This is a genomic window from Labedaea rhizosphaerae, assembly GCF_004362825.1.
Classification (GTDB): domain Bacteria; phylum Actinomycetota; class Actinomycetes; order Mycobacteriales; family Pseudonocardiaceae; genus Labedaea; species Labedaea rhizosphaerae.
On the sequence record NZ_SNXZ01000008.1, the window covers coordinates 1 to 457,216 of the forward strand.

At 70.2% G+C, this 457,216-nt stretch carries 439 protein-coding genes, 1 tRNA gene, 4 pseudogenes and 2 riboswitches (1 of these 446 cut by a window edge); of the genes and pseudogenes, 246 read left to right on the top strand and 198 right to left on the bottom strand.

Annotated elements, in window-relative coordinates:
• Positions 1-91 precede the first annotated feature (91 nt).
• Together EV186_RS32685 and EV186_RS32690 are read right to left on the bottom strand one after the other, a co-directional pair.
• Entirely contained in the window at positions 92-442 is a 351-nt protein-coding gene (locus EV186_RS32685) for a hypothetical protein (RefSeq protein ID WP_133853383.1), read from the bottom strand.
• Positions 439-714 (bottom strand): YbaB/EbfC family nucleoid-associated protein, encoded by a 276-nt coding sequence (locus tag EV186_RS32690; protein WP_133853384.1) that lies wholly within the window; start codon positions 712-714, stop codon positions 439-441. The genes EV186_RS32685 and EV186_RS32690 overlap by 4 nt, the downstream gene beginning before the upstream one ends.
• A 90-nt stretch (positions 715-804) precedes the next feature.
• Here EV186_RS32690 and EV186_RS32695 point away from each other — a divergent pair, with 90 nt between their 5' ends.
• Positions 805-3,891 carry an AfsR/SARP family transcriptional regulator gene (locus tag EV186_RS32695; RefSeq protein ID WP_166659441.1) on the top strand — a complete coding sequence of 1,029 codons (3,087 nt, stop codon included), beginning with the start codon at positions 805-807 and terminating at the stop codon, positions 3,889-3,891.
• Positions 3,892-3,927: 36 nt separating this feature from the next.
• Here EV186_RS32695 and EV186_RS32700 read toward each other — a convergent pair whose 3' ends face one another.
• Complete coding sequence (locus EV186_RS32700) at positions 3,928-5,442, bottom strand: amidase (protein WP_243754414.1); 1,515 nt, start codon at positions 5,440-5,442, stop codon at positions 3,928-3,930.
• Between the two features lie 119 nt (positions 5,443-5,561).
• On the opposite strand from EV186_RS32700, the gene EV186_RS32705 reads away from it, so the two are divergent.
• From EV186_RS32705 to treZ, 6 genes are read left to right on the top strand one after another with little or no spacing between them, the layout of a single operon-like run.
• On the top strand, positions 5,562-6,485 hold the full coding sequence (locus EV186_RS32705) for an MBL fold metallo-hydrolase (RefSeq protein WP_243754415.1): 924 nt from the start codon (positions 5,562-5,564) through the stop codon (positions 6,483-6,485).
• A 55-nt stretch (positions 6,486-6,540) separates the two neighbouring features.
• The gene (locus EV186_RS32710; protein ID WP_133853388.1) at positions 6,541-7,302 is read left to right on the top strand and encodes a maleylpyruvate isomerase family mycothiol-dependent enzyme; all 762 of its coding nucleotides are present in this window, start codon (positions 6,541-6,543) and stop codon (positions 7,300-7,302) included.
• 32 nt (positions 7,303-7,334) lie between these two features.
• Positions 7,335-8,072 (top strand): class I SAM-dependent DNA methyltransferase, encoded by a 738-nt coding sequence (locus EV186_RS32715; RefSeq protein WP_166659442.1) that lies wholly within the window; start codon positions 7,335-7,337, stop codon positions 8,070-8,072.
• A 60-nt stretch (positions 8,073-8,132) separates the two neighbouring features.
• Positions 8,133-10,274, top strand: a complete 2,142-nt coding sequence (gene glgX / locus EV186_RS32720) for a glycogen debranching protein GlgX (RefSeq protein WP_133853389.1) — start codon at positions 8,133-8,135, stop codon at positions 10,272-10,274.
• Positions 10,271-12,538, top strand: coding sequence for a malto-oligosyltrehalose synthase (treY, locus tag EV186_RS32725; protein ID WP_133853390.1), 2,268 nt, complete (start codon positions 10,271-10,273; stop codon positions 12,536-12,538). The genes glgX and treY overlap by 4 nt, the downstream gene beginning before the upstream one ends.
• Complete coding sequence (treZ, locus tag EV186_RS32730) at positions 12,535-14,238, top strand: malto-oligosyltrehalose trehalohydrolase (protein WP_133853391.1); 1,704 nt, start codon at positions 12,535-12,537, stop codon at positions 14,236-14,238. Before treY ends, treZ begins: the two co-directional genes overlap by 4 nt.
• Before the next feature lie 51 nt (positions 14,239-14,289).
• Here the strand turns inward: treZ and EV186_RS32735 are convergent, their stop codons facing one another.
• The gene (locus EV186_RS32735; protein WP_166659443.1) at positions 14,290-14,796 is read right to left on the bottom strand and encodes an Imm1 family immunity protein; all 507 of its coding nucleotides are present in this window, start codon (positions 14,794-14,796) and stop codon (positions 14,290-14,292) included.
• A gap of 223 nt (positions 14,797-15,019) precedes the next feature.
• Here EV186_RS32735 and EV186_RS32740 point away from each other — a divergent pair, with 223 nt between their 5' ends.
• The 11 genes from EV186_RS32740 (at position 15,020) to glgB (ending at position 27,052) form a co-directional block, all read left to right on the top strand.
• The gene (locus tag EV186_RS32740; RefSeq protein ID WP_133853393.1) at positions 15,020-15,259 is read left to right on the top strand and encodes a hypothetical protein; all 240 of its coding nucleotides are present in this window, start codon (positions 15,020-15,022) and stop codon (positions 15,257-15,259) included.
• Positions 15,260-15,264: 5 nt separating this feature from the next.
• The gene (locus EV186_RS32745; RefSeq protein ID WP_341815994.1) at positions 15,265-15,792 is read left to right on the top strand and encodes a DUF6879 family protein; all 528 of its coding nucleotides are present in this window, start codon (positions 15,265-15,267) and stop codon (positions 15,790-15,792) included.
• Positions 15,767-16,636 carry a helix-turn-helix domain-containing protein gene (locus EV186_RS32750; protein ID WP_133853394.1) on the top strand — a complete coding sequence of 290 codons (870 nt, stop codon included), beginning with the start codon at positions 15,767-15,769 and terminating at the stop codon, positions 16,634-16,636. Before EV186_RS32745 ends, EV186_RS32750 begins: the two co-directional genes overlap by 26 nt.
• 70 nt (positions 16,637-16,706) lie before the next feature.
• Positions 16,707-17,909 (top strand): radical SAM family protein, encoded by a 1,203-nt coding sequence (locus EV186_RS32755; RefSeq protein ID WP_243754417.1) that lies wholly within the window; start codon positions 16,707-16,709, stop codon positions 17,907-17,909.
• On the top strand, positions 17,906-18,484 hold the full coding sequence (locus tag EV186_RS32760; protein ID WP_133853395.1) for a 3'-5' exonuclease: 579 nt from the start codon (positions 17,906-17,908) through the stop codon (positions 18,482-18,484). Before EV186_RS32755 ends, EV186_RS32760 begins: the two co-directional genes overlap by 4 nt.
• Positions 18,462-19,109: a dTMP kinase gene (gene tmk / locus EV186_RS32765; protein ID WP_133853396.1), complete on the top strand. Its 648-nt coding sequence runs from the start codon at positions 18,462-18,464 to the stop codon at positions 19,107-19,109. Before EV186_RS32760 ends, tmk begins: the two co-directional genes overlap by 23 nt.
• Complete coding sequence (locus EV186_RS32770) at positions 19,106-19,384, top strand: hypothetical protein (RefSeq protein WP_133853397.1); 279 nt, start codon at positions 19,106-19,108, stop codon at positions 19,382-19,384. The genes tmk and EV186_RS32770 overlap by 4 nt, the downstream gene beginning before the upstream one ends.
• 210 nt (positions 19,385-19,594) lie before the next feature.
• Positions 19,595-21,556 carry an alpha-1,4-glucan--maltose-1-phosphate maltosyltransferase gene (locus EV186_RS32775; RefSeq protein WP_133853398.1) on the top strand — a complete coding sequence of 654 codons (1,962 nt, stop codon included), beginning with the start codon at positions 19,595-19,597 and terminating at the stop codon, positions 21,554-21,556.
• Between the two features lie 49 nt (positions 21,557-21,605).
• Entirely contained in the window at positions 21,606-23,414 is a 1,809-nt protein-coding gene (gene treS, locus EV186_RS32780) for a maltose alpha-D-glucosyltransferase (RefSeq protein WP_133853399.1), read from the top strand.
• A gap of 6 nt (positions 23,415-23,420) precedes the next feature.
• On the top strand, positions 23,421-24,848 hold the full coding sequence (locus EV186_RS32785) for a maltokinase N-terminal cap-like domain-containing protein (protein ID WP_133853400.1): 1,428 nt from the start codon (positions 23,421-23,423) through the stop codon (positions 24,846-24,848).
• Positions 24,845-27,052, top strand: a complete 2,208-nt coding sequence (glgB, locus tag EV186_RS32790; RefSeq protein WP_133853401.1) for a 1,4-alpha-glucan branching protein GlgB — start codon at positions 24,845-24,847, stop codon at positions 27,050-27,052. Before EV186_RS32785 ends, glgB begins: the two co-directional genes overlap by 4 nt.
• Here glgB and EV186_RS32795 read toward each other — a convergent pair.
• The 3 genes from EV186_RS32795 to EV186_RS32805 form a co-directional block, all read right to left on the bottom strand.
• Positions 27,036-28,535: a hypothetical protein gene (locus EV186_RS32795; RefSeq protein WP_133853402.1), complete on the bottom strand. Its 1,500-nt coding sequence runs from the start codon at positions 28,533-28,535 to the stop codon at positions 27,036-27,038. The genes glgB and EV186_RS32795 overlap by 17 nt on opposite strands.
• 22 nt (positions 28,536-28,557) lie before the next feature.
• Positions 28,558-29,808 carry a hypothetical protein gene (locus EV186_RS32800; protein ID WP_133853403.1) on the bottom strand — a complete coding sequence of 417 codons (1,251 nt, stop codon included), beginning with the start codon at positions 29,806-29,808 and terminating at the stop codon, positions 28,558-28,560.
• Positions 29,809-29,947: 139 nt separating this feature from the next.
• Positions 29,948-30,841 (bottom strand): SDR family oxidoreductase, encoded by an 894-nt coding sequence (locus tag EV186_RS32805; RefSeq protein ID WP_133853404.1) that lies wholly within the window; start codon positions 30,839-30,841, stop codon positions 29,948-29,950.
• 85 nt (positions 30,842-30,926) lie between these two features.
• Between EV186_RS32805 and EV186_RS32810 the strand changes: the two genes are divergently transcribed.
• Together EV186_RS32810 and EV186_RS32815 are read left to right on the top strand one after the other, a co-directional pair.
• Positions 30,927-31,484, top strand: a complete 558-nt coding sequence (locus EV186_RS32810) for a TetR family transcriptional regulator (protein ID WP_133853405.1) — start codon at positions 30,927-30,929, stop codon at positions 31,482-31,484.
• An 11-nt stretch (positions 31,485-31,495) separates the two neighbouring features.
• Complete coding sequence (locus EV186_RS32815) at positions 31,496-32,239, top strand: N-acetyltransferase (protein WP_133853406.1); 744 nt, start codon at positions 31,496-31,498, stop codon at positions 32,237-32,239.
• A 165-nt stretch (positions 32,240-32,404) separates the two neighbouring features.
• Here EV186_RS32815 and EV186_RS32820 read toward each other — a convergent pair whose 3' ends face one another.
• From EV186_RS32820 to EV186_RS32830, 3 genes are all read right to left on the bottom strand, one after another.
• Positions 32,405-33,763 (bottom strand): MFS transporter, encoded by a 1,359-nt coding sequence (locus EV186_RS32820; protein ID WP_133853407.1) that lies wholly within the window; start codon positions 33,761-33,763, stop codon positions 32,405-32,407.
• A gap of 103 nt (positions 33,764-33,866) precedes the next feature.
• Complete coding sequence (locus EV186_RS32825; RefSeq protein ID WP_133853408.1) at positions 33,867-34,997, bottom strand: cytochrome P450 family protein; 1,131 nt, start codon at positions 34,995-34,997, stop codon at positions 33,867-33,869.
• 11 nt (positions 34,998-35,008) lie between these two features.
• Positions 35,009-35,638, bottom strand: a complete 630-nt coding sequence (locus tag EV186_RS32830; protein ID WP_208115904.1) for a GNAT family N-acetyltransferase — start codon at positions 35,636-35,638, stop codon at positions 35,009-35,011.
• A 141-nt stretch (positions 35,639-35,779) separates the two neighbouring features.
• Here EV186_RS32830 and EV186_RS32835 point away from each other — a divergent pair, with 141 nt between their 5' ends.
• Together EV186_RS32835 and EV186_RS32840 are read left to right on the top strand one after the other, a co-directional pair.
• Entirely contained in the window at positions 35,780-35,932 is a 153-nt protein-coding gene (locus EV186_RS32835; RefSeq protein WP_243754418.1) for a hypothetical protein, read from the top strand.
• A gap of 32 nt (positions 35,933-35,964) precedes the next feature.
• Positions 35,965-37,335, top strand: a complete 1,371-nt coding sequence (locus tag EV186_RS32840; protein ID WP_133853410.1) for a recombinase family protein — start codon at positions 35,965-35,967, stop codon at positions 37,333-37,335.
• A 60-nt stretch (positions 37,336-37,395) separates the two neighbouring features.
• Here the strand turns inward: EV186_RS32840 and EV186_RS32845 are convergent, their stop codons facing one another.
• The 8 genes from EV186_RS32845 to EV186_RS32885 form a co-directional block, all read right to left on the bottom strand.
• Positions 37,396-38,139, bottom strand: coding sequence for a hypothetical protein (locus EV186_RS32845; protein WP_133853411.1), 744 nt, complete (start codon positions 38,137-38,139; stop codon positions 37,396-37,398).
• A gap of 279 nt (positions 38,140-38,418) precedes the next feature.
• Complete coding sequence (locus EV186_RS32850) at positions 38,419-40,920, bottom strand: FtsK/SpoIIIE domain-containing protein (RefSeq protein WP_133853412.1); 2,502 nt, start codon at positions 40,918-40,920, stop codon at positions 38,419-38,421.
• Entirely contained in the window at positions 40,917-41,831 is a 915-nt protein-coding gene (locus EV186_RS39670) for a hypothetical protein (RefSeq protein WP_243754419.1), read from the bottom strand. The genes EV186_RS32850 and EV186_RS39670 overlap by 4 nt, the downstream gene beginning before the upstream one ends.
• A 68-nt stretch (positions 41,832-41,899) precedes the next feature.
• Positions 41,900-42,292: a hypothetical protein gene (locus tag EV186_RS32865; RefSeq protein ID WP_133853413.1), complete on the bottom strand. Its 393-nt coding sequence runs from the start codon at positions 42,290-42,292 to the stop codon at positions 41,900-41,902.
• Positions 42,292-42,639 (bottom strand): WhiB family transcriptional regulator, encoded by a 348-nt coding sequence (locus EV186_RS32870; protein WP_133853414.1) that lies wholly within the window; start codon positions 42,637-42,639, stop codon positions 42,292-42,294. Before EV186_RS32870 ends, EV186_RS32865 begins: the two co-directional genes overlap by 1 nt.
• On the bottom strand, positions 42,639-42,842 hold the full coding sequence (locus tag EV186_RS32875) for a DNA-binding protein (RefSeq protein ID WP_133853415.1): 204 nt from the start codon (positions 42,840-42,842) through the stop codon (positions 42,639-42,641). The genes EV186_RS32870 and EV186_RS32875 overlap by 1 nt, the downstream gene beginning before the upstream one ends.
• A gap of 284 nt (positions 42,843-43,126) precedes the next feature.
• Entirely contained in the window at positions 43,127-43,663 is a 537-nt protein-coding gene (locus EV186_RS32880) for an NUDIX hydrolase (protein ID WP_133853416.1), read from the bottom strand.
• Positions 43,664-43,688: 25 nt separating this feature from the next.
• Entirely contained in the window at positions 43,689-45,143 is a 1,455-nt protein-coding gene (locus EV186_RS32885) for a helix-turn-helix transcriptional regulator (RefSeq protein ID WP_133853417.1), read from the bottom strand.
• Between the two features lie 216 nt (positions 45,144-45,359).
• Between EV186_RS32885 and EV186_RS40870 the strand changes: the two genes are divergently transcribed.
• The 8 genes and pseudogenes from EV186_RS40870 to EV186_RS32915 all read left to right on the top strand — a co-directional run bounded on the left by EV186_RS40870 (position 45,360) and on the right by EV186_RS32915 (position 51,173).
• Positions 45,360-45,836, top strand: coding sequence for an Imm1 family immunity protein (locus EV186_RS40870; RefSeq protein ID WP_133853418.1), 477 nt, complete (start codon positions 45,360-45,362; stop codon positions 45,834-45,836).
• 496 nt (positions 45,837-46,332) lie between these two features.
• Positions 46,333-46,488 carry a hypothetical protein gene (locus EV186_RS39195; protein WP_166659445.1) on the top strand — a complete coding sequence of 52 codons (156 nt, stop codon included), beginning with the start codon at positions 46,333-46,335 and terminating at the stop codon, positions 46,486-46,488.
• Positions 46,488-46,967: a hypothetical protein gene (locus EV186_RS32895; RefSeq protein ID WP_133853419.1), complete on the top strand. Its 480-nt coding sequence runs from the start codon at positions 46,488-46,490 to the stop codon at positions 46,965-46,967. The genes EV186_RS39195 and EV186_RS32895 overlap by 1 nt, the downstream gene beginning before the upstream one ends.
• Before the next feature lie 194 nt (positions 46,968-47,161).
• Entirely contained in the window at positions 47,162-47,413 is a 252-nt protein-coding gene (locus EV186_RS32900; protein WP_133853420.1) for a hypothetical protein, read from the top strand.
• Between the two features lie 875 nt (positions 47,414-48,288).
• Positions 48,289-48,714: pseudogene (locus EV186_RS40610) on the top strand (MFS transporter); the annotation flags it as partial.
• A gap of 100 nt (positions 48,715-48,814) precedes the next feature.
• Positions 48,815-49,408: an MFS transporter gene (locus EV186_RS40615; protein WP_279538349.1), complete on the top strand. Its 594-nt coding sequence runs from the start codon at positions 48,815-48,817 to the stop codon at positions 49,406-49,408.
• Positions 49,409-49,695: 287 nt separating this feature from the next.
• Positions 49,696-50,559 carry a choice-of-anchor P family protein gene (locus EV186_RS32910; RefSeq protein ID WP_133853421.1) on the top strand — a complete coding sequence of 288 codons (864 nt, stop codon included), beginning with the start codon at positions 49,696-49,698 and terminating at the stop codon, positions 50,557-50,559.
• Positions 50,559-51,173 carry a class F sortase gene (locus EV186_RS32915; RefSeq protein WP_133853422.1) on the top strand — a complete coding sequence of 205 codons (615 nt, stop codon included), beginning with the start codon at positions 50,559-50,561 and terminating at the stop codon, positions 51,171-51,173. The genes EV186_RS32910 and EV186_RS32915 overlap by 1 nt, the downstream gene beginning before the upstream one ends.
• On the opposite strand, the gene EV186_RS32920 is transcribed toward EV186_RS32915, so the two are convergent.
• Positions 51,155-52,099, bottom strand: coding sequence for a hypothetical protein (locus tag EV186_RS32920; protein ID WP_133853423.1), 945 nt, complete (start codon positions 52,097-52,099; stop codon positions 51,155-51,157). The genes EV186_RS32915 and EV186_RS32920 overlap by 19 nt on opposite strands.
• 227 nt (positions 52,100-52,326) lie before the next feature.
• Between EV186_RS32920 and EV186_RS32925 the strand changes: the two genes are divergently transcribed.
• A complete protein-coding gene (locus EV186_RS32925) occupies positions 52,327-52,698 on the top strand; it encodes a YciI family protein (RefSeq protein WP_133853424.1) in 372 nt (123 codons plus the stop codon).
• Between the two features lie 6 nt (positions 52,699-52,704).
• On the opposite strand, the gene EV186_RS32930 is transcribed toward EV186_RS32925, so the two are convergent.
• The 3 genes from EV186_RS32930 to EV186_RS32940 are packed head-to-tail and all read right to left on the bottom strand — an operon-like array spanning position 52,705 to position 55,849.
• Positions 52,705-53,085, bottom strand: a complete 381-nt coding sequence (locus EV186_RS32930; protein ID WP_133853425.1) for a hypothetical protein — start codon at positions 53,083-53,085, stop codon at positions 52,705-52,707.
• Positions 53,082-55,544 (bottom strand): WXG100 family type VII secretion target, encoded by a 2,463-nt coding sequence (locus EV186_RS32935; protein WP_133853426.1) that lies wholly within the window; start codon positions 55,542-55,544, stop codon positions 53,082-53,084. Before EV186_RS32935 ends, EV186_RS32930 begins: the two co-directional genes overlap by 4 nt.
• Positions 55,541-55,849: a hypothetical protein gene (locus EV186_RS32940; RefSeq protein ID WP_133853427.1), complete on the bottom strand. Its 309-nt coding sequence runs from the start codon at positions 55,847-55,849 to the stop codon at positions 55,541-55,543. The genes EV186_RS32935 and EV186_RS32940 overlap by 4 nt, the downstream gene beginning before the upstream one ends.
• 167 nt (positions 55,850-56,016) lie before the next feature.
• On the opposite strand from EV186_RS32940, the gene EV186_RS32945 reads away from it, so the two are divergent.
• Complete coding sequence (locus EV186_RS32945) at positions 56,017-58,704, top strand: AfsR/SARP family transcriptional regulator (protein WP_133853428.1); 2,688 nt, start codon at positions 56,017-56,019, stop codon at positions 58,702-58,704.
• 63 nt (positions 58,705-58,767) lie between these two features.
• On the opposite strand, the gene EV186_RS32950 is transcribed toward EV186_RS32945, so the two are convergent.
• A complete protein-coding gene (locus tag EV186_RS32950) occupies positions 58,768-59,262 on the bottom strand; it encodes a nuclear transport factor 2 family protein (protein WP_133853429.1) in 495 nt (164 codons plus the stop codon).
• 158 nt (positions 59,263-59,420) lie between these two features.
• Here EV186_RS32950 and EV186_RS40295 point away from each other — a divergent pair, with 158 nt between their 5' ends.
• From EV186_RS40295 to EV186_RS32960, 3 genes are read left to right on the top strand one after another with little or no spacing between them, the layout of a single operon-like run.
• Positions 59,421-60,575 carry an NAD(P)/FAD-dependent oxidoreductase gene (locus EV186_RS40295; RefSeq protein WP_243754420.1) on the top strand — a complete coding sequence of 385 codons (1,155 nt, stop codon included), beginning with the start codon at positions 59,421-59,423 and terminating at the stop codon, positions 60,573-60,575.
• On the top strand, positions 60,572-61,465 hold the full coding sequence (locus EV186_RS40300) for an RNA polymerase sigma-70 factor (protein ID WP_243754421.1): 894 nt from the start codon (positions 60,572-60,574) through the stop codon (positions 61,463-61,465). Before EV186_RS40295 ends, EV186_RS40300 begins: the two co-directional genes overlap by 4 nt.
• A 52-nt stretch (positions 61,466-61,517) precedes the next feature.
• Positions 61,518-62,492, top strand: coding sequence for an esterase-like activity of phytase family protein (locus tag EV186_RS32960; protein WP_243754422.1), 975 nt, complete (start codon positions 61,518-61,520; stop codon positions 62,490-62,492).
• Positions 62,493-62,549: 57 nt separating this feature from the next.
• Here the strand turns inward: EV186_RS32960 and EV186_RS32965 are convergent, their stop codons facing one another.
• Together EV186_RS32965 and EV186_RS32970 are read right to left on the bottom strand one after the other, a co-directional pair.
• The gene (locus EV186_RS32965) at positions 62,550-63,557 is read right to left on the bottom strand and encodes a ribonucleotide-diphosphate reductase subunit beta (protein WP_208115905.1); all 1,008 of its coding nucleotides are present in this window, start codon (positions 63,555-63,557) and stop codon (positions 62,550-62,552) included.
• Entirely contained in the window at positions 63,554-65,887 is a 2,334-nt protein-coding gene (locus EV186_RS32970) for a ribonucleoside-diphosphate reductase subunit alpha (RefSeq protein ID WP_243754423.1), read from the bottom strand. Before EV186_RS32970 ends, EV186_RS32965 begins: the two co-directional genes overlap by 4 nt.
• Before the next feature lie 108 nt (positions 65,888-65,995).
• Positions 65,996-66,207, bottom strand: a riboswitch (cobalamin riboswitch).
• A 159-nt stretch (positions 66,208-66,366) separates the two neighbouring features.
• Between EV186_RS32970 and EV186_RS32975 the strand changes: the two genes are divergently transcribed.
• Positions 66,367-67,380, top strand: coding sequence for a GNAT family N-acetyltransferase (locus tag EV186_RS32975; protein WP_133853432.1), 1,014 nt, complete (start codon positions 66,367-66,369; stop codon positions 67,378-67,380).
• Here the strand turns inward: EV186_RS32975 and EV186_RS32980 are convergent.
• Positions 67,368-68,306, bottom strand: coding sequence for a hypothetical protein (locus EV186_RS32980; protein ID WP_133853433.1), 939 nt, complete (start codon positions 68,304-68,306; stop codon positions 67,368-67,370). The genes EV186_RS32975 and EV186_RS32980 overlap by 13 nt on opposite strands.
• Positions 68,307-68,364: 58 nt before the next feature.
• On the opposite strand from EV186_RS32980, the gene EV186_RS32985 reads away from it, so the two are divergent.
• The gene (locus EV186_RS32985; protein ID WP_133853434.1) at positions 68,365-69,363 is read left to right on the top strand and encodes a hypothetical protein; all 999 of its coding nucleotides are present in this window, start codon (positions 68,365-68,367) and stop codon (positions 69,361-69,363) included.
• On the opposite strand, the gene EV186_RS32990 is transcribed toward EV186_RS32985, so the two are convergent.
• Positions 69,354-70,103 carry an SDR family oxidoreductase gene (locus tag EV186_RS32990; protein WP_133853435.1) on the bottom strand — a complete coding sequence of 250 codons (750 nt, stop codon included), beginning with the start codon at positions 70,101-70,103 and terminating at the stop codon, positions 69,354-69,356. The genes EV186_RS32985 and EV186_RS32990 overlap by 10 nt on opposite strands.
• 128 nt (positions 70,104-70,231) lie before the next feature.
• On the opposite strand from EV186_RS32990, the gene EV186_RS32995 reads away from it, so the two are divergent.
• The 5 genes from EV186_RS32995 to EV186_RS33015 are packed head-to-tail and all read left to right on the top strand — an operon-like array spanning position 70,232 to position 72,815.
• Positions 70,232-71,071 (top strand): helix-turn-helix transcriptional regulator, encoded by an 840-nt coding sequence (locus EV186_RS32995; RefSeq protein WP_133853436.1) that lies wholly within the window; start codon positions 70,232-70,234, stop codon positions 71,069-71,071.
• 17 nt (positions 71,072-71,088) lie between these two features.
• Complete coding sequence (locus EV186_RS33000) at positions 71,089-71,436, top strand: ArsR/SmtB family transcription factor (RefSeq protein ID WP_133853437.1); 348 nt, start codon at positions 71,089-71,091, stop codon at positions 71,434-71,436.
• Positions 71,433-71,921 carry an SRPBCC family protein gene (locus tag EV186_RS33005; RefSeq protein WP_133853438.1) on the top strand — a complete coding sequence of 163 codons (489 nt, stop codon included), beginning with the start codon at positions 71,433-71,435 and terminating at the stop codon, positions 71,919-71,921. The genes EV186_RS33000 and EV186_RS33005 overlap by 4 nt, the downstream gene beginning before the upstream one ends.
• Positions 71,918-72,247 (top strand): hypothetical protein, encoded by a 330-nt coding sequence (locus EV186_RS33010; RefSeq protein WP_133853439.1) that lies wholly within the window; start codon positions 71,918-71,920, stop codon positions 72,245-72,247. The genes EV186_RS33005 and EV186_RS33010 overlap by 4 nt, the downstream gene beginning before the upstream one ends.
• A complete protein-coding gene (locus EV186_RS33015; RefSeq protein WP_133853440.1) occupies positions 72,234-72,815 on the top strand; it encodes a carboxymuconolactone decarboxylase family protein in 582 nt (193 codons plus the stop codon). Before EV186_RS33010 ends, EV186_RS33015 begins: the two co-directional genes overlap by 14 nt.
• A 24-nt stretch (positions 72,816-72,839) precedes the next feature.
• On the opposite strand, the gene EV186_RS40305 is transcribed toward EV186_RS33015, so the two are convergent.
• On the bottom strand, positions 72,840-73,064 hold the full coding sequence (locus tag EV186_RS40305; protein WP_243754424.1) for a cupin domain-containing protein: 225 nt from the start codon (positions 73,062-73,064) through the stop codon (positions 72,840-72,842).
• A 396-nt stretch (positions 73,065-73,460) separates the two neighbouring features.
• Here EV186_RS40305 and EV186_RS33025 point away from each other — a divergent pair, with 396 nt between their 5' ends.
• Positions 73,461-74,018 carry a TetR/AcrR family transcriptional regulator gene (locus EV186_RS33025; RefSeq protein ID WP_133853441.1) on the top strand — a complete coding sequence of 186 codons (558 nt, stop codon included), beginning with the start codon at positions 73,461-73,463 and terminating at the stop codon, positions 74,016-74,018.
• Here the strand turns inward: EV186_RS33025 and EV186_RS33030 are convergent.
• A complete protein-coding gene (locus EV186_RS33030; RefSeq protein ID WP_133853442.1) occupies positions 74,010-74,459 on the bottom strand; it encodes a GNAT family N-acetyltransferase in 450 nt (149 codons plus the stop codon). The genes EV186_RS33025 and EV186_RS33030 overlap by 9 nt on opposite strands.
• A 31-nt stretch (positions 74,460-74,490) precedes the next feature.
• Entirely contained in the window at positions 74,491-75,186 is a 696-nt protein-coding gene (locus EV186_RS33035; RefSeq protein WP_133853443.1) for a GbsR/MarR family transcriptional regulator, read from the bottom strand.
• Positions 75,187-75,332: 146 nt separating this feature from the next.
• Here EV186_RS33035 and EV186_RS33040 point away from each other — a divergent pair, with 146 nt between their 5' ends.
• Positions 75,333-76,517 carry a cytochrome P450 gene (locus EV186_RS33040; RefSeq protein ID WP_133853444.1) on the top strand — a complete coding sequence of 395 codons (1,185 nt, stop codon included), beginning with the start codon at positions 75,333-75,335 and terminating at the stop codon, positions 76,515-76,517.
• 1 nt (position 76,518) lies between these two features.
• Here EV186_RS33040 and EV186_RS33045 read toward each other — a convergent pair whose 3' ends face one another.
• Together EV186_RS33045 and EV186_RS33050 are read right to left on the bottom strand one after the other, a co-directional pair.
• Positions 76,519-77,331 carry an SAM-dependent methyltransferase gene (locus EV186_RS33045; RefSeq protein WP_133853445.1) on the bottom strand — a complete coding sequence of 271 codons (813 nt, stop codon included), beginning with the start codon at positions 77,329-77,331 and terminating at the stop codon, positions 76,519-76,521.
• A gap of 160 nt (positions 77,332-77,491) precedes the next feature.
• Entirely contained in the window at positions 77,492-79,081 is a 1,590-nt protein-coding gene (locus EV186_RS33050) for a molybdopterin-dependent oxidoreductase (RefSeq protein WP_133853446.1), read from the bottom strand.
• A gap of 162 nt (positions 79,082-79,243) precedes the next feature.
• On the opposite strand from EV186_RS33050, the gene EV186_RS33055 reads away from it, so the two are divergent.
• From EV186_RS33055 to EV186_RS33080, 6 genes are all read left to right on the top strand, one after another.
• A complete protein-coding gene (locus tag EV186_RS33055; RefSeq protein ID WP_166659448.1) occupies positions 79,244-79,573 on the top strand; it encodes a hypothetical protein in 330 nt (109 codons plus the stop codon).
• Between the two features lie 27 nt (positions 79,574-79,600).
• Positions 79,601-79,933, top strand: a complete 333-nt coding sequence (locus EV186_RS33060) for a hypothetical protein (protein WP_133853448.1) — start codon at positions 79,601-79,603, stop codon at positions 79,931-79,933.
• Positions 79,934-79,957: 24 nt separating this feature from the next.
• Positions 79,958-80,857 (top strand): hypothetical protein, encoded by a 900-nt coding sequence (locus EV186_RS33065; protein WP_133853449.1) that lies wholly within the window; start codon positions 79,958-79,960, stop codon positions 80,855-80,857.
• 752 nt (positions 80,858-81,609) lie between these two features.
• The gene (locus tag EV186_RS33070; RefSeq protein WP_133853450.1) at positions 81,610-86,181 is read left to right on the top strand and encodes a laminin G domain-containing protein; all 4,572 of its coding nucleotides are present in this window, start codon (positions 81,610-81,612) and stop codon (positions 86,179-86,181) included.
• A gap of 56 nt (positions 86,182-86,237) precedes the next feature.
• Positions 86,238-93,098 (top strand): RHS repeat-associated core domain-containing protein, encoded by a 6,861-nt coding sequence (locus tag EV186_RS33075; RefSeq protein ID WP_133853451.1) that lies wholly within the window; start codon positions 86,238-86,240, stop codon positions 93,096-93,098.
• Entirely contained in the window at positions 93,070-93,603 is a 534-nt protein-coding gene (locus EV186_RS33080; RefSeq protein WP_133853452.1) for a DUF4265 domain-containing protein, read from the top strand. The genes EV186_RS33075 and EV186_RS33080 overlap by 29 nt, the downstream gene beginning before the upstream one ends.
• Before the next feature lie 747 nt (positions 93,604-94,350).
• Here the strand turns inward: EV186_RS33080 and EV186_RS33090 are convergent.
• From EV186_RS33090 to EV186_RS33100, 3 genes are all read right to left on the bottom strand, one after another.
• Positions 94,351-95,409, bottom strand: a complete 1,059-nt coding sequence (locus EV186_RS33090) for an MBL fold metallo-hydrolase (protein ID WP_133853453.1) — start codon at positions 95,407-95,409, stop codon at positions 94,351-94,353.
• Positions 95,410-95,443: 34 nt separating this feature from the next.
• The gene (locus tag EV186_RS33095; protein ID WP_133853454.1) at positions 95,444-96,631 is read right to left on the bottom strand and encodes a cytochrome P450; all 1,188 of its coding nucleotides are present in this window, start codon (positions 96,629-96,631) and stop codon (positions 95,444-95,446) included.
• Between the two features lie 98 nt (positions 96,632-96,729).
• Entirely contained in the window at positions 96,730-96,990 is a 261-nt protein-coding gene (locus EV186_RS33100) for a hypothetical protein (protein ID WP_133853765.1), read from the bottom strand.
• Between the two features lie 82 nt (positions 96,991-97,072).
• On the opposite strand from EV186_RS33100, the gene EV186_RS39200 reads away from it, so the two are divergent.
• The 4 genes from EV186_RS39200 to EV186_RS33120 all read left to right on the top strand — a co-directional run bounded on the left by EV186_RS39200 (position 97,073) and on the right by EV186_RS33120 (position 100,758).
• On the top strand, positions 97,073-97,465 hold the full coding sequence (locus EV186_RS39200) for a hypothetical protein (protein ID WP_166659449.1): 393 nt from the start codon (positions 97,073-97,075) through the stop codon (positions 97,463-97,465).
• A 225-nt stretch (positions 97,466-97,690) separates the two neighbouring features.
• Complete coding sequence (locus EV186_RS33110; protein WP_208115907.1) at positions 97,691-98,533, top strand: hypothetical protein; 843 nt, start codon at positions 97,691-97,693, stop codon at positions 98,531-98,533.
• Positions 98,530-100,245 carry a serine/threonine-protein kinase gene (locus EV186_RS33115; RefSeq protein ID WP_133853455.1) on the top strand — a complete coding sequence of 572 codons (1,716 nt, stop codon included), beginning with the start codon at positions 98,530-98,532 and terminating at the stop codon, positions 100,243-100,245. Before EV186_RS33110 ends, EV186_RS33115 begins: the two co-directional genes overlap by 4 nt.
• Before the next feature lie 48 nt (positions 100,246-100,293).
• Positions 100,294-100,758: a nitroreductase family deazaflavin-dependent oxidoreductase gene (locus EV186_RS33120; protein WP_133853456.1), complete on the top strand. Its 465-nt coding sequence runs from the start codon at positions 100,294-100,296 to the stop codon at positions 100,756-100,758.
• 34 nt (positions 100,759-100,792) lie between these two features.
• On the opposite strand, the gene EV186_RS40620 is transcribed toward EV186_RS33120, so the two are convergent.
• The gene (locus EV186_RS40620) at positions 100,793-101,098 is read right to left on the bottom strand and encodes a helix-turn-helix domain-containing protein (protein WP_133853457.1); all 306 of its coding nucleotides are present in this window, start codon (positions 101,096-101,098) and stop codon (positions 100,793-100,795) included.
• A gap of 1,199 nt (positions 101,099-102,297) precedes the next feature.
• On the opposite strand from EV186_RS40620, the gene EV186_RS40315 reads away from it, so the two are divergent.
• Positions 102,298-103,980, top strand: a complete 1,683-nt coding sequence (locus tag EV186_RS40315) for a right-handed parallel beta-helix repeat-containing protein (protein ID WP_243754426.1) — start codon at positions 102,298-102,300, stop codon at positions 103,978-103,980.
• A gap of 142 nt (positions 103,981-104,122) precedes the next feature.
• Here EV186_RS40315 and EV186_RS33135 read toward each other — a convergent pair whose 3' ends face one another.
• Together EV186_RS33135 and EV186_RS33140 are read right to left on the bottom strand one after the other, a co-directional pair.
• Positions 104,123-105,274 (bottom strand): acyl-CoA dehydrogenase family protein, encoded by a 1,152-nt coding sequence (locus EV186_RS33135; RefSeq protein ID WP_133853458.1) that lies wholly within the window; start codon positions 105,272-105,274, stop codon positions 104,123-104,125.
• A gap of 3 nt (positions 105,275-105,277) precedes the next feature.
• Positions 105,278-106,933 (bottom strand): AMP-binding protein, encoded by a 1,656-nt coding sequence (locus EV186_RS33140; protein WP_133853459.1) that lies wholly within the window; start codon positions 106,931-106,933, stop codon positions 105,278-105,280.
• A 109-nt stretch (positions 106,934-107,042) separates the two neighbouring features.
• On the opposite strand from EV186_RS33140, the gene EV186_RS33145 reads away from it, so the two are divergent.
• Both EV186_RS33145 and EV186_RS33150 read left to right on the top strand, forming a co-directional pair.
• Positions 107,043-107,822 carry an enoyl-CoA hydratase/isomerase family protein gene (locus EV186_RS33145; RefSeq protein WP_133853460.1) on the top strand — a complete coding sequence of 260 codons (780 nt, stop codon included), beginning with the start codon at positions 107,043-107,045 and terminating at the stop codon, positions 107,820-107,822.
• The gene (locus tag EV186_RS33150; RefSeq protein ID WP_208115908.1) at positions 107,819-108,520 is read left to right on the top strand and encodes an enoyl-CoA hydratase/isomerase family protein; all 702 of its coding nucleotides are present in this window, start codon (positions 107,819-107,821) and stop codon (positions 108,518-108,520) included. The genes EV186_RS33145 and EV186_RS33150 overlap by 4 nt, the downstream gene beginning before the upstream one ends.
• An 8-nt stretch (positions 108,521-108,528) precedes the next feature.
• Here the strand turns inward: EV186_RS33150 and EV186_RS33155 are convergent, their stop codons facing one another.
• Together EV186_RS33155 and EV186_RS33160 are read right to left on the bottom strand one after the other, a co-directional pair.
• A complete protein-coding gene (locus tag EV186_RS33155) occupies positions 108,529-108,936 on the bottom strand; it encodes a MaoC family dehydratase (RefSeq protein WP_133853461.1) in 408 nt (135 codons plus the stop codon).
• Positions 108,933-109,382 (bottom strand): FAS1-like dehydratase domain-containing protein, encoded by a 450-nt coding sequence (locus tag EV186_RS33160; protein ID WP_133853462.1) that lies wholly within the window; start codon positions 109,380-109,382, stop codon positions 108,933-108,935. The genes EV186_RS33155 and EV186_RS33160 overlap by 4 nt, the downstream gene beginning before the upstream one ends.
• Positions 109,383-109,453: 71 nt before the next feature.
• On the opposite strand from EV186_RS33160, the gene EV186_RS33165 reads away from it, so the two are divergent.
• Together EV186_RS33165 and EV186_RS33170 are read left to right on the top strand one after the other, a co-directional pair.
• The gene (locus tag EV186_RS33165; RefSeq protein WP_133853463.1) at positions 109,454-110,629 is read left to right on the top strand and encodes an acyl-CoA dehydrogenase family protein; all 1,176 of its coding nucleotides are present in this window, start codon (positions 109,454-109,456) and stop codon (positions 110,627-110,629) included.
• A 4-nt stretch (positions 110,630-110,633) separates the two neighbouring features.
• A complete protein-coding gene (locus tag EV186_RS33170; protein WP_133853464.1) occupies positions 110,634-112,580 on the top strand; it encodes an AMP-binding protein in 1,947 nt (648 codons plus the stop codon).
• A 5-nt stretch (positions 112,581-112,585) separates the two neighbouring features.
• Here EV186_RS33170 and EV186_RS33175 read toward each other — a convergent pair whose 3' ends face one another.
• Positions 112,586-113,341 (bottom strand): FadR/GntR family transcriptional regulator, encoded by a 756-nt coding sequence (locus EV186_RS33175; protein WP_208115909.1) that lies wholly within the window; start codon positions 113,339-113,341, stop codon positions 112,586-112,588.
• A gap of 67 nt (positions 113,342-113,408) precedes the next feature.
• On the opposite strand from EV186_RS33175, the gene EV186_RS33180 reads away from it, so the two are divergent.
• From EV186_RS33180 to EV186_RS33230, 11 genes are all read left to right on the top strand, one after another.
• Positions 113,409-114,464 (top strand): acyl-CoA dehydrogenase family protein, encoded by a 1,056-nt coding sequence (locus EV186_RS33180; protein ID WP_133853465.1) that lies wholly within the window; start codon positions 113,409-113,411, stop codon positions 114,462-114,464.
• Positions 114,465-114,531: 67 nt separating this feature from the next.
• The gene (locus EV186_RS33185; RefSeq protein WP_133853466.1) at positions 114,532-115,698 is read left to right on the top strand and encodes an acyl-CoA dehydrogenase family protein; all 1,167 of its coding nucleotides are present in this window, start codon (positions 114,532-114,534) and stop codon (positions 115,696-115,698) included.
• Positions 115,698-116,462, top strand: coding sequence for an SDR family NAD(P)-dependent oxidoreductase (locus EV186_RS33190; protein WP_208115910.1), 765 nt, complete (start codon positions 115,698-115,700; stop codon positions 116,460-116,462). Before EV186_RS33185 ends, EV186_RS33190 begins: the two co-directional genes overlap by 1 nt.
• Positions 116,462-117,649: a thiolase family protein gene (locus tag EV186_RS33195; RefSeq protein ID WP_133853467.1), complete on the top strand. Its 1,188-nt coding sequence runs from the start codon at positions 116,462-116,464 to the stop codon at positions 117,647-117,649. Before EV186_RS33190 ends, EV186_RS33195 begins: the two co-directional genes overlap by 1 nt.
• Entirely contained in the window at positions 117,649-118,869 is a 1,221-nt protein-coding gene (locus tag EV186_RS33200) for an acetyl-CoA hydrolase/transferase family protein (protein WP_133853468.1), read from the top strand. The genes EV186_RS33195 and EV186_RS33200 overlap by 1 nt, the downstream gene beginning before the upstream one ends.
• Positions 118,866-119,783 (top strand): hydroxymethylglutaryl-CoA lyase, encoded by a 918-nt coding sequence (locus tag EV186_RS33205; RefSeq protein ID WP_133853469.1) that lies wholly within the window; start codon positions 118,866-118,868, stop codon positions 119,781-119,783. The genes EV186_RS33200 and EV186_RS33205 overlap by 4 nt, the downstream gene beginning before the upstream one ends.
• A gap of 11 nt (positions 119,784-119,794) precedes the next feature.
• Positions 119,795-120,553: an SDR family NAD(P)-dependent oxidoreductase gene (locus EV186_RS33210; RefSeq protein WP_133853470.1), complete on the top strand. Its 759-nt coding sequence runs from the start codon at positions 119,795-119,797 to the stop codon at positions 120,551-120,553.
• 4 nt (positions 120,554-120,557) lie between these two features.
• Complete coding sequence (gene menB / locus EV186_RS33215; RefSeq protein ID WP_133853471.1) at positions 120,558-121,412, top strand: 1,4-dihydroxy-2-naphthoyl-CoA synthase; 855 nt, start codon at positions 120,558-120,560, stop codon at positions 121,410-121,412.
• Between the two features lie 23 nt (positions 121,413-121,435).
• Positions 121,436-122,212, top strand: coding sequence for an enoyl-CoA hydratase/isomerase family protein (locus tag EV186_RS33220; RefSeq protein ID WP_133853472.1), 777 nt, complete (start codon positions 121,436-121,438; stop codon positions 122,210-122,212).
• 12 nt (positions 122,213-122,224) lie between these two features.
• On the top strand, positions 122,225-123,265 hold the full coding sequence (locus EV186_RS33225; protein ID WP_133853473.1) for an LLM class flavin-dependent oxidoreductase: 1,041 nt from the start codon (positions 122,225-122,227) through the stop codon (positions 123,263-123,265).
• Positions 123,262-124,056, top strand: coding sequence for an enoyl-CoA hydratase/isomerase family protein (locus tag EV186_RS33230; RefSeq protein ID WP_133853474.1), 795 nt, complete (start codon positions 123,262-123,264; stop codon positions 124,054-124,056). The genes EV186_RS33225 and EV186_RS33230 overlap by 4 nt, the downstream gene beginning before the upstream one ends.
• Here the strand turns inward: EV186_RS33230 and EV186_RS33235 are convergent.
• The 6 genes from EV186_RS33235 to EV186_RS33260 form a co-directional block, all read right to left on the bottom strand.
• Entirely contained in the window at positions 124,053-124,952 is a 900-nt protein-coding gene (locus tag EV186_RS33235; RefSeq protein WP_133853475.1) for an SDR family oxidoreductase, read from the bottom strand. The two genes, EV186_RS33230 and EV186_RS33235, sit on opposite strands and share 4 nt — an antisense overlap.
• A gap of 1 nt (position 124,953) precedes the next feature.
• Complete coding sequence (locus EV186_RS33240; RefSeq protein ID WP_133853476.1) at positions 124,954-125,754, bottom strand: enoyl-CoA hydratase-related protein; 801 nt, start codon at positions 125,752-125,754, stop codon at positions 124,954-124,956.
• 76 nt (positions 125,755-125,830) lie between these two features.
• Positions 125,831-126,811 (bottom strand): zinc-binding dehydrogenase, encoded by a 981-nt coding sequence (locus tag EV186_RS33245; protein WP_133853477.1) that lies wholly within the window; start codon positions 126,809-126,811, stop codon positions 125,831-125,833.
• Complete coding sequence (locus EV186_RS33250) at positions 126,811-126,990, bottom strand: hypothetical protein (protein WP_133853478.1); 180 nt, start codon at positions 126,988-126,990, stop codon at positions 126,811-126,813. The genes EV186_RS33245 and EV186_RS33250 overlap by 1 nt, the downstream gene beginning before the upstream one ends.
• Positions 126,991-127,014: 24 nt before the next feature.
• Positions 127,015-127,884, bottom strand: coding sequence for an alpha/beta fold hydrolase (locus tag EV186_RS33255; protein WP_133853479.1), 870 nt, complete (start codon positions 127,882-127,884; stop codon positions 127,015-127,017).
• A gap of 12 nt (positions 127,885-127,896) precedes the next feature.
• The gene (locus EV186_RS33260; RefSeq protein ID WP_133853480.1) at positions 127,897-128,856 is read right to left on the bottom strand and encodes an esterase/lipase family protein; all 960 of its coding nucleotides are present in this window, start codon (positions 128,854-128,856) and stop codon (positions 127,897-127,899) included.
• Between the two features lie 380 nt (positions 128,857-129,236).
• On the opposite strand from EV186_RS33260, the gene EV186_RS33265 reads away from it, so the two are divergent.
• From EV186_RS33265 to EV186_RS40875, 8 genes and pseudogenes are all read left to right on the top strand, one after another.
• Positions 129,237-130,835 carry an acyl-CoA carboxylase subunit beta gene (locus EV186_RS33265; protein WP_133853770.1) on the top strand — a complete coding sequence of 533 codons (1,599 nt, stop codon included), beginning with the start codon at positions 129,237-129,239 and terminating at the stop codon, positions 130,833-130,835.
• Positions 130,836-130,840: 5 nt separating this feature from the next.
• Positions 130,841-132,823, top strand: a complete 1,983-nt coding sequence (locus EV186_RS33270) for an ATP-binding protein (RefSeq protein WP_133853481.1) — start codon at positions 130,841-130,843, stop codon at positions 132,821-132,823.
• The gene (locus EV186_RS33275; protein ID WP_133853482.1) at positions 132,820-133,611 is read left to right on the top strand and encodes a TIGR03084 family metal-binding protein; all 792 of its coding nucleotides are present in this window, start codon (positions 132,820-132,822) and stop codon (positions 133,609-133,611) included. The genes EV186_RS33270 and EV186_RS33275 overlap by 4 nt, the downstream gene beginning before the upstream one ends.
• Positions 133,608-135,365: an acyclic terpene utilization AtuA family protein gene (locus EV186_RS33280; protein WP_133853483.1), complete on the top strand. Its 1,758-nt coding sequence runs from the start codon at positions 133,608-133,610 to the stop codon at positions 135,363-135,365. The genes EV186_RS33275 and EV186_RS33280 overlap by 4 nt, the downstream gene beginning before the upstream one ends.
• 16 nt (positions 135,366-135,381) lie before the next feature.
• Positions 135,382-136,536, top strand: a complete 1,155-nt coding sequence (locus tag EV186_RS33285; protein WP_133853484.1) for an acyl-CoA dehydrogenase family protein — start codon at positions 135,382-135,384, stop codon at positions 136,534-136,536.
• Between the two features lie 18 nt (positions 136,537-136,554).
• Positions 136,555-138,135 carry an AMP-binding protein gene (locus tag EV186_RS33290; RefSeq protein WP_133853485.1) on the top strand — a complete coding sequence of 527 codons (1,581 nt, stop codon included), beginning with the start codon at positions 136,555-136,557 and terminating at the stop codon, positions 138,133-138,135.
• Positions 138,132-138,731: a TetR/AcrR family transcriptional regulator gene (locus tag EV186_RS33295; RefSeq protein WP_133853486.1), complete on the top strand. Its 600-nt coding sequence runs from the start codon at positions 138,132-138,134 to the stop codon at positions 138,729-138,731. Before EV186_RS33290 ends, EV186_RS33295 begins: the two co-directional genes overlap by 4 nt.
• A 201-nt stretch (positions 138,732-138,932) precedes the next feature.
• A pseudogene (locus EV186_RS40875) lies at positions 138,933-139,358 on the top strand (recombinase family protein); the annotation flags it as partial.
• 642 nt (positions 139,359-140,000) lie between these two features.
• On the opposite strand, the gene EV186_RS33310 reads toward EV186_RS40875, so the two are convergent.
• A tRNA-Leu gene (locus EV186_RS33310) sits at positions 140,001-140,074 on the bottom strand.
• 151 nt (positions 140,075-140,225) lie between these two features.
• Here EV186_RS33310 and EV186_RS33315 point away from each other — a divergent pair.
• The 6 genes from EV186_RS33315 (at position 140,226) to EV186_RS33340 (ending at position 146,149) form a co-directional block, all read left to right on the top strand.
• On the top strand, positions 140,226-140,822 hold the full coding sequence (locus EV186_RS33315) for an ANTAR domain-containing response regulator (protein ID WP_243754427.1): 597 nt from the start codon (positions 140,226-140,228) through the stop codon (positions 140,820-140,822).
• 216 nt (positions 140,823-141,038) lie between these two features.
• Positions 141,039-142,235 (top strand): branched-chain amino acid ABC transporter substrate-binding protein, encoded by a 1,197-nt coding sequence (locus EV186_RS33320; RefSeq protein ID WP_341815890.1) that lies wholly within the window; start codon positions 141,039-141,041, stop codon positions 142,233-142,235.
• 105 nt (positions 142,236-142,340) lie between these two features.
• Entirely contained in the window at positions 142,341-143,336 is a 996-nt protein-coding gene (locus tag EV186_RS33325; RefSeq protein ID WP_208115931.1) for a branched-chain amino acid ABC transporter permease, read from the top strand.
• Positions 143,333-144,526: a branched-chain amino acid ABC transporter permease gene (locus EV186_RS33330; protein ID WP_243754428.1), complete on the top strand. Its 1,194-nt coding sequence runs from the start codon at positions 143,333-143,335 to the stop codon at positions 144,524-144,526. The genes EV186_RS33325 and EV186_RS33330 overlap by 4 nt, the downstream gene beginning before the upstream one ends.
• The gene (locus EV186_RS33335; RefSeq protein ID WP_133853490.1) at positions 144,523-145,449 is read left to right on the top strand and encodes an ABC transporter ATP-binding protein; all 927 of its coding nucleotides are present in this window, start codon (positions 144,523-144,525) and stop codon (positions 145,447-145,449) included. The genes EV186_RS33330 and EV186_RS33335 overlap by 4 nt, the downstream gene beginning before the upstream one ends.
• Positions 145,436-146,149, top strand: coding sequence for an ABC transporter ATP-binding protein (locus EV186_RS33340; protein ID WP_133853491.1), 714 nt, complete (start codon positions 145,436-145,438; stop codon positions 146,147-146,149). Before EV186_RS33335 ends, EV186_RS33340 begins: the two co-directional genes overlap by 14 nt.
• A gap of 20 nt (positions 146,150-146,169) precedes the next feature.
• Here the strand turns inward: EV186_RS33340 and EV186_RS33345 are convergent, their stop codons facing one another.
• Entirely contained in the window at positions 146,170-146,601 is a 432-nt protein-coding gene (locus tag EV186_RS33345) for a hotdog fold thioesterase (RefSeq protein WP_243754429.1), read from the bottom strand.
• Positions 146,602-146,643: 42 nt separating this feature from the next.
• Between EV186_RS33345 and polA the strand changes: the two genes are divergently transcribed.
• The gene (gene polA / locus EV186_RS33350) at positions 146,644-149,385 is read left to right on the top strand and encodes a DNA polymerase I (protein WP_279538350.1); all 2,742 of its coding nucleotides are present in this window, start codon (positions 146,644-146,646) and stop codon (positions 149,383-149,385) included.
• Positions 149,386-149,389: 4 nt separating this feature from the next.
• Here polA and EV186_RS33355 read toward each other — a convergent pair whose 3' ends face one another.
• Entirely contained in the window at positions 149,390-149,572 is a 183-nt protein-coding gene (locus EV186_RS33355; RefSeq protein ID WP_133853492.1) for a hypothetical protein, read from the bottom strand.
• Between the two features lie 79 nt (positions 149,573-149,651).
• Positions 149,652-150,365, bottom strand: coding sequence for a helix-turn-helix domain-containing protein (locus EV186_RS33360; protein WP_133853493.1), 714 nt, complete (start codon positions 150,363-150,365; stop codon positions 149,652-149,654).
• Positions 150,366-150,416: 51 nt separating this feature from the next.
• On the opposite strand from EV186_RS33360, the gene EV186_RS33365 reads away from it, so the two are divergent.
• Positions 150,417-151,226: an NAD(P)H-binding protein gene (locus EV186_RS33365; protein ID WP_133853494.1), complete on the top strand. Its 810-nt coding sequence runs from the start codon at positions 150,417-150,419 to the stop codon at positions 151,224-151,226.
• 8 nt (positions 151,227-151,234) lie between these two features.
• On the top strand, positions 151,235-151,855 hold the full coding sequence (locus tag EV186_RS33370) for a Rossmann-fold NAD(P)-binding domain-containing protein (protein ID WP_243754430.1): 621 nt from the start codon (positions 151,235-151,237) through the stop codon (positions 151,853-151,855).
• Positions 151,856-151,868: 13 nt separating this feature from the next.
• Here EV186_RS33370 and EV186_RS33375 read toward each other — a convergent pair whose 3' ends face one another.
• The 5 genes from EV186_RS33375 to EV186_RS33395 all read right to left on the bottom strand — a co-directional run bounded on the left by EV186_RS33375 (position 151,869) and on the right by EV186_RS33395 (position 156,948).
• The gene (locus EV186_RS33375; RefSeq protein ID WP_133853495.1) at positions 151,869-152,450 is read right to left on the bottom strand and encodes a TetR/AcrR family transcriptional regulator; all 582 of its coding nucleotides are present in this window, start codon (positions 152,448-152,450) and stop codon (positions 151,869-151,871) included.
• Complete coding sequence (locus EV186_RS33380) at positions 152,447-154,426, bottom strand: YhgE/Pip domain-containing protein (protein ID WP_133853496.1); 1,980 nt, start codon at positions 154,424-154,426, stop codon at positions 152,447-152,449. The genes EV186_RS33375 and EV186_RS33380 overlap by 4 nt, the downstream gene beginning before the upstream one ends.
• Positions 154,423-155,088: an ABC transporter ATP-binding protein gene (locus EV186_RS33385; RefSeq protein ID WP_133853497.1), complete on the bottom strand. Its 666-nt coding sequence runs from the start codon at positions 155,086-155,088 to the stop codon at positions 154,423-154,425. The genes EV186_RS33380 and EV186_RS33385 overlap by 4 nt, the downstream gene beginning before the upstream one ends.
• A 97-nt stretch (positions 155,089-155,185) precedes the next feature.
• On the bottom strand, positions 155,186-156,109 hold the full coding sequence (locus tag EV186_RS33390; RefSeq protein ID WP_133853498.1) for a GNAT family N-acetyltransferase: 924 nt from the start codon (positions 156,107-156,109) through the stop codon (positions 155,186-155,188).
• On the bottom strand, positions 156,106-156,948 hold the full coding sequence (locus tag EV186_RS33395) for a class I SAM-dependent methyltransferase (RefSeq protein ID WP_424983871.1): 843 nt from the start codon (positions 156,946-156,948) through the stop codon (positions 156,106-156,108). The genes EV186_RS33390 and EV186_RS33395 overlap by 4 nt, the downstream gene beginning before the upstream one ends.
• Positions 156,949-157,175: 227 nt before the next feature.
• Between EV186_RS33395 and rpsA the strand changes: the two genes are divergently transcribed.
• The 3 genes from rpsA (at position 157,176) to coaE (ending at position 160,594) form a co-directional block, all read left to right on the top strand.
• Positions 157,176-158,666: a 30S ribosomal protein S1 gene (gene rpsA / locus EV186_RS33400; RefSeq protein WP_133853499.1), complete on the top strand. Its 1,491-nt coding sequence runs from the start codon at positions 157,176-157,178 to the stop codon at positions 158,664-158,666.
• 120 nt (positions 158,667-158,786) lie between these two features.
• The gene (locus tag EV186_RS33405) at positions 158,787-159,380 is read left to right on the top strand and encodes a hypothetical protein (protein WP_133853500.1); all 594 of its coding nucleotides are present in this window, start codon (positions 158,787-158,789) and stop codon (positions 159,378-159,380) included.
• Between the two features lie 23 nt (positions 159,381-159,403).
• Positions 159,404-160,594 carry a dephospho-CoA kinase gene (gene coaE, locus EV186_RS33410; RefSeq protein ID WP_133853501.1) on the top strand — a complete coding sequence of 397 codons (1,191 nt, stop codon included), beginning with the start codon at positions 159,404-159,406 and terminating at the stop codon, positions 160,592-160,594.
• A gap of 22 nt (positions 160,595-160,616) precedes the next feature.
• On the opposite strand, the gene EV186_RS33415 is transcribed toward coaE, so the two are convergent.
• The 7 genes from EV186_RS33415 to EV186_RS33445 all read right to left on the bottom strand — a co-directional run bounded on the left by EV186_RS33415 (position 160,617) and on the right by EV186_RS33445 (position 166,201).
• A complete protein-coding gene (locus tag EV186_RS33415) occupies positions 160,617-161,228 on the bottom strand; it encodes a Uma2 family endonuclease (protein WP_166659452.1) in 612 nt (203 codons plus the stop codon).
• A gap of 95 nt (positions 161,229-161,323) precedes the next feature.
• Positions 161,324-161,968, bottom strand: a complete 645-nt coding sequence (locus EV186_RS33420; RefSeq protein ID WP_133853502.1) for a response regulator — start codon at positions 161,966-161,968, stop codon at positions 161,324-161,326.
• Positions 161,965-163,227 carry a sensor histidine kinase gene (locus EV186_RS33425; protein ID WP_133853503.1) on the bottom strand — a complete coding sequence of 421 codons (1,263 nt, stop codon included), beginning with the start codon at positions 163,225-163,227 and terminating at the stop codon, positions 161,965-161,967. The genes EV186_RS33420 and EV186_RS33425 overlap by 4 nt, the downstream gene beginning before the upstream one ends.
• A gap of 16 nt (positions 163,228-163,243) precedes the next feature.
• The gene (locus EV186_RS33430; RefSeq protein ID WP_166659453.1) at positions 163,244-163,987 is read right to left on the bottom strand and encodes an ABC transporter permease; all 744 of its coding nucleotides are present in this window, start codon (positions 163,985-163,987) and stop codon (positions 163,244-163,246) included.
• 14 nt (positions 163,988-164,001) lie between these two features.
• Complete coding sequence (locus EV186_RS33435) at positions 164,002-164,904, bottom strand: ABC transporter ATP-binding protein (protein ID WP_133853505.1); 903 nt, start codon at positions 164,902-164,904, stop codon at positions 164,002-164,004.
• Positions 164,905-165,039: 135 nt separating this feature from the next.
• Positions 165,040-165,558 (bottom strand): ribonuclease FAU-1 family protein, encoded by a 519-nt coding sequence (locus EV186_RS33440; protein ID WP_133853506.1) that lies wholly within the window; start codon positions 165,556-165,558, stop codon positions 165,040-165,042.
• Positions 165,559-165,649: 91 nt separating this feature from the next.
• A complete protein-coding gene (locus tag EV186_RS33445) occupies positions 165,650-166,201 on the bottom strand; it encodes a ribonuclease FAU-1 family protein (protein WP_133853777.1) in 552 nt (183 codons plus the stop codon).
• A 151-nt stretch (positions 166,202-166,352) separates the two neighbouring features.
• On the opposite strand from EV186_RS33445, the gene EV186_RS33450 reads away from it, so the two are divergent.
• The 4 genes from EV186_RS33450 to EV186_RS33465 all read left to right on the top strand — a co-directional run bounded on the left by EV186_RS33450 (position 166,353) and on the right by EV186_RS33465 (position 172,257).
• Positions 166,353-167,645 (top strand): DUF5685 family protein, encoded by a 1,293-nt coding sequence (locus EV186_RS33450; RefSeq protein WP_133853507.1) that lies wholly within the window; start codon positions 166,353-166,355, stop codon positions 167,643-167,645.
• 45 nt (positions 167,646-167,690) lie between these two features.
• A complete protein-coding gene (gene uvrB / locus EV186_RS33455; protein WP_133853508.1) occupies positions 167,691-169,853 on the top strand; it encodes an excinuclease ABC subunit UvrB in 2,163 nt (720 codons plus the stop codon).
• Between the two features lie 140 nt (positions 169,854-169,993).
• Positions 169,994-171,229 (top strand): HNH endonuclease signature motif containing protein, encoded by a 1,236-nt coding sequence (locus EV186_RS33460; protein ID WP_133853509.1) that lies wholly within the window; start codon positions 169,994-169,996, stop codon positions 171,227-171,229.
• Between the two features lie 224 nt (positions 171,230-171,453).
• The gene (locus EV186_RS33465) at positions 171,454-172,257 is read left to right on the top strand and encodes a hypothetical protein (RefSeq protein ID WP_133853510.1); all 804 of its coding nucleotides are present in this window, start codon (positions 171,454-171,456) and stop codon (positions 172,255-172,257) included.
• A gap of 2 nt (positions 172,258-172,259) precedes the next feature.
• Here EV186_RS33465 and EV186_RS33470 read toward each other — a convergent pair whose 3' ends face one another.
• Positions 172,260-172,745, bottom strand: a complete 486-nt coding sequence (locus EV186_RS33470; protein WP_208115911.1) for a VOC family protein — start codon at positions 172,743-172,745, stop codon at positions 172,260-172,262.
• A gap of 90 nt (positions 172,746-172,835) precedes the next feature.
• Here EV186_RS33470 and EV186_RS33475 point away from each other — a divergent pair, with 90 nt between their 5' ends.
• From EV186_RS33475 to EV186_RS33485, 3 genes are all read left to right on the top strand, one after another.
• Complete coding sequence (locus EV186_RS33475) at positions 172,836-173,240, top strand: DUF2000 domain-containing protein (RefSeq protein WP_133853511.1); 405 nt, start codon at positions 172,836-172,838, stop codon at positions 173,238-173,240.
• 76 nt (positions 173,241-173,316) lie between these two features.
• Positions 173,317-174,129: a C1 family peptidase gene (locus EV186_RS33480; protein ID WP_133853512.1), complete on the top strand. Its 813-nt coding sequence runs from the start codon at positions 173,317-173,319 to the stop codon at positions 174,127-174,129.
• Positions 174,130-174,148: 19 nt separating this feature from the next.
• Complete coding sequence (locus EV186_RS33485) at positions 174,149-174,490, top strand: MmcQ/YjbR family DNA-binding protein (RefSeq protein ID WP_133853513.1); 342 nt, start codon at positions 174,149-174,151, stop codon at positions 174,488-174,490.
• Here EV186_RS33485 and EV186_RS33490 read toward each other — a convergent pair.
• Positions 174,487-174,873: a nuclear transport factor 2 family protein gene (locus tag EV186_RS33490; RefSeq protein WP_133853514.1), complete on the bottom strand. Its 387-nt coding sequence runs from the start codon at positions 174,871-174,873 to the stop codon at positions 174,487-174,489. The genes EV186_RS33485 and EV186_RS33490 overlap by 4 nt on opposite strands.
• 74 nt (positions 174,874-174,947) lie before the next feature.
• Here EV186_RS33490 and EV186_RS33495 point away from each other — a divergent pair, with 74 nt between their 5' ends.
• Positions 174,948-175,460 carry a TetR/AcrR family transcriptional regulator gene (locus tag EV186_RS33495; protein WP_133853515.1) on the top strand — a complete coding sequence of 171 codons (513 nt, stop codon included), beginning with the start codon at positions 174,948-174,950 and terminating at the stop codon, positions 175,458-175,460.
• Here EV186_RS33495 and EV186_RS33500 read toward each other — a convergent pair.
• Genes EV186_RS33500 through EV186_RS33510 form a run of 3 tightly spaced genes read right to left on the bottom strand, consistent with a single transcriptional unit; the run spans position 175,368 to position 177,418 of the window.
• Positions 175,368-176,642 (bottom strand): MFS transporter, encoded by a 1,275-nt coding sequence (locus EV186_RS33500; protein ID WP_133853779.1) that lies wholly within the window; start codon positions 176,640-176,642, stop codon positions 175,368-175,370. The two genes, EV186_RS33495 and EV186_RS33500, sit on opposite strands and share 93 nt — an antisense overlap.
• Positions 176,642-177,148 carry an ArsR/SmtB family transcription factor gene (locus EV186_RS33505; RefSeq protein WP_133853516.1) on the bottom strand — a complete coding sequence of 169 codons (507 nt, stop codon included), beginning with the start codon at positions 177,146-177,148 and terminating at the stop codon, positions 176,642-176,644. Before EV186_RS33505 ends, EV186_RS33500 begins: the two co-directional genes overlap by 1 nt.
• 51 nt (positions 177,149-177,199) lie before the next feature.
• On the bottom strand, positions 177,200-177,418 hold the full coding sequence (locus EV186_RS33510) for a hypothetical protein (protein ID WP_133853517.1): 219 nt from the start codon (positions 177,416-177,418) through the stop codon (positions 177,200-177,202).
• A 161-nt stretch (positions 177,419-177,579) separates the two neighbouring features.
• On the opposite strand from EV186_RS33510, the gene EV186_RS33515 reads away from it, so the two are divergent.
• The 12 genes from EV186_RS33515 to EV186_RS33575 all read left to right on the top strand — a co-directional run bounded on the left by EV186_RS33515 (position 177,580) and on the right by EV186_RS33575 (position 191,492).
• The gene (locus EV186_RS33515) at positions 177,580-178,413 is read left to right on the top strand and encodes a crotonase/enoyl-CoA hydratase family protein (protein WP_133853518.1); all 834 of its coding nucleotides are present in this window, start codon (positions 177,580-177,582) and stop codon (positions 178,411-178,413) included.
• Positions 178,414-178,532: 119 nt separating this feature from the next.
• Positions 178,533-180,245 (top strand): AMP-binding protein, encoded by a 1,713-nt coding sequence (locus tag EV186_RS33520; RefSeq protein WP_133853519.1) that lies wholly within the window; start codon positions 178,533-178,535, stop codon positions 180,243-180,245.
• Between the two features lie 227 nt (positions 180,246-180,472).
• The gene (locus tag EV186_RS33525) at positions 180,473-182,191 is read left to right on the top strand and encodes an MFS transporter (protein ID WP_133853780.1); all 1,719 of its coding nucleotides are present in this window, start codon (positions 180,473-180,475) and stop codon (positions 182,189-182,191) included.
• A 339-nt stretch (positions 182,192-182,530) separates the two neighbouring features.
• Positions 182,531-183,196 (top strand): cardiolipin synthase ClsA, encoded by a 666-nt coding sequence (gene clsA, locus EV186_RS33535; protein WP_424983970.1) that lies wholly within the window; start codon positions 182,531-182,533, stop codon positions 183,194-183,196.
• Between the two features lie 16 nt (positions 183,197-183,212).
• Positions 183,213-183,581 carry a glycine cleavage system protein GcvH gene (gene gcvH, locus EV186_RS33540; protein WP_208115934.1) on the top strand — a complete coding sequence of 123 codons (369 nt, stop codon included), beginning with the start codon at positions 183,213-183,215 and terminating at the stop codon, positions 183,579-183,581.
• Between the two features lie 129 nt (positions 183,582-183,710).
• Positions 183,711-184,160 (top strand): glycogen accumulation regulator GarA, encoded by a 450-nt coding sequence (garA, locus tag EV186_RS33545; protein WP_133853522.1) that lies wholly within the window; start codon positions 183,711-183,713, stop codon positions 184,158-184,160.
• A 19-nt stretch (positions 184,161-184,179) separates the two neighbouring features.
• Positions 184,180-184,887, top strand: a complete 708-nt coding sequence (gene ftsR / locus EV186_RS33550) for a transcriptional regulator FtsR (RefSeq protein ID WP_133853523.1) — start codon at positions 184,180-184,182, stop codon at positions 184,885-184,887.
• 145 nt (positions 184,888-185,032) lie between these two features.
• Positions 185,033-185,509, top strand: a complete 477-nt coding sequence (locus EV186_RS33555; RefSeq protein WP_133853524.1) for a bifunctional nuclease family protein — start codon at positions 185,033-185,035, stop codon at positions 185,507-185,509.
• Positions 185,510-185,744: 235 nt separating this feature from the next.
• Entirely contained in the window at positions 185,745-186,311 is a 567-nt protein-coding gene (locus tag EV186_RS33560) for a MerR family transcriptional regulator (protein WP_133853525.1), read from the top strand.
• A gap of 92 nt (positions 186,312-186,403) precedes the next feature.
• A complete protein-coding gene (locus tag EV186_RS33565) occupies positions 186,404-187,096 on the top strand; it encodes a hypothetical protein (RefSeq protein ID WP_133853526.1) in 693 nt (230 codons plus the stop codon).
• A 189-nt stretch (positions 187,097-187,285) separates the two neighbouring features.
• A riboswitch (glycine riboswitch) is annotated at positions 187,286-187,383 on the top strand.
• A 154-nt stretch (positions 187,384-187,537) separates the two neighbouring features.
• Positions 187,538-190,414, top strand: a complete 2,877-nt coding sequence (gene gcvP, locus EV186_RS33570; protein WP_133853527.1) for an aminomethyl-transferring glycine dehydrogenase — start codon at positions 187,538-187,540, stop codon at positions 190,412-190,414.
• A gap of 250 nt (positions 190,415-190,664) precedes the next feature.
• Positions 190,665-191,492: an aldo/keto reductase gene (locus EV186_RS33575; protein WP_133853528.1), complete on the top strand. Its 828-nt coding sequence runs from the start codon at positions 190,665-190,667 to the stop codon at positions 191,490-191,492.
• Positions 191,493-191,498: 6 nt separating this feature from the next.
• Here EV186_RS33575 and EV186_RS33580 read toward each other — a convergent pair whose 3' ends face one another.
• The 6 genes from EV186_RS33580 to EV186_RS33605 all read right to left on the bottom strand — a co-directional run bounded on the left by EV186_RS33580 (position 191,499) and on the right by EV186_RS33605 (position 197,954).
• Positions 191,499-192,104, bottom strand: coding sequence for a SecDF P1 head subdomain-containing protein (locus EV186_RS33580; RefSeq protein ID WP_133853529.1), 606 nt, complete (start codon positions 192,102-192,104; stop codon positions 191,499-191,501).
• A gap of 40 nt (positions 192,105-192,144) precedes the next feature.
• Entirely contained in the window at positions 192,145-192,654 is a 510-nt protein-coding gene (locus tag EV186_RS33585) for a SecDF P1 head subdomain-containing protein (RefSeq protein WP_133853530.1), read from the bottom strand.
• 59 nt (positions 192,655-192,713) lie between these two features.
• Entirely contained in the window at positions 192,714-194,504 is a 1,791-nt protein-coding gene (locus EV186_RS33590) for a substrate-binding domain-containing protein (RefSeq protein ID WP_133853531.1), read from the bottom strand.
• 209 nt (positions 194,505-194,713) lie between these two features.
• On the bottom strand, positions 194,714-195,583 hold the full coding sequence (locus tag EV186_RS33595) for a 3-methyladenine DNA glycosylase (RefSeq protein WP_133853532.1): 870 nt from the start codon (positions 195,581-195,583) through the stop codon (positions 194,714-194,716).
• Positions 195,580-196,626, bottom strand: coding sequence for a hemolysin family protein (locus tag EV186_RS33600; RefSeq protein WP_133853533.1), 1,047 nt, complete (start codon positions 196,624-196,626; stop codon positions 195,580-195,582). Before EV186_RS33600 ends, EV186_RS33595 begins: the two co-directional genes overlap by 4 nt.
• Positions 196,623-197,954, bottom strand: coding sequence for a hemolysin family protein (locus EV186_RS33605; protein ID WP_133853534.1), 1,332 nt, complete (start codon positions 197,952-197,954; stop codon positions 196,623-196,625). The genes EV186_RS33600 and EV186_RS33605 overlap by 4 nt, the downstream gene beginning before the upstream one ends.
• A 220-nt stretch (positions 197,955-198,174) precedes the next feature.
• Between EV186_RS33605 and EV186_RS33610 the strand changes: the two genes are divergently transcribed.
• Complete coding sequence (locus tag EV186_RS33610) at positions 198,175-198,720, top strand: DUF1707 SHOCT-like domain-containing protein (RefSeq protein WP_166659454.1); 546 nt, start codon at positions 198,175-198,177, stop codon at positions 198,718-198,720.
• Here the strand turns inward: EV186_RS33610 and EV186_RS33615 are convergent.
• The 3 genes from EV186_RS33615 to EV186_RS33625 are packed head-to-tail and all read right to left on the bottom strand — an operon-like array spanning position 198,717 to position 201,800.
• Positions 198,717-199,901, bottom strand: coding sequence for an MFS transporter (locus EV186_RS33615; RefSeq protein ID WP_133853536.1), 1,185 nt, complete (start codon positions 199,899-199,901; stop codon positions 198,717-198,719). The genes EV186_RS33610 and EV186_RS33615 overlap by 4 nt on opposite strands.
• Before the next feature lie 3 nt (positions 199,902-199,904).
• Entirely contained in the window at positions 199,905-200,489 is a 585-nt protein-coding gene (locus EV186_RS33620; protein ID WP_133853537.1) for a TetR/AcrR family transcriptional regulator, read from the bottom strand.
• A gap of 51 nt (positions 200,490-200,540) precedes the next feature.
• Entirely contained in the window at positions 200,541-201,800 is a 1,260-nt protein-coding gene (locus EV186_RS33625) for an MFS transporter (RefSeq protein WP_133853538.1), read from the bottom strand.
• A gap of 649 nt (positions 201,801-202,449) precedes the next feature.
• On the opposite strand from EV186_RS33625, the gene egtA reads away from it, so the two are divergent.
• From egtA to EV186_RS33645, 5 genes and pseudogenes are all read left to right on the top strand, one after another.
• Positions 202,450-203,685 (top strand): ergothioneine biosynthesis glutamate--cysteine ligase EgtA, encoded by a 1,236-nt coding sequence (gene egtA, locus EV186_RS33630; protein WP_243754433.1) that lies wholly within the window; start codon positions 202,450-202,452, stop codon positions 203,683-203,685.
• Entirely contained in the window at positions 203,682-205,154 is a 1,473-nt protein-coding gene (gene egtB, locus EV186_RS33635; protein ID WP_133853539.1) for an ergothioneine biosynthesis protein EgtB, read from the top strand. The genes egtA and egtB overlap by 4 nt, the downstream gene beginning before the upstream one ends.
• Positions 205,154-205,855 (top strand): annotated as a pseudogene (gene egtC / locus EV186_RS40325) (ergothioneine biosynthesis protein EgtC); the annotation flags it as partial. The gene egtB and the pseudogene egtC, both read left to right, overlap by 1 nt.
• Positions 205,856-205,912: 57 nt before the next feature.
• Positions 205,913-206,872, top strand: coding sequence for an L-histidine N(alpha)-methyltransferase (gene egtD, locus EV186_RS40330; RefSeq protein WP_243754460.1), 960 nt, complete (start codon positions 205,913-205,915; stop codon positions 206,870-206,872).
• Positions 206,873-206,986: 114 nt separating this feature from the next.
• Positions 206,987-207,676: a Calx-beta domain-containing protein gene (locus EV186_RS33645; RefSeq protein WP_133853541.1), complete on the top strand. Its 690-nt coding sequence runs from the start codon at positions 206,987-206,989 to the stop codon at positions 207,674-207,676.
• On the opposite strand, the gene EV186_RS33650 is transcribed toward EV186_RS33645, so the two are convergent.
• Together EV186_RS33650 and EV186_RS33655 are read right to left on the bottom strand one after the other, a co-directional pair.
• Complete coding sequence (locus EV186_RS33650) at positions 207,677-208,393, bottom strand: sulfite exporter TauE/SafE family protein (protein ID WP_341815913.1); 717 nt, start codon at positions 208,391-208,393, stop codon at positions 207,677-207,679.
• Between the two features lie 67 nt (positions 208,394-208,460).
• A complete protein-coding gene (locus tag EV186_RS33655) occupies positions 208,461-211,280 on the bottom strand; it encodes an aconitate hydratase (protein ID WP_133853542.1) in 2,820 nt (939 codons plus the stop codon).
• 187 nt (positions 211,281-211,467) lie between these two features.
• On the opposite strand from EV186_RS33655, the gene EV186_RS33660 reads away from it, so the two are divergent.
• The 3 genes from EV186_RS33660 to EV186_RS33670 are packed head-to-tail and all read left to right on the top strand — an operon-like array spanning position 211,468 to position 213,322.
• Positions 211,468-212,286, top strand: a complete 819-nt coding sequence (locus EV186_RS33660; RefSeq protein ID WP_133853543.1) for an ATP-binding cassette domain-containing protein — start codon at positions 211,468-211,470, stop codon at positions 212,284-212,286.
• Complete coding sequence (locus EV186_RS33665) at positions 212,283-212,954, top strand: hypothetical protein (protein ID WP_133853544.1); 672 nt, start codon at positions 212,283-212,285, stop codon at positions 212,952-212,954. The genes EV186_RS33660 and EV186_RS33665 overlap by 4 nt, the downstream gene beginning before the upstream one ends.
• Positions 212,955-212,956: 2 nt before the next feature.
• Complete coding sequence (locus tag EV186_RS33670) at positions 212,957-213,322, top strand: VOC family protein (protein ID WP_133853545.1); 366 nt, start codon at positions 212,957-212,959, stop codon at positions 213,320-213,322.
• Here EV186_RS33670 and EV186_RS33675 read toward each other — a convergent pair.
• Together EV186_RS33675 and EV186_RS33680 are read right to left on the bottom strand one after the other, a co-directional pair.
• A complete protein-coding gene (locus EV186_RS33675; protein WP_133853546.1) occupies positions 213,319-214,842 on the bottom strand; it encodes a flagellar basal body protein FliL in 1,524 nt (507 codons plus the stop codon). The genes EV186_RS33670 and EV186_RS33675 overlap by 4 nt on opposite strands.
• Positions 214,839-215,324 carry a hypothetical protein gene (locus EV186_RS33680; RefSeq protein ID WP_133853547.1) on the bottom strand — a complete coding sequence of 162 codons (486 nt, stop codon included), beginning with the start codon at positions 215,322-215,324 and terminating at the stop codon, positions 214,839-214,841. Before EV186_RS33680 ends, EV186_RS33675 begins: the two co-directional genes overlap by 4 nt.
• Before the next feature lie 236 nt (positions 215,325-215,560).
• Between EV186_RS33680 and EV186_RS33685 the strand changes: the two genes are divergently transcribed.
• The 5 genes from EV186_RS33685 to EV186_RS33705 all read left to right on the top strand — a co-directional run bounded on the left by EV186_RS33685 (position 215,561) and on the right by EV186_RS33705 (position 220,490).
• Positions 215,561-216,826 (top strand): NlpC/P60 family protein, encoded by a 1,266-nt coding sequence (locus EV186_RS33685; RefSeq protein ID WP_133853784.1) that lies wholly within the window; start codon positions 215,561-215,563, stop codon positions 216,824-216,826.
• Positions 216,827-216,916: 90 nt separating this feature from the next.
• Positions 216,917-217,405: a molybdenum cofactor guanylyltransferase gene (gene mobA, locus EV186_RS33690; protein WP_243754462.1), complete on the top strand. Its 489-nt coding sequence runs from the start codon at positions 216,917-216,919 to the stop codon at positions 217,403-217,405.
• Positions 217,406-217,492: 87 nt separating this feature from the next.
• Entirely contained in the window at positions 217,493-218,551 is a 1,059-nt protein-coding gene (locus tag EV186_RS33695; RefSeq protein WP_133853548.1) for an AAA family ATPase, read from the top strand.
• The gene (locus tag EV186_RS33700; RefSeq protein ID WP_133853549.1) at positions 218,548-219,498 is read left to right on the top strand and encodes a DUF58 domain-containing protein; all 951 of its coding nucleotides are present in this window, start codon (positions 218,548-218,550) and stop codon (positions 219,496-219,498) included. The genes EV186_RS33695 and EV186_RS33700 overlap by 4 nt, the downstream gene beginning before the upstream one ends.
• An 8-nt stretch (positions 219,499-219,506) precedes the next feature.
• Positions 219,507-220,490, top strand: coding sequence for a VWA domain-containing protein (locus tag EV186_RS33705; protein ID WP_133853786.1), 984 nt, complete (start codon positions 219,507-219,509; stop codon positions 220,488-220,490).
• A gap of 22 nt (positions 220,491-220,512) precedes the next feature.
• Here the strand turns inward: EV186_RS33705 and EV186_RS33710 are convergent, their stop codons facing one another.
• The 4 genes from EV186_RS33710 to EV186_RS33725 form a co-directional block, all read right to left on the bottom strand.
• A complete protein-coding gene (locus EV186_RS33710; protein ID WP_133853550.1) occupies positions 220,513-221,169 on the bottom strand; it encodes a response regulator in 657 nt (218 codons plus the stop codon).
• On the bottom strand, positions 221,166-222,248 hold the full coding sequence (locus EV186_RS39205; RefSeq protein WP_166659455.1) for a sensor histidine kinase: 1,083 nt from the start codon (positions 222,246-222,248) through the stop codon (positions 221,166-221,168). Before EV186_RS39205 ends, EV186_RS33710 begins: the two co-directional genes overlap by 4 nt.
• A gap of 11 nt (positions 222,249-222,259) precedes the next feature.
• Positions 222,260-223,741, bottom strand: a complete 1,482-nt coding sequence (locus EV186_RS33720; protein WP_243754434.1) for a serine hydrolase domain-containing protein — start codon at positions 223,739-223,741, stop codon at positions 222,260-222,262.
• A 95-nt stretch (positions 223,742-223,836) separates the two neighbouring features.
• Positions 223,837-224,676, bottom strand: coding sequence for a class I SAM-dependent methyltransferase (locus EV186_RS33725; protein WP_243754435.1), 840 nt, complete (start codon positions 224,674-224,676; stop codon positions 223,837-223,839).
• A 67-nt stretch (positions 224,677-224,743) separates the two neighbouring features.
• Here EV186_RS33725 and EV186_RS33730 point away from each other — a divergent pair, with 67 nt between their 5' ends.
• The 5 genes from EV186_RS33730 (at position 224,744) to EV186_RS39210 (ending at position 229,380) form a co-directional block, all read left to right on the top strand.
• Entirely contained in the window at positions 224,744-225,313 is a 570-nt protein-coding gene (locus EV186_RS33730; protein ID WP_243754436.1) for a helix-turn-helix domain-containing protein, read from the top strand.
• Positions 225,314-225,393: 80 nt separating this feature from the next.
• Entirely contained in the window at positions 225,394-226,101 is a 708-nt protein-coding gene (gene fabG / locus EV186_RS33735; RefSeq protein ID WP_133853554.1) for a beta-ketoacyl-ACP reductase, read from the top strand.
• 29 nt (positions 226,102-226,130) lie between these two features.
• The gene (gene fabI / locus EV186_RS33740) at positions 226,131-226,901 is read left to right on the top strand and encodes an enoyl-ACP reductase FabI (RefSeq protein WP_133853555.1); all 771 of its coding nucleotides are present in this window, start codon (positions 226,131-226,133) and stop codon (positions 226,899-226,901) included.
• 2 nt (positions 226,902-226,903) lie between these two features.
• Positions 226,904-227,950: a ferrochelatase gene (locus tag EV186_RS33745; RefSeq protein ID WP_133853556.1), complete on the top strand. Its 1,047-nt coding sequence runs from the start codon at positions 226,904-226,906 to the stop codon at positions 227,948-227,950.
• A 56-nt stretch (positions 227,951-228,006) separates the two neighbouring features.
• Positions 228,007-229,380: a hypothetical protein gene (locus tag EV186_RS39210; protein WP_166659456.1), complete on the top strand. Its 1,374-nt coding sequence runs from the start codon at positions 228,007-228,009 to the stop codon at positions 229,378-229,380.
• Positions 229,381-229,460: 80 nt separating this feature from the next.
• Here the strand turns inward: EV186_RS39210 and EV186_RS33755 are convergent, their stop codons facing one another.
• A complete protein-coding gene (locus EV186_RS33755) occupies positions 229,461-230,255 on the bottom strand; it encodes a hypothetical protein (protein ID WP_424983891.1) in 795 nt (264 codons plus the stop codon).
• 36 nt (positions 230,256-230,291) lie between these two features.
• The gene (locus EV186_RS33760) at positions 230,292-230,786 is read right to left on the bottom strand and encodes a YcxB family protein (protein WP_133853558.1); all 495 of its coding nucleotides are present in this window, start codon (positions 230,784-230,786) and stop codon (positions 230,292-230,294) included.
• Positions 230,787-230,855: 69 nt separating this feature from the next.
• Here EV186_RS33760 and EV186_RS33765 point away from each other — a divergent pair, with 69 nt between their 5' ends.
• The 3 genes from EV186_RS33765 to EV186_RS33775 are packed head-to-tail and all read left to right on the top strand — an operon-like array spanning position 230,856 to position 234,586.
• Positions 230,856-232,271 carry an ATP-binding protein gene (locus EV186_RS33765; protein ID WP_133853559.1) on the top strand — a complete coding sequence of 472 codons (1,416 nt, stop codon included), beginning with the start codon at positions 230,856-230,858 and terminating at the stop codon, positions 232,269-232,271.
• Positions 232,268-234,223, top strand: a complete 1,956-nt coding sequence (locus tag EV186_RS39215; protein ID WP_166659457.1) for a vWA domain-containing protein — start codon at positions 232,268-232,270, stop codon at positions 234,221-234,223. The genes EV186_RS33765 and EV186_RS39215 overlap by 4 nt, the downstream gene beginning before the upstream one ends.
• Positions 234,224-234,229: 6 nt before the next feature.
• A complete protein-coding gene (locus tag EV186_RS33775; RefSeq protein ID WP_208115913.1) occupies positions 234,230-234,586 on the top strand; it encodes a TraR/DksA family transcriptional regulator in 357 nt (118 codons plus the stop codon).
• On the opposite strand, the gene EV186_RS33780 is transcribed toward EV186_RS33775, so the two are convergent.
• Together EV186_RS33780 and lanL are read right to left on the bottom strand one after the other, a co-directional pair.
• Positions 234,587-234,967 (bottom strand): VOC family protein, encoded by a 381-nt coding sequence (locus tag EV186_RS33780; protein WP_133853560.1) that lies wholly within the window; start codon positions 234,965-234,967, stop codon positions 234,587-234,589.
• Between the two features lie 98 nt (positions 234,968-235,065).
• Positions 235,066-237,561: a class IV lanthionine synthetase LanL gene (lanL, locus tag EV186_RS33785; protein ID WP_133853561.1), complete on the bottom strand. Its 2,496-nt coding sequence runs from the start codon at positions 237,559-237,561 to the stop codon at positions 235,066-235,068.
• A 155-nt stretch (positions 237,562-237,716) separates the two neighbouring features.
• Here lanL and EV186_RS33790 point away from each other — a divergent pair, with 155 nt between their 5' ends.
• Together EV186_RS33790 and EV186_RS33795 are read left to right on the top strand one after the other, a co-directional pair.
• Entirely contained in the window at positions 237,717-238,148 is a 432-nt protein-coding gene (locus EV186_RS33790; RefSeq protein ID WP_133853562.1) for a VOC family protein, read from the top strand.
• Between the two features lie 8 nt (positions 238,149-238,156).
• Positions 238,157-238,561, top strand: a complete 405-nt coding sequence (locus tag EV186_RS33795) for a VOC family protein (protein ID WP_243754437.1) — start codon at positions 238,157-238,159, stop codon at positions 238,559-238,561.
• A gap of 1 nt (position 238,562) precedes the next feature.
• Here EV186_RS33795 and EV186_RS33800 read toward each other — a convergent pair whose 3' ends face one another.
• Both EV186_RS33800 and EV186_RS33805 read right to left on the bottom strand, forming a co-directional pair.
• Entirely contained in the window at positions 238,563-239,495 is a 933-nt protein-coding gene (locus EV186_RS33800) for an ABC transporter permease (RefSeq protein ID WP_133853564.1), read from the bottom strand.
• Entirely contained in the window at positions 239,492-242,392 is a 2,901-nt protein-coding gene (locus EV186_RS33805; protein WP_208115914.1) for an alpha/beta fold hydrolase, read from the bottom strand. The genes EV186_RS33800 and EV186_RS33805 overlap by 4 nt, the downstream gene beginning before the upstream one ends.
• A 295-nt stretch (positions 242,393-242,687) precedes the next feature.
• Between EV186_RS33805 and EV186_RS33810 the strand changes: the two genes are divergently transcribed.
• Together EV186_RS33810 and EV186_RS33815 are read left to right on the top strand one after the other, a co-directional pair.
• The gene (locus tag EV186_RS33810; RefSeq protein WP_133853566.1) at positions 242,688-243,743 is read left to right on the top strand and encodes a TerC family protein; all 1,056 of its coding nucleotides are present in this window, start codon (positions 242,688-242,690) and stop codon (positions 243,741-243,743) included.
• Positions 243,744-243,804: 61 nt separating this feature from the next.
• Positions 243,805-245,760: a S9 family peptidase gene (locus EV186_RS33815; RefSeq protein WP_133853567.1), complete on the top strand. Its 1,956-nt coding sequence runs from the start codon at positions 243,805-243,807 to the stop codon at positions 245,758-245,760.
• Here the strand turns inward: EV186_RS33815 and EV186_RS33820 are convergent.
• From EV186_RS33820 to EV186_RS33830, 3 genes are read right to left on the bottom strand one after another with little or no spacing between them, the layout of a single operon-like run.
• Positions 245,757-246,620 carry a patatin-like phospholipase family protein gene (locus tag EV186_RS33820; RefSeq protein ID WP_481808316.1) on the bottom strand — a complete coding sequence of 288 codons (864 nt, stop codon included), beginning with the start codon at positions 246,618-246,620 and terminating at the stop codon, positions 245,757-245,759. The two genes, EV186_RS33815 and EV186_RS33820, sit on opposite strands and share 4 nt — an antisense overlap.
• A gap of 8 nt (positions 246,621-246,628) precedes the next feature.
• Positions 246,629-247,039, bottom strand: a complete 411-nt coding sequence (locus EV186_RS33825) for an organic hydroperoxide resistance protein (RefSeq protein ID WP_133853568.1) — start codon at positions 247,037-247,039, stop codon at positions 246,629-246,631.
• A 10-nt stretch (positions 247,040-247,049) separates the two neighbouring features.
• Positions 247,050-248,060, bottom strand: coding sequence for an NADP-dependent oxidoreductase (locus EV186_RS33830; protein ID WP_133853569.1), 1,011 nt, complete (start codon positions 248,058-248,060; stop codon positions 247,050-247,052).
• 72 nt (positions 248,061-248,132) lie between these two features.
• On the opposite strand from EV186_RS33830, the gene EV186_RS33835 reads away from it, so the two are divergent.
• On the top strand, positions 248,133-248,555 hold the full coding sequence (locus EV186_RS33835; RefSeq protein ID WP_133853570.1) for a MarR family winged helix-turn-helix transcriptional regulator: 423 nt from the start codon (positions 248,133-248,135) through the stop codon (positions 248,553-248,555).
• A 32-nt stretch (positions 248,556-248,587) separates the two neighbouring features.
• On the opposite strand, the gene EV186_RS33840 is transcribed toward EV186_RS33835, so the two are convergent.
• The 3 genes from EV186_RS33840 to EV186_RS33850 all read right to left on the bottom strand — a co-directional run bounded on the left by EV186_RS33840 (position 248,588) and on the right by EV186_RS33850 (position 250,560).
• On the bottom strand, positions 248,588-249,238 hold the full coding sequence (locus EV186_RS33840; protein WP_133853571.1) for an RES family NAD+ phosphorylase: 651 nt from the start codon (positions 249,236-249,238) through the stop codon (positions 248,588-248,590).
• A 74-nt stretch (positions 249,239-249,312) separates the two neighbouring features.
• Positions 249,313-249,900 (bottom strand): MerR family transcriptional regulator, encoded by a 588-nt coding sequence (locus EV186_RS33845; protein ID WP_133853572.1) that lies wholly within the window; start codon positions 249,898-249,900, stop codon positions 249,313-249,315.
• Positions 249,901-249,996: 96 nt separating this feature from the next.
• Positions 249,997-250,560, bottom strand: coding sequence for an HdeD family acid-resistance protein (locus EV186_RS33850; RefSeq protein ID WP_208115915.1), 564 nt, complete (start codon positions 250,558-250,560; stop codon positions 249,997-249,999).
• A gap of 95 nt (positions 250,561-250,655) precedes the next feature.
• Here EV186_RS33850 and EV186_RS33855 point away from each other — a divergent pair, with 95 nt between their 5' ends.
• The gene (locus EV186_RS33855; RefSeq protein WP_133853573.1) at positions 250,656-252,263 is read left to right on the top strand and encodes an acyl--CoA ligase family protein; all 1,608 of its coding nucleotides are present in this window, start codon (positions 250,656-250,658) and stop codon (positions 252,261-252,263) included.
• Here EV186_RS33855 and EV186_RS33860 read toward each other — a convergent pair.
• The gene (locus EV186_RS33860) at positions 252,256-253,059 is read right to left on the bottom strand and encodes an SDR family oxidoreductase (protein WP_133853574.1); all 804 of its coding nucleotides are present in this window, start codon (positions 253,057-253,059) and stop codon (positions 252,256-252,258) included. The two genes, EV186_RS33855 and EV186_RS33860, sit on opposite strands and share 8 nt — an antisense overlap.
• Positions 253,060-253,164: 105 nt before the next feature.
• Between EV186_RS33860 and EV186_RS33865 the strand changes: the two genes are divergently transcribed.
• Positions 253,165-255,102: a beta-propeller domain-containing protein gene (locus tag EV186_RS33865; protein WP_133853575.1), complete on the top strand. Its 1,938-nt coding sequence runs from the start codon at positions 253,165-253,167 to the stop codon at positions 255,100-255,102.
• A 52-nt stretch (positions 255,103-255,154) separates the two neighbouring features.
• Here EV186_RS33865 and EV186_RS33870 read toward each other — a convergent pair whose 3' ends face one another.
• Entirely contained in the window at positions 255,155-255,604 is a 450-nt protein-coding gene (locus EV186_RS33870) for a L,D-transpeptidase (protein ID WP_133853576.1), read from the bottom strand.
• Between the two features lie 76 nt (positions 255,605-255,680).
• Positions 255,681-256,451, bottom strand: a complete 771-nt coding sequence (gene map, locus EV186_RS33875; RefSeq protein WP_133853577.1) for a type I methionyl aminopeptidase — start codon at positions 256,449-256,451, stop codon at positions 255,681-255,683.
• 33 nt (positions 256,452-256,484) lie between these two features.
• On the opposite strand from map, the gene EV186_RS33880 reads away from it, so the two are divergent.
• Both EV186_RS33880 and EV186_RS33885 read left to right on the top strand, forming a co-directional pair.
• On the top strand, positions 256,485-256,736 hold the full coding sequence (locus EV186_RS33880) for a helix-turn-helix domain-containing protein (RefSeq protein ID WP_133853578.1): 252 nt from the start codon (positions 256,485-256,487) through the stop codon (positions 256,734-256,736).
• Positions 256,737-256,861: 125 nt separating this feature from the next.
• Positions 256,862-257,164 carry a DUF1905 domain-containing protein gene (locus EV186_RS33885; RefSeq protein ID WP_208115916.1) on the top strand — a complete coding sequence of 101 codons (303 nt, stop codon included), beginning with the start codon at positions 256,862-256,864 and terminating at the stop codon, positions 257,162-257,164.
• Here EV186_RS33885 and EV186_RS33890 read toward each other — a convergent pair.
• Positions 257,151-259,166 (bottom strand): prolyl oligopeptidase family serine peptidase, encoded by a 2,016-nt coding sequence (locus EV186_RS33890; RefSeq protein WP_133853579.1) that lies wholly within the window; start codon positions 259,164-259,166, stop codon positions 257,151-257,153. The genes EV186_RS33885 and EV186_RS33890 overlap by 14 nt on opposite strands.
• 55 nt (positions 259,167-259,221) lie before the next feature.
• Between EV186_RS33890 and EV186_RS33895 the strand changes: the two genes are divergently transcribed.
• From EV186_RS33895 to EV186_RS33905, 3 genes are all read left to right on the top strand, one after another.
• Positions 259,222-260,004 (top strand): ArsR/SmtB family transcription factor, encoded by a 783-nt coding sequence (locus EV186_RS33895; protein WP_341815928.1) that lies wholly within the window; start codon positions 259,222-259,224, stop codon positions 260,002-260,004.
• Positions 260,005-260,085: 81 nt separating this feature from the next.
• Complete coding sequence (locus tag EV186_RS33900) at positions 260,086-261,375, top strand: sensor histidine kinase (protein WP_133853580.1); 1,290 nt, start codon at positions 260,086-260,088, stop codon at positions 261,373-261,375.
• Positions 261,363-262,007 carry a response regulator gene (locus EV186_RS33905; protein WP_133853581.1) on the top strand — a complete coding sequence of 215 codons (645 nt, stop codon included), beginning with the start codon at positions 261,363-261,365 and terminating at the stop codon, positions 262,005-262,007. Before EV186_RS33900 ends, EV186_RS33905 begins: the two co-directional genes overlap by 13 nt.
• A gap of 4 nt (positions 262,008-262,011) precedes the next feature.
• Here EV186_RS33905 and EV186_RS33910 read toward each other — a convergent pair whose 3' ends face one another.
• Positions 262,012-263,580: a mucoidy inhibitor MuiA family protein gene (locus EV186_RS33910; protein WP_133853582.1), complete on the bottom strand. Its 1,569-nt coding sequence runs from the start codon at positions 263,578-263,580 to the stop codon at positions 262,012-262,014.
• A 97-nt stretch (positions 263,581-263,677) separates the two neighbouring features.
• On the opposite strand from EV186_RS33910, the gene EV186_RS33915 reads away from it, so the two are divergent.
• The gene (locus tag EV186_RS33915; protein WP_133853583.1) at positions 263,678-264,733 is read left to right on the top strand and encodes a DUF4192 domain-containing protein; all 1,056 of its coding nucleotides are present in this window, start codon (positions 263,678-263,680) and stop codon (positions 264,731-264,733) included.
• Positions 264,734-265,182: 449 nt separating this feature from the next.
• On the opposite strand, the gene galE is transcribed toward EV186_RS33915, so the two are convergent.
• Genes galE through EV186_RS33930 form a run of 3 tightly spaced genes read right to left on the bottom strand, consistent with a single transcriptional unit; the run spans position 265,183 to position 268,075 of the window.
• A complete protein-coding gene (gene galE, locus EV186_RS33920; protein ID WP_133853584.1) occupies positions 265,183-266,145 on the bottom strand; it encodes a UDP-glucose 4-epimerase GalE in 963 nt (320 codons plus the stop codon).
• 20 nt (positions 266,146-266,165) lie between these two features.
• Complete coding sequence (gene galK, locus EV186_RS33925; RefSeq protein ID WP_133853585.1) at positions 266,166-267,383, bottom strand: galactokinase; 1,218 nt, start codon at positions 267,381-267,383, stop codon at positions 266,166-266,168.
• Complete coding sequence (locus EV186_RS33930; protein ID WP_133853586.1) at positions 267,380-268,075, bottom strand: iron-dependent transcriptional repressor DtxR; 696 nt, start codon at positions 268,073-268,075, stop codon at positions 267,380-267,382. The genes galK and EV186_RS33930 overlap by 4 nt, the downstream gene beginning before the upstream one ends.
• Positions 268,076-268,143: 68 nt before the next feature.
• On the opposite strand from EV186_RS33930, the gene EV186_RS33935 reads away from it, so the two are divergent.
• The 5 genes from EV186_RS33935 (at position 268,144) to EV186_RS33955 (ending at position 274,080) form a co-directional block, all read left to right on the top strand.
• Complete coding sequence (locus tag EV186_RS33935; RefSeq protein WP_133853587.1) at positions 268,144-269,007, top strand: sulfurtransferase; 864 nt, start codon at positions 268,144-268,146, stop codon at positions 269,005-269,007.
• 9 nt (positions 269,008-269,016) lie between these two features.
• The gene (locus EV186_RS33940) at positions 269,017-270,198 is read left to right on the top strand and encodes an acetoin utilization protein AcuC (RefSeq protein ID WP_133853588.1); all 1,182 of its coding nucleotides are present in this window, start codon (positions 269,017-269,019) and stop codon (positions 270,196-270,198) included.
• Positions 270,199-270,203: 5 nt separating this feature from the next.
• Positions 270,204-272,888, top strand: coding sequence for a bifunctional acetate--CoA ligase family protein/GNAT family N-acetyltransferase (locus EV186_RS33945; protein WP_243754440.1), 2,685 nt, complete (start codon positions 270,204-270,206; stop codon positions 272,886-272,888).
• A gap of 85 nt (positions 272,889-272,973) precedes the next feature.
• On the top strand, positions 272,974-273,432 hold the full coding sequence (locus EV186_RS33950; protein ID WP_208115917.1) for a hypothetical protein: 459 nt from the start codon (positions 272,974-272,976) through the stop codon (positions 273,430-273,432).
• A 105-nt stretch (positions 273,433-273,537) separates the two neighbouring features.
• Positions 273,538-274,080, top strand: coding sequence for a hypothetical protein (locus tag EV186_RS33955; protein WP_133853590.1), 543 nt, complete (start codon positions 273,538-273,540; stop codon positions 274,078-274,080).
• Positions 274,081-274,082: 2 nt separating this feature from the next.
• On the opposite strand, the gene EV186_RS33960 is transcribed toward EV186_RS33955, so the two are convergent.
• From EV186_RS33960 to EV186_RS33980, 5 genes are all read right to left on the bottom strand, one after another.
• The gene (locus EV186_RS33960; RefSeq protein WP_133853591.1) at positions 274,083-274,955 is read right to left on the bottom strand and encodes a phosphotransferase family protein; all 873 of its coding nucleotides are present in this window, start codon (positions 274,953-274,955) and stop codon (positions 274,083-274,085) included.
• 10 nt (positions 274,956-274,965) lie between these two features.
• Positions 274,966-276,621 (bottom strand): fumarate hydratase, encoded by a 1,656-nt coding sequence (locus EV186_RS33965; protein WP_243754441.1) that lies wholly within the window; start codon positions 276,619-276,621, stop codon positions 274,966-274,968.
• An 899-nt stretch (positions 276,622-277,520) separates the two neighbouring features.
• Positions 277,521-278,495: a sigma-70 family RNA polymerase sigma factor gene (locus tag EV186_RS33970; protein ID WP_133853593.1), complete on the bottom strand. Its 975-nt coding sequence runs from the start codon at positions 278,493-278,495 to the stop codon at positions 277,521-277,523.
• A 342-nt stretch (positions 278,496-278,837) separates the two neighbouring features.
• Positions 278,838-279,263: a D-aminoacyl-tRNA deacylase gene (gene dtd / locus EV186_RS33975; protein ID WP_133853594.1), complete on the bottom strand. Its 426-nt coding sequence runs from the start codon at positions 279,261-279,263 to the stop codon at positions 278,838-278,840.
• Positions 279,264-279,266: 3 nt separating this feature from the next.
• On the bottom strand, positions 279,267-280,784 hold the full coding sequence (locus tag EV186_RS33980; RefSeq protein WP_133853595.1) for a DUF7782 domain-containing protein: 1,518 nt from the start codon (positions 280,782-280,784) through the stop codon (positions 279,267-279,269).
• A gap of 85 nt (positions 280,785-280,869) precedes the next feature.
• Between EV186_RS33980 and EV186_RS33985 the strand changes: the two genes are divergently transcribed.
• Positions 280,870-281,193, top strand: coding sequence for a DUF3099 domain-containing protein (locus EV186_RS33985; protein WP_133853596.1), 324 nt, complete (start codon positions 280,870-280,872; stop codon positions 281,191-281,193).
• A gap of 38 nt (positions 281,194-281,231) precedes the next feature.
• Here the strand turns inward: EV186_RS33985 and EV186_RS33990 are convergent, their stop codons facing one another.
• Genes EV186_RS33990 through EV186_RS34005 form a run of 4 tightly spaced genes read right to left on the bottom strand, consistent with a single transcriptional unit; the run spans position 281,232 to position 284,391 of the window.
• Positions 281,232-282,104: a carbohydrate kinase family protein gene (locus tag EV186_RS33990; RefSeq protein ID WP_133853597.1), complete on the bottom strand. Its 873-nt coding sequence runs from the start codon at positions 282,102-282,104 to the stop codon at positions 281,232-281,234.
• A complete protein-coding gene (locus tag EV186_RS33995) occupies positions 282,101-283,033 on the bottom strand; it encodes a pseudouridine-5'-phosphate glycosidase (protein WP_133853598.1) in 933 nt (310 codons plus the stop codon). Before EV186_RS33995 ends, EV186_RS33990 begins: the two co-directional genes overlap by 4 nt.
• Positions 283,026-283,541 carry a TIGR03618 family F420-dependent PPOX class oxidoreductase gene (locus tag EV186_RS34000; protein WP_133853599.1) on the bottom strand — a complete coding sequence of 172 codons (516 nt, stop codon included), beginning with the start codon at positions 283,539-283,541 and terminating at the stop codon, positions 283,026-283,028. The genes EV186_RS33995 and EV186_RS34000 overlap by 8 nt, the downstream gene beginning before the upstream one ends.
• A 40-nt stretch (positions 283,542-283,581) precedes the next feature.
• A complete protein-coding gene (locus tag EV186_RS34005; protein ID WP_133853600.1) occupies positions 283,582-284,391 on the bottom strand; it encodes a sporulation protein in 810 nt (269 codons plus the stop codon).
• Between the two features lie 89 nt (positions 284,392-284,480).
• On the opposite strand from EV186_RS34005, the gene EV186_RS34010 reads away from it, so the two are divergent.
• Complete coding sequence (locus EV186_RS34010) at positions 284,481-284,738, top strand: DUF3039 domain-containing protein (protein ID WP_208115918.1); 258 nt, start codon at positions 284,481-284,483, stop codon at positions 284,736-284,738.
• Here the strand turns inward: EV186_RS34010 and EV186_RS34015 are convergent.
• Complete coding sequence (locus tag EV186_RS34015) at positions 284,705-285,784, bottom strand: YihY/virulence factor BrkB family protein (RefSeq protein ID WP_208115919.1); 1,080 nt, start codon at positions 285,782-285,784, stop codon at positions 284,705-284,707. The two genes, EV186_RS34010 and EV186_RS34015, sit on opposite strands and share 34 nt — an antisense overlap.
• A gap of 322 nt (positions 285,785-286,106) precedes the next feature.
• Between EV186_RS34015 and EV186_RS34020 the strand changes: the two genes are divergently transcribed.
• Entirely contained in the window at positions 286,107-287,849 is a 1,743-nt protein-coding gene (locus EV186_RS34020; RefSeq protein ID WP_208115920.1) for a DEAD/DEAH box helicase, read from the top strand.
• 46 nt (positions 287,850-287,895) lie between these two features.
• Here EV186_RS34020 and EV186_RS34025 read toward each other — a convergent pair whose 3' ends face one another.
• From EV186_RS34025 to ppgK, 4 genes are all read right to left on the bottom strand, one after another.
• On the bottom strand, positions 287,896-288,114 hold the full coding sequence (locus tag EV186_RS34025; RefSeq protein WP_133853603.1) for a DUF5988 family protein: 219 nt from the start codon (positions 288,112-288,114) through the stop codon (positions 287,896-287,898).
• A gap of 147 nt (positions 288,115-288,261) precedes the next feature.
• The gene (locus tag EV186_RS34030) at positions 288,262-288,441 is read right to left on the bottom strand and encodes a DUF7455 domain-containing protein (protein ID WP_133853604.1); all 180 of its coding nucleotides are present in this window, start codon (positions 288,439-288,441) and stop codon (positions 288,262-288,264) included.
• Positions 288,442-288,953: 512 nt separating this feature from the next.
• The gene (locus EV186_RS34035) at positions 288,954-290,276 is read right to left on the bottom strand and encodes an RNA polymerase sigma factor (protein WP_133853605.1); all 1,323 of its coding nucleotides are present in this window, start codon (positions 290,274-290,276) and stop codon (positions 288,954-288,956) included.
• A 229-nt stretch (positions 290,277-290,505) separates the two neighbouring features.
• Positions 290,506-291,267: a polyphosphate--glucose phosphotransferase gene (gene ppgK, locus EV186_RS34040; protein ID WP_133853606.1), complete on the bottom strand. Its 762-nt coding sequence runs from the start codon at positions 291,265-291,267 to the stop codon at positions 290,506-290,508.
• A 77-nt stretch (positions 291,268-291,344) separates the two neighbouring features.
• Here ppgK and EV186_RS34045 point away from each other — a divergent pair, with 77 nt between their 5' ends.
• A complete protein-coding gene (locus EV186_RS34045; protein WP_133853607.1) occupies positions 291,345-292,166 on the top strand; it encodes an inositol monophosphatase family protein in 822 nt (273 codons plus the stop codon).
• A gap of 22 nt (positions 292,167-292,188) precedes the next feature.
• On the opposite strand, the gene cei is transcribed toward EV186_RS34045, so the two are convergent.
• On the bottom strand, positions 292,189-292,887 hold the full coding sequence (cei, locus tag EV186_RS34050; RefSeq protein ID WP_166659458.1) for an envelope integrity protein Cei: 699 nt from the start codon (positions 292,885-292,887) through the stop codon (positions 292,189-292,191).
• Positions 292,888-293,402: 515 nt separating this feature from the next.
• Here cei and EV186_RS34055 point away from each other — a divergent pair.
• A complete protein-coding gene (locus tag EV186_RS34055) occupies positions 293,403-293,711 on the top strand; it encodes a DUF4193 domain-containing protein (RefSeq protein WP_133853609.1) in 309 nt (102 codons plus the stop codon).
• Positions 293,712-293,820: 109 nt separating this feature from the next.
• On the opposite strand, the gene EV186_RS34060 is transcribed toward EV186_RS34055, so the two are convergent.
• The gene (locus EV186_RS34060) at positions 293,821-294,372 is read right to left on the bottom strand and encodes a DUF3093 domain-containing protein (protein WP_243754442.1); all 552 of its coding nucleotides are present in this window, start codon (positions 294,370-294,372) and stop codon (positions 293,821-293,823) included.
• 24 nt (positions 294,373-294,396) lie between these two features.
• On the opposite strand from EV186_RS34060, the gene dut reads away from it, so the two are divergent.
• From dut to EV186_RS34080, 4 genes are read left to right on the top strand one after another with little or no spacing between them, the layout of a single operon-like run.
• The gene (dut, locus tag EV186_RS34065) at positions 294,397-294,882 is read left to right on the top strand and encodes a dUTP diphosphatase (protein ID WP_133853611.1); all 486 of its coding nucleotides are present in this window, start codon (positions 294,397-294,399) and stop codon (positions 294,880-294,882) included.
• Complete coding sequence (locus EV186_RS34070; protein WP_133853612.1) at positions 294,882-295,571, top strand: DUF3710 domain-containing protein; 690 nt, start codon at positions 294,882-294,884, stop codon at positions 295,569-295,571. Before dut ends, EV186_RS34070 begins: the two co-directional genes overlap by 1 nt.
• A gap of 5 nt (positions 295,572-295,576) precedes the next feature.
• The gene (locus EV186_RS34075; RefSeq protein WP_133853613.1) at positions 295,577-295,864 is read left to right on the top strand and encodes an antibiotic biosynthesis monooxygenase; all 288 of its coding nucleotides are present in this window, start codon (positions 295,577-295,579) and stop codon (positions 295,862-295,864) included.
• A gap of 9 nt (positions 295,865-295,873) precedes the next feature.
• The gene (locus EV186_RS34080; RefSeq protein ID WP_133853614.1) at positions 295,874-296,515 is read left to right on the top strand and encodes a LysE family translocator; all 642 of its coding nucleotides are present in this window, start codon (positions 295,874-295,876) and stop codon (positions 296,513-296,515) included.
• Here the strand turns inward: EV186_RS34080 and EV186_RS34085 are convergent.
• Entirely contained in the window at positions 296,466-297,191 is a 726-nt protein-coding gene (locus tag EV186_RS34085; RefSeq protein ID WP_133853796.1) for an alpha/beta fold hydrolase, read from the bottom strand. The two genes, EV186_RS34080 and EV186_RS34085, sit on opposite strands and share 50 nt — an antisense overlap.
• A gap of 132 nt (positions 297,192-297,323) precedes the next feature.
• Between EV186_RS34085 and EV186_RS34090 the strand changes: the two genes are divergently transcribed.
• Both EV186_RS34090 and EV186_RS34095 read left to right on the top strand, forming a co-directional pair.
• On the top strand, positions 297,324-297,701 hold the full coding sequence (locus tag EV186_RS34090; RefSeq protein WP_133853615.1) for an OB-fold nucleic acid binding domain-containing protein: 378 nt from the start codon (positions 297,324-297,326) through the stop codon (positions 297,699-297,701).
• Complete coding sequence (locus EV186_RS34095) at positions 297,698-298,507, top strand: DUF3159 domain-containing protein (RefSeq protein WP_133853616.1); 810 nt, start codon at positions 297,698-297,700, stop codon at positions 298,505-298,507. Before EV186_RS34090 ends, EV186_RS34095 begins: the two co-directional genes overlap by 4 nt.
• Here EV186_RS34095 and EV186_RS34100 read toward each other — a convergent pair.
• The 4 genes and pseudogenes from EV186_RS34100 to EV186_RS34115 form a co-directional block, all read right to left on the bottom strand.
• Positions 298,504-298,698 (bottom strand): GNAT family N-acetyltransferase, encoded by a 195-nt coding sequence (locus EV186_RS34100; protein WP_133853617.1) that lies wholly within the window; start codon positions 298,696-298,698, stop codon positions 298,504-298,506. The two genes, EV186_RS34095 and EV186_RS34100, sit on opposite strands and share 4 nt — an antisense overlap.
• A complete protein-coding gene (locus EV186_RS34105) occupies positions 298,695-298,877 on the bottom strand; it encodes a hypothetical protein (protein ID WP_166659459.1) in 183 nt (60 codons plus the stop codon). The genes EV186_RS34100 and EV186_RS34105 overlap by 4 nt, the downstream gene beginning before the upstream one ends.
• A gap of 23 nt (positions 298,878-298,900) precedes the next feature.
• The gene (locus tag EV186_RS34110; RefSeq protein WP_133853619.1) at positions 298,901-299,557 is read right to left on the bottom strand and encodes a potassium channel family protein; all 657 of its coding nucleotides are present in this window, start codon (positions 299,555-299,557) and stop codon (positions 298,901-298,903) included.
• Positions 299,557-300,228: pseudogene (locus tag EV186_RS34115) on the bottom strand (potassium channel family protein); the annotation flags it as partial. The pseudogene EV186_RS34115 and the gene EV186_RS34110, both read right to left, overlap by 1 nt.
• Positions 300,229-300,316: 88 nt before the next feature.
• On the opposite strand from EV186_RS34115, the gene EV186_RS34120 reads away from it, so the two are divergent.
• Genes EV186_RS34120 through EV186_RS34135 form a run of 4 tightly spaced genes read left to right on the top strand, consistent with a single transcriptional unit; the run spans position 300,317 to position 304,796 of the window.
• Positions 300,317-302,326, top strand: a complete 2,010-nt coding sequence (locus tag EV186_RS34120) for an APC family permease (protein WP_133853621.1) — start codon at positions 300,317-300,319, stop codon at positions 302,324-302,326.
• The gene (locus EV186_RS34125) at positions 302,323-303,531 is read left to right on the top strand and encodes a class I SAM-dependent RNA methyltransferase (RefSeq protein WP_133853622.1); all 1,209 of its coding nucleotides are present in this window, start codon (positions 302,323-302,325) and stop codon (positions 303,529-303,531) included. The genes EV186_RS34120 and EV186_RS34125 overlap by 4 nt, the downstream gene beginning before the upstream one ends.
• The gene (locus EV186_RS34130) at positions 303,528-304,196 is read left to right on the top strand and encodes an SDR family NAD(P)-dependent oxidoreductase (protein WP_133853623.1); all 669 of its coding nucleotides are present in this window, start codon (positions 303,528-303,530) and stop codon (positions 304,194-304,196) included. The genes EV186_RS34125 and EV186_RS34130 overlap by 4 nt, the downstream gene beginning before the upstream one ends.
• Positions 304,197-304,235: 39 nt before the next feature.
• Complete coding sequence (locus EV186_RS34135; RefSeq protein WP_133853624.1) at positions 304,236-304,796, top strand: TIGR03086 family metal-binding protein; 561 nt, start codon at positions 304,236-304,238, stop codon at positions 304,794-304,796.
• Between the two features lie 36 nt (positions 304,797-304,832).
• Here EV186_RS34135 and EV186_RS40625 read toward each other — a convergent pair whose 3' ends face one another.
• Together EV186_RS40625 and EV186_RS39675 are read right to left on the bottom strand one after the other, a co-directional pair.
• Positions 304,833-305,684 (bottom strand): hypothetical protein, encoded by an 852-nt coding sequence (locus EV186_RS40625; RefSeq protein WP_166659440.1) that lies wholly within the window; start codon positions 305,682-305,684, stop codon positions 304,833-304,835.
• A gap of 27 nt (positions 305,685-305,711) precedes the next feature.
• Positions 305,712-307,001 (bottom strand): hypothetical protein, encoded by a 1,290-nt coding sequence (locus EV186_RS39675; RefSeq protein WP_208115921.1) that lies wholly within the window; start codon positions 306,999-307,001, stop codon positions 305,712-305,714.
• Between the two features lie 156 nt (positions 307,002-307,157).
• Between EV186_RS39675 and dxs the strand changes: the two genes are divergently transcribed.
• From dxs to EV186_RS34165, 4 genes are read left to right on the top strand one after another with little or no spacing between them, the layout of a single operon-like run.
• A complete protein-coding gene (gene dxs, locus EV186_RS34150; protein WP_133853626.1) occupies positions 307,158-309,083 on the top strand; it encodes a 1-deoxy-D-xylulose-5-phosphate synthase in 1,926 nt (641 codons plus the stop codon).
• A gap of 27 nt (positions 309,084-309,110) precedes the next feature.
• Positions 309,111-309,788, top strand: a complete 678-nt coding sequence (locus EV186_RS34155; RefSeq protein WP_133853627.1) for a response regulator transcription factor — start codon at positions 309,111-309,113, stop codon at positions 309,786-309,788.
• Positions 309,789-309,795: 7 nt separating this feature from the next.
• Complete coding sequence (locus EV186_RS34160) at positions 309,796-310,908, top strand: sensor histidine kinase (protein WP_133853628.1); 1,113 nt, start codon at positions 309,796-309,798, stop codon at positions 310,906-310,908.
• A 9-nt stretch (positions 310,909-310,917) separates the two neighbouring features.
• Positions 310,918-311,553 (top strand): maleylpyruvate isomerase family mycothiol-dependent enzyme, encoded by a 636-nt coding sequence (locus EV186_RS34165; protein ID WP_133853629.1) that lies wholly within the window; start codon positions 310,918-310,920, stop codon positions 311,551-311,553.
• Between the two features lie 388 nt (positions 311,554-311,941).
• On the opposite strand, the gene EV186_RS34170 is transcribed toward EV186_RS34165, so the two are convergent.
• Positions 311,942-312,490 carry an RNA 2'-phosphotransferase gene (locus EV186_RS34170; protein ID WP_133853630.1) on the bottom strand — a complete coding sequence of 183 codons (549 nt, stop codon included), beginning with the start codon at positions 312,488-312,490 and terminating at the stop codon, positions 311,942-311,944.
• A gap of 37 nt (positions 312,491-312,527) precedes the next feature.
• Positions 312,528-312,899, bottom strand: coding sequence for a VOC family protein (locus EV186_RS34175; RefSeq protein WP_133853631.1), 372 nt, complete (start codon positions 312,897-312,899; stop codon positions 312,528-312,530).
• A 64-nt stretch (positions 312,900-312,963) separates the two neighbouring features.
• Here EV186_RS34175 and EV186_RS34180 point away from each other — a divergent pair, with 64 nt between their 5' ends.
• Entirely contained in the window at positions 312,964-313,686 is a 723-nt protein-coding gene (locus tag EV186_RS34180) for an AraC family transcriptional regulator (RefSeq protein ID WP_166659460.1), read from the top strand.
• Here EV186_RS34180 and EV186_RS34185 read toward each other — a convergent pair.
• The 6 genes from EV186_RS34185 to EV186_RS34210 all read right to left on the bottom strand — a co-directional run bounded on the left by EV186_RS34185 (position 313,683) and on the right by EV186_RS34210 (position 320,213).
• The gene (locus EV186_RS34185; RefSeq protein WP_133853633.1) at positions 313,683-314,546 is read right to left on the bottom strand and encodes a hypothetical protein; all 864 of its coding nucleotides are present in this window, start codon (positions 314,544-314,546) and stop codon (positions 313,683-313,685) included. The two genes, EV186_RS34180 and EV186_RS34185, sit on opposite strands and share 4 nt — an antisense overlap.
• Before the next feature lie 33 nt (positions 314,547-314,579).
• Positions 314,580-315,533 carry a hypothetical protein gene (locus EV186_RS34190; RefSeq protein ID WP_133853634.1) on the bottom strand — a complete coding sequence of 318 codons (954 nt, stop codon included), beginning with the start codon at positions 315,531-315,533 and terminating at the stop codon, positions 314,580-314,582.
• 93 nt (positions 315,534-315,626) lie between these two features.
• The gene (locus EV186_RS34195) at positions 315,627-315,998 is read right to left on the bottom strand and encodes an HNH endonuclease (RefSeq protein ID WP_243754443.1); all 372 of its coding nucleotides are present in this window, start codon (positions 315,996-315,998) and stop codon (positions 315,627-315,629) included.
• On the bottom strand, positions 315,995-316,816 hold the full coding sequence (locus EV186_RS34200; protein ID WP_133853635.1) for a DUF72 domain-containing protein: 822 nt from the start codon (positions 316,814-316,816) through the stop codon (positions 315,995-315,997). The genes EV186_RS34195 and EV186_RS34200 overlap by 4 nt, the downstream gene beginning before the upstream one ends.
• Before the next feature lie 59 nt (positions 316,817-316,875).
• Entirely contained in the window at positions 316,876-318,999 is a 2,124-nt protein-coding gene (locus EV186_RS34205; RefSeq protein WP_133853636.1) for a 3-hydroxyacyl-CoA dehydrogenase NAD-binding domain-containing protein, read from the bottom strand.
• On the bottom strand, positions 318,996-320,213 hold the full coding sequence (locus EV186_RS34210; protein WP_133853637.1) for a thiolase family protein: 1,218 nt from the start codon (positions 320,211-320,213) through the stop codon (positions 318,996-318,998). Before EV186_RS34210 ends, EV186_RS34205 begins: the two co-directional genes overlap by 4 nt.
• A gap of 139 nt (positions 320,214-320,352) precedes the next feature.
• On the opposite strand from EV186_RS34210, the gene EV186_RS34215 reads away from it, so the two are divergent.
• Positions 320,353-320,892: an NUDIX hydrolase gene (locus tag EV186_RS34215; RefSeq protein WP_133853638.1), complete on the top strand. Its 540-nt coding sequence runs from the start codon at positions 320,353-320,355 to the stop codon at positions 320,890-320,892.
• Positions 320,893-320,911: 19 nt separating this feature from the next.
• Positions 320,912-321,637: an enoyl-CoA hydratase/isomerase family protein gene (locus EV186_RS34220; RefSeq protein ID WP_133853639.1), complete on the top strand. Its 726-nt coding sequence runs from the start codon at positions 320,912-320,914 to the stop codon at positions 321,635-321,637.
• A 17-nt stretch (positions 321,638-321,654) separates the two neighbouring features.
• Here EV186_RS34220 and EV186_RS34225 read toward each other — a convergent pair whose 3' ends face one another.
• Positions 321,655-322,908 (bottom strand): ribonuclease D, encoded by a 1,254-nt coding sequence (locus EV186_RS34225; protein ID WP_243754444.1) that lies wholly within the window; start codon positions 322,906-322,908, stop codon positions 321,655-321,657.
• Positions 322,909-323,022: 114 nt separating this feature from the next.
• Complete coding sequence (locus EV186_RS34230; RefSeq protein WP_133853640.1) at positions 323,023-323,739, bottom strand: response regulator; 717 nt, start codon at positions 323,737-323,739, stop codon at positions 323,023-323,025.
• Positions 323,740-323,997: 258 nt separating this feature from the next.
• On the opposite strand from EV186_RS34230, the gene EV186_RS34235 reads away from it, so the two are divergent.
• Positions 323,998-325,158, top strand: coding sequence for a dipeptidase (locus EV186_RS34235; RefSeq protein ID WP_133853641.1), 1,161 nt, complete (start codon positions 323,998-324,000; stop codon positions 325,156-325,158).
• Between the two features lie 239 nt (positions 325,159-325,397).
• On the opposite strand, the gene EV186_RS34240 is transcribed toward EV186_RS34235, so the two are convergent.
• The gene (locus EV186_RS34240) at positions 325,398-326,033 is read right to left on the bottom strand and encodes a type 1 glutamine amidotransferase family protein (RefSeq protein WP_133853642.1); all 636 of its coding nucleotides are present in this window, start codon (positions 326,031-326,033) and stop codon (positions 325,398-325,400) included.
• Positions 326,034-326,073: 40 nt separating this feature from the next.
• On the bottom strand, positions 326,074-326,640 hold the full coding sequence (locus EV186_RS34245) for a DUF3000 domain-containing protein (protein WP_133853643.1): 567 nt from the start codon (positions 326,638-326,640) through the stop codon (positions 326,074-326,076).
• Between the two features lie 112 nt (positions 326,641-326,752).
• Between EV186_RS34245 and hemE the strand changes: the two genes are divergently transcribed.
• On the top strand, positions 326,753-327,787 hold the full coding sequence (gene hemE, locus EV186_RS34250; RefSeq protein ID WP_133853644.1) for a uroporphyrinogen decarboxylase: 1,035 nt from the start codon (positions 326,753-326,755) through the stop codon (positions 327,785-327,787).
• A complete protein-coding gene (gene hemG / locus EV186_RS34255; protein ID WP_133853645.1) occupies positions 327,784-329,178 on the top strand; it encodes a protoporphyrinogen oxidase in 1,395 nt (464 codons plus the stop codon). Before hemE ends, hemG begins: the two co-directional genes overlap by 4 nt.
• Positions 329,179-329,192: 14 nt before the next feature.
• On the opposite strand, the gene EV186_RS34260 is transcribed toward hemG, so the two are convergent.
• Entirely contained in the window at positions 329,193-329,624 is a 432-nt protein-coding gene (locus EV186_RS34260) for a PPOX class F420-dependent oxidoreductase (RefSeq protein ID WP_133853646.1), read from the bottom strand.
• A 63-nt stretch (positions 329,625-329,687) separates the two neighbouring features.
• Between EV186_RS34260 and hemQ the strand changes: the two genes are divergently transcribed.
• From hemQ to EV186_RS34275, 4 genes are all read left to right on the top strand, one after another.
• Entirely contained in the window at positions 329,688-330,380 is a 693-nt protein-coding gene (gene hemQ, locus EV186_RS34265; protein ID WP_133853647.1) for a hydrogen peroxide-dependent heme synthase, read from the top strand.
• Positions 330,377-331,732, top strand: coding sequence for a CoA transferase (locus EV186_RS34270; protein WP_133853648.1), 1,356 nt, complete (start codon positions 330,377-330,379; stop codon positions 331,730-331,732). The genes hemQ and EV186_RS34270 overlap by 4 nt, the downstream gene beginning before the upstream one ends.
• Before the next feature lie 79 nt (positions 331,733-331,811).
• Positions 331,812-331,919, top strand: coding sequence for a VOC family protein (locus EV186_RS40880; RefSeq protein WP_424983926.1), 108 nt, complete (start codon positions 331,812-331,814; stop codon positions 331,917-331,919).
• A gap of 48 nt (positions 331,920-331,967) precedes the next feature.
• Complete coding sequence (locus tag EV186_RS34275; RefSeq protein WP_243754445.1) at positions 331,968-332,585, top strand: VOC family protein; 618 nt, start codon at positions 331,968-331,970, stop codon at positions 332,583-332,585.
• Between the two features lie 52 nt (positions 332,586-332,637).
• Here the strand turns inward: EV186_RS34275 and EV186_RS34280 are convergent, their stop codons facing one another.
• The 7 genes from EV186_RS34280 to EV186_RS34310 form a co-directional block, all read right to left on the bottom strand.
• On the bottom strand, positions 332,638-333,393 hold the full coding sequence (locus EV186_RS34280; protein ID WP_133853649.1) for a TIGR04222 domain-containing membrane protein: 756 nt from the start codon (positions 333,391-333,393) through the stop codon (positions 332,638-332,640).
• A 210-nt stretch (positions 333,394-333,603) separates the two neighbouring features.
• Positions 333,604-334,029, bottom strand: a complete 426-nt coding sequence (gene msrB, locus EV186_RS34285; protein WP_133853799.1) for a peptide-methionine (R)-S-oxide reductase MsrB — start codon at positions 334,027-334,029, stop codon at positions 333,604-333,606.
• Between the two features lie 202 nt (positions 334,030-334,231).
• Positions 334,232-334,888 (bottom strand): HD domain-containing protein, encoded by a 657-nt coding sequence (locus EV186_RS34290; protein WP_133853650.1) that lies wholly within the window; start codon positions 334,886-334,888, stop codon positions 334,232-334,234.
• Positions 334,889-334,944: 56 nt separating this feature from the next.
• A complete protein-coding gene (locus tag EV186_RS34295) occupies positions 334,945-335,571 on the bottom strand; it encodes a hypothetical protein (protein WP_133853651.1) in 627 nt (208 codons plus the stop codon).
• A gap of 2 nt (positions 335,572-335,573) precedes the next feature.
• Entirely contained in the window at positions 335,574-336,578 is a 1,005-nt protein-coding gene (locus tag EV186_RS34300) for a hypothetical protein (RefSeq protein ID WP_133853652.1), read from the bottom strand.
• 192 nt (positions 336,579-336,770) lie between these two features.
• Positions 336,771-337,736 (bottom strand): quinone oxidoreductase family protein, encoded by a 966-nt coding sequence (locus EV186_RS34305; RefSeq protein WP_133853653.1) that lies wholly within the window; start codon positions 337,734-337,736, stop codon positions 336,771-336,773.
• A gap of 13 nt (positions 337,737-337,749) precedes the next feature.
• The gene (locus EV186_RS34310; RefSeq protein ID WP_243754446.1) at positions 337,750-338,211 is read right to left on the bottom strand and encodes a MarR family winged helix-turn-helix transcriptional regulator; all 462 of its coding nucleotides are present in this window, start codon (positions 338,209-338,211) and stop codon (positions 337,750-337,752) included.
• Positions 338,212-338,230: 19 nt separating this feature from the next.
• Between EV186_RS34310 and EV186_RS34315 the strand changes: the two genes are divergently transcribed.
• Complete coding sequence (locus EV186_RS34315; protein ID WP_133853654.1) at positions 338,231-338,659, top strand: PPOX class F420-dependent oxidoreductase; 429 nt, start codon at positions 338,231-338,233, stop codon at positions 338,657-338,659.
• Positions 338,656-339,498 (top strand): ATP-grasp domain-containing protein, encoded by an 843-nt coding sequence (locus EV186_RS34320; protein ID WP_133853655.1) that lies wholly within the window; start codon positions 338,656-338,658, stop codon positions 339,496-339,498. The genes EV186_RS34315 and EV186_RS34320 overlap by 4 nt, the downstream gene beginning before the upstream one ends.
• 9 nt (positions 339,499-339,507) lie before the next feature.
• On the opposite strand, the gene EV186_RS34325 is transcribed toward EV186_RS34320, so the two are convergent.
• The 5 genes from EV186_RS34325 to mptB form a co-directional block, all read right to left on the bottom strand.
• Positions 339,508-340,449 carry an acyl-CoA desaturase gene (locus EV186_RS34325; protein WP_133853656.1) on the bottom strand — a complete coding sequence of 314 codons (942 nt, stop codon included), beginning with the start codon at positions 340,447-340,449 and terminating at the stop codon, positions 339,508-339,510.
• 107 nt (positions 340,450-340,556) lie between these two features.
• A complete protein-coding gene (locus EV186_RS34330; RefSeq protein ID WP_133853657.1) occupies positions 340,557-341,528 on the bottom strand; it encodes a COX15/CtaA family protein in 972 nt (323 codons plus the stop codon).
• A 154-nt stretch (positions 341,529-341,682) separates the two neighbouring features.
• Positions 341,683-342,459 (bottom strand): ABC transporter permease, encoded by a 777-nt coding sequence (locus tag EV186_RS34335; protein ID WP_424983931.1) that lies wholly within the window; start codon positions 342,457-342,459, stop codon positions 341,683-341,685.
• Positions 342,456-343,391: an ABC transporter ATP-binding protein gene (locus EV186_RS34340; RefSeq protein ID WP_133853658.1), complete on the bottom strand. Its 936-nt coding sequence runs from the start codon at positions 343,389-343,391 to the stop codon at positions 342,456-342,458. Before EV186_RS34340 ends, EV186_RS34335 begins: the two co-directional genes overlap by 4 nt.
• 11 nt (positions 343,392-343,402) lie before the next feature.
• A complete protein-coding gene (mptB, locus tag EV186_RS34345) occupies positions 343,403-345,037 on the bottom strand; it encodes a polyprenol phosphomannose-dependent alpha 1,6 mannosyltransferase MptB (RefSeq protein WP_133853659.1) in 1,635 nt (544 codons plus the stop codon).
• 97 nt (positions 345,038-345,134) lie between these two features.
• Here mptB and EV186_RS34350 point away from each other — a divergent pair, with 97 nt between their 5' ends.
• Genes EV186_RS34350 through mug form a run of 10 tightly spaced genes read left to right on the top strand, consistent with a single transcriptional unit; the run spans position 345,135 to position 352,922 of the window.
• Positions 345,135-345,911, top strand: a complete 777-nt coding sequence (locus EV186_RS34350) for a helix-turn-helix transcriptional regulator (RefSeq protein ID WP_133853660.1) — start codon at positions 345,135-345,137, stop codon at positions 345,909-345,911.
• On the top strand, positions 345,908-347,350 hold the full coding sequence (gene sufB, locus EV186_RS34355) for a Fe-S cluster assembly protein SufB (protein WP_133853661.1): 1,443 nt from the start codon (positions 345,908-345,910) through the stop codon (positions 347,348-347,350). Before EV186_RS34350 ends, sufB begins: the two co-directional genes overlap by 4 nt.
• Positions 347,351-348,511, top strand: a complete 1,161-nt coding sequence (gene sufD / locus EV186_RS34360) for a Fe-S cluster assembly protein SufD (RefSeq protein WP_133853662.1) — start codon at positions 347,351-347,353, stop codon at positions 348,509-348,511.
• Position 348,512: 1 nt separating this feature from the next.
• Positions 348,513-348,827 (top strand): non-heme iron oxygenase ferredoxin subunit, encoded by a 315-nt coding sequence (locus EV186_RS34365; RefSeq protein ID WP_133853663.1) that lies wholly within the window; start codon positions 348,513-348,515, stop codon positions 348,825-348,827.
• A gap of 34 nt (positions 348,828-348,861) precedes the next feature.
• Positions 348,862-349,635 carry a Fe-S cluster assembly ATPase SufC gene (gene sufC, locus EV186_RS34370; RefSeq protein WP_133853664.1) on the top strand — a complete coding sequence of 258 codons (774 nt, stop codon included), beginning with the start codon at positions 348,862-348,864 and terminating at the stop codon, positions 349,633-349,635.
• Positions 349,636-349,665: 30 nt separating this feature from the next.
• Positions 349,666-350,934 carry a cysteine desulfurase gene (locus tag EV186_RS34375; RefSeq protein ID WP_133853665.1) on the top strand — a complete coding sequence of 423 codons (1,269 nt, stop codon included), beginning with the start codon at positions 349,666-349,668 and terminating at the stop codon, positions 350,932-350,934.
• Complete coding sequence (sufU, locus tag EV186_RS34380; RefSeq protein WP_133853802.1) at positions 350,934-351,386, top strand: Fe-S cluster assembly sulfur transfer protein SufU; 453 nt, start codon at positions 350,934-350,936, stop codon at positions 351,384-351,386. Before EV186_RS34375 ends, sufU begins: the two co-directional genes overlap by 1 nt.
• Entirely contained in the window at positions 351,386-351,772 is a 387-nt protein-coding gene (locus EV186_RS34385; protein WP_133853666.1) for a metal-sulfur cluster assembly factor, read from the top strand. The genes sufU and EV186_RS34385 overlap by 1 nt, the downstream gene beginning before the upstream one ends.
• A 2-nt stretch (positions 351,773-351,774) precedes the next feature.
• Positions 351,775-352,374 (top strand): N-acetyltransferase, encoded by a 600-nt coding sequence (locus tag EV186_RS34390; protein ID WP_208115923.1) that lies wholly within the window; start codon positions 351,775-351,777, stop codon positions 352,372-352,374.
• The gene (mug, locus tag EV186_RS34395) at positions 352,374-352,922 is read left to right on the top strand and encodes a G/U mismatch-specific DNA glycosylase (protein ID WP_133853668.1); all 549 of its coding nucleotides are present in this window, start codon (positions 352,374-352,376) and stop codon (positions 352,920-352,922) included. The genes EV186_RS34390 and mug overlap by 1 nt, the downstream gene beginning before the upstream one ends.
• 4 nt (positions 352,923-352,926) lie before the next feature.
• On the opposite strand, the gene EV186_RS34400 is transcribed toward mug, so the two are convergent.
• Together EV186_RS34400 and EV186_RS34405 are read right to left on the bottom strand one after the other, a co-directional pair.
• Positions 352,927-353,988: a neutral zinc metallopeptidase gene (locus EV186_RS34400; protein ID WP_133853669.1), complete on the bottom strand. Its 1,062-nt coding sequence runs from the start codon at positions 353,986-353,988 to the stop codon at positions 352,927-352,929.
• A 165-nt stretch (positions 353,989-354,153) separates the two neighbouring features.
• Entirely contained in the window at positions 354,154-356,094 is a 1,941-nt protein-coding gene (locus EV186_RS34405; protein ID WP_133853670.1) for an ABC1 kinase family protein, read from the bottom strand.
• Positions 356,095-356,238: 144 nt separating this feature from the next.
• Between EV186_RS34405 and EV186_RS34410 the strand changes: the two genes are divergently transcribed.
• Together EV186_RS34410 and EV186_RS34415 are read left to right on the top strand one after the other, a co-directional pair.
• Positions 356,239-357,489 (top strand): sensor histidine kinase, encoded by a 1,251-nt coding sequence (locus EV186_RS34410; RefSeq protein ID WP_243754448.1) that lies wholly within the window; start codon positions 356,239-356,241, stop codon positions 357,487-357,489.
• On the top strand, positions 357,486-358,130 hold the full coding sequence (locus tag EV186_RS34415) for a response regulator (RefSeq protein WP_133853671.1): 645 nt from the start codon (positions 357,486-357,488) through the stop codon (positions 358,128-358,130). Before EV186_RS34410 ends, EV186_RS34415 begins: the two co-directional genes overlap by 4 nt.
• Before the next feature lie 17 nt (positions 358,131-358,147).
• Here the strand turns inward: EV186_RS34415 and EV186_RS34420 are convergent, their stop codons facing one another.
• From EV186_RS34420 to EV186_RS34430, 3 genes are read right to left on the bottom strand one after another with little or no spacing between them, the layout of a single operon-like run.
• Positions 358,148-359,644 (bottom strand): hypothetical protein, encoded by a 1,497-nt coding sequence (locus EV186_RS34420; protein WP_133853672.1) that lies wholly within the window; start codon positions 359,642-359,644, stop codon positions 358,148-358,150.
• Positions 359,637-361,670 (bottom strand): hypothetical protein, encoded by a 2,034-nt coding sequence (locus EV186_RS34425; RefSeq protein WP_133853673.1) that lies wholly within the window; start codon positions 361,668-361,670, stop codon positions 359,637-359,639. Before EV186_RS34425 ends, EV186_RS34420 begins: the two co-directional genes overlap by 8 nt.
• 41 nt (positions 361,671-361,711) lie before the next feature.
• Positions 361,712-362,803: a lycopene cyclase family protein gene (locus EV186_RS34430; protein WP_341815956.1), complete on the bottom strand. Its 1,092-nt coding sequence runs from the start codon at positions 362,801-362,803 to the stop codon at positions 361,712-361,714.
• 36 nt (positions 362,804-362,839) lie between these two features.
• Between EV186_RS34430 and EV186_RS34435 the strand changes: the two genes are divergently transcribed.
• Both EV186_RS34435 and EV186_RS34440 read left to right on the top strand, forming a co-directional pair.
• Positions 362,840-364,399, top strand: a complete 1,560-nt coding sequence (locus EV186_RS34435) for a deoxyguanosinetriphosphate triphosphohydrolase family protein (protein WP_133853674.1) — start codon at positions 362,840-362,842, stop codon at positions 364,397-364,399.
• 216 nt (positions 364,400-364,615) lie between these two features.
• Positions 364,616-367,426, top strand: a complete 2,811-nt coding sequence (locus tag EV186_RS34440; RefSeq protein WP_133853805.1) for a S8 family serine peptidase — start codon at positions 364,616-364,618, stop codon at positions 367,424-367,426.
• Positions 367,427-367,490: 64 nt separating this feature from the next.
• On the opposite strand, the gene EV186_RS34445 is transcribed toward EV186_RS34440, so the two are convergent.
• The gene (locus EV186_RS34445) at positions 367,491-367,826 is read right to left on the bottom strand and encodes a hypothetical protein (RefSeq protein WP_133853675.1); all 336 of its coding nucleotides are present in this window, start codon (positions 367,824-367,826) and stop codon (positions 367,491-367,493) included.
• A gap of 143 nt (positions 367,827-367,969) precedes the next feature.
• The gene (locus tag EV186_RS34450; protein ID WP_133853676.1) at positions 367,970-368,746 is read right to left on the bottom strand and encodes an SDR family oxidoreductase; all 777 of its coding nucleotides are present in this window, start codon (positions 368,744-368,746) and stop codon (positions 367,970-367,972) included.
• A gap of 171 nt (positions 368,747-368,917) precedes the next feature.
• On the opposite strand from EV186_RS34450, the gene EV186_RS34455 reads away from it, so the two are divergent.
• Positions 368,918-370,546: an ABC-F family ATP-binding cassette domain-containing protein gene (locus tag EV186_RS34455; protein WP_133853677.1), complete on the top strand. Its 1,629-nt coding sequence runs from the start codon at positions 368,918-368,920 to the stop codon at positions 370,544-370,546.
• A gap of 196 nt (positions 370,547-370,742) precedes the next feature.
• Positions 370,743-370,952, top strand: coding sequence for a helix-turn-helix domain-containing protein (locus EV186_RS34460; protein WP_133853678.1), 210 nt, complete (start codon positions 370,743-370,745; stop codon positions 370,950-370,952).
• A gap of 33 nt (positions 370,953-370,985) precedes the next feature.
• Here EV186_RS34460 and EV186_RS34465 read toward each other — a convergent pair whose 3' ends face one another.
• Complete coding sequence (locus EV186_RS34465; RefSeq protein ID WP_133853679.1) at positions 370,986-372,233, bottom strand: glycosyltransferase 87 family protein; 1,248 nt, start codon at positions 372,231-372,233, stop codon at positions 370,986-370,988.
• A 125-nt stretch (positions 372,234-372,358) separates the two neighbouring features.
• On the opposite strand from EV186_RS34465, the gene EV186_RS34470 reads away from it, so the two are divergent.
• Positions 372,359-374,206: an ABC transporter ATP-binding protein gene (locus EV186_RS34470; protein WP_133853806.1), complete on the top strand. Its 1,848-nt coding sequence runs from the start codon at positions 372,359-372,361 to the stop codon at positions 374,204-374,206.
• Here the strand turns inward: EV186_RS34470 and EV186_RS34475 are convergent.
• Entirely contained in the window at positions 374,193-374,741 is a 549-nt protein-coding gene (locus EV186_RS34475) for a TetR/AcrR family transcriptional regulator (RefSeq protein WP_133853680.1), read from the bottom strand. The two genes, EV186_RS34470 and EV186_RS34475, sit on opposite strands and share 14 nt — an antisense overlap.
• Positions 374,742-374,823: 82 nt before the next feature.
• On the opposite strand from EV186_RS34475, the gene EV186_RS34480 reads away from it, so the two are divergent.
• Positions 374,824-375,777 (top strand): quinone oxidoreductase family protein, encoded by a 954-nt coding sequence (locus EV186_RS34480; RefSeq protein ID WP_166659461.1) that lies wholly within the window; start codon positions 374,824-374,826, stop codon positions 375,775-375,777.
• Positions 375,778-375,800: 23 nt separating this feature from the next.
• On the opposite strand, the gene EV186_RS34485 is transcribed toward EV186_RS34480, so the two are convergent.
• Genes EV186_RS34485 through EV186_RS34495 form a run of 3 tightly spaced genes read right to left on the bottom strand, consistent with a single transcriptional unit; the run spans position 375,801 to position 377,919 of the window.
• Positions 375,801-376,526: a sugar isomerase domain-containing protein gene (locus EV186_RS34485; protein ID WP_133853682.1), complete on the bottom strand. Its 726-nt coding sequence runs from the start codon at positions 376,524-376,526 to the stop codon at positions 375,801-375,803.
• Positions 376,523-377,089: a nucleotidyltransferase family protein gene (locus EV186_RS34490; protein ID WP_133853683.1), complete on the bottom strand. Its 567-nt coding sequence runs from the start codon at positions 377,087-377,089 to the stop codon at positions 376,523-376,525. Before EV186_RS34490 ends, EV186_RS34485 begins: the two co-directional genes overlap by 4 nt.
• Entirely contained in the window at positions 377,086-377,919 is an 834-nt protein-coding gene (locus EV186_RS34495) for an alpha/beta fold hydrolase (protein WP_133853684.1), read from the bottom strand. The genes EV186_RS34490 and EV186_RS34495 overlap by 4 nt, the downstream gene beginning before the upstream one ends.
• A gap of 85 nt (positions 377,920-378,004) precedes the next feature.
• On the opposite strand from EV186_RS34495, the gene EV186_RS34500 reads away from it, so the two are divergent.
• The 3 genes from EV186_RS34500 (at position 378,005) to EV186_RS34510 (ending at position 381,438) form a co-directional block, all read left to right on the top strand.
• Complete coding sequence (locus tag EV186_RS34500; RefSeq protein ID WP_133853685.1) at positions 378,005-378,700, top strand: alpha/beta hydrolase; 696 nt, start codon at positions 378,005-378,007, stop codon at positions 378,698-378,700.
• Positions 378,701-378,760: 60 nt separating this feature from the next.
• Positions 378,761-380,017: an SAM-dependent methyltransferase gene (locus EV186_RS34505; RefSeq protein ID WP_133853686.1), complete on the top strand. Its 1,257-nt coding sequence runs from the start codon at positions 378,761-378,763 to the stop codon at positions 380,015-380,017.
• Between the two features lie 95 nt (positions 380,018-380,112).
• On the top strand, positions 380,113-381,438 hold the full coding sequence (locus EV186_RS34510) for an LCP family protein (protein WP_279538352.1): 1,326 nt from the start codon (positions 380,113-380,115) through the stop codon (positions 381,436-381,438).
• 169 nt (positions 381,439-381,607) lie between these two features.
• On the opposite strand, the gene EV186_RS34515 is transcribed toward EV186_RS34510, so the two are convergent.
• From EV186_RS34515 to EV186_RS34525, 3 genes are read right to left on the bottom strand one after another with little or no spacing between them, the layout of a single operon-like run.
• Positions 381,608-381,934 (bottom strand): RidA family protein, encoded by a 327-nt coding sequence (locus EV186_RS34515; RefSeq protein ID WP_133853687.1) that lies wholly within the window; start codon positions 381,932-381,934, stop codon positions 381,608-381,610.
• Between the two features lie 20 nt (positions 381,935-381,954).
• Entirely contained in the window at positions 381,955-382,413 is a 459-nt protein-coding gene (locus EV186_RS34520) for a peroxiredoxin (RefSeq protein ID WP_133853688.1), read from the bottom strand.
• A gap of 30 nt (positions 382,414-382,443) precedes the next feature.
• Positions 382,444-383,019: a dihydrofolate reductase family protein gene (locus EV186_RS34525; protein ID WP_133853689.1), complete on the bottom strand. Its 576-nt coding sequence runs from the start codon at positions 383,017-383,019 to the stop codon at positions 382,444-382,446.
• Positions 383,020-383,097: 78 nt separating this feature from the next.
• Here EV186_RS34525 and EV186_RS34530 point away from each other — a divergent pair, with 78 nt between their 5' ends.
• Positions 383,098-383,682 carry a phosphatase PAP2 family protein gene (locus tag EV186_RS34530; RefSeq protein ID WP_341815962.1) on the top strand — a complete coding sequence of 195 codons (585 nt, stop codon included), beginning with the start codon at positions 383,098-383,100 and terminating at the stop codon, positions 383,680-383,682.
• Here the strand turns inward: EV186_RS34530 and EV186_RS34535 are convergent.
• Positions 383,648-384,154, bottom strand: a complete 507-nt coding sequence (locus tag EV186_RS34535; protein ID WP_133853690.1) for a MarR family winged helix-turn-helix transcriptional regulator — start codon at positions 384,152-384,154, stop codon at positions 383,648-383,650. The two genes, EV186_RS34530 and EV186_RS34535, sit on opposite strands and share 35 nt — an antisense overlap.
• A 156-nt stretch (positions 384,155-384,310) precedes the next feature.
• On the opposite strand from EV186_RS34535, the gene icmF reads away from it, so the two are divergent.
• On the top strand, positions 384,311-387,547 hold the full coding sequence (gene icmF, locus EV186_RS34540; RefSeq protein ID WP_133853691.1) for a fused isobutyryl-CoA mutase/GTPase IcmF: 3,237 nt from the start codon (positions 384,311-384,313) through the stop codon (positions 387,545-387,547).
• A gap of 19 nt (positions 387,548-387,566) precedes the next feature.
• On the opposite strand, the gene EV186_RS34545 is transcribed toward icmF, so the two are convergent.
• The 3 genes from EV186_RS34545 to EV186_RS34555 form a co-directional block, all read right to left on the bottom strand.
• Positions 387,567-388,367, bottom strand: coding sequence for a hypothetical protein (locus EV186_RS34545; RefSeq protein ID WP_133853692.1), 801 nt, complete (start codon positions 388,365-388,367; stop codon positions 387,567-387,569).
• 102 nt (positions 388,368-388,469) lie between these two features.
• Entirely contained in the window at positions 388,470-389,123 is a 654-nt protein-coding gene (locus EV186_RS34550; protein ID WP_133853693.1) for a response regulator, read from the bottom strand.
• Positions 389,120-390,898 (bottom strand): sensor histidine kinase, encoded by a 1,779-nt coding sequence (locus EV186_RS34555; protein ID WP_243754449.1) that lies wholly within the window; start codon positions 390,896-390,898, stop codon positions 389,120-389,122. Before EV186_RS34555 ends, EV186_RS34550 begins: the two co-directional genes overlap by 4 nt.
• A gap of 220 nt (positions 390,899-391,118) precedes the next feature.
• Here EV186_RS34555 and ku point away from each other — a divergent pair, with 220 nt between their 5' ends.
• Entirely contained in the window at positions 391,119-392,000 is an 882-nt protein-coding gene (gene ku, locus EV186_RS34560; protein WP_133853695.1) for a non-homologous end joining protein Ku, read from the top strand.
• A gap of 3 nt (positions 392,001-392,003) precedes the next feature.
• The gene (ligD, locus tag EV186_RS34565) at positions 392,004-393,422 is read left to right on the top strand and encodes a non-homologous end-joining DNA ligase (protein ID WP_133853696.1); all 1,419 of its coding nucleotides are present in this window, start codon (positions 392,004-392,006) and stop codon (positions 393,420-393,422) included.
• Between the two features lie 235 nt (positions 393,423-393,657).
• Here ligD and EV186_RS34570 read toward each other — a convergent pair whose 3' ends face one another.
• Positions 393,658-394,443, bottom strand: coding sequence for a thioesterase family protein (locus tag EV186_RS34570; RefSeq protein ID WP_133853697.1), 786 nt, complete (start codon positions 394,441-394,443; stop codon positions 393,658-393,660).
• Positions 394,443-395,351 carry a RecB family exonuclease gene (locus EV186_RS34575; RefSeq protein ID WP_133853698.1) on the bottom strand — a complete coding sequence of 303 codons (909 nt, stop codon included), beginning with the start codon at positions 395,349-395,351 and terminating at the stop codon, positions 394,443-394,445. Before EV186_RS34575 ends, EV186_RS34570 begins: the two co-directional genes overlap by 1 nt.
• Positions 395,352-395,447: 96 nt before the next feature.
• On the opposite strand from EV186_RS34575, the gene EV186_RS34580 reads away from it, so the two are divergent.
• Positions 395,448-396,584, top strand: coding sequence for a site-2 protease family protein (locus EV186_RS34580; protein WP_133853699.1), 1,137 nt, complete (start codon positions 395,448-395,450; stop codon positions 396,582-396,584).
• 23 nt (positions 396,585-396,607) lie between these two features.
• A complete protein-coding gene (locus tag EV186_RS34585; RefSeq protein ID WP_133853700.1) occupies positions 396,608-397,435 on the top strand; it encodes a tRNA (adenine-N1)-methyltransferase in 828 nt (275 codons plus the stop codon).
• 57 nt (positions 397,436-397,492) lie between these two features.
• On the opposite strand, the gene EV186_RS34590 is transcribed toward EV186_RS34585, so the two are convergent.
• The 7 genes from EV186_RS34590 to EV186_RS39680 all read right to left on the bottom strand — a co-directional run bounded on the left by EV186_RS34590 (position 397,493) and on the right by EV186_RS39680 (position 402,635).
• Entirely contained in the window at positions 397,493-398,329 is an 837-nt protein-coding gene (locus tag EV186_RS34590) for an Rv0361 family membrane protein (RefSeq protein ID WP_133853701.1), read from the bottom strand.
• Positions 398,330-398,436: 107 nt separating this feature from the next.
• Positions 398,437-399,150: a hypothetical protein gene (locus EV186_RS34595; RefSeq protein WP_133853702.1), complete on the bottom strand. Its 714-nt coding sequence runs from the start codon at positions 399,148-399,150 to the stop codon at positions 398,437-398,439.
• A 45-nt stretch (positions 399,151-399,195) separates the two neighbouring features.
• Positions 399,196-399,972: a hypothetical protein gene (locus EV186_RS34600; RefSeq protein WP_133853703.1), complete on the bottom strand. Its 777-nt coding sequence runs from the start codon at positions 399,970-399,972 to the stop codon at positions 399,196-399,198.
• Between the two features lie 155 nt (positions 399,973-400,127).
• Positions 400,128-400,832 carry an Rv0361 family membrane protein gene (locus EV186_RS34605; RefSeq protein ID WP_133853704.1) on the bottom strand — a complete coding sequence of 235 codons (705 nt, stop codon included), beginning with the start codon at positions 400,830-400,832 and terminating at the stop codon, positions 400,128-400,130.
• Between the two features lie 28 nt (positions 400,833-400,860).
• The gene (locus tag EV186_RS34610; protein WP_133853705.1) at positions 400,861-401,307 is read right to left on the bottom strand and encodes a hypothetical protein; all 447 of its coding nucleotides are present in this window, start codon (positions 401,305-401,307) and stop codon (positions 400,861-400,863) included.
• 121 nt (positions 401,308-401,428) lie between these two features.
• The gene (locus EV186_RS34615; protein ID WP_133853706.1) at positions 401,429-401,866 is read right to left on the bottom strand and encodes a hypothetical protein; all 438 of its coding nucleotides are present in this window, start codon (positions 401,864-401,866) and stop codon (positions 401,429-401,431) included.
• An 88-nt stretch (positions 401,867-401,954) separates the two neighbouring features.
• Positions 401,955-402,635, bottom strand: coding sequence for an Rv0361 family membrane protein (locus EV186_RS39680; protein ID WP_208115924.1), 681 nt, complete (start codon positions 402,633-402,635; stop codon positions 401,955-401,957).
• A gap of 244 nt (positions 402,636-402,879) precedes the next feature.
• Here EV186_RS39680 and arc point away from each other — a divergent pair, with 244 nt between their 5' ends.
• Positions 402,880-404,685, top strand: a complete 1,806-nt coding sequence (gene arc / locus EV186_RS34625; protein ID WP_133853707.1) for a proteasome ATPase — start codon at positions 402,880-402,882, stop codon at positions 404,683-404,685.
• 231 nt (positions 404,686-404,916) lie between these two features.
• Positions 404,917-405,837 (top strand): aldo/keto reductase, encoded by a 921-nt coding sequence (locus EV186_RS34630; protein WP_133853708.1) that lies wholly within the window; start codon positions 404,917-404,919, stop codon positions 405,835-405,837.
• Here EV186_RS34630 and EV186_RS34635 read toward each other — a convergent pair.
• Complete coding sequence (locus EV186_RS34635) at positions 405,817-406,338, bottom strand: NUDIX domain-containing protein (RefSeq protein WP_243754450.1); 522 nt, start codon at positions 406,336-406,338, stop codon at positions 405,817-405,819. The two genes, EV186_RS34630 and EV186_RS34635, sit on opposite strands and share 21 nt — an antisense overlap.
• A gap of 35 nt (positions 406,339-406,373) precedes the next feature.
• Between EV186_RS34635 and dop the strand changes: the two genes are divergently transcribed.
• The 4 genes from dop (at position 406,374) to prcA (ending at position 410,134) form a co-directional block, all read left to right on the top strand.
• Positions 406,374-407,882 carry a depupylase/deamidase Dop gene (gene dop / locus EV186_RS34640; RefSeq protein WP_133853710.1) on the top strand — a complete coding sequence of 503 codons (1,509 nt, stop codon included), beginning with the start codon at positions 406,374-406,376 and terminating at the stop codon, positions 407,880-407,882.
• Between the two features lie 120 nt (positions 407,883-408,002).
• Complete coding sequence (locus tag EV186_RS34645) at positions 408,003-408,197, top strand: ubiquitin-like protein Pup (protein ID WP_133853711.1); 195 nt, start codon at positions 408,003-408,005, stop codon at positions 408,195-408,197.
• Positions 408,198-408,430: 233 nt separating this feature from the next.
• Positions 408,431-409,312, top strand: a complete 882-nt coding sequence (prcB, locus tag EV186_RS34650; protein WP_133853712.1) for a proteasome subunit beta — start codon at positions 408,431-408,433, stop codon at positions 409,310-409,312.
• Between the two features lie 39 nt (positions 409,313-409,351).
• Positions 409,352-410,134 carry a proteasome subunit alpha gene (gene prcA / locus EV186_RS34655; RefSeq protein WP_133853713.1) on the top strand — a complete coding sequence of 261 codons (783 nt, stop codon included), beginning with the start codon at positions 409,352-409,354 and terminating at the stop codon, positions 410,132-410,134.
• Positions 410,135-410,508: 374 nt separating this feature from the next.
• Here prcA and EV186_RS34660 read toward each other — a convergent pair whose 3' ends face one another.
• Positions 410,509-411,921 (bottom strand): bifunctional phosphatase PAP2/diacylglycerol kinase family protein, encoded by a 1,413-nt coding sequence (locus tag EV186_RS34660; RefSeq protein ID WP_133853714.1) that lies wholly within the window; start codon positions 411,919-411,921, stop codon positions 410,509-410,511.
• A 181-nt stretch (positions 411,922-412,102) separates the two neighbouring features.
• On the opposite strand from EV186_RS34660, the gene pafA reads away from it, so the two are divergent.
• Together pafA and EV186_RS34670 are read left to right on the top strand one after the other, a co-directional pair.
• Entirely contained in the window at positions 412,103-413,461 is a 1,359-nt protein-coding gene (gene pafA / locus EV186_RS34665) for a Pup--protein ligase (RefSeq protein WP_133853715.1), read from the top strand.
• An 8-nt stretch (positions 413,462-413,469) separates the two neighbouring features.
• Positions 413,470-414,078, top strand: coding sequence for a DUF4937 domain-containing protein (locus EV186_RS34670; protein ID WP_208115925.1), 609 nt, complete (start codon positions 413,470-413,472; stop codon positions 414,076-414,078).
• Here the strand turns inward: EV186_RS34670 and EV186_RS34675 are convergent.
• The 3 genes from EV186_RS34675 to EV186_RS34685 are packed head-to-tail and all read right to left on the bottom strand — an operon-like array spanning position 414,071 to position 415,835.
• A complete protein-coding gene (locus EV186_RS34675; RefSeq protein ID WP_133853717.1) occupies positions 414,071-414,667 on the bottom strand; it encodes a dihydrofolate reductase family protein in 597 nt (198 codons plus the stop codon). The genes EV186_RS34670 and EV186_RS34675 overlap by 8 nt on opposite strands.
• Entirely contained in the window at positions 414,664-415,359 is a 696-nt protein-coding gene (locus tag EV186_RS34680; RefSeq protein ID WP_208115926.1) for an alpha/beta hydrolase, read from the bottom strand. The genes EV186_RS34675 and EV186_RS34680 overlap by 4 nt, the downstream gene beginning before the upstream one ends.
• Complete coding sequence (locus tag EV186_RS34685; protein WP_133853719.1) at positions 415,359-415,835, bottom strand: pyridoxamine 5'-phosphate oxidase family protein; 477 nt, start codon at positions 415,833-415,835, stop codon at positions 415,359-415,361. The genes EV186_RS34680 and EV186_RS34685 overlap by 1 nt, the downstream gene beginning before the upstream one ends.
• Before the next feature lie 58 nt (positions 415,836-415,893).
• Between EV186_RS34685 and EV186_RS34690 the strand changes: the two genes are divergently transcribed.
• A complete protein-coding gene (locus EV186_RS34690) occupies positions 415,894-416,544 on the top strand; it encodes a winged helix-turn-helix transcriptional regulator (protein ID WP_208115927.1) in 651 nt (216 codons plus the stop codon).
• Here the strand turns inward: EV186_RS34690 and EV186_RS34695 are convergent.
• The gene (locus EV186_RS34695) at positions 416,504-417,295 is read right to left on the bottom strand and encodes a helix-turn-helix domain-containing protein (protein ID WP_133853720.1); all 792 of its coding nucleotides are present in this window, start codon (positions 417,293-417,295) and stop codon (positions 416,504-416,506) included. The genes EV186_RS34690 and EV186_RS34695 overlap by 41 nt on opposite strands.
• 102 nt (positions 417,296-417,397) lie before the next feature.
• Between EV186_RS34695 and EV186_RS34700 the strand changes: the two genes are divergently transcribed.
• From EV186_RS34700 to EV186_RS39225, 12 genes are all read left to right on the top strand, one after another.
• The gene (locus EV186_RS34700; protein ID WP_133853721.1) at positions 417,398-417,775 is read left to right on the top strand and encodes a nuclear transport factor 2 family protein; all 378 of its coding nucleotides are present in this window, start codon (positions 417,398-417,400) and stop codon (positions 417,773-417,775) included.
• A 97-nt stretch (positions 417,776-417,872) separates the two neighbouring features.
• Positions 417,873-418,850 (top strand): LCP family protein, encoded by a 978-nt coding sequence (locus tag EV186_RS34705; protein WP_133853722.1) that lies wholly within the window; start codon positions 417,873-417,875, stop codon positions 418,848-418,850.
• 84 nt (positions 418,851-418,934) lie between these two features.
• The gene (locus EV186_RS34710) at positions 418,935-419,915 is read left to right on the top strand and encodes a helix-turn-helix transcriptional regulator (RefSeq protein ID WP_133853723.1); all 981 of its coding nucleotides are present in this window, start codon (positions 418,935-418,937) and stop codon (positions 419,913-419,915) included.
• Entirely contained in the window at positions 419,912-420,883 is a 972-nt protein-coding gene (locus tag EV186_RS34715) for a helix-turn-helix transcriptional regulator (RefSeq protein ID WP_133853724.1), read from the top strand. Before EV186_RS34710 ends, EV186_RS34715 begins: the two co-directional genes overlap by 4 nt.
• A 17-nt stretch (positions 420,884-420,900) precedes the next feature.
• Positions 420,901-421,179, top strand: coding sequence for a hypothetical protein (locus EV186_RS34720; protein WP_133853725.1), 279 nt, complete (start codon positions 420,901-420,903; stop codon positions 421,177-421,179).
• A 1-nt stretch (position 421,180) separates the two neighbouring features.
• The gene (gene tatA, locus EV186_RS34725; protein WP_341815974.1) at positions 421,181-421,492 is read left to right on the top strand and encodes a twin-arginine translocase TatA/TatE family subunit; all 312 of its coding nucleotides are present in this window, start codon (positions 421,181-421,183) and stop codon (positions 421,490-421,492) included.
• A gap of 71 nt (positions 421,493-421,563) precedes the next feature.
• On the top strand, positions 421,564-422,457 hold the full coding sequence (gene tatC / locus EV186_RS34730) for a twin-arginine translocase subunit TatC (RefSeq protein ID WP_243754467.1): 894 nt from the start codon (positions 421,564-421,566) through the stop codon (positions 422,455-422,457).
• Between the two features lie 13 nt (positions 422,458-422,470).
• Positions 422,471-423,358 (top strand): diacylglycerol/lipid kinase family protein, encoded by an 888-nt coding sequence (locus tag EV186_RS34735; RefSeq protein WP_133853727.1) that lies wholly within the window; start codon positions 422,471-422,473, stop codon positions 423,356-423,358.
• A 227-nt stretch (positions 423,359-423,585) separates the two neighbouring features.
• Positions 423,586-424,476 (top strand): LLM class flavin-dependent oxidoreductase, encoded by an 891-nt coding sequence (locus EV186_RS34740; RefSeq protein ID WP_133853728.1) that lies wholly within the window; start codon positions 423,586-423,588, stop codon positions 424,474-424,476.
• Between the two features lie 40 nt (positions 424,477-424,516).
• Positions 424,517-427,264, top strand: coding sequence for a DEAD/DEAH box helicase (locus EV186_RS34745; protein WP_133853729.1), 2,748 nt, complete (start codon positions 424,517-424,519; stop codon positions 427,262-427,264).
• 100 nt (positions 427,265-427,364) lie between these two features.
• Positions 427,365-428,732: a DUF4333 domain-containing protein gene (locus EV186_RS34750; RefSeq protein WP_133853730.1), complete on the top strand. Its 1,368-nt coding sequence runs from the start codon at positions 427,365-427,367 to the stop codon at positions 428,730-428,732.
• Positions 428,733-428,830: 98 nt separating this feature from the next.
• A complete protein-coding gene (locus tag EV186_RS39225; protein WP_166659464.1) occupies positions 428,831-428,971 on the top strand; it encodes a hypothetical protein in 141 nt (46 codons plus the stop codon).
• A 28-nt stretch (positions 428,972-428,999) separates the two neighbouring features.
• Here the strand turns inward: EV186_RS39225 and EV186_RS34755 are convergent, their stop codons facing one another.
• Positions 429,000-429,932, bottom strand: coding sequence for a 5'-3' exonuclease (locus tag EV186_RS34755; RefSeq protein ID WP_133853731.1), 933 nt, complete (start codon positions 429,930-429,932; stop codon positions 429,000-429,002).
• Between the two features lie 2 nt (positions 429,933-429,934).
• Positions 429,935-431,113, bottom strand: coding sequence for an MFS transporter (locus tag EV186_RS34760; protein ID WP_133853732.1), 1,179 nt, complete (start codon positions 431,111-431,113; stop codon positions 429,935-429,937).
• A gap of 89 nt (positions 431,114-431,202) precedes the next feature.
• Between EV186_RS34760 and EV186_RS34765 the strand changes: the two genes are divergently transcribed.
• The 5 genes from EV186_RS34765 (at position 431,203) to EV186_RS34785 (ending at position 435,269) form a co-directional block, all read left to right on the top strand.
• Positions 431,203-431,517 carry an ArsR/SmtB family transcription factor gene (locus tag EV186_RS34765; protein ID WP_133853733.1) on the top strand — a complete coding sequence of 105 codons (315 nt, stop codon included), beginning with the start codon at positions 431,203-431,205 and terminating at the stop codon, positions 431,515-431,517.
• Positions 431,510-432,334 (top strand): arylamine N-acetyltransferase family protein, encoded by an 825-nt coding sequence (locus EV186_RS34770; protein WP_133853734.1) that lies wholly within the window; start codon positions 431,510-431,512, stop codon positions 432,332-432,334. Before EV186_RS34765 ends, EV186_RS34770 begins: the two co-directional genes overlap by 8 nt.
• A gap of 448 nt (positions 432,335-432,782) precedes the next feature.
• Positions 432,783-433,919, top strand: a complete 1,137-nt coding sequence (locus EV186_RS34775; protein WP_133853735.1) for a M24 family metallopeptidase — start codon at positions 432,783-432,785, stop codon at positions 433,917-433,919.
• A gap of 37 nt (positions 433,920-433,956) precedes the next feature.
• On the top strand, positions 433,957-434,418 hold the full coding sequence (locus EV186_RS34780; RefSeq protein ID WP_133853736.1) for an Lrp/AsnC family transcriptional regulator: 462 nt from the start codon (positions 433,957-433,959) through the stop codon (positions 434,416-434,418).
• A gap of 32 nt (positions 434,419-434,450) precedes the next feature.
• Positions 434,451-435,269: an SAM-dependent methyltransferase gene (locus EV186_RS34785; protein ID WP_243754451.1), complete on the top strand. Its 819-nt coding sequence runs from the start codon at positions 434,451-434,453 to the stop codon at positions 435,267-435,269.
• Positions 435,270-435,286: 17 nt separating this feature from the next.
• Here EV186_RS34785 and EV186_RS34790 read toward each other — a convergent pair whose 3' ends face one another.
• The 8 genes from EV186_RS34790 to EV186_RS34825 form a co-directional block, all read right to left on the bottom strand.
• A complete protein-coding gene (locus EV186_RS34790) occupies positions 435,287-436,003 on the bottom strand; it encodes an MgtC/SapB family protein (protein ID WP_133853737.1) in 717 nt (238 codons plus the stop codon).
• 8 nt (positions 436,004-436,011) lie between these two features.
• Complete coding sequence (locus EV186_RS34795) at positions 436,012-437,073, bottom strand: GDSL-type esterase/lipase family protein (RefSeq protein WP_133853738.1); 1,062 nt, start codon at positions 437,071-437,073, stop codon at positions 436,012-436,014.
• A 231-nt stretch (positions 437,074-437,304) separates the two neighbouring features.
• A complete protein-coding gene (locus EV186_RS34800) occupies positions 437,305-437,958 on the bottom strand; it encodes an ABC transporter ATP-binding protein (protein WP_133853739.1) in 654 nt (217 codons plus the stop codon).
• Positions 437,955-438,656, bottom strand: a complete 702-nt coding sequence (locus EV186_RS34805) for an ABC transporter ATP-binding protein (RefSeq protein WP_243754452.1) — start codon at positions 438,654-438,656, stop codon at positions 437,955-437,957. Before EV186_RS34805 ends, EV186_RS34800 begins: the two co-directional genes overlap by 4 nt.
• Positions 438,649-441,240, bottom strand: coding sequence for an ABC transporter permease family protein (locus EV186_RS34810; protein WP_133853740.1), 2,592 nt, complete (start codon positions 441,238-441,240; stop codon positions 438,649-438,651). The genes EV186_RS34805 and EV186_RS34810 overlap by 8 nt, the downstream gene beginning before the upstream one ends.
• 122 nt (positions 441,241-441,362) lie before the next feature.
• The gene (locus EV186_RS34815) at positions 441,363-443,891 is read right to left on the bottom strand and encodes an ABC transporter permease (protein WP_133853741.1); all 2,529 of its coding nucleotides are present in this window, start codon (positions 443,889-443,891) and stop codon (positions 441,363-441,365) included.
• 78 nt (positions 443,892-443,969) lie between these two features.
• Positions 443,970-445,376, bottom strand: a complete 1,407-nt coding sequence (locus EV186_RS34820; RefSeq protein WP_208115928.1) for a KamA family radical SAM protein — start codon at positions 445,374-445,376, stop codon at positions 443,970-443,972.
• A 174-nt stretch (positions 445,377-445,550) separates the two neighbouring features.
• The gene (locus tag EV186_RS34825) at positions 445,551-445,802 is read right to left on the bottom strand and encodes a hypothetical protein (RefSeq protein ID WP_133853742.1); all 252 of its coding nucleotides are present in this window, start codon (positions 445,800-445,802) and stop codon (positions 445,551-445,553) included.
• A 125-nt stretch (positions 445,803-445,927) separates the two neighbouring features.
• On the opposite strand from EV186_RS34825, the gene kdd reads away from it, so the two are divergent.
• From kdd to EV186_RS34880, 12 genes are all read left to right on the top strand, one after another.
• Positions 445,928-446,968 (top strand): L-erythro-3,5-diaminohexanoate dehydrogenase, encoded by a 1,041-nt coding sequence (kdd, locus tag EV186_RS34830; protein ID WP_133853743.1) that lies wholly within the window; start codon positions 445,928-445,930, stop codon positions 446,966-446,968.
• A gap of 52 nt (positions 446,969-447,020) precedes the next feature.
• Positions 447,021-448,481: an amidohydrolase gene (locus EV186_RS34835; RefSeq protein ID WP_133853814.1), complete on the top strand. Its 1,461-nt coding sequence runs from the start codon at positions 447,021-447,023 to the stop codon at positions 448,479-448,481.
• 265 nt (positions 448,482-448,746) lie between these two features.
• Complete coding sequence (gene kamD / locus EV186_RS34840; RefSeq protein ID WP_133853744.1) at positions 448,747-450,321, top strand: lysine 5,6-aminomutase subunit alpha; 1,575 nt, start codon at positions 448,747-448,749, stop codon at positions 450,319-450,321.
• On the top strand, positions 450,318-451,070 hold the full coding sequence (gene kamE / locus EV186_RS34845; protein ID WP_133853745.1) for a lysine 5,6-aminomutase subunit beta: 753 nt from the start codon (positions 450,318-450,320) through the stop codon (positions 451,068-451,070). The genes kamD and kamE overlap by 4 nt, the downstream gene beginning before the upstream one ends.
• A complete protein-coding gene (gene kal / locus EV186_RS34850) occupies positions 451,067-451,465 on the top strand; it encodes a 3-aminobutyryl-CoA ammonia lyase (protein ID WP_243754453.1) in 399 nt (132 codons plus the stop codon). Before kamE ends, kal begins: the two co-directional genes overlap by 4 nt.
• A gap of 103 nt (positions 451,466-451,568) precedes the next feature.
• Entirely contained in the window at positions 451,569-452,459 is an 891-nt protein-coding gene (locus EV186_RS34855) for a helix-turn-helix domain-containing protein (RefSeq protein WP_166659465.1), read from the top strand.
• A complete protein-coding gene (locus EV186_RS34860; RefSeq protein WP_133853747.1) occupies positions 452,431-452,604 on the top strand; it encodes a DUF397 domain-containing protein in 174 nt (57 codons plus the stop codon). Before EV186_RS34855 ends, EV186_RS34860 begins: the two co-directional genes overlap by 29 nt.
• Entirely contained in the window at positions 452,591-453,196 is a 606-nt protein-coding gene (locus EV186_RS34865) for a TIGR03086 family metal-binding protein (RefSeq protein ID WP_166659466.1), read from the top strand. The genes EV186_RS34860 and EV186_RS34865 overlap by 14 nt, the downstream gene beginning before the upstream one ends.
• A 100-nt stretch (positions 453,197-453,296) precedes the next feature.
• Positions 453,297-454,175: a C39 family peptidase gene (locus tag EV186_RS34870; protein ID WP_243754454.1), complete on the top strand. Its 879-nt coding sequence runs from the start codon at positions 453,297-453,299 to the stop codon at positions 454,173-454,175.
• A 149-nt stretch (positions 454,176-454,324) separates the two neighbouring features.
• The gene (locus EV186_RS39230; RefSeq protein WP_166659467.1) at positions 454,325-455,152 is read left to right on the top strand and encodes a hypothetical protein; all 828 of its coding nucleotides are present in this window, start codon (positions 454,325-454,327) and stop codon (positions 455,150-455,152) included.
• A gap of 10 nt (positions 455,153-455,162) precedes the next feature.
• Positions 455,163-456,335: a YqcI/YcgG family protein gene (locus tag EV186_RS34875; RefSeq protein WP_166659468.1), complete on the top strand. Its 1,173-nt coding sequence runs from the start codon at positions 455,163-455,165 to the stop codon at positions 456,333-456,335.
• 83 nt (positions 456,336-456,418) lie between these two features.
• Positions 456,419-456,610, top strand: coding sequence for a hypothetical protein (locus tag EV186_RS34880; RefSeq protein WP_133853750.1), 192 nt, complete (start codon positions 456,419-456,421; stop codon positions 456,608-456,610).
• Between the two features lie 605 nt (positions 456,611-457,215).
• Here the strand turns inward: EV186_RS34880 and EV186_RS34885 are convergent.
• On the bottom strand, position 457,216 holds a 1-nt sliver of the coding sequence (locus EV186_RS34885; RefSeq protein ID WP_133853751.1) for an HNH endonuclease signature motif containing protein. It continues 1,181 nt past the right edge of the window; only 1 of the gene's 1,182 nt is visible here; its start codon lies beyond the right edge, outside the window — the gene reads right to left on this strand; its stop codon straddles the right edge of the window (only 1 of its three bases is visible, at position 457,216).

A 457,216-nucleotide genomic window follows, 5' to 3' on the forward strand; every position in this document is an offset into this window, starting at 1 on the left:
TCACAACCGGCACCCTCTACGACGAGGCGACCGCCTGGTCGCATCACGCCGAGAACGTTGCGGCTTGACATTTCAGCTCCTGGGATGTCTCTCAGTACTCGCGGGTGCGGCGCCGCGAAGCGCTGAGCACCCGTAGTTCCGTGCGGGTCGCCGTGCTCGCCTCGCGTGCCTGCTCACGGCCGCGCAGCGCCTCCTGCTCGGCGGCGCTGATCGCGGCGAGCAGCTGCCGGCCCAACGCGTTCGCCGTGGTGTAGCGCAGGTTCACCTGGTCGAGGTCGATCGCCGCCAACTGGCCGGTGCCGCGCATCCGCACGGTGCCGAGACCGCCCTCGATGGGCTGGCGGATCTCCCGGGCGAGCGCGGCCTCCCCAGCCGCGACATGCCTGCGGTAGCTCTCCTCCAGCTCGCGGGCGAAGTTCTCCAACTCCGTCATCCGGCTCATGCGAACACCTCGGCAACCCGGGGCTCGGCGGCCGCGGTCGCGGCGGCGCGGGCGGCGGCGATCGCGGCGACGGTGTCCGGGCCGACGCGCTCAGGATGCGCACCCCTCAGCGCACCCTCGGCGACGGTGATCCGCAGCAGCACGCCGGTTCCGTCCACTTCGGCGCGCACGTGGCCACCGTCCGAAGTGGCGGTGAACCGCTGCCCGGCGAGCTCCGCCGTCAGCGCCGCGAAGGCCGCGACCTGGGTGTCCTCTGTCTCATCCGCTGGCACGGGCTGCCTCCTCTCGTGTGGTCGGTGGCTAGTCTCGGCGGCAGGGCTTCCGGCCCGCTTCCGTCCGGCTTCCGATCGATGCGAGGTGACATGGCGCCGCGCTTCCGGGTGCTCGGACCGGTGGCCATCGATGGGCTCGACGGACTCGACGGGGTTCCTGGGCTGGGCGGTCCGAAGCAACGCGCGGTGCTGGCCGCGTTGCTGCTGCGCGTGGGCCGGGTGGTGCCCGAGGAGCAGCTGTTCGAGCTGGTGTGGGGCGACGACCCGCCGCCGAGCATCCGCGGCCGGCTCCAGGTGCACGTCTCGGAACTGCGCAAGCTGCTCGGCCGGGACGTGATCGTCCGCTCCGGCACCGGCTACCGGATCGCCGTGCCACCCGACGACATCGACCTCGGGCAGTTCGAGCATGCGTGCGCGCAGGCCGCGGACGCCGAACCCGCCGAGGCCGCGCGGCACCTGCGCCACGCGTTGAGCCTGTGGTCCGGGCCCGCGCTGGGCGGTACCACGGAAGCGTTGCAGGAGCGCGAAGGGCGGGCGCTGGAGGAGCGGCGGCTGGTCGCGGTGGAGGACCGCTACGACGCCGAGCTGGCGGCCGGGAACCACGGCGCGGTGCTCGGCGACCTGCGGGCCCTGGTGGCCGAGCACCCGTTCCGCGAACGCCTGCACGCCCAGCTGATGCTCGCCCTGCACCGGGCCGGGCAGACCTCGGACGCCTTGCGCGTCTACCGCGACATCCGCGCGCGGCTGCGCACGGAGCTGGGCATCGACCCCGGCGCCCAGCTCGCCGAGCTGCACCTGCGGATCCTCGCGGGGGAGAGCATCGCGGTCGAGCCCGTGGCCGGCGCGCCGATCCGCCCGGCGGAGCTGCCCCCGGACGTCGCCGGGTTCGCCGGCCGGCGGGCCGCGCTGGCGGCGTTGTCGCAGGTGCCGGTGCCCGGCGTTGTCGTGGTGAGCGGCACGGGCGGGGTCGGGAAGTCGGCGCTGGCCGTGCACTGGGCGCACGCCGCGCGGCACCGGTTCCCCGACGGCCAGCTGCACCTGGACCTGCATGGCTTCGACGGCGACCACGAGCCGCTGACCCCGGACGCGGCGCTCGCGCACCTGCTGCGCACGCTCGGCCTCGCGCCGGACGCGGTGCCCGACACGCTCGCCGAGAAGGAGCGCCGCTACCGCTCGCTGCTCGCCGACCGGACGATGTTGCTGGTGCTGGACGACGCACGCGACGCCGAGCAGGTCATGCCGTTGCTGCCGCCGTCCGGGCTCGCCGTGATCACCAGCCGCACCCGGCTGGGCGAGCTGGTCGCCGCGGTCGGGGCGCAGTCGCTTCCCCTGGACGTGCTGCCCGATGCCGAGGCGCACGCGCTGCTGACCGGAATGCTCGGTGCCGAACGGGTGGCGGCCGAGCCGGAGGCCGTTGCCGAGCTGATCCGGTTGTGCGGCGCGCTGCCGCTCGCGTTGCGCATCGCCGCGGTGAACGCGGTGGCCGAGGGCGTCGCCGAGGTGGTTGCCGCGCTGGCCGGCGACGACCGGCTGGCCGAGTTCGCCGTCGACGGCGGCGAGTCGAGCGCGGTGCGTGCGGCGTTCGCCTTGTCCTACCGGGCCTTGCGCCCGGAGGTGGCGCGCCTGTTCCGGGTGCTGGGGTTGTTGCCCGGTGGTGCGGTCACCCCGCACGCGGCGGCCGCGCTCGGCGATCTCCCGGTGCCCGAGGCATCTCGCGCGTTGCGCGCGCTCGTCGCGTCGCACCTGCTGGACCGCTCGGCGCCCAACCGCTACCGGATGCACGAGCTGGTCCGGTTGTTCGCCGCGGAACGGGTCGGTGCCGAGGAACGGGAAGCCGCGCTGGCCCGGCTGGTCGACCACTACGTGTCCACAATGGACAGGGTGGCGGAGCTGACGGGCGCCGCGCTCACCCGCATCGAGCGGGACTTCCCGGTGGCCGACGAATACCGCGTCGACCTCGCCGACGAGCGCGCGGCGGCCGCGTGGGCCGACGCCGAGTTGCCCGCGATGATCGCGTTGTGCCGTCAGGCCGTGGACAACGAACCGACGCCGGCGCTCTGGCACCTGGTCGACGTGGTGCGCAAGGCCGCCTCCGACCGGCACCGCGCGCTGTGGCGGCGAGCGGCGCCGGTCATGCTGGCCGCCGCCCGGCGGCACGAGCGCACGGATGTGGTCGCCGTGCTCGAGCTGACCCTCGGCGTCTCGGAGTTCCGCGGCGGCAACACCGAGCGCGGCATCCGGTTGCTCACCGACGCGACGGCGTCCGCCCGGCGGGCCGGGATGACCAGGGGTGAAGCCAACGCCGAGATGAACCTGGGTTCGGCGCTGCAGTGGGTCGGCCGGCTCGCCGAGGCGGTCGAGCACGCCGAGCGTGCGGAGGAGTTGAACCGCAGGGGCGGCGCGCACGGCGGCACGTGCGCGGCGCTGACGTTGCTCGTCTCGGTGCACCGCGACCGGGGCGACCTGGCCGAGGCGCAGCTGTGCGGGGAGCGGGCCGTGGCCCTGGGCGCCGAGCACGATCTCGGGTTCTGGGAGGCGGCCGCATCGTCCGAACTCGGTGCCGTGGTGATGTTGCGCGGGCAGTTCGCGCGAGCGCGCGAGCTGTTCGGGTCGGCGCTGGCCACCATGCGGCGCATCGGGCACAACTACGGGCAGCTCGTGTCGTTGCGCGACCTCGTCGAGCTGGACCTGAACGAGGGCGGGCCGGCCGACCTGCACGCCGACGCGTTGCACTGCCTGGATCTCGCCGAGCGCGACGGTGACCGGACGACGCTGGTGCTCGTGCTGTCGGTGCTCGGCCGGGTCGAGACGTCACTCGGCTTGACCAAGCAGGCCTTGGAAACCCTTGCCCGCGCTCAGGAATTGGCGGACGAGCTCGGGTTGCGGGGCAGTCAGGTCGAAGTGCGGGCGGCGGTGGCCCGGGCCTTGGCGCGGGCCGGTCGCGTGGAGGACGCGCTTGCGCAGGCCGAGGAGGCCGTGCGGTTGGCGCGCGGCAGCGGGTACCGGCTCGCCGAAGCCGACGCGCTGACGACGCTGGCCGAGGTGCGGGCGGCGGCGGGCGCGGCCGATCCCGGGCCGGCTCGGGACGCGGCGCGGTTGTGGCGGGCGGCGGGGCACGTGCTGGGCGAACGCCGGGTCGAGCGGTTGCTGGATCAGCCGGTGCTGGATGGGGGCTGACGGACGTCGCGGTGCCGGCGGCGGTGCGTGGTGGAATCAGCCGGTGCTCGGCAGGTAGCGCGGGGCGTGGCGAACGGGGTTCGCCTTCTCGAAAGCCGCGGCCAGTGACAACATCCGCGCGTCCTGCCAGTGCCCGCCGAAGAAGGAGATGCCGATCGGCAGGTCACCGTCGTAGCCGGCGGGAACGCTGATGTCCGGGTAGCCGGCCACGGCCGCGTTCATCGAGGAACCCAGTTCGAACGCGTCGCCGTTGGCGTAGTCGGTCAGCCAGGCGGCACTGTTCGTCGGCGACATGATGGCGTCCAGGTGGTTGCGGGCCAGGGTGTCGTCGATCGCGTGGCGGGCCAGGCTGGTCGCGGTGGCGCGCTGGCGCTGGTACGCCGGGTCGTCCGTGCTGGGCGCGGTCAGGGCCTGCTCGAACAGTTCCTGACCGAACTTGCTCAGCTCGACCGGGTCCTGCTCGTTGAACGCCACCAGGGCCGCGATCGTCTGCGGCGCCGCGGGGCGGTGCTTCAGGTAGGCGGGCAGGTCACGGGCGAACTCGCTCAGCAGGGCCGCGCCCTCGTTGGTGCCGATCTCGTCCTGGTCGGGCAGGTCGACCTCGATCACCGTCGCGCCCTGGGCCCGCAGGACGTCGACCGCCTGCTGGCAGACGGCGTCGACTCCGCTGTCCACCCCGGCCTGGCGCCACACGCCGATCCGCGCGCCATGCAACGCGTTCGGGCGCAACAGCTTGGCGTAGTCGGTCGGCTGGTGCTTCGGGTACGCCAGGGTCGCCGGGTCGCTCTTGTCGCGGCCCTGCAAGGCGCCGAGCGTGATGGCGACGTCGATGACGTGGCGGGCCATCGGGCCCGCGGTGTCCTGCTCGGCGGAGATCGGCACGACGCCCGTGCGGCTGACCAGGCCGAGGCTCGGCTTGAGCCCCGCGATTCCGTTGGCGCCGGAGGGGCAGACGATCGAACCGTCGGTCTCGGTGCCGATGGCCACCTGGGCGAGCGACGCGGCGACGCCGGCGCCCGAACCGGACGACGAGCCGCACGGGTTGCGGTCCAGCACGTACGGGTTGTTGGTCTGGCCGCCCACCCCGGACCAACCGGAGGTCGAGTGGGTTGATCGATAGTTGGCCCATTCGGACAGGTTCGTCTTGCCGAGGATCACGGCACCGGCGTCGCGCAGGTTGCGCACGAGGGTGGCGTCCTCGGCCGGCGGCTCGTCGAGCAACGCGCGGGAACCGGCGGTGGTGATCAGGTGCTTGGTGTCGATGTTGTCCTTCAGCAGCACCGGGATGCCGTCGAGCGGACCGCGGGTGTGGCCGCTGCGGTGGCGCCGGTCGCTCGCGGCCGCCTGGGCCAGCGCCGTGGGGTCGACCGCGATCACCGCGTGGAGCTTCGGGTCGATCTTCTGGATGCGCTGCAGGTAGGCATCGGTGAGCTCGACCGCGGAGAGCCTGCCGTGCTTCATCAGGCCTTGGAGCTGCGGGATCGTCGCCGCGTCGAGGTCGAGGGCGGGCTGGTGGTGACCAGTCGCCACCGCGGGTACCGGTGCCGCCACTGCGACACCGAGCAGGGACAATGCCGCGACCAACCGGGAAATGCGCACAATGCAGCCAAGCGCGGCGGCGGCCTGCGGTCAACCGGTGCGCGCGGTGGGTACTTCGGAAGGCGGAACGCGTGACCGGACAGTTGGTGGAGCTCGCCGAGCGGGTGTGGGCCTGGGTGCAGCCGGACGGCACCTGGTGGGTGAACAACACCGGCGTCATCGGCGGTGGTGAACCCGCTGATGGCACGGTGCTGGTCGACACCTGCGCCACCGAGCAGCGCACCCGCAACCTCCTCGACGCGGTGGCGGCAGCGACCGGCGGCACCCCCGTGCGCTGCGCGGTGAACACGCACGCGCACGGCGACCACACCTACGGCAACAGCCTGCTGGCCCCCGAGACCGCGATCATCGGCCACGAGCGGACCCGCGACGCCCTGGCCAGCGACCCGATCATCGACGGCTGCCCGCCGTTCTGGGCGCCGCTGCCGGACTGGGGCGGGGTCACCCGGCGCCTGCCGTCGGTCACCGTCGCGTCGGAGCTGACCGTGTACACCGGCGACCGGCGGGTCGAGGTGCGCCACCCAGGCCACCCGGCCCACACGCCGGGCGACCTCATCGCGTGGCTGCCGGACGAGCGCGTGCTCTTCGCGGGTGACCTGGTCTTCCACGGCTTGACGCCGCTGGTGCTCATGGGCTCGATCGAGGGCGCCATGCGGGCGCTCGACTGGCTCGCCGCGTTCGAGCCCGCCGTGCTCGTGCCCGGCCACGGCCCGGTGCTGCCCGCGGCCGAGCTGCCCGAGGTGTTCGCCAAGATCGAGCGCTACCTGCGGCTGGTCGGCGACGCGGCCCGCGCGGGCAAGGCCGCGGGCATCGGCCCGCTGGAGGCGGCGCGCGCGACGGACCTCGGCGAGTTCGCCGAGTGGCCGGACGGCGAGCGCCTGGTCGCCAACCTGCACCGCGCGTACGCCGACCTCGACGGCGGCGAGCCCGACCTGGTCGCCGCCCTCACCGACGCGATGACCTACAACGAGGGCCCGATGCACACGGCGGTCTGAGGCGGGCCGTGAAATCCGTTGTCCGGTTGCCGCGGCGGCGTGCTAGACAGCCGCGGTGGAAGAGATCTTGGAGTTCGGCGAGCTGCTGCGGCTGATCGACGACCGGTCGACGGCCTTCCGGGCAGCGGTAGCCGCCGCGCCCAGCCTCGACGTGCAGGTCCCGACCTGCCCCGAATGGACGTTGTTCGAGCTGGCACAGCACATCGGGGAGGGGCGCCGCCAGTGGGCCGCCACCGTCGCCGCGGGGCCGGCCGCCGCTCCCGCGCCCAAGCCCGCCTCGGGCGCGCCGCGGGAGCGTGCGGCACTGCTGGCCTGGCTGGCCGAGTCGACGCAAGAGTTGCTGGACGCGCTGCGCGAAGCCGGCCCGGACCGCGGTTGCTGGACGTGGTGGGGCACGTCGCAGTCGCCGCAGACCTGCGGCGCCGTCGCCCGCCACCAGCTCCAGCAGTTCGTGGTGCACACCTACGACGCCCAGATCGCGCTGGGTGACCCGCGGCCGCTGCCGGACGAGGCGGCCCTCGACGGTGTCGACGAGTTCCTGTTCACGTGTTGCGCGACGACCGCCCCCTGGCCGCACGCGCCCGCCACTGTCGACTACCACGCCACCGAGGGCCGCTCCTGGCGACTGTGGCTCTCCGCGGACGGCGCGCGGGCCGCCCGCGTCCGCACGCCGGGCGCCGCTGCCGACGCCTCCCTCACCGCCACTGCCGGTGAGCTGGTGCTCTTTCTGTACGGTCGGATCCCGGCGGACTCGATGAAGGCCGAGGGTGACCGGAGGCTGTTCGACCTGCTCGCGGCCTGGGACCCGGACGAGTAAATCCGGTTGCCCCGCCTGGCACAGTCGTCGTCGTGCCTGAACAAGACGAGGTTGATGCTGTCGACGGCTACGACGACCCGGCGCTCGCCGGGCTCTACGACGAGATCAACGGCTGGGCCGCGGACAACGAGTTCTACGTCGAGCTGATGCTGGCCGCGGCGTCGGTGCTCGACGTCGGCTGCGGCACGGGCGTGATGCTGCACGCCGCCCGCGACCGTGGTCACCCGGGCCGCCTCTGCGGGATCGACCCGGCCGGGGCCATGCTCGACATCGCCCGCAAGCGCGCGGACATCGAGTGGGTGCACGGCGACATGGGCACCGCGCGCTGGCACGACGAGTTCGAGCTCGCCACCATGACCGGCCACGCCTTCCAGGAACTGGTCACCGACGAGCAGATCCGCACCACGCTGGCCAACGTGCGCGCGGCTGTGACCGGCCGGTTCGTCTTCGAGACGCGCAATCCGGCCGCCCGCGCGTGGGAGCAGTGGAACCCCTCGAACGCCATGACGGTCGGGACCGCGACGATCAGCCACCGCGTGCTCGACGTCAGCGACGGACTGGTCACCTTCACCGAGACCACCGAGGACCCGGCGTGGTCGCGGCCCAAGGTGGCCAAGGGCGTCCTGCGCTTCCTCGACCGCGACGAGCTGAACGACTTCCTCACCGAGGCGGGATTCACAATCGAGGCCCAATATGGCGACTGGGCACGGGGTCCGGTCACGCCCGCGGCCCGCGAGCTGATCACCGTCGCTCGTTCCACAATGGACTGAACAGCTGGCGGGCGGGGTGGCCAGTACGCTTGTCGAGCGTTCACACCCCCGAGGAGACCCGTGCGCCCCTGGCCTGGAAACCCCTACCCGCTCGGTGCCACCTATGACGGCATGGGCACCAACTTCGCGCTGTTCTCCGAGGCGGCGGAGCGGGTCGAACTGTGCCTGTTCGACGCCAGCGGCGCGGAGGAGCGCGTCCGGCTCGACGAAGTGGACGGGTTCGTCCACCACGGTTACCTGCTCGGCGTCGGCCCCGGTCAGCGCTACGGCTACCGCGTGCACGGGACGTACGACCCGGCGAGCGGGCGCCGCTGCAACCCGAACAAGCTGCTGATCGACCCGTACGCCAAGGCCGTGTCGCACACCACGGACTGGTCGGAGTCGATGTTCGGCTACCGGTTCGACGCGCCCGACCAGCGCAACGACGACGACTCGGCCGGTTACGTGCCGTACTCCCTGGTGGTGAGCCCCTACTTCGACTGGGGCAACGACCGCGCGCCCAAGACGCCGTACCACGAGACGGTCATCTACGAGGCGCACGTCAAGGGCATGACGCAGAACCACCCGTTCATCCCCGACGAGCTGCGCGGCACCTACGCGGGCCTCGCGCACCCGGTGATCATCGAGCACCTGACCAAGCTCGGCGTGACCGCGATCGAACTGCTGCCGGTGCACCAGTTCCTGTCCGACCACGGTCTCACCGAGCACGGCCTGACCAACTACTGGGGCTACAACACCATCGGCTTCTTCGCCCCGCACGACGCCTACGCGGCGACCTCGGAGCCTGGTGGCCAGGTGCAGGAGTTCCGCGGCATGGTCCGGGCGCTGCACGAGGCGGGCATCGAGGTCATCCTCGACGTCGTCTACAACCACACGGCGGAGGGCAACCACCTCGGCCCGACGATCTCCATGCGCGGCATCGACAACGAGGCGTACTACCGGCTCGTCGACGACCAGCCGCGGTACTACATGGACTACACGGGCACGGGGAACTCGCTCAACGTGCGCCACCCCCACACCCTGCAGCTGATCATGGACTCGCTGCGGTACTGGGTCACCGAGATGCACGTCGACGGGTTCCGCTTCGACCTCGCCTCCGCGCTGGCCCGCGAGTTCTACGACGTCGACCGGCTGTCCACGTTCTTCGACATGGTGCAGCAGGACCCGATCGTCAGCCAGGTCAAGCTGATCGCCGAGCCGTGGGACGTCGGGCCCGGTGGCTACCAGGTCGGCAACTTCCCGCCGTTGTGGACCGAGTGGAACGGCAAGTACCGCGACACCGTGCGCGACTTCTGGCGCGGCGAGCCGGCGACGCTCGGCGAGTTCGCCTCCCGGATCACCGGCTCGTCCGACCTCTACCAGGACGACGGGCGCCGGCCGTACGCGTCGATCAACTTCATCACCGCGCACGACGGGTTCACGCTCAACGACCTGGTGTCCTACAACGAGAAGCACAACGAGGCCAACGGCGAGGGCGGCCGCGACGGCGCCGACGACAACCGGTCGTGGAACTGCGGCGTCGAAGGGCCGACCGACGACCCGGCGACGCTGCGGTTGCGTGCCCGCCAGCGGCGCAACCTGCTGGCCACGATGCTGCTGTCCCAGGGCGTGCCGATGATCCTGCACGGTGACGAGCTCGGTCGCACCCAGCAGGGCAACAACAACGTCTACTGCCAGGACAACGAGCTCTCCTGGATGGACTGGAAGCTCGCCTCGGCCAACCACGACCTGGTGGAGTTCACCGCGGCGCTGACCGCGTTCCGCAAGGCGCATCCGGTGTTCCGGCGCAGGCGGTTCTTCCAGGGCAAGCCGATCCGCCGCGGCGACGGACTGCAGGACATCGGGTGGTTCACCCCGTCCGGCGAGGAGATGAAGGAGCAGAACTGGGACGACGCCTTCGGCCGTTCGATCCTGGTGTTCCTCAACGGCGAGGGCATCGCCGACCGCGACCAGCGCGGTGAGCGGGTGGTCGACGACTCGTTCCTGCTCGCGTTCAACGCCCACCACGAGGAAATGCCGATGACGCTGCCCGGCCCGGACTACGGGAAGCGGTGGCAGGTGGTGATCGACACGGCCAGCGGCGTGGTCACCGAGCCCGGCGCCGAGGACGCCACCACGGTGTCCGCGGGGTGGTCGCTGACCCTGGTGCCGCGTTCGTTCGTGGTGCTGCAGCGCCTGGTCGAGGAGGACGTCCAGCGGTGATCCCGGCTTCGACATACCGGGTGCAACTGCGCCCGGAGTTCACATTCGCCGACGCCGCGGCCATCGCGGACTACCTGCGTGAGCTGGGCGTCGGCGCGCTCTACGCTTCGCCGGTGCTGGACGCGCTGGCCGGTTCGGTCCACGGCTACGACGTGGTCGACCCGACCAAAGCGCGCCCGGAACTGGGCGGGGAGGCCGGACGGGCCGAGCTCGCCCAGCGGTTGCGGGAAGCCGGCCTCGGCCTCGTGGTCGACATCGTGCCCAACCACATGCTCGTGGCCGAGCCCAAGGCGAACGCCTGGTGGTGGGACGTGCTCAAGCACGGCCGCGAGTCGGCCTACGCCGGGTACTTCGACATCGACTGGAGCCGGGACCGGATCACCGTGCCGGTGCTCGCCGACGACAGCGCGCTCTCGGAGCTGACCGTCGAAGGCGACGAGCTCGTCTACTACGACCACCGCTACCCGATCGCCCCCGGCACCGGCGACGGCACGCCGCAGGAGGTGCACGCCCGCCAGCACTACGAGCTGATGGCGTGGCGGCGGGAGGCGGCGGAGCTGAACTACCGGCGGTTCTTCGACGTCACGGCCCTGGCCGGGGTGCGCGTGGAGGACCCGACCGTGTTCGCCGCGACCCACGGCGAGGTGCTGCGCTGGATCGGCGACGGCGACGTGACCGGGCTGCGCGTGGACCACCCCGACGGGCTCGCCGATCCGGGCGACTACGTGCGCCGGCTGCGCGAGAGCGCGCCGAACGCGTGGCTGGTGATCGAGAAGATCCTGCACCCGGGCGAGCGGCTGCCGCAGAGCTGGCCGGTCGACGGCACCACCGGCTACGACGCGTTGTGGGCGATCGCCGGGGTGTTCGTCGACCCGGACGGCGAGGCCGGCTTCACCCGTCTCGCCGACGAGTTGGGCGTGCCGACCGACTTCGACGACGTCGAGGAGACGGCCCGGCGGATGGTCACCGACAAGATCCTGGTGGCCGAGGTCCGCCGGATCGCCGCGCTGCTCGAAGGCGTCGACGTGGACCTGGCCCGCGCTGCCGTGGCCGAGACCATGATCGCGTTCCCGGTGTACCGGTCGTACCTGCCGGAGGGCGGCGACCACTGGGCGGCGGCGATCGAGAAGGCCATGGCTCGGCGGCCCGACCTGATGCTCGCGTTGATCGAGCTGGACCAGCAGGTCCGCGCGGGTGGCGAGCTCGCGACCCGCATCCAGCAGACCTCCGGCATGGTCGTGGCCAAGGGCACCGAGGACACGACGTTCTACCGCTACACGCGCTTCGCGGCGCTCAACGAGGTCGGCGGCACGCCCGATCGGTTCGGCCTGGACGTCGCCGAGTTCCACCGACTGGCCGCCGAGCGAGCGGCCGGGCAGCCCGCGTCGATGACCACGCTGACCACCCACGACACCAAGCGTTCCGAGGACACCCGCGCCCGGATGGCGGCGCTCTCGGAGCTGCCCGGCGAGTTCGCCGCGGCGGTGCGCCGCTGGTCGGCCAGGCACGGCATCGACGAGCCCACGCTGAACCTGCTCGCCTGGCAGACGCTCGTCGGCGCGTGGCCGATCGGGCCGCAGCGGCTGCGCGACTACCTGGACAAGGCGTCCAAGGAAGCCAAGCTGCGCACCACGTGGACCGACCACGACGAGCAGTTCGAGGCGGCGGTCGCCGCGTGGCCCGCGGAAGTGTTGGGGGACAACGCACTCGCCGCGGACGTCGAGGCGTTCGTCGCCCGCGTCCGCGACGCCGGGTGGTCGAACTCGCTCGGGCAGAAGCTCGTGCAGCTGACCGCACCCGGCGTGCCGGACGTCTACCAGGGCACCGAGCTGTGGGACTTCTCCCTCGTCGACCCGGACAACCGGCGCCTGGTCGACTACGCGGAGCGGCGCGCCACCCTCGACCGGATCCGCGCGGGCGAACTGCCGCCGGTCGACGAGACCGGCGCGGCGAAGCTGCTCGTCGTGCACCGCGCGCTGACGCTGCGCCGCGACCGGCCGGAGCTCTTCACCGGCTACCGCCCGCTGCACGCCGAGGGCCCGGCCGCCGAGCACGTGCTGGCCTTCGAGCGCGGCGGCGGGTTGATCACCGTGGCGACCCGGCTGCCGGTCAAGCTGGCCCGCAGCGGCTGGCGGGACACCGTTCTGCCGTTGCCGCCCGGCAAGTGGACCGACGTCCTCACCGGCCGCCCGGTCGGGTCGACCGCCCTGGCCGACCTGCTCGAGGTTTACCCGGTGGCGTTGCTGGTCAAGGGAGCTTCGTGACGTTCAAGGTGTGGGCACCCGCCGCGAGCCGGATGCGGGTGCGGGTGGACGGCGTCGACCACGAGATGACGCTGGGGGACGGCGGTTGGTGGCGCAGCGACGCGGTCGGTGTTGACTACGCGTTCCTGATCGACGACAGCGACGAGGCGCTGCCCGACCCGCGGTCGCGGTGGCAGCCCGACGGCGTGCACAAGGCCTCGCGGGTCTACGACCACGACGCGTTCGCGTGGACCGACCAGGGCTGGAGCGGGCGTCCGCTGCAGGGTGCGGTGTTCTACGAGCTGCATGTCGGCACGTTCACCGCCCAGGGCACGTTCGATGCGGCACTCGAGCGCCTCGACCACCTTGTCGACCTCGGTGTGACGCACGTGGAACTGTTGCCCGTCAACGCTTTCGACGGCGTCGAGGGCTGGGGCTACGACGGTGTCCTGTGGGGTGCTGTGCACGAGCCGTACGGCGGCCCGGACGGGTTGAAGCGGTTCGTCGACGCGTGCCACGGCCGCGGTCTCGCGGTCGCGCTCGACGTCGTCTACAACCACCTCGGTCCGTCGGGCGCCTACCTCGACAAGTTCGGCCCGTACTTCGCGGGCAGCAACGACTGGGGCCCGGGCCTGAACCTCGACGGCGAGGGTTCGGACGAGGTCCGCCGCTACGTCATCGACAACGCGCTGGACTGGTTCCGCCACTTCCATGTGGACGCGTTGCGCCTCGACGCCGTGCACGCGCTGCGTGACCACCGCGCCATCCACGTGCTGGAGCAGCTCGCGACCGAAGTGGACGCTTTGTCGCTGGGCCGTCCGCTCACGCTGGTCGCCGAATCCGATCTGAACGACCCCAAGCTGGTGACCTCACGCGAGCGCGGCGGCTACGGCCTGGCCGGTCAGTGGTCCGACGACCTGCACCACGCGTTGCACGTCGCGCTGACCGGCGAGACCACCGGCTACTACACCGACTTCGGCGCCCCTGGCGCCCTGGCGAAGACCCTGCGCGAGGTGTTCTTCCACGCGGGCACGTGGTCGTCGTTCCGTGAGCGCACCCACGGCCGCCCGGTCGACACGCGCACGCTGCCCGGTCACCGGTTCCTGGCCTACCTGCAGAACCACGACCAGATCGGCAACCGCGCCACCGGTGATCGGTTGTCGGCGACCGTGTCCACCCGCAGGCTCGGCGTCGGCGCCGCCATCGTGTTCTGCTCGCCGTACACGCCGATGATCTTCATGGGGGAGGAGTGGGCGGCCGGCACGCCGTGGCAGTTCTTCGCGTCCTTCCCCGACCCGCAGCTGGCCGAGGCCGTGCGCACCGGCCGGCGCCGCGAGTTCGCCCGGCACGGCTGGGGCGAGGCCGACGTGCCCGACCCGATGGACCACGCCACGGTCGAGCGCTCCCGCCTCGACTGGTCCGAAGTGGACACCCCGGGCCACGCCGAGATGCTGGAGCTCTACCGGACGTTGATCCGGCTGCGCCGCGAGCACCCCGAGCTAGCGGACCCGCGCCTGGACCTATTTGCGGTCGACGAGGTCGACGGCGCACTGGTGCTGTACCGCGGAAACCTGCGCCTGGCTGCCAACCTGGGTACTACCGAGGCAGTGCTCGACTTGCCCGGGGAGACTTTGCTGTCCTGGGGCGAGACGCATGCCGATGGCGGGCGTCTGCGGCTGGGACCGGACTCGTTCGCGTTGATCGCCATCCCGGCAACCTGAGGGGATCCCGCGCAGGTTCGTCAGCGGACAGTCCCCCGATGACCCTGGCGGTCAGAACCAGTCGATACCGTCCGCGCGGACCCATCGCACCGCGTCGGGTGGAACCTGCTCGCCGAATCCCCAGTCCACGACGGCCTGGCGCAGCTCGGCAATGGTGATGAACGATTCCGGTGGGAACAGTGTCTCGTGCTCATTCCACGAGTCGTGAGCGAGCACGACATCGGGACGAGCGGAGTCGCCGTCGGTTTGCCATCGCAGCACGTCACCATCGGCAACGACCAAGATCACAGCCGCTGCCACACCGTGTTCCACGTCGAACTGGAAGCGCAGGTTCGACAGTTGATCTTCTGGGCGACGCGGCACCACGTTCGGATGCAGGTACAAGCGCGATGTCGCGGGCTTGTGGGGCGAGACGAAGAGGAAGTCCAGGAACCTGTCCAGTTCGTCGACGTTGAAGAAGGTCGCGTTGTAGTTCGCGCCACCCGCTGCGAACGAGCCCGTCACCACCCAACCAGGCCGATCAACGCCCAGTTCGGTCCAGGTCAGCCGCTGCTCCACACTCTCACCCATTCACTACCTTAACGATCCTTGATCGTCTCCCACCGGCCTCGCGCCTAGTTCGCATCTTGCGCCGCCTCCTCGCGAACAGGGCGTCCCGGCGGTTCCAGGTGGCCTCGTAGTAGTCGCCATCAACACGCCCGCCACGACCTCTGTTGACGGCCTTGCCGTCTTCCGTCACGATGAACGAGCAATTTTCTCCTGCTTCGAGCAAAGGACGGCCATGCGAGCGGAGTTTCTTGGCAAGGACCCCGAATCCAGCGAGGGCGAGTCGCCTACGCTGTTCGCCACCGACCGGACCGACCGGGTGACCTACATCGCCCAGGGTTGGAAGGTGACCGACCCCCAGGCGCTGGCCGACGTGGGGCCGGTGCCGGATCACGAGACCTTGATCGAGATCCCCGAGGACGTGCTGAAGTTCTATGCTCGTCGCTACATGCAGGAGAAGGGGGCGGACAACTGAGCTTCATCGAGCCAGGCCCGGATTTCGCCCGGCTTTTCGAGACCTTCGAGCACACGGCGTACCGACTGGAGACACGCGACCGCTACAACGTCGCCCGCGAAGCCGAGCCATTGCGCATGTTCCTCGCTGGAGAGCGGGACGCCTCGTATCACGAAGGCTGGTTGAGCATGGTCCGGCAAGCCGCCGATGAGGGCCGCCGGTTCTCCCGTGTGCGGGTGGTGAGTCTGCCGCCCACCGATTACACCCGCTTTGGCATGTGGCTCTCGGGTTACACGTGCCAGGCGGGTGACGACATCCGCTACCTCGCCCGTGAGCAGGCGGCCGGCCTGCCGGACTACGACTACTGGCTATTCGATTCCCATAGGCTGCTCAAGATGAACTTCAACGACGATGACCAGTTCATCAGGGGAGAGTTCATCGAGGATCCAGCCGAGATTGTCCAGCACAACTACTGGCGTGATGTCGCACAGCACCGCGCCGTTGAACGAGATGAGTTCGTCGCCAAGCATGAGCAACGGGACGACCGGCATTGATGAAGCGCGCACTGCGCTAGGCAAACGACTCCGTGAGCTACGGGTAGCCGCCGAATTATCCGGTAAAGAGCTCGCGGAGTCGTTGTCATGGGTGGGCTCGAAAGTCTCCAAGATCGAGAACGGCAGGCAGACTCCGACCGACAACGACATCAAGGACTGGGCGAGAGCCACCAGGTCGGAAGACCAGACGGCCAGTCTCCTCACCGCGCTCCACAACCTTGAGCTTCAGCACGCTGAATGGCAACGGGTACTCAAGTCAGGGCTGAAGACGCACCAGCTCACGTTGTCGAAAACGGACGAACGGACGAAGTTTTACCGTGGCTTCGAGAGCACGATCATTCCCGGACTGACACAGACTCCCGAGTATGCACGTGCTCGCTTCGCTCAGGCCGTGATGGTGCACCGGATACCGAACGACATAAACGAGGCGGTGAAGGCGCGAATGCAGCGTCAGGAGATGCTGTATCGCCCGGACAAGCGCTTCCACTTCGTTATCACGGAAGCTGCGCTCCGCTATAGGTTGGCCGGGCGCGACATCATGATCGGCCAACTCGACCGCTTGATGGCCATGACCTCGATGCGCAACGTCAAGCTTGGAGTCATCGACTTCAAGACCCAGTATGTCACCGATCCTCGGCACGGCTTCTGGGTCTACGACGACCATCTCGTGCGGTTCGAGTCGTACTCGGCGGAGATCAACCTCCGTCAGCCCCAGGAGATCGAGTTGTACACCGGCATCTTCGAGCACCTGGCTGCCGTCGCCAGCTATGGCACCGAGGCTCGGGCGATCATCGGCCGCGTCATGCGCGAACTGGCTGACGAGGCTGACGATGCTGGCTCCTGATTTCTGCAGGTCAAGCTCCGCAAGATGTTTCGAGAAAAGCCGAGCAAATTTCTAGCGGCACGGTATTTGCTTGCTTACTCTCGGCAGCGTCCACCCCGCTGATCTCGGAGAAGAGCTGCCGATGATGCCTGTCCCGCTGCTGAGCAAGGAGCAAATCGCTCGGCTTCCCGAACGTGCCCGCGAGGTCGTCGAGTACCGCAAGAGCGGCCTGAGCTTGAACCACATCCAGGGCTGCCCGATCGACTGCGCGTACTGCATCCGCCACACCTACGGCCTGTGGGATCAACGGCGGCCGCGGGCGCTGATGACGGATGCCGACGCGGCGGCCGAGCTGGTCAACCACCGCTACTTCCAGCCGCACATCACGCCAGTGCAACTGTTCAACCGAGCCACTGAGCCGTTCCTGCCGAAGGTCCGGCCTCATACCTTCGCCGTGCTCGAAGACCTGGATGCTCGCGGGCTGACCAACCATGTCCTCGTCATCACACGCCACCAGCTCAAGCCATACGACATCGACCGGCTGAACCAGCTCCGACACCTCAAGGTGACCTTGCTGTTCACCTATTCAGGTATCGACGACGAGCAGATCGAGCCGTACCCGTCTCACGTCGCGGCCGAGTCGCTGAAGCTCATGAGTGCGCCGGCACGACGCAGGTACCGCACGATCTTGTACTGGCGTCCGCTTGTTCCTGGATTGAACGACACCGACGCGCACCTGGCCGTCGCCCGCTCACTGAGCAAGCATGCCGACGCCACGGTGTTCACTGGCTTGTTCTACCGGGACGAGATCGCTGAGTACTACCGAGCCAACGGGCTGCCGGAGCCATACGACGACACCGCCCGGCGCAAGATCGTCCCCGAGACGCTCGAAGAGCGCGTGCTTCAGACGTTCGCCGGCGCGACCAACCTGTTCCGCAAGACCTCCTGCGCTGTCTCCTACGTCCACGGGCTGCCGGATTACAACGGGCATTACGGCATCCGCGAGCTCTGCGACATCTGCCCGCTCTCTCAGCTGAAGCTCTGCGCCGACGCTCACCGCGTGCCCTCCGCCGAAGACGTGCGTCAGGCAGCCAGCGTGTTGCCTGAAGCCGATGCACTCAAGGTCGTCCGCATATCGCAGAGAGCCGCCGTCGTGTGTGGACTGGAGACCGAACAGCCGCGCTACTTCCTCCAGCACGCACTCGGGTTCCAGGTACACGACGTCGACCACCCGCACCATGCCAACCGGCATGGCCGGGCCGACATCGGATGGAAGGACACCACCGCGTCATGACTGACTGGAAGAGCCTGAGCTACGTCGTGGTGGACGTCGAGGGCAACGGGCAGCAGCCGCCCGACCTGGTTGAGCTGGCCGCGGTACCGATTGTCGAGGGCATCATCGGCGAGCCGAAGAGCTGGCTGGTACGGCCAGGCCAGCCGATCACTGACTTTGCCAAGAAGATCCACGGCATCTCCAACGAGCAGGTGGCTGACGCGCCCGTCGTCGGCGACGTCGAAGCTGACGTGCTGAAGGCGCTGGACGCCTCGGCGCTCGTCGCGCACAACGCGCACGTCGACGTCGGTGTGCTCCAGCGAACGCTCGGTGACTGGGAATGTCCCGAGGTGTTCGACACCCTCAAGCTCGCGAGGCGTCTCCTGCGTGGGCGCGAAACCTACCGGCTCGGAACTCTGGTCGAGGAGTTCGAGCTCGCCCACAACCTCGACGGACTTCCCCAACCGCATCGAGCGGCGTACGACGCCACGGTCACAGCCAGGCTCTTCGTTCATCTCGCAGGCCGGCGAAGCCTCGAAGAACTGAGGGATCAGCCACCCGGAGCTGGGCCTGATGACGCCCAAGTCCTCTTCTGAGTCGACACGGGGACTGTTCGTCAGCGTCGACGGCCCGGGCGGTGCGGGCAAGACCACCATCGTCCGACACCTGGCCCAGATGCTGGTGGCCGAGGGCCATCAGGTCCACGTCACCGCCGAACCTTCGAACAGCTTCATCGGGACGCTGGCCGTGGACTTGACGCCCACCGTCACGGGTCATGCGCTCGCCTGCTTGTACGCGGCCGACAGGTACCACCATGTCGAGACGGAAGTGAAGCCGCTTCTCCGGACTGGACACCTGGTCATCTCCGACCGATACGTGGCGTCAGGCTTGGTCGTGCAGCGCTTCGACAACGTTGATCCCGAGTTTCTGTGGCAGCTCAACAAGGAAGTCGAGCGGCCTGATCTCACCGTCATCCTCGACGCCGACCCGGACGTGATCGCCGAACGGCTGGAAGCGCGCGGCCCGCACAACCGCTTCCAGCGCACACCAGGCAGCAGCCACAAAGAAATCCAGTTCTACCGCCATGCCGCGGACAAGCTGCAACACACCGGTTTCCTCGTAGTCACTGTGGACTGCTCCAGCCGCCCACCAGAGCAGTCGGCCGAACTCATCCGCAGCGAACTCCCTGACAGATCGAACGAGTGTGGAGGAAACCCATGACCGAACAGGTGACCGGCCCGCGCTCCGGGCCATTGCCGGAGCTGTTGCGCATCCTGTGGTCGGCCCGGATCGACACCACGGCCAACCGGTGGCACCTGACCAGACGGGTCATCCCTGAGCTCAAGACGCTCGCCGACGCCGTCGCCGATGCGCGGCTGGGTGAGGCGGCCAAGCACGCGGAGGCGGCCATCGCGCACCTGGACATCATGGTCGAAGAACTCCGGACCGCGATCGACTTCATCCAGGCGCAGAACCCCGACCACCGAACGGGGTGACGCCGGACCGCGTTGCCACGGAAGTGTTGTTGTCGCGGGGTTCACCCGTGTCGAGTGGCGCTCGGCGTCGCCTGCCGCCAGAATCATGCGCGCTGGTTGCCGTTCAGGCGCGTTGACCCATGCCCGGAGTTTCACCCCTCTGTGTCCCGGGTACGTAGTGCTTGATCGAATCAGCGTCGCCGCCTGCCTCGATCGAAGGGACCTGCCCGCATGGCCGACCGGATCGCCATCGACGACGTGACCCCGGTGGTCAGTTGCGGCCGATATCCAGCCAAGGCGGTGCGGGGCGAACACGTTCCCGTGACCGCGACCGTGTGGCGTGAGGGGCACGACGCGGTGTCGGCCACGCTCGTCTGGCGCGGCCCGGGTGACCGCGTGGCCCGGCAGACCCGCATGACCGAGCTGGGCCCGGAGGAGCCGGACCGGTTCGGCGGCGTGCTGGTGCCCGACGGCGAAGGCCTGTGGACCTTCCGCGTGGACGCGTGGAGCGACCCGTGGCGCACCTGGCTGCACGCCATCGATGCCAAGGTCGCGGCCGGGCAGGACGCGATCGAACTGGCCAACGACCTGGAGGCCGGCGCACAGCTGATCGACCGCGTCTCCCGGCGCCCCGATCGCCGGGCCGACCGCGCCGTGCTGTCCATCGCGGCCGCCGCTCTGCGCGACGTCGAGCGGCCGCTGGACGAGCGGCTCGCCCCTGCGCTCGGTGACGACGTGCGCCGGATCATGCACGAGCACCCGGTCCGCGACCTGCTGACCAAGGGCCCGACCCGCAAGATCCGGGTCGACCGCGAGCGCGCGGCGTTCGGCTCCTGGTACGAGTTCTTCCCGCGCTCGACCGGCAACGCGGGGGAGCACGGCACGTTCGCCACGGCGACCGCGGAGCTCGATCGCGTTGCCGCCATGGGTTTCGACGTGGTGTACCTGCCGCCGATCCACCCGATCGGCCACGAGAACCGCAAGGGCCCCAACAACACCCTCGTCGCCGGGCCCGACGACGTCGGCTCGCCGTGGGCCATCGGAGCGAGCGAGGGCGGCCACGACGCGATCCACCCGTTGCTGGGCACCATCGAGGACTTCGACGCTTTCGTCGCCCGCGCGGGCGAGCTCGGCATGGAGGTCGCGCTCGACCTGGCCTTGCAGTGCGCGCCCGATCACCCGTGGGTGCTCAAGCACCCGGAGTGGTTCACCACCAGGCCCGACGGCACGATCGCGTACGCGGAGAACCCGCCCAAGCGCTACCAGGACATCTACCCGCTGAACTTCGACAACGACCCCGAAGGCCTCTACGAAGAGGTGCTGCGTGTGGTCCTGCACTGGGTCGGCCACGGGGTGCGGATCTTCCGGGTCGACAACCCGCACACCAAGCCGCCGAACTTCTGGACGTGGCTGATCGAGAAGGTGCGCACGGCCCACCCGGACGTGGTGTTCCTCGCCGAGGCGTTCACCAAGCCGGCCCGGCTGTGGGGGCTGGCGAAGCTCGGGTTCAGCCAGAGCTACACGTACTTCACCTGGCGCACCGGCAAGCAGGAGCTGACCGAGTTCGCCCAGGACCTGGTCGAGCACTGGCACATCGGCCGGCCCAACCTGTTCGTCAACACCCCGGACATCCTGCACGAGTCGCTGCAGCACGGTGGCCCGGCGATGTTCGCCCTGCGAGCCGCGCTCGCGGCGACGCTGTCGCCGACATGGGGCGTGTATTCCGGCTACGAGCTGTTCGAGCACCAGGCGGTCCGCCCGAGCAGCGAGGAGTACCTGGACTCGGAGAAGTACCAGCTGCGCCACCGCGACTTCGCGGGCGAGCTCGCCGCCGGCCGTTCGCTGCAGCCGTGGCTCACCCGGCTCAACGAGATCCGGCGCGCTCATCCGGCGCTGCATCAGTTGCGCACCTTGCGTTTCCACCACATCGGCAACGACAACCTGCTCGCGTTCAGCAAGCAGGACCCGGCCACCGGGGACACCATGGTCATGGTGATCACGTTGGACCCGCACCACGCCCAGGAAGGCACGCTCTGCCTGGACCTGCCGTCGCTCGGGCTGCAGTGGCACGATCGGCTCACCGCCCGCGACGAGGTCACCGGCGAGACCTGGGATTGGGGCGCGACGAACTTCGTACGACTGGAGCCGTGGCGCGCCGTGGCGCACATCGTGGCCGTGGCGGTGGGTCGTTGATGTTAGGGCCGTTGATGTTGGGGAACCGGACCGGGCGAGGTGGTTGCTGATGGAGGAGGGGACACGGCCCGACGCGGCACTCGGGCTGGACGGGGTGCCGCACACCGGGGAGTCGATCACCAACGAAGGCATGCTCGTCGAGCCGCAGTCCGAGGACTTCGAGCACGCCGAACAGGCGCCGAGCGATCCGCACTGGTTCAAGGGCGCGGTCTTCTACGAGGTGCTGGTCCGGGCCTTCACCGACTCCAACGGCGACGGGACCGGCGACCTGCGTGGCCTGGCCAGCCGCCTGGACTACCTGCAATGGCTCGGCGTGGACTGCCTGTGGCTGCCGCCGTTCTACGCCTCCCCGCTGCGTGACGGCGGGTACGACATCTCCGACTTCCGGGCCGTGCTGCCGGAGTTCGGCAGCGTCGACGACTTCGTCCACCTGCTCGACGAGGCGCACAAGCGCAACATCCGGGTGATCACCGACCTGGTGCTCAACCACACCTCGGACGCGCACCCGTGGTTCCAGCAGTCCCGCACCGACCCCGAGGGCCCGTACGGCGACTACTACGTGTGGAGCGACGACGACTCGCGCTACGCCGACGCGCGGATCATCTTCGTCGACACCGAGTCCTCGAACTGGACCTATGACCCGGTGCGCGGCCAGTTCTACTGGCACCGGTTCTTCTCCCACCAGCCCGACCTGAACTACGAGAACCCGGAAGTCCAGGAAGCGATGCTGGACGTGCTGCGGTTCTGGCTGGACCTCGGCATCGACGGCTTCCGCCTCGACGCCGTGCCCTACCTCTTCGAGGAGGAGGGCACGAACTGCGAGAACCTGCCGCGCACGCACGAGTTCCTCAAGCGGTGCCGCAAGGTCGTCGACGACGAGTACCCCGGCCGGATCCTGCTCGCCGAGGCCAACCAGTGGCCCTCGGACGTCGTCGAGTACTTCGGCGACCCGGCCGCCGGCGGCGACGAATGCCACATGGCGTTCCACTTCCCGTTGATGCCGCGCATCTTCATGGCCGTGCGCCGCGAGTCGCGCTTCCCGATCTCGGAGATCCTCGACCAGACGCCGAAGATCCCCGACAACGCGCAGTGGGGCATCTTCCTGCGCAACCACGACGAGCTGACGCTCGAGATGGTGACCGACGAAGAACGCGACTACATGTACTCGGAGTACGCCAAGGACCCGCGGATGAAGGCCAACATCGGCATTCGCAGACGCCTGGCGCCGCTGCTGGACAACGACCGCAACCAGCAGGAGTTGTTCACGGCGATGTTGCTTTCGCTGCCCGGCTCGCCCGTTCTCTACTACGGTGACGAGATCGGCATGGGCGACAACATCTGGCTCGGCGACCGCGACGCGGTGCGGACCCCGATGCAGTGGACACCGGACCGCAACGCGGGTTTCTCCTCGTGCGACCCCGGTCGGATCTACCTGCCGGTGATCATGGACCCGGTGTACGGCTACCAGGCGATCAACGTGGAGGCCCAGTCCAACAACGCGATGTCGTTGCTGAACTGGACCCGCCGGATGATCGAGGTGCGCAAGCAGCACCACGCGTTCGCCGAGGGTGAGTTCATCGACCTCGGCGGGTCCAACCCGAGCGTGCTGGCGTACAAGCGGCAGTGGCTGCGCCCGGACGGCCGCCAGGACGTGGTGCTCTGCGTGAACAACCTGTCCCGCTTCCCGCAGCCGGTGGAGCTGGACCTGGCCATGCACCGGGGCAGCACGCCCATCGAGCTGACCGGGGGTGTTCGGTTCCCCGAGATCGGGGAACTCTCGTACCTGCTGACCCTGCCCGGACACGGCTTCTACTGGTTCCAGCTGCTCGAGCCCGAGCAGCTGGGCGAATCGAGGTGAGCTGAGTTGACCGACCGGCCCGAACTGCTCGAGGAGCTGGCCGCCGCCTTACCGCGGTGGCTACCGTCGCAGCGGTGGTTCGCCGGCAAGGACAGGCCGGTCACCGCGGTGCGGCCGCTGGCGAGCACGGTCGTGCTCGACGGTGATCCGCTGCTGCTCCACGTCGTCGTGGAGGTGGTGCAGGACGACCGCGTCGAGCCCTACCAGCTGCTGGTCGGCCACTGCTCACAACCACCGGACGTCAGCGCGGCCAGCTGGATCACCACCGATCCGGTCGGGCTGTACGAGGCGTCCGGCGACGCCGACCTGACCGCGGTCCTGCTCACCAAGATGATCGAGGGCGAGCAGGTCGGCACGCTGCGGTTCGCCCACGAGCCGGGTGTCGAACTGGAGCCCGGCCTGCGCGCGCGCCCGATCACCTCCGAGCAGAGCAACACCTCGCTGGTGTACGGCAGCCGCTACATCCTCAAGCTCTTCCGCAAGCTCAGCACCGGCGAGAACAAGGACCTGGTGCTGCACCGGGCCCTGCGTGACGTCGGCAGCACGCACATTGCGCAGCCGCTCGGCTCGATCACCGGTGAGCTGGCCGGCGAACCGGTCACGGTCGGCATGCTGCAGCAGTTCCTGCCTGACGCCGTGGACGGCTGGGCCATGGCCACGACCAGCGTGCGCGACCTGATGGCCGCGCCGTCGACCCCGGAGGACCCCGGCGCGCAGCCCCACCCCGACGAGGTCGGCGGCGACTTCGCGGGCGAGGCCGAGCGGCTCGGCGCCTCGGTCGCCGAGGTGCACGCCGACCTGGCGCGGGCGCTGGGCAGCGAACCGGTGGACGCCGGGGAGCTCGACCGCACGGTGAAGGCGATGCTGGACCGGCTGGACGCGGTCGCCGCGCGGGTGCCCGACCTGATCCCGCACGTGCCGGCGCTGCGCTCGGCCTTCGAGCAGGTGCGCGGGCTGCGGGAGGAGACCGGGATCATCACGATGCAGTCCATCCACGGTGACCTGCACCTGGGCCAGGTGCTGCGCACCGTCGGCGGCTGGCTGCTGATCGACTTCGAGGGCGAGCCGGCGGCCAGTGTCGACGAACGGCGTGCGTTGCGCTCGCCGTTGCGCGACGTAGCGGGCATGTTGCGGTCCTTCGACTACGCGGCGCACTCGCTGCTGGTCGGCCAGGACGCCGACGAGGCCCACGTCGAGCGCGCGCTGGAGTGGGCGACGCGCAACCGTGAGGCCTTCTGCGAGGGTTATGCCGCCGCGGTCGCGGGTGGGACCGCCGGCCTCGGCGACCCGCGTGAGCAAAGCACGCTCCTGCGTGCGTTCGAACTCGACAAGGCGGTGTACGAGGTGTCCTACGAGCACGCCAACCGGCCGGACTGGCTGGGCGTGCCGTTGGCCTCGATCGCCCGGATCACCGACGGAGGCGACCGAACGTGACTGCGGTCCCAGGCACGCCCAGCCCGCTGCCCGACCCGGCGCCGCGCGCCGAGGAACTCGACCGCCTGCTCGGCGGTTCGCACCACGACCCGCACGGCCTGCTCGGCGTGCACACCATCGGCAGCGGTGCCGACGAGCAGATCGTCGTGCGTGCCCTGCGCCCGCACGCGAACTCGGTCACGGTGCTCAGCGAGGGCGACAAGACGCCGCTGACCCACGTGCGCGACGGCCTGTTCGTGGGTGTGCTGCCGAACAACCCCGGTGACTACCGGCTCGAGGTCGGCTACGGCGACCACGTCGAGACCGTCGACGACCCGTACCGCTGGCTGCCCACGGTCGGCGAGCTCGACCTGCACCTGATCGGCGAGGGCCGCCACGAGCGGCTGTGGGAGGCGCTCGGCGCGCACGTGCGCACCTACGACACCGCGAACGGCGTCGTGGAGGGCGTGTCGTTCGCGGTGTGGGCGCCCAACGCGCAGGGCGTGCGCGTGATCGGCGACTTCAACCACTGGGACGGCCAGGCGTACCCGATGCGCTCGCTCGGGTCGTCCGGGGTGTGGGAGCTGTTCGTGCCGGGCGTCGGCGCGGGCACCTGCTACAAGTTCAAGGTGCTGGGCAAGGACGGGCACTGGCACGAGAAGGCCGACCCGCTGGCGTTCGCCACCGAGGTGCCGCCGGCCACCGCGTCCAAGGTGGTCGAGCCGCTGCACTCGTGGAACGACGACGCGTGGCTGGCCCGCCGCCAGGCGACCAACTGGGCCGACGCACCGATGTCGATCTACGAGGTGCACCTCGGCTCGTGGCGGCCCGGTCTGTCCTACTTGGACCTCGCCGACCAGCTGGCGGCCTACGCCACCGACCTGGGCTTCACCCACGTCGAACTGCTGCCCGTCACCGAGCACCCGTTCGGCGGCTCGTGGGGCTACCAGGTCACGTCCTACTTCGCGCCGACCTCGCGGTTCGGCTCACCCGACGAGTTCCGCGAGTTCGTCGACCGGTTGCACCAGCACGGCGTCGGCGTCCTGATGGACTGGGTGCCCGCGCACTTCCCGCGCGACGAGTGGGCGCTGGCGCGCTTCGACGGCACGCCGCTCTACGAGCACGCCGATCCCCGCCGCGGCGAGCAGCCGGACTGGGGCACGTACGTGTTCGACTTCGGCCGCAACGAGGTGCGCAACTTCCTCGTGGCCAACGCCTTGTTCTGGCTGGAGGAGTACCACCTCGACGGGCTGCGGGTCGACGCCGTCGCGTCGATGCTCTACCTGGACTACTCGCGGGTCGAAGGGCAGTGGCTGCCCAACGAGTACGGCGGCCGGGAGAACCTGGATGCCGTGCGGTTCCTGCAGGAGCTGAACGCGACCGTCTACAAGCGACACCCCGGCGTGGTGATGATCGCCGAGGAGTCCACGGCGTGGCCCGGCGTCACCCGCCCGACCCACCTCGGCGGGCTCGGCTTCGGCTTCAAGTGGAACATGGGCTGGATGCACGACACGCTCAGCTACCTCGGCCACGAACCCGTGCACCGCTCCTACCACCACAACGAGATGACCTTCTCGCTGGTCTACGCGTGGAGCGAGAACTTCGTGCTGCCGCTCTCGCACGACGAAGTGGTGCACGGCAAGGGATCGCTGTGGCAGCGCATGCCGGGCGACGCATGGAACAAGGCGGCGGGTCTGCGCTCGCTGCTGGCGTTCATGTGGGCCCACCCGGGCAAGCAGCTGCTGTTCATGGGTGGCGAGTTCGGTCAGGAGGGGGAGTGGTCGGAGTCCCGCTCGATCGACTGGCACCTGCTCGACCAGCCGCTGCACCGCGGCGTGCAGGACCTGTTGCGGGACTTGAACTCCGTGTACAAGGCGGAGCCTGCGCTCTACAGCGCGGACACCCGTCCCGAGGGCTTCGAGTGGATCGACGCCAACGACGCCGGCGGCAACGTGCTGAGCTTCGTGCGCGTCGGCGCCGACGGTTCGCGGCTGGTGTGCGTGGCGAACTTCGCGGGCGTCCCGCACCTGAACTACAAGGTCGGCATGCCGGCCGCGGGCACCTGGCGCGAGGTCATCAACACCGACGCCGAGACCTACGGCGGTTCCGGCGTCGGCAACATGGGTGAGGTCGTCGCGGTCGACGAGCCGTGGCACGGCCGGCCGGCGTCAGCTGTGGTGCAGCTGCCACCGGCCGCCGTGCTCTGGCTCAGCTCGCCTGCGTAGCCCTGGCCTTCGCCGCGTCCTGCGCCTCGACCTTGCGCCGGGCGTTCTCCCGCGTGCCCGTCATCATCATCAGGTGGGAGACGAGGGTGTCCCCGCTGAACTCCTGCGCGGGCTTGAGTTCCAGGTTGCCGAGCATCTCCTTGACGAAGATCGCGACCAGCTCGCCGACCGCGATCTCGGCCAGCTTCTGCGGGCCGAGGCTGGCGAGTTCGTTCTTCACGGTCTCCTTGATCTCCTCGAGGCTGTTGGTGTACCACTCCTGCCAGAGGGCGTTGGCCTTGTCGAGGGTCTTGGTCATGCGCGACTGCTCGTCGCCCTTCGGGGGAACCTCGTTGAGCTTGTCCTCCAGCAGCTTCAGCCGTTGGTTCTGGTAACCCTGGGCCGCCTTGACCAGGCCGAGCTTGAGGGCGGGCCAGACGAGGGCGGTGAGCTTGGTCGCCGCGCCCGCGCCGACCGAGTCGAGGGCGAACCCGGCGAGCATGTTGCCGCCGTCCACCACCGGGTCGAGCATGTCCAGGTTCATCTCCAGGTCGTCGACGTAGCGTTTGGCGAGGTCCCGGGCCACGGCGGCCTTGTCGCGGTTGAGGAACGCGACGACGTCGTCGAGGCCGTCCTTCTGCGCCAGCCGCTTCTTGGCCTGCCGGTGCACACTGGCCGAGATCAAGGCCTTGCCGAGGAACGCGGTGCCGATGCTGATCACCGAATTGGTCACGTCGACGGCCTTGCCCGCGCCGCCGCTGCCGAAGCCGACGGTGTCGCCGACGACCCCGGTGGCGCGGTTGTACCCGGCTACGCCCTGGTTGATGGTCTTGATGCCGCTTTCCAGCATCTTGTGCGCGTCGTCCGGGTGGTTCTTCACGTACACCTTGATGGCCTCGAACGACAGGGCCTTCTTGCAGTCCGCCTCGACGGCGTCGAGGTCCGCGATCCGGTCCTCCATGGCCAGTTTCTGCTCGGCGATGAACCGCAGCAGGCCCTCCATGGACTTCGTCGAGATCTTGGTGGTGGCGGGCCTGCCGTTCTGTTCCTCGTTGACCAGCTTGCTCAACTTGTAGTACGCGGGCGCGACGATGTTCTTGTGCGTCTTGAGCACCTTGTAGGTCCGGTACTGCGCGTCGTAGAGCGTGTTCTTCCCGGTCTGGGTGTGCAGCATGATCTCGAGCTTCAGGAACTCGCCGATCGACTTGAACAGCATGTCGCAGGTCTCGACCTCGATGCGGAACAGCTTGCGGTAGGCCTCCATCTCGATGGCGATCTCGCCGAAGGTCCGGTAGTCGCTGTCCTTGACGTTCTTCACGGCCTTCTCGCCGGCCGCCTTGTAGGTCTTGTTCCGCGCTGTGGTCCGGATCTTCACCGAAGACATGTTGCTCAGGGTCTTGATGACCGTCTTCGGGTAGTTCATGTCGATGTCGCCGACCGACTGCAAGTACTCGATCAGGACGCTCTTCTTCTCTTCCTTGGTCGCGGTCTTCGTGGCAGTCACGATGTCGTCCCGTCTTCCCGGCTCACTCGGCGCGGCTGAGGAGCGCTTGTTCGATGATCTCGGCGAGTTCTTCCTCGGTGAACTCGGCGGCGAGCTCCGACATCTCCGGGTTGTTCTCGAAGGCGTCGTTCAGCGAGCCGATCAGTGCGTCCGCGTCGGTGGGCAGCACGAGCAGCGGGATCAGGTCGTCGAGCCACGCCGTCAGCTCGTCCGGGCTCAGGTCCACCCATTCGGGACGGCGTTCGGTCATCTCGTCGATGAGCCAGTCGTGCCAGTCGCCCCGGATCTCGGTCATCTCGTCGAGTTGGCTGCCTTGGCTCTCGGTCACCCACGCGAGGCTGAAGACGTTGTCCGGATCGGACAGTGCGGCGGGCTTGTCCTCGGCGGGGATCTCCTCCGGCGACACCTCGATCTCGTCGAGCGGGTTGACGCTTTCGGCCACGTCGACTGCAGTGGTCCCCGTGTCGGCCACTGTGTCAGCCGCCGTGTCGGCCACCGGTGCCGGGCCGAGCGCGACCATGGCCTCGTCGAGCCACGGCGTGAGCTGGTCGGGTGTGGACGCGGTCCACTCCGGCCACCACTGGTTCAGTTGCTCCGGCAGCCATTCGCGCCAGTCGCCGCGGGTCGGGCGGTGCGCTTCCAGTTGCGCTCGCTGGGCCTCGGTGACCCAGGCCAGGTCCCGCGGGTCGGCCCCGCCGTCGACGGGAACGGCGAGGCCGGGCAGCGCTTCGTCCAGCCACGGAACGAGCCGGTCGGTGGTGGCCTCGGTCCACTGTGGCCACCATGCGGTCAGCTGAGCGGGCAGCCACTCGCGCCAGTCGCCGTGGGTCGCCTGGAGCGCTTCCAGTTGTGCCTGCTGGGATTCGGTGACCCACCCGAGCGCGCTCGGGTCCTCAGTGGCCGGTGGGAGCAGGCTCGGCAGGTAGCTGTTCAACCAGCCGGCCAGCTCCGCCGGCGTGGACTGGTCCCATTCCGGCCACCACTCGTCCAGCTGCACCGGCAGCCAGTCCCGCCAATCGCCGCGGTCCCCGGTCAGCTGTCCCAGCCACGCCCGCTGCTCGGCGGTGACCCAGCCGAGCGCAAGCGCCTCGATCCGTGGCCGCAACCATTCGGTGCGTTCCTCGTCGGACGCCTGCGCCCAGCCGGGCCACCGGTGGTCCAGGTAGCGACCGAAGAACTCCGGCCACTGGTCTTCCCACGCGCTGGTCTGGCTGTTGCCCAGCACCTCCCGGTGCTCGTCCGCGACCCATCCGAAGTCTTCGATGTCGGCCATCACGACCCTCCTTGCCCCCCGACGGGGATTCACCGCCGACCGTACGAATGCGACAGTCGGTGGCACAGAAGATCGAAGGCACGGTCGGTTGCTCGGTGGCTTGCCCTTCGGGGCAGGAAGCGGGCCGGCGCGCGGGGGATCAGAGGGCGTAAGCCCCGGCGGCGATGTCCTCGAACAGCGTCGGACCGGTCGGCGTCCAGCCGAGCAGCTCCCGGGTCCGCTCGCTGGACGCGGGCAGGTCCATGCCGAAGAAGCGCCCGATCCAGCCGAAGTGCGCGTCGGCGTCCGCGCGGGCCACCGACACCGTCGGCACGCCCAGGTAGTCGCCGATCGCTGCCGCGATGTCGCGGGACGGGATGCCGCCCTCGGCGACGGCGTGCACGCGCGTGCTTGCCTGCGGATTCTCCAGCGCGAGCCGCACCAGGCGTGCGGCGTCGGTGCGGTGCACGGCCGCCCAGCGGGTCGCGCCGTCGTCGACGTAGCCGGCCGCGCCGCGCTCCTTGGCGACCTTGGTCAACGCCGAGGTGAAGCCGTGGTCGCCCATGCCGTGCACGGTCGGCGAGAAGCGCAGCGCCACCGGCTGTACCCCGCGCTCGGCGTAGGACAGGGCGAGGTTCTCGCTGCCGCCGCGCATCGAGTCGGCGCCGTGGAACGGGGACGGGTCGTCCTCGGTCAGCGGCTTGCCAGGGACACCGGAGGCGAGACCGGACGCGATCAAGAACGGCCGGTCGCTGCCCGCCAGCGTGTCGAGCATGCGCTTGACGGCGGCGTGCTCGAGCCGTCCGGCCTCGGTGTAGTTCGCGAAGTCGTGGTTGAAGGCGAGGTGGATGACGGCGTCGGCGGCCTCGGCCGCGGTGGCCAGGCTGTCGAGGTCGTCGAGGCGGCCGCGGTGGGCGGTGGCGCCCTTCGCGTCGAGCGCGGCGGCCGACGCGTCGGACCGGGCGAGCCCGACGACCTTGTGGCCGTGTGCGAGCAACTCGTCGGTGACCGCCGAGCCGATCCAGCCGGACGCACCGGTGACGAAGACCTGCATGTTCTGCTTCTTCCGCTAGTGATGACAGTGACTGACATCGACACTAGCACGTGATGTCAGCCGCTGCCATCACTAGACTGGGCCCATGGCTCGCTGGGAACCGGACGCGCAGGGGCGGATGATCCGCGCCGCCCTCGAGCTCTTCGACGAGCGTGGCTTCGACCAGACCACCGCGGGCGACATCGCCGAGAAGGCCGGCGTCACCGAGCGCACGTTCTTCCGCCACTTCGCCGACAAGCGCGAGGTCCTCTTCGACGGCGCCCACACGATGGAGCACACCGTCCACGACGTGACGGTGGCGGCCCCGGCGGAGCTCTCGCCGTTGGACGCGGCCCTCGCCGGCATCACCGCCGCCGGGGAGTTGCTGGCCGACCGTCACGAGTTCTCGATGCGCCGCTCCCGCATCGTCGCGGCGAACCCCAGCCTGCAGGAACGGGAACTGCTGAAGCTGGCGGCCATGACGGAGTCGACGACCAAGGCCCTGCACGAACGCGGCGTCACCGAACCGGTGGCGAGCCTGGCCGCGCACAGCGCCGTGACGGTCTTCCACGTCGCCTTCGCGCGCTGGGTCGCCGAAGAGGAGCCGCCCGCGTTCGCCGACTGCGTCGCGGAGGCGGCCGCCGCACTGCGCGCCTTGCAGTAGTTTCTTGGTGCATGTCCGATGTGGAGATCACCACGCTCGCCGCGCGACCGGCGCTTGCTGAACAATTTAGTCGCCTCGACGGCATCTGGCCGGAATTCGTGACCCATGACCGGGTGGGCGACACGTTGTTCGGCATGGTGTCCGCGGAGTTCCCCGAACAGACAGTGGTCGCCACCGCGGGCGAGGACCTCGTGGCGGTCGGGCGCAGCGTGCCGTTCGTGTTCCCCGACGAGCACCGCACGGAACTACCCGACGGCGGCTGGGATGCAGTGCTCATGTGGGCGTTCGCCGACCGCAGGCGCGGACGGACGCCGACGGTGAGCAGTGCGCTGGAGATCCTCATCCACCCGTCGCACGCGGGCACCGGCTTGTCCCACCTGATGTTGCGCGCGATGCGGGACGCGGTCGCCGCGCTCGGCCATGCCACGCTGTACGCGCCGGTGCGGCCCAACGGCAAGACCGACCTCGCCGAGCCGATGAGCGAGTACGCCTACCGCACCCGCGAAGACGGCCTGCCGGTTGATCCGTGGCTGCGCGTGCACGTGCGCGCAGGCGGCACGATCGAGCGGATCGCGCCGGCGTCGATGGTGGTCGCGGGCTCGCTGCGCCAGTGGCGCGAGTGGACCGGGCTGCCCTTCGACACCGACGGCGAAGTCGCGGTGCCGAAGGCTTTGGTGCCCGTACTGGTTTCCCAGGCGCACGACCGCGCGGTCTACGTGGAGCCCAACGTGTGGGTCCGCCACGACCTCGCCTGACTTCGGCAAAGCACGGCAAAGCCGCCGCACCAACGGGTACGGCGGCTTTGCCGGAGAACAGGATCAGTTGGTGGGGTGGTAGCTGACGGTGTTGCATGGTCGCGCTCCGCGCTCCGGCATGATCGCCTTCAAGGCGATGCCGAACCCGGCCGCGGGGTGGTCGGCTCAGTCGCGGGTCGGGGCGTCCGGGTTCGGCACCGCCGCGATCATGGCGCGCTCGAACACGCCGGGTTCGCCGGTGGCGTCGGCCTCGACCTCGGCCACCTCGAGCGCGTCCAGGTCGGGCTCCCCATCATGGGCTTCCTCGTCGGCGGCCAGTTGCTCGTCAGCCTTGGCGAGCAGCTTGTGGCCCGTGGCCAGCACGGCGATCGCCAGCAGTTCCGCGCCCGCGCCGAGGTAGAACGGCACGTGCACGTTGAGGTGCTCGGCGAGCAGGCCCGCCGCGTACGGGGCGAGGCCGCCGCCGATGAACCGGACGAAGCCGTACGCCGCCGAGGCCACCGGCCGGTCGACCGGTGCCACCAGCATGACCGCCTGCGTGGTCAGCGTGTTGTTGATGCCGATCAGCGCGCCCGCCAGGATCACCGCCACCACCAGGACCGCGACCGTGCTGGTGAACGTGGCGATCACGGCGAGGATCACCGCGAACAGGAACAGGTTGGCGTACAACGTCGGCGCCGTGCCGAACCGGGCCTGCAGGCGCGGCGCGAAGAACACCGAGAAGAGCGCGACCAGCACGCCCCAGCCGAAGAACACCGCGCCCAGCTGGTAGATCGACAGGTGCATCGGGAAGGGCACGTACCCGAGCATCGTGAAGAAACCCCAGTTGTAGAGCAGCGCCGTGATGCCCATAGTCAGCAAACCGCGGTGGCGCAACGCCTTCAGCGGCGCTGACAGCGGTGCGGGCTTCGGTGGCTTCGGGGTCTTGGACACGAACAGCACGGTCGCGACGAGCGCGATCGCCATCAGCACCGAGACGCCGACGAACGGGCCGCGCCAGCTGATGTTGCCCAGCACCGCACCCAGGATCGGGCCGCACGCGATGCCCACGCCCAGCGCGGTCTCGTAGAGGACGATCGCCCCGGCGAACCCGCCGGACGCCGAGCCGACGATGACGGCGAGCGAGGTCGCGATGAACAAGGCGTTGCCCAGGCCCCAGCCCGCGCGGAAACCGACGATGCCGGCCACCGAGTCCGAGGCGCCCGCGAGCCCGGCGAACACGACGATCAGCACCAGCCCGGCGATCAGGGTGTTCTTCGCGCCGATGCGGCTGGACACCCAGCCCGTCACCAGCATGGCCACGGCCGTCACCACCAGGTAGCTGGTGAACAGCAGCGTGACCTGGCTGGGCGAGGCGTTCAGCTGGGTGGACAGCGCGGGCAGGATCGGGTCGACGAGACCGATGCCCATGAAGGAGATGACGCACGCGAACGCGACAGCCCACACCGCCTTGGGTTGCCGGAACGGGCTCGCGGCCGGCGGGTGGTGGTGAGCGTGATGATCTGCGGGTGCGGTCTCGGCCATGCGTGCTCCTGGTGCTCACCTAACAGGTGATCGGTAAGTTACCTAACGAATGTTAGGCAACTTGGCCGCGCGGCACCAGCGTGCACGTCGCAGATGTGACGAGTCAGACGCCGTCCGGTCGCAGCCGCACCGGCAGCGCGGTGAGGTGGCTTCCTTGGGTGCCACCGAAATCCCGCTGGCGCAGCTGCTCGAACGGGACGGCGAGCCGGGCGGCCGGGAAGTCGTGGGTGAGCACGTCGGCGACCGCGCGCAGCAGCAGCTGGGCCAGCTGGGCGCCCACGCAGAAGTGCGGTCCCGCGCCGAACACCAGGTCCGGGCCCTCGGGTCGGTCCGGGTCGAGCGTGATGCCCGCCAGGTCGACCAGCACCGGTGAGTGGGCGGCGAGGGTCTGCCCGGCCAGCTCGACCTCCTCGGTGGTGAACCGCCACAACGTGTACGGCGCGGGCGGGTGCAGGCGCAGGTTCTGCTGCACGTAGGCGTCCAGCGCGCGGCGGTCGGGCAGGTCGGGGCGCTCGTGCAGCAGGTGGGCGACGAGGAACCCGAGCGAGGAGTCCATCGTGATCTGACCGGCGAAGACGATCAGGAACACGCAGTAGCGCAGATCGTTCTCGCTGGTGCCGTCCGGCAGCCGGTCGCGCAACGCGGTCGCCAGGTTGTCGCCGCGCTCGGTCAGCGCGACGGTCGCCAACTCCATGAACGTGCCGAACGCGGGACCGGCGTCCGCGGTGAACATGGCGCGGCAGGCGGCGCTCGCGCGCTCGCCGTAGTCGCGGACGCCGAGCAGGTCGCAGATCGCGGTGACCGGGAAACGGGTGGCGAAATCGACGGCGAGATCGACTTCTCCGTCGGCCACCTCGGTGAGCAGTTCCCGGGCGATCGCGGTCATCCGGTCGTAGTGCTCGCCCATGCCACGCGCGGAGAACAGCGGCGCGTGCGCGCGGCGCAGCCCGGCGTGGACCGGGCCGTCGGCCGTGGTCATCGACGTCTGCTCGGCGGCGGTGGGTTCGAGCCCGATCCGCGACCACGCCTCGGGTGCCAGCGCCGGATCCTTGGCCAACCGGGGGTCGGTGAGCACCTGGCGAGCCAGCGCGTCCTCGGTGACGAGCCAGGCGGACCCGCCCGCCGGGGCGTCGATCCGGACCAGCGGCCCGGCCGCCCGCAGCGCCGCGTGCGCCGGCCTGGCCTCGGTGACACCGCGCTCTGTGACCGCGAACGGATCCGGTAACGGGCTCATGGCGGGTGAGCTTAGTGATCTTCGAGCGGCCCGGTCGACCGCGCGAGGTGGGTGACCACGGGGTCGGCCGGGGGCAGTTCGCGGAACCCGAGCCGGTCGTAGAACGCCCGCGCCGCGGTGTTCGCGGTGACCATGGTCAGGTGCACGCCCGCGACCCCGCGAGCGGCGAGCGTGCCGAGGAACCCGGCCATCAGCGCCCGGCCCAGCCCGCGCCGCTGGTGGCCCGGCAGCAGGTCGATGTGCAGGTGTGCGGGGTGCGCGGCGAAGGCCGGGTGCAGCATGTGCTCGGGCCGGTGCAGCAACGCCAGCAGGCCGTCGGTCTCGGTCACCGGCGGGTCGGGCGGGGCGGGGAAGCGGTCGGCCACGGTCGGCAGGTACTCGGCGCGCAAGCGCCGGACGAACGCCTCGGTGTCGGCCGTGCCGACGACGTAACCGACGGCCTGCGCACCGTCGTCCGCCACGAAGGCCAGTTCCGGCTCGAGGTCGAGGTAGGGCGCCAGGAAGATCGTCGGCAGCAGGTCGTCGTCCGGGTGGCGGCCGCGGGCGTCGCCGCCGAGGTACCCCGTGCGCACGCACACGTCGAACAGCGCGGCGCGATCGGTCTTGCGGTCGGGCCGGATCACGGGCTGGGACTCGCTCACGACCATGTGTACAACACCACACCCCGGACCTCGGCCACGGGGTTCAGGATGGGGGCGTTGCCGGAAAATGGGGGAAGCCAAGCCATGTGTGCCGCCTGCGGAGTGCCGGGTCACGTCCCCGCTGCCGTCCCCGATGTCGTCGTGGAGTCGCCCGCCGCGCCGGCGGCCACCGCCGATCCGCCGCGCAAGTTCGCCGCCCTGCGCAACAAGGACTGCCGCCCGTACCTGTTCGGCGCGGCCCTGGCCATGATGGCCGACAACATCGAGCACGTCATCACCTACTGGATCCGGTAAGCTCCACTAGCGCATACCGGGAGGCTTGGCCCATGCCGGAACTGAACCCCGCCGTCGTCTACTACCGGAAGTCCATCGGCGATGATCACGACGTCGAGAAGTACGTCGTCACAACGTACGCCGAGCGACATGGCTTCGACATCAAGCTTGAGTATGTGGACGATGATATCTCGGGACAGAAGAAGGATCGCCCCGATTTCACCAAGCTTATGAATGCGATCATGAGCGACGAACTACGTGGGTTCACCGTGTTGGTCCGAGACCAGGAACGTCTATCGCGTGGCTCGTTGGCCGATCTGGAAGAGTGGCACCTCCAAACCGATGCAGGTGGCGTCAAAACGATCTCGTGCGAAGATGGCCGCGAAATCAAAGACGATGAGATCACCGGTATCCGAGCCGTCATCGCACGCGGTGCCGCCAAGCGGACAGGCGCGCTGCTCAAGAATCGCAAGAGGGCAGATGCCGCAGCCGGAAAGCCGCCCACCTCTGGCCGATACCGGCCGTACGGATACACCAAGAACTGGGAATCGATCATTGAAGAGGAGGCAGACATCCTGCGAGAAGCGGCCCGCCGCCTACTTGCAGGCGAGACGCTGCACGCCATCGCAAAGGACTTCACAGGGCGCCGCGTCATGATGCACACCGGTAACTCACTGACGTTGGCCGCATTGTCGAGGATGCTACGGAAGCCGGAAAGGGCAGGCCTGCGCGTCCTCGGCGACATCACCGCCAAGGGAACCTGGCCCGCCATATTCCCAGAAGACACGTTCAACAAGATTCAGAGGCTTCTAGACAAGAACGACGCTTGGTACCCAACGAACGACGGTCGCCGAGCGGCGCGCAAGCACCTGCTGACCACCATTCTCTACTGCCAGTGCGGTCAGAAGATGGTAGTGGGTTCACAACTTAAGAAGCTCCGCAAACGGACCTACCGCTACTACACCTACAGGTGCGCCGGGCGCGCTCACGGCGGATGCGGCAAGGTAGTAACAAGCATGGACGCGGTAAACGACTACGTTCTCGGCAAGGCATACCTCGCACTAAAAGAGTACGTTCCGCAGGTCACAGAAGCGCCAGCCTCAGACAAGACGGAAGAACTAATTGCGCAATGCGAGGCAAAGATTCTTGAGACGCGCCAGGCGTACAACGACAACCTGGTTCCTCTTGCGGACTGGATAGCAGTAAGCAACGCGCAGCGTGAGAAGATCAAGGAACTCCGCAAGGTACAAGCGTCGAAGGACGCTCCTCTGCCGCTCAGCGACGCGGACGCTCTACTGGCCGATGAGACACCGATCGCCAAAAAGACTGCCACCATCAGGCGACTATGGCCAGTAATCGAGGTCCTTCCAGCAAAACGCAAAGGCGCCGTCTTCCATCCCGATCGCTTGAAGTTTCCCGAGTAGGTACCCTTCCTAAAAAGATGCAGCAACCCACGCGCTGCCATTTCGCATGGGTTGCTGCATCTAGTTCTGCCTGCGCAGTTCACCAGGAATATTCCTGGCCCAGCTAACGTTGTTGGCGTCGGTGAACGAAACAACGATCCTCGCATGGTCAACAATATGCCAGTAGTCAAGGTCGGGGGTTAGATCAGCAATCTGATTAGCCACTGATCCGTGCGTCGTGGTCGCTCTACCCTCCCGTACCTTCTCAACTGCGCGCATGAGACGCAGATGGAAAGCGAACTTCTCCAGCTCGAAGCTTACTGCGTTGTCGGTCGGACCAAAGATTGGCTTGCGATAACTGTACCAGCCAATATTGCGCTCTCCATCGACCGGCGACGAGAAAAACTGGACGTTGATTTGGACGTCATACACGGGTAGCGATCCACGATTGGATACCTTTATCGAGTACCACCCGGCGTCGATTCCATCGGTGGTTCTCGGGAAGAATTGGCGCATCTCGTTAAACTCCATTCGATCAGAGTCCGTCGTAAGATTCTTATCGACCCACACACCAACTTTCGACGCCAACTCTTGTTCTTCTCTTTTCCGAATTCTTGCGGTTTCGCCGTCCGACCTTCTCCAGCCTTCTACGGCGATCCAGATGGCAGTAATAGCCGCTGCAATTGACCCGAGGCCGCCGACCCATTGCCCCCACGCGGACCACCAATCGGCGTCTTTTCCCAACGCTATGCCGAGGGCAACTAGGAGAAGTGCGCCCGTCGCGAGCAAGAACGATACAAACATACTGTGGTGACCGCTACGCATGTCTCGATTATCGCAATACATTCCAGTTTCGGCTAGGTCTAGGAGGCCCGCCGTCCCGGTGGATCAGGTCCATGCCGCTGAGGGTCTCCGGTAATGGCTCCCCGGAGACCCCTCAACAATCAACGCAGGATGGTTCTGATGTCGCGGGCTTGCTGTTCGGTGAACCGCTCCTTAGCGAGCGCCCTACGCATGTGGTCCTCCCACTGCCAGCCCGGCCAGGTCTTCCGGCGCTCTTGGCTCTCGCTTGGTGGCTGCGGCATGTCATCGGAGCAATGTGGATCAGCCGTCATCGGCGGCCCCCGGCATCTCCGTGCCGTCGTCGGGGAGGGACCCGCCGCCACCCCGGGACGAGCCACTGTTTCCGGGGTTGCGGCGGTTGTCGGGGTGGTGCGTCCCCGTGGTCCCCGTCGCGTGTTCCTGCTGGTCAGTCCAGGGACTTTGGTCCGGGGAGGGTGCGGGGAGAACTCCCCGCGTCCCCGGCTGGTCCCCGTCCGCGTCCCCGGCAGCATCGCTGCCGTCTGCCTCGTCTCGGTGGGCGTGTTGGGCGCGGCGAGCGAGTGCAGCCGCGACGTCTTCGGCGTAGATCGCCTTGACTCCGCCGTGAGCCTTGCGAGCGGTGATGCCGTGGTCTGCGAGTGCGGCTGTGAGGTCACGGAAGGTCCATCCTTCGTAGTGGTCTGGGTTGTGTGTGGACAGTCGCGTCAGAACCACCTGAGTCCGTACGCGGCGTTCGCCTTGCATCACCTCGGCGATGTCGGCGAGGTGATCCGGCGCGACCGGTTGCGCCGGCTCGATCGCGGCCCGCGCGCTGGACGCCACCGAGTGGCCCGCGTCCTCGATCAGCGCCATGGCGCGGGCGATGACCGGTGACACGTCGTCAGTACCGTCCTCAAAGGGCACGTAGAACGTGCGCACCAACTCGAACGTCTCATCGGTGATGCCAACGGCTACGCAGGTTCCCCTGTCGGTGTTGATGCGTAGTTCGGTGGCGCGGATACCGGCCGCGTACTTGCCACTGCCCAGGAGGCCGTCATTGGCTACCTGGTCGGCGACGCTGAACGCGACCCCGCAGGACACGTTGCGGGTGATCTCCCTGGGGATGCTGTCCTTTGTGGGCGATTGGGTGGCCAGCAGCAAGACGATGCCGTACTTGCGGCCGCGCCGGATCAGCCGCACGGCCAGCTCGGCGGCTTTTTTGCCGAACCGGTGGTGTTGGAACAACTCGTGACACTCATCGATTGCACACACCAACGGATGCAGGCCCAACCCTGGCTTGTCGGCGAGCTTGCGGGACACCTTGGGCGGGCGGCCCGGCTGCTCACCCAGTACCCGGCCCCGCCGCTCCATCTCCTCCAAGAGATCGGCCAGCGCTTGGGTTGCCGCTTCGGCTACGGCGTCGTCTGCGCCCATCCGGTAGCGGGCCAGCCGGGGTTGGAAAGGGTCGAAGTCGGGTGACTCGCCCATCACGAACGCCCACAACTCGACGGTCAGGTCGAGCGCCGCACCCAACATCAGCGTCCGCAGCGCGGAGGACTTCCCTTGCCCCGGGCGACCACCAACCAACCAGTTCACACCGATGAGTGGGGCGTTGATAACCAGGCCGCGTTGGGTGAGTCCGAACGGCACTCCCTCGAACACATCGGACTGTCCATCATGGAGTAGAGGCCAGTCGCCGGCCGAACCGCGGAGCACCCCCTTATCGGCCACCCACAGGTCTAGGACTCCGTCCTCTTCTCCCTTGGTGGGCCAGGTTTCCAGACTTGCGCGGCCCAAGTTCGCGGCCAGTTGCGATCGTCGCCCGGCCACCATGTCAGCGGTCACCCCGAGGGGTAGCCGGATCTGCGCCGCCGTGCCGTCCCCGTCCTTGCGTGCCGGAACGGTGTAGACCAGTTCGCCGCCATCTTTGAAGAACTTGTTCAGTGGCGTGATGCCCAGGTGCGCGAGCGCGCGGGAGATCATCCGTTCGTCCACCCACGACCCCGCGTCGTCACGATCCGGTCGCACCAGCCAGCCCACACCGGGGGTGCGGTCGCGGCCCTCGAACGCCGCCGCCACCAACCAGCCCGTGAGCATCGCCAGCAGCAGCCACGGACCCGCCACCGACACGAACGCCACCAGCGCGTCCAGCGTGTCGTACACGCCTGCCAGCCACGGCCACATCTGCGAGCGGTCCAGCACCGCAGCGGTCAGCCACAACACCACCGCCAGCACCAGGACGACCACCGCCGTGATGCCGCTGCGATGCAGCACGATCCCCAACCGCGCCCACCGGGCCCGAGCGTCGGCCCGGATCGCCTCTTGCGCTTCCCGCCGCGCCTCCCGGTCTCCTGCGATGCGCGCGGCCCGCGCGTCGGCCCGGAGATCGCCGTAGGTGAACCACGTCCACGCCTTGCCCAACCATCGGCCGTGCCCGCGTAGCGTGAACCACGCCAGCCGCGCTAGATCGGCTGGCGCCTTGCGCACCCGATACGCCACTACGGTGCGCGCCTGCTGACCGGCCGGAGACCGCCACACCCGCCGCACCGCCGACACCACACGTCGGGTGGCCCGGCCGGTCAGCCCCACCGCACCGTTCACGGCCCACCGCCCCAGCACCCGCAACGCCACCACGACCGCACGGACCGCAGCACGCGGCGACTCCACCCCATCCCCGTGAACGCCACCGTTCACGGCCAGCCCCGGCCGGCCGCCGGACTGGTCGCCGGACTGGTCAGCCTCGACGAACTCCCCGTCATACACCTTGGGTTCCAGCGGCCCGCCATGCTCCTTTCGCGCTGTCATTGCAGGTCACCGCCCCTCAAGCCGCGGTTCCCCTCGTCCACAGTGGAACCAGCGCCAGCAGTGCCCGCCGTGGTGCCCGTTGTGGTGGCATCCGGCGTGGTCGCCCACGCGGTCACCGCCCGCGCCAGCCGCGACGACAACCCCCGCGAACACCCCGTGGCCTGCCGCACCCACGCGGGCGTGACCTCCACCCCCGGCGACCACGCGGCCCGCGCGTCGGCCAGGTACTCAGCGAACGAGGTCCGCACCCGCTCCGGCGCATCCGGGTTCGCCTCGGCCGGTGCCGCCTCGGCCCGGTCGGCAGGCTGCGCGTCGGCCGGCTGCGCGTCGGCGTGCGGGTCCGTGTGAACGGCGGTGGCGTGGTCGTGAACGGTGCCGTTCACGACCGTCCGATCCCGCTGCGCCTCCTGGTGTGCGCGGGTCGCCGCGCGGGTGAGCTGGTCGCGGACTTCGGTGATCGCCTCCGCTGCCACGAACACCACCAGCGGCGGGATCGAGTGCAACACGATCGCGGCCAGATCACCGCGTTCGTAGGAACCCCACGTGTTCATCAGATACGTAGCGGCCAACGTGAACCACTTCGCGCGCCGCACCCACCGCCCGGTCGGCACCTGGTAGCGAGCGGTGATCTGCTCAGCCCGCAACAGGGCCACCAAGACGACCGACACCGTGGGGTCGAGCACCCACGCCGCCAGCCACGACAGCGACCCCACCGCAGCGCTACCGGCCGCGAACTGCTGGACGTTGGTCATCGTGAACGCCAGCGCCAGCACGACCCCGGCCCAACACATCCGGTCCACCTGCGAACGGACCTGTTCCACCCGCAACGCGATCACGTCCGGGTCGGTCTGCCACCCGCGTAGCTCCGCCGCGTCGGCCGCCATCGCCGCCGGCCGTGCACCCCGGCTCACCCGCCCGCCGCGACGTTCACGGCGGCTATCGGTGCGGCGTTCCCGGCTCTGAGATGCCCGTAGAGCGTTCATCGGGCACCACCCCGCCGCCTACCACCCGACCGGCCCCGCCCGTGCACGTCGCGCACGTCCAGCGTCGTGACCGTCAATGCGCGGGTGAGCACGAACGCGGCGAACAGGTCCGGCAGCGCCAGCACCGCCAGCAACACCCGCGTGTCACCGGGGTGGCTGATCACCACCCACTGCACGCCCACCAGCAGACCGGCCGTGAACACCACCCGACCCGCCAGCGACACCAACCGCGCCCCGGCCCGTGCCCTGTCGGCAGCAGCTCGGGCCCTACGCGCCGACCAGCGCCACACCATCAACGCCAGCAACAGCACACCGATACCGGCCAGCAACGCCGTAGGCGTCACCGCCACCACCGGGGTCTGTTCGGACGCCGTAATCGTCGGCACCATCACCGACCGCCCCCGTTCCCAGGGATGGCGCGGCGCGCCGCCCACACCGGGTACAGGGCGCGCCGGTCGGTTTCGTTCAGCGCACCCCACACACCCACCGTCACCGGGCCAGCGGTACGCAACTCCAATTCCAAACACTGCGTACGTACCGGACACCCTGCACAGACCCGCGCCGCCAACTCACGATCGGTGGTCGGGTCATTCAGCCATTGCGGCGGTACGTTCTCGACGTAAAGGCGCATACACGACCCGTCCCGCACAACTACCGAACTCAGAACATCATTCGGTACATCGCGGAACCGGTCCAACTCCGCCGCGACATCCTCTAGCGACTCGTAATCAGTCATCAGGCGTCACCACCCTTGACCGACTTCACAAGGCGCCGGTTAATCACCGCAGCCGGAATCATCGACCGCGACCGGCGCCGCACAACAGGGATCAAACCCACGCGAACATCGCGGGCAACCGCATCCACGGAAACGCCGAGAAGCCACGCGGCCTGCTTGATTGTGTAAAAAGCCGGACCATTGGCCGGCGTCTGGTTAATCATGACTTGTTTAGTCCCAACTACTTGGTTCCGATCCGCCGGTCGGCGAACCGTCGCCATCTAGTAAGGACGCAAAGCTGCGGGACACTAAATCAACATGGGAATGCCTTTGATTCTCGGCGCGAATATCCCCAGCTCAAGCCCACAAAAGAACGGCGGCGATATTCTCAGAAAGAATATCGCCGCCTGGTTATTCAGATGGAGAATACTGGAACCGACTAGGACCTGTTGCCCGTCAAGTCGCTACACAACTTCCGCAGGTCAGAGCCATGATCGGGCCTCCTGGGCTAGCCATCGCACAGCCGCATGTGATGCAGGAGCAGCAGGGCGGCAACCGCGTTGGCGCTCCTGATCTCGCCCTTGTTCACGAGGTCAGGCACTCTCCGTAGACTGACCCATTCACGGCGGCCCGACTCGAAGTCATCTTCTGGGTGGCCGACGTACGTGGCGCCGTCAGCCCAATACACATGGTGAAGCGCGTCCGAGAGCCCGTTAGACGGCTCAATCGTCATCAGAGGATGCAGGACGCCGGCCCGCCAACCTGTCTCCTCTAGGAACTCGCGCGCCGCCGCCTGTTCGACAGTCTCTGTGTTCTCCACGACGCCCGCTGGTAGCTCCCAGCCTGACGTGTTGGTAATGAACCTGTGCCGCCAGAGCAGAAGAACCTCATTCGCATCATTAACGGCGGCTGTCAGAGCAACTGCTCTCTGCCGAATGACGTAATGATCAAGGTGCCGACCGTTCGGCAACTCGACATCCGCCAGGTTCACCTTGAACCACTGGTTCTCGTAAACTGGCTTCTCTTCCAGATTCTTCCATTCCACGAATAAACCTTCCGTAACGGCCTGTCTACAAGATCAGCCTGACAGCGCTGTCTATCCTATCGAGCGCATCTCGGCTCACACTCGTAGGGCTGTTTGCAAGCTCGTTCCTCAACCGCACGAACCGGCTGTTGAGCCGACGAGACTCCATGCCTTGCGCGCTATCCACCATCTCGCAAGCCAGCAGAGAAGCGCGCTCGATTTCACCCCGAGCGACCTCCAACGTCGCCAAGGATGCAAGCTTGTTCACCTTGCCCCGGGGATGCCCCTCGCTCGACAAAGAAAGCTCGGCATATCGCTGTGCTTCGTCCAAATCGCCCAGGTAACTCAACGCCTCGGAGAGTTGAGCCAATATATGCCCTTCCTGAACGTAGCTCGCCTCCGCAAGGCTCTGATCTTTGGACAGTTTATTAAATTCCGACTCTAGACCGACGACGATAAGCTTAGCGTCAGCCTTGTTACCGAGAGATGCAAGCGCTTTAGCCCTCATGACTTGAAGGTCAACGAGGAGTGCTGTAGGGGGCGCCTTAGAGCAAGCGTCCAAAGCAGCCTCAGCGAGCGTTTGGGCGGCCTTATAGTTTTCAAGGGCCAACGCCTGATTGACCATCAACGCTAGAACATATGCTTTGAATCCGTAGTCATGAGACCTTTGCGCAACCATTAGGGCGCGCTTGAAGTGGCCCTCTGCGGCAGTCCAGTCTTCAGAGTCATAAGCGCATATGCCAGCTAGGGCAATCAGACCCCCAACGGCACGTTGGGACCTGGCTTGGTCAGCCTCGGAACCTCCAAAGCTAGCCAGCAGCGGCAAAGCCTGCCTGGCCAAGAACTGCTCCACACGAGCACCCGCAACTAGGCCACCGGAGGATCGGTACATCCGCTCGAAATGAGAACGAGCATTGATTAGTTGCTGCGGGCTGGAGCTTGATTCGCCAAGCAATGAATCCAGGCTTGGAGCTGCAAGCAAACCATTCCGGTTCGATCGCGAAGATATCCCCGCGGACAGAACAAGGTCAACCGCGGTTGGGACACTAATTCGTGCCCGTACTCTGCTTTCGCCCGGAAAGTCGAACCAAAGCATTTCGCGCGGGATATGCAGGATATCGGCATACCGCCGGCATGCCTCTATATTCTCTTCTGGATTACCGTTCTCAAGCTTTGATATCTGGCCTTGATTCAGGCCCAGCCACCGGGCCAGCACATCTTGGCTCAGGGCTCTACCGCGAAGCTGTAGATGACGAGGATGATTCCGGTAAACCTTGATTACCCGTCCAATGTGCTGGCTCTCGAACGCAGCGATGAACGCGTCGGTTCGCCAGAAGTCATCGCCCAGGTTCACCGGCGGGGTTGCCAACTGGTCTTGCTGGTCGTGATGGCAATGCCAACAGAGACGGCCTGTGTTATCGGCGGCAAGCAGTGAGGAGCACCCGGCGCAGCGACGCCCGTCCACCGCGCGCTCCTTGGCGCGGCCAGCTCGTCCGGCCATCCCGTCCCCCTTGGCGTGCCCCTGCAAGCCTCTGACCAGCGTACACAGCGTGGCTGACACCCGCCATCCGGTTGATCAGCGGGCGGAAGCTCCCAGCGGGCGGGTAGAGATATTCACCGGATGAATGACGGCATTCTCAGATTGATTGGCCTCCTTTGTATCGGCGCCCGTGAACTAGTCCGGTGATGTTTCCGAGAGCCCAAACCGGATGGCCAGATGAACCCGCCTAACGCAAGCCGTGACGATCGCCTCATAGTCACGGCTGCCTTGACAACACGCGTGGTCCGCGTGGCTCGCGGACGTGACGCAGCTATCGAACTAGTCGATGAAATCCTCAGCATGGACCACCGGGACCGGGAAACGTCGCTCTCAATAGGTGACGTCGAGTTTTACCAATCAAAGACAGGTGGCCCTTTTCCGAACCACCAGTTTCGCCTAAGTGTCAGACCATCGTCTGCGGTCGGTGCATGCAACTACATCGACAACCTAGACCTGATAATGCCGGTGGCCTATTCATGGAATCCCGACAAATCGTGGCCCGACGTCGATCTCATCCTGAACGGCTCGACGGGGGCGGTGTTTCCTCCATGGTCAGTCATTTCGATTGACGATGTCTGTCGATCCCTATTGGAGTGGCTCGATACCCAAAAGCGCCCGACATGCATCCAATGGCGCCCCTCGGAACTTTGGTGACGAGAGAGAGGACCGTCCCGATGTCTTATGGTGATCCCCTGCCGTCTGACGAGTGGGCTTGCAACCGTATTCACTGGCATGCGTTCAAGGGTCGACGGATCGGTCCCAGTGTGCTGGAATCCCACAAGGATTCACGAAGTGAGCGCGGTTGCCTGACCGAACTCAGCCCAGATTCAGTGATTAGGGATCCATGGGCCGTGGCGGAATGGCTGGACGCACAGGTTCATGCGCAACCCAACCGTCAGGCAATTTGGCTGAGCGGCGGCGATGGCTGGATTCATGTTTCCGAATCGGATCTGGCTGAGATACGCAGGCACAACGCGCGAGTTGCCGCTACCGGCATGTCTATTGAACTCACCTTGTGCTGCGCGGATAGATACATCGATCTACGCGCCGAGGCGGTTGACGCCATCGTGTGTTCGTTGCACGGACGACACGCAGCGGGATAGCCGGAGAGGGCGCCATGCTAACCCTTGCGGACAAACACTGCGTACAAGTGACGATCGTATTCGTTGCATTTGGCGCAATAGTGGTGCTCTGCGTTCTGGCCGCCACCTTCCCCAAGCTACTCAAGCGCAGAAAGACGTTTCGGGAGACCATGACTAACGACCCGCTGTACCGGGAATTCAAGGAGAGCGGGGCAAAGGTTTGATGACCCGATTCCCGAACGAACGGATTACCGGTACCGAAACTTTAGGTCTAGCAATGACCTCTGAAGATAACCCGTTTGCCGACCTCGACTCTTGGCGCGAACTCGGTGTGCACTGGCACGCATACATGACAACTCGACCGCGCGGAAAATCGCCACAACCAGGGCAAGGCGTAGGCGACCGCGACAAGCGTCTCGCACAAACGCCATTGGCTGTACTGCGCAGCCCGCGAGAAGTCGAGCAATGGATCGATAAGCAGACACGCGAGTACGTCGAGCCAGTAGAGGTCCGCGCGGGCAGCGAGTGGGTGCGTGTGGGCGATGAGGCTGACCTCGCGCATCTGCGACGGGCAAATTACCGCATCGCGTGCCGAGGCGACTCGATTTATACCGACATTTATTCCAGCTCGACACACCATGACCTCTACGTTGAATCGGTGACCGATGACCAGTGCACCAACACTGCTTGCAAGAACGTCTGAAATCACATTCGGGCCAGACAGGGCAGCTCCATTCGACATCTCAGAAAGCGGAACTGCACCGCCGACATGCGGCAACTGTCCCTCAGGTGGAAACCATGCACCAATTCCGGTGCAAGGCAAGAATTACAACGAGTGCGCCAAATGCGGTCAGCGCTGCTGATGCCGAAACCCACTGAGCGAAGGTCCTAGCAGAGATGCCGGAACAAGACCCCACTGAATTTCGACGGATTGATTCGGAGCTGATGGAGGACGTATCGCTTGTCAACGGCTCGTTGGGAAGCTACGTCATTCGTCTGATCTCCGCGATCAGAGGAGAGCACCGCGCCGAAATGAAGCCAACAGACGAGCACGACTTGGGGTCACTACTCATAGAGCTTGGCGAGCGAATCAAAGAGCGAGCCAGTCGCCGATGGGAATCTCCGGCGACGGATAAGACCGTTGATTGACGTCCCAAACGAACCAGGACTGTCCGGTTTCATTAATAAGCTGACTATGTGACACCGTTCTTCATGCGAGTGTGGCGCTCGCGTCACATAGCCGATCCCTGGCGGCGGCGGGCGGCTTTTGTTGCCTTTCGGACCCGCCGCTGCCAGCGGGTCTCGACTGAGGATAACTAAATGGCTTGGGGCAAGTCGAACAAGGCTAGGTCAGATGCCGAGCGCGACATGCGTAGAGAAGGGTTCATCAAGAAGAAGTGCCCTCCGCACGACACGGAGGAGATCTACTCCAACGTGTTGCCTGGATTTGTGAATGTGACTTGTAAAGATTGCGGCAAAGTGGTTGACCTAAGGCGCGCCTGACCAAGTGCTTGAACTTCTAGAGTGTCCTTTACAGGACATGGCGCTACCGTTGCTTGGTGACAGACGATCGCTCTACAAGCCACACCTGGGCAAGCGGTAACGCACGCGCTGATGGCGCCTCACACGGCGGTTGGTGGTACGGGCCATACATACCCGACATCCCGCACGACGCAAGCGCACCGGAAATCAAATGGGGAGAGCACCCCGCAGGGCACTCACGGCCGGACGGATGGGCATCCGGCCGTTCGGCGTCCGGTGCCCCCGCATGGACCGTCACGATGCTTGAGGCAGGGCGTTTCTGCATCCTGGTACCGGACGCGTCAGTCGTCCTCTGTCGCCCTGGTGACTACCTGGTCATCCCTCCCGGCATGACGCACACGTGGCGGGCCCAGGACGACTCCACGGTTCTCACCGTCCGCTGGCCTGCCGACGACGAGAGTCAGCCCATGTATCCAGCACTGTAGCCGCGCGGAGCGGGCGTTTGCGCAGGTCGATTGGTATGCGTTAGTCGTGCTAACATGATGTTGTGGCAGACGTTCCACTCGCCCGCGCTGACCGGCTTCCAGGTGATCAGCCACTGGGTGCCGTTCCTGTTGCTCTCGGTCTACTTCGGCGGGCTCGCCGACCGGCACGACTGCCGCCGGGTCATCCAGGCCGCGCAAGGGCTGTTCATGCTCGTCTCGGTGTTGTGGGGCGTGCTGTTCCTGACCGATTCGCTGCAGGTCTGGTCGGCGTGCGTGCTGCTGGTGCTGCACGGCTGCGCGGGCGCGATCTGGAGCCCCGCGGAACAGTTGATGCTGCACGACTTCGTCGGGACCAAGGACCTGCCCAGCGCGGTCCGGCTGAACGCGACGTTCCGCAGCCTCGGCATCCTCTTCGGCCCGGTGGTCGGCTCGGCGTTGCTGCTCGGCCTCGGCCCGACCGGCGGGATCTTCGCCAACGTCGCGATCTACCTGCCGCTCACGCTCTTCTTGTTCCGCACCAAGTTCACCGGGCACACCCGCGACCACGGCCCGGCCGCGGGTCGGCCTGTCCGAGGCGATCCGGGTGCTGCGGGAGGTCGCCGCCAACCACACGCTGATGTGCATGATCATCCTGGCCGGGCTCGGCTCGTTCTTCGTCGGCGCGTCGATGCAGGCGGTGATGCCGACCTTCGCCCAGGATCTCGGCGGGGACGACGCCGGCACCGCCTACGGCGTGCTGCTGTTCGCGGCGGGCGCGGGCGGTGTGCTGGGCGGTCTGCTGCTCGAGGCGACCGGCCGGATCAAGCCGAACGTGCCGGCCGCGGTGGTCAGCACGGCGATCTACGGCGCGAGCACGCTGGTCTTCGCCGTCGTCGGCAACTTCCCGCTCGCCGTGGTGATGCTGCTGATCGGCGGCGTCGCGAACCTGGCGTCGATGTCGATCAGCCAGACCGTCGTGCAGCTGCTCGCCCCGCCCGCCGAGCGCGGCCGGGTGATCGGCGTGTACGGCATGTCCGCCAACGGGTTGCGCGCGGGCAGCGGGTTCACCGTCGGCCTGCTCGGCGCGGCGGTCGGGCTGCACTGGTCGCTCGCCCTCAGTGCCGTGGCGCTCTGCGTCGGCACCGCGGCGGCCGCCGTCTACGCCTGGCGCGGCCGCGACCGGGCGCTCACGACATGATCATTCCGCCACGCAGGCGAATGACACCCGGACGAGTGATTATTGCGTCCATTTGACGCTGATGTCCGCCTGAACAACACGCACAGCTAGTAGCGGAGGGCGAGTTCGCCGGTCGGTTGTCCTTCGAAGAGGTAACCGTTGGCCTGTAACGCTTACCGTCGCCACGCGGGTCCAAAGGCGACGGTTTGGTTACGAACAGGTCACTTGATAGCTTCGCCGCCGCTCGCGATTCGCTTTGCCGACGCGAGCCGTTCGGTTCATTTCTCGGCATCGCGAAGGGAATGTTCATGCGGTTCAACGCGCGTCTAGCCGGCCTCGCGGCCATGGCGACCGTCGTGGGTGGTGGCATCGCGGGGGTCATGGGGATCACCGCCCCGCCCGCCTCGGCGCAAGCGGCACCTGGCACCGGCCACGCGTACGGCGCGTACGCCGCCGTCACCCTGCTGCCCGGCGTGCTCACCCGCGACGGGCTCAACCTCGACACCGGCGTCCTGGCCCCGTCGAGCACGAGCGGCCCGGCCAGCGCTTCGGTCGTCGACGTGCCGCTGCGTGGCGTCGTCACGGCCCAGGCGATCACCAGCTCGACCAGCCGCACGGCGACCACGGTCACCGCGCGGGCCGCGATCGTGGACCTGCGGCTGCCGGTGCTGGCCGCCGCGCTCGGCGGCACCCCGAGCGTGCAGGTGCTGCGGGCCAAGTGCACCGGCACCGGCATGGGCACGGCCGGCTCGTCGGAGATCGCCGGGGTGAACCTCGGCCGGCTCGGCACCGTGCCGGTCACCGGCGCGCCCAACCAGACCATCGACGTGCCGCAGGTCGCCCGGATCGTCCTCAACGAGCAGGTCAAGGACATCGACGGCAGCATCACGGTCACCGCGCTGCACGTCACCCTGCTCGGCGGCAGCGTCACCGGCAAGCTCGGCAGTGGCGACATCCGGCTCGCGTCGGCCACCTGCGGCATGGGACCCGGCACCACGACCCCGCCGACGACCCCGCCCACTGTGCCGTCCACGCCGACCGTCCCCACGCCCCCGCCGCACCAGCCGACCGTGACCCCGAACGCGCCGGCGGACCAGGGCGGCCACCAGGTGCGCGTGGTCCCGGCCGGCGCGCCGCAGACCGGTGACGGCAGCTTGGCGGGCCGGCGGTGATGCCACGCCGCGCGCTCACCGCCGTGGTGGCCGTGCTGGCCATCGTCATGGTGGTGGCGGCGGTGCTGGGGTTGGCCGGGTGCGGTGCGGCTCCGTCCGGTGACCAGTCCCCACCGCAAGCGCACCCGGCCGCCGTCACCCGGGGCCTTGCCCCCTCGGTGCCGGTCTCGGTGGACGTGCCGAGCATCGACGCGCACTCCAGCCTCGTGCCGCTCGGCGTGAACCCCGACCACACCATCGAGGTGCCGCCGGTCGCGCAGCCCCTGCAGGCCGGGTGGTACACCGAAGGCCCCACCCCGGGCGAGGTGGGACCCGCGGTGATCCTCGGGCACATCGACGGCCACCACCAGAAGGGGATCTTCTGGCGCCTGCACGAACTGCGGACCGGGGACAAGGTCTCCGTGCGCAGGCAGGACGGTGGCACGCTGACGTTCACCGTGTACAAAGTGGACCAGGTGGCGAAGAGCGCGTTCCCGACCGAGGCCGTCTACGGCAACACCACGCGCCCGGAACTACGGCTCATCACATGCGGCGGCGCGTACGACGCGCGGGCGCACAGCTACCTGGACAACATCCTGGTGTTCGCCGCGCTCGATCAGGCGGTCCACAAGTAGGTGACGGTGACGTAGCCGTTGTCGGCCATGCCCAGGTCGTGGAACACCCCGTCGGCCAGGTCGATGCCGGCGGGGTTGGCCACGGACCGGCCGAACTCGTCGAGCCCGCCGTTGTAGCCCTGGTTGTAGGCGGCGTCGGCCTCGGGCAGCCCAACCGGCAGGTCACCGAACTCCGCGCGGGCGGCGTCCCAGTAGTTGTCCTTGGTGTTCCACGGGCCGATGTCCCACACCGGCTCGGTCAGGCAGGTCGCGCCGTTGCACACCTGCACCTGGTACTCGGTGCCGCCGTTGGACGCGAGCGCCGTGCCCGACGGCAACGCGACGAAGTGGTCCTCGACGGTGATCACGTGACCGTTGGCGGTGGTGCCGCCGACCAGGCCCTCGCGGGTGGCGAACACGGAGAACGTCTCCGAACGCGGCTGGACCGCCTTCGGCGCCGGCGTGTTCGCCACCGGCGTCACTGTGACCCTGCGGACCGACGGGCTCGCGGAGGTGTTGGTGCGCAAGGTGATCCGCGCCTGGACGGTCCGGGTCGCGGTGCCGAGGACGGTGTTCGCCGACGCGGCACGCCACTCGGTCCACCCGCCGTTCGCGCGCTGCCCGCGGACCTCGACGGTGGCCGAGGTCCCGGCCGGGGTGACAGTGTCCGCGTCCACCCGGACGGCGCTGACCGGGGCCGGAAGCGTCCGTGGCACAAGGGTTTCCGTGCCGTAGCCGGCGGCGTTCGGGTTCAGCGCCGGACGCATCGCGGGGTTCGCGAGGGTGGCGACACCGGCCGTGGTGGCGACGTTGTTGGTGGACGCGACGTCGGCCGCGGTCCAGTGCGCGCTGATCGGCGCCGTCGCGGCCGTGCCGGGCAGGAACAAGCCGGCGGCCAGCGCGGTGCCCGCGCTGATCACGGCGAGGGTGGTCGTGCCGGTACGCATCGGAGCAGACCCTTCGTTCGGGGATCGGGAATGGTCTGGTAATCGATTGCCCGACTACGGACGCTAATGGAGAACAATTCACGCCGACACCCGTCGATCGACGGGTCTGCGCACCGGTCGCGGAAGCGGGCGAAAGAATCCTCAGGACCTTTGTCGAAGGTGCTCGGCACCGCTCGACGCTGGGGGTGAGGGCGGCCGAAGTGGCCACCCCGAAACGAGGAGTGACCATGCGATTCCTGATGATGCACCGGGTCAGCGAGAGCGACCCCTCGGCCTGGAACCCGACCCCGGAGTTCATGGAGACGATGGGCGCGATGATCGAGGACTGGACCAAGCGCGGCATCCTGATCACCGCGGAGGGCGTGCACCAGTCGGACAAGGGCGCGCTGGTGCGCAAGACGCGGGGCGTGGGCATCAAGACCACCGACGGCCCGTTCACCGAGGCCAAGGAGGTCATCGGCGGGTTCGCGCTGATCAACGCCGAGAACCGCGAGCAGGCCGTGCAGTACGCGACCGAGTACGCGGAGCTCTTCGACCAGATCGAGGTCGAGGTCCGGCAGGTCGTCGAGTTCGACGACCTGCCGGAGCTCAGCGGCTGAAGCGGCTCACCAGCTGTCTTCGTTGAAGATGCGCGGCCCTTGCTCGTCCTCGGCGCGGTCCTCGGCCGCGGACGGGCGCCGGCCGCCTGGTGGAACTGATGCGGCGGACGGCGCGGGTGCCTGCTGGGGCGCCCGCGCCGTCGCCTCGTCGGCGTCCGGGTCCGGCCCGAAGGAGAACGTCTCCGCCGGGTAGGCCTCGCCATTCTTCTTGAGTTCCTTGGTGAAGGTGGCCGCGGTGCGCGCGGTCGCCTTGGCCACCTCTTCCGAGTTGCGCTTGGCCTCGGCGCGCGCCCGGTCGAGGCGCGCCTGCGCCTCCGCGAGCCCAGTGGTGCACTCCTGAGCGATGGCCGAGAACTGGGCCCGTGCCTGCGTGAGGATCTCGTTCATCCGATGGTCCCGACCGGCTCGTCCAGGTCGTCGTAGAGGTTGCCGGTGGTCTGCCACCGGCTCGCGCCACGCTCGGTGGCCTCGCCGCCGCGCGCACCCGCGCCGCCCATCGGCATCATCGGCATGCCGCCGGAACCACCGGCCGGAGCGGATCCTTGCGCGGCCGCCACGGTGTGCGCGCCCGACTGGCCGCCGGTGTGGCTGCCGGAGCTCGCCATCCCGTCGCCGGACGTGTTGTGGTGGTGGACCTGGTGGCCGCCGCCATGCCCACCAGCGCTGTGGTGGCCGGTGCTCGCCGCGCCGTCGTGACCACCCCCGTGATTACCACCGTGATCGCCGCTGTGGTGGTGACCGCCGCCGTGGTGACCCTGGTGGCCGTTGTGCCCATTGTGTCCACCGTGTCCATTGTGGCTGGCGGTGCCCTGGTCGCCGGTGTGGCCGGACTGGCCGGTTTGGTCGTTCTGGTCGGACGCGTCGAAGTCGAGCTGGTAGTTCTGCGGGTGGCCGCTGCCGTCGTCGATGGTCAGGCCGACCGAGCCGTCACCCGGGTCGCCGTGCACGGTGACGGTGACCGAACCGTCGTGCACGGTGGCGTTGCCGCTGCTGTCGGCGGTGACGTGCTGGACGCCGGACTGGTCCGCTCCTGTGGCCGGGTCCGCGGTGGCCGAGCCGGTCGGCAGCCCCGTGGTCGGGTCCACGGTGGAGGAACCGGTCGGCAGGCCGGTGGCCGGGTCGGTCCCGGTGGCGCCGCTGAAGTCCAGGTCGTAGGTCTTCGGGTGCCCGGTGCCGTCGTCGACGGTGAGCGTGGCGTGCCCGGTGGCGTCCGGTTCGGACACGGTGTAGGTGGCGTCGCCGTTCTTGATGGTCACCGTGCGCCCGGTCTGGCTGCCCGGAGTCCCTGGCGTGCCAGGAGTTCCCGGCGTGGTCGGGTCGGTCGGCGTGGTGGGCGTGGTCGGCACCGTGGGGTTGGTGCTCGGGTTGGTGTTGGACGGCGTCGTCGTGTCCGTCGGGTTGCTCGGCACGCCGGGCGTCGACGGTGTGGACGGTGTGGACGGTGTCGAGGGAATGGACGGCGTCGAGCTGGACGGAGTGGTCGGCACGGACGGGGTGGTCGGCACGGACGGGGTGGACGGCACCGAGGGCGTGCTCGGCGTCGTAGTGCCGCTCGGGGACGTGGTGCCGCTCGGAGACGTGGAACCGCTCGGGGTGGTGACCGTGCCGGTACCGGTCGGGGTCTGCGGGTTCGGCTTCGGCTTGGCCTTCTCCGTCGGCGCGATGCCGCTGTCGAGGTTGGTGAAGACCTTCGGGTCCAGCTTGTCCATGCCGCCGGTGAGGGTCTCCCAGCTCTTCTGCACCGCGGTCTTCGTCGTGGTGTTGACGCTGTCGAAGCTCTGCTTCTTACCGTCGAACTCGGTGACGAACGTGCCGTTGAGCCAGTTCGTGGCCGACTGCGCCATCAGGTCCTTGACCTGATCGCCGAAGAAGTGCCACGGGCCGCCGAAGAGGCCGCCGTCGTCGAAGACGTCCTTGTCGATGCCGCTGAACATCGACCAGCCGCCCTCGACCATGCCCTTGAGGTTCTCCCGGTCGGCTTGCTTGCGGGCGGCCTGGATGACCCGGTCGATGTCCTGCGGGGTGAAGCCGTCGATCGTGTCGGCCCAGAGGTTCAGCACCCCGCGGGCCCGCTGCGCGACCGCGCTCTCGGCGCTGTCGACCGCGGCCGTGATCAGGTGTTGCGTGGTCTGCGGGTAGTCGACGACCTTGCGCGCGTCCTCGTTGAACTTGCGGCAGTAGGCGTCGGCGGCATCGGCCGCGTCGCCCTTCCAGAACGAGCGCAGGCTGTCGGTGTCGCCGTTGAGGTCGAGCTCGATCTCGCCGAGGTCGGTGTGCACCGCGCCCAGGTCGGCGGCGTCGTGGCGCAGCTTCGCGAACGCGATGTCCTTCAGCTCGTCGTACGGGTTGCGGATGTCGGTGACCAGGTTGGGCGCGCAACCCTTCCAGTTCTGGTATTGGGGGATGAACCACTCGAAGAAGCGCATCCCGCGCGAACCCGGTTCGAGCAGGTCGTTGGAGGTGCTGACGCCCGAGCCGCCGTTGGCCACGGTCCGCGACTCCGCGTTGCCCAGGTCGGTCTGCGCGGTGCTCTGCTCGACGTCCTTGTCGGCGCGCCCGGTTTCCTGGTTGTAGGTCTCCTGCGCGGCCTTGCGGTCGTCGTCGGAGATGTAGCCGCGGTGCGTCTTGTCGCTGACGTAGTCCTTGACGCCGTACTTCTCCGCGTAGTCCGAGATCTCGTCGGCGTTCTTCCAGAAGTCGGAGTTGCGCTGACCGGCGAAGGGCGGCAGCGGCGAGGTGGCGTTGCCGTCGGCGTAGGCACGCAGGATGCGGGCCTTGTCGTCGTCGGAGACGTTGGGGTCGTCCAGGTACTTCTTGACGTCGCTCCACTTGGTCCAGTCGGTCATGACTGCCCCCGCATCCCGCTGGTGTTGCCCTCTTCGGTCTGTTCGTAGTCCTGGTAGGCGTCGTGCAGGCGGTCGCCGAGCGTGCTCGTGGCGGTCGAGTAGCTCCGGATGGGAGCGACGAGCTTGTCGTGGCGCGCGGTGGTGTAGGCCGAGCCCTTGTCCTGGAACACGCGCCCGAAGTCGGCCGCCGTGACCTGGCCGTGGTCGACCTTGTCGGCCTGGTCGTTGATCGGCGTGACCTGGCTCTTGATCTTGGTGGTCACGGCGGACATTTCCCCGGTCCGCGTGCCGTATCCGTCGGGCACGGCATCTCCCCTCGTTCTCTGCGTCGACCCCCAGCAATGCCGCTTCTGACGTGACCGTCTCCCGGGCCGTTCCTGAATCCTGTTCAGACGGACAAGGAATTCACGCAAGGAAATCTCCCAGGGCACGGGCGGGCAAGGACTGCGCTGGTGGGCGTAGGTTCGAGACCGTGGAGTTCCGCATTCTCGGACCCCTCGAGGTGTGGTCCGGCCGCGAGCGGGTGGCTTTGGGCGGCCCGCAGAACGAGCGGCTGCTGGCCGCGCTGCTGCTCGGCGGCGGCCGGGTGGTCCCGCTGGCCGCCCTGGTCGACGCGCTGTGGGACGAGGACCCGCCACCGACCGCGAAGCACCAGGTGCACAAGGTGATCGCCAAGCTGCGGCAGCTGCTGCCCGGGATCATCCATACCGACGGGCCCGGGTACCGGGTGCGTGCGGATGCGGTGGACCTCGAGCGCTTCGAACGCCTGGCCGCCACCGGCACCATCGCCGGGTTGACCGAGGCGCTCAGCCTCTGGCGTGGCCCCGCGCTCGCCGGTGTGGACGGCGCCGCCTTGCGCACGGCCGCGGCGGCGTTGGACGAGCGGCGGCTCGCGGTGACCGAGGAGCTGACCGACCTGCGCCTGGCCGCGGGGGAGTCGGCGGCGCTGGTCGTCGAGCTGCCCCGCCTGATCGAGGCGAACCCCTACCGCGAACGGCTGCGTGCGCAGCTGATGATCGCGTTGTACCGCGGCGCGCGCCAAGCCGACGCGCTCGCCGTCTACCAGCAGACGCGGGCCTTGTTCGACGAGGAACTCGGTGTCGAACCCGGGGCCGAGCTCGCCGAACTGCACCAGCGGGTGCTGCGTGCCGACCCGGCGCTGGACCTGCCCGCCCGCGACACCGGGCGCAGCACGCTGCCGTACGACCTGCCGGACTTCGCCGGCCGCCGGACCGAGCTCGCCGCGGTGCTCGCGGCCACCGAGGCGGCGCCGATCGTCGCCATCGACGGCATGGCCGGGGTGGGCAAGACGGCGCTGGCCGTGCACGTGGCCCACCGGGTCGCCGCCCGGTTCCCGCACGGCCGGCTGCTGCTCGACCTGCGTGGGCACACGCCGGGCGCGGTGCCGGTCGACCCGGAGGTGGCGCTCGCTCAGCTGCTGGGCATGCTCGGCGTGGCCGAGCAGTCCATCCCCGAGGGGCTCGAGCAGCGCGCGGCGCGGTGGCGCGCCGAACTGGCCGATCGCAAGGTGTTGCTCGTGCTGGACAACGCGGCGAGCGCGGCCCAGGTGCGCCCGCTGCTGCCGAGTGGCCCGGGTTGCCTCGTGGTGATCACCAGCAGGCGGCGTCTGGGCGTGCTGGACGGCGCCGAGGTCCACTCGCTCGAACCCATGCCGGACGACGACGCCGCCGTGCTGTTCGCCAACGTGGTCGGGGTGCGGCGCGCGGCGGCCGAACCGGACGCGGCCGCCGAGGTGGTCGGGTTGTGCGGGCGCCTGCCGCTGGCCCTGCGCATCGCCGCGACCCGGCTGGCCGCGCGTCCCGTGTGGACGGTCGCGGACCTGGCCCGGCGGCTGCGGGACGCGAGCGGCCGGCTGGCCCAGCTGACCGTCGCCGACCGGGGCGTCGGTGCCGCGTTCGCCCTGTCCCACCAGCAACTCGATCCCGACGAACAGCGCGTGCTCGCGTTGCTGGGCCGGCACCCGGGCTCGGAGTTCGAGAAGTTGTCGGTGGCCGCGCTCGCCGGCGTGTCGCCGTCGCGTGCCGAGGAGCTGCTGGAAAGCCTGCTGGACGCCCACCTGCTCAGCCAGCGCACGGCCGACCGCTACACGTGCCACGACCTGGTGCGGGAGTTCGCCTTGGAACTGCCCGCCGACGAAGCCGAACCGATGGCCCGGTTGCGGGACTTCTACCTCGCGGCGACCACCGCGGCCGCCGACCGGATCAGCCCCGAGGGCCGCCGCTTCGACCCGGTGATCGCGTTGCCGCCCGCCGAGTTGCCTCGTGTCGACGGGCTCGACCAGGCGCTGGCGTGGCTCGCCGCCGAGCACGACGCGCTGATGGCGATCGCGGGCGGCCCGCACGGCTGGCAGCTGACGTTGGTGCTGCGTGCCTACTTCGAGCACCGTGGCCACTTCGGACAGTGGCGCGCCACGCACGAACGAGCCCTGCGCGAGACGACGGACAACCTGCGGGCAACCGCGTTGCTGGAGTTCAACCTCGCCGCGGTCGCCATGTGGACCGAGCGCCCCGACGACGGGATGACCCACCTGCGCCGCGCGATGGCGGCCGTCGACGCCGGCGACCCGGTCGACCAGCAGCTGCGCGCGACCATCCTGACGAACCAGGGAATGCTTGCCCACCAACAGTTCCGGGACGTCGAGGCGACCGGCTACCTGCGCGCGGCCCTGGCCATCGAGCACGACGACGTGCGGGTCCGGGCGTTGACGGTGAACAACCTGGCGCTGACCGAAGGCCGGCTGGGCGCGGCCGACAAGGCGATGCGACACCACCGCGAGGCGTTGGCGCTGGCCCGTGCGGCGCGGCTGCCCACGGCTGAACGCGGTGTCCTGCTCAGCATGGGCGAGACCGCCCTGCGCCTGGGCCTGCCCGCCGAAGAAGCGTTCCGCGAAGCCCTCGACCTGGCTCGCGCCGGCCGCTTCCGCATCCAAGAGGCCCTGGCCCTCGACGGCCTGGCCCACGCGACGGGCGACCAAGGGCACTGGCGGGCGGCGCTCGCGATCCTCACCGACCTCGGCGTGCCGCGGGCCGGCGTGGTCGCCCGGCACCTGGCGAACCCGGGCCTGCCGTGCTGCGAACTGTGCGGAGAACCGGACCGTGCGGCACACCCCCAGCCGCACCGCACGGCCCACCTCCCCTGACCCCACCCGGAGAGAGGGTGGGCCGTGCGGCGGGTCCTCCCAGGCCGCCGCACGGCGAGCCCGTCAGTTGGGCAGGCGGTGGACGGTGTCCATGCCGACCGTCCACTTGCCGTGCTCGTTCACCATCGTCATGGCGACGGCGAAGTGGACGTCGGTGCCCGCGCTCGCGTTGACGCTGTGCGCGTCGACGACCGCGACCCCGCCCTCGCAGCCGGCGAACACGGTCTCGGACAGGATCGTGGTCTTCCAGACCCAGCCCGGCACCGTGAAGTCCTTGCGGGCGTTGGCCATGATCGCGTCCCGGCCGTAGGTGACGTTGCCGTCGTAGAAGAAGAGCATCTTCGGGTTCAGCACGGCCTCGTACCGCTGCGGGTCGCGGGCGTTGTAGGCGGCGTTGTCCTCCAGCACCGCCGCGTGCATCCCCGCCGCGCACCTGTCGTGGTGGCTCGACGCCGACGCCGACGCCGACGCGACGGTCGGCACGGCGACCGCGGCGATGCCCGCGGCGCTCATGGCCACGGCTGCCACGCCGGCGGCGACAGCATGCTTCTTGCGCATGATCCCTCCTCAGGGGGTTGTCCTGCGCAGCAGCGTCGGCCGTGCCGCTCCTCAGCCGCTCCCCAACGCGGGGAGCGGCTGTGACGTCCGTCACGTCAGATCACGTTCGCCGCCCGCTGTCTCGTCCGGTGGTTGTGATCGAACGAAAGGACGAGGCAATGCACAAGATCGTGATCCTCGGGGCCGGCTACGCGGGCTTGATGGCGCTGACCAGCGTGGTCGGCCGGACGAAGAAGCGCGACGACGTCCACGTGACCCTGGTCAACCCGAGCGAGCGGTTCACCGAGCGGCTGCGCCTGCACCAGGTCGCCGCGGGCCGCCCGGTCGCCGACTTCCGGCTCCCCGACATGCTGGAGGGCACCGGCGTCGAGCTGGTGCGGGGCTGGGTCACCGGCATCGACGCCACCGCCCGCACCGTGCGCGTCGACGACGAGCACGTGCTCACCTACGACACGCTGGTCTACGCACTCGGGTCGGTGGCCGACACGGCCGTCCCCGGGGCCGACGAGCACGCCTACACCCTGGACAACGCGCAGAACGCTGCCCTGCTCGCGCAGCGCCTGACCGACCCGGACACGAAGACCGTCGCGGTGTGCGGCAGCGGGCTGACCGGCGTCGAGGTGGCGGCGGAGATCGCCGAGGCGCACCCGGGACTGACCGTCGAGCTGCTCGGCCGGGGCGAACCTGGGGCCGACTTCGGGCCCAAGGCCAAGGCCCACCTGGATGCCACGCTCGACCGGCTCGGCGTCCGGGTGCGCGCCGGCGTCGAGATCACGAAGGTGCTGCCCGACTCCGTGGCGCTGGCGGGCGGCGGGTCCGTCCCGGCCGACGTTGTGGTCTGGACCAGCGGCGTCCACGTCTCACCGTTGCCCGCCGCGGCGGGGCTGGAAGTGGACGAGCGCGGCCGCGTGATCACCGACGCCGCGCTGCGGTCGGTGTCGCACCCGGAGATCTACGTGGTCGGCGACGCGGCCGCGGTCCGGCAGACCTGGGGCGAGCTGCACGGCACGTGCCAGAGCGGCATGCCGACCGGCGCGCACGCGGGCATGTCGATCGCGCGCCAGCTGGATGGCAAGGAGCCCAAGCCATTCCGGTTCGGCTACATCCACATCCCGGTGAGCCTCGGCCGTGGCGACGCGGTCGTCCAGTTCACCAAGCCGGACGGCACGCCGCGGCGCTGGTCGCTGCGCGGCAAGCGCGCGGTCTGGTACAAGGAGACGGTGAGTTCCGCGCCCTGGCCGACCTGCGGCCGCATGATGCGCCACCCGGCCACCGCGTCGGTGTGGCCGCACGGCGGGCGGCGCAACCGGTGACCGAGCTCGACCCGGTCTTCGCCGACCACCGCAACCTGTTGTTCTCGGTGGCCTACCGGATCCTCGGGTCCGCCGCCGACGCCGAGGACGCCGTGCAGGAGACGTGGGTGAAGTGGTCGGCGGCCGACCGGTCGGAGGTCGCCGACCCCAAGGCATACCTGGTGCGCATCGTGTCCAATGTGGCCATGGACCGGCTGCGGTCCGCGCAGGTCCGGCGCGAGACCTATGTCGGACCATGGCTGCCCGAGCCGATCCTGACCACGGCCGACACGGACAGTGCCCCCGCCGACGACGTCTCCCTGGCCCTGTTGGTGGTGCTGGAGACGTTGAGCCCGCTCGAACGCGCGGTGTTCGTGCTGAAGGAAGCGTTTGCCTTCACCTACGGCGAGATCGCCGACGCGGTCGGGCGCACGGAGGATGCCGTGCGCCAGGCCGCGCACCGCGCCCGCGAGCACGTCTCCGCGCGGCGGCCGCGGTTCCTGGCCGACCGGCGCAGGCAACGCGAGGTCACCGAGCGGTTCTTCGCGGCCACCTCCGGCGGCGACATCAACACGTTGATGCAGCTGCTCGCCCCGGACGTGACACTGTGGACGGACGGCGGCGGCAAGGTCCGCCAGGCCCACCGCCCGATCTTCGGCGCGGAGCGGGTCGCCAAGTGGTTCGCCGGCGTCGGGACCCGGGCCTACGAAGGTGTCCTGCCCTCGGAGATGACCGCCGAGGTGGTGGAGCTCAACGGGGTTCCCGGCGTCGTGTTCCGCGGCGCGGGCCGGACGATCGCGACCCTGTCGTTCGACCTCGACGAGGACGGCCGCATCATCGGCATCCACAACGTCGCCAACCCGGACAAACTGGCCGCGGTCGCCGCCGGGATCGTGCACCCCCTGCACTGACCCGACGACCGGCCGTGTCGGACGGGACCGCGGATGGGCCATGGTGGGAGTCATGGCGAAGACACGAGTCGTCCTGGTCGCTGCCGCCGCGCTCGCCCTGGGCTTCGGGGTGCCCGCCATGGCGGCCCCGCACGACAGCGCGGCCTGGCCCGGCGGTGCCGACGTGCACAACGCCGACAAGAAGGACGCCTTCGGCAAGAACCTCAGCGGCCTGACCTACGAGAACGACGGTGTCGTGTGGGCCGTGCAGAACAGCCCCGGCACGCTCTACCGCCTCACGCCCGACGGCGACGACTGGACGCCGGACGCCGGCCGGGCGTTGCACTACCCGGACGGCAGCGGCGACCCCGACGGGGAAGGCGTCGTCGCCACGCCGGACGGCCTCTTCGTGTCCACCGAGCGGGACAACGCCGACGGCGACCACAGCAAGCAGCAGATCCTGCGGTTCGACCCGTCGTCCCCTGCCGGTGACGTGTCCGCGACCGGCGCGTGGGACCTCACCGCCGACCTGCCCACCTCGGACCCGAACGAGGGCATCGAGGCCATTTCCTGGGTGCCGGACAGCTACCTCACCGCGCACGGCCTGCGCGACGAGCACACCGGTGCCGCATACGACCCGGCCGCGTATCCCGGCCACGGCACGGGTTTGTACGTCGTCGGCCTCGAATCCACCGGCGGCGTCTACGTCTACGCCCTCGACCTGGGCGGTGCCGGTGCCACACGGATCACGTCCGCAGACACCGGCCTCCCCGCCGTGATGGACCTCGAGTTCGAGCCGTCGACCGGTCACCTGTGGGCGGTCTGCGACGACACGTGCGACGGCCACAGCGTGACCCTCGACATCGACGGCAGCGGTGCGTTCGCCGTCGCCGCCGAGTACGACCGGCCCGACGACATGGACAACCTCAACAACGAGGGCTTCGCCATCGCGCCCGCGTGCGGCGCCGACGGCAAACAGGTCCTGTGGTCCGACGACGACAACGACGACGGACACGCACTGCGAGCCGGCACGCTGCCCTGCACGTAACCCTGAATGTCCCATTCGGGACGCCCACTGCCCCGAATGGGACATTCAGGGCAGTGGTCAGAAGTCCTCGTCGAACGCCACCGTCCCGGTCACCGCGACCTGGTACGCCGAGACTCGCCGTTCGAAGAAGTTCGACAGCTCCTGCACGTCCTGCAGTTCCATGAACGCGAACGGGTTGGCGGTGCCGTACTCGGGGGACAGCCCGAGCACGGCGAGCCGTCGGTCGGCGACGTGCTCCAGGTACGCCCGCATGTCGGCGACGGTCATCCCGGCCACCCCGCCACCCAGCAGGTCCTCGGCGAAGCGGGCCTCGGCGTCGACGGCCTCGCGCAGCATCCGGCGGACCTGGTCGTGCAGCTCGTCGTCGAACAGGTCCGGCTCCTCGGCCCGCACGGTGTCGACGACGTCGAACGCGAACGCCATGTGCATGGACTCGTCGCGGAACACCCAGTTCGTGCCGGAGGCCAGGCCGTTGAGCAAGCCGCGCGAGCGCAGGAAGTACACGTAGGCGAAGGCGCCGTAGAAGAACAGGCCCTCGATGCACGCGGCGAAGCAGATCAGGTTGAGCAGGAACGCTTTCCGGTCCGCCTTGGTGTCCAAACGCGACAGACTCTCGATGGAGTCGATCCACCGGTAGCAGAACTCGGCCTTGTCCCGGATGGACGGGATGTTCTCCACCGCCGCGAACGCGGCCACGCGCTCGTTCTCGTCGGGCAGGTAGGTGTCGAGCAGCGTCAGGTAGAACTGGACGTGCACGGCCTCCTCGAACAGTTGCCGCGACAGGTAGAGCCGGGCCTCGGGTGCGTTCACGTGCTCGTAGAGGTTGAGCACCAGGTTGTTCGCGACGATCGTGTCGCCGGTGGCGAAGAACGCGACCAGCCGGTTGACCAGGTGCCGTTCGGCGGGCGTCAGCTTGGCCAGGTCGGCGAGGTCGGTGTGCAGGTCGACCTCCTCGACGGTCCAGGTGTTCTTGATGGCGTCGCGGAAGCGGTCGTAGAAGTGCGGGTAGCGCATCGGCCGCAGGGTGAGGCTCATGCCTGGGTCGAGCAGATTGGGGGTGGTCACTGGCATGCCTCGCAGTTCTCGGGGTTCTCCAGGTCGCAGACCGGTCCACTGCGGACGGTCGGGACGGTCGGGATGGTCGCCTGCTGGATCCGGGTCGCCGGGCGCGATCGCAGGTAGTACGTGGTCTTCAGGCCGGACTGCCAGGCGTAGCGGTACATCGACGACAGCTTGCCGATGGTGGGTGCCGCCACGAACAGGTTCAGCGACTGGCTCTGGTCGATGTAGGGCCCACGGGCGGCGGCCAGGTCGATCAGTGCCCGCTGCGGTAGTTCCCACGCCGTGCGGAACAGCCGCCTGGTTTCCTCGGGCAGACCGGGAATCCCTTGCACGGAGCCGTCGTCGCGCTTGAGCTGCGCCCGGACCTCCGGGGTCCAGCGGCCGAGCCGCTTGAGCTCCGCGACCAGGTACGGGTTCACTTGCAGGAACTCGCCGGAGAGCGTCTCGCGTTTGAACACAGTGGACACCTGTGGCTCGATGCACTCGTAGCAGCCGGCGATCGACGCGATGGTCGCGGTCGGCGCGATCGCGATGAGCAGCGAGTTGCGCAGGCCGTGGGTGCCGATCCGGTCGCGCAGCCGGTCCCAGCGCTGCGTCTGCGTCGGTGTGACGCCCCACAGGTCCGGCTGCAGTTCGCCGCGCGCCGCCCGCGTCTGCGGGAACGCCGGGTGCGGTCCGGCTTCCTTGGCCAGGTCCACCGACGTCTCCAGCGCCGTCAGGTAGACCTCTTCGGCGATGCGGGTGGAGAGCTCCTTCGCCTCGGGCGCGTCGAACGGCAGGCGCAGCTTGAAGAACACGTCCTGCAGGCCCATCACGCCCAGGCCGACCGGCCGCCAGCGCGGGTTGCTGCGCGCGGCTTCCTCGGTGGGGTAGTAGTTGATGTCGATCACGCGGTCGAGAAACGTCACCGCCGTGCGGACGGTGTCGCGCAGCTTCGCCCAATCCATTGCCTCGCCAAGGACGTGCGCGCCCAGGTTCACCGAGCCCAGGTTGCACACCGCGGTCTCGGCATCGCTGGTGACCTCCAGGATCTCGGTGCACAGGTTGGACAGGTGCACGACGTTGCCCGGTTCCGCGGTCTGGTTGCAGGTGCGATTGGCCGCGTCCTTGAACGTCATCCAGCCGTTGCCGGTCTGGGCGAGCGTGCGCACCATCTTGCTGAACAGGTCACGCGCCTTGACCGTGCGCACGGCGCGCCCGGCCTGCTCGGCGGCGCGGTAGACGGCGTCGAACTCCTCGCCCCACAGGTCGGGCAGCTCCGGGACTTCGTCGGGGTCGAACAGCGACCAGTCGGCGTCGGCCTCGACCCGGCGCATGAACTCGTCGGGGATCCAGTTGGCCAGGTTCAGGTTGTGCGTGCGGCGGGCGTCCTCGCCGGTGTTGTCGCGCAGTTCGAGGAACTCCTCGACATCCGGGTGCCACGGCTCCAGGTAGACGCACGCCGCGCCCTTGCGCCGGCCGCCCTGGTTGACCGCGGCCACGGAGGCGTCCAGCGTGCGCAGCCACGGCACGATGCCGTTGGAGTGGCCGTTGGTGCCGCGGATCAACGCGCCGCGCGAGCGCACGCGTGACCACTGGATGCCGATGCCACCCGCGAACTTCGACAGGCGCGCGACCTGGCCGTAGCGCTCGTAGATCGACTCCAGCTCGTCGCGGGGCGAGTCGATCAGGTAGCAGGAGGACATCTGAGTGTGCCGGGTGCCGGAGTTGAACAGCGTCGGCGAGCTCGGCAGGTAGGCCAGCGAGGACAGCAGCCGGTAGAAGCCGATCGCCTCGTCGACCGTCCTGGACAGTCCACATGCGACACGAAGCAGCCAGTGCTGCGGCCGTTCGATCACCGTGCGGTGGTGCGGGTGGCGCAACAGGTAGCGGTCGTGCACGGTGCGCAGCCCGAAGTACTCGAACCGCGTGTCGGCGTCGTGGTCGACGGCCGCGTCGAGTGCTTCGGCGTTGGCCTGCACGAACGACGCCGTCTCGTCGCCGATCAGCCCTTCCTCATGGCCCAGACCAATGCTCTCGCTGAAGGCCCGCACGCCGTTGCCGCGGACCTCTTCGGCCAGGTAGGCGGCCAGCATCCGGGCGGCGAGGCGCGAGTACTCGGGCTCCTCGGCGACCAGTTCGGCCGCGGTCTGGATGGCCAGCCGGTCCAGCTCGCCGGTCGTGGCGCCGTCGTAGAGCCCGCTGATGGTCTTGGTGGCGACGCGCATCGGATCCACAGTGGACAGGCCGGTGGTACACCGCCGTACGGCGTCGACGATCTTGGCCAGGTCGACGGGCTCGGTGCTCCCGTCGCGTTTGCGCACGCACATGACTGTGCTTGTCGTGCTGGTCACTGCTCTCTCCTCGCGAGCTCGACTCTCGGTGTCGAGGCGCGGGAGGGCACGGGCGCGGCTGCGCCCGGCTCCGGCCCTCCCTCGGGGCCTGGACACCACCTGCCCGCGGCGCGGGCAGGCGAGCGGGCAGGTCTTCGGACTCGCGGGCATCCACCTGGGTCGGTGGACCTACTGGCCGTCGCTTCCCGGACTCACGTCCAGTGCTTCCTGACGGCGGTCGTTCCCGCTCACCGCTGCGGGGCAGTCCCGGATTCGCACCGGGTTCCCTCTTGCGACGGCTGCCCTGGGTGGACAGCCGAACCAGCTCTGCGAGGCACAATACATGGACCAAGATCGGTCATACATGCACACATGTTGTGGTCGAAGTCGCGCGGCGTGTCGCGTCGCCGAGCCGTCAGTCCGTCCGGGTGATCCACACCCCGAAAGCCATACACCTGCGTTACCGCGTGGTGTGATGAGGCGCGACGGGGGGAGCTGTCATGGAAATACGCCGGTTCGACGCACGGTCGGCCACGGACGACGAGTTGCGCCAACTGCACCGGATCACGGTGGCCAACCAGGCCATCACCCGGCCGAACGAGCCTGCACCGACCTTCGACCAGTACGTCGGCCGGCTGTTGCACCCCGTGCCGGGCTTCGGGAAACCGACCCGCTGGGTGGCGGTGGCGGACGACCGGATCGTCGCCTGGACCACGATGTTCTCGCCCGAGGCGGAAAATCCGCACCTCACCATCGTCGAGCAGCTGGTCGTCGAGTCGTCGGCGCGCCGGCGCGGCATCGGCACCCAGTTGCTGCGGACCTTCCTGCCGGAGCTGATCGCCGAAGGACGCACGACGATCGAGTTCTGGGCCGTCACCGCGGGCGGTTCGGGCGAGAGCTGGGCCCACCACCACGGTTTCCGCGCCACGCACGCGGTGCAGGTCCAGGAACTGGGGACACGGCAGGTCGATCCGGCGAGGTGGGAGGTCGAACCGCCGCCTGGCTACCGGCTGGTGTCCTGGCGCGGACGCTGCCCGGACGACCTCGTCGAGTCGTTCGCCGTGGCCCGCACCGCGATCAAGGACGCGCCGTTGGGCGCATCCGAGTTCCACTTCGCGGAGTGGACCGTGGCGCGGGTCCGCGCGGCCGAAGCGGAACTCGCCGAGGCCGGGATCGAGAACCGGGTCTGCGTCGCCGTGGCGCACGGCACCGTGGTCGCGCTGACCATGGTCGAGCTGCACCCGCACCGGCGCGATTGGGCCTACCAGAACGACACCGCGGTGCTCGCCGAGCACCGCGGGCACGGCCTCGGCCGGTGCATCAAGGCCGCGATGACCCGCTCGCTGGTCGCCGAGTTACCGGAGCTGCGCTCCGTGCGGACCCAGACCTCGACGTCGAACGTGCACATGATCGCCACCAACCACGCCCTCGGCTACACCGATGTGCGCATCCAGATCGTGCTCACCCACGACGTGCGCGCCCTGGCACGGACGCTCGGTGGTCAGCGGGCGTAGCGCTCGGCCATCGCATGGAAGACCGCCTTGGGTTCCCAGTTCGTGTCGTCGAGCATGCGGACCACGCCGTAGGACCGCAGGTCGTCCGCGCCGACGGCGTTGAACGAGGCGAAGGTGAACCACAGCGCGGTGTCCACGCCTTCGGCGTCGAAGACGTCCAGCAACTCGGTCAGGTAACGCACCTGCTCGTGCTCGTCGGGAACCGCGCCCTCCGGTGGCTGCCAGGCCATGCCGCCGAGTTCACCCGCGCCGCGGTAGGCGCACGTGCCGAACTCGGTGATGGCGACCGGCTTGCCGTGCTGCGTGAGCGCCCGGATCTCTTCCGGGTACTTCTCGGCGTTGTACGACGCCCGGTACCCGTCGGACCCGACGTAGTCGAACGGCGTCCAGTCGATGTACTCCCACGGCCCGGCCGCGTACGTGAGCTTGCCGTCGAACGACGCCCGCACGGTCGCCGCGACTTGGGCGAGGAAACCGTTGAGGCGACCGAGGATCTCGCCGAGGCCGGACCAGAAGGCCTCGTCCGCCGAACCCATGGCGGCGATCCGGTCCTGCCACGTCTCGCCGGGGACGAAACCCTTGCCGAACAAGCTCGCCTCGCATCCCGCGACGTAGACGACCTCGGCGCCGGTCTCCCGCAGCCGTTGCGCTCGACGTGCGCCGTCCGCGTGCACCGCAAGCGTTTCCTCGGGCGTGAGGTCGACCGGGAACGGCGCGTACCAGACCTCGAGCCCGAGCTCCGCCGCGCACCGGGCGGCCACGTCGATGCGATCGAGGTGGCCGCCTGAGACCCGCACGGACTGGCAGTGCAACCGCTCCATGATCGCCGTCAGGTCGGTCCGCACCGCCTCCTCGGTGAACACCTTGCGCGACAGGTCGGTACCGGGCAGGAACCCCGTGTCGTAGTTGATCCCCAGACTTCGCATGCCCCATGTATACGGCAATTGCGGCGACAAACCCCAGTCGCTTTGGGACCCTGGCCGCGTGCAAGAAGTCAAACGTGAGTCCGTCGCCTGGGCGGCGCGGACACTGGCCTGGATCGAAGGCCACCTCTACGACGTGGTGTCCGGGTGGACACCCATTCCCTTGGCAGACCCGGGGAAACCCGCCAGGATCGGCCATTTCGGTGACCAGTTCGACTCGGTGTCCGTTGCGCCCGAAGGTGACCTCGTCGCCCTGGTGGCCGGGCCCGGTACCAAGGGGCTGCTGCTCGACCCGCTCGGGTTCGTCGAGCGCGAGGTCAACCGCAGCTACTACCAAGCCGAGGCCTACCGCTATCCCTTGGCGTTGTTCACGTTGCCGGACGGGCAGACCGGCGTCGTGCACTGCCCGCACGACTACAACCGGCTGGAGATCGAGGTCGCGGCCACCGGGGAGTGCCTCACCGTCGCCGAGCGCGAGCCCGACGACTTCTTCCACTCCCGGCTCGCGGTCTCGTCCAGCGGCCGCTACCTGCTCTCGGCCGGCTGGATCTGGCAGCCGTTCGACTGCCTCGCCGTGTACGACCTGCACCGCGCGCTCGACGAGCCGGGCACCCTGGACGACACCAGCGGCGGCGTGGTCGACCTCGAACGGTTCCACAGCGCCGACATCAGCGGTGCCTGCTTCGTCGGCGACGACCTCGTGGTGAGCAGCGCGGACGAGCCGAGCGACCCCGGGGAGCCCGGAAACCTCGGCAAGGGCTCGCTTGCCCGCTATTCGATGGAAGAACGCCGCTTCACCTGGCAGGTGCGGCTGCCCGAACCGGCGGGCGACCTGATCCCGTTGGGGGAGCACGTCCTCGCGGTCCACAAGCACCCGCGCCTCTACGACGCGGCCAACGGCGACCTGCTCGCCGAGTGGCCTGACCTGCCCACGGGCGACGCGATCACCTCGATCGTGTGGGCCGAGACGTTTGCCGGACCGGCTCGCGTCGCTGTCGACGGCACCCGCTTCGCCCACACCGACGGCGAGCGGGTGACCGTCGTCGACCTTCAGGCCTGACGGGTCGGCAGCAGGTGTACCTGCGCGAAGTTCACGTGCGCGGGACGGCTCACGGCGAACTCGATGAACTCCGCGACGTCGTCGGCGCCGAGCGCCGGGATCTGGGCGAACATGCCGTCCACCAGCGCGCGCCCGTCCGGGTCGTCCACGTGCTCGCGCAGCTCCGTCTCGGTCAGACCCGGCTCGATGTTGGTGATGCGGACGCCCTTCGGGCCGAGTTCGGTCCGCACCGACTCCGACAGCATGGTCACCGCCGCCTTCGACGCGCTGTACACCGAGTAGCCCGGGAACGCGACGTGCGCACCGAGCGACGAGATGTTCACCAGGTCCGCGGGGCCGCCCGCGGTCGCGGTGTCGATCAGCGACGGGACGAACGCGCGCACGACCCGCAGCACGCCCAGCACGTTGGTGTCGATCATGCGTTGCCACGTGTCGAACCGGACTTGCTCGACGGGGGAGGGCAGCATGACGCCCGCGTTGTTCACCACGAGGTCGACCGGGCCGAGCGTGGCGGCGATCCGGGCGGCGGCCTCGTCCACCGCTTCGGTGTCGGTGACGTCCACGGGCACGGCCAGGGCCTGGTTGCCCAGCTCGGCGGCGAGGGCGTCGAGGCGCTCGGCGCGCCGGGCCAGCAGTGCGACCTTCGCGCCCGCGACGGCCAGGCGGCGGGCGGTGCCTGCGCCGATGCCGCTGGCGGCCCCGGTGACGACGGCGACGCGATCGGCAAGCTTGGTGGTCATGTTTCCTTGGCTCCTTCGGGTTGGCTGGCACCCACCCTGCTGGCCGCCGCCGAGCCGAGGCAGATCCCGTTCACCCTGTGGTCCGGCCGGCCTGGGTCTGCCAGAACCACCTTTCGGATACTGGGGGCATGAGCACCCGCGCCGACCTCACCGAGTTCCTGCGCACCCGGCGTGCCCGGATGCGGCCCGAGGACGTGGGCCTGCCGCCCTTCGGCGGGCGGCGGCGGGTCCCGGGGCTGCGGCGCGAGGAGCTGGCGCAGCTCGCGGGTGTCAGCGTCGACTACTACGTGCGCCTGGAGCAGGGCCGCACGAACAACGTCTCCCGCGAGGTGCTCGACGCGGTGGCGCGGGCGTTGCGCCTCGACCCGACCGAGCGCGAGCACCTGCACCGGCTGGCCCACCCGCAGCGCACGCCGGTTCGTCCGCAGCAGGTGCGTCCCGCTGTCCAGCACCTGCTCGACGCGCTGGACCGGGTGCCCGCGTTCGTGCTGGGCCGCAACATGACCGTGCTCGCGTGGAACGAGCCGGCACGCCTCGTGGTCGCCGACTTCGCCGTCCTGCCGGCGAAAGAACGCAACATGGCCCGCCAGGCGTTCCTGGCGCCGCAGGCCCGCGAACTCTACGTCGACTGGCCTCAGGTGGCCCGCGAAACCGTCGCCTACCTGCGGATGAGCAGCGGGCAACGGCCGGACGACGCGGAGCTCGCCGAACTGGTGGCCGACCTGTCCGCGGGCAGTGAGGAGTTCCGTCGCCTCTGGGCCAGCCACGACGTCAAGGACAAGGCCCACGGCACGAAGCGGCTGCGCCACCCGCTGGTCGGCGAGTTCACCGTGGAGTACGAGACGCTCCCGCTGCCCGGCGACCCGGACCAGGTGATCGTCACCTACACGGCCCCACCCGGTTCGGCCGCGGCCGAAGCCCTGCACCGGCTCGCGGAAATCCGGTCGATTCGACAGGCTAACGCGTAAGTAGTAGCTTACGCGTCATGCCGACCGCTACCGCTGACCCGTGGCAGGCCCTGGCCGACCCCACCCGGCGCCAGGTGTTCGCCCGGGTCGCGGGCGGCCCGTGCTCGGTCACGGAGATCGCCAGGGAGCTGCCGGTCAGCAGGCCCGCGGTGTCCCAGCACCTGCGGGTGCTGCTGGACGCGCGCCTGGTCGAGGTCCACCAGCAAGGCCGGCAGCGCGTCTACGAGATGCGGCCGGGCGGTCTCGACCAGATGCGCCGGGAGCTCGACGTCTACTGGCGCAAGACCTTGACGAGGTTCAAAGACGTGGCCGAGCGGACCTACCGGCCGACCGCGACGACATCGGAAGGAACGCAGCCACGATGAGCACGACTTCACAGGACAAGACCGCGGTGCACCTCGACATCGTCGTCGCGGTCCCGGTCGAGCACGCCTTCCGCGTGTTCACCGAGAACTTCGACGAGATCAAGCCGCGTGAGCACAACCTGCTCTCGGTGCCGGTCGAGCGCACGGTGCTGGAGGCCCGGGTCGGCGGCACCGCCTACGACATCGGCACCGACGGCAGCCGGTGCACGTGGGGGCGGGTCCTGGCCTGCGAGCCGCCGAACCGGCTGGTCTTCAGCTGGGACATCAGCCCGCGCTGGCAGATCGAGACCGACCCGGCCCGCACCAGCGAGGTCGAGGTGACCTTCACCGCCGAGGCGCCGGAGCGCACCAGGGTGGTCCTCGAACACCGCCACCTCGACCGGCACGGCGACGGCTGGCAGGGCTTCCTCACCCTCGAGACCGGTGCCGGGTGGCCGCTCTACCTGCAGCGCTACAGCGCCGCCGTCGATCGGCACGGCGCATGACCGAGCACGCCTCGGCCCGGCACGTTTCGGCCCTGCGTTCGGCTCTGACGACGGAGGCCGGCCGAACCGGTGCGTCGCTGCGCGCCGCCGTGTCGGCCCGGGCCGCAGGCGGACCCGCCATCGCCGAGCCGTACGACGCCCTCGCCCGGCAGATCGGCGAAGCGTCGTATGCGGTCACCGACGCCCAGGTTGAGGCCGTGCGGCAGGTGACGGGCAGCGACAAGGCGGCGTTCGAGGTCGTCATGGCGGCGTGCGTCGGGGCGGGGCTTAGCCGGTGGGACGCCGCCGTGCGGGCCATCGAGGAGGCGACCGATGCGGCTGACTGAGGTCGAACGTGGTGACAGCTTCCGCAGCCGCGCGCTGATCCGCGTCATCTCGTTGGCGTTGGGCATGCGCCTGCCCGACGCCGCGCGGGTTGCCTTCTACCACAAGGATTTCGTCAGTCCGGCGCTCGGCGCGTGGACCCAGGAGGTCATGCGCGGTCCGAGCGAGTGGTCGGTGGGCGAACGCGAACTGATGGGCGCGATGGTCGCCAAGTGGAACTCGTGCCCGTTCTGCGTCGGCGCCCACCGGGCGATCGCCGTTCGCGGGGTGGACCCGGCGGTGGCGGATGCCTGCCTCGAGGACCACCGGACGGCGCCGATCGCCGAGCCGTTGCGCGCGACCCTGTCGGTGCTGGAAACGATGACCCTGCACCCCGACCGCCTGCACGGCGCCGACATGAAGGAAGCCATGGCGGCCGGCGCCACCCGCGCGCAACTGAAGGACGCGGCCGCGGTGGGCGCGCTGTTCAACATCATCACGCGTTACGCCAACGCCCTCGACTTCGCCATCCCCACGGACCCGGAATTCGACAAGGCGGCCGTGATGATGCTCAAACGCGGCTACGCCTGAGGGTTGCCGACAGGCGCGTCCCTTCTACCCGCGGTTCGCGCCGATGGCGACGCCGACGATCGTGCACGGCTCGGTGCCGTGGTTGCGCCAGGCGTGCCGGGTGCCGTTCTGGACCACGACGTCACCGGCCGCCAGCACGGTCTGCTCGCCGTCGTCGAGTTCGAGGGTGACCTCGCCCGAGACGACCAGGACGTAGTCGAGGCTGTCGGTCCTGTGCATCCCCGGCGCGCCGGGTTCCATCGCGGCCATCGCGCCGGCATCTGCCGCTCCAGTTCGGCCACGGCGGCGGCCTGGTCGAGGCCGGGCGGCGGGACCAGGTCGCCGGGGGCGATCACGTTGATCATGAAGCGTGATCCGTCCCGCGGCGGGTACCACGCCTTGGCCGCGCGTGGCGCGCCGTCGTCCGGGAACGTGGGCCGCTCGTCGCGACCCCACAACGGGTAGGCCGCGCAGCCCGGCATGAGCTCGGACGTGATGGGCTCCACGGCGCTGTCGTCGACCACGCGGGCCTTGCCGTCGGCGTCGTGCCCGGTGACCACTCGGCGAACCTTCATCTGACCCCCAATAGGATACGGTGCCGTATTGATACGCCACCGTATCCTGGGGCCACAAGACAGGTCAATACGGCGGCGTATCCTCCTGCTGGTGGTGACCGAGTCGACCCGGCTGTCCGCGCAGGACTGGGCGAAGGCCGCGCTGAAGGCGATCGCGGGCGGCGGCCTGGCCGCGGTCGCGGTCGAACCCCTCGCGCGCACGCTCGGCGTGACCAAGGGCAGTTTCTACGCGCACTACCGCAACCGCGACGAGCTGATCACGGCGGCGCTCACGGAGTGGGCGCGCACCCACGGCGACGCGGGCCTGGCCCACTTCGCGGCGATCGCCGACCCGGCCGAGCGCCTGCGTGAACTGCTCACCGCCGTAGTGCGGTCCGTCCAGCCGCTGGCACCCTCGGTGCACCTGAGCCTGCTCGGCGACCGCAACGACCCGCGCGTCAAGGACGTGGTCCGCCAGGTCAACCGCGCCCGCCTGGACCTGCTGACCCGCACCTACCGCGAACTCGGCCTGCCGCCGAAGCGGGCCGAGTCCCGGGCCCGGGTCGCCTACGCGGCCATCCTCGGGTTGTCGCACCTGGCCCAGACCGATCCGGACGCCCCTCGCGCCGCAGTGCTGGCCGACGAAGCGGCCGCGATCTTCCTACCCTGACACGGGTTCACGCCGGTACCCGTAGTGGATGAGTCCTTTGTGGAACTTGCCGACCTTGTCGTACAGCGCGCGAGCCGGGGCGTCCTCGAGCGTGTTCCAGTAGAGGCCCGGATAGCCCTGCTCGGCGGCGTCGCGGGCCACCCACTCGATCACCGCCGTCGCGATGCCCTGCCGCCGGACTTCCGGGTCCACGAAAAGGTCCGCCAGGTAACACTTCCCGGCGTACCAGATGCTGGCGTGGAACAGGTAGTGCGCGACCGCGACCATCCTGCCGTCCAGCCGGGCGCAGATCCCGCGGATCCGCTCGTCGTCGAGCAGGCGCCGCCAGGTCCGGTCGTAGTCGTCGTCGCCGCGTTCGGTCTCGAAGTACGTGTCCTTGCCGCGGGCCAGCACTTCCCAGTGTTCGCGGTCGGACTCGGTCAGGTAGCTGATCTTCACCATGGCACCTGTCTACCCGTCCGGGATCGTAATCTCAGGGTTTGCCGGGCAACGCGTGCCGCCAGTGCTCGGCCGCCTCGACCATGTCGTCCCGGACGTGCCGGAGCCATTGGCTGGTGGCGTGCAGGCGGGCTCCGGCCGGCGTGTCCCCGCCGAGCAACTCGGCGCCCTGCCGGGTGACCTCGGCCCATCGCGCCATGCCATCCATGCTGGCCAGCCAGGCCTGGTGCCACACGTGGTCGTCGACCACGTAGCGCTCACGCCGGCCGTCCCGCTCGCGCCGGAGCAGCCCGCGCTGTTCCAGCCAGGCCACGGCTTTGGAGACCGACGCCGGGCTGACCCGCAACCGGGCCACCAGTTCGGCGGCGGTGAGACTGCCCGATTCGGTGGTGAACAGGCAGACCAGCACTCGGGCCATCATCGCGGGAACCCCGGTCTGGGTGGCCATCCGCGCGAACCGCGCTTCGAATTCGCGGCAGGCCTGCGGGTCGGGCGTGGACGGCGGGGCGTCCGGGGGCGCGGCGGCGGTGCGCCGTCGCGCTCGCCACTGGGTGGCTTGCTGAGCCCGGTTCGCGCGGTAGCCATGTGCCCCGCCGTTGCGCGCCACCTCGCGGATCACCGTCGACCTCGGTCGCCCGAGCCGGCGGGCGATCTCGGCGTAGCTCAGCCCGCTCGCCAGCCCGGCGGCGACGCCCTGGCGTTCCTCGTAGCTCAGTCTGGTGCCCGGCATCCGATCCACCTCTGATGCATTCGCTTGCATGTCATTGCATCAATTGCGCGAACTCTACCAGCAGAAACCTTATCCAGGATTGGAAACCTTGTGAAGGGTCACCGTACCGTTTCCTTCAGCGTGAACGTTTGCGGAAGGAGCCAGCGGTGACCAGGACGCTGCCGACCGAGCGGCCGGCCAACCAACCGTTCGACCCACCGACGGGGCTGGCCGAACTGCGCGAGCGGAGCCCGTTGAGCCGGCTGGACTACCCGGACGGGCATCGCGGGTGGCTGGTGACCGGCCACGCGCTGGCCCGCGAGGTGCTGGCCGACCAGCGGTTCAGCGTGCGGGTGGAGCTGCGGCACCTGCCGATCCCCGGCGCATCGGGCAACGATCAGCCGGCGCCGCCCGGGATGTTCGGGGCGATGGACGCGCCGGAGCACACCCGCTACCGGCGCCTGCTCGCCGGCCAGTTCACCACCCGCCGGATGCGCCTGCTCGCCGAGCGGATCCAGGCCATCACCGACGAGCACCTGGACGCCATGGCGGCGCAGGGCAGCCCGGCGGACCTCGTGCCGGCCCTGGCGCGGCCGCTGCCGGCGCAGGTGATCTGCGAACTGCTCGGCGTGCCCTACGCCGACCGGGACCGCTTCCACCAGCACGCCCTGGATCTGTTCCGGTTGGACAACACGCCAGAGCAAGCCGCGGCCGCCTACGCGGCGGTGCACGGGGTCATCGCCGAGCTGGTCGCGGCCAAGCGGTCGGCACCCACCGACGACCTGCTCAGCGGCCTGACCGAGAGCGACCTCGCCGACCCCGAGCTGGTCAACATCGGGTTCACCTTGCTGGGCGCCGGGCTGGACACCACCACCAACCAGCTGGCGTTGGGCGTCTTCGCCCTGCTCGAACACCCGGACCAACTTGCCGCGTTGCGCGCGGACCCCGGGCTCGCCGACCGCGCGGTGGAGGAACTGCTGCGCTACCTGAGCATCATCCCGTTCACCGTGCGCACCGCGCTGGCGGACGTGGAGCTTGGCGGCGAGCGGATCGCCGCCGGTGAGTCGGTCACCATCTCCGTGCCGGCCGCCAACCGCGACCCCGAGCACTTCACCGACCCGGACACCCTCGACCTGCACCGCAAGACCAGCGGTCACGTGGCGTTCGGCCACGGCATCCACCAGTGCCTCGGCCAGCAGCTCGCCCGGGTGCAGCTCCAGGTGGCGCTACCCGCGCTGCTGGCGCGGTTCCCGACGCTGCGCTTGGCCGTCCCGGCCGAGGACATCGCCGTGCGGTCCGACATGCTCATCTACGGCGTGCACGAGCTGCCGGTCGCCTGGGACGCGGCGTGAGTCAGCCTTTGATGCCGAGCCCGGCGTACAGGTTCGACCGTGAGGCCTCGGCCGTCGAGTCGGCGAGCTCGGGTTGCTGCGGTCGCCACTGCGGCGTGTACACGAGGCCGGGATCGAGGAGGGTGTACCCGTCGAACATCCGCAGGATCTCCTCGCGGCTGCGCGGGTAGATGGGGTCCTGGCTGTTCTTGAACACCTCGATCGCGGCCGCCATGCCCGCGGGTGCGTTGTCCGTGGTGAACGCCGACAACGCGAAGTAGCTACCGTCGGGAATCGCGTCGCGGTACTGCGCGGCCAATGCCCATGGATCGTCTTCATCGGCGATGAACTGCACGACACCGACCATCAGCATGCCGACCGGCTCGGAGAAGTCGATCAACCGCTGGGTCTTTTCGTGCCGCAGCACCTGTTCGGGCTGGCGCATGTCGGCATGCACCATCGCCGCGTTGGGTTCCTCGGCCAGCATCAATTCACTGTGGACGGCCGCGACCATCTCGTAGTCGACGTAGACGACCCGTGCGTCCGGATGCACCGCGTGCACCACCTCGTGCACATTGCCCACGGTCGGGATGCCCGACCCGAGGTCGATGAACTGGCGAATGCCGAGCGCGGCCATCTCGAGCACCACCCGGCGCAGGAACTCCCGGTTCAGGCGGGCCATGTCGCGGGCCGGCAGGACGGTCAGCAACTTCTCCGCGAGCTGGCGATCGCTGTCGAAGTTGTGGCCACCACCCAGGAGGTAGTCGTAAACCCGCGCCGCACTGGGCGTGTTCGCGTCCACGTTCCCAGGGACCCAGATGTCCCGCTCGTTCACCGCAACAGCCTCCGCTCGCCGTTACCCCTGCTCCCACCGCGAGGCCACGGCAGGCCGTACATCTCCCAGCGATGGACGGGTGGTCATCCAACCACGATCCGGGGAACTGGGCATCGTTGCCGCGCGCCGGTCACCCGAATGCCGCGTCAGGCCAGGGAGATCACCGGCTGACCGTGAAGTCGGTGGAATGCCACCCGGTCGCGCCGTCCGGGATGGGCGGCACGCGATCGGCCGGCTGGGTGTTTCCACGGCGATCGGTCGCCCGCACTTCGGCCTTGTACGACCCAGGCGCGAGGTTGACGTTGAGCCGCCACATCCGCCAGGTCTGCGTGTTGACCTCGGTGGTGAGCTCGGCTTCCTGCCAGTTGCCGCCGTTGAGGCGGACCTCCACCTTGTCGATGCCGACCGTCTGCGCCCACGCGACGCCCGCGATGGTGACCTTGCCGGGTGGCAGGGTGGCGAACCCGCGAGGCGCGTCGATGCGTGACTGTGTCTTGATCGGCGCCTTGATGCCCCAGCCGCGCTTGCGCCAGTAGGACTCCCGGGCGGCGAAGGTCGTCAACTCCATGTCGACGACCCACTTCGTGGCGGACACGAAGCCGTACAGGCCGGGGATGACCATCCGGGCCGGAAAGCCGTGTTCGACCGGGAGCGGTTCGCCGTTCATGCCGATCGCGAGCAGCGCGCCGCGGTTGCGGTCCATGGCGGCGTCCACGGGGCTGCCCGCGGTCCACCCGTCGACGCTGGACGAGAACAGCTGGTCGGCGCCGGCCCGCACCCCGGCTTCGTCGAGCAGGTCGCGCAGCGGGACGCCGATGAAGTTGGCGGTGGAGATGTAGGGCCCACCGACCTCATTGGACACACAGGTCATGGTGATGGTGCGCTCGACGAGGGGCCGGTTGCGGATGTCGTTGAACGTGAAGGTCTTGGTGTTGTCGACCAGGCCGTGGACGCGCAACAGCCAGTCCTCGGCACGCACCTGCGGGACGGACAGCAGTTCGGTGTCGACGCGGTAGAAGTCGCGGTTGCTGGTCAGGAACCGCGGTGTGCCTTGCCGGGCGAAGTCGGCGCCGGCGGGCACCGGGGGAGCGGGGGTGCTGGGCGTCAGCGTCCCGATCGCGGCTCGCGAGGACTCGGCGTCGCGCAGGGTGGCGAGGAACTGGCCGACGGCACCGAACGCTGCGGCGCCCACCGCGACCCCGCCGGTGGTCCACAGGAATCGCCGCCGGTTGCTCCCAGCGGTTTGTGCCTCGGACGCGCCGCCTTGCCCGCGTGCGACGCGGTGCAGCAGCAGGAAGACTCCCACGCCGGTCAGCATGCTGAGCACCGGTGCCAGCAAGTCGAACCCCGAGACCGTCGCCTGGTCAGCGACCGACACCAGCCCGACGATGCCGATGGCCGCGGCGATCCCCATGCCCGGCCACGGTCGTCGTCGTGACACCAACCCGGCGATCGCGCCCGCGACCAGCAAGGCGATACCGAGCCCGACGAAGACCAACGGCTTCTTGACGTCGCCCAGGTTGGCGATGGCCCATTCGGTGACGGCCGGTGGCGTGAGGTCGCGGACCGAGTTCCCGACCGCGATGACCGGCGAGGCGGCCGGGTTGATCAGCCCCGCGACCAGGTGCCCGGCCGCGACCGCGGCGATCACCGTGACGACCCCGATGGCCACCGCCCTCGACAGGGGCAGGCGGACCCGTTCAGCGGTGGGCTCGGCGCCCGGTTCCGTGGCCTTCGTGGTGATCTCCATGGTGGTACTTCGGAGCCGAACGCCTCGCGGATGTGTCGTCTCGAGGCAAGGCGCTGGACGGGCACGCGGGTCCTAGGCCTCGACCGATGCCGAGTGGGCCACCGTTCGGGCGGACCCGAAACGACTACGTGGTGCACTGGCCCGGGAGCACGGGGAGGTCCAGTGGCGGAACCCATGTCGGCGGAGGTGTTGCGGCGGGCGGCCGCCCGCCGGGATGCGCCGGAACGGCTGTTGCGCGTTGCGGATGCCGTGCTGGAGGGGAAGTTCACCTGGGCGGAAGTGGCAAGCGGCGCCACCGATCACCCGCTGGCCGTGCTGCTGTTCACGCCGAAGGCGCACGAAACGCTGTGGCCGCTGTTGCAACAGGTGGCCGCCGAACTGGACGCACCGCCTGCCTGCGACCAGCCGCCTGGTGCGGGTGAACCGGAAGACGATTTCAGCCACGCCACCGTGCTCCGCGATTCGTTCGACGTCACGGACGAGCGGTGGTAGGCGCATGCCATTAGGGGAGGAGATGCGGTGAGCGGGTTCGAGCTGGATGTGGCGGCGTTGCGCAAGATCGCCAACGACGACCTGCCTTCCGTTGCGTCCACATTGAACACCCAGGCCGCCGCGATGGTCGGCCTGGAGCGGATGACTGGGACGATCAACGGTTCGGTGGACGGGTCAACGGCCGCGTTCGGGACGATGGTCCCGGCCGCGGGCCAGGTCGGTTGGTTCTACAACGCGATGATGGACGCGCTCGCGCACGTCGGCATGGCGCTTGGTGAGTCCGTCTCCACCGCGTCCGGACGGCTGAAGGTGATCGCGGACAACTACGAGCACGTCGACCGCGCCGTCGCCGGCGACTGACCCGAACAACCGCGAGAGGCACCCATGTCCGGCTTTCCCGATGAAAATGCCCCGCTCGACGGCGCGACGTTCACCCAGGCCTACCGGATGATCCAGCGGGCGATCCACGACGAGACGCCGAAAGACGGATTTCACCACCTGCCACCCGAGATCACGCGCGAACCATTCGTGCCGCTAGACAAGTGGTATTCCTACGCGATGGACGGCGACCCGGCCGAACTGCCACGCGGCGATCGCGGGACGCCGTGGACCACTCTCGACGCGATCCAGGTGGATTACCTGCAGGATCTCACCGAGCAACTGAAAGGCATCTCCCGCGACTTGCGAACTCATTGGACCGGCGCAGCGGCTGAGGACTACGCGAAGTACATGGAGGTCCTGTCCGGCCGGATCGACGGCTACGTCTCGGATCAGGGACTGGTGGTGCAGGCCAGGGAGCTGGCGTACGGCGTCTTCGCGCTGCAGATCGCGTTCAAGCACGACCTGATGGAGCTGGCCCGCGGCGCGTATTCGGCGTTGCGGGCGCTGGATCACGGCCACGCGCTCGGCAATCTCGCATTGCTGACCCTGGACGTCGCCGAGGCCGGCTTTTCCGACGGCGTCAGCGCGATCAAAGTGGGTGGCGATGTCACGACCAGGGTGTTCAAGTCACTCGTCACGTCGATCGGCAACTACACCTTTGCCGCGGCCAGGGAAAAGGCGCAGGTGACCGGCGGCAACCCGCCGGACATCATGAGGTCCTTGGACACCGAACTGGGCAAGGTGGTGGCCGCCCATGCACGGGCGGCGCAGGGCATGAGTGGCAAACTCCAGGAGTTCGTGCGCCACCTGAACAACGAAGCGGACGAGGAACACTACCCACCGATCCCGGTCGTCGACACCAGCGACACGAAATCGCTCAAAAAGGTATTCGTCCCCCGCTGATCATGCGGGAGCCAACGCTCAGCTCCCCCGCATTCCGCCGGAGCCGTTCGCTGCCGCTGACGCGGCCACGCACCCGTTCCTCGAGCACCTGAGGCGGCCGCTCAGTCCGCGCCCATAGTGGTGGACGAGGGAACGAACAGGTCATCCACGATGGCGTGCCGGTGTGCCAGGGCCCGCCGCCCTGCTCAAACGCAGTGCCGAGGTGTCTGCGGTGACGGGCCCGCGGATGTCGTGGGCGAGCTGGGGTGATGTACTCGATGCCAACGAGCCGATCGGCGACCTAGCGATGCGCTGCTTCGTCGCCGGTCCGACCTGGAGGGCGTGGTGCGGGGAGCGAAACGCCACGAAGCCGTGGCTGGTCGAGGAAGTCGGCCGAAATGAACAGTTGGCCAGATTGACCCGTTCGGCCGCTTTTCACCAACAGCGGCGATGAGGCATTGTCCCTTCTCGGCTCACGGTGTCTGTGGGCGTCGGGGGCGGGACCACTGGGGGGATCTGTGCAGTCCGGCCTGTCTTCATGCGCGCCCAAAACGCGAAGACTCCGCGCTGTCGTCGTGTCTGCGGCGCTCGTTTTCGGCTTGGTACCTGGGGTTTTGGCCGCTCCTGTGGCGGCGGCCACACCGGCGCCGGTGCCCTCTTCGGCTCCCGATGAATCCACAGCCGCACGGTATGCCGCGCAGGCTGGCAAATCGGTCAGAGTGGACTCGGAAACGTCCGAAACGTCCGAAGTGGTGGCCAATCCTGATGGCACCATGACTCGAACTGAGTCGCCGTCGCCGGTCCGCCTCCGCCGCGGTGCGGGGTGGGTCCCTGCGGACAGCACCCTCGTCGCCCGGCCGGACCACAGCTTTGCGCCCAAGGCGACACTCGCCGACGTTCGGCTCGCCTCGGGCTCCGGCGACGAGCCGTTGCTGAGCCTCACCGCCAATGGCGTCACCACAGGCTTGGACTGGACCGGCGACCTGCCCGCACCGCAGGTGAAGGGCTCCGTCGCCACCTACCCCGAGGTCCTTCCCGGCGTGGACCTGTCGGTGGAGACCACCGTGGACGCGGTGCACGAGGTGCTCGTGGTCAAGAACGCGCAGGCCGCGGCCAACCCCGTCCTGCGCAAGCTGACCATGCCGGTGCCGCTGCGCAACGGCACCCTGTCAAGGGACTCCGACGGTTCGCTGCACGTGCGCGACCGGTCCGGCGCCGAGGTGTTCCAGGCCCCGCCGGCGACGATGTGGGACTCCTCCGGCGTGCAGGCGCAGGACCAGGACTTGCTACTCGCCCCAGCCCCGCAAGGGCGCACGGCGGCCGTCGCGACCGCTGTCCACGGCTCGACGGTCTCCTTGAGCCCCGACGCGGCCATGCTCGCCGACCACTCGGTGACCTACCCGCTCTACATCGACCCGACGTGGCAGGCCAAGTACTGCTCGAGCTGTGGCCGCAACCACTACTTGGTGGAGTACGCCTGCGGTTCGGGCCGGACTCCCGGCGAACACCCCTGGGACAGCGCGGATGCGCTGGCCACCGGGTACATCGACGATCCGGACGCGACCTGCAGCAGCTCGCTGGTCACCGCTCGCTCGTTCGTCGAGATGAACCTCGGCGGTCTGGCCGGCAAGCAGATAATCGGGGCACAACTGACGTTGTCGATCATGAACTGCCGGACGGCGACCCCATCCAGCAGCACTGTGTTGCGCTCGAACTCGATCCACTACGGCGACGGCTGGGGCAGCCCGAGCACCGCTGCCGCCATCGGCACCGTCACCGCGTGCTCGGGCGGGAAGGGCTTCAACGTCACGTCGATCATCCAGGAGCTCACCGACGCCGGCGGCCCGACGTTCACCTTCAGCATCCGGGCGAGCAGTGAGAACGACCTGAACAACAGTTGGCGCAAGTTCTCGAAGGAGGTCGGCTTCAGCGTCACGTACAACACGAAGCCGAACAACCCGCGCAACCCGCACGTTTACAACGGGACGCAGCAGTTCCCGTGTGTCACCGGGGCCAATCGTCCGGTGCTCGGACCGACGAGCACCGGTTACGTCGGCAAGGCCAATGTGTCCGACGCGGACGGCGGCATGCTGTGGGCCGGGTTCCACCTCTACAAGGGCACCACCGACCTCGGCGAGACCGGCATCGACAACGTGCCAAGCGACAGCAACTCGGCCCACCCGAACGCCCAGGTCACGTTCCCGTCCAGCAAGCTCGCCACCGACGGCGTGTACAAGTTCACTGCTCGGGCATACGACGGCAAGGACTACTCGCCGGGCAGCTCCGCACCGTGCGAGTTCGAACTGGAACTGCAACCCCCGGCTCCGCCGTCGGTGACCTCGGACCTCTACCTGCCCAACGTGCCCGCGGGTGGCCCGGGCGAAGCCGGTTCGTTCACTTTCACCGTCACGGGATCGCCGACGCCAGTCGATCACTACGTCTGGAAGATCGACAACACAGCCACCCCGAACTGTCAGGGCACCGAGCCGGGAACGGCTCCGGCCGCCGGGTACAACGGCCCGGCGACCGCGGCGATCGCGCCGCCGTCCAAGGGCACGCACGTGCTCAGTGCGTGGTCGTGCAACCGAGCGCGCACCCCATCGTCCAGAGTGGACTACACGTTCATCGCCGGAGATGCCAACCCGCCGAATGCGTCATGGCAGTTCGAGGGCGACGGGGCATCCTCCGTGCCTGGCTTGCGTTACGCGGGGTTGGGCACGGGCGACTTCGGCGCAGGCAAGCTCGGTGACGCCGCGCGGCTCAGCGGCCAGCCCGGCGACTACTTCGCGACCGCGTCCGCGGTCAGCTACGTCGAGAACTCCTACGCCGTCGCCGCTTGGGTGTCGGTCGATCAGTTGCAGGGAAAACAGGTGATCTTGTCCCAGGACGGGACAACCGCGAGCGCGTACACCCTGCAGTACGACGCGGCGACCAACCACTGGGGCTTCGCCGTCGCCACCCAGACGAGCGGTGATCCGGCCTATGCGACGGCCGAGTCCACCAGCACGCCCCAAGCCGGCACCTGGACCTTCCTCACCGGCGTCTACAACGCATCAACCCACGCCGCGACGCTGTATGTGAACGGTCAGGCGCAGGCGACAGTCCCGGCGATCGGGGTGGCCTCCACCGGTTCCCTGGTGATCGGTGCGGGCAAGGCGAACGGCGGGCGCACTAACCAGCTCGCCGGTGCGGTCGACGAGGTCACCGTGTTCAACCGGGCGATCACGGCGGCCGAGGTCACCACGCTGTACGGCAACACCGGTGTACCGACGGGACTGACCGCGCACCGGGAGTACAAGTTGGACGACACACTGGTCGACGCGTCCGGTGTGGACAGTAGGCTCAACTGGTTGCCCGGCACCACGCTCGGCACGGGCTACAGCAACGCTCCGGCGCGCTCCGGCACCGACGACTCGATCGGGCAATCGCAGGGCCAGGCGTTCGTCGGCAACGGCACGACCGCCGCCGGCCAGGTCGACGGTCCGGCCGTGGACACCAGCCGCAGCTTCACCATCTCGGCGTGGGCCAAGCTGACCGACAAGTCCACCAACCGGGCGATCGCGGGCCAGAACAGCCCACAGGCGCCGAGCGCAGAGTTGTACTACGCCAAGGCAATCGACCGGTGGACCATCGCCATGCCGGAGACGTCTGGGTACGACGATCAGCGCCGAGCCGTGAGCGCGGCCCCGCCGACGCTGGGCGTCTGGACGCACCTGATCGGCGTCTACGACGCGAACTCCGGGACCCTGGCCCTCTACGTCAACGGCGTCAAGGAATCGCAGGTGACCATCCCGGCGGGCACCGCCTGGCAATCGGCGAACCCGTTCACGGTCGGCGCGGCCGTGCGGACCGGCACCCTGAGCCACTACTTCGCGGGCAGCATCGACCAGGTCCAGGTCTGGGACCGGGCGTTGGCCCCGGCGGAGGCGACCGGCCTGGCGAACACCCCGGTGTTGCGGGCCAACTACCAACTCACCGAAGCCGACCCCAGCACGCTGCCCTCGGCCGTGGCGTCCTGGGACTTGGACGAGACGGACGGGACGACCGCCACGGACGCGTCCGGCAACGGTATGGACGCGACCGCCACCGGGACCGTGAGCTGGGGACCGGGTTCGACGGCGGGTGGCGTGCACCTCGACGGCACCGGGTACCTGGCCACCGCGGGCCCGGTGGTCGACACCGGTGAGAGCTTCTCGGCCTCGGCGTGGGTGAAGCTCGACGACGTCGACAACTACTTTTACGGCGTGCTCGGGCAACGTGGAACCACGCAGTCTGGTTTCCTGTTGCGGTACGACCCGGGAATCAAGCACTGGGCGTTCGGCATCCCGCGGTCGGACGCGACCGACGCCACGATCGACTACGCCATCGGCACGGCGACGCCGCAGGTCGGCAAGTGGACTCACCTCGCGGTCGTGTTCGACCGGCCCACCGGAGAGCTCCGCCTGTACGTCGATGGCGTGCTCGACGCGAGGTACGCCCCACCGAACGGGAGTCCGTGGAACGCTGCCGGTCCGTTCACCATCGGGTCGTACGAGTGGAACGGCCAACTGATCCACAACGTGCACGGCACGATCGACGAGGTCCGGGTGTTCGGCGAGGCGCTAAACGGCGGTCAGGTCGCCACCCTCGCCCGGGTCGGTCACGACAGCGTGTCCGACGCGGTGACCACGGCCTCGGGGAACGCTTCGCTGATGGTCGACGACGAAGGCGTCCCGCTCGCCCACTTCAACGGCGTCCGCGCGAGCCGGCTCACCGCGCCACGACCGGCGGACCTGCGCACCGATGGCAGCTTCACGGTCGAGGCGTGGGTGCGGCACACCTGGACCGACCAGGACGCGGAGGCCGCACGCGGTCGCGATCCGGCGAACACCAATGGCGCCGACGTAACCGCTCGGACCGCGGTGGCGCTCGACGACAGCGAATTCTCCCCATTCCTGTTGGGGTATCGCGGGATCCACGATGCTGACGGCAACGTCCATCCGCGGTGGAGCTTTGTGTTCACCGATCCCTCGACGACGGTGGCCCACCCGACCGGCTGGTTCGACACCATGTCGGTCGACGCGCAGGACAACACGTGGACCCACCTGGCGGCGACCTATGACGCCGAGTCGAACACCGTTTGCCTTTACGCGGCAACAGACAGCATCTTGTTCACGCCCGCCTGCGTGACCGGCCCTCCTGGCTGGAGCGGTCACGACGTTCTGTCCAAGTTGCTCATCGGTGGCGATCGGTGGGTCGCCCAGGACGCCGACCCGTGGTACGGCGACGTTCGAGGCGTCCGGCTGTACTCGGGCGTGCTCTCCGGTGAGGACATATCGCTGCACCAGCTGCGTGATCACCCCTGAACCCGGGGTTCTGAAGGCACTTCCTCCTATTCCCTCCGGCTACTTGGGGACCTGACATGAGTGTTCGCTCGCGGTTCGGGCGCTTCACCCGGTTGTGCGCGGCGGTGTCCGCGCTGGTGCTGCTGGTGTCCACACAGGACGCATTGGCCACGCCACCGGAGAAGCAGGGACTGGGGTGGTCGTTGCCCGCGCTGCAGAAGGAACGCAGCGTTGCCGTCCACAACGTGCCGACGCGGCCGCTCCCGGCGGACAAGGCCGCCGAGGCGGCGAAGCGGCCACGGGTGCAGCCACACTGGCCGGCCGCGACCGATGCGGAGGTCGCGCTGGCCACCGGCGCTCAAGCGAAGGGCGCGGGCGTGCAGTCGGCTGCGCCGAACACGCCGATCCGGGTGGGTTACGCCAAAGCGGCGACGGCCACGGCGACGATGGCGCCGGCCAAGGTCGCCCTGCACGTCACCGACCAGTCGGCCAGCACGAAGCTGGGCCTGTCCGGTGTGGTCTTCTCGGTGCGGGACACCCCGGGAGCGGCTGCGCACGCGCCGGTGCGGGTCAGCGTGGACTACGGCTCCTTCGCCGACGCGTACGGCGGCGGTTGGGCTGATCGGCTGCGCCTGGTCCGGTTGCCCGCGTGCGCGTTGACGACGCCGCAGAAGCCGTCCTGCCGGACGCAGACCGTACTTCCGGCACCGGACAACAACCGCGGGGCGCACACCGTGTCCGCGGAGCTGACGATGTCCACATCGGACAACTATGTGCTGGCGGCGACGGCGGGTACGTCCGGGTCGGCGGGTGACCTCACCGCGCAACCGTTGTCGCCGGCCGGGTCGTGGTCGGCCGGTGGGTCGTCGGGTGACTTCAACTACAGCTACCCGTTCAGCACGGTGCCCAGCGTCGACGGCACGACGCTGTCCGTCGGGCTGAGCTACTCCTCCGGCATGGTCGACGGGCGCACGTCGGCCACCAACAACCAGGCTTCGATCGTCGGCGATGGCTGGGACCTGAGCACCGGGGGCTACCTGGAGCGGCACTACAAGTCCTGCGCGGAGGACCTCGGCGGCAACAACGGGCAGACCAAGACGGGTGATCAGTGCTGGGGCGTGGACAACGCGACCCTGGTGCTCGGTGGCCGGTCCACCGAGCTGGTCAAAGACAAGGACAGCGGCGACTGGCACGCCAAGACCGACGACGGTTCGACGATCGAGTTGAAGTCCGGTGCGGCCAACGGTGCGTGGAACGGGCAGTACTGGCAGGTCACGACCACTGACGGCACCAAGTACGTCTTCGGTTCCAACCGCGTGCCCGGTTGGTCCGACGGCGACCCGACCACGCAATCGGCATGGACCGTCCCGGTGTTCGGCAACAACGAGGGCGAACCCTGTTACCACGCAGGCGATTTCGCGGGCTCGTGGTGCAACCAGGCGTGGCGGTGGAACCTCGACTACTCCGTCGACCCGCACGGCAATCTCGCCACCTACTACTACCAGCCGGAGAAGAACAACTACGCGCTGAACCTCGACCCCAACGGTCATGGCACCGAGTACACCGTCGGCGGTTATCCGCTGCGGATCGACTACGGCCTGCACGTCAACACCGACGGCACGGTCGACCCGGCGACGGCGCGGGTCAAGTTCGACGTGGCCGAGCGCTGCCTGCCGGACAGCGGGTTCGCCTGCGATCCCGCGCAGCTGAAGAAGGACACCGCCTACCGCTGGCCGGACGTGCCGTTCGACCAGCTCTGCGCGCAGGGCGCGACCTGCACGAGCGCGTCGGCGGCGTTCTTCACCCGCAAGCGGCTGACCGCGGTGCACAGCCAGGTCAGCACCGGCGGCGGCAGTTTCGCCGACGTGGACGTATGGGCGTTGCGCCAGAGCTTCCCCGGCACGGGTGACGCGTCGCCGTCCTCGTTGTGGTTGGCCGACATCACGCACACCGGCAAGGGCGACGGCGGCAGCATCACGTTGCAGCCGACCTCGTTCTCCGGCTACATCTTCGCCAACCGCGTGGACACGTCGAACGACGACTACTCGCCGATCACCCGCTATCGCATCATCGGGGTGGCCAACGAGACCGGCGGCTACCTCGGCGTCGCCTATTCGGCACCGGACTGCGTACCCGGCAGCAAGATGCCTCCGTCACCGCAGGCCGACGAGTTCCGGTGCTACGCCTCGTACTGGAGCCCGCCCACCGCCACGGACCCGGTCTTGGACTGGTTCCACAAGTACGTTGTCACCGATGTCGTCCAGGTCGACCAGACCGGCGGCGCACCGGACGTCAAGACCCACTACGACTACCTCGGCGGCGCGGCCTGGCACTACGACGAGGGCGAGTTCACGCCCGCGAAGTACAAGACGTGGGGCGAGTGGCGCGGCTACCAGACGGTGCGCACGACCGTGGGCGAGCCGGGCACGGCGCAGCTGATCAGCGAGACGCTCTACCTGCGGGGCATGGACGGCGACCACCTGCCGTCGGGCGTGCGGCACCCCGATCCGGTCGCCGATCTCGACGGTGGCACGATCGTCGACCAGGACCCGTTGCAAGGCTTCGCCCGTGAGTCACGCACCTACCGCGGCACCACCCTGGAGTCCGCCTCGATCAGCGACCCGTGGCTCAAGGGCCCGATCGCGACGAGCACCGACGGGCTGCTCAAGGCGTACCGGCAGTTGGTGTCGACCGTGCGCGGCCGGACCTTGCTCGGCGACGGCAGCTTCCGCCGGACGAAGGTCGTCACCACCTTCGACGACCTGGGCTTGGTGACCAGCCAGGAGAACCAGGGCGACGTCGCCGTGCCGGGCGACGACACGTGCACGAAGACCACGTACGCGCCAAACACCGCCAAGGGCCTGCTCGACCGGGCGTCCGAGGTCGTCATGTTCGCGGGTCTGTGCTCCGGCACGGCTTCCGCGACGAACGTCATCACCGATGTGCGCACGTCATACGACGGGCACGCGTTCGGCACCGGTCCGGACACCGGCGACATCACCAAGGTCGAGACCTTGGACACGTGGGACGCCACCGGTCCGCACTTCGTGGCGACCGCACGCAACACGTACGACAAGTACGGGCGCCAGCTGACCTCGACCGACATCGAGGACAACCAGACCACCACGGCGTTCACGCCGGCGACCGGCGGCCCGGTCACCGCGATCACCGAGACCAACCAGCTGGGCTGGCAGTCGACCACGACCCTGGAGACGTCACGGGGTTACCCGACGAAGTCGGTGGACGTGAACGGGGTGTCGACCGACATCACCTACGACGCGCTCGGCCGCAAGACCGCCGTCTGGTCACCCGGGCGCAGCAAGTCGGCAGGAGCGTCGGCGTCCGCCCAGTTCTCCTACACCGACAGCCGGACCGTCCCGGACGCCGTGCTGACCAAGTCCGTGCAGGACGACGGGAACTACACATCGTCGTATGCGATCTACGACGGGCTTGGCCGGTTGCGGCAGACCCAGACGCCCGGGCAGGGTGGCGGCCGGGTCGTCGCCGACTCGATCTACGACTCGCGTGGTCTGCAGGTCAAGACCAACAACGCCTACTTCAACAGCGACTCCGGCCCCACCGCGACGCTCGTTGCGGTGGCCGACAACGACGTTCCCAACCAGACGGTCGTCGAGTACGACGGCCGCGGCCGGCCGGTCAAGTCGACCTACCGCAGCAAGGGTGCGGAGCAGTGGCACAGCAGCGTGATCTACGGCGGTGACCGGACCACCGTGATCCCGCCGCCCGGCGGCAATCCACAAACGACGGTCACCGACATCGAAGGCAATGTGCTGCAGCAGTTGCAGTACACCAACGGGTACACAGTCGGCGCTCAGAACCCTGCGGACGTCACCACCTACGCCTACAACGCGGGCGGCGCCGTCACCTCGATGACCGACTCGTCGGGCAACGTGTGGCGCTATGGCTATGACCTGCGCGGCCGCAAGATCTCCCAGCACGACCCGGACGCCGGCGACTCGACGTTCACCTACGACACCGCGGGCAATCTGGTGTCCACAACGGATGGACGCGGCAAGAAGCTCGTCTACACCTATGACAAGCTCGATCGGCGGACGGCCGAGTATGCGGGCACGGTCTCGGACAGCACGAAGCTGGCGAGCTGGACCTACGACACGTTGACCCACGGCAAGGGCTTGCCGGTGGCGTCGACCCGCTACGTGGGCACCGCGAAGTACGTGAACAAGGTCGTCTCCTACGACGTCTTCAGCCGCCCGACGGCCACCCAGGTCGACATCCCCACCGTGGAAGGTGCGGAGCTCGGCGGCAAGTCCTACAAGTTCACCACGACTTACACCGCGACCGGAGCGGTCGCCGAAACGGGCAGTCCTGCGGCGGGGAACCTGAACGCCGAGACGGTCGTCCACACCTACACCGCCACCGGTCTGCCCGCCACGACCTACGCAGTCGACCCCACCAGCGAGGCCATCACCCCGCTGGTGTCCGAAACGGACTACACCTCGTTCAACGAGGTGTCCAGGATGCAGTTGGACGGGGAGAAGTCGACGGCGAACGTCTGGATCACCCAGACTTACCAGGACGGCACGCGGCGCCCGCTGACGACCCAGGTCGACCGGGCGAAGCAGGTCAACCACACGGTGGCCCTGCGCACCTACGGCTACGACGACGCGGGCAAGGTCACCCGGATCGCTGACGCGCCTGAGGGTCAGGCACCCGACGTGCAGTGCTTCGCCTACGACTACCTGGACCGGATGTCGCAGGCGTGGACGCCGGCGTCCGGGGACTGCGGCACGCAGCCCGCGGCCGACGCCCTCGGCGGGGTGGCGCCGTACTGGCAGTCCTACGCGTTCGACAAGACCGGCAACCGCACGTCCGAGGTCGACCACAACGTGGCCGGGGACGTGACGAAGACCTACGCCTACCCGGCCTCCGGTGCCCAGTCGTCCGGCCCGCACCAGTTGCAGTCGGTCTCGACCGTGGGCCCGAACGGGACCGCGCAGGACACCTACACCTACGACGCGTCCGGCGACCTGAAGACCAGGGACGTGGGCGGCGACACGGAAACCTTCGGCTACGACGACGAGGGTCACCTGGCCTCGTCGACGAGCCCGTCGGGCAACTCGATCTATGTGTACTCCGCCGACGGCGACCGTTTGGTCACCCACGATCCCAGCGGCATCACCATCAGCGTTGGTGACCTGGAGTTGTTCGAGGCCGCCGGCACCCACACCGTGACCGCGACCCGCTTCTACGAACACGGGGGCGGTCTGGTCGCCGAGAAGTCGGGATCGGGCGTTCTGACCTGGATGGTCGGTGACCAACACGGCACGGGTGACTTGTCGATCAAGGCCGGCACGCTGACGACGACGAGCCGTCACTTCGACCCGTTCGGCAATACCCGGGGGACGCCGCCGCCGTCGTGGGTGGACAAGCACGGCTTCGTCGGCGGCTACCAGGACACCACGGGCCTGACCCATCTGGGTGCGCGTGAGTACGACGCGTCGACCGGCCGTTTCACCAAGGCCGACCCGCTGCTGGATCAAGGCGATCCGCAGCAGTGGAACGGGTACGCCTATGCCAACAACGCGCCTGCGACCTCGAGCGACCCGAGTGGCGAGATCATCGGCTGGGACATGGGCCCGGACTACAACATGCCAGGCATCTCGCATGGTGGCGGTGATGGCAGTAAGAGTTCGACGCCAACTCCTGAGGTCGAGGCGGCGGGGAATGCGCATCGCGAGGCGGTCGCGATTGTGCACAAGTCGAAGTTCCAGGTGTTCGTCGATGCGGCGGGTGAGCTGGTCAAGAGCCTGATCGGCTGGGACGACATCCAGGGCTGTTTCGCCGACGGCAACTTCGGCTCGTGCGTGATGACGTTGATCAACCTGATTCCGTGGACGAAGGCTTTCAAGGCTCCGGAGATCATCAGCGGTTTCTGGCGTGGTGCGCGGGCGTTGATCACGTTCAAAAAGGACGTGGCTCGGGCTGAGAAGGTCATCGTCGATACGGAACGCGTCCTCAACGACGCCAACCGAGCCGCGAACGAGGCCACTGCTGGTGCTAGGGCCGAAGCTCAAGCGGAAGCGGCGCGGGTTCGCCAGGCCACGAAGGATGCCAAGGCGGGCGGCAAGTCGGATAACGCCGGCGGAGCCGGTGAACGCGACCACGCCAGTGGCGATAGCGGTGGCAGGGAAGCGCCGGCTGGCTGTAACAGTTTCGTGCCCGGCACCCAGGTCGTCATGGCCGACGGCTCGCACAAGCCGATCGAGTCGCTGCACCTGGGTGACAAGGTCAAGGCCACCGACCCGGCCACCGGTAAAACCACGGTCCGAAAGGTAGTCGCCACCTTCGTTCACACGGACGAGTTCACCCAGACCGTCCTGACCATCCGCGGCGCCGACGGCACGATCGCAACGCTGCAGGCCACCGACTGGCACCCGGTCTGGGACGACGACCAGCACGGCTGGGTCCCGATCGCCCAGCTCCCGGTCGGTGACCACCTCGACAGCCTGGACGGAACCCACCCGGTAGTGGTGTCGGTGGACCACGTCACCGTGGCTGTCCTGGTCCACAACTTCACCATTGATGCCGTCCACACCTACACTGTGCTCGCAGGGACTATCTCGATCCTCGTCCACAACTGCGACAGGGCAGGTCTGGACTTCACGGACGCTGAGCGGCAGAAGGTCTACGACGCCAACGCCGCCAAGAATGGTGGCGTGCACCGGTGTGATTACTGTGGGCAACAGATCTATCGGCGAGCCTCGCGGGACGCAAATGGGAATCCGGTCCGGGGCCAGCCTGATGATGCGCAGATCGACCACGTCGTCTCGCGGGCCGACGGTGGGCACGGAGGTGCGCACAATGGTGCTGCGAGCTGTCGGCGATGCAATCGCAGCAAAGATATAAAACCTCTAGAACAGTGGGACAATGAACTCCGAGAATATCTTGAACCCTAGTACTGGTGAATCAAGCACGGGAAGGGAGCAGGAGCGCCTGTTCAAGGTCGCCTTCGATCTGCCCGATGGGGTTGCGGAGTGGGCAGGAGCGGCATCGGAGCGGCTGTGGACGGCGAAGACATCGGTCCGCTGGGAGGTCGAGGTTCGGAACACGCCTTTCTACATCAAGGGGGTGGCGTTCGGTGATATTGTGCGGATCCGAGCCGACCACGAGCGCAGGGAGTTCGTTTTCGAGGAGTTTGTATCCGAATCCGGTCACTCCACGGTGCGCGTTGTCCTCAAAAGTGAGGATGCTGGGGATCGGCTTGGCGCGCTGTTCGGGGTCTTCGGATGCTCTTGGGAGATTGACCGGGCGGGCATTCTCTGGGCAATCGATGTTCCTGTGCAGGTCGACTATTCGTCATTGAGAACCGCGCTTCTGGCTCTCGCAAACGAAGGCAAGATCGGCATAGAAGAAGGTGCTCTTGCGAGAGAGCATCGTAGCGAAGTCGAACTGCCAGATTAGCGCCAACGAACCTCAAGAGTTCGCCGAGCAGCGGATGCGGACCGATCCAAGCATCGCATTTACACGGCCGACGGGGCCGCTTGGTCATCCTCGACCCGAGTGCAACTCGACAGCCTCGATGGCTCGCACCCGGTCGGGTGTCGGTCGACCACGTCAACTTCTCCGTCCCGGTCCGCAACCTGACCGTGGACGATGTCCACGCCTACATGGTCTCAGCCGGGACGACTGCGGTCCTCGTCCACAACGACGGAGGGGATCAGGAGTTTCCGCATTGCGGGCGGCTATCGTGATGAAGCGGAAGCTGACCCGAGAGCTGTTGTCTCAGCTGGCCGAGGACTCTGACGAGTAGATCAGGCTGCAGGTCACGCCGCACCGAAATACTCCAGAAGACGTTCCGCAAACGCTTTCTCGGGACAGCTGGCAGGTGGTGGCCGATACCGCATCGGCGCGGCTTGGTCGCCACTGTTGACTCCTGCGGCGACGACACCGAGGTACGACGAGGCCACGCGCCAGATCCCGCGTCGCGCCACAGGGTTGCACTGCTACAGGACTATATCCGCGCAGACTTGGCGGTAAACGCGAGCGCTCGTTCAGAAGACGGTGACTCCGGTGAAGGTCGCGAATCCGAATACGGTCGGGCCGAGGATCGGGCCGGTGAAGCCGGACCCGCGTCCGAAAACCGCCTTTGTGGAGGTGGTGGTGTGCCCGTAGAACCGCGCGCGTCAGCCCGTCGGGCCCGGACACCAGCTAGGCGGCCGTGAGGTGGTAGGTGGTGCCGCTGCTGCTCTGCACCCACGCATCAGGCTGGCCGGCGGCCAGGGCGTGCTGGGCGCGCCAGCCGGTGCAGTGGCCGGGCGCCAGCAGGTCCGGTGCGAGGTCGGCGAACGCGGCGACCGTCGGTGGGATGATCGGCTCGAACGCCGGGCCGCTCAGGTGCAGCCCACCGATCAACGCGTGCAGCCGCGGCACGCCGGTCAGCCGCGACGCGTGCCGGACGATGTTGACCGCGCCCGCGTGGCCGCAGCCGGTGAGCACCACCAGACCCCGGTCGCGAACGTGCACCACCAGCGCCTGGTCGTCGAGGACCAGCGGGTCGTGCTGCCAGCCGGTGCCGGTCCACGCCTGGTGCGGCGGCGGCATGCCGCGCTCGAACTCGGTGGTGCGGTCCACCTCTCCGGTGATCAACACGCGGCCGTCCAGCAGCAGTGACGGCTCCCGCCGCTCGATCACCTGGTAGCCCTCGTCCGCCAGCGCGCGCTGCGACAGCGTCGGCAACTCCAACGCGTCCTGGCCGGGCACGGCCAGCCGGCGCCGGGTCCAGATCAGCGGGTGCACCACCATCGGCAGCGCGCGGACGCCCCGGCGGCCGGTCAGCCCGGCGAGTCCGCCCACGTGGTCGAAGTGGCCGTGGCTGAGCACCACGCTGTGCACGTCACCCAGGCCGATGCCGAGGGCGTTCGCGTTGCGCGCCATGGCATCCGGCGACTGCCCGCTGTCGAACAGCACCGTCGTGCTCTGGTCGCCGCTGCGCACCGTCACCAGCGCTGCGAAGCCGTGTTCGGCGACCAGCCCGGGCAACGTGGCGCCACCCTCGAACTGCGCAGCCTGCACCACCGCGCCCGAACCCAGGCGTGGTCGCCGCACCCGCTCGCCGCCGGTCAGCAACCCGTCGAAGAAGTTGTCGACCAGGACCGTGACCTCGACCGCGTCCACCGGCTGCAGCGCGATCGGGTCCACCGCCGGCCCGGGCGCCTCCCGGGGTGTCGCGGCCCGCACTTCCTCGGCGCCACCAGGCTCATCGCACACGCGAGCAGATTACGCCGAACGAGGCGCGGTGAGCTCACCATTCGACGGGTAGCCGGTGCACGCCGTAGATCGTCATCCGGCTGCGCATGGGGACGTCCTGCTCGGGCACGGCCAACCGCAGGTTCGGGAACTCGTTCATCAACGCTCGGTAGGCGATCCGCATCTCGATCCGCGCGAGCTGCTGGCCGAGGCACTGGTGGATGCCGTGCCCGAAGGTCACGTGCCCCTGCGTGGACCGCTTGATGTCGAACACGTCCGGGTCGGGGAACCGTGACGGGTCGCGGTTGGCGGCCGGCAACGACACCGTGATGGTGTCGCCCTCGCGGACCTGGACGCCGCCGAGCTCCACGTCCTGCAGCGCGGTGCGTGACGTGCCGAAGTGCAGGATCGTCAAGTAGCGCAACAGTTCCTCGACGGCGTTGTCCATCAGCGAGGGGTCCGCGCGCAGCGCGTCCCACTGCTCGCGGTGGTGCAGCAACGCCATCGTGCCGATGCCGAGCATGTTCGCGGTCGTCTCGTGGCCGGCCGCGAGGAGCAGACCGCCCATCCCGGTCAGTTCCTCGTCGGTCAGGTCCGCGTTCTGCGCCAGCCCGCTCAGCATGTCGTCGGTGGGGTTGATCCGCTTCTCGCGCACCAGTTCCAGCATGAAGCGCTGGATGGCGCCGCGGGCCGCCAGCGCCTCGGCCTGCGACACCTCCAGGCTGAGCACCCGCGACGTCAGGCCGACGAACTCCTCGCGGTCGACCGGGTCCACGCCGAGCAGGTCGCAGATCACCAGCGACGGAACCGGCAACGCGAACTCCGCCACCAGGTCGACCGGGGACCCGTGCGCCCGCATGGCGGCGATCCGGCCTCGGGTGATCTCCGCGATCCGCGGCTCCAGTTGCCGCATCCGGCGCACGGTGAACTGCCCGGCCAACGGTTTGCGCAGCCGCGTGTGGTCGGGTGCGTCCATGCCCATGAAGAAGCCGGGCAAGGTCGGCTGCGGCTTCATCACCTCGCCGTCCTGCCGGGTCAGCACGGTGTGGCGCAGCTCGAAGCGGGAGCTGAGCCGCTGGTCGCAGAGCACCTCCTTGGCCAGGGCGTGCCCGGTGACCAGCCACCCGACGTGACCGTCCGGGTAGCGCAGCGGGCTGATGGGCGGCAGGTCCGCCAGTTCGGCCGGTGGGTCGAACGGCGTCGTGCGCGCCATCGGCAACATGCGTGGTTCGACGGCGGTCATCGCGTGTACCCCTCCCTGTACGTGCGATTCCACCTCTAACGGGCGCGGCTATTTCTTTTCTATGTACGGTCCGAGCCGTCGATCACCATGTGGCCCCGTCACCTACCGGCGCGCATGCGCACCAGGCCGATGCCGGCGAGCACGAAGAACACCAGCAGGGCCAGCGTCGCGCCGTTCGCCGAGCCGCCGGTGGAACTGCTGACCACCTGCTCGACCGCGCCGGTCAGCTCGACGCCGCAGTCGGCGACGACCTCGTGCCGGCCCGCCGCGAACGTGGTGAACTCCAGCGGCGCCTGGAACGCCCCGTCGGCGTCGGCGGTCGCGTGCCCGATCACCTGGCCGTCGGAGCGCAACTCCACCGGTGCGCCCGGCGGGCAACCATGTCCACTCGCGGCGAGCGGATCGCCCGCGCCCACCACCTCGCGGTCGAACGTCAGTGCCGTGGTCGGGGCTGTGGTCGTCGTGGTGGGTGAGCCAGGCGTCGTGGTGGTCGGCGTCGTGGTGGTGGTTGTGGTCGTGGTGGTCGTAGTGGTCGTCGTCGGCGGCGTGGTCGTGGTGGTGACCGGCGGCGTCGACCGGGTGGTGCGTGGCGGTGTCGTGGTGGTCGGCGGTGGGGTCTTCGTCGTGCTCGGCACGACCACCGTGAACACGGTGGAGGGCGTGAAAGAACGCCCACGGCACCCGCCGACGATCGTGTGCCCGCCCGCGGCGGCGCCGGACGGCACCGACGTCGACACCTTGCCCGCGATCAGGCGGCTGCCGGAGTCCACCAGGAACTGCCCGTCCCAGGTGAACACGGCGGTGCCGCTGCAGTCGCTGAAGCCGCTCCAGTAGATGTCGAAAGATTTTCCAGGTGCGCCCTGATTTGGTGTAACACCAACAGATGCGGTCTCCTGTGCCATTGCGGGCACGCCGAACGATAAGGCGGCGAGGGTGGCGCAGGCGGCGACGGCTGCGCCCACCAAGCGTCTGGAAAAGTGCACAGCCACATCCTTCGGTCCGAGGGGTACCGACCGGTACCATCCCGCCCTATCGGGCCCGCTCTATCGGGAGTTACCCATGGGACGTTCGATCGGCGCGGTGGTTGCCATCGCGGCGAGTCTGCTCCTGGCCGCACCGGGCCCCGCCGGCGCCGCCGGCGCGGCCGATCCGCTGTCGGTGACGGTCACTGTGGACGGTCAGTCGATCGCCGACCGTACCGTCGCGGTCGAGCCGTCCCGGCCGCTGGCGCTGGTGATCACCGCGGTCAACGGCGGCGACGTCGACCGGCAGGTGCGCAGCGTGCGGTTCTCGGGCACCGCGCTGGCGCTGACCTTCTTCGCTTACGACATCACCGCGCAGTACACCGTCCCGGCGCACAGCTCGGTCACCCGCACCCTCGTGCTGGACGTGGCCGACCTGGACGGGCAGGCGGTCGGCCTGCTGCCCGCGTCGGTGCAGCTGGTCGACCGCGACCGCGAGGTCATCGGCGGCGTCGCCACCGTCACCGACGTGCGCGGCTCGGTCTGGTCGGTCTACGGCGCGTTCGGCATCGGTGCGCTCGTGCTGACCGTCGTCGCGTGGGCTTCCGCGCTGCTCGCGCTGGCACGGCAACGGCTTTCGGTCAACCGGTGGCGTCGTGCGCTGCGGTTCGGGCCCGCGGGTATCGGCACCGGGCTGGTGGCCGTGGTGAGCCTGTCGGTGCTGCGCGTCGTCGCACCTGAACCGTTCGTGGAGCTCCCGGTGGTGCTCGGCGCGGGCTTGGCCGCCCTGCTGCTCGGTTATCTGACCCCGCACCCTGCAGGCGCACCCGCGGACGACGCGGACTATCACGGGGACCTGACGGTCGGTTTGACCACCGGTGTCCTCGACCCGGCGACGGGTCCGACGGAGGCCATGACGACCCGGCGGATGGACGGATGACCGTCACCGGAGGGCTCGCCACGGCCCTGCCGCAGTACGCGATCGGCGGCAAGATCGGGCACGGCGGCATGGGTGAGGTGTACGAGGGCGTGCACCGGTCGCTCGGCCGGCAGGTCGCGATCAAGCTGCTGCCGGCCGGCCTCGCGGGCGACGAAGGTGCCGACGCGCGGTTCGACCGCGAGGCTCGAGTGCTGGCCAGCCTCGACCACCCGCACATCGTGCCGGTCTACGACTACCTGCACACCGAGCACGGCAACCTGCTGGTGATGGAGAAGCTCGACGGCGGCACGGTGCACAGCCGCTTCCGCGCCGAGGGCCTGACCGCCGAGCAGACCTGCGCGATCGGCCTGGCGATGCTCGGCGGGTTGCACGCCGCGCACCGCGCCGGCGTGCTGCACCTGGACGTGAAGCCGAAGAACCTGTTGTTCGCCACCAGCGGCGTGATGAAGGTGGCCGACTTCGGCATCGCGCAAGTGGTGAGCGAAGGAGCCACCCTCGTCACGCACGCGGGCGAAGTGCTCGGCACCCCCGCCTACATCGCGCCCGAGCAGGCGATGGGCAACGCGCTCACCCCGGCCGCCGACATCTACGCGGCCGGGACCGTGTTGTACGAATTGCTGTGCGGCGAGTTGCCCTACGACCGCAGCAGCGGCGGGGTCGCGCTGATGCGCCAGCACATCTTCGCCGACCCCCGGCCGATCCCCGGCGTGCCGCGGCCGCTCGCCGAGGTCGTGATGCGCAGCATCGCCCGCGACCCGGCCGGCCGCTACCGGGACGCGGAGCACTTCGCGGTCGACCTCGCCCGCGCCGCCTCGATGGTGTTCGGTGCGGGCTGGCTGGACCGTGCGCGGGTTCCGGTGCACCTGGCGCCGCAGGTGGTCGCGGCGGCCGCGAGTGGCGGCGACGCGACCGCGCCGACCCGGCCGGTGCGTGCGCACGGACCCGACCCGACGGTGCAGGCCACCGCGATGGACCTGCGGGACCGGACGTTGATCCCGGCGCGGGAGTTGATCACCGGACGACGTCGTGGGCCGCTGGCGCCCGCGCTGGGGGCGTTCGCGGCGCTGATCGCGCTCGTCGTGCTGGTCGTCACGACGCCGAAAACCGTGGTGCACCAAGGGTTCGGTGGCCTCGCGGTGACCGGTGCGGACGCACTCGACCTGACCCGTGATGTCACCGTGTCCGGCGACGTGGGCGCGGCCAAGCCCAGCGAGGTGTCGTTGACGCTGTCCGCGGCGGGCGTCGACCTCGCCTCGGCATCCACGAGCGCGGTGAGCGTTCGCGGCAAACGGTTCGTGGCGGCGGTGCGGCTGCCCGCGGTGACCCGCTGGGTGGCCGGGGGAGCGGTGACCGGTGAGGTGACGGTGCGGCGGCCGGATCAGGTCGTGGTGACCAGCCGGCTGACCGTGCTGCCCGCGCAGCAGCCGCTGGCCAGCGTGATGGGCGCGGGGAGCCTGCTGATCGCGTTGTTCACGATCGCCTACCTGGAATCCTTGCTGCGTGGGTTGCGCCGCGGGTTGCGCCGCCGGTCCACCCCGTACGCGGCGGTGCCGCTCGGGTTGGTGTTCGGCGCCGCCGTGTGGTTGTTCGTGGGAACGCTCACCCGGCACGAGCCGGTGGTGGGCTACGCATTCGGCGCGGCGGCGCTGGGCGCGCTGGCCGCCGTCGGCGCTGTGCTCGCCACCCGGTTCGCCGCCGACCGCGGGCGGTAGCGTCGACGTGATCGTGCACGCCGCGGTGCGCAACCGAAGGGGGAGACGGTGGCCAAGGTCTATCGGGTCAACGCGGGCACGCGCCTGGTCAACCGCGTCTTCGCGGCGATGACCCGGCTCGGCATCGGCAAGTCGTACCGCCACATCGTCACCGTCGCGGGCCGTCGGACGGGCACGCCCCGCTCGACGCCCGTCGACGTGATGAGCCGCGACGGGGAGCGATGGCTCGTGGCCGCTTACGGCCTCACCAACTGGGTGCGCAACGCCCGCGCCGCCGGTCAGGTCGAGCTGAGCCGCGGCGGCCGAACGCAGATCCTGCGGGTGACAGAGTTGAGCCCGAGCGAAAGCGTTCCCGTGCTGCGGCAGTACCTGCGGGAAGTGCCGGTGACCCGGCCCTACTTCGACGTGACGACCGAATCCCCGGACGAGGACATCGCCGCCGACGCGGCGCGGCACCCGGTCTTCCGGCTCGACGCTCCCCTCCCCGGAGCCGAACCCGGTCCTCTCGAGTAACAGTCGGGTGTGCTGCGTGCGGCACGCGACTACGTCACAGGCGGGTCAGGGTCAGCATGGAGTGGCCCAGCGGCGTCAACGAGTGGATCACGGAATTGGCCAGCCGCCTGCTGGTGAGCAGGCCGGCGTCGCGCAGGACGTGGATGTGCTCGCTGGCCGACGACGGGGCCATTTTGAGCCTGCGCGCCAGTTCACTGGTCGTGCTGTGCCGGCCGACCGACGCGAGCCGTTGCTTGCGGCTACTCCCGAGGCTCGTTCGACACAGAAGCGGGCCCCGGAAAGGTGCCTGAAATGTGACACCCTGACCAGGTCTTTCCCAAGTAGTTCGCGCCAAGGTCATCCGTGCTCGGTCAGGCCACCCAGGCCAGGAATCCAGCTAGGGACCACTGGCACCCCCGTGGGGATGCCGGTCTTGCCGCCGCTCCCGGACTGCGGCTTGACGTCGCCAGTCGTCGATACTGGCCGGCTTGCCCGGTCGTGTGCGGAGTGGTGGTTTGTTGTCGACCTGGCGGGGTTGGCGGTGCGGTTCGGCTTCGGCGACTGGTCGAGACCAGGGATGGCAGCTTCGGTTCGGCGTGGGGTCTGTGGCATGACGACGCTGCGCCCCTGTTCCTCTTGAGCCCCGCGGCCGTCGTCGGGGTCATGGCCAATGATGACGACGCACGCGGCGGTGGCCACCAGTGCGGCAGCAGCGCCGACGCCCTTTCGGGCGGGGGTCATGGTCGTGATCCGGCGGGCCCGCGCACCACGGACCTTGTCCGTCCGCTCAGCGCCGGCAGGGGAGCGTTCGTGATCTCGTTCCCGGTCGAGCAACTCGGCAACCGTTGGCCGGCGGGTCGGCCGCCCGGGTGTGGGATGGTCTTCGGGCTCCTCGTGATGTGTGTACAGGTAAAGCATTGGTACCCCTACCTGTGTTAGCGCGACGCAGATCGTGTGGACAGTACTGGTGAGGACGCGATGGGGCCCAGGCCTTGTCCGGGATCGGCCACGGTCACGGCAGCGGCCGAGGCATCTAGTTTATGGTATGACCTTAACTGGTCACGATCAAGCTGTCGTCGAGATCGACGCAATGGTCGAGCACGAGATCAGCGGGCCAACTGCTCCGGATCGACATGTGCGCCAACGTGGCTTCTCTGTCCGAACAGGACCACCCCGGAGTGCGTGCTGAGAACAAGTCTGTGGTAGCCGCGATTTCCGCGTGCGGCATGGTTGTCTTCGACGCGGGTTCGCGCGTGACCGAATGCGGACACTCTGTCACACGCATTACGACTCCCATGGCAGTCTCCGCTAGGAATCTGTTGTCGGGGAAGGACTTCAATGCGAAAACGCTTCATGACTGCTCTGGTGCTGAGCGCCACAACCGCACTGGCGTGCGGAACGGTTGGGATCGCGACAGCGGGAGTCGGGTCCACCTCGGACGAGCCTTGCACGTCCTCCGGGGACTGCAGAAACCAGATCTCCCTCGCAGAGGGGTCATCCCTGCCTTACTTCGGCACGTTCCCGCTCTCCGGCGCAAGCGCCGCCACCCAGGCGATCGTCGTGGTGCACGGCACCGGCCGCGACGGGGCGAGCTACTTCGACCGCATGGTCACCGCCGCCACGGACGCGCAGGTTCTGGACACTACGGAGATCATCGCCCCGCTCTTCCAAACCAAGGACGACGATCCCGACCACGGCGACGCGTACTGGACCAACGGCGACGCGACCTCGTGGAAGGACGGTGGGGACTCTGTCGATGGCTCGTCCGTCAGTTCCTTCACGGTGATGGACGAGATCCTCGCCAAGCTCAGTGACCGGTCAGCCTTTCCCAACCTGCGGTCGATCACGCTGACCGGGCACTCCGCGGGCGGTCAGTTCACCCAGCGTTACGCGGCCGGCGGCGATGCTCCCGATGACCTGGAGGTGCCGGTCAGGTTTGTTCCCATGAACCCGTCGTCGTACCTGTACTTCGACCGGGACCGGCCGGTGGATGTGGGTCAACCGGAGAGGTGCTCTGAGTACAACGACTACAAGTACGGTCTCGATCACCGCAATGCGTACATGAGCCGGTTGGATGCGCAGGCACTCGCGTCCCGGTACACCGCCCGTCACGTGACTTATGTGCTCGGTGAAGCTGATACGACCGACAGCCACGGCATGGACGATTCCTGTATGGCGATGGCACAAGGCCCGAATCGCTTGGCACGCGGCAAGGCGTACTTCGAGCAGTTGCACAGGGAGCATCCGGACGCGCAACACGAACTCGTCACCGTTGCGAATGTGGGACACGATGGTGGCGCCATGTTCGATTCTCCCGAGGGTCGGCAGGTGCTGTTCGGTGATGCGACGCCCGCGCCCACCACGACTTCATCGACAGCGGCGCCTACGTCGACCACCACTCTTGTGCCCACCACAACCTCGACGACTACAACTGACTCGACCCCGCCTTCGTCCGGTGAGTGCACGGTGCATGTGCCGAACCCGGACGACCTCGGCACGGTCCAGCCCGGCGACGTCGTGTGCTTCGACGGTGACCTGTCCGGCGACCGGTTGCGGCTGACCAAGGGCGGCACGGCCGAAGCGCCGGTCACCTACCTCGGCAAAGACGGCCAAGCCGTTGGCGGCATCGACATCGAGGGCTCGTTCATCGCGGTCGACGGCTACACAATGGACGGTCCGTCGGCGCCAGGCGTCGAGCTGACCGGCGATCACCTCACGCTGCAGAACACGCACGTCAGCAATCCCACCGGCGGCGACGGCGACGGCATCCGCTTCTTCGGCACCGACCTGGTCATCCGGCACAACGTCGTGCACGGCACCAGCAACGACAACGGGCACGCCGACTGCATGCAGACTTTCGCCAGCGACACCCCGGCCAGCCACGACGTGCTGATCGAGGGCAACCGGTGCGAGGACATCGACAACATGGGCCTGATGGCCGAAGGCCCCAACGACGGCGAAGGCGACGGCGAGGGCCACACCTACAACATCACGTTGAAGGACAACTACTACCTGAGCAAGCAGGCGTCGCAGGAGATCATGGTCGAGGACGTCCAGCACCTCACGCTGACCGGCAACACCTTCGACGGCGGCGTGGACCACGCCATCGGCCTGGACATCGGTTCCACCGACGCGCACATCGACGACAACAACGCCTTCAGCCCGGACATCTCCTGCAAGGTAGGCATCGACGACACCTCCCGCGACGGTTACCAAGGCCCGGAACCGGAGTGCGGTCCCTGAGCGCGCGTGTCAAGCGGCCGGCCGGATTTCGCCCGGCCGGCCACTGGCGGGCGGGGTCGTGAAGTTCTTCGCACGCACCGAGGAACTACAGCGGGCGATCGGACGGTTCTCGTTGTTCGTGGGCCGAAAGCGACGCTCGTCACTATCGCGATGCGCCCCGGACCCGCTGCCGGGCGATGATCAACTTCATGATTTGTGCGGTGCCGTCGCCGATCTGCAGGCCGAGCAGGTCTCGCATGCGTTGTTCGAAGGGCAGGTCCGTGGTGGAGTAGGCGCCGTGGCCGTGGGTGAGCAGGCACGTGTTGACGACGTCGTAGGCGAGTTTCGGGCCCCACCACTTGCACATGGCCGCTTCCGCGGTGTGTGGTCGGCCGTTGTCCTTGAGCCACAACGTGTGCAGGCACTGCAGCCGGGCCGCGGCGAGCTGGGTCTCGGCCTCGGCGAGGGGGAACGACACGCCTTGGTGTTCCCACAGCTTGGCGCCCATGCTGGCGCGCTGCCTCGTGTATGCCCAGGTCTCGTCCAGCGACTGGCGGGCGACCGCGAGGCACAGCAGGCCGAGCAGCGCCCTGCTGTAGTCGAAGCCCTGCATCACCTGGACGAAGCCCTTGTTCTCGGCGCCGAGAAGGTGGCTGGCGGGCACCCGCACCTCGTCGAAGTGCAGTGAGCCGCGGCCGACGCAGCGGTTGCCGTGGTCGTCGAACCCGGTGCGGGTCAGGCCGGGGGAGTCCATCGGCACGAAGAACGCGCTGATGCCGTGCGCCCGGGATTCCGGGGTGCCGGTGCGGGCGAACACGACGGAGAACGCGGCCTGGGTGGCCATGGTGATCGACGTCTTCTCGCCGGTCAGCACGTAGTCGTCGCCGTCACGTCGGGAGCGCAAGGACAGGGTGGCCGCATCGGAGCCGCCGCCGGGCTCGGTCAGGGCGATCGACGGCAGGATCTCGCCGCGCAGCATCCGTTCGATCCACGGTTCGACGACCTCGGGTCGGCCGTGTTCGCGGAGGATTTGGCCGACGAGGGAGGCGTTGATCGACACGTAGCCGATGTTCATGTCGTGGGCGAACAACGCCTCGACGACGAGACCGGCGGTCAGGCAGTCCAGGCCGAGACCACCGAGCCGCTCGGGGAACTCGACGCCGAAGAAGCCGAGCTTGCCCATCTCGGCGATGAGATCCATGTCCATGGTGGCGGTGCGATCGCGGTGCCGGTAGCCGGGCGCGAGGTGCTCGGCGCCGAACTCGCGGGCCGCCGAGACGAGGTCCTGTTGCTGTTCGGTGAGCGCGAACTCCACCTCTCAGCGCTCCTCGATGGCGGTCTGCCGCAGCTTGAACTTCTGGATCTTGCCGGACGCGGTCATCGGCAGCTCGTCCACCAGCACAAGTCGCTCCGGCAGTTTGTGCGGGGCGATGTGCCGCTCGGCGCGCAGGAACCCGGTGATCTCCGCCAACGTGGGCGTGCTGCCCTTGCGCGGCACCACGACCGCGCACGCCTTCTCCCCGAGCCGGTCGTCCGGATAGCCCACGACCGCGACCTGCGCGACGTCGGGGTGTGCGATCACGTGGCTCTCCACCTCGGCGGCGCTGATGTTCGTGCCACCGCGGATGATGATGTCCTTGAGTCGTCCTGTGACCCGCAGATAGCCCTCGGCGTCCAGGCGGCCGAGGTCGCCGGTGTGGTGCCAGCCCTCGCCGTCGATCGTCGCGGCCGTGCGCTCCGGGTTGCGCCAGTAGCCGAGCACGGCGCCCGGGCCCCAGTAGCAGATCTCGCCTTCCTCGCCGGTCGGTACGTCGTCGCCATCCGCTCCGACCAGCTTGATGCGCACGCCTTGCAACGCGGGACTGCCGTCGGATCCGGCGCGTCGTTCGATCGAGTCGCCGAGGTGGCAGCAGGTGGCGGCCAGGACCTCGGAACACCCGTAGAGCGGCATGAGTGCCCCGCCGGCGAACGTCTCCTCGAACTCTCGGGCGAGGGCTTCGGGAATGGGCGCGCCGGCGCAGAGCCAGAACCGCATGGACGAGAGGTCCCGCCCGGAGCCGGGTGCCGCGTCGAGCGCCATCCGGACGAACGGGGTCGCGGTCGCAGTGGTGGTGCACCGGTACTGCTCTATGCGCTTGAGGCCCTCGTTCGGTTCCCAGATGTCGATCAGGTGCGTTTCCGCGCCGACGGCCAGCGGCACGAGCACGCCGACGAGGAGCCCGGTCGCGTGGGCCACCGGGGACGGCATGAACATCACGTCGTCCGGGGTCATCTCGAACACGTCCGTGGCAAGGCCGCGACCACTGAAGTCGATGGTGTTCCAGGTGTGCACGCAGCCCTTGGCGGTCGACTCCGTGCCCGAGGTGTAGACGATCGCGTGGGGAGCGTCGGGGTCCGGGTGCGGCCCGAGTTCGTCCGCCGCCGGCACTGCCGAGCACGCCTCGTCGAACGCGAGTTCGTCCGCGCCGGCGCTGCCACGCGCGATCACCAGCGTCCGCAGTTGCGGGAGCTCGGCACGCAGAGTGCGGAACAGCTCGGCGTGGTCGAAGTTGCGGAACCGGCCGGTGGTGATCGCCGCGACGGCACCCGAGTCGCGCAGCACGTGGGCGACCTCGGCCTCGCGGTACACGGTCATGATCGGCACGAGCACCGCGCCGAGCCGGGTGATCGCGAGGTAGGACACGATGAACTCGGCCCAGTTCGGCAGTTGCACGACGACTCGGTCGCCGCGGGCGACTCCGTTGCGCGCCAGGGTCGCGGCCAACCCGTAGGCCTGCTCGCGGACGGTCGCGTAGTCGAGTTCGACGCTGCCGTCGGAGACGAAACGCTTGGTGGGGTTCTCCTCGGCCCAGCGGTCGAGCAGCGCCGCGGCCGAGCCGTCGCGCCACCAGCCCCGCTCGTGGAACTCCCGGATCGCCTCCGGCCGATACCGGTCCGTGACCGTGGGGGACGGAACCACGTCGACTGCGCTCATGACCTACTCCCGCGTCGTTGCGAGCTGGGGACACCGGGATGCTAGCCAGAAAAGGTTTATAGTTGCAATGGTCAGTCCAAAAGAGCACGCAGGGTAGCAGGAGGTACGCATGCCGTTGGTGCGCTGGGAAGTCCGCGAGCCCGGAATCGGCTATGTCACGCTCGACTCGCCGTCGACGCGCAACGCGCTCGGCGACGAGCTGCTCGACCAGCTGCTGGACGTGCTGGAATGCGCCCGCACGGACGACAGTGTGCGGGTCGTCGTGCTGGGCTCCAGCCACGACCGCGTGTTCTCCGCCGGCGGCGATCTGAAGGCGTTCGCCGGTGAAGTCTCCCCGGTGCAGCGGCATACGGGCCTGGACCGGTTCCCGCGGCTGTTCGCGTTGCTGGGGGAGCTGGGCAAGCCGGTGGTGTGCGCGGCGGGTGGCGACGTGCTCGCCGGTGCTTTCGGGCTGGCGCTGGCATGCGACCTGGTGGTGGCCCGGCGTGGGGTGCGCTTCGGCTGCCCGGAGATCAACGTCGGGGTCTTCCCGTTCATGATCTCCGCGTTGATCGACCGCACCATCGGCCGGTTGAAGGCGAACGAGCTGATGATGCTGGGCGAGTTGATCGACGCCGACGAGGCGCTGCGCCTCGGGCTGGTGAACATCGTGGTCGACGCCGAGGACTTCGACGCCACCGTGCTTGCCTGGGCCCGGCGGCTGGCCGCGAAGTCGCCGCTGCTGATGCGGATGGGCAAGGACGCACTCGCCGCCACCCGCGACCTGCCGCGACGCGACGCGCTGGACACCCTGCGCGGCCGGCTCGCCCTGGCACTGACCACAGAGGACATCGTCGAAGGGGTCAACGCGTTCCGCGACAAGCGCGCACCGAACTGGTCGATGCGGTGATCGACCTCGAGACGCTCACCCTCTCGGTTACCGACCGGATGGCGGTGCTGACGGTGAACCGGCCCGGGCGGATGAACTCCATGACCGTCCGGATGTTCACCGAATTCGGGCTCGTCGCGGAAGCGTTGCGGGACACCGAGGTGCGAACGCTCGTCATCACCGGGGCGGGTGATCGCGCGTTCTGCGCCGGCTTCGACCTCGACGAGATCCATGTCATCGCGGACATGACCGTGCGCGAGTTCCTGCGCTTCCAGGAGACGGCGACCGGCGGGCTCGCCGCACTGCACACGTTGCCGTTCCCGGTGATCGCGGCGATCAACGGCGCCGCGTCCGGTGGCGGACTGTCGCTCGCGTTGGCGGCCGATCTGCGGCTCGCCGTGCCGACCGCCACATTCCGTGCGCCCTTCACCAAGGTCGGCCTGTCGGTCGGCGACCTGGGCACGTCATGGTTGCTGCCCCGGCTGATCGGGACTGGCCGGGCGGCCGAACTGGTGTACACGGCGCGCCCGCTCGACGCGGCCGAGGCTGAGCGGATCGGTCTGGTCAACCGCGTCGTCCCGGCCGAATCGCTGATGGCGACGGTCGTGGAGTTGGCCGAGAGCATCCAGGCACATTCGTCCGCCGGCATCGGTAGGTCGAAGCGCGCGCTGCTGCACAACCAGGAGGGCTCGTACTCGACCGCTCTGCACACGATCTGACGTGCCGATCAGTCGGCGACGTGGACGATCGCCGTCGCCTGGACCACTGGCTTGCCCTCGACCGAGGCGGTCAGTGTCAAGTTCGCCAGCCGCTCCGCGGGGTCGACACCGTTCACCTCGCCGGCGAACGTGAGCGTGTCACCGGGCCGCACCGGTGCGACGAACCGGACCTCGAGCTCACGCAGATGCTCGACGCCGCACCAGTCGGCCAGCCACCCGGCCAGCATGCCCGCCTGCAGCTGGCCCATCGCGATCACGCCTGGGTAGCCGGCCGCCGCCGCGAACTCCGGGTCGTGGTGCAGCGGGTTGAAGTCGCCGCCCGCGCCCGCGAACCGGACGATGTCCGTCGCCGTGATCGGGCCGACCGACGCCGGCGCCACGTGGCCGCCCACCGAGACCCGCACCGGCGCCCTCATCCTTGAAGTCCCTTCTCCAGCACGGTTTCGATCAGCTCGACGACGGACTCGCCGGTGTCGTCGCGGAAGTCGGTCGCCAGGGTGATCACCCGCAGCGTCCCCTTGCTTGTGGAGCGGGTCTCGTCGCCAACGATCCGGCGGGTGCCGTGTAGCCGGTCACCCGCGACCAGCGGCCGACGGTACCGCCACCGCACGGTGCCGACCACGACCCGCTCCAGCGCCAACCCCAGCTTGGCGATCATCGCCCCCTGGTCGCGGTGGTGCCCGCAGACCATGACATGGGTGGCGGTGGCGAGCACGTCGGTGAACCCGGCCGCGTGTGCCGCGGCCGGATCGGTGTGGCGCCGATCGGTGGTCCTCGTCGCGCGGGTGAACTCCCTGATCTTGCCTGCCTCCACCGGGAACGCGACCTCGTCCACCACGTCACCGACTACCGGAGTTGTCATGAGCACCGCCTGCCATTGTGCTTTTGGTCTGACCTATAGCATAGTATGGCCGGACGACGAGGGGAGTAGCCGTGGACCTCGCGGACACGCCGCAGGAGGCCGAGTTCCGGGCCCGAGCCCGGGCGTGGCTCGCCACCGCCGTCGCCGAACTGCCCTGGCCGGAACCGGTGGACCTCAAGGACAAGCTGCCGTTCTGGCGGCAGTGGCAGCGGGCGCTGTTCGACGGCGGGTACGCCGGGCTGTCGTGGCCCCGCGAGTACGGCGGCCAGGGCGTGGACGCCAAGATCCGGGCCATCTTCACCGAGGAGGCCGACCGCGCGGGCGCACCGGACCGGTTGAACACGGTGGGCGAGGACTTCGCGGGCCCGACGATCGTCCAGTTCGGCACCGAGGCGCAGAAGGAGCGGTTCCTGCGGCCGATCCTCACCGGTGACGAGTTGTGGTGCCAGTTGTTCTCCGAGCCCGAGGCGGGTTCGGACCTGGCATCGTTGCGCACCAAGGCGATCCGGGCGGACGGCGGCTGGCGCGTCGACGGCCAGAAGATCTGGACCAGCCGCGCGCACCTCGCCACGAACGCGATCCTGCTCGCCCGCACCGGCGGCGGACCGCGGCACAAGGGCATCACCTACATCCTGCTGCCCATGGACAGCCCTGGCGTGACCGTGCGGCCACTGGCCCACATGCTCGGCGAGGCCGAGTTCAACGAGGTGTTCCTCGACGACGTGTTCATTCCCGACGAGCTCGTGCTCGGCGCGGTCGATGGTGGCTGGCGCGTAGCCATGGCCACGCTGGCGTTCGAGCGGGTCGCGATCGCGACCGGGCGGGTGAACACCAAACGGGCCGCCGACGACATCGTTGCCGATGTGCGGTCCATGACGGGCGCCGACGGCAGTCCGCTGGGAGCTGATCCCTTGGTTCGGCAGCAGGTCGCCGATCTCTACGCCCGTGCCCTCGTCCACCACGCCATCAGCCAGCGCGTGCTGACCATCGCCGCCGACGGCGGCCCACCCGGCCCGGTCACCTCCATCGGGAAGCTCTACTTCTGCCCGCTGGTGCAGGACCTCGCCGACTTCCGCCAGTCGCTGGGTGAGCTGGGCGGTCAGCTGGCGCCGCACGAGCAGCCCGAACGCGACGCGCGGTGGCAGCGGCTGGCCTACCAGGCCCGGGGCACGGCGATCGCCGGCGGCTCGACCTTCATCCAGCGCAACATCGTCGCCGAGCGGATGCTCGGGATGCCGAGGAGCTGACGCCATGACGGGGTATGTGTGGACGCCCACCGCGGACTACGTCGAGCACGCCAACGTGACCCGACTCGCCCGCGCCCACGGCATCGCGGGCATCGACGAGTTGCGGGCCCGCTCGGTCGCCGACATCGGCTGGTACTGGAACGCCGTGGTCGAGGACCTGGGCCTGCCCTTCAGCTCGCCGTACGAGTCCGTTGTGGACCTGAGCCGAGGCATCACGGACCCGGACTGGTTTCCCGGCGGCGAGCTGAACATCGTCGACGCTTGCTTGACGCGATGGTTGCACGACCCCGAACGGTGCGACCAGTTCGCGTTGATCCACGAAACCGAGGCAGGCGATCGTGCGGCGCTCACCTTCGCCGAACTCGCCGATCGCGTGGCCGCCGTCGCCGCCGGGCTGCGCAAGCTGGGCGTGCGGCGGGGCGACGCCGTCGCGCTCTACCTGCCGATGCGACCCGAGGCCGTCATCGCCTGCTACGCCATCGCCTGGCTGGGCGCGGTGCTCGTGCCGTTGTTCTCCGGATTCGCACCCGCGGCCATCGCCGCCCGGATCGCCGACGCCGACGTCACCACCGTGATCGTCGCGAAGTCGACCGTGCGGCGCAGGCGCACCGTGCCGATGGCGCCGTCGGTGCGCGAGGCGGTGCGGTCGTGCCCGTCGGTGAAGAACGTCGTCGTGGTAGGCACGCCCGCGCCAGGCGAGACCGCCTGGAACGACCTGCTCGCGGCCGGCGCCGATGCTGTTCCGGCCGAGCGGATGGCCGCCACCGACACGCTGTTGCTGGCCTACACCTCCGGCACCACGGGCCGCCCCAAGGGCGCCGTCCACACCCACGCCGGGTTCCTCGTCAAGACCGCCAGCGAGGTCGCCTACTCCTTCGACCTGGGACCGGGCGGACGGTTCTGCTGGATCACCGACATGGGCTGGATCATGGGTCCGCTGTCCATTGTGGGCACTCACGCCAACGGTGGGACGCTGGTGCTCTACGAAGGCTCGCCCGACGTCCCCGACCTCGATCGGCTCTGGCGCCTGGTCGAGGGCAACGAAGTGACGATGCTCGGCGTGTCGCCGACCTTGATCCGCACGATCCGCTCCAGCGCCGCGCCGGCCGCGCCCATCGCGGAGCGATTCGACCTGTCATCGGTGCACACCCTGGGCTCGACGGGGGAGCCGTGGGACGAGGACTCCTACGACTGGCTCGCTCGCGACGTGTTCCACAGCCGGGTACCGGTGATCAACTTCTCGGGTGGCACCGAGGTGGGCGGCTCGTTCCTCGCGCCGTATCCCGTCGAGCCGATCGGCAGCCGGTCACTGGGCGGCCCGTCGCTGGGCATGGACGTCGACGTGGTCGACGAGGCAGGCAATCCCGTACGCGGCAAGGTCGGTGAACTGGTGTGCCGGCAGCCGTGGCCGGCCATGACCCGGGGCATCTGGCGGGACCGCGAGCGCTACCTGGCGGCCTATTGGTCGACGTTTCCCGGGATGTGGCGTCACGGCGACCACGCGTTGATCGACGAGGACGGGCAGTGGTTCCTGGTGGGGCGCTCCGACGACGTGATGAACGTGGCGGGCAAGCGGCTCGCGCCCGCCGAGGTCGAGGCTGTCCTGATCGCGCACCCGGCGGTGGCCGAGGCGGCCGCGGTCGGCGTGCCGGACGCCACCAAGGGCGAAGCGGTGTGGGTGTTCTGGGTGGCACGCACCGATGCCGATCTCGACGATGCCGACGACATCGGCGCGGTGTTGCGCGACCGGGTAGCGGCCGAGCTCGGCAAGCCGTTCGCGCCGAGCCGGGTGCAGCGGGTGACGCAACTGCCGAAGACCCGATCGGCGAAGATCATGCGGCGCGCCGTGCGTGCGGCGGCACTCGGGCAGGACCCCGGTGACCTCAGCGGCGCGGAGAACCCCGACGCCGTGCGGGCGATCCGCGCCGCGGTCGAAGGGTTCGCGGGATGAGCCGGTCAGTCCTGGTCGACCGCGATGGCGACGCGGTCGTCGACCTCGAGCGCGGCCGCGGCGTAGGAGTGCACGTGTCGGGTCATCCGGCGGGCGGCGGCGTCCGCGTCCTTCTCCTTGATGGCGCGGGTGACCGACCGGTGCGCCCGCGTGGCGAGGGCACGCACCTCGTCGTTGACGAAGCCCTCATTGTTCGTGGTGGTGTAGATGGCCCGCGACAACGCGATCATGACGCCGGTCAGGATCTCGTTGTGGCTCGCGATGGCCACGCCCACGTGCCAGTCGACGTTGGCCTGCAGGAACTCCTCGAGCGTCTTCGCCGCGGCGATCGTCTCGTTGGCCTTTTCGAGCACGCCCAGTTCACCGGCCGTGCGGTTGACCGCGGCGAGCCGGGCACAAGCGGGCTCGATGGCCTCGCGCGTCTCGTGCACGGAGGTGAGCCGGATCTGCCGGCCCCGGATCAGCAGCTCCAAGGAGTCGGCAACCGAATCTTCACCGGGCTTGCACACGAACGCGCCGCCGGCTCGGCCGGTCTTGATCCGCACCAAACCTTGGACCTCGAGGATGCGCAATGCCTCCCGGACGGTGGTGCGGCTCATCTTGGTCTGCAGCACCAGTTCCCGCTCCGGCGGGAGCGCGGAGCCCTCAGCGAACTCGCCGGACAGGATCCGCTCGCGGATCTCGGTGGCCAGCACATCGGATGCCTTGGGCACCGCCATCGGCGAAAGCCGGATCGCCGTCTGCGTGTCTTCCGCCGTCATGGCCACTCCCAGCAGCGATCGTCTAAAGGTCAGACCCAAAGTACCATCCCGGCGAGGAGCTGAACGCATGCGGTGGGAGTTGTCCGCGGAACAACAGGAATTCCAGTCGGTCCTGCGCGACTGGCTCGCCCGGCGGTGCCCGTCCTCGCGGGTACGGGCCTGGCTGGACAGCGGCGATCCGGCCGAGTTCGAGCAGGACTTCGCCGCCGAAGGCTGGTCGGCAGTGGGTTCGCCGGAGGCGCTCGGCGGCCAGGGCGGTGACCTGATCGAGCTGGCGCTGGTCGCGGAGGAACTGGGTCGTTGCGCGGCGCCGTCGTCGGCGTGGCTGGGATCGGTTCTGGCCGTACCCGTCCTCGCGTCGACGCCGGACGTCGCCAAGGAGTTGCTGGCCGACAACGTCACGACGGTGCCAGTGGTGTCGTGCGATGGGCCGCCTGCCGGACACGCGTTGGTCGAAAGCGGCCACGGCATCACCGGCTCCGTCCGGGCGGTGCTCGGCGCGGACCGGGCGACGCGGTTGCTGGTCCCGGTGCGGAACTCCGGCTTCGTGCTGGTCGACACGGAAAGTGCTGGGGTCGTCGTGCGCAGGCGTCAGCCGACCGACCGCAGCCGCAGCGTCGCAGACGTCGAACTCGCTGCCGTGCAAGGCACTGCTGTGGATGCTGAGGTCGGCGTGCTGGCGGACATGGCGTCGCGGGCGGCCGTGCTGATCTCCGCCGACGCGCTCGGTGTCGCCGAGCGGTTGCTGGCCATGACCGTCGAATACAGCTTGCAGCGCAAGCAGTTCGGCGTGCCGATCGGCTCGTTCCAGGCCGTGAAGCACGCGGCCGCCGAGATGCTCGTGACCGTTGAGGCCGCGCGTTCGATCGTCTACATGGCCGCGGCTTCCGTGCAGGCCGGACACCCGGAGGCGGCTCTGCGCGCGGCCGCGGCCAAGGCGCAGGTGACCGCGCGGGTGTCGGCGCTGGCCGACACCGCGCTCACGTTGCACGGCGCGATCGGCTACACGTGGGAGCACGACCTGCAGCTCTACTTCAAGCGGGCGAAGCTCACGGAGCGCCTGTTCGGCTCGCCCTCGACCTGGAACGAACGCATAGCAACAGAACTGGCCCTGGTGCCGTAGCTCACCGCGGTCTGTCTTTTGGTCAGTCCTTTGTTATGGTTTAGCGAGCGCGATCGAGGGAGGCGCAGTGGACTTCGACCTGACGGACGACCAGCACACCATCCGCAAGGCGGTGGCCGAGCTGGCCGGGAAGTTCGACGACCAGTACTGGATGGCGAAGGACCGCGACCACGAGTTCCCCACGGAGTTCTACGACGCGCTGGCCAGCGGCGGCTGGCTCGGGATCACCACGCCGGAGGAGTACGGCGGGCACGGCTTCGGCATCACCGAGGCGTCGATCCTGATCGAGGAGGTGGCGAAGTCCGGCGGCGGGATGAACGCGGCCAGCGCCATCCACCTGTCGATCTTCGGGATGCACCCGGTGATCGTGCACGGGTCCGACGAGCTCAAGCAGCGCACGCTGCCCCGGATCGTCAACGGCGACCTGCACGTGTGCTTCGGCGTCACCGAGCCCGGCGCGGGCCTGGACACCACGCGGATCACTACCTTTGCCAAGCGCGACGGCGACCACTACGTGGTCAACGGCCGCAAGGTGTGGATCTCCAAGGCGATGGAGTCCGAGAAGGTCCTGCTGCTCACCCGCACCACCAAGTTCGAGGACGCCGCGAAGAAGACCGACGGCTTGACGCTGTTCCTCACCGACCTCGACCGCGACCACGTCGACATCCGGCCGATCCCGAAGATGGGCCGCAACGCGGTCAGCTCCAACGAGCTGTTCATCGACGACCTGCGCATCCCGGTCGAGGATCGGGTCGGCGAAGAGGGGCAAGGGTTCCGCTACATCCTCGACGGGCTGAACCCGGAGCGGATGCTCGTCGCCGCCGAGGCGCTGGGGCTCGGCCGGGTGGCGCTGGACCGCGCCGTCCGCTACGGCAACGAGCGCGAGGTGTTCGGCCGGCCCATCGGGATGAACCAGGGCCTGCAGTTCCCGCTGGCCGACTCGCTGGCCCGCCTCGACGCCGCGGAACTGGTGCTGCGCAAGGCGACCTGGCTCTACGACAACGGAAAGCCCTGCGCGCGCGAGGCCAACACAGCGAAGTACCTGTGCGCCGACGCGGGATTCCAGGCCGCGGACCGCGCGCTGCAAACCCACGGTGGCATGGGCTACTCCGAGGAGTACAACGTCGCGCGCTACTTCCGCGAGGCCCGGCTGCTGAAGATCGCACCGCTGAGCCAGGAGATGGTGCTCAACTACCTGGGCTCGCACGTGCTCGGGCTGCCGAGGAGCTACTGATGCCCGCCCTGGACGTGTTCGCTTTGGACGGTCGCTCGGTGCTCGTCACCGGCGCCGGCGGTGGAATCGGTGCCGCGGTCGCCCGAGCCTGCGCCGCGGCCGGTGCCGCGGTGCTGGTCACCGATGTGGACAGTCACGCGGCGGAGTCGGTCGCGAAGCAGATCACGGCATCGGGTGGCACAGCGGAGAGCCGAGGGCTGGACGTCCGCGACCGGGCCGGCGCCGACGAAGCCGCCGCGCAGGCGGCGAACCTAACCGGCGGAACCCTGCACGTGCTGGTGAACAACGCGGGCGTGATCGCCCCGGCGATGTTCGACAAGCTGGAAGAGGACGCGTTCCGCCGCGTCCTCGACATCCACGTCGTCGGCTCCTACACCTGCGCCAAAGCAGCGTTGCCGTACCTGCCCGACGACGGCACCGGCCGCATCATCAACGTCACCTCCGCCGCCGGGCTGACCGGGACGATCGGGCAGGCCAACTACGGTGCGGCCAAGGCGGGGATCATCGGGCTCACGAAGTCGCTGGCCCGCGAACTCGCCCGTCGCGGCATCACCGTCAACGCGCTCGCGCCGTTGGCCGCGACGCCGATGACGCAGAACATCCGCGACAACGAGAAGCTCGCCGCTAAGACCCTCGCACGCATCCCGCTGGGCCGCTGGGCCGAGCCCGACGAGATCGCCGCGAGCTTCGTGTTCCTCGCCTCCCCGGCCGCGTCCTACATCACCGGCCAGGTGCTGCCGGTCGACGGTGGGACGGTGATCTGATGACCAGCCCGTTCACCGAGGCCGGCCGCGAGGTCTTCGTCGTCGAGGCGGCGCGGACCCCGTTCGGCAAGGCGCACCCGCAACGCGGCTGGTTCCGCGACACCCATCCCAATGCGCTGCTGGGCACCGTCTACCGGGAGCTGCTGACCCGAGCCGGGCTCGATCCGCTCGCCGTCGACGACCTCGTGATCGGCTGCACGGCGCCGTTCGGCGAGCAGTCACGCAACATCGCCCGCAACGCGTGGCTGCACGCGGGCTATCCGCCCGAGGTGCCGGCGGTGGTGCTGGACCGGCGGTGCGGGTCCGCCCAGACGGCCGTCGAGTTCGCGGCTGCGCAGGTGGCGTCCGGTGTGCATGACGTCGTGATCGCGGGCGGGGTCGAGCACATGGGGCACGTCCCGATCAACTCCCCGGCCAGGATCTCCGAGTTGTACGGCGAGCCGTGGACGCGGGAGATGCGGGAGCGCTTCGACTTCGTCCACCAAGGCGAAAGTGCCGAGCTCATCGCCGAGCGCTGGGACCTCGGCCGCGCGGAGTTGGACGAATTCGCCGTCCGTTCGCACGCCTTGGCCGCAGACGCGATCGCCGCCGGCCGCTTCGCCGACGAGATCATCCCGATGGACCTCGACGGCGAGACCTGCACCAGCGACCAGACCGTGCGGCCAGGCACCGACCTGGCGACGCTCGCGGGACTGAAACCCGCCTTCCGCAAGGAGAACGGCCGGATCACCGCGGGCACGTCCTCGCCCATCTCCGACGGCGCGGCGGGCCTGGTGCTCGCCTCGCGGAGGGCCGTGGAGGAGCACGGCCTGACCCCGCGGGCCCGCATCGTCGACCAGACAACGGTCGGCGTCGATCCGGTCATCATGCTGACCGGGCCGATCCCCGCGACCCGGAAACTGTTGCAGCGCACCGGTCTCGGCGTGGCCGACATCGACCTGTTCGAGGTCAACGAGGCGTTCAGCTCGGTCGTGCTGGCGTGGCAGCGCGAGCTCAAGCCCGACCCGGATCGGGTGAACGTCAACGGCGGTGCGATCGCGCTCGGCCACCCGGTCGGCGCGTCCGGGGCGCGACTGATCAGCACCGTGGTCGCCGAGCTGACGCGTCGCAATGCGGAGTTCGGGCTGGTCACCATGTGCTGCGGCGGGGGCCTGGGCACCGGCACCGTCCTGCAGCGGGTGAGCTGATGATCGACCTGCGAGCACACGTTAAGGCGGGCGACGGCATCTGGTGGGGCCAGGGCGCCGCCGAGGCCACGCCGCTGGTGGACGCCCTGCTCGACCAGATAGCCGACATCGGGCCGTGCCGGGCGTTCTGCGGGTTGAGCCACAACACCCGGCTCGCCGACCCGCCACGAGCGCTGGCGCTTACCTCGTACGGCGCGATGGGCACGCTGCGGTCGGCCGCTGACCGGGTCGCCGTCGTGCCGGGCCACTACTCGACGTTGCCGCGGCTCTTCGCCGAAGGCCTGCTGCCGCACGACGTGGCCCTCGTGCAAGTGTCGCCACCCGGCCCGGACGGTCGGTGCAGCCTGGGCTTCGGTGTGGACTACACCGCCGATGCGCTGCGGCACACCAGGACCGTCATCGCGGAGATCAACGCCCGGATGCCGCCCTGCCCTGGCGCGGACACGATCCCGCTGGACCGGTTCGCCGCGGTCGTGGCGACCGACCGGCCGCTGCTCGCCGCGACAAGCCGGTCCCCGGACGACATCGACGCCGCGATCGCCGCACACGTGGCCGGGCTGGTCGACGACCGCGACACCCTTCAGCTTGGCGTCGGCACCCTGCCCGAGGCCATCCTCGACGCCCTGTCCGGTCACGAGGACCTGGGCGTGCATTCCGGGATGGTGACCGACGGGGTGCTGCACCTGGTGGACAAGGGCGTGATCACCGGGCGGTACAAGGAAATCGACCGCGGCGTCGTGGTGGCGGGCACCGCGATCGGCAGTGCCGACCTGTACGCGGCGCTGCCCTCCTTGCCCGTCGAGTTCCGTCCGGCGAGCTACACCCACCACCCCGGTGTGCTCGCCCGGCTGGAGCGCCTGGTGGCGATCAACTCCGCCCTCCAGGTCGACCTGACCGGGCAGGTGGGCAGCGAGGTCGCGGGTGGCCGCTACCTCGGCGGCATCGGTGGTCAGGCCGATTTCAGTGGCGCCGCCGCCCGCACCGGGGCGCGGTCGATCATCGCCGTCCGCTCGACCACGGCCGGGCACTCCACGATCGTCCCCAGCCTCACCGGGCCGGTCACGACCGCCCGTGCCGACGTGGACGTGGTGGTCACCGAACACGGTGTCGCGCACCTGCGTGGCTGTCCGCTGCCCGAACGAGCGGCGCGGCTTGCCGCGATCGCCGCCCCTGAACACCGCGACGAGCTGCTGCGTGCGGCCCGAGAGGAGGACCTATGACCCTGCCGAAAGCGGTTGAGATTCGCGAGGTCGGGCCCCGCGACGGTTTCCAGAACGAGCCCGAGCGGATCGACACCGACGACAAGGTCCGGCTGATCAACGCGCTCGCGAGCGCCGGGTTCCGGCGCATCGAGGTGGCCAGCTTCGTGCGTCCCGACGTGATCCCGCAACTCTCCGACGGTGTGGACGTGTTGCGCCGCATCGAGGTGCCGGACGACGTCCGCCTGATGGTGTTGATCCCCAACAGCAAGGGCCTGGACAACGCGTTGCGGGTCCGGGAGACCTTCCACGACGCGGCGATCTTCGTGTCCGCGTCGGAGACGCACAACCGCAAGAACGTCAACCGCACGGTCGCGGACACCATGGCGGACAACGACGTCATGGCCAAGCGCATCGTCGCCGAGGGGCTCGGCTGCGCCGCGGTCATCGCGACCTCGTTCGGTTGCCCCTACGAGGGCAAGGTCGACCTCGACCGGGTGCTCGGCCTGGCCGAGCGGTTCGCCGAGGCGGGCGCGACCGAGATCGGGTTCGGCGACACCACCGGCATGGCCAACCCGGCCTACGCGGGGGAGTTCTTCGCCGCCGCGCTGGAGCGGCTGCCCGGCGTCGAGGTGACCGCGCACTTCCACAACACCCGCGGCCAAGGTCTCGCGAATGCCTACGCCGCCCTGCAAGCAGGCTGCACCAGCTTCGAGTCGAGCTTCGGCGAACTCGGCGGCTGCCCCGTGCCGCCCGGCTCGACGGGCAACATCGCGACCGAGGACCTGATCAGCATGTTCCACGAGATGGGTGTCGACACCGGGATCGACCTGCCCGCCGTGATCAGCGCGGCCCAGGAAGCGCAGACGGTGCTCGGCCGCAAGCTCACCAGCCACTGCCTCGTCGCGGGCCCGATCGACTGGCACGCCAACTGAAAGGTTCAGCCATGAACAACCGAGTCGCGTTCGTCACCGGCGGCGCACAGGGCATTGGGGAAGGCATCTCCACCACACTCGGCGCCCAAGGGTTCCAGGTCGCCGTGGTCGACCTGAACGCCGACACGGCGCAGGCCACCGCGAAGGCGATCACCGAGGCCGGGGGCAGCGCGCTCGCCGTGCAGGCCGACGTCACCGACACCGCCGCCGTGCAGGCCGCGGTGAAGACCGTGACCGAGGAGCTCGGGCCGATCGAGGTCGTGGTCAACAACGCCGGCTGGGACGACTTCATGAAGTTCGTCGACACCACCGAGGAGTTCTGGGACCGCATCCTCGACATCAACTTCAAGGGCGCGCTGCGCGTCGTGCAGGCCACCGTGCCCGCGATGATGGAACGCGGCTGGGGTCGCGTGATCAACATCGGCTCGGACGCCGGACGGGTCGGCTCGTCGCTGGAGGCGGTGTACTCGGGCGCGAAGGGCGGCATCATCGCCTTCACCAAGACCCTCGCCCGCGAGGTCGCGAGCAAGGGCGTCACCGCGAACACGGTGTGCCCCGGCCCCACCGACACGCCCGCGCTGCGCAAGTTCGCGAGCAACGCCGGTGACGACGCCGAGAAGGTGATCGCCGGGATGGTGCGGGGCGTACCCATGCGCCGCCTCGCCCGGCCCGCCGACGTCGCCGCCGCGGTCGCGTTCTTCGCCGCCGACGCCACCGGCTACATCACCGGCCAGACCCTGTCCGTCAGCGGCGGCCTCACGATGGCCTGAGCCCATGCGCATCGAGGAAAGCCGTGAATCCGCCGAGTGGTGTGCCGCGCGGTCCTATGTGGACATCCGGTACGAGCACAGCGGTGACGGCATCGCCAAGATCACCCTCTGCCGGCCCGAGGTACGCAACGCCTTCCGGCCGCAAACGCTGGTGGAGATCTCCGACGCCTTGACCCACGCCCGCGAGGACGAGAGCGTCGGCGTCATCGTACTGACCGGCGAGGGACCGGACGCCTTCTGCTCCGGCGGCGACCAACGGGTGCGCGGCGACACCGGCTACCTCACCGAGCCAGGTGAACCGGGCGCGGTCGGCCGGTTCCACGTCACCGACCTGCAAGTGCAGATCCGGCGGCTGCCCAAACCCGTGGTGGCCATGGTCGCCGGGTACGCCATCGGCGGCGGACACGTGCTGCACCTGGTGTGCGACTTGACCATCGCGGCCGACAACGCCCGTTTCGGGCAGGTAGGCCCGAAGGTCGGGTCGTTCGACGGCGGATTCGGTGCGGGGCTGCTGGCCCAGCAGATCGGCCAGAGGAAGGCCAAGGAGTTCTGGCTGCTGTGCGAGCAGTACGACGCCGGTGAGGCGCTCGCCATGGGCCTGGTCAACAAGGTCGTGCCGCTGGCCGAGCTCGAGACCGAGACCCTCGCGTGGTGCCGCCGGATGCTCCGGCTGTCCCCCATGGCGCTGCGGCTGTCCAAGGCGAGCTTCCATGCCGCTGAGGACGGGCTCACGGGCATCCAGCAACTGGCCCACGACGCGAACCTGCTCTTCTACGCCACCGACGAGGCCAAGGAGGGTCGCGAGGCGTTCAAAGCCAAGCGGCAGCCTGACTTCGCGCGGTTCCCGCGGCGATCGTGACCACACCGGATGAAGGAGCCACCATGACCGAGCCCGCCGTTCGGTGGGAGGACGCCAGTGCCGGCGTCATGGTCGTGACCATGGCGCACGGCCGCGCGAATGCGCTCGGCCCGCCGATCCTCGACGGCCTGTCCGCCGCCCTCGACGAAGCCGACCAGCGCGACGACGTGCGCACCATCGTCATCGCTTCCGCCATCCCGGGGTTCTTCGCGGCCGGCGCCGACATCAAGCACATGTCCGCCATCGACGGCGCCTCCTTTGCCGCGTACGGCGATCGGCTGCGCGGGGTCCTCGACCGCATCGCCGCACCACCACGGATCACGATCGCCGCCGTCGACGGCCTGGCCCTCGGCGGGGGACTGGAACTGGCGATGGCCGCGAGCATGCGCGTCGCCGGCACCGACGCGAAGTTCGGCCTCCCCGAGGTGAAGCTCGGCCTCATCCCCGGCGCGGGCGGAACCCAGCGACTGCCGCGACTCGTCGGCCGGGGACGGGCGATCGACATCATGGCCACGGCGCGCCAGGTGCGTGCCGGCGAGGCGAGGTCCATCGGGCTCGTCGACCGCGTCGTCGAGGCCGGGCAGGCACTCGCCGGGGCAGTGGAGCTCGGCAAGGAACTTCGTGCCTTCTCCAGGCCGGCGCTGAGCGCGGTCCTGCGCACCGTGGACGCCGCGTTCGACCTCCCGCTCGACGAGGGCCTCCGGTACGAGGCCGCGCAGGTGCAGGAGCTGTTCGAGCACGGGGAGGCCAAGGAAGGCCTGACCGCGTTCCTCGAGCGCCGATCGCCGAACTTCGACTGAGCGGGTGACGGGATGGACCAATTCGGTTTGACGATCTTCAGTGCCGGGCGCGGCGCCGAGCGGTTCCGCCGCGCGGCCGCGTTGGCCCGCGACGCCGAGGCAGCCGGGTTCGGCGCGGTGTGGACCGGCGAGCTGTACAACCGATCGGCCACCATCCCGATGGCCGTGCTCGCACAGGCCACCGAGCGGGTCCTGATCGGCTCCAACATCGCCTATGGTGCCGGCCGCTCGCCGATGATCTGGGCGGCGGAGGCACGCGACCTGGACGAGCTCGCCGAGGGCCGGATCGTCCTCGGCCTGGGCAACGGCACCCGCGGAATGCTGGAGAACTGGCTCGGGGTGAGTGGCGAGGCGCCCGCCGCGCGGATGGCGGAGCTGGTCGAGGTGCTGCGCAAGCTGTGGCGCCTGCACGAGGGGCCGGTGCACCACGACGGGCGGTTCTACAATTTGCACCTCGCGCCCACCGCCGAGACGCCGCCGCCGTGGCGGGACCGCTTGCCGATCTGGGCCGCAGGGGTGAACCCGTTGATGGTGCGCACCGCGGCGCGGGTCGCCGACGGCCTTGTCTGCCACCCGATGACCACCGCCGAGTACCTCACCGAGGTGATCCGCCCGCAGCTGGAACGTGGCGCGGCGGAAGCGGAGCGGTCGCTGGACGGCTTCGTGGTCAAGGGAATCCGGATGTGCGCGGTGGACGACAACGAGGAAGTCGCGCGCCGCCGGTTGGCGTTCGCCATCGCCCAGTACGCGCCGAGCCGCGTCTACGACCGGCTGTTCGCCCTGCACGGCTGGACCGCCCACCAGGAAAAGATCCACGCCGCCGCCAAGGCACAGGACCTCGACGCGATGACCGCCGCCGTCCCGGACGAGGCGATCGACGCGATCGGGATCGCCTGCACCCCGGAGCGGTTCGCCGACCTGGCCGCGCGCCACGCCAACGCGTTCGACCACCTCAACCTGGTGGCGCCGGTCTGGGGACTCAGTGCCGAGCGAGCCGAGGACGCCACCCGGCGCATCCTGACCGCCATGAGTCCAAAGGGGACACCTCAATGACCGAGACCCTGCGACTCGATCGTCCACGGGACGGCATCATGGTCGTCACGCTGAACCGCCCCGGCCGGGCCAACGCCATGACGGCCCAGATGTTCGAGGAGCTCGAGCACCTCGCGCGGTCCGTCCACCACGACGAGGCGCTTCGGGTCGTGGTGCTCACCGGTGCGGGCACGGCCTTCTGCGCCGGGTACGACCTCGATGACGCCGCGGAGCTACCGTCGCTGGGTGCCGTCGGCATGCTGAAGCTCCAGGAGCTGGGTGCGCGTGCGCTCGCCGCGGTGCGTGGCATCCGGGTGCCGGTGATCGCCGCGGTCAACGGTGCCGCCGCCGGTGGCGGATTGGCCCTGTCGCTCGCGGCCGACATCCGCCTCGCCGCGCCGACCGCGAAGTTCAACGCCGCGTTCGTGCGCATCGGGCTTTCCGCGGGCGACCTCGGAACGTCCTGGCTGCTGCCCCGGCTCATCGGACCTGCCGCGGCGGCGGAGATCGTCTACACGGGACGCATCGTGGAAGCCCCGGAAGCCGAACGCCTGGGGCTGGTCAACCGCGTGGTGCTGGCCGAGGAACTGCTCGACGCGGCCCTGGCGATGGCCGACGCGATCTGCGCCAACTCCCCGGCCGGAGTCGAGATGTCCAAGAAGTCGTTGCAGGCCAACATGGAGATCACCTCCTATGCAGCCGCGCTGGAGCTGGAGAACCGCGGCCAGGCGCTGCTGACCAGGACCGCGGACATGCGCGAGGCACTCACAGCCTTCACCGAACGCAGGCCACCGACGTTCACCGGCCGCTAGTGCGGACCGCCGAGTCCGCCGCGTTGCGCCTTGCTGGCGGCGGTAGCCGCCTCGCTCTTCGCCCGTGCGTCCGCCCAGTCCTGGTCGGTCATCTCGGCCAGGCCGGCGAACGTCCCCGGCCCTGCGAGCATCTGACCGCCATCCATCGCGATCGTCTGTCCGGTGAGATAGGGGCACGCATCCGAGAGCAGGAACATCGTCAGGTTCGCCAGCTCCTCGACGGTTCCCATGCGGCCCATGGGGATCTGGTCGGCCTGGGTGGCCCCGACACCGCTCTTGCCGGTCGGGTTCAGCATCTGCCACGCGTACTCCGTGGGGATCGGCCCCGGCGCGACTGCATTGAGCCGGATGCCGTGGCGCGCCCACTCGACGGCGAGCGACATGGTCATGGCGTGCACGGCCGCTTTGCCCATGGCCGAGGGCACGACGTAGGCCGACCCGGTCCACACCCACGTCGTCAGGGTCGACACGACGCTGCCGGGCAGGCGGGCCGCGATCCACCGCCGCCCGGCCCCGTGCGTGGTGTGGAACGACCCCTTCATCACGGTGCCGGACACCGCGTCGAACGCGCGCGGGCTCAAGGACTCGGTCGGCGCGATGAAGTTGGCCGCCGCGTTGTTCAGGACACCGGTCAACGGGCCGTGCTCATCCCACAGCTCGCCCATGGCCTCGTCGACCCGCTCGCCATCGCGCACGTCCACGACCTGCGTGTGCACCGACCCTGGCAGCGAAGCCGCTGCCTCGTCGAGCACGGCGGGCCGTCGGCCCCACAGGTGCACCTGAGCGCCGTGCTCGACGAGGTGCCGAGCGACGGCCCGGCCCAGGCCGGTGCCGCCGCCGGTGATGAGGATCCGCTTGCCCGCCAGGAGATCCGGGGCGAAGGGGCGGCCGGTCACGTCAGTGGGTGCGGTAGCCCGCGAACTCGGGCTTGCGCTTCTCGTTGAACGCGGCAATGCCCTCCTGGGCCTCGGCGGACTCACCGAAGAGCTTGAGGCTCGAGTACGCGATCTGCCCGATCCCGGAGAAGTGCTCGGTGTCCGCGTTGAACGACTGCTTGAGCACCTTCAGCGCGGTGGGGGAGAGTTGCAGGATCTCGTCCGCCCACGCCCGGACTTCGGCGCGCAGTTGATCGGCCGGCACCACCTTGTTCACCAACCCCCACTCCAGCGCCTGCTCGGGGGAGTACTTGCGGCACAGGAACCAGATCTCCCGGGCTCGCTTCTCACCGATCGCGCGGGCCATCAGTCCGGTGCCGAACCCGGCGTCGAACGACCCGACCCGCGGCCCGTTCTGCCCGAACACGGCAGTGTCGGACGAGATGGTCAGGTCGCACAGCAGGTGCAGCACGTGGCCACCGCCGATGGCGAACCCGTTGACGGCGGCGATCACCGGCTTCGGCACGTCACGGATCACCCGGTGCAAGGCGTCCACTTCGAACAACCCGGACTCCGACGGGCCGTAGTCGCCGGTCTCCATCCGCTGCTTCTGGTCACCACCGGTGCAGAACGCCTTCGCGCCGGCACCGGTCAGGCTGACGACCCCGACGGTGTCGTCGGCCCAGGCCAGCTTGAACGCCATCACGAGTTCATCCACCGTGCGTGCCCGGAACGCGTTGTAGCGGTCCGGACGGTTGATCGTGATCCACGCGAGGCCGTTGTCGACCTCGTACGTGATGTCGGTGAACTCCTCGGGCTTCATCGCCTGGTTCTCCCTCGTCGTGGTGTCTTCCCGTCACATCCTAATTGGTCATACCATAAAATCAAGACGGAGCGGGTCACACGTGGTCGAGCACGACCTTGCCGAACCCGGCGCCGCTTTCCAGGTGCCGGTGGGCGTCGGCGGCCGCGTCGAGCGGGAAGGTCCTGTCGATGACGGGTGGCGGTGCGTTCGTCTCGGCCATGAACGACAGCAAGCCGGCGAAGTCGGCTGGGCTGCCCATGGTCGTGCCGAGCAGGTCGTACTGTCCGAAGTAGAACGAGCGCACGTCCATCCGGGCCGTGTCGTTCACGGAAGCGCCGAGCACGACCAGCCGACCACCGCGGCGCAACGCCCGCACTGCCTCGTTCCACCGCCCTACGGGGTCGAGCACCAGATCGAAGCCGGCGTTGCCGGGAGTGCACCGCCGTGCGGCGTCCACCCAGTCGTGCTCGGTGTGCAGGACACCGTCGGCCGCACCCAAGGCCTTGGCGCGGTCCACTTTGTCCGGTGACGACGAGGTGACCACGACCCGCGCTCCCGCGGCTGCCGCGAGCGTTACGGCGCTCGTGGCGACGCCACCGCTCGCGCCGAGCACGAGCAACGACTCACCAGCGGCCAGCCGGCCACGAGTGAACAAGGCGCGGAACGTCGTGACGCCGACCAACGGCAAGGCGGCAGCCTGCGCCCAGCTCAGGCCCGGCGGCTTCGGCACCGCGCACTCGGCCGGAACGGCCACCAGTTCGGCATAGGTGCCGCGTTCGACGTCACCCAGGATCTGGAAGCCGGCGGACGGCGCTGCTTGGTCGGTTCCCCAGTGCAAGGAGGGCAGTACGACGACCGGCTCGCCCGTGTCCCGCCGGACGCCGGCACCGTCCGCGCCGGGCACGTGGGGCAGGGGAGAGCGGTAGACGCCCTGGCGGACCAGCACGTCGTGCCAGTTGAGCGCGCTCGCGCGCACCTGCACGACCACCCAGCCCGTACGCTCGGTGGCGTCCGGAGTGGACTCCAGCCGCAGTTCGTCGGCGGCTCCGAAGCGGTGCAGGACGACAGCTCGCATCAGCCGGCCCGCTTCGCGATCAGTCGCCAATCCAGGTCCAGCGTCGTGCCGCGGTGATCAGAACCGTTCGGCAGCAAGCACACCGAGTTTTCATGGCGCACGTATACGCCGGGAACGAACGCGACAGCCGGATTCCCGCAACGATCACACGGGATGCCGTAGCTGGGAACCTCGCGCACGGCGACCTCCTGTTGTGCCGACGATCAGCCGAGCTTCTGGGCGTGCACCCAGTCGACCATGGCGTCCAGCACCTCGTCGCGGTTGGTTTCGTTGAGGATCTCGTGGCGGGCCTCGGGATACGTGACGACGGTGAGATTCGTCAGACCCGCGTCGCGGTAGCGCTGCTCCAGCGCGGTCAGCAAGGCGAGACCGCCGTTGACGGGATCCATGGCACCGACGGCGATGTAGAGCGGCAGGTCCGACCGCACCTGGTCGGTGGCGGTCGCTGCCTTCGCCGCGCCGTCGAACATGGCCTTCAGGCCGTCCTGGTCCAGGTTGAAGCCGGTGCGCGGGTCGGCGAGGTAGGCGTCCACCATGGACTCGTCGCGGGAAAGCCAGTCGAAGTCGGTGCGCGCGGGCTGGAACGCGGCGTTGAACAGGTCCAGGCCGACCGGGTTGTCGAGGTCGAGCGCGGGAGCGAGCAGGTCGATCGCCGCCGTGCCGGTCAGAATCACGCCGTCGACGTCGCCGCTGTGGTCGATCAGGTACTGCTGAGTGGCGAACGAGCCGAGACTGTGCGAGAGCAGCGTCAGGCGCAACCCAGGGTTTTCACGGCGAGCGACCGCGCTCAGCGCGCCGATGTCGGCGACCAATGCGTACCAGCCGTCGGTGCCGATCTGCCCGAACTGCTCGGGGGAGCCGGCGGTGGCGCCGTGCCCGCGGTGGTCCTGTGCGTAGACGACAAAGCCTTCGGCAGCGAACCGTTCAGCGGGTTCGGTGTAGCGCAACGCGTGCTCGCCGACGCCGTGGGTGATCTGCAGGATCGCCTTCGGGGCGGCTTGGGGATCCCAGCGGTAGGCGGTGATCGGGGTGCCGTCGCTGCCCGGGAAGGTGAACGTCGTGTACGTGGACATGCTGGCTCCAGCTCAGCCGAGGAACGGGGGGACGTAGACGCAGGGCACCGGGCGGGGGTGCGCCGGGTCGAGCGCGTTGAGGATGTCGGCCCCGGCGACGGGGTCGGACAGGATCGCGAAGTGCTCCGAGTGGTCGAGCAGGCACTGGTCTTGCAGCGTGATGTTGTGCATGCCTGAGGCAATGCCGCTGGTATAGGGCACCGCGAGTTCGTCGTAGCGGGTGACGATGCTGGTGTAGTTGACGCCGGGGACCACCGGATCGCCGAACGCCGCGTAGTAGTCGGAGCCGGCGAGCAGTTGACGGCATGCGGCGCAGAGCGGGTCCAGGACTCCGTTGACCACCGGCGCGTAGCCGAACCGGCCCGCGAGCAGTGTTGCCGTGGCGAGGCCCGCGGCGTTCGTGCCGCGCCAGAACGGCGCGAGCGCGACGAAGGTGTGCACGTGTGCGCTGCCGCCGAGGCGCTTGAGGTAGTAGTTGGGCATCTGGGTGCCCTCGGAGTGCCCGACGATGTCCACTTGCGACACACCGGTGGCGGTGCGGACCCGGTCGACGAACGCGGCGAGTTCCTGTGCGCTGTCTTCGAGCGGCGTGCGGCCGCCGACCTGGTCGAGCGGGAACGACGTCCCATCGGGAACCCCGTAGTTCAAGGCGAAGACGCAGTAGCCCTCGTTGGCCAGCAGTGGTGAGTACGTCTGCCAGGTGTCGTTCATGACCGAAGCGAAGCCGTGCACCAGCACGACCGGGCGAGGGTGGACGGAACCCGGCCGGCAGGACCAGTCGTTGCTGCCCGGCGGGTCGCTGTAGGGATGCGCGGCGCCGAGCACATTGGCCGCGAAGGTGTACGGCACCGGGTAGTGCCGGGTGGCGCCCGCGGCGTGACCGGCGGTGGACGTCATGATCCCGGCGATCGCGGTCAGCGCGGCTGCCGCCGCGGCCAGCCGGGCAACCGATCCGGACTTCGTTGTCCGCACATCGTCTCCTGAGGTGTCAACATCGGGTGCACCACAAGCTGATGCGGACTCTCGAGGCGGAGAAGCCGCGTCCGCGAGATGGTAACCGGTTGGCGCAGATCGTTTCAATGGTATGACCAAAACGATCGCTGGTGTCCGTTCAGGTACAGGGCGCGCAGCTGCACCGCCTGGACGCCGCGTACTTGCCGGGGTACGTGACGGTCTCCTCGGGTCGGCCCGCACGAACGGAACTGTCCCTAGTGAATGACGGATCACAATAGCTCAGGTACCGGTCGGCGTCATTGCCCATCTGTCATGGATTACTGCCGGTCGATGGACTGATGCTTCCCTCGTTAGTGAATCAGGGTTAACATCAGGCCGAACGGGAGGAGGCGGTGCGGGTGGCCGTGCTGGCATCAGCGGTGGACCCGGCGTCGGCGGACCACCGGCGCAATCGGGAGGCGCACCTCGAGGCGTTGGCGGCGTTGGACGAACAGCTGGCGCTCGCGCGCGCCGGCGGTGGCGCCCGCTACGCCGACCGGCACCACGGGCGCGGTCGGCTGCTGGTCCGCGAGCGGATCGCGTTGCTGCTGGACCGGGACTCGCCGTTCCTCGAGCTGTCCACGCTCGCCGCGTGGGGCACCGACTTCACCGTCGGGGCGAGCATCGTGACCGGGATCGGCGTGGTCTCGGGGGTCGAATGCGTGATCATCGCCCACGACCCGACGGTGCGCGGCGGCTCGATGAACCCCTACACGTTGCGCAAGAATCTGCGCGCGCTGGACATCGCGAAGCGCAACCGGTTGCCGGTGGTGAACTTGGTCGAGTCCGGCGGCGCGGACCTGCCGACCCAGTCGGAGCTGTTCGTCCAGGCGGGCAAGATCTTCCAAGGCCTCACCGAACTCTCCGGGATGGGCGTGCCGACCATCGCGCTGGTGTTCGGCAACTCCACCGCCGGTGGCGCGTACGTGCCGGGCATGTGCGACCACGCCGTGCTGGTCGACGGGCAGGCGAAGGTGTTCCTCGGCGGCCCGCCGCTGGTGAAGATGGCCACCGGCGAGGACGCCGACGACGAAGACCTCGGCGGCGCCGACATGCACACCCGCGTCTCCGGTGTGGGTGACCACTTCGCTGTGGACGAACACGACTGCCTGCGCATCGGCCGGCAGCTCGTGGCCGACCTGGGGTGGCGCAAGCTCGGCCCCGGTCCGACGCGGCCCGCCGAGGACCCGCTGTACGACCCGGACGAGCTGCTCGGCATCACCCCGGCCGACTTCCGCACCCCGGTCGATCCGAGGGAGGTCCTCGCCCGGGTCGTCGACGGGTCGCGGTTCAGTGAGTACAAGACGCGCTACGGCACGAGCCTGGTCACCGGCTGGGCGTCGGTGCACGGCTTCCCGGTCGGCGTGCTTGCCAACGCCCGCGGAGTGCTGTTCAGCGAGGAAGCGCAGAAGGCGACCGAGTTCATCTTGCTGGCCAACCAATCCGACACGCCGCTGGTGTTCCTGCAGAACACGACCGGGTTCATGGTCGGCACGACCTATGAGCAGGGCGGCATCATCAAGGACGGCGCCAAGATGATCAACGCCGTCACCAACAGCACCGTCCCACATTTCACGATCAACATCGGAGCGTCGTTCGGCGCCGGGAACTACGGCATGTCGGGGCGGGCCTACGACCCGCGGTTCATGTTCGCCTGGGTCAACGCGAAGCTCGCCGTGATGGGCGCGCAGCAGCTCGCAGGCGTGCTGTCCATTGTGGGCAAGCAGGCGGCGGAGGCGTCCGGGCGGGAGTTCGACGTGGCCGCCGACGACGAACGGCGGCGCCGGATCGAGGCGCAGATCGAGGCGGAGTCGCACGCCTTCTTCGTCACGTCGCGGCTCTACGACGACGGTGTGATCGACCCGCGCGACACCCGCCACGTGCTCGGGATGGCGTTGTCCGCCGCGCATTCCCAGCCGATCGAGGGACGCCGCGGCTACGGCGTCTTCCGGATGTGAGGGCGATGACTCCTCGGCCGATCACCAGCCTGCTCGTCGCCAACCGCGGCGAGATCGCCCGGCGCGTCATGCGCACCGCCCGGGCCATGGACGTGCGCTGCGTTGCCGTCTACTCCGACCCGGACGCCGATGCACCGTTCGTGCGGGAGGCCGACGAGGCGGTGCGGCTGCCGGGCGCGGCACCCAGTGAGACCTACCTGGACATCGCGAAGATTGTTGGTGCCGCGCAGGCGACCGGCGCGGACGCGGTGCACCCCGGATACGGGTTCCTGTCGGAAAACGCCGGGTTCGCGCGCGCCTGCGCCGACGCGGGCCTGACGTTCGTCGGCCCGGATCCCGAGGTGATCGAGCAGATGGGCTCGAAGGTCGCCGCGAAGGAGATCATGGCCGCGGCCGGTGTACCGGTGCTGCCGAGCGTCACGGTCACCGACGACGTCGCGCTGGACCCGGCCCGGGTCGGCCGGGACATCGGGTACCCGGTGCTGGTGAAGGCCGCGTTCGGCGGCGGCGGCCGGGGCATGCGGATCGTGCGTGCCGAGGCCGAGCTGCAGTCCGCTGTGGACAGCGCGCGCCGGGAGGCGGCATCGGCGTTCGGCGACGGCACGGTGTTCCTGGAGCACTACGTTGACTCGCCGCGCCACGTCGAGGTGCAGATCTTCGGCGACCGGCACGGCGAGGTCTTGGCCCTGTTCGAACGCGAGTGCTCGATCCAACGCCGCTACCAGAAGATCATCGAGGAGGCGCCGTCCCCGGCCGTGGACGACGCCCTGCGTGCCGAGTTGTGCGCGGCCGCGGTCGCCGCGGCCAAGGCCATCGACTACGTCGGCGCGGGCACGGTCGAATTCGTGCTCGACGCGCACGGCAACTTCCACTTCCTCGAGGTGAACACCCGCCTGCAGGTCGAGCACCCGGTCACCGAGTCGATCACCGGCCTGGACCTGGTGCGGCTGCAACTGCTGATCGCCGAGGGGCACCCGTTGCCGCCCGAGGCGCGGGCCGCCCGGATCACCGGCCACGCGATCGAAGCCCGCTTGTACGCCGAGGACGTACCCGCCGGATTCCTGCCGGCCACCGGCACCGTGCACCGGTTCGCCGTGCCCGGCCTGCCGGGAGTGCGGGTAGACGGTGGCGTGGTCGAAGGGTCGGTGGTCGGCCTGCACTACGACCCCATGCTGGCCAAGGTGATCGCGCACGCGCCCACCCGGGACGAGGCGTGCCGCCTGCTCGCCCGCGCGCTCGCCGAGACCCGGGTGCATGGCGTGGTCACCAATCGCGACCTGCTCGTCGGCGTGCTGCGCGAAACCGAGTTCCGGGCCGGGGCCATTGACACCGGCTACCTGACCCGCCACGACCCCGCGGACCTGGCGGCCGGTGCCGTCGACGCCCGGGCACCAGCGGTGCACGCGCTTGCCGCCGCCCTCGCCGGGCAGGCGCACCGGCGGGTGTCGACACCGGTGCTCACCACCCTGCCGTCGGGCTGGCGCAACGTGCCGGACGCGTCGCAGATCGCCGAGTTCACCTTGTCGGACAAGGAGTTGGCCGTCTCCTACCGGTTCGACCGGGACGGGCTCGCCGCCACGGTAGCGGGCGAACCGGTCGACGCCGTGCTGCACGCGGCCACAGCCGACGCGGTCGACTTGGAGGTCGCCGGGGTACGACGGCGGATCGCCGTGCACCGGTGCGGCGAGACGTCCTATGTGGACAGCTCATTGGGTGCGACCGCCTTGACGGAGGTGCCGCGGTTCGTCGAGCCCGGTGACCGGTCCACGCCAGGCTCCCTGGTCGCGCCGATGCCGGGCACGGTCGTGCGGGTGCTCGCCGAACCGGGGGAGCGGGTCGCGGCCGGCGCGCCGATCGTCGTGCTGGAGGCGATGAAGATGGAGCACACCGTCACCGCGCCCACCGAGGGCGAGGTCGGCGAGATCGGGGTCCGAGTCGGCGACACCGTCGACCTCGGCGCCGTGCTGGCCGTCGTGGTCGCGTCATGACCGAACCCGCCAACCTGTGGGACGACCTGGCCGCGGAGACCGCCGACCTCGACGCGCTACTCGCGTCGGTGACCGACTGGGACCGGCCGACCCCCGCGATCGGCTGGTCCATCCGAGACCAAGTCAGCCACCTCGCCTACTTCGACGAGGCCGCCGCGCTGGCGATCGCCGACCCGGCCCGGTTCCGCGCAGAGGCAGCCGAGCTGGTCGAGCTGGGCCCGCGGTTCCCGGACGTGATCGCCGAACGCCACCGCGCCATGCCGATCCCGGAGCTGCTGAACTGGTTCCGTCTGGTCCGCACCGACTTGCTGGTGCGCTTCAGGGCGACGGACCCGAAGAAGCGCGTGCCGTGGTACGGGCCGGACATGAGCGCGCTGAGCTCCGCGACCGCCCGGTTGATGGAGACGTGGGCGCACGGCCAGGACGTGGCCGACGCCCTCGGCGTCACCCGCCCGCCCACCGCGCGGCTGCGGCACGTCGCGCACCTGGGCGTGCGCACGTTCGGGTTCAGCTTCGGCCTGCGGGGCAAGCCGGTACCCGATACCGACGTCTTCGTGGAGCTGACCGCACCCGACGGGGACCGGTGGACGTGGGGCGATCCAGGCGCGACCGAGCGAGTTCACGGGCCCGCCCTTGACTTCTGCCTGGTCGTCACCCAGCGACGCCACCGGGCGGACACCGCCTTGACCACCACTGGGTCGGTCGCCGCCGAATGGCTGACGATCGCGCAAGCCTTCGCCGGCGCGCCAGGCCCCGGCCGCGAACCCGTGGGACGGAGGACGGCATGACCCGCCCGGTCCGGATCGCCAACTGCTCGGGCTTCCTGGGTGACCGGCTCGCCGCGGCGAAGGAGGTCGTCGACGGCGGCCCGACCGACGTACTCACCGGTGACTACCTCGCCGAGCTGACCATGCTCATCCTGTGGAAGGCGCGGCGCAAAGACCCGGCGGCGGGCTACGCCCGCCCGTTCCTCGCCCAACTCGAGCAGGTCCTGGGCACCTGCCTGGACCGCGGCACCAAGATCGTGGTCAACGCCGGCGGCCTCAACCCGGCCGGGCTCGCCGAGCAGGTCCACGAACTCGCCGCGAGGCTGGGCCTCGCGCCCAAGGTCGCCCATCTGCGCGGTGACGACCTCAGCGAGCGGCTCGACGACCTCATCGCGTCCGGACACCCGCTGGCGAACCTGGACACCGGCGAACCCCTGACCGGTGCGCCCGGCGAGCCGGTGACGGCCAACGCCTACCTCGGCGGCTGGGGCATCGCCGCCGCCCTGGACGCGGGCGCCGACATCGTGCTCACGCCGCGGGTCACCGACGCCTCGCTGGTCGTGGGGCCCGCCGCGTGGTGGCACGGCTGGCAACGCGCCGACCACGACGCGCTTGCCGGGGCGGTCGTCGCGGGGCACGTGATCGAGTGCGGACCGCAGGCGACCGGCGGCAACTACCCGTGGCTGCAGGAGATCGCCGACCGGCGCCGGCCCGGCTTCCCGGTCGCGGAGGTGGCCGCGGATGGCAGCACCGTGCTGACCAAGCACCCGAACACCGGGGGACTGGTGTCCGTCGGCACCGTCACCGCGCAACTGCTGTACGAGATCGCCGAACCCGCCTATGCGGGCCCCGACGTGGTGGCGCACTTCGACACGGCACGCGTCGAGCAGGACGGCCCCGACCGCGTCCGCATCTCCGGGACCAGGGGCAGCCCGCCACCGCCCGAGCTCAAGGTCGCGGTGAACCTGCTCGCTGGCTACCGCAACACGATGACCTTGGTGCTGACCGGACTGGACATCGAGGAGAAGGCGAGCTGGGCGCAGGACCTGCTCTTCGACGCGCTCGGCGGCAAGGAGTCCTTCGCCAAGGTCGACACCAGGCTGATCCGGTACGACCGGCGCGACGCGCCCACCAACGAACAGGCGACCGCGCACCTGCGGATTACCGTCAAGGACCCCGATCCGAAGAAGGTCGGCAGGCGGTTCGCCAACGCCACCACGGAGCTCGCGGTCGGCGGGTACGCGGGCTGCCACACGACGACGCCGCCCACGGCCGAGACCGCGTACGGCATCTACTGGCCCACGCTGGTCCCGGCCGCCGAGGTGCTGCACGAGGTGGTGCTCCCCAACGGCGAGGTCGTGGTGATCGACCACCACCCGGCGCCCGAACCGGTGCCCGCCCCGGCTGCTGCCATGCCTGGCCCGATGCGGGACTTCGGTGCGGTGGTGCAGGTGCCGCTCGGCAGCATCGTCGGCGCCCGCTCGGGGGACAAGGGCGGCAACGCCAACGTCGGCGTCTGGGTGCGCGACGCGGCCGCATTCGCGTGGCTGGACGCGTATCTGACCGTCGACCGGCTGCGGCAGCTCATCCCGGAGGCGGCGAACCTCACCGTGCGCCGCTACGCGCTGCCGAACGTGCTCGCGCTCAACTTCGTGATCGTCGGCCTGCTCGCCGAAGGCGTGGCCGCGACGGCCCGCCCGGACGCGCAGGCCAAGGGGCTCGGGGAATACCTGCGCTCGCGCTATGCCGACATCCCCGTGACCCTGCTCGCCTGACCGCGGAGGACCCCCGATGGATTTCACGCCGGATCCCGACCACACCGCGTTGCGTGCCGCGGTGGCCGCGATCACCGCGAAGTTCGGCGGTGACTACTACGCCCGCAAGGCCGAAGCCCGTGAACCCACCGCCGAACTGTGGCAGGTGCTGGGCGAGCACGGGTTCATCGGCATCAACATCCCCGAGGAGTACGGCGGTGGTGGCGCGGGCCTGACCGAGCTCGCGATCGTGTGCGAGGAGGTCGCCGCGCAGGGCTGCCCCCTGCTGCTCCTGCTGGTCTCCAGCGCGATCTCGGGCGAGGTCATCGCCACCTACGGCGACGACGCGCAGAAGCAGCGGTGGCTGCCACGGCTCGCGACCGGCGAGAGCAAGGTCGTGTTCGCGATCACCGAGCCGGGTGCCGGGTCCAACAGCCACCGGCTCGCCACGACGGCGACCCGCGCCGGCGACGACTACGTCCTCAACGGACAGAAGTACTACATCTCCGGCGTGGACGACGCCGAAGCCATCCTCGTCGTCACGCGCACTGGCACCGACGCGAACACGGGCCGGGGCGAGTTGTCGCTGTTCGTCGTAGACACCGACGCGCCAGGACTGGTGAAGCACCCGCTGCTGGTATCGGTCGCGTTGCCCGAACGCCAGTTCACGCTGCACTTCGACGACGTCCGGGTGCCCGCAGACCGGCTGGTCGGCGCCGAGGGCAACGGCTTCGCGCAGGTATTCCACGGCCTCAACCCCGAACGCATCACCGGAGCCGCGCTGTGCGTCGGCATCGGCCGTTACGCCTTGGGCAAGGCCGTCGAGTACGCCAACGCCCGCACCGTGTGGAACGAGGCGATCGGTGCGCACCAAGGCGTCGCGCACCCGCTTGCCAAGGCCAAGATCGAGGTCGAGCAAGCCGCGTTGATGACCGCGCAGGCCGCGTGGCGGCACGACCACGGCCTGCCCGCGGGGGAGGCGTCGAACATGGCGAAGTACGCGGCCGCCGAGGCCGCGCTCGCCGCCGTCGACGCGGCCATCCAGACCCACGGCGGCAACGGTGTCGCCACCGAGTACGGGCTGATCCCGTTGTGGGGCTTGGCTCGCCTGCTGCGCATCGCCCCGGTCAACCGGGAGATGGTCCTGAACTACGTCGCCCAGCACTCCCTGGGGCTGCCGCGTTCCTACTGACCGAGCTGGAGGACACCGATGTCCGACGAAATCGCCAAGCTGAATGCCAACCTCATCCACCGCGTCAACGTGGGGGACAGCCTGACGCGCACGGCCGCCCGGTCGCCGCGGAACGTCGCCGTGGTCGACGAGCACCGCCGCTACACCTACACCGAACTCAACGCGTGGGTCAACCGTGTCGCGAACGCCTTGCACGGCAAGGGTTACCGGCGTGGTCACGCGCTCGCTCTCGCGTCGGGCAACAGCGTCGAGTTCCTCGTGACGTACTACGCCTGCGCGAAGCTCGGCGTCGTGTGCGTGCCGGTCAACCTGGGCTGGCGGCCGGACGAGGTCTCCTACGTCCTCGAGCACAGCAAGGCGCGCGGCATCGTCATCGAGGCACAGCTGCTGGCGACGCTGAAGGATGCGATCGACGGGACCGCCGCCGCCGGGGACCTGGTCGTCGCACCCGGCACCGGCGGCGTGGCGCCGACCTTCGGCGACCTCGACGGCGGCGACGCCGAACCCGAGCACCTGGTCGAGGACCGCGACGCGATCACCTACCTCTACACGAGCGGCACCACGTCCGCGCCGAAGGGCGTGGTCGGCAACCACACGGCGATCTACCTCGAGTCGATGACGATGGCGATGGAGGCGCGCTTCGCCGCCGACGATCGGTTCGTGGCGATGCTGCCGATGTTCCACACCGCGCAGCTCAACTGCCACTGCACGTCCGCGGTCATGGTCGGGGCGACGATCCACATCCGTAGAGCGTTCGATGCCGGTGAGCTGCTCGCCCAGATCGAACGCGAGCAGATCACCCAGATCTTCGGGCTACCGATGATGTACCGGGCCATGCTCGACCACCCGGACATCGCGACCACGGACCTCTCGAGCCTGCGTCGCGCGTGCTACGCGATGGCGCCCATGCCGGACGCCCAGTTGCGCCGCTGCCTCGAAGTCTTCGCATGCGACTTCTACCTGCTCTTCGGGCAAACCGAGATGAGCCCGACAGCCACGATGTTCCGGCCCGAGCACCAGCTCTCGCACTCCGGCGCCGTCGGCACGCCGGTCGCCAACATCCAGGTGTCCATCATGGACGGTGACGGAAAGCTCGTGCCACAGGGCGCCACCGGCGAGATCGTCTACCGCGGCCCGCACACCATGACGGGCTACCTGGACAACCAGGAGGCGACGGACACCGCGTTCGCGCACGGCTGGTTCCACTCCGGCGACATCGGCCACATCGACGACGACGGCATCCTCTGGTTCACCGACCGGTCCAAGGACGTGATCAAGACCGGCGGCGAGAACGTCGCGTCGATCGAGGTCGAGAAGGCCGTCTACGCCGCCGACCCCAACGTCGCCGAGGCGGTCGTCGTCGGGCTGCCCCACGAGCGGTGGAGCGAGGCCATCACCGCCGTCGTCGTGCCTAAGCCCGGCGCCGAGGTCGACGAAGAGCAATTGTTGTCCGTGCTGCGCGGGCTGCTCGACCCGTACAAGGTCCCGAAGGCGGTGATCGTCGCGGATACACTGCCGAAGACGTCGACCGGGAAGATCCAGAAGAACGTGGTGCGCACGACCTACGCCGACCGCTACACCGGGTCAGGAGCGGGATGACCAAATCCGATGCCCCGTCCCGCGTGCGCGACCCGGACCGCAAGGAACGCATCCTGGTCGCGGCCGCGGACCTGGTGGCCCGCAGCGGCTACCACGCTGTGTCCATGGCCGACATCGGTGCGGCCGCGGGCATCACGGGCTCGGGCATCTACCGCCACTTCGATGGCAAGTCGGCGGTGCTGGTAGCCCTGTTCGAGCGCGTCATCGACGGCTTGCTGCGCGACGAGAAGCGCATCGTCGAACAGGAGACCACGGACCTGCGCGTCGCCCTGCGCAAACTCATCGACGGCCAGATCGAATTCGTGGTGGCTGACCGGGAGCTCGCGCAGGTCTACTTCCATGAGATCAACAACCTGCCAGAGGTGGATCGTCGGCGGTTGCGCCGCAAGCAGCGCCTCTACCTGGAGGAATGGGTCCACCTGGTGGCCGAACTGCGCACCGACCTCGGGGACACCGAAGCCCGCGTCATCGTGCACGCGGCCATCGCGGCCATCCAGTCCACCCTCCAGCACGACTCCAACCTCCCCGAGCCGCAGCTCCGCCGGCTCCTGGCCAGCTCCGCGCAAGCCGTCCTCGGCATCGGCTTGGGGTCGTAACGCCATGGATGCCCCGCCGGAACTGGCAGTCGGTCGGCATCGCAGTGCCCAACACGGAGGTTGGGCGGGCCGGTGTGTCGGGTCTCCTTGCACCGCGGTCTTGCCGTCGATGCGAACGAGCTACGGGTGCGCCTCCGCTCGTGCCCACGATTATCAGTAGCATGAGCACGCACGCGACGTTGCCTGACCGGTGCAGCGAACTTGGTCTGCCCACGCCTCCCGACGAAGGTTCCAAGTTCGAGCGCGCGGCGGCCAGCTTCGAAGCGTGTCGCCGACATTCTGAAGAACCCGAAGTACACCGGTTATCAGGTTTACAACCGCCGCGCGCGTCGCAGCCGCGGTGGTCGCAATCGGCAGAACCCGCCCGAGATGTGGGTCTGGTCGGTCGAGCCTGCGCATGAACCACTGATCCCGAAGTGGATGTACGACGAACTCAACGCCAAGTCATGGGGACGCAAGCGTTCACGTGATGGTGCCGCGCTGAAGAACGACGCGAAGGCGACCCGGACCTGTTTGTTCCGCCGTCGTGTCGTGTGCGACTGCGGTCGCAGCATGACCGGCAATCCCCGACGGGGTGTGACTTACTACCGCTGCCATCCGGCCAATAACAACCGCGGTCGCCCAGACAAATACGAGGGTCACCCCGCGACGGTCTACATGCGAGAAGACCTGATCATGAACGTGGTCAACCAGTTCTTCGCCGAGCGCGTCTTCGGTCCGAAGCGGCGCGGGCTGTTCGCGGCGAGTCTGGACAACCTGGACACCGCCGCGACTCAGGAGCGTTTCGAGCAGCGTGAGCGCGCTCAGCGCCAGCTCGCCGACATCGCCCGCAAACAGGACAACGTCCTGCGCCAAGTCGAGGACGGTGACCCGGATGACCCGTTCACCCAGCGGCTGCGGCAGCGCTTCAACGACCTCGAAGCGCAGCGCAAAACCCAACTGGCCCTCGTGGCCGACCTGGACAAGGCAGACGCCGGGAATGCCGCCCGCCCCAGCGCGGAACAGGTCAATCTGCTCGACGCGCTACCGCACCTGGCGGTCAACCTGCACCGGGCTCCGAGCGACATCTTGGACCGGTTGTTCGACCTCACGCAGTTGACCGTCCGGGTCCACTACGCCACCAACGAAGCCACCGTGAAGGTGACGCTTCCCGCCGGAGAGGCCGACAGCGTCATCGAACTCAGCAAGGCGATCGAGGAGGAACAGATGCCAAACACGACCATCGCGAACGACGGATCGGCAGGTCGGGGGGAGTGTGCATCCTGTACGTGCCCCCGGTGCGATTCGAACGCACACTGGACGGGTTTTGAATCCGTTGCCTCTGCCGATTGGGCTACGGGGGCTCGGGCGATGACCTTACGCGATGCTTCTCGCGCGCCCGCGCGAGGCCCGGCGGAGTGATCCTGGTGTCATTCGCGCGGTGAGCCTGCGTGGCCAGGCCGCTTGGCCGATAAGCTGCGGTTTCCCGCACGTCGAACCCACAGGAGGAGCCCGGTGACGGAGCAGGGCGCGACCGCGCGGCGGGTCCTCGTCGCCGAGGATGAGGCGTTGATCCGGCTGGATCTCGTGGAGATGCTGCGCGAAGAGGGCTACGAGGTCGCGGGGGAGGCCGCCGACGGCGAACAGGCCGTCGCGCTGGCCAACGAGTTGCGGCCCGACCTGGTCATCCTCGACGTCAAGATGCCGCGGATGGACGGGATCGAGGCCGCGTCGTCCATCGCGGGCGAGCGGATCGCGCCCGTGGTCATCCTGACCGCGTTCTCCCAGCGCGACCTCGTCGAACGCGCGCGTGACGCCGGCGCGATGGCCTACCTGGTCAAGCCCTTCGCCAAGCGTGACCTCGTGCCGGCCATCGAGCTGGCGATCAGCCGCTTCGCCGAGCTGCACGCGCTCGAGGACGAGGTGCGCGGCCTCACCGACCGCCTGGAGACGCGCAAGGTCGTCGAGCGGGCCAAGGGCCTGCTCATGGCCGAGCAAGGCCTGTCCGAACCCGAGGCCTTCCGCTGGATCCAGCGCACCGCCATGGACCGGCGCACCACGATGAAGGCCGTCGCCGACGCCGTCGTTTCCTCGATCGACAAGCGCGCGTAACAAGGGCGACAAGCGTACCTGCTCGAACCTTCGAGCCGGATACCCCGAAGCGTCACGATGTGGATACGTCCAGGGGGCCGCGCTGTCCATCCCAGTCACGGGGAGCTACGTTCCTGCCCTAGGTCAAGCCCCGAACGGGGCGACCGCCGGCGTGGCGGTCAAGGTGTTTGGAGGAACGTAGTGTCAAAGGCTCGACTCACGCGAGCTCTCGCGTTGGTGGCAGCTGCCTCCTTCGCGCTGAGCGCGTGTGCTGCGAACAGTGACAACGGTTCGGGCAACGGCGGCAACAACGGCTCTACCAAGGTCGACATCCCGGTGGTCACGAATCTGCCGGTTTCCCCGAACGCCGCGAAGCCCGCCGGTGACGGCAAGGGCAAGTGCAGCGGTGTCTCGCTCGCCTACGCAGGCGCGAAGAGCGGCGCGAACGCCCAGCTCGGCATCAACATCCTCAACGGCGTCAAGCTGGCCATCCAGGAGCACAACCAGGCCAACAAGGACTGCCAGGTCAAGCTCAAGGAGTTCGACACCGAGGGTGACCCGGGCAAGGCTCCCGGTGTCGTGACCCAGCTGCTGAGCGAGTCCGACATCATCGGCATGGTCGGCCTGCCGTTCTCCGGCGAGTCGAAGGCCACCGGTGGCGCCATCGACAAGGCCAACCTGGTGCACATCACCCCGTCGGCCACCAACCCGGACCTGACCAAGAACGGGTGGACCACCTTCTACCGCGCGCTGGGCAACGACTCGGTGCAGGGCCCGGCGGCCGCCAAGTTCATCACCGGCAAGCTGCAGGCCAAGGTCATCTGCGTGATCCAGGACGACTCGGACTACGGCATCGGTCTGGCCAACGCCGCGAACCAGGCGCTGGGTGCGGCCGCGCAGGGCTGCCAGGACAAGGTCACGACCGGTCAGAAGGACTTCTCCGCCACCACGGCCAAGGTGATCAACGCCAAGGCCGACGCGGTCTTCTACGCCGGCTACTACGCCGAGGGCGCTCCGCTCGACCAGCAGCTGGTCACCAAGGGCTTCAAGGGCACCTTCATCGGCCCAGACGGCGTGAAGGACGACCAGTTCATCAAGCAGGCCGGTTCCGCCTCGGCGAACGCCTTCTTCACCTGCCCCTGCGTCCCGGGTGAGCTGATCCCGGACTTCGCGAAGGCCTACGAAGGCGTCAGCGGTGGCACGGCTCCGGGCACCTACTCGCTCGAGGGCTACGACGCGGCGACCATCCTGCTGAAGGGCATCGACTCGGGCATCAAGGACCGGGCGGCGCTGCGCGACTTCGTCAAGAGCTACGACGGCGACGGCTTCAGCAAGCACTTCAAGTGGAACCCGGACGGTGAGCTGGCCCAGTCCACCGTGTACGGCTACAAGGTGCAGGACGGCAAGATCCAGTACGTCGGGACCATCTCCTAGGATCTGTCCCCACATCCAGAGCAGGACCAGGCCGGGCAGCCGTCCGGTGGCGCGCCACCGGACGGCTGCCCGGCCTGAACACAGGGACGGGATGCCGTGCACCACCTGATCACGTATCTCGCCGACGCCCCGTGGATCACCTTCAACACGGGCGCGTTCAGCGACCAGTTCTGGGCGAGCACGTTCGACGGCCTGACCTACGGCTCGATCTACGCGCTCGTCGCGATGGGGTACACACTGGTCTACGGTGTGCTCCAGCTGATCAACTTCGCCCACTCCGAGGTGTTCATCGTCGGGGTGTACGCGACCGTGTTCGCCTTGAACGCCATGGGTTTCGGCCCCTCTCCGGTCTACCCGCCGATGGTGGTACTGATCATCGACCTGCTCGTGGCGATGGTCGCCGCCATGATCGCGTCCGGGCTCACGGCGCTGATCCTCGAACGTGTCGCATACAGACCTTTGCGCAAACGCAACGCGCCACGCCTGGTCTTCCTGATCACCGCGATCGGCGCGTCGTTCACCATCCAGTACCTGATCTTCGTGTGGCGTGGTGGTTCCAACGCCGAACCGGCGACCATCATGTTCGTGCCGGACCCCGTGTTCGAGGTGTTCAGCACCATCATCGACAGCCAGCAGCTCACGATCTTCATCGCGGCCATCGTGCTGATGGTCGTCACCGACCAGTTCATCAACCGCACCAAGTTCGGCCGCGGCATCCGCGCGGTGGCGCAGGACCCGGACACCGCGACGCTGATGGGCGTCAACAAAGAACGCGTCATCATGCTGACGTTCGTCATCGGTGGCGTGCTGGCCGGCGCGGCGGCCCTGTTCTACCTGATGAAGGTGCCACAGGGCGCGTCGTTCAACGGCGGCTTCGTGCTCGGCATCAAGGCGTTCGCGGCCGCGGTGCTCGGCGGCATCGGCAACATCCGCGGCGCCCTGCTCGGCGGTCTGCTCCTCGGCGTGGTCAGCAACTACGGTGTCACACTGCTGGGCAATTCCTCGTGGACCGACGTGGTGGCGTTCGTCGTGCTGGTTGTCGTGCTGATGGTCCGGCCGACCGGTCTGCTCGGTGAATCGCTCGGGAAGGCGCGGGTATGACCAGCGACGAAATCATCGACCTGGTTGAGATGGTCGTGCTGGTGGCCGTCCTGGTCGCCGTCGGCAAGCTCTTCCAGCGGTCCAAGGCCTCGGGCCGGCTCGGCGAGTGGTGGAACTCCAAGTCCCGCGTCGAGCAGTGGGCGTGGCTGGTCCCCCTGATCGCCGTGGTCGTGCTCATCCCGGTGATCAACCCACCGTTCCTGACCACGGAGCCGGGCACCAACTTCCCGATCACCATGTTCAACTGCGCGCTCTACGCGCTGGTGGCGCTGGGCCTGAACGTGGTGGTCGGACAGGCGGGCCTGCTCGACCTCGGCTATGTCGGCTTCTTCGCCGTCGGCGCCTACGTGGCGGCGTTGTTCACCAGCCCGGACTCGCAGCTCAGCAAGATCCCGTATCTGTGGACGCTGCCGCTGGCCATGGTCGTGACCATGTTCTTCGGCGTCGTGCTGGGCACGCCGACGCTGCGGTTGCGCGGTGACTACCTGGCGATCGTGACGCTCGGCTTCGGTGAGATCGTCCGCCTGCTGGCCACCCTGATGCCGCCGCTGAAGGGCAACGTCGGCTTCCAGGACGTCGGGCACCCGCCGGGCACGAAGGCCGACGGGGGCGCGTTGTTCGCCAACACCAACGGCACGCCCTGGTACATGCTCACGATCGGCATCATCCTCATCGTCCTGCTGCTGGTCGGCAACCTCGAGCGCAGCCGGGTCGGCCGCGCGTGGGTCGCCATCCGCGAGGACGAGGACGCGGCCGAGATGATGGGCGTGCCGGTGTTCAAGTTCAAGCTGTGGGCGTTCGCGATCGGCGCGGCGATCGGTGGCCTCTCCGGGTCGCTGTTCGCGGGCCAGGTCAGCTTCGTGAACAACCAGAAGTTCGACGTGCCGACGTCCGTGCTGTTCCTGGCCGCGGTGGTGCTCGGCGGCTCGGGCAACAAGGTCGGCGTGCTGCTCGGCGGGTTCGTGATCGCCTACATCCCGTTCCGGTTCACCGCGCTGGCCAGCTACAAGTACCTGATCTTCGGGGTCGCGCTCGTGGTGCTGATGATCTTCCGGCCGCAGGGTCTGCTCGGCGCTCGCCAGCGCCTGCTCGCCCGGGGCAGGCAGGCTTACCAACGCTTGATCGGACGCCCCGAACAACTCAGCAGTGACAGTTCACTGGTCGCGGAGAAGGCGGGTGACAGCGCATGAGCGACACACCCGAGGTGGAGCCCGAGGGCGGCATCGTCGCCGAGCTGGAGCACATGACCGAGGCCGAGCGTGCCGCGCACGAGGCCGAGGTCGCCGAGGCCGTCGCGCCGGACCGCGAAATCGCGGTCGAGGTCGGCGACACACTGCTCGAACTGCGCGATGTCACCATGAGGTTCGGCGGCCTGGTCGCGATGGACTCGGTGTCCTTCTCCATCAAGCGCGGCGAGATCCTCGGCTTGATCGGGCCGAACGGCGCGGGCAAGACGACGTGCTTCAACGCCATGACCGGCGTGTACCGGCCGACGTCGGGCCAGGTGCTGCTGGAGGACCGGCCGCTCGGCCGGGCCAAACGCCACCAGATCACCCACCGCGGCATCGCCCGCACGTTCCAGAACATCCGGCTCTTCGGCGAGATGACCGCGCTGGAAAACGTGGTCGTCGGTGCCGACGCCCGGCACCAGACCAGCGTGGTCGGGGCCCTGCTGCGGTTGCCCCGCCACCACCGCGAGGAGCGGGAGGCCATCGATCGGGCCATGGCGCTGCTGGAGTTCATGGGCATCGCCGACCGCGCGGCGGACAAGGCGAAGAACCTGCCCTACGGCTACCAGCGCCGGCTGGAGATCGCCCGGGCGCTGGCCACCGAGCCGAAGCTGCTGTGCTTGGACGAGCCGGCCGCGGGCTTCAACCCGGCGGAGAAGGACGAGCTCATGGGGCTCATCCGCAAGATCCGCGACGACGGCTACACGGTGCTGCTCATCGAGCACGACATGCGGCTGGTCATGGGCGTGACCGACCGGATCGTGGTGCTGGAGTTCGGCAAGAAGATCGCCGAAGGGCTGCCGGCGGAGATCCGCGACAACCCGGCCGTGATCGCGGCGTACCTCGGTGTGCCGGATGAGGAGGACACCGATGGCGCTGCTTGAGCTGATCGACGTCTCCGTCCACTACGGATCGATCCGGGCGGTCCACGGCATCTCGATCACCGTCGAGGAAGCCGAGATCGTCACCCTGATCGGCGCCAACGGAGCCGGCAAGTCCACCACCATGCGGGCGGTCTCCGGGATCCGGCCGCTGTCGTCGGGCAAGATCCTCTTCGACGGCCAGGACATCACCAAGCTGCGGGCCGACCTGCGTGTGGTGCGCGGGATCTCGCAGGCGCCGGAAGGCCGGGGTGTCTTCCCGGGCATGACGGTGATGGAGAACCTGGACATGGGGGCCTTCACCCGCAAGGACAAGAAGGGGATCGCGGCCGACCGGGACCGGGTGTTCGACCTGTTCCCGCGCCTGGCCGAGCGGCGCACGCAGGTCGGCGGCACCATGTCCGGCGGCGAGCAGCAGATGCTCGCCATCGGCCGGGCGCTGATGGCCAACCCCCGCGTGCTGTTGCTGGACGAGCCTTCGATGGGGCTTGCCCCGCAGTTCATCCAGCAGATCTTCAAGATCATCACCGAGATCAACAAGCAGGGCACGACGGTCCTGCTCGTGGAGCAGAACGCCCAGCAGGCCCTGTCCCGTGCCCACCGCGCGTATGTGCTGGAGACCGGCACGATCACCCGCGAGGGCACCGGCAAGGAACTGCTCAGCGACGAGAGCGTGAAGGCCGCCTACCTCGGCGTGACGTGACCGGGTGCCGGGCTCGGCGGTCAGTGGCCGCCGGGCACGGCCTCACGCAGGATGCAGGTCAGGCGGGCCGTGCAGGTGCGCTTGCCCTGTTCGTCGCTGATCACGATCTCGTAGGTGGCGGTGCTGCGACCCGCGTGCAACGGCGTGCACACGGCCGTCACGAAACCGGACTTGGCCGCGCGGTGGTGGGTGCAGGAGAGCTCCAGCCCCAGCGTGATCCGCCCCTCGGGCGCGTTCAGCGCGGCCGCGATGGAGCCGACGGTCTCCGCGAGCACCGCGTTGGCCCCACCGTGCAGCAGCCCGTACGGCTGGAGGTTGCCCTTCACCGGCATGGTCGCGACCATCCGCTGCGGGGTCCAGTCGGTGACCTCGATGCCGAGCTTGTCGCTCAGCAGCTGGCTCGCGATCTCCGGGTCGATGTCGGGCAGCCCCGGTGGTGGCGTTGCGGTCACCCATTGCCTCCTTTTGTCGGACCCCCACCCTAGACTCGCCCCGTGCCAGCAACGACGGACGCTCCTGTGAACCCGACCACCGCGACCGGCGGGAAACTGCTGCTCATCGACGGTCACTCGATGGCCTACCGGGCGTTCTACGCCTTGAAGGAGGCCAACCTCGTCACGAAGACAGGTCAGCACACCGAGGCCGTCTACGGGTTCACGTCGATGCTGATCAACCTGCTGCGCGACGAGGCGCCGACGCACATCGGCGTCGCTTTCGACGTGTCGCGCCAGACCTTCCGCTCCGAGCGCTACGCCGAGTACAAGGCCAACCGCAGCGCGAGCCCGGACGAGTTCAAGGGGCAGGTCAGCCTCATCCAGGAGGTGCTCGACACGCTGTGCGTGCCGTGGATGCAGGTCGAGCGCTACGAGGCCGACGACCTCATCGCCACGCTCACCACGCAGGCGGTCGAGCAGGGCTTCTCCGTCTCGATCTGTACGGGTGACCGCGACGCGTTCCAGCTGGTCAACGACAAGGTCACCGTGCTGTACCCGGTGCGTGGCGTGTCGGAGCTGTCCCGGATGACGCCGGAGGCGGTGCTGGCCAAGACCGGCGTCGGCCCCGACCGCTACGCCGACTTCGCGGCGTTGCGGGGCGACCCGTCGGACAACCTGCCGAAGATCCCGGGCGTCGGCGAGAAGACGATCGCCAAGTGGCTGGGCGAGTTCGGCACGCTCGACGACCTCGTCGACCGGGTCGACCAGGTCAAGGGCAAGGCCGGCGACGCGTTGCGCGAGAACCTGGCCAACGTCGTGCGCAACCGCGAGCTCACCGAGCTGGTCAAGGACGTGCCGCTGGAGCTGGGCCCGGCCGATCTCGCCGTGCGGCAGTGGGATCGCGACGCCGTGCACCGGCTGTTCGACGAGCTCGAGTTCCGGGTGCTGCGCGACCGGTTGTTCCAGACCTTGACCACCGCCGAACCCGAGGCCGACGAGGGCTTCACCGTCACCGGCGGCGCGCTCGCGCCGGGGGAGCTGGCCGGCTGGCTCGCCGAGCACGGCGGCCCGGGCAGCCGGCTGGGTCTGTCCACTCGTGAGACCGCGACCGGGATCTCCGGGCAGGCGGTCGAGTTGATGTCGATCGCACTGTCCGGTGTGGACGGTGCGGGCGTGTTCGTGGACGTGACCAAGCTCGACGAGGTCGACGAGACGGCGCTGGCGACCTGGCTGGCCGACGAGCGCGCGGCCAAGCTCGGCCACGACGTGAAGCGCTCGCTGCACGCCATCCGCCACCGCGGCTGGACGATGAACGGCCTGGTCAGCGACACCGCGCTGGCCGCGTACCTGGTGCGGCCGGGGCAGCGGTCGTTCGCGCTCGACGACCTGGTGCTGCGGTACCTCAAGCGGGAACTGCGGGCCGAGCAGGACGACGGCAACCAGCAGCTGTCCCTTTTGGACGACGACGGTTCCGAGGCCGACAACGACGCCAAGCTGGCGCAGAGCGAGATCGTGCGGGCCCGTGCCATCGCCGAGCTGGCCGACGCGCTCGACGTCGAGCTGGCGGACCTCGGCGGGGCGAAGCTGCTCGCCGAGATGGAGCTGCCGCTGCTGCTGGTGCTCGCCGACGTCGAAGCCGTGGGCATCGCGGTCGACCAGGAGAAGCTGGCGTCGCTGGAGGCCGACTTCGCCGGGCGCGTGAAGTCCGCCGAGCAGGAGGCGTTCCGGGTCATCGGCAAGGAGATCAACCTCGGCTCGCCCAAGCAGCTGCAGGTGGTGCTCTTCGACGAGCTGGAGATGCCGAAGACCAAGCGCACCAAGACCGGCTACACCACCGACGCCGATTCGCTGACGACGCTGTACGAGCAGACCGAGCACCCGTTCCTGCAGCACCTGCTGGAGCACCGCGACGCCAGCCGGCTGAAGGTGACGGTCGAGGGCCTGATCAAGTCCATTTCGGACGATGGGCGCATCCACACCACGTTCAACCAGACGATCGCCGCCACCGGCCGGTTGTCCTCGACCGAGCCGAACCTGCAGAACATCCCGATCCGCACCGACGCGGGCCGCACGATCCGCGACGCGTTCGTGGTGGGCCAGGGCTGCACCGAGCTGATGACCGCGGACTACAGCCAGATCGAGATGCGCATCATGGCGCACCTGTCGGCGGACGCGGGCCTGATCGAGGCGTTCCAGTCCGGGCACGACTTCCACGCGGCCACCGCGGCGCACGTGTTCGGCGTCGAGCCGACCGAGGTCACCCCGGCCCAGCGCGCCAAGGTCAAGGCGATGAACTACGGCCTGGCGTACGGGTTGTCGGCGTACGGGCTCTCGCAGCAGCTGCGCATCTCCACCGACGAGGCGCGCGAGCTGATGGACGAGTACTTCACCCGGTTCGGTGGCGTGCGGGACTACCTGCAGGACATCGTGGCCCAGGCCCGCAAGGACGGCTACACGTCGACGATCTTCGGCCGCCGCCGCTACCTGCCCGACCTGACCAGCGACAACCGCCAGCGCCGCGAGATGGCCGAACGCATGGCGTTGAACGCCCCGATCCAGGGCAGCGCCGCCGACATCATCAAGGTCGCCATGCTCGGCGTGCACCGCCAGCTGAAGGCCACCGGCGCCAAAACCCGCATGCTCCTGCAGGTCCACGACGAACTGGTCCTGGAAATCGCCGACGGCGAGCGGGACACGGTGGAGGCCTTGGTGCGCAAGGAAATGGGCGGCGCCTACCACCTGGACGTGCCGCTCGACGTCTCCGTGGGCTACGGCCGCTCCTGGAACGAGGCCGCGCACTGAGTCCCTATCGCGCGTAGGGGTTGCGGGGCGGTGCCTCCACGGTGACGTACCGCTGCCGCTCCTCGTCCCAGTACTGCTCCGGCACGACGGGTGGGTCCGGCAACGGCACCCACCTCCCGATCACCGCGTCCCAGTGCAGGTAACGCTGGGTTTCCTCGTCCCAGCGGGGTTCGCGGTCCTCGGGCATGGTTCGACGCTAGGAGCGCTCCCGGCCCTGGCCCGGGGCATCCAGGTATCCCTTCGGGCAAACCGGGGTGCACCGGCGGTCAGCAGGCGGCCGTGGGCACCCGGCCCTCGGCGAACGCGCGCGGCGTCACCCGCATGAACTCGCGGAACTGCGCGGTCATGTGCGACTGGTCGTAGTAACCGGCCTCGCCCGCCAGGCGCGCCAACGACCCGCTCCGCACGTCCGGCAGGATCCGCCGCAACCGCGTCAACCGCGCGAACTGCTTGGGCGACAAGCCCACGGCCGCGGTGAACACCGCGCGCAGGTGCCGTTCGCTCACGCCCATCCGCCGCGCCGCGGCCGCCACGCGGACCTGCGGCCGGGACAGCTCGACGCTCGCCCGGCGCACGAGGGCGTTCTCCTGCGCCGCTTGGGCGCGTGCGGTGAGGGCAGCGGTCAGCCGGTCGGGCGAAGCGGGCCCGGTGAACGGGTCGGCGTCGCGGCCCCAGAGCTCGCCGAGCGGCACGACCTGGTCGACGAGCTCGTCCGGCGACGTCCCGACCAGCGCACGCGCCGCGCCGGCCCCGAGCCGCCAGCGCACGCACACGGGCAGCTCCTTCGGCGCCGGGTACCGGGCGCGAGTGCGCGGCCCCATGACCAGCACGTCGCCCTGGCCGTCGGCGGTGGTCCGCCACAACAGCACCGTGGCCGGATCGGGCGCGTGGACCAGCGGGAACCGGTCGGGGCGGTAGGTCGTGACCTCGATGCGTTCGACCCAGCCACGCAGCGCCTCGGGAACGGGGAGCGTGCTCACGGTGCCGATTCTTCCTATAGCGGCGCCGGGCCGCATTGACACGCTCGAACCATGATCTTGGTTACCGGTGCCACGGGCACCATCGGCAGCGCGGTCGTCCGGCTCCTGACGGCGCGTGGCGTGCCGGCGCGAGCCATGAGCCGTCACGGCGACGTGCGGGCGGACTTCGACGACCCGGCGTCGTTGCGCCCGGCCGTGCGTGGCGTCGACGCCGTCTTCCTGCTCACCGCCCCGGGCGCGCGGGTGCCCGAACACGATCGGGCGATGATCACCGCGGCCGTCGCGGCCGGCGTGCGCAAGGTGGTGAAGCTGTCCGCGGTCGGGGGCAAGGGCTCGCCGTCGCAGTGGCACGCGCCCGGCGAGCAGGCGCTGGCCGGCAGCGGTCTGGCGTGGACGGTGCTGCGCCCGTCGGCGTTCGCGTCCAACGCGTTGGGGTGGGCCGGTGCGATCCAGGCCGGCGATCCGATCCCCAACATGACCGGCGCGGGTGCGCAGGGCGTCGTCGACCCGCGTGACGTGGCCGAGGTGGCGGTCGAGGGCCTGCTCCACGACGAGCACGACGGTGCGACCTACACGCTGACCGGTCCGGAGCTGGTCAGCGTTCCCGACCAGGTCGCCCAGCTCGCCGAGGTGCTCGGGCGCCCGCTGGAGACCGTTGACGTGCCGCCGGAGGCGTTGCTGAGCCGCGGGCTCGAGCCGTCGGTGGCGGAGATGGCGGTGCGTGGCCAGCACTTGGTCCGCGCGGGCGGCAACGCGCTGGTGACCGACGACGTCGCCCGCGTGCTCGGCCGACCGGCCCGGACCTTCCGCACCTGGGCCACCGACCACCGGACCGCCTTCGAACTGCCGAAATCGGGCTAGGGTGGGGCATGGCTGGTCGAGCGCTGGTACTCGGTGGCACGGGAATGCTCGCCGGCTGCGTCGCGGCCCTGGTCGGGGACGGCTGGCACGTGGTGCTGCCGAGCCGGCGGTACGCCCCGATCCCGGCCGAGCCCCTCGAACGCGGCGACTACCAGCCCGGCGCCTTCGCGCGCGGCGCACTGGCGGGCGGCCGCGGCCACAAGCCGACGGCCAACGCCGAGCGCAAGGCGTTGTGGGTGCAGGCCGACTGGTCCGAACCCGACCAGCTGGCCGCCCGCGCGCAGCACGCCCTCGGCGGCCCGGCCGACCTGCTGGTGGCCTGGGTGCACTCGGCGGATCGCGCCGCGGTCATGCACGCGGTCCGGCCGTTGCTGGCCGAGGGTGCCCCGGTCGTCGAGGTGCTGGGCAGCGGCGCCACCACCGGCGACGCCCCGGACCCGGTGCTCGCCGATCACCCGACCCAGCAAGTCGTCCTCGGTTACGTGAACCTCGGTGGCCGCACCCGCTGGCTCACCCACGACGAGATCGCCGAAGGCGTGCTGGCCGCCGTCCGCCGAGCGCTCGAAGGCCGGCCCCCGGCCGCGCACCAGGTGGGTGAGGTGCCCATGCCGTACGGCCACCGCCCCTGAAGCTCGCGCAGGATCACGGGGTGCCGCGCAGGCCGCGGATCAGCAGCATCACCGACTCGTGCACCTCGTCCTTCGTGCGCGCGGGCTGGAACACCTGCCAGTCCAGCGCCACGACCAGCACCGAACCGAACAGGGCCGCGGCGGCCGTGGGGACCTGGACGCCGTCCGGCAACCGGCCGGCGTCGGCCAGGCGTTGCAGTTCGGTCCTGATCACCGACGTGATCTCGTCGCGGACCAGCGAGAGCGTCGCGTGCCACTGGCCGGGGGTCCGCCACAGCTCGCTGACCAGCAACTGCGCGAACGTCGGGTAGTCGGCGAAGAACACCAGCAGCGCGTCCACGAGCTGCGACAGCGTCTGCCACGGGTCCTCGTCACCCGCGGAAGCCAGCCGCGACGCCAGCAGGTCCACGCCGTAGCGCAGCAGCGCGTCGACCAGGCCGTCCTTGCTGCCGAAGTTGTAGTAGACCGTGCCCTTCGCGACCCCGGCGCGCGCGGCGATGTCGTCGACGGTCAACCCGGTCATGCCGTGCTCACCGATGAGCGCGAGCGTCGCGACGAACAACTTCCGTTTCGTGGCCTCAGTCCTCGCACTCACAGCACGAGCTCCGGCTTGAGCTGCGACACCGTCCACACGCGACGGCGGTGGGCCGCGAACGTCGCCACCGCCAGGCCGCCGACCAGATAACCGAGCAGCACCAGCAGGTTCACCCACAACCCGGACAGCGTGCCGCCGTAGAGCAAGTGCCGCAGGCCGTCCACCACGTAACCCATCGGCAGCACGTGGTGCAGCGGGTACAGCGGATCCGGCAGCGTCTGCCACGGGAACGTCCCGCCCGCGCTGATCAACTGCAGGATCAGGATCACCAGCCCGAGGAACTTCCCGACCGCGCCGAACAACGCGTTCAGCGCGTGCACGATGGCGACGAACGCCAGCGAGGTCAGCAGCAGGAACCCGAGCGTCGCGACGGGGTGCGCCGGGTGGATGCCGACGAGCAACGTCACGGCCGCGTACAGCACCACCACCTGGGCGAGGCCCAGAACGGCCGCGGGCAGCCAGCCGGCGATCGCCGTGCGCCACGCGGGCTGGCGGGCCGCCAGCGCCCGGTTCGACAGCGGCCGCACCAGCAGGAACAGCACGAACGCGCCGATCCAGATGGCCAGGCTCAGGAAGAACGGTGCCAACCCGGCGCCGTAGCTGCCCGCGTTCGCCTGTCCCACGGTCTGGATCGCGACCGGATCGCCGATCGTCTTGGCGGTGGCGTCGCGGGTTTCCTTGTCCGGGTGCGGGATCTGGCCGAGCCCGGAGTTCAGCCCGTCGCGCAGCTTCGCCGCGCCGTCGGCGAGCTGGCTGGTGCCCGACGCGAGTTCGTTGGTGCCGGTCACCGCCTTTTCCTCGCCTTGGCGCAGCTGGGTCGCGCCGCTGTGCAACTGCTGCGTGCCGGACGCGAGCTGCCGCCCACCGTCGGCGGCCTGGCCGATGCCCGCGGTCAGCGCCGGGGTGGCCGACGCGAGCTGGTGCGCCCCATCGGAAACCTGGTGCGCGCCGTTGGCGAGCGTGCGCAGCTGCCCCGCCACGCCCTGCACCTTGCCGTTGGCGGTGTCGATCGGGCCGCGCAGCTTGCGCAGGTCCACGATCACCTGCTGCACCTGCGCCTCGGGCAAGCCGTCGGCACGCAGGCGCGCGGCGATGTCGGACTCGAGCTGGTCGAGGTCGTTCACGAACCCTTGCGCCGCACCGGCGACCAGCTCGCCCTTCTGCGCCACCAGCTCGTTGCCGTCGGCGACCTGCTTCGCCCCGTCGGCGAGCTTCTTCGTCTGCGCGGGCAGGTCCTTCGTCTTGTCCTGCAAGGTGTTCAGCCCGCCCGAGAGCGTGCTCGCGCCCTGCGCCGCCGTCCCGGTGCCGGACTCCAGTTGCTGCGCACCGCTGAGCAACTGTTGTTGTCCTGAAGCCAGTTCGTGCGCACCGTCGCGTGCCTTGCCCGCGCCGTCGGCCAGCTGCGTGGCGCCGTTCGCGGCCTCCTGGGTCTTGCTGTAGATCGTGCCGAAGCCGACGAGGAACTTGTTGGCCGCGTCCGTGCCGACCTCCGACGCCACGGAGTTGCGGATCTCGCCGACCACGCGGTCGGCGATGGTGCCGACGAGGTAGTTGTTGGCGTCGTTGGTGGTCACGGTGATCTGGCCCTGGCGCGGCTCGAACTCCCCGGAGGACAGCAACGAGGCGGAGAAGTCCTTGGGCAGGGTCAACGAGAACGTGTACTTGCCGTCGCGCACGCCGGCTTCCGCGTCGGCGGCGCTGACCTCGTGCCACTGGAAGGCGTCGGAGGTCTTCAGCTTGTCGGCGACCTTGCGGCCCGCGTCGAGCCGGGTGCCGTCGTCGGCGGTGGCACCGGCGTCCTGCATGACCAACGCGGCGGGGATCTGGTCGAGGCGCTTGTACGGGTCGGAGTTCGCGTAGAGGTACAGGCAGCCGTAGAGCAGCGGGACCAGGATGAGCGCGGCCACCGCGAGCCTGGGCAGCTTGCCCGCGGTGAGCCGGGACAGTTCGGTGCGGGCCAGCCGCAGGATCGTCATGAGAGGGCTCCGGGAACGGGTTGGCCGACGGTCAGCGGGGCCGGTTGGTCGGCACGGCCGAGCTGCGCGGCGGGTACGGGCAGCAGGCGGGCGGCGCTGGTCAGGCACAGCACCACCACGGCCATGCCGTGCTGGGCGTGCCGCAACGCGAGTGGCCACCACGACTGCGGATTGCTGGTGTGCCGGTCCGGGCGGTCGAAGACCAGCAGCCGCACGCCTTCGCGGGCGACGGCCAGCTCGGTGAGCACCGCCGTGCGCAGGTCGGGCGGCAGGTTCTCGACGCGGTCGCGGGCGTGGCGCTCGAGGTCGTGCTCGGCGAGCCAGGCGGCGACGGCCTTGCGACCCTGTCCGCGACCGGCCAGCGCCAGGCCCTCGGCGACCACCTCGGACAGGCGCAGCGCCTCGTCGGGCTCGGTGACCTCGGGGGAGTCCACGATCGCGGTCAGCGCGCGCAACCGGGCCGGCGCCTGCGTGTCGTCGAGGGTGACCACGCCCTCGTGCGGCTTGATCCGTCCGGCGAGGGCGAGCGCGAGCGCGGTGTGGCCCTCGGTGGGCTCACCGCTCACGACGGCGAGTTGCCCGTCGGCGACCCGCATCGAGGTCGGCGGCAGCAGCGGCCCGTGCGGACCCCGGACCGTGACCTGCTCGGCGCGTACCTGCATGTGCCCTCCTAGACCGGCTGATTTGAACTGACCAGTCAGTTCAAATAGTGCGCCAGTCGACCGTCATTCGCAACTCGGGCCGGCGGTGATCTGCGACTCAACGCAGCGCCGCGGCCGGGCGGATCTCCCAGATAGTCCACAGTGGACGATAGCCCTGCCGGGCCCAGAACACCGACGAGAGGGGGTTCGGCGGGTTGAAGTAGAGGAACATCCGCTCGGCACCCTTGATCCGCAGTTCGTGGTGCGCCGCCGCCATCAGCGTCCGGCCGACGCCCGCGTCCCGCGCGCCCGGCGCGACGGACAGGCAGTTCACGTAACCCCACCGGCCGTGCGGCAGCCGGGTCTCGGCCCACGAGCCGGGCACGGACTCGTTCAGCCAGCACTCCGCGAGCCCCACGGCCTCCCCGCCGCGCTCGGCGACCAGCACCAGGTCGCCCTGCCCGAGGTGGGTGCCGATCGTCTCCCGCTTGATCCGCTCCGCGTTCGGCCGCACCACAGTCCCGCCGACCTGCGCCGAGTAGGCGGTCTCGGCCAGGGCCAGCCGGACCAGGTCGTCCAGGTCGTCCTCGGTGGCCGGGCGCACGTCGACGTCGACGGCCTCGACGCGCTCGATCGGCATCGCGCCACGCACCGCGAGCACGCACAACGGCGTGAACCCGTGGTCGAGCAGCACCCGGGTGGCTTCGACGTCGCGGCTGGGCCACGTGACCGTCGCCGACGAGTCCTCCTGCGTCGTGCGGATCAACGGCCGCCACTTCTCGATCAACGCGTGCAGCGCCGGCCCGGACGCGACGCCGTCGGGCAGCACCGGGTGCAACTCCCACACCCGCAGCGCCGACCACAGCGCCTGCGCGGTCGCCGGGTCGGTGCGGGTGTCGGTGACCACGGACCGCACGCGGGTGCCGTCGGCCAGGCGAGCGGTCAGCAGGCGTCCGGGCGGTGGGTCCTGCGCGGCGGGCAGCAGCGGGTCGAGCGCGGTGAACCTGCGGGTCAACGCGGCCAGTGGATCCTCGGCGGTCATCCCGGCAGCAGGCACCGGAAGATGGCGGTGCCTGGGAACAACGCCCCGCGCAACGGGCTCCACTGGCCCCACTCCTGGGTGTGGTGCTCCGGCCACTCCGGCTCGACGAGGTCGGCGAGGGTGAAGCCCGCGGCGGTGATCGCCCGCACGTAGTCACCCATGGTGTGGTGGAACTCCGCGTAGGTCGGCGCGCCGTCCTCGTCGACCTCCACGTACGGCGTGCGGTCGAAGTAGGACTGGATGACGCGCAGGCCGTTCTCGGTCGGGTCGTCCGGGAAGATCCACCGCATCGGGTGGGTCACGGCGAACACCCACGACCCGCCGGGCCGCAGCACCCGCGCCACCTCGCGCAGCAGCCGGTCGAGGTCGGCCACGAAGGGGACCGCGCCGAACGCCGAGCACACGATGTCGAAGCTGCCGGTTGCGAACGGGATCCGCTCGGCGTTGGCCCGCACGAGCGGGACCGACGTGCCCGTGGCCTCGTTGGCGGCCGCCCCGTAGCGCAGCATCCCGGCCGACAGGTCGAAGCCGACGGCGCGGGCGCCGTGGTCGGCCAGCCACCGCGCGCAGGGCGCCGAGCCGCACCCGACCTCGAGGATGTCCTTGCCCGCGACGTCGCCGAGCAGGTGGACGTCTTCTTCTCGTAACGATTCGGGACACCAGACGAAGTCCGACACGCCGAGGAACTCGCCGTGTTCCTGGTGGTAGGCGCCCGCGTCGGCATCCCACCAGGCGCTGTTGGCCGCGACCGTCTCCGCCGAGGTCAGCGCCTTGCGGGCGACACCGGACGTGCCCAGCGTGCGTTCGGCCTCGGCGTGGGGGTTCTCAGTGGTCTGCACGCGTGCGATCCTCCTACCCGGGTTTGCTCGGCGCTCGCGCGGCTGCGTAGGATACCGACGCGCAGAGGTATCGATGAATCTTGCGCTGCCTGCGGTTTTCGAGCTGGGAATCTGATCGGGTCGCGCGGCGTTGACGATGTTGTGCATCGCAGCGCTTACGGTTCGCCGCGCCACTGCCTTCAACTGCACACCCGACAACCCCAATCCGTACCGGAGCCACCTACCTAATGTCCACCGACACCACCACTGTCCCGGCTGCCACCGCGCCGAAGCAGCAAGTCGCCATCAACGACATCGGGACGGAGGAGGACTTCCTCGCCGCTATCGACGCGACGATCAAGTACTTCAACGACGGCGATATCGTCGAAGGCACCATCGTCAAGGTCGACCGGGACGAGGTCCTGCTCGACATCGGCTACAAGACCGAGGGTGTCATCCCCTCGCGCGAGTTGTCGATCAAGCACGACGTCGACCCCAACGAGGTCGTCAAGGTCGGCGACGAGGTCGAAGCCCTCGTTCTCCAGAAGGAGGACAAGGAGGGCCGGCTGATCCTGTCCAAGAAGCGCGCTCAGTACGAGCGGGCGTGGGGCACGATCGAAGCGCTCAAGGAGTCCGACGAGCCGGTCAAGGGCACGGTCATCGAGGTTGTCAAGGGTGGTCTGATCCTCGACATCGGGCTGCGCGGCTTCCTGCCCGCGTCCCTGGTCGAGATGCGCCGCGTGCGTGACCTGCAGCCCTACGTGGGCCGCGAGCTCGAGGCCAAGATCATCGAGCTGGACAAGAACCGCAACAACGTGGTCCTGTCCCGCCGTGCGTGGCTGGAGCAGACCCAGTCCGAGGTCCGCAGCGAGTTCCTCAACCAGCTGCAGAAGGGCCAGGTCCGCAAGGGCGTCGTGTCCTCGATCGTCAACTTCGGTGCGTTCGTGGACCTCGGCGGCGTCGACGGTCTGGTGCACGTCTCGGAGCTGTCCTGGAAGCACATCGACCACCCGTCCGAGGTCGTCGAGGTCGGCCAGGAGGTCACGGTCGAGGTCCTGGACGTCGACATGGAGCGCGAGCGCGTGTCGCTGTCGCTCAAGGCGACCCAGGAAGACCCGTGGCGCCAGTTCGCCCGCACCCACGCGATCGGCCAGATCGTGCCGGGCAAGGTCACCAAGCTGGTTCCGTTCGGTGCGTTCGTCCGCGTGGACGAGGGCATCGAGGGCCTGGTCCACATCTCCGAGCTGGCCGAGCGCCACGTGGAGATCCCGGAGCAGGTCGTGCAGGTCGGCAACGACGTCATGGTCAAGGTCATCGACATCGACCTCGAGCGTCGCCGCATCTCGCTGTCGCTCAAGCAGGCCAACGAGGGCTTCACGACCGACACCGAGTTCGACCCGACCCAGTACGGCATGGCGGCCGAGTACGACGCCGAGGGCAACTACATCTACCCCGAAGGCTTCGACCCGGACACCCAGGAGTGGCAGGAAGGCTTCGACACGCAGCGCGAGGAGTGGGAGCGCCAGTACGCCGAGGCGCACTCCCGCTACGAGCAGCACATGAAGCAGGTCGAGAAGGCGGCGGAGGCCGACGCGGCCGCCGCGGCCGAGGGCGAGACCGGTGGTGGGGAGCGCGAGTACACCTCCACCCCGGCGGCCCAGCCCGCGCAGAGCGGCGGCACGCTCGCCAGCGACGAGCAGCTCGCGGCCCTGCGGGAGAAGCTGTCCGGCGGCGTCTGATCGTCGGGTAAGCATCGATTCGGAGAACCCCACACCGTTCGCGGTGTGGGGTTCTCCGTGTCATGGGCCGGACACGCTAGGTTTGATTCCATGGTGGACTCCCGCGTGCGCTTTGTTGTCGTGGCAACGGTTCTGGCCGCTGCCGGAGTCCTCGTCTCGGCGTGCTCGTTCGCTTCGCCGCCCCTGGAGACGCCCCCGATCCCGACCTTCACCACCTCGACGACGCCGCCCCCGGTCACCAGGGGCAAGCGGCCGGTGCCCAAGGCCTGCGCGTCGGTGGTGTCCCGCCAAGAGGTCGAGATCCAGGTCGGCAAGCAACTCAACGGCGACTCGCAGGAGATCGTCGGCGTGCCGGAGCCGAGCATCGGCCGCACCGCACGCTTGGACTGCTACTACGGCATTCCGGCCGGCAAGTCCCGCGGCTCGGCGGCGGTGATGATCGGCATCGCGACGTACAAGGACCCGCAGTCCGCCCAGGAGCGGCTGTCGAGTTCGGTGCAGGCCGAGCAGGGCCACGGCGCGAAGGCGACCGACGTGAAGGTCGGCCCGGACGCCGGCGTGCTGCTGTCGGGCGGTGACGGCGGCACGTTCACCCTCGTGGTCACCCACGGCCCGACGTCCGTGGTGATCAACGCCGTGCACAACCTGGTGCCCGCGAGCAAGATGCAGGCGGTGCTGATCAAGATCGCCGACCGCGCACTGGCCCCGCACTGAGCGGTCTCGGATAGCCTCGCCCCATGCTGCGGGTGGGACTCACGGGCGGGATCGGCGCGGGCAAGTCGACGGTGGCGGGCCGGCTCGCCGAACACGGCGCCGTGGTGATCGACGCCGACAAGATCGCCAGGGAGGTCGTCGAGCCCGGCACCGACGGCCTCGCGGAGCTGGTCGCCGCCTTCGGTCAGGAGATCCTCGGCCCGGACGGCGCCCTCGATCGAGGCAAGCTCGCGGCGGTGGCGTTCGCCGACGACGACGCGCGGAACCAGCTCAACGCGATCGTCCACCCCAGGATCGGCAAGCGGACCGCCGAGCTCGTGGCGCAGGCGCCGCCCGAGGCCGTCGTCGTGCACGACGTGCCGCTGCTCGTGGAGAACGGCCTCGCGCCGATGTACCACCTGGTCGTGATCGTCGACGCGCCCGAGGACGTCCGGGTCACCCGGCTGACCGGGTCGCGCGGGATGTCCGAAGTGGACGCGCGGAACCGGATCGCGGCCCAGGCCGACGAGAGCCGCAGGCGCGCGGTCGCCGACGTGTGGCTGGACAACTCGAGCACCCCGGACTTGGTGCTCGCCGAGGTCGACGCGCTCTGGGCCGACCGCTTGGTGCCCTACGAGGCCAACGTCCGCCTGCACCGCTACCCGTACCGCGGCAGCCCCAAGATCGTCGACTACGACCCCGATTGGCCGCAGCAGGCCCGGCGCATCAAGGCCCGGCTCAAGCTGGCGGCGGGCGCCGCGGCCCTGTCGGTGGACCACATCGGGTCCACGTCCGTGCCCGGGCTCGCGGCCAAGGACGTGCTGGACTTCCAGATCGCGGTGAAGTCCCTCGACGACGCCGATGCGATGGCCGACGCGCTGGGCAAGGCCGGTTTCCCGGTGCTGCCCGACTTCACGCAGGACTCGCCGCGCCCGGTCGACCCCGACCCCGCGCACTGGCGCAAGCGGACCCACTGCGGCGCCGACCCGGGCCGCTGGGTGAACGTGCACCTGCGCGAGCAGGGGAGTGCCGGCTGGCGATATGCGCTGCTCTTCCCGGCGTGGCTGCGTGCCGACGACGCGGCTCGCGCCGAGTACGAACAGGTCAAGCGCGGGCTGGCCGAGGAGTACCAGGGCCGCAGCATCCCCGAGTACGGCGACGCCAAGAACGAGTGGTTCGACAGCGCGTACTTCCGCGCCGAGCAGTGGGCCACCGAAACCGGCTGGACCCCCTGATCAACCCGACAAAGCAGCCTGATCACCCCGACAACGGCCGCAGCAGCTCGGCCGGGTCGAAGGCGACCTCGAACGGTTCGGTGACGGTTGCCACCTCGCCCGCGCCGAGGGTGCGGGCGAGCACGTAGGCGCCGTTGTCGTCCAGTTCGTGGATCAACACCGCGGGAAGTTCGGCGGAACGCCCTTGGTAGTGGCTGGTCTCCACCCGCCAGAAGTGCGGGATGCCCGCCTCCGCGAAGATCACCGGCTTCTCGCTGCGATCGCGGACGCGCGAGCCCGGTGACACGATCTCCACTACGAGGACCACATCGGCTGGGTCCAGCACCGGCGCGTGCAGGCTGGCGGCCGATGCTCGGACCACCACGAGATCGGGGATGAGCAGTTGCTGGCCCAGTTGCACGCCAACGGCCTCGAGCGCCCGGAGCCCTGGCCCGCAGGCGGCCCTGAGCAGCACGAACAGTTCTCCGGAAGCAGCCTGGTGATAGGGGCTAGGCGGCGGGTTCACGATCAAGGCCCCGTCGACCAGTTCGTAGCTCTTGTCGTCGTGCGGCAAGGCGAGGACATCCGCCACGGTCCACGGCCCGTGGTGGTCGCTGACTACGCGTGGCGCGGCCATCGGCTCCCTCCCGCTCATATCCCCAGCATGACATGCTGAGCATGCTCGCAGCAGGGTCTGACAGTTCCGGCCCCGGTCTGGCCAGCGGCAATGGGTTCACACGATGGTGTGGATCACCGGCCACCAGGAGTGAGCAGGCCACGGTCGTACCCCGTCGCCACCGCCGACGCGCGGTCCTTCACGCCCAGCTTGGCGTAGATGTGCAGCAGGTGCGTCTTCACCGTCGCCTCGCTGATGAACAGCGCCGCCGCCGCGTCCTTGTTGGTGTGGCCGCGCGCGATCAACGCCAGCACCTCGAGTTCGCGCTGGCTCAACGGTTCCGCGGCCGGCGCGGGCGCACGCACCTGCCCGATCAGCTTGGTCGCCACCGAAGGCGCCAGCACCGACTCGCCGCGGTGCGCGGAGTGCACGGCCCGCAACAGCTCCTCGCGACGCGCGTCCTTGAGCAGGTAACCGGTCGCGCCGGCCTCGATCGCGGGCAGGACGTCGCTGTCGGTGTCGTACGTGGTCAGCACCAGCACCTTGGCCCGCGCGCCCCGCTCGACCAGCCGCGCGATCGCGCTCACCCCGTCCATGCCGGGCATCCGCAGGTCCATCAGCACCACGTCCGGGTCGGCCCGCGCGATCACGGCCAAGGCCTCGGCGCCGTCCCCGGCCTCGCCGACGACCTCGAAGTCCGGGTCGCCAGCGAAGATGCCGCGCAGGCCGTCGCGCACGACCGGGTGGTCGTCGACGATCACCAACCGCACGGGGGTCACGCGGTGCTCACCGGCTCGCCCACGTCGACCGCGGGCAGGCTCGCGCTGATGGCCGTGCCGGACCCCGGCGTGGACTCGACGACGAGCTCACCGGCCAGCCGGTCCACCCGCTGGCGCATGGCCTCGAGCCCGAAGCTGTCCGACCCCACCGCGTCCACGGCGAACCCGACGCCGTCGTCACGCACGTCCAACGTGATCAGATCCTCCATGTAGGACAGTGTGAGCCCGACCCGCGACGCCCGGGCGTGCTTGGCGACGTTGGCCAGCGCCTCCTGCGCGGTGCGCAGCAACGTCACCTCCACCTCCGGGTGCATGGGCCGCGCGGTGCCGGTGGTGGTGAGCTCGACCGGCACCGCGTTGAGGTGCGACCAGCGTTGCACGACCGACGCCATCGCCTCGGGCAACCGGGCCTGCGCCAACGGTTCCGGTCGCACGGCACGCACGGAACGCCGCGCCTCGGTGAGGCTGTCGCGGGCCAGTTCGACGGCGTTGTCCTGGTGGCGCTTGCGTTGCTCCGGGTCGGCGGCCTGCGCGGCCGCCTCCAGTTGCGTGATGATCCCGGCCAGCCCCTGCGCGATGGTGTCGTGGATTTCCCGTGCCATGCGCTGCCGCTCGTCGAGCATGCCCGCCTCCCTGGCCTGGGTGAGCAGTTGCTCGTGCAGCCCCGCGTTCTCGGCGAGCGCCGCCGCGAGCCGCAGGTTGGTCTTCTCCAGCTCGGCGATGATCTTCTTGCGGGTGAGGTTCTGCTCGTGGTTGGTCTTGCCGAAGTAGCTGAACCCGCTGGCCAGCGCCACGTTGATGAGGATGATCAACGCGTAGACCGGCCAAGCGAGGCCCGTGACCGACGGCGGACCGCCGACCTGCGCGATGGCCATCAGCACCGCGTTGGCCCCGGTGCCGGCGAACACCCACAGGCCGGGCAGGCAGTCGAACGCGTGCAGGTAGCCGCTGAAGGCGAACGCACCGAACCACGGCGCGCGCAGGATGAGCACGGCGTTGAACACCAGCAGGCCGGCGAAGTACAAGGTGGACAGTGCGCCCGGGCGCGACGAGTCGGGCCACACCGTGTAGCCGGCGAGCACCCAGCCCGCGGCGGCGAGCGACCACAGCCCGGTCAGCCAGGTCGCGCCGGTGAACCCGTACACGCCGAAGGTGATGCTGACCGAGACGGTGAGCAGCGCGTACGGCAGCACCGCGAACGAGCGCTGCTGGACCTTGTCCCACCGCGGGCCGAGGTCCACCGCGTTCCTCGTGACCATGTATTTCCTGTCGTCCCTACTCCCAGCGGAATGCCCTCGTCGCCACCGCGGCGAGCACCACGAGCCACCCGGCCAAGGCCAGCAGGGTCAGCGCCTGCGGCCCGCCGCCGACCCACGAGTCCTGCACGGACTGCCGGAACGCGCCGAGCGGGGTGACGTCACCGATCTTGCTCAGCACGTGCGGCATGGCCTCCTTGGGAAGGTACAGGCCCGCGAAGAACATCGAGGGGAAGAAGAACACCATCGACAACCCGGTCGCCGCGCGGGCCGACGAGGCCACGGCCGCCACGACCAGCCCGAGGGCGTAGAGGGCGCCGAGGCCGAGCACCATCGAGAGCGCGAACCCGGCGATGTGCTGCGGGGCGCCCATGTCCAGCGCGAGGCCGCCGACCAGGAAGACGAGCACGATGCTGGCGAGCGCGGTGAGCAGCTGGGTGATGACTTGGGCGGTGAGCAATGCCTTGGGCGACACCGGGGTCGTGCGCATCCGGCGCAGGATGCCCTTCTCGCGGTAGGTGCCGAGGACGCCGGGCAGCATGAAGAACGCGGCCATCGCGAGCGTGATCGTGACGGCCATCGACGGGATCGTGGTGTCGATGGCCCGCTGCCCGCCGAGGTCGGCGCTCGGTTGGCGGCTGGCCGGGATCATGCCGAAGACCACCAGCAACGCGGTCGGCAGCACGATCGTGATCAGCGGCCCGACGAACTCGCGTGCGTTCAGCTTGAGCTCGACGGCGGTCAGTTTTGCCAGTGCGGACACGGTTTTCGGCTCCTTCAGTTGTCGAACGCGCGGCCGGTGAGCGCGACGAACGCGTCGTCCAGGCTCGCTTGCTCGACGCGCAGGTCGGCGGCGACGATCTGGTGGCGGGCGAGGACGGCGGCGACCGCGTGCAGCAGGTTGCCGCTGCCGGTGACGGTGACCTGGCTGTTGTGGCGGCGGACCTCGCGCACCTCGGGCAGGTCGGTGAGCAGGTGGTCGTCGAACGGCGCCGACGGCCGGAACCGCAGCGTGGTGTCCGCGCTGACGCGGTCGACAAGACCCCCAGGCGTGTCGACGGCGACGACGCGACCGGAGTCGATCACCGCGATGCGGTCGCAGAGCCGCTCGGCCTCGGCCATGAAGTGCGTGACCAGCACGACCGTGACTCCGCGGTCGCGGATGGCTTCCACGAGGTCCCAGGTGTCGCGCCGGGCCTGCGGGTCGAGCCCGGTGGTCAGCTCGTCGAGCACCGCGATCTCGGGGTTGCCGATCAACGCGAGGGCGATCGACAGCCGTTGCTTCTGGCCGCCGGAGAGCTTCTTGTAGGGCTTGTGCTGGTGTCCGGTCATGCCCAGCTCGGCGAGCAGGGCGTCCGGGTCGGCGGGGTTGCGGTAGAAGGAGGCGTAGAGCTCGAGGGCCTCGCGCACCTCGAGCTTCTCGGGCAGCGCGCTCTCCTGCAGCTGCGCGCCGACGAGCTGGCGCAGCTGGTCCTCACGGGGTTCGAACCCGAGCACGCGCACCGTGCCGCCGTCGGGCGAGCGCAACCCCTCGATGCACTCGACCGTGGTGGTCTTGCCCGCGCCGTTCGGCCCCAGGATCCCGAAGATCTCGCCCCGCTCGACGCTGAACGACACGTCGTCGACGGCGACCGTTTCGCCGTACCGCTTGTGGAGGTTGCGCACCTCGATGACTGCCATGCCCCAAGGTTCGCGGTTCGGGACGGGTCTTCGAATCGACTGCGTGGCCATGACGCGAGGCAGCGGCGGTGGACCCGCGATCAACCGATCGGTGGATCAACCGGGTATGTCCCCCAAACCGGGGACGGGCGCTGACTAGTAGGGCGGCCAGACCTCGAAGATCCGCTTGTACGCCAACCACGACCCCAGGTCGTGGCGCAGGCGGCTCAACTCCTCCAGCGTCTGGTGCACCGTGCGCAACGCGAGATCGGCGTCCGCCGCCCGCAGCACCCGCCCGGCGACCGCGGCCGCGAAGTCCTCCGAGCGGACGATCCGCGCCGACGTCCCACCGGGAGCGGCGAGCCCGAGCAGCAGGTCGACCGTCCGCCACAACCGGCCGTCGCGGATGACCCGGACGGCGGTGAGCTCGCTCGGTGCGGGGCGGGCGTGGCGCGAGCGGGGCTTCTGGTGGGTCAGCCGCAGGTTCAGCTCCGGCATCAGCCACGTGACCTCGGACTCTGCGAACGGGTCCTCCGGCGTGGGGCACTCCATGCGCAGGCCCCAGCGCTCGATGGCGCAGTTCCGCAGCGCCCTCGTCGTGCCCGAGGAGTAGCTGCGCACCGCTGCGACCGGGTCGACGACATCGATCAGCTGAGGAGTTATCACGGTGCCCACGCGGCCCGAGCGTAGCCGCCCACGTGCTGTCCGTGATCAAGAGGGCCGATTCGTTACATCACGGCTCGCGCACGACCAGCTACCGATACGGTCACTGTGGCCGATCGCAGCCGAACGGGTCTTGACTCCACTCGATCGGGTATCCAGTGGCGGCGAGCCATGCGTCTGGGTGGTAGCCGTGCCGCGCGATGCCGTCTACAGCGGCATTCGTGCGCTCCAAAGCGCGAATGGCGGCACCCTGGTCGAGGTGCCCGGCGAGCACGCCCGCGACCAGTTCGTCACCGTCCAGCACGCGCTGGTCGTGCCCGGTGCGCACCAGGATGTCGAGGTACAGGTCCTTCGTGCGCCACACGTCGCCGGGCTGGATGTCGACGACGTCGATGTAGTAGTCGTGGTCCAGCGGCTCGTGCCCGGTCCACCGCGAGACCCGCAGCCCCAGCTCGGGCAGCAGCCACGACCGGAAGTACGCGAGCTGCGGGTGCCCCGGCACCGGCCGCGCCATGTAGAGCCCGAAGTCGGTCAGGCGGTAGGCGTCGACCGCCCGCACGATGCCCTTGGGGTCGGTGTTGGTGAGCGCCTGCACGTCGAACAGCTCGACCTTGGGCGGGTGCACGTCCACGTGCGGCGCGCGGGCCGACGGCATGGACCGGTACGACAGGATCGGGTTCCCAGCCATGCCGCCATCGTGCCCAGACATACCGACATCCTGCTGAACTGATCGAGCGATTCCCGCGTCCGAACGGGTGAATCCCAGGTAGCCTGCGCCGGGCTTCGAAGATCGAGGGGAGACGGGGTTGTTCGGGATCATCAGGCCGTGCCGGCACCGGATGTCGCCGACCTTGCAACAGTCGTGGATGGCGCACCTGTGCGGCATGTGCCTGGCGTTGCGCGACGACCACGGCCAGTTGGCCAGGACCGTCACCAACTACGACGGACTGCTGATCTCGGCGCTCGTCGAGGGCCAGTCGGTGCACGGCGACTCGCGGCGCACCGCGGGCCCGTGCCCGTTGCGCGGCATGCGCCTGGCCACCGTCGCCTACGGCCAGGCGCCGCAACTCGCCGCCGCCGTGTCCCTGGTGCTCGCCTCGGCCAAGGTCAGCGACCACGTGGAGGACGGTGACGGCCCCTTCGCCCGCCGCCCGGTCGCCGGGGTCGCCCGCAAGGTCGCCACGCGCTGGGCCCGCCAGGGTTCGCTGACCGGGGAGCGGCTCGGCTTCGACACCGCCGTGCTGCTCGACGCCGTGCACCGCCAGGGCGAGGTCGAACTCGCCGTGCGTGCGGGCAACTCCGTGCTGGTGGCCACCGAGCCGACTGAGACCGCGACGGCCGAGGCGTTCGCCCACACCGCGATCCTCGCCGGGCGCCCCGGCAACGCCGAGCCGCTGCGGGAGGCGGGCCGGCTCTTCGGCCGGGTCGCGCACCTGCTCGACGCGGTCGAGGACCTCGCCGAGGACGAGCTGCGCGGTGCCTGGAACCCGTTGCGCGCCACCGGAACCACCGTCGAGGAAGCGCGGCGGCTCTGCCAGGACGCGGTCACCGGCATCAAGCTGGCGCTGAAAGAGGTGGAGTTCACCGACCGGGCGCTGGTCCACCGGCTGCTCGTGCACGAACTGGACCACGCCGTGCAGCACGCGTTCGCCATCCCGCACGGTCCGCGGGCGCTCGTCGACGACCGGCAGCCGCCGCCACCTGGGTGGCAGCGCCCCGGCCCGCCTCCGCCGCCCGGTTGGCAGCCCGGACCCGGTCAGCCGCCACCGGGCTGGCAGCCCGGGCCTGGCCAGCCACCGCCGGGCTGGCAGCCGGGACCGCCCCCGCCCGGCCAGGATCCCGGCAAGAAGAAGGGCAAGCGGGACAAGCCCCGCCAGTGGGGTCCGCAGCGCGGCACCTTCGCCGGCTGCGGGATGGCCGTCGTCCTCTGCTGCACCTGCCAGTACTGCTGCGCCGACCCGTACCAGGACCCGTGGACCGGCGAGCCCAAGCAAGGCTGGTGCCAGAACTGTGACTGCGGCTGCGGTGACGGCTGCGACTGCTGTGACTGCGATTGCTGCTGCGATTGCGACTGCTGCGACTGCGGTTGTGACTGCTGACCTGGGCATACGCGTTTTGTCGGTGGTCGCGCGTATCTTCGGTGTGTGGCTTTTCCGACCGAACACCCCGTGCTTGCCCAGTCCGAGTTCCGGCCCGTGGGCGACATCCCGCGCGTCGACGGGCAGTTCAAGGTGGTCAGCGACTACCAGCCCGCGGGTGACCAGCCGGCGGCCATCCAGGAGCTGACCAAGCGGCTCAAGGCCGGCGAGCGCGACGTCGTGCTGCTCGGCGCGACCGGCACCGGCAAGTCGGCCACCACCGCGTGGCTGGTCGAACAGGTGCAGCGCCCGACGCTGGTGCTCGCCCCGAACAAGACGCTGGCCGCACAGCTGGCCAACGAGCTGCGCGGGTTCTTCCCGCACAACGCGGTCGAGTACTTCGTCAGCTACTACGACTACTACCAGCCCGAGGCGTACATCCCGCAGACCGACACCTACATCGAGAAGGACTCGTCGATCAACGAGGACGTCGAGCGGCTGCGCCACTCGGCCACGATGAGCCTGCTCACCCGCCGCGACGTGATCGTGGTGGCCTCGGTGTCCTGCATCTACGGCCTCGGTACACCGCAGTCCTACCTCGACCGGTCGATCCCGCTGAAGGTGGGCGAGGAGGTCGACCGCGACGTGCTGCTGCGCGCGCTGGTCGACGTCCAGTACACCCGCAACGACCTGTCGTTCGCACGCGGCACGTTCCGCGTGCGCGGCGACACGGTCGAGATCATCCCGGCGTACGAGGAGCTGGCCGTGCGCGTCGAGTTCTTCGGCGACGAGGTCGACAAGCTCTACTACCTGCACCCGCTGACCGGCGAGATCATCAGCGAGAAGCAAGAGTTGCGCATCTTCCCGGCCACGCACTACGTCGCGGGGCCGGAGCGGATGGAGCGGGCGATCCGCGGCATCGAGGCGGAGCTGGAGCAGCGGCTGGCCGAGCTGGAGAAGCAGGGCAAGCTGCTCGAGGCGCAGCGCCTGCGCATGCGGACGAGCTACGACGTCGAGATGATGCGCCAGGTCGGCTTCTGCTCGGGCATCGAGAACTACTCGCGCCACATCGACGACCGTCCCGCGGGTTCCGCGCCCGCGACGCTGATCGACTACTTCCCGGATGACTTCCTGATGGTCATCGACGAGTCGCACGTGACCGTGCCGCAGATCGGCGGCATGTACGAGGGCGACATGTCCCGCAAGCGCAACCTGGTGGAGCACGGCTTCCGGCTGCCGAGCGCGATGGACAACCGCCCGCTCACGTGGGAGGAGTTCGTCGACCGCATCGGCCAGACCCTGTACCTGTCCGCGACGCCGGGCCCGTACGAGCTCGGCCAGTCGCAGGGCGAGTTCGTCGAGCAGGTGATCCGACCGACCGGCCTGGTCGACCCCCAGGTGGTCGTCAAGCCGACCGAGGGCCAGATCGACGACCTGGTGCACGAGATCCGGGTGCGGGCCGAGAAGGACGAGCGCGTCCTGGTTACAACGCTCACCAAGAAGATGGCCGAAGACCTGACCGACTACCTGCTGGAGCTGGGGATCCGGGTGCGTTACCTGCACTCCGAAGTGGACACCCTGCGGCGCGTGGAGTTGTTGCGCCAGCTGCGGTTGGGCGACTACGACGTGCTGGTCGGCATCAACCTGCTGCGCGAGGGCCTGGACCTGCCCGAGGTGTCGCTGGTGGCGATCCTCGACGCGGACAAGGAAGGCTTCCTGCGCAGCGGGACGTCGTTGATCCAGACCATCGGCCGCGCGGCGCGCAACGTGTCCGGTGAGGTCCACATGTACGCCGACCGCATCACCGACTCGATGCAGCACGCCATCGACGAGACGAATCGCCGTCGTGCCAAGCAGATCGCGTACAACGAGGAGCGCGGCCTCGACCCGCAGCCGCTGCGCAAGAAGATCGCCGACATCCTCGACCGCGTCTACAGCGAGGCCGAGGAGTCGGAGAAGGAAGCCGTCCCGGTCGGCGGTTCGGGCCGCAACACCTCGCGCGGCAAGCGCGCGGCGGGAGAGCCCGGCGGTCGCAGTGCCGGCGTCTACGTCCGCGAGGACGTGAAGTCGATGCCGCGCGCGGACTTGGCGGACCTGATCCAGCAGCTGACCGACCAAATGATGAACGCCGCCCGCGACTTGCAATTCGAACTGGCGGCGCGAATCCGGGATGAGATTCAGGATTTGAAGAAGGAATTGCGGGGGATGGATGCTGCGGGGGTGTCGTAGTTTCTCAACCTCGGGCTTGATTGTTTAACACGCTGCGGTCAGCGTCAAGGGCGCCTTCGGCGTCGGCTTCGCCGATTGCTTCGCAACCCTTGACCCTGACCGCAGCGTGCTAAAGGGCGCCCGGACGAGGTTGAGGGGCGGTGTGGTGTTCGTCCTTTCTTTGGGTTGCGTTGCCGGGCTGGGGTTGCGTTGTTTGTGTCGTTGGTTCCGTTTGCGTTGGGCCATTTGGTCGCATGTTGTGGTATGATTGGGTTATGGATCTGGGGGATCTTCAGTCGCTGGTCGCCGAACGGCGACGGCTTGACTTGGCGATCCTGGATGCCATTTCCGTGGTGGACTGGCGTGAATCCGGATACTTGCATTTGTGGCAGTTCCTGATGGACGCGTTGCGGGTGGGTCGACGCGAAGCGAAGCAGTTGGAGACTCAGGTTTCGCTGTTGTGCCCGAAGGTGGGGATCACGGGTCAGGTGATCCCGGCGCAGCTTCCTGTCGCCCGTGCGGTGATGGCTGAGGGCGCGATCGCTACTGAGCACGTCACCCGGATCGCGAAGACGGTCGCCGCGGTGCCCGCCGAGCACGCCGACCAGGTCGAGGCGGATCTGGCCGAGTTGGCGCGGGAGTTCAACCCCGCTCAGCTCGCCCGCCTGGGCAAGCGCATGGTCGACGCCCTCGACCCGGATGGCGCCAAACCTGCCGACCCCACCGTGGTCGAAGCCCAGAACATCCTGGACTTGCAGGAGTGTGAGGACGGCTCGCTGGAGGGCCGGTTCACGTTGGGCGCGGAGACGGCTGCTGTCTTGCGGCCTCTGCTGTCGTCGTTGACTGCGCCGCAGCCGGGCGATGACCGTACCTTGGTCGAGCGTCAGGGTGATGCGTTGGCCGAGGTGATCCGCTTCGCCGCCGACTCCGGTCAGGCCCCGATGGAGGGTGGCGAACGCCCGCACATCGCGGTCACGGTCTCCCTGGAGACCTTGCAGACCGCGATCGGCAAGGCCACCCTCGACGACGCCCGGTGGATGACTCCGGAGCAGGCCCGCCGCTTTGCTTGCGACGCCGAAATCATCCCGGTCGTGCTCGGCACGAACTCGCAGCCGATCGATATCGGCGAATCGAAACGCCTGGCCGACAAGCGATTGCGTAGAGCGCTAGCGATCCGGGATCAAGGTTGCGCGGTCCCGGGGTGTGAGCGAACACCGAACCAATGTCACGCCCATCATATTCAACATTGGGCTGACGGAGGGTTGACCAGGTTGGACAACATGGTGTTGGTGTGTCAGTTCCACCATCGCCTGATCCATCATGCCGGGTGGACGGTACATATGGGCAACGGCTTGCCGGTCTTCACCAAGCCACCCTGGGCGCAAACCGCCGCTTGACCCTCGCGCAGCGGCTGGCCACCAGCGAGACCAAGCAAACGTGGTGTGCTGGGTTCGGTTTTACACGGGGCACGGCGGCCGTACGCTGGTCGGCAAGCAAGGGCAGGCCTGCCTGCCCCTTGTTTCGCGCTTGCTGGCCGCCGTGGGGGTCCCCGTGTCAAACCGAACCCACCCGGCCGCTGAACAAGCTGTATCAGCAGGCCCGCCGACTGCATCCGTCTGGCATGACCGCTCAACAAGTACTCGAGGACCACGGCATCGTGCGTCCTGGCGAGGTCGTCGAACTGGCCGCGCTGGCCGGGCTGGAGTTGGCCGCCGCCGTCACGTTGCTTGAGCTGGAATCAGGGGGCGGACACAACGTCTGGGGCCACGACGGCGTCGACACCGGCGGCATCTACGTCAAGGGCGCCGAGGTCACCAAGGACGTCTACCTCAAGTACAAAGCCCGCCGCCACGAGCTGGGGCTGCAGGGCGTCGGCCCCACCCAGCTCACCTCGGCCGGGTTCCAGGACAAGGCCGACGACGCGGGCGGGTGCTGGGACTGGCGGGTCAACTGCTCGGTCGGGTTCGGCATCCTCGCCGCGCACGTCTCCGGGCACGGTCTGCACGACGGGTTCCGCCGCTACAACGGCTCGGGCGACGCGGCCGAGCGCTACGCCGACAAGGCCGACGCCGGTGTCAAGCGGTGGCGCGGGCTGCTCGCCGGCACCTCTTCCACTCCGTCCACTATGGAGGATGACACCATGGTCAGCGCACCGCCCGGCACCAACGACCACATCGACATCATCGTCCGCGGCCGCACCAAGCTCTACCTTGCCTGCTCCTACAACCAGACCGTCGACGTCCACCACATCGACTTCTGGGGCGACACCCCACAGCTGGGCGGCGAGGGCCAAGGCGTCGGCGGGGCGCGGAAGGCCTTCCGGCTGGACGCCAACCGGCCCGGCCCCATCGCGATCCCGCCGAACGCCTCGATGGCCACCATCCGCTACACCGCGCAGCACTCGTTCGGCATCGGCGTCGTCTGAGCTCAGCCCGGGATGTCGAACCCGCCCTCGCGCAGCCAAGCCGCGCTCTGCCCGTTCGGATCCATCGGCAGCGCCGCCGTCATCACCACGCGGGTGTTCTCCGGCGTGATCACCGTCAACTCCCGCGAGTTCCACGGCATCTCCCGCGGCCCGCTGGTGCAGCCGGGCACCAGCTCCTCGCACCGCTTCGCGATCTCGTCGAGCTGGCTCAGCACGCACGCGAAGCTGACGCCGGCACTCGTCCCCGAAGGCTCGGCGCCGGGGAACAACAACACGTCCTGAAAGGCCCAGCGCCGCAGGTGCGTCATCTGCCCGGGGATGCTGAAGAGGTCGATGAACCCCAGCCCCCGCAACCAGAACTCCCGAGACGCGTCGAAGTCGTGGGTCTGGACGTTCAGGAACATCGGCATCCCGTAGATGCCCCGGTAGGGCTCGGGCGCCTGCGCATCCAGCGCGGGCATGGGCACCGGGCTCACGAATTCGTTCATGGTCCCGATCATCAACCCTCCAGCCGCTGGAGGGTCAAACGCGCACCAGCGTTCAATCCACCCGGGTGACGCCCGGATGACACTGGGCGCATGCGGTTCGACACGAAGATCGCCGTCGCGGTGCGCCGCGACCTGGCGGTGTGGCAGAAGCTGAACGTCACGGCATTCCTGGCCAGCGGCATCGCGGCCGGCGTACCCGAGCTGATCGGCAAGCCCTACGAGGACGCCGACGGCAACACCTACCTGGCGTTGCTCGGCCAGCCCGTCCTCGTCTTCACCGGCGACGACCTGCACGCCGCCTTCACGCGGGCGACCGGCCGCGGGCTGCCGGTCGCCGTCTACACCGACGACATGTTCGGCACCGGCAACGACGAGGACAACCGCGCTGTGGTGCGCGCCGTCGCCGCGGGTGAATTGCGCCTGGCCGGCTTCGCCGTGCACGGGCCCCGCAATGCCGTCGACAAGATCTGCAAAGGCTTGGCACTGCACGAATAGGTCTTTCGGCACGTATCTGCGCCCCTGATCGTCCGCTCCTCCGAGCACCACCCCATGCTCGTGAAGGAGCCAGGAGATGACGAGCCCGAGGCCACACCAGATCGGCCGGTTCGGCTGGGTCCCCGACCTGCCGGACGCCCGCGACCACCTCTACGCCGCGCCGCGGATCGCGGTCGCCGAGCTGCCGGACAAGGTCGATCTGCGTGACGGCATGTCGAAGGCCTACGACCAGGGCCGGATCGGCAGCTGCACGGCCAACGCGATCGGCGCCGCGTTCCAGTTCGCGCTGAACAAGCAGAAGCTGCCCGACTTCATGCCTTCGCGCCTGTTCATCTACTACAACGAGCGCGCCATGGAAGGCAGCGTGCCCTACGACTCCGGCGCCATGATCCGCGACGGCGTCAAGAGCCTGCGCAAGCTCGGCGTGTGCACCGAGGACGAGTGGCCCTACGACGACACCCCGCCCGAGTTCGACGGCGGCACCTGGCCCGAGGGTGCCAAGGCGGGCACGATGCCCGGCAAGGACTGCTACAAGTCCGCGCTGGGCAACCGCGCGACGTCCTACCAGCGCGTGACGCCCGTGCTCAGCGAAATGCAGGGCTGCCTCGCCGATGGCTACCCGTTCGTCTTCGGGTTCTCGGTCTACTCGAGCTTCATGAGCGAGGAGGTCGCCCACTCCGGCGTGGTGCCGATGCCGAAGTCCGACGAGCAGCTGCTCGGCGGGCACGCCGTGCTCGCGGTCGGCTACGACGCCAAGACGCAGCGGTTCCTGGTGCGCAACTCGTGGGGCATCCGCTGGGGCCAGGACGGTTACTTCACCATGCCGTTCTCATACCTGACCACGCGCGGGCTCGCCTCCGACTTCTGGACCATCCGCGTCGTCACCTGAGCGGGTAGCGTCCCGACCCGTGACGCTCGATGACCTGATCGCGTATTGCCTCGCCAAACCCGGAGCCGAGGAGACCTACCCGTGGGGCGACGGGGAACTGGTCGCCAAGGTGGGCGGCAAGGCATTCGCGTTCATCGGCATCGAGGCCGCGTCGGTCGGGTTGAAGTGCGGCGCTTCGGCGGACGAAGCCGACGAGTGGCGCAGGCGCTACCCGGACGCGATCACCACGAGTGCCTACATCGGACGGTACGGGTGGAACCGGGTCGAACTGGCCGGTGTGCCCGCCGACGACGTTCGTGAGCTGGTCGACCGGTCCTACCAGGACATCGTGGCCCGGTTGCCCAAGTCCAAGCGCCCCTAGGCCAGGGCTCGGGCGATCGCGGCCTTGTCCTGGTACTCGCGCCAGCCGACCACCAGGCCGTCGCGCACGCGCAGGACGCCGACGAACGGCGCCGTGGCGGTGCGGCCGGTGGCCAGCACGGTTCCCGTCAGTTCGTACTCGACCACCAGGACCTCGGGATCGGTCGTCTCGTGCAGCGCGGTGACCCGCTGGTTGTCCAGGGTGAACGGCAGGTTCGCGCGCTCGGCCGTGGCGAACTCCAGCCAGGCCGCCTTGCCCTCGATGCGGCGCGGCCGGTCTTGCGGCGCGAACGGCTCTTCGATGACCACGTCGTCGGCCAGCAGTTCGGGGTGCAGGCCGCCGGTCAGGTTCATCGACTCGAAGACCTCGCGTGCGGTGGTCATGTCCGCCTCCTAAGATGAGTGGCAACTCAGTATCGGACGATAATGAGTCGCGACTCATGTTTCAAGGGGTGGTCATGCGCGCCGACGCGCAGCGCAACCGGGACCGCATCCTGGCCGCGGCGCAGGACGTCTTCGCCGAGCACGGCGCCGCCGCGTCGACCGAGGAGGTCGCGCGGCGGGCGGGGGTGGCCATCGGCACGGTGTTCCGGCACTTCCCGACCAAGCCGGACCTGCTCGCCGCGATCATGAAGGCGCGGCTGGCCGAGATCACCGCGCGGGCGGAGGAGCTCACCGGCGACCCGGCGGGCGGGTTGTTCGCGTTCTTCGATGAGCTCGCCGAGATCGCCGCGGCCACCCGGACGGTGGTCGAGTTGCTCGGGATGGACGTCGCCGATCCGGTCGCGTCGCTCGGCGGTGCCGTGCTTCCGTTGCTGGACAACGCCAAACGCGCCGGGACGGTGCGCGACGACGTGCGCCTCGACGAGGTCGTCGCGCTACTCGTCGCCGTCTGCCGAGGCGGCTGGGACGCCGACCTGCGCGAGCGGACCCTGCGCATCGTCTTCGCCGGGTTGCGTGGCCACCAGTGACCGGACGCTGCGGCTGGCCACGGCCGCGACGGTCGCGGCCAGGACCAGCACGCCGGTGCTGATCAACGCGAAGTCGGTGCCCAGTGCGCCGGCCAGCGGGCCGATGCCGATCTGTCCGATGGGGATGGCCACGAAGGACCCGAGCGCGTCGTAGGAGTACACCCGGGCGAGCCGGTCGGCGGGGACGTTCTCCTGCAGCGACACCTCCCACGCCACGCCGAACTGCTCGATCGCCATGCCGCCGACGAACATCGCGCACACCAGGACCAGGGTGTTCGGCACGCCGGCGAGCAGCAGCAACGGCAACGCGTCCACGGCGGTCAGCGCGACCCCGACCAGCAAGGCCCGCCGCGGTCGCCACCGCGCGGCGACGAACCCGCCGACGAGCGCGCCCGCCGTCTGCGCGGCCAGGACCAGGCCCCACGCGGTGCGTCCGATCGACTCGTCGGCGACCAGCGGGCCGAGCACCTGGATGCCGCCCACGAGCGCGGCGTTGACGACCATGAACTGCAGCACGACCACCCAGACCCATGGCCGGGCAACGAATTCACGCCACCCGTCCCGCAGTTGCGTGAGCATGTCGTCGTGGTGCTCGCCCGGCGCCGGGACCGACGTGTGCAGGGCGGCGTAGCACAGGGCGGCCACCAGGAACGCGATCGCACTGGCCCCGATCGCCCAGCCGGGGCCGACCAGCGCGGCCAGCAGCCCGCCCAGCGACGAGCCGACGATGACCCCGGTGTTGGTGCCGATCCGGGCGACGGCGTTGGCGGTGCGGACGAGGTGCGCGGGCACGGTCTGCGGCGTCATCGCCGACGCCGCGGGCATCGACACCGCGGTCACCGCACCGTTGACCAGGCTGAGCCCCATCAACAACGGGATCGACGCGAAGTGCAGCAGCACGCTCGCCGCGATCGCCGCCTGCGTCGCGGCGCCGGCCAAAGTGGCGCCACGCAACAGAAGCGCGCGGGGGAGGCGGTCGGCGAGCACGCCGCCGACCAGCAACAGGATCACGGTCGCGACCGACCGGGCGCCGACCACGACGCCGAGGTCGACCACCGAACCGGTGAGGTCGAGGACGGCGAACGCCAGGGCGGGCGGGGCGATGCCGTTGCCCAGGTAGGCGGCGGCCCGGCCGCCGGCAAGCCGGCGGAACGCCTTGTGCCGCAACGGCTCCAGCAGCATCACGGCGCCATCCGGAAGGCGGCGATGGTGGCCGAGACGTGCACGGTGCCCGCCGCTCGAGGTGTTTTGGCGGCAGCGTGCAGGCGGCTGGACGCCTCCTCCAGGCGGTCGAGGAACTCCTGCCAGGCGGCGGGGGTGACCCAGAACTCGGCATCGGTCATCGAACCGTGGGCGCCGAGCAGGCGTTGCTCGGTGCGCCGGGTCAGCTCGGCGGCCAGGGCGGTCGCGACCATCAGGTGGTCGTCGACGTCGCGGGCGCGCAGCGGCGAGTTGAACGGGTCGTGGCGGTAGCGCTTGGCCGTGCCGCCGCGGATGGTCACCTGCTCCTCGACGTGCACGAGCCCGGCCTCGTGCAGGCGGCGCAGGTGGTAGCTGATGTTGGGCTGGCTGTCGGCCAGTTCGCGTGCGATCTCGGCCGCGCTCATCGCGCTACCGGTCAGCAGCGACAGGATGCGCAGCCGCAGCGGGTGCGCGATGGCCCGCAGGCCGTGCAACGTCGTCTCCACCGGGCGAGTGTGTGACCGCCCGGCGTGGACGCGCAAACATGTCTTTGGGGGTCAGGGCGCGCGGTGCTTGCTCTCCGCCGCCGGGGAGTGCCGGTCGGTGGCCTTCGCCTGCCCGTGTTGCGCCGCGGCCATCTCGCGCAGGAGCTCGTCGAAGATCGGCGTGGACATGCCGGCCACCGCGGTCGCCGTGCTCGCCGTGGCGGACGCCGACGCCGTGCCCACCCCCTCCGCGGTCTGCTTCGCCGACCGTGTTCTTTGCTGCTCTGCCACCCCTGCCGCCTTTCGCGAGCGCTTCGCACCCTGCCCAGAACTGGGCAAACTCCCAGGCGACAGCCTGTCAGATCGCGATCTCCACGATTGGGTGAACCGCCGAACCTGTGAGAAACCACTCGATGTAGCAGTCGCTGGACCTCGTGGGTGAAGATGACCGCATGGCCGATACCGCACCGGAACTCGTTTCACTGCGCGTCGAACGCAAGGACCACGTCGCCGAGGTGACCCTGCTCGGGCCGAGCAAGGGCAACGCCATGGGCCCGGACTTCTGGCGCGAGCTGCCGCAGGTCTTCGCCGAGCTCGATGCCGACCCCGACACCCGCGCGATCGTGCTGACCGGCAGCGGCAAGAACTTCTCCTACGGCCTCGACCTGCCCGCCATGATGGGCGACTGGGCCGGGATGCTCGGCGGTGACTCGCTGGCCGGCCCGCGCACCGAGTTCCTCGGCACGATCCGGCGCTTGCAGGCCGCGGTGTCGTCGATCGCGCAGTGCCGCAAGCCGGTCGTCGCGGCGGTGTCCGGCTGGTGCATCGGCGGCGGCGTCGACGTGATCGCCGCCTGCGACATCCGGCTGGCCAGCGCGGATGCGAAGTTCAGCGTGCGCGAGGTGAAGGTCGCGATCGTCGCCGACCTCGGCAGCCTGCAGCGCCTCGCGGGCATCATCGGCGAGGGTCACCTGCGCGAGCTCGCCTTGACCGGCAAGGACATCGACGCCGCCCGCGCCGAGAAGATCGGCCTCGTCAACGACGTGCACGCCGACCAGGACGCGGTGCTCGCCGCGGCCCGCGAACTCGCCGCCGAGATCGCCGCGAACCCGCCGCTGGTCGTGCAGGGCACCAAGGACGTGCTCGGCCACGAACGCGAGGCGCGGGTGGCCGACGGCCTGCGCTACGTCGCGGCGTGGAACTCCGCGTTCCTGCCGAGCAAGGATCTCGGCGAGGCCGTGGCCGCGTTCCTGGAACGCCGCCCGCCCAAGTTCAGCGGGGCCTGACCTTTTGGGCCGGAACACGGCGGCCTGATCGATTCACCGCAGCGCGTGGATGGCAGGACCGGCGGCGAGGGGGCAGGCTCGGACCCGCGAGACCAGCTGATCAACACGAGGAGCCAGCCGTGACCCAGCCCGCCGACGTCTTCCGCTCCGCAAGGGACTTCCTCGTCGAGCACGGGGACGACTACGACACCGCGTACCGGGACTTCCGCTGGCCCCGGTTCGACGAGTTCAACTGGGCGCTCGACTGGTTCGACACGGTGGCCGCGCAGGAGCCGACGGCCTCGCGGCCCGCGTTGTGGATCGTCGAGGAGGACGGCTCCGAGACCAAGCGGACGTTCGCCGAGCTGTCCGAGCGCTCGGCCCAGGTGGCCGGCTGGCTGCAGGGCAAGGGCGTCGAACGCGGCGACCGGCTGATCCTCATGCTGGGCAACCAGGTGCAGCTGTGGGAGGTCATCCTCGCCGCGATCAAGCTCGGCGCGGTGATCATCCCCGCGTCCACGCTGCTCGCCTCGGCCGACCTGCGTGACCGGGTGGACCGCGGCAACGCCAAGCACGTCGTGGTGCGCGCCGAGGACGCGCCGAAGTTCGCCGACGTGCCCGGCGACTACACGCGGATCGCGGTGGGCGGCGCACCCGAGGGCTGGCTCGACTACGACACCGACTCGGCGCGCGGCCCGGCCGAGTTCGAGCGCAAGGGCGTGAGCAAGGCCGACGACACCTTGTTGCTGTACTTCACCTCCGGCACCACCGCGCAGCCGAAGCTGGTGCGCCACACGCAGGTGTCCTACCCGGTCGGGCACCTGTCCACGATGTACTGGATCGGCCTGCGCCCCGGCGACGTGCACCTCAACATCTCCTCGCCGGGCTGGGCCAAGCACGCGTGGAGCAACCTGTTCGCGCCGTGGAACGCCGAGGCCACGGTGTTCCTCTACAACTACAACCGCTTCGACGCCAACGCGCTGATGGCGCAAATGGACCGCTGCGGGGTCACCAGCTTCTGCGCGCCGCCGACCGTGTGGCGCATGCTCATCCAGGCCGACCTGACGCAGCTGAAGACGCCGCCGCAGAAGGTCGTCGGGGCCGGTGAGCCGCTCAACCCCGAAGTGATCGAGCAGGTCTCGAAGGCTTGGGGCCGGACCATTCGCGACGGTTTCGGCCAGACCGAGACCAGCGTGCAGGTGGCCAACACGCCGGGGCAGCGGGTCAAGCCCGGGTCGATGGGCCGCCCGCTGCCGGGGTTCGCGATCGCCCTGGTCGACCCGGCCAGCGGCGAGGTCTGCGACGAGGGGGAGATCTGCATCGACCTCGCGAAGCGCCCGGTCGGGCTGATGTCCGGCTACGCCGACGACGACGAGCGCACCGCCGAGGCGATGAAGGACGGGTACTACCACACCGGGGACGTCGGTTCCCGTGACGAGGACGGCTACATCACCTACGTGGGGCGGGCCGACGACGTGTTCAAGGCGTCGGACTACCGGATCTCGCCGTTCGAGCTGGAGAGCGTGCTGATCGAGCACGAAGCGGTGGCGGAGGCCGCCGTCGTGCCGTCGCCGGACCCGATCCGGCTGGCCGTTCCCAAGGCGTACGTGGTGCTCGCCGCCGGGCACGAGCCGAACGCGGACACGGCCAAGTCGATCCTGGCCTTCTGCCGCGAGTACTTGGCGCCGTACAAGCGGATCCGGCGGCTCGAGTTCGCCGAACTGCCCAAGACGATCTCCGGGAAGATCCGGCGGGTCGAGCTGCGTGGGCGGGAGAACGAGGTGCACGGCGACGCATCGGCGACCGTCAGCGGTGAGTTCCGCGAGGAGGACTTCCCCGAGCTCAAGGGGTGATGGGAGACACCCTCGGTCGCACTCCAGATAGTTGCCCTAAGCAACGAAATCCCTTACCCTGAACGTGTTCCCACAGGAGTGCGTTGCGGCCGTTCGCGGCCGGGGGAGAAGGGTTTCTGGTGTCGGTCACCGCGTCCCGAGGCGGAGCACCCGATCGCAGGTCGAAGTCCATTGCCGAGCTCGGCCCGCACTACAAGTGGATCGCCCTGTCGAACACCACGCTGGGCATGCTGATCGCCACGATCAACTCCTCGATCGTGCTGATCGCGCTGCCGGACATCTTCAACGGCATCGGGATCAACCCGCTCGACCCCGGCAACACCAGCTACCTGCTGTGGATGATGATGGGCTTCCTCGTCGTCACCGCGGTGCTGGTGGTGAGCTTCGGGCGGATGGGCGACATGTTCGGCCGCGCCCGCATGTACAACCTCGGGTTCCTCGTCTTCACGATCTCGTCGATCATGCTCGCGCTCACGTGGATGAACGGCGACGCGGCCGCCCTGTGGATGATCGGCTGGCGCATCGTGCAGGGCATCGGCGGCGCGTTCCTGATGGCCAACTCCAGCGCGATCCTCACCGACGCGTTCCCCGCGAACCAGCGCGGGCTCGCCCTGGGCATCAACGGTGTCGCCGCGATCGCCGGCTCGTTCCTCGGCCTGCTCGTCGGTGGCCTGCTCGCCCCGGTCAACTGGCACTGGATCTTCCTGGTGTCCGTGCCCTTCGGCGTCCTGGGCACGATCTGGGCCTACCTCAAGCTGCACGACATCGGCGTGCGCAAGCACTCGAGCATGGACTGGGGCGGCAACATCACCTTCGCCGTCGGCCTGATCGCGATCCTGGTCGGCATCACCTACGGCCTGCAGCCCTACGACGGCGCGGCCATGGGCTGGGCCAACCCGTGGGTGCTGGCCGCGCTGATCGGTGGCGTGCTCGTGCTGATCGCGTTCGTCGTCATCGAGACGCGGGTGCGCAACCCGCTCTTCCAGCTGTCGCTGTTCCGCAACCGCGAGTACAGCCTCGGCAACTTCGCCAACCTGCTCGCCTCGCTCGGCCGCGGCGGGCTGCAGTTCATGCTGATCATCTGGCTGCAGGGCATCTGGCTGCCGCTGCACGGCTACAGCTTCGAGCAGACGCCGTTGTGGGCCGGCATCTACATGCTGCCGATGACGGTCGGGTTCCTCGTCTCCGCGCCGCTTTCCGGCGTGCTGTCGGACAAGATGGGTCAGCGCTGGTTCACCACCGGAGGCATGGTGATCACCGCGGTCACGTTCTTCGCGCTGACGCTGATCCCGGTCGACTTCAACTACGTGCTCTTCGCCGTGCTGCTGCTCGTCAACGGCATCGGCATGGGCATGTTCTCCTCGCCCAACCGCGCCGCGGTCATGAACAGCCTGCCCGCCAACGTGCGGGGCGCCGGCGCCGGCATGAACGCCACCTTCCAGAACGCGGCGATGGTGCTCTCCATCGGCATCTTCTTCAGCCTGATGATCGCGGGCCTCACCGCGCGGCTGCCCAGCGCCATGCAGACCGGCCTGGTCGCGCACGGCGTGGACGCGGGCACCGCGCACGGCATCGCGCAACTGCCCGCCGTCGCGGTCCTGTTCGCCGCGTTCCTCGGCGTGAACCCCGTGCAGCACCTGCTCGGTCCCGCGCTCGGGAACGTCCCGCCGGACCAGGCGGCCTTCCTGACCGGCCGCGGGTTCTTCCCGAGCCTGATCACCGACCCGTTCGCCGACGGCCTGCACGTGGCGTTCTGGTTCGCGATCATCGCCTGCCTGGTGGCCGCGGTCGCGTCGCTGATGTCCGGGCGCAAGGGCGCCGAGCTGGGCACCGAGCAAGGCACCGAGTCCGTCGGAGCGGAGCTCGCGGGCGTCGCGGGGGAGGCCGGCACGATCCCCAGTGAGTTGGTCGACCCACCGGCCACAGCGGGTACCCGAAGGCCCTAGCTTTTCTTGGTGGGGGGCGGAACGAGCCGTTCACTGGGATCGTCCACACTGTGTGTCACGGCTAACACGGCGGACGTTCCGCCCGACTCCCCTCATGGAGGTAGGGGACCCATCATGAGCGCAGAGATCAGCACAGCAGTTCGCAACAACTTGCCCACGAGCCCGTGCAGCGTGGTGTGGAGCCAAGGCCACGCGTACGTCCTCGAAGGCACGGCGGGTCGTACCCGCTGGGTGGGCATCGACGGGCGGGGCCGGCCCCGCTCCTTCAGCAGTTCGGATCTCGAGCGCCGTGGGTGGACCCCGACCCGCGCTCTCTGATCGGCCCCCGTTCGGGGCAGAATCACCCGTGTGGCACCAACCCCGGGTGAGCGAGCACCGACGAAGCTGGTCGAGCAGGTCGGCGACGCGCTGTCCGACCGCTGGCTGACCATCCCCAACGCCCTGAGCATCCTGCGGTTGCTCGGCGTGCCCGTGTTCCTGTGGCTCGTGCTGGTCCACCAGGACCTCTGGGCGATCCTGGTGCTGGTCTTCAGCGGTCTCACCGACTGGTTGGACGGCAAGCTCGCGCGCTGGCTGGACCAGATGAGCAAGCTCGGCGCGTTGCTCGACCCGGCCGCCGACCGGCTCTACCAGCTCGTCACGATCACGGCGTTCGCCGTGCGCGGCATCATCCCGTGGTGGGTGTTCGCCGTGCTGGTGGCGCGGGACGTGCTCGTGGCGGCCTGCATCTGGGTGCTCGGCCGCGCGGGGTACGCGCCACCGGAGGTCAACTACGTCGGCAAGGCGGCCACGTTCTGCCTGATGTACGCGTTCCCGATGTTGCTGGTGGGGCAGTTCCACAACGGGTTCGCGGACTTCGTCCGGCCGGTCGCCGCCGCCTTCTCCGTGTGGGGTGGCGTGCTGTTCGTCTTCTCCGGACTGCTCTACACGGTCCAGACGCGCGCCGCGCTGCGAGCGCGCTCTACGATGTCGCCCGGAACTGGTGCGGCAGAAGGGCTTTCGTGAAGTGACACCCGACGACCTGAAGTACACCGAAGAGCATGAGTGGGTGGCGGCACCCACCGCGGGCGTGGTGCGGATCGGGATCACCGACTACGCGCAGGAGCAGCTCGGCGACGTGGTCTACGTCCAGCTGCCCGAGGTGGGCAAGACCGTGGGCGCGTCCGACGCGCTCGGCGAGGTCGAGTCCACCAAGAGCGTCTCGGAGATCTTCGCGCCCGTGTCCGGCGAGGTCACGGCGGTCAACGCCGAGCTGGAGGACAACCCGGAACTGATCAACAGCGAGCCCTACGGCGGCGGCTGGCTGGTGGAGATCAAGCTCGGCGACGAGTCGGAGCTCGACGGCCTGCTCGACGCCGACGACTACCGCAAGACCACCGAGGCCGACTGAGGCGAACTCGTCCAGGCACGAGATCTGGAACGTTGATCAACGGTGCGGGGAGGCGCTGCACGGCGCCGCGGACCGGCACGGTACGTTTGACTTCATTCACGCATTCCCATCTGCAGGAGGAGAGCTCAGGTGAGCACCAACGACGGGCCCGGCGTCCCGCCGGAGCAGTCTCCGGAGCGCACGTCGGTCTTCCGCGCGGACTTCCTGCAGGAGTCGGAGCCCGCGCAGGCGGCGCCCGAGCCCTCGGTCGCCGGTGTCGACGCGCTCCCTCCGGGTTCGGCGCTGCTGGTGGTCAAGCGCGGCCCCAACGCGGGCTCGCGCTTCCTGCTGGACCGCGACACGACGAGCGCGGGCAGGCACCCCGACTCGGACATCTTCCTCGACGACGTGACGGTCTCGCGCCGCCACGCGGAGTTCCGGCGTGAGGGTGGCGAGTTCGTGGTCATCGACGTCGGCAGCCTCAACGGCACCTACGTCAACCGCGAGCCGGTCGACCAGGCCGTGCTCGCCGGGGGCGACGAGGTGCAGATCGGCAAGTTCCGCCTGGTGTTCCTCACCGGACCGGGCGCGGGCGCGTAACTCCCAAGAGGTTTTCTTCATGACCGCGGCCGGTCGGCCCGCGCGGACGGGTTTCAGCATCGGCGCGGTGCTCGACCAGCTGCGAGACGAGTTCCCCGACGTCACGATTTCCAAGATCCGGTTTCTCGAGGCGGAGGGGCTCGTCAGCCCGGCGCGCGCGGCGTCGGGCTACCGCCAGTTCAGCTCGGCCGACATCGACCGGCTGCGCTACGTCCTGGCGGCGCAGCGGGATCAGTACCTGCCGCTGCGGGTGATCAAGGAGCAGCTGGACGCCGCGGACCGCGGCGCCCGGCCCGCGCTCCACGCCCAGCCCGACCTGCCGAGCGCGGAGCCCGGGCTCCCCACCGCCGAGCAGTTCGTCGTCGAGGACGCCGCGAACCTCACGCGTGCGGAGTTCCTCGATGCCGCCGGGATCGACGCCCCCATGCTGGCCGAACTCGAGCAGTACGGGCTCGTCGGCACCTACGACCGGGACGCGGTGCTGCTCGCCCGCACGGTCGCCGAGCTGACCCGCTTCGGCATCGAACCCCGGCACCTGCGCGTGTTCCAGGCCGCCGCCGACCGGACAGTCGGGTTGGTGGAGCAGGTCGTGGCACCGCTCTACCAGCAACGCGATCCCGGGGCGCGCGGGCGGGCCGACGACACCGCGCGACAGCTGACCGCCTTGTCGGTTTCGTTGCACACGTTGCTGGTCAAGGCCGGTCTGCGCCGGCTCACCGGACCATGAATTGTTGTCCCGCACCGTGAACAAGCCAAGATATGGCGGGCATCGGCACCAGATGGCGGGTAGCGTCAAACATGCCAGTGCGGGATCCTCGATTTGACCGGCGGTTCCGGTGCCGGAGAGTCGGTGCGGAGGGAGGCGGTGCCCGATGAGCAGTGAGATGCGTGTTGTGGGTGTGCGGGTGGAGTTGCCCGCGAACTCGCCCATCTTGCTCCTGCGCGAGACGGAGGGCGACCGTTACCTGCCGATCTGGATCGGGTCGGTTGAAGCCACGGCCATCGCGCTCGAGCAGCAGGGCGTGCGCCCGGCTCGGCCGTTGACCCACGATCTGCTCAAGGACGTCATCGGCGCCCTGGGCCGTGAGCTGGAGCAGGTGCGGATCACGGACCTCAAGGAAGGCACGTTCTTCGCCGAGCTCGTCTTCGACGGTGACATCCGCGTGTCGGCACGCCCGAGCGACTCGGTGGCGCTGGCGTTGCGCACCGGCGTGCCCATCCACGCGGAGGACTCGGTCCTGCAGGAAGCCGGCCTGGTCATCCCCGACGAGCAAGAGGACGAGGTGGAGAAGTTCCGCGAGTTCCTCGACTCGGTCTCGCCGGAGGACTTCCGCGGCGCGGACACCTGAGACACAAGTACTTCCACTCGCAACCACCGGGCACCCCAACCCCTGGGGTGCCCGTCGGCGTGTCGGACCCGGCGTGTCGGCGCCCCGAGTTGCGGGTGGCGTCTCCCGCGCGTCGCGTTGACCGCGCAGCGGCCCCGTCCTACCGTCAAGGACAGCGAATCGCGGCGGTGTGGTTCCACAAAGGGGCCCGCACCGTCGTATCGGTGTGATCGCAGGGCCTGGCCTGGGAGGCAGCGTGTACGAGGATGGTCCCGTCGGGGCTGACGGCGAGCAGGGCGAACTGTTCCCGGACGCTTCGGTCCCGGACGAGCTCGTCGGCTACCGCGGCCCGGCGGCTTGCCAGATCGCGGGCATAACTTACCGTCAGCTCGATTACTGGGCGCGCACGGGTCTGGTCGCCCCGTCGATCCGCACGGCCCACGGTTCGGGCAGCCAGCGGCTGTACTCGTTCAAGGACATCCTGGTCCTGAAGGTGGTCAAGCGCCTGCTGGACACCGGGGTCTCGCTGCAGAACATCCGGCTGGCCGTGGACTACCTGCGCAGGCGCGGGGTCCGCGACCTGGCCAAGATCACCCTCTTCTCCGACGGCACGACGGTGTACGAGTGCACGTCACCGGAAGAGGTCGTCGATCTGCTGCAGGGCGGTCAGGGCGTGTTCGGCATCGCCGTCAGCGGCGCCATGCGTGAGATCAGCGGGACCATCCACGAGTTCCCGGCCGAGCGGGCCGATGGCGGCGTGATCGAAGAGCACCCGGTCGACGACGAGCTGACCCAGCGCCGCAAGGCCCGCAACGCAGGCTGATTGCCCGGCTGAGCAGAAACCGTTGCGTTAGTTCTCACCGTGTTCCACCGTTGGTTTGTCAGATCTCAACGACGAACGATCGGGGAACTCTCGTGCGCAAGAAGCTCTTGGCCGCTGCTTTCGCCGTCGCGGCCACGCTGACGACGGTGGTGCTGACCGGTCAGCCGGCCATGGCCATCAACCAGTACACGACGACCGGCAACGTGCCGAAGCCGGCGGTCTGCAACAACCACGGAACCATGCCCGCCGGCGGCTGGCTGGCCAACAAGGCGTGCGGCTACGTCATGGGCACCGCGATGGCCGGCACCAAGTACGACGTCAGCAAGACCCTCTCGAACAACTTCCACTTCGGCCGCTGGCGTGCCGGCGACGGCTCGAACTTCTGCGCGTGGCTGGTCCCGGGCGCCCTCGACACGTCGCACTCGACGACCGTCGCCGACTCCTGCAGCGACGACACGGCCAACCGGATGGTCCACCGCCTGAGCTTCGGCCACGACTTCGACGCCGCCCCGCACACCGGCGACGGTGCGATCGTGGTGCCGATCAACCCGTCCGCGTGCGCGGGCTACTACAACTACTTCGTCGACAGCAGCTTCCAGACCGGCGTCCTGCACGACCCGCTCGGCGTCGCGCTGCCCACCTCCGGCGGCTACCGCTACTCGACCCGCGACAACGGCGCGTCGATGATCCGCGCGGACGTCGGCGGCGAGACCCAGTGGTTCTTCGTGGCCCGTAGCTGCATCCAGTCCCAGCTGCCGGCGCAGCTCAACAACCAGAACGACTGAGTGATCTCCGCTGCGGGCGTGCTCACCAGCAGCCCGCGGCGGGGTGGACGCGCATCGGGCGTGCCCGGAAGAGGGGACACGCCCGGTTGGAACGGGGGACACACCGGGTCGGAACGGGGGACACACCTGAGTGGAAGGTGGGACACACCCCGGGAGCGATCAGGGGATGTAGGCTGTTCGGGTAGTCATCGACCCCGTGCGGGAGAGCCCGGTCCGGACCCCGGATCGGCGCCGAAGGAGCAACTCCTCCCCGGAACCTCTCAGGCACAAAGGACCGTGCGGACGAGACCACTCTGGAAAGCGGGCCACTTGGCCCCGCCGACGGTGCAAGCCCGGCCGCGAACCGGGTGAAGCTCTCAGGCGCCTGCTCCGGCGGGCAAGGACAGAGGGGGAGGGCAGGACACAAGTCCGCCCGGCCCACCGTCCGAAAGGCGCCAGCGCATGACGACCGACCGCCTTCCCCTCGCCGCGCTCGAGCACGGCACGCCGTTCGCCGACCGCCACATCGGCCCGCGGCCCGCCGAACTGGCCAAGATGCTCGACACGATCGGCGTCGGCTCGCTCGACGAGCTCGCCGTGCGCGCGGTGCCGGACTCCATCCGGGAACGCGACCTCGACCTCGAACTGCCGCCGCCCGCCACCGAGCACCAGGCCCTCACCGAACTCCGCGCGCTGGCCGGGAGCAACCGGCTGACCACGCCGATGATCGGCCTGGGCTACTACGGCACCGTCACCCCGCCGGTGATCCTGCGCAACGTGCTGGAGAGCCCGGCCTGGTACACCGCCTACACCCCGTACCAGCCGGAAATCTCCCAGGGCCGCCTCGAGGCCCTGCTGAACTTCCAGACCATGGTCGAGGACCTGACGGGCCTGCCGGTCGCGGGTGCGTCCGTGCTGGACGAGGCGACCGCGGCCGCCGAGGCGATGACGCTGCTGCGCCGGGCCGGGCGCAGCAAGTCGGCGCGGTTCGTCGTGGACGCGGACACGTTCCCGCAGACGATCGCCGTGCTCGAGACCCGCGCCGAGCCGCTGGGCATCGAGGTCGAGGTAGCCGACCTGGCCGACGGGCTGCCCGAGGGCGAGTTCTTCGGCGTCCTGCTGTCCTACCCCGGCACCAGCGGCGCCGTACGCGACCACGAAGCCCTGGTCACCGCCGCCCACGAACGGGGCGCCCAGGTCGTCATGGCCGCCGACCTGCTCGCGCTGACCCTGCTGCGCGCGCCCGGCGAGATCGGCGCGGACGTCGCCGTCGGCACGACCCAGCGCTTCGGCGTGCCGATGGGCTTCGGCGGCCCGCACGCCGGGTACCTGGCCGTGCGCTCCGGCCTGGAACGCCAGCTGCCCGGCCGCCTGGTCGGGGTGAGCGTGGACGCCGACGGCAACCCCGCGTACCGCCTCGCGCTGCAGACCCGTGAGCAGCACATCCGCCGGGAGAAGGCGACCAGCAACATCTGCACCGCGCAGGTCCTGCTCGCCGTGGTGGCCTCGATGTACGCGGTCTACCACGGCCCAGACGGCCTGAAGAACATCGCGACCCGCGTGCACCGCATGGCGGCCGTCCTGGCCGAAGGGCTGCGCGAGAACGGCGTGACCGTCGCGCACGACACGTTCTTCGACACCGTGCTGGCCAAGGTCGAGGGCCGCGCCGCCGAGGTCGTGGCCAAGGGCCGCGAGCTGGGCGTCACGCTGCGCCGCGCGGACGCCGACCACGTCGGCATCGCCTGCGACGAGACCACCGGCATCGCCCAGCTGCACCTGGTGTGGCAGGCATTCGGCGTTTCGGTGTCCGATGTGGACGCACTGGATGCCAAGACCGACGACGCCTTCGCCGCCGGTCTGGCCCGCACGAGCGAGTACCTGACCCACCCGGTCTTCTCGCGCCACCACTCGGAAACCGCGCTCCTGCGGTACCTGCGGTCGTTGTCGGACAAGGACGTCGCCCTCGATCGCAGCATGATCCCGTTGGGCTCCTGCACGATGAAGCTCAACGCGACCGCGGAGATGGAGCCGATCACCTGGCCCGAGTTCGCCGCGCTGCACCCGTTCGCGCCGGCCGAGGACGCCGAGGGCATCCTGCGCGTGGTGCACGACCTGGAGGAGTGGCTGGCCAAGCTCACCGGCTACCACGCGGTCAGCCTGCAGCCCAACGCGGGCAGCCAGGGCGAGTTCGCCGGTCTGCTGGCCATCCGGGCCTACCACCGCGACCGCGGCGAGGCCGCGCGCGACGTCTGCCTGATCCCGTCCAGCGCGCACGGCACCAATGCCGCCAGTGCGGTGATGGCCGGGATGCGCGTCGTCGTCGTCAAGTGCGACGAGAACGGCAACATCGACATGGCCCACCTGCGGTCCACTGTGGACGCTCACAAGGCCGACCTCGCCGCCATCATGATCACCTACCCGTCCACGCACGGCGTGTACGAGGACACCGTGCGCGAGGTGTGCTCGCTGGTGCACGACGCGGGCGGTCAGGTCTACGTCGACGGTGCGAACCTCAACGCGCTGATCGGCCTGGCCCGCTACGGCAAGTTCGGCTCGGACGTCTCGCACCTGAACCTGCACAAGACGTTCTGCATCCCGCACGGCGGCGGCGGTCCCGGCGTCGGCCCGATCGGCGTGCGCGAGCACCTGGCGCCGTTCCTGCCGAACCACCCGCTGCAGCCGCTGGCCGGCCCCAAGTCCGGCGTCGGCCCGATCAGCGCGGCGCCGTGGGGCAGCGCGTCGATCCTGCCGATCTCGTGGGCGTACGTGCGGATGATGGGTGGCGACGGCCTGCGCCGCGCCACGCTGACCGCCGTGGCGGCGGCCAACTACGTGGCCCGCCGCCTCGACGAGCACTTCCCGGTGCTCTACTCCGGCGCCGACGGCCTGGTCGCGCACGAGTGCATCCTCGACCTGCGCCCGATCACCAAGGCCTCCGGCGTAACCGTCGACGACGTGGCCAAGCGCCTGGCCGACTACGGCCTGCACGCGCCGACCATGTCCTTCCCGGTGGCGGGCACGCTGATGGTGGAGCCGACCGAGAGCGAGGACCTGGCCGAGCTCGACCGGTTCTGCGACGCGATGGTCGCCATCAAGGGCGAGATCGACAAGGTCGCCGCGGGCGAGTGGCCGGCTGAGGACAACCCGCTGGTCAACGCCCCGCACACCGCGGAGTGCCTGACGGCGGAGTGGAACCACCCGTACAGCCGCGAGGTCGCGGCCTACCCGGCCGGGCACACGTACCCGAAGATCTGGCCGCCGGTCCGCCGCATCGACGGAGCGAAGGGCGACCGCAACCTCGTCTGCTCCTGCCCCCCGGTGGACGCATATTCACATTGAGGGTCGACCTGAGTTGCGGTGCGGGTAGCGGAACCTCAGCCGCCTCCTCGCTCCGGGATCGCCGACTCATGACCGTCCAGGTCACCACGTCGGCGCTGTCCTCGCGAGGAGACGGCTGAGAACCCGCGGCGGTGCGGGTTGCCAGCCCCACACAAGCGGCTCCGCCGCTTCGAAACCGATCGTGGAATGTTTGCTCCTGGTCGTGGTTGACCAACCTTTGGGGACGCCAACCACGACCAGGAGGAGCTTCATGAGCGCTATGCCCAAGATCACGCTCAACGACGGCACGACCATCCCGCAGCTGGGCTTCGGGGTGTTCCAGGTGCCCGCCGACGAGGTGGCGGGCGTGGTGACCAAGGCGCTCGAGACGGGTTACCGCAGCATCGACACGGCCGCGGCCTACCGCAACGAGAAGGGTGTCGGCCAGGCGCTGCGCGACTCCGGCATCGCGCGCGAGGACCTCTACGTCACCACCAAACTGTGGAACGACGACCAGGGCTACGACTCCACCATGCGGGCGTTCGACGCGAGCATGGCGAAGCTCGGCCTCGACTACGTGGACCTCTACCTGATCCACTGGCCCGCGCCCGGCGCCGACAAGTACGTCGAGACCTGGCGCGCGTTCGAGAAGCTGCGCGCGGAGGGCCGGGTGCGCTCCATCGGCGTGTCGAACTTCCAGCCCTCGCACCTGAACCGGCTCTTCGAGGACACCGGCACCGTGCCGGCGGTCAACCAGGTCGAGCTGCACCCGCGGCTGCAGCAGGCGGACCTGCGCGCGGTGCACGCCGAGCACGGCATCGCCACGGAGGCGTGGAGCCCGCTCGGTCAGGGCGAGCTCATCCGGGACGAGTCGATCGGCACCCTGGCCCGCAAGTACGGCCGCACGCCGGCCCAGGTGATCCTGCGCTGGCACCTGCAGCTGGGCACCATCGTGATCCCGAAGTCGGCCACCCCGGCCCGCATCGAGGAGAACTTCCAGGTCTTCGACTTCGAGCTCGCCGAGGACGACATGGCGGCGATCGGCGACCTGGAGGCGGGCAAGCGGTTCGGGCCGAACCCGGACGAGTTCGGCGCCTGACGCGGGCTACCCGCGGTTGATCGAGTCCGCGAGCTCGGTGGCTTCGCCTTTGGTGAAGCCACCGGTGATGCGGACCTTGCCCTGGTCGATCACCGTGGTGATGCGGGGTGCGCTGAGCACCTGACCGGAGGCCACGATCGCGAACCGCTGACCGGTGTTCACCTTGGTCAGTTCCGTGAACGCGGCCCGGCCGGTCGCGGTCATGGTGATGTCCACTTCCCAGTTGCCCTTGTCGACCGGGTTGGGCTTGGCCTTCGCCGACTCGATCTGCGCGCCGTCCAGCTCGACCGGCCCGAGCAGGTACCGGTGGCCGTCGGCGTCGGCCGCCACGACCGAGCCGGTGGGGGCCGAGGGCCGGATCACGGTGCCCGGCACGGGGTTGTCGTTGCTCGCCTGCGAGCGTTCGACCGGCACCGGGGCCGTGGTCGTGGCGGTGAGGTCGGTGACGTCCTCGAGCACGAGCCGGATCTGCAGGCGATCCGGCGCGGCCAACCGCGCAGCACGGGGCTCGGCTTGCGCGGCGCCGGCCACCTCGGTCGCGCACCCAGCGAAGAGGGCCCCGACGGCGAGGGCGGCCAGCACGGTGATCACTAAGCGTGCGGACCTGGTCACAACCCAATTTTCGCAGGCCGGAACCGTTTCCGGTGATGATCTAGCGGCCGTTGATCGAGTCCGCGAGCCCGGTCGCCTCGTCCTGGGTGAAGGTCCCGCTGATCTGCACCACGCCGTCGGTGATCGCCGACTGGATCGTCGGCGCGCTCACCACGACGTCGTCGACCACGATCGCCAGCTGCTGGTTGACGTGGGCGCTGGTCAGCTGGCCGAACGCGGCGGCGCCCGCGCTGGTGAGCCGCACGGTCACCACCCAGCTCCGGTACTCCGCCTGGAAGTCCGCGTGCGCGGACAAGACCTTGGTGCCGTCCAGCTCGACCTCGCCGACCACGTACTGCTTGCCGTCGCGGTCGGTCATGGTCAGCCCGCCCGTCCCGTCGGTGACCACGAGGCGGAACTGGATCCGTTCGGGCGCCACCGTCCGGTGCGCCGTCGTCGGCGGTACGGGTTGCGGCACAGGGCGGGCGGTACCCTGGACCGCGGTGGTGCACCCGGCGGCGAGCAACACGGCGGCCAGACCGGCGAGCAGCCCGCGACGAGAAAAGATCACGCGTAGAGCATGCCATCGCGCCGCGCGGCGGCATCGGGGACGGCCGCCGCGCACACCGCTCAGTCGACCGCGGACAAGGTCTGGGCCAGCGTCGCGTTCAACCCGGTCCCGTCCGTCACCGACGCCACGCTGCCGTGGGTGATCGAAGCCAGTTCCTGCAACTGGACGCGGTCGGGGTTGGGGCCGACCGTCACGAAGCTGATCTCGATCGGCTTGCTGGACAACGCGATCGCGTCGAGGTCCGCGCGCAGCTGCGAGTAGGAGATGCCCGCCTCGTTCGCCCCGCCGACGATCACGACGATGCGGTTGCGCTTGCCGGGCACGTAGGCCTGCTGCGCGGCCTCGTAGCACGCCTTCACGCTGCTGTAGAGGTCGCGCGCACCGGAGGGTTCGGCGAGCTGGTCGACGGCGGCGTGCAGCGCCTTGCGTTGCGAGGTCACCGGCAGGGTCTGGGCGAGCTGCTCGTACGGTTCGCCCTGCAGACCGCCGCTGTACTCCCAGAGGCCGAGCGAGCCGGACACCGTCCAGTCGGCCATGCCGCTCAGGGCGGATTTCACCCACTCCATCCGGCTCTTGCCCTGCCCGCCGTCGAAGTCCATCGTGCGTGAGACGTCGGCCATGACGGTGACGATCTGCCCGCCGTCGGCGATGTTCTTCCACGTCGCGTTGACCTGCTGGGTGGTCGTCGAGTCGGCGGGCTTGAGGTCACCGAAGGTCGAGTCCCAGCGCATGCCGGGGGCCTTCACCGGGTACTGCGAGGCGCCGTCCGCGCGCAGCCCGGCCTTGCTGAACTCCACCTGCTGTTCGGCGGCCGAGAGGAACTCGCGGAACGACTGCGCCGCGCGGATCTGCGTCTGGTCGACGCCCTTGCCGGCCAGCGCGACGAACGGGAAGTCCGCGACCGGGCTCGGGCCGTTCGCGGCCACCTCGATCAGCGCGTTGGCGGCCGGGGGCTGGCCGTCGATGCCGGTGTTGCGCCGGTACAGGTCGACCTCGGTGGTGGCCACCGCGCTGAACGGCGCGCCCCGCACGCTCTTGGAGCCGCCGAGCATCACGAGCGCGCCCTGCGTGGTGTCCGGCAGGTCGCCCGGCTGTGCCCCGGCGAGCTGGGCGATGCCGGTCTGCACCGGCGGCGTGCTCATCATCTTGCCGGTGAGCGGGCCCTCGGGCTTCTTCGCGACGCCCGCGAGCGCGCTCTGGATGGCCAGGCCGCTGGCCGGGTTGGTCGCCGGGTCGGGGAGCGCGACGGTGAACCGGCCCCAGCCCTTGCGGTCGAGCCGGCTCCAGCCGTCGGGGTCCGCGGCGACGCTCGCGAGGGTGCCCCAGCTGAGCTTGGTGGTCATGGCGAGCGCGGCGGCGCCGTCCCCGGGCACGGCGAGCACGACCGGGCTGGTGGCGACGGACACCGGCGCCGAGCCGAGCAGGGTGTTGTCGGTGGCCGCGAGCCGGTTGGTCCAGAGGGAGGACTCCGGCAGCCAGGCCTGCGGGCGGGTGCCGACCTTGCCCTCGTTCCACTTGCCGGTCAGTCCGGTGAGGACTTCGTTGGAGTCGATCGCGACGATGGTGACCCGCACGCAGTGCTCGTAGACGACGGTCCTGGCGTCGTTCCAGCGCTTGGCCGCCTCCTTGAGCGGCTTCTCCACGCTGGGCGCGACGGCGACCTTGAGCACGGCCTGGCCCTGCGGGCAGTCGTGCGCCGCGGCCGCGGCGCGGCGGTCCATGATGCTCGACGCCCAGCTCCAGCCGAGCCAGCCGAGCAGGACGAGCACCACGACCGCGAGGACGGCGAACGGCCAGCTTGCGATGCCTCGGCGCCGCGTCGCTTCCTCCAGCGAGCGGTGTCGACCCATGCAACGCCCCTTTCCAGCGTCGTCCGACCCGTCCGATTCCGGTCCGTAACGACCTTCCGGGCATCCTCCGTCCCCGACCAGGGAAGCCACCGGCGATAGCACTCTAATCGGTGAACAGGGCGGGTCAATCAGAACTACGGTGAGTGATCTTCACACTGCGCAGCCGATCCGGTCACCGGGCCACTGAGGCCCGATCAGCTCGAGCCCGATCAGTTGACGCGGGTGCCTGCGTGGTCGAGCAGGAGCGCGCTCAACTCGATCAGCTCCGCCCGCAACGGACGAGCCCGCTGCGCGAACCCGGCCTGCGCCCGCACGTACTCCGCCCGCCCGCGTTCGGTCTCCACCGCCACCGGCTCGTACCCGTATGCGCGCAGGTCGTACGGACTGGCCCGCATGTCCAGCTCGCGGATGTCCACGGCCAGTTCGAAGCACCGCGCCGTCAGCTCCGACGGCACGAACGGGTCCAGCTTCGTGCACCACTTGTACAGATCCATGCCCGCGTGCAGGCAGCCCGGCTGCTCGAAGGCCACCTGATCGGCGCGCGTCAGCTGGACGGGGTTGCGTGGGCGCGCCTGCGGGGTGAAGAAGCGGAACGCGTCGTAGTGCGTGCACCGCACCGGCAACGACTCCAGCACCTCGTCGGTGCCGGCCGGGCCGAGGCGCAGGGGCGCGGGATGGCGGCGCGAGTCGGGATCCCGGTACACCATCGCCCACTCGTGCATGCCGAAGCAGCCCAGCCGGGGCTTGCGTGCCGCCGAGGCGGACAGCAGTCCGTGCACGAACTCCGCCGTGCGCACGCGCGGGCCGAGCGCCGTGAGGTCCAGCGCGACGCCGTCGTCGACCGCACGATAAGCGGGCCACCGCAGGTATTCGGTTGCGTCCGCCAATGTCACGCCCGGCCCCGGGTGCCAACGCTCCAAATAGGACGGACGAAACCGGTAGTACTCGAAGAGGAAGTCCAGCACCGGGTGCCGCTCGCCGCGCGCCCGGCGCCGCGCGTGCGGCTCGGTCCAGCAACGCATCCGCGCGACGTGCGCGGCCCGCCGGGCCCGCCAGTCCGCCGCCGCAAGCACGGTCATGCGCCCGACCCGATGTGCGTGCCATCGCGGACGGTGCCGACGTACTCCTCAAGGAGGTCCTCCAAGGCCACCAGCCCGAGCACCGTCCGGTCGGTGGCGACGGCCTTGGCCACGTGGCTGCGGGCCCGGCGCAGCGCGGCGAGCGCCTCGTCCAGGCGCGAATCCACGGGCAGCTCGGGCAATCCGCGCACCCGCGCCTCCGGCACCGGCGCGTCCGGTGACGCGGCCAGGTCGAGCACGTCCTTGATGTGGATGTAGCCGTTGAGCCGGCCATCGGCCATCCGCACCGGGAACCGGGAGAAGCCGGTGGCGGCCACGGCCCGTTCGATGTCGGCCACCGTCGGGTTCTGCGGCACGGTGGTCAGCTGGTCCAGCGGCACCATCACGTCGGCGACGGTGCGGTCGACCGAGTGCAGCGTGTTGGTCAGCCGCCGGTGCTCGTTGTCCTCGAGCAGGCCCTCGCGCCGCGACTCCGCGATCATCGTGGTCAGCTCGTCGGAGGTGTACGCGGTCTCCAGCTCGTCCTTCGGGGTCACGTGGGCGAGCTTCAACACCGCCTGCGCGACCATCGTGAAGAACGACAGCAGCGGCCGCACCAGCCGGCAGAACGCGAAGTGGATGGGCACCAGCCACGTGGCCGCGCGCTCCGGCCCCGCGATCGCGAGGTTCTTCGGCACCATCTCACCGAGCACGGTGTGCAGGGCGGTCACGATCGACAAGGCGATCGCGAAGGCCACCCCGTGCAGCAACGCCTCCGGGATGCCCAGCGGCGCGAACGGCCGCTCCAGCAGCCCGGCCACGGTCGGCTCGGCGAGCGCGCCGAGGCCCAGCGAGCACACGGTGATGCCCAGCTGCGCGCCCGCGATCAGCAACGGCAGCTGCTTGCCCGCGTCGATCACCGTCTGCGCGCGGCTGCTGCCTTCGGCGGCGAGCAGTTCCAGCCGGTCGCGGCGCGCGGTGATGATGCCGAACTCGGCACCGACGAAGAAACCGTTGCCCAGCAACAACAACAGGGTCACGCCAAGGGCGAGCGCGTCCATCAGGAGACCACCTCGCCCGGCACCGGCGCGAGCTTCGCGACGCGCAGCTCGGCGACCCGGTGCTTGTCCATGCGCATCACGGTGACGCGCCAGCCGTCCACCTGGATCTCGTCGTTGACTTCGGGGATCCGGCCGAGGCGGTAGAGCACGAGCCCGGCGAGGGTTTCGTAGTCGCCCTCGGGCATCCGGAACCCGGTCGCGTCGGCCACCTCGTCGTCGCGCAGCAGCCCGGAGACCATCCAGCTGTTGCGCCCGAGCGGCCGGACCGGGCTGATCTCGGCGCGGTCGTGCTCGTCGCGCACGTCGCCGACGATCTCCTCGACCAGGTCCTCGAGGGTGACCAGCCCCGCGGTGCCGCCGTACTCGTCGACCACGAGGGCGACCTGCAGGCCGGACCCGCGCAGGCGTTCGAGCAGCGTGTCGCCGTCCAGGCTCTCGGGCACGGTGACCACCGGCCGGGCCAGCGAGGAGACCCTGGTCGTCGCGCGTTGGCGGGTGGGCACGCCGAAGACCTGCTTGACGTGCACGATGCCGGTCACCTCGTCGAGGTCGCCGCCGTGCACGGGGAAGCGGGAGAAGCCGGTCTTGCGGGCCAGCTCGATCAGGTCGAGCACGGTCGCGTCCGCGCGCAACGCCTCGACCTGCACGCGTGGGGTCATCAGTTCGTCCGCCGTGCGCTCACCGAAGCGCAGCGACCGGCCGAGCAACGTGGCCGTGCCGCGGTCGATGGTGCCGCCCGCGGCGCTGGAGCGGACCAGCGAGACCAGCTCCTGCGGCGACCGCGCGGAACGCAGTTCCTCGGCGGGTTCGACGCCGAGCCTGCGCACCGTCCAGTTCGCCGAGCCGTTCAGCCCGCGGATCAGCCAGCGGAACATCGCGGTGAACCGCACCTGCAGGCCGGCGACCGCACGCGCGGTGGGCAGCGGCTTCGCGATGGCGAGGTTCTTCGGCACCAGTTCGCCGAACACCATCGACAGCGCCGTGGCGATGATCAGCGCCAGGGCCACGGCGATCGGGTCGGCCGCGCCCTTGGGCAGGCCGATCCCCGTCAGGGCGGGCTCGATCAGCGTGGCGATGGCGGGCTCGGCCACGAAACCCGTGACCAGCGTGGTGATCGTGATGCCGAGCTGCGCGCCGGAGAGCTGGAACGACAGCGACCGGTGCGCCTTGGCGATGTTCTGCGCGCGGCGGTCACCGGCGCGGGCGACGTGGTTGTCGATCGTGCTGCGCTCGAGCGTGGTCAACGCGAACTCGGCGGCGACGAACAGTGCGGTGCCCAGGGTCAGCACCACCATCGCGAGGACACCGAGGATTGCGAGCAGGGTCGTCATCGGCGTGCCCGCGTGGATGAGATCGATGAGCCGGGTCTCCCACCCGGCTGGCTACTGCAGCCAGGGGACGGTGCACTGGGCACTGAAGCGTCACTCCTCGAGATTGCGATACGCGGGTCCAGTGTAGAGGGCCGTCGCCGCACGCACGGACCACTTGACGAACTCCAGGAACCGGAGAGTATCTTTCTAGCTAAGATACCTAGTGACCGAGGGGTGTGCCGTGGGAACGGACCTGACGATCCGCATCTCCGACGAGGACCGCGCGGCCGCCGCGCGGGCGCTGGACGTCGCCGTCGCCGACGGCAGGCTGTCGTGGACCGAGCACGCCGAGCGCAGCGAGACCGTGTGGGCCGCGCGCACGCGTGGCGACCTGGTGCCGGTGCTCGCCGACCTCGGTCCGGAGCTCGCCGCCGGTCCCATCGGCCGGCCTACCGGCACCCCGCAACGGATCGAGGTGACGCTCAGCAAGGTCATCCGCACCCCGGACACCACGCGGCCGATCGAGGCGTTCGCCAAGTTCGGCGCCGTGTTCCTCGACCTGACCGCGTTGCGCCCGGGGGAGCGGGTGGAGCTCTCGGCGTCGTCGTTCTGCGGCAAGGTCGTGCTGCACGTCGGCCACGACACGCAGGTGATCGACGACGGCGACGTGTGGCTGGGCAAGCGCAAGGTGCTGGGCACGCCGCCCGGCCCCGGCGGCCCGGTCGTGCACGTCACCGGCCGCAGCTCACTGGGCCACTTCAAGGTCTTCCGGGGATCTTGGCGCTAGTCCGCCTCCCCGAGTTTTCCGGAAGTGGTTGCCGGGCCGCGGCTGAGCAGCCAGCCTGCGGCGGCGGCTAGTAGTTGGCAGCAGGCCACGGCGGCGATCGTGCCGCGCGGGCCGAACGACGGCACCAGCGCGGTGCCGGCCAGGGCGCCGAGCGCGTAGCCGCCGATCTTCATGCTCGCGCCGGTCACCGACACCTGGCCGAGCAGCGTCGCGGGTGTGTTGTGCTGGCGCACGGCGAAGATCGCCGGCAACGACAAGCCCTGCGCCACACCGGCGACCACGGCGACCACCAACGCCTGGGTGAGCGAGTGGCTCAGCAGCCAGCCACCCATCGCCACGCCGAGCAGCGACGTGCTGACGATGACGACGCGCCCCGCGCGCTCGGGTTTGAGCCGGTGCGCGACCACGAGCGTGATCGCGAGGTCACCTGCTTCCAGTGCGGTGAACAGGAAACCGGCCGCGGTGGTGCCCGCGCCGAGCTCGTCGGTCCACAGTGGAAGCGCCACGGACAGCGCGCCGAACGACCCCCAGCCCAGCACCGTCGTGACCGTCGGACCGCGCAATGCCGGGGTGCGGGCTAGGTGGCCGAACCCGGCCCGGATGGCCGCGAGCGTCGAACGCGGCTCGCCCGGCTCGCCGTGGAAGCGGCGCAGCGGGACCGTGCACACCGCACCCGCCGCGGCGATGGCGGCCAGCGTGAGCACCGCGACGGTGGTGCCCGCCAAGGCCGAGAGCAAACCGGCGAGGCCCGGTCCGGCGATCGCGGCGATGCTGAACACGGCCGCGTCCGAGGCGTTGCTGCGCGCCCGGCGTTGCGGCGGGACGATCGACACGACCAGGCTCGAGTACCCGCCCGCCGTCAGCGGCACGGCCGCACCCGCCACGACCATCACCGCCACCACCGCGACCACCGGGCCGTGCCCGACGAGCACGCTCATCCCGGTGCACGCCGCCGCCAGCGAGATCCCGCTCAGCACCAGGATGTCCGCGCGCCGCCGCAGCCGGTCGAGCACCGCCCCGAGCACCGGTCCGGACAACGCGGACGGCACCGTGTACGCCGCGACCGCCGCACCGGCGAGCGCCGTGTTGCCGGTGCGGTCGAGCACGAGCAGCACGATGGTGGTCACGGTCATCTCGTCGGCGAGCCGGGCGAGCGTGGCCGCGATCAGGTAGCCGAACACTTCTCACCCACGGCGGAAGCGGCGCACGCTCTCCTCGACGACGTCGAGCACGGGCTCCAGGTCGTCCGCGGGCAGGCCCATGGCCAGGTGCGACACGACGCCTTCGAGCACCAGTTCCAGGTAGGACGCGAGCACGGGCACCGGCACGTCGTCACGCAGGTTGCCGGCCTCGCGCTGGCGCTCGAGGCGTTCGCGGGTGGCGGTGGTCAGCTGCGCCGAGCGCTGGGCCCAGTGCGCGCGGAACTCCGGGTCGGTGCGCAGCCGCCGGGAGACCTCCAGGCGCGTGCCGAGCCAGTCGGCGGGCCGCTCGTCGGCCTCGCCGCCGGTGATGAGGTCGCGCATGACCTGCACGAGACCTTCCCTGGAGACCACGTCGGCCATCCGGCGCGCGTCGTCCTCGGCGAGCGCGAGGAACAGCGACTCCTTGTCCCGGAAGTGGTGGAAGATCGCGCCGCGGGACAGGCCCGTCGCCTCTTCCAGCCGCCGCACCGTGGCGCCCTCGTAGCCGTATCGTGCGAAGCACGTCCGGGCCCCGTCGAGGATCTGACGGCGGCGGGCGTCGAGGTGGTCCTGGCTGACCCTGGGCACGTGCGTGATCGTCCCAGGACCAGCACTTCGAACGCAAACCGTACGTACTGATTATGTGCGTCCGGCCACCACCGTGGCGCCCGCCAGCGTGATTCCGAAGACCACGTACGCGATCGTCAACGCGTGCGGCACGGCGAGCCCGGCGCCGACCGCCAGCGACACCACCGCCCCACCCGCGGCGCGACCGAAGAGCGCTCCGAAACCTTCTGCCGTGATCGCCGCCGTGGCAAGCTCCGTCGCCGGAATGGACGAATCGGTGGTGGCCGACAGGTAGACCCGCGGGTAGGCGAGCCCGATGCCCATCCCGCCCAGCGTCCACACCACGACCGCCACCGGGAACGACGACGTCACCGCCAGCGTGAGCGTCGCGGCGGTCGTGATGGCCAACCCGGCCCATGCGGGCGGGGCCCACCGCAGCCGGGAGATCACGAGGGTGCTCAGCCCCCACGCCAGCGAGCCCGCGCTCAACACGGCGGCCGCCTGGCCGATGGAGGCGTGGTAGCCGTCGGTCAGCAGCACGGTGACCATGGCGTGGGCGCCGAAGTACCCAGCGCCGAACAACGCCAGGGCAGCGAGCGAGGCCGGTGCGCCACGCCGCAACCGGGCCGTGCCCTCGGGCAGGATCGCCACGACGCCGACGGTCGCGACCACCGCGCCGCCGAGCATCGCCGGCCACCAGGGGCTCAGCACCAGCGTGGCCACGCCGACGGGGATGAGCAGTGTGCGCCCCAAGGGCCGGCCCGGCGATCGGGTCTCACCGGGCACCGCCCGCACGACGAGCAACCGGCCGGCCAGCACGAACGGCAACGGCAGCAACAACGTCCACCGCCAGCCCACGGCGTGCTGCAGCAGCAGGGTGACCGGCGGGGCGACCAGCGCGGGCAGGATCCACATCGCCGACGACGCAGCGACCACCTTCGCCCGCAACGCGTCGTCGAGGTGGTCGATCACCGCGCTCATCCCGTAGACGGCGAGCAGGCCGCCCGCGAAGCCGTTCAGGAACTCGCCCGCGCCGAACACCAACGGCGACCGCGCCGTGGCCGCGAGCGCGAGCCCGCCCAGGTAGCCGAGCACGCCGAGGGCGAGGGTGCGGCCGGGCCCGAGCCGGTGCAGCACCCGCGACGCGAGGGGCAGGGCCGTGAACAGGCCGAGGGTCGCCCCGGCGAGCAGCAGCCCGAGGTGCGCCTGGGCCCGCAGTTCGGCGGCGACGGCGGGCAGCAACGTGGCGAACACGAAGGTCGCGACCGCGGCCGCGAACTCCAGCACCACCACCCCACTCGCCAGCGCCAGCGCCCCCCGACCCCGCTCCATGACCCCCATGTGTACAGCGTGAGCTGACCACCTCGCAGCCGCCGGCCAAGGGGAACGGACCGCAACCCAGCCACGGCCACCCCGCCAACCGCCGCTGGCCACTCAACGCAACCGCTTCCGCGACCATGGGGAGCTGGAACCGCCGGCCAAGGGGAACGAGACGCAACCGGACCACGGACGCCCCGCCAACTGAGCGCACGAACCCAACGCAACCACTTCCGAGAATCCCGGGGAGGCGGAACTGCAACGGGACCACGGCCACCCCGCCAACCGCCGCTGGCCACCCAACGCAACCGCTTCCGCGACCATGGGGAGCTGGAACCACCGGCCAAGGGGAACGAGACGCAACCGGACCACGGACGCCCCGCCAACTGAGCGCACGAACCCAACGCAACCACTTCCGAGAACCCCGGGGAGGCGGAACTGCAACTGGACCACGGCCACCCCGCCAACCGCCGCTGGCCACCCAACGCAACCACATCCGACACCCTGAGGAGCTGGAACCGCCGGCCAAGGGGAACGAGACGCAACCGGACCACGGACGCCCCGCCAACCGAGCCCTGCCCACCCCACGCAACCATTTTCGGAAAGGCCGGGGAGGCGGGACAGCGGCGGCAACTGTCGGTACCCGCGTGTAGCGTCGTTTTTCGTGACTGCTCTCCGCGAACGCGTCCCCCGCGAGCCGGCGAAACGGCTGCTCACGGGCCGCGTAGAAGCCGAGGCCTACGTGGCCTCCATCTGTTTCAAGCACGGCCCACCAGGGCTGCTCGGCACCGAGCTCGAGTGGACCGTGCACCACGCCAAGGACCCCACTCTCCCGATAGACCCCGATCACCTGGCAGCCGCCCTCGGGCCGCACTGCCCGCCGACGCTGCACCGCGACGGCCGCAACGTTCCCCTTCCGGCAGGCTCCCCGGTCACCGTCGAACCGGGCGGCCAGGTCGAGATCTCCGCGCCGCCGCGGCGCGCACCGGCTGAGCTCATCGACAGCGTGCTCGCCGATCAGCAGTACCTCTCCGGCTTGCTGGCCGACGCCGGTCTCGTGCTCGGCGACGCCGGGCTCGACCCGTACCGCTCGCCCCGCCGGATCCTGCACACCCCGCGCTACGCCGCGATGGAGCGTGCGTTCGCGCCGCTCGGTGAGCACGGCATCACGATGATGGGCGCCACCGCGGGCCTGCAGGTCTGCGTGGACGCGGGCACGCCCGCCTCGGCGCCGCTGCGCTGGGCCGCCGCGTCGGCGCTCGGACCGCCACTGGTCGCCGCCTTCGCCACCTCGCCGGTGGGGGCCGGCGGCGCGACCGGGTGGGCGAGCGCACGCATGCGCGCGGTGCTCGGCACCGACCCGGCCCGCACGCTCCCGCTGCCGCACGACGCCGATCCCGTGGCCGCCTGGGTGCGACGCGTCCTGGACACGCGGGTGCTCTGCATCCGCGGCCCGGGCGACAACTGGGACGCCCCGGCCGGTCTCACCTTCGCCGACTGGGTGGCGGGCGGCGGGCCCAGACCGCCCACAGTGGACGATCTGGACTACCACATCTCCACCCAGTTCCCGCCGGTGCGCCCGCGCGGGTACCTGGAGATCCGGTACCTCGACGCCCAGCCCGGCACCCGGTGGACGGTGCCGCTCGCCGTGCTTGCCGCGGTGTTCGGCGACGACCGGGTCACCGAGGCCGCCCTCGAGGCGTGCCTGCCGGTGGCCGACCAGTGGTACCGGGCCGCCGAGCGCGGCTTGGCCGACGACGGGATCGCCCGCGCGGCCGCCACCGTGCTCGACCTGGCCGTGCGCGCGTTGCCCGCGCTGGGGCTCACCCCGGCGTGGAACGCCGCCATCACCGCAGACCTCCACCGCATCCACGCGCGAACCCAGCGGAGAGACTCATGACACCCCGCGCAGCGAACTCGAACCGTGGACCGCTCAACCGCACCTCAGGGGAACGTGACGCAACCCAGCCACGGACGCCCGACCAACCGGAACCTTTCGCTCGCAACGCGACCACTTCCGGAAAAGCCGGGGAGGCGGAGCTGTCCACCGCACGCGAACTCGGCGCCGAGGAGTTGCGCGCGCTCGTCGCGAAAAGCCTCGACCGCGCGCGCGAGCGCAGCACCCTGCTCACCGACGCCGTCGACGACGAAGACCTGGTGCGCCAGCACTCCAAGCTGATGTCCCCGCTGGTGTGGGACCTCGCCCACATCGGCAACCAGGAAGAGCTCTGGCTGGTCCGCGACGTCGGCGGGCGCGAGCCGGTGCGCATCGACATCGACGAGTTGTACGACGCGTTCCAGCACCCGCGCGCCGATCGGCCCCAGCTGCCGCTGCTGAACCCCACCGAGGCCCGCGCGTACGTGCGCGAGGTGCGGGACAAGGTGTACGACGTGTTGTCCGGCGCCCGGTTCGAGGGGCGGCGCCTGACCGAGAACGCCTTCGCCTTCGGCATGATCGTCCAGCACGAGCAGCAGCACGACGAGACCATGCTGGCCACCCACCAGTTGCGGGTCGGCGCGCCCGTCCTGCACGCGCCCGAGCCGCCGCCGGCCGCTCCGGTCGCGACGCCGGAGGTCTTGGTGCCCGCGGGGGAGTTCACCATGGGCACGGCCACCGAACCGTGGGCGCTGGACAACGAGCGCACCGCGCACCAGGTGCACGTCGACGCGTTCTTCATCGACACGGTGCCGGTGACCAACGGCGCCTACTTCGAGTTCATCGCGGCGGGCGGCTACGACGACCCGCGGTGGTGGAGCGAGGCGGGCTGGGCCCACCGCGTCGAGGCGAAGCTCGAGGCGCCGCGGTTCTGGGCGCGGGACGGCGATCGCTGGGTGCGCACCCGGTTCGGCGTCGTGGAGCCGGTTCCGGCCGACGAACCCGTTGTGCACGTGTGCTTCTACGAGGCGCAAGCGTTCGCGGCGTGGGCCGGCAAGCGGTTGCCGACCGAGGCGGAGTGGGAGAAGGCCGCCCGGTTCGACCCCGCGTCCGGCCGCTCGCGCCGCTTCCCTTGGGGTGACGAGGATCCGACGCCCGAGCACGCCAACCTCGGTCAGCGTCACCTGCGGCCCGCGCCGGCCGGTGCGTACCCGCGTGGCGCGTCGGCGTTGGGCGTGCGGCAGCTGATCGGCGACGTGTGGGAGTGGACGGCGAGCGACTTCCTGCCGTACCCGGGGTTCGCCATGTTCCCGTACCCGGAGTACTCCGAGGTGTTCTTCGGCCCGGACTACAAGGTCCTGCGTGGTGGGTCGTTCGGTACCGACGAGTCGGTGGCGCGGGCGACGTTCCGCAACTGGGACTACCCGATCCGGCGGCAGATCTTCGCCGGGTTCCGCTGCGCCCGCGACGCCCACCCGGAGGAGCTCGGCTGATGTGCCGCCACCTGGGGTACCTCGGCCCGCCCGTGCCGTTGGCGGATCTTGTCCTGGATCGCCCGCACGCCTTGGTGCACCAGGCGTGGGCACCGGCGGACATGCGTCAGGGCGGCACGATCAACGTGGACGGGTTCGGCGTCGGCTGGTACGTGCCCGGCCGCGCCGAGCCGGTCCGCTACCGCCGTGCCGTTCCGATGTGGACGGACGAGTCGTTCCTGAGCATCGCCGCCGGCGTGTCCAGCGGTGCCGTGCTGGGTGCGATCCGGTCGGCGACCGTCGGCATGCCCGGCGGCGAGGACGCGTGCGCGCCGTTCGCCGACGGGCGCTGGCTCTTCAGCCACAACGGGGTGATCCGCGGCTGGCCGTCGTCGGTCGAGTCGCTGGCCGCTCGGCTGCCGGTGGCCGATTTGCTGCGGTTGGCCGCACCGACCGACAGCGTGACGCTGTGGGCGTTGGTGCGCAACCGTTTGCAGTCCGGCATGAGCGCGGCCGACGCCGTCGCGGCCACGGTGGCCGAGGTCGGCGCCGCCGCGCCCGATTCGCGGCTGAACGTCATGCTGACCGACGGCACCGAGCTGGTCGCCACCACGTGGTGGCACTCGCTTTCCGTGCTGTGCACCGAAGATTCCGTGGTGGTCGCGTCCGAGCCCTGGGACGACGACCCCCGCTGGCAGTCCATCGACGACCGGCAGCTGGTCGTCGCGACCCTTCGGCCCGACGGTCCACATGTGACCGTCCGCCCCCTGAGGAGTTCCATGATCGAGGTCCACCTGCCGCCCGACCACGCCGCGCGGTCGCTGGCCGCCGACGTGCGCGCGGGCCTCACCGCGAGCCCGAAGACGTTGCCGCCCAAGTGGTTCTACGACGCGCGGGGCAGTGAGCTGTTCGAGCGGATCACCCGCCTCGAGGAGTACTACCCGACGCGGGCGGAGCGCGAGGTGCTCGCGGCGCGCGCGGCGGAGATCGCCTCCGCGTCGGACGCCCATACCCTGGTGGAGCTGGGTTCGGGCTCGTCGGAGAAGACCCGCTTGCTGCTGGATGCCTTGCGCGACAACGATTCGTTGCGTCAGATCGTCGTGCTCGACGTGTCCGAGACGGCCCTGCGCGATGCCTCCTCGGCGTTGCGCGACGAGTACCCGTCGGCCCAGGTACACGGCGTGGTCGGCGACTTCACCGAGCACCTGTCGCTGTTGCCCGGCGAGTCACCCCGGCTGGTCGCCTTCCTCGGCGGCACGATCGGCAACCTGCTGCCCGCCGAGCGTGCGAAGTTCCTGTCGTCGGTGCGCGACGTGCTCAGCCCCGGCGACTCGTTCCTGCTCGGCACGGATCTGGTGAAGGACGAACAGACCCTCGTCGCCGCCTACGACGACGCTTCCGGCGTGACGGCGGAGTTCAACCGCAACGTCCTGCACGTGCTGAACCGCGAGCTGAACGCCGACTTCGACGTGGCCGCGTTCGAGCACGTGGCCCGCTGGAACGCTGACGAAGAGCGGATCGAGATGCGCCTGCGCGCCACCCGCGCGATGCGGGTCCACCTGCCCGGGGTGGACCTCGAGGTGTCGTTCGAGCAAGGGGAGGAACTGCTCACCGAGGTGTCGGCCAAGTTCCGCCGCGAGACCGTCGCCGCGGAGCTGACCGCCGCCGGTTTCGCGCTGCGCGAGTGGTGGACCGATTCCGAAGGCCGCTTCGCGGTTTCCCTGGCTTCGGCCGAATAGCGCAACCGGATCGTCCGGTCGACATTAATTTGCATTTGTCCCATTGTCCGGGAGCCGGGCGGCGTTATCGTCGTCCGGCATTCGGTGCCCTTTCCCGTACCAGGAGGCAAGGCGATGGGAATCATCCGAAGATCGGCCCTCGTGCTCGGCGCGGTCGTGGTGTGCGTGCTCGGGTTCGTCGCGCCGCAAGCACAAGCCGCCAAGCCCACGACGCTCACGGTGGGCAACTTCTCCAGTTACGAATACCTGCCGACCTGCTCCAACACAGCGCCCTACCCGTGCGGGCCGACGGCGCTCAACCTGGAGTTCCGGATCTACACCAGCCGCAGCTACAACTACGCGATCACCGTCGGGTGGCAGATTTCCGGTGGCACCGCCACCCCGGGCGCCGACTTCACCGGTCCGACCAGCGGCACGGTCACCATCGCCGCCAACACCATCAACAACGCCGTGCAGATCCCGCTGGTCTACGACGGTGTCGGTGAGCCGACGGAGACGTTCCAGGTCCACCTCACCAGCGCCAGCGTGCCCGCCGACCTCAGCTCGGTCGGGACCGAGACGATCCTCGACGGCTCCCGCATCCCGGCCGACTGCTCGCTGAGCAAGACGTCTCCGGACCAGGAGTCCATGACCTGCACCGGCCGCCCGGCGGGCCAGACCTGGTACCTGCTCGCCGAGTGTCACTACCCGTTGGGCGATCCCGAGATCCGCGGCAACGACGTGACCGGCAACGGCACATCGTCGGGTGTCTGCGGCTTCGGCACCACCACGTTGTACGGCGCCACCTTCCAGGTCATGCCCTGATCAGAGCACGCTCTTGCCGACGAGGACCACGGCTGCCAGGCCGGCGACCGCCAGGATGCCGGTCCGCAGCCGTGGCCCTTCGACGAACTTGCGCAACGGGCTCGACAGCAGGAAACCCACGGCCATGAACGGGACCAGCAGCAGCGCGATCCACAGGTGCTCGACCTTCACCTCGCCTACCACGAGCAGGGTCACCAGCGACGACACCGAGGACAGCAGGAAGTACACGCCGAGCGTCGCGCGCACGGTCGGCCCTTCTTCGTTCTGGTACAGCAACGCGATCGGCGGCCCGCCGATCGCGGACGTGGTGCCGAACGCGCCGCTGGCGGTCCCGGCCACCACCAGGCTGTGACGGTTCAGCTTGGGCGTCCACGTGATCAGCGACAGCCCGACGCACACCAGCACCGAGAGCCCGACGGCGAGGTTGAAGCCGCGGGCCGGCAGCAGCGCGATCGCCAGCACGCCGAGGATGTTGCCCGGGATCCGGCCACCCAGCGCCCACCAGACGTTGCGCCACTCGATGTGACCGCGTTCGCGGGTCGCGGACATCACCGCGTTGCCGCACGCCACCAACAGCAGCGGCACCGGCACCAGGGCCGGGTCGATCAACGCCATCAGCGGGCCCGCGAGCAGATTCAGCCCGTAGCCGACGACACCCTGCACGAGCGCGCCCGCCAGCATGATCAAGCCGGCCACGAGCAACAACTGCACGCTCACGCAAACCCCTTCCGGACATGACAACGGGGCCGCCCGAAACCGGACGGCCCCGCTGGTCGAACCACCGTTACGACCGGACCATCTTGCGCAGCACGTACTGCATGATCCCGCCGTTGCGGTAGTAGTCCGCCTCGCCCGGGGTGTCGATGCGGACCACCGCGTCGAACTCCACGCCCTTGTCGGTCGAGACGTGCACGGTGCGCGGGGTGTCGCCGTCGTTGAGCGCGGTGACCCCGGTGATCGTGAACGTCTCGGTGCCGTCGAGGCCCAGCGACGCGGCGGTCTCGCCGGCCGGGAACTGCAACGGCAGCACGCCCATGCCGATCAGGTTAGACCGGTGGATGCGCTCGAAGGACTCCGCTATGACCGCCTTCACACCGAGCAGCGAGGTGCCCTTGGCCGCCCAGTCACGCGACGAGCCCGAGCCGTACTCCTTGCCCGCCAACACAACCAGCGGGATGCCGGCCGCGGCGTAGTTCTGCGCGGCGTCGTAGATGAACGCCTGCTCGCCGTCCTTGGTGAAGTCGCGGGTGTAGCCGCCCTGCACACCCTGACCGTTGCTGTCGAGCAGCTGGTTGCGCAGCCGGATGTTGGCGAACGTGCCGCGGATCATCACCTCGTGGTTGCCACGGCGCGAGCCGTAGGAGTTGAAGTCCTTGCGCTCGACGCCGTGCTCGGTCAGGTACCGGCCCGCGGGGGTGTCCTGCTTGATCGCACCGGCCGGGGAGATGTGGTCGGTGGTCACCGAGTCGCCCAGCAGGGCCAGCACGCGGGCACCCTCGATGTCCTGCACCGGCGACGGCTCGTTCTGCATGCCGTCGAAGTACGGGGGCTTGCGCACGTAGGTCGAGTCGGGGTCCCACTCGAAGGTGTTGCCGGTCGGCGTGGGCAGCGACTGCCACCGCTCGTCGCCCGCGAACACGTCGGAGTACTTGTCGGTGAACGAATCCGGGTTCAGCGCCGACGCGATCACCTCGGCGATCTCCTGCGGCGAGGGCCAGATGTCGTCGAGGTACACCGGCTTGCCGTCACTGCCCGTGCCCAGCGGCTCGGTGGTGATGTCGATGTCCATCGAGCCGGCCAGCGCGTACGCCACCACGAGCGGCGGCGACGCCAGGTAGTTCATCTTGATGTCCGGGTTGATCCGGCCCTCGAAGTTGCGGTTGCCCGACAGCACCGACACCACGGCGAGGTCGGATTCCTGCACGCCCGCGGAGATCTCGTCCTGCAGCGGGCCGGAGTTGCCGATGCACGTGGTGCAGCCGTAACCGACCAGGTTGAAGCCCAGCTTGTCCAGGTACGGCGTGAGCCCCGCGCGGTCGTAGTAGTCCATGACGACCTTGGACCCGGGCGCCAGCGTGGTCTTCACCCACGGCTTGCGCTCCAGACCGCGGTTCACGGCGTTGCGGGCCAGCAGCGCCGCGCCGATCATCACCGACGGGTTGGACGTGTTGGTGCACGAGGTGATCGCGGCGATCGCGACCGCGCCGTGGTCGAGCTCGAAGGTGTTGCCGTCCAGGGTGACCGTGGTCGGCTTGCTCACCCGGCCCTCGGCGCCGTAGGCCGCCGAGTGGTAGTCGTAAGGCTTGCCGCTGTTGCCGTTGCCGGACGCGGCTGGGGCCGGCGAGTCGCTGGCCGGGAACGACTCCTCGGACGACTCGTCCACAGAGGACTTCGCCGCGTCGTCGTCGCCGGGGGAGACGTAGTCGGCGAGCGCGGCGCGGAACGCCGGCTTGGCGTCGGACAGCGAGATCCGGTCCTGCGGGCGCTTCGGGCCGGCGATCGAGGGGACGATGGAGGCGAGGTCCAGCTCCAGCGTCTCGGAGTAGCGCGGCTCCTTGTCCGCGTCGTGCCAGAGGCCCTGCTCCTTGGCGTACGCCTCGACCAGCGCGACCTGCTCGGCCGAGCGGCCGGTGAACTTCAGGTAGTCGATGGTCTCGCCGTCGATCGGGAAGATCGCCGCCGTGGAGCCGAACTCCGGGCTCATGTTGCCGATGGTGGCGCGGTTGGCCAGCGGCACGGCGCCGACACCCGAGCCGTAGAACTCGACGAACTTGCCGACCACGCCGTGCTTGCGCAGCATCTCGGTGATCGTCAGCACGAGGTCGGTCGCGGTGGCGCCCGCGGGCAGCTCACCGTGCAGCTTGAAGCCGACGACGCGGGGGATCAGCATCGAGACCGGCTGGCCGAGCATCGCGGCCTCGGCCTCGATGCCACCGACGCCCCAGCCCAGCACGCCCAGGCCGTTGACCATGGTGGTGTGCGAGTCGGTGCCGACCAGCGTGTCCGGGTAGGCCTGGCCATTGCGGACCATGACCACACGCGCCAGGTGCTCGATGTTGACCTGGTGCACGATGCCGGTGCCCGGCGGGACGACCTTGAACTCGTCGAACGCGCTCTGGCCCCAGCGCAGGAACTGGTAGCGCTCCTTGTTGCGCTCGTACTCCAGGTCGACGTTGCGCTCGAAGGCGTCCGGGCGGCCGAAGATGTCGGCGATCACCGAGTGGTCGATCACCAGTTCGGCCGGCGCGAGCGGGTTGACCTTGTCCGGGTCACCGCCGAGCTGGGTCACCGCCTCGCGCATGGTCGCCAGGTCGACCACGCACGGCACGCCCGTGAAGTCCTGCATCACGACGCGGCCGGGGGTGAACTGGATCTCGACGGACGGCTCGGCGTCCGGGTCCCACGAGGCCAGCGCGCGGACGTGGTCGGCGGTGATGTTCACGCCGTCCTCGGTGCGAAGCAGGTTTTCCAGCAGGATCTTCAGGCTGTACGGCAGGCGGTTGGCGCCCTCGACGCCGGTCAGCCGGAACACCTCGTAGGAGGTGTCGCCGACCTCGAGCGTGCCGCGCGCGCCGAAGCTGTCCTTGCTCGTCGGTGCAGTCACTTCCAACTCCAGCTTGGTGAAAGTCAGTTCGTGGGCGAGTCTCGCGCATCCCCTCCAGGTCCGCAGTCGCGCCCTTGCGTTTAACAGTACGCTTGTCCTGTATTCGGCTTCAACCCGGGGCGCGACGCCCGGGTGAGGGCACCGGTACGGTGTCGTGCGCGGATCGGGGCGGTGGACGGGGTGATCGATGATCGCGCTGGAACAGGTGGCCAAGCGATATGGCCGGGGCGCTCCCGTCGTGTCGGGGATCGATCTTGAGCTGGCCGACGGGGAGATCGTCGTCCTGGCCGGCGCCAACGGTTCCGGCAAGTCGACGGTGTTGCGGATGGTCGCGGGCCTGACCAAGCCGAGCGCCGGCAAGATCACGGGGATCCCGCCCTCGGTGAGCTACCTGCCCGAGTCGTTCCCCTCCGGGTTGCGCATCACCGCCGACGAATACCTCAAGGCGATGGCCGCGATCCGCGGCGCCGACGTGACAAAGGTCGACGACCTGCTCGCCGAACTCCGCTTCACCGGTGACCGGACCCAGCCGATGGGTGCGCTCTCCAAGGGCAACGCGCAGAAGATCGGCCTCGCGCAGGCGTTCCTCGCCGACTCGGGGCCGATGGTGCTCGACGAGCCGTGGTCCGGGCTCGACCAGCTGGCCAGCGACCGGCTCGGCCCGCTGCTGCTGGCCGAGGCCAAGCGCGACCGGGTCATCCTGCTGACCGACCACGGCGGGTTCGCCCACCGCATCGAAGGCGTCCGCGCCTTACGCCTGCGCGACGGTGAACTCGTGCCGGACGAGGGGTCCGGCGCCGCGATGCTGGTGGAGCTGCGCTGCCCGCCGGGCGTGCGCGGCAAGATCAAGAGGATGCTGGGTGTCCAGTCCTCGCAGTCCGACGACAGCATCCTGTCGGTGCGGGTGGCGCAGGAGCAGTGCGACCGGCTGCTGCTCGCGGTGCTCGGGGCGGGCTGCTCGGTGGTCGCGGTGCACCCGGCGGGCACGACGGTGAGGCGGCCGTGACCACGATGACCCCACTGCTGAACTACCTGGCCAAGGACATCGCGCGCTCGCAGCGCTACATCCCGCCGGTGCTGGCCTACCTGCTCGTGGCCGCCGTGGTGTTCGGCGGCGACCCGGGCCCGGCCCTGCCCGCGTACTCGATCGTCGCGGTGATGATCTACCCCGTCGGCGCCTGGCTGGCCGTGACCTGTGCCAACGCCGAGGACCCCATGCTGCGCACGGTGACCGTGGTGACCGCCGGCGGCTGGCTGCGCGTCGGCGCGGCCGTCACGGGGCTCGCGTGCACGATCGTCGTGGTGCTCACCGTGCTCGGCAGCGTGATCCCGGCGATCGTCCACGGCTATTCGGTGACCGAGATCGCGACGGGCGCGAGCGCCCAGTTGATCACCGGACTGGCCGGCGTCGTGCTCGGCGTGCTGTGCGGGCGGCCGGTGGTGCGCAAGATCGGCATCTCGGCGCTGGCCGTGATCGTCGTCGTGCTGGTGACGTTCGCGGCGGGCAAGGTCCCGCCGGTCGGCGCCGTGATCGGCCTGCTGTCCCAGTCCGACCACGGCATCGCGGCCAGCCAGCACCCGGGCTGGGTGCTCGGCGGCGACCTCGCGATCGTCTTGGTGCTGCTCGTCGGTGCCACCTGGCTCGCGGCCGAAATCGGCCGCAGGAGGGACTAGTCATGCTCCACCACGTCCAGGTGGCCGGGCCCGAGGGCTGCGAGCAGTGGATGCGGGAGTTCTACACCGGCGTGCTCGGCTGGGCCGAGCTGCCGAAGCCGCCACTGCTGGCCAAGCGCGGTGGCTGCTGGTTCGCCGTGCCCGGGCACGGCGGCCCGGACGCCGAACTGCACGTGGGCATCGAGGACGACTTCCGTCCCGCCCGCAAAGCCCACCCCGCGTTCGTGGTGGACGTCGACGCGCTCGCGGCGAAGCTCGACGCGGCGGGTCACCCGGTGACCTGGGCGGATCCGGCGGAGATCCCGGGCCGGCGACGCTTCCACGTCGCCGACCCGGTCGGCAACCGCCTGGAGTTCCTGGAGGGCTAGCGGGCCATCTCCAGCAGTGCGAGCACGTCCTCGGGGGTCAGGCTGCGCAGTGCGGTCAGCTCGAGCTCGCCGAACGAGCGGAACGGGCTGAAGTACCACTTGCCGTCCACCTGCGTGGTGACCACGCCGATGCCGTTCTTCAGCAACCCGCCGACCAGGTGCTGCAACGCGGCCTGCACCTGCGGTGGCATCGAGCTGCCGGAGATCTGGTCGGTCAGGTCGGCGACGCACATCTTCTTGCTCTGACCCTCACCGGTCAGCTGGAAGCAGTCGCCCTGCCGCTCGATGGCGTAGGTCTGGCCGTTGGGCGCCTGCACGGTGAGCTTGCGCAGCGTGACCTTCGTGCCGCCGGTGACCTGCGACGCGTCGGTCTCCAGCGTGGTGATCTTGGCGCCGGTCGGCCGGGCCGGGCCGATCTTGTCGACGAGCACCGGGCCCGCGTCGTGCAGCGCGCCGAGCTCGTCCGGCGGCAGCAACGCGATCATCTTGGCGACGTCGCGGTCCACCGCGGCCTGCGCGAACTGCTGCACGGCCTCGTTCGGGCTTGCCGCGCCCTGGGCCGCGATGCCTTGCTTCGGCCACGCCTCGTGGGCGTCCTGCAGCGCGTAGTCCGCGACCGTGTAGAGCACGCTCGGGTACCACTGGCCGCCGACGTTCACCGTGGCGATCCGCACCGGCTCGCCGTGGTTCTCCTCCTGGATCTCCTTGGCGATGTCGATGGTCTGCGACTTCGGCGCCTTGTCGCTCACGTCGAGGTGCGCGGCCTCGAGGAACTGCTTGGTCAGCGGGATCTTCGAGAAGTCGGTGTTGACCGTGACCGTGCCCGCGACCAGCTTGGTGATGGTCACGTGGTCGTTGACCCGCTCGGCGTTCGCGTCGTCGAACTTGAGGGCCTTGGTGGTGATCTCGAAGCCGCCGACGTCCTCGGGCTGGGCGTCGCCGTTGAGCACCTGCAGCCGCTTGAGCTCGCTGACGGTGTCGTTGAGCTGGTCGCGCACGAAGTTCGCCTCGGCGGGCACCAGCGTGGTCGCGAGACCCGCGATGTCACCCTTGCCCAGCGTGCTGACCAGGTTCATGGCCGCCGCCGTCGGGTTCGGCGCGCCGACCGGCACCGGCTCCGAGCTGTTGTTCAGCGCGACGACCGTGACCGTGGCGCCGACCGCGACCGCCACGACCGCCGCCGCCACGCCGATGACCAGGCCCTTGCGCTTGCGCGGGCCCGGCTGAGGCGCCGGGTAGCCGTAGCCCTGCTGGCCGAGCGGCTGCGGCCCGGTCGGCGGGTAGACCGGCTGTGAGCCGGTCTGGGGGAACGCCTGCTGGGGCCCGGTCTGGGGAAAGGCCTGCGTCGGCTGCGGACCGGTCTGCGGGTAGCCCTGCTGTGGGTAACCCTGCGGGTACCCCGCTTGCTGCGGGTAGCCGGGCTGCTGCGGGTAGCCCTGCTGGGGGTAACCGCCGCCTTGCCCGTGGTTCTCGGGGCCGGTCGGCGGCCATTGCCCGCCCTGGCCTGGTGGGTAGGTCACGGTGTCCCTCCGGTTGTGTTCGCGGTGCTGGTGCTGTGGTGCTTCCCGGGGCCGGCGAGGACGCCGATCGCGCCGAGCAGGACCAGGGCCGAACCGGTCAACGTGACCGCCGGACCGGTGCCTGCCACACCCAGCAACCCCCCATCATCGACTTGGACGACGGCGACCGTCGCCACGGTTCCCGTCAATACCGCCAAAACGCCCGCCACGCAGGCGGCGGTCCGGCGCAGTCCCAGGGCGTAGGCCACCACACAGAGTGTTATCGCCGGGGTGAGCCCGACCCATACGGTCAACAGGGGGTCGAACGGGCTGCCGTCGAGCAGCCGGTAGAAGCGGATCAGCCCGATCGCCTGGTAGCTGTCGCGGCGCGTGCTGCCCGAGCGGAACCAGGGCAGGAAGGTGCCGACGACGATCAGCACCACGCCGAGGCCCCCGAACCCGGCGCCGGCCACCGGCAGCAGCGCGCGGGGAGATCGCTTCACCTGACCCATCGTGGCAGCACTCTCGGCGATCAGAGGCCGTTTTCCACGGAACAAGTGGGCCCATAGGGGTGAAAGTTGACCACGTTACGTAAGTTTCTGGTGTTGCAGCTGGTCTGCACGTGTCCAAAGTGGCACAGTCGCATATGGACACGACGCGCACCGGCGTGGGGAGCGGCCTGGTGCTGGGAGGTGAGGTCGTGCGCAAACGACCGGGACTGGCCCGTGGCGTGCCGACCATGATCTTGGTGACGGTGGCCATGCTGGGCGTCGCGGGCACTGCTGTCGCGGTGCCGCCGCCACCGCCGAACCCGAGCAACTCCGACATCTCCAACAGCAAGGCCCAGGCGCGCACCAAGTCGGCGAAGGTCGGCAAGCTGACCAACCAGCTGGCCGCCGCCGAGTCCCGGCTCGAGGAACTGCAGGCCGACGTCGAGACCAAGATGGAGATCGCCAACAAGGCCTTGGTCGACCTGCAGACGGCGCAGACCCGGGCCCAGCAGGCGCGCCGGGCCGCCGAGCAGGCCCGCAAGGACGCCGTCGTGGCGGGCAAGCGGATCGAGACCGTGCGCGGCGACCTCGACGAGTTCGCCGCGGCCAGCTACCGCCAGCGCAGCATGGTCGGGTCGATGTCGGCCTACATGGGCGCCAAGAGCCCGGAGGACCTGCTCGAACGCTCGTCGCTGCTGAACGCGGTCAGCTCCAGCCAGCTCGACTCGCTGCAGCTGATGCAGCAGGCCCAGGTCGAGAAGGCCAACAAGGACTCGGCCGCCCGCCAGGCCTTGCAGGTCGCCCAGCAGAAGCAGCGCGAGGCCGAACAGGCCAAGCGCAACGCCGACACCGCCACCCAGGCCGCGGTCCAGGCCAGGCAGCAGCAGGCCGGCGAGAACAGCAGGCTGGTGGCAGCCAAGAAGGAGTACGAGCGGCAGCTGGACCTGGCGCAGGCCAAGGTCGGCAGCCTGCAGTCGCAGCGCCAGAAGTACAACAACTGGCTCGCGGCCAAGCGACGTGAGGACGCGGCCAACGCGCAACACGCGAGCGGGGGCGGCGGGCACCACGGGCACCACGGGTCCGCGGCGGGCAGCGGCTCGGCCCGCACGGTGATCAACCGCGCCCTGGGTGTCCTCGGCACGCCCTACGCGTGGGGCGGCGGCAACGCCTACGGGCCGACCCTCGGCATCCGCGACGGCGGCATCGCCGACATGTACGGCGACTACAACAAGGTCGGGTTCGACTGCTCGGGTCTGATGATCTACTCGTTCGCCGCCGCCGGGGTCTACCTGCCGCACTACAGCGGCTACCAGGCGTATGCGGGCCGGCGGGTGCCGTTGTCCCAGATGCGACCGGGCGACATGCTCTTCTGGGCCTCGGGCGGTGTGATCCACCACGTGGCGCTCTACATCGGCAACGGCCAGATGATCGAGGCCCCGTACTCGGGCTCGCACGTCCGCATCGCCCCCGTCCGCTACGGCGGGATCGTCCCCTACGCGACCCGCGTGCTGTAGCTCGTCGGCCCTACGCTGGGGCACGTGACCAGCCAGCCCCACCAGACCATCGACGGCGCCGTGGTGCTCGCCGGTGGTCAGGCCCGCCGGATGTCCGGTGTGGACAAAGCGATGCTCACCGTCGACGGGATTCCGTTGCTGCACCGCGTGTTGGCCGCCGTCGGGGCGGTGCCGGTGGTGGTGGTCGGACCGGAGCGGCCGGTGCCCGCCGCGGTTCGCTGGACGCGGGAGGAGCCTGCCGGCGGCGGCCCGGTCGCGGGCCTGGCCGCCGGGCTGGCCGCGGTGGACCTGCCGTCGACCGCGACGGTCGCGGTGCTGGCGGCCGACCTCGCGGGCATCACGTCCTCGACCCTTGCGCGGCTGTGCTTCGACGGTGACGGCGCGGTGCTCGTCGACGAGGACGGCCGCGAGCAGTGGCTCATCGGCGTGTGGCGCCTGGGCGCGTTGCGTGCGGCCATCCCCGCGCAGCCGCGGGACCGATCGCTGCGTTCGGTGCTGGGCGGGCTAGACGTCACGCGGGTGCCCGCGCGGCCGGGGGAGTGCGTGGACGTGGACACCCCGGCCGACCTCCGCCCCTGATCGGCATGCTTCACATCCGTCATACCGGGTATCGGGTTGCCTTGGTCCCGGTGGTTTGTGCCGCCGCTGAACGAGGAGGTAACCCCTGTGACCGAGCCCGGTCAGGTCGATTCCGCGACCGCGACCCCGGCCCGTGACGCGCAGCTGCTCGAGCGCACCGTGTTCGAGGTCAAGCGGGTGATCGTCGGGCAGGACCGGCTGGTCGAGCGGATGCTCGTCGGCCTGCTGTCCCGGGGGCACCTGCTGCTCGAAGGCGTACCCGGTGTGGCCAAGACGCTTGCCGTGGAGACCTTCGCGCGGGTGGTCGGCGGCTCCTTCTCCCGCGTGCAGTTCACCCCGGACCTGGTGCCCGCCGACATCCTCGGCACGCGCATCTACCGGCAGACCAACGAGCAGTTCGACGTCGAGCTCGGTCCCGTCGTGGCGAACTTCGTCCTGGCCGACGAGATCAACCGCGCACCCGCCAAGGTGCAGTCGGCGATGCTCGAGGTGATGGCCGAGCGGCACGTGTCGATCGGCGGTCAGACCTTCCCGATGCCCGACCCGTTCCTGGTGCTGGCGACCCAGAACCCCATCGAGAACGAGGGCGTCTACCCGCTTCCCGAGGCGCAACGCGACCGGTTCCTCTTCAAGATCATCGTCGAGTACCCGACGGCGGAGGAGGAGCGCGAGATCGTCTACCGGATGGGCGTGACCCCGCCGGAGCCGAACCAGGTGCTCACGCCGGCCGAGCTGGTCCGCCTGCAGGGCGTGGCCTCGCAGGTGTTCGTGCACCACGCGCTCGTCGACTACGTGGTGCGGCTGGTGCTCGCCACCCGCACCCCGGGCGACCACGGCCTGACCGACGTGGCCGGCTGGATCGCCTACGGCGCCTCGCCGCGCGCCAGCCTGGGCATCGTCGCCGCCGCCCGCGCGCTGGCCTTGGTGCGTGGCCGCGACTACGTGCTGCCGCAGGACGTCGTGGACGTGGTGCCCGACGTGTTGCGCCACCGCCTGGTGCTCTCCTACGACGCGCTGGCCGACGGCGTGCCGCTGGACCACATCATCACCCGGGTGTTGCAGACCGTGCCGCTGCCGCAGGTCTCGGCGCGACCGCAGAACTCGGCCGGGCACCAGACGCCTGCTGGAGTGGCCGGGCACCCGTGACGCGCGACCGGAAAGCCGAGGCCACCCGGCCGTCGTGGGCGCCGCCGGTGCTGCGGGGCGACCGGTTGGAAGCGAGCCTGCGCACGCTGGAGCTCGAGGTGCGCCGCCGCCTCGACGGCCTGCTGCAAGGAAACCACCTGGGTCTGGTGCCGGGCCCCGGCTCGGAGCCGGGCGAGGCACGGCCGTACCAGCCGGGCGACGACGTGCGCCGGATGGACTGGGCGGTGACCGCGCGCACCACCGTGCCGCACATCCGGGAGACCGTCGCCGACCGCGAGCTGGAGACGTGGGTCGCGGTGGACCTCTCGGCGAGCCTCGACTTCGGCACCGCCGGGTGCGAGAAGCGCGACCTCGCGGTCGCCGCCGTCGCGGCCCTCGCGCACCTCACCCAGGGTGGTGGCAACCGGATCGGCGCGCTGGTGTCGACCGGTGAGTCGATCACCCGCATGCCCGCGCGCGGCGGCCTCGCCTATGCGCGCGGCCTCGTCCGCAAGATCGCGCAGACGCCCAGGGCGGCCGAAGGCGTGCGCGGTGACCTGGCCGGGGTGCTCGAGCAGCTGCGCAGGCCACCACGCAGGCGCGGGCTCGCCGTGGTGATCTCCGACTTCCTCGGTCCGATGGACTGGCAGCGCCCGCTGCGCGCGCTGTCGGCCCGGCACGACCTGATCGCGATCGAGGTGCTGGACCCCAGGGACGTCGACCTGCCGGACATCGGCATGGTCGTGCTGGCCGACCCGGAATCCGGCCAGCAGCGTGAGGTGCACGCGACTCCGTTGCTGCGCAAGGAATTCGCGGCCGCCGCGGCCGAGCACCGGGCCCACGTGGCCGCCGGGATCCGCCAGGCCGGGGCCGGGCACCTCGTGCTGCGCACGGACTCGGACTGGATCGCCGACACGGTCCGGTTCGTGGTGGCCCGCAAGCGCCGGTGGTCGGGAGGAGTGGCCTGATGTTCCCGTTGAGCTTCCACGGGTTCACCACGCCGTGGTGGTTCCTGCTGCTCGTCGCGGTGGCGGCACTGGCCGGCGGTTACCTGTGGGTGCAGCGCCTGCGGCGCCGCCGGGTGCTGCGCTTCTCCAACCTCGAACTGCTGGACCGCGTCGCCCCGAAGCGCCCGAGCCGGCTGCGGCACGTGCCCGCCGCGGTGTTGATCGTGTCGCTGATGCTGCTCACCACGGCGATGGCCGGCCCGACCGCCGAGCAGAAGGTCCCGCGCAACCGCGCGACCGTGATGCTGGTGATCGACGTGTCGCTGTCGATGCAGGCCACCGACGTCAAGCCGACCCGGCTCGACGCGGCCAAGGCGGCGGCGAAGTCGTTCGTGGAGAACATGACCCCGGGCGTGAACCTCGGCCTGATCTCGTTCGCGGGCACCGCGACGGTGCTGGCACCGCCGACCACCGACCGGCCGAGCGTCGCGCACGCCATCGACGGGTTGAAGCTGGCCCAGTCGACCGCGACCGGCGAGGCCATTTTCGCTGCGCTGCAAGCAATCGACGGCTTCTCCCAGGTGGTGGGCGGCCCGCAGGGTCCGCCGCCGGCCCGCATCGTGCTGATGAGCGACGGCAAGCAGACCATCCCGACCGAGCGCCCCGAGGACCCGCGTGGCGGCTTCACCGCGGCGCGGCAGGCCAAGGACAAGGGCGTCCCGATCTCGACGATCTCGTTCGGCACGATCGGCGCCACCATCGACATCGACGGCCGCCCGCAGCGCGTGGACGTGGACGACGACTCGCTGCGCACCATCGCCGACCTGTCGGGCGGCGAGTTCTACAAGGCGGCGACGGCGGATCAGCTGCGCCGGGTGTACGACACGCTGGGCGAGCAGATCGGCTACGAGACCAAGGATGCCGATGCCAGCAGACCGTGGCTGATGCTGGGCACGTTGACGGCGTTGGTGGCCGCGGCCAGCGCGTTGGTGATCTCCCAGCGCCTGCCGTAGGCCTGTCCGCTACCGGACGGGCCTAGCGAGTCGCGGTCAGGCCCGCTTCGTGCGCGAGGATCGCCGCCTGGACGCGATTCTCCAGGTCCAGGCGGGTGAGGATCGCCGTGACGTGCCCCTTCACGGTGCCCTCCACCACGTCGAGGCGGCGCGCGATCTGGGCGTTGGACATGCCCGCACCAAGCAGAGCCAGCACATCGCGTTCGCGGCCGGTGAGCGAGTCGACCTTGGCCCGGGCCGTCGTGGCGCGGCCCAGACCGGTGGCGCGCAGCCGCCCGATCACGCGGTCGGCCAGCTTCGGCGCCAGGTAGGCACCGCCGTCGGCCAGGGCGTGCACGCCGGCGATCAGCTCGCGCGGATCACCCGACTTGAGCAGGAAGCCCTTCGCGCCGCCGTCGAGGGCTCGGGTGAGGTACTCGTCGTCGCCGAACGTCGTCAGGATCGCGACGGCCACCGACGGCGTCGCGCGGGCGATCTCCGCTGCTGCCGCCAACCCGTCCAGGCCGGGCATGCGGATGTCGAGCAGCGCGACGTCCGGGCGGTGCGCGGCCGCCAGTTCGACGGCCGCCCTGCCATCCGCGGCCTCGGCGACGACCTCGAGGTCCGCGTCGGCGGCGAGGATGGCCCGCACCCCGGCGCGGATCATCGCCTCGTCGTCGGCGAGCAGCACCCGGATCACGAGGCCTCCGCGTGCGGCAGTGTGGCGACGAGGTGGAACTCGCGGTCGCGTGGTCCGGCTTCGAGGGTCCCGCCGGCGAGCCGGACGCGTTCGCGCAGCGCCACCAGCCCCAGCCGCCCGCCCGCACCTCGCCGTGCCCCGGGTTTCACGGCGTTGGTCACGCTGATCACCGTAGCGACGTCCTGCACCGCCACCCGGACCCGCACCGCCGATCCCTGTGCGTGCTTCACCGCGTTGGTCAGGGCCTCCTGGACGACCCGGTGCGCGGTCTGGTCGACTCGGGGTGGCAGGCGCCGCGGTCCGGTCCACTCCAGGGTCACGTCCACCCCAGCGTCGGCGGCGCGGGCGACCAGGTCGTCGACGTGGTCGGCGACCGGGTGCAGGGGCGCCGGTTCGCCGTCACGCAGGACCCGGATGATGTCGCTCAGCACATCCGTTGTGGCCGCGGCCCCGGCACGCAGTTCGGCGACCGCCGCCCGGTGCCGGTCACCGAGGTCCGCCGAAACCTCCAGCGCCCCGGCGCGCAAGGCCAGCAGACTGAGTTCGTGCCCGAGCGTGTCGTGCATGTCGTGGGCGATGCGGGTGCGCTCGCGCAGGTGCACCCGCTCGGCGATCGCCGCCGCCAGTTCGGCTTGCTGGCGGATCGCGCGCCCGATGCCCCATGGCGCGACGACCGCCAGTGCCAGCACCACGAGCCCCGTGGCCCAGACCTCCGCCACGACGAAGGCGAGCACCAGTGCCACCACGGCCCCGGCCGCGAACACCACCAACGCCGCGCCCGCCCGGTCCAGCCGCCGCCCGGCCAGCAGGCTGACCAGCGCGAGCGCCAGTCCGAACGCGACAGTCCACGGTGGAACCGCTCGGTCCAGGGCCGGTGCCGTCGCCACCGCGCCTGCCACGCACACACCGAGCGAGCCCACCGGAAACCTCGGCAGAAGGACCGTGGCGAGGATGGGCGCCGACAACGCTCCGGTCAGCGCCCAGCCCGGCAATCCCGACAGAGCGGGGACGGCGAGCATCGCCACCAGGAGCGCCAGCGCCCACCCCGGAGCGGGCCACCGGCTCGGCGAGATCTCCACGCGCATGGACGTTACCCGGTGCTGACCTGCGTCGATGCGCGCCGCACCCGGACCAGGGCGATGACGCGGGCGGCGATGACGCCCAGGTTCACCACGGTGGTGACCAGCACCCACACGAACAACGCCACCGAGTAGTAGACGATCTCGCCGTAGGTGACGTCGCGCCCGCCGCCGACGACCGAGCCGAGCAGGTACGGCAGCGGCACGAGAACCGCGAGCGGCAGAAGGCGCGGCGCCAGGCGCAGGGCGAGCCGCCAGGCCGGCCGGGTGCCCAACCGCTCGGCCCACCGGCGACCCCGCACGATGGCCCGGACCCCGAGCGCGGCGCCGACCAGCGTGAGGGCGCCGAGCACCAGGTCGATCACCAGCCGCGTCGGCGCTCCGGTCGACGGCGTGCCGCCCGCCAACAGGGTGGCGATCCCGTCTTCCAGCAGCGCTGTGCCGTCGTTGCCCAGGGAGTAGCCGCTGTTGGTCAGCACGGCGATGCCGTAGCCGGACGGCAGCAGCAGTTCCCCCGCGGTGTAGGTGAACCAGATCCCGCTGTGCCGCACCTGGCCGTTCGGGCTGGTGTCCCAGCCCATCGCGTACGTCCACCGTGGATCGGCGGCCGTGTGCATCGCGGTGATGGCCTGCGGCGAGACGAGCCGGGTGCCGTCCGCGGTGCGGCCGCCGTTGCCCTGCACCACGAGCCAGCGCGCCATGTCGGCCGCGGTGGTGATCACCCCGTCGCTGCCCGCCACGAACCGGTCCGGCTCGGCCGCCGGGATCGACAGGCCGTAGGCGTAGACGTACCCCTTGGCGACCGTGGCGGGCAGGTCCCGCGGGGTGCGGTCGATCGTCGTGGTCGCCCGCATCCCGGCCGGGCCGAAGACGTGCGTTCGCAGGTAGTTCGCGAACGGCTCGTGCGCCACCACCTCGACGAGCCGGGCGGCGAGGTGGTAGTTCGTGTTGGTGTAGTGGTGTTCCGTGCCGGGTTCGGCGGCCAGGGTGGCTTGGTGGGCTCGCGTCACCGCGCCCGCCAGCGAGTCCGGCTGCGGCAGGCTCTTCTCCCGAAGGGTGCCGTCGGTGATCCCCGAGGTCTGGTTCAGCAACTGCCGCACGGTGATCCCGGCACCGCGCGGGTCGGCCAGGTGGAAGTCCGGGACGTAGTCGCGCACCGGCCGATCCAGCGCCACCTTGCCCGCCTCGACCAGTTGCAGCACCGCCAGCGCTGTGAACGACTTGCTGACCGAGGCGACGGGCATCGGCGTCGCCGCGGTGATCGCCGCCCCGGCGGAGTCGTGGCCGTAGCCCGCCACGTGGACGACCTGATCGCCCTTGGTGATCGCGACGGCGACCCCGCGGTAGCCGGCCTCGTCGGCGAATTCGGCCACGAACCGGTCCACCGCCGCCAAGTCGCCGCCCGTGGCCCCGAACGCCGGCCCCGGCGCCACCACCACCATCGCCACGGCTGCTGCCGCCGACGCCCAGAACCGCATTTTGCCTTGCCCCACAACGCACTCCGATCGTCTCGTCAACGAGCGGAAACGCTAGGAAGCCTGGCGCGGCGGGTCAGGACCCGAACGGCAGGGCCGACCCCTGACCTTCGTCAGGTGCGGGCGGTGATCAGCCAGCACGCCGAGCGGTAGCGGACGCCACGTCCGGGCTCGTAGTGCTGTTCAAGGCTGACCCGCAGTCGTCGGAGCGCCTCGGTGCGGGCGGCCGGGTCGAGCTGGGCGATGAGACCGGCGTGCTGGGCGGTGAGGTAGTCGAACGCGGTGTCGACGTCCGGGCCGAAGTCCATGTCCTGCTCTTCGGGCTGGACGTCGACGGCCGTGAAGCCCGCGGCGGTCAGCACGGCTTCGGCGCGCGCCGGGTCGGCGAAGGACAGCGGGCTCGGCCGGCCGTCGGCGGGTGGCCCTTGGGTCCCGGGGTTGAGGGCGCCGAGGATGCGGTGCAGGAACGGGTTGCGGTCGAACGCCTGCCACACCAACAGGACGAGCCGCCCGCCCGGCTTCAACGCCCGCGCCAGGTTGGCGAACGCGGCCACCGGGTCGTCGAAGAACATCGCCCCGTGCCGGCTCACGACGACGTCCACAATGGCCGGATCGAACGGGTGGACTTGGGCGTCGGCTTGGGTGAACGACGTGTTGGTCAAGTGCTCGTCGTGGGCGCGCCGGCGGGCCAGTTCGAGCATCCGGGCCGAGAGGTCCACCCCGTGCGCGTGCCCGCTCGCGGTGACCAGCCGGGCCGCGGTGCGGGTGATGACGCCGGTCCCGCAGCCGACATCGAGGACCCGGTGGCCGGGTTCCAGGGCGGCCGCCCGCACCAGCGCCGGGGTGTAGGCGGCGACACCGCGGTCGAAGTCGTCGGCGTGGTCGACCCAGAAGTCACCGGTGGCGCCGTCCCACGCGTCCCACTGAGCGGCGTTCGCTGTCGTCGAAGTCATGGCGATCATCCTCACGACGGGCGCCCAGGCCACGCAAAAGTTTGCGGAATCTGCAAAACTCGACCTCGTGGAGGTCGATCGCGTCGTCGCTGAGGTGGGACCGCACCTGCGGCAACGACGGCTCGACGCGGGCTGGTCGCTGGCCCGGGTCGCCGAGCTGCTCGGGGTGTCGATCAGCACCGTGTCCCGGCTCGAATCGGGTCACCGGGCGCCGACCCTGGAGGTGTTGCTGCCGCTGGCCCGCCACTACGGCGTGACGCTCGACGAACTGGTCGGTGCGCCGCCGACCGCCGACCCGCGCACCCATCCGCGCCCGAAGACGCGGGGCAGCATGACGGCGCTGCCGCTGCACCTGGGACCCGGTTTGGAGGCGTTCAAGAACGTCCTGGCCCCTGGCCCGCCGGACGCCCGCATCCCGACGCGCTCCCACCCGGGCTACCACTGGCTGTACGTCCTGCGCGGTGCCCTTCGCGTCCTCCTCGGTGATGCCGAGTACGTCGTACGGGCGGGCGAGTCGTTCGAGATCAGCGACACGCGCCTTGCTCACGGCTTCGGCAACGCCGAGCCCGCCGCCGTGGAGTTCCTCAGCATCCTGGGCAACAGCGAGCAGGGCATCACCCACCGGCGGCCGGGCTGATCGGTGGCGTGCCTGTGCGGTGGCTGCGGCTGGGCGGATAGCCTCACGGTGTCGTGGATCGGCTAGGTGAGGGAGCTGTGGTGGGCGGACGGTCGGTGCTGGTGACCGGGGGCAACCGGGGGATCGGGCTGGCGATCGCGCGGGCGTTCGCCGAGCAGGGCGACAAGGTCGCCGTCACCCATCGGGGGTCCGGGGCGCCCGAGGGTCTGCTGGGCGTTCAGTGCGACGTCACCGATGTCGACCAGATCGACGCCGCCTTCACCGAGATCGAGGCCGCGCACGGCCCCGTTGAGGTCCTCGTGGCCAACGCGGGCATCACCGACGACACGCTGCTGATGCGGATGAGCGACGAGCAGTTCACCAGGGTGATCGAGGCCAACCTGACCGGGTCGTTCCGGGTGGTGAAGCGCGCTTCCCGCGGGATGCTGCGGGCCAAGTTCGGGCGGATCGTGTTCATCTCGTCGGTGGTCGGGCTCAACGGCTCGCCCGGCCAGGTGAACTACGCGGCCAGCAAGTCCGGGATGATCGGCATGGCCCGCTCCATCACCCGCGAACTGGGCTCGCGCAACATCACCGCCAACGTGGTCGCGCCCGGCTTCGTGGTCACCGACATGACCAACGCGCTCAGCGAAGACCAGCGCAAGGCGATCATCGACCAGATCCCGGCCAAGCGGTACGCCGAGCCCGAGGAGGTCGCCGGCGTGGTCACGTTCCTCGCCTCCGACGCCGCGGCCTACATCAACGGTGCCGTGGTGCCGGTCGACGGCGGCCTCGGCATGGGCCACTGACCTTGAACGACGAGAGGACACCCAGCACGATGACCGGACTGCTCGAAGGCAAGCGCCTGCTGATCACCGGGATGATCACCGACGCCTCGATCGCCTTCCACGTCGCCAAGACCGCCCAGGAGCAGGGCGCGAAGGTGGTGCTCACCGGGTTTCCCCGGATGAGCCTGGTCAAGCTGATCGCCAAGCGGCTGCCGGCCGAGGCGCCGGTGCTCGAGCTCGACGTCACCAACGACGAGCACCTCGACTCGCTCGCCGACCGGGTGCGGGAGCACGTCGACGGGCTCGACGGCGTCCTGCACTCGATCGCCTTCGCCCCGCAGACCTGCCTCGGTGCACCGTTCATGGACGCGCCCGCCCCGGACGTGGCGAACGCCGTCGAGGTCTCCGCGTTCTCCTACAAGTCCCTGGCCAAGGCGTGCCTGCCGCTGATGACGAACGGCGGCTCCATCGTCGGCATGGACTTCGACGCCCGCGTCGCGTGGCCCGCCTACAACTGGATGGGCGTGGCGAAGGCGGCGCTGGAGTCGGTGAACCGCTACCTGGCGCGGGAACTCGGGCCGCAGGGCATCCGGGTGAACCTCGTGTCCGCGGGTCCGCTCGCCACCATGGCCGCCAAGTCGATCCCCGGCTTCGACGAGCTGCGCGACGCCTGGGACGGCCGGGCTCCGCTCGGCTGGGACGTCAAGGACGCGACGCCCACCGCGAAGACCGTGTGCGCACTGCTCTCGGACTGGCTGCCCGCGACCACCGGGTCGATGATCATGGTGGACGGCGGCGTGCACGCGATGGGGCAGTCGTAGCGATGCAGGTCGACGCGCTGCTCTGGCTGTCCTTCGGCGGCCCGGAGGGTCCTGAGGACGTTCGTCCGTTCCTGGAGAACGTGACGCGTGGCCGGGGCGTGCCGCCCGAGCGGCTGGACGAGGTCGAGCAGCACTACCAGCACTTCGGTGGGGTGTCGCCGATCAACGCGCTCAACTGTGCGGCCATCGAGGCCGTGCGGGCCGAATTCGCGGCCGCGGGCATCGACCTGCCGATCTACTTCGGCAACCGCAACTGGCACCCCATGGCCGCGGACACGGTCGCCGAGATGACCGCCGCCGGGGTGAAGCGGGCCCTGGTGTTCCCGACCAGCGCCTACGGCGGGTACTCGGCGTGCCGCCAGTACGACGAGGACATCGTGGCGGCGCGAGCCTCGGTCGGCGCGGACGCGCCGGAACTGGTGAAGCTGCGCCACTTCTTCGACCACCCGCTGTTCATAGAGTCCTTTGTGGACTCGGTGAAGGCGGCCGCGGCCACGCTGTCCACCCAGGACTACCGGCTGGTGTTCACGGCGCACTCGGTGCCGCTGTCCGCGGACGCCGCGGCCGGACCGCCGGAGGAGGGCGGGCACCGGTACTCGCGGCAGATCGCCGAGGCCGCCCGGCTGGTGGCCGCGGGTGTCGGGGTGGCCGACTACGACGTGGTGTGGCAGTCGCGGTCGGGCCCGGCGCGGATCCCGTGGCTGGAGCCGGACATCGTCGACCACCTCGATGCCTTGCACGCCAAGGGGATCGGTGCCGTAGTGGGGTGCCCGATCGGCTTCGTGAGCGATCACCTCGAGGTCGTGTGGGACCTGGACACCGAGGCCCGGGAGCGGGCCGGCGAACTCGGCATGGAGTTCGCCCGCGCGGCGACGCCGGGTGCGGATCGGCGGTTCGCGCAGTTGGTGGTCGAGCTGGTGCGCGAGCATCTCGACGGGGCTCCGGCACGGAAGTTGTCGGAGTTCCCGGTGGCCGGGTGCACGGTGAACGGCGCGATCTGTGCGGTCGGGTGTTGCGAGCCGGCGAAACGTCCGGCACGACCGGCGTGAGCCAGTTGAGGACAATTACTCACGAGATCGTGACCGCCGGCCGATAGCGTCGGACCGTGACTCGGTTACGTGGTGTTGTCGCGGTTGTTTGTGCGGTGCTGTTGACCGCGTCGTGCGGCGCGGTGTCCACGGCGGGCAACCAGGAAACCGACCGGCAGTCGCAGACGCTCGCCGACGCGATCAGCTATCCGCGCCAGGAGAACGCCGCCGCCTTCGCGCGCGCCGCGCTCGCCACCACGCTGGGCAAGACCCCGTCGTTCAGCGTGCTGGAGGCGACGGACCTTCCCCACACCAGCCTCTCGGAGCCGATGGCGCGGCTGGTTTGGCGCATCCACCACGACGCCACTCACAGCGGCTACGGCGACGAGCCCGAACTCGACGCCTGCTACCGCGTCGAGTTCGACTACTACGGCCCCAGCTCGGGACCCACGCGGGTCACGTGCCCGGCCGGCGCCACCCCGATCACGCCGCCGCCGCTGCCGGGGCGCGACATCCCCTCGACCTACGCACCCGCCCTGAAATCGGTCCTTGGCAAGCTGCCGGACCGGCCCACCGAGGCCGACGTGCGGGCCGCGCTCACCGCCGGGTTGCCCAAGCCGGTGGTGAACCCAGAGACCGGCTTGGCGAACGTCCCACCACAGGTCTTCGTCGAGGTCCGCGGCGTCGACGTGGGCGTGGCCCTGTTCGCTCGCACCGGCGTCGAATCGAAGGACTGCATGATGGGTCATCGCGTCGGCGGCACCGTCGCGGTGTGGTCGCTCAACCAGCGGGAGCTGACGACCAATGGAGAGCCCGTGCACCACTCGGGCCGCGTTGAGCACCGGCTAGCGGATCGCTGCCAGGTAGGCGATCCCGCGCGGCGACAGCTTGTACCCGACGGGCAAGCTCAAGGTGAGCCCCAGGTTCTTGAGCTTGCGAACGTCCACTTTGAACGGTGCCGTCTCCCGTCCGAAGGACTCCGCCAGGTCGGGTGCTCGCACGCCCGGGCGCGCCTCGATCGCTGCCAGAGTGGGCCTTGTCCAAGGGCCCCGGGCACTCGCGGCGTCGAGCCGGTCCAGGCGGGCGGTGATCGCCGCGACGTCGTCGGCGGTCAGGTCGGCCGTCTCGGCGAGCACCGTGCGCGGATCCGGGTCGGTCACGGGGTGGATCCGCATCAGGTAGACCGGCGACGACGGATCGCCGCGCAGGTCGGACCGGGCGGCGTCGGCGCTCGGGTAGCCTGCGGCGCGGGCATCGGTCTCGGCCAGCGTTGCCGGGTCGATCCGCTCGATCGAGGACACGCCGATCATGCCCGCCGCCGTGCGGTAGACGCCGCCCGCGCTGGCCTGGCGCTGCCGCCACCGGCGCAGCAGCACGGTGATCGAGCCGTCGCGGATGCCCTCCTGGAGACGGCGCTCGATCAGCACGCGGTTGTTCCACTCTGCAGTTGACAATGAACGAGCCGGATTCGGCTGCTCTCAGTCTGCCACAGATTCGAACATATGTTCGAACACGATCGAGTGAACATGAGCTAGCGGCGTTCGGCGTGGTCGGACAGCACGCGCACCGCCTCGTCGACCGCCGCGGACCGGGCCGTGCGCACGGCGTCGTGCACCGGTCGCAGGGCCTCCGAACGCCGGATCGCGGCCGACGACGACAACGCGCCGCCGGGCTCGTCCTCGGCCGCGAGGGCGATCATCACGCCCACCTCGCTCGCCCGCTGCAGCACCCGCAAAGCCCGCGGTGGCATGCCATCGGGCCAAGGCGAACGGGTCGCGAGACGGAGCAACGCCGCCATCTCCTCCCGCACGCCGGGCCGGTCTCGGGCGACGTCCAGCTCGGCCAACGCGCCCGCCGCGTCCCGCACGGCCTGCGTGAGCCCGTGCTCCGCCTCACCGATCGGCACGTGCTCGGCGCGCGGCGGCTCCGGCAGGTCGAACACGGTCCAGCGCAGGATGCCCTCGGCGACCTCCTCGGTCACCACGCCCAGCGCCGCACCGCCGAACACGGCGGCCTCGCCGTGGCGTAAGGCGGCGGCGGAGAAGGCACTGCGACCGCCCAGTCCGCGCACGTCACCGGGCACGGGCAGGACGAGCCGCGCCGACTCCGCGCCACCCCGGCGCAACGCGCCGAGCAGCGCGGCGGGCGTGGCCGCCGGCTCGCCGTCGGCCGGCAGGTCGAGCACGGTGGCGGTGCCGTCGTCGTCGGCCACGACCTCGTGCATCGGCGCCCAGTGCGCCATGGCGTCGAGGACGTCGTCCGGCGCTGCGTTGCCGCTGAGCCACGCAGACGTCCAGACGGCGAAAGTCGTCATCGAGGTGGACACGATCTGCGAGGGTACGCGAGCCCACCGACACCCGCCTCAATCCTCGGCAGTGCCCACGTGTTCGCGCAGCAAGGCGTCGAAGGCGTCGCGGCCGTCCGCGCCGAACGCCCGTGCCGGCACCGGGTACATCTCGCCGACCGACGCCCCCGTGCGCAGGACGTACCCACGCCGGGTCCGCTGCCACCCCGTGACCTGCGGCCAGCGCAACTCGGTGTGCGCGGTGCCGTCCACGGTCATCATCCGCATCGCGTGCTCGTCGGCGACCGCCGTGACCTCGCTGGACGCCACCGGGTTGGCTCGGAAGGCGCTGTAGACACCGACCACCGGGATGGCGGCGACGACCACGGCCGCGCACAACCCGAAACCACCTGCCACCAACTGCCCCACGACCAGCAGCACAACGGAACCGGCGGCCAGCACGCCCGCGAACCACGGCGCCCACCGGTACACCGGCAGCGTGGCGCGCAAGGCGTCCGTCCAATCTGCGGGTTTGGGCCACCAGCGGAACTCGACCCGGTCCTTTTGCGTCATCACGCCAAACCGTAAGGCCTCCCGCCCCCACTGTCCTGGAGTTGCTCCATGTCGACCGGCAGCGAACACATGCGTAGCGTCGTAGTCGTGAACGAAGCACCGAGCAACCTGCCACGCACGGCGGGGGAGTTGCGCGCCGCGGGGTACCTGCCGCGTGGCGTGAAGACCGAGATCAAGGAAAACCTGCTGGCCGCGCTGCGGTCCGGCGCCTCGGCGTGGCCGGGCATCGTCGGGTTCGACACGACCGTGCTCCCGCAGCTGGAGCGCGCCCTGCTCGCCGGGCACGACGTGGTCCTGCTGGGGGAGCGCGGTCAGGGCAAGACACGCCTGCTGCGCACGCTGGCGGGCCTGCTCGACGAGTGGACGCCGGTCATCGAAGGCTCCGAGCTGGGCGAACACCCGCTCGAGCCGATCACCCCGGCGTCGATCCGCCGCGCCGCCGAGCTCGGCGACGACCTGCCGGTGGCCTGGCGCCACCGCAGCGAGCGCTACGCGGAGAAGCTCGCCACCCCGGACACCAGCGTCGGTGACCTGATCGGCGACGTGGACCCGGTGAAGGTGGCGCAGGGCCGCAGCCTGGGCGACCCCGAGACCATCCACTTCGGACTCGTGCCGCGAGCGCACCGGGGCATCGTCGCGGTCAACGAGCTGCCCGACCTCGCCGAGCGCATCCAGGTCGCGCTGCTCAACGTCATGGAGGAGCGCGACATCCAGGTCCGCGGCTACACGTTGCGGCTGCCGCTGGACGTGCTGCTGGTGGCCACCGCGAATCCCGAGGACTACACCAACCGTGGCCGCATCATCACCCCGCTCAAGGACCGGTTCGGTGCGGAGATCCGCACCCACTACCCGCTGAGCCTCAAGGGCGAGATCGCGTTGGTGCGCCAGGAAGCCGAGCTGTCCGCCGAGGTCGGCGAGGTGCTCCTGGAGATCATCGCGCGGTTCGTGCGCAACCTGCGTGAGTCCGCCGCGATCGACCAGCGCTCGGGTGTCTCGGCCCGGTTCGCCGTGGCCGCGGCGGAGACCGTGGCCGCCGCGGCCCTGCGGCGCTCGGCGCTGACGGGTGAGGACGAGCCGGTGGCCCGCCCGATCGACCTGGACTCGGTGCCCGCGGTGCTGCGCGGCAAGCTCGAGTTCGAGTCCGGTGAGGAGGGCCGGGAGACCGAGCACCTGACGCACCTGCTGCGCAAGGCCACCGCCGAGACCGCGCGGGCCAAGTTCGGCGGTCTGGACCTGCGCCCGCTCACCGATGCGGTCGCCGACGGCCACCTGGTCGCCACCGGCGAGAAGGTGCCGGCGATCGAGGTCCTGCAGGCGTTGCCGGAGCTGCCGGTGCTGCACGAGGTCGCGGCCCGCGTCGGGGTCAAGCCCGACGACAACCCGGGCCGGATCGCCGCGGCGGTCGAGCTCGCGCTCGAACTGCTGTACCTGCAGCGCAAGGTGGCCAAGGACGCCGAGGACGGCACGGCGGTGTACGGGCCGTGACGGCGCCGGACCGGTACTCCTACGGGCCCTACCACGAGGGGCCCGATCCACTGGCGCCACCGGTGGACCTGAGCGCGGCGCTGGAGGACATCGGGCGCGACGTGCTGGAGGGGTCGTCCCCGCGCAGCGCGATGGAGGAGTTGCTGCGCCGGGGCGTGCGCGGCACGCAGGGGCTCGACGACCTGACCCGGCGCCTCTGGCAGCGCCGTGCCCAGCTGCAGCGGCGCAATCGGCTCGACGGGACGATGCAGCGCGCCAAGGAACTGCTGGACAAGGCGCTCGAGGCCGAGCGTCGGACGTTGTTCCCCGACCCGTCCGACGACGCGCGGTTCCGCGAGGCGCAGCTGGACGCGTTGCCCACCGGCACGGCGGCGCAGATCAACGAGCTGGCGCAGTACGACTGGCAATCCGACGAGGCCCGCGAGGCCTACCAGGAACTGCAGGACATGCTGGGCCAGCAGCTGATGGAGTCGCGGTTCCAGGGCATGAAGCAGGCGCTGGAGCAGTCGACGCCCGAGGACGTCGAGCGCATCCGCGAGATGATGACCGACCTCAACGACCTGCTGCTGTCGCACCTGCGTGGCGAGGACACGAAGGACAAGTTCGACCGGTTCATGGCCAAGCACGGCGAGTTCTTCCCGGAGAACCCGCGCAACGTCGAGGAGCTGATCGACGCGCTCGCGCAACGGTCGGCCGCCGCGCAGCGGATGATGAACTCGATGTCCGAGGAGCAGCGCGCCGAACTCGGCGAGCTGATGGGGCAGGCGTTCGGCGATCCTCGGCTGGCGCAGCAGGTGGCCGAACTGGACGCCAACCTGCGTGCGTTGCGGCCGGGCGAGGACTGGCAGGGCAGCGGCCGGTTCCGCGGGAACAACCCGATGGAGCTGGGCGAGGGCGTGCAGGCCATGCAGGACCTCGCCGAGATGGACGCGCTGGCCGAGCAGCTCGGCCAGTCCTACCCGGGGGCCCGGCTGGAGGACATCGACCTGGACTCGTTGCGGCGCCAGCTCGGCGACGAGGCAGCGGTCGATGCCCGTCGACTGTCCGAACTGGAGCGTGAGCTGCGTGCCCAGGGCTTGTTCGAGCGGGCCCCGGACGGCTCGCTTCGCTTGACGCCCAAGGCATTGCGCAAGCTCGGGCAGACGGCGTTGCGTGACGTGGTGACGTCGCTGCGGTCGCGCAAGGGCGAGCGGGACACGGCACGTGCCGGTGCCGCGGGCGAGCCGACGGGTTCGTCGCGGCCGTGGCAGTTCGGCGACACCGAGCCGTGGGAGGTCTCGCGGACGGTGCGCAACGCCGTACTGCGGTCGGTGTCCACGGGTTCCGGCGCGGTCGACCTCGATGTGTCCGATGTGGAGGTCGTGGAGACCGAGCAGCGGGCGCGGGCCGCGGTGGCGTTGTGCGTGGACACGTCGTGGTCGATGGTGCAGGACGGGCGCTGGGTGCCGATGAAGCGCACCGCCCTGGCGTTGCACCAATTGATCAAGACACGGTTCCGCACCGATGCGTTGCAGCTGATCACGTTCGGCCGGCACGCGATGAACGTGGACCTCGCCGAACTCGTCGGCCTGGAGGGCGTGTGGGAGCAGGGCACGAACCTGCACCACGCGTTGCTGTTGGCCGGGCGCCACCTGCGCAAGAACTCCGACGCGCAGCCGGTCGTGCTCGTGGTCACCGACGGCGAGCCGACCGCGCACCTGGAACCCGATGGCGAGGCGGAATTCCACTACCCGCCGCTGCCCAGGACGCTGCGTTCGACCATGGCGCAAGTGGACGCGCTGGCCAAGCTGGGCGCGTCGATCTCGGTGTTCATGCTGGGCGACGACCCGCGGCTGGCGGAGTTCGTGGACCTGGTCGCGCGCCGGGGTGGCGGGCGGGTGATCGCGCCCGACCTCGACGGCCTCGGGGCCGCTGTGGTCGGCGACTACCTGCGCTCGCGCCGCGCCCGGTAGTCCACAGTGGACAGATCGGAGCGGGCTCGCGCCGCCGTGGCGGCGGCGCGGGCCGAGACGATCCGGTTGATCGAGGCCCTGGGCGGGCGCTGGCAGGCCATCGTCGACGCCTCGGCGCTGGCCGCGGACGACGACGAGCACGATCCCGAAGGCGCCACCGTCGCCTTCGAACGCGCGCAGGTCGGGTCCACGCTGGTGGCGGCGCAGGCGGAACTGGCCGAACTCGACACGGCCGCCGCCCGGATCGCGGACGGCACCTACTGGACGTGCACAGCCTGCGGTGGGCCGATCGCGCAGGATCGGCTCGAGGCCAGGCCCATGGCACGCACGTGCATCGCGTGCGCCCGAACGGCCGATCGCTAGTCAGGCGGCGGACTCGTCGGCCTGCATGAGCCCGAAGATGTTGCCCTCGGTGTCGGTGCAGTAGGCGGTGTAACCGAGACCGGGCAGCGCGCTGCGGGGCACCACAACGGTTCCACCCGCGGCCAGGACCGCGGCCAGGGTGGCGTCGAGGTCCGCGGTGTCCATCGTCAGCGGGAACGCGGCGACCGGGGCGTCCGCGGCCGGTCGCGGTCCGCGCCGGGGCACCATGCCGCCGTCGATGCCAGGCCCCTCACCCGTCTGGATCAGCCAGTAGGGGTTCTCGCCCCACCGTCGGAATCGCCAGCCGAAGACGTGCTCGTAGAAGGCCTGAGCCCGGGCCGGATCGGCGGCGTGGATCTCGAAGTGGACCGGGCGGGGCATGACATGCTCCAGAAAGTGCGGGGCTGGCGGAAGCGCCACCGTACGCGAGCGATCACCCCCCAAGTAGGGGCCGTTGGCCTACAACCACCCGAAAAGGGTCATTCTTCGTCCGGTGTGACCGGCGGCAACCACGGCCGGGAACCACCGTGGCGCAGCCGGATCACCGTGCTGAGCACACCCGCGACCCCGATGTCGTGCCCTGCCATCGCGGTGCGGCCGGACTCGTCGCACACCACCGTCCGGCCGTACCGGTGCGTTGTCCGGGCCCGCAACGCGGCCAGCCCGTGCCAGGCCGCGTCGCGGGGGTCGGGGTCGCCGGTGGCCTCGGCGAGGTCGAGCAGGAAGTCCATGCCGCCGGCGACGCCGTTCGCGACGGTCGGCGGGCGGGTCCACTGCTCGGCGCGCACGGGGGTCGCGATGGCCTGTGCGGTCTCGAGGTGCCGGGGGTCGCCGGTGGCCGCCCAAGCCCGCACCAGGAACGTACCGGTGCCCGCGTGGTCGTGGACTGCTTGCCCACACAGGAAATCCGCGGCTCGGCGGGCGATCGCGAGGTAGCGCTCGTCCTCGGTGGCGCGCCAGCAGTCCAGCAGGAACGTGGCGATGCCCGCGGTTCCCTCGGCGAAGCCCGTCTGGACGGAGGCATCGGGCAGCCACCACACCGGTTCGGTGTCGTCGACGGTGGCCAGCAGGTGTTCCGCGCAGCGCACGGCCTTGCCGAGCAACGCCGGGTCGCCGCAGGCGCGCCAGCAGTGCAGCATCGCCAGCCCCGCCCCGGCGATGCCGCGGTGCACGCCGGGATCCGGTCCGTGCACCGGGATGTCCCCGGCCAGCTCGAGCGCGCGGTCCCGCAAACGCCTGTCCTGCACGGCTTGCGCTGCCTCGAGCAACGACCACACCACACCGGAGCGGCCGTGGTGCAGCCCCGGCAGGACCGTCGGTTCCTCGGCGCACCGGTCCGCCGTCCACCAGGCGGCGCGCTGGACCGCGTCGAACAGCAGGCCGTCGCGCAGGTACGGCATGGCTCGTACCAAGGCGTTCAGCACACCGGCCGAACCACAGTGGACGATCGTCGGGTCGGTGTTGGCTTCACCCGGCCAAAGCCGGTCCGCGCCCGGTCCGGCCATCGCCGCGAGCAGGTAGCCGACGCCGTCGCGCACCAGCTCGTCGGCGGCTTCTTCGCCAGGGCGCGCGGCGGGTGGTGCAGGTGCGACGACCCGGCGGGTCAGCCGTTCGGCGACGGCGTCGAGGCCGCAGCGGTCTTGCGGGTCGTCGGCCACCAGGTCGAGGATCAACGGCCGGTACCGGCGGACGAGGGGATTGTCGACGGCCGCGCCGTCCAGCCAGGGCCGCAGCCGACCACGTGCGCCGCGTTCCGGATATTCCTTGGCCAGCACGGGTTCCGCGCCGACAGCGAGGAAGAACAGCATGGCGCCCAAGGAGAACAGGTCGGCCGCAGGATCGGCCGGAGTGGGGACCGCGGCGCTGGCGAGTTGTTCGGGCGCGGCGAATCCTCGTGGCCCCGCGCCGGTCACCTCGGCGCCGGCCGGCGCGGCCATGGCGAGCCGGCTCAGCCGCAGGGTGCCGCCTGGTTCGACGACCACGGTGGCGGGGCTGAGGTCGCGCAGCACGACGCCTTCGAAGTGGATCTGGGCCAGCAGTTCGGTGAGCTGGATGGCGAGGTCGTGGCGTTGCTCGCCGCTCAGGGTCCGCACGTGGTCGGCGAGCGGCGTGCCCTCGACCGCCGAGGTGATCAGGAACGTCTGGCCCGACCGTTCGTGCACGGTGACCAGGTCGGGCACGAGCCCGGTCGGGCCGAGCAGGGCGAGCATCGCGGCCTCGGCCCGCAACCGGTCGCGCAAGTCGCCGGCGGGCGTCTCGTCGACGTGGGCGCGGCCGCGGGTGACGACCACCTCGGCGCCGGTGCTGCGGTCGAGCGCGCGGAACCGGTCGCCCGCGCCCCGCGGCACGAACCGGGTGCCGAGCGGATTGGGCATGGGCGCCGATGGGGCGCCGATCGGGTCGGGCGACCACGGCGGCAGCCACAGCTCGGGCCGGTCGGGCACCGCCGAGCCGTCCGGTGCGTGCACGACCTGCTCGTAGCGGCCGCTGTCGGCGAGGCGGCGCAGGGGCACGAACGCGGCGTAGCGGTAGTGCACCAGGCTGCCCGCGCACACCGGCCGCGCGGAGGTGATGACCGGTCCGGGCAGGCCGCGGGTGGCCGCGTCCAGCTCGCGGGCGAGCTCGGCGACGTCGTCATCGGAGTTCGGGTAGATGGTCAGGAACCGGGCGGCGACGGCGAGGTCGGCGTCCTGTGCGTTCAGCGCGCGCACCGCGGAGATCGTCGCGGCGAAGGTGAACGGGCAGCGGCGCGCGGCCAGGACCTCGGCGGTGCGGGCGAGGACCATGCCCGCGCTGGTGGTGGTCGCCGAGACGGCGAGGAGCCATCCCTGCGCGCGCAGGGCGGTGCCGTCGGGCAGGGCGAGCACGCGGGTGGCGCCGCGGCGCAGCGACCAGCCGTCGCCGAGCACGCGGGCGACCAGTCGATCCCACGAGCCGCGCACGGGGCCGCAGCGGGTGAGCGGCGGTGCGTGCACGGCGGGCCTCCGGCGGTGGCGAGCTGGACTGATCCAGTTCGACGGTGAATCAGCGCGGGCCGCCGTGCACGTGGTTGGGATGATCCGGAATCGAAGCGGCAGAGTTCGGTGACCGATCGGGCGGTTTTGTCGGTGGGGGCCGTTAGCCTGCGCGCATGGCGATCAAAGTGCAGGTGACGTTCGACGCGCACGACGCGGAAGCGCTGGCCTCGTTCTGGCAGCTGGCCCTCGACTACGCGGAGCAGCAGCCCCCGCCCGGGTTCGCGACCTGGCAGGACTTCGCGGCGAAGATCGGCATGCCCGAGGAGAAGTGGCACGCCTTCGGCGCCGCCATCGACCCGTCCGGCGCCGGCCCGCGGCTGTTCTTCCAGCAGGTGCCGGAAGGCAAGGTCGCGAAGAACCGGGTCCACTTGGACCTGAACGTCAGCGGCGGCCCGAACAGCGGGGAAGAGGGCTGGAAGCGGGTGCTGGCCCACTCGGAGAAGCTCGTGGCGGCCGGTGCGTCGGTGCAGTACGAGAGCAACGAACCCAACGGTCGCTGCCTGGTCATGAAGGACCCCGAGGGAAACGAGTTCTGCATCCAATGAGGACACAAGTGGCTTTCGACTGCGCTGACCCGCATGCACAGGCCCGCTTCTGGGCTCAGGTCTTCGGGACGGTCGTGGAGGACCACCACGACCTCGTCGAGCAGTTGGTGGCGGCCGGCCGCATGTCCGCCGAGGAACGCATCGTTCTTGACCGGCGGTCGGCTTTCCGGGACGTGGCGGCGGTTCGGGATCCGTCCGGTGTGGAGCCCCGGTTGTTCTTCCAGCGCGTTCCGGAGGGAAAGTCGGCGAAGAACCGTTGCCATGTGGACATCCACGTGGACGAGGCCGACAAACCGGCCGAGGTGGAACGGTTGATGGCGTTGGGAGCGCGCCACCTCGAGACCCACGCCGACCGAGGTCCCACCGTCTACGTGATGCAGGACCCGGAGGGCAACGAGTTCTGCCTGCATTGAGTCAGCTGGTGATGTCCTTTGTGGTGAAGCGGCGGAAGGCCAACGTGCCGAAGACCAGGCCGTAGATCAGTGCCGAGAGCGTTCCCTTGGCCAGGTTCGTCCAGTCGATGTCGGTGGCGATCAGGTCCGACCACGAGAAGGCGAAGTGCGTCGGCAAGTACTGCCGCAGTGAGCCCAGCGCCGTGATCTGCTCGAGGATCTGCGACAGGATCGACACCAGGACCGCGCCGCCGACGGCACCCAGCGGCGCGTCGATCAGCACGGACAGGAACATCGCGAGCCCGGCCACCCAGATCAGCTGGATCGAGATGTAGACCACCGACATGCCGATCGCCGCCAGCGCCGTGGGGAAGTCGACGGCGTCACCGGTGGGGGTCACGGCTTCGCCTGCGCCGTAGCTCACCAGGCCCACCAGGAACGCCACCAGCGGCAGCAACACCAATGCGGCGAACGAAAGCACCGCTGACGCGAGTGCCTTCTGCGCCAGCAACCGGTGCCGCGGCACGGGGATCGCCAGCAGGTACTTCAGGCTCGACCACGAAGCCTCGCTGGCGATCGTGTCGCCGAAGAACAGCGCGACGATCATCGGCAGCAGGAACGTGCCCGACACGAACAACGTCAGCACCACGAAGTTCGGGGCGCTGGCCGTCGCCAGGTCGACGAAGCCGCCCGAACGGCGGTTGGGGTTCGAAGAACCGACCTCGAACGCCACCGCCAGCAGGAACGGCAGCAGCACGAGGAACCCGTACAGCAACTGGGTCCGCCTGCGCCGCAACTGCCGGCGCAGCTCCACGTGCAACCGCAACGTGCGGCGCGCGCGGTAGCCCTCGACCGCGCCGCTCGCGCCGGCGCCGAGGTGCGAGGCACGCGCCGCGTCGGTCAGTTCGGCGATCGCCGCCGGATCGGTGTGGACCGACTCGTCCGCCTCCGTCATGAGTCCTCTCCGACCAGTTGCAGGAACACGTCTTCCAGCCTGCGCCGCGGCCCGGCCTGCTCGACCGCCACACCCGCCGACACCAGCACGCCGATCGCCACCGAACGCGGCGTGCCGTCCAGTTCGGCGTGCACCGCGCTGCCGTCGACGGCCACCCCGGTCACGCCCGAGATGCCGCGCAGCACGTCCGCGGCCACGTCCGGGCGGTCCACCCGGAACGTCGCCTCGCCGCCACCGGACACGATCTCGTCCACCGGCCCGGCCGCGACCAACCGACCGCGGTGCATGACCACCACGTGGTCACACGTCTGCTCGACCTCGGCGAGCAAGTGGCTGGACACCAGCACCGTCCGCCCGGTCGCCGCGTACGCACGCAGCACCGAGCGCATCTGGTGGATCTGCGGCGGGTCGAGCCCGTTGGTCGGTTCGTCGAGGACCAGTAGGTCCGGCAAGCCGAGCATGGCCTGCGCGATCGCGAGCCGCTGCCGCATGCCCTGGCTGTACGTGCGCACCTTGCGGTTCACGGCCTTGCCGAGCCCCGCGATCTCCAGCGCCTCGTGGACGTGCGCGCGCTCCGCGGGTCGCCCGGTCGCGGCCCAGTACAGCCGCAGGTTGTCCGCGCCCGACAGGTGCGGCAGGAAGCCCGCACCCTCCACAAAGGACCCGATGCGGGACAGAACCGGTGCGCCGGGGCGGATCTCCTGGCCGAACACCTTGATCGTGCCGCCGGTCGGGTGGATCAACCCCATCAGCATGCGCAGCGTCGTGGTCTTGCCCGCGCCATTCGGACCGAGCAGGCCGAGGACCTGGCCGCGGTCCACCCGGAAACTGAGGTCGTCCACGGCGACCAAGCCGCCGGGGTAGCGCTTGGTCAGGCCGTCGATCACCAGCGGCACGTCGGTGAGCTCGGGGTCAGGACGGCCGGACCGCCTGCGCCGCAAGGCAACCGCGAGCACGAGCAGTACCCCGATACCCAGCACCACGATGATGCCGATCACCGGGCCGACCGGCGCCGGGCCGCCCACGTTCGTCCCGGGCACGACCGGCACCGCGATGGTGTCGTCGGCCAAGGCGATGCGGTAGGCGGCGGGCTCCAGCGGTGTGGCGTAGGACTGGTCGGTGGTGGTGACGACCAGGCTCAGGTAGTGCCCGGACTCGACCGGCCGCACGATGCCCGGCAGGGCAACGGTCACCTTCACCGAGTCGCCGTTAACCGGTAGTGGTGGCACTCGCACCGGGGAGACCGCGGAGCCGGGCAGGATCCGCGTGCCGTCCGGTCCGACGTCGTAGAGCTTCGCGAACAACACGGCGCCCGTCTTCGACGGTGGCAGCCCGGGCATGGCGGAGACGTCCAGCCGGGCGGTGGCCGAGCCGGCGATCAGCAGCTGCTCGTCCAAGGTCGGTCCGGAGAAGATCGCAGACTGCCCGGGCAGATCGATCGAGGTCCGGCCGGACAGCCGCCCGCCCGCGCCCGCGAGCACCGACGAAAGGCCAGGCAAGCTGCTCACCGAACCCGGGTTGGCCCCGGGCGGGTTGATCACGGTCTGCGCGGCGCCGCTCATGGCCATGGCCTGGCGTTGCACCGGGGCGCCGGTCAGCCCGGGGTACGCGGGCGCGCGCACCACGCGCACCGACGGCGCGCCCTGGGCACGCAACGCGCCCTGCACCGCGTACTCGAAGCCGGTGCCGGGATCGGTGCCGCGCTTGTCGAGCTGGTAGGCGAGCCAGTTGCGCATCTCCTCCCGCAGCTGCGGACCCGGCCGGCCGCCGTCGTGCCCGCCCGCGTACCAGATCACCTTCACCGAACCGCCCGCCGCGGCGATCTGCCGGGCGTTGGCGTCGGCCTGGTCCAGCCCGAAGAGCGTGTCCTGCTCGCCCTGCACCAGCAGCGTCGGCTGGGTGATCTTCGAGGTGACCGACACCGGCGACACCGACTTGAGCAGCGCCACCGTCTCCGCGCTCGGCACACCGGTGGTCGCGACTTCCGCGTAGGCCTTGCAGACGTCGAGTCCGAACCGCCCGCACGGTCCGCCGGTCGCGCCCGCGGGCGGGGCGTCGCCGCCCTGGTCGCCACCCGCGGTGTCGCCGCCGGTCGAGGGCGCGGGTGCGGGCGCCGCCGCGTCCCCGCCGGCCGCGGCGTCCGAGGAGCCGGACACGGTTCCGGGCTCGGGCGCCTCCGGGCCCGAGCTGCCCGCGTCCCCGCCGCCGCCCATGCCGGACGCGAAGAAGATCCCGGCCCACGCCCGCTTGAACACACCGTCGGCCCCGAAGGGCCCGGCGGCCGGGGTGCCGGCCGGCATCGCGCCGGTACTTCCGGTGTTCGGCAACAGCGCCTGGGACAAGTCGTTGTAGGTGATCACCGGCGCGAGCGCGTCGACCCGCTTGTCGGCCCCGGCGAGCATCAGCGCGAGCGCGCCGCCGTACGAGCCGCCGGTCACGCCGACCCGCGGGTCGCCCGGACCGTCCAAACGCACCTCGGGCCGCTTCGCGAGCCAGCTGACGAGTTGCTTCGCGTCCTCGACCTCGTAGTCCGGGGAGTTCAGCTCGATGGTGCCGCCGCTGCGCCCGAAGCCCCGCGCGGACCACGCGAGCACGACGAAGCCCTGCGCGGCGAACTCCCGCGCGTCGGCGTCCACGCTGCGCTTCGACCCGCCGAACCCGTGGGCGATCATCACCGCGGGAGCAGGGGTCTTTTCGGGCAGGTAAAGGGTGGTGTCGATGGCCACCGGGGCGCGTTTGCCCGCCGGGCCGTCGACAAGGGTGAGCACCTTCTCCTGGGTGCGGACCTGCTGCCCGGTGGACGACGGCCGGGTCACCAACACCACCGTGATCACGATCAAGGCGGCGACCACGGCAAACGCGGTCCAACGGAAGACGGATCGGGGGATGCGGCGCACGTCGCCCAAGGTATTCGAGTGAAGCTGAGAAGATTGTTAGTGACCCGATCGGGTACCCCAACGGGTTGTGATGCAGGACAACCCCCTGTATCCAGCCGTTCCTCTGGCGTTATTGCCAGGCGCACGCGACAATGGAGGGACGTGGAGGGGAGTACTCCCTAAGCGCCGGTGTCGTCAGCACGGATCCGCCTCGGGTCCCGGTGCCGGTGGCCGGCCGGAAGGCCGGTGGAGGAGACCTCCGGTTGGTGGCGTGCGCACAAAAGCAGGTGCACCCGGAAACCGGAGGTCAACGCTCGTGATCGTCCCCGCCTGGATCTGGCTCGCGACCATCGTCGGCTTGCTGATCCTGCTCGCCGTCGACCTGGTCATCGTGGACCGCAAACCGCACGAGGTGACCGTCGGCGAAGCTGCCAGGTGGGTTGTCTTCTACATCGCGTGTGCCGCCGTTTTCGGTGCGGCCCTCTGGGCGTTCGCCGGCAAGACACCCGCGATCGAGTTCTTCTCCGGTTACATCACCGAGTACTCGCTGTCGGTCGACAACCTGTTCGTCTTCGTCGTGATCATGGGTGCCTTCAAGGTGCCGGTGGTCCACCAGCACCGCGTGCTGCTGGTCGGCATACTGATCGCCCTCGTGATGCGTGGTCTGTTCATCGCGGCCGGTGCCGCGGTCATCGACCGGTTCAGCTGGGTCTTCTGGCTCTTCGGCGCGTTCCTCGTCGCCACCGCGTACAAGATGGCCCGCTCGGGCCTCGGTGGCGAGGAAGACGAGGAGTACAAGGAGAACGCGGCGATCCGCGTCATCCGCAAGATCGTCCCGGTGTCGAAGGACTACCACGGCTCGAAGTCGTTCGTGCGCCTGTCCGGCCGGCGCCTCGTCACGCCGATGTTCGTCGTCATGTTCGCCATCGGCACGACGGACCTGCTCTTCGCGCTCGACTCGATACCCGCGATCTTCGGCCTCACCAAGGAGCCGTTCCTGGTCTTCGCCGCGAACGCGTTCGCGTTGATGGGTCTTCGCCAGCTGTACTTCCTGCTCGGTGGGTTGCTGCAAAAGCTGGTCTACCTCTCGATCGGGCTCTCGGCGATCCTGGGCTTCATCGGTGTGAAGCTCATGCTCGAGGCTCTGCACGACAACACGCTGCCGTTCATCAACGGTGGGCAGGGCGTGCACGTGCCGACCATCAGCATCACGCTGTCGCTGTCCGTGATCGTCGGTGTACTGCTGATCACCACCGTGGCCAGCCTCATCAAGGCTCGGCGGGACCCCGATTCGGTGCGCAAGACCCCTGGACTGCCCGGTGGGGACGATGCCGATGCCTCGGAACAACGCAGCGCCCGTGAGGCGGCCTGACCGGCATTACTGGTAACGGTAAGTTCCTAAGCTTTGCTAAAGAGCGAGTAGCCTCGGCCGCATGCGCCCTGAGGACATCGAGTTATTGGCGGCTCCCACCGAGGTCACGGTCCACGGCGACCTGACCCTGGTGGCGCTGTCCACGCCGAATCTCGCCGTTGACGGCAACCGTGGCGGCCTGCACCGGGTCGACCTGACCGGCGGTGGCAGCACGCCGTGGACCCACGGCGACCGGGACAGCGCGCCGACGATCTCGCCGGACGGCCAGTGGGTGGCCTTCCTGCGGGTGTCCGGTCCGAAGGGCAAGGAACGACCGCAGCTGCACGTGATGCCCACCGGTGGCGGCGAAGCGCGTGAGGTCACGTCGTTGCCGGGGGGCGCGGGCGCGCCGGTGTGGGCGCCGGACTCGCGGCGCATCGCCTTCTGCACGCGGGTGCCGGAGCCGGGTCGCTACGGTATTTCCTTGCCGGACAACGACTCCGAGGTGATCGAGGCGGCCGCGGAGGCGCCCCGGCGGATCACCCGGTTGTTCTACCGGCTCGACAACGTGGGCTTCGTCGACGACCAGCCCCTGCAGCTGTTCGTGGTCGACGCGCTGGCCGACGAGCCCGAAGCCAAGCAGCTGACCACGGGCAACGCCGAACCGGGCGATCCGGCGTGGAGCCCCGACGGCACGCGCGTCTACGTCGCCGCGCGCAAGGACTGGGGCGTGGACGACACGCTCATCACCGACCTCTATGCGGTGCCCGCCGACGGCGGCGAACCGGAGCTCGTCGCGAGCATCGAAGGCGACGCCAGCTTGCCGGTCGTGCTCGCCGACGGCACGGTCGTGCTGCTCGGTGACCACACCCCGGCCGACGAGCACGGCCGACCGCAGGCCGAGGCGCGCAACGCGGGCGTGTGGTCGGTGCGTCCCGGCGCGGCGCCGGTGCGGCTGACCGACGAGGAAACCGTCGACGTGGAGCGGGGTGCGGGCGCGCCGGTGCTCGTGCCCGGCGGCGTGCTGGTGGCCGTGCGCAACCGGGGCGCGATCGAACTGCGTGAGGTGCCGGTCGACGGCACCGTCCGGACGTTGTCCGAGCTGCCGGTGCTCGCCGGTGAGCAGGGGCAGGTCCGGGCGTTCGCCGCGCACAACGGGCGAGTGGTCGCCGTGGTGTCCACACCGGACAGTGCGGGCGAGGTGGTCGTCGTCGACGCGGGGGAGAGCCGGGTGCTCACCGACTTCTCCGCACCGCTGAAGGCGGCGGGGTTGCGTCCGGTGGTGGAGATCAAGGCGGCCGCGCCGGACGGGTACCCGACGCACGGCTGGCTGGTGCTGCCCGAAGGCGACGGCCCGCACCCGGTGCTGCTGCACGTGCACGGCGGCCCGTTCATGTACCACGGCTGGGGGTTCTTCGACGAGGCGCAGGTGTACGCGGCCGCCGGGTACGCGGTCGTGCTGGCCAACCCGCGCGGCTCGTCCGGCTACGGGCAGGCGCACGGGCAGGCGATCGTCGGCGCGCTGGGCACCGTGGACGTCGACGACGTGCTGTCCGTTCTGGACGCCGCACTGGAGCGCCCCGAGTGCGACGAGACCCGGGTCGGCGTGATGGGCGGTTCGTACGGCGGCTGGATGACCGGCTGGCTCGCGGCCAAGCACGGCGACCGGTTCGTGGCGGCGTGGAGCGAGCGCGCGGTCAACGCGTGGGACTCGTTCGCGGGCAGCTCGGACATCGGCTGGTTCTTCGCCGACGGCTACTGCGGCTACGGCGCGGAGGCGCGTCGCGCGGTCAGCCCCCTGACCTACGCCGACGACATCCACATCCCGTTCGCGATCGTCCACTCCGAACACGACTGGCGCTGCCCGATCGAGCAGGCGCAGCGGATGTTCGTGGCGTTGAAGAAGAACGGCGTGGACACAGAGATGCTGATCTTCCCCGGCGAGGGCCACGAACTGACCCGGTCCGGGCGCCCGAAGCACCGCAAGCAACGCTTCGACGCGGTGCTGGAGTGGTGGTCGCGCCACCTGCCGGTCTAGTCGTTGACGGTGGCCCCGGCCTGTTGGTACAGACCGGGGCCGCTCACCCGCAGGTCGTGCAGGAAAGCACTCGCGGCAACATAAGCCTCGCCGAGCAGTTCGGCGGTGTGCGTGAAGTCCAAAGGGGACACCCGGATCAGCGGCGGTCCCGGGAGGTACACCACCGGTAGCTCGGCGGCGATCGCCGGTGCTTCCAGCACCGCCTGCTGGCGCATGGCCACCATCGCCACCATGAACACCACTTCGGCGATGGTGCGCGGCGCCGCGGGCAGGCGGCTGGGGAACGCGCAATCCAGCACCACCAACGACTTCGCGCCCATGGCGACCGCCTGGCGCATCGGCACGTTGGCCACCACGCCGCCGTCGTAGTACAGGCCGTCGCCGAGTTCGACCGGCGGGTAGATGCCGGGGATGGCGGCGCTGGCGAGCACCGCGGGCTTCAGCGGGCCTTCGCGCAGCAGCACGGCCTGCGTCGTCGCCACGTCCATGGCCACCACGCCGAGCGGGATGGCGCAGTCGTCGAAGGTCGTGTCCGAGCCGAGCACCTCGTCGACGAGGGCGCCGAGGCCCACGCTGGTGAACAGGTGCGTGCGGCTCTTGCGCAGCGTCACGGCCTGCGCGAGCGGGCCGCCCGGGAACACCGCGCGACGGGTCATCGAGGTCCAGATCGCCGACAGGCGCTCGACGGGAATCTCCCCGGCGCGCGCCAGCACCGCGCCGTTGAGCGAGCCGACCGACGTGCCGGTCACCAGGTCCGGCGTCACGCCGTGTTCGGCCAGCGCACGCAGCATGCCGACCTGGCTCGCGCCGAGGCTGCCGCCCCCGCCGAGGACGAACCCGACGGGGCGTGGCAGCTCCAGCACGGGCGTCACACCAGTTCGAGGTCGACGTCGATGTTGCCGCGGGTGGCGTTGGAGTACGGGCACACCTGGTGCGCCGCCTCCACCAGCTGCTCACCGGTCTCCCGGTCGACGTCCGGGATCGTGACCTTCAGCTTCACGGCCAGGCCGAAGCCGCCCTTGCCGTCCGGGCCGATGCCGACCTCGGCGGTCACCGACGCGTTCGCGGTGTCCACCTTCTGGCGCCGGCCGACCGCACCGAGGGCGCTCGCGAAGCAGGCCGCGTACCCGGTGGCGAAGAGCTGCTCGGGGTTGGTGCCCTCGCCGCTGCCGCCCATCTCGGTGGGCGGCGCGAGGGTGACCTCGAGCTTGCCGTCGGAAGTGCTTGCCTTGCCCTCACGCCCGGTCGCGGTGGCGACGGCGGTGTACAGGATCTTCATCGGGGTCCTTTCAGCTCAGCTCGACCAGCATCTTGCCGGTGTTGGCGCCGCGCATCATGTCGAGGAACGCCTGGGGTGCGTTCTCCAGTCCGTGCACGGTGGTCTCGTTGAAGCGGATCTTGCCCTCGGTGAGCCAGCCGCCGACCTCGGCGAGCATGGGCTTCATCCGGTCGCCGTGGTCGCTGACGATGAAGCCGCGGATGGTCAGCCGCTTGCCGATCACCAGGGCGAGATTGCGTGGCGCCGGGGTCGGCTCCGTGCTGTTGTACTGCGAGATCGCGCCGCAGACGGCGATGCGGCCGTAGAGGTTGAGCGAGGCAATGGCCGCTTCGAGGTGGTCGCCCCCGACGTTGTCGAAGTACACGTCGATGCCCTCGGGCGCGGCGGCCTTGAGCTGCTCGCGCACGTCACCGTCGCGGTAGTTGAACGCGGCGTCGAAGCCGAGTTCGTCGGTCAGGTAGGCGACCTTCTCAGCCGAGCCCGCGCTGCCGATGACCCGCTTCGCCCCGCGCAGCTTGGCGAACTGGCCGACCAGGCTGCCGACCGCGCCCGCGGCACCGGAGACGAAGACCGTGTCGCCCTCCTTGAAGGCGGCGATGTCGAAGAGCCCGACGTACGCGGTCAGCCCGACCCCGCCGAGCGCGCCGAGGAACACCGACGGGTTCAGCCCGGCGGGCGTCTCGACCTTGCGCAGGGCCTTGGCGTCGGCCAGGACGTGCTCGCGCCAGCCGTAGTTGTGCAGTACCAGGTCGCCGGGCGCGAACCCGTCGGCCGCCGAGGCGACGACCTCGCCGACCGCGCCACCCTCGAGCGGCTTGTCCACCTGGAAGGGCGGGACGTAGGACTTCACGTCGTTCATCCGGCCGCGCATGTACGGGTCGACCGACATGACCAGGGTGCGCACAAGCACCTGCCCGTCCGCCGGATCCTCGAGCGTCGTCTCGACCAGGCGGAAGTTCTCCGGACCCGGCCAGCCGGTGGGGCGGGACGCCAGGTGGATCTCACGGGTGGCGGTGCTCATGCGGGGCCTCCTAGACCTTTGGGCTACTTCAATAGTTTATGCACCTCAAGCATCTGCGCTACTCTTGGTGGGGTGAGTTGGCACACGGATGAGCGAACAGCGGAGGTCGTCGGCCTGATCGGGGAGATCATCGGCCGCGTCAACCAGGAGTACGAGCGCGCGTCCGGCAGCCACCAGCTCACGCCCGTGCAGGCGAAGGCGCTGGGCATGCTGACGTACAAGCCGTTGCGGATGCGGCGGATCGCCGAGTTGCTGCAGTGCGACCCGTCGAACGTGACCGGGATCGTGGACCGGCTCGTGGCGCGCGAGCTGGTGAGCCGCGAGCCCGATCCGAGCGACCGCCGGGTCAAGCGGATCGCCCTGACCGAACGCGGTCAGGAGGTGGCCGATGATCTCGCGCGGTCGCTGGACTTCGCCGCCCGCCCGCTCGCCGCGCTCACACCGGAGGACCAGACTGTGTTGCGTGACCTGCTCGCCAAGCTGGTGCGTGGCTGAGGCTTTCCGTCGAAGGCGCTAGGACTTTTCCTTCAGAGCAGCGTGTAGTTCAGTTCCTCGCAGATCCGGGCCAGCGGCAGGTCCAGGCCCGGGTGGTTCAAGGGCAACAACACATCGGGCGTCGGCGGGATGACGGCGGATGCGGGCGGGTCCCACAAGCACACCGACGGGTTCCCGGAATCCATTGAGGACCGGTACCACAGCCCGTCCAGGTCGGGGTGGGCGGCGCGGATGGCCCGCGCCCACGCCTGCGTGACGAACTTCGGCCCGGCGCTGATCTCCTGGGACGCACCCGCGCGCGTCGGCCACAGCTCGGCGAGGTCCAGCAGCCGCAGCGGCCGGGCGGGGCGGAAGACCACCAGGTGCGGGAACCGGCTGCGACGGTCCACAATGGACGTCTGCTGGAACACCTCGGCGATGCAGGTGCGTGCCGACAACCCGAAGTACAGCACGCCGTGTGCCAGCGACACGGTGGGTTTCCCGGTCATCGACACCGGGTGCGGGTCGAACCGGGCGTGCGGCAACGGCCCCGCGTAGCGGAACTCGTTCCACTGCTGCGGGTGGGTGCCACCGGCGGTGAACACCCGGACCAGCCGGGTGCTGACCGGTACCTCCTTGATGTCCTCCGGGCGGAGCAGCGCGGCGAGCGCGTGCGAATCGGGCGGCATGGGGAGCCGGGCCATGTACTTCCTTTTCACCGGCCGGCGCGCTCAGGGCACACCGGTCCCGTCATTCCCTTTCTCGGCAGGTTTGCGCTCTACACGGGCGTGCCGAGCACGCTGCCGAGTTCGACGACCGGTGTCGGGTCGCCGCCGGCCAGCAGCCACTGCCTCGGGGTCGCGGGTTCCCCGGCTAGCCGCAGGTCTTCCTGCGGCGTGGTCATGAACGCGGCTATCACCAGGGCCGGCTGGTCGCCGGGCAGCGCCGCGAGCACGCGTTCGAGCCCGGGCAGGACGCCGCCGCTGGTGAACTGCCACGCGGGCAACCGCCAGCCGCCGCGGTCCTTCCAGCCGGCGAGCCGGCCCGCGGCGAGGCGGTGGCGCACCCGGCTGGTGTCCACGCCGAGGGTGGCGGCCGCGTCGGTGACGGTCAGCGCCGAGTCACGCAGCACCGCCTGGGCGGCGATGGTCTTGGCGCGCCCGTCCACCTCGTCGCCCGCGCGGGGGGACAGGTCGAGGCCGACGTCGTTCAGGGCCGCCTGCTGGTCGGCGGAGAAGTAGTGGCCCGGGTCCGGGTTGGGCGGTGAGAGGCGGCGCGCCGCGTCCTCGACCAGCGTCAGGAACTGCCCGGCGCTGACCTTCAGGCCAACCTTCGCCAGCACGTCTTCCAAGGCCACTGTTGTCATGAGCACAGCCTAGCCTGGATGTGCGCTTTCGTGCGCCTTTTGTGCGGGAACTCACGGAGATCGACACGAACCGCACAAGATCCACCACGCAGAGTATCAGACCGGCTGGTTCGCGGCGAGCTGCCGGCCCACCTTCCGCAGCCGGAACCCGAGCAGGACCAGACTCACGCCCCAGACCATCGCGAACGTCGCGATCGCCACGACCAGCGCGATCGCGCCCGTGCCCGGCTGGGTGAACAGCAGGACGCCCAGCACGATGCACACCGCACCGGACAACGCGAGGAACCACTCGCCGGTGATCTCCTTGCGCAGCCGGAACGCCGCGATCAGCTGGACCACACCCGCGATGACGGCCCAGGTCGCGATGATCACCAGCAGCACCAGCGCGGTGATCGCGGGCCAGAAGATCGCGATCAGCCCGGCGACCAGACCGGCGAGGCCGAGCAGGCCGTACAGCCAGCGGTGCGGGTCCGGTTCACGGCGCGCGGTGAACGCGATCGAGAGCCCGGTGAGCCCGTCGACCACCGCGTAGATCCCCCACAGCACCACGAGCGCGAGCACCGTGATGCCCGGCCACGCGATCGCCATGATCCCGAACAACACGGCGATCGCGCCGCGTACGACGACTACCCACCACTGCCGGCACATCAGCTCGATCACGGCCGCCTCCTGTCGGGTCGAACCAATGATCAGGGCGGGTCAGCGGCGCGGCAACCGCTGTTGTACCCGGGTTCACCCAGGCGGATCATGGGGAAGTGACCTCGCCTTCGTTCACCCCGCTCACGCCGCTCGCGTTCCTCGAACGGTCCGCGGACGTGTTCGCCGACAAGACCGCCATCGTCTACGGCGACCGGCGCGTCACCTACCGGGAGTTCGCCGCCGAGGCGACCCGGCTGGCGTCGGCGTTGCGCGCCATCGGCGTCGGGCCCGGCGACCGGGTGGCCTACCTGCTGCCGAACCTGCCCGAGATGCTCGTCGCGCACTTCGGCGTGCCGCTCGCCGGCGCGGTGCTCGTGGCCGTGAACACCCGGCTCGCGCCCGCCGAGGTCGCTCACATCTGCCGCCACTCCGGCGCGAAGGTCCTCGTCGTCGACGCGGGCCTGCACGCCACGGTCGCACCGGTGGTCGACGAACTCGGCGTCGACCACGTCGTCACGCTGACCGACCCCGCCTCCGGCGCGACGCCGGACGAACGGGTCGGCGGCAGCTCCTACGAGGACCTGCTCGCCCGCGGCAGTGACGACCCGCTGCCGTGGACGGTCGAGGACGAGCGGTCCACCATCTCGATCAACTACACGTCCGGGACCACGGGGTCACCGAAGGGCGTGATGTACCACCACCGCGGCGCCTACCTGAACTCGCTCGCGGAGATCATCCACTCCAAGCACTCGCCGTCGTCGGTGTACCTGTGGACGCTGCCGATGTTCCACTGCAACGGCTGGTGCACCACGTGGGCGGTCACCGCGATCGGCGGCACGCACGTGTGCCTGCGCGCCGTGGACCCCGCGGAGATCTGGCGCCTGCTCGACACCGAGGGCGTCACGCACCTCAACGGCGCGCCGACCGTGCTCGTGTCGATCGCCAACGCCAAGCAGGCGCACCCGATGAAGAACCCCGTCGTGATCACGACGGCAGGGGCACCGCCGAGCCCGACCGTCATCGGCACCATGAACGACCTCGGCGCGGAGATCGTGCACGTCTACGGCCTCACCGAGACCTACGGCCCGTACACGGTGTGCGAGTGGCAGGACGGCTGGCCCGCGCTCGACCCGGCCGAGCGCAACCGGTTGCTGGCCCGCCAGGGCGTCGGCAACCTCGTCACCGACGGCATCCGCGTGGTCGACGCGGAGAACAACGACGTGCCCCGTGACGGCAAGACGATCGGCGAGGTCGTCATGCGCGGCAACAACGTCATGACCGGCTACTTCGCCGACGAGGAGGCGACCGCGAACGCCTTCCGCGGCGGCTGGTTCCACTCCGGCGACCTCGGCGTCTGGCACCCGGACGGCTACATCGAACTGCGTGACCGCGCGAAGGACATCATCGTCTCCGGCGGCGAGAACATCTCCACCATCGAGGTCGAGGCGGCCATCGACGCCCACCCCGCGGTGCTCGAGGTCGCGGTCGTCGGCGTCCCGGACGAGAAGTGGGGCGAGCGGCCGAAGGCGTTCGTCGTGTTGCGCGAGGGCCAGGAAGCAACTGTGGACGAGATCGTGGCGCACACCCGCGAGCGCATCGCCCGCTACAAGGTGCCCGAGCGGATCGAGTTCGTCGCCGAACTGCCGAAGACCTCCACCGGCAAGATCCAGAAGTTCCAGCTGCGCGAACGCGAGTGGGGCGACCGGACCTCCCGCATCAACTGAAGTCCGCGATGTGGTCCTCGACCCACTGCCGGTAGGTCAGGGCCTTGCGGCCGAGCACCCGCTCGACGGTGTCGGCCACCGGCTCGGGGTTGGCGACCATGGCGGCGTGGCCGTCGACGATGCCCGGCATGTCGGGGAAGAGCTCGCGCTTGGCCGTGTCCGGGTCCAGTTCGACGAAGCGCAACGACCGGCCGAGCACGTCGCCGATGGTGGTCACCTGCTCGACCTGGGTGAGCTGTTCGGGACCGCTGAGGTCGTACGCCACGCCGTGGTGCCCGCCGGTGATGGCCGCGACGCCGACCGCGGCGATGTCGCGTTCGTGGATGAGCGCCCGCTTCGCGCCGCCGTGGAACCAGCGGACCTCGTCGCCCGCGCGGATCTGGCTTGCCCAGCCGAGCGTGTTGCCCGCGAACCCGCTGGGTCGCAGGAACGTCCACGGTGCGCCGGAGTCGGCGATGAACTGCTCCAGCTTGCCGTGCGAACCGAGGATCGCGTCCTTCGCCGGGTCCGCGCCGCGCGCCGACACGTAGACGATGTGCCGCCCGTGCTCGGCCAGCGCGGCGATCAGTTCCGGCGCCGCGTGGTCGGCTTGCAGGGTCGGGTAGACGAGGAACACCGCGTCCACGCCCGTCAGCGCCGCGCCGAGGCTCGCCGGCTCGGCGAGGTCGCCGCGCACGGCCTCGGGGAGGTCGGACGGCGTGCGGACCAGCGCGCGCACCGGGGCTCCGCTCGCACGCAGCAGGCGCAACGCCGCGCCACCGACTTTGCCGGTCGCGCCGGTAACCAAGATCGTCATGGCAGCCACGCTAAATGCTCGACATTGGTGGAGGTCAACCCGGCCGCGTTCAATTCGTGACCAAACTCGCGCAACCCTTCGATCGGATGGTTCCGTCCTCGCGGCATGGAACGAGTGAGTGGACTCTGGCGGCTCGGCACCGTGGCCGCCGTTGGTGTTGCCGGTATCGCCGTGGTGGTCGCGCTCAACAACGGCGGACCTGCGACGACACCGGGTGTCGCGGGACCGGTCGTGACCCGCGGGTCGATCAGCCTTGCGGGCTATGACAGTTGTGACGCCGCGCTGCAGAACTTACGTGAGGCCGCCAGACCATATGTCGGGCCGTACGGCTTCGGCGGCGAGTACGCGATCGCCGACTCCGGCGGCGCCGAGGTGGCGCCCGTGCCCGCACCGCGGGTCCCACAGGGGTCCGCGGCCACGCCGAACTCCGGCGAAGGCTCCGGTGATGCGAAGGCGGCCGCGCCGGAGCACTCGACCACGAACGTCCACGAGGCGGGTGTGGACGAACCCGACCTGGTCAAGACCGACGGCGCTCGCGTGGTGTCCGTTGTGGACGGAACGCTGCGGGTGGTCGACGCCGCGACGCACAAGCTGACCGGCAGCGCCAAGCTCCCCCAGGGCAACGCGACGGGTCTGCTGCTGGACGGCAACCGGGTGCTGGTCGTCCTGGGCGCGTACCTGGGCGACGGCGGGATCGCCAAACCGGCTCCGGGGCCGGACGGCGGCTACGTCGGTCCCTACGGCGGTGCGGCGTCCCTCGTGCTGGCCGACATCTCCGACGGCGTGCGGGTGCTCGGTTCGCTCGACATCGACGGTTCCTATGTGGACGCACGGCAGACCGGGCACGTCGCCCGCGTGGTGTTGCGGTCCGCGCCGACGCTCAAGTTCGACACGCCCGACGGCACCGCGAAGCCGAACGCCATGCGCGAGAACAACCTGCGCATCCTCGACGAGTCCACCATCGACGACTGGCTGCCCCGCTACGAGCTGACCTCCGGGTCCAAGACGACCAGCGGCCGCCTCGTCGACTGCGACGACATCAGCCACCCCGCCGACTTCTCCGGCACCTCGATGCTGACCGTGCTGACCTTCGACCTGACCGCTGAACTCGGCACCGGCGACCCGGTCTCGATCGTCGCCGACGGCGACACCGTCTACGGCACTGGCAAGAACCTCTACGTCGCCGACGACCACCACCTGCGGCCGATGCCTTACGGCGAGCGGTTCGCGCCGCAGGCCGAGAAGACGGTCATCTACCAGTTCGACACGTCCGGCCCGGGCAAGCCGCCGTACGTGGCGTCGGGGACGGTCAGCGGCAGCATGCTCAACCAGTACTCGCTGGGTGAGTTCGACGGCACGCTGCGGGTGGCGACCACGACCGGCACCGACAACGCCGTGTCCGTGCTGCGCCGCGACGGCGACCAGCTCGTGCAGCTCGGCCGGCTCGACGGGCTCGGCCAGGGGGAGCGGCTGCAGGCGGCGCGCTTCCTCGGCGACGTCGGCTACGTGGTCACCTTCCGCCAGACCGACCCGCTCTACGTCATCGACCTCAGCGATCCCCGCCACCCGCGCAAGGCCGGCGAGCTGAAGGTCAACGGCTACTCCGCCTACCTGCACGACGCGGGCGGCGGGCGGTTGATCGGGGTCGGTGCCGACGCCACCGACGGCGGGCAGCGCACCGGCCTGCAGGTCTCGGTGTTCGACGTGCACAACCCGAACGCACCGACCAGGGTCGCGAACTACACGGTGCCGCAGGCCTGGTCGCAGGCCGAAGTGGATCCGCACGCTTTCCTGTACTGGCCGAAGACGGGGACCATCGTGCTGCCGGCCACCAGCCCGGAGTCACCGGCCGAACAAGCGGTGGTGCTGCGCCTTTCCGGGAACACGCTCAGCCAGACCAGCACCCTGGCCCATCCCGGTGCCAACGGGCCGATGCAGCGCAGCATGGTGATCGGCGACGACCTGTGGACGGTGTCCGGCAACGGGATGCTCGTGAGCGCCCTGAACGGACTCCAGCAGCGGGCCTGGATCCCGTTCAGCTGACGCGAAAGGGCGGGGCCGTGGTGGCCCCGCCCTTGTCACGGTGCTGTCGATTTTAGGCATGGACCTCTACGACGTCACCGGGCTGCAGCTTGTTGTAGAAGATCACCGCGTCACCGTGTCCGAGGTGGACACACCCGTGCGAGGGCACCGCAAGGCTGCCCTCGTGGAACGCGACACCGGTATTGGTGAAGAACACCGAGTACGGCATCGGCGCGTCGTAGGCATCGCTCCAGTGGTCGATGTCCTTGTACTGCACCGTGAACGTGCCGGTCGGTGTCTCGTAGCCGGGGCGGCCGACGGTGGTCGGCTCCGGCCCGTAGGTGACCTTGCCGTCGTGCATCAGCCAGACCTCGGTCATGCTCAGGTCGAGGCACACGTCGGCTTTCGCGCTACACCCTGGATTCGCGGTCGTCGCGGCAGCGGAGGGTGCCGCGAGAACCCCTGCCGTCCCCACCGTGGCCACGGCCGCGGCAGCGATGGCGACACTGCGCAGCTTTCCCATGACTGGACCTCCCATCCGCTCGCGAACGAGCTCGTGTTTGGTGCTGCACAGCAGGAGTACCCGTTTTAGCGACCGGTCAATCACCTTCTGTCAAGATGACCGGCCCGTCCTCGGTGACGGCGATCGTGTGCTCGGCGTGCGCCGCGCGGCTGCCGTCGACCGTGGCCAGGGCCCAGCCGTCGGGCGCGGTGCGGTAGTCGTCCTCGCCGCCGGCCATGAACATCGGCTCGATGGCGAGCGTCATGCCCGGGCGCAACCGCATGCCCCGGCCCGGGCGGCCGTCGTTGGGCACCGACGGCGCCTCGTGCATCCGCCGTCCGATGCCGTGGCCGCCGAAGTCTTCCGGGATGCCGTAGCCCTTGGCCCGGCCGATCGCGCCGACGGCGTGGGCGATGTCGCCGATCCTGTTGCCCACGACGGCGGCCGCGATGCCGGCGTGCAGCGCCGCGAAGGTGTCGTCGATCAGCGTGCGGTCGGCCGCGCGGGGCGTGCCGACGGTGAAGCTGATCGCCGAGTCGCCGCACCAGCCGTCGAGTTCCGCGCCGAAGTCGGCGCTGACCAGATCGCCGTCGGCGAGCCGGGTGCGGTCGGGGATGCCGTGCACGATCACGTCGTTGACCGACAGGCAGAGCACGGCCGGGAACGGCGTCGGCGCGAAGCCGGGGTGGTAGTGGCGGAACGTCGACCTGGCACCGGCCTTGGTCAGCACGTCGTCGGCGACCTCGTCCAGCTCGGTGAGCGGCACGCCCACCCCGGCGTGCGCCCGGACGGCCGCGAGCGCGGCGGCGACCACGCGCCCCGCTTCCCGCATGGCCGCCAGTTCGGTGGCGGTTTTGAGCTCGATCATGCGGATAACTATACCGGTATTACTATGACAGTTATGGTGCGACCTCCGTTGAGCGAGTGGGAGCGGGAACGCGGCGAGGCGCTGGGCGCGGCCCTGCGCGCCGCCCGTGGCGACCGGAGCATGGTCGAGGTGGCCGCGCGGGCCGGGTTGTCCGTGGAGACGCTGCGCAAGATCGAACGCGGTCGCGTGCCGACACCCGCGTTCTTCACCGTTGTGGCCATCGCCGAGGCGCTCGGCGTGCCGCTGTCGGACCTGGTGTCTACCCAGGTCAGGCTGTCGGCCTAGCATTGTCGGCGGTCCCGCGACGGCAACCTTTCGGTGCACCGCGGGAACGACTCCGGGCGTGCGTGCGTTCGCAAGGAATGGAAGGTGCGCCCGAGCGGACCGGCCCTTGTGCGATCCTCGGGCCCGTGGTCATCGAGTTCGACGCCGAGTTGTGGGTGTGGGACGCCAGGCGCACCGACACCTGGACGTTCGTGCGGCTGCCGGCCGAGGAGTCCGAGGACATCCGCGAGGTCGTCGGCGACAGCGGGCGGGGCTTCGGCGCTGTCCGGGTCCGGGTGGTGCTCGGCGCCAGCGTGTGGCGGACGTCGGTGTTCCCGGACAGCGCCAGCGGGTGTTACGTGCTCCCGGTGAAGAAGGCCGTGCGCAAAGCCGAGTCGCTCGAGCCCGGCGATGTCGCCCGGGTCTCGGTCGAGCTCATCGACCTGTGAGCCGGCTCCACAGGAACTCGTAGGCCAGCGCCCAGCGGAACGCGATCTGCTCGTTGTCCGCCGCGGCTCCGTGCCCGCCCTCGATGTTCTCGTAGTAGCCGACGTCCTTGCCCGCCGCCAGCATCAGCGCCGCCATCTTGCGGGCGTGCCCCGGGTGCACGCGGTCGTCGCGCGTCGAGGTCACGAACAGCACCGGCGGGTAGTCGCCGTCCGCGCGGAACAGGTGGTATGGCGAGTACGTGCGCAGGTAGGCCCAGTCGTTCTCGTCGTCCGGGTCGCCCCACTCGGCCATCCACGACGCCCCGGCCAGGAGCTTGTGGTAGCGGCGCATGTCCAGCAGTGGCACCTGGCACACGATCGCGCCGAAGAGCTTCGGGTACACCGTGAGCATCACGCCCATGAGCAGCCCGCCGTTGCTGCCGCCAATGGCGCCGAGCTGCTCCGGCGTGGTGACCCCCTGGTCGACGAGATCCGTTGCCACGGCAGCGAAATCCTCGTACGCCCGGTGCCGGTTCTCGCGCAACGCCGCCTGGTGCCACGCGGGCCCGTACTCGCCGCCACCGCGGATGTTCGCGACCGCGTAGGTGCCGCCGCGGGCGAGCCAGCCGCGCCCGACGATCCCGCTGTACGAGGGCGTCATCGAGATCTCGAACCCACCGTAGCCGTTGAGCAGCGTCGGTCCCGGCCGGTCCAGGTTCTTGCCGATCAGGAAGTAGGGCACCTTCGTGCCGTCAGCCGACGTGGCGAACCGCTGCTCCACGCGCACGCCCTCGGCGTCGAACATGGCGGGGGCCTGCTTGAGCTGCTCCACGCCTTCGCCGACGACGCCGTAGGTCAGCGTCGTGGGCTGGACGAACGAGCTGGCCCCGAGGAAGTACTCGTCCCCGGTGTCCGGGTCGGTGTCGACGATGTCGACCACACCGAACTCGGGCGCGCCGGCGAGCGGCGCCCTGCTCCAGCCGTCGGGGCCGGGGGTGAGGACCTCCAGCCGGGCGGCCACGTCGCTGAGCGTGGAGAGCAACAGGTGGTTCTTGGTCCACGCGAACTCGTACAGCGAGCCGTGCCCGTCCGGCTCGTACAGCACGTCGAGGTCGCGTGCGCCGTCGAGGAAGGCGTCGAGCGGGCTCGCGAGCAGCGCACCGCCCGGGTACTCGCGCGTGCCGACCTGCCACGGCGTGCGCGTGGTGATCAGCAGCCAGTTCTCGTGCAGCGTGATCTCCGCGTCGTCCGGCACGTCGATGCGGGTGAGCGTGCCGTCGTCGGCGAGCAGGAACTCCTCGGAGCTGTAGAAGCTCGGGTGCCGGCCGACGACGGTGCGCTCGAAGCCGGGCGTGCGGTCGCGGTAGGCGTGCACGGAGACGTCGGCGGGCTTGCCCTCGAAGACGACGGGCGCGTCCTCGATCCGGGTGCCACGCCGCCATTGCCTTGCGGTGCGCGGGTAACCGGAGGTCGTCATCGAGCCTTCGCCGGTGTCCGTGCCGACGAAGAGGGTGTCCTCGTCGAGCCAGCGCACCTGTGACTTGGCCTCCGGCACGGTGAAGCCGTCCTCGACGAACTCGCAGACCTCCAGGTCGAACTCGCGGACGACGACCGCGTCGGCGCCGCCGCGCGACAGCATGACCATGGCGTGGCGGTGATCGGGTCGCAGCGTCGTCGCGCCCTTCCAGACCCAGTTCTCGTCCTCCTGCGCGCTGAGCGCGTCGAGGTCGAGAACCACCTGCCAGTCCGGCTTCTCGGTCCGGTAACTGTCCAAAGTGGTCCGGCGCCAGAGCCCGCGCGGGTTCGCCGCGTCCTGCCACAGGTTGTAGAGCCAGCGGCCGCGGCGGGTGACGTAGGGGATCCGGTCGTCGGCGTCGAGCACCTCGCGGCTGCGATCACGCAACTCGGCGAACCGGTCGGTGCCCGCGAGCACGGCCGTCGTCGCGTCGTTGCGCTCGCGCACCCAGGCCAGCGCCGCGTCGCCGGTCACGTCTTCGAGCCAGAGGTAGGGGTCTTCGGTCACCTGACCAAGTCTGCCAGGTTGACATGCAAGTATTTACTTGCCTATTGTGGTGGACGTGCTGGACAACGAGGAACGGATGGCGCTGGTGTTCAAGGCGCTCGCGGACCCGACCCGCAGGCGCCTGCTCGACCGGCTGCACGCCGACAACGGGCAGACGCTGAGCGCGCTGTGCCGTGACCTCGCGATCACCCGGCAGGGCATCACCCAGCACATCGCCGTGCTGGAGGCGGCCGAGCTCGTCTCCACCGTGCGGCGCGGCCGGGAGAAGTTGCACTACCTCAACCCGGTGCCGCTGCACGAGATCCACGACCGCTGGATCGCCCGGTTCGAGGTGCCCGAGCTGGCCGCCTTGAGCGGCCTCAAGAGAGGACTGGAACACATGACCACGAACACGTCCGCGACCAAGCCCGCGATGGTGCACGTCACCTACATCAGGTCGACCCCCGGCCAGGTCTGGGCGGCGCTGACCGACCCCGAGGCGACTGCCGCCTTCTGGGGGCACCGCAACGTTTCCGGCTGGAAGGTCGGCGATTCCTGGCAGCACGTGCGCCTCGACGACGGTGGCGTCGACATCGACGGTCGCATCCTCGAGGTCGACCCGCCGCGCAAGCTCGTCCACGCGTGGGCGGCACCCGGGACCCTCGGCGACCCCGCACGCGAGTCGACCGTCACCTTCGACATCGAGCCGGTCGCCGACGGCAAGGCCGTGCGCCTGGTCGTGACGCACGAGAACCTGCCCGACAACGAGCTGACCGGCACCAACGAGGGCTGGCAGATGGTGCTGGCGAGCCTCAAGTCGTACCTGGAGACCGGTGAGCCGCTGACCGTCTGGGCCTGAGGATCCGGGGGAGAACCCGAAGGTCCGGCGGCGAGCCTGCCGGGTGGTGGGGGACCGCCCGGGTCCGGCAGGCTGATCGGCATGTGGCAGGGCATCGCGGTCGACTTGCGTGCCGTGCTCGGCGTGCCCTTCACCCGCCGGGCCGGCCGCGAGGCACTCGCTGCCCTGCTCACGGCACCGTTGGTGCTTCTGGGGTTCGCACTGATCGTGCCGCTCGTGGTGGCGACCGCGGTGCTGTCGCTGACCGTGCTCGGGATGCCGCTGCTCGCCTTGGTGGTGCGAGCCGCGCGAGCGACCGCCGGCCTGGATCGGCGGCTGGTGCGCGGGTTGCTGCGCCACCCGGTGACCGACCCGGCGCCGCTCCCGGCCGGCACCGGCCTGCTGTCGTGGACCGGCAACCGGTTGCGTGACCCCGTTGGCTGGCGGGCCGTCGGCTACCGGGCCCTCGCGGTGGCGCTGCTGCCGATCACCGTCGTGGTGCCGTTGCTGTTCTGGTTCTACGCGCTGGCGCTGGTCACCTCGCCCCTGTGGTCCTGGCTCGTGGCCACCGAACCCGGCCAGACCGTGCTCCCGCTGTTCGACCTGCCGGTCGACTTCACCGGTGAGGGCTACCAGCTGCTGCGGTGGGCGCTCGGGCTGCTGTTGCTGTACTGCGCGCCCCTGGTCACCCGGCTCGCGGTCGTGCCGACCACGGTGCTGGTGTCGTCGCTGCTCGGGCGCACCGGGCTTGCGCAACGGGTCGCCGACCTCGAGGCGGGCCGCGCGGTGCTGGTCGACGACGCGGCCGCCCGGCTGCGGCGCATCGAGCGCGACCTGCACGACGGCACCCAGGCCCAGTTGGTCGCGTTGGCCATGCGTCTCGGCATGGCCAAGGAAACCCTCGACGCCGAGGTGGTCGACCTCGACCGGGCCCGCGAACTCGTCGGCACGGCGCACCAGTCGGCGAAGCAGACCCTGGTGGAACTGCGGGACCTCGCGCGCGGGATCCTGCCGCCGGTGCTGGACTCCGGCCTCGACGACGCGCTGGCCACGCTGGCCGCCCGCAGTCCCCTCGCGGTCTCGCTGGACGTCGTCGTCCCGGTCCGGCCACCGGCCGCGGTGGAGACCATCGCGTACTTCTGCGTTGCCGAGTTGCTGACCAACGTGGTCAAGCACAGCGGCGCCGACCGCGCCGACGTGCGGGTGACGCAGGCCGGCGACCGGCTCGTGGTCGCGGTGTCCGATCCGGGTCGCGGCGGCGCGAGCGCGACGGCGGGCGGGGGCCTGCGCGGGCTCGACGGCCGGGTCGGGGCCGTGGACGGGAACCTGCTGGTCAAGAGCCCGGCCGGAGGTCCTACCGTGGTGACCGTGGAGCTGCCGTGCGCATCGTGATCGCCGAGGATTCCGTTGTGCTGCGCGATGGCCTGGTGGAGCTGCTGACCGCGCGCGGGCACGAGGTCGCCGATTCCGTCGGCAATGCCGAGGCGCTGCTCGCGGCCGTCGCCACCCATGCCCCCGACGTGTCCATTGTGGATATCCGGATGCCGCCGACGCACACCGATGAGGGACTGCGGGCCGCGATCGCTCTGCGGGAACGGGATCCCGGCGCACGGGTGCTGTTGTTCTCCCAGTACGTGGAGACCAAACACGCGGCGCGGTTGCTGGCTGGTGGCGCCGAAGGGCTCGGCTACCTGCTCAAGGACCGGGTCGCCGACGTCGCCGACTTCGTCGCCGCGCTGGAGCGGGTGGCGGCCGGGCAGACCGTGCTCGACCCGGAGGTGGTGTCCCAGCTGTTCGGCGCGAGCAGGTCCAGCGCGCTGGACACGTTGACCCGCCGCGAACGCGAGGTGCTGGACCTCATGGCGCAGGGCCGGTCGAACTCCGGCATCGCGACCGAGCTCGTGCTGAGCCTGGGCTCGGTCGAGAAACACGTGACCAGCATCTTCGCCAAGCTCGGCCTGCCACCGGCCGACGGCGACCACCGCCGGGTGCTCGCCGTGCTGAGCTACCTGCGCGAGACCTAGCGATTCAGTCGCGCCACCCCGACATGGCGATGCCCTTGGCGACGTCGACGCGGAAGCCGAATGTGATCTCCGTGCTCTGACCGGGATCGAGGGGCAGCTTCCAGGTCAGCTCGCCGAGGTCGGTGCGCTCGGCCGGTTCCGGCGAGATCCGCACGTCCCGCAGCTCGATGCCCTCGTGCACGGGCACCGGCAACTGGTCGACCACGGTGACCTTCGCGGGCCGGCCGGTGTGGTTCGCCACCTTGATCCGGTACTCGGCCTCCTGCCTGCGCGCGGTGCCCAGCACGGACTTGCCTGCCTTGCGGCGCACCAGATCCCGCTCGACACGCACCCGGTCGTCCACGCCGAGGGTCAGCTCGAGCTCCTCGCCCGGCGCCCACGGCTCGAGCCGGGTGCTGCCGACGAACTCGGCGTCGTGGAACAGGGCGGCCCGGCCGGGCAGCAAGGCGTGGTCCGAGCCGTTGGTGACCGTGGCCCGCAGGTAGACGTCCTGGCTGCGCAACGGCACCGCCACGTGGTCGAGCGTCGCGTCGAGGTCGACCACCGCGACCATCGTCCGGTGCGCGGTCCCGTCGGCGGGCACCGCCACCGGCCGGTTCGGCCGGTATGTGGTGGCCACCGTGCCGTGCTCGGCCTCGGCGACCGCGGTCTCCATGACCGGCGCGGCCGCACCATAGGCGTCGGCGGCGACCGCGGCTGCGGTCATGGCCATGCGTTGCATGCGCGGGGCGGCCGGCGCTCCGGGTGCCGGGGGCGGCGCGGCCTGGTCGAGGTACCACGGGTCGAGCTCGGGGATCGACTTCGTCCCGGCCGGGCGCGCGGTCGAGAGCTGCAACGGGCACTCCGGCCAGTCCTCGCCGGTGCTCTGGGTGATCATGGCGAACCAGGTCAGCCGCAACGACTGCCCTTCGAGGCGAAGGTCGTAGCTCGGCGTCCAGCTGGCTCCACCGACCACATAGGACACTTCGAGCTCGACGTCGCCGTCCTGCGCCACTTCCAGCTCGACCGCCACGGCGCACCGGTCCGGCTGCTGCCCGTGCTGCCCGGAGAGTTCACGGACGACCTCGTCGTGCTCCTCCTGGATGCGCCTGCGGCGGTCGGCGATGTCCCGCCGGCGCCCCAGCACGTCGGAGAGCTGGTCACCGAGCCGGTCCGCGAGCCCGGACAGGGCGACGGGCTCGATCGTCTGCCGCGCGAACGCCTTGGCGTAGGTGCTGCCCGACTTGCGCACCACCTCGCCGATCAGCTCGGCCCGCGACTGCTCGACGGTGTCCGCGTCTTCCAGCTCGAGCAGCGCCCGGCTCAGCGCGTCGCGCCGGTCGGTGAGCTCGGCGATGCGGGCGTCGGGCGTGCGCGGGTTGCGCTGGGTCAGCACGTCGACCCCGGACACGGTGGCCGCGCCGAGACCGTTGACCCGCACGGAATCCCGGTCGAGCCCGAGCGGCAGCCCGCCGACCAGGACCGTGTGCCTGCCCGAGGTCAGCGCGATGCCGCCGCGCCTGGTGACGCGCGCCTGTCCGGGGTAGACGGTGACGGCGATGATCGTCGTGTCGAGCTCTTCGGAAGTGGCCACACGACGAGATTAGCCGTGAGTTGTCCACAGCCACCCAGTTATCCACAGATCGCCGTCGTCACCGAATTTCGCCCCCGCGAGCCGCCACCCTGGAGGCATGACAGCACTCGACCCGCTCGACCCCATCCTGCGCGCCCCGGTGAAGCTCCCGGTGCACGACCACGGCCTGGTGGCCGCCACCGTGCCGCACCTGCTCGGTTTCCACCCGTCCGATTCACTGGTGTTGGTGACCCTCACCGACCGCGATCCGCCTGGCATAGGCGTCACCGTGCGGGTCGACCTGCCGCCGCCGTGGCACGCCGAGCTGGCGGCGCGGTCCCTGGTGGAGCCGTTGGTGGTGAACGACGTGGGCGCCGCTTCGCTGATCTTGGCCGGCTCGTCGCGGGAGGATCCGGACACGCCTCGAGGCGGGTGGACCGGGCCCGACGAGACCGGGCCGCCGCACCGGCCGTTGGTCGCCGCCTTGAGCCGGGAGCTGGCGGAGGCGGGGATCGACGTGCTGCACGCGTTGTGGCTGCCTCGGTACGAGGCCGGGCAGACGTGGTGGTGCTACGAGGATCCGGAGTGTTCTGGCCAGTTGCCGGATCCTGGGAGTACCCCGCTGGCGGTGGCGTCGGTGGTGGCCGGGGACGTCACCTATCGGGATCGCGAGGAGCTGGCCGCGACCTTGGCGCCGGTGCCTTCGTCGACCTTGCGACGGACGGCGGTGTTGCTGTCCGGCCGGCCACCGGACGCCGTGCCTGCGCAACCGTTGTCGTTGCTCCTGGATGCGATGGCCGATGCCGACGAACTGGTCGGTGCCGATGCCTGTGCGCGGGTGGCCGAATTGATTTGCGCGTTGTGGCCACCCGACGTCCGGACGGCATGCCTGACCATGGCGATCGACGAGCGTGCACCCGGGGCGGAGCGGCTGTGGACCGCGTTGACCCGGGCCGCGCCTGCGCCCTGGCGAGCCGAACCGGCTTGCCTGTTGGCGGTGAGCGCGTATGCGCGAGGTGCCGGCGCCCTGGCTTCGATGGCCACGGCGGTTGCGTTGGAGGCGGATCCAGATCACGGCTTCGCTTCGTTGCTGGACCAAGCGCTGCGGCTTGGCTTGCCCCGCAACGAGGTTCGCCGAATGCTCACCGAGCTTGCTGCCGGCAACCCGCCGTAATGGTTTCGGAGCTGGTGGGTTGCGCAGTTCGAATTAGCCCTCAACCTCGGGCTCGATTGTTCAATGCGCTGAGGGGCGGTCTGCTTGGTCGCCCTGGGATTTGCGTTGCCGGGCGACTATGTGTTTGGCGTGGAAGGAGACGAGTTCATTGTCCTAGTTGAACCGGCGGCAACGTTGCTGCTGTGCTCGCACCGCGACCTTTGGCCCGTAACCGAAATAGCTTGCCCGGCGCGGCGGCCGTGCGGGTAAGCCGTGTCAAGGACCAGACCATCTTCGGGAGGATACTGATCAATTCCCAAACTGAACCGCCATCGGTGGCGCGCCCCGGCCAGGCGCGCGCCTCAGCCAGTCCGTGCCCAGCCAGGCCTGTGCCCCAGTTCTGCGACCGGTGCCGGTCCCGTCTCGTGGTCACGGCCAGGCTGGCGCGGTGACCAGGGCCGGGCGGCTCGCTACTGGGCGTGGCGCGCCTGGGTGAACTGCCACGCGTCGCGGACCATGGTGGCCAGGTCGGCTCGTTCGGGCTTCCAGCCGAGCTGGTCGCGGGCGGCGTCGCTGGCGGCCACCAGCACCGCCGGGTCGCCGGGTCGGCGCGCGGCCATCACCGTCGGGATCGGGTGGCCGGTGACCTCGCGGCACGTCTCGACCACCTGGCGGTTCGAGAAGCCGGTGCCGTTGCCCAGGTTGTAGATCCGGTGCGTGCCGGGCGCGGCGTGCTCCAAGGCCAGCAGGTGCGCCTCCGCCAGGTCCAGCACGTGGATGTAGTCGCGCACGCAGGTCCCGTCTTCGGTCGGGTAGTCGTCGCCGAAGAGTTGGAGTTGGTCGCGGGTGCCGGCCGCCACCTGCAAGACGATCGGGATGAGGTGGGTTTCGGTGGTGTGGCGTTCGCCGTAGGCGCCGTACGCACCAGCCACGTTGAAGTAGCGCAGGCTCACGGCGCCGAGGCCGTGGGCGGTGGCATAGGAGGTGATCGCATGGTCGATGGCTAGCTTCGTCGCGCCGTAGGTGTTCGTGGGGCGCGTGGGCGCGGTCTCGGGGATCGGGACCTGCTCGGGCTCGCCATAGGTGGCCGCGGTGGAGGAGAAGACGAGGCGGGGCGTGCCGTGCTTGCGCATGGCGGCGAGCAACCCCAGCGAGGTGACGACGTTGCCTTCCCAGTACTTGGCCGGGTCCTGCATGGACTCGCCGACCAAGGACTTGGCCGCGAAGTGCAGCACGCCGTCGAAGCCCTCGGCGAGCAGGTCGTGGGCCACCTCGGCGGCATCGCCCTGGACGAAGCGGGACCCGGCGGGAACGGCGTCGCGGTGGCCGGTCGACAGGTCGTCGACCACGACCACCTCGTGGCCGGACTCGACCAGGCGCTGGGCGCACACGCTGCCGATGTAGCCGGCCCCACCCGTCACGAGCAGCTTCATGTCCTCGATCTCGCCTTTCCTCACTGGTCCCGGTGCGCACCGGCGGACGGCGCCGCCGTGAACAGGCGCGGCGCGCCGAATCGGTGCCGGGAGAACGCCGATGTCACGGCCTCGCTGACCGTGTCGTGCCGGTCGAGCGGGACCAGGGCGATCGCCGAGCCGCCGAAGCCGCCGCCGGTCATCCTGGCACCCAGGGCGCCGGCGTCGAGCGCCGCCTCCACCGCCACGTCGAGCTCCGGTGCCGACACGCGGTAGTCGTCGCGCAGGCTGGCGTGCGAGGCGGTCAGCGCCGGGCCGATGTCGCGGTAGTCGCCGGCGTCGAGCAACGCGACAGTCTGCTGGACGCGCTCGTTCTCGGTCACCACGTGGCGCACGAGCGGGACCAGGTCCGCGGGCAGGGCATCGAGCGCGCTGTCCAATGCGGACGCGTCGATCTCGCGCAGGCTCGCGACCGACAGCAGCTTCGCGGCTCGCTCGCATCCGGCGCGCCGTTCACCGTAGGCGGAATCGCCGAGGGAGTGGTGCGCGCGCGTGTCGATCACCAGCACCTCGAGGTCGGCCTGGGCGGCGTCGAAGGGCACCTGACGCATGGCGAAGGAGCGCACATCGAGGAACAGGGCGTGCCGTGGCGCGCAGCAGAGCGACGCCGTCTGGTCGAGCAAACCCGTTGGGGCGCCGACGAAATCGTTCTCCGAGCGCTGCACCCAGCGCGCCACGGTGACCCGGTCGGGCCTGTCGTCGCACTGAGTGCCGCCGGTCTCGGGCACGTCGACCCCGGCCAGGCCGAGCAGGGCGAGCGCGACCGCGCACTGCAACGCGTGCGACGACGACAAGCCCGCACCCGCGGGCACGTTGCCGGTGATCACCAGGTCGGCACCGGGAGCCACGGCGTCGGGCATGGTCTCGCGCAGGACCCACGCCACGCCGCTCGGGTAGGCGGCCCACCCGGACACGCTCCCCGGCGCGAGCGACTCGATGGCCACCGGCTCGGCACGCTGGGGCTGGCCGTCGTCGCCGATCGTGGTGACGCCGAGGCGGCCGTCCGTGCGTGGCGCGGCGGCCACCGCGATCCGGTGGGGGAGCGCGAACGGCAGGACGAAGCCGTCGTTGTAGTCGGTGTGCTCGCCGATCAGATTGACCCGCCCAGGGGCGGACCACACGCCTGCGGGCGGCCCGCCGAGGAGCGCGCGGAACCCGTCGGCGGCGCTGCGGACGACCTTGGTGGCGGCCGGGGTCACGTGGCGAGCACGAGCACGGCGTGCGAGACGTGGACGGACAGGTTCACCGTGGTGCCCTGGCCGCTCACGTCGATGCCGTTGCGATCGCCTCTCGACGGTCCGACCTGCACGGTGTTGCCCGGCACGACGCCGGCGCTGCGCAGCTCCGCCATCAGGTCGGGGTCGAGCTGCACGTGCTCGGCGATCCGGCGTACCTCGACCTTGCCGCCGCCCCGGCGGGCCACCTCGTCGATGCGGATGAGGCCGGACTCGGCCGGCGGCGCGGGCTCGCCCTCGCCCAGCTCGTCGAGGCCGGGGATCGGGTTGCCGTAGGGCGAGGTGGTCGGGTGGCCGAGCAGCTTCACCAGCTTGCGCTCCACGGCCTCGCTCATCACGTGCTCCCAGCGGCACGCCTCGCTGTGCACCTGCTCCCACTCGAGCCCGATGATGTCCACGAGCAGCCGTTCGGCCAGGCGGTGCTTGCGCATGACGGCGATGGCCAGCGAGCGACCCTTCTCGGTCAGCTCGAGGTGCCGGTCGCCCGCGACGATCACCAGGCCGTCGCGCTCCATGCGCCCCACCGTCTGGCTCACGGTCGGACCGCTCTGCGTGAGCCGCTCCGCGATACGGGCGCGCAGCGGCGTAACGCCCTCTTCCTCCAGCTCGTAGATCGTGCGGAGGTACATCTCGGTGGTGTCGATCAGCTCGTTCACGCCGTCCCCTTACGTCGCTTCCATCCTAGTCCGCGACCCCGACGAGCCCGATCGGCCAGGATGGACACATGAACGCCGCGCCGCTGCCGCTGATTTCCCCCGCCGACCTCGCCGCGCTGCTCGACGGCCCGCAACCGCCCACCGTCCTGGACGCGCGGTGGCGTCTCGGTGGCCCACCGGGACGGCTCGCCTACGACGACATCCACGTGCCGGGCGCGGTGTACCTCGACCTCGACACCGACCTCGCCGCGCCGCCCGGGGCGGGCGGGCGCCACCCGCTGCCCGACCCGGGGCAGCTGCAGGCGGTGCTGCGGGCCGCGGGCGTGCGCCAGGACCACCTGGTCGTGGTCTACGACGACCGCGACGGGTCGATCGCCGCGCGGGCCTGGTGGCTGCTGCGCTGGGCTGGGCACGCGCAGGTGCGGGTGCTCGACGGCGGGTTCACCCGCTGGCACGACGAGGGCCTGCCGGTCACCCCGGAGGTGCCCGAGCCCGTGCCCGGCGACGTCGTGGTGCGGCCAGGTCACATGCCGGTGCTCGACGCCGACGCGGCGGCGGTGCTCGCCAAGGAAGGCGTGCTGCTCGACGCTCGCGCACCCGAGCGCTACCGCGGCGACGTCGAGCCCATCGACCCGCGGGCCGGGCACATCCCCGGTGCCCGCAACGCGCCGTTCGCGGCGCACACCGGCGCGGACGGCCGGTGGAAGCCCGCCGCCGAGCTGGCCGAGCGCTTCACGGCGCTCGGCGTGTCGTCCGGCGCTCCGGCCGGCGCCTACTGCGGCTCCGGCGTGACCGCGGCGTCGGTGGTGTTCGCGATGGAGGTCGCCGGCGTGCGCACGGCCGAGGATCCGGCCGCGCTGTACGTGGGGTCGTGGTCGCACTGGTGCACCGACCCCGGTCGGCCGGTCGCCACCGGCGACCAGCCGAACTAGGGTTCGACCATGGGCGACGGCAGCACGGCGGCGGTGGTGTGGGACAAGGGCTTGCTCGCCTACGACCTCGGCGGCGACCACCCGTTCAACCCGGTGCGGCTGGAGCTGACCATCCGGCTGGCCAAGGCGCTCGGCGTGCTCGACGGCGTGGAGCTGCTGGTGCCCGAGCCCGCGTCCGACGACGAGCTGGAACGCATCCACGACGTCGGCTACGTGACCGCCGTGCGCGAGGCGCCCCTGGTCGGCTGGGACCTGCGCCACGGCCTGGGCACGGCGGACAACCCGGTGTTCGACCGCATGCACGAGGCGACCTCGCTGGTGGTGGGCGGTTCACTGCTCGCGGCCGAGAAGATCGCCTCCGGCGCCGTGGACCGGGCCGTGAGCATCGCGGGCGGGCTGCACCACGCCATGCGCGATCACGCGGCCGGGTTCTGCGTCTACAACGACGTCGCCGTGGCCATCTCCTGGCTGCTCGACCACGGCTTCGACCGCATCGCCTACATCGACGTCGACGTCCACCACGGCGACGGCGTGCAGGCCGCGTTCTACGACGACCCGCGGGTGCTGACGATCTCGCTGCACCAGCACCCGTCGAGCCTCTGGCCGGGCACCGGCCTGCCCACCGAACTGGGCAACGGCGCGGCCGAGGGCACCGCGGTCAACATCCCGCTGCCGCCGGGCACGAAGGACCCGGCGTGGCTGCGCGCGTTCCACGCCGTCGTGCCGTCGCTGCTGGGCACCTTCCAGCCGCAGTTGCTGGTCACGCAGTGCGGCGTCGACTCGCACGACGAGGACCCGCTCGCCGACCTGTCGCTGTCGGTGGACGGCCACCGCGCCATCTACCGGGCGTTGCGTGAACTGGCGCAGAAACACGCGGGCGGGCGCTGGCTCGCCGTCGGCGGGGGCGGCTACCAGCTGCTCCGGGTGGTGCCGCGGTCGTGGACGCACCTGATCGCGACCGTGCTCGACCGCGACGTCGACCCGAGCGTCTCGGTGCCGTCGGAGTGGCTGGACCCGGTGCGCGAGCTCGCCCCGCGCGCCGTGCTGCCGGTGACCATGGGGGAGGACAAGGACACCGCGTTCCAGCCGTGGGGCGACGGCGCGGGCCTCGCGGTCGACAAGGCCATCGCCGACGTGCGGCGGGCCGTGTTCCCGTTGCACGGCCTCGATCCCGACGACCCCAGGGACTGAGCGCGGTGAGTTCCCCGGAGAAGCCGGACCCGTACGACTACCCACGCGCGTGGGAGGCCGACGTCGTGCTGTCCGACGGCGGCACCGTCCACATGCGACCGATCACCCCGGGCGACGCGGACGCGTTGCTCGCCTTGCACGGCAGGCTTTCCGAGCGCACCCGCTACCTGCGCTACTTCGGCCCGTACCCGACCTTGCCGGCCAAGGACCTCGAGCGGTTCTCCACGATGGACCACCACGACCGGGTGGCGTTCGCCGCGTTGCTGGGCGGCGACATCATCGCGGTCGGCCGCTACGAGCGCATCGACGGCGGCGACTCCGCCGAGGTCGCCTTCCTCGTCGAGGACGCCCACCAGGGCCGCGGCCTCGGCTCGATCCTGCTCGAGCACTTGGCGGCGGCCGCGCGGGAACGCGGGCTGCGCCGCTTCGTGGCCGAGGTGCTCGCCGAGAACGGCAAGATGGTGCGGGTCTTCCGCGACGCCGGCTACCAGGTCAGCCGCGCCTACGAGGAAGGCGTCATCCACCTGGAGTTCGACATCGACCCGACCGAGGAATCGGTGCGGGTGGCCTACGCCCGCGAGCAGGCGGCCGAGGCACGCAGCGTCCACAACCTGCTGCACCCCGGCTCGGTCGCGGTGATCGGCGCGTCCGCCGAACCGGGCAAGGTCGGCCACGCCGTGCTGTCGCACCTGCTCGAAGCGGACTTCGCGGGCCCGGTCTACCCGGTCAACGCCGAGCGCCGGTCGGTGCACGGCGTGCGGGCCTACCCGACGGTGCTGGACATCCCGGATCCGGTCGATCTCGCGGTGGTCGCCGTGCCGGCCGAAAGCGTCGACGAGGTGGTCGACGCCTGCCTGACCAAGAACGTCAAGACGCTGGTGGTCGTCTCCTCCGGGTTCGGCGAGACCGGCCCGCACGGGCGCAGCGCCGAACTCCGCCTGGCCGCCGAGGCGCGCGCCCACGGCATGCGGGTGGTCGGCCCGAACGCCCTGGGCGTGCTCAACACCGACCGGGCCGTGCGGCTCAACGCCTCGCTCGCACCGCGCCTGCCCGCCCGCGGCCGCACCGGGTTCTTCTGCCAGTCCGGCGCGCTGGGCGTCGCGATCCTCGCCGACGCGGCCGAGCGGGGGCTCGGCATCTCCACCTTCGTCTCCGCGGGTAACCGCGCCGACGTGTCCGGCAACGACCTGTTGCAGTACTGGGAGACCGACCCGGCGACCGATGTCGTGCTGTTGTACCTGGAGTCGTTCGGCAACCCGCGCAAGTTCGCCCGCCTGGCCCGGCGGCTGGCCCGAACCAAGCCGATCGTCGCGGTGAAGTCCGGGCGCAACCTGACCCTGCCCGCGCTCGCCGCCACCTCCGTGCCGGTCGACGAGACCAGCGTGCAGGCGCTCTTCGAGCAGGCCGGGGTGATCCGGGTCGAGTCGCTCGACCAGCTCTTCGACACCGCGCTCGTGCTCGCGCACCAGCCGCTGCCGCACGGCGGCCGGGTCGGCATCGTCGGCAACTCCTCGGCCATCGGCCTGCTGGCCGCGGACGCCGCGCTCGCCCAGGGCCTCGAGCTGGCGGGCGAGCCGGTGGACATCGGGGCGCAAGGGGATCCCGGGGCGCTGGCGGCGGCGGTCCGCGACACCCTGGCCCGCGACGAGGTCGACGCGCTGATCGTGGTGTTCGTGCCGCCGGTCGCGATCCCGGGCAGCGCGTACGCCCGCGCGCTGCGGGACGCCGTCGCCGGCCTGCCCAGCCGCGGCAAGCCGATCGTGTCGACTTTCCTTGCGGCGGAAGGCATTCCGGCGGAACTCGCGATCACCGGCGATGACGGCGAACCGCTGCGCGGGTCGATCCCGTCGTTCCCCGGCCCCGAGCGAGCGGCGCTCGCGCTCGCGCGTGTGGTCCGGTACGCACGCTGGCGTTCCGCGCCGCAGGGCGAGTACGTCCGCCCCGACGGCATCGACCCCGACGGTGCACGCTCCCTTGTGGACAGTGTGCTGGAACGGGGCGGCGGGGAGATGTCCGATGCCGACGTGGTGCGCCTGCTCGGCCACTACGGCATCGAGGTCGTGCCCTACCGCGTGGCCGGCGACGCGGACGCAGCAGTGGCCGCCGCGGCCGAGCTCGGCTACCCGGTCGCGGTGAAGTCGCTCGGCGGCTCGCCGTGGCAGCGCGGTGAGATGATCGCGGTGCGTCTCGACCTCGCAGGTGAGGACGCGGTGCGCACCGCGTACGACGCCTTGCGCGCGGCCACCGGCACCGACGAGGTGTACGTGCAGTGCATGGTGCCCGCCGGCACCGCGTGCACCATCGGCCTGCAGGACGACCCGTCGTTCGGCACGCTCGTCTCGTTCGGACTGTCCGGGATGGTCAGCCTGCTGCTCGGCGACCGCGCGTACCGCGCCGTCCCGGTCACCGACACCGACGCCGCTTCCCTGGTCCGTGCGCCGCGGGCCGCGCCCGTGCTCACCGGGTACCGCGGCAGCGACCAGGTGGACCTCGACGCGCTCGCCGGGCTGGTGCTGCGGGTCAGCGCGCTCGCCGAGGACCTGCCCGAGGTGCGCTCGCTGGTGTTGCAACCGGTGCTCGCCTCGCCGTCCGGTGCGCACGTCACCGGCGCGCGGGTGATCGTCGGGCCGCCGCCGTCGCGCCACGACGACGGGCCCCGCCGCATGCGTGACGTCACCGCGGCCGGGTGATCGGAAAAAGTCGCGAACCGCGTGCAACCGGTCACCGTGCGGAGCCCGTCCTCTGCACATGAAACGCCACATGACTCGACTGACGATGGCAGTTGGCGCAGGCGTTCTGCTGGTGCTCGGCAGTGCTTGCGGCAGTTCACAAGGGACGAACGCGCAACCGGCGCCGCAGGCGCCCGCGACGACCCAGGCACCGGCCGGCACACCCGATCGACAGCCGGCCCGGACGCCACCAGACGGCGCCAAGCAGCTGCCCGCCAAGCAGGTCGACTACTCGAAGCTGCCCAAGGGTTTCCCGCACATGGTGTGGCTGGACGGTGACGGCAAGACCATCGGCGCCGTCGCCCAGGAAGGCGGCTGCGGCCGTGCCTCGGCCGAGGTGAGCGACGAGGGCGCCGACAAGGTGATCCTGACGCTGGTGGAGACCCAGCCCGCGAAGCCCCGCCCGTGCACGATGGACCTGCGCTACCCGAAGGTGACCACGCAACTGGAGCTGCCGCTGGGCAACCGCACGGTTGTCGTGCAGCACACCGAACGCAAGGCATAAGCAGACCTCCCTCCCTGGTGCCCGGCCGGACGTGCCCCCCGGCCGGGCACCGTCACGTCTGCCGCCTGATGCAACCGAACGGGTGGCGAATACCGTCCTTGAACCATGAAGACGATCGTGCGTTTGCTGCCCGTGGCCGCAGTGGCGTTGGCGCTCGCGGCCTGCGGTTCACCGGACAACGGCACCGCGGCGCCCGCCAACGCCGGGAACACCACGAGTTCGTCGGCGCAGGCGCCGTCTTCGGTGACGCCGGCTCCGCCGACCTCCGGCAACGGCATCGCGCCGGGTGAGCCGGACCCGAACGGTGGTTCGAAGCGCCCGGGTGGGAACGCGCCGGGCGTGGTCATGGTCCTGCCGGCGAGCCAGGTCGACACCAAGGAGCTGCCGAACTTCGGCAAGGAGCCGCAGGTGTCGATCGGCGACGGCGGCCGGACCCTGCGCATCACCATCGGCAACGCGACCGGCTGCGCCACGATGCAGGGTGTGGTCAAGCAGCAGAACGCCGACGGCGTGTGGATCGCGCTGGTGCCCATGGACACCCCGCAGGGCGGGGAGCGCTGCGCCGAGTCGATGAACCAGAAGCCCGCCCTGGTGCGCCTCGACGCGCCGCTGGACAAGCGCGTGGTTCACCTGTCCTCGAGCTTCTGAGGTCAAGCGAGCCGCTGGAACCAGGCGCGGTAGCGGGTCACCTGGCCGTGCAGGGCGGCCGGATCCCGCTGCCGCGCCCCTGCCAGCCTTGGTTGCGGGGTGCGGATCAGGATCTCGTGGATGATCGTCCAGTAGAGGACGGACGCGGTGAGCGCGAAGCGCGTGCCCCCAAGGAGTTCGGCGAGCTCGTCGCACCGTTCCGGGTGCTCGGCGAAGACGTCGAGCGAGGTCGGATGCGCGCACAGGTAGGCGTGGTCGAGCGCTGGATCCCCGAGACCTGAGTACTCCCAGTCGACGAGCACGCGGCTCGCGGGGGTCACCAGCAGGTTCGGCGGGCTCGCGTCGCAGTGCACCAGCGTCGGCCGCGTCGGGTGCGTGGGCTTGGCGAGCAACCGGTCGGCTGCCTCGTGCAGTGGCGCGGCGACCTCTGCGGGCAGCTCACTGAGCCGCCGCTTTCCGCGCCGCAGCAAGGCAACCGCGTCCGAGGCGGGGTACGGCGGACGCAGCCCCTTCGGCGTGTGCTCATGGACCACGGCCAGCATTTCGGCGGTCTTGTACGCGTCGGCCCAAGTCGGCCCTGGCGCCTTGCCGTCGACCCACGACGTGATGAGCGCGGTCACCGGCGCGCCGCTCGGCGCCACCACCAACGCGATCGGTTCGGGCGCGAGACCCGACCCGGCGAGCGCGGCCAACGCGTCGTGTTCGCGCTGACCGCGTTCGCGCTCGTCGATGGGGGAGAGCTTGATCGCCAGCGGCTCGCCGTCCCGCTCGGCCCGCAGGACCACACCGTTGCCGCCGCTGGCGCGGACCTCGATCGACCCGTCACCGGGCTCGCCGCGCCAGCAGGTCACCGCCTGTTCGGCGAGTTCCCGCACCCCGCTGCCCTCAGCGGCGGAAGCTGATCTGCAGGGTCGGCTGGGAGGTGCCGGCGAAGAAGTCGTTGCCCTTGTCGTCGACCACGATGAACGCGGGGAAGTCCTCGACCTCGATCTTCCACACGGCTTCCATGCCCAGCTCCGGGTACTCGAGCACGTCGACCTTGCGGATGCAGTCCTGCGCCAGCCGGGCCGCGGGTCCACCGATCGAGCCCAGGTAGAACCCGCCGTGCGCCTGGCACGCCTCGGTGACCTGCTTGGACCGGTTGCCCTTGGCCAGCATGACCAGCGAGCCGCCCGCTGCCTGGAACTGCTCGACGTAGGAGTCCATCCGCCCGGCCGTGGTCGGCCCGAACGACCCCGAGGCGTAGCCCTCGGGCGTCTTCGCCGGCCCGGCGTAGTAGACGGGGTGGTCCTTCAGGTACTGCGGCATCGGCTCGCCCGCGTCCAGGCGCTCCTTGATCTTCGCGTGCGCGATGTCGCGCGCCACCACCAGCGGGCCGGTCAGCGACAGCCGGGTCTTGACCGGCAGCTCGCTCAGCGTCGCGCGGATCTCGTCCATCGGGCGGGTCAGGTCGATCCGGACGACCTCGTCGGAGAGGTGCTCGTCCTCGACCTCGGGCAGGTACTGCGCCGGGTCGCGCTCCAACTGCTCCAGGAAGACGCCTGCGGGCGTGATCTTGGCCTTGGCCTGCCGGTCGGCCGAGCACGACACGGCGACACCGACCGGGCACGACGCGCCGTGGCGGGGCAGCCGGATGACGCGCACGTCGTGGCAGAAGTACTTGCCGCCGAACTGCGCGCCGATGCCGAACTGCCGCGTCATCTCCAGCACCTGCTGCTCGAGGTCGACGTCGCGGAACGCGTGGCCCAGCGCGGAGCCCTCGGTGGGCAGGTTGTCCAGGTACCGCGCGCTCGCGAGCTTCGCGACCTTCAGGTTGAACTCGGCGGACATGCCGCCCACCACGATCGCGAGGTGGTACGGCGGGCACGCCGACGTGCCGAGGCTGCGCAGCTTCTCGTCGAGGAACTTCGCCAGCCGGTTCGGGTTGAGCACGGCTTTCGTTTCCTGGTAAAGGAAAGTCTTGTTGGCCGAGCCGCCGCCCTTGGCCATGAACAGGAACTCGTAGACCGGGTCGGTGCCAGGCTTGCTGTAGAGCTCGACCTGCGCGGGCAGGTTCGTGCCGGTGTTCTTCTCGTCCCAGAACGTGACCGGCGCCATCTGCGAGTACCGCAGGTTCAGCTCCTGGTAGGCCTCGAAGATCCCGCGCGACAACGCTTCCTCGTCGGTGCCACCGGTCAGCACGGACTCGGTCCGCTTCCCGATGACGATGGCGGTCCCGGTGTCCTGGCACATGGGCAGCACGCCACCGGCGGAGATGCACGCGTTGCGCAGCAGATCCGTTGCCACGAAACGGTCGTTGGCGCTGGCCTCGGGATCGTCCACAATGGCCCGTAGCTGGGCCAGGTGCGACGGGCGCAGCAGGTGCTGGATGTCCTTGATCGCTTCCTTGGCCAGGCGCGTCAGCATCGCGGGCTCGATCTCCAGGAACGTCCGCCCGGCGGCCTCGACGGTCTTGACGCCTTCCTCGCTCACCAGCCGGTACTCGGTCTTGGTGTCGGGCCCGATGGGCAGGACGTCGGTGTACTGGAAGGTGGTGCTCACAGCCCGCGGACTCCCTTTGGCGCAGTCAGTTCGACGGTTGGGGACGTTACTCGCCGGGTTTTGGGTGGTTGGCGGGTGTGGTGCGAGCGTGTCAGGTGGGCGAGCACGTGGGGGGCGCTGGTGCGGGCGGCGCATGGGAGGCGCGTGTGTGGGGCTGCCTGTGACGGCCTGGCGTGCTTCGTGGGTGCGAGCGTGTCAGGTGCGGCGAGCGTGTGGGTGGGTTCGGTTTGACACGGGGACCCCCACGGCGGCCAGCAAGCGCGGAACAAGGGGCAGGCGGTGCTGCCCTTGCTTGCCGGACAGCGTATGGCCGCCGTGCCCCGTGTAAAACCGAACCCAGCTGGATAGCTTTGGCCTGGCCTCGGGGCTGGGTTCGAGGGGTCGGCAGCCCGTGGGACTTGGTCGACAGGCAGGCCCGCGGTGCCGGAACGAGGGAACACGCCAGGTCGGAACGGGGGACACGCCGGGCGTGAGTGTGGGACACGCCCTGCCGGAGCGGGGGACACACCTGGCGGGAAGAGGGGACACACCCGGTCGGAAGAGGGGACACGCGCGGGGGCTGGGGGCGGCTCAGCCGTCGGCCGACTGGGCGGGTGGCGGATTCGGGTGCCGGGGCCGGGGGTCCGGGGGCGGAGCCCGCCGGCCGGGGGTTTGGGGGCTTGGCCCCCAAAAGACGCCCTTCCGGCCCCCGAGCGAAATCGCGTCAGCGATGAGTAGGGGAGCCGAAGGCCGGAAGGCCGGGGCGGCCCCCGGCCGTCCCGACCTCCCGTGGGGTGCGGCTACCGGGGTGGCCGGGCCGCGAAGTCGTTGTGTCTACCCACGTTGTCGTGAGGCGCGTCACAAGTCAACGCGGCCGAACGGGTGAGTGTTGGTAGCTGACGACCAGACTCTGGGATTTGTTAGCTGGCGTAAGCGCGCAGCTTCTCCGCACGCTCGCCCTGGCGCAGCTTCGACATGACCTCGCGCTCGATCTGGCGCACCCGCTCGCGGGACAGGCCGAACTGCTTGCCGATCTGGTCCAGCGTGCGCGGCTGCCCGTCGTCCAGGCCGTAGCGCAGGCGGATCACCGACTGCTCGCGGTCGTCGAGGGTGGCGAGCACGCGGCGCAGGTCGTCCTGCAGCAGGCCGGAGATCACCGTGCTCTCGGCGTCGGTGGCCTCGCCGTCCTCGATGAAATCGCCCAGCGGGGCGTCCTCCTCGGAACCGACCGGCATGTCCAGGCTTACCGGGTCGCGGGCGTGGTCGAGCAGGTCGGCGACCTTCTCGGGGGTCAGCCCGGCCTCGTTGGCCAGTTCCTCGTGGGTCGCCTCGCGGCCGAGCTGCTGGTGCAGGTCGCGCTTGATGCGCGCGAGCTTGTTCACCTGCTCCACGAGGTGGACTGGGAGCCGGATGGTGCGGCCCTGGTCGGCCATGCCCCTGGTGATGGCCTGGCGGATCCACCAGGTCGCGTAGGTGGAGAACTTGAAGCCCTTGGTGTAGTCGAACTTCTCGACCGCGCGGATCAGGCCCAGGTTGCCTTCCTGGATCAGGTCGAGCAGCGGCATGCCGCGCCCGGTGTAGCGCTTGGCCAGCGACACGACCAGGCGCAGGTTGGCCTCGAGCAGGTGGTTCTTCGCCACGTGCCCGTCGGCGACCAGGGTCAGCAACTCCTCGCGACGGGTGGGGGAGAGCTTCGCGGCGGTGTCCAGCATGTGCTGGGCGAACACGCCTGCCTCGATCCGCTTGGCCAGCTCGACTTCCTGCGCCGCGGTGAGCAGCGCGGTCTTGCCGATGCCATTCAAGTACACTCGAACCAAGTCCGCGGCGGGACCTTGGGCGTCAAGGTCGGCGGACTCTGCGACGAACTCTCGGTCACGCTGCTGCGGGATCGTCATTGGATGCTCCCTCCCCCTGTTGCGGGCTGGTGTGCGGCGGGTCACCCCAGCACTGCGGTGGCGCGGTGGTCGCTGAGCCCTGTGCTGCCCTGGTGGGCTGCTCGGCGGCCGTTCAATCGGGAAAACGCTTCGTCGTCTCGATTCGTTCCCGACTTCCACACTTGGTGGACGTGACGCGGGGAACATCGGTTGTTCGCCCTTACCTGAGCTTTTGCTGAGAAACGGTTACCCCGATCCCGTCCCCGCAAACGGTCTCGTGCCCGGCAGTGCGCGCGCATCGGCCCACAGGCTGACTTCCGACCCCTACCGAACCCTGACTGTCCCTGATGGACAGTCAGGGTCCTACAGCTCGACGAGCACGGTGAAGGGTCCGTCGTTCACGCTGTGTACCGCCATGGGTGCGCCGAAGCGTCCGGTTGCCACCGTCGCGCCGCGTGCCCGCAACTCGGCGACGACCGCTTCCACCAACGGTTCGGCGTCCTGCGGCCGGGCCGCCTCGATCCACGACGGGCGCCTGCCCTTGCGGGTCTGGCCGTAGAGGGTGAACTGGCTCACCACGAGCAGCGGCGCGCCGGTCGTCGCGCAGGACTCCTCGTCGCGAAGAATGCGCAATTCGTGCAGTTTGCGGGCCATCACCGGGGCCAGTGCCGGTTCGTCGCCGACTTTGATGCCCAGCAGCACCAGCAGGCCCGGCTCGTCGATCGCGCCGACCACCTCGTCGGCCACGGTCACCCGCGCCGAGGTGACCCGTGCCACAACCGCTCGCACGGCTCAGCCCGCCAGTTCAGGCGGCAGCAGCATGCCGTGCCGCAGCAGGTCGACGACCACGGGCACGGCGGCGTCCACCAGGGACGCGCTGTCCAGGCCGTGGGCGCCGGCCAGCAACGCGAGCAGTTCCCGCAGCGGCAAGGCGCCCTGGCAGCCCGCGAGCAGTGCGGAGGTCAGCTCGTCGACCTCGTGCTGCCAGCCCGGCCCGTCCATCCGGTGCAGCCGGCGCACCAGTTCGGCCCAGCCCTCGCTGCCCGGTTCGGCCACCCGCTCGAGCACCACCGTGCGCGGCACCGTGAACGCGGTGTCGAGCAACGCCTCGCGGGTGTCGTTGCGGCGCAACCAGTCCACGCGATCCAGCCAGCCCGCCGCCTCCGGGCCCAGCGGGTCGTCGAAGGCTTGGCGCAGGTCCTCGCAGTCCACGTGGGTGGGCGTGCCGTCAGGTGTGCGGCGCAGGGTGACGAACCCGAAGCCGATGCCCGCCACGTCGTTCTCGGCGAACCAGTCGAGCCACGCCGAGGCCTGCGCCGAGCCCTGCGGTGAGCGCGGGTCGATGCCGGCGTCCCGCAACCACGTCCCGACGTACAAGGCCGGGTCGGCCACGTCGCGTTGCACGAACCACGCGTCGACGCCGGTGTCCGGCAGCCACGCCGCGACCCGGTGGGCCCAGTCCTCGCCGGGCAGGTGCAGCCACGACGCGAGCAACTGACCGACGCCGCCCTCGGCGAGCACGTCCGGCAGGCCACGCACGACGAGCTCGCTGGCGCCGTCGCCCGCGAGGCCCGAGTCGCGGTAGGTGAAGTCGACGCGCGGCGGGCCGACCACGAACGGCGGGTTGCAGACGACCTGGTCGAACCGCCGGCCCGCGACCGGCTCGAACCACGAGCCGCGCTCGGTGCGCACGTCCAGCTCGTTGATCGCGAACGTGGCGCGGGCGAGGCTCAGCGCGCGCTCGGAGAGGTCGGTCGCGGTGAGGCTGCGCGCGTGCCTGCTCGCGTGCAGGGTCTGCACGCCGCACCCGGCGCCGAGGTCGAGCAGGGAACCGACCGGGCGGCGCATGGTCGCCCGGGCCAGGCTCAGGGAGGCGTGGCCGATGCCGAGCACGTGGTCGGCGGGCACCCGGCGGTCAGGGCGCTGGTCGGCGTCGAGGTCGGCGAACACCCACCAGGAACCCTCGTCGTCGCCGTAGGGGCGCACGTCGAGCGCGGCCCGCAGGCGGTCGCCGTCCGGGGCGAGCAGGCCCGCGGCGATCAGGTCGCCGGTGCGCACGCCGGGCAGCGCGGCCTCGACCGCGCCGGCCGGCTCGGGGTCGCCGAGCAGCAGGAGGCGCACGAGCGTGCCCAGCTCGCCGGCGTCGCGGCTGGCCCGGCGGGCGGGTTCCGGTTCGCCGCGGCCCAACGCGGTGTGGGCCTGGGCGCCGAGCAGGTCGAGGACGCCGTCGGCGTGGTAGCCGGTGGCCTGGAAGGCTTCGCGCAGGGCGGCCGACAGCGGGCCGGAAAGAGCGGAAAGATCGCTGAGCACGGCGCAGATCGTGTCACGTTTTGCTGTCCACCTCCGTCACCTGTGGGGGCACGGAAGTGGGATAGTGGGGAACGGAGGTGGTGTCGTGGAAGGCCACGAGCAGGACGACACCCCGGTGCTGATCACCGAGGCGGCGCGATCGCTGCACGATCAGCGGGAAGAGCGCAAGCGCCGGTACCTGCTGACCATGGCGATGCGGATCCCGTTCTTCATCGCCGCCGCCTTGTTCCACGATCCGTGGTGGGTGGCGGTGATCTTCGTCGTGCTGTCGGTCCCGTTGCCGTGGATCGCGGTGCTGATGGCCAACGACCGGCCGCCGCGCAAGGCGGAGAAGGTCAGCAAGTTCAAGCCTGGGGTGCACGAGCCCCAGCAGATCGAGCCGACGGGGCATCAGGTCATCGAGGGTTGACCTTTGGGTTGCCCGCTCAACCAGTTCGTCGTCGTGCGTCAGGGCAGTTTGGGTGGGGCGGCGCCGGGTTGGGTCACTGCTGTCGCTGCGGTGGCAATCGCGTGGGTCAGGGGGTCCGGGGCGTCGTTGATCAGGGCGGCGATCAGGCCCGCGTTGAAGGCGTCGCCCGCGCCCGTGGTGTCCACGCTCGTCACCTCCACCGCCGGGGCGGTGTGCATGCCGATGCGGTCCACCCAGGTCGCGCCCGCGTGGCCCGCGGTCACCACCACCGAACCGACCACGTCCAGCAGGTCCCGTGCCGACTCCGGGTCCGGTGAACCGGTCAGCGCGGCCAGCTCGTCGGCGTTGGGGAGCAACAGGTCCACGCCGCCGACCAGGTCCAGCAGTTCCGGACCCATGGCCACCGCGGTCTGCGGGTCGACCGAGGTCGTCACCCCCGCGGCCGCCGCCGCGGTCAGCGCCGCCACCGCGGCCAGGCGCGACAACGGGTCGAGGAGCAGGTATCCCGACACGTGCAGGTGCTTGGCGGTCGCCATCACGTCCGCGTCCAGGTCGGGCACGGCGAGGCGGGCCGCGGCGCCGCGGTCGGAGTACATGGTGCGCTGGCCCGTCGCATCGACCATGACCACGACCGCGCAGGTGGGGGCTTCCGGGTCCACCGCGAAGCGGCAGTCGACGCCGCGGGCGGTGAGGTCAGCGGCGATCCGCCGGCCCTCGGGATCGTCGCCGACCCGCGCCATCAACGCCGTGGGAGCGCCCAGGAAGGCGAGCCACGCCGCCGTGTTGGCGCCCGCACCGCCGATGGTCCTGCGGATGGTCGCGGGCACGTCACCGCCCGGAGCCACGGCGGCAGCGGGGTGCACGACCACGTCCACGGCCGCGTCACCGAGGACGACCACGTGATCGGTCATAGTTTGGTGAGTTCGACGGCCACCTGCGCGGCCAGTTCCGCGTTGCCGCGCACGAGCGCCTCGTTCGCGTCCAGGCTCGCCCCCTCGCTCGCCGTGTGGAAGTGCTCCAGCAGGACCGGGGTCACGTCCTTGCCGCGCACGTTGCGGCTGCGGACCAGGTCCATGCCGCCGGCCAGCAGCATGGCATGCAGGGCGCGGTCCATCTCGTGCTCGGGGGCGATGGGGTTGGCCAGCACCAGACCGGACTTGCCGGGCGTGCACGTCCAGTGCGACCGGGCGACGGCCGCCGCGTCCGACGGCGTGTTCACCCGCCACGGGACCTCGTATGCCGAGTCGCGCAGGTAGAACGCGGGGAACACGTCGGTGCCGTAGCCGAGCACCGGCACCGAGGCCGTTTCCAGCACTTCCAGCGTCGCGCCGATGTCGAGGACCGACTTCACACCCGAGCACACGACCAGCACCGGGGTCTGGGCCAGCACGCCCAGGTCCGCCGAGACGTCCCAGCTGACCGCGCCCTCGGGTGCGGCAAGGTGCACGCCGCCGAGGCCGCCGGTGGCGAACACGGCGATGCCCGCCTCGGCCGCGAGCGCCGCCGTCGCGGCCACCGTGGTGGCGCCGTCGGTGCCCAGGGCGAGCGCGGCGCCGATGTCGCGCCGCGACAGCTTGCGCAGGTCCGCGTCCGGCGCGCACACCCGCTGCAGCGCATCGTCGTCGAGGCCGATGCGGGCGGCGCCGTCGAGGACGGCGATGGTCGCGGGCACGGCGCCCGCGTCGCGGACGATGCGCTCCAGCTCGCGGCCGACCGCGAGGTTGCGGTCCCACGGCAGGCCGTGCGCCAGGATCGTGCTCTCCAGTGCGACCACGGCGGTGCCTGTCGCCAGCGCGTCGGCGACCTCGTCGGCGATCACCAGGCGTTCGGTCTTACTCATGCCTGGCATGATCCCCGTCGCGGTCGAACCACCAGCGGGTGGGGGACTCGGTGAACCGGTCGTCGGCCACGCCGAACGCCGAGTGCGGCCGGACCAGCACCAGGGCGTTCGTCTCGAAGAACGTCATGGGGTAGCCCGTGCGGTACTTGTCGTTGAGCGCGTCGGCGAACCGCTCGACCGCGTCGTGGTCGGTGACCAGTTCGGCGACGCCGTCGACCACGACGGGGTTGCGCGGGTCGTCCGTCGCGACGGTGACCGTGGGGCGGGCGGCGAGGTTGCGCACCTTGCGCGAGCCGTGCGCCGAGGAGAACCACAGGCCCGCCTCGTCGTCCCAGCAGCCCCACACCGGCATGAGGTGCGGCCTGCCGTCCGGCCACACCGTGGCGATCCAGTAGTCGTGGGACGCACGCAGCCGTAACCGCGCCCACGACCACGGCAGCATCCCGTCGGCCGACGGCGAGACGCCGTAGCCGGGCATGTGCGGGCGGGTGGCGCGCGGTTCGGTCATGCCGCGGATTCTCGCGCGCCACCCTGACAATTCCGGGCGGTCAGTCGAAGATGCCGCGCGGCTTGGCCAGCTCCTTGAGCCAGCCGTCGATGCGCTGCTCCCAGTTCGTGTTGGTCGCGGCCTGGTCGACGTCGAAGGTGCCGAGCATGGCCTGGCCGCGCGCGCCGAGGCCGCCGCCCTTGAGCACCCGGACCTTCTTGTTGACGTCCAGCACCACCTGCACGTCGCGCGGGCGGGCCAGGAAGCTCACCGTCAGCTCGTTGAACACCTTGGCCGCGGCGGGCGAGGGCGTGAACGCGATCTCCTGGAAGAACGGCAGCTGCTGGTCGACCCCGTCGATGCGCTCGCTGACCAGCGACGCGTCCCGGAACTGGAAACCCAGCCGGGACAACGCATCCAGGATCCGGTGCTGCGCCGGGAGCGGCTCGATGGCCACGGCGTCGACGTCCTGCGGGTCCACCATCGTGCCCGCCAGGCTCAGGTTCGTCTGCAGGCCCACGGCCATGCCGGTGAGGTAGCGGCCGAGCACCGAGGTCACCGGGGTCTCCCACGGCAGCTGCACCTCGAAGGGCACGGTCACCTGGGCGCCGGCCTTGATGACCTCGCGGCCGGAGAGCCGCACCTTCTGGAACGCCGTGTCCTCGTGGTGCGCGGGACGACCCTCCGTCCCGGGCACCTCGACGCGGGCCACCAGCGTGACCTCCAGCGACTCGACCTCCTGGTCGACCTGCCCGCCGATGAGCTGCACCTGGCCGCGCAACGTGCCGCCCGGGCGCACACTGCGGTCCATCAGCTGCGCGTCCACCTTCGCGCCGCCGGAACCGAAACTGGCCAACACCTTCTGGAACATGCGCGGGATCCTGCCAGGCCACGGGGCCGCGCGGAGTCGTTTGGCGTCGTTTGGAGTCGTTCGGTGTCATTTGGCGGCGATCAGGCATCATGGACGACGTGAGTACGCAGACACTTCCCGAGGTCGACACCCGCCCGGAGGGCACCGAGACCACCGGCGACAACGCGCCGGACATGTTCCACTACGTGAAGAAGAACAAGATCGCCGAGAGCGCGGTCATGGGCACGCACGTGGTGGCGCTGTGCGGTGAGGTCTTCCCGGTGACCAAGTCGCCCAAGCCCGGCTCGCCGGTGTGCCCCGACTGCAAGAAGATCTACGAAGGCATGCCGCCCGGCGGCGACGACTGAGGTTCGGCCGCCGGCTTGGGTGACGCGGGCTCCTCAGGCGCGGGTTGATCGCCGCCCGAGGCCGCGGGCGTCTGCGCCCTGATCTGCTCGGCCTGGCGCGCGATCTCCAGCCGCCGCCAGCGCCGGCGCTGCCGCTTGGTCATCTTGGCCGGCCACATCTCCTGGATCGCCGAGTTGAAGTACGCGCCGATGACGATGGCCAGGCCGATGAAGAACAGGAACAGCAGGAACGCGATCGGGGTGGCCAGCGCGCCGTAGGTGTAGCCGGTCTTGGTGATCAGCGAGATGTAGAGCCGCAGCCCGATGCTGGAGAGCAGGAACACCAGCATGGCGAGCACCGCGCCGGGCAGGCCCCGGTGCCAGGGCAGCTTGCGGGGCAGCGCCAGCTTGTAGAGCGTGGCCAGGGCCAGCACGATCAGCACCGCGATCGCCGGGTAGTAGAGGACGTCGACCAGGTCGGTCACCTTCGGCTGCCACGAGACCGGGAAGAACTTCGGCAGCAGGTCCGGCCCGATGGCCAGCACCGGCAGGCCGATCACCAGCAGGAACAGGCTCGCGATGTAGAGCAGCAGCGCGAAGAACCGCTGCCACACCTCGTTGCGCACCCCGTACTGGTCGTGCGCCACGGTGATCGCGTCGACGAAGGACGACATCGCCGACGAGCCCGCCCACAGCGAGATGACGAAGCCCACGGTGAGGATCTCGCCGCGCCCCTTGGTCAGGATGTCGCTGACCGTCGGGTCGATGATCCCGTTGACCACGCTCGGGCTGAACGTCGTGCGGGTGAAGTCGAGGATCTTGTCGTGCACCATCTGGATGGTGTCGGGGCCGAACCACTCCGCGATGTAGCCGAGGCTGCCGAGCAGGCCCAGCAGCAGCGGCGGCAGCGAGAGGGTCTGCCAGAAGGCGGCCTCGGCGGCCTCGGAGAAGAGGTTGCCCTCCCACGCCTTCTCCCACGTGCGCGCGAGCAACCGCGACGGACCCTTCCGGCCGTCGTGCGGCACCGCGGGCACTTCGGGGGCCGGGTTTCGGGGATGCGGACTCATGCCCTCCCCTCGGGGCCTGGTGGTCGACGACGCGCTCGTACGCATGACAAGCATGGTCTATTCGCCGCGATTTGGCTGAGTACACCCAAGATCGGCATGCCGCGTGTCGCGGGTTGCCCGGCGCCGCGGGAGGCCACGGGTAAACTGATCGACGCCCTCAACGACGAGGCCTGTTCCCCCGAGACCGGTCCACCGGCTCACGCGCGACCGCGATGCGGGGACCGGGCTTGGCTGACCGGCGGGCGTGGGAGCCTCCGGTCCTCGGCTGAGGGCTCGATCATGTCTTGAGGGGATCTGTGCTCGAAAGGGGAGTTGGGCGTCCGTGACCCGTGCCGATTCCGCGCTGGAAGCCGACGCAGAGCCGCAGGCGCCGCCGGCCCGTCCGCTGCGCGCCTGGCAGCGCCGGGCGCTGACCAAGTACCTGGCCGCCAAGCCGAAGGACTTCCTCGCCACCGCGACCCCGGGCGCGGGCAAGACGGTCTTCGGGCTGCGGATCGCCGCCGAGCTGCTCGCCGACCGCACCGTCGAGGCCGTCACGATCGTGACGCCGACCGAGCACCTCAAGCACCAGTGGGCGGCCTCCGCGGCGGCCGCGGGCATCCCGATCGACGCGAACTTCCGCAACACCACCGGCGCCACCTCGCGGGACTACCGGGGCGTCGCGGTCACCTACGCCCAGGTCGCCGCCCACCCGACCCTGCACCGGGTGCGCACGGAGAACCGCAAGACGCTGGTGATCCTCGACGAGATCCACCACGGTGGCGACGCCAAGTCCTGGGGTGACGCGGTGCGTGAGGCGTTCACGCCCGCCGTGCGGCGCCTGGCGCTGACCGGGACCCCCTTTCGCAGCGACGACTCGCCGATCCCGTTCGTCACCTACGAACCCGACGGCAACGGCTTCCAGTGCAGCAAGGCCGACCACACCTACGGCTACTCCGACGCGTTGGCCGACGGCGTGGTCCGGCCCGTTCTCTTCCTCGCCTACTCCGGCGAGGCGAGCTGGCGGACCAGCGCCGGCGAGGAGTTCACCGCCCGTCTCGGCGAGCCGTTGACCGCCGAGCAGAACGCGCGGGCCTGGCGCACGGCGCTGGACCCGACGGGGGAGTGGATGCCCGCGGTGCTGGCCGCGGCCGACACCCGGCTCACCCAGTTGCGCAACGGTGGCATGCCCGACGCCGGTGGCCTGGTGATCGCCAGCGACCAGGAGTCCGCACGGGCGTACGCGAAGCTCATCTACGTGGCCACCGGCCACGACCCCGTCGTCGTGCTCTCCGACGACCCCAAGGCGTCCGGGCGCATCGGTGAGTTCGCCGAGTCCGACGATCGCTGGCTGGTCGCGGTCCGGATGGTCTCCGAAGGCGTCGACGTGCCCAGGCTCGCGGTGGGCGTCTACGCGACGAGCGCGTCGACGCCGCTGTACTTCGCGCAGGCGATCGGCCGGTTCGTGCGTGCGCGGCGCCCCGGCGAGACCGCGAGCGTGTTCCTGCCGAGCGTGCCGAACCTGCTGCAGCTCGCCGCCGAGATGGAGGCGCAGCGCGACCACGTGCTCGGCAAGCCGCACCGGGAGAAGGACGGCTGGGACGACGAGCTGCTCGCCGACGCCAACCGCACCAAGGACGAACCCGGCGAGGAGGAGAAGGCGTTCACCTCGCTCGGCGCTTCCGCCGAACTGGATCAGGTGATCTTCGACGGTTCCTCGTTCGGCACGGCGACGTTCGCCGGCTCCGCGGAAGAACAGGAGTTCCTCGGCCTGCCGGGGTTGCTGGAACCGGACCAGGTGCGCGCGCTGCTGCGCCAGCGGCAGGAACAACAGCTGAAGGAGCGTTCGGCCGCGCCGGTCGAACGACCCGTCCAGCCCGAGCGGGCCCGCAACCAGACCGTCGCCGAGCGTCTGGCCGACCTGCGCAAGGAGCTCAACGCCCTGGTCGCGATGACCCACCACCGCACGGGCAAGCCCCACGGCAAGATCCACAACGAGCTGCGGTCGCACTGCGGCGGCCCGCCGACCGCCATGGCGACGGTCGAACAACTCGAGGAACGCATCGCGACCCTGCGGTCGTGGTAGCGCGCTCGACCGGCCGATCTCGGTCAGCTGCTCGACGCCGCAGCGCTCACTCGGCGATCGCGGTCCGGTCGCACCACTGGAACACGCGCAGGTCGTCGGCCGACTCGCCGGAGTCCACGAAGTGCTCGTAGCCGCCGCCGAAGCGGAGCTTCACCCGGTCGGTGCCGCCGCTGACTGTCACGATCCGCTGGGCGTCGGGCAGCGTGGGCGGTCCGCCCGCGAGCAGAACGGTCACCGTCGCGTTCACGATGTCGGTGGTGGTCATGGCTCGTGGCCTCCTTCATCGAGAAAGTCCGTCCTCAATGAAGGTAGGAACTCCACGCCGCCGCCGGGAACCCCCTAGAACCCCTAAACGACGTGAGCGGCGGCCCCTTGCCGGGCGCCGCCGCTCACTGTCGTCTGGGTACCTCTGCTAGCCCTCCTGCAGCTCTGCTTCCAATTCCTGCAGCCGTGCCTCGTGCTCACGGGCGTGGTGGCCGCAGAAGAGCAGCTCTCCGCCGGACGGGAGGATCGCGCGTACCTTGGCTGCCGCGCCGCAACGGTCGCAACGATCGGCAGCGGTCAACTCGGGGCGGGTGAGTGCGGTTGTCATCGGAGTTCTCCCTCCGTCCCGGCACCGGTTGCCCGATGCCCTCGCATCCGGTTGTGCTCGCTTGGTCGCCATCCCTGGCTTCCCCGCGTTCACACCTTCCACTCTTGCAGACGTTCGCGCGTTCGTCTCTGTTCCCGGCCGTGCGTCATTGACCTTCCGATTGTGATTAACCCATCTGTCCTAAGCCTCGTCCCGGAATCCAGGATCTCGTGGTATATGCCGTGGCCGGCGGCCCGAGCGCGTATAGATGGCGTCGCTGACCTCGGGGTCGTTGTTTCCTTGCGGTACACGCGATCGGGCGTGTCGCATGTGTGCCCCGCGACACAGGCCGAGGGGGTGTTCGCGGTGAGCGTAATCGGGCCCCAGCGGTCCACTAGGTGAGACGCGAGCGCTCGCCGTGACCGCCGTACGGTCACCGTCGGTGACTTCGTCCACAGTGGCTGGTCGACGTGGACCCGGGCAAGACGAAGGCCCCGGTCCACAAGGGACCGGGGCCTTCGCGGAAACCCTTGCTATTCCAGGTAATCCCGCAGCACCTGGGACCGCGACGGGTGGCGCAGCTTCGACATGGTCTTCGACTCGATCTGGCGGATGCGCTCGCGCGTCACGCCGTAGACCTGGCCGATCTCGTCCAGCGTCCGCGGCTGGCCGTCCGTGAGGCCGAAGCGCAGCCGCACGACACCGGCTTCGCGCTCGGACAGCGTGGCCAGCACCGACTGCAGCTGGTCCTGCAGCAGCGTGAACGACACGGCGTCCACGGCCACCACGGCCTCGCTGTCCTCGATGAAGTCACCGAGCTGGCTGTCGCCCTCGTCGCCGATGGTCTGGTCCAGCGAGATGGGCTCCCGGGCGTACTGCTGGATCTCCAGCACCTTCTCCGGGGTGATGTCCATTTCCTTCGCCAGCTCCTCCGGCGTCGGCTCGCGGCCGAGGTCCTGGAGCAGCTCGCGCTGGATGCGACCGAGCTTGTTGATGACCTCGACCATGTGCACCGGGATGCGGATGGTGCGGGCCTGGTCGGCCATCGCGCGGGTGATGGCCTGGCGGATCCACCACGTCGCGTACGTCGAGAACTTGTAGCCCTTGGTGTAGTCGAACTTCTCGACCGCGCGGATCAGACCCAGGTTGCCCTCCTGGATCAGGTCCAGGAACGCCATGCCGCGGCCGGTGTAGCGCTTGGCCAGCGACACGACCAGGCGCAGGTTGGCCTCGAGCAGGTGGTTCTTGGCGCGCTCGCCGTCGCGGACGATCCAGCGCAGGTCGCGGCGCATCTGCGGCTGGAGCTTCTCGCTCTCCTCCTCGGCCTTGCGCACGCGCTCGGCGGCGTAGAGGCCGGCCTCGATCCGCTTGGCCAGCTCCACCTCCTCCTCGGCGTTGAGCAGCGCGACCTTGCCGATCTGCTTAAGGTAGGCGCGCACCGAGTCGGCCGAGGCGGTCAGCTCGGCGTCCTTGCGGGCCTGCCGCAGCGCCTCGGACTCCTCTTCGTCCCAGACGAAGTCGCCCTTGCCCTCGTCCTTGGTGTCCTCGGGAGTCTCCTCCTCGGTCACCGACTCGTCGACGACGTCGACCTCGACCTCTTCCAGGTCCGCGAGATCCGGCGAGTCCGGCTCACCGTCGCCCGTGGGCTCGGCGTCCGGGTCGGCGTTCTTGGTCGCGGTCTTCGCCTTCGCACCCTTCGGCGCGGCCTTGGCGGGAGCCTTCGCGGCCGTCTTGCGCGCGCGGGCCGGCTTCTTGGCGGCGGTCTTGGCGTCGTCCTGCTCGTCGGCCGGAGCGGTCTCGGCAACGGCGCTCGCCGAGGCGGGGGAGCGTCGGGTTGCGGTTCGTGCGGCTGCCACGTACGCCCTTTCACAGCTGTTCAACAGGCGTCACAGAACGCAGGGAGTCCTGAGCCGCCGGAGTTCGGGAGGTCCCTTCGGCCGGTCGGGGCCGCGGGCACCGTTCCATTGTAACGACGAATCCGGGGCGGCGGGTCACCCGCCGGGGTCGGTCAAGTCGTGACCAGCCGGCTCCTCCGGCATCGCAGCAGGTGAACGCCGCGATCATGATCCCGGGAGAAATCCGCGATCAGTGCTCGATCCCGCGTTGCGCGGCCAGCGCGGCACCCACGATGCCGGCGTCGTTGCGCAGCTCGGCGGCGACCACCCGGGTGCGCACGTCGAGCAGGGGCAGCCACTTGTCGGCCTTCTTGCTCACGCCCCCGCCCGCGATGATCAGGTCCGGCCAGAGCACGTTCTCCAGCGCGTTGACGTAGCGCGACACCCGCTTGGCCCAGTCGTCCCAGGACAGGTCCTTGTCGTCCTTCACCGACGCGGCCGCGCGGGTCTCGGCGTCGTGGCCGTCCACCTCGATGTGGCCGAACTCGGTGTTGGGCATGAGCTTGCCGTCGACGAACAACGCGCTGCCGATGCCGGTGCCGAAGGTCAGCAGGACCACGACGCCCTTCTGGTCCTGCTCGTTGCCGTAGGCCACCTCGGCGAGGCCGGCCGCGTCGGCGTCGTTGAGCACCACGATCTGCTCGGCGCCCCGCCCGAGCTTGTCGCCGAACAACGCGGCGGCGTCGGTGTAGAGCCAGGACTTGTCGATGTTGGCCGCGGTGTAGGCGGTGCCCTTCTTGACCACCGCGGGCAGCGTGACGCCGACCGGGCCGTCCCACTCGAAGTCCTGGACGATCTGCGCGACCACGGCCGCGACGGCATCCGGGGTGGACGGCTGCGGGGTGGGGATCCGGATGCGCTCACCGACGAGCTGGCCCTGGTCGAGATCGACGATGCAGCCCTTGATGCCGGACCCGCCGACGTCGACTCCGAAACCACGGCTCGCGGTCATGGCGGCTTCCCTTTCCCTCTGCTGTACGTGTTCGATTCAGCTCGTGTTGCGGCGACCATAGCCGCATGTGGTCGGATATGGCTGTGGCAGCCGAAGATCCAGCACTTTCCCACCTCGCGGCGACCGCCATGCGGGTCGCGTCGTCCGCTGCGGAGCTCGTCGCGCGGGTCCGGGCCGAAGCCGTCGCCGAGGTCGACACGAAGTCCAGCGAGACCGACGTGGTGACCGCGGGGGACAAGGCGGCCGAGCGGCTGGTGCGCGACGAGCTGGCGCGGCTGCGCCCCGGCGAGGTCGTCCTGGGCGAGGAGGCCGGCGCGTCCGGCGAGCCCGGGCCCGGTGCCGTCTGCTGGGTGGTGGACCCGATCGACGGCACGGTGAACTACCTCTACGGCTTCCCGTGGTTCGCGGTCTCCGTCGCCGCCCAGGTCGACGGCGTGTCGGTGGCCGGTGCCGTGGTCGAGCCGGTCAGCGGACGGCGCTGGAGCGCGGTCCGCGGCCAGGGCGCGACGCTGGACGGCGCGCCACTGCACGTGTCGGCGGCGCGCCGGCTCGAGCTCTCGCTCGTGGCCACGGGCTTTGGCTACCGGGCGGAGCGGCGGGCCCGCCAAGCGGCCGCGGTGGCGAAGCTGCTGCCCGAGGTGCGGGACATCCGGCGGGCGGGCGCGGCGTCGCTCGACCTGTGCGCGGTGGCCGCCGGCTGGGTCGACGGCTACTGCGAGCACGGTCTCAACCGGTGGGACTGGGCGGCCGGTGCGTTGATCGCCGAGGAGGCGGGCGCGGTCGTCCGGTTGCCCTCAGCGGACGCGCCGCTGGGTCCCGACGCCGTGTTCGTCGCGGCCCCGGGCATCGCGGATCAACTGCACGAAACCCTGCTGCGTTGCGGGTTCGGCGAGATCTAGGGGATCTGGGCCGCTCAGCGGGTCAGCAGCGAGCGTCCTGCACTTCGCTGATCAGCTTCGGGTCGACCTGGAACCGCTGGCCCTGCGCGTCCTGCAGGCCACCGTGCGCCGCGGGGTGCCCGTGTGCCCAGTCGGTGAGATCGAGCAACATCTTGCGGGCCTGCTGGGTGGGGCGCAGCTCGCCGAACTTCTCGCCGACCACGAAGTCGACGGTGGCGTCGGTGCGGTCGTCCTTGATCAGCTCCGCGCACGGCTCGAGCAGGTTCAACGTGCGCGCGGCGGCCATGCCCCGCTGGCCGAACCGGATCTGGCCCTCGCAGCTCATGTCGCCGTTGACGTAGACCGGGTCGTTGCCCGCGGGCAGGAGCTTGGTGAAGCCGAGCTCGCCCAGCACCGAGCTGACCTGGCTCGCCTTGCCCCGCTCGTCGGTGGCGTTGAGCACCCGGACCTGCGCGGTGGTCGGCGGCGCCGGGGCAGTCTTGTCGAGCGCGTCGCGGTCCAGCGGCTTGCCGAGCGTGGCCGGCGGCTGCTTCTTGGCGTCCTTCTTCTTCGTCGACGTCGCGGTCGCGGGCCCGGGCGGTGCGCACGTGATCTTCGTCGCGCGGGCGTCCTCGGTGTGGATCACCTTGAACCACACGAACGTGGAGACCGCGCACAGCACCAGGATCAGGATGAGCGCGGGCCAAGGCCGCCGTTTGCGGTACCCCGGAGCCCCGCTCACACGCCTCACGCTGCCGGCCGCCACGTGCCCGCCCCTCCCTCGTCGGCCGAAGCCGTCCAAGCCTTCCCGCACCTTGTGTCGTTGCTGATCACCCTAGGCGTTCCCGGCGGTGATCACCGCCCGAAAACGTGCCCCCGCACGGCGTGTCGCCATCGCCGGCCGCGTCCCGGTGAACGCGGACAGTGATACACCACGGCATCGCACCACGCGTTACCCGAGGTCGGCAAGGGGCCACACAGCCTTGATACCCAGCGGTGTTCCGGCGTTCAGCGGGTCGACGCGAGCTCGAACACACCCTGTCGGGTGAGCCCGCACCTGCGCGGCGCCGACATGGGCTACCCTCTCGGCGCTCCAGTCGCACGAAGATCCTCTCGAGCCCCCACCGGCAAGGGTGTGACAGCGCACGCGACCTGCGAGACCTCCGTCACGCAATTGGCGGGCACAAACCCGGGCCCTGGAACGTTGACCAGCGGCACGGCCCACATCCTGAAGTAGAACCGCGGGGTGAACAACACATGGCAACCGACTACGACGCCCCTCGCCGCAGCGAGGCGGACGAGATGGCCGAGGACTCTCTCGAAGAGCTGAAGGCGCGTCGTAACGAGAACCAGTCTGGCGTCGTAGACGTCGACGAATCGGATACGGCGGAGAACTTCGAGCTGCCAGGCGCCGACCTGTCCGGTCTGTCCGGTGAGGACTTGACCGTGAAGGTCCTGCCGAAGCAGGCTGACGAGTTCACCTGCAGCAAGTGCTTCCTTGTGCACCACAGGAGCAGGCTGGCCGAGGAATCGGGTGGCCTCTACATCTGCCGCGACTGCGCCTGACGGATCTTCTCCGTCAAGTGAGGCCGTAGCAGAGCACAACGCAAAACTGGGGAAGCACCGACCAATGCCGCCCGCGACCAGCACCCGGGGTCGTCGAGGCGGCATTCGGTCATTCCCCTGTGCCTGCCTGCCCTGGGCCTGCCTCCACTGTGCCTGGCTCCCCTGGGCTCCGGCCCTTCAGCGCCGCCTTGAGGCGTTCGGGGTGCCGGGTGCTGAACAGCCAGTACGGCGTCGGGTCCTCGGGATCGGTGAGGTGCACGCGCAGCAGCGGGCCGACCCAGCCCCGGTGCATGACGTAGGCCTTGCGGTCCAGGCCGGGGCCGAGCGCGTGGCGCTTGCCCTCGGCGGGCACGACGTCGACCTCGCCGACGACCTCGAGCGGAAGGTGCGCCTTGAGCACCCACAGCTCGCCGTCGGCGACGGCGACCCTGGTCCGGCTGAGCAGCACCATGATCAGCGCGGTGGCCGGGACGAGCACCACGTAGGGCAGCCACGACCGCACGCCGGGGTAACCCATGTGGATCTCCGCGGCGAGCAGGCCCGCCGCGATCAACGGCAAGGGCCAGCCCCACCAGGCGAGGTAGAGCCGTTCGGCATAGCGGGTACCGGTCTGCCGCTTGGTCTGCGGGCCACTGGCTCCCGTGGCTGCGCTGTCGGTCACGGTTCCAGGGTAGTCTCGCCGCTCGTGCCCAGCGTGCAGGTGCTGTTGTCCCGGATCGACCCGGACGTGCCGCTGCCCGCGTACGCCCATCCCGGCGACGCGGGTGCGGACCTCGTGACCACGACCGACGTGGTGCTCGCCCCAGGCGAGCGCGCGGTGGTCGGCACGGGGGTCGCGATCGCGTTACCGGACGGCTTCGCCGGGTTCGTGCACCCGCGTTCGGGCCTGGCCGCCCGCGCGGGGCTGAGCGTGGTCAACACCCCGGGCACGATCGACTCGGGCTACCGGGGGGAGATCAGGGTCTGCCTGATCAACCACGACCCGGTCGCGCCGCTCGAGCTGCGGCGCGGCGACCGGATCGCGCAGCTGGTGGTGCAGCGGGTCGAGCACGCCGTGTTCGTCGAGGTCGACGACGTGGCGGCGCTCGAGTCCGGAACGCGCGGCACCGGTGGGTACGGCTCGACCGGCGGGCACGCTTCGCTGGCCATACACGGGGTAACGGAGGAGTAGTGGCACTGTTCGGGCGACGTCGTGACCGCCGCAAGGACGACGAGGAGAGCTACGCCGAGTACGACGAGCGCTACGGCGGCCACTCGGACGACGACTACGACCAGGTCGACGACCGGGCCGAGTTCTCCGGCACGCTCGACCTCGACGAGACCCCCGACGGTCCTTTCGACGAGGACGAGGCGCCCGACGACGGCCGAGGCCGGCTGGACCTCGGTTCGGTGCGGCTGCCGATCCCCGACGGCGCCCAGCTGCAGGTCGAGATGGAGCCGACCGGTCCGGTCAAGGCCGTGCACGTCATCACCCCGGACGGCCAGCTCACCGTCAACGCCTACGCGGCGCCCCGCTCGGGCGGGCTGTGGAACGAGATCTCCAACGAGCTCGCCGAGCAGCTGCGCAAGGACGGCGCCCGGGTGACTCGCATCGAAGGCATGTGGGGCACCGAGCTCGCCGCGTGGATCAACGACGTGGTGCTGCGGTTCGTCGGCATCGACGGCCCGCGCTGGATGCTGCGCGCGGTCGTGGTGAGCCCGGTGGACCGCGGCGACGCGGGCGTGGCGCTGCTGCGGGACGTCGTGCTGGGCACGGTCGTCGTGCGGGGCACCCAGCCGATGCCGGTGCGCACGCCGCTGCCGATCGAACTGCCGCCCGCCATCGCCCAGCACATCGCCGGCAGCCAGCAACAGGGCTGAGCGCCGTGGCCACCGTCGAACTCACCCGTTTCCGCACCCACCCGGGCCGCGCCGACGAACTGGTCGCCGCCCGCCAGGCAATGCTGGAGTCCTTTCGCGCCGACCGAGCCGGCTTCGTGCGTGCCGACCTGGTGCGCCTGGGCCCGGACGAGTGGCTCGACATCGTCGTCTGGGAGTCGTCGCAGGCGTACGCGGCCTCCCGCGCGAAGGGCGCGAACACGCCGGCCATCCAAGCGTTCTTCGCGCCGATCGCGGAGCTGGTGAGCGCCGAGGAAGGCACGCTCGCGCCGTAACCTGGTCCGGTGCCCGACTCGACCCAGTGGCTGGTCTTCCTGGGTGCCTGCGCGGTGTTCGCGCTGGTGCCCGGTCCCGGCATCCTCTACGTCCTGGCCCGCAGCCTGCGCGGCGGGCGCACGGCGGGCCTGTACTCGGTGCTGGGCAACAGCATCGGTGCGCTGACCCACGTCGTGGCGGCGGCGCTGGGGCTCTCGGCGGTGCTCGCCGCGTCGGCCACCGCCTTCACGGTGGTCAAGCTGGCTGGTGCCGCCTACCTCATCTACCTCGGCATCCGAGCGTTGCTGGACCGGGACACGTCGGTTCGCGCCGTCCTCGCCGACGTCGAGCCGGTGCGGCGGTCCTGGCGGGGGCTGGTCGGCCAGGGCGCATTGACCGAACTGCTCAACCCCAAGACCGCGCTCTTCTTCCTGGCGTTCCTGCCGCACTTCGTACAGCAGGGCACCACGCACCCGATTCTCGTGTTCGCGTTGCTCGGCGCGATCGCGGTGGCGACGGCGACGGCGGTCGACGTGCTCGTCGCGTTCGGCGCCGGGCGCATCGGTGAGGCCCTGGGCCGCCGCCCGCACTGGCAGCGCCGTCAGCGGCTGACCACCGGCCTCACGATGATCGGGCTGGGCGGAGCGCTGGCCCTTGCCGAGCAGGGCTGACGCGCCCACCCGCCCGCAGCCAGGCGAGCACCGCGGCCCGGCCGAGCGCCGCCGGATCGGTTCCCACGATCGTGAGCCGGGTCGTGCACAGCGCCGCCCGCGGCAGCGCCGACGCCCACTCGCGCGCCACCTCGATCGGGTGCACGGGGTCGTCGAGGAAGCCGGCGATCCCCGCGGGCACGTCGAGCCCGGCCAGTTCCCCGGCGCTCGGTGCGGGCCGGATCGCGGCGTCCAATGCGTCCGCGAGCCCCTCGCCGTAACCCGTCCAGGCCCGGCGCAGCTCGGTCGCCAGCCACCCGGGCACGTCCGCGGTCGACACGTCCAACGCCCCGGCGAGGCCGAGCGAGCGGACCAGGTCCGCGCTGGCCGTCGCCGCCCGCGCCGCGGGTGCGGCGGACGGGGCGCCGGTCCACGCGGGCAACGCCAGCAGCAGCCCCGCGCAACGCCCGGGGTTGGCCAGCGCCCATTCGGCCGCCAGGTGTGCCCCGAGCGAGATGCCGCCGGCCAGCACCGGACCGTCCGCGCTGTGCTCGTCCAGGGCCGCCAGATGGGCCCTGACCAGGTCGGATCCCGGCTTCGGGGCCGGGGTGGAGATCGGGATGCCGAGCGCCTGCAGCGCGGTGGCGAACACCGACCGCACGAACACGTCATCCGATCCGGTTCCCGGCAATAACACCGCAGTGGGAACTGGGGATTTCTCCTGCGTCACACCAACCAACGACCCCTCACTCGTTCCGGTCATGCGCGGTTACGCTGATGTTGCATGGGTCGGAGTCGGGGCCGGCCCCCGAAGTACTGGAGCGGGACAATGGTGACCAAGGGGGACGGGTATTTCAAACGCCTCGTCCGCAAGTTGACCAGCGATGTCGACGAGCTGGACGCGGACGACCTGTCCGAGCAATCCCAGGCTGAGGGGGCCCAGCGGGCCTGTGACTGTGCCTGTGGCGACGAGGTGACCGTCCTGGGCCGGCTGCGCACCGTCGAACTGCGCCCCCGGGAGGCCGCCGCCTCGCTGGAGGCGGAGCTGTTCGACGGCACGGAAGGCGTGACACTAGTCTGGCTCGGTCGCCGGCGGATTCCTGGAATCGAGCCGGGCCGCACCATCAAGGTGCAGGGCAGGCTTGCGGTGCGCGACGGCCGCAAGGTGCTCTACAACCCCTACTACGAGTTGCAGATGGCCACATGACCTTTCCGGGCGCCGAACAGTCCGAGAAGCACACCGCCAAGACCGACGCCGCCGGCAACGCGGGCGACGCCGACAACGCGGAGCACGCCGAGCAGACCGCGCACGCCGAGCAGAAGGCGAACGCCGAAGAGGAACCCCAGCAGACGCTGCTGGAGCAGATGGGCGGCCTCAGCGGCCTCGTCTACTCCTCGCTGCCGGTCGTGGTGTTCGTCCTGGTCAACGCCTTCGCCGGGCTGATGCCCGCGATCTGGGCCTCGGTGGGCAGCGCGGTGCTGATCACCGTGATCCGGCTGGTGCGCAAGGAGCCGCTGCAGCCGGCGATCTCCGGCTTCTTCGGAGTGGCCATCGCGGCGTTCATCGCCTACCGGACCGGCAGCGCCAAGGGCTTCTTCCTGTTCGGCATCTGGGCGAGCCTGCTCTACGGCGGCTTGTTCCTCGCGTCGGTGCTGGTGCGCTGGCCGCTGGCCGGGGTCATCTGGTCCACGCTCAACGGCCAGGGCACCAAGTGGCGCGCCGACAAGGTGGCCCGGCGCTACTACGACATCGCCACCTTGGTGTGGACGGTGGTGTTCGGCGCCCGGTTCATCGTCCAGCACTGGCTCTACGAGGCCAACTACACCGGCTGGCTGGCCTTCGCGAAGCTCGCCATGGGCTACCCGCTGATGCTGGTCGCGCTGGCCGCGACCGTCTGGGCCGTGCGCAAGGCGGACGCCCGGCAGGCCACCCTCGACGCGGAGGCCGAAGCCGAGACCCAGAGCGACGAGGAGATCGAGGCGGCCCTGCGCGCCAAGTACGGCGAGCGCTAGCGCGCGAGCCGCGAGTACACGCGGTGGTCGGCGACGTCCACCCGCAGGCCGTCCACGATGAGGAAGCTGCGCAGCAGCCCCTCGCGCATGAACCCGCAGCGCCGGAGCACGCTCGCGGCCGCGTGGTCCGACGGCTGCACCCACGCCTCGAGCCGCGCCACCGCCATGGCGTCCAGCGCGTGCCCGGTCACCAGCCACACGGCACGGATGGCGAGCCCGCGGCGGGCACGGCGACCAGCCCCACGGCCGCCTCGGTGTCCGCACGCGCGATCGCGAGCGAGAGGTCGGCCGGGCACAGGCGTTCGGCGAGGCGTGCGTCAGCTGCTGCGCGGTCCGCGCAGGCCTGATCAGCTTCCGACCAGGGCCGCACGACCACGACGCCGTCGGTGAGCCTCAGGAGCCGAACGCCTTGCGGATCTCACCTTCCACGTTGCCCGAAGCCACGAAGAGCAGCTCGTCGCCGCCCTCGAGCGGGTCGTCGGCCTGCGGCACGATGACTCGTCCGCCGCGCAGGATGGCCACCAGGGCCGCGTCACGGGGCAGGTCGACGTCCCGCACCGGCGTGCCGGCCAGCTCGGTGTCCTCCGGCAGCGTCAGCTCGACCAGGTTCGCCTGGCCCTGGCGCAGCGTCAGCAGCTGCACCAGCCCGCCGATGCTGACCGCCTCCTCGACCATCGCGGCCAGCACGCGTGGGGTCGACACGGCGACGTCCACGCCCCAGGCCTCGGTGAAGAGCCACTCGTTGTGCGGGCTGTTGACCCGGGCCACCACGCGGCGCACGGCGAACTCGGTCTTGGCCAGCAGCGACACGACCAGGTTGACCTTGTCGTCGCCGGTGGCCGCGATGACCACGTCGCACGTGTGCAGCTGCGCGTCCTCGAGCGAGGAGAGCTCGCACGCGTCGGCGAGCACCCACTCGGCCTGCTCGACGGTGTGCGGCTCGAACTGCTTGGAGTCCCGCTCGATCAACATGACGTCGTGGTTGCCGGTGATCAGCTCCGTGGCGATGGAGCGGCCGACCGCGCCGGCGCCGGCGATCGCGACCCGCATCAGTGACCCTCCTCCGGCGCCTGCGCCGCGGCGCTGGTGATGTCGCTCACCGTGCCGGACTTGGCCGCCACGTAAACCTGGTCGTCGGCCTGCACCACGGTCTTCGCATCGGGCAGGACGCCCGAGCCGAACCGCATGATGAAGGCCACCCGCGCGCCGGTCGCCTCTTCCAGCTCGCGCACGGTGTGCCCGACCCAGTCCTCGTGGAAGGGCAGCTCCAGCACCGCCATCTTGCCCGTGGGGTCGCGCCACGCGGCCGCCACGCCGTCGGGCAGCAACGTGCGCATGAGCCGGTCGGTCGTCCACGGCACCGTGGGCACGGTCGGGATCCCCAGCCGCTCGTACACCTCGGCCCGCTTGGGGTCGTAGATGCGCGCGACGACGTGCTCGACGCCGAAGGTCTCCCGGGCCACGCGGGCCGAGATGATGTTGGAGTTGTCGCCGTTGGACACCGCGGCGAACGCACCCGCCCGCTCGATGCCCGCCTCGATCAGCACCTGCCGGTCGAAGCCGATGCCCGTCACCTGCTGGCCGCGGAATTCGCTGGTCAGCCTGCGGAAGGCGTCGGCGTCCTTGTCGATCACCGCCACGGAGTGGTCGATGCGCTCCAGGGCGGCCGCGAGCGACGACCCCACGCGGCCGCAGCCCATGATCACCACGTGCACCAACGGCCTCCTCGTCCCGGGTCCGGCGCGACTGGTGTCAACCTACCGGTGGCCGGTCCCTGACCAACCCCCGATGCGCATACGCTCTGCACTCGTGCCCAAGCTCGCAACCGCGCTGAAGCGGGTCGTGGTGGGGCGGCCGTTCCGCAGTGACCGGCTCGCCCACACCCTCCTGCCCAAGCGCATCGCCCTCCCGGTGTTCGCGTCGGACGCGCTGTCCAGCGTCGCGTACGCGCCGGAGGAGATCTTCCTGACGCTGTCCATCGCCGGGCTGGCCTCGTTCACCCTGGCGCCGTGGGTCGGCCTGGTGATCGTGGTCGTGCTGCTCGCGGTGGTCGCGAGCTACCGGCAGAACGTGCACGCCTACCCCAGCGGCGGCGGCGACTACGAGGTGGCGACGGTCAACCTCGGCCGGTCCGCCGGGCTCACCGTGGCGAGCGCCCTGCTGGTCGACTACGTGCTGACCGTCGCGGTGTCCATTTCGTCCGCTGCCGCGAACATCGGCGCGGTCATCCCGTTCATCGCCGACCACAAGGTCGGGTTCAGCGTGATCGCGATCGTGGTGCTCACGGCCATGAACCTGCGCGGCCTGCGGGAATCGGGCACGGCGTTCGCCATCCCGACCTACCTGTTCATGGTGGGCATCTTCGTGATGATCGGCTGGGGCCTGGTCCGGTCGATGTTGCTGGGCGACGACGTGCGGGCCGCGTCCGCGGGCATCGAGATGCACGCCGAGAACAGCAACCTCGCCGGGTTCGCGTTCGTGTTCCTGCTGCTGCGTGCGTTCACCCAGGGGTGTGCGGCGCTGACCGGGGTCGAGGCCATCTCCAACGGCGTGCCCGCGTTCCGCAAGCCGAAGTCGCGCAACGCGGCGACCACGTTGCTGATGCTCGGCCTGATGTCGGTCACCATGTTCATGGGCATGATCTACCTGGCCAAGAAGACCGGCGTGGTGCTCGCGTCCGACCCGGACACCCAGCTGGTGAACGCGCCCGCCGGCTACCACCAGGACACCCTGGTCGCGCAGCTCGCGCACGCGGTGTTCAGCGGCTTCCAGCCCGGCTACGTGTTCGTCACGGTGGTCACGGCGTTGATCCTGGTCCTCGCCGCGAACACCGCGTTCAACGGCTTCCCGGTGCTCGGCTCGATCCTCGCCCAGGACCGCTACCTGCCCCGCCAGCTGCACACCCGCGGCGACCGGCTGGCCTTCTCCAACGGCATCGTGTTCCTGGCGGGCTTCGCCATCCTGCTGGTCGTGGCGTTCAACGCCGAGGTCACCCGGCTGATCCCGCTCTACACCGTGGGCGTGTTCGTGTCGTTCACGCTGAGCCAGACCGGCATGATCCGGCACTGGAACCGCTTGCTGCGCACCGAGACCGACGGCGCCGCCCGGCACCGGATGCGCCGCTCGCAGGCGGTCAACGCGTTCGGGCTGTTCATGACCGGCTCGGTGCTGGTGATCGTGCTCATCACCAAGTTCCTGATCGGCGCGTGGATCGCGATCGCGGCGATGGTCGCGATCTTCGGGTTGATGACCGCCATCCGCAAGCACTACGACCGCGTGAACGAGGAGCTGCGCGCTCTCGAGCAGGAGCAGCCGAAGGTGGTCATGCCCTCGCGCAACCACGCGATCGTGCTGGTGTCCAAGCTGCACCTGCCGACCAAGCGCGCGTTGCTGTACGCGAAGGCGACCCGCCCGGACGTGCTGGAGGCGATCACGGTCAACGTGGACGACAGCGACACCAAGCGGCTGGTCGCCGAGTGGGACAAACAGAGTTTCTCGGTGCCGCTCAAGGTCGTCGAGTCGCCCTACCGGGAGATCACCAAACCGGTGCTCGACTACGTCAAACGCGTGCGCACCGACAACCCGCGCGACGTGGTCACCGTGTACATCCCCGAATACGTGGTCGGTAGGTGGTGGGAGCAGTTGCTGCACAACCAGAGCGCGTTGCGGCTCAAGGGCAGGCTGCTGTTCCAGCCGGGGGTGATGGTGACGAGCGTGCCATGGCAGCTGGCGTCCTCGCAGAAGGTCCACGAGCGGGCCGTGGTGGCACCGGGCGCGGTCCGGCGCGGCCTCAACACCGATTCGACGCGACGCAAATGAACTGGACCGGACGGGAACTGACCGCCGAGGTCGGCCCGGTGGCCCACGGCGGCCACTGCGTGTCGCGTGTGGACGGACGAGTGGTGTTCGTGCGGCACGCGTTGCCGGGCGAGACCGTGATCGCGCTGGTCACCGAGGACAAGGGCGGCTCGTTCTGCCGGGCCGACGCGATCGAGGTGCTCGAGGCCTCGCCGCACCGCGTCACGCCGCCGTGCCCGCTCGCCGCGCCTGGCGGCTGTGGCGGGTGCGACTGGCAGCACGCTTCCGGTGACTACCAACGCACGTTGAAGGCCGCGGTGGTCGCCGAGCAGCTGCACCGGCTGGCCGGCCTGGACATCGAAGCGTCCGATGTGGACGTGGAGGAGCTGGCGGGCGGGTTGCTGGAGTGGCGCACGCGGGCGCGGCTGGCCGTCGACGACGACGGCGTGCCCGGCTTCCGCGCGCACCACTCGCACCGCGTGGTGCCGGTCGAGTCGTGCCCGATCGCGGCGCCGGGAACGGTCGACCAGGTGACCTCACGCACCTGGCGACCGGGTACCGAACTCGAGGTGTGCGTCGACTCCGACCAGTGGACGTACGTCACCCAGTGGCGCAAGGACCGGCGCGGCAAGGCGGTCCCGCGTGCGGTGGTCGGTGACCCGGTGGTCGTCGAGCGGGCCGCGCGCCGGGAGTGGCGGGTGTCGGCGCACGGCTTCTGGCAGGTGCACCCGGACGCGGCGGACGTGCTGTCCGAAGTGGTCTCGTCGTGGTCCGGCCTGGCCGCCGGCCAGTGCGCATGGGACCTCTACAGCGGCGTCGGTCTCTTCGCGGGTGTGCTGGCCGAGCAGGTCGGTCCCGAGGGGACCGTGATCGCGGTCGAGTCGGTGCGCGAGGCGGCCGAGTTCGGCGTGGACAACCTGGCCGACCTGCCGCAGGTGCGCACGATCGCCGGGCGGGTGGAACCGGTGCTGGGTGCGGGTTCGTTGCCGGATCCGGACGTGGTCGTGCTCGACCCGCCGCGCAAGGGCGCTGGCCGGGTCGTGGTGGACGCGATCGCCGAGCGCTCGCCGTCGCGCGTGGTCTACGTCGCGTGTGACCCGGCAGCCTTGGCCCGTGACGTGAAGTTCTTCGGCGAGCGTGGTTTCCGCCTGGCGGGGCTGCGGGCGTTCGACGCGTTTCCCATGACGCACCACGTCGAGTGCGTCGCGTTGCTGGAGCGGACATGAAGGTGCTCGTGACCGGGGCGAACCGGGGGATCGGCTTCGAGCTGGCCCGCCAGCTCGCGGCCCGCGGCGACACGGTCTACCTCGGGGCCCGCACCGAAGCGAAAGCTTCTACCGCTGCCGCAACGATTTCCGGCGACGTGGTACCGGTCGAGCTGGACGTGGCCGAGCCCGCGCACGCCGCCCGCGTCGCGGAGTCGTTGCCCGCCCTGGACGTCCTGATCAACAACGCGGCGATCCACTACGACACGTGGCAGCGGTTCGGCTCACCCGACTTCGAGGTCGTCGAGCAGGCGTGGCAGACCAACGTGATCGGTGCCTGGCGCCTCGCGACCGCACTGGTCCCGTTGTTGCGCAAGGGAACCAGCCCGCGCATCGTGAACGTGTCGAGCGAGGCGGGCTCGATGGCGGCCATCGGGTCGTCGGCGCCCGCATATGCGGTCAGCAAGGTCGCGCTGAACGCGGTGACCCGCGGCCTCGCCGCCGACCTGCGCCGGCACCGCATCCTGGTGAACGCGGTGTGCCCCGGGTGGATCGCGACCGACATGGGCGGCCCCGGCGGCGCCCCGGTGGCCGAGGGCGCGGCCAGCGTCCTGTGGGCGGTGGACCTGCCCGACGACGGCCCGACCGGCGGCTTCTTCCGGCACGGCAGGCCGCTGCCCTGGTGATTCCCGGTTTTGTCGGTGCCCCCTGCCATCCTGCGCGGCATGGATGTGCTGCAGAACTTCGACCGCGCCGCCGCGGTGGCCGCGGGCCTGATCGACAAGATCCCCGCTGACGGTTTCGGCGCCCCGACGCCGTGCACGGACTGGGATGTCCGCGCTGTGGTGAACCACTTGGTGGCGGGCAACTTGATGGCTGACAACGCCGCCCGCGGTGCCCCACCACCCGACCGCAATGCCGATCACCTGGGCGATTCGCCGCCGGCGGAAACCTTCGCGCGCACGGTGGACGAGGCACGGGCCGCGTTCGCGGCGCCGGGGGTGCTGGAGCGGGTCGTGCCGACGCCGCTGGGGGAGCAGCCGGCCGCGTTCCTGGTGCACATGCGGATCAACGAGCTGCTGGTCCACAGCTGGGACCTGGCCGTCGCGACCGGGCAGCCCACGGACTTCGAACCCGAGTTGTGCCAAGGCGTATTGGGCGTGTGGCGGCAACGACTGTCCGGTGTGGATCGATACCAGGTCCCCTTCGACGAGGAGCAACCGGTGCCTGAGGATGCCACCGCGGCCGATCGCCTCGCGGCTTACCTGGGCAGGCGCATGCCCTGACCGGAATCGCTGGGCTGCTCCCGGATTCGGCTGGGCTCAGTAAGGGCGTGGGGCGCCGTGTGGCGGCGTCGGCGGACGGCCGGGCATCGGTCCGGTCGGTGGCATGCCGTGGCGTGGTGCCTGCGGTCCGGGACCGTGCGCGGGTCGCGGCGATCCCGGTTGTCCTTGCGGTCCTTGCGGTCCTGGTCCCGGTCCGCCAGGGCCAGGTGCGCCCGGGCGCGGTCCGCCGGGGCCTGGCGCAGCCGGGCCTGGCGCACCCGGGCCTGGGACGCCTGGTGACGGGGCGCCGGGAATCGGTGTGCCCGGGGCCGGCGTACCGGGAATCGGCGTACCGGGAGCCGGCGTGCCCGGGATCGGCGCGCCTTGAGTTGGCGTGCCGGGCGGTGGCGTGGCGGGGCCACCAGCGGGCACCGGGCCGTCAGCGGCGACCACCGGGACCCCGGCAGCAGGCGTGGGCGACAACCCGGCCCGCACCTTCAGCCACTCCGGGATCGCGTCCTCGGCCCGAGGAAACCACCGCAACTCGTCCTGGAAGCCGATGGGCGGCGGCACCCGGCGCCAAGCGGGCTCCGCGTCCGGCTCGAAGTCCACCGCGAACCCGCCAGAGGGCTCCACGGTGTACGTGGCCGACAGCCAAGTACCCCGCTCGGGCCGGTACATCCCGCCACGCAACTGGCCGAACAGCTCGATGGCCGTCTGCGGTGGCCGCACCGGTCGCTGCTGCCCGTCGGCCCCGGTCACGACCAGGTCCGCCTCGACGTGCTTGCCCGCGGCGCGGTACTGCGCCCACACCCGTTGCCAGTCCTCGCCCGCGGCCTTCACCAACGCCCGTCCGAGCTGTCTGGTCAGCCGTTCCTGCTCGACGGGTTCCAACGCCCCCTGCGTCATATCGCCCCCTGCTCTCCGGCCCGAACCCTACCCGTCGGTCGGCGCGCTCACCGGCGGATTCCGCCCGAACGACAACGAAAGCCGCAGGGGGTGCAGCGGCCAGGTGCCGACCGCGAACATGGCCAGCAGGCCGAGCGCCGAGAACTGCGTGCCGACCTCGGCCTCGTCGGTCAGGTCGACCCGGCGGCCCTTGATCCGCGCGCCCGGCTCGTCGGACCAGAACGGCGCACCGACCGGCACGGGTGCAGTCTCGATGGTGGCGTGGGTTTCGTCGCCGACCGGGCGGACGCCGAGCGTGCAGTAGGGCTCGGGGTCGGCGCCGGTGGGCGTGCCCGGCTCGATGGCCAGGTAGTCGCCGCGCGCGGCGGCCGCGCCCGCGGCCCGGCCGACCCAGCGGAACGCCTCCGCGACCGCGCCGGGGGTGGCGGCGGCCACGGCGTCCTGCTCGGCGGCGGGCCGCACGGTGGTCACCTCGGCGGGCAGGGCGCCGTCCGGGCCGGGGTAGCGCCCGAGCATGGTCAGCGACCGGCCGTCGTCGCCGAGGAGCAGGGTTTCGCGGAAGTTGTTGTCCGTCAGCTGGGTCCGGGCGAGCTGACCCGTGCCCAGGCGCCCGAGCACGAGGTCCGGCTCGGCCATCCGCCAGAACATCACCCGGCCCTCCAGCCACAACGGCAGGTAGCCCGCGATCGGGATCCCCGGCTCGACGCTGGTCTGCACCGAGCCGGCCGACGGTGGTCCGGCGAACGGCGGCAGCGCGGCGAACGCCGGTTCGAGCCGCACTGCCTCCACCACCCGTCGCAGCCACGCCCGCGCCCGGCTCAGCGGGTGTTCGGGGAACAGCCGGTCCCACTGCGCCTCGTCGCCGCGGTGCCACGGCAGCCGCGCTTGCACGTCCGGCGCGTACGGGTGCGGTCCGAAGTACCGCTCCGGCCCGAGCTTGGCCAGCACGCTCGCCTCGCGGATCCCGGTCTGCGGCCCCTCCAGCGCCTGGAACCGCAGCTGCGCGCTGCACCCCGCGCGGGGCACAGTCAGGGTCGCGACGAAGCCTTGGCCGGGCCGTTCGGGAAGGGGCAGCTTCACGATCTGCCGCAGCGCCGGCACCGAGTCCACGGTCACCACGTGCGCCTCGATCAGCGCGCCCGCTTCGGCACTCTGCGCGACCAGGCCCGCACGCAGCCGGGACAAGTCGGTGAGCGGCGCGGGCAGATTCGGTGCGTGATCGGCGTACTGAAGCGTCATCCGGTCGCCGGTCACGGGGTCCACCCAGGTGGTCTCATCCTCCTGCTGGTAGCCCATGTCCTCGACGTGGATCGGCATGTCTAGACCCTATTGGGCGTCACTCCGACGTGTACGACGGCACAGTGCCCGCGCCGGGCGACTCAGCGTCACGCTCGTATGCTGGAGCGAGACCGGCACACGGCGGGCAACCGGTGAAGAGGGCAACGAAGGCATCCGACGACGTGAGGTGATCCGGTGACGCTGCTGGAAGGCGTGCACAGTCCTGCCGATGTGAAGGGGCTGAGCGCGGCTCAGCTCACCGACCTGGCCGCCGAGATCAGAGAGCTGCTGGTCGAGACCGTCACCAGGACCGCGGGCCACCTCGGCCCGAACCTGGGCGTGGTCGAGCTGACCCTGGCCATCCACAAGGTCTTCGACTCCCCGCGCGACGCGATCATCTTCGACGTGGGCCACCAGGCCTACGTGCACAAGATCCTCACCGGCCGGCGCGGCGAGTTCGGCACGCTGCGCCAGCGCGGCGGCATCTCCGGCTACCCGAGCCGCGCCGAGAGCGAGCACGACCTCGTCGAGAACAGCCATGCCTCCACCGCGCTCTCGTATGCGGACGGTCTCGCCAAGGCCTTCCAGCTGGCCGGCGAGCGGCGCACGGTCGTGGCCGTGGTCGGCGACGGCGCGCTCACCGGCGGCATGTGCTGGGAGGCGCTGAACAACATCGCCTCGGGCACCGACCGCCCGCTGGTCATCGTGGTCAACGACAACGGCCGCTCCTACTCGCCGACCATCGGCGGCCTGGCCGATCACCTCGCGACGCTGCGCCTGCGCCCTGGCTACGAGCGCGCGCTCGAGGGTGGCCGCCGCGTGCTGCAGGGCACGCCCGTCGTCGGCAAGCCCATCTACGCGGCCCTGCACGCGGCCAAGCGCGGCATCAAGGACGCCATCAGCCCGCAGATGATGTTCGAGGACCTCGGCCTGAAGTACTTCGGCCCGGTCGACGGCCACGACATGGAGGCCATGACGGCGGCGCTCGCCCGCGCCCGCGACTTCGGCGGGCCGGTGATCGTGCACGCGGTGACCTGCAAGGGCAAGGGCTACCCGCTCGCCGAGAACGACGAGATCGACCAGATGCACCAGACCGACCCGATCGACGCCGTCACCGGCAAGCCCACCAAGGCCAAGGGCGCGAGCTGGACCTCGGTGTTCGCCGACGAGCTGGTCAAGCTGGGCGGCGAGCGGCCGGACCTCGTCGCGATCACCGCGGCGATGCTGCGCTCCACCGGTCTCGAGCCGTTCGCGCAGAGCTACCCGGAGCGTTGCTTCGACGTGGGCATCGCCGAGCAGCACGCGGTCACCTCGGCCGCGGGCATGGCGATGGCCGGACTGCACCCGGTGGTCGCGCTCTACTCGACGTTCCTCAACCGCGCGTTCGACCAGGTGCTGATGGACGTCGCGCTGCACAAGCTGCCGGTCACGTTCGTGCTCGACCGTGCAGGCATCACCGGCCCGGACGGCGCGAGCCACCACGGCATGTGGGACACGACGATCCTGGGCGCGGTTCCCGGCATGCACATCGCCGCCCCGCGTGACGCGACCACGCTGCGCGAGGAGCTGCGCGAGGCCGTCGCCATCCAGGACGGCCCGAGCGCGCTGCGCTTCCCGAAGGCCTCCGTCGGGCCGGACGTGGCGGCCGTCGAACAGGTCGGTGCGGTCGACGTGCTGGCCAAGCCGGCCGACGACCAGGACGAGGACGTGTTGCTGGTCGCGGTCGGCGCGCTGGCCGAGCTCGCCCTCGTCGCCGCCCGACGGCTGTCGGACCAGGGCATCGGCGTCACCGTCGTCGACCCCCGGTGGATCGCGCCGGTGCCGACCGACCTGGTGGCCCTCAGCGCGCGGCACCGCATGGTCGTCACGGTCGAGGACTCGGGCCGCCACGGCGGATTCGGCTGGGCGCTGGCCGCCGCGCTGCGCGACGCCGACGTCGACGTCCCGATGCGCGACATCGCCATCCCGCAACGGTTCCACGAGCACGGCACGCGCTCGGAGGTGCTCGCCGCGATCGGCCTCACGGCCCAGGACGTCGCCCGCAAAGTGACCGAGTGGGCGTCCGGCACGCTCGGCGAGGTGCACCACCCGGTCGTGCCGGCCGAACCCGATCAACGCTGACCTGGCGCCTGTGGCACCGTAGACGTCGTGCGGATTCTGGTTGTCGAGGACGAGGAGCCACTGGCCGACGCGGTCGCCAGGGGACTGCGTCGCGAGGGCATGGCCGTCGACGTCGCGTTGGACGGGGACAGCGGGCACGAGAAGGCCAGCATCACCCGGTACGACGTGGTCGTGCTCGACCGCGACCTGCCGGGCATGTCCGGCGACGAGTTGTGCCGCGAGATCGTGTCGTCCGGCGCGCTCACCAGGATCCTGATGCTCACGGCGAGCGGCAGCGTGGACGACCGCGTCGAGGGCCTGTCCCTCGGCGCGGACGACTACCTCGCCAAGCCGTTCGCGTTCCCCGAGCTGGTCGCCCGGGTGCGGGCGCTGGCCCGGCGGTCCACCCCGGTCACGCCGCCGGTGCTGGTCGCGGGCGACGTCGAGCTCGACCCGGCCAAGCGCACGGTGACGCGGGCGGGCACGCCGATCGAGCTGACCCGCAAGGAGTTCGGCGTGCTCGAGGTGCTGTTGTCGGCCGGCGGGTCGGTGGTCAGCAGCGAGGAACTGCTCGAGCGGGTGTGGGACGAGAACGCCGACCCGTTCACCACGACCGTGCGGGTCACAGTGATGACCTTGCGCAAGAAGCTCGGCGAGCCCGGGATCATCGACACGGTCGTCGGCTCCGGGTACCGGGTGCCGGCCGGGAAGATCGCGCCAGAATGACGTCCGCGTGATCCGGCCTGGCCTGCGGGGGCGGATCACCGCGCTGGCCACCGTGCTCGTGGCGATCGCCAGCGGCCTGCTGCTGTGGCTCGGCTGGCTGCTCGCCGGCGGCGTGTCCAGCGCGGTCCCGGTGCTGCCACCGGGTTCCACGGTGGTGGTCGGCGGTATCGAGGTCGACGCGACCCAGCTGGCCGGCGTGCTGCGCGACGAGGCCCGTGAGCGGGTGCTGGTGTCCGGGTCGATCGCGTTCGTGTGCGTGGTGGTGGCCACCGGGCTGCTGGCGTGGACGATCACCGGGCGCGTGCTGCAGCCGTTGCGCCAGATCACCGGCACCGCGCGACGGCTGTCCGCGGAGTCGCTGGGGGAGCGGATCGCCTACCGCGGCCCGCGCGACGAGCTGGCCGAACTCGCCGACACCTTCGACCAGATGCTGGACCGGCTGCAGGGCGCGTTCGACGCGCAGCGCCGGTTCGTCGCCAACGCCAGCCACGAGCTGCGCACGCCGTTGGCGGTGATCCGCACCGAGCTCGACGTCACCCTGGCCGACGAGGGCGCCGACACGGCCGAGCTGCGCCGGATGGCCGAGGTGGTGCGGTCGGCGACGTTGCGTGCCGGTCAGCTCGTCGACGCGCTGCTCGTGCTGGCGCGCACCGAAGGTGTCGGCATCGGGCCCCCGCAACCGGTCGACCTGGCCGACGTGGTGGCCAGTGCGTGGCGCGCGGTCCGCGGCGAGGCCGACGCGCGTGAGCTGCGGGTCGCGCTGCACACCTCGCCCGCCCCGGTCAGCGGTGATCCCGCGTTGCTGGAACGGGTCGCGGGCAATCTGCTCGAGAACGCCGTGCGGCACAACGTGACCGGCGGCTGGATCGACGTGCGGACCGAGGCCGCCGGGCCGGCGGTGCAACTGCGGGTGGCGTCGTCGGGTCCGGTGATCGAGCAGGCGCGGGTGGCCGAGCTGTTCGAGCCGTTCCGCCGTGGCGGTGTCGACCGGACCGCGCAGGGCGGGGCGGGCCTGGGCCTGTCGATCGTGCGCTCGGTGGTGAGCGCGCACCGCGGCGAAGTGGTGGCCGAACCGGTCTCCGGTGGTGGTTTGGCCGTGACCGTAATGCTTCCCGCGTAGCCTTCGATCATGGACGACGATGCGGTGTTCGCCGCACAGGCCGACCGTCGCCGCGCGGTCGCGGACTTGCTGGATTCCTTGGACGACAAGCAGTTGGCCACCCCGAGCCTCTGCGCCGGCTGGACGGTGAAGGCGGTGGCGGCGCACCTGGTGGCCGCGGCCGCCACGTCGGCCGTGTCGTTCCTCGCGGCGATGGTGCGCAGCGGCTTCCGCCCGCACGTGGCCAACACCCAGCGCGCTCGCAAGCTGGCGCGGCGCCCGGCGGCGGAGTTGTCCCGCGCGCTGCGCGAGCACGCGGGGCACCGCATGCACCCGCCCGGCATCGGCGCCGTGGGCCCGATGACCGACCTGCTGGTGCACGAGGGCGACATGCGGCTGCCCCTCGGCCTGCCGTTCGACCCGCCGCTGCCGCTGGTGGCCGAGGCGCTGGGCTTCCTCAGCGGCCGTGCTCCGGGCTTCGTCCCCAAAGGACGGTTGGCCGGGATCAAGCTCGTTCCGACGGATCTGGACCGGACGTGGGGCTCGGGCGCGGAGCTGACCGGCCGCGCGGCCGACCTGATGATGGCCGTGTGCGGCCGGCCCGCCGTTCTCCCGTCCCTCACCGGCCCCGGCGCCCCCATCCTGGCCACCCGCCTGACGCCCTGACCCCCACCCGGGCGTGTCCCACACTCGCGCAGGGTGTGTCCCCCGTTCCGACCGGGTGTGTCCCACGTTCTGACCGGGTGTGTCCCACACTCGCGTGGGCTGAGTCCCACGTTGTGTTCTGGGTCTTGTGGGGTGGGTTCGGTTTGACACGGGGACCCCCACGACGGCCCTCGCGGGCGCTAAACGGGCAGAAGGTGAGGCGCCCGCACCGCGCGAGTTCAGGGCCGTCGTGCCCCGTGTAAAACCGAACCCACGAGCCGCGGTTGGCTGCGGTCTGGCCTCGGGGTGGGCGGTGGAGCCTTTCGGGGCAAGGACACGCGGGTCCGGAGGAGGGGACACGCGGGGTCGGAGGAGGGGACACGCGGGGCCGGAGGAGGGGACACGCCGGTCAGGGGAGCCGGGTGAGGTAGGTGGGCGGGACGGTGTCCGCGAGCCACACCCCGTTGGCGCTCACGCGGAACTCGAACCCGGCGGCCGCCATCGCGGCGGCGTCCACGCGCAGGATCACCGGTTTGCCCCGGCGGGCCCCGACCGCACGGGCGGTGTCCACTGTGGGCGAGAGGTGCACGTGGTGGCGCTGCATCGGTTTGAGGCCGTCCTGCTCGATCGCGGGCAGGAAGCGGTCCACCGTGCCGTGGTAGAGCACGGCGGGTGGTGCGGTCACCGGCAGGTCCAGGTCGACCTCGACCGAGTGGCCCTGGTTCGCGCGGATCAGGGTGCCGGTGTCGTCGAAGGCGAAGCGCTTCTTGTCGCTCGTCGCCACGACTTCGTCGAGGTCCGCGCGCGTGAGGGTCAGGCCGTGCCGGGCCAGCGCGCTCAACAACTCCTCGACGGGGACCCAGCCACCGGGTCCCAGGGTGATGCCGATCTGGTCCGGCGCATGCCGCAGGTGCAGCGACAGCCTCTTGGAAATCCGGACCTTCTTTGTTTCATTCATCTCACCACCCAGTGAACCACCTGTGCGCCACCGGTTTTCACCGCTGGTACCGCATCGCTCCCACGACGTTGTCCGACGGGTCCGCCAGCCACACGAGGTCGCCGACGCCCTCGATCGTGGTCTTGTCCATCAGCACCCGCCCGCCCGCGGCCAGCGCGGCGGCGGTCACCGCCGCCACGTCGGGCACGGCGACGGTGCTCTCGAACCCGGCGACCGGCCGGCCCGGGATGAGGTCGCGCCGCTGCTGCAAGGCCGCCGTCACGCCCGGCCCACCCGGGGTGCCGGCCTCGATCCGGTAGAAGCCGGGCGGGCCCCACGCGCTGAACTCCCAGCCGAAGGTCTCCCGGTAGAACCGCCGCGCCTGCTGGACGTCGTCGGCGTTGATCGCGAAGTGCGTGAGTTCGTACATGCCGCGAACACTAGGAGCGCCGAAGCCTTGCGCGCAGTCGCCGATGCGGCCGATTCTGTCGGATATGCGTCAAGCCGAGCCGGACGTCCGCAGCTACGCGGTCACCCACCCGGCGGGTCCGCTGGTGCCGCCCCAGGCGCCGGGCTGGCACCAGCTGATCTACGCCTCGACCGGCGTCCTGACCGCCTGGACCGAGGCAGGAACGTGGACCGTGCCGAGGCACCGGGCGTTGTGGGTGCCGGCGGGCATCAAGCATCGGCTGGAGGTCGTGCACCGCACGTCCTTGCGCACGCTCTACCTGGCCGACCACTTGGGCGCGCTGCCCACCGGAACGCGGGTCCTCGACCTGCCGCCGTTGCTGCGTGAGCTGGTCCTGCACCTCGTGGCCGTGGCTCCGCTGACGGTCGCCGAACCCGCGCACGCCAGGCTGATCGCGGTGCTGCGCGACCTGCTCACCGAGTCGCGTGTGGACGGTGCACTCGTCTTGCCCCTCCCCGTCGATCGGGCCGCGCTCGAAGCCACGAAACGGATGGAGCTTCCGGTGCCCTTGCTGTGCAACGAGATCGGCATCAGCAGGCGCACGCTGGAACGCCGCTTCCTCGACGAGACCGGCATGACGTTCGGCCAATGGCGCCGACGCGCCCGCATGCTCGCCGCCGTGCGCGAACTGGCCGCGGGCGCCACCGTGGCCGCCGCGGCCCAGGGCTCGGGATACGCCACCCCGAGCGCGTTCAGCGCTGCCTTCCGGGCCGAACTGGGCACCTCGCCGTCGAAGTGGAGCGCCTAGGAACGGGCCAGGATCGCCCGGACCTTCTGCGCCACGTTGCTGACCCTGATGTACCAGAACTCCTTGCCGCCCACCTCGGCCTTGCGGCACATCACGCCGCCACCCGGGCCGGCCGCGGTGAGCTCGACGATGTACAGCGTCTCGTCGGACTTCACCTCGCCCGAATCACCGTCGGACACCGCGTCCTTGGCGTTGTTCGCGATCTCCACGCCGTCGGCCACGGTCGTCATGGCGTTACCCGTCATGGCGGGCGCGGCCGCCGCCCCCGCCGCCCGCGTCGCGAGCATCTTCGTCGCAGCGGTGAACGGGTTGATCACGTTGTACCGCTTCCGCTTCGACAACGGCCGGAAGAGTCCGCCGTCCACGACCACCGTCGGCGCCAACGGGTCCTTCCAGCCGCGCTTGGAGTAGGCGTCCTGCGACTTGGCGGCGGTGAGTTCGATCGTGCCGTTGAGCAGGTAGTTGTTCGCGTTCTCGGACAGCCAGTCTTTGATCATGTCCGCGGTGCCGATCAGGGCGAGCGGGGCCCCCGCGACGTCCCACGACGGCTGACCGCGGAACGTGCCCGCCGCGATGCCGTGCCAGTCCAGGCCGTCGACCTCGATGGTGGTCGTGCCGATCCCGCTGTCGACCTGGTACACGCCCCGGACCGGGTCGCCGAACGGCGATGCCTTGACCTGCTGGCGGTGCATGACCATGCCCTTGGCGAGATCGTCCTTGAGGTCCTTCTCGTCCGCGCGCCGGTCCAGTTCGTTCTTGGTGTCGAACACCAGGCGCGCGTCGCTCTTGGCGTTCTTGACCTCCTCGCGGAAGTACTTGCCGACCGTGCTCAGTACGGTGCCCTTCTTCGGACCGCTCACGGCAGCCTCCTTTGTCGTCTCATGGATGTCGGATCAGGCGGCGAGTTCTTCGAGCACGATTTCGGCGAAGAAGTCGCTGGGCAATCCCTCGATTTCGGCGGCCAGTTCATCGGGGGTCATGCCGATTTCGGCGGCCATGTCGTCGATGCGGGCATAAAGGGCCGCCAGCGCGGGCTTCGCGACCTGCTCGAGGATCTCGCCCGCCTCGCCCGGCAGGACCAGTCCGGGCAGGATGCCGTCCAGCCACGGACCGAGGACGTCCGGCGTCGACCGGCGCCACTCGGGCCACCGGGCGTCCAGTTCGCCGGGCAGCCACTGCGCCCAGTCGCCGCGGATCTCGTAGAGCTCGTCGAGCTGGGTGCGGTGCTGTTCGGTCAGCCAGGCGAGGTCTTCGACCCCGGTGTCCACGCCGGACTCTTGGGCCGTGAGGCTGGGGAGCGCCTCGTTGACCCAGGGCACGAGTTCGTCCGGGGTGGATCGGTCCCAGCCGGGCCACCACTCGTCGAGCTGGCCCGGCAGCCAGTCGTGCCAGTCACCGCGGAGGTCCGACAGAGACTCGAGGAACGTCTGCTGGTCTGCCGTGAGCCAGCCCAGCTCGCGTGGGTTGGCTGTTCCCTCGGTGTGCTGCAGGGCGGCGAGGGCCTGATCGAGCCAGGGCACGAGTTCGTCCGGGGTGGATTGGTCCCAGCCGGGCCACCACTCGTCGAGCTGGCCCGGCAGCCACTCACGCCACTCGCCGCGGCCATCGGCGATGCCGGCCAACCGTGTTCGCTGGTCCTCGGTCACCCAGCCCAGCGGCAGGGCCTCGATCCGGGCATCGAGCCATTCCTGTCGCGCGGCGTCTCCGGCTGCCGGCCAGTCCGGCCACTGCCGGTCCAGGACCCTGCTCAGGTGCTCGGGCCATTCGTCACCCCAGGCGCTGAGCCCTCCAGAGAGCTTGTCGCGGTGGTCCTGTGCCACCCAATCGAAATCCTCGATCGTTCCCATGGCCGGGATGTTAGAGGGGGTGAAAACACCTTCAACAGAAAATCGAGGGAAGTGAAATGTGCGCGAAGGGCTGCGCTTTCGAGCAGGTATCGGTCAGCAATTTAATCGGCGCAACTGGCTCGCCAGGTACTGGCGCGCCCTGCGCTGCCCGCCCCGCTCCTCGATGGCCTCCCGCAGCGACGCCAGCACCCGGCGCACGCGTTCGGCGTCCGGGTGCCACCCGCGGCCCCGGCACTCGGTGAGCCACTCCGCCGGGCTGAGGTGCCCGCGCTGGCCGTTGCACCGCCGGCACGCGGCGACTTCGTTCTCCAGCCACGCCGGGCCGCCCTTGACCTTCGGGATCAGGTGGTCGGTGGTCGGGACGGCGAGCCCGGTGAGGTCCTGCCCGCACCAGGTGCAGTGCGTGCCGTCGCGTTCGAGCACGACCGTCATCCGGTCGGCCCTGCCCAGGTTCCGGTTGTTCATGCCGCCACCGCGATGTCGAGCCGGTCCAGCAACGCCATGGCGTCCCGAGGGGCCATGACCTTCATGTCGTTGTCGAAGTACACGTAGACGTCGTGGTCGGTGGCCCAGCCGCGGATCCGCTTCGCCCACCGCGCGAGCGCCGCCGGGGTGTAGCCGCTCGCGTAGAGCTCCTTGTCGCCGTGCAGGCGGACGTAGACGAAGTCGGCGGTGACCTCGTCGAACACCGGCCACGTGCCCGCGGTGTCGGCGAGGACGCACGCGACGCCGTGCTCACGCAGCAAGCGGGGGAACGCCGGGTCCTTGAAACCCGGGTGGCGGACCTCCATGGCGTGGCGCACTGGCCGGTCGGCATCGGCTTCGGTGAGCGCGCGGCCGTCCAGCCGCTCGTCGTGGCGGGCCGCCAGGGCGGCCAGCTCGGTCGTGGTGCGGGGCAGCACGCCCAGGAAGTGGTCGAACACCTCGAGGTCGAACTGCAGGTTCGCCGGTGTCTGCCACAGGATCGGGCCGAGCTTCGGGCCGAGGGCGAGCAGGCCCGAGGCGAAGAAGTTGGCGAGCACGGTCTCCGGCTCGCGAAGGCGTTTCATGTGCGTGATGAACCGGCCGCCCTTGACCGCGAACACGAAGTCCTCGGGCGTCTCGGCGGCCCAGCGCCGGTAGCTGTCGGGCTTCTGCAGCGAGTAGAACGAGCCGTTGATCTCGACCGAGTTGACCCGCCGCGAGATGTACTCCAGTTCGCGGCGGTGCGCTAATCCCTCGGGGTAGAACACACCGCGCCACGGCGGGTACAGCCACCCCGAGGTGCCGATGCGGATGCTCACCCAGCCATAGTGCCTGGCCCAGGCGGTGGCCGCGCGCGGGGCGGCCACCGCCTGACCGGTCAGTGGACGGGAACGGAAGCGACTCCCGGAGCCAGGAACGGCTTGCCGTTGATCTTCTCGGACACGCCCGCGCGGTCCAGGTACGGCGTGATGCCGCCCAGCCAGAACGGCCAGCCCGCGCCGAGCAGCAGGCACAGGTCTATGTCCTGGGCCTCGGCGACCACGCCCTCGTCGAGCATGATCCGGATCTCCTCGGCCAGCGCACCGAGCGCCCGCTTCCGCACCTTCACTTCGGTGGACGGCTGGTCGCCCGGCTGCCCCCCGGTCTGCCACAGCGCGGCGACCTCGGGGTCGACGGTCTGGTTGCCTTGCGCGTCCCACGTCCACACCGCGGTCTTGCCGGCCTCGACGAAGCGCCGCATGTTCTCGCTGACGCCGAACCGGTCCGGGAACGCGCGGTGCATGGTCTCGGCGACGTGCAACGCCACCGCGGGCCCGACCAGTTGCAGCAGCACCAGCGGGCTCATCGGCAGGCCCAGCGGCTCCAGGGCCCGGTCGGCCACCTCGAACGGCGTGCCCTCGTCGACCGCGCCGATGACCTCGCCGAGGAAGCGGGTCAGCAGCCGGTTCACCACGAACGCCGGCGCGTCCTTCACCAGCACGCACGACTTCTTCAGCGACTTGCCGACCGCGAACGCCGTCGCCAGCGCGGCGTCGTCCGTGGCGGAGCCGCGCACGATCTCCAGCAGCGGCAGCACGGCGACCGGGTTGAAGAAGTGGAAGCCCACCACCCGCTCCGGGTGCTTGAGCTTCGACGCCATCTCCGACACCGACAGCGAAGACGTGTTCGTGGCGAGGATGCACTCGTCGGACACATGCTCCTCGACCTGCGCGAACACGGTCTGCTTGACCGACATCTCCTCGAACACGGCCTCGATCACGAAGTCCGCGTCGGCGAACGCCGCCTTGTCCAGCGAGCCGGTGACCAGGGCCTTGAGCCGGTTGGTGGCGTCGGGGGACAGCCGGCCCTTGCTCAGCAGCTTGTCCAGTTCGGCGTGCACGTAGCCCACGCCCTTGTCGACGCGCTCCTGGTCGATGTCGGTGAGCACCACCGGCACCTGCAGGCGGCGCGCGAAGAGCAGCGCCAGCTGGCTCGCCATCAGCCCAGCGCCGACGATGCCGACCTTGGTCACCGGCCGGGCCAGCGACTTGTCCGGCGCACCGGCCGGGCGCTTGGCCCGCTTCTGGGTCAGGTTGAACGAGTACAACCCGGCCCGCAGCTCGTCGGTCATCAGCACGTCGGCGAGCGCGTCGGTCTCGGCGGCGTAGCCGCGGTCGAGGTCGTTCTCACGGGCCAAAGCCAGCAGTTCCAACGCCTTGGCCGGACCGGGCGACGCGCCGTGCGTCTTGCCGTCCACAATCGACTTCGCCCGGGTCAGGGCCGCGTCCCACGCGTCGCCACGGTCGATTTCCTTGCGCTGCGGGGTGATCTCGCCGCCGAGCACCTTGGCCAGCCACAGCAGCGACTGCTCCAGGTAGTCCGCCGACTCGAACACGGCGTCCACGATGCCCAGCTCGAGCGCCTGCTTCGGCTTGAGCATCTTGTTCTGGTTCAACGCGTTCTCGATGATCACGGTCACCGCGGCGTCCGCGCCGATCAGGTTCGGCAGCAGTTGCGTGCCGCCCCAGCCGGGGAACAGGCCCAGGAACGTTTCCGGGAACGCGATCGCCGCGGCGTTCGCCGCGAGCGTCCGGTAGTCGCACGAGAGCGCCAGTTCGAGCCCGCCGCCCATGACCGCGCCGTTGACGAAGGCGAAGGTCGGGATGTCGGTCTCGGTGAACCGGCGGAACACGTCGTGCCCGGCCTGCGCGATCTGCTTGGCCAGTTCGCGGTCGGCGACCTGCTCCACACCGGACAGATCGGCGCCGACGGCGAAGATGAACGGCTTGCCGGTCACCGCGATCGCCGCGGGCTTGGCCGCCACCGCCGCGTCGAACGCCGCGTTCAGGCTGACCAGGCTCTGCGGCCCGAACGTGGACGGGCGCGTGTGGTCATGGCCGTTGTCGAGGGTGATCAACGCGACCTGGCCGTCGACGCCCGGCACGGTGATCAGCCGCGTGGTCGCCTTGGTGACGACCTCGTCCGGGAACGCCGCCTTGGCCTGCTCCTGTGTGAAGCTCACTGGCCCGCTCCATTCCAATGGGGGTTCTCCCAGATCACGGCGCCGCCCATGCCGATGCCGATGCACATCGCGGTCAGGCCGTAGCGCACCTCGGGGTGCTCGGCGAACTGGCGGGACAACTGGATCATCAGCCGCACCCCCGACGACGCGAGCGGGTGGCCGCACGCGATCGCGCCGCCCCACGGGTTGACGCGCGGGTCGTCCTGGTCGATGCCGAAGTGGTCGAGGAACGCGAGCACCTGGACGGCGAACGCCTCGTTCAGCTCGAACAGCCCGATGTCCTCAATGGACAACCCGGTCTTCGCGAGCGCCTTCTCCGTGGCCGGCACGGGTCCGATGCCCATCACCTCGGGCTCGACGCCGACGAAGGAGTAGCCGACCAGCCGCATGCCGACGGGCAGGCCCAGCTCGTTGGCGGTGTCCTCGTCGGCCAGCAGCGCGCCGGTCGCGCCGTCGTTGAGGCCGGCCGCGTTGCCCGCGGTGACCCGGCCGTGCGGGCGGAACGGCGTCTTGAGCGTGGCCAGTTGCTCGACCGTGGTGCCCGGGCGGGGCGGCTCGTCCTCGGTGGCCAGGCCCCAGCCCAGCTCGCTGTGCCGGGTCGCGACCGGCACCAGCTCGGGGCCGATCTTCCCGGCCTTCACCGCGTCGGCGTACTTCTCCTGGCTGCGCGCGGCGTAGGCGTCGCAGCGCTCCTTGGTCAGCTCGGGGTAGCGGTCGTGCACGTTCTCCGCGGTCTGGCCCATCACCAGCGCGGAGGTGTCGACCAGCTTGTCGGCCAGGAACCGCGGGTTCGGGTCCACGCCTTCACCCATCGGGTGGCGGCCCATGTGCTCGACGCCGCCCGCGATGGCCACGTCGTAGGCGCCGAACGCGATGCCGCCGGCGATCGTGGTCACGGCGGTCATGGCGCCCGCGCACATCCGGTCGATGGCGTAGCCGGGCACCGACTTGGGCAGCCCGGCGAGCAGCGCGGCGGTGCGGCCGATGGTCAGGCCCTGGTCGCCGATCTGGGTGGTCGCGGCGATCGCGACGTCGTCGATGCGCTCGGGTGGCAGCTCGGGGTGGCGGCGCAGCAGCTCCCTGATCACCTTGACGACCAGGTCGTCGGCCCGGGTCTCGGCGTAGATGCCCTTCGGCCCGGCCTTGCCGAACGGCGTGCGGACACCGTCGACGAAGACCACGTTCCGAACGGCACGCGCGGTGGATTCGGCCACGGCGGTGCTCCTCACGTCTGGCGCGACCGGTGGTCCTACCGGCCGGTAACGTCCTCACTCTAGCCCTTGTTACTGGTCGGTAACTACTGGTGTCCCGCTGTCGAGTGAGTCACATCCGGCTCTCCTAGACTGCGACACCGTGGTTCTTCCCGCGGCCCTGCTGGCCGGCTACCGACCCGCCGACGACCTCGAGGCCGCCGACGTGGACCGCGTCCGCGCGCTCGTCGACGCCGCCGCGGACCCGTGGTCCCGCGAGCACCCCGTGCACCTCACCGCGTCCGCGCTGGTCGTGCACCCGCCGACCCGCCAGGTGCTGCTGCGCTGGCACCAGCGCATGGCGGCGTGGCTGCAGATCGGCGGCCACGGCGACCCGGGCGAGACCGATCCGCTGCAGGTCGTGCTGCGCGAGGGCCAGGAGGAGACGGGTCTCGGCGACCTGCGGCCGTGGCCGAACCGGGACCTGCTGCACGTCGTCGTGGTGCCGGTGCCGGCCGGCCGCACGGAGCCGGCGCACGAGCACGCCGATCTGCGCTTCGTGCTGGCGACCGACCGGCCCGAGGACGCCCGGCCGGAGAAGCCGACCGCGCCGCTGCGCTGGGTCGAGCTGCCGCAGGCCCGGGAACTGGTGACCGAGGACAACCTCCGCGAGACTCTGTCCCGGGTGGACCGCTTGTTCTGACCGACACCAGGAGGCGCACGTGCTCGACGTGGAAGAGCAGTCCGGGGTCACGGTCGTCCGGCTGGCCCACGGCAAGGTCAACGCCCTGGACCTGGAACTGCTGCGGGCGATCACCGACGCGATGCGCGAACTCGACCCCGGTACACCGGTGGTGCTGACCGGTTCCGGCTCGGTGTTCTGCGCGGGCGTCGACCTGCGGCGGATCGTGGACGGCGGCCCGGACTACGTCCGGGAGTACCTGCCTGCGCTCAGCGAAGCGTTCCTGGCGGTGTTCGACCACCCGGGGCCGGTGGTCGCGGCGGTCAACGGCCACGCGCTCGCGGGCGGCTGCGTGATCGCCGCCGCGTGCGACGTGCGGCTGATGTCGCAGGGCACGATCGGGCTGACCGAGCTGGGCGTCGGCGTGCCGTTCCCGACGGCCGCGATCGAGATCATGCGGCACGTCGTCGGACCGGCCGCGGAACGGCTCGTGCTGACGGCCGCCCCACTCGACGTCGCCGGCGCGGTGGCCATCGGGCTCGTCCAGCAGGTGCCGGACGCGTTCGGCGCGGCCGTGACGCTGGCCGCCGCGATGGGCGAGGTGCCCGCCGACGTGTACGCATTCAGCAAGCGCCAGCTGCGCCAGCCGGTGTGGGAACGCATCGCGGCCCACGACAGCGCCGACGCCGAGGTGCTCGAGGTGTGGTCCTCGGACCGCTCACGCGATGCGATCACCGCGTACCTGGAGTCGTTGCGCCGCCGTTAGTCCACTGTGGACTTGAGCTAGCTCGCGGAATCGGTTTCCGCGGCCACCTTCAGCGTGCGGCTCATCGTGTCGGCCACGAGGGCGATCTGCCACTCCCGTGCGCCACCCGCGCGCAGTGCCGCGGCGGTGCCCTCGGGCGTGAGGTCCGCCGGCGGCTCCCAGCACGTGCGGCGCATGAGGTCGGGCTGCAGCAGGTTCTCCACCGGCAGGGTGTGGGCCTCGGCGATCTCGGCCAGCGCGGCCCGGGTCGCCGCCAGGCGGGCGGCGGCATCCGGGTCCTTGTCCGACCAGCGGTTCGCCGGCGGCGGACCGTCGTGCGCCGGGCTCTGCTCGGGCAGCTCCGCGCGGGTCAGCTCGGCCGCCGACCGCAACGCACGCATCCACGTGCCCACCAGGCGCCGCTGCGCGCGGCCGCCGAACACCGGCAGGGCGAGCAGTTCGGTGTCGTCCTTGGGGTTGGTGGTGGCCGCCTGCATGATCGCGCTGTCCGGCAGCACCCGGCCGGGGGCGATGTCGCGCTGGCGGGCCAGGGCGTCGCGCTCCTGCCACAGGGCGCGCACCGCGGCCAGCGCCCGGGGGTTGCGGGCGCGGTGGATGCCCGAGGTCCGCCGCCACGGCTCCTTGCGCGGTGCGGCGGGTGCCGCGGTGCGCAGGGCCTCGAACTCCTCGAGCGCCCAGTCCAGCTTGCCCTGGCGGCGCAGCTCCTCGACGAGCACGTCACGCAGTTGCACCAGCAGTTCGACGTCGAGGGCCGCGTAGTCCAGCCACGCCCGCGGCAGCGGCCGGCGCGACCAATCGGCCGCGCCGTGGCCCTTCTCCAGCCGGTAGCCCAGCAACTGCTCGACCATCGTGCCCAGCGCGACCCGGTCGTACCCGGCCAGCCGGCCCGCCAGTTCGGTGTCGAACAGCGCGCTCGGCCGCAAGTCGAGTTCGGCCAGGCAGGGGAGGTCCTGCGAGGCCGCGTGCAACACCCATTCCGGGCCGGTGAGCGCCTCCACCAGCGGCCCGACCTGCCCGTCGAGTGCGATGGGGTCGATCAACGCGGTGCCCGCGCCCTCGCGGCGCACCTGAACCAGGTAGGCCCGTTGGCTGTAGCGGTATCCGGATGCCCGCTCGGTGTCGACCGCGATCGGTCCGGTCCCGGCGGCAATCGCCTCGGCTGTTCGCCGCAGCTCGCCTGGGTCGGTCACCACGTCGGGGGTGCCGTCCCTGGGCTCGGTCAACAGCTCGGGTTCGGGACGCGCCTCAGCGTCCGTGCCGGGATCACTCACGGCGTAGGACCCTAGAGCACTGCCATGTCAATGGAGGTGAAGCCGGTCCATGGATACCGGGTGACAAGGCCGCGCCTGCCCCGGCCACCCGGTCCCCATGAACCTCGAGATCGCTCAGCGGATGACGCCCGCGCGCATGGCCAACGCGACCATCTGCGCCCGGTCGCCGGTGCCGAGCTTGCGCCCGATCCGCGAGAGGTGAGACTTCACCGTCAACGCGGAAAGGTTCAGCGCCTCGCCGATCTCCTTGTTCGACTGACCGTCGGCCACCAGCTGCAGCACCTCGACCTCACGCGCGGAAAGCTCCCGCGGCGTGTTGTCGGTGCCCGGCACGCGAGTGCCGGTCGCGAGCACCGGGGCAACGCTCGGGTCGGCGTACACGCCGCCTTCGAGCACCCGGCGCACGCCGTCGGTGACCACCACGGGCGAAGCGGACTTCAGCAGGTAGGCCTGCGCCCCTGCTTGGAAAGCCGAACGCACCGCGTACGGATCGTCGGACGAAGCCAGCACGACGATCCGCGGCCAACCATGGCTGCGGAGCTCCGTGACCAGCTCGATCCCGCTGCCGTCCGGCAAACCGAGATCGAGGATCGCCAGGTCGCACGGCCCCGTGGCCAACGCCCTAGCCCTCGCCTCGGCCACCGTGGCGGCCTCGTGCACTGTGCCCGCGCCCATCTGGGTCAGCCGGGCAGCTATCGCCTCCCTCAACAACGGATGGTCATCGACCACCAGCACCGAGAACAGTTCTTCCCGCGGGTGCGGGACCATGTTCGCCGGCAAAGCACCGGCTGGCGTGGTTCGAACGGCCTGACCTAAGCCGACGGCAGCCACGTCACTACCTCCCTGGAGTGTCGGTCGTGCCCCCCGACCGGCACCGGGACTTTCGACCGATCAGCCGCGCCGCCGATAAGCCGAAAGTGGTGTCGACGGGTGAAGCCTAGCCGCCCAAGCGGGTTAGCGGGACGATCAATCGGGTATGTATCCGATCGGGTTGTCACCTAAGACCGGTGGTTGTCACACGATCAGGTGACTGTCCGAAAGGGTGTTAACGACGGTGTGCTGCGGCACGATGAAAGAGGTTCACATCAAGTGAGCACCCCAGAGGGTAGTCACGCGCGACGCCTGCTCGAGTCCGCTCCGTTGGTCGACGGTCACAACGATCTTCCCTGGGCGCTGCGCGAGCGCCAAGGGGAAGACGGCCCTATCGACCTCGCCAAGGCCCTCGACATCGACCTGACGATCCGGCAGGACGGTATGCACACCGACCTGCCGAAACTGCGCGAGGGCGGCGTCGGCATCCAGTTCTGGTCGGTCTACGTGCCCTGCCGGTTCACCGGCGGCGCCGCCACCAGCGCCGTCCTCGAGCAGATCGAGCTGACGTACGCGCTGGTCAACCGCTATCCCGACGATCTCGGGCTGGCCGGCACCGCCGACGAAGCGGTCGAGCTCTTCGAGTCGGGGAAGGTCGCCGGGTTCCTCGGCGCCGAGGGTGGGCACTGCATCGACGACTCGCTGGCGGTGCTCCGCGCGCTCTACCGGCTCGGCGTTCGCTACATGACCTTGACGCACAACGACAACACCGGCTGGGCCGATTCGGCGACCGACGAACCGATTCACGGCGGACTCACCGACTTCGGCCGGCGCGTGGTCGAGGAGATGAACGACCTCGGCATGCTGGTCGACCTGTCCCACGTGTCACCAGCGACGATGCGCGACGCGCTGGCGGTGAGCCGGGCGCCGGTGATCTTCAGCCATTCCTCGTGCCGGGCGGTCGCGGACCACCCGCGAAACGTGCCAGACGACGTCCTCGCCACGATGGCGGCCCAAGGCGGCGTTTGCATGGTCACCTTCGTGCCGCCGTTCGTCTCGCCCGGCTACGCGGCCTGGGACCGCGAGCTGCGCGAGGCGATGGACAAGGCCGGGCGCAAGCACGCCGACATCGCCGAGCGGTCCGCCTTCGCCGCGAGCTGGACCGACGGCCCGCCGAAACCGCAGGTCGGCGTGGACGACGTCGTGGCGCACCTCGAGCACGCCCGCGAGGTGGCGGGGATCGACCACATCGGGCTCGGCGGCGACTACGACGGCGTCGCGGTGCAGCCCGACGGGCTGGCCGACGTCTCGACCTACCCGGTCCTGCTGGACGCGTTGCTGGACCGCGGCTGGAGCGAGTCGGACTGCGTCAAGCTCGCCGGGGGGAACGCACTGCGGGTACTCCGAGAGGCCGAACGCGCTGCCCGAAACGTCCGATAGCCCCCTTGGGGCATTCAGTTGCGTCGCGTACGACTTCTACCGTGAGTCACCACCAATCAATACTGGCAACCGGTAAAAATTTGTCGGTCGGCAAAGGTCCGTTACCGGACTTCCGCGTGGCAACCGGCAATCGGCAACCGATTACTCGGTCCGATATGTCCGTTTGACAGCACGGAGGCGGTCCAGCCCACTACCCGCTGAAGTCGCGGTTGTCGAGCGTTTACTTCTGTGATGCGTCCTCAGGCAGGCGTCGGCAGCGAGTCCATCAACGCCACGAAGCTCTCGGTCGACCGCTCGGTCTGCAACCGGTGCCACGCGCGCAGGGTGGAAGGGCGCAAAACGCCCAGCCGGTCCAGCACGGCCCGGGTGAACTCGACCGGTGCCGTACCGGTCGCGGTGATGAGGTCTCCGCCGACGACGGCGGGTTCGGCCACGTAGTGGGCCGCGCCGCGGTAGCGCGGGGCGAACTGGGCCAGGGCGCCCGGATCGTTGCTGGTGTGCGGCCGGTCGTCGAGCACGCCCGCTTGGCCGAGCGCGATCGTCGCGCCGCAGATGGCGGCGACCGGCACGCCCGCGGCCAGGAACTCCCGTGCCTTGGCCAGGATCGGCTCGTGCTCGGGCTCCAGCCACGTGTCCGCGCCGGGCAGGACCAGCACGGCGCTGTCGGCCGGGTCGAGCTCGGCGACCGTGAGGTCGGGCGTGAGCCGCAAGCCGCCCTTGGTGCGGACGGGTGCGGCGGTCGCGCCGACCGTGCGCACCGGCAGGCTGGTGCCCGGCTCGGCGAAGTAGCGGCCGCTGTTCAGCTCGGCGAGCAGGTAGCCGGGTTCCCAGTCGGCCAGCGTGTCCAGTACGTAGAGGTGCGCGTTCTTGGCCATGCCCGCAAGCTAGCCCGGGCCACCGACAGTTCCGGGCGCTTCAGCCGTCGCGGCGCAGCCCGAACGCGGCCACGCCCACCGGCGGCAGGCCGACGACGCTGGCCATCAGCTCGCAGAACGCCTCGCCGTGCGGGGTCAGGTCGTCGCCGGTCGGCGTCCACGACGCCCGCAGTTCGAGGTCGTCGGTGCGCGAGGGCCCGGCGATGTCGCCGAAGCGGGCGGAGGAGGTCTCGGTGACCGTGCCGCCGAGCGCGGTCCAGCTCGCCCCGGACGCCTCGAGCGCGTCGGTCAGCCAGGACCAGCCGACCGAAGGCAGCAAGGGGTCCGCGGCCAGTTCGGCGTCGAGCTCGGCCCGCACGAACGCGACCACCCGCAGCACGCCGTCCCACGCCTCCTGGCCCTCGGGGTCGTGCAGCAGCACGAGCCGGCCGGTGGCCAGGACGTCCGCGGGCCCGGTGACCTCCGCGGTGCACGCGAACGCCCACGGCGCGAGCCGCTGCGGCGGCTTCACCTCGGCCAGTTGGAGCTCCGGTCGCGGCTGGACCGACTTCAGCGCGGACACCGCGCGCTGGAACAGCTCCGGTACGCGGCTGGTCGAGGCGGTCACGACAGGTGACTGTAAGACCACTCGACCCAGTGAGAACGGCACCACGCCGAGGCCGTTGTCACGTTGATACCCACCGACGGTGTGTGCGTCCGCGTGGGACGATGAAGACGCCATGACTGCGACACCTGTGACCTCACTTTCCGCCGCCCCCTTGCTCGCCGCCGCACGCGGTGAGAAACCCGCGCACCACCCCGTGTGGTTCATGCGCCAGGCCGGCCGCTCCCTGCCCGAGTACCGCAAGCTGCGCGAGGGCGTGGCGATGCTGGACGCCTGCTTCAACCCCGAGATGGTCTGCGAGATCACCATGCAGCCGGTGCGCAGGCACGGGGTGGACGGGGCGGTCCTGTTCAGCGACATCGTGGTGCCGTTGCGCGCTGCCGGGGTGGACGTCGACATCGTGCCGGGCACCGGCCCGGTGCTCGCCGAACCGGTGCGGGACAAGCGCGGTGTCGAGGCCCTGCCCGAGCTGGACCCCGCGCAGGTGCAGCCGGTGCTGGACGGGATCGGCCTGCTGCGCGGCGAGCTGGGTGGCACGCCGCTGATCGGGTTCGCGGGCGCGCCGTTCACCCTCGCCTCCTACCTGGTCGAGGGCGGCCCGAGCCGCAACCACGAGCGCACCAAGGCGTTGATGCACGCCGAACCCGAGGTGTGGCACGCCCTGCTCGCGCGGGTCGCGCAGATCACCGGGACGTTCCTGCGGGCCCAGGTCGACGCGGGTGTCGCCGCCGTGCAGCTGTTCGACTCGTGGGCCGGTGCGCTGTCCGAACGCGACTACCGCGAATACGTCCTGCCGCACTCGACGGCCGTGCTGCAATCGGTCACGGGGGTGCCGAAGATCCACTTCGGAGTGGGCACCAGCGAACTGCTGCCGGCCATGCGGGAGGCGGGCGCCGACGTGGTGGGCGTGGACTGGCGGCTGCCGCTGGACGTCGCGGTGCGGCGGCTCGGTCCGGACGTGGTCGTGCAGGGCAACCTGGATCCGGCCGTGCTGTTCGCCGGGTGGCCCGCGGTCGAGCGCGAGGTGCGGCGCATCGTCGAGGAGGGCAAGGCGGCGGCCGGGCACATCTTCAACCTCGGCCACGGCGTGCTGCCCGACACCGACCCGGACGTGCTGACCAAGGTCGTCGAACTGGTGCACTCCCTGTGAGAGTTGCGGTCGTCGGCGGGGGAGTGTCCGGGCTGGCCGCGGCGCACCGGCTGCGGACGCTGCTCGGTCCCGGCGTGACGATCACCGTGCTGGAGCAGGCCGCCCAGGTGGGCGGCAAGCTCCGCACGGTCTCCATCGCCGGCCGTTGCTACGACGTCGGCGCCGAGGCCTTCCTCGCCCGCCGGCCGGAAGCGCTTGCGCTGGTGGACGAACTGGGTCTCACCGGCGAACTCGAGCACCCGGCGCCCGTCGCGTCGCGGGTGCGGGCCGGCGGGCGCACCGCGGCGATCCCGCGCCGCACGGTGCTCGGCGTGCCGTCGGACCCGGATGAGCTGAAAGACCTCCTGTCGCCGGCGGGATTGCGTCGCGCGCACGAAGAAGCCGGCCTGCCGCCGATCGACCTGACCGGCCGCGACGCCGGGCTCGGCGAACTGCTCGACGAACGGTTCGGGCCCGAGGTGGCCGACCGGCTGGTCGATCCGTTGCTCGGCGGCGTCTACGCCGGTGGCGTGCGTGGCCTGGGGCTGCGGGCCACGGTGCCGCAACTGGCCGCCGCCCTGGACGACGGCGCTCCCACGCTGACCGCCGCGGCCACCGCCGCCCTGCCCAAGCCGTCGGCGAACCCGGCTCCGGTGTTCGGCACCCTGCGCGGCGGTCTCGGGTCCCTGGTCGCGGCGCTCGTCGCGGAGTCCAAAGCGGACGTCCACTGTGGTGTGACGGTGCGGTCGTTGCGGCACAACGAGTCCGGCTGGACCCTGGGCATCGGCTCCGTGCCGTCCGGACAGACGATGACCGCCGACGCCGTCGTGCTCGCGGTGCCCGCCCCGGCCGCGCGCAAGCTGCTCGATCCGGTGGCGCCGGTCGCGTCGGCGGCGTTCGCCGAGATCGAGGTGGCCTCGATGGCGGTGGTCGGGCTGGCCCTGCCAGCGGACACCGTGCTGCCGGAGTCCTCGGGCACCCTGATCGGCCGCGGCGAGCGGCACGCGGACGGAACCCCGTTCGCGGCCAAGGCTTTCACGTTCTCCGCCCGCAAGTGGGCGCACCTCGGCGGCGGCGGACCCGTGCTGGTCCGCGGCTCGGTCGGCCGGCACCGCGAGCCCGGCGCTCTGAAGGCCGACGACGAGGAACTGGTCCGCCTCGTGCGCGCCGACCTGGCCGAGCTGACCGGGATCACCACGCGGCCGCTGGACACGGTGGTCCAGCGCTGGGGCGGTGGCCTGCCGCAGTACGGCGTCGGGCACCTCGACCTGGCCGACAGGATCGGCCGCGCGGTCGCGGCGGTGCCACGGCTCGCCATCGCCGGGGCCGCGCTGAACGGCGTCGGCATCCCGGCGTGCATCGGCACCGCACGGGCCGCCGCCGAGCGTCTCGCCCAGGAACTCAAGCAGTAGTACTACCCGCTCGGTCACTGCGCGATGCCGCCCAGCGCGGTGACCTTCAGGATCCGGCCGCGCACCAGGTACTCGCCGGGCACGGCGTTGCGCCGGCCGAACTCCTCGCCACGCTCTTCGCCCATGTAGCGGGTGCCGAGCCGGATCGACCACGGCAGCATCGCCTCGACGTCCTCGGACAAGGTCGCCGCGCACTCCAGCTGCACGAACGAGTAGGGCGGCTCGGGCAGGTCGACGCAGAGGGCGAACCGGGGGTCGCGGCGCAGCGCCTTGCCCTTGAGCGAGTTCGTGCCCGTGTTGAAGTAGACGTGCTCGCCGGGCTCGTCGACGAGGAACCAGACCGGCGTGACGTGCGGGCTGCCGTCGGCCCTGGTGGTGGCGAGCTTGCCGGTCCGGGTGCCGTCGTTGGCGAACGCGATCCACTCGTCGCGCGACATGGTCCACATCGTGCGAGTGTGTCGTCTCACCCGGTCGAGCGCAGCGCGGGCGATCGGTGGGACGATGGCGGCATGGCTCGCCTCGATTACGCCGCGCTCAACGACACCATCCGGTACACCATGTGGTCGGTGTTCCGGACCGACCCGGGCAAGCTCCCCGACGACCGCGGTCCCGCGGCCACCGAGGCGACCGAGTACCTCGACGCGCTCGAAGGCAAGGGCGTGGTCGTGCGTGGTGTCTACGACGTCGCGGGCCTGCGGGCCGACGCCGACTACATGATCTGGTGGCACTCCGAGGAGATCGAGCAGGTCCAGGCGGCCTACGCCGGCTTCCGCCGCACCGCGCTCGGCCGCGCGTCGACGCCGGTGTGGAGCCAGGTCGCGCTGCACCGCCCGGCCGAGTTCAACCGCAGCCACGTCCCGGCGTTCCTCGCGGGCGAGGAGGCACGCAGGTACGTGTGCGTGTACCCGTTCGTCCGCTCGTACGAGTGGTACCTGCTGCCGGAGACCGAGCGGCGCGCGCTGCTGGCCGAGCACGGCAAGATGGCCCGCGACTACCCGGACGTGCGCGCGAACACCGTCGCGTCGTTCGCGCTCGGCGACTACGAGTGGATGCTCGCGTTCGAGGCCGACGAGCTGCACCGCATCGTCGACCTCATGCGCCACCTGCGTGGCAGCGAGACCCGCAGGCACGTGCGCGAGGAGGTCCCGTTCTACACGGGCACGAGGGTGGCACCAGCCGAACTGGTCGCCGCCCTGCCGTGACCCCGCTCGCGCAGCTCTGGTCCGAGGTCACCGGCGCGGCGTTCGACGAGGAAGCCGTCGCGATCACCGGTGCGGAGACCGTGCTGCCCGGGCCCTTCCGGGTCGCTCTCGCCGCGGGCACGGCGGTGGCCGCCACGACGATGGCGGCCGCGTCGTTGTTGCAGGCGCGGGGCCGGGAACCGGGCACGGTGCGGGTGGATCTCGCGCACGCGGCCGAGGCGTTCCGCAGCGAACGGCACCTGCGGGTCGACGGCGCGCCGTTGCCGATGTGGGGGCCGCTCTCCGGGGACTACGCGGCCGCCGACGGCTGGGTGCGCCTGCACGCCAACTACCCCCACCACGCCGAGGCGATCGCCGCCGCGCTGGGCGTGGCCGCCGACAAGGAGGCCGTCGCCGACGCGGTGGCCGGGCGTGCGGCCGAAGAGGTCGAGTACGACGTCGTCGCGGCCGGCGGTGCCGCGGCGGCCATGCGCGGCCGGACCCAGTGGCAGGCGCACGCGCAGGGCAAGGCGTTGCGGGCCGAACCGTTGATCATGATCGACCGGGTCGCCGACGCCGCACCCCGGCGGCTGGACCACGCGTCGTGGCCGCTGACCGGGGTGAAGGTGCTCGACCTGACCCACGTCATCGCGGGACCGGTGTGCGGGCGCGTGCTCGCCGCCCACGGCGCGGACGTGCTGCACGTGAGTGCGGCGAACCGGCCGACGGTGCGGCCGCTGGTGGTCGACACCGGCTTCGGCAAGCGGTCGGTGCACCTGGACCTGAGCACCGAGTCCGGCGCGGAGCAGCTGCGTGAGCTGGTGCGCGGGGCCGACGTGTTCCTCCAGTCGTACCGGCCAGGGGCGTTGGCGCGCTTGGGTTTCGGCATGGAGGAGCTCGCCGCCCTGCGGCCGGGGATCATCGGCGTCGACCTCTCCGCGTACGGGCACACCGGGCCGTGGGCGTCGCGGCGCGGGTTCGACAGCCTCGTGCAGATGTCGTGCGGGATCGCCGCCGAGGGCGCGGTCGCGGCCGGCGCGGACGAGCCGACGCCGCTGCCGGCGCAGGCGCTGGACCACGGCACCGGCTGGCTCGCGGCCTTCGCCGTGATCAGCGTGCTGCAGCGGCGCGGGCTGCTCGGCGGGTCGTGGCAGGTCCGGCTCTCGCTCGCGCGCACCGCGCTCTGGCTCGACCAGCTCGGCCGGATCGACGTCGCACCAACGGGATCGCCGGACCTGACCGGCTTGCTGGCCGATGTGGACAGCGCGTTCGGCACCGTCACGCACGTGCGGGTGCCCGGGTCGCTGCCGGGCGCGCCGGCGTTCTACCGGCACGGGCCGCACCTGCCGGGCAGCGACGACCCGAACTGGTGAAGCGCGGACCTTGGCCCGTGGTTTCTGTCAGTGCCGGGGTTTAGCCTGCCGTCGCGATGAGACAGATGGAGGCAGTTCGATGATCACTCGCGACACCCCGTGGCCCGCAGGGACGCCCTGCTGGGTCGATGTTTCCGTGCCGGACCTGGAAAAGGCACGCAAGTTCTACGGCGAGTTGCTCGGCTGAACGACCGAGGTCGGCCCGGAGGAGTTCGCCGGCTACACCAACGCATCGGTGGACGGCCGGCTGGTCGCCGGGATCGTGCCGCAGCAGTCGCCGGAGCAGCCCGTGGCCTGGACGACGTACATCGCCACCGAGGACGCCGCGGCCACCGAGACCAAGATCCAGGCGGCCGGTGGCACGGTGATGATGCCGGTCATGGACGTGTCCGGCGTCGGCAAGATGGGCATCTACGCGGATCCGGGCGGCGCGGTGTTCGGCATCTGGGAGGCGGGCACGCACACCGGCGGGCAGCTGGCGAACGCGCCGGGTGCGTTGGTGTGGAACGAGAACGTGACCCGCAACTTCGAGGACAACCAGAAGTTCTACGCCGAGGTGTTCGGCTACTCCTACACCGACCTGAGCGCCGAGGGCTTTCAGTACGCCACGTTCGCCACGTCGGGCGACCCGTCCGGCGGCATCGGCGCGTATCCCGCGGACACCCCCGCTGAGGCACCGGCGGTGTGGGGCGTGTACTTCGGCGTGCGCGACACCGACGCGGCGGTTGCCAAGACCCAGGAACTCGGCGGCACCCTCGTGGACGGCCCGCGCGACAGCCCGTACGGGCGGATGGCCCGGCTCGCCGACGACCAGGGCGCGGTCTTCTCGGTGATGTCCACGCCAGGAGCCTGAGGTTCGGGCCTCGGCCGGTGGCAGGGTCGTGCCGTGCCACCGGCCGGAGGTCTCAGTGCACCCGCCTCAGGTTCACCCGTGCCGCGTCCCGCTCGGCGAGCAGCCGTGCGCCGAGGAACGTCGGGCCGGGGCGGAAGTCGACCAGTGTGCGCGCCATGAGCGCCGTGATCAGCAGCGCGAACGTGAGCGCCACGTCCAGGCGGCCGTCGCCGACCCCGCCGACCCACCGTGCCGCGCCCACTGCGAACAGCAGGCACAGCGGGACAAGCGCGTGCCGCACGCGTGGCACCGCCCTGCGTGTCTCGACCAGCAACCCCTTGCGCACCAGGCGATCGCGCAGCTGTGACAGCGCTTCGGACCTGATGACCTGGTCGATGACGGAGGACGTGGTGCCCGCGTCGGGCCGGCTCGCTGCCCGCACCACGGTCTGGTCGACGGGGCCGGTGCCGGCCGCGCGGTCGAGGCTTGTTCCCACATCGCCGCCTGTGTCGCGGCCGATGAGGCCGATGGCACAGGCGCCGGGCTCGTGTGAACAAGCCTCGCCGGTCACCAGCAGGGCGCCTGTGGCACGCACCTGCAGCTGACCTCGGTCGATGAGCCGCGCGATGGCGGTCTCGACCGTGAGGCGGGGCCCACCACGCAGGTAGGCCGCCTCGTCCTCGTCGAGCCGGTCCGGCACCGGCGTGCCGGTCGCCTCCGGCGCGCGCACGAGGATGCGCGCGGCGAACGCGACGAGCAACGCCAGGGCCAGTCCGACCGCGTACAGGCGCAGGAAGTCGACGTCCGCGATGCCCCATTCCTGCTGCATCGGTATCGACCCCCGTCCCTGCTCCCGTCCACACGGTCAGCCAGCTCGGCGAGCCACCATCGTGTTCGGCGTCACAAGGGTCGACAAGATTCCTTGAGCAAGATTTAGGGATCCGCCAGGAGAGAATTAGGGAGTCTTGGCGACGAATGCCGCATCAGGGGCGTGGACCGCCCCCGATGCGGCATTCGCCGCGGTGCCGGCCGGGCCTGGTCAGGACTCGTCGGGCACGAGCTTGATCGACACGCTGTTGATGCAGTAGCGCTGGTCGGTGGGGGTGGCGTAGCCCTCACCCTCGAACACGTGGCCCAGGTGGCTGTGGCAGCTCGCGCACAGCACCTCCGTGCGCACCATCCCGAACCCGCGGTCCTCGCGCAGCACCACCGACTCGCCGGCGAGCGGGGTGAAGAACGACGGCCACCCGCAGTGCGACTCGAACTTGGCGTCGCTGCGGAACAGCTCCGCGCCGCACGCCCGGCACTCGTAGACACCGGTCGTCTTGGTGTCGACGTACTCGCCGGTCCAGGCCGGTTCGGTGGCGCCCTCGCGCAGGACGGCGAACTCGGTCGGGTTCAGCTCGGCCCGCCACTCCTGCTCGGACTTGACGACCCGGGGGGTGGCGCCGACAACGGGCTTCATGGCGTGCTTCATGCCTCCACGTTAACCGCGTGCGCCACGACCGTCGATCGTGGCGGTGTCGAGTGCGCCCGCCCCAGCTCCGGTGGTACTGGATCGCACGGCGGGCGTACTCGACGTCGCCTTGAAGGCGATCGGCCTGGAGCGCGGAGCGCGACCATCCGGCACCGTCCATCGCGGCGGTGGGTGCGGCCGGCCGGCACCGTCAGATGGCGGCCAGCAGCTCCTCCACCGTGGGGTCGTCCAGCGATTCGTGGATGCACTGCCACAGGCGCAGGTTGGCCTCGGCCCAGCCGGTGTAGGTCGCGGCGGCTTGCGGGTTGTAGAAGTAGTAGCCGTCGTCCTGCTTCTCCACCTGCTCGCCGACGATCTTGCTGGCGAGTTCGCGCAGGCTGATCCCGTTCTCGATCAGGTACCGGTGCGCGAGCACCACCGGGGTCACCGGCAGCGCCTTGAACAACGTGTCCGCGTCGCTGAGGGCCTGCGCTTCCAGCGAGATGTCGCGGTGGCGCGTGCGCATCTCGGCCTCGTCGACGATCTCGTCGATCCAGCTCGCGGTGTCCCAGTCGACGCCGGCGTCGGCGAGCAGGTTCATCCGCAGCCCGCGACCCGCCGAGGCGTCCGAGTTGCGGCGCACCAGGTAGTTCACGTCGTGCACGAGCGCCGCCGTTTCCACCACCGGCACGTTCGAGTTGTTGGCGCGGGCGAACTCCACCGCCTTCGAGCGCACGAAGCTCACGTGGTGCCAGCCGTGGAACGGCAGCTTGCGGGCATATCTGTGGCACAGGTCGCGGACGGCGGCCTGCACCGCGGTGATGTGGGCTCGGCCCAAGGTTGGTAGGGCCGTTCGAGCGCGAGTCATCTCCACCCCTCCCGGCCCCGGCCAGGTCACGGCCGGGTGGGGTGAATAGTAGGTGACTAGAGCCGTTCCGCGAGAGTTGTCAACCTCGATTCCACGGGTACATGGCGGTGTCCGAGCCCCGTCGCGGGGTCGAACGACAGGCTGCTGGTGGTGACCGGTCTCGATTTGACAAGAAACGTCATCGTGCCGTCGCACGCGTGCGGAATGCGGTGGAATTCGTCGGCGAGCAAGTACCCGCTCGCGCCCGTGGCGTAGGAGTCGCCGCAGGTCAGGCGCACCGCCGTCACCAGTTCCACGGCTGGGTCGATGTAGGCGTCGAAACGCTCGTGCCGGTAGCCGCCGGACAGGATCGTGGTGCAGAAGTGGTACCTGTGGTTGTGCACGGAGTCCGCGTAACCGGGCAGCCAGTCCCGTTGGGGCTTGTATTCGTGCAACCAAAAAGTGAACGGTTCACCCGGACGGTCGCGCAGGCACCACGCAAAGTGCGTGGTGGTCTCGCGCGACCGCGCTTTGACCGCTTGCGCCTCGTCCGGTGGCAGGCCGCGCAGGTGCGTGCCCAGCGTCTCGCGCAGGCCGGGCCGCTCGATCCACGACCGGAACCGCTTGTGCACCAAGGACCAGGGCGCCGTGTCGGTGCCGATCCGCTCGGCGAGGTCGGCCAGAGCGGGCAGGGTGGTCGGCACCGCTACCTCCTCAGTTCGGCAAGCATGGCGAACTCCTTGCGGAACTCGTGGAACTTGGTCTCCAACTCGGCGAAGTCCTCCTCGCTCAGCGCGCGGCCGGTCACCTGCTCGAACAACGCACGGAAGTCGTTGCGGTCGGTCTCCGGGGTGATGAGGAAGTGCCTGCCGTAGCGGGAATTGCTGATCCGGCTGAACTCGGCGCGCTCCATCGTGTAGAGGAACGAGTTGCCGGAGAACCGCAGCGATCGCGGGAACAGGCCGATCGCGCCGCCCGTGTCGCTGTAGAGGGTGATCCACACGCTGTCGTCGAACATCTCCACCCGGTCGAGCGGAGGATCGGTCACCACGGTGATGTCCACCCGCGTGCACCGGGTGCGGGCCAGGTACAACCCGACCAGTCCTATGTGGACATCGAAGTGGAGGCGCTGCTGCACCGCGTCGTAGTTCGCTTCGGCGCCTTCCTGCCGGGTCAGGTATCTGGCACGACCGCTGATGGCGCTCGCTTCCTGAGGGTCGGCGATGATCGCGCGCACCTCCCATTCCGACTGGGAGACGAGCAATCGCGCGGCGGCGTGGCGGGCCGAGAAGCCACGGAACCAGTACTGGCGTGTCTCACGCAGGTCGCGCATCAGCAGGTGGTTGAACGCGGGGTCGGGCTCGGCGCTCGCCTCGAACACGTGCGTCGGGAAGAACTCCTGGTTCAACGAGCGGTATTCGTCGGAGAGCTCGCGCAAGGCGTTCCGGCTTTCCTCGACCACAGGGGCGACGAGCGCGCGCTGCGAGGCCGACGCCGTGATCAGCGTCTGCCAGAACCCGACGAACGCCGAGACCATCGAGCCGGTGGCGACTCCGGAGACCAGGGTCTTGCCGGTGCCGACGGGCATCAAGCTCGAAGCAAGCAGTGTGCCGCCTGCGATGACGACCAGGGTGAGCAGCAGTAGTCCGGTCCTGGTCCAGAAGATTTCCTGGAGTGCGGTGCTGCGGAGCCCTTTGGCATCCGCGGACAAGTGGGGACACCTCCTCGGTGGGGCGGGTGGTGTGAGTGCGGACGGTTACCCGGGGAGAGGCGAACCGCTACGTTACGCCCTCACTTGACGCGGTGGAATAAGGAAAACGGGTGACCGTCGGGGTACGCCGAGTGGCGGCAGCGGCGGTCACTCTGCGCGACCGCCGCTGCCGTGAGTGTCCTCAGTGGATGGTTAAGGAATCAATAGCAACTTGCCGGTCGTCTTGCGCCCCTGGAGGTCGGCGTGGGCCTGCGCGGCCTCGTCCAGCGGATAGGTGTGTCCAATGCGGACGTTCAGCGAACCGGCCGCCACCGCCTCGAACAACTCGCCCGCGCGCCAGTCCAGTTCCTCGCGCGTGGTCATGAAGTGCGCGAGCGTTGGCCTTGTCAGGTAAAGGGATCCGCCCCGGTTGAGCCGTTGCGGGTCGACCGGCGGCACCGGTCCGCTCGCCGCGCCGAAGAGCGCCATCGTGCCCCGCACGCGCAGGCTCGCGAGCGAGTCGTCGAACGTCGTGGCGCCCACGCCGTCGTACACGGCGTGCACCCCGGCGCCGTCGGTCAGCTCCTTCACCCGATCGGCGAACCCTTCGTAGCCAAAGACTTCGTCGGCACCGGCGCCGCGCGCGAGCTCGCGCTTCTGCTCGGTGGAGCCGGTGGCGAGCACTCGCGCGCCCCGCGTCTTCGCCAGCTGCACCAGCAGCAGCCCGACCCCGCCCGCCGCCGCGTGCACCAGCACGGTGTCGCCGTCGGCGATGGGGTAGACCGACCTGGTCAGCATGTGGGCGGTCATGCCCTGCAACGCGATCGCCGCGGCCACGTCGTCGCCGACGCCTTCGGGCACCTTGACCGCGTGCGTCTGCGGGATCGCGGCGACCGAGGCGTAGCTGCCCGGCGCCATCGCCCACGCGACGCGGTCGCCGGCGGCGAAGCCGGTGACGTCCGCCCCGACCGCCCGCACCGTGCCGGCGCCCTCGACACCCAGCACCAGGGGCAGCTGCACCGGGTAGGTGCCGTCGCGGTGGTAGGTGTCGACGTAGTTCACCCCGGCGGCGGCCACGTCGACGAGCAGCTCACCCGGTCCCGCCTGCGGGTCGGGCACCTCGGTCACACGCAGCACCTCGGGGCCGCCGGTCTCGGTGATCTGCACTGCCTTGGCCACGGTTCCTCCTGGGTCAGTCACGGGTCAGGTGGTTCAGGACGGTGTCGGCGATGTCGCCGAGCACGCGCAGTTGGTCTTCGTCCAGCAGGTTCACGAAGTGCGCCCGCACGGACGCGACGTGCGCGGGCGCGGCGGCCTCGATCGCCCGTAGGCCCTCGTCGGTGAGGACGATGTTCGCGCCACGCCCGTCGTCCGGGCACTCGCAGCGGCGCACGAGGCCGCGTTGCTGCATCCGGGTGAGGTGGTGGGACAGCCTGCTGTTCGACCACAGCATGCGTCCGGCGAGTTCGCTCAGCCGGGCCTTGTGTTCCGGCGACTCCGACAGGTGGGAGAGCACGTCGTAGTCGGGCTCGGACAGCCCTGAGTCGCGCGCCATGTCCCGGTTGACCCGCGCGGCGAGCAGCGCCGCCATCCGGCGGTAGGAACGCCAGACGCGCTGCTGCTCGTCGTCGAGCCAGCCGGAATTCGTTGACACGTCAGCTAGAGTAGATGACATGTCAACAAGCGACAACGACCTCCTGGCGAGCACGCACCGCGGCGCGCTGGTCACGCTGAAGCGGGACGGCCGACCCCAGCTGTCCAACGTAGGCCACACCTACGATCCGGCAACCGGAGTGCTCCGCATCTCGGTGACCGACGGCCGGGCCAAGACCGCGAACCTGCGCCGCGATCCACGGGCGAGCTACTACGTCACCACCCCGGACCTGGGCGCCTACCTGGTCGCCGAGGGCACGGCTGAGCTGACCCCGGTGGCCGCGGCGCCCGACGACGCGACCGTGGACGAACTGGTCGAGGTCTACCGCGAGATCGCGGGGGAGCACCCCGACTGGGACGAGTTCCGCGCCGCCATGGTCCAGGACCGCCGGCTGGTGATCCGGATCGCCGTGGACCGCACCTATGGCTGGGCCGGGGCCAACGGGTGAGCAGCGTCGTCCTCGCCACCTTCGACGGCTTCCCCGACGGCTACACCGACGACGTCGACCTCGTGGCCGCGCTGGCGGCACGGGGCGTGGACGCCCGGTGGCAGGTCTGGGGCGAGCCGGCGGACGCCGACCTGGTCGTGCTGCGCAGCACGTGGGACTACACGTGGCGGGTACCGGAGTTCCTCGCCTGGTGCGCGAGCGTGCCGCGGCTGGCGAACCCGCTGCCGGTGGTCGAGTGGAACACCGACAAGGCCTACCTGCTCGAGCTGGCGAAGGCCGGGGTGCCGGTCGTGCCGACCGAACTGGTGATCCCCGGCGAGCGCCCGGACTGGCCGGACGGGGAGTTCGTGCTCAAGCCGTCGGTCGGTGCCGGTGCCCGCGGCTTCGGCCGGTTCACCGACCCAGCCGCGGCCACGGACCACCTCGCGACCCTGCACGCGGCGGGCAAGACCGCGATGCTGCAACCGTTCCTGTCCTCGGCGGCGGCCGAGGGTGAGGTCGCCTTGGTCTACTTCGGCGGCGAGTACTCGCACGCGTTCGCCAAGTCCGCGCCGGCCGACGAACCGGTCAACGCGTCCGGGCTGCGTCCCTCGACACCGTCGCCGTTGGCCGAGCCGGAGCCGGTCTACCGATCGCTCGCCGAGGACGTGCTCGACGCGGCGGCCACCCAACTGGACCGCCGCCGCACCGAACTCCTCTACGCGCGCGTCGACCTCGTGCGTGGCGACGACGGCGCGCCAGTGCTGCTGGAACTGGAACTCGTGGAGCCGAACCTCGGCTTCACGCAGGCCGATCCGCGGGCCACGCGCCGGTTCGCCGACGCCATCGCGCGCTACTAAGCCCTCTGGCTAGGCCGCTTTCGCGGCGAGCCGGTCGACCTTGGGCCAGCGCACGTCGCTGGCCCAGCCGAACTTCTCGAAGAACCAGATCACCCGCGCGGAGATGTCGACCTGCCCGCGCAGCACGCCGTGGCGCGCGCAGGTCGGGTCGGCGTGGTGCAGGTTGTGCCACGACTCGCCCATGGACAGGATCGCCAGCGGCCAGAAGTTGGCCGCCTTGTCCCGGCTGGCGAACGGGCGCGCACCGATCATGTGGCAGATCGAGTTGACCGACCACGTGACGTGGTGCAGGAAGCCGACCCGGACGAAGCCACCCCAGAACACCCCGGTCAGCACACCCCACCACGACAACGTGATCACGCCGCCGAGCACACCCGGCAGCAGCAGGCCGGCCAGCGTGATCGGCAGGCCGAGCTTGTCCACGATGCGCAGGTCCCGGTCGTCGAGCAGATCGGGCGCGAACCGCCGCAGGTTGGTCTTGTCGCGCTCGAAGAGCCAGCCCATGTGTGCGTGCCAGAAGCCCTTGGCCAGCGCGGCGGGCGAGGTCCCGAACAGCCACGGCGAGTGCGGATCGCCCTCTTTGTCGGAGTACGCGTGGTGGCGGCGGTGGTCGGCCACCCAGGTGATCACCGAGCCCTGCGCGGCGACGCTGCCCACGATGGCGAGCACGACCCGCAGCGGGCGGTTCGCCTTGAACGAGCGGTGGGTGAAGTAGCGGTGGTAGCCGACGGTGATGCCCAGCGCGCTGACGACGTAGAAGCCGGCCGCGAGGCCGATGTCGGTCCAGCCGAGACCCCAGCCCCAGGCGAGCGGGACGGCGGCGACGATGGCGAGGAAGGGCAGGAGCAGGAATGCGGTGACGACGACGTGCTCGGTCGTGCCGCGCGGTTGCTCCAGCAGCGGGGTGGACGGGGACTTCGGGCTGGGCGGGGCGCTCAAAGTAGCGGTAATAGCTCCAAGAACCTCGGATCTCTCGGCGTGAACGCGCCGATGTCACGGTACCTACGGGACCGTAGGTTTCTCCCCAATTTAAGGGACCGGCTCCGATACCGCCATCATCAGGCGGGCTGCGGCTCGCGATCGGCGTCGCGGACGGGTTCCGTTGTGGCAACGGGAACCGGGCCCCGGTCGCGTGCTCCACACCAGACGCTCGCGGTCGCGCCGACCACCAGCAGGGCGCCGAGGACGTGGATGGTCACCAGCACCGCGGGCACGCCCGCCCAGAACTGGATCATCCCGATCGCGCCCTGCGCCAGCACCGCGGCGACCAGCACCACGTAGCGCTTCCAGAGTCCACTCGGTGCACCGCCGAAGCGCAGCATGAACCCGAGTCCGGCGGTCATCCCGAGGAAGACGAACAGCAGCGCGGCGTGCAGGTGCGCGAGCGTCTCCACCGGCAGGTCGAGCCGCGGGGTCGTGGCGTCACCCGCGTGCGGGCCGGCGCCGGTGACGAGCGTCCCGGCCACCACGAGCACGGCGAGCACCCCGCCCATCGCCGCGATCAGCCACAGGGCTCCATCGGGTGCGGCCTGCCTGGCCGGCTCATCGCCCTCGGCGATCGAACGCACGAGCAGCATCGCCACCCACACCAACGCGGCGGACGCGATGAAGTGCAAGGCCACCAGCCACCACAGCAGCCCGGTCAGCACCACGATCCCGCCGAGCACGGCCTGCACGCCGACACCCGCCAGCAGCACGAGGCAAAGCCAGACCTGCCGGTTGCGCCGTGGGGTGGCGAGCCAGAAAGCGATGAGGCACAACACGGCGACCGTGCTGACCACCCCGGTCAACGTGCGGTTGCCGAACTCGATCCACTGGTGCAACTGCCCGAGTTCGGGGTGCTGCACGGGAACGAGGCTGCCTTGCGCGCACTGCGGCCAGTCTGGGCAGCCGAGCCCGGACCCGGTGACCCGCACGACCGACCCTGTGACCCCGATGCCGCCTTGGGTGACGACGGCCGCGATGGCCAGCACCCGCAACCAGCGGTTGGTCGGCGTGGGAATCCGGTCGATGAGCGACTGCAGTGGCACAAACCGATGGTAGGCGCCGCTATCTGAGGACCTGCGCCCACCTCGGCTCCCGACGGGAACGTGGAACACACCCGCTCGGAACGTGGGACACACCCGCTCGGAACGGGGGACACGCCCGGCGGGAACGGGGGACACGCCCGGTGGAGGTGGTGGCTCAGCTGAGTTTGGTGGTGCGGACGGCCAGGGCGGCTCCGGCGATGCCCCACACCACAAGCACCACGAGCGACAGAACACTCGGCGCCGCGTGCTCAGCCAGTAGAGCCCGCAAGGCATCGGCAAGCGCCCCGGAAGGCAGCAACCGCACCACGTCGGCCACCCCGGCCGGCATCGACGACGTGGCCACGATCACGCCACCACCCAGCAACAGCACCAGCCACACGATGTTGGCCAGCGCCAGCACGATCTCCGCCTTCAGCGCCCCACCCAGGAGCACTCCGAGCGCCCCGAAGGCCAGGACCCCAAGCAACACAACGCCAAGCGAGCCGAGGAGCCCGCCGATGCTCGGCGACCACCCCAGGGCCCACGCGACCAACCCGAGCACGACCAACTGTCCGACCACGACGGCCAGGCACGCCAGCAACCGTCCGCCGACCAGCAACCACCGCGGCAACGCGGTGGCCGCCAGCCGCTTGATCACCCCGTACCGCCGGTCGAACCCCAGCGCGATCGCCTGCCCGGTGAACGCCGACGACATCACCGCGAGCGCGAACACGCGCGGCGCAACGGAATCCACGCGGGGCGACGGCAACTCGATCACGTCGACCAGGGTCAGCCCGATCAGCAAGGCCAAGGGGATCAACAACGTCAGCAGCAACTGCTCGCCGTTGCGCACGGTCAGCAGCAGCTCGGTGCGGGCGTGGGTGAGCAGCATCCGCCCGATCCGCCCGCGACCGGGCGCGGGGGTGAAGGTGCCCGCCGGGAAAGTCGTCACCGCAGTTCCCGTCCCGTCAGCTCCAGGAACACGTCTTCGAGGCTCCGCCTGCCCACCTGCAGCTCCTCCGCGAGTACGCCCTGCTGCGCGCACCACGTGGTCACCGTCGACACCACCTGCGGGTCCACAGCACCCGACACCAGGTAGTTCCCCGGCGTGGGTTCGGTCACCGCGCACCGCTCGGGCAGGGCCGCGGTGAGCGAGGTCGTGTCCATCCCGGCCTTCGCCCGGAACCGCAGGCTTGGCGTGCCGGCGTTGTCGGCGGTGAGCTCCGCGGGCGTCCCGGTGGCCACGACAGTGCCGTGGTCGACGATGACCACCTGGTCGGCGAGCGCCTCGGCCTCGGCCATCAGGTGGGTGGTCAGCAGCACGCTCACGCCGTCGCGGCGCAGCGCGCCGATCAGCTCCCACACCAGCCGCCGCGCCTGCGGGTCGAGCCCGGCGGTGGGTTCGTCGAGGAACACCAGTTCCGGCCGGCCGACCAGCGCGCACGCCAGCGACAACCGTTGTTGCTGGCCGCCGGAAAGCCGCTTGAACGGCGTCCGGCGCGCCGATTTGAGCCCGAGCACGTCGATCAGCCAGGCGGGGTCGAGCGGGTTCGCCGCGCATGCGGCCACCAGGTCCAGCATCTCGCCCGCGCGCACGCCCGGGTAGGCACCGCCGCCCTGCGGCATCACGCCGATCCGCGGCCGCAGCGCACCGCCCTGGGTCGCCGGATCGAGGCCGAGCACGCGGACGACGCCGCCGTCGGCGGCACGAAAACCTTCGCAGACCTCGATCGTGGTCGTCTTGCCCGCGCCGTTCGGCCCGAGCAGGGCGAGCACCTCGCCGCGGGGCAGGCGCACGTCCAAGCCGTCCACGGCGGTCACCGAGCCGTACCGCTTGACCAGCGCGGACACCTCGACGGCGAGGTCGGTGGCGGAGCCGGTCACACCCGCGGAGCCTACGGCGTGCCCGTGGTCACCTCGTCGGCGGCCGGGGGCCGGGCCTTCGGGATGTACTTGCGGGCCAGGACGAAGCTCGCGATCACGACGATCAGGGCGGCCGAGTTCGCCTGCGTCAGCACGAAGACGTGCCCGTCGAAGTTGTAGCCGGTGGGCGCGGGACCGACCACCGCGAGCACCGCGCACAGGATGGTCGCGAGGGTGCGCACGCGTGTGTCCGCCGCCGCCACGGCCAGCGGCAACGCGGCCCAGAGCAGGTACCAGGGCTGCACGGTGGCGCCGAAGAGCAGCACCGCGCCGAGCGCGACGCCGAGCCCGACCAGCGGGCGCACCTTCCAGCGGAACGCGTCCCACAGCAGTTTGGCCGCGATCAGCGGGCCGAGCACTGTGCCGATCACGCGGGCGACGCCGATGGCCGCGTCGACGTGGTTGCCGAGCCCGAGCAGCAGCCCGATCCCGCCGGCGCCGAAGCCGAGCGACGTCGTCGGGGCCATCCAGCTCTTGATGCTGTTGGCGGTGTTGAGCGTGTTGACCCAGCCGTAGCCCAGGCCACTGCCCAGCGACACGGCGGTCAGCACGCCGAGGAAGATCACGCCCAGGCCGCCGGCGACGGCGAACAGCTGGCGCAGCTTCCCGCCGCGCCTTCGGGCGATCATCACGCCGAGGAAGCCCAGCGCCAGCGCGGCGGGGATCTTCACCGCGGCGCCGAGGGTAATGACGGTGGCGCCGATGGCGTACCAGCGCAGCTCGCCCGGCTGCCAGGGTGGGAACGGGCCTTCCGGCGTGGCCTTCGGCATCCGTTTGAGCGCCAGCTCGAAGCCGACCAGCATCAGGCCGATGGCCAGCGCCTCGTTGTGCACGCCGACGACCAGGTGGAACAGCACCAGCGGGTTGGCCGCGCCGAGCCACAGCGCGCTGGCCGGGTTGACCCCGAACCGGCGGGCCAGGCGGGGCAGGGCCCACACGATCAGCGCGAGCCCGAGCAGGGCGAGCACGCGGTGCAGCACGATGCCCGACACCACGTGCTCGTGGGTGAGCCTGCTGATCCACTTGCCGACGGTCAGGAAGAGCGGCCCGTAGGGCGAGGGCGTGTCCCGCCAGATGGTCGGCACGCCGACGGTCAGCGGGTCGTTGTCCGACAGCGCGGCGGCCGGTCCCAGCTTGTAGGGGTCGAGCCCGCGCGCGGCGATCTCGCTCTGGGCGAGGTAGCTGTAGACGTCGCGGGAGAACATGGGGACCACGAACACCAGCGGCGTGATCCACATCATGAGCGTGCGCGCGAGCTGCGGGATCGACACGATCCGCACCCGGCCGGGGGTGGCGAGCCGGCCCAGCGCGAGCCAGGCCAGGGTCAGCAGCCACATACCGAGGAACGCCAAGGTCAGCGACACGGTCGGCATGCGCGTGAGCAGGCCCAGCACCGGCAGGTGGACGACCGGGTTGAACACGGGGGCGGCGCCGGCGCCGAGCGAGCCGATCGCCAGCATCAGCGAGCCGACGGTGCCGAACCGGCGCACGACGTCGAGTTGCTTGCGTTCGGTGCGGTCGAGGGCACGCGGATCGGCGGCCGCACCGTCGGTGTCCGGCCCCCGGTCGCGCCGCCGGGATTCCCGGTGCGTCTCTCCCACCACCACGTGACGAAGGGTAGCGACCTCGAGGATCGGGTGAGTCGGATCACCCCGAAGCACCCCTGCCTTTGCCCCGGCGGCCGAAATAGGCAACACTTGTGTTGTGAAAAAGACCGGGCTCGAGGTTCCAGGGTCGGCGGACGCCGTACCCGGGCCCCGTCATGCCGGTCCCACCGGTCATGCCGGTCACGCCACCGACGGCCGCACCAGGGACGCGGTGGCCCGGCTCGTGCTCGAACAGGGTCCCATCACGGCCGCGGCGGTGGCCGACGAGCTGGGCATCAGCCCGGCCGCGGTGCGCAGGCACCTCGACGCGCTGCTCGCCGAAGGCCAGGCCTACACCCGCGAGGCGCCCCGGCGCGGCCAGCGCGGTCGCGGCCGGCCCGCGCGGCTCTACCTGCTCACCGAGCAGGGCAGGGCGTTGTTCGGACACGCCTACGACGACATCGCGATCGCGGCGATCCGGTTCCTCGACGAGCACGGCGGCCCGGATGCGGTCCGCCGGTTCGCCGAAGCCCGCGTGGGGTCCATTGTCGACCGTCACCGCGGCGCTGTGACCTCGAAGAAGGATCCCGCCGAGCGCGCCGAGGCCCTCGCCCTGGCGCTGACCCGCGAGGGATACGCTGCCTCGACCCGCCGGGTCGGGGCGGGCGAGCAGCTCTGCCAGCACCACTGCCCGGTCGCGCACGTGGCGGCCGAGTTCCCCCAGCTGTGCGAGGCCGAGACCGCGGTGTTCGCGGAACTGCTCGGCACGCACGTGCAGCGCCTGGCGACCATCGCGCGCGGCGACGCCGCGTGCACCACACACCTGCCGGTACCACCTTCCGGGGCGGCGCCGTTGGACATCCAGATTCACGAGAACGGAGGGACGCCCGAATGACTGCCGCTGCGGAGCAGCACACCACCACGCCGCTCAGCCAGGAAGAGACGCTGGCCACCCTCGGCCGGTACGAGTACGGCTGGGCGGACAGCGACACCGCGGGTGCGAGCGCTCGGCGCGGCCTCAACGAGGACGTCGTCCGGGACATCTCGGCCAAGAAGAACGAGCCGGAGTGGATGCTCGAGGCCCGCCTGAAGGGCCTGAAGCTCTTCCAGCGCAAGCCCATGCCGAACTGGGGTGCCGACCTGTCCGGCATCGACTTCGACAACATCAAGTACTTCGTGCGCTCCACCGAGAAGCAGGCCGCTTCCTGGGAGGACCTGCCCGACGACATCAAGAACACCTACGACAAGCTGGGCATCCCCGAGGCCGAGAAGGCCCGGCTGGTGTCCGGGGTCGCGGCCCAGTACGAGTCCGAGGTCGTCTACCACAAGATCCGTGAGGACCTCGAGGAGCAGGGTGTCATCTTCCTCGACACCGACTCGGGTCTGCGGGAGCACCCGGAGCTGTTCGAGGAGTACTTCGGCTCGGTGATCCCCGCCGGGGACAACAAGTTCTCCGCGCTGAACGCGGCCGTGTGGTCCGGTGGGTCGTTCATCTACGTGCCCAAGGGCGTGCACGTGGACATCCCGCTGCAGGCCTACTTCCGGATCAACACCGAGAACATGGGCCAGTTCGAGCGGACCCTGATCATCGTCGACGAGGGCGCGTACGTGCACTACGTCGAGGGCTGCACCGCGCCGATCTACTCGTCGGACTCGCTGCACTCCGCGGTGGTCGAGATCATCGTGAAGAAGGGCGGCCGCTGCCGCTACACGACCATCCAGAACTGGTCGAACAACGTCTACAACCTGGTCACCAAGCGCGCCAAGGCCGAAGAGGGCGCGACCATGGAGTGGGTCGACGGCAACATCGGCTCCAAGGTCACCATGAAGTACCCGTCGGTGTTCCTGATGGGTGAGCACGCCAAGGGCGAGGTCCTCTCCATCGCCTTCGCCGGCGAGGGCCAGCACCAGGACGCGGGCGCCAAGATGGAGCACCTCGCGCCGCACACCTCCTCGACGATCGTGTCGAAGTCGGTGGCGCGCGGCGGTGGCCGCACCTCCTACCGCGGGCTGGTCAAGGTCGCGAAGCGGGCGCACCACTCGCGTTCCACGGTGAAGTGCGACGCGCTGCTGGTCGACACGATCAGCCGCAGCGACACCTACCCGTACGTGGACATCCGCACCGACGACGTGTCGATGGGCCACGAGGCCACGGTGTCCAAGGTCAGCGAGGACCAGCTCTTCTACCTGATGTCGCGCGGCCTCACCGAGGACGAGGCGATGGCGATGATCGTGCGCGGGTTCGTCGAGCCCATCGCGCGCGAGCTGCCCATGGAGTACGCGCTGGAACTGAACCGGCTGATCGAGCTGCAGATGGAAGGAGCCGTCGGCTAAATGACGGTCGCAGAACAGACACCGCACAGCCACGGTGTCGTGGTCCCGGACGCCTCGAGGGCGGAGTGGTTCACGTCCTTCGACGTCGACGCCTTCGAGGTTCCCTCCGGCCGCGAGGAGATCTGGCGCTTCACGCCGATGAAGCGCCTGCGCGGTCTGCACACCGGCGTCGAGGCGACCGGCACGGCACGAGTGGACGTTGCCGCCGCGCCCGAGGCCACGGTGGAAACCGTTGGCCGCGACGACAAGCGGCTCGGCACCGCGGGTACGCCCGCGGACCGGATCGCGGCGCAGGCGTGGTCGTCGTTCATGCAGGCGACCGTGATCACGGTGCCGAAGCAGACCAAGGCCTCCGCGCACACCACGGTCACCGTGACCGGGCCAGGCGCGGACAAGGTCGCCTACGGGCACCTGCAGGTGCGCCTCGAGCAGTTCGCCGAGGCCGTCGTGGTCATCGACCACCGCGGCAGCGGCGTCTACGCCGACAACGTCGAGTTCGTGGTCGGCGACGGCGCGAAGCTCACCGTGGTCGTCATCCAGGACTGGGCCGACGACGCCGTGCACGTCTCCGCGCACCACAACAAGCTCGGCCGTGACGCCACCCTCAAGCACTTCGCGGTGACGCTGGGCGGCGACCTGGTCCGGCTGACCCCGACGGTCACCTACGGCGGTGCGGGCGGCAACGCCGAACTGCTCGGCCTGTACTTCGCCGACGCGGGCCAGCACCTGGAGCACCGCACGTTCGTCGACCACGCGCAGCCCCACTGCACGTCCGACGTGACGTACAAGGGAGCGCTGCAGGGCGAGGACGCGCACACCGTGTGGATCGGCGACGTGCTGATCCGCGCGGCGGCCGAGGGCACGCAGACCTTCGAGCTCAACCGGAACCTGGTGCTCACCGAGGGCGCCCGCGCCGACTCGGTGCCGAACCTGGAGATCGAGACCGGCGAGATCGCCGGCGCCGGGCACGCCAGCGCCACCGGTCGCTTCGACGACGAGCAGCTGTTCTACCTGCAGGCTCGCGGCATCCCGGAGCAGGCGGCGCGCCGCCTGGTCGTGCGCGGGTTCTTCCACGAGCTGCTCGCCAAGATCGAGGTGCCGGAGCTGCGCGAGCGGCTCGAGGCGGCGATCGAGGTCGAGCTGGAAGCCGTCGGGGTCTGACGTGGAGCGCGCCTGTTCGCTGACCGAGCTCGACGACCGCAAGCCGTTCGCGGTCGAGCTCGGTGACGTCCCCGTCGTGCTGGTGCGCAACGGGGACGAGGTGCACGCGCTGCGCGACGAGTGCTCGCACGCGTCGCTGAACCTGTCCGAGGGCGAAGTGGGGCGCAAGGGCATCGAGTGCTGGCTGCACGGCTCGTGCTTCGACCTGCGCACCGGGCAGCCCTCCTCGCTGCCCGCGACCGAACCGGTGGACGTGTTTGCCGTGTCCATCGTGGACGGTGACGTGTACGTCGACACCACCCCGATCAACAACTGACTTTTCGCACCACCACTGGAGAAACGAAGCAGAGATGGCCACGCTGGAGATCAAGGACCTGCACGTCTCGGTGAACACCGACGAGGGCAAGAAGGAAATCCTCAAGGGTGTCGACCTGACCATCAAGCCGGGCGAGACGCACGCGATCATGGGCCCGAACGGGTCGGGCAAGTCGACCCTGTCCTACGCGATCGCCGGGCACCCCAAGTACGAGGTGACCTCCGGTGAGGTGCTGCTCGACGGCGAGAACGTGCTCGACATGACCGTCGACGAGCGCGCCCGCGCGGGCCTCTTCCTCGCCATGCAGTACCCCGTCGAGGTGCCGGGCGTGTCCATGTCCAACTTCCTGCGCACCGCGGCCACCGCCGTGCGTGGCGAGGCGCCGAAGCTGCGGACCTGGGTCAAGGAGGTCAAGGGCGCGATGAGCGACCTCGACATCGACCCGGCGTTCGCCGAGCGCAGCGTCAACGAGGGCTTCTCCGGCGGTGAGAAGAAGCGCCACGAGATCCTGCAGCTCTCGCTGCTCAAGCCGAAGATCGCGATCCTCGACGAGACCGACTCCGGCCTCGACGTCGACGCGCTGCGCGTGGTGTCCGAGGGCGTGAACCGCTACAAGGCGGACAACGAGGTCGGCGTCATGCTGATCACGCACTACACCCGGATCCTGAGCCACATCGCGCCCGACTTCGTGCACGTGTTCGCCGGTGGCCGCATCGTCGAGTCCGGCGGTCCGGAGCTCGCGAACGTGCTCGAGTCCGAGGGTTACGTGAAGTACACCGGCAAGCAGGAAGAGGCCAGCGCCGTCTGACGTTGGAACTGGTGAGCGAGCGGAGGCACGATGACGGACGGTCTTGACGTGGCCGCGTTGCGCGCGGACTTCCCGATCCTCGGGCGGACCGTGCGCGACGGCAAACGGCTGGTGTACCTCGACTCGGGCGCGACTTCGCAGCGCCCGCGCCAGGTGCTCGACGCCGAACGGGAGTTCCTGGAGCAGCACAACGCCGCCGTGCACCGCGGCGCGCACCAGCTCGCCGAGGAGGCCGACGAGGCCTACGAGGGCGCGCGGTCGCGGCTGGCCGAGTTCGTCGGCGTGGACGCGGGTGAACTGGTCTTCACCAAGAACGCCACCGAGGGCATCAACCTGGTCGCCTACGCCCTGGGCAACGCGGCCACCGCGGGGCCCGAGGCGCACCGGTTCGTCGTCGGCGAGGGCGACGAGATCGTGGTGACCGAGATGGAGCACCACGCGAACCTGGTGCCCTGGCAGGAGTTGTGCAAGCGGACCGGCGCGAAGCTGCGCTGGTTCGGCGTGACCGACGACGGCCGGCTCGACCTGTCCAACTTGGATGACCTGGTCACCGAGCGGACCAAGGTCGTCGCGATCACCCAGCAGTCCAATGTGGTCGGCACGGTGAATCCGGTGGCGCGGATCGCCGCGCGGGGCCGGGAAGTCGGCGCACTGTCCATCGCGGACTCGTGCCAGTCGGTGCCGCACTCCAAAGTGGATCTCCGGTCGCTCGGCGTGGACTTCGCGGTGTTCTCCGGGCACAAGATGCTGGGTCCGTCCGGGGTCGGCGTGCTCTACGGGCGGCGAGAGCTGCTGGAGACCATGCCGCCGTTCCTGACCGGCGGTTCCATGATCGAGTCCGTGTTCATGGACCACACGACGTTCGCCGCGCCGCCGCAGCGCTTCGAGGCGGGCTCGCCGATGAGCTCGCAGGCGGTGGGGCTGGGCGCGGCCGTGGACTACCTGTCCGTGGTCGGCATGGACCGGGTCGCCGAGCACGAGCACAGCCTGACCGAGGCGGCGCTGCGCGGGCTCGCCGAGATCCCGGGCGTGCGGGTCATCGGCCCGACCGAGGCCGTCGACCGCGGTGGCGCCGTGTCGTTCGTGATCGACGGCATCCACCCGCACGACGCGGGCCAGGTGCTCGACGACGAGGGCATCGCCGTGCGCGTGGGGCACCACTGCGCGTGGCCGCTGCACCGGCGCTTCGGTGTGCCGGCCACCGTGCGTGCGAGCTTCTACCTGTACAACGACCTGGATGACGTGGCGAGCCTGCTGGACGGCATCAGGACGGCGCAGAAGTTCTTCAGGGTGGGATGATGCAGCTGCAGCAGATGTACCAGGAGATCATCCTGGACCACTACAAGAACCCGCACCGGCGCGGCCTGCGTGAGCCGTTCGACGCGGAGTCGTTCCAGGTCAACCCGACCTGCGGCGACGAGGTGACGTTGCGGGTGAAGGTGTCCGGCGACACCGTCGAGGACGTGTCCTACGAGGGGCAGGGCTGCTCGATCAGCCAGGCGTCGACGTCGGTGCTGACCGACCTCGTCGTCGGCGGCAGCGTCGACAAGGCACTGTCCACGATGGACGCGTTCATCGAGCTGATGCAGGGGCGCGGCCAGGTGGAGCCGGACGAGGACGTGCTCGAGGACGGCATCGCGTTCGCTGGTGTCGCCAAGTACCCGGCGCGGGTGAAGTGCGCGCTGCTCGGCTGGATGGCGTTCAAGGACGCCGTCGCCAAGTCCGGTGGCTCGACCGAGGGAGCTTCTTGATGAGCGAGGAAGACGTGCAGCGGGGCGCGGCAGGCATGCCCGAGCCCGCGCCGAAGGCTGATGTGGCCACGATCGACGACGTCGAAGAGGCCATGCGGGACGTGGTCGACCCCGAGTTGGGCATCAACGTGGTCGACCTCGGCCTGGTCTACGACATCCGCGTCGAGCAGGACAACACGGCGATCATCGACATGACGCTGACGTCGGCGGCCTGCCCGCTGACCGACGTGATCGAGGACCAGACCAAGGCCGCGTTGGTGAACGGTCCCGGCGGTGGCCTGGTCGGCGACTTCAAGATCAACTGGGTCTGGATGCCGCCGTGGGGTCCGGAGAAGATCACCGATGACGGGCGCGAGCAGCTGCGCGCGCTCGGCTTCACCGTCTGATTTTGCTCGGATCGATCCTGGCTTCGGTGGCGGCGGGTACGCCGCCGCCCGCCGACGGCTCGGTGACCGTGGTGGCGCCGCCCGACTCCGCGTCGGTCGGCGTTTTCGCGTTCACGGCGCACCACGTGGTCGCCGCCGATGTCGATCCTTCGTGGGTTTCGTCGGTGCTGCCGCCAGGAGACCTTGGCGCGCCGATGAAGTCGTCGTTCCTGAGCGCGTTGGGCGCGCGGATGGATCGGGTCGCCGAGAGCCTCGATGTCGTGTTGGTCGGCATCGGCACCGGCGTGCCGACCGGCGGCCTGACCCCGTTCACCGGCTCGCACTCGCGGGCCATGGTGCACCACCGGGTCGGAGTTCGCATGTGGACGGTCGAAGGCGGATTTCTGTTGCTCGGCAGGGGAGTCGCCGGTCGCCACGAGGTGGCCGTCGAGGTGGGGACGCCTGGGCATGGGCTCGGTCGGGGTCTCTTCGCCGCCGCACTCGGTGAGGTGCCGGTCGGCACCTCAGTGTGGGCGCAGGTCGCGCCGGGGAATGCGGCTTCGTTGCGGGCTTTGCTCGCTGCCGGGTACCGGCCGGTCGGGGCCGAGGTGTTGTTGGTCTGATGTCTCCTACGCGTGCCGAACTGCTGGCGGCCAGTGATCGTCTGCTGCCGGATGTGATCGCTCCTGGGCTCGATGTCCTGTTCTGCGGGATCAACCCCGGGTTGTACTCGGCGTGGAGCGGGCACCACTTCGCGCGGCCGGGCAACCGGTTCTGGCCGGCCCTGCACGGATCCGGGTTCACGCCTCGGTTGCTGCATCCGTCCGAGCAGGATGTGCTGCCGTCGCTGGGTCTCGGCATCACCAACGTGGTCCCTCGCGCCAGCGCCCGCGCCGATGAGCTGACCGCGGCGGAGTTGACCGCGGGCGGCGTTCGCCTGCGCTCGCTCGTCGCCGAGTACCGGCCGCGGGTGCTGGCCGTGCTCGGGGTTACCGCGTTCCGCGATGCCTTCGCCGCCCGAGACGCCGTGGTCGGTCGGCAGCCGTCGTCGCTGGGCGCGACGGTGGTGTGGGTGCTGCCCAATCCCAGCGGGTTGAACGCCCACTACCAGTTGCCCGCGCTGATCCAGAAGTTCGCCGAGTTGCGGGCATCGCTGGGCGCCAACGGGTAGGCGCTCACCCCTGCCAGGTGTTGCACGCCGACAGCGTGCGTGAGCTGAACCCCTTGTCCAGCCAGCTCCCCGCGTCCGCTGGTGCCGGTTCGCCGGTGGTGATGCGTTCGCGGATCTCGTTGGTGATGTTGCTGTCCACCGCGCCCTTGCCCGACATGGCGCCGGAAGCGATGCCGGCCAGGCAGATGGCCTGGTCGTTGTAGCGGCGGTCCAGGTCGTCGGCGTCCGCGCCGGGTTGGGACCGCGCCGCCTTGTACAGCTCGGTCATGCCGTTGGCGTCCTGCAGCGCGTGGCCGTACTCCCGCAGGAAGGTGCCGAAGTACTTGCCGGGGTAGCGGCCGTTGCCTTGGACGTCACGCAGGTACGCCGGTGTCATGTAGACGGTTCCCTGGCATTCGGTCGACGGGTCGCTGGGGCCGATCTTGCCGCACGACGTCTGCACCGCGCTGCCCTGGACCGTCACCAGGTTCACCGCCGCCGTGGGGATGCCGGCACCTGGCAGGGTCGCGCCCCACGCGTTGTCCGCGCACTTCTTGGCCGCCTGGAAGAACTGCGCCTGCTTGGCGTCCGGCAGGTCGAAGCGGGGCAGCGCACATGTCGATGGAGACATGGTCGCGCCCGAGGTCGAGAGTGGCGCCTGTGCGAGCGCTTGCGCCGGGTCGTCCACTGTGGACGTGGTCGTGGTGGGCTCGGGTGTGGTTGTCGTGACCGGTTCCTGGGTGTCGGACGTGAAGGTCGGGACCTGGGGTGCCGTGGTCTGCGGCGGCGGGGCGGCGGTGGTCGCGTTGTGCCGCAGCGTGAAGAACGCCGCGACGCCGAGCAAGGCGATCACCAGGACGATCGCCAAGGCGATCAGGACGTGCTTGCCCACCGGCTCCAGCTGATCAGGCGGGGTGGCGCGCTGCTGCTCCTCCCACGTCGGTTGCTGCTGCGGTTGCTGCCACACCGTGGTCGGTTCTGAAGGCGGACCAAGCCACTGCGTCGCGCCGGTGTCGACGCGCTGGGTCGGTTCGTCCGACGTGAACCGGGTCGGATCCTGCCAGGATGGATCTTCTGGTGTTGTCATCGTCCCTCGCGCTCGGCACCCGGTCGGCCGCTCCACTGTAAGGCCGCGTGGCTCAGTCAGCGACCAACTCGAGCCAGCGACCAACTGCAGCCGGCCGCGCGGTCGTCCTGCCTGAAGCATCGGTGGCTTGGGGCCTGTCGTTGCCGTCGAGCGGCGAGCAGTGCGTCAGCGACCACCTGCCAGCTGTTCGTGACCGCCGTAGGGCTGTGCGCGGAACACGGCGAACAACAGCCGCAACCCGATCAGCGCGCTGATCACCAGCAGGTTGTAGCCGAAGAGCTGGTGCAGGCCGAGCGTCTCGGTCACCCGCGGACCGCCGCCGCTGTTCATCAGCAGCACGGCCATGATGCCGGTCGTCGCGCCGATGAAGGCCAGCAACACCTGGTGCAGCATGCCGGTGATCATGCGCCGGTCGCGTTCGTCGGCGAGCAGGCGGACGTTCAGCGACAGCCGGCCCTGTTCGGCGGCCGCGGCGATGCGGTCGAGGCGGCGGGGGAGCCTGCGCACCACGGGGAGCAGGCCGGTCAGCTCGTCGACCAGCGTGCGGCGGACCGACTCCGGGCGCACCGCGTCGACAACGGCCGCCGAGGTGTAGGAACGGCACTCCGCGACCAGGTCGAAGCTCGGCAGGATGCGTGTGAGGGTGCCCTCCAGCGTGGTCAGCGCCCGGAACACCGCGGCGAGCGCGGGTGGCACGCCCAGGCCGAAGCGGGTCACCAGCCGGACCAGGTCGGCGACCATGGCCGTGCCCGCGCGCCGGTCGCCGGTGAAGTGGCGGGCGAGCACGTCGCCCAGGGCCCGTTCCAGCCGCAGCTCGTCCAGGTCGTCCGGGCGGTCCAGGACGTCCAGCAGGGCGTCGCGCAGGTCGGCCGGATCGCCGCGGTCCAGCGCCAGGAAGAGCTGGCGCAAGCCGGCCCGGGCCGCCACGTCCAGCCGGCCGACGCTGCCGAAGTCGAGCATGCCGAGCCCGCCCGCGGCCAGCACCAGCACGTTGCCCGGGTGCGGGTCGGCGTGGAAGACGCCCTGGTCGAGCAGCTGGCGCAGCATGCCGTGCAGCAGCGTGCGGGCGTTCTCGGGCGCGGGGGCCGCGGCCGGGGCGCTCAGCGGCACGCCGTCGAGCCGCTCCAGCACCAGTACGCGCTCGGTGGTCAGCTCCTCGAAGATCGCCGGCACCCGCAGGCCGTCCGTGGACCTGAAGGCGGCGAGGTTTCCCGCTTCGGTCCGGAAGTCCAGCTCCTCCGCCAGCGACGCGGCGAACCCGTCGGCGAGCTGGCGCACGCCCAGCGCGCGGGCCCACCTGGTGCGGGCCTGCAGCGTCGTCGCGACCCTGGCGATGATGTCCAGATCGCGGGCCACCACGGTGCGCGCGCCCGGCCGCTGCACCTTCACCACGACCTGTGCGCCGCACCGCAGCGTCGCCCGGTGCACCTGGGCGATCGACGCCGCGGCCAGCGGAACCGGGTCGAAGGAGGCGAACACGTCGGCGGGCAGCTCCTGCGCGAGCACCTGCTCGATCTCGGCGACCGGCACCGGCGCCACCGCCGCCTGCAGCTTGCCCAGTTCATCGGCGAACACGTCGGGCAGCAGGTCGCGGCGGGTGGCGAGCACCTGGCCCAGCTTCACGAACGTCGGGCCGCCCTCCTCGAGCGCGAGCCGCAGCGACCGTGCCAGCCGCGCCGAGCCGTGCTGCCGCCGCCCGCGCAGCGCCGGCCCGAGGCCGTGGCGCACCGCGATCCGCATGATCTGCCCGTAGCGGCGTGAGCGGACGAACCGGCCCCGCAGCGACCGCACGAACGAGAACGCCGACGTGCGGGACGCGGCCGGCCGGACGATCTCCGCGACGAGCAGGAAGGCGGCCGCGGTCAGCAACGTGATGCCGGTCAGCGGCAGCAGGAGCGCGAGGGCGGTGCCCGCCTCGTTCTGCTTCGGCTGCGGTAACACCCGGCCCACGGCACCGCTCACCAGCCAGCCGAGCACCGCGCCGAGCGCGGCCCGCACCAGCGTGACCTGGACGCCCAGCAACCGGCGCGCGGCGGCGACGATGACGCCGACCATCAGCAGGGTCAGCGGGAGGGCCAGCAGGGGCAACAGCACGGAGGACGACATGGCGAGAAGCTTCCCGCCGAACCGGGTGACGGCACCTCCCGCGCGGGGCTGATCTTGCCCACCGCGCCTCCCCCTCAGGAGGGAGGCGCAAGACCCCGCCGCGGCGGGAGGCGGTCGCGGTGCCCCCTTTGCCACAATCGGTCCGTGTCCGCGAGCCGCCTGATCGCGCTGGTGTTCGGTCCTCTGACCGACCCCAGCACGTACCGCCGATGGGTCTACCTGATCCTCGGCGGCGCGCTGTTCGTGCCGTTCGTGTTGATCGGCATGGTGGTGGTGCCGACGATCCTGCCCGCGTCGACGCCGTCGAACGGGTGGTTCTGGCTGATCGCCCTGGTCGCGGTGCTCGGCGCGCTGGTGGGGTGCGCGTTCGTGCCCGCGTTGGCGCCCGCGGTGCGCGTCGTCGAGGTCACGGCGGTGCGTGAGCTGCTCACCGACCGGGTTCCTGCCGGGTCGAAGCCCCTGCGCAGCCGCTGCGCGCGCTGGTTCGTGGCGCACCTGCTGCTCGGCGCGGTGATCAGCCTGATCACGTTGGTCGTGCCCGCGTGGGTCGTGCTGGCGTTCCTGGCCCCGTTCCGCGGGTCGATCGCGCTCTTCGGGCTCAGCCTGCGCATCCCGGTCGGCTGGGCGTCGGCGTGGGTGCCGCTCGTCGGGCTCCTGTCGTTCGTCGCGTTGGCGCACCTGGTGCTCGCCATCAGCGTCGTGCTCGAGCGGCTCGCGCCGCGGTGGCTCGGGCCGAGCCCGCGGGAGCGGCTGCTCGCGATGAAGCGCCAGAACGACGAGTTGCAGGAGCGCAACCGCCTCGCGCGCGAACTGCACGATTCGGTGGGCCACGCGCTGAGCGTCGTGACCGTCCAGGCCGGGGCCGCCCGCAAGGTGCTCGCGAACGATCCCGAGTTCGCCGAGCGGGCGCTGAACGCGATCGAGGAGTCGGCTCGGGTCGCGTTGGAGGACCTGGACTACGTGCTGGGTGTCTTGCGTTCGGGGGTCGAGCACCCGCACGCTCCGCCGAGCACGCTGCGGCAGGTGCCCTTGCTGATCCTGCGCCTGGACCTGGCCGTCGCCCTCAGCATCCGGGGCGATCCCGACGCCGTACCGCCCGCGGTGTCCCGCGAGGCCTACCGGATCGTGCAGGAGTGCCTGACGAACGTGTTGCGCCACGCGGGCAACGTGCCGGTCGACCTCATCATCACGGTCGAACCGGATGAGCTGCGGATCGTGGTCGACAACCCGATCACCCGGCCGGCGCGGACGCGACCGGGCGGCGGTCGTGGCCTCGAGGGCATGCGGGAACGCGTGTTCATCCTGGGTGGAACGCTGAGCTGCCAGGCCGAGCCGGGGGATCGCTGGCGGGTCGAGGCGGGCATTCCCCTGCGGGCTGGCAGGCTTCGCCTATGACTGCCATCTCCGTTGTCCTCGTCGACGACGAGGAGCTGATCCGGGCGGGTCTGCGCGCGATCCTCGACGCGGAGCCGGACATCTCCGTTGTGGGACAAGCGGGTGACGGCTCCGAGGTGGCCGACCTGGTCGGCGCGGTGTCCCCGGATGTCGTGCTGATGGACGTCCGAATGCCCACTGTGGACGGTATCCAGGCGACCCGGCACCTGATAGGCACGATGAAGCGGCCGCCCGGCGTGATCGTGCTGACCACGTTCGAGAACGACGACTACGTCTACGACGCGTTGCGCGTGGGCGCGAGCGGCTTCCTGCTCAAGCGCGCCCGCCCCGAGGAGATCGTGCACGCCGTGCGCGTCGTGGCCCGCGGTGAGTCGCTGCTCTTCCCGGCCGCCATCCGCAAGCTCGTCACCGGCCAGCCCACCGGTGACCGTCTCGCGTCGGCGGGCCTGACCGAGCGCGAGTCCGAGGTGCTGCGCCTGGTGGCCGCCGGTCTGTCCAATGTGGAGATAGCGGAGAAGCTCGTGGTCGGGGTGCAGACGGTGAAGACCCACGTGGGCAATGTCCTGGCGAAGCTGGGTGCCCGCGACCGCACGCAGGCGGTGATCCTCGCCTACGAATCCGGGTTCATCGTCCCGAGCTGACCTGGCTTGCGCTGCGCTCACACGACGGCAGACGTCCGGCCGATCCACCGCTCCCGCCACGCGAGCTGGATGCTGATCGCCCGCGACGGCACGTGGGTGGCGACGAGCCGCGCGGCGACCTCTCGTTGGGCCCACGGGCAGAGCAGGCTCAACGCGGGTGGCACCTGGGTCCGGTCTTCCGGCTTGTCCAGGTGCTCGGCCAGCGCCACCGCGATCTTCGCCCGGCCCCGCTGCCTGCCGCCGGGCAACGCCCGCACACGCAGGTAGTCCAGCCGCACGGAAACGACCCGGTCGTCCGACCCGAGCAACCGCATGGTCGCCTCGGGCACGTCGCCCGCCTCGGTCGGCACCTCCCACGAGAGCCACAGTGGACGGTGCACGGGCTCGACGTCCTCGGCCAGCGGGATCGGGCCGGTCACCAGCACCTGGTAGCCCGCGGCCTCTTCGTCGCCGGGTCTGCGGTGCTGGTCGTGCACCTGCTGGCGCGGCGTGAGCCCGCAGTCGCGCGCCACCAGCCCGAGGCCCACGTCCACCGGGCACACGCCGTCCTCGCTCGACGAGCTGCGGTGCCGCCGGGCGGGCGCCATCGGCACGACGAGGTTGATGAACGCCAGCTGCTGCAACGACGCCTCCGACACCGCGAGGATGCCGACGTTGCGGGCGGCCAGGTCCGACACGATCGCCGCCGTCGACCCGACCCGCGCGGGACCCACGAAAGTCAGCAGCCGCACGGTGTCGGGCACGCCGTCGGCCGCCCAGGAGAACAACTCCCGCTTGCGCTGCTCGTAACGCTCGGCGTCCATGCTGAGCACCGTCCACCACTCGCCGCGCACCTTGCCGAAGCGCCGGTCGGAGAGCTGCAGGCCCATCCCGAGCTCGGCGGCGAGCTCGGCGATCTCACCGATCACGTGGTGGCGTTTGTCCGGGTCCTCGAAGCCGGCGAGCATCCGCACCGCCAACGCGTTCGCGGTCCGCGGCGCCTCGCCCGACCCGTCGTGGCGGTAGCGGCGGGGAGCGTCGCGGAACGACGACACCGGCGACTGCAGGAACAGCACCGGCACCCCGGCGGCGTGCGTCGCCGCGGTCATGGCCTGGTACGCCCGGGCCAGCATGAGCGTGTCGCGGTAGTCCGCGCGCCAGCGGTCGTGGCTGATGGTCAGCAGGATCTCCGAGCCGCGTGCGGTGTCATAGAGGAAGTCCAGGTTGATCGCGACGGTGCCGGAGTAGATCCGGGTGTTGTCCTCGGGCGTGCGCACCCGGCGCACCGTCGCGCCGCCCGGCGGCAGGGTCGGCAGCCGCGAGGGCCACGTGTGCAGCCGGAACCCCAGGTCCGCCAGGTAGAACGACAGCGTCTCAGTGGCGATGCCGTGCTCCTCGCCGGGCGGGGCGATCGCCGTCGAGCCCGCGCCCGAGCCGAAGTGCGTGACGGTGAACGACACCGCGGGGCTGCCCGCCGTGGCGACCCGCGCCGCGGCGGCCGCGAGGGCGGGGTAGTGGCGGTTCACCTCAGGCATCGTCGTGACCCATCGTCGAGAACTCCACCGCGCACTGCCGCAGCTTGCGTGGTCGCCGCTCGGTGACCTCGTCGATCAGCCAGCCCGGGCTCACCGTCCGCACCGGCACCCGGCCGAAGCGCCGCACGCGTTTGGCGATCCCGTCGGCCGCCATCACCAGCAGCGCCAGCAGAAGGATCACCAGGGCGATGCCGAACGCGGGGGCCAGGTTCGCCGCGCGCATCGTCGCCACCCACAACGCGAGCGCACCGGCAACGACCACGGAGCCGTAGGCGATGTAGCGCGGCAACAACCGCAGCCGGCCGAGCACCGCGCGGTAGGACGGAATGTCCAGGCGGGACAGCATGAGGCCGGGAACCAGCAGCAGCGTGGTCACGATCGCGTCCGCCGCCGGGAACGGCTGTCTGCCGTCCTGCGGGTTCAGCTGCCACAGCACGAGCCCGACGCCGAGCACGAGCAGCAGCACGGCCATCAGCAGGGTCGACACGTTCGTCGCCAGCGACGGCCGGTTGTCGGCCAGCGCGATGTAGACCGTGGCGGAGACCGGTTCGACCGGTTGCGTGTCGCCGCCGTAGGGCCGGCGCTGCCACCGGGTGTGACCGGCGTTCTCGCGTGGGTCGTTGTCGACGTAGATGTCCTTCTCCAGCTCCGCGGCCTCGACCTGGTCGGCGAGGTGTTCCAGCACGGCGGCCGGCATCGACGGTTCGAGCTTCGAGAAGTACCCGGTCTCGTAGCGTTCGGCGAACCGGGCGAGGCCGGTGACGACCCGCCGGTCGAGGTCGAGACCGGCCGGAGTGGTTGCCGGGGCGGGGAAGCGGGGCGAGCGCCGGCTCGTCGTGGCGTAGCACTGTCCGATGTAGACCTTGAAGGTCTCGAGGTCGCGGAAGCGTCGCCGGCCGAACTCGGCGAGGCGGGAGCCGATGCTCTGCAGCTCCAGTTCGAGCAGCTTCGGCGACACCGCCAGCAGCCGGTCGTACCGCCGGGCCACCGCCCGCATGTCCTCGACGAGCGCGCGCCGCGCGGGCAGGTCGACGTCGCTGGTCAGGAAGAACCGGCTGATGTTGATCTCCGGCGGCACCTCGACGGTGACGTGGTAGGAGTCGACCGCCCGCGGGATCACCGTGCGGTAGCTGACGGTGAACTCGTGGTGGAAGGTCAGCCATCGGGCGAGCCGGTCGTTGGAGCGGGCGGGGATGACCGGCGCGTCGAAGGCGAGGAAGACCTGCGGGTGGTCGGTGGGCACCTCGACCACGAGCAGGTACTCCGTCGAGGCCATCGCGAGCAGGTGCAGCAGCGAGCTGTCCTGGGCGAAGAGCTCGCGGGCGGTGCATTCGGCGAGCGCGCGGATCGTGTCCGGCTCGGCGAGGCGTTGCTTGCTGCGCGACAGGATGGTGTCGCCGTCGGCGTGGTGCTCGACGCTGCCGGCCAGCTCGGGGCCCGAACGCAGGCCGCCGTTGTCGATCATGTTGGCGATGGTCGCCTCGATCAGCCAGCGCGATCGGTTGAGGTCGGCGCGGACGTGCTCGATCAGCCGGGTGCGGGGCGCGGAGTCGAGCAGCATCCGGAACGCCTTGCGCATGCCCTGCTTGATCGCCCGCGCGGCCTGCACCTGGGTGAGCCGCGGCATGACCTTGCCGACCGAGTCGCGCACGACGACCGGTGCGAGGTCGGTGCGGGCCTGCCGGGCGATCGGCAGCCAGATCGTCGTGGGCGGCCGTGTCGAGCCGATCGCGTCCGAACGCAGCGCCCGGCGCTGCTCGTCGGTGAGCGCGGCGAGGTTGACGTCGACGGTGACCGAGCGGGTCATGTGGGTGGAGTCGGCGAGCGCGAGCTTCTCCGACAGCCGCTCCACGTGGTCGCGGCGCAGGGCCAGTGCGAGCAGGTTCAGCCCGAGGGCCGCCTGGAACGCGTCGTGCGGCGGGGGCGCGGTCGGGATCGGCGTGTGCCGCAGGGCCGCGAGAAAGCTCTGCATCCGGTCAGGCGCCGAGCCGGTGCTCGTCGCCTCACCGTTCCTGGGTCCGCTCAACGGCCACATCAAGAGTTCTATCGCGCGGTGAGCGATTTTCGTTATCGGGCAAGGTCTCGTTTGACCGCCCACGACGACGATCCGAACAGCGCGGCCATCGCGGCGACGGTGCCGCGGACGTCCGTGCGACCCGACAGGTAGGCGTGCTGCAACTCGGCGGGCAGGGCGAAGAACGCGTCGAAGAAGTCCGGCAGGCGTGCGGGTGGCATCCGCAGCAACGCGCGCAAACCCTTGCGGCGCAAGGCGTGCACGAGGCGTGCCGACCGTGGCCACACCGTCTGCCGCACCGCGTGCCGGGCCGCGACCGGGCCACGGGGGAGGGCTTCGGCGATCGCGTCGGCCACGCTCGGCGCGAGGGTCAGGCTGGTGCCGACGCTGTACCCGGTCGCCGGGTGGATCAGGCCCGCCGCGGCGCCGAACGCCGGCCCGCGGGGCCGGGGCGCGTCGAGCGGGAACCGCACCCGCTCCTCGCCGAGGGCAGGGTCGAGGGCAAGCCCGCGCCGGGCCAGCCGCGCCCGCAAGTCCGCCAGCGCCATCCCCGGTCGTGCCGCCAGTGAGGTCTCCTCCACCAGCACGCGGTCGCCGACGGGCACGGCGTACAGGAACGTGCCGTCGCCGCCACGCCAGTCCATGAAGAGCGCCTTGCCCGGTGGCACCAGGTCGGCGGCGTCGGACACGTAGCCGCCCACGGCCGTCTGCTCGGCCGCGCCCCCTCCCGTGCCCCGTCCCGTGTCTCGTGCGGCGCCGGTCGCGTCGATCACCAGGGCCGCTGCGACCAACCGGCCCGAGGCCAGCTCGACCGTGCTGCCGAGTGGACCGTCGTGGCGCGCGGTCATCCGGTCGTCCAGGACGGCGATCGGGGCCGACGACAGCTTCCGCAGCGTGGCGTCGTTGTCGAGGATGGCGTAGCGCCGGTTCAGCGAGTGTTCCCGACGACCGAACGCGATCGCGTCGGACACCGTCTTCGCCACGGCGGGTCCGCACTCGTCGGCCCACACGCCGTAGGTCTGCCACCACACCCGCCGCGGCCGGGGCGCCACCAACGCGGTCCGGAGGCCACGATCAGCGCACGCGTGCGCGAGCGCCCAGCCGGCCGGGCCCGCGCCCGCGACCAGCACGTCTGCCACCTGCACGACGAAATCCCACCACACGGGTTACCGTCTGTCCCCATGGCACAGCAGGACGCCCGTGTGCACCGCCGCTCCGGCGACGCCGCCCCCGGTCCCGCCGACCTCGCGTCGACGCCGTTCCGGGTCGACCGCGACCGGATCGCCGTCTCGCCGTTCTTCGCCCGGCTCGGCGGCGTGACCCAGGTGGTCAGCGCGAGCGGGTCCGGCCTGCTGCACAACCGGCTCACCCACAGCATCAAGGTCGCGCAGGTGGCCCGGGCGATCGCCGAACGCATGGTCGCCGACCCCGACCTCGCGTCCACACTGGACAAACTGGGCGGCTGCGACCCGGACGTCGCCGAGGCCGCGGCGCTGGCCCACGACCTCGGGCACCCGCCGTTCGGCCACCTCGGCGAGCAGGTCCTCGACCGCCTGGCCCGGCACCGCTTCGCCCTGCCCGACGGCTTCGAGGGCAACGCCCAGAGCTTCCGCATCGTGACCACCACCGACACCAGGGGCCCGACGGCGGCCGGGCTCGACCTGACCGCGGCGGTGCGCGCGGCCATGCTCAAGTACCCGTGGACGCGCCGGGGCCACCCGGTGCCGCACCCCGGCGACATGCCCATCCCGCCGCGCGGTGCGGCCGAGCCGGCCGAAACGCCGGGTGTCGGCGCCGCCAAGTTCTCCGCCTACGTCACCGAACTGGACGACATGCGTGAGGCGCGGGCGCCGTTCGAGGGCGTGATCGCCGACTGGCAGCAGACCGTCGAGGCGTCGGTGATGGACACCGCGGACGACATCGCCTACGCCATCCACGACCTGGAGGACTTCCACCGGGTCTCGGTGCTGCAGCACGCGCCGGTGGCCGCCGAGCTCGGTCGCTGGGAGTCCGACCGGCGCGCGCTCGCCGCGCTCAGCGACGCGGAACTGGCCACCCGGCAACGCGTTCCGGGTGCTTCGCTGGAACGGCTGCGGCGCCGGCTGCAGGCCAAGGACGACTGGATCGCCACCGACGACGCGTTCGCTGCGGCCGTGTCCCGCGTGCGCGAGTCCCTTGTGGACGGTCTGCTCGCCGTGCCGTTCGACGGTTCCGTCGAAGCCGAGCAGGCGGTCGCCGGGTTCAGTGCGCAGTGGACGGCGCGGCTGGTGCAGGACATCGGCCTGCTGACCGACCCGCCGACCCGCTCCGGGCACGTCGTGCTCGCCGCGCAGCAGTGGCACGAGGTGCAGGTGCTGAAGTTCGTGCACCGCCGCTTCGTGTTGCTGCGCCCCGATCTCGCGCTGCACCAACGTGGTCAGGCGCGGCTGCTCACCGCGTTGGTCGAGGCGCTCGAGCAGTGGCTCGGCGACCGCTACGAGGTGAGCCGGCTACCCCGTCGGCTGCACGACCTGGTGGAACTCGCGTCCGCCGAGTACGCGGGCCTGCTGGCCGACGAACCCGAGGTGCTGACCGCGCCGAGCGGCGAACGGCCGTCCGGACCGGACGCCGTGCGTGCCCTGGCCCGGGGCCGGGCGGTGATCGACTTCGTCGCGTCGCTCACGGACGGTCAGGCATCGATCCTGCTGGACGCGTTGTCCGGCCGTTCGGCGCAACCCTGGTCGGACACCTTCGTCCTGTGACGCGCACGAACAGCGCAAACCGGGTCAAAACTGGTAAATGCGAATGTTTCGCATTGGTAAGAGTTCGTCCGATTGGGCGCTGTGGGCGAAACATCCTGACCATAGGTTTGCGCGGCCGGGGGGCAACCACGACCCCGGCAACGGTGGGCGTGAGTCGGGGCACGCACTGAGGCGGGAGGCCCCGTGCGTAAACCCGTTCGACCTACGAGCAGCCGGATGGTGGTGGCCAGTGCCACCTGCCTGCTCGTCACCCTCGGCTTCGTGACTCCGGCCAGTGCCGCGGAGCCGGACGCAGGCATGCAGAGTTCGGCGATCACCAACGCCGGCAACCAGATCAGCGCCTTGCAGGCGTTGAAGAAGAACGAGACCAAGACCGACGCCAAGATCGACAGCAAGCTGCTCGTCGCGGCGAAGTCGTCGACCGACCGGTCGGTCGCCGCGGTGTTGCCGCGCTTGGGCAACAACGCCGCCCAGGTGTCCACAAAGGGCACCGTGTCGGTCGACATCCGCGCCACCAAGGTCACCAAGGGTCTGCTCAACGCGCTGGCGAAGTCGGGTGCCGCGGTCCACGTGGTCTCCGAGCACTTCGCGTCGATCCGCGCGGACGTGCCGCTGACCGCCCTGCAGTCGCTCGCCGCCCGCGCCGACGTCAAGCACGTCGAGGCCGCTGACGGCGCGATGACCGACCACGCGACGCCCAAGGCGGCCGACGGCAAGGCCGCGCCCGCCGAGACCAAGGAGGCCCGCGACGCCCGGATCGCCGCGGCGGCGAGGCAAGCCGCCGCGACCCCGCGCGCCGGTGCGATCACCAGCGAGGGCGATCGCACGCACAATGCCGACACCGTGCGTGCGCACCCCGGCGTCACCGGCGTCGGCGTGAAGATCTGCGCGTTGTCCGACGGCGTCGACTCGCTGGCCGCATCCGAGGCATCCGGCGAGCTCTCCCACGTCGACGTGCTGCCCGGCCAGGCCGGCGAAGGCGACGAGGGCACCGCGATGCTGGAGATCATCCACGACGTCGCACCCGGTGCGGCGCTCGGCTTCGCCACCGCGTTCGAGTCCGACGCGGGCTTCGCCGACAACATCCGCGCGCTGCGCTTCGACGCGCACTGCGACGTCATCGTCGACGACGTGGGCTACTTCAAGGAGTCCCCGTTCCAGGACTGGATCATCGCGCAGGCGGTCAACGACGTCACCGCCGACGGTGCCCAGTACTTCTCGTCGGCGGGCAACGAGGGCAACACCATCGACGGCACCGCCGGGCACTGGGAGGGCGACTTCGTCGACTCCGGCCAGTCGGTCGGCAAGTTCGCGGGCACCGCGCACGACTTCGACCCGGGCCCCGGCATCCAGATCTACGAGCCGATCTCCGACGACTCGTCGGCGAACGTGCCCGTCACGCTGAACTGGTCGGACCCGCTGGGCGCGTCGAACAACGACTACGACCTGTACCTGCTCGACTCGCTGGGCAACGTCGTGTCGTTCAGCCAGGACGTCCAGAACGGCACCCAGGACCCCTACGAGCGGCTGAACACCCCGGGGTTCGGCGGTAGCGGGCTGCGCCTGGCGGTGGTGAAGTTCCGCGGCGCCGACCGCTACTTCTCGCTTTCCGCGCTGCGTGGCCGGTTCTCGGACTCCGCCGACGGTCTCAAGGCGTTCGTGACCCCGGGTGTGACCTTCGGCCACTCCGCGGCCAAGGACGCGTTCAGCGTCGCGGCGGCACCGGCCAGCGTGCCGCTGCCGTTCGACCTGGAGCCGGGTGACCCGGCGAACCCGGCGGGCCCGTACCCGAACGCGTTCTCGAAGACCTCGAAGCTCGAGCGGTTCACCTCCGACGGTCCGCGCCACATGTTCTACGCGGCCGACGGCACCCCGTACACGCCGGGCAACGTGTCGTCCAGCGGTGGTCAGGTACGGCAGAAGCCGGACATCACCGCGGCGGACGGCGTGCGCACCAGCGTCAGCGGTTTCGACCCGTTCTTCGGCACCTCGGCGGCGGCACCGCACGCGGCGGCCATCGCCGGGCTCGTGCTGTCGGGCAACCCCGGCATCTCGAGCGCGGAGCTGCGTGAGGCGTTCATCAACACCGCGATCGACCTGGCTCCCGCCGGCGTGGACCCGCGCAGCGGTCACGGCGTGGTGCTGGCCAACCGGGTGATCTCGTACACCGGGGCGAGCCCGCAGCCGCTTGTCCAGGCGGGGACGCCGACGATCGCCGCTAATGACGGCGGGCAGTACGTCGACCCGGGTGACACCGTCACCGTGACCCTGCCGGTCACCAACGTCGGTGACGCGAGCGCCGTGTCGACCAGCGTCGTGCTGACCTCCAGCACGCCGGGCGTGACGATCCAGCCACGCTCGCGCAACTACGGCACGGTGGCCAAGGGCGCGACGAAGACGAACACCTTCACCGTGGTCGTGCCGTCGACCCAGCCGGTGGGTGTGCCGGTGGTGCTGAACGCGAAGGTGTCGTTCGCGGGTGCGTTGTCGCCGACGACGCAGAGCTTCCCGATCCCGATCGGGCGGCCCGATCCGGTGACGCACGACTTCGCGTACTCCGGTGCGCCGGTGGCGATCCCGGACAACAGCAACGTCGGCGCGAGCGTGACCATCCCGGTCAGCGGCATCGGCAGGCCGTCGAAGCTGACGTTCTCCATCGACGGCACCGCCTGCAGCACCGACACGGGCAGCACGACGGTGGGCATCGACCACACCTACGTGGGCGACCTGGTCGGCGAACTCACCGCGCCGGACGGCACCACCGCAACGCTGTTCTCCCAGGAAGGCAGTGGTGGCAACAACCTCTGCCAGGTCGTCTTCGACGACGCGGCGGCGAACCCGTTCTCCTCGGTGACCTCGGGCCGGGCACCGTTCACCGGCACCTGGCGGCCGCAGGACGCCCTGGCCGGCCTGGAGAACGGCTCGGCGGACGGCACGTGGACGTTCAAGATCACGGACGTCGCGGCCGGCGACTCCGGCTCGATCCGTGCGGTTTCGTTGCACATCAACGGTTTCGTGACCGCTTGACAGATATGTGAGACAACGGCGGGGCCGCTCCTGGTTGGGAGCGGCCCCGCTGTGTTTGGTTCGGTCAGTCGTTGGCGGGCAAGCGGCGCAGGATCTCAGCCATGCCCCCGCGAAGCTCGGCCATGCCCCCGCGGAGCTCAGTCAGTGCTTTGCTGTGCTCGGCAAGCACGGAGCTGTGCTCGTCGAGAGTCCTCGACTGCTGACTCTGCACCAACTTGACTTCGAGGATCTCCCCTCTCGTGTCGGTGACCATCTCGCCGAGGGCATTGATTTCCCCTCGGATCTTGAACAGTTGCCCGGTGTGTCGTTCGACGGTGTCGCGGATGCTCAAGGCGGTGGAGCCGATGGCTTCCAGGTCCTCTTCGCATCGACTCATCCGTCGCTCCAGCTTCGTGCTCATGTCGGGCAACGTACCGGCGAGACCGTACCTCTTCCGCGTGTCGCGGACCCCTTACGCCCGACCGAGCGAACGGGCCTCGACGCTAAGAGCGCGAAATCGCTTCTTAGGCCGGAACACGTTGCACCGTAGGCAATCCCGATCCCTTACAGCGAACCGGTCGCCAGCAAACCGCCGTCCACGCGGACCGTCTCCCCGGTGATCCACGCCGCCTCGTCCGACGCCAGGAACGCCACCAGCCCGGCCACGTCCTCCGGCTCACCGAGCCGCTTCATCGGGTAGCTGTTCTTCAGCTGTTCCTCGCCGCCGGTGTAGAGCGCCTCGGCGAACTTGGTCTTCACGACCGCGGGCGCCACCGCGTTCACGCGCACCGAAGGCCCGAGCTGCCAAGCCAGCTCCTCGGTCAACCGGATCAAGGCCGCCTTCGAGGCCCCGTACGCCGCGATCACGCCGGAGGACCGCAGCCCGGCCACCGACGCGATGTTGATGATCGAACCCCCATGTGACGCCATCCAGGCCTTGAGCGCGAGTTGCACGTACCCAAGGGCCGCGACGACGTTCACGTCGAAGATCTTGCGGACCGCGTTCAGGTCGGCGTCCGCCAGTGCGCCGTACGTCGGGTTGATGCCCGTGTTGTTCACCAGGACGTCGAGCGAGCCGAATTCCTCGACGGTCCGCCGCACGACCTCCTCGCGCTGCTCGTCGACGCCGGTGTTGGCGGGCACGGCGAGCACGCGAGCCCCGTCCACGGAGGCCCGCAGCTGCTCGGCCGCGGCGTTGATCTGCTCCTCCTTGCGGGAGGAGATGGTGACCGCGGCGCCCTCGCGCAGCAGCCGCTCGGCGATGGCGTAGCCGATGCCCCTGCTCGACCCGGTGACGATCGCGGCCTTGCCCGTGAACCTCGCGCTGAACTCGGATGTCATGCCCGCACTCTAGTTAAGCGATCGCTTAGCCAGAAGCCCGGCGCAATCGACTGGCGGCCCTCACGTAGAGTGTGTTCCGTGGTTCGTACGGAATAGGTGACCGGAGGGCTCGCTTGTCACGGCAGGCGAGCAGCTGACCCCTGCCCGGCCACGCAATCCAGGAGCCTTCCGTTGATCACCGCAACCGACATCGAACTTCGCGCGGGTTCGCGCATCCTGCTCTCCGGCGCCACCTTCCGCATCCAGCCGGGCGACCGCATCGGCCTGGTCGGCCGCAACGGCGCAGGCAAGACCACCACGCTGCGCGTCCTGGCCGGCGAGGGCGAGCCCTACGGCGGCGAAGTGCGCCGCTCCGGCGAGCTCGGCTACCTCCCGCAGGACCCTCGCGAGGGTGACCTCTCCGTCACGGCCAAGGACCGCGTGCTCTCCGCCCGCGGGCTTGACGAGCTGCTGCGCGAGATGGAGAAGGCCCAGACGGCCATGGCCGAGCACGCCGCCGAGGCCCAGCGCGACAGCGCCGTGCGCCGCTACGGCCGCCTCGAGGAGCGCTTCGCCGCGCTCGGCGGGTACGCCGCCGAGAGCGAGGCCGCCCGGATCTGCTCGAACCTGGGCCTGCCCGACCGCGTGCTGGCCCAGCCGCTGCGCACGCTGTCCGGTGGTCAGCGCCGTCGCGTGGAGCTCGCCCGCATCCTGTTCGCCGCGTCCGATGCGGGCGCGGGCGGCAGCGCGGGCACCATCCTGCTGCTCGACGAGCCGACCAACCACCTCGACGCCGACTCGATCAACTGGCTGCGCGGCTTCCTCAAGGGCCACAGCGGCGGCCTCGTGGTGATCAGCCACGACGTCGAACTGCTCGCCGACGTGGTCAACAAGGTCTGGTTCCTCGACGCCACCCGCGGCGAGGTCGACCTCTACAACATGACCTGGCAGCGCTACCTCGACGCTCGCGCCACCGACGAGAAGCGGCGCAGGCGCGAGCGGGCCAACGCCGAGAAGAAGGCGGGCGCCCTGATGGCGCAGGCCGACAAGATGCGGGCCAAGGCCACCAAGGCGGTCGCCGCCCAGAACATGGCCCGCCGTGCGGAGAAGCTGCTCGCCGGTCTCGACGACGCCCGCCAGGCCGACAAGGTCGCCAAGATCCGGTTCCCGGAGCCCGCGCCCTGCGGCCGGACGCCGTTGACCGCGTCCGACCTGTCGAAGTCCTACGGCTCGCTCGAGGTGTTCGCGGGCGTCGACCTGGCCATCGACCGCGGTTCGCGAGTGGTCGTCCTCGGTCTCAACGGTGCGGGCAAGACCACCCTGTTGCGCCTGCTCGGCAGCATGGAGCCGGCCGACTCGGGCCAGGTCGAGCCAGGCCACGGCCTGCGCCTGGGCTACTACGCCCAGGAACACGAGACGCTGGATCACGAGGCCAGCGTGTGGGACAACATCCGCCACGCCGCGCCCGACGCGGCCGAACAGCAGCTGCGCACCCTGCTCGGCGCGTTCCTGTTCACCGGGGAGCAGCTCGACCAGCCCGCGGGCACCCTCTCCGGCGGTGAGAAGACCCGCCTCGCGCTGGCCGGACTGGTCTCCAGCAGGGCGAACGTGCTGCTGCTGGACGAGCCGACCAACAACCTCGACCCGGCCAGCCGCGAGCAGGTGCTCGACGCGTTGCGCCGCTACGAGGGCGCGGTCGTGCTGGTCACCCACGACCCCGGCGCGGTCGAAGCGCTGGAACCCGAGCGGGTGATCTTGTTGCCAGATGGGACCGAGGATCACTGGTCGCCGGACTACCTCGAACTGGTCCAACTCGCCTGAAAAGGTTGCTGAGCAACCGTTTGGGACCCCGCGATCGGGTGATCAGCGGATCACCACCCCGGTCGCGGGGTACGTGCGATCGGGCGACTTCCGCACGTTTTCGCTGGCTCGTCTGGCATTCCGGGCAAGGTTGTTCGATCATTGCGCGGGGAGGGGTCGTACGTGCTCCCAACCCTGGCGACGGAAGGCGGACAACGTGGCTGACCTCAAGAAAGGCGCGCGGATCACGGGCGTCACCCGCGACAAGCTAGCCACCGACTTGAAGAAGAAGTACGAAAAAGGCGCGAGCATCAGGGCCTTGGCCGAATCGACCGGTCGGTCGTATGGCTTCGTGCACCGCGTGTTGTCGGAGTCCGGCGTGACGCTTCGCGGTCGCGGTGGTGCCACGCGCACCAAGAAGAAGTAGTTCAGCTCGGTCGACCGGGCCCAGCGCCCGCGATCACCCCGGCGTCTGTTCGTGCCGCTGCTCGGCCACGGCACGGAACGCGATCACGGCGCCGAGCATCGCCACGGGATAAACCAGGTACCCCCACCTGGTCGCCGGAGCGAGCAGGATCGCGGCGGCGAGGCCCACGGCGATCCGGAGCATCGCGTCCGCACCGGTGCGCGGCGGGCGCAGCACGAGCCACGCGATCATCGCACCACCGGCGAGCAGCAACAGCAGCAACGCGATCGTGTGGCCGGCCGATCCGGTCGACGCGATCAGGTGACCCGGCAGCGGGCTCGCCGCGGGCGAATGCGCGCGGCCGAGCCCCGCCGGGAACTTGATCACGTGTTCGACGAACGACCCGGGATCGCGCACCAGCACCGGCACCACGAGCACGGCGCCGGCGGCCAGCAGCGCGCCGGCGAAGGCGGCGAAACCGCGCCACCTGGTCCTGGCGAGCACGAAGACCGCGAGCACGCCCAGCGCGGGCAACGCGGTCAGCTTCATCATCACGACCAGCGCGCAGACCACACCGGACCACGCCGCCGACGCGGGCCGGTGATCACGGGCGGCCAGCGCCGTGGCCAGCACGACCAGTGCGATCACCGGCAGGTCGTCGCCGGCGGTGCTGGCGATGAGGGTGGTGAGCGGGCTGGCGATCATGAGCAGCCCGGCCCCCACCGGCACCTTCGGCTTGCCCAGCACCCACAGCGCGAGACCGATCGCCACCGCGCTGCCCAGCACGAACATCAAGCGCGCGTCGGTGATGCCCGAGTTGCCGAACACCGCGCGCGGCAGCCCGAAGATCGTCATCGCCGGGCCGTAGGGCGTGTAGTCGTCGGGCACCGGCGCGCGCCCGAGCGCGTCCAGGTTCGTGTACGGCGTGCCGTGGTCGATCAGCAGCCGCGCCGAGCGCTCCACCACCCAGACCTCGGGTTGCGACGGGAACGACCACGGCCACGGCCCCCACACGTAGTTCGGGGACCGGCGGAACATCAGGTAGAACATCGGCGCGACGATCGCGAAGACCCCGACCACGCCGACCGGTGTCCACCGCGAGCGCAGGACCTTCGGCGCCGCGGCCCGGTCGCCGGTGCCCAGCCAGCACACGTGCACGAAAGCGATCAGGTAGCCGATGGCCGCGACGTTGCCCCAGACCCGGTAACCGTAGAACTCCGAGGCGAACGTGGTGACGGCGGCGAACACGAAACCGGCCCCATAGACGAGCAGGTCGGCCCGCACACCGCGGAACATCGCCATGACCTCGCCCCTCTTGCCCCCGGATGTCGCGGGGGAAGGCTATCCAACCGGGAAGCCTGGACGACGATGTGGTGTTGTCATTCAACATTCGAGGGGAGGTCGCCGTGGACGGAGCATGGATGCTCATGCACAGCGCCATGAACAGGGAGAAGGCGCCGAAGGGCATCGCCAAGGGGACGATGCGGCGGGTCTTCGGGTTCATCGGGCCCCACCGCAGGATGCTGATCGTCTTCCTCCTGCTCACGGTGATCTCCGCGGTGCTGACGGTGACCACGCCGCTGCTCGCGGGCCAGGTGGTCAACGAGATCGTCGGGCACGGCGCCGCGCGGACGGTGGTCGTGCTCGCCCTGGTGATCGCGCTGGTGGCGATCGTGGACGCGTTGCTGGGGGTGCTGGAGCGCTGGCAGTCCGCGCGGATCGGCGAGGGCCTGATCTTCGACCTGCGCCGCGCGGTGTTCGAGCACGTGCAGCGGATGCCGATCGCGTTCTTCACCCGCACCCGCACCGGCGCGCTGGTGAGCCGGCTGAACAACGACGTGATCGGCGCGCAGCGGGCGTTCACCTCGACCTTGTCGGGGCTGGTCACCAACGTGATCCAGCTGGCCCTCTCGCTCGCGGTGATGCTGACGCTGTCGTGGCAGGTGACGGTGCTCGCGCTGGTCCTGCTCCCGCTCTTCGTGATCCCGACCCGCCGGATGGGCAAGCGGATGGCCGACCTGCAACGCGAGTCGGCCGGGCTGAACGCCGGCATGACCACCCAGATGACCGAGCGGTTCTCCGCGCCGGGCGCCACGCTGGTCAAGCTGTTCGGGCGACCGCGGCTCGAGTCCGCCGAGTTCGCCGACCGGGCCCGCCGGGTGCGTGACATCGGCGTGCGCAACGCGATGCTGACCCGCTGGTTCATGACCGGGCTGACGCTCGTCTCCTCGCTCGCGCAGGCGCTGGTCTACGGGCTCGGCGGCTACCTGGCGCTGACCGGCCGGATCGAGCCGGGCACGGTCGTGTCGCTGGCGTTGCTGCTGACCCGGCTCTACTCGCCGCTGACGCAGCTGGCGAGCGCGCGCGTCGACCTGATGACCGCGCTGGTCTCCTTCGAGCGCGTCTTCGAGGTGCTCGACCTGGAACCGATGATCAAGGAGCGGCCGGACGCGCAGGCGGCGCCCACCGGTCCGGTGTCCGTGGAGTTCGACGACGTCCACTTCGGCTACCCGAGTGCCGAGCGGACCTCGCTCGCGTCGCTGGAGGAAGTGGCCACTTTGGACCAGCGGGGCGGCGTGGAGGTGTTGCACGGCGTCCGCTTCCGGGCCGAGGCGGGGTCGATGGTGGCGCTCGTCGGGTCCTCCGGCGCGGGCAAGTCGACGATCGCGTCGTTGGTGCCGCGGCTCTACGACGTGGATTCCGGCGCCGTCCGACTGTCCGGTGTGGACGTCCGGGACCTGAGTTTCGACGCCATCCGCGACATGGTCGGCGTGGTGACCCAGGACGGTCACCTGTTCCACGACACGATCCGGGCGAACCTGGCCTACGCGGACCCCTCGGCGACCGACGAGCAGCTGTGGGATGCCTTGCGGCGGGCCCGGTTGGCGCCGCTGGTGGAGTCGCTGCCGGACGGGCTGGCCACCGTGGTCGGCGAGCGCGGGTACCGGCTCTCGGGCGGCGAGCGCCAGCGCCTGACCATCGCCCGGTTGCTGCTGGCGCAGCCCCGGGTCGTGATCCTCGACGAGGCGACCGCCCACCTGGACTCCGAGTCCGAGGTCGCCGTGCAGGAGGCGTTGACGCACGCGCTCGAAGGCCGCACGGCGCTGGTGATCGCGCACCGGCTCTCCACGATCCGGGCGGCGGATCAGATCCTGGTCATCGAGGACGGCAGGATCGTCGAGAGCGGGACGCACGAGGAATTGCTTGCCGCCCAAGGCCGGTACGCCGACCTGTACCACACGCAGTTCGACGACAAGGTGGCTAACGCGGGCTGAGCAGGCGGGCGACCAGCTCGCGGAGCGTGGCCGTGAGCCGGCCGGTGTCGCCGCGGCGCACCAGGTGCAACACGAGGTCGCTGTGCAGCGCGCCGAGCAGGATGTGGGCGAGCAGTTCGGCGTCGAGTTCGGGTCGTGCCTGCGCGATCAGCGTGCTGACGTGCCGGTGCCAGTACTGGTACACCCCGCCCGCCTGGCGTTCTTCCTCTTCGTAGGCGGCGACCAGGGCGACGTTGCGGGTGGCGAGGTCGACCACCGCGTCGAGGAAGGCGCTCAGCCGGTCCGTCGCGGGTGCCCCGGGTCCGAGCGGCGGCGGACCGGTCTCGATGGCCTCGGTCAGGTGCGCCACACGCGTCTCCATGAGCGCGCGCATCAGGCCGGCGCGGCTGCCGAACCGGTGGAAGACCGTGCCCTTGCCGACGCCCGCCGCCTGCGCGATCTCCTCGACGGAGACGCGGCCGTTCTCGGCCAGGAGCCGCTCGGCCGCACGCAGGATCGCCGCGCGGTTGCGAGCGGCGTCGGCGCGCTCCGGCATGGTTCCTCCGTAGACAACTGGACCGTCGGTCAATATGGTAGCCACCAGTAACTGGACCGACGGTTCACTTAGTGGAGGCTTCATGCGTGCGGTGGTGCTACGGGAAACCGGTGGTCCCGAGGTGCTGGTTCCCGCGGAGGTTCCCGTGCCCTCACCAGGGCCGGGCCAGGTGCTGCTGCGGGTGGAGGCGGCCGCGGTCAGCGCCGGCGAGACGCGGATGCGCTCCGGCGCCATCCCGATGCCGTTCCCGCTGCCGGTGGTGTTCGGCGCGGAGGCGGTCGGTGTGGTCGAGGCCGTCGGCCCCGGAGTCGAGCCCGCGGTGCGGGACCGGCGCTTCGTCGGCGTGACCGGCGGTCGCGGCTCGTACGCGGAGTTCGCGGTGGCCAACCTCGCGATGCTGGCCGCCGTGCCCGACGGACTCGAGCCCACCGACGTCGTCGCGATGGCCGCGCCGGGCGCGATGGCGTTCGGGCTGGCGCGCAAGGCGGGCCTGGGTACGGGCGAGACCGCGCTGATCGAGGGCGGCTCGGGCAAGATCGGCAACTACCTCGTGCCGCTGGCCGGCCGGTCCGCCCGGGTCGTCGCCACGGCCGGCACGGCGCCAGGCCGGGACCGCGTGCGTGCGCTCGGGGCCGAGGTGGTCCTCGACCACTCCACACCGGACTGGCCGGATCGGTTGCCCGGCAAGGTCGACGTCGTGTTCGAGATGGTCGGCGGTGCGGTCGCGGACCGGCTGCTCGACGTCCTGACGCCGGGCACGGGCCGGATGCTGGTGTACGGCTCGTTGAGCGGTGCGCCCACCGCACTCGATGCCGCGAAGCTGCGCGAACGCGGTCTGCGGGTCATCGGCTGCGGTGGCCCCGGCTGGGCCGCCGACATCTTCGGCGTCGACCTGCCCGGCTTCCTCGCCGCGGCGGCGCGCGGCGAGGTGGCCAGGCCGGTGATCGAGGCGGTGCTTCCCCTGGCCGACGCGGCCGAGGCCCATCGCCGGCTGGAGGCGGGCCGGCTGGTGGGCCGGGTCGTGCTCGTGCCGTGAGAGCGGCTCAGCTCAACGGCGGTTCAGCTCAGTTGGGGCACGCGCGGCGCGTACTTCGCCAGCAGGCTCGAGTTGGCCTCGTCGCCGCCCGGCACGTTCGAGCTCCGCCACAGCGGCAGCTCCTGGTGCATCGCCGCCGCCGTCTGGGAAAGCTTGGCGAGCACCTGGTTCCACAGGTAGGCGTTGACCACAGTGGACAGTGCGGCCGTGTGCGGCGCCTCCGGCGGGTACACCGAGTCGCCCGGCGGGACCAGCGTGTCCAGCACGATCGTCGCGTTCTCGGCCAGGGTGCCCGCGGCGGAGCGGGGCGGGGCCGCGGCACTGGCCGGCCCGGAGGTCACCGCGATCACCGGGCAGCCGATCGCCCGCCCGGTCACCGCCAGCTCCACCGGGTACGGGTTCACCCCGGACGTCGAGAACACCACGACCACGTCGTGGCCCGACAGCGGGACCTCCTGCAGCACGCGTGCGGCCAGCCCCTGCTCGCGCTCGGTCGACGTCGAGGTCATCGCGCCGTGCATGGGCAGCAGGTCGTGGTGGTAGAGCGGGCGCACGCACGCGAGGCCACCGGCCCGGTAGAACGTCTCGGCCACCGCGGCGAGCGAGTGGCCGGCCCCGCCGGAGAGGATCAGGCCGTCCGCGCGGATGCAGGCGAGGAGCAGGTCCGCGACATCGGTCAGCGCCTCGGCGTTGCGCTTGTCCACCGCGTCGAGGTGCTTGCGCACCAGATCCCCGAACTCCGGGCTCATGTCGGCAAGTCCTCCGGTCGGTCGGCGTCGGCGCCGATGGCCACGTCGGCGCAGTCCACGTTGATCACGTCATGATCCCGCAGATACTCCCGTGCCCCCTTGTCGCCCGTGGCACCGGCCACCGCGCCCGCCCAGTGTGCCCGGCCCAGCGCGACCGGGTGCCCGGGTTCGCCGTCGTACACCGCGCGCACCAACGTCTCCGTGGTCACCAGGGACGCCACGCGCCGGACGGCCGCCGCTGTCAGGCCGGGTGTGTCGACCGGGACCACGACGGCCGCCGTCACATCGACAGCGGTCAGCGCCGCCAAGCCCACGCGAAACGACGATCCCATCCCGGAGGCCCAGTCCGGGTTGTCCACCAGCACGGCATCGCCCAGCGCGGCCCGCGACCGGACCTCGGCCGCCTGAGCGCCCAGCACGACCACCACCGGCTCACACCCGCCGTCGCGCAGGACCGCGGCCGCGTGCTCGACCAGCAGCCGCCCCCGGTGCTCCACCAGCGCCTTCGGCATGCCGAAGCGCCGCCCGCCACCGGCGGCGAGCAGCACGCCGGCAACGCTCACGGGTGCTCCGCGAAGTGTTCGAGCAGCAGCGCGCTCAGCTGTTCCGGCGCCTCCTCGGGCACCCAGTGCGACACGTCCTCCAGCATCTCGAACCGGTACGGCCCGGTGACGTGCTTGGCCGTGCCAAACGCGCCGGTCGAGCCCAGCGCGGTGTCCTCGGTGCTCCACACGTACAGCGTCGGCACCGCCACCGGCCCGCACGGCGGGTTGAACTTCATCGCGCGGTACCAGTTCAGTGCGGCGGTCAGCGCGCCTTCCTCGGCGAAGCGCTGCACGTAGTCCTCGATGCGTGAGGGCGGCGGCTTGCGGTCGTACATCTGCCGCAACGCCTTCGCGTTGTCGGCCAGCAGCTGCTTCTCGGCCTGCTTGCCCTGGAAGGTCTGCATGTAGCGCGACATCGTCTGCTGCTCGGGGTCCTCGCGCAGCGCGGTCGCGAACGCCGCCGGGTGCGGCACGGAGACGGCGGCCAGTGTCCGCACCCGGTCCGCGTGCTGGGCGGCCGCGTGCCACGCCACGGCCGCGCCCCAGTCGTGCCCGACGAGGTCGAACTTGGTCCAGCCGAGCGCGTCGGCCACCGCGAGCACGTCGGCCACCAGTTCGTCCACCTTGTAGTCGGCCACATCCGGCGGCCGCACGCCGGGGGAGTAGCCGCGCTGGTCGAACGCGACCGCGCGCAGGCCGTTCGCGCCCAGCGCGCCCAGCTGGTACTCCCACTGCTGCGCGGACTCGGGGAACCCGTGCAGGAACAGGACTTGCCGCCCGTCCTCGGGGCCGGCCGCCAGCCCGTCGAACGTCCCCGTGGGTGTCGCTACCTGGATGTGATCGACCACGGAACCGACCATAGCGCCCACCACCGACACGACCGTGAGCGTGCTCACCACGTCCGAACGCCGATTGGCTGCGAATATCGACGTTGTGACCCGAACGGAACCCGCGATCCGGGTGTGGCCCGCGCAAGGGCAGACCGAAGCCGTCGTGCTCGTCCTGCACGGCGGGCGCGAGCACGGCCGGCGGCCGGTGCACGCGCTGAGCCTGGCCTACCTGCGAATGGTGCCCATCGCCAAGGCGATCGCCCGCGCGAGCGCGCACCGGGGCGTGGCGACCTGGCTGCTGCGCGACCTCGTGCAGGGCTGGAACGCACCGGACCTGTCCCCGGTCGCCGACGCCAGGTGGGCGCTGGAGCGCATTCGCCGGCGGCACCCCGGCGTGCCGATCCTGCTGGTGGGGCACTCGATGGGCGGGCGGGTCGCGTTGCGCGTGGCGGACGACGAGGCGGTGACCGCGGTCTGCGCGCTCGCCCCGTGGACCCCGCCCGGCGAACCGGTCGACCAGCTTGGCGGGCGGCTGGTGCTGATCGCGCATGGCGACGCCGACCGGGTCACCGACCCGCGGGAGTCCTATGCGTACGCGACGCGTGCCAAGGCCGTCACCGACCGCGTGCTCCGCTACGACGTGCGTGGCGAGAAGCACGCGATGCTCCTGCGCGCGAAGGACTGGAACCGTTTGGTCACCCGGTTCGTGCTGGGTGCGCTGGAGCTCGAGCCGTTCGAAGTGGACGTGACGAAGGCGATGACCCAACCGGCGCCCGGCGGGCTACGAATTCCGCTGTGACCCGCGTTTACTGGTGATGGTGGGTGCGCTGGGGCGCACCGAGGTGGAGGAGGTGTCGGAGTGAGTACCGCGGCAGAACTCTCCGCGCGTGGCGGCGCACGGCCCGACGACAAGCCCGACCCGGCGCGGTGGGGCGACCTCGCCCAGCCACCGCAGGCACCGGTGAAGGCGAAGATCGCGGCGGCGCTCTTCCACCGCGCCGTGCGCTCGCTGCCGGTCCGCGTCGTGCTGCCGGGCGGCCGCACGCTCGGCGCGGGTGGGGCCGGCGCGCCGGAGATGCGCCTGCACCGGCCCGGCGCGTTCTTCCACCGCCTCGGCGCCGACGCCAAGATCGGCTTCGGCGAGGCGTACATGGTGGGGGACTGGACCAGCCAGGCCCTGGCCGACCTGCTCACCGTGTTCGCCGAGCGGCTCACCGTGCTGATCCCGCCGGGCCTGCAGAACCTGCGCCGGTTCGTCGAACGCACCCAGCCCGACACCGAGGACAACACGATCGCCGGTGCGCGGCACAACATCCACCGCCACTACGACCTGTCCAACGACATGTTCTCGACCTTCCTCGACGAGACCATGACGTACTCCAGCGCGTTGTTCGCACCGGGCAGCGACGACCTCGCCGACGCGCAGCGCCGCAAGATCGACAGCGTGCTGGACTACGCCGCCGTCGGGCCGGACACCCACGTGCTGGAGATCGGCACCGGATGGGGAGCACTCGCCATCCGGGCGGCCCAGCGCGGCGCGCGGGTCACCTCGCTCACCATCTCCACCGAGCAGAAAGCCCTTGCCGAACAACGGATCGCGGCAGCGGGCGTCGCCGACCGCGTGCAGGTGCTGCTGCGCGACTACCGCGAGGCCAACGGCAGCTACGACGCCGTGGTCAGCGTCGAGATGATCGAGGCGGTCGGCGCGCGCTACTGGCCGGTCTACTTCGGCACGGTCGGCAAGCTGCTGCGCCCGGGCGGCCGGTTCGGCCTGCAGGCCATCACGATGCCGCACGACCGCATGGTGGCCACGCAGTCGTCATACACGTGGATCCACAAGTACATCTTCCCCGGCGGCATCATCCCGTCGGTGACCGCGATCGAGCAGGCCGTCGCGAAGAACACGTCGCTGCGGATCCGCGCGTTCAAGGACTTCGGCATGGACTACGCGCGCACGCTGCGCAAGTGGCGTGAGACGTTCACGACCCGGTCCAAGGAACTCGGCGCCCTGGGCTTCGACGAGACCTTCCGGCGGATGTGGGAGTTCTACCTGGCGTATTCCGAGGCGGGCTTCCGCGCGGGCTACCTGGGCGTTCGCCAGTTCAGCATCGGCTGAACGACCCCACTAGGGTCTGGTGGCGCAACCTGTTTCCGGGTGGCACGTCTGCATACAAAAGCCCGAAAACACCGATACGAGGGAGCGCCGCTGTCGTGAGCTACGGGTACGGGGACCCACGGGACTCGCGCCGTCCCGCGCCGGGGCGGACCCAGAAGCTGCCGATCGGTGGTCAGGACGACTACGGCCGGCCGCAGCAGGGCCAGCACCAGCAGGGCCAGCACCAGCAGGGCCAGCATTACGACGAGTACGGCCGCCGGGTCAACTACGACAACGCGGCGCCTCGGCGTGCCGATCCGCAACAGCAGTACCGCAACCAGTACGCCGATCCCTACGGCGACGAGTACGGCGAGCCGCAGCGGGGCGGTCCTGGTGGCCCGGGCGGTCCTGCTGGTCCAGGCGGGGTGGCGCCGGCCGCTCGGCCGCGCAAGGGGCGGCGCTGGGGCCGGATCGTCCTCAGCGTCTTCGGCGTGATCCTGTTGCTGATCGTGGCCGCCTGCCTGTACGTCGAGCTGTCCATGAACCGGGTCGAGGCCATCACCGACTACCCGGGTCGTCCCGCCGAGGGCGCGGGCACGAACTGGCTGATCGTCGGCTCGGACAGCCGCGAAGGCATGACCGCCGAGCAGGAGAAGGAGCTGTCCACCGGCGACGCGGGCGGCCAGCGCACCGACACGATCATGCTCATGCACATCCCGGACAACGACACCAAGCCCACGCTCGTCAGCTTGCTGCGTGACTCCTATGTGGACATCCCGGGCTGGAAGAAGAACAAGCTCAACGCCGCGTACGCCCACGGTTACGCGCAGGGCAAGGCAGAGGGCGCGGCGCAGTTGCTCGTCAAGACCGTCGAGGGCAAGACGGGGCTGCACATCGACCACTACATGGAGATCGGGTTCGGCGGGTTCGCGAACCTGGTCGACGACGTGGGCGGCGTCGACATCTGCGTGAAGAAGGCCATCAACGATCCGAAGGCCGGCATCAAGCTCAAGGCCGGCTGCCAGGAACTCGACGGCAAGAACGCCCTGGGTTACGTGCGCACCCGGGCCACGGCGCGGGCCGACCTCGATCGCGTGACCCACCAACGGGAGTTCATCAGCGCGCTGACCGACAAGGCCACCAGCTTCGGCACGATGATCAACCCGTTCCGGATGATCCCGCTGATCGCGGACGCGCCGGACGCGATCACGGTCGACTCGGGTGATCACCTGTGGAACCTGCCCGGCCTGGCGTTCGCCATGTCCGGTGCGGGCGACGGCAGCCTGATCACGACGACGGTCCCGTGGGACGCGGCCGCCTCGCACAACGTCTCCGGGATCGGCTCGGTGATCGAGTGGGACGACAAGAAGGCGCCGCAGTTCTTCGACGACCTGAACCACGACCGCGCCATCCCGGCCGACCTGATCAACTCGACCGGCTGAGGTAGGGGTCGCAACCCAGGTCGGCGATTGCCGACCCGCCTCTCCGGAGTTTCCGGAAGCGGTTGCGTTGAATCGACACGCATCGGCTTCGTGGGTTTCCGTGGTTGGGTTGCGTCCCGTTCCCCTTGGCCGCCGGTGGACAGCCCCGCGAGCGTCATGACCGGCTCACTCAGCCCAGGTCGGCGATTGCTTCTATCTCCACGACGAAGCGGGGGTCGACCAGCGCGGTGATCGCCACGAGGCTCGAGGTCGGGCGCGGTTCGGGCAGGACGTCCAGCAGGACCTCCCGGACCGCCCCCAGGTCGGCGATGTCACGCAGGAAGTACGTCACCTTCACCACGGCCGGCCAGCCGAGTTCGTGCTCGGCAAGCAGTGCCTCGATCTTGTCGAGCACCACCCGTGTCTGCGCGGCGGCGCCCTCGGGCACCGACCCGTCGGGCAGGGTCGGCACCTGCCCGGCCACGAACAGCAAGGGCCCCTTCGCGACCCGGGTCATCGAGTACGGCTGCCCCGCGGTCACCGCTTGGCCCGGGCGCGCAGGATTTCCAAAGCCTTGTCGGCGTGGGAGTTGAACCGCAACTCGCTGGCGATCACCTCGAGCACCGTCCGGTCGGTGTCGATCACGAACGTCTGCCGCTTGGTCAGCAGCGGCCCGAACCGCCGCCGCACACCGAACTGCGTGGCCACCGCACCGTCCGGATCGGACAGCAGCGGGTAGTCGAACCCGTGCATGCCGGAGAACTCCGCCTGCTTGTCCACCGCGTCCGGGCTTATCCCGACCCGCGACGCGCCGACCTCGGCGAACTCCGCGGCGAGGTCGCGGAAGTGGCAGCTTTCCTTGGTGCAGCCGGAAGTCATGGCGGCCGGGTAGAAGAACAGCACGACCGGGCCGTCGGCGAGCAGGTCGCTGAGCTTGCGTGGCGTACCGGTCTCGTCGGGGAGTTCGAAGTCGGGTGCGGTGTCGCCTGCCTGCACGGGGATCCCTTCGTCGCGCGGACGTCGGGATCAGCCTACGGGGCGCCGGGTGCGCCAGCGGGTGAGGACGGCGGCACCGACCTGATCGGCGCTGACGCAGGCCAACTCGAGTTCCGGTCCGTCGGCGGGGAAGAGCCCGCGCCCGCTGCCGAGCACGATCGGGAAGGTCATCAGCCGGAACTCGTCCACGAGGTCCGCGGCCATCAGTTGGTCGACCACGCTCGCGCTGCCGATGACGACCACGTCGCGTTCCTCCTGCTTGACCGCGTCGAGCAGGTCGCCGTCGACCAGCCGCGAGTTCGCCCAGGCCGACACGTCGGACCGGGAGTGGGACGCGACCAGCTTCGGCATGGCGTTCATCCGCTGGGAGAACTCGTCGTCCCGGTTCGGCCAGAGCCGCGCGAACAGCTCCCACGTCGTGCGGCCGAGCAGCATCACACCCTCGTCGAAGATGGGCCCGAGCCGGAACTTGTCCCCGGCGACCGCCTCCGGGCCGAACCGGAACGCCCAGCCACCGCGCCCATGGGTTCCGTCGGTGCCGTCGGACCCGTCGGGGTCGGTCACGATGCCGTCGAGGGTGGTGAACTGGCAGACGATCACGGTCATGGTGTGCTCCCTCGGTTTCGGTGTCGGGAGGTATACCGGCGCCGTGCCTCGAGCTCATCGGTGCGACCATGATCGATCGTGCGGGGTGTGCGGGCGGCGAAGGCCGTCACGGAGGTGTGTTCGCCGGCCGTCGTGGTGTTCCTGTTGCCGGTGGCCGTGGCGTGGCAGGCGACCGGCTACCGGGTCCTGCCGACGATCGGCTGGGGCCTGGTGGTCGCGGTGTTCACCAGCGTGCTGCCGATGGTCTTCATCGTCCGGGGCGCGCGGCGCGGGCGCTGGGACGGCCACCACGTGCGCGATCGCGAGCACCGGTTCGTGCCGCTCATGGTGGCGTTGGGCTCGGGGGTCGCCGGGCTCGTCGTCCTGCTGGCCGGCCACGCGCCGCAGGACGTCGTGGCCCTGGCCGCCTCGATGCTCGTGACGCTCGCCGTGTGCATCCTGATCACGCGCTGGTGGAAGGTCTCGCTGCACACCACGGTCGCCGGTGGCGCGGCCGCCACGATCGCGTTGCTCTACGGCCCGGCGTGGCTGGCGTTGTTCCTGCTGGTGGCGTTGATCGGCTGGTCGCGGGTGGTGCTGACCGACCACACCGTGACCCAGGTCGTCGCCGGGGCGCTGCTGGGGCCGGTCAGCGGCGGCGCGGTGTTCCTGCTGCTGCGCTGACGCCTTTCTCCTTGGCCGTCTTCGGTTCGGTCTCGCTCAGCGCGTCGACCAGCCGGTCCAGCGCGGGTAACGCGGTCAGCACCGACTGGCGTTCGGGCTCGGTGAGCCCGTCGAGCGCGACCGAGAGCCGCCGCTCGTGCGCTTCCTGCCAGTCGTGCAGCTTCGCCCGGCCGGCGTCGGTCAGGGTCACCCGGGCGACCCGGCGATCGGCCGTGTCGACGGTCCGGAGCACCAGTCGGGCGTCGGTCAACTGCTGCACGAGCCCGCTCACCGTGTTCGGCGCGAGCCGCAGCAGGTCGGCCAGTTCGCCGACCCGGGCCGGTTCGTGCTCGGCCACGCACATGAGCAGCTCCACCTGCGCCATCGGCAGCGACTCCCAGGGGTAGTCGGTGCGGATGCTGGTGCGCAGGGCCCGGCGAAGCCGGGTGACGACCTCGGTGAGCCGGTGCGCGTCGGTGGTGACCTGCGACATGTCCAGAGCGTATCCAGTTGGTCGCCCGCGATAGTGGGTATTCCTCTCTGTGGGACACCCGGCGGGAACTGAGAGTTCGGCCACTGGTTAGTTGCCGCTCCGACAGTAGGACGTCAAACTATTCTTGTACGCTCTGGAGTGTCAGGAGGCATGCCGATGAGTGGCCAAGCGGAACTTCACCGCCCGGTGAACCCGGTCCGGTTCGTGACCGCGGCGAGCCTGTTCGACGGCCACGACGCCGCGATCAACATCATGCGCCGCATTCTGCAGTCCCAGGGCGCCGAGGTGATCCACCTCGGGCACAACCGCTCGGTCGCCGAGGTGGTCAACGCCGCGATCCAGGAGGACGTCCAGGGCGTCGCGATCAGCGCGTACCAGGGCGGGCACGTCGAGTACTTCAGCTACCTGGTCGAACTGCTGGCCAAGCACGGCGCCGGGCACGTGAAGGTGTACGGCGGTGGCGGCGGGGTGATCGTGCCCGAGGAGATCAAGCTCCTGCACGAGCGCGGGGTCGCCAAGATCTTCGCGCCCGAGGACGGCCAGAAGCTCGGCCTCGCCCGCATGATCAACACGATGATCGAGGCCTGCGACACCGACCTGGCCGCCGGTCCCGCCCCGGAGCCGGAGGCCGTGCTCGCCGGGGACCAGGGCGCGCTGGCCCGGGCCATCACCCTCGCTGAGGCGGGCGCCCTGCCCGACGCGCTGCGCACCGCGGTCGAGGCGGCCGCCAAGGACCGGCAGGTCCCCGTGCTCGGCATCACCGGCACCGGTGGCTCCGGCAAGTCGTCGCTGACCGACGAGCTGATCCGCCGGATCCGCCTGGACCAGCAGGACAAGCTGCGCATCGCCGTGATCGCGGTCGACCCGACCCGCCGGCGTAGCGGGGGTGCGCTGCTCGGCGACCGGATCCGGATGAACTCCCTCGACGGCGACCGGGTCTTCTTCCGCTCGATCGCGACCCGCGGAACTGGTTCGGACCTGCCCGACGGCCTGCGTGACGCCATCACGGTGGCCAAGGCCGCCGGCAACGACCTGGTGATCGTCGAGACGCCCGGCATCGGCCAGGGCGACGCCGGTGTGGTGCCGTTCGTCGACGTCTCGCTGTACGTGATGACGCCGGAGTTCGGCGCCGCGTCGCAGCTGGAGAAGATCGACATGCTCGACTTCGCCGACTTCGTGGCGATCAACAAGTTCGAGCGGCGCGGCGCCGACGACGCCCGCCGCGACGTGGGCCGCCAGCTGGTGCGCAACCGCGAGGCGTTCGGCAGGTCCTGGGAGGACATGCCGGTCTTCGGCACCAGCGCCGCGACCTTCAACGACGACGGCGTGACCGCGCTCTACCAGGCGCTGCGGGAGGACCTGGCCGGCCGCGGCCTGCCGATCACCGAGGGCGTGCTGCCCGCGGTGTCCGGCAAGGTGTCCACGACCGCGGCGACGGTCGTGCCCGCCGCCCGCGCCCGCTACCTGTCCGAGATCGCCGACACGGTGCGGGGCTACCACGCCGAGACCGACGAGCGTGTCGAGCAGGTGCGCCGCCACGCGGCCCTGCGCCGCGCGGCTGACGAACTGGCCGCCGCCGACGCGTCCACTGAGGACATCCAAGGGCTGCTGGCCAAGGGTTCGCTGAACCCCGAGGACGTCCAGGCCCTCGAGGAGTGGCCGAAGACGGTCGAGGACTACACCGCGGACGAGCTCGTGGTGAAGGTGCGGGACAAGGAGATCCACACCCAGCTCTACCGGGAGACGTTGTCCGGCAACAAGATCCCGCGCGTCGCGCTGCCGAGGTTCGACGACGAGGGCTCGCTGCTGCGCTTCCTGCGCAAGGAGAACCTGCCGGGCCGCTTCCCGTTCACCGCGGGCGTCTTCCCGTTCAAGCGCGACGGTGAGGACCCGGCCCGCATGTTCGCGGGCGAGGGCGACGCGTTCCGCACCAACCGCCGGTTCAAGCTGTTGTCCGAGGGCAACCCGGCGACGCGGTTGTCCACGGCCTTCGACTCGGTGACCCTCTACGGGCGCGACCCCGACACCCCGCCCGACGTCTACGGCAAGATCGGCACGTCCGGCGTGTCCATCGCCTCGCTCGACGACATGAAGGCCCTCTACGACGGCTTCGACCTGACCGCGCCGACCACGTCGGTGTCGATGACGATCAACGGCCCGGCGCCGACGATCCTGGCGTACTTCCTGAACACGGCCATCGACCAGAACGTCGCGAAGTTCGAGGCCGAGCACGGCCGGGAGCCCTCGCCCGACGAGCGCGCTTCCATTGCCGCACAAACGCTTGCGAATGTGCGCGGCACGGTGCAGGCCGACATCCTCAAGGAGGACCAGGGCCAGAACACCTGCATCTTCTCCACGGAGTTCAGCCTGCGGATGATGGCGGACATCCAGGAGTGGTTCATCGCCAACAAGGTCCGCAACTTCTACTCGGTGTCGATCTCCGGCTACCACATCGCCGAGGCCGGGGCCAACCCGATCAGCCAGCTGGCGTTCACCCTGGCCAACGGGTTCACCTACGTGGAGTCGTACCTGGCCCGCGGCATGAAGATCGACGACTTCGCGCCGAACCTGTCGTTCTTCTTCTCCAACGGCATGGACGCCGAGTACTCGGTGATCGGCCGGGTCGCCCGGCGGATCTGGGCGATCGCGATGAAGGAGCGCTACGGCGCGGCAGAGCGGTCGCAGAAGTTCAAGTACCACGTGCAGACCTCTGGCCGGTCGCTGCACGCGCAGGAGATGCACTTCAACGACATCCGCACCACGCTGCAGGCGTTGTGCGCGCTCTACGACAACGCGAACTCGTTGCACACCAACGCCTACGACGAGGCGATCACCACGCCGACGGAGAGCTCGGTGCGCCGCGCGATGGCCATCCAGCTGATCATCGGGCGCGAGTGGGGGCTGTCGAAGAACGAGAACCCGTTGCAGGGCTCGTTCATCATCGACGAGCTCACGGACCTGGTGGAGGAAGCCGTCCTCGCCGAGTTCGACCGGATCTCCGATCGCGGCGGCGTGCTGGGCGCGATGGAGACCGGCTACCAGCGCGGGCGCATCCAGGACGAGTCGATGCTGTACGAGCAGCGCAAGCACGACGGGTCGCTGCCGTTGATCGGCGTCAACACGTTCCTGCCCGACCACGCCGACGACGAGCCGATGACCATCGAGCTGGCGCGTGCGACCGAGCGGGAGAAGGAGTCGCAGGTCGAGCGGACGCGTGCGTTCCAGGAGGCCCACCGGACGGAGGCGGCCGAGGCGCTGGCCCGGTTGCGTGCGGCGGCGGCGAGCGACGAGAACGTGTTCGGCGTGCTCATGGACGCGGCGCGGGTGTGCACCCTGGGCCAGATCACCGAGGCCTTCTTCGAGGTCGGCGGCCAGTACCGCCGCAACATGTGACGGCGCACCAGGTGACGGCTCAGCGGGGCGCGGTCCAGGTCCGGTCGATCGGAGCGATGCCGACGACCGCGCCTTCCTGGATGAGCGGCATCGGCTTGTCGCCGAGCAGCCGGGCTCCGTCGGAGCGGTACTGCACGAACTCGCCCGCCGGGTAGTCGTCGCCGTCGAGGTGGACGCCGACGGCGTCCGGGGTCAGGGACAGGCCGAGGTGGCCGTTGGCCTGGCCCACCGGGATCACGCTGTTGAGCAGGTTGTAGTTGAGGTCCAGGTGGGTGGGGTCGGCGGCGTTGACCACGAAGTTGTTGGGTTCGCCGCCCGGTCCGATGGTGATCGGCCGGGCCGGCACCACCTCGTCGTGGCGTTGGACGCTCGGCGGGACCTGCACCGGGACGCCGAACGGGCCGACGATGATGTCGTTGGGCGGGTAGAAACTGCCGTTCGCGTTGGTGGTACTGGGGCTCACGGTCACGCTCACCTCGCCGGTGGCCGTGTCCCACGCGACCGAGAACCGCGAACTGGCGTTCGGGTCGGTCGACGGGCCGCGGTTGTCGCCGTAGAGGTTGCCCTCCGCGGCGAGCAGCGACGGGATGTAGAACCGGCCGACGATGATGCCGTCCTTGCCGCCGGGCACGACGGCGCCGGTCTGCAGGATCGTCCGCTGGGCGCCGGGTGGCGTCGGCCCGAAGAACGCGGCGCGCGCGGCGGCCGAGTCGGCGGCCACCGGCTGGTCGCCCGCCAGCTGCAGGCCGGTGTGGACGTGGTTGACCTGCTGGTCCCACGCCATCACCAACGTGCGGGCGCTGTCGTCCACACCTGGCATCACGTCCTCCTGCCTCCCCGACCAGAGGTACCCGCACCAAGCTAGGGCGCGGGCACGGCTGCGTGGGGGAGATGACCGCTTTCGGTCAGGAGGGGGACGGGGTCAGCGGGTGCGCTGGTTCTGGCGGCGTTGGGTCACGTAGACCGCGGCCTCGGTCCGCCGGTCGAAGCCGAGCTTGTGCAGCAGGGTGCTCACGTAGTTCTTGACCGTCTTCTCGGCCAGGAACAGTTCACCGGCGATCTGGCGGTTGGTCTTGCCCTCGGCGATCAGGTCCAGGATCTTGCGCTCCTGCGGGCTCAGCGTCCGGTAGCGCGGGTCTTCCTGCTCCTCGGCGCTGCGCAGCCGTTGCAGCACCGACGCGGTCACCCCGGCGTCGAGCAGCGATCCGCCACTGGCCAGTGTGCGCACCGCGGCGACGAGGTCGTTGCCGGACACCTGCTTCAGCGTGTACCCGGCGGCTCCGGCCATGATCGCGCCGAACAGGGCGTCGTCGTCGGAGAAGGACGTCAGCATCAGGCACGCCGGTGGCGGTTCGACGATCGAGCGGATCTCGCGGCACACCTCGACGCCGTGCCCGTCGGGCAGCCGGACGTCGAGGATCGCCACGTCCGGGCGCACGGCCGGGATCCGGGCCAGCGCCTGCTTCGCGGTCGCGGCCTCGCCGGCCACGCTGATGTCGTCCTCTACCTCCAGCAGCTGGCGCAGGCCTCTGCGCACCACTTCGTGGTCGTCGAGCAGGAACACCGTGATCGTCATGTGCTCGCCTCCGCCGTCGCCTTCCGATCCTGCTGGATCGGAACCATCCACCGCACCGTCGTCCCGGTCGAAGCGGTGGAGGTGATCTCGCAGCTCCCGGACCACCGCTGGGCCCGCCGTGTCATGTTCGCGAGGCCGCTTCGTCGTACCACCGTGTCCGGCAGGCCACGGCCGTTGTCGTCGACCTCCAGTTCCAGCGTCCCGCCCGCCGGGCTCACCACGACCGTCACGAGCACCGAAGTCGCTTTGGCGTGCCTGGCCACATTGGACAACGCCTCCCGCATGGTCGCAAGCAGGTCGGGCCGGACGGGGTCGGGCACGACCGTGTCCAGCGGCCCTTCCAGGCGCACCGTCGGCTCGAAACCGAGCGCGCCGGTGCACTCCTGCAAGCCGCGCAGCAGGTCCGCGCGCAGGCCGTGCGCGGCGGAGGCCGGCTCTTCCTGCAACGAGAAGATGCTCTTGCGGATCTCCCGGATCGTCACGTCCACCTGCTCGACGTAGCCGGTCACCTCGTCCGCCGCGCTGGCGAGCGCCTTGTGCCGGTGCAGGCCGTGCAGGCCCAGGCCCAGCGCGAAGAGCCGCTGGATCACCAGGTCGTGCAGGTCGCGGGCGATCCGGTCGCGTTCCTCGAACAACGCCAGGCGTTGCCGGTCCTCCTGCGCCCGGGTGAACTCGATGGCCAGCGCCGCGTTGCCTGCGAACGCCTCGGCCATCCGCATGTCCAGGTCGTCGAACGGGCGCACGCCCTGCTCCTTGGCGAGCATCAGCACGCCGAGCGAGCGCTGGCCGGCGGCCATCGGCACCAGGATCGCGGGCCCCAGGTCGCGGACGCCGGGCGGCATGAGCCGTGCGTTCTCCGCCGAGCGGTGGATCGCGTCGAACGCCAGGTTGTCCACCGACCGCGCGCTGCCGGAGGTGTAGACGTCGCCGGTCAGGCTCGAACCGACCGACAACGCGAGCCCGACCATCTCCTCGGCCAGCAGCCCGTCGGCGGCGCGGACGTCCATCTGGTCGTCCTCGTTGTGGATCGCCACCAACGCCATGGCGGCGTGCGAGGCCAGGCGCGCGCCGCGGGCGAGCGAGTGCAGGGTCTCGTCGTCGACGGTGCGGGTCAGCAGGCTCGCGGTGGTCTCGTTGATCGCCCGCAGCCACTGCTCGCGGCGGTGGGACTGGTCGAACAGGCGGGCGTTCTCGATGGCGAGGCCCGCGGCGGCGGCCAGCGCGCTCACGGTCTCGCGGTCGGATTCGGTGAAGTCCTCGGCGTCGAGCTTCTCGGTCAGGTAGAGGATCCCGAACACCTCGTCACGCACCCGCACGGGCACGCCGAGCAGCGACCGCATCTCGGGGTGGTCCTCGGGGAAGCCGGAGAACGCCTCGTGCTCGCGCAGGTCGCGCAGCATGAGCGGCTCGTCGCGGTGGACCATCTCGCCGATCAGGCCCTTGCCGGTCGGCAGCCCGCCCATCTGCTTCGTGGTCTCGTCGTCCATGCCCGCGAAGGTGAACTCGACCATCTCGCCCTCGCTGAGCACGCCGAGCGCGCCGTAGCGGGCTCCCGCGAGGTCGCACGCGGAGGACACCACGCGGCGCAGCACGTCGGGCAACGACAGGTCGCTCGCCACGGAGACGACCGCGTCGAGCAACCGGTGCACGCGCTCCTTCGACAGGGCCGCGGCCGCCGCGCGATCGATGACGTGTTGCAGCAGCGTGTGCCTGCGCAGGCCGCGCAGGTCCGCGTCGAACCTCTCTTCGTCACGCGATTCAGGGTCGTTCGGCACAACGCTCCCGCTCGGAACCGATGGAGATGGGTCGTCTGGCACTTGCCGTCGATGGATGGATCGTTCCGTATCGCAACCGTGATACTCCTTCCGGGCATAGCCACCCGGACACCACATGCAGTGTGTGCTTGCTGACTGCTCGCCACAGTTCTAGGCTTCGGACTACTCCATGTGGGTGACATTGAGTGCACGAACTGTCCTAGCGCGGTACCCAGGACCCATGAGATCGATGTGGCGTGGCGCGATCTCGTTCGGCCTGGTCACCATCGGGGTCCGCCTGTACACGGCGACCGAGGAACACGACGTCGCGTTCCACCAGGTGCACCGGGAGGACGGCGGGCGCATCAAGTACAAGCGCGTGTGCAGCGTGTGCGGCGAAGAGGTCGCCTACCAGGACATCGCGAAGGGCCGCGAGCTGGAGGACGGCCGGATGGTCATCCTCGACAAGGAGGACTTCGAGCACCTGCCCGTGAAGACCGACCACGCCATCGAGGTCATGGAGTTCGTGGCGGCCGAGGACGTCGACCCGATCTTCTTCCAGAAGAGCTACTACCTCGAGCCGGACAAGTCGGCGGTGCGGCCCTACGTGCTGCTGCGGACCGTGCTGGAGAACGAAGAGCGGCTGGCCCTGGTCAAGATCACCATCCGCCAGCGCGAGACCCTGGCGATCCTGCGCGCCCGCGAGGACATCTTGGTGCTGCACACCATGATGTGGCCCGACGAGATCCGCAAGCCCGACTTCGGCTTCCTCGACGAGGACGTCGAGGTGCGCCAGCAGGAGCTGAAGATGGCGGGCTCGCTGGTGGAGAGCATGGCCGGCGACTTCGAACCCGACCAGTACACCGACGACTACACGGTGGCGCTGGAGAAGATGGTCGAGGCCAAGGCCGAGGGCGCCGAATTGCCGGAGGTCGAGGAGGAGGCCGAGGAGGGCGACGTCATCGACCTCATGACCGCGCTCGAACGCAGCGTGGAGGCGGCGAAGAAGGGCCGCTCCAGCTCTGGCTCCACCAAGAAGTCCAGCTCGAGCGGCACGAAGAAGACCGCGAGCAAGTCCACCACGCGCAAGACCCCCGCGAAGAAGTCCTCGAAGACCGCCTGATCCATGGGCGACCTCGGCGAGTACCGGCGCAAACGCGACCCGGACCGCACCCCGGAGCCGGTGCCCGCCGAGGACGCGGCCCTGCCGCACGGCGACGACAACACGTTCGTCATCCAGGAGCACCACGCCACCGCGCTGCACTGGGACGTCCGCTTCGAACGTGCCGGTGTCCTGGCGTCCTGGGCGGTGCCGAAGGGCCTGCCGCCGGATCTGAAGACGATCCGCATGGCCGTGCACACGGAGGACCACCCGCTCGAATACGCGACCTTCGACGGCGAGATCCCCAAGGGCGAGTACGGCGGCGGCGCCATGTTCATCTGGGATCGGGGCACCTACGAGACGTACAAGTGGGAGGACTACGAAATCGACGTGCGCTTGCACGGCTCGCGCGTCGAGGGTCGCTTCATCTTCCTCAAACGCGAGAAGGGCTGGCTGGTCCGCCGCCGCGAGGCCGACTCCCACCCCGACTGGGAACCGCTGCCCGACGACCTGTCGCCGATGCTTGCCGTGCCCGGCCCGCTCCCGGTGCCCGACGACGACTGGACCTTCGAGTTCAAATGGGACGGTGTCCGCGCTCTGGTCACAGTGGACGGTGGCCGGATTCGGATCCACAGCCGCGCAGGCAACGACGTGACCGTCAGCTATCCGGAGCTGACGGGCCTGGGCGCCCAGCTGGGCTCGACCCAGGTGGTGCTGGACGGCGAGATCGTGGCCTTCAGCGGCGGGCGGCCGAGCTTCGACAAGCTGCGCAAGCGGATGCACGTGAGCCAGGCCGGCGCCGCCCGTCGGCTGGTGGCGGTCGCGCCGGTGACCTACCTGATCTTTGATGTGTTGCACGTGGATGGACGGTCGTGCCTGTCGCTGCCGTACCGGGAGCGGCGGGCGTTGCTGGAAGAGCTGGAGCTGAAGGGGAAGCACTGGCAGACCCCGCGCTCGTACGCCGGGGCGGGGGAGGCGGTGCTGGCGGCCAGCCGGGAGCAGGAGCTCGAGGGCGTGGTGGCCAAGCGCCTGGATTCGGCGTACCAGCCGGGCCGCCGCTCCTCGGACTGGGTGAAGATCACCGACCTGCGGACCGAGGAGGTCGTGATCGGTGGCTGGCGCCCCGGAACCGGGAAGCGGTCGGGGGTGCTGGGGGCGTTGCTGGTCGGCGTGCCCGACGGGGATGGCTTGCGCTACCTGGGATCGGCGGGCACCGGGTTCACCAACGCCGACCTGGAGTCGTTGACCGGCCGCCTTCGCGAACTGGCCCGCGACACCTCGCCCTTCGACCACGTGCCGGCCGACCGGGCCCGCGGCGCGCACTGGGTCAAGCCGGAGCTGGTCGGCGAAGTGGCCTTCGTGCGCTGGACCCAGGACGGCCGCATGCGCGAACCGCGCTGGCGCGGCCTGCTCCCGGACCGGTCGCCCGAGGACCTGTCCTAGCTTGACCAGTCAGACCCGCCCGGCCTCGTAATGATGCAGCCGATGAGGGCAAGCCGCTCGGGCGCACCTTCCTATTCCTTGCGAACGCACGCGAGCGCGGAGCCGTTCCCGCGGTGCACCGCAAGGTTGATGTTCCAGGCCTTTTTGCGCAGGTAACCAGGCACGGAGTCGTCACCGCGGCGCACCGAAGGATTGCAGTCCCGAGGCGAGGACGCGACCCGGTGTCCCAAGGTGTTCATGTCGCCATCCGGGGCCGGATCATCAAGGCCTGGGCGCCGAACGCGACCTGTCCGTCCAGGTCGTGCAGCGTCGACCGGGCGGTGCCGACCCCGGAAGGCCCGATGCTGGTCACGGCATCCAGGCAGATCCACTCGCCGACCGGTGGCCGCTGGACGTGGACCGTCAGCTCGGTGTTGATGAACCACCACTCGGTCGGCGGCAGCATCCCCGACACGCCGTTCCCGGAGTCCGCCACCGCGCACAACCGTTGCAGCGGCGACGGTTCCTCACCCTCGACCAACGCCACGTTCTGCCGCACCCAGACCGTCGCCGCGCCGGGCTCGCCGAGCGCCCCGGCGAGCGCACGCCATTCCATCGCGTCCAGGTACCCGGGGCCCCACCCGGCCGGCCGTCCGATCAACCGGCCCGAGGAGGGCGGCGCCAACGGAGCCGCCAGTCCACTTTGCACAGTGGACGTGTCGGACGCGCCGATCCGCCAAGCCCGCGCGACGGCGACCGGCCGGCCATCGGCGATCAGCTCGGCCGACACCATCTCGACACTGCGCCCGGGCCGCTCCAGCCGCGCGTTGACGGTCAGCTCGCCAAGGGGCACCGGCCCGAGGATCTCCACGGTCAGCCGCGCGACCACCCGGTCCTCGCCGCCGGCGACACCTTCGACCGCCCGCATCACCAGCGCCGCGGGCGGTCCCATGTGCTGCATCCCGGGACCCCACGGCCCGGCGGTGTGCTCAGTGGACTGGAACCGATTCTCGTCGAGTTGCTTGTAGAACGCGTCGTCCATCAATCCGCCCGGTCTGCGAGGGTTTCGTCGCCCGGGTCCGGTTCCGGCCAGCCCGGGTAGTCCGGTGGTGTGCCACCGAAGGCAGGACAGCGCGACTTGTGATCACACCAGTCGCACAGCCGGCTCGGGTTCGGGCGGAAGTCGCCCGTCTTGCCCGCCTTGAGGATCGCCTCCCAGATCGCCTCCAGCGTCCGCTCGAAGCGGCGCAGCTCGGCCTCGTCCGGCGCGTACGCGAGCGACTGGCGGTCCGACAGGTACATCAGCCGCAGCTGCCGCGGCACCACGCCACGCAGCCGCCACAACACCAGCGCGTAGAACTTCATCTGGAACAGCGCCCGGGCCTCGCCGATCTCCTTCGGCGCGACGCCGGTCTTGTAGTCGACGACCCGGATCTCGCCTGTGGGGGCCACGTCGAGCCGGTCGATGTAGCCGCGCAGCAGCAACCCCGACTCGAGTTCGCTCTCCACGAGCAGCTCGCACGCCTCGGGTTGCAGCCGGTTCGGGTCCTCCAGCGTGAAGTAGCCGTCCACCAGTTCACCGGCCGAGGCGAGCCAGGAGGCCAGCTGGTCGTCGGCGCCTTCGGGGAAGAGCTCGGCCAGCTCCGGACGCTGCTCGACCAGCCGCGCCCACGTGGGTGCCACCAGCTGGTGCGCGGCGTCGGGCATCCGCTCGCCCTGGGGCAGCCCGAACAACTCCTCCAGCACCGCGTGCACGACGGTGCCCCGCACCTGCGCCTTGCTCGGCTTCTCCGGCAGCCGGTCGACCGCGCGGAAGCGGTAGAGCAGCGGGCACTGCTTGAAGTCGCCCGCGCGCGAGGGCGACAGGGCAGGGCGTCTGGGCCGCGGGGTGTCCTGCTCGATGAGCTCGTCCACCACGGTCTGGACCACCGTGCTCGCCTGTTCCACCATGGCGATCACCCTAAGCGAGACCACCGACACTCCCGTGCGAGGCACGGCCCGCGGCACAACAGCGCCTGAACACCATGACGCCTACAGTGTCCGCTCATGACCACGATGGGCGGTTGGACGAACGCCGACCGCGACGGCGGCCTGCTGCTGTTCCGGGTGTCGGGCGTGCCCGTGCTGCTCGCGCCGTCCTGGTGGGTGGGCTCGCTCGCCGTGGTCGCCCTGTACACCCCGCTGGTCAGCAAGCTGCTGCCGGGCGCGTCGTTGGTGGTCTCGTTGCTGCTCGCGGCCGCATTCGCGGTGCTGCTCGGCGCCTCGGTGCTGGCCCACGAGCTCGGCCACTGCGTGGTGGCGCTGCGGCTCGGGCTGCCTGTGCGCAGGCTCCGGTTGTTCCTGCTCGGCGGGCTCTCCGAGGTCACCCGCACACCCCGCAAACCACTGCACGAGGGCTTCGTGGCGGCCGCCGGTCCGGCCGTGTCCATCCTGCTCGCCGCCATGTGCGGGGTGCTGCTGATGGTCGGCCCCGGCGACGGGCCGGTCTGGCTGCTGGTGCTGGAGTGCACGGCGGCGAACATCGCGGTGGCGATCTTCAACCTGCTGCCCGGCCTGCCGCTGGACGGCGGGCGCATGCTCCGCGCGGGGGTCTGGGCGATCACCGGCAAGCGCGGCATCGGCACCAAGGCCGCGGTGTTCGGTGGCTGGCTGGTCGCCGGGCTGCTGGTCCTCTGGGCGATGCTGGGTCTCGCGCAGCAGAGCGAGGACCGCTGGCTGCGGCTCGGCGTCTGCGCGATCACCGCGTGGTTCGTGGTGTCGGGTGCGGGTGGCGAGCTCGCCGCGGAGCAACGGCGGAGCTGGCCGGAGGGCCTCACGCTGGCCGACCTGGTGCGCCCGGTGTTGCAGTTGCCCGCCGAGAGCCCGGTGTCCGACGCATTGACCGCGGCCGCCGGTCGCGGTGTCGTGCTTGTGCGGGCCGACGGGGTAGCCGCCGGCTTGCTGGATCCCGTTGCGGCGCAAAGACTTGCGGACCGGTCACCGACCTCGCCCGCGCAGCTCGCCGCCGAACCGATCCGGCCGGACACCGTGTTGCTGTCCGGTGAGGACGGTGAGGACGTGGTCGACCGGGTTTACGAGACCGCCGCGTGGCAGTTCCTCGTCGTGGATGAGGAAGGGCGGCCCGCGGGCGTGCTGCGCCGGGAGGACCTGCGTGCGGCGCTGGGGGCACGGACGGCGTCCTGACCGGGCTCTGCGACGATTTGCCGATGAGCAGCGTCAGTGGGCCGTTCAAGGCAGGCGACCGGGTGCAGTTGACCGATTCCAAGGGCAGGCACTACACGATCGTGCTCGAGCAGGGCGCCAGCTACCACACGCACCGCGGTGCGCTGAACCACGACGACCTGATCGGGCTGCCCGAGGGTTCGGTGATCACCTCGATGGCCGGGACCGCCTACCTGGCGTTGCGTCCCCTGCTGCCTGACTACGTGCTCTCGATGCCCCGTGGGGCGCAGGTGATCTACCCGAAGGACGCCGCGCAGATCGTCATGTGGGGCGACATCTTCCCCGGCGCCCGGGTGCTGGAGGCCGGCGCGGGGTCCGGTGCGCTGACGTGCTCGTTGCTGCGGGCGGTCGGACCGTCCGGATCGGTGACGTCCTACGAGATCCGTGACGACCACGCCGAGCACGCCGACCGGAACGTGCGGCGGTTCTTCGGGGAGCTGCCGGAGAACTGGTCGCTGCACGTGGCCGACCTCGCCACGCACACCGGGGAAGTGGACCGGGTGGTGCTGGACATGGTGGCGCCCTGGGAGGTGCTGCCCACCGTCGCGGCCAACCTGATTCCCGGTGGCGTGCTCGTCGTTTACGTGGCGACCGTCACGCAGCTGTCCAAAGTGACCGAAGCGTTGCGGGAGCAGTTGTGCTGGACCGAGCCGCAGTCGTGGGAGACGTTGATGCGGCCTTGGCACGTGGTCGGGCTGGCCGTGCGCCCGGAGCACCGGATGCAGGGGCACACGGCGTTCTTGCTCACAGCGCGGCGATTGGCGGACGGGGTTCAGGCGCCCAAACCACAGCGACGGCCCAGCAAGGGCTGAACGAACGACGGCACCCCGAGCATTCGCTGGGGTGCCGTCGTTTGCTTCGCTCTTCGGTTACCGCGTGGGGATGGGGATGCCGCTGGGGAGGGGCTTGAGGCTGCCGCTGGGCACGGGGCCGCCGCTGGCACCGCCACCGCCACTACCGCTGCCGGGGAGCTGGACGCCTCCGGACGGGGTCGAGCCGCCGTTGCCGCCGCCGTTGCCTTTCTGCGGGCCGCAGACCTTCCAGCCGCCGTTTTCCTTCTTCATGTCGAAGGCGCGGGTTTCCGACCTGCTGGCGGCCGCCGAGGCCGACGGGCCGCCGCTGCCGGACGAGGACTCCGGCGTTGCCGTCACCATGACGGTCGCGGTGTCGCCGTTGGCTTTCACGTCACCGACGGTCAGCTTGTACTTGCGGTGGTTGGGCGTGGGCACGGCGCTGCCGGACGAACCGTTGGCGCGCTTGGCATCGGCCAGCTGCTGCACCTCGTCCAGGCCCTTGTACTGGGACTGGCACATGAGCGGCTTGAGGTCGGTCGCCTTGACCTCCTGGTAGTCGGAGTTGTAGGCGCGCGAGTACTTGTCGGCCCACGCGACCGCGACCGACTTGGGGTCGTTGGGGTTCATGCCGCCCGGACCGGCGTTGTTGTCGCTGTCCTTGTTCTTCAACAAGAAGAACAAGCCGACGCCCGCACCGGCAAGCACCACCACGATGACGAGGACGATCGCGACCGTCTTGCCGCCGCCCTTCTTCGGCGGCGGCCCGCCGTAGCCGTCGTACCCGCCGCCACCCCAGGGGTCCTGCGGCGGGGGCGGTTGCTGGCCCCACTGGTCGGGCTGCGGACCCCACCCTTCGGGCGGCCCCTGTTGCTGGCCCCACGGGTCAGGTTGGTTCTGAGGCGGATACGTCATTCGATGTCCCCCGGGCTTGCTCCAGTCGGATGCGTCTGCTTGCCACCGTAGGGCCGAAGGCTGCCACAGCCGCTCACGACCCCCGCAACCGGCCCTGACCAGCAAGGTCAGCCCGCAGCCTCCCCGCAGAACTTCCAGCTGTCGTCCTCCAGCACGGCCTTGACCTTGATCGACTTGGTCTGCGGTGTGCCGCTTCCCTTGGCGAACTCGAGGGTGATCTTGGCGAGTGCGCTGTCGCCGGTGACATCGGGCTCGCCGACCGGCGTGCCGTGGATCGTGTAGGGCGCGATCTGCTGCTCCACGTCCGAGGTGTCCGTGCCGTACTTGGAGATGTAGTCCTTGCACGCGTGCGTGACCACGGTCGTGAAGCTCTTGCTCTCGTACGCGCGGATGTAGTCGTCGCGCACGGAGTCCGGGCTGGTGCCGTCAGGGGCGACCGTGGAGTCGCTGGTCTCGGTCGTGGTGAACGTGTCGTCGGTGGTGGTCGTCGACGTCGTCGTGGTGGTCGTGACGTGCGTGGTCGTCGTGCCGCCGTTGGCGCTGCCGCCGTTGTCGTCGTCGCCCTTGGTCAGGAAGTAGACCGCCGCGCCACCGCCGCCGAGCACGATCAGCACGCCGACCACGATCGCGGCGATGGTGCTGGTGTTGCGCTTCGGCGGCTGCGGGCCGCCACCCCCGCCGAACGCGCCGAACCCCTGGTACGCCGAGGTCGGCTGCGGCCCGGTCTGCGGTCCGGGCTGCGGCTGCTGGAACCCCCCGCTGTACGGATCGGGCTGCTGGCCCCAGGGCTGCTGCGGCGGCTGGTTTGGTGGGTAGGTCATCTCTTCTCGTTCCCCAGCTGGCTGATTCGGCGGTTGGCTCTGGTTCTACTCGACGCACCAGCCGTCGGACTTCTTGTCCAGCGGCATGGAGAGTTCGTGGTCCTTGCCCGAGAACCGGATGTTCACCGGGACGTAGGCCTTGGTCGAGCCGGACAGCGACGGCTCGCCCTTGATCTCCACCGAGGCGTCCATCGAGTCGTCGGCCAGGTTCGCGAACGGCGTGTCCTTGTCGCAGGAGGCGTCGATGATGTCGCTGCGCACCCGGTTGTTCACCCCGTCGGCGAACTTCTGCGCCGCCGCGGCGGGCCCGCTGGTGTCACCACCGGAGTCTTCCGTGGTCGTGGTGTCGTACGGGTCGTCGGTGGTGGTGTCGGTCGGGTAGGGGTCGCTGGTCGACGACTCGGTGGTCGTCGTGGCGGGTGCCGAGCTGGACGTGCTCGTGCCGGGGCTGGCGTTGCCGCCCTTGTCGTCGCCCTTGGTGGCGAAGTAGATGCCGACGCCGGCCCCGCCGACCAGGACGATCGCGGCCACGACGATCGCGGCGATCGTGTTCGGGTTGCGCTTCTTCGGCCCGCCGGGCGGCAGGCCGCCGCCGGTCTGCTGCTGGTCCCACGGCAGCTGGCCGAACTGCTGCGTCTGGCCGTACTGGTGGGACTGCCCGTAGTCGCCGCCGTACTGCGGCTGCTGCGGCTGCGCCGGCTGGCCGTACGGGGGGCTGGGCTGCCCGTACTGCGGAGGCTGCTGCTGCCCCCACTGGGGCTGCTGGTTCGGCCCGCTCTGCGGGTCCTGGCCCCACTGACCGGGCTGCTGTGGGTAGGTCATCGAAATCCCCCGTATCGTCCGCGCAGGGAGTGCCGTTGGGTGTGTCGTCCTGAATGTCGTTCGACAGTGGGACGGCCGTTGCGCCATCGGCGTTCCCCGCTTTCCGCGGTTCCGGGGAACACGATCACATGTTATGCGGCGGTTGGCTCAGGCCGTCACCCGGTCGAGGGTGGGCTGGACGAGTCGTTCGTGGTTTCCCCCGAGCCGGGTTCGCCCACGCACCACTTGCCGTCCTTCTTGTGCATGGCGAAGTCCTCGTCCTTCTCCTCGCCGTGCACCGTCGCGGTCAGCACGGCCGTCGCCGAGTCGCCCTCCGGCTCGCTCACGCTCTTCACCCGCACGTTGCTGATCGACTTGAAGGCGTCGGACTCGTCGACGTCCTGCGGGTCGATCTTGTCGCCCTGGTCGCACAGCAACGCGTTGATGGCGCTGATGTCGTGGTCGTTGAGCGCGGTGGCGAGCGCGTCCGCGGTGCCCTTCGGCGAGTCGCCCGCCCCGTCGCCACCGGCGAGCACGACGATCAGCACCACGACCACGATCACCACGAGCGCGCCGCCGCCCGCGAGGATCCACGGCAGCGGTCCACGCCTGCGCGGCGGCTGCCCGTACGTGCCGAACCCGCCGTACGCCTGCTGCTGCGGGCCGGTCTGCGGGAACTGCTGCCCGTATTGGGGCTGGCCGGGCTGGGGCTGGCCGGGCTGGGGCTGGCCGGGCTGGGGCTGCCCGTACTGCGGCTGGCCGTATTGCGGTTGCCCGTATTGGGGCTGAGCGTACGGCGGTTGCCCTTGCTGCGGTTGCTGGCCGTAGGGCGGCTGCTGGCCGTAGGGGTCGTTCTGACCGGGCTGCGGTGGGTACGTCATCGCTCGCTCGTTTCGTCTTGTGGCACGGTCAGCCGAGGTTGGCCTTCATGTCGGCGACGCACCACGAGTCGCCGTTCTTGCGGTACGTGAGATGCACGTTCGCCTGGACGGTCTGGCCCATCGCGGTCAGCTGGACGCCGACTGTCGACGTGGCCGTGTCTCCGTTCTGCGCCGGGTCACCCTTGGCCTGCGCCTTGATGTCGACCATGTCCTTGCCGAGCGCGAGACCCTGGTTGATCTCCTGCGGCACCACATCGGGATTGCACAAGACACCCTGCAACGCCTTGATGTCCTTGTCGTTGAGCGCCTCGACGACGGAGTCGTTGACCGCCTTGGGCGAGCTGGTGTCCGTCCCGCTCGTGAGCACGACGATCAACACCACGACGGCCGCGACGACGAGGACGGCGACGCCACCGAGGATCCAGGGCATCGGGTGGCGTTCCTTGGGCGGGGGTGGCGGCACGTAACCGCCCATCTGCCCGAAATGTCCCGCTTGTCCGTACGTCTGCCCGTGGGCGGGGCCACTGCCTGGTTCCTGAGCCCCTGGTTGCTGCGGGGGAGTCGTCATGGGGTGCGCCCGTCCCTGCCTCGGCCGGTCATGTCAGGTCGGCCAGGCACCATCCGGTGCCGCGCCGTGCCAGTTGGAGCGTGACCGGTACGTCCTGGGTTCCACCTTGATAGGTGATTGTGAGATCGAGTTTCGCAGTCGCCTTGTTCCCGCTCACGGCGGGTCGACCGGCCGTGTGCGCCTCGATCGTGACGTCCGGCTGCTCGAGCACCGCGACGGCGCTCGCGCTCGTGTCGCCGTCGAAGTTCGCCGGGTCGCAGCTGATCGTGCGGAGCTTCTCGGGATCCTTGCCGCTCAACGCCTGTCCTGTGGCATATGCCACACCCTCAGGCGTGCTCACGTCCGGTGCGGCCGGCTCGCGCAGCAGCCCCACGGCGGTCACGACGCCGGCCACCACGAGGACGACCGCCACGCCGATGCCCAGCGCCAGGCGGGGACGAGCACGCAACGCCCGCAGCCACGACATGGCGCGGATTGTTCCGCATGTGCGGGCAAACGAACGGCGCCGGTCCCTGTGGGGAGGGGACCGGCGCCGTCGGTTGGTCGTTCCTGGCTCAGCCAGTGGGCTCCGTGGAGTCGCCGCCACTGCCCGAGTCCGAGCCACCCGACGCCGAGGAGGAGTCGAGGTCGTCGACACACCAGCTGTCGCCGTTCTTCTTCATCGACAGCTCGAGGTCCTGGTTGATGTGGTGGCCCTGGTAGGTGACGTCCATGTTGACCGTCGCCGTGGCCGTGTCCCCGTTGACCTGCGGATCGCCCTTGAGCGAGGCGTGCACGTCGGCGTTCTTGAGCTCTTCGAGGGCCTTGCTGCTGTCCTCGACGCTGCCGCCGGACTTGCAGGAGAGCTTGTTGGCGGCGTCCGCGTCCTTGTTGTTGATCGCGTCGACCGCGGCCTGCGCCACGCCGTTCGGGCTGCTGGTGTCGCCGCTGCCGCCGCCGGACAGCACGATGATCAGCACGACCACCACCGCGACCACGACGGCACCACCGATGCCGAGGATCCACGGCATCGGGCTCTTCTTCGGCGGCTGGCCGTAGCCACCGGGGTAGCCGCCGTAGCCACCGGCTTGCTGGTAGCCCTGCTGCGGCTGCGGACCGGACTGCGGGTACCCCTGCTGGGGGTAGCCGCCGGACTGCGGGTAGCCCCCAGGCTGCTGGCCATACGGCTGCTGGCCGTACGGCTGCTGTCCGCCGTATCCGGGCTGCTGACCGTACGGGCCAGGCGGTTGGGACATCGGTATCTCCTAGATCGTGGCGTCGCGCTGCGCGGAGCGTACGAACACGGTGCGCGCAGTTGGACTAGTGCACGACGCACGGTAGCGGGTCGCCAGTGCCGCTTGGCACCGACTTGGCGGATTTCATCCCGCCGAGTGGGCGTTTCTCGACTTCGCAACGGTGATCACGGCATCCTTGTTGTCACCTCTTGTCGGTGCTCGCCGGTACCGTGTGAGGTAAGAGTTCGGGAAGGAGGTGCCGGAGATGCAGCACGACCGTCCCGGCAGCCGGCCGGAAGACGAGGCCGACGGCCCTACCAACGGTCCTGGCGCCCTCGGGCGCAGCGAGGCCGCGCAGATCAGGTTCCTCGAAGAAGAGATAGCGGTACTACGACGCAAGCTGACCGAGTCCCCTCGGCACACGCGGATCCTCGAGCAGCGCCTTGCCGAGGCGTCCGAGCGGGTGAGTCAGCTCACCGAGCGCAACGCCAAGCTGGTCGACACGCTGCGCGAGGCGCGCAGCCAGCTGCTCGCCCTGCGCGAGGAGGTCGACCGGCTCGCCCAGCCGCCCAGCGGCTACGGCGTGTTCCTCGAGCAGTTCGAGGACAGCACGGTGGACGTGTTCACGGCGGGCCGCAAGATGCGGGTCGCCGTGTCGCCCTCGGTCGAGGCGCAGGAGCTGCGCCGCGGCCAGACCGTCCGTCTCAACGAGGCGCTGACGGTGGTCGAAGCAGGTGGTTTCGAGCGCACCGGTGAGGTCTCGACCTTGCGCGAGGTGCTCGAAGCAGGCGAGGACGACGGCCCGGTGCGCGCGCTCATCGTCGGTCATGCCGACGAGGAGCGGGTGATCATGCTGGCCGATCCGCTCGTCGACGCGCCGCTCAAGCCGGGCGACTCGTTGCTGGTCGACGCCAAGTCCGGCTACGCCTACGAGCGGGTGCCCAAGGCCGAGGTCGAGGACCTGGTGCTGGAGGAGGTGCCCGACGTCGGTTACGCCGACATCGGTGGGCTCTTCCGGCAGATCGAACAGATCCGCGACGCGGTCGAGCTGCCGTTCCTGCACGCCGACCTGTACACCGAGTACGAGTTGCGCCCGCCGAAGGGCGTCCTGCTCTACGGCCCGCCCGGCTGTGGCAAGACGCTCATCGCCAAGGCGGTCGCCAACTCGCTGGCCAAGCAGGTGGCGGCGGCGCGTGGCGACAACGCGAAGGAAGCCAAGTCCTACTTCCTGAACATCAAGGGTCCCGAGCTGCTCAACAAGTTCGTGGGTGAGACCGAGCGGCACATCCGCTTGATCTTCCAGCGGGCTCGTGAGAAGGCGTCCGAGGGCACCCCGGTGATCGTGTTCTTCGACGAGATGGACTCGATCTTCCGCACCCGTGGCTCGGGCGTGTCCTCCGATGTGGAGACCACGATCGTGCCGCAGCTGCTCTCGGAGATCGACGGCGTCGAGGGCCTGGAGAACGTGATCGTGATCGGCGCGTCCAACCGCGAGGACATGATCGACCCGGCCATCCTGCGACCCGGCAGGCTGGACGTGAAGATCAAGATCGAGCGACCGGACGCCGAAGCCGCCCGCGACATCTTCTCCAAGTACCTGACCCCGAACCTGCCGATCCACTCCGAGGACCTCGCGGAGTTCGGCGGCGACCGGCAGGCCTGCCTGGACGCGATGATCCAGCACACCGTCGAGCGGATGTACGACGAGAGCGAGGACAACCGCTTCCTGGAGGTCACCTACGCCAACGGGGACAAGGAAGTCCTGTACTTCCGCGACTTCAACTCGGGCGCGATGATCCAGAACATCGTCGACCGCTCGAAGAAGGCGGCGATCAAGTCGGTGCTGGAGACCGGTCAGCCCGGTCTGCGCGTGCAGCACCTGCTCGACGCGATCGTCGACGAGTTCGCGGAGAACGAGGACCTGCCCAACACCACCAACCCGGACGACTGGGCCCGGATCTCCGGCAAGAAGGGGGAGCGGATCGTCTACATCCGCACCCTCGTCACCGGCAAGAACCAGGATTCCGGCCGCGCCATCGACACGGCCAACAACACCGGTCAGTACCTGTAGCACCGATCGCTCGAAGCAGCCCCTGCCCGCATTCCGGCGGCCAGGGGCTGCTTCGCGTTCACCGCAGCACTCGCAATCCTCCGCGAGGCCAACACAACCCACCCCACTCGAGCCGCACCCCGAGACCAACTGGACCAGCGGGCACACCGGGCCGGAAGAGCGGGCACGCCCGGTCGGACGAGGGGACACACCGGGTCGGACGAGGGGACACGCGCGGTGGAGGATGGGCTGATGGACCGGATCGGGCTCGGGCTGGCCGCGCTGGGCAGGCCCGCATACGTCAACCTCGGCCGCGACGGCGCGTTGCCCGAAGACCGCACGGTGGAAGCGATGCGCGCGGCCTGCTGGGACGTCCTGGACGCCGCGTACGCCGCCGGCGTGCGGTGGGTCGACGCGGCCCGCTCCTACGGGCGGGCCGAGGAGTTCCTGTCCGGCTGGCTGGCCGCCCGCGATCACGGCGACGTCACGATCTCCAGCAAGTGGGGTTACGCGTACGTGGCCGGCTGGCGCCGCGACGCCGACGTGCACGAGGTCAAGGAACACAGCCTCGCCCGCTTCACCCGGCAGTGGCAGGAAAGCCGCGACCTGCTCGGCGACCGGATCTCGCTCTACCAGGTGCACTCGCTGACGCCGGACAGCCCGCTGTTCACCGACCGTCCGCTGCAGGCGAAACTGGCCGGGCTGGCTGCCGGTGGCGTGCGCGTCGGCTTCTCCACTTCCGGTGCGGCACAAGCGGAAGCGGTCCGCCGGGCGTTCGACTTGACCGTGGGCGGCGCGCCGGTGTTCACCGCCGTCCAGTCCACCTGGAACATCCTGGAGCAGTCCGTCGGGCCGGCCCTGGCCGAGGCCCACGACGCGGGCGCGCTGGTGCTGGTCAAGGAGGCCATGGCCAACGGCCGGCTCGCCGTCCAGCCGCCGCCGCAGGTCACCAGCCTCGCCCACGACCACGATGTGGGAACCGACGCGGTGGCCTTGGCGGCTGTCCTGGCTCAACCGTGGGCCGACGTCGTGCTCAGCGGTGCGGCGAGCGTCGAGCAGTTGCGCGCGAACCTGCGGGCCACCCGGTTGCGCCTGGCGCCGGATGCGTTCGCGGGACACGCCGAACCGCCGCGGGACTATTGGGCGGCTCGATCAGCTCTCGCGTGGACCTAGGGCGAACCACTCCTTGAGCGCGATCCGTCCGTCGGGGACGATCGGCCACCGCGGGTCGTCGACCAGCACGCGCAGCCGCGACACCGGTTCCCACCATGCGGACTCGATCTCCGACTCCTGCACCACGAACGGACCGTTCGACCGGGCCTCGTACAGGAACGCGTGGCACCGCACGTCCGGCAGGTCGTAGGTCCCGGAGAACAACGGCTCGACCGCGACGCCCGACACGCCGTACTCCTCGGCGAGTTCGCGCACGGCCGTCACCGCGGGCGATTCCCCGGCCGCGACCACCCCACCAGCCCAAACGTCGAGCATCCCGGGGAAGACGTCCTTGTCCGCCGTCCGCCGGTGCACGAACACCCGTGACCCGTCGAGCGAACGCACCAGCACACCGGTGGTCGCGTGCCACAGCCGCTGCGCCCGCATCCGGCTGCGGGGCACCGAGCCGATCACCGTCCCGGCGGGGTCGTACCAGGCCACCAGTTCCTCGCCAGCCGTCACGCGGTTCATGGTGGCAGGTCCCGTAGGCTGGCGGTATGCGGCGGATCATGGGAACCGAGGTCGAATACGGCATCTCCGTGCCGGGTGACGCGACCGCGAACCCGGTGCTCACCTCAACGCAGGTCGTCCTCGCGTACGCGGCGGCCGCGGACATCCCGCGGGCGCGGCGCGCACGCTGGGACTACGAGGTCGAGTCGCCGTTGCGCGACGCGCGCGGGTTCGACCTCGGCGCGCCCGGCATGCCACCGCAGGACCCCGACGTGGAGGACCTCGGCGCGGCCAACGTCATCCTCACCAACGGCGCGCGGCTCTACGTCGACCACGCCCACCCCGAGTACTCCGCGCCCGAGGTCACCAATGCGCGCGACGCCGTCATCTGGGACAAGGCGGGGGAGCGGGTGATGGAGGAGGCCGCGCTGCGCGCCGCCACCGTGCCCGGCCAGCCCCGCCTGCAGCTCTACAAGAACAACATCGACAACAAGGGCGCCAGCTACGGCACCCACGAGAACTACCTGATGTCGCGCAGCACGCCGTTCACCGCGGTGATCGCCGGGCTGACGCCGTTCTTCGCCTCGCGCCAGGTGATCTGCGGGTCCGGTCGCGTCGGCATCGGCGTGTCGGGCGAGGAGGCGGGCTTCCAGCTCTCCCAGCGCGCCGACTACATCGAGGTCGAGGTCGGCCTGGAGACCACGCTCAAGCGCGGCATCATCAACACCCGCGACGAGCCGCACGCCGACGCGGACAAGTACCGCAGGCTGCACGTGATCATCGGTGACGCCAACCTCGCCGAGTACTCCACGTACCTCAAGGTCGGCACCGCCGCGCTCGTTCTGGACCTGATCGAGTCGGGCCTGCGCTTCGACCACCTCAAGCTGGCCGACCCGGTCCGTTCGGTGCACACGATCAGCCACGACCCGACCCTCAAGGCCACGGTGGAGCTGGCCAACGGGCGCAAGTTCACCGGCCTCGACGTCCAGTCCGCCTACCACGACATGGTCACCGAGCACCTCGACCGGATCGAGCCGGACGCGGTCGCCAAGGACGTGCTGAAGGTGTGGGGCGAGATCCTCGACGCGCTGCGCCGCGACCCGATGGAGTGCGCCGACCGCCTCGACTGGCCGGCCAAGCTGCGCCTGCTCGAGGGCTACCGGGCCCGCGACGGCTTGAACTGGAACTCGCCGCGGCTGCAACTGGTCGACCTGCAGTACTCCGACGTGCGGCTGGACAAGGGCCTCTACAACCGGCTGGTCACCCGCGGCTCCATGCGCCGGCTGGTCACCGAGGAGGAGGTGCGCGAGGCGATCACCACGCCACCGACCGACACCCGGGCGTTCTTCCGCGGCCGGTGCCTCGAGCGCTACCCGAACTCGATCGCCGCGGCGTCGTGGGATTCGGTCATCTTCGACCTCGGGCGCGAGTCGCTGGTGCGCATCCCGACGCTGGAGCCGCTGCGCGGCACCAAGGCCCACGTGGGCGAGCTGCTCGCCGCGTCGGAGACCGCCGAGCAGCTCGTCGACGCCCTGACCGGAGGCAGCAGGCGGTGACGCCCCGTAGCGCCGGGTGCGCTACGGGCGAAATTCCTTGCCTTGATCACCGCCGGGCGACGACGAATGTCGGTCCTGGTCGGTAATCTTCAAGGTAGCCAAGCCACACCAGGAGGCGAGATGGCTCAGGAACAGGTGCAGCGCCAGGGCGGCGGTGACGGCGACGACGAGGTCGAAGGCGCCGCTGCCGCCGGTCAGGAACGCCGCGAGAAGCTCGGCGACGACACCGACGCGATCCTCGACGAGATCGACGACGTGTTGGAAGAGAACGCCGAGGACTTCGTGCGGGCTTACGTCCAAAAGGGCGGCGAGTAGTTCGAAGGGGGTCGTTCGAAGGGAGACGTGTGCTCGCGGAGAGCGCTCGCCGAGCTTCGAACTACGTGTCTTGTGGGGGCCAAGCCCCCACGCCCCCGGCCGGGGGCGAGCCCCCGGACCCCGTCTCGGTGGCGCACATCGTCCTACCCCGGCGCCGCTTCGGGGTGGCGTAAGCCTTCCGAGATGGCGTAAGAACTTCCTGCCCCACCAGCTCAACGGAAACGAAAGCAGGCATGGACCCGATCTCCCCAGGCCCGCGGCCGGGTGCCGCCCAGTCGGCCGGCTATCTGCCGGCTGCCTACATGTCGGCCGCCACGTCCTCGTTCGTCGACTTCCTGCGTGCCCAGGCACCGGAGCTGCTCCCCGGCGCCCGGGGCATCGGCGGCGCACGCGAGCAGTCGCAGGTACCGCTGGACGTGCCGCACGGCACCACCATCGTCGCCATCTCCTACGACGGCGGCGTGCTGCTCGCCGGTGACCGGCGGGCGACCGCGGGCAACCTGATCGCCCAGCGCGACGTGGAGAAGGTCTACGTCACCGACCAGTACTCGGCGGTGGGCATCGCGGGCACCGCCGGTCTCGCCGTCGAACTGGTGCGGCTCTACACGGTGGACCTGGAGCACTACGAGAAGAACGAGGGCGTGTCCCTGTCGCTGGACGGCAAGGCCAACCGGCTGGCCGGGATGATCCGGGGCAACCTGGAGATGGCCATGGCCGGGCTGGCCGTGGTGCCGCTCTTCGTGGGTTACGACCTGCACGCCGAGGACCCGGCCAAGGCGGGTCGCATCGTGTCCTACGACGTGGTCGGTGGCCGCTACGAGGAGCGCGCCGGCTTCTACGCGGTGGGCTCGGGTTCGCTGTTCGCCAAGTCCGCCATCAAGAAGCTCTACGACCCGGCGGGTGGTCGTGATGCAGCCATTCGCGTGGCCATCGAGGGCCTGTACGACGCCGCGGACGACGACTCGGCCACCGGTGGCCCCGACCTCGCGCGCCGCATCTTCCCGACCGTGGTGACCATCGACGCGGCCAACGGTGCGGTGCGACTGCCCGAGGAGGAGGCCGCCGCCGTCGCCGAGGCCGTGGTGGCCGCCCGCGCCGAGAACCCGCGCGGCTGACATCCCTGACCGACCCGAGAGATTCCTGGAGCCAACGCCGTGACAATGCCGCTGTACGCATCGCCAGAGCAGTTGATGCGCGATCGCTCGGAGTACGCCCGCAAGGGCATCGCCCGGGGTCGTAGCGTCGTCGTGCTCAAGTACACCGGTGGCGTGCTGTTCGTCGCGGAGAACCCGTCGACGACCCTGCACAAGGTTTCGGAGATCTACGACCGGATCGGCTTCGCGGGCGCAGGTCGCTACAGCGAGTACGAGAGCCTGCGTCGTGCGGGCATTCGCCACGTGGACCTCTGGGGCTACGCGAACGACCGTCGTGACGTGTCGGCGCGGCAGCTGGCGAACGTCTACGCGCAGACCCTCGGCGCGATGTTCACCGACCAGATCAAGCCGTTCGAGGTCGAGCTGTGCGTGGCCGAGGTGGGCACCACGCAGGAGAACGACCAGCTGTACCGCCTGACGTACGACGGTTCCATCGACCACGAGCCGCGTTTCCTGGTGATGGGCGGCCAGACGGAGCCGATCGCCAACTCCCTCAAGGAGACCTACCGCGACGACCTGGACCTGTCGGACGGGGTTGCCGTCGCCGTGCAGGCGCTCAAGACGGCAGTTCCGGCCGGGAGCAACAACAACGGCGACAACGGCGGGATCGGCAAGCTGGAGGTGGCCCTGCTGGAGCGCAACCGCCCCCGCCGGGCGTTCCGCCGCATCGAGGGCGCGGCGCTGGCCGCGTTGCTGCCCAGCGATGAGAAGGCCGACGAGGCCAAGGACGACAAGCCCGAGAAGCCCGTCGAGGACGTGAACCTCCCCGAGGGCGACGCCTGAGTTTCCTCAGTTTCGAAGGGCGCCCTTGACCGGTCCGAACGGACAAGGTCAAGGGCGCCCTGGCATGTCCGAGGATCCAGCAAGACCAAGCCGCACCAGAAGCGAGAAGTGCGCCGCCGGCGAGGCCAAGACACCGTGGCGTTGCTGGGTTCGGTTTTGCACGAGGCGTGGGGGTCCTCGTGTCAAACCGAACGCACCACTGAGCTCCCGGCCCGAACGGCGAACTCACGAGCGAACGCGGCACACCAGCCTGAACGAGTAGTTCGGCCCACCGGGCGCCACCTGAACCGTCGTTTCCGCGAACATGGCGCGAATACAAGCCGAACCCAGCGCCCGCGCGGCCCCGATCTGGAAAAGCCTGGATGCTCCTGGACTCAGGGGCGGTAGACCACGAGCGCCCGCCGACGGGACTCGAAGGTGAACGTGTTCCCCAGCGGCCCGACCTCGCCGTCGGTGGCGACGCGCCGGTGCCCGTCCACCACTTCCACCTTCAGTTCGGCGACATCAGCCTGCCGGTACACGTGGCTCGCGTGCAACGTCCGGGTCAGCACGGCCGCCACGAACCGGGCCCGCGAGTAGGGCACATCCGCCCGCACGTACCGCACATCCAGGCACCCGCTGTCCAACGCGGGACGCGACGACGGCGCGAACCCCTTCGGCAGGTAGCTCCCGTTCCCCAGGAACAGCAACCAAAGCACCCGCCGCTCCCCGTTGAGCGTCACCTGGATCGGTTGCGCGCTGCGCAACACCCGCACCATCGCGATCCCGGCGGCCAGCCACTTCCCCCAGCGGTGCTCCATCCGCTCGCGCAGCCGCACCATCTCGGGGTACCCCCCGAGGCTCGCGGTGTTGACGAACCACCGCTGCCCGTCACCGGCCACGTCGACCAGTCCGAGGTCGATGCCCACGGCCGAACCCGTCGCCGTGGCGGCGACGGCGTCCTCCACAGTGGTCACGCCGATGTCGCGGGCGAAGTGGTTCAGCGTCCCGAACGGCAACAACACCAACGGCAAGCCGCGCTCCGCGGCCACCGATGCCACGGCGGCGACGGTTCCGTCGCCGCCGGCGACGCCCAGCGCCACCACGGTGTCGTCCAACGACTCGTGCACGAGCGAGATGAGGTCCCGCGCCGGGTCGGGCCGGATGATCCGCGCGGCCGGCCAGTGCTGCTTCACCGTGTCGGCTGGGTCGGCGTCGTCCGGGCCGGACGCCGGGTTGGCCAGCACGACCAACCCGGAGCCGTCGCCGAGCGGGGGTGCGTCGACGTGGTGCTCGCTGTGGGCGGGCGCGGTCTCCGGGAGCGGCCACCAGTGCCGGGTGGCCGCGCCGACGCCCACCCCGATGCCGAGCCCGGCGAGCACGTCGGTGGGCCAGTGCACGCCCGTGTGCACCCGCGAGTACGCCACGGCGGCGGCCAGTGGGGCGATGGCGGCGCCGACGGCCGGGTTCTCCATGGCCACGGCGGTCGCGAACGCCGCGGCCGACGCCGAGTGCCCGGAGGGGAACGACGACGACGTCGGCCGTTTCTCCAGCCGCCGGTGCAGGGGCAGCAGTTCGGCTGCGGGCCGGCGTCTGGGGAAGATCGGTTTGGCGATGAGGTTGGCCACGGCGCTGGCTCCGGCGATCGCGGCGACGCCACGCAGGCCGCCACGCCGGGTGGTGCCTTTTCGCGCGGCCAGGACCCCGGCCAGCGCGAACCACAGCAGGCTGTGGTTGGCCGACCGGGACAGGCGCAGCATCGCCGGGTCGAGCCAGGTCCGCCGCAGCGCCGCTGACCTGCGCATCATGACGAGGTCCGCTTGTCCTACCCGTCGCGCTGAGCCGCGCCGCACTCGCCCGATCACTCCGGAAACGTAACCGAGCACATGCCCGCCCACCGGACGAACTGTGCCCTCGGTGACCGGATCGAAAGCCAACAAACACGAACGGCGCTGCGCTGTAGCCGAGCGGAACGCCTAGTCTGGAGGAATGCAGCGGCGGATCTTCGGCATCGAAACCGAGTTCGGCGTGACCTGCACGTTCCACGGCCAGCGCAGGCTGAGCCCGGACGAGGTCGCGCGGTACCTGTTCCGGCGTGTCGTGTCTTGGGGGCGTTCCTCGAACGTCTTCCTGCGCAACGGCTCCCGTCTCTACCTTGACGTGGGCTCGCACCCCGAGTACGCCACGGCCGAGTGCGACGACCTCGTGCAACTGGTCACCCACGACAAGGCGGGCGAGCGGATCCTCGAGGACCTGCTCGTCGACGCCGAGCGGCGGCTGGCCGACGAGGGCATCGGCGGCGACATCTTCCTGTTCAAGAACAACACCGACTCGGCGGGCAACTCCTACGGCTGCCACGAGAACTACCTGGTCACGCGGGCCGGCGAGTTCTCGCGGATCGCCGACGTGCTGCTGCCGTTCCTGGTCACCCGCCAGTTGATCTGCGGCGCGGGCAAGGTCCTGCAGACCCCGCGCGGTGCCGTGTACTGCCTCTCCCAGCGCGCCGAGCACATCTGGGAGGGCGTCTCCAGCGCCACCACCCGCTCGCGCCCGATCATCAACACCCGCGACGAGCCGCACGCCGACGCCGAGCGCTACCGGCGCCTGCACGTGATCGTCGGCGACTCGAACATGTCCGAGTCCACGACGCTGCTCAAGGTCGGCACAGCCAACCTGGTCCTCGAGATGATCGAGGAGGGCGTGCAGTTCCGGGACTTCAGCCTGGACAACCCGATCCGCGCGATCCGCGAGATCAGCCACGACCTGACCGGCAAGCGCCTGGTGCGCCTGGCGGGCGGGCGCGAGGCGTCCGCGCTGGACATCCAGCGCGAGTACTACGCCCGCGCGGTCGACCACGTGGCCAAGCGCTCGGCCGATCCGGTGACCCAGCGGGTGCTGGAGCTGTGGGGCCGCACGCTGGACGCGATCGAGGCGCAGGACCTGGCCAAGATCGACCGCGAGATCGACTGGGCGATCAAGCACCGGCTGGTGCAGCGCTACCAGGCCAAGCACAACCTCGACCTGTCCAGCCCGCGCATCGCGCAGCTCGACCTGGCCTACCACGACATCCGCCGTGGTAGGGGCATCTTCGACCTGTTGCAGCGCAAGGACCTGGTCGAGCGCGTGACCGACGACGGCGAGATCGAGGCCGCGAAGGACACCCCACCGCAGACCACGCGAGCCAAGCTGCGTGGCGACTTCATCGCCGCCGCTCAGCAGGCGGGCCGGGACTTCACCGTGGACTGGGTCCACCTGAAGCTGAACGACCAGGCGCAGCGCACCGTGCTGTGCAAGGACCCGTTCCGCGCGGTGGACGAGCGAGTGGAACGCCTGATCGCCTCGCTGTAGGCCTCGCCGTGTTGCTCAAGTGGCTCCGCTGCACGGTCGCCGACCGCGACGGCTTCGCCGACCGCGACGGCTTCGCCGACGGTCAGCTCGGGTGGTCCGAGCTGACCGCCGTGCCGGGCTTCGTGACCCAGTTGGGCGGCTGGGACGATGACGGCACGGCGCACGTCCTGGCCCTGTGGACCGACCACGTCCGCTACGACGCCTTCATGGACGGGCCGCACCAGAAGCTCGCAGCGGCCCAGTCGAGCTGCATCACGGGCACCGAACGCCTGGTGCTGCCCGAGGTGGCGTTCATCGAGGACTTCACGGTCGGCCCGGGCTTGCTGCGCCTCGCGCACGGGCGGGTGCGTCCGGAGCGCCTCCAGCACTTCCTGGACGCGCAGGTGAACGTCTGGAACCCGGGGATGAGCGCCGCGCCCGGCTTCACGGGTGGTGTGTTCGCCCGCTCCGGGACGAGCTTCCTCGTCGCCACCCGATGGGCGTCGGCGGCGGCGCATGCCGCCTACCAGTCGGACGTGTTCCCGGCCCTGCGCGATCGCGCCGCCCACGGTGCCGACCTCGAGGACTTCGCCGGCTACCAGGTGGAGCTGGTCCCGGACTGGTCGGTGCTCACCTGAGCACGCGGTAGCGCAGGTGGGTCACCCCGTCGCCTTCGACGACGGTGGGGTTGGCCAGGCGGACCGGTGCGCCGGCGAGCTTGCCGAACATCGGTACGCCGTCGCCCAGCAACACCGGTACGAGGTCGATGCCGACCTCGTCCAGCAGGCCGAGCTCCAGGCACTGGCGGGCCATCTCGCCACCGTTGACGCCGACCATCTTGTCCACGCCCGCGACCTCGGCCGCCTGCTCGACGGCGCTCGCCACCCCGTCGGTGACGAAGGTGAACGGGTTGCCGTCGTTGGCCCAGTCCTCGGGCACCGAGTGCGTCACGACGAACACCGGCACGCCCCACGGGTGCGTGCCACCCCAGCCCTTCGTCAGGTCGAAGAGCCTGCGGCCGACGACCAGCGCCCCGACCGAGGCGGTGTGCTCGCGCAGCACCTCGGCGCTCGCCGCGGACGTGCGCAACGTCCGCTCGGGCTGTGCGGTCGGCACCTCGACGTCGCCGTTGCCCAGCCACGCGAAGAGGTGCTCGAACCCGCTCTCCTCGGGCCCGGCGATGAACCCGTCCAACGACATGCACGCGCCCGCGGCGATCTTGCTCATGGCGTCTTCCCCCCAGTGCGGTATTCCTCGAGTCGCGCGACGAACTCGTCCGGTCGTGCGAGCGCGGGCAGGTGCCCGGTGTCGATCACGTCGGGCTCGATGCCCAGGCGTTGCGGCACGATCCTGCGCTGGAACTCCAGCGGGAACATGCGGTCGTGGCGACCGGCCAGGAACCGGGTGGGCACCGCGGGCCAGGCCTCCAGTGGCCAGGGCTTGGCCCACACGGCATCCGACATGCGTGGCTCCGGCTGGGCGAACACCGCCTCGGTCACGTCGGCCGGCACGTCGTGGAAGAAGTCCCGGCGCACGTCCGGGTACTCGCCCATGACGCGGCCCTGGCTTTCGGCGTACTCGCGCATGGCGCGGTCCTGGCCGGTCGCGTCCCACCATTCGCCGGCGGACTCGCCCGGCTTCGGCGTCATCGCGCACACCAGCACCAGCAGGTCGACCTGGACCCGCGCGCAGACCAGCGGGCCGGTGAAGCCGCCCAGGGACTGGGCCACCACGACCAGGTCTCGCCGGTCGCCGATGGCCTCCACCACGGTGTCGGCGTATTCGGCGAACCCGGCCGTGTCGTCGGCCATCGGCAGCTGAGGGGCGATCACGTCGTGGCCGAGCGCACGCAGCCGCGGTTCGGTCAGGTGCCAGTAGAACGCGTCGCCGGCCCCGTGGACCAGCACGTAGGTGGCCATCAGCGCCGCATCCCACCCGGGAAGCGGGTCTGGAAGTCCAGCACGCCGGCCCAGCTGGGCTCGACGGCGATGCGGACCATGCGCAGGTCCGGCTGGGCGGCCAGCTGCTCCAGCGCGGCCGCGGACCCGTCGCCGTAGTAGCGGCGTTGCAGGGCCACGTAGTCCGGCAGCAGGCCGTCGACCTCGGTCAGTACGGCGTCGCCGCGCAGCGTCAGCACCTCCGGTGGCGGACCGGCGCGGTCGATCAGCACGGTCACCTCGGGGTGGCGGCGCAGCCCGGCCAGCTTGCCCGAGCCGGCGAACGTGCTCATCACGAGTTCGGTGCCGTTCCAGAGGAACAGCATCGGCACCACGCGCGGGGTGCCGTCGGTCGCGCGGTAGGCCAGCCGGGCCAGCTCGGTCGAGGCCAGCAGCCGCTGAGCCGTGTCGGTGTTCAGTAGGTCCAGATCGCCTTGGGCCAGCTCCGTCGTCGTCATGGTCCTAAATTAGCACTAACTGGTGCGAAAACAAGACCAATCTTGGTAGGATGCGTCCATGGCAGGTGCACGCAGCTACGAGGACCCGTGCGGCGTGGCCCGCGCGCTCGACGTCGTCGGGGAACGCTGGGCGCTGCTCGTGGTGCGCGAGTTGTTGTTCGGGCCCAAGCGGTTCACCGACCTGCGGGCCGGGTTGCCGACTGCCTCGCAGAACGTGTTGTCCACCCGGCTGCGTGAGCTGGAGGAGGCGGGCGTGGTGCGCAAGCGCAAGCTGCCGCCACCCGCGGCGTCGTCGGTCTACGAACTCACCGAGCGCGGTGCCGAGCTGCGGCCGGTGCTGTTCCACCTGGCGCGCTGGGGGAGCCGGGGTGCGATCACCACGTCGAACGAGCTGAGCACCGATGCCTTGGTGCTGGCGATGCTGACCACCTTCGACCGCGATCGCGCGGCCGGGCTGCAGGTGCGCGCGCACCTGCGCCTGGGCCCCGACGAGTTCCGCCTGTCGATCGACAAGGGCTTGCTGGATCTGCGGCGCGGCAACCTCGAGAACCCGGACGTGACCATCGAGGGGGAGGCGGGCGCCTTCCGCGCGGTGCTCTTCGGGCTGCGTGAGCTGGACCGGACCGACCTGATCATCAAGGGCGACGAGGTGCTGGGCCGCGAGCTGCTCACCTTGTTCCCGCGACCGACCCCAGGAAGCGGGTCGTGACGTCGTCCGCCGGGAAGAACGACTCGATCGCCAGTTCGGCCACCGTCACGTCCAGTGGCGTGCCGAAGGTCGCGATGATGGAGAAGAACGCCAGCTCCCCGCCCGGCACGTCATCGTGGCGCAACCGAAGCGGCACAACGAAATCGACGGGTCCGGCGGGCACCGGCTCCGGCTGATCGCACGGGTACGCCACGAGTTCGTCGTGCAGCTCTTGCAACGCGGGGTCGCCGGTCAGCGTGATCTCCTTGCGCAACCGGCCGAGCAGGTGCGCCCGCCACTCGCCGAGGTTCACCGTCCGGCGCGCGACGCCGTCCGGGTGCAGGGCGATCCGCAGCACGTTCGCGTCCGCGCCGAGCAGGTGCGGCGCTACTCCGGCCGTGAGCAGGCCGACCGGCTCGTTGGCGTCCAGCAGCCGCCAGGACCGGTCGACCACCACGGCCGGGTAGAGGGTGTGGCCGTCGAGGATGCGCCGCACCGCGTCGCGCGCGGGACCGAGCTCGGCCAGCGACGTCTCCCGGTACAGCGGCGCGAACCCGGCCGCCACCAGCAGCTGGTTGCGCTCGCGCAGCGGCACTTCGAGGTGTTCGGCGATGCGCAGCACCATCTCCCGGCTCGGCGCCGAGCGGCCGGTCTCCACGAAGCTCAGGTGCCGCGTGGAGATGCCGGCGTCGATCGCGAGGTCGAGCTGGCTCAGCTTGCGCCGGTCCCGCCACCCCCGCAGCAACTCGCCGACCGGGCGCGTACTGGCCATGACCACCACGATACGTCGTCGCCACCATTACCTGAGAGGTAATCGACAGCATGACCTCAGGCCGGGCATCGTCGGTGCTACCCGAAACCCAGGGAGGAACCGATGACCGACATCAAGTCCACTGTGGAGTCCTACATCGCGGCGTGGAACGAGACCGACGCGGACGCCCGGCTGCTCGCCGTCAAGCAGTTGTGGGCCGACGACGGCGGCTACACCGACCCGCTGGCCGCCGTGCGCGGCCACGACGGCGTGGCGGCGGTGATCGAGGGAGCGCAGAAGTTGTTCCCCGGCCACGTCTTCCGCTTGCTCGGCGCACCCGAGGCGCACCACGACCTCGTCCGCTTCCGGTGGGAGCTGGTACCGGCCGGCGGTGGCGAGTCCGCCGAGTCGGTCGTGATCGGCGCCGACACCGCCGTGCTGACCGAGGACGGCAAGCTGCGTGACGTCTACGGCTTCCTCGACAAGGCACCGGCGATGTGAGGGCAACCGGCCGGGGCGTCACCCTCGTAGTAGCCCGCGAGGGGGCGCACCCGGCGCCCAGGTGCGGTCGGAGGACAGCGTGGTGGGAGGACAGCCCGTGCGCGGGTTGAAGTTGGTGGTGGCGGCCGGCCTGGCCGCGGTGACCGTGGCGTGCGGCGCCCAGAACACCCCGGGCGCGGCGCCCGCGGCCGGGCCGGACGCCGGTGTCGCGCCGGCCGCCGATGTCAACATCCTCGTGGTCGGCATGGACACCCGGCCGGGCATCGAGGGGTCCCGGCCGGACACCATCGCCGTCGTGCACGTGCCGAAGTCGGGCGACTCGGCGGCCGTCGTGTCGCTGCCGCGGGATCTGGAGGTCAACGCCGACGGGTTCGGGCGGACGCGGCTGAACGCCGTCTACCCGCTCGCTTTGGCCGCCGAGAAGCGCAAGGCGCCGAACCTGCCGCAGTTGCAGCAAGTCCAAAAGGCACAAGAAGACTTCGTGGCCGTGGTGCAGAAGGTGACCGGCGTGCGGATCGACCACTACGCGCAGGCGGACATGCAGGGCTTCGTGGCGATGACCAAACTGGTCGGTGGCGTGTCGGTCTGCCTCAACGCGGCTCAGCACGACCCGATGTCCGGCGCGAACTTCCCGGCCGGGGCGCAGAAGGTGCAGGGTGACACCGCGCTGGCGTTCGTGCGACAGCGCCACAACCTGCCCAACGGCGATCTCGACCGGATTCGCCGCCAGCAGGTCTTCCTCGCCGGCCTGATCGACACGGTGGCCAGTAGCGGCACCCTGTCCAGCCCGGTCAAGGTGCGGGCCCTGCTGGGCGCGGTGCGCAAGTACGTCGTGCTGGACCAGCGCTGGGACTTGATCTCGTTCGCCAACCAGGTGCGGGACCTGACCTCGTACGACGTCCGCATCGGCACCGTCCCGATCACCGGCACGACGGCCCTGGGCTGGCTGACCGCCGACCCCGCGAAGGTGAAGAGCTTCATCCACGGCTACTTCGCGCCCAAGCCGGCCGGCCATGGTGACTCCCGGACGAAGCCGCGGACGCCCGGCAGCATCGCGCCCGTGTGCGTGAACTGAAGGATCGGCAGCCGTACCGATCGTGTGTTCGACACGCGGCGGGGCCGCGCGCCGGAGCACCATTGGGCCGGTTAGTCTCTCCTTGTGTCCGTCGCCCGCGCAGAACGCCTGGTCAACCTGGTGCTGTGCTTGCTGTCGACCCGGCAGTACCTGACCGCGGAACGCATCCGGGGGATCGTGCCGGGCTACGCCGACGCGCCGAGCGACGACGCCTTCTTCCGCACGTTCGAACGCGACAAGACCGAGTTGCGTGAGCTCGGCGTGCCGCTCGAGGTCGGCCGCAATTCCGCGTTCGACGCCATCGACGGCTACCGGATCGCGCGCCGCGACTACGAACTCGGCGACATCAGCCTCGAACCCGACGAGACCACCGCCGTGGCGCTCGCGGTGCGGCTCTGGGACTCCCCGGAGCTCACCGGCGCCGCGCACGGCGCGCTGCTCAAGCTGCGGGCGGCGGGCATCGACGTCGACCAGCAGGCGCCCACGGTCGTCGAGTCCAAGGTGCGCACCAGCGAACCGGCGTTCGGGCCGCTGCTCGCCGCCGTGCAGGCGCGTCAGGCGGTGAGCTTCGACTACCGCAGGCCGAGCCCGACCGAGCTGCGCACGCGCACGATCGAACCGTGGGGCGTGGTGTCGTGGAAGGGGCGCTGGTACGTGGTCGGGCACGACCGCGATCGCAAGGCGCCGCGCTGCTTCCGGCTCTCGCGGGTGGTCGGCGACGTGCGCGCGATCGGCCGGACCGAGGCGTTCGAGCGGCCGACCGGGATCAACCTGCTGGACTTCGTGGCGAGCACCGGCGGCGAGCCGCCCGCCCGCTCCACCGCGACGCTGTGGGTGGCCAGGAACCGGGCGGCCGGGCTGCGCCGGCGCGCGAAGGTGATCGGGCAGCGGGTCGTGGACGGCGTCGAGGGCGACGACGTCCAGCTCGACCTCGGCTACCCGGACAGCGCGGTCAGCTGGATCGCCGGGTTCGGCCCGGACGTGCTGGTGATCGAGCCGGACGTGTTGCGCAAGGCGGTCCTGGAGCGCCTGCTCGCCATCGCCGGGGAGGTGGCGGTGCCATGAGCACCTCGCACGACCGGCTTCCGCGGCTGCTTTCCCTTGTGCCGTACCTGATCGCGCGCCCGGGCATCCCGGTCACCGAGGCGGCCGCCGACTTCGGCGTCACGCCCCGCCAGCTGCGCAAGGACCTCGAGCTGCTGTGGATGTGCGGGCTGCCCGGCTACGGCCCCGGCGACCTGATCGACCTGTCCTTCGAGGGTGAGACGATCACCGTCACCTACGACGCCGGGATGAACCGGCCGCTGCGACTGACCGGTGCCGAGGCGACCGCGTTGCTGGTGGCGTTGCGTGCGTTGCTGGCCACCCCGGGCCTGGCCGACACCGACGCGGTGGCCCGCGCCATCGCCAAGATCGAGGCCGCCGCCGGTCAGGCCGAACCCGCGGGCGTCGCGGTCGCGTTGAGCGCCGCCGAGGCCAAGCGGACGGTCGAGACCCGCACGCTGGTGCAGCAGGCCGTGGCCGACGGCCGGGCCCTGCGCATGACGTACTACACGGCGTCCAAGGACGAGATCACCGAGCGCACGGTCGACCCGATGCGCGTGGTGATCGTGGCGGGCCGCAGCTACCTCGAGGCGTGGTGCCGCCGGGCCGAGGGCGTGCGGATGTTCCGGATGGACCGCATCGACGACGTGACCGTGCTCGACGAGCCGGCCGCTCCGCCGCCGACCGCGCGCCCGACCGACCTGTCCGGCGGTTTGTTCCAGCCCGCACCTGATCAGCAGGAAGCTGTGCTCGTGCTCGACCCGGACGCGCGCTGGGTGGCCGAGTACTACCCGGTCACCGAGCTCGACGAGCTCGACCGCGGGCGGCTGCGGGTGGCCATGCGCTACGCGGACACGTCGTGGATGGTCCGCCTGCTGCTCGGGCTGGGCGGCGACGTCGTGGTCGAGCAGCCCGCCGAGCTCGCGACGCGCCTGCGTGCGCGCGCGGCCGAAGCGCTCAGCCGTGCACGTCACCTCACGGTCACTTGAGCCGTTAGGCTGGGCTGGTGGACACCTGGCTCGCCATCGCGCTGATCGCGGTCGTGGTCGCCGTCGGGCTGGCGGTGCTCGCGTTCGCGGCGCTGCGGTTCGCGGCCGCGCTGAAGCGCCTGCTGACCGCCACCGGCCGGACCAGTGCACGGTTCGCCGACGAGACCGGGTTGTTGCGTGCCCGCCGGGCCGCCCTGCGAGTGGCGGTAGCGGAGCGCAAGGCGAGGAACACCGATTCGACACGGCCCCAGGTACCATCGCTCAAGGGGAGACAGGAGAAGGATCTAATTGGGTAACTTGGGTGTACCAGAGCTCCTGATCATCGCTGGCGTGATCATCTTGCTGTTCGGCGCGCGGAAGCTGCCCGAGATGGCGCGGTCGCTGGGCAAGTCGGCGAAGGCGTTCAAGGAGGAGACCAAGGGCCTGCGTGGCGACGACGGCACGCCGGAGAAGCCCGCGGTCGCCCCGGCCGTCGTCGAGCAGCAGCTGCCCGAGGCGAAGCCGGCGGCCGAGGCGAACCTCGCCGAGCAGAACGCCGCGCTCGCGGCCGAACTGGCCGAGACCAAGCGCAAGCTCGCCGAAGAGCAGCAGCAGAAGAACGCCAGCTGAGCTAGAGGACGGACGACCCGGTGGCGCGAGAACCGCACCGCCGCGGTGGCGTGCGTGCCGAGAAGAGGCGCATGCGCAGCCGCAGGCACAACCCTGACGGCACGATGTCGTTGCGGGATCACCTGTACGAACTGCGTTACCGCATCGGCTTGGCGATCCTGTTCATCCTCTTCGGCGGGGTCTTCGGTTTCATCTGGTTCCAGACCAACCTGGGGCCGGTGCCCTCGCTGGGCAAGCTGCTGACCGGGCCGTACTGCGCGCTCCCCGCCGATCAGCGGGTGAGCTTCAACGGCAGCGAGTGCCGGCTGCTGCAGACCAAGCCGTTCGAGGCGTTCCTCATCCAGTTCAAGGTGGGCATCGCCGCGGGCATGGTCGTGACCAGCCCGCTGTGGCTCTACCAGATCTGGAAGTTCATCACCCCGGGCCTCTACGACCGGGAACGCAAGTTCGCGCTCACCTTCGTGCTGTTCGCGTCGGCGCTGTTCGCCGCGGGTGCCGTGGTCGCCTACCTCGTGGTGCCGCAGGGCTTGAAGGTGCTGGTCAGCTTCGGCGGCGACCAGTTCGCGACGGCGCTGGCGGCCAACGACTACGTGTCGTTCGTGCTCGTGCTGCTGCTGATCTTCGGCGTGAGCTTCGAGCTGCCGCTGGTCGTCATCATGCTCAACTGGATCGGCGTGCTGCCCTACCGCAACCTCGCGAAGTGGCGCCGCGGCATCATCTTCGCGCTGTTCGTGTTCGCCGCGTTCGCCACCCCGGGCACCGACCCCATCTCCATGGTTTCGCTCGCCGCCGCGATGACGGTGCTGTTCGAGCTGGCCGTGCAGGTCTCGCGGGTGCACGACAAGCGCAAGGCCAGGCGGCAGGCGACCGAGTTCGCCGAGCACCCCGAGGACGACCCGAGCGTGCCCAGTCCTGGTGTGACATCATCTGCGCCGACGTCACAGGAACTCGACGACGTGACCTGACCGGGAGGCGCGGATGGGCGTTCACGCGGCACTCGCCGTTCATCCGGGCTCCGGACTGGGGGCGGCCGGTCGGGTCGCCGGCACGGTCGCGGCCATCCTGCGTGACGCCGTCGACCGGCTCGACCTGGTGGTCGCGGACACCGTCGCGGAATCGCACGCGTTGATGCGCGCGGCGCGCGATGCCGGCCTGGACGCGTTGGTGGTCCTCGGCGGCGACGGCTCCATGCACCAGGGTGTGCAGTTCTGCGCCGGTACGGACATCGCGTTCGGGGTGGTGCCCGCGGGCACCGGCAACGACTTCGCTCGCGCCCTCGGGATTCCCGCCGACTCCGTTCGGGCAGCCAGTCAACTCGCCGATGCGTTGGCGCACGGCCGTTCCCGCCACGTGGACCTCGGGCGCGTGGCGGGCGGCGAGTGGTTCGCGACGGTGTTGTGCGCCGGCTTCGACGCGGCGGTCAACGCCCGCGCGAACGCCATGTCGTGGCCGCGCGGTCCGCGCCGGTACGACGTGGCGGTGCTGGCGGAGTTCGCGTCGTTCGCCGCGCGCCGGGTGGTGCTGCGCATGCCGGAGGAGACCGTGGAGCTGGAGGCGACGCAGCTCGCCCTGGCCAACGAGCCGTACTACGGCGGCGGCATCCCGATCTGCCCGGGCGCCGACATGGGGGACGGCCTGCTCGACGTGACGGTCGTGGGCCGGATGAGCAAGGTCGATCTACTGCGCACCCTGCCGACCCTGCGCACCGGCAAGCACGTGCACCACCCGGCGGTGAAGACGTTCCGCGCCCGGTCGGTGCACATCGAAGGCGATCCGTCCTGGCTCGCTTACGCCGACGGCGACCCCGCCGGCCGCCTCCCCCTCGAAGTGGTCGCCGTTCCGAACGCCCTCAAAGTCCTCCTCTAACCGGGCGTGTCCCACACTCAGACCGGGTGTGTCCCCCTTTCTGACCTGGTGTGTCCCACGTTCCGACTGGGTGTGTCCCACGTTCGCTTGGTGGGACTCGGGGTACGGGAACGTGGGACACACCCGACGGGAACGGGGGACACACCCGGCGGGAAGAGGGGACACATCCGGCGGGAACGGGGGACACGCCTTGACCTGGAGTTGGGTCCAGGGGGCAAGGTGGTGGCGTGATCTCCCTCGGTGTCTCGCTGCCGATCTTCGGTGGGCGGGCCGGTTCGACCATCCCGCAGCCCGCGGTCCTCGCCAAGCGCATCGAGGACCTCGGCTTCGACTCCGTCTGGTGCGGCGACCACCTCGACAACGGCGCCCCGTTGCTCGACAGCACCCTCAGCCTCACCGCCGCCGCCACGGCGACCACCAAGATCGACCTCTGCTACGGCGTCCTGCTCATCGCCATGCGCCAGCCCGCGCTCGTGGCCCGCCAGCTGGCCACCCTCCAGTACCTCTCCGGCAACCGCGTCGTGCTCGGCGTCGGTGTCGGCGGCCAGTGGCCGGCCGAGTGGCGGGCGGCGGGCGCCGACCTCAAAGGACGCGGCGAGCGCACCGACCGGATCCTCCGCATGCTGCCGGACCTGTTGTCCGGCAAGGAAACCCGCGTCGTCACCGAGCCCGGCGAACCCACGGTCACGATCGCCCCGGCGGTCCCCATGCCGCCGGTGTGGGTCGGCGGACGGTCCGAACGGGCCATCAAGCGGACCCTCGAGTTCGGGCACGGGTGGATCGGCTCGATGCTGCTGCCCGGCCAGTTGCGCGACCTGAAGGACCGCTTCGCGGAACTGGCCACCGACCGCGACACGCCGGAGGTCGGCACGATCTTGTTCGCCACCGGTGACCCGAACGGCCGGGACGCGGCCGTCGACTACTTCACGCGCACGTACGGCCTCGACCGGAAGCTGGGCGCGAAACTCGTCCTGGCCGGCCCGGCCGACGTGCTGGCCGAGCGGATCGCCGAGTACCGCGACGCCGGCGTCACGCGGGTCGTGCTGGGGTCGATCGGGCCGGACGTCCTGGGCAACTACGAGGCGTTCGCCGGGGCCGGTGCGCTGCTGCGCGGGTAGTCGGTCGTCGGCTGTCGGTGGGTTGTGACAACCTGGTCAGGTGGCTGCCAGCCCTGATCGCTCCCCAGCCGAGGCCTACGCAGCGTCGCGAGGCCGCGCGCGCTACCCCCAGCTAGCCGACTTCGGCGACGAGCTGTCCTTCGACCTGGACCCGTTCCAGCGGCGCGCGTGCCAGGCGCTCGAGGACGGCCACGGCGTGCTCGTGTGCGCGCCGACCGGCGCGGGCAAGACGGTCGTGGGTGAGTTCGCGGTCCACCTCGCCCTCCAAGCGGGCCGCAAGTGCTTCTACACGACGCCGATCAAGGCCCTGTCGAACCAGAAGCACGCCGACCTGGTGGCCCGCCACGGCGCGGCCAACGTCGGCCTGCTGACCGGCGACACCTCGATCAACGGCGACGCACCGGTGGTGGTGATGACCACCGAGGTGCTGCGCAACATGCTCTACGCCGGGTCGCCGACCCTGCGCGGGCTCGGCTACGTCGTCATGGACGAGGTGCACTACCTGGCCGACCGGTTCCGCGGCGCCGTCTGGGAAGAGGTGATCCTGCACCTGCCCGAGGCGGTGCGGCTGGTCAGCCTGTCCGCGACGGTCAGCAACGCCGAGGAGTTCGGCGAGTGGCTGGTCGAGGTCCGCGGCGACACCACGGTCGTCGTCGACGAGCACCGCCCGGTCCCGCTCTGGCAGCACATGCAGGTCGGCGGCCGGATGATGGACCTGTTCGCGGGCACCGACGACGAGGGTCACCCGCAGATGAACCCGAACCTGCTGCGCCGGGTCGAGGAGACCGGCCGCGTCTACGCGCCGGCCTACAGCGGACCCAGGCGCAGCAAGCGCCCGCAGCAACGCCCGCGCTTCCACCCGCCGTCGCGGGTCGAGGTGATCGAGCGCCTCGACCGCGCGGGCCTGCTGCCCGGCATCGTCTTCGTGTTCAGCCGCGCCGGCTGCGACGCCGCCGTGGCGCAATGCGTGCGCTCCGGGCTGCGGCTCACCGACGAGGACGAGGTGCTGCGCATCCGCCGGATCGTCGACAGCCACACCAAGGACCTGCCCGACGGCGACCTGATGGTGCTGGGCTACTGGGAGTGGCGCGAGGCGCTGGAACGCGGCTTCGCCGGTCACCACGCCGGGCTCCTGCCCGCCTTCAAGGAAACCGTCGAAGAACTCTTCGTGCAGGGCCTGGTCAAGGCGGTCTTCGCCACCGAGACCCTGGCCCTGGGCATCAACATGCCGGCCCGCACGGTCGTGCTGGAGCGGCTGGTCAAGTACAACGGCGAGACGCACGCCGACCTGACGCCGGGGGAGTACACCCAGCTCACCGGGCGCGCGGGCCGTCGCGGCATCGACGTCGAGGGCCACGCGGTCGTGGTGTGGCAGCCGGGCATGGACCCGCGCCAGGTCGCCGGGCTCGCCTCGACCCGCACCTACCCGCTGCGCTCGTCGTTCCGGCCGGGCTACAACATGGCCGTCAACCTGGTCGCCCGGCTCGGCGCCATCCCCGCCCGCGAACTGCTGGAGCAGTCGTTCGCCCAGTTCCAGGCCGACCGGTCGGTGGTCGGGCTGGCCAAGCGCATCGAGCGGAACAAGGAAGCACTCGAGGGCTACGCCGAGGCGATGACGTGCCACCTCGGCGACTTCGCCGAGTACGCCGCCCTGCGCAAGCGCCTGTCCGACCGGGAGAAGGCGTTGACCCGGCAGAACAGCGCGCACCGCCGGGCCGAAGCGGCCGCGTCGCTGGAGAAGCTGCGCAAGGGCGATGTGATCGCGGTGCCGTCGGGGCGCCGGTCCGGCCTCGCGCTCGTGATCGACCCCGGGCTCGACCCGGTGGGCGAGCCGCGGCCGCTGGTGCTCACCGAGGACCGCTGGGCCGGACGGCTGTCGGTGGCCGACTTCCCGACCCCGGTGCACGCCCTGGGCCGGATCCGGTTGCCCAAGCAGGTGGACGTCAGGTCGCCGCGTTCGCGCCGGGACCTGGCGTCGACGTTGCGCAACACCGGGATCGAGGTGCCCGCACGCGATCGCCGTCGTGGCTCGGGCGCGGCCGACGACCCCGAGCTTGCCGCGTTGCGCCGGGCGTTGCGGGCGCACCCGTGCCACGGCTGCAACGACCGTGAGGACCACGCCCGCTGGTCGGAGCGCCACAGCAGGCTCAAGGGGGAGACCGAGCAGCTGGAACGCAAGGTCGCCGCGACCACCCACTCGCTGGCCCGCGCGTTCGACCGCATCACCACGTTGCTGACCGAGCGCGGCTACCTCACCAGCGCCAAGAAGGTGACCCAGCACGGCAAGCGCCTCGCCCGCATCTACGGCGAGTCCGACCTGCTCGTCGCCGAGTGCCTGCGCCAGGAGTTGTGGCGCGACCTCGAGGCGCCGGAGCTGGCCGCCGTCGTCTCGTCGTTGGTGTACGAGGCACGAAGGGACGCCGGATTCGAGCCGAACGTGCCGGGTGGCGCGATCAGCGACGCGCTCACCGCGACCGCGCGCCTGTGGACGGCGCTGGAAGAGGACGAACGGCGTGTCGGTGTCGAGCGCACCCGGTCGCCGGACGCGGGCTTCGCGTGGCCGGTCTACCGGTGGGCGCGCGGCGAGGGGCTCGAGCGCGTGCTGACCGCCGCCGAGTCGGCTGGTCAGGAGCTTTCCGCCGGGGACTTCGTGCGGTGGTGCCGCCAGGTGATCGACCTGCTCGACCAGATCCGGACCGTGATGGGTGGCGACGACCCGGTCGGTGCGACGGCTTCGCTGGCTGTGACGGCGTTGCGCAGGGGAGTCGTGGCGCTCGGCCCGGAGTAACTGGCCTGGCAGGAGTTTGCGGGTTGGGTAGGGCTGGGTCACACCGCTGTGGTTTGATCGCGACGAGCGATGGCGTGAACCGACCGCGGAGGCGACAACCATGAGCACCCCGTACGGACAGTCCGGCGGGAACGATCCGCAGCAGCAGCAATGGGGTCAGCAGCCCCAGGGCAGCGGACCCACCACCGGCACGCCGTCGGGGGGTGTCCCGGCGCAGCCCGCGGAGCAGCCTCAGCAGGCGGAGGCGGCACAGCCCGCCGAGCAGTCGGCACCCCCGCAGGAGCCGGCCTCCGGTGAGCACCCGGCGCAGCAGGAGCCCGCCTCCGGTGAGCAGGCGGCACAGCCGGCGCCCGAGCAGCCGCAGGCCCCGCAGCAGCCCCAGGCCCCGCAGCACGCCGCGCCGCAACAGCCGCAGCAGCCGTTCCAGCCGCAGGCACCCCAGCAGTTCCAGCAGCCGCCGGCGCCGCAGGGTTATCCGCAGCAGCCGCAGTACCAGCAGCCGCCGCAGCAGTTCCAGCAGCCGCAGGCCCCGCAGGGTTACCCCCAGCAGTTCCAGCAGGCGCCGCCGCAGCAGCCGTACCAGCCGCAGCCCACCCAGCAACAGCAGCCGTACCCCGGCTACCAGCCGCAGCCGACGCAGCAGTACCCGGGTTACCAGCCGCCGCAGCAGCCGCCCCAGCAGTTCCCGCCGGCGCCGGATCAGGGTTTCGGTCAGGCGCAGCAGCCGGAGCGCACGCAGCACATCCAGCCGGGGGTGCCGCCGCAGCCGTCGCAGGCCCAGCCGCAGCCGCAGTACCCGGGTTACGGGCAGCAGCCCGACACCGGTGCGCAGGAGCAGCAGAGCGGCGAGACCACGGCGACGGTGTCGCAGACCGGTCCGCACTCGGGGCCCCTTTCGCAGGCGCCGGGTCAGCAGAGCAGCTCGCAGCTGCCGGTGCCCGGCTACGGCCAGCAGGACCCGCAGTCGGGCAGCCAGCCGGCGTTCGGTACTCCGTCGGGTGGCATGCCGCAGCAGGGTTTCCAGCAGCAGGGCGGTTACCCGGGTCAGTACGACACCGGGCAGCACCAGTTCGGCGGCTACGGTCAGCAGCAGCAGCCGGGCGGTTACCCCGGTGCCGCGCCCGCCGGCACCAAAGCCAAGTCCGGCGCGATGATCTGGATCCTGGTGGCGGTCGTGGTCGTGATCGCCGGTGTGGTCGCGGTCCTCGGCTTCGTGTCGCCCGGGTTCTTCAAGACCAAGGTGTTCGACCAGACCGCCGTGCAGGACGGCGTGAAGAAGATCGTCATGCAGTACGACCCGCAGACCGAGGTCAAGAGCGTGAGCTGCCCCTCGGACGCGGAGGTCAAGGCGGGCACCACCTTCGACTGCAAGATCTCCCTCGGTGGCGCCCAGCCGCGCGACACCACGGTGACCGTGACCGTCAAGGACGACAACGGCACCTACGAGGTCGGTCAGCCCAAGCAGTAGATGCCGGGCAAGTCTCGAACCGCGGCGGCCGTGCTGAGCACGGCCGCCGCGTTCGTCGTTGTGGTGGAGTCGATCCGAGCCGGAGCAGGAGGAGCGCCATGCGGCGCCTGATCGCGGGGGTAGTGGCGCTGGCCACCTTGGTGGCGGTCGCCGCGTGCGGGCCGGACCAGCCGCAGAAGGACTGGTCCAAGTACTCCGCGCCGTTGTCGGAGCAGGGCGTCGGGCAGCCTCTCCGTTGAGAGGCTTGGGTTTCTCCCCGTTGCCTGGCTAGCCGTCCAGGGCGGCGAGCAGCCGATCCACTGAGGCGCCGAGGTTCCAGCGTTCCTTCAGTTCCAGCACGCGCTTCCGGTCGGCCGGCCCATCCGGCACCTTGTCCGCGCCCGACATGACCACGTCGGCATCGGTCGCCACGCGCACGACCAGCGGCGCCACCTCTAGGTAGTCCGCCGCCTCGGCCAGCTTGGTCCGCGCGCGCAGCGGCACCCTCGCGTCCCCGGCCGCCGCTGCCGCGAGCAACGCGTCCAGGGACCCGAAGTCGCTGATCAGCTTCGCCGCCGTCTTCTCGCCGATGCCGGCGACGCCCGGCAGGCCATCCGATGGGTCGCCGCGCAGCATCGCCATCTCCGCGTAGGCCACCCCGGCGACCGCCTCGGGCAGCGCGTACTTGGCCGCGAGTTCTTTCGCGCCAAGGACTTCCGCCTTCGCCCAGCCGCGCCCGACGTATACGACGGTGATCTTCGTCGGCTCCTCGCGAACGACCTGGAACAGGTCCCGGTCGCCGCTGATCACCTCGACCGGGTCGTCCGCTTCGCGCGCGGCCAGCGTGCCGATCACGTCGTCCGCCTCGTAGCCCGCGGCCTCCGCGGTGGCGATCCCGGCCGCGTCGAGCAGGTCGAGGATGATCGGCACCTGCGGGGTGAGCGTGTCCGGCACCTCCTCCTCGTTCGCTTCGACATCGGCCACGCGGTGCGCCTTGTAGCTCGGCAACGCGTTCACCCGGAACGCGGGCCGCCAGTCGGCGTCCATGCAGCACACGAGCCGCGACGGGCGGCGGTCGGTGATGATGCGCGCGATCGTGTCGGCGAAGCCGCGGACCGCGTTCACCGACGTGCCGTCGGAAGCGACCAGCGAGTCGGGCAACGCGTAGTAGGCGCGGAAGTACAGGCTGGCGGAATCGAGCAATGCGAGCGGTCCGGTCACGCTCACAGCCTGCCAGGTCGGACGGTCTCCGGGGTGGCGCCGCGCGGATCCGGCGCCCGGTCGCGGACCGCGAGGCCGAGCGCGAGCGCCACCGCGGCGACCACCGCGGCCGGCAGGCCGAGCAGGTCGGCGGGCAACCAGTGCTGCACCAGGCCGCCGAGCGCGCCGCCCAGCCCGATGCCCACGTAGATCGCCGACGAGTTGAGACCGAGCACGACCGTGGCGGCCGACGGCGCCGTCGTCAGCAGCCGGTGTTGTTGCGGCACAACGGGAATACCGGCAGACAGGCCCCACACCAACGCCCAGGGGAGGGCACTCGGCATGCTGCGCACGGCCAGCGGCGCGACGAGCAACCCCGCGCAGACGACCATCAGGGCACCCACCAGCACGGCCCGGGGCCGGTACCGGTCGGTGAGCCGCCCGGCGAGCAGCGTGCCCGCCACCGTGCCCGTGCCGCTGACCAGCAGCAGGAGGATCAGCCGCGACGTCGACCCGCCGGTCGCCCCGGTCAACGCGACGGTGGCGTAGGTGAACAGCGTGTAGAAGGCGGCCATCGTGACCATGCTCGTGGCCACGATGCCGAGCACCGTGCGGTTGCCCATCGGCGCAAGGCGGTCGGCCAGCGTGGTGGCGGGCAACGTGACCGACGGCAGCCGCAGCCGCACGCCAAGCGCCGCCGTCGCACCCAGGCCGGCGACGGCCCACAGGGTCACCCGCCAGTCCGACGCACCGATCAGGGTGCCCAGCGGCAGGCCCAGCACGGACGCCACCGACAACCCGCCCATCACCAGGGCGAGAGCGCGCCCGCGCCGCTCGGCCGGGGCGAGGGCGGCGGCGGTGCTCGACGCCGCCGAATTGATCATGCCGGCGCCCAGTGCGGTGACGGCCCGCGCGGCGAGCACCACCGGGTAGTCCGCGCTGATCGCCGTGATCACGTTGCCCGCGGTGAACACCGACAACGCGAGCACCAAGGCCGTCCGGCGATCGAAGCCGCTGGTCAACGCGCCGGTGACGGGGGCGCTGAGGGCGAAGCACAGGGCGAAGACGGTCACGAGCTGCCCGGCGGCGGCGACGCTGACGCCCAGGTCGGCGGCGATGCCGGGCAGCAGGCCCGCGATGACGAACCCGTCGGTGCCGACGGCGAAGGTGGCCAATGCCAGCGGCCAGAGTCGAACAAGCATGTCTGCTCCGGTGAGGTTGATGGTTTTGCGTTCATCCAACAATAAAGTTGGATGGATGTCCAACCATCCAATCGAGGTAAGGTGGGGGCATGCGCGAGGTGTGGCACCCACCGGCCGACGAGATCACCCTGGCCGGGGTGATGCACGCCCTGTCCGACCCGGCGCGCCTGCACATCCTCGGCCGGATCGCGCAGGCCGAGGACGGCGAGCCGTGCTCCGACCTCGCCGAGGACATCGCCCTGCACAAGTCGACGGTGTCGCACCACTACCGGGTGCTGCGCGAGGCGGGCCTGACCCGCACCGAGGTGGATGGCCGGTCCCGGGTGATCCGGCTGCGCCAGGACGACCTGGACAAGCGGTTCCCCGGCCTGCTGCCCGCGGTCCTGGCGGCGATCGATGTCTGAGTGGGACGTCGAGGGCGTCGAGTTGGACGCCTATTTCAAGCGCATCGGCTACGACGGCCCGCGCGAGGCGACCTTGCCGGTGCTCACCGCGCTGCACCGAGCCCACACCGGCACGATCCCGTTCGAGAACCTCGACATCCTGCTCGGCCGGCCCATCGAGGTCGACGTGCCCGCGCTGCAGGAAAAGCTCGTCGCCAAGCGCCGCGGCGGCTACTGCTTCGAGCACAACATGCTCTTCTCCGCCGTGCTGGCGACGCTGGGGTTCGAGGTGCGCCGCCTGCTCGGCCGCGTCCGGATGGGCCACGACGAGTACTGGTCCCGTACCCACATGGTGCTCGTGGTCACTGTGGACGGACGGGAGTGGTTGGCGGACACGGGTTTCGGCGGCAACGGCTTGCGCGAACCGATCCCGTTCGCCGAAGCCGAGTCCGAACAGGACGGCCGCAAGCTGAGCCTCGTCCGCCACGGCGATCCACAGTGGATCCTGCGAGTGGGTCGGCCTGCGGGCTGGTTCGACCTGTACGGCTTCGACGAGTTCCCGCAGCACCCGATCGACGTGGTGGTGGGCAACCACTACACGTCGACGAGCCCGCGTTCGCCGTTCACCAAGCGGTTCGTGGTGGAACGACAGCAGGACGGCACCTGCCGCACACTCGCGGGGCGCACCTTGATCCTCACCGCCCCGGACGGCACCGTGACCGAACACCCGGTCCCGCTCGATGACATCGGCACCGTCCTGAGCACGGACTACGGGATCGAGCTGAGCGCCGAGGGCCTGGCCGCGGTGCGCGCGGCGGCCGAGCGGGTTGGCCGCTGAGGGACCGCCTCGGCCGGTCGGCAGACCTCGCCAACCTCCTAGCGCCGCTAGCTTTCCTAGCAGCGCTAGGTTCGGTGTGGCTGTGCGGCTTTTGCAGGGTTGCTAGCACTGCTAGGAGATCTAGCGCTGCTAGCTTTGTCCCCCGTGGCGGCGATCGACGATTTCTAGCAGTGCTAGGTCTGCTGCGCCGGCGGCTGGCCGCGATTTCTAGCCATGCTAGGTTTTGCTCCCGCGCGCGACTTGCTAGCGGTGCTAGATTTTCTAGCGGTGCTAGGTTTGGTGCGGCGGATAGTGGACCGAGGGGATCGGCATCAGGGCGGCGTCCTCGACGGGAGGGGCGAGGCCGTCTCGCTGAGTGGCCAACCCCATCCTGAGCCGCCGAGCCGAAGCCGCTGAACCGATCGGCCGCTGACGAAACCGGGTCGGTAGTCGGGGTTAGGCTCATCCCATGTCGTCCTCGTCTTCCGCGCCCGCACCCGACGCGGGCCTGCTGCGCAGCCGTCTCGACCGGGTCCGTGCGGCCGCCGCCGACGCCGGCGCGTCCGCCTTGGTGATCACGCCGGGCTCCGACCTGCGGTACCTGCTCGGCGCCGTCGGCAGCTCCTTCGAGCGCCTCACCTGCCTTGTGCTCGGCCAAGGCGACCCGACCCTCGTCGTGCCCAAGCTCGAAGCGCCCGGCTACGACCACCTCCCGCTCGCCGACCTCGGCGTCCGAGTGGCGACCTGGGCCGACGGCGAGGACCCGTACGCACTGGCCGCGAGCGCCGCCGGCAACGGCAACACCGTCGCCATCTCCGACTTCACCCCGGCCTTGCACGTGCTCGGCCTGCGTGGCGCGCTGCCGAACGCGGTCCAGTCGCTCGCCGGCCCGGTGCTGCGTGAGCTGCGGATGCGCAAGGACGCCGCCGAGATCGACTCGCTCGCCGAGGCGGGCGCCGCGATCGACCGGGTGCACGCGCGGGTGGGCGAGTGGCTGCGCCCCGGCCGCACCGAGGCGGAGGTCGGCGCGGACATCGCCGCCGCAATCGTGGAAGAGGGGCACGCGGTGGCCGAGTTCGTCATCGTCGGCTCCGGCCCGAACGGCGCGAGCCCGCACCACGCCCTGTCCGACCGCGTGATCGAGCGCGGCGACGTCGTGGTCGTCGACATCGGCGGCCCGGTCGCCGCGGGCTACTGCTCGGACTCCACCCGCACCTACTCGGTCGGTGCCCCGCGCGACGCCGACGTCAAGGACACCTACGCGGTGCTGCAGGCCGCACAGGCCGCCGCGGTGCAGGCGGTCAAGCCGGGCGTCACCGCGCAGGAGATCGACGCCGCCGCCCGCAAGGTGATCGCGGACGCGGGCTTCGGCGACTACTTCATCCACCGCACCGGGCACGGCATCGGCCTCGACGTGCACGAGGAGCCGTACATCATGGACGGCAACGCGTTGCCGCTCGAACCGGGCATGGCGTTCAGCGTCGAGCCGGGCATCTACCAGCCGGGCCGCTGGGGCGCGCGGATCGAGGACATCGTGGTGGTCACCGAGGACGGCGTCCGGTCGCTGAACAACCGGCCGCACGAGTTGGTCGAGCTCGACGGATGAGGCTCCTCGAGCCAAGACCAGGTCGCGGGGCGGACCGATGACCGGTGCCGCCGGGGATCTCGAGCCGACCGACTCGGCGATCGTGCGTGAGCTCGCGGCCAACGGCCGGTGCAGCTTCACCGACCTCGCCGAGCGGGTCGGCCTGAGCGTGTCCGCGGTGCACCAGCGGGTGCGCCGGCTCGAGCAGCGCGGCGTGATCCGCGGGTACGGCGCGCGGTTGTCCTGCGAGGCGGTCGGGTTGCCGCTGACCGCGTTGATCTCGCTGACCCCGATCGACCCGGCCGCACCCGACGACTACCCGCAGCGGCTCGAGCACATCCCGCAGATCGAGTCGTGCTACTCGGTGGCGGGCGACGAGTCCTATGTGCTCCTCGTGCGGGTGGGTACGCCGGCGGAGTTGGAGGAGTTGCTGCGCCGCATCCGGGAGTCCGCGAAGGTGTCGACGCGGACCACCGTCGTGTTGTCGACCCCTTACGAGGGGCGGGTTCCGGCCCTCTAGGCTGTGCGGATCATCCCGAGTTTGGAGTGCGCGTGGACGAGCCGATCCGGGCAAGCAAGGACAACCCGTTCCGTCCGGTCGCGGAGATCGACGAGTCGGTGCCGAGCGTCGCGCGGGTCTACGACTACGCGCTCGGCGGCTCGCACAACTTCGCGGTCGACCGCGCGCTCGCGGAGCGCGTGTTCAAGGTCGTGCCGGGCTACCGCGACTTCGCCCACGCCAACCGGTCGTTCCTGCGCCGGTCGGTGCTGTGGTTGCGCGAGCACGGCATCCACCAGTTCATCGACCTCGGCTCCGGCATCCCGACGGTCGGCAACGTCCACGAGATCGCGCCCGACGCCAAGATCGTCTACGTCGACCGGGACCTGATCGCGGTCACGCACAGCCACATGATCCTGCGCGGGCACGACAACGCGATCGTGTTGCAGGCCGAGGCCAGCGACATCGACGGCATCCTCGGCCACGAGGACGTGCGCGACCTGCTGGACCTGTCCCAGCCGGTCGGCCTGCTCACCGTCGCGGTGCTGCACTTCATGAGCGACGACGACGACCCGGCGGGGGTGCTCGCCGGCTACCACGACGCGCTCGCACCGGGCAGCATGCTGGCCATGTCGCACGCCTCCGGCGACGACCTGAAGCCGGACATGACGGCGGCGGCGGTGTCCGAGTTCAAGCTGGGCAGTGTGTCGGTGACGCCGCGCACGGCCGACGAGGTCGAGGGGCTGCTCGGCCCGTGGCGCGCGGTCGAGCCGGGCCTGGTGCGGTTGGACGAGTGGCACCCGGAGGTCGAGCCGCCGGCGCAACGCAAGTCGAGCCACGGGTATGCCGTGGTCGCCGAAAGCACCCGCTAGCGCCCGCTGGCACCTGCTCAGTCGCTGGCGTCGTCCACTTCGCCGACCGACACCGACTCCACACCGTCCAGTTCGGACAGTGTGGCCGCCAGGTCCGTCGGCTGGCCGGGCCCGACCACGCGCAACGACAAGTCGATCAGGTGCTCGTCGGGGTGGCGCCGCTGCGTCGACGCCTCCGCCACCACGTAACCGGCGCCCGTCGCCCCGGCCAGCACGTCGCGCAGCACGCCCCGCCCGTCGAGGTAGCTCAACCGCAGCACCGTCGAGCGGGGCCGGGTCCGGGTGAACAACTGGATCAGCGGCGGATAGCCGTACACCACGAGGAAGTGCGCCGCGGTCACGAACACCGCCAGCACCGGCAACCCCGCCGCGCACGCGCACCCGACCGCCGCGGTCACCCACACGACCGCGGCCGTGGTCAGCCCGCGCACCACGTCGCGGCGCACGAAGATCAGCCCGCCGCCGATGAAGCCGAGCCCGGAGACGATCTGCGCGGCCACGCGCGACGGGTCGAGGGTGACGTGCTCGCTCAGCACGTCGGTGAACCCGTACTTGCTGATCAGGAAGAACAGCGCCGACCCGAGTCCGACCAGGGTGTGGGTGCGCAGCCCGGCGCTCTTCTGCCGGATCTCGCGTTCCAGCCCGATCAGCGACGACAAGACCAGTGCGGCGGCCAGTTCCCCGAGCTGGGCCCAGCCCTGCCCGGTGGGCTCGCCGAATGCGGCGACGTTCATCGAGACCATTATGGACCGGGCGCGGCCACGGGGGCCGCGTGCAGGTCCCCGTCCGGGCCGCTGCGGCAGCTGGCGGCCGGTTCGACACCGTCGAGGAATTCCCGTTCGCAGCGGCCGATCTGCGCGTGCCCGGCGGCGTTGGGGTGGAACGACTCCTGCAAGGCGTGCGCCGCGCGCTGATCGGACTGCAAGTCCGTCCACTGCACGGCAAGGCGCCGGAACCACTCCTTCTTCTGGTCGGTGTTCGAGCACGCCTCGTGCCCCACGCCGGCCTGCGAGAGGTCCAGGAACCGCACCCCGGCCTGCCGTGCGGCCAGCCGCAGGCCGTCGGTCAGCACCGGCACGGCCTTCGAGTGCACCCACGCGAGATCCTCGCGGCGCAGCGGGCAGCCGGACAGGTTGCGCAACGGCTCCAACACGTTCACCGCCACCGGCGACGCGTAGGACTGCAGCACCAACTGGTAGTCGGTGTTCTGGTACCCGGCACCGGCCATCGCGGTGCGGATGTCGCGGATCGCGCGCACGACCTTCGGCACCATCGCGTCGACGCGGCCCTGCCAGACCGGGCCGACGGTCTGGGCGCAGCCGAGGCGGTTCGGGGTCAGGTAGGACTGGATGCAGTCGTCCAGCACGTGGGAAAACGAAGGGTCGTCGTTCGCGCCGATCGCGAGCACGATGGCCACGACACGGTGCGTGGTGGCGAGATCTCGCAACCGCGCGGCCTGTGAGGGCTCCGTGTACTGCTTGGTGTCGCCGAGTTCGACCTGCCCCGACGGCGCGCCCGAGCACGCCAGGTTGATCGCTTGCGGCGCGGTCGGCAGCTTCACCTGCAGGATCGACGCGTGCGGGGACCGGTGGCACCAGTCGCCGCCCTTGCCGTTGGTGGCCGGGTCGTAGTCGGCGGCGCCCTCGCCGGACATGGTGGAGTCGCCCATCCCGACCACGACCCGCGGCGCGTTCTCCGGGGGACCCGGTGGCACCGGCGCCGGGGCGCCCACCACCAGGAACAGCGACAACAGCACGACGACGGCCAGCACCACACCGAGCGCCGACCACCGCAGGATTCGCATCACACGCAGTCTATGTGATCACGATCCCGCCGGTGGCCGCCAAGTCCTGATGCCCATCCCCGCCGAACCCGGGTGTGTCCCACAGTCGCGCGGGGTGTGTCCCACAGTCGCGTGGGGTGAGTCCCACGGTCGCGCGGGGTGTGTTCCACACCTGGGTTGGCCTGAGTGTGGGACACACCCGACCTAAGTGGGGGACACACCCAGCCGGAGTGGGGGACACGCCCGCTGAGATCAGGCCGCCACGATCCGACCGCCCGCCAACGCAAGCGTGCGGTCCGCGCGTTCGTGCACCTCGTCGTGGTGGGTGGCCACCAGCACCGTGGCGCCTTCCTCGGCGGCGTCACGCAGCAGGCGCAGCACCGGGCCGATGCTGTCGTGGTCCAGGTGCGCGGTGGGCTCGTCGGCCAGCAACACGGCCGGTCCGCCCGACAACGCCCGGGCCAGCGCCGCGCGCTGCTGCTGGCCGTAGGAGATCTCGTTGGGATACCGGTCGCCGAGGGTGCCGATGCCCAGGCGCCCCAACAGATCCGCGACGCGGTCGGTCACCGCGGCCTCCGACGGGCGCGGCCGGTTCAGCCGCAACGGCAGGGCCACGTTCTCCGCCACGGTCAGCTCGCCGGCCAGGCCCAACGCCTGCGGCAGCACCGCGCACCGCTGCCACGGCGGCGGCGACACGACCGGCTCTCCGCAGATCAGCACCGAACCCGAGTCCGGCTGGTCGAACCCGCACAGGATGGAGAACAGCGCGCTCTTGCCGGACCCGGACCGCCCGGAAACGGTCACGAACTCCCCAGGCGACACCGAGAGGTCGACCCCGCGCAGGACTTCGACCGGGCCGTTGTCGTGCTGGAAGGTGCGGGTCACCCCGCTGGCCGTGACGGTCATTCGAGCTCCCCGTTGTGCAGGCGGATGATCCGGTCGGCCAGCGGCATCAGGCGGTCGTCGTGCGACGCCACCACGATGGTGATGCCCGAGCGGCCCAGTGCGGTGATCGTCTCCAGGACGAGGTCGGCCGACGCACTGTCCAATTGGGACGTCGGCTCGTCGGCCAGGATCACCGAGGCACCCTTGGCCAGCCCGCACCCGAAGGCCAGCCGCTGCTGCTGCCCACCGGACAACGCGGTGATCCGCCAGTCCGCCGTCCCCGGCAAACCCAGCTGTTCCAACACTTCCTGGGTCCGGTCGGGCTGCCCGGCGGCCTGCGCCGCCGCCTTGAGGTTCGCGCCGACCGAGAGGTGGTCGAGCAGGTTGTCGGTCGGCGCCTGGAACACCGTGGCCAGGTCGGTGCGCCGCAACGCACGGCGTTTGCGTTGCCCGAGCCCGCCGACCTCGGTGCCCCGGAACCACACCTTGCCCGCGGTCGGACGGTCGATCAGGCCGAGCACTCGCAGCATCGTGGACTTGCCCGACCCGGACGGTCCGGCCAGGCACGTGATGCCGCCGGCCGCGATGTCCACGGTGATGCCTTGGATCGCCGTGACGACGCCGGCGGGCGTGCGGTAGTCAACCTGCACGCCGCTCAGCCGGTACAGGGCGTCGGACGTCGGCTCGAGGAACTCGTCGGTGAACAGGTCTTCAGCCACGGATCAGCTCTCCCACGTGGGCGGTGCGCACCGAGCGCACCGCGGTCCAGCTGACCATCGCCACGACCGCGGCGGTGACCAGGTAGATGACCAGCACGAGCGGTGCCATGTCGGGGATGGACGCGACGGGCCGCAGCCACGGCGCCGGATCGAACAACGGCACCGACACGCCGGTGGTGATCAACCCGGCCGCGCAACCGGCCGTTGTGGACAGTCCGGCCAGCGTGCCCAGCTCCAGCACGTGGCTCGCCGTCAACGTCCGGCGCCGCAGGCCCATCCGGGTGGCGAGCGCGCCGGACACCGCGTTCTGCCTGCGCCGCACCTCGACCGCCAGCACCAGGGCGACGGCCGCGACCACGGCGAGCACCATGCCCAGTGCGGCGACGAACGTGAACGTCCACGTGACGGTCAGGAACGGCAGCCCGTCCAGCGCCTTGGTCACCGTTTGCGAGTAGTAGTGCGGGATCCCGGCCTGGTCCAGGTCCGCGTTCAGCCGGTCCAGCGGCAGGCTCGACCACAGCTGGAAGCTGACCAGGTCGTGGATGTCGGGCACGGCCGAGCGGGTCATGATGTAGCCGGTCTTGGTGCCCAGGAACGGGAACGACCCGACGCTCGCGGTGGTCTGGACCTTCCCGGCGTAGGGGATGTCGATGGTCCCGGCCGGTGCGTGCGCGTTGCGGATGGCCTGCCCCGGGCCCAGGCTCGCGAGCATGCGCTGGACCTCGCCCGCGTCGCGGTCGCCGAGCCAGGCGCCCTGCGTGAACGTGGCCGGGTCGACGACCAGGACAGTGCGCTGCGGTTCCTGCAGCAGCCCGACGACCGTGCTGTGCTCGGCCACGTCCTTGGGCAGCGTGCTCGGGTCCCGGCCGGTCTCGGCGGCAATGTTGACCGAGGAGTTCGCGCCGACCAGCAGGCCGGACTTGGTCTCCAGCGCCTGCTGCTGCGCATCGGCGATGCCGGAGCCGACGGTGAGCGTGCCCACCGCGAGGATGCCGACCAGCAGGATGCCGATGGCCGAGCCGGTCGCGGCGGCGAGCCGGCGCATGGCCAGGTGCCCGGCGGGCCAGCGCCACATGCTTCGCTTGTGCGACAACGCAAGGCCCCAGCGGGTGAGCCGGGTCAGCAGGAGCGCGACCGTCACCACGACGAGCAACGGGAACGCGAGGCCGGTCGCGTCGGTTTCGATCAGCGCGCTGCCGGGCCGCGGCGTCTGCGGCCGGCTGTCCAGCCGCAGCCACGCCAGGAACGCGAGCACCGCGGTGATCAGCTCCCACGGCACGAACCGCAGCACCTTGCCGAGCCGGGTCGTCGAACCCTTGCCCTGGAACAACTGCCGGGTGCGCAACGCGGTGGTCAGCCCGAGCACGACCAGCCCGGCCACGGTGATGGCCAGGACCAGCGCGATGGTCAGCGGGATGGTGCCGTCGGGCAGCGCACCCGGTGGGGCGTACCAGGATCGCAGCAACAATGCCGCTCCCGTGCCGAGTGCGCTGCCCAGCATCAGCGGCACGGCGAGTTCGAGCACCGAGCGGCCGCCGAGCGCGACCGGCCCTGAGCCGCGCGACCACAGCAGCCGCAACTCGGCCTGACGGCGCTGGCACCACTGCACGGCGACGGCGGCGAGCCCGATCAGGCCGACGATGAGGCTGATGATGGTCAGCGGCAACGTCGAGGCCCGCACCTTGGTCTGCGACTCCTTGGCCACCTCGACGGACTTGGCGAAGTAGTTGCCGTAGTTCAGGGTCCTGCTGTCGTAGTAGGTCGTGTTCGTCGGGACGTACACCGTCTTCATCCGGTCGATCAGCTGCTGACCGCGGCCGGTCGCGTCGCCGGCGGCGGCGACGGTGTCCGGCACAGGGGAGAGCTGGTAGTGGACCACGGTGAGGAACGCCGGGGTGTCGTCGGTCAGTGGCACCTTCGGCGGCGCCGTGCCTACGGTGGCCACCGGCACGTCGATCTTCGCGAGGTCGCTCAGCCTGGGCACGAAGATCACGGCCGCGCTGCGCCCCTCACCGGCGAGCGCGTTGACCGTGACCTCCTCCTTCTCGGTGCACCAGAAGCCGGAGGAGGTGTCGGTGATGTCCTGGTAGATGGCGGTGACCGGGGGGAGCGTGCCGTACATGCCGCGATCGCCCAGCTTGACGTGCGCGGACTTGGCGAAGCTCTCGGGCACCCAGGTCCCGTTGCGGTCACCGCCCTGCAGCACCGTCAGGTGGTCATAGGCGCCGTCGCGGTACCCGATGCGGCCATAAGGGTGGATGCCGTTGAAGTCGACGTAGCCGACCCCGGTGTAGACCGAGGCGACCTGGTGGTCGAAGCCGAAGTTGCGGCCTTCGGTGCGTGCGGTGTCCAGCAGACGGGAGGTCTCGGGGTAGGTCATCCGCTGCAGGCGGAACGTGGGCGCCATGTTCTGTTCGCAGTTGCGGCCCACCTGGTAGGAGATCGCCGCGCTGCCGGCCGACGACGCGTGCAGCACGGCCGCACCGGCCACGAAGCTCAGCAACAGCGAGGCGACGACGGTGACGAGCACCGTGAGCGGGCTCGACAACGCCGCTCGTGGCGCGCGTCTCCAAGGCAACTGCATGGCTGCGGACCCTAGCGGCGCCTCGACCGGTCATCGGATGACTTTGGCTATATAGAAACCGTTCCGAAACTAACGATCGCCATTTCCGGGAAAATCTCACGCGCGCTGATCACGCGATCACGTTATGTGGTGACGCGGATCAGCTCACCGATGCGGGCGCCGCGCACCGAGCGCACCGCCGTCCAGCACACCAATCCGACCACGCACGCGGTCACCGCGTAGATCGTCAGCACCGTCGGCAGCATGTGCGGGATCGACGTGATCGGCCGCAGCCACGGCGCCGGGTCGAACAACGGCAACGACACCCCGGTGGTGATCAGCCCGGTCGCCAGCCCGGTGGTGGTGGCCAGCACCGCCAGCACCCCCAGTTCCAGCCCGTGGCTCGCCACCAACGTCCGCCGGGACAAGCCCATCCGCACGGCCAGCGCCCCCGACAGCGCGTTCTGCCGCCGTCGCACCTCCACCGCCAGCACCAGCGCCACCGCCGCCACGACGGCCAACACGAGACCGAGAGCCGCGACGAAGGTGAACGTCCACGTCACGGTCAGGAACGGCAACCCGTCCAGGGCCGTGTCCGCCGTGCGCGCCGAGTAGTGCGCGATGCCCGCCGCGTCGAGTTCCTGGCTCAACTGCGCCGCGGGCCGCGAGGACCACACCTCCCAGCGCCCGATCTCGCGCAGGTCCTTCACCGCGGTGCGCGGCACGACATAGCCGGGCCGGGTGCCGATGTACGGGAACGACGCGGTGTAGGCGACCGTGGCGACGTTGTCCTGGAAGGTGATCGGCACCTGCGGTCCCGCCAAGGACCGGTTCACCCGCAACGCGCGCCGGGAATCCCCTTCCTGCAACGCTTTCAGCGTCCCCCTCAGCTGGTCCGCGGCCTGGACGTCGAGCGCTGCCTGCTGGGTGAACGTCGCCGGATCGATCACGAGCAGGGTCCGCCCGGGCTCGTCGGAGATCCCGACGATGGTGGTGTTCGCGGGCAGCCTCGCCGGATCGACGCCCGTGTCCGCCGAGACCCGCACCGTCGAGTTCGCGCCGACCAACATGCCCGCCTTGCTGTTCAGGCCGTCCTGTTGCGCGCCCGCGATGCCGGACCCGACGGTCAGCGTGCCGACCGCGAGGATGCCGACGACCAGGACGCCCACCGCGGCGCCGCGCGCGGCGGCGAGCCTGCGCAGGGCCAGGTGACCGGCCGTCCACCGCCACCGGGCGCGGTGCGCGAGCGCCAGCCCGAGCCGCGCGAGCCGGGCCGCGACGAGGGCCGCGGTCAGCACCACCAGCAACGGGAACGCCAGCCCGGCCGGGTCGGCCTCGATGAGCACGTGACCCTGCGGCGGCGACGTCGGCCGCGGCACCATCCGCCGCCACGACAGGAACGCGAGCGCCGCGGTGATCAGCTCCCACGGCACGTACCGCGGCAACCGGGCGAGCCGGCGGGCCGCACCACGCCGCGTGGCGTCGAACACGCCCCGGCAGCGCAGCGCCACGGTGAGGGTGATGACGAGCAGCCCGGCGATCACGATCCCGGCCACGAGCAGCGCCGCCCACCGGTGACTGCCATCGGGAAGTGCGCCCGCGGGCGCGTACCAGCCGCGCAGCAGGTCCGCGAGCAGCAACCCGAGGGCGCCGCCGAGCACCAGCGGCGCGGCAAGCTCCAGCGCGGCCCGGCCGCCGAGCGCCGGCAACCCGGCGCCACGCGTCCACAGCAGGCGCAGTTCGGTGTGCCTGCGCTGGCACCACTGGACGGCGACGGCGGCGAGGCCGACGAGGCCGACCAGGAGGCTGATCGCGATCAGCGGGAGCGTCGAGTCCCGCACCTTCTGCTGGGCCTGCTCGGCGACCACGACGGGACGGTCGAACGCATCGGTCGCGGTGAAGCTCGCGTTGCCGAACTGGGCGACGACGATCCTGGACGCGTGCTTGCTCCGCGTCAGCAGGTCCCGCGCCTGCGCGAGCGTGCCCGGGGCCGGCCGCACCGGGTAGCGGGCGGTTGCGGTCAGCAGGGTGTCCTCGCTGACGAGGTGGTGCAAGGTGTCGATCGACGGTGTGAAGATGACCGGGCCCGTGCCGTCGCCGCTGAGCGGGGGGACGATCACCACCGGCCGTTCGGTGCACCAGAACTCGGGCGTGGCCGAGTCGCTGATGTCCTGGTAGATCGCGGTGACGGGCGGCAGTTGGCCGCCGAGACCGCGATCACCGAGCTTGACGTGCGCCGTCTGCGCGAAGCTGGCGGGCACCCACAGGCCGTCCCGCCCGCCGCCCTGCAGCACCTTGAGGTTGTCGAAGGCACCGTCGCGGTAGCCGAACCGGGCGTACGGCGCGATCCCGTGGTAGTCGACACGGCCCAGCGGCGCGTAGACCGCGCGGATCGTGTCGGTGAAGCCGTTCTTCGCACCTTCGTCGTGGGCGGTGTCCAGCATCGACTTCACGCTCGTGAACTCGGCGCCGCGCATCTCGTAGCCGGTCGCGAGGCTTTGCTGGCACAGCCGCGATTCCTGGTAGGCGACCGCCGCGCCAGCGGCCGATTCGGTGTGCAGAACGGCCGCTGCCGCGACGAAGCTCAACACCACGGCCGCGACCATCGTCACGAGCACCGTGAGCGGACCGGACAGCGCGGCCCGCGGGGCGCGTTTCCACGGCAACTGCATGCCGCCGGAGGCTAACGGCCACGCAGTCGATCATCGGACGACTGCGTCACTCGCAACGGTTTCGCAATCTCCGCGCGATCAGTCGTCCTGGTGCTCGCTCCACCACTTCTTGCCGGCGTCGGGGAGCGTGGAAATCGGGTCGTAGTACGGGTAGCGGCGCTCCAGCGCCTCCGGGTCCTTGAGCTCGATCCCGGTGCGGTAGTTCTTGGTCCAGTAGGAGATGCCGAGTTCCCGGTCATATTCGGCGACCTGATGGACCCAGCGCTTCCCGACATAAGGAACATCGCAGACAATGCGCGGCGTCGCGTAGCCGGGCAGATATCCCATGATCGCGTGCTGCAGTTGCTGCGCCTCCCACACGGCGACCCGCCAGTGCTCGGCATTGGGGATCATGTCGCACATGTAGAAGTAATACGGGAGGATGTTTGCCTCGCCCTGCAAGGCGAAGCACAGGTCGAGCAGGTCCGACGGCGTCGCGTTGACGCCCTTCATCAGCACACCCTGGTTGCGCACGTCGCGCACGCCGACCTCGAGCGCGGTCCGCGCGGCCTCGGCGACCAGCGGCGTCACCGACTGCGCGTGGTTCACGTGGGTGTGGATGGCGAGGTTCACCCCGCGCCGGTGCGCGGTGCGCGCGACCCGCTCCAGCCCCTCGACGACCTTGGGCTGCAACCAGTGCTGCGGCATCCCGGCCAGCGCCTTGGTGGCGAGGCGGATGTCGCGCACGGACGAGATGTCCATCAGCTTCATCAGGAACGCCTCGAGCTGGTGCCACGGGACGTTCGCCACATCGCCGCCGGACACCACGACGTCGCGCACGCCGGGGGTCTTCTTCAGGTAGTCGATCATCTGCTCCTGCCGGTCGACCGGCTTGAGCGTCAGCTTGTGCTTGTCGACCTGCGACGTCGAGTTCCCGACCAGGTCCATCCGGGTGCAGTGACCGCAGTACTGCGGGCACGTCGACAACAACTCGGCCAGCACCTTGGTCGGATACCGGTGGGTCAACCCCTCGACGACCCACATCTCCGCTTCGTGCAGCGAGTCCCGCGACGAGTGCGGGTGCGACGGCCACTCCACCTGGCGGTCGCTGCGGACCGGCAGCATGTACCGGCGGACCGGGTCCGCGTAGAAGGCCTTGGTGAAGGACTCCGTGGTCAGGTCGGCACCCGCGGCCATGGTGTTCAGCATCTGCGGGGGCAGCAGCATCGACATCGTCGCCAGCTGCTCCTGGTCGGCGACCAGGTCGTCGTAGAACGACTCGTCGAGCAAGTCGCCGACGACCGCGCGCAGCTGCTTGACGTTCTTCACGCAGTGCACCCGCTGCCACTGTGCGTCACGCCACTGCGCGTCGGTGATCTCCCGCCAGCCGGGGAACCGGCGCCAGTCCGGCTCGACCAGCTCCTTGCGTGCATACAAGTAGGGCTGGTTGCTGGACTCAGGTGTCATGGCCGTGTCGATGGTCGACCGGTCTTCCACGGTGGTCATGCTGGCTCCTTGCCCGTCCCGACGACGCAAAGATATTGTCCCTGTGCGTCACCGTAGCGTAAATCTTCCGGCCATGAGGAACGCTAGAGCATGAACTTGCTTAACCTCGACACCCCCTGTAACACCACAGGCGGACGCGACGATCGCGTCCGCCTGTGGGAGGTTGGTGCGGTGTCAGTCCCGTTCGCCGGCCCGCCTGCGCATGACGATGACCAGGCAGACGCCGAGCACGACCAGCGCGCTGCCGATCACGGACAGTGGCAGGATGGCCGCGGCGCCGGTCCACGCGAGGCCGCCGGCACCGCCGCTGCCGTCGCCGGTCTGCCCGTAGTCCACGGCGAACGCGGCACCCGCGCCGCCGAGCAACACGGTCGCGGTCAAGGCGAGCACGGCCAGCGTTCTGCCGACCAGTCGGTCGGGTCGCATGCGATCACTCCCAGTTCCAGGGCGGTGGGACCCGGTCTTGGCAACGTATCCGCCCATTTGACCGCTATCAACCCGCTGACAGTCGGTATCCGAGGGGTCCGATCGTCGAGTCCGAGGAGCTGCCGATGACCTCCCCTTATGGCCTGCACCGCGTCCGCGAGCCCGAGGGCGTGTTGCCGCAGCAGGCGTGGCGCCTCGACCCCGACCCGACGCCGGGCGCCGACGAAGTGGTCGTCGACGTGGAGCGCTTGAACCTCGACGCGGCCTCGTTCCGCCAGCTCAGGGAGGAACACGGCGACGGCGCCGCGGTCCGTGCGGCCGTGCTGGGCATCGTCGCCGAGCGCGGCAAGATGCAGAACCCGGTGACCGGCTCCGGCGGCATGCTGCTCGGCACGGTGCGGGCGGTCGGCCCGGACTCGCCGCTCGGGCTGGCGGTGGGCGACCGGATCGCCACGCTGGTGTCGCTGACCCTCACGCCGTTGCGGATCACCGACGGGCTGGCGAACTGGGACGGCACGAGCGAGCAGGTGCCGTGCGCGGGCACCGCGGTGCTCTTCGGCCGCTCGATCGCCGCGAAGCTGCCGGGCGACCTGCCCGACGGCCTCGCGCTGTCGGTGCTCGACGTGTGCGGCGCGCCCGCGCTCACCGCGCGGGTCGTCCGGCGCAAGCACGCCGAACTCGGTCGTGCCCCGCGGGTGTGCGTGCTGGGCGGTGGCGGGAAGTCCGGTTCGCTGTCGCTGGCCGCGGCCCGGCGCGCCGGCGCGGGGGAGCTGGTGGCCTTGGTGCCGTTCCAGCGTGAGGCCGACGCCGTGCGGGAAGCGGGGCTGGCCGACGAGATCGTCATCGCCGACGCCCGCAACCCGGTCGAGGTGGCCAACGCGGTGGGCAAGCAGGCCGACGTGACCGTGGTATGCGTGGACGTGCCGGGCTGCGAGCACGGCGCGGTGCTGGCCACGGCCGACGGCGGCACCGTCATCTTCTTCTCCATGGCCACGTCGTTCGCGGCGGCCGCGCTCGGCGCCGAGGGCCTGGCCGCCGACGTGGAGATGCTGGTGGGCAACGGTTTCGTGCCGGGGCACGCCGACTACGCGCTCGACCTCGTGCGCACCGAAGCCGGTGTGCGAGCCCTGTTCGAAGCCAGGGAACCAGCGGCGGCAGACTCCTGACGTGACGACTCTTCTCACCGCGGCCCGCATCCACGGCTCGGACGCCACGGCGATGGCGACCCGCGACGGCGTCATCGCCTGGCTCGGCGACGACGCGTCCGGCCGTGCGGCCTTCCCGGACGCGTCGCACGTCGACCTCGGTGGCGCGTTCGTCGCCCCCGCGTTCGTCGACGCGCACGTGCACGCGACGTCGGCCGGGGTGCAGCTGGCCGGGCTGGACCTGAGCGGGTGCGCGTCGGTGACCGACTGCCTGACCGCGCTGATGGACTGGGTCAAGGCGCACCCGGATATGCCGGTGTGGGGGCACGGGTGGGATGAGAGCCGGTGGCCGGAGCGCCGCCCGCCGACGCGTGACGAGCTGGACGCGGTCGCCCCGGGCACGCCGGTTTACCTGTCCAGAGTGGACGTTCACTCGGCGTTGGTGACGACGGCACTCGTCGAGCGGGCGCCGCAGGCGCGGCGGCGGGAGGGCTGGTCGGCGACCCAGCCGCTCAGCCGCGCCGCGCACCACGCCGTGCGCGGGGCCGCGCAGGAGATGATCAGCGCTTCGCAACGGGCCGAGGCGCAACTGGCGTTCCTGCGGGACGCGGCCGCGCACGGGGTCGCGTGTGTGCACGAGTGCGCGGGCCCGGACATCTCGGGCCGGGAAGACCTGGGTGCGTTGCTGGCGTTGGCCGAGGCCGACGACCTGCCGCAGGTCGTCGGTTACTGGGGCGAACTCGGCGGGCGGCTCGGTCCGGCGCACGGGCTCGGCGGCGACCTGTTCGTCGACGGCGCGCTCGGCTCGCGCACGGCCGCGGTGGGGTTGCCCTACGCCGACCAGCCGGACAGCTGCGGTGCGTTGTACCTGGATCGCGCGGCCATCGCGGGGCACGTCACCACGTGCACGCAGGCCGGGGTGCAGGCGGGCTTCCACGTGATCGGCGATGCCGGGGTGGCCGAGGTGGTGGCCGGGTTCGCCCTGGCCGAGCGGGCGGTGGGCGCCAACGCGCTGGCCGCGGCCCGGCACCGGCTCGAACACCTGGAGATGGTGACGGCCGAGCAAGCGGCGCAGCTCGCGGAGTGGGGCGTGGTCGCGTCGGTGCAGCCGTTGTTCGACGCGGAGTGGGGTGGCCGCGAGGGGATGTACGCGCAGCGCCTCGGGCCGGACCGGGGGAGTTCGCTGAACCCCTTCGCGACGTTGGAGGCGGCGGGCATGGTGCTGGCGTTCGGCTCGGACACGCCGGTGACGGCGCATGACCCGTGGCGCGCCGTGCAGGCGGCCGTGCACCACAAGACTCCTGGGCAGGGCGTGAGTCCGGCTGCGGCTTTCGCCGCCCACACCCAAGGCGGCTGGCATGCCGCGGGCATGACCGGCGGGACTCTTGCTGTTGGCGCACCGGCAACCTATGCGGTGTGGGAGACGGGCGACCTGGTCGACGGCCTACCCCGCCTGGACCCGGGTGCGGAGCTGCCAACGTGCCTGCGCACCGTCCACAATGGCCACACTCTCCACCAGCGAGCCCTCGAATGACCGGGCGTGTCCCACACTCAAGCCGGGTGTGTCCCCCGTTCCGACCGGGTGTGTCCCACAGTCGCGTCGGGTGTGTCCCACGTTCCGGCTGGGTGTCCCACACGCTGGTGCGCTCGATGCGGAACACGCAGTGCGCGAGTGTGGGACACGGGGTGCGCGACCGTGGGACACACCCGGCTGGAAGAGGGGACACACCCGGCTGGAAGAGGGGACACACCGGGTGGGAAGAGGGGACACGCGATGAGACGACGAACGGAAGGCTCTGATGGCGCTGCTTGACCTCGATCCGAAGGTCGTCCGCACGGCACGCAAGCTCGCGGCCAAGGCGGCCGAGCCGGTCGTCTCGATCGCCCGCGCGCACACGACGGTCGCCGTCGAGCGGGCGACGTTGCGGCTCGCCGGCATCACGGGGGCCGACACGACCCATCGCGCGGGGGATGTGCCCTGGGTGAACCGGGTCGTCGACACCGTGCGCGAGCACTGCGGCCTGGAACACGGCGCCGCCGTCCCGGTCTTCCACGCCTTGCGCGAGCACAACCTCGGCACGCTCACCGAACTCGCCGAGGCCACGGCCGCCGGCCAGATCCAGTTCACGGTGCCCGGCGCCAAGGACTTCGCCCGCGCCGAGAAGGCCGCCCGCACGGCCATCGCCCGCGGCATGCGGGCCGTCGACCGCAACCGGGCGACCCGCGACAAGATGGTCGCCAAGATCGGCGACCCGCCGCAACGCCCGTGGATCTACCTCATCGTGGCCACCGGCGACATCGACGAGGACGTCGTCCAGGCCGCCAACGCCGCCCGCGCCGGCGCCGACATCATCGCCGTGATCCGCTCCACCGGTCAGTCCCTCCTGGACTACGTGCCGGAGGGCGCCACCCACCACGGGTTCGCCGGAACCTATGCCACGCAAGAGAACTTCCGCATCATGCGCGCCGCCATGGACGAGGTGTCCAAAGAGGTCGGTCGCTACATCCGGGTCACCAACTACGCTTCCGGGCTCTGCATGCCGGAGATCGCGGTGCTGGGCGGGCTCGAACGCCTGGACATGATGCTGAACGACTCCATGTACGGCATCCTCTTCCGCGACATCAACCCGATCCGGACCTTTGTGGACCAACGCTTCTCGCGCCAGGTCCACGCCCGCGCCGGCATCATCATCAACACCGGTGAGGACAACTACCTCACCACGGCCGACGCGGTCGACGCGGCCCACACCGTCACGGTGTCGCAGTTGCTGAACGAGCACTTCGCCCACGAGGCGGGGCTGCCCGACGAGCTGCTCGGCCTCGGCCACGCCTTCGAGATCAACCCCAAGGTGCCCGAGTCGTTCCGGATGGAGCTGGCCCACGCCTTGCTGGCGCGCGAACTCTTCCCCGACGCGCCGCTCAAGTGGATGCCGCCGACCAAGCACATGACCGGCGACGTCTTCAACGGCTACCTGCTCGACGGCTTCTTCAACCTCGCGGGTGTCCTCACTGGACAGTCGATCCTGTTGGTGGGCATGATGACCGAGGCCGTGGTCACGCCGTTCCTGTCCGACCGCGACCTCGCCGTGGAGAACGTGCGCTACGTGCTGAACGCGGCCGGCGGGCTGCGCGAGGACTTCCGGCCCGCACCCGACGGGTTCATCGTCAAGCGCGCGCACCAGGTGCTGGGCGAAGCCGTCGACCTCCTGGAGCGCATCGTCGACGACGGGTTGTTGAACGCCATCGCCGACGGCACGTTCGGCCTGATGAAGCGCCCCGCCGACAAGGGCAAGGGCACCGACGGCGTGGTCGAGAAGGCCGAGGGCTACGCCAATCCCGCGAGCGACCTGCTGGACGAAGGGGCGACCAAGTGACTGAGAAGAGGGTTGTCCGGCCTTACGGCGACACCACGGGCGACGGCATGGTGCAGGTGTCGTTCACCTTGCCCATCCCGCACGGTCCGCGCGCGGACGGCGCGGCCCAGCAGCTGGCCAACAAGATGGGCATCGACCCGGCGATGGTCGTGCACTCCAAGCCCATGGGCCCGGACTTCACGTTCTTCGTGGTCTACGGCTCGGTCAACCACGTGGTGGACCTGGAAAAGGTCAAGGTCGTCGAGCGCGAGTACCCGCTGCTGCCGCCCACCGAGGTGAACTCGACGGTCAAGAAGTTGTTGCGCCGCAAGCTGGTCGTCGTCGGCGGCTGCATCGGGACCGACGCGCACACGGTCGGCATCGACGCGATCCTGAACATCAAGGGCTTCGCGGGCGAGAAGGGCCTGGAGTACTACCGGGAGTTGCGCGTGGTGAACCTCGGCGCCCAGGTCTCGGTGCCCGAGCTGGTCAAGCGCGCGCGCTCGGAGAAGGCGGACGCCGTGCTGGTCTCGCAGGTGGTGACCCAGCGCGACGCGCACATCCTCAACACGCAGGAGATGTCGGCCGCCTTCCGCGAGGCGATGGGCGACGCGAAGCCGTTGCTGATCGCGGGCGGCCCTCGGTTCGACCCGCTGATGGCGGGGGAGTTGGGGGTGGACCGGGTGTTCAGCCGCGGGACGACGCCCGGTGAGGTGGCGAGTTACCTGGTGCACGCGATCAAGGAGAAGAAGGCGATGGTGGCGGCGTGACAAGCGCTTTGGTCGAAGGTTTCACGGTGACGCACCGGCGCTATGTGCCGTACAGCCACGCGCATTACGGCGGGAACCTCGTCGATGGGGCATACAGCCTGGGAATGTTCGGCGACGTGGCGACGGAGCTGTGCATCCGGACCGACGGCGACGAGGGCCTGTTCGCCGGGTACTCGTCGGTGGAGTTCCTCGCGCCCGTGCAGGCCGGCGACGTCATGGAGGCGACGGCGAAGCTCGTGCGCATCGGCAATCGCTCGCGCGGGATCGAGTTCGAGGCCCACGTGGTGTGCCGCGCGGCGCCGAGCCGGGGCGCGTCGTCGGCGGATGTGTTGCCGGAGCCCATTTTGGTGACGCGCGCGAGCGGGACCGTGGTCGTGCCGGTGGCCGCCGAGTAGGCGCTGGGTAGGGAGTTGCGCCGGTGCCAACCTGTGATCCTTTGGGGTGGTATCGGCCTGCAGAACTATGCAGAGCCCTGCAGGTCGCTCTAGCTTGGGAGGCATGGGTCGGAAGAGCGCGTCGGCCGGTTACCGGGAACTGGGCGCGGAAATGCGGAGGCTGCGGGTAGCAGCGGGGTTCACCGGGCGCCAGGTCGCGTCCAGGACGGGGTGGGACCCGACCAAGGTGTCTCGGGTCGAGACCGGGCAGATTCACATCGACATCTCGGATGTGACTTGGTACCTGGGCGTTCTTCGAGTCCCTTATGAACAAGCGGTGCCGCTGATCACCTTGTGCCGCCAGGCGAAGGGCAACAGTGGCTTCTGGTTGAGCGACCACGGCGCTCAGCTGCCCGATGCGCTGAGTTCGCTGATCTACCACGAGTCGACCTCGACTTTGTCGAGTTGCTACGAGTCTCAGCTTGTGCCGGGCTTGCTGCAGATCGACCGCTACGCGCACAAGCTGATCAGCAGCGAAGCCACTCGGACGAAGGCCGACATCGAAGCAGGCGTGCAGATCAGGCTTGAGCGCCAGGAGGTGCTTGGCCGCCAAGGCGGCCACTTCGTCTTCTACATCCATGAAAACGCGCTTCGGGCGATGGTTGGCGGACCGGACATCATGCACGAGCAGATGCTCGCGCTGGCATTCCACAGCTCCACGCCCAATGTCGAGATTCGCGTGGTTCCCGCCTCGGTCGGCGCGGACCCCGCCTTGTGCGGAGCCTTCAAGCTCTTTGAGTTCGAGGAACACGAGCCGCTCGTTTACCTGAACAACTTCATTGCAACGTCCTTCTGGCTGGAGGAGAGCGATTACGTCGCGCCATACCGCGACCTAGTGGCTCACCTCGCCAAGATCGCGAAGAGCGTGGAAGAATCTCGGTCGTTCGTCGCCGCCCTGGCGGACGAGTACGACCGAGGGAGCACTCATGCACTCCACCGAATGGAGGAAGAGTAGCTATAGCGGTGGGGCTAGCAGCGACTGTGTTGAGGTTGCGCTGAGCGAGCTCCAGACCGCCGTGCGCGACTCCAAGAACTCCGCCGGGCCTCAGCTCGTCTTCCCATCTGAGGCCTGGCGGTCCTTTGTCCGTGACACACACTGACCCGGCCTTCGACGGCATCGTCGACCGCTACACCCGGGCCGGCGCGTCCTTCGAGCAGCTGCTCCGGCAAGTCCGCCCCGACCAGTGGGACGACCCCACGCCGTGCACCGAGTGGAACGTCCGCTTGCTGGTCAACCACATGGCGCAAGGCAACCGCAACTACATCCCGCTGCTGGAGGGCGCCGACGGCGCCGAGTTCATGGGCCGCCGCGGCGTGGACGCCCTCGGCGACGACCCGCTCGGCGCGTTCACTGCCTCCGTCTCCGCGTGCGCTGCCGCTTACGGTCGGCCCGGGGTGCTCGACCGGATCCTCGACTACCCGCTCGGCCGCATCCCCGCGGCGCAAGCGCTCGCGGTCCGCACCACCGACAGCGTGATCCACACCTGGGACCTCGCCCGCGCCATCGGCGCCGACGAAACCCTTGACCCGGAACAACTCCAGTGGATCGACGACCACCTCGACGCGATCTACGCGGGGCTCAGCGAGGTCCCGACGGCGCCCGACTCCACGCACAAGTTCTTCGGCCCCGCCACGACCGTCGAGGGGCCTCGGCAGGAACGGATCCTGCGGCTCATGGGCCGCACGCCCTGATTGTCAAGAGGTTTCACTTACGGAAAGAAGTCGGTTGCTTTCCCACAGTATCTAGACCAATCCGGGTCTCTTCGGCTCGATCCGGCCCAAGATGCTGCGCATGAAACTTCGATTACCGCTCCGCGCGTTGTTGGTCGTTCCTGTCCTCGCCACCGGTCTCCTGGTCGGTGGCGTCGGCACGGCGGCGGCAAGCACCGCGACGGCGACCGTCGGCGACACCGGCGGCGTCGGCCTCACCATCCGCACCGGTCCGCACACCAGCTCGGGCAGCCTCGGCCTGGTCTGGGACGGGCAGCGGGTCACCATCTCCTGCCAGTCCCGCGGCGACACGGTCACCAACGAGCACAACTTCACCAGCAACCTCTGGGATTACGTCCCCAACCTGAACGGCTACCTGGCCGACGCCTACATGGCGACCGGCTACGACGACCGCATTCCGGGCGTGCCGGACTGCGGTGGTGGTGGCAGTCAAGGCCAGCTCGTGCCCGTGTCGCAGTTCCAGGGCCAGCCCAACCAGGGCGAGGACTGCGGGCCGACCAGCGTGGTCACAGCGTTGCTGGCCGACGGCGTCACCCCGCACGGCTGGGGCACCAGCCAGGTCGCCGCGATCAACGCCGCCCGCTCCGACATGGGTTACGACCCGTCGTGGAACGACCCGAACCAGTTCGGCACCGGCGAAGGCGACGTGCAGACCGCGCTGGCGGCCAACGGCGTCGACTCCGACATCGTGAACTGGGACATCGACACGGTCCTGGCCCACGTGCGCAACGGCCACCCGGTTGTGCTGGCGGGCAACATGAAGGACCTGCCGTGGTCGGGGCACGACGTGGCCCACTTCCTGACCGTCGCGGGCTACTCCGGCGGTGACTACCTGGTCCTCGACCCGGCGTCGGACACGATCGTCTACCACACGACCGCGGCCGTGCTGACCGCGTTCTGGGACAACGACCTCGGCCACGCCGGCGTCATGCTCTGGTGACCCTCCGATTGCTGGTGGCGGCGGGTTCGTCGTCACCAGCAATCATGCAGACACGAGTATTGCAAGGCCATGCGGAAGCTTGCCCTGCGTAACGCGTCTGTGGCGGTCGGCGATGTGTCGACCATCCCCAGCTGCGGAAGGGTGGCGTCGTGACCAAGGTGCTGTCCAGAGGTGTTCTCGTGCCGGCCACCACTTTCACCCTGGGCGTTGTCGTCACAGTGTTGATCACCGATTATCTCGAACGGCACGATCCTGTTCTGTTCTGTCTCGCAGGCGTTCTGCTTATCCTAGTCTTGCTTGTCGGGCTCACGGTGCAAGTGTTGCGTTCCTCCGACAAGGGGATGGACAAGATCCACAGTGAAATCGCGCGGCTCATCTCGCGCGGCGGCCTCGACGTCGAATACGTCGAGGACGGCAAGACGGGACAATCCTACGTGCGGGCGACCCAGTTGATCCGCAGCGCCAAGCACAGCATCACGTTCGTGGACATGTGGGAGCCGTTCGAGAACTATCAGACCGGCACTCCGGAGCGAGTCGCCGCCCGCCACGAGTTCTACGAGGCCATAGTCAAGCAGGTCGAGGACCACCGCGGCGACCGGGAGATGTTCCACCGCCGCATTGTCCAAGTCCCGCAGGAGTTCGAGACTAAACCAGTTCCTTTCGCCCTCGACCCCTACTTCCACCAGTACCTGACCACGATTGCTGGGCTTACCCGCGAGGCATACAAGGCTTGCAACCTCAGGCTCACGCTGGTGCATGTGCTCAAGACGCATTTCATCATGGTTGATCGGCGGCACATCGTCATCCCCCTGCTCACCACCGATCAGAGCAGTAATCGGCAGATCCGGCACGGTGCGCTATTTTTCGACGACCGTGAGGGTAATCTGTTCAAGTGTTTTCGAGAAATCTATCGGGCGATCGACGCCCATGCTCGTCCGCTCACCGAATCCATGCTCAACGCTGATCCGGTCGTCTAGGATGGCCAACGTGGACTCATACACCTACCGAGGGCTGTCTGACCAGCAGCAACGACTGGCTGCTACGATCGAGCAGCTCGGTGGGTATTGGCCGCCGATCTCCGCCGTAGCACGGCTCCTGGAAGAATTCGGCGAATTGGCTGAAGTCTTGCTCGCTGAGAGCGAGCGGCACGAGGCGCTGTCCGAGGAAATGGCCGATCTGTGGATTATTGCCGCTTGCCTGGCGAACCAGTTCTGCATCCCGCTTCCCGTCGCTCGGGCCGCCACGGTGGAGACCGACGACCAGAATGCACCCGTCGCCGATCAGATGCAGTCGTTGCTCGTTCACGCCGGTCAGATCGCACGTGTGGTCAACTACTACGACGGCAGCAAACCTCCGCGCAATACCCAGGACTGGTTGCCGCTGACCAAGGCCCTGCGGCACTTCCACGTCAGACTGAGCCAGCTCGCTGCCGCACTCAAGGTGGACCTGGAGTCGGTTGTCGATGACAAGCTCACTGCTAGTGAGCGCCGCGATCGCGGCCGGTTCGAGCATTCTTTCGATCCCAGTACCGCGCAGTCGTTGACCGAGTTCGAGGTGATCTCCGGCAGCACGCCGTGCGTCTTCGCACCTACAGCACGACTTTGGGGTGCGCCGCCGTGGCGATCTGACCTGTCGATGGTCGACAACGTGGCCGCGTTCCTTCCGTACCTGACCCGGTTCGCCAAGGCAGCGCGGCTGGAGGGTCTCGATACATTCGTCGTATCCCTCGGACTGGAGAGCCCACGCACCATGCGGGAACTCGCGGCGCGATTGCGGGAAGTCTTGCACGCGCTCGTCCAGCTTGATCCCACAGTGAACCGCTCTTTCCGCGGTCCGGTTGCTCAGGTCGGCTGGCAGTTCTCGTTCGGCGGTGTGCGGATGTTCGTGTCGGTGTTCTCACACTTGTACGAGCCGACCAGTCCTCGGTATTCGCCCGACGCTACGTTCCTCACGTTCCAGCCGGAGACCTCGTTCGATCACTGTTCGATAGGTAGTGCCTACGCTCAGTCAGACACTACGAAGCAGCGCATCCGAGATGAGTTCCGGCGCAAAGGTCTGGACTATCCGATGGAGCTCATCGACGATCGCGTGGAGGCGCGGCTTTACCTCCTGCCGAGGTTCGCGGGCGACACCACATGCGAGTGGTGGCACGTGCGTTGACCTCGTGAGCGCCATGGCGCCGCCATCCGGATTCCAGCGGAAATATAGATCGGCGGCCGACCATCGAGCCTGAGGTGGTTGCCATGGCTGATGAGCAGATCTACGACGTGGTGGTCGACACCGAGCAGCACTGTGCCGCATGGCTTGCCGGGCGCGACCTGCCCGAGGGCTGGCACCGGCCGCCGGGCCGGCGGATGCGCTTCCTGACCCGGGCCACCGACATGTGGTCGGGCGTGCGGCCGATGTGCCTGCGCAGCCGGGTCGACGACGCCTGAGCGCCGCCCCTGCATGGTCCATTCGGGGCTCGGCCTGGGCGTGCTTGCCATCGGGAGGGGTGCTCTCGCGGTCGAGTTGCTTGCCGTCGTTGGTGGCTGGGACTGGGTGACTGACGCGGGCTGGTTAGTCGCGGGTGGCTGCTCTCGAGTGGGTGTTGCTGCCGCAGGTGTTCGCCGCCGGTGGCTGGTTTGGCCTCGGGGTTGGTGGCGGCGAACACCCTTGCCACCGGTGCCGGTGGTCGCGTGCGACGGTGGCCGGGTTGAGGGGTTGCGTTGCGAGGGCAGCCTGCGGTTTGCCGGTGGTCCCGGTGGTGGCTGGGTCTTTGTAGGTGGTTGCTCTCGCGGTGGAGTTGCTTGCCGTCGTTGGTGGCTGGGACCGGGTGACTGATGTTGGTTGAGTGGTCGTTCCCGGTTGCTCTCGTGTGGGTGTTGCTGCCGCGGGTGTTCGCCGCCGATGGCTGGGTTGGTCCCGGGGCGGGTGGCGGCGAACACCCTTGCCACCGGTGGCGGTGGTTGCGTGGCGTGGGTGACCCGGTTGAGGGGTTGCGTTGCGAGGGCAGCCGGCGGTTGCCGGGTGGTCCCGGCGGTGGCTGAGTTACCGGAATT

Bases quoted from the DNA above. Each gene is read 5' to 3' on its own strand.
- mobA (WP_243754462.1), top strand. From the start codon at position 216,917: ATGTCCGGTGTGGACAAAGCGATGCTCACCGTCGACGGGATTCCGTTG.
- EV186_RS34375 (WP_133853665.1), top strand. From the start codon at position 349,666: ATGACGGACGGTCTTGACGTGGCCGCGTTGCGCGCGGACTTCCCGATC.
- EV186_RS34110 (WP_133853619.1), bottom strand. From the start codon at position 299,557: ATGCGGGTCGCGATCGCCGGCGCCGGCGCGGTCGGCCGCTCCATCGCC.
- EV186_RS33515 (WP_133853518.1), top strand. From the start codon at position 177,580: ATGGCCGATACCGCACCGGAACTCGTTTCACTGCGCGTCGAACGCAAG.
- EV186_RS33225 (WP_133853473.1), top strand. From the start codon at position 122,225: ATGGACCAATTCGGTTTGACGATCTTCAGTGCCGGGCGCGGCGCCGAG.
- EV186_RS34130 (WP_133853623.1), top strand. From the start codon at position 303,528: ATGAAGGTGCTCGTGACCGGGGCGAACCGGGGGATCGGCTTCGAGCTG.
- EV186_RS34735 (WP_133853727.1), top strand. From the start codon at position 422,471: ATGGGCGTTCACGCGGCACTCGCCGTTCATCCGGGCTCCGGACTGGGG.
- EV186_RS33590 (WP_133853531.1), bottom strand. From the start codon at position 194,504: ATGGGTCGACACCGCTCGCTGGAGGAAGCGACGCGGCGCCGAGGCATC.
- EV186_RS33490 (WP_133853514.1), bottom strand. From the start codon at position 174,873: ATGACCACCGCACGCGAGGTCTTCGAGTCGATGAACCTGACCGGCGGC.
- EV186_RS34880 (WP_133853750.1), top strand. From the start codon at position 456,419: ATGGCTGATGAGCAGATCTACGACGTGGTGGTCGACACCGAGCAGCAC.
- EV186_RS33840 (WP_133853571.1), bottom strand. From the start codon at position 249,238: ATGGCCCGGCTCCCCATGCCGCCCGATTCGCACGCGCTCGCCGCGCTG.
- EV186_RS33445 (WP_133853777.1), bottom strand. From the start codon at position 166,201: ATGCCGTCGGCCCGCGCGCCGCACGTGGACGTGCACCCGCCCAAGGTC.
- EV186_RS34685 (WP_133853719.1), bottom strand. From the start codon at position 415,835: ATGACGACGACGGAGCTGGCCCAAGGCGATCTGGACCTACTGAACACC.
- EV186_RS33365 (WP_133853494.1), top strand. From the start codon at position 150,417: ATGATCTTGGTTACCGGTGCCACGGGCACCATCGGCAGCGCGGTCGTC.
- EV186_RS33500 (WP_133853779.1), bottom strand. From the start codon at position 176,642: ATGCTGCTGGAGCCGTTGCGGCACAAGGCGTTCCGCCGGCTTGCCGGC.
- EV186_RS33425 (WP_133853503.1), bottom strand. From the start codon at position 163,227: ATGGTCACGAGGAACGCGGTGGACCTCGGCCCGCGGTGGGACAAGGTC.
- EV186_RS34575 (WP_133853698.1), bottom strand. From the start codon at position 395,351: ATGGTGGAACAGGCGAGCACGGTGGTCCAGACCGTGGTGGACGAGCTC.
- EV186_RS33915 (WP_133853583.1), top strand. From the start codon at position 263,678: ATGACAGCACTCGACCCGCTCGACCCCATCCTGCGCGCCCCGGTGAAG.
- EV186_RS33240 (WP_133853476.1), bottom strand. From the start codon at position 125,754: ATGAAGCCCGAGGAGTTCACCGACATCACGTACGAGGTCGACAACGGC.
- EV186_RS33480 (WP_133853512.1), top strand. From the start codon at position 173,317: ATGACGAGCCCGAGGCCACACCAGATCGGCCGGTTCGGCTGGGTCCCC.
- EV186_RS34240 (WP_133853642.1), bottom strand. From the start codon at position 326,033: ATGGCCAAGAACGCGCACCTCTACGTACTGGACACGCTGGCCGACTGG.
- EV186_RS33075 (WP_133853451.1), top strand. From the start codon at position 86,238: ATGAGTGTTCGCTCGCGGTTCGGGCGCTTCACCCGGTTGTGCGCGGCG.
- EV186_RS34545 (WP_133853692.1), bottom strand. From the start codon at position 388,367: ATGCCAGGTGTGGACGACAGCGCCCGCACGTTGGTGATGGCGTGGGAC.
- EV186_RS33660 (WP_133853543.1), top strand. From the start codon at position 211,468: ATGATCGCGCTGGAACAGGTGGCCAAGCGATATGGCCGGGGCGCTCCC.
- EV186_RS34415 (WP_133853671.1), top strand. From the start codon at position 357,486: ATGACTGCCATCTCCGTTGTCCTCGTCGACGACGAGGAGCTGATCCGG.
- EV186_RS33220 (WP_133853472.1), top strand. From the start codon at position 121,436: ATGACCGAGCCCGCCGTTCGGTGGGAGGACGCCAGTGCCGGCGTCATG.
- EV186_RS33990 (WP_133853597.1), bottom strand. From the start codon at position 282,104: ATGACCGATCACGTGGTCGTCCTCGGTGACGCGGCCGTGGACGTGGTC.
- EV186_RS33725 (WP_243754435.1), bottom strand. From the start codon at position 224,676: ATGACTTCGACGACAGCGAACGCCGCTCAGTGGGACGCGTGGGACGGC.
- EV186_RS34290 (WP_133853650.1), bottom strand. From the start codon at position 334,888: ATGACTCGCGCTCGAACGGCCCTACCAACCTTGGGCCGAGCCCACATC.
- EV186_RS34170 (WP_133853630.1), bottom strand. From the start codon at position 312,490: ATGAATGAAACAAAGAAGGTCCGGATTTCCAAGAGGCTGTCGCTGCAC.
- EV186_RS34475 (WP_133853680.1), bottom strand. From the start codon at position 374,741: ATGCCGGAGCGCGCCGACGCCGCTCGCAACCGCGCGGCGATCCTGCGT.
- EV186_RS32950 (WP_133853429.1), bottom strand. From the start codon at position 59,262: ATGCGCAAGAAGCATGCTGTCGCCGCCGGCGTGGCAGCCGTGGCCATG.
- EV186_RS33140 (WP_133853459.1), bottom strand. From the start codon at position 106,933: ATGAGCGCAGTCGACGTGGTTCCGTCCCCCACGGTCACGGACCGGTAT.
- map (WP_133853577.1), bottom strand. From the start codon at position 256,451: ATGATCGAGCTCAAAACCGCCACCGAACTGGCGGCCATGCGGGAAGCG.
- ku (WP_133853695.1), top strand. From the start codon at position 391,119: ATGAGATCGATGTGGCGTGGCGCGATCTCGTTCGGCCTGGTCACCATC.
- EV186_RS34645 (WP_133853711.1), top strand. From the start codon at position 408,003: ATGGCTCAGGAACAGGTGCAGCGCCAGGGCGGCGGTGACGGCGACGAC.
- EV186_RS32750 (WP_133853394.1), top strand. From the start codon at position 15,767: ATGAGCAACGGGACGACCGGCATTGATGAAGCGCGCACTGCGCTAGGC.
- EV186_RS33415 (WP_166659452.1), bottom strand. From the start codon at position 161,228: ATGAGCGGGAGGGAGCCGATGGCCGCGCCACGCGTAGTCAGCGACCAC.
- EV186_RS34485 (WP_133853682.1), bottom strand. From the start codon at position 376,526: ATGAGCCCGGAGTTCGGGGATCTGGTGCGCAAGCACCTCGACGCGGTG.
- EV186_RS33860 (WP_133853574.1), bottom strand. From the start codon at position 253,059: ATGACGATCTTGGTTACCGGCGCGACCGGCAAAGTCGGTGGCGCGGCG.
- EV186_RS33110 (WP_208115907.1), top strand. From the start codon at position 97,691: ATGGGACGTTCGATCGGCGCGGTGGTTGCCATCGCGGCGAGTCTGCTC.
- EV186_RS34810 (WP_133853740.1), bottom strand. From the start codon at position 441,240: ATGCAGTTGCCTTGGAGACGCGCGCCACGAGCGGCGTTGTCGAGCCCG.
- EV186_RS40295 (WP_243754420.1), top strand. From the start codon at position 59,421: ATGCACAAGATCGTGATCCTCGGGGCCGGCTACGCGGGCTTGATGGCG.
- EV186_RS34615 (WP_133853706.1), bottom strand. From the start codon at position 401,866: ATGTCGTGGCTGCGGGCGTTGCGTGCTCGTCCCCGCCTGGCGCTGGGC.
- EV186_RS33155 (WP_133853461.1), bottom strand. From the start codon at position 108,936: ATGAGGGCGCCGGTGCGGGTCTCGGTGGGCGGCCACGTGGCGCCGGCG.
- EV186_RS34610 (WP_133853705.1), bottom strand. From the start codon at position 401,307: ATGGGCGGTTACGTGCCGCCACCCCCGCCCAAGGAACGCCACCCGATG.
- EV186_RS34025 (WP_133853603.1), bottom strand. From the start codon at position 288,114: ATGACCACCACCGACATCGTGAACGCGACGGTGACCGTTCTGCTCGCG.
- EV186_RS34795 (WP_133853738.1), bottom strand. From the start codon at position 437,073: ATGCGAATCCTGCGGTGGTCGGCGCTCGGTGTGGTGCTGGCCGTCGTC.
- EV186_RS32925 (WP_133853424.1), top strand. From the start codon at position 52,327: ATGCGATTCCTGATGATGCACCGGGTCAGCGAGAGCGACCCCTCGGCC.
- EV186_RS34585 (WP_133853700.1), top strand. From the start codon at position 396,608: ATGAGCAGCGTCAGTGGGCCGTTCAAGGCAGGCGACCGGGTGCAGTTG.
- EV186_RS33290 (WP_133853485.1), top strand. From the start codon at position 136,555: ATGTCCGACGAAATCGCCAAGCTGAATGCCAACCTCATCCACCGCGTC.
- EV186_RS34765 (WP_133853733.1), top strand. From the start codon at position 431,203: ATGCGCGAGGTGTGGCACCCACCGGCCGACGAGATCACCCTGGCCGGG.
- EV186_RS32805 (WP_133853404.1), bottom strand. From the start codon at position 30,841: ATGCAGGTCTTCGTCACCGGTGCGTCCGGCTGGATCGGCTCGGCGGTC.
- EV186_RS32920 (WP_133853423.1), bottom strand. From the start codon at position 52,099: ATGCGTACCGGCACGACCACCCTCGCCGTGATCAGCGCGGGCACCGCG.
- EV186_RS34825 (WP_133853742.1), bottom strand. From the start codon at position 445,802: ATGCGACCCGACCGACTGGTCGGCAGAACGCTGGCCGTGCTCGCCTTG.
- ppgK (WP_133853606.1), bottom strand. From the start codon at position 291,267: ATGACCGCGAGCCGTGGTTTCGGAGTCGACGTCGGCGGGTCCGGCATC.
- EV186_RS34165 (WP_133853629.1), top strand. From the start codon at position 310,918: ATGGACGACGATGCGGTGTTCGCCGCACAGGCCGACCGTCGCCGCGCG.
- sufU (WP_133853802.1), top strand. From the start codon at position 350,934: ATGCAGCTGCAGCAGATGTACCAGGAGATCATCCTGGACCACTACAAG.
- tatC (WP_243754467.1), top strand. From the start codon at position 421,564: ATGCGCAGCCGCAGGCACAACCCTGACGGCACGATGTCGTTGCGGGAT.
- EV186_RS34125 (WP_133853622.1), top strand. From the start codon at position 302,323: ATGAACTGGACCGGACGGGAACTGACCGCCGAGGTCGGCCCGGTGGCC.
- EV186_RS33145 (WP_133853460.1), top strand. From the start codon at position 107,043: ATGCCGTTGGTGCGCTGGGAAGTCCGCGAGCCCGGAATCGGCTATGTC.
- EV186_RS33160 (WP_133853462.1), bottom strand. From the start codon at position 109,382: ATGACAACTCCGGTAGTCGGTGACGTGGTGGACGAGGTCGCGTTCCCG.
- EV186_RS33865 (WP_133853575.1), top strand. From the start codon at position 253,165: ATGGAACGAGTGAGTGGACTCTGGCGGCTCGGCACCGTGGCCGCCGTT.
- EV186_RS33495 (WP_133853515.1), top strand. From the start codon at position 174,948: ATGCGCGCCGACGCGCAGCGCAACCGGGACCGCATCCTGGCCGCGGCG.
- EV186_RS32885 (WP_133853417.1), bottom strand. From the start codon at position 45,143: ATGGCCGGACGAGCTGGCCGCGCCAAGGAGCGCGCGGTGGACGGGCGT.
- EV186_RS33295 (WP_133853486.1), top strand. From the start codon at position 138,132: ATGACCAAATCCGATGCCCCGTCCCGCGTGCGCGACCCGGACCGCAAG.
- EV186_RS34715 (WP_133853724.1), top strand. From the start codon at position 419,912: ATGAGCACCTCGCACGACCGGCTTCCGCGGCTGCTTTCCCTTGTGCCG.
- EV186_RS32895 (WP_133853419.1), top strand. From the start codon at position 46,488: ATGACCCGATTCCCGAACGAACGGATTACCGGTACCGAAACTTTAGGT.
- kamD (WP_133853744.1), top strand. From the start codon at position 448,747: ATGGCGCTGCTTGACCTCGATCCGAAGGTCGTCCGCACGGCACGCAAG.
- EV186_RS33870 (WP_133853576.1), bottom strand. From the start codon at position 255,604: ATGGGAAAGCTGCGCAGTGTCGCCATCGCTGCCGCGGCCGTGGCCACG.
- EV186_RS40880 (WP_424983926.1), top strand. From the start codon at position 331,812: ATGATCACTCGCGACACCCCGTGGCCCGCAGGGACGCCCTGCTGGGTC.
- rpsA (WP_133853499.1), top strand. From the start codon at position 157,176: ATGTCCACCGACACCACCACTGTCCCGGCTGCCACCGCGCCGAAGCAG.
- EV186_RS32775 (WP_133853398.1), top strand. From the start codon at position 19,595: ATGGCCGACCGGATCGCCATCGACGACGTGACCCCGGTGGTCAGTTGC.
- EV186_RS32850 (WP_133853412.1), bottom strand. From the start codon at position 40,920: ATGACAGCGCGAAAGGAGCATGGCGGGCCGCTGGAACCCAAGGTGTAT.
- EV186_RS32980 (WP_133853433.1), bottom strand. From the start codon at position 68,306: ATGCGAAGTCTGGGGATCAACTACGACACGGGGTTCCTGCCCGGTACC.
- EV186_RS32930 (WP_133853425.1), bottom strand. From the start codon at position 53,085: ATGAACGAGATCCTCACGCAGGCACGGGCCCAGTTCTCGGCCATCGCT.
- EV186_RS33210 (WP_133853470.1), top strand. From the start codon at position 119,795: ATGAACAACCGAGTCGCGTTCGTCACCGGCGGCGCACAGGGCATTGGG.
- EV186_RS34465 (WP_133853679.1), bottom strand. From the start codon at position 372,233: ATGGCGATGTTCCGCGGTGTGCGGGCCGACCTGCTCGTCTATGGGGCC.
- EV186_RS32800 (WP_133853403.1), bottom strand. From the start codon at position 29,808: ATGGCCGACATCGAAGACTTCGGATGGGTCGCGGACGAGCACCGGGAG.
- EV186_RS32910 (WP_133853421.1), top strand. From the start codon at position 49,696: ATGCGGTTCAACGCGCGTCTAGCCGGCCTCGCGGCCATGGCGACCGTC.
- EV186_RS33470 (WP_208115911.1), bottom strand. From the start codon at position 172,745: ATGAACGAATTCGTGAGCCCGGTGCCCATGCCCGCGCTGGATGCGCAG.
- EV186_RS34770 (WP_133853734.1), top strand. From the start codon at position 431,510: ATGTCTGAGTGGGACGTCGAGGGCGTCGAGTTGGACGCCTATTTCAAG.
- EV186_RS34440 (WP_133853805.1), top strand. From the start codon at position 364,616: ATGGTGGTGGCCAGTGCCACCTGCCTGCTCGTCACCCTCGGCTTCGTG.
- EV186_RS34190 (WP_133853634.1), bottom strand. From the start codon at position 315,533: ATGGGAACGATCGAGGATTTCGATTGGGTGGCACAGGACCACCGCGAC.
- EV186_RS34580 (WP_133853699.1), top strand. From the start codon at position 395,448: ATGACCACGATGGGCGGTTGGACGAACGCCGACCGCGACGGCGGCCTG.
- galE (WP_133853584.1), bottom strand. From the start codon at position 266,145: ATGAAGCTGCTCGTGACGGGTGGGGCCGGCTACATCGGCAGCGTGTGC.
- EV186_RS34090 (WP_133853615.1), top strand. From the start codon at position 297,324: ATGGTGACCAAGGGGGACGGGTATTTCAAACGCCTCGTCCGCAAGTTG.
- EV186_RS34630 (WP_133853708.1), top strand. From the start codon at position 404,917: ATGGACCGGATCGGGCTCGGGCTGGCCGCGCTGGGCAGGCCCGCATAC.
- EV186_RS33900 (WP_133853580.1), top strand. From the start codon at position 260,086: ATGTGGCAGGGCATCGCGGTCGACTTGCGTGCCGTGCTCGGCGTGCCC.
- EV186_RS33845 (WP_133853572.1), bottom strand. From the start codon at position 249,900: ATGACAACAGTGGCCTTGGAAGACGTGCTGGCGAAGGTTGGCCTGAAG.
- EV186_RS32960 (WP_243754422.1), top strand. From the start codon at position 61,518: ATGGCGAAGACACGAGTCGTCCTGGTCGCTGCCGCCGCGCTCGCCCTG.
- EV186_RS34180 (WP_166659460.1), top strand. From the start codon at position 312,964: ATGCGTCAAGCCGAGCCGGACGTCCGCAGCTACGCGGTCACCCACCCG.
- EV186_RS32825 (WP_133853408.1), bottom strand. From the start codon at position 34,997: ATGAGCCCGTTACCGGATCCGTTCGCGGTCACAGAGCGCGGTGTCACC.
- EV186_RS34605 (WP_133853704.1), bottom strand. From the start codon at position 400,832: ATGACGTACCCACCGCAGCCCGGTCAGAACGACCCCTACGGCCAGCAG.
- prcB (WP_133853712.1), top strand. From the start codon at position 408,431: ATGGACCCGATCTCCCCAGGCCCGCGGCCGGGTGCCGCCCAGTCGGCC.
- EV186_RS34800 (WP_133853739.1), bottom strand. From the start codon at position 437,958: ATGACCGTCACGGCCAGCGGGGTGACCCGCACCTTCCAGCACGACAAC.
- EV186_RS33880 (WP_133853578.1), top strand. From the start codon at position 256,485: ATGGTGCGACCTCCGTTGAGCGAGTGGGAGCGGGAACGCGGCGAGGCG.
- msrB (WP_133853799.1), bottom strand. From the start codon at position 334,029: ATGAAGCCCGTTGTCGGCGCCACCCCCCGGGTCGTCAAGTCCGAGCAG.
- EV186_RS34570 (WP_133853697.1), bottom strand. From the start codon at position 394,443: ATGGACGACGCGTTCTACAAGCAACTCGACGAGAATCGGTTCCAGTCC.
- EV186_RS34385 (WP_133853666.1), top strand. From the start codon at position 351,386: ATGAGCGAGGAAGACGTGCAGCGGGGCGCGGCAGGCATGCCCGAGCCC.
- EV186_RS34405 (WP_133853670.1), bottom strand. From the start codon at position 356,094: ATGTCGTCCTCCGTGCTGTTGCCCCTGCTGGCCCTCCCGCTGACCCTG.
- EV186_RS33435 (WP_133853505.1), bottom strand. From the start codon at position 164,904: ATGGCAGTCATCGAGGTGCGCAACCTCCACAAGCGGTACGGCGAAACG.
- EV186_RS34030 (WP_133853604.1), bottom strand. From the start codon at position 288,441: ATGACAACCGCACTCACCCGCCCCGAGTTGACCGCTGCCGATCGTTGC.
- EV186_RS33385 (WP_133853497.1), bottom strand. From the start codon at position 155,088: ATGCAGGTACGCGCCGAGCAGGTCACGGTCCGGGGTCCGCACGGGCCG.
- EV186_RS34420 (WP_133853672.1), bottom strand. From the start codon at position 359,644: ATGCCTGAGGTGAACCGCCACTACCCCGCCCTCGCGGCCGCCGCGGCG.
- EV186_RS34590 (WP_133853701.1), bottom strand. From the start codon at position 398,329: ATGACGTATCCGCCTCAGAACCAACCTGACCCGTGGGGCCAGCAACAG.
- EV186_RS34835 (WP_133853814.1), top strand. From the start codon at position 447,021: ATGGCGACCCGCGACGGCGTCATCGCCTGGCTCGGCGACGACGCGTCC.
- EV186_RS34790 (WP_133853737.1), bottom strand. From the start codon at position 436,003: ATGAACGTCGCCGCATTCGGCGAGCCCACCGGGCAGGGCTGGGCCCAG.
- fabI (WP_133853555.1), top strand. From the start codon at position 226,131: ATGACCGGACTGCTCGAAGGCAAGCGCCTGCTGATCACCGGGATGATC.
- EV186_RS33285 (WP_133853484.1), top strand. From the start codon at position 135,382: ATGGATTTCACGCCGGATCCCGACCACACCGCGTTGCGTGCCGCGGTG.
- EV186_RS33070 (WP_133853450.1), top strand. From the start codon at position 81,610: ATGACTCGAACTGAGTCGCCGTCGCCGGTCCGCCTCCGCCGCGGTGCG.
- EV186_RS33790 (WP_133853562.1), top strand. From the start codon at position 237,717: ATGGCGATCAAAGTGCAGGTGACGTTCGACGCGCACGACGCGGAAGCG.
- ligD (WP_133853696.1), top strand. From the start codon at position 392,004: ATGGGCGACCTCGGCGAGTACCGGCGCAAACGCGACCCGGACCGCACC.
- EV186_RS34600 (WP_133853703.1), bottom strand. From the start codon at position 399,972: ATGACCTACCCACAGCAGCCCGGTCAGTGGGGCCAGGACCCGCAGAGC.
- EV186_RS33010 (WP_133853439.1), top strand. From the start codon at position 71,918: ATGACCGAGCACGCCTCGGCCCGGCACGTTTCGGCCCTGCGTTCGGCT.
- EV186_RS34260 (WP_133853646.1), bottom strand. From the start codon at position 329,624: ATGTGGACCATGTCGCGCGACGAGTGGATCGCGTTCGCCAACGACGGC.
- EV186_RS33190 (WP_208115910.1), top strand. From the start codon at position 115,698: ATGCCCGCCCTGGACGTGTTCGCTTTGGACGGTCGCTCGGTGCTCGTC.
- EV186_RS34760 (WP_133853732.1), bottom strand. From the start codon at position 431,113: ATGCTTGTTCGACTCTGGCCGCTGGCATTGGCCACCTTCGCCGTCGGC.
- EV186_RS33825 (WP_133853568.1), bottom strand. From the start codon at position 247,039: ATGAAGATCCTGTACACCGCCGTCGCCACCGCGACCGGGCGTGAGGGC.
- egtB (WP_133853539.1), top strand. From the start codon at position 203,682: ATGACACCCCGCGCAGCGAACTCGAACCGTGGACCGCTCAACCGCACC.
- sufB (WP_133853661.1), top strand. From the start codon at position 345,908: ATGACTGCCGCTGCGGAGCAGCACACCACCACGCCGCTCAGCCAGGAA.
- EV186_RS33995 (WP_133853598.1), bottom strand. From the start codon at position 283,033: ATGAGTAAGACCGAACGCCTGGTGATCGCCGACGAGGTCGCCGACGCG.
- EV186_RS34515 (WP_133853687.1), bottom strand. From the start codon at position 381,934: ATGACCCGGGTCGCGAAGGGGCCCTTGCTGTTCGTGGCCGGGCAGGTG.
- EV186_RS34680 (WP_208115926.1), bottom strand. From the start codon at position 415,359: ATGGCCACCTACGTGCTGGTCCACGGGGCCGGCGACGCGTTCTACTGG.
- EV186_RS33195 (WP_133853467.1), top strand. From the start codon at position 116,462: ATGACCAGCCCGTTCACCGAGGCCGGCCGCGAGGTCTTCGTCGTCGAG.
- treS (WP_133853399.1), top strand. From the start codon at position 21,606: ATGGAGGAGGGGACACGGCCCGACGCGGCACTCGGGCTGGACGGGGTG.
- EV186_RS34045 (WP_133853607.1), top strand. From the start codon at position 291,345: ATGGCTGTGGCAGCCGAAGATCCAGCACTTTCCCACCTCGCGGCGACC.
- EV186_RS34855 (WP_166659465.1), top strand. From the start codon at position 451,569: ATGGGTCGGAAGAGCGCGTCGGCCGGTTACCGGGAACTGGGCGCGGAA.
- EV186_RS34660 (WP_133853714.1), bottom strand. From the start codon at position 411,921: ATGATGCGCAGGTCAGCGGCGCTGCGGCGGACCTGGCTCGACCCGGCG.
- EV186_RS33475 (WP_133853511.1), top strand. From the start codon at position 172,836: ATGCGGTTCGACACGAAGATCGCCGTCGCGGTGCGCCGCGACCTGGCG.
- EV186_RS32990 (WP_133853435.1), bottom strand. From the start codon at position 70,103: ATGACCACCAAGCTTGCCGATCGCGTCGCCGTCGTCACCGGGGCCGCC.
- EV186_RS33595 (WP_133853532.1), bottom strand. From the start codon at position 195,583: ATGACCGTGCTTGCGGCGGCGGACTGGCGGGCCCGGCGGGCCGCGCAC.
- EV186_RS34135 (WP_133853624.1), top strand. From the start codon at position 304,236: ATGGATGTGCTGCAGAACTTCGACCGCGCCGCCGCGGTGGCCGCGGGC.
- EV186_RS33605 (WP_133853534.1), bottom strand. From the start codon at position 197,954: ATGACGACCCTGCTCGCAATCCTCGGTGTCCTCGCGATGGTGGTGCTG.
- hemQ (WP_133853647.1), top strand. From the start codon at position 329,688: ATGGCTCGCCTCGATTACGCCGCGCTCAACGACACCATCCGGTACACC.
- EV186_RS40870 (WP_133853418.1), top strand. From the start codon at position 45,360: ATGAACCCGCCTAACGCAAGCCGTGACGATCGCCTCATAGTCACGGCT.
- EV186_RS32975 (WP_133853432.1), top strand. From the start codon at position 66,367: ATGGAAATACGCCGGTTCGACGCACGGTCGGCCACGGACGACGAGTTG.
- coaE (WP_133853501.1), top strand. From the start codon at position 159,404: ATGCTGCGGGTGGGACTCACGGGCGGGATCGGCGCGGGCAAGTCGACG.
- EV186_RS33955 (WP_133853590.1), top strand. From the start codon at position 273,538: ATGAAGACGATCGTGCGTTTGCTGCCCGTGGCCGCAGTGGCGTTGGCG.
- tmk (WP_133853396.1), top strand. From the start codon at position 18,462: ATGACGCCCAAGTCCTCTTCTGAGTCGACACGGGGACTGTTCGTCAGC.
- EV186_RS33030 (WP_133853442.1), bottom strand. From the start codon at position 74,459: ATGGTGAAGATCAGCTACCTGACCGAGTCCGACCGCGAACACTGGGAA.
- EV186_RS33950 (WP_208115917.1), top strand. From the start codon at position 272,974: ATGGCAGTTGGCGCAGGCGTTCTGCTGGTGCTCGGCAGTGCTTGCGGC.
- EV186_RS32865 (WP_133853413.1), bottom strand. From the start codon at position 42,292: ATGGTGCCGACGATTACGGCGTCCGAACAGACCCCGGTGGTGGCGGTG.
- EV186_RS33355 (WP_133853492.1), bottom strand. From the start codon at position 149,572: ATGCCCGAGGACCGCGAACCCCGCTGGGACGAGGAAACCCAGCGTTAC.
- ftsR (WP_133853523.1), top strand. From the start codon at position 184,180: ATGACCGCGGCCGGTCGGCCCGCGCGGACGGGTTTCAGCATCGGCGCG.
- EV186_RS33970 (WP_133853593.1), bottom strand. From the start codon at position 278,495: ATGACGATCCCGCAGCAGCGTGACCGAGAGTTCGTCGCAGAGTCCGCC.
- EV186_RS33080 (WP_133853452.1), top strand. From the start codon at position 93,070: ATGAACTCCGAGAATATCTTGAACCCTAGTACTGGTGAATCAAGCACG.
- EV186_RS33940 (WP_133853588.1), top strand. From the start codon at position 269,017: ATGGGCGACGGCAGCACGGCGGCGGTGGTGTGGGACAAGGGCTTGCTC.
- EV186_RS34595 (WP_133853702.1), bottom strand. From the start codon at position 399,150: ATGACCTACCCACCAAACCAGCCGCCGCAGCAGCCCTGGGGCCAGCAG.
- EV186_RS32915 (WP_133853422.1), top strand. From the start codon at position 50,559: ATGCCACGCCGCGCGCTCACCGCCGTGGTGGCCGTGCTGGCCATCGTC.
- EV186_RS34435 (WP_133853674.1), top strand. From the start codon at position 362,840: ATGGCACAGCAGGACGCCCGTGTGCACCGCCGCTCCGGCGACGCCGCC.
- EV186_RS33280 (WP_133853483.1), top strand. From the start codon at position 133,608: ATGACCCGCCCGGTCCGGATCGCCAACTGCTCGGGCTTCCTGGGTGAC.
- hemE (WP_133853644.1), top strand. From the start codon at position 326,753: ATGACTGCGACACCTGTGACCTCACTTTCCGCCGCCCCCTTGCTCGCC.
- EV186_RS33115 (WP_133853455.1), top strand. From the start codon at position 98,530: ATGACCGTCACCGGAGGGCTCGCCACGGCCCTGCCGCAGTACGCGATC.
- EV186_RS32995 (WP_133853436.1), top strand. From the start codon at position 70,232: ATGAGCACCCGCGCCGACCTCACCGAGTTCCTGCGCACCCGGCGTGCC.
- EV186_RS34400 (WP_133853669.1), bottom strand. From the start codon at position 353,988: ATGACAACACCAGAAGATCCATCCTGGCAGGATCCGACCCGGTTCACG.
- EV186_RS33555 (WP_133853524.1), top strand. From the start codon at position 185,033: ATGAGCAGTGAGATGCGTGTTGTGGGTGTGCGGGTGGAGTTGCCCGCG.
- EV186_RS33005 (WP_133853438.1), top strand. From the start codon at position 71,433: ATGAGCACGACTTCACAGGACAAGACCGCGGTGCACCTCGACATCGTC.
- EV186_RS33170 (WP_133853464.1), top strand. From the start codon at position 110,634: ATGACGGGGTATGTGTGGACGCCCACCGCGGACTACGTCGAGCACGCC.
- EV186_RS34005 (WP_133853600.1), bottom strand. From the start codon at position 284,391: ATGTTCCAGAAGGTGTTGGCCAGTTTCGGTTCCGGCGGCGCGAAGGTG.
- arc (WP_133853707.1), top strand. From the start codon at position 402,880: ATGCAGCACGACCGTCCCGGCAGCCGGCCGGAAGACGAGGCCGACGGC.
- EV186_RS33380 (WP_133853496.1), bottom strand. From the start codon at position 154,426: ATGACGATCCTGCGGCTGGCCCGCACCGAACTGTCCCGGCTCACCGCG.
- sufC (WP_133853664.1), top strand. From the start codon at position 348,862: ATGGCCACGCTGGAGATCAAGGACCTGCACGTCTCGGTGAACACCGAC.
- EV186_RS33340 (WP_133853491.1), top strand. From the start codon at position 145,436: ATGGCGCTGCTTGAGCTGATCGACGTCTCCGTCCACTACGGATCGATC.
- gcvP (WP_133853527.1), top strand. From the start codon at position 187,538: ATGACGACCGACCGCCTTCCCCTCGCCGCGCTCGAGCACGGCACGCCG.
- EV186_RS33780 (WP_133853560.1), bottom strand. From the start codon at position 234,967: ATGCCCCGCCCGGTCCACTTCGAGATCCACGCCGCCGATCCGGCCCGG.
- EV186_RS33035 (WP_133853443.1), bottom strand. From the start codon at position 75,186: ATGCCGGGCACCAGACTGAGCTACGAGGAACGCCAGGGCGTCGCCGCC.
- EV186_RS32810 (WP_133853405.1), top strand. From the start codon at position 30,927: ATGGCTCGCTGGGAACCGGACGCGCAGGGGCGGATGATCCGCGCCGCC.
- EV186_RS34095 (WP_133853616.1), top strand. From the start codon at position 297,698: ATGACCTTTCCGGGCGCCGAACAGTCCGAGAAGCACACCGCCAAGACC.
- EV186_RS33465 (WP_133853510.1), top strand. From the start codon at position 171,454: ATGACCGCTCAACAAGTACTCGAGGACCACGGCATCGTGCGTCCTGGC.
- EV186_RS34550 (WP_133853693.1), bottom strand. From the start codon at position 389,123: ATGACGATCACGGTGTTCCTGCTCGACGACCACGAAGTGGTGCGCAGA.
- EV186_RS32845 (WP_133853411.1), bottom strand. From the start codon at position 38,139: ATGCGTAGCGGTCACCACAGTATGTTTGTATCGTTCTTGCTCGCGACG.
- kdd (WP_133853743.1), top strand. From the start codon at position 445,928: ATGACCTCCCCTTATGGCCTGCACCGCGTCCGCGAGCCCGAGGGCGTG.
- EV186_RS34055 (WP_133853609.1), top strand. From the start codon at position 293,403: ATGGCAACCGACTACGACGCCCCTCGCCGCAGCGAGGCGGACGAGATG.
- EV186_RS33335 (WP_133853490.1), top strand. From the start codon at position 144,523: ATGAGCGACACACCCGAGGTGGAGCCCGAGGGCGGCATCGTCGCCGAG.
- EV186_RS39225 (WP_166659464.1), top strand. From the start codon at position 428,831: ATGCGGCGCCTGATCGCGGGGGTAGTGGCGCTGGCCACCTTGGTGGCG.
- mug (WP_133853668.1), top strand. From the start codon at position 352,374: ATGTCTCCTACGCGTGCCGAACTGCTGGCGGCCAGTGATCGTCTGCTG.
- EV186_RS34450 (WP_133853676.1), bottom strand. From the start codon at position 368,746: ATGACATCCGAGTTCAGCGCGAGGTTCACGGGCAAGGCCGCGATCGTC.
- EV186_RS33815 (WP_133853567.1), top strand. From the start codon at position 243,805: ATGCGCCCTGAGGACATCGAGTTATTGGCGGCTCCCACCGAGGTCACG.
- EV186_RS32870 (WP_133853414.1), bottom strand. From the start codon at position 42,639: ATGACTGATTACGAGTCGCTAGAGGATGTCGCGGCGGAGTTGGACCGG.
- EV186_RS34695 (WP_133853720.1), bottom strand. From the start codon at position 417,295: ATGGCCAGTACGCGCCCGGTCGGCGAGTTGCTGCGGGGGTGGCGGGAC.
- EV186_RS34525 (WP_133853689.1), bottom strand. From the start codon at position 383,019: ATGACCGTGATCGTCTGCCAGTTCACCACCCTCGACGGCATCGTGACC.
- EV186_RS33645 (WP_133853541.1), top strand. From the start codon at position 206,987: ATGGGAATCATCCGAAGATCGGCCCTCGTGCTCGGCGCGGTCGTGGTG.
- EV186_RS34470 (WP_133853806.1), top strand. From the start codon at position 372,359: ATGCACAGCGCCATGAACAGGGAGAAGGCGCCGAAGGGCATCGCCAAG.
- EV186_RS32900 (WP_133853420.1), top strand. From the start codon at position 47,162: ATGCCGGAACAAGACCCCACTGAATTTCGACGGATTGATTCGGAGCTG.
- EV186_RS32685 (WP_133853383.1), bottom strand. From the start codon at position 442: ATGAGCCGGATGACGGAGTTGGAGAACTTCGCCCGCGAGCTGGAGGAG.
- EV186_RS33065 (WP_133853449.1), top strand. From the start codon at position 79,958: ATGTCCGGCTTTCCCGATGAAAATGCCCCGCTCGACGGCGCGACGTTC.
- EV186_RS32740 (WP_133853393.1), top strand. From the start codon at position 15,020: ATGCGAGCGGAGTTTCTTGGCAAGGACCCCGAATCCAGCGAGGGCGAG.
- EV186_RS33330 (WP_243754428.1), top strand. From the start codon at position 143,333: ATGACCAGCGACGAAATCATCGACCTGGTTGAGATGGTCGTGCTGGTG.
- EV186_RS34820 (WP_208115928.1), bottom strand. From the start codon at position 445,376: ATGACCACCGTGGAAGACCGGTCGACCATCGACACGGCCATGACACCT.
- icmF (WP_133853691.1), top strand. From the start codon at position 384,311: ATGAGTGGCCAAGCGGAACTTCACCGCCCGGTGAACCCGGTCCGGTTC.
- EV186_RS33050 (WP_133853446.1), bottom strand. From the start codon at position 79,081: ATGGAGATCACCACGAAGGCCACGGAACCGGGCGCCGAGCCCACCGCT.
- EV186_RS33745 (WP_133853556.1), top strand. From the start codon at position 226,904: ATGCAGGTCGACGCGCTGCTCTGGCTGTCCTTCGGCGGCCCGGAGGGT.
- EV186_RS33370 (WP_243754430.1), top strand. From the start codon at position 151,235: ATGGCTGGTCGAGCGCTGGTACTCGGTGGCACGGGAATGCTCGCCGGC.
- EV186_RS34775 (WP_133853735.1), top strand. From the start codon at position 432,783: ATGTCGTCCTCGTCTTCCGCGCCCGCACCCGACGCGGGCCTGCTGCGC.
- EV186_RS32770 (WP_133853397.1), top strand. From the start codon at position 19,106: ATGACCGAACAGGTGACCGGCCCGCGCTCCGGGCCATTGCCGGAGCTG.
- EV186_RS33200 (WP_133853468.1), top strand. From the start codon at position 117,649: ATGATCGACCTGCGAGCACACGTTAAGGCGGGCGACGGCATCTGGTGG.
- EV186_RS34175 (WP_133853631.1), bottom strand. From the start codon at position 312,899: ATGTACGAACTCACGCACTTCGCGATCAACGCCGACGACGTCCAGCAG.
- EV186_RS33575 (WP_133853528.1), top strand. From the start codon at position 190,665: ATGAGCGCTATGCCCAAGATCACGCTCAACGACGGCACGACCATCCCG.
- EV186_RS34280 (WP_133853649.1), bottom strand. From the start codon at position 333,393: ATGCAGCAGGAATGGGGCATCGCGGACGTCGACTTCCTGCGCCTGTAC.
- EV186_RS34445 (WP_133853675.1), bottom strand. From the start codon at position 367,826: ATGAGCACGAAGCTGGAGCGACGGATGAGTCGATGCGAAGAGGACCTG.
- EV186_RS34860 (WP_133853747.1), top strand. From the start codon at position 452,431: ATGCACTCCACCGAATGGAGGAAGAGTAGCTATAGCGGTGGGGCTAGC.
- EV186_RS34480 (WP_166659461.1), top strand. From the start codon at position 374,824: ATGCGTGCGGTGGTGCTACGGGAAACCGGTGGTCCCGAGGTGCTGGTT.
- EV186_RS33830 (WP_133853569.1), bottom strand. From the start codon at position 248,060: ATGAGCACCGCCACCCGTGAGATCCACCTGGCGTCCCGCCCCACCGGC.
- EV186_RS40625 (WP_166659440.1), bottom strand. From the start codon at position 305,684: ATGACGCAGGGGGCGTTGGAACCCGTCGAGCAGGAACGGCTGACCAGA.
- EV186_RS34700 (WP_133853721.1), top strand. From the start codon at position 417,398: ATGACCGACATCAAGTCCACTGTGGAGTCCTACATCGCGGCGTGGAAC.
- EV186_RS33095 (WP_133853454.1), bottom strand. From the start codon at position 96,631: ATGACCGCCGTCGAACCACGCATGTTGCCGATGGCGCGCACGACGCCG.
- EV186_RS33175 (WP_208115909.1), bottom strand. From the start codon at position 113,341: ATGACGGCGGAAGACACGCAGACGGCGATCCGGCTTTCGCCGATGGCG.
- egtD (WP_243754460.1), top strand. From the start codon at position 205,913: ATGATCGAGGTCCACCTGCCGCCCGACCACGCCGCGCGGTCGCTGGCC.
- EV186_RS34750 (WP_133853730.1), top strand. From the start codon at position 427,365: ATGAGCACCCCGTACGGACAGTCCGGCGGGAACGATCCGCAGCAGCAG.
- EV186_RS40620 (WP_133853457.1), bottom strand. From the start codon at position 101,098: ATGACCTTGGCGCGAACTACTTGGGAAAGACCTGGTCAGGGTGTCACA.
- EV186_RS32935 (WP_133853426.1), bottom strand. From the start codon at position 55,544: ATGACCGACTGGACCAAGTGGAGCGACGTCAAGAAGTACCTGGACGAC.
- EV186_RS32875 (WP_133853415.1), bottom strand. From the start codon at position 42,842: ATGATTAACCAGACGCCGGCCAATGGTCCGGCTTTTTACACAATCAAG.
- menB (WP_133853471.1), top strand. From the start codon at position 120,558: ATGCGCATCGAGGAAAGCCGTGAATCCGCCGAGTGGTGTGCCGCGCGG.
- EV186_RS33525 (WP_133853780.1), top strand. From the start codon at position 180,473: ATGCTGATCGCCACGATCAACTCCTCGATCGTGCTGATCGCGCTGCCG.
- EV186_RS32695 (WP_166659441.1), top strand. From the start codon at position 805: ATGGCGCCGCGCTTCCGGGTGCTCGGACCGGTGGCCATCGATGGGCTC.
- EV186_RS32760 (WP_133853395.1), top strand. From the start codon at position 17,906: ATGACTGACTGGAAGAGCCTGAGCTACGTCGTGGTGGACGTCGAGGGC.
- EV186_RS34195 (WP_243754443.1), bottom strand. From the start codon at position 315,998: ATGAACAACCGGAACCTGGGCAGGGCCGACCGGATGACGGTCGTGCTC.
- EV186_RS33015 (WP_133853440.1), top strand. From the start codon at position 72,234: ATGCGGCTGACTGAGGTCGAACGTGGTGACAGCTTCCGCAGCCGCGCG.
- EV186_RS33800 (WP_133853564.1), bottom strand. From the start codon at position 239,495: ATGACGGAGGCGGACGAGTCGGTCCACACCGATCCGGCGGCGATCGCC.
- EV186_RS39675 (WP_208115921.1), bottom strand. From the start codon at position 307,001: ATGCCGATCCACGTCGAGGACATGGGCTACCAGCAGGAGGATGAGACC.
- EV186_RS33390 (WP_133853498.1), bottom strand. From the start codon at position 156,109: ATGACCGCCGAGGATCCACTGGCCGCGTTGACCCGCAGGTTCACCGCG.
- EV186_RS33765 (WP_133853559.1), top strand. From the start codon at position 230,856: ATGCGTAGCGTCGTAGTCGTGAACGAAGCACCGAGCAACCTGCCACGC.
- EV186_RS32815 (WP_133853406.1), top strand. From the start codon at position 31,496: ATGTCCGATGTGGAGATCACCACGCTCGCCGCGCGACCGGCGCTTGCT.
- EV186_RS33670 (WP_133853545.1), top strand. From the start codon at position 212,957: ATGCTCCACCACGTCCAGGTGGCCGGGCCCGAGGGCTGCGAGCAGTGG.
- EV186_RS33230 (WP_133853474.1), top strand. From the start codon at position 123,262: ATGACCGAGACCCTGCGACTCGATCGTCCACGGGACGGCATCATGGTC.
- EV186_RS39680 (WP_208115924.1), bottom strand. From the start codon at position 402,635: ATGTCCCAACCGCCTGGCCCGTACGGTCAGCAGCCCGGATACGGCGGA.
- EV186_RS34690 (WP_208115927.1), top strand. From the start codon at position 415,894: ATGGCAGGTGCACGCAGCTACGAGGACCCGTGCGGCGTGGCCCGCGCG.
- EV186_RS34780 (WP_133853736.1), top strand. From the start codon at position 433,957: ATGACCGGTGCCGCCGGGGATCTCGAGCCGACCGACTCGGCGATCGTG.
- EV186_RS33255 (WP_133853479.1), bottom strand. From the start codon at position 127,884: ATGTCCACGTACACGACGTTCACCTTCCCGGGCAGCGACGGCACCCCG.
- sufD (WP_133853662.1), top strand. From the start codon at position 347,351: ATGACGGTCGCAGAACAGACACCGCACAGCCACGGTGTCGTGGTCCCG.
- EV186_RS34870 (WP_243754454.1), top strand. From the start codon at position 453,297: ATGAAACTTCGATTACCGCTCCGCGCGTTGTTGGTCGTTCCTGTCCTC.
- EV186_RS33760 (WP_133853558.1), bottom strand. From the start codon at position 230,786: ATGACGCAAAAGGACCGGGTCGAGTTCCGCTGGTGGCCCAAACCCGCA.
- EV186_RS34000 (WP_133853599.1), bottom strand. From the start codon at position 283,541: ATGACCGAACCGCGCGCCACCCGCCCGCACATGCCCGGCTACGGCGTC.
- EV186_RS33000 (WP_133853437.1), top strand. From the start codon at position 71,089: ATGCCGACCGCTACCGCTGACCCGTGGCAGGCCCTGGCCGACCCCACC.
- EV186_RS34315 (WP_133853654.1), top strand. From the start codon at position 338,231: ATGTCAACAAGCGACAACGACCTCCTGGCGAGCACGCACCGCGGCGCG.
- EV186_RS32840 (WP_133853410.1), top strand. From the start codon at position 35,965: ATGCCGGAACTGAACCCCGCCGTCGTCTACTACCGGAAGTCCATCGGC.
- EV186_RS33275 (WP_133853482.1), top strand. From the start codon at position 132,820: ATGACCGAACCCGCCAACCTGTGGGACGACCTGGCCGCGGAGACCGCC.
- EV186_RS33180 (WP_133853465.1), top strand. From the start codon at position 113,409: ATGCGGTGGGAGTTGTCCGCGGAACAACAGGAATTCCAGTCGGTCCTG.
- pafA (WP_133853715.1), top strand. From the start codon at position 412,103: ATGCAGCGGCGGATCTTCGGCATCGAAACCGAGTTCGGCGTGACCTGC.
- EV186_RS34010 (WP_208115918.1), top strand. From the start codon at position 284,481: ATGGACGACGTGAGTACGCAGACACTTCCCGAGGTCGACACCCGCCCG.
- EV186_RS33625 (WP_133853538.1), bottom strand. From the start codon at position 201,800: ATGGAGCGGGGTCGGGGGGCGCTGGCGCTGGCGAGTGGGGTGGTGGTG.
- dop (WP_133853710.1), top strand. From the start codon at position 406,374: ATGCGGCGGATCATGGGAACCGAGGTCGAATACGGCATCTCCGTGCCG.
- EV186_RS32820 (WP_133853407.1), bottom strand. From the start codon at position 33,763: ATGGCCGAGACCGCACCCGCAGATCATCACGCTCACCACCACCCGCCG.
- EV186_RS33935 (WP_133853587.1), top strand. From the start codon at position 268,144: ATGAACGCCGCGCCGCTGCCGCTGATTTCCCCCGCCGACCTCGCCGCG.
- EV186_RS34535 (WP_133853690.1), bottom strand. From the start codon at position 384,154: ATGTCGCAGGTCACCACCGACGCGCACCGGCTCACCGAGGTCGTCACC.
- EV186_RS34815 (WP_133853741.1), bottom strand. From the start codon at position 443,891: ATGCAGTTGCCGTGGAAACGCGCCCCGCGGGCCGCGCTGTCCGGTCCG.
- EV186_RS40305 (WP_243754424.1), bottom strand. From the start codon at position 73,064: ATGGCCGCGATGGAACCCGGCGCGCCGGGGATGCACAGGACCGACAGC.
- EV186_RS33270 (WP_133853481.1), top strand. From the start codon at position 130,841: ATGACTCCTCGGCCGATCACCAGCCTGCTCGTCGCCAACCGCGGCGAG.
- EV186_RS34015 (WP_208115919.1), bottom strand. From the start codon at position 285,784: ATGAGTCCGCATCCCCGAAACCCGGCCCCCGAAGTGCCCGCGGTGCCG.
- EV186_RS33205 (WP_133853469.1), top strand. From the start codon at position 118,866: ATGACCCTGCCGAAAGCGGTTGAGATTCGCGAGGTCGGGCCCCGCGAC.
- EV186_RS34675 (WP_133853717.1), bottom strand. From the start codon at position 414,667: ATGAGCAAGATCGCCGCGGGCGCGTGCATGTCGTTGGACGGGTTCATC.
- EV186_RS33685 (WP_133853784.1), top strand. From the start codon at position 215,561: ATGATCTTGGTGACGGTGGCCATGCTGGGCGTCGCGGGCACTGCTGTC.
- EV186_RS33245 (WP_133853477.1), bottom strand. From the start codon at position 126,811: ATGCGAGCTGTCGTCCTGCACCGCTTCGGAGCCGCCGACGAACTGCGG.